Origin of the sequence: Glaciihabitans sp. GrIS 2.15, from assembly GCF_035984695.1 — a bacterium.
GTDB lineage: Bacteria > Actinomycetota > Actinomycetes > Actinomycetales > Microbacteriaceae > Lacisediminihabitans.
In genome coordinates this window covers 115,226-480,361 of record NZ_JAXCHU010000002.1, presented here as the reverse complement: position 1 = coordinate 480,361, position 365,136 = coordinate 115,226, and the positions used below count along the sequence as shown (strand labels likewise).

The following is a 365,136-nucleotide window of genomic DNA, read 5'->3' as shown; positions in this document are numbered from 1 at the left end:
GGACTCTAGACAAGCTCTATTTTCTCTGATCAGGAAGGCATTCTCGGTTTAACGCGCCGCTAGACACCCAGCCCGATCGGTGGATCGAGGCTTAGCGCCAACCCGGTCTTTCGCACGACGCAGCTCACCGAAGAAGCCCGGCGCTCCGACCGAGACTCGTCGTCGCTAGAGCCGTCAGTAGATCTCGGCATGCCGCGGACCTCGCCTTCTTCACCAGCCACCGAGCGGATCTCATGCTTCCTGGCCGGGACGTTCTCGCAGCATCCACGAGCGGCATTCAGATGATTTTTGGCAGCCGGCCCGGCTCAGCTGATCTGAATTATTTCAGTGCCGCGAGCGCCGTCGTCACGAGAGTGCTCGCGTCTGCGGCCGATCCGAAGTAGACGGATGTCGCGACCAGCCAGTATGCGCCGCGGAACACATCGACCCGCCCGACTCCACCACTCGTTGAGAAGTAGGCCGCATCGCCGAGTCCCGACGCCGGAGTACCCGTCGCGGCGGTCGTTTTCAGCGACGCGAGTTCCGCCGCAACGGGGCGGGCGACAGCGAAAGCGAAGGTGTCGCCACTGGTCTGGTTAAGCCAGTTGCACGCGGTGCCATTGTCAGCGACCGCCTTGGCCGCGGCAGTTCCGGACTTCGGCGAGAAACCGGAGTCCAGCCCGAAATTAGGGTTGAAGTCGTACACGGCCTGGGCCGAGATGAGGGTGCCACAAGGAATCTTGGTCGCCGTAGCGGCCGCCGCGCTCGGAGTCGGTGTCGGTGAAATTGTCGACGACGGTACCGGATTTGCCGAGGGGGAGTCCGTCGCCGTCGGGCTCGAAGTCTTTGACGTGCCCGGCTCTGGGACGCACGCGGCGAGCCCGAGTGCCACTGTCGCGGCGAGCGCGACCACGATAACGGTCGACCGCAATCGAGAGTCTGCGATGGTATTCATAGTATGAGAAGCCCCCTGGTGTGCGTGGTTCCATCCTCGCTCAATCCGGTTGATCGCACCGCGGGGCGCGCCAGCCGGGGAACCTGCCCGCTCCCGTAGAATTGGTGCTCGTGACTCCCGCCGAACTCTCCGCCCAGCTGCTCGTTATCGTCAGCGGCGCGCTCGAGCGGCGCGGTGCGGATGCCTCGAGCCTGTCGCTCGACGACGTCAAGGTCGAACGCCCCAAGAATCGGGACCACGGCGACTGGGCATCCAACATCGCCATGAAGCTCGCCAGGCAGGTGGGAGTGAACCCGCGGGAGCTCGCTCTCGAGCTGGCCGAGGGCATCCGCTCGATCGAGGGCGTGTCGGCTGTGGATGTCGCTGGCCCCGGTTTCATCAACATCAGCCTCGACGCCGCTGCGGCGGGCGCTCTCGCGAAAGCGATCGTCGAGCAGGGAGCGGCCTACGGCAACGGCACCCTGTACGAGGGCGTGACGATCAACCTCGAGTTCGTGTCGGCGAACCCGACCGGGCCAATCCACCTCGGCGGAGTGCGCTGGGCCGCCGTCGGCGATAGCCTCGCGCGCATCTTCCAGGCCGAGGGCGGGATCGTCACCCGCGAGTACTACTTCAATGACCACGGCGGCCAGATCGACCGGTTCGCCCGCAGCCTGTTGGCGAGCCACCTCGGTGAGCCGACTCCCGAAGACGGATACGGCGGGCAATACATCTCCGACATCACCGCGCGGGTCGTGGAGATCGCTCCCGCCGACCTCGCCACGCTGCCGCGGGATGCCAAGCAGGAGGTCTTCCGCGCCATCGGCGTCGACCTCATGTTCGGCGACATTAAGAACAGCCTGCACGAGTTCGGTGTCGACTTTGACGTCTATTTCCACGAGAACACGCTGCACGAGAACGGCGACGTCGAGAAGGCGATCGCAAAATTGAACGATCTCGGTCACATCTACGAATCGGAGGGCGCGACCTGGCTGCGCACCACCGAATTCGGCGACGACAAAGACCGGGTCGTCATCAAGAGTGACGGCGAGGGCGCCTACATCTCGGGTGATCTGGCCTACTACCTCAACAAGCGCGAGCGTGGCTTCGAGCGCAACCTGATCATGCTGGGCGCAGACCACCACGGTTACGTGCAGCGCCTCATGGCCATGACGGCAGCCTTCGGCGACACTCCGCGGGTAAACCTCGAGATCCTCATCGGCCAGATGGTCAACCTGCTCAAAGGCGGCACGCCCCAGCGCATGAGTAAACGTAACGGCACTGTCGTGGTGCTCGAAGACCTTGTCGAGGCTGTGGGCGTGGATGCTGCGCGCTACGCACTCGTGCGCTCCTCGAGCGACTCGCAGCTCGACATCGATCTCGACCTTCTGACCAAACGCACCAACGAAAATCCCGTCTTTTACGTGCAGTATGCGCACGCTCGTACCCGGTCTGTTGCTCGCAACGCGGCGGACAGCGGAGTCGATCGCAGTGCCTTCGACGCCTCGCTGCTCACGCATGAAACCGAGAGCAGCCTGCTGGGTATCCTCGCCGAGTTCCCCCGCGTCGTCACCCAGGCCGCAGAGCTGCGCGAGCCGCACCGGGTCGCCCGCTACGCCGAGGAACTCGCCGGCGCCTATCACCGCTGGTACGACAACTGCCGGGTAACACCCCTCGGCGACGAAACGGTGACCGATCTCCATCGCACCCGCCTGTGGCTGAACGACGCCACTGGCACGGTGCTGTGCAACGCCCTCGGTCTTCTCGGCGTCTCGGCGCCGGAGCGGATGTAGGGGCATGGCACCACAGGACGGCAAGCCGTACGACTGGAACCTTGGCCGATCGGGACGCCAGTATCCGGAGGATTTCTCCTCGAACGACCCCGATCTGAACGAATCTGATTCCGACCCATTCGGCTTCGTCGAGACGGAGATCGTCCGGCGTCGCGGCCGTGGCTGGATCGGTTTCGGCATTTTCCTAGTGATCGTCATCACCGGTGCAGTCGTGCTCGATAACGTGGCTCGGGGCTACGTTGGCGGGTTGATCGAGGCCAAGGCGCGCAGCTCCCTCGCCCTTCCGGACTCGACCCCGGTGACGGTAACCGTCGGCGGCACCTCGGTGCTCTATCAGGCTGCGACCGGCAAATTCGAGCGAGTGGATGTGGCGATTGCCAAGCTCGGAGTCGGCGACCTCAGCGGCAAGGCCATCCTCACCGTCACCGGAGTGCCACTCCGGCAGTCGAAGCCGATCGAGAGCGCACGGGTCGCTGTCGTTATCTCAGAGGATGAGTTGAAGAAACTGCTCGCGGGATTCACGACCCTGCCGGTCACTTCGGTGAAAATCGCCTCCGGAGCCGTGCAGATCGGAACGACAGTCACCGCGCTCGGTGTGGCCGTCCCGGTAATGATCGCCTTCGTACCTTCGGCAGTAGACGGCCAATTGGCGCTGAGCCCGAAGTCGCTCGTCGTCAACGGTGCCACAGTGACCCCCGCAGGACTTCGCGCCACCTTCGGTGCTCTCGCGGACCCGGTACTTGCGACGCAGAAGATCTGTGTGGCCAAATACCTGCCGAAGCAACTTCCCCTTGATTCCGTAACGGTAAAGGGATCGTCGCTCGAACTGGCGGTCGCCGGAAAAGCGGTCACTCTCAGTTCGGCGCTCCTCACTAATAAGGGAGTGTGCGCGTGAGCGCGAATCCGCTTGCACCCGAGTGGCTGAAGCCCCCTACCGATGCCAACGTGTTGCCCGCTACGGTGTGGTCGCAGAATGCCGGCCGTGCGGAATCCGGGATGCTTGAGGTGGCCGGTGTCTCAGCATCCGCTCTCGCTGCCGAATTCGGCACTCCGCTCTACGTGGTGGATGAAGCGGACGTGCGAGCCCGCGCCGCCGAAGCCCGGGAGTGCTTCGACCGGGAGTTCGGGCGAGTGGGCTCGGCCGCGAAGGTCTACTACGCCGGTAAGGCGTTCCTTTCCACCCAGATCGCCCGCTGGGTGACAGAGGCGGGGCTCTACATCGACGTCTGCAGTGCGGGGGAGCTCGCGGTGGCGCTCGCCGCCGGGGTCGATCCCATTCGCCTCGGCTTCCACGGCAACAACAAATCACTCGCTGAAATCGATCGCGCGGTCCGAGCGGGCGTCGGCGTGATCGTGATCGATAGTCTCATCGAGATCGAGCGAATCGCGGATGCCGCGGCCCGCCATTCCCGGGTGCAGTCGGTGCGTCTCCGCCTCAACAGCGGGGTGCATGCCCACACGCACGAGTACCTTGCCACGGCCCGCGAGGACCAGAAGTTCGGTATCACGCTCGCCGATGCGCCCGCCGCGGTTGCCCGCATTCGTTCCCATGATTCGCTGCGCTTCCTCGGCCTGCACTCGCACATCGGATCGCAGATATTCGAGTCCGACGGCTTCGTCGAGTCGGCAAAGCGCTTGCTCGCCCTTCACGCTGAACTGCTCCGTGGCGGCCCGATTCCCGAACTCAATCTCGGCGGCGGATTCGGTATTGCCTACACGTCCGTCGATACGGCACTCCCAACACCCGAGATCGCGGCCCGGTTCGCGAATATTGTCGCGAGCGAGTGCGCGAGACTTGGCATCCCCGTTCCCGTGGTCGCCGTCGAGCCCGGTCGGTCGATCGTCGGACCGTCAACTTTCACGCTCTACGAAGTCGGCACGATCAAGGACGTCGAGGTGACCCTGCCGCATTCGGGCACTGCGATCCGCAAATACGTGAGTGTCGACGGTGGCATGAGCGACAACATCCGCACTGCCCTCTACGCCGCTGACTACTCTGTGCGGCTGGCAAACCGCGCCTCGACGGCGCAACCCACCCTCGTGCGCGTCGTCGGCAAGCATTGCGAGAGCGGCGACATTGTGGTGCTCGCCGACTACCTGCCGGGGGATGTCGTCCCCGGCGACCTGCTTGCAGTGCCCGCCACCGGCGCCTACGGCTGGGCAATGGCCAGCAACTACAACTACCTCGCCCGTCCGGCAGTCGTCGCCGTGTGCGATGGAGTCGCCCGGGTGATCGTGCGCGGCGAAACCGAGGCGGACCTACTGTCGCGCGATGCCGGAGCAGGCCCTGATGGCGTCAATGCGGCGGCCGGCGTCACTGAAGAAGGAGCACCATGATCGAGTATCGCAACCTGCGAGTGGCCCTTCTCGGCGCCGGATCGGTCGGCGCCCAGGTGGCGGCACTGCTGCTCGAGCACGGCCCGGAACTCGCCAACCGCGCGGGGGCTGGGCTCGAACTCGTGGGCGTTGCCGTGCGCGACCTCGGGGCGACGCGTTCTACCGAGATTCCGAAAGAACTCCTGACGACGGATGCCGAGTCCCTCATCCTCGGCGCCGACATTGTGATCGAGCTGATGGGTGGTCTCGAACCGGCCCGCACGCTCATCCTGCAGGCCCTCAACTCCGGCGCGGATGTCATCACCGGCAACAAAGCGCTGCTCGCGACCCACGGTCCGGAGCTCTTCGAGGCCGCGGAGCAGGTCGGCGCGCAGCTGTACTACGAGGCTGCCGTCGCCGGGGCGATCCCGATCATCCGACCGCTGCGTGACAGCCTCGCCGGTGACCGGATCAAGCGAATCCTCGGCATCGTGAACGGCACCACCAACTTCATCCTCGATCGCATGGACACGGCGGGGGAGTCCCTTGAGGCCGCCCTCGCGACGGCGACCGAGCTCGGCTATGCGGAGAAGTCCGATCCCTCGGCCGACATCGAGGGCTATGACGCCGCCCAGAAGACGGCGATCCTCGCGAGTCTCGCATTCCACACCACAGTTCCGCTCGAGTCCGTGCACCGCGAGGGCATCTCCGGAGTCACGCTCGAGCAGGTGGAAGCGGCGCGAAAGGCCGGCTATGTGGTCAAGCTGCTCGCCATCTGCGAGCGACTGACCGATGCCGATGGTGTCGAGGGCGTGTCTGCGCGCGTCTATCCCGCGCTCGTTCCCTGCGATCATCCGCTCGCCGCCGTCCATGGTGCCAAAAACGCGGTGTTCATCGAGGCCGAGGCCGCGGGGGATCTCATGTTCTACGGAGCCGGAGCCGGCGGCATCGAGACCGCGTCCGCGGTGCTCGGCGACCTCGTCTCTGCCGCTCGTCGCCACGTGATCGGCGGGCCGGGTGTTGCAGAGTCAACGCACGCCAACCTGCCCATCCTGCCCATCTCGCGTGTTATCACGCGCTACCAGATCACACTCAGCGTCGTCGATGCTCCTGGGGTACTCGCGGTGGTCGCCGCGCTCTTCAGCGAGCACGGGGTATCCGTCGAAACGCTCACCCAGTCCGTCTACGGTGGCGTAAGCACCTCCACGCCCACCGCTACCCTTGTAATTGGCACGCACGAGGCATCCGAAGCCGATCTCGCGGCGACCGTTCTTGAGCTCGAGTCGAGCGATGTCGTCGTGCGGGTCACATCCGTATTGAGAGTAGAAGGTTCATAATGGCCCACCAGTGGCGCGGAGTCCTCCGCGAGTATGCAGACCGTCTCGATATCTCGGACGCCACGCCCATCATCACACTCGGCGAGGGCGGCACACCGCTCATCCCCGCACCCGCGCTCTCGGCGCGTACCGGCGCGAAGGTCTGGGTGAAGTACGAGGGCATGAACCCCACCGGATCGTTCAAGGACCGCGGCATGACCATGGCCGTCTCGAAGGCCGTCGAGGCGGGCGCCAAAGCCGTCATCTGTGCCTCCACCGGCAACACGTCGGCGGCTGCTGCCGCCTACGCCAGCCATGCCGGTATCAAGGCCGCCGTGCTCGTGCCCGAGGGCAAGATCTCGATGGGCAAACTCGCCCAGGCGATCGCGCACAATGCGGAGTTGCTCCAGATCCGTGGCAACTTCGACGACTGCCTCGAAATCGCTCGTGATCTCGCGGCACATTACCCCGTGCACCTCGTCAACTCGGTGAACAATGACCGCATCGAAGGTCAGAAGACCGCCGCCTTCGAGGTCGTGGAGGTGCTCGGTGACGCCCCGGACATTCACATCGTTCCGATCGGCAACGCGGGCAATTACACCGCGTATTCCCGTGGCTATGGTGAATCCCTCGCCCGCGGAGACTCGACGAAGCACCCGCGGATGTTCGGCTTCCAGGCCGCTGGAAGCGCACCGATCGTGCTCGGTAAGGTCGTGAGGAATCCCGAGACCATCGCCAGCGCGATCCGCATCGGCAACCCGGCTTCGTGGGCACTCGCTCTCACCGCTCGCGAGCTGACCAATGGTTACTTCGGGGCGATCTCCGACACGCATATCCTCGAGGCATATCGAATCCTCTCCGCCGAAGTCGGCATCTTCGTGGAACCCGCCTCGGCGATCAGCGTCGCCGGACTGCTCGAGCGCGCCGCGGCCGGAGAGATCCCGCGCGGGTCGACCGTGGTGCTCACCGTCACCGGTCACGGCCTCAAGGACCCGCAGTGGGCCCTGAAGACCGCCGACGGTTCGGCTATCACGCCGACCGTGGTGGCCAACGATACTGACGAGGTGGCTGGCGTGCTCGGTCTCGCCAAAGTCAGCGTGTGACCACATTCGTTTCTCCGTCGGCTTCTATTAAGGCGTTCGCCGGGTTGTCGGTGACCGTTCGCGTCCCCGCGACCACGGCGAATCTCGGTCCGGGGTTCGACACCCTTGGCCTGGCGCTGTCGCTCTACGACGAGCTCACCGTCACGGTGCGCGATACCCCGGGTGCGACGGTCGAGGTGATCGGAGTGGGCGAAGGGGAGGTCCCCACCGATGAGTCCAACCTCGTGGTGCGGGCCATCGCTTACACCTTTGCCGCCTGCTCGCAGCCGCTGCCTGGCCTCGACCTCGTGGCGCGAAACAATATCCCGCATGGTCGGGGTCTCGGGTCATCCGGTGCTGCAATAGTCTCGGGGATCATGGCCGCCAAGGGCCTGCTCGACGGCATCGTCGACCTCGACGCGGGGTCTCTGCTTGCCCTCGCGACGGCTCTCGAGGGCCATCCCGATAACGTGGCACCGGCGCTTTTTGGCGGTCTCACTATTGCCTGGACCACGGATGCCGGACCACAGCACAAGAAACTCATGGTGCACCGTGGAGTCTCACCGCTCATCGCGGTGCCGGAGTCGACGATGTCGACCGAGCTCGCGCGCAGCCTGCGCCCGGCCTCTGTTCCCCACGAAGACGCGATCTTCAACGTCTCTCGGTCGGCACTGCTTATCGCTGCACTCATCCAGAGTCCCGAACTCCTGCTTGCCGCGACCGAAGATAAGTTGCATCAGAGTTACCGGGCTGCGGCCATGCCCGAAACCGAGTCTCTCATTCTCGAACTGCGGTCACTCGGGCTTCCGGCCGTGGTCTCCGGCGCCGGCCCATCCATCCTCGTGCTCTGCAGCGACCCCGCCCAGCGGCTCGTCGCGGCCGAGCTCATCGCTGCCCGATCCGGCTCGCCGTGGCAGTCTTTGCTGCTGGCTGTTGACTTCAAAGGTGCTACAGTGACAGTGCTTCAGGTAGAAAATTCGGCTTAACCGAAAACCCCAGACAGCACCCATCAGCAATCGCTTCGTCACTACCCCAGCTTTCCCCGCGCAGTTGCGAGAAATCGCACAGGCGCTACCCGAAGCGAAAGCGCCGAACGTCAAACTCTCCCGCAAGGTTCACTTGCACCTGTCAGGTGCGGAACTTGTTCGGGGAAAGGAACCCTCTTAGTGACTGACCTCACTGTCCGTGCCACGGCAACGGACTCCATCGCCCTCGCCAAACTCCGCCTCCCCGAGCTTCAGGCTCTCGCGGCGCAGTTGGGCCTCAGCGGCTCGTCCAAACTTCGTAAAGGAGAACTCGTGGACGCAATCTCCGAGATCCAAAAGACTGCCGAATCCGCCGCGCCGGTTGCAGACGCGCCGATTGTTGATGCACCGGTTGCAGACGCACCGGTTGTTGACGCGCCGGTCCTTGACGCGCCGGTCGCAGACGCGCCGGTCGTCAAGAAGCGTGCTTCGCGCCGCGCCAGCACTTCGATCGTGGACGCCGGCGCCGCAGAGGCGCCCGTCATCGAGTCGACACGGCGTCCGGTCACCACCCGTCGCACCGCACCGAAGGCCGTCTCAGAACATGCCAACAGTGCCGAGAGCGGCATCGACCACATCCTCGGCCAGGAGGCGGAGCGCGTGGCCCAGGCCGACGCCCAGGCCGCCGAGTCGCAGCTGAAGGACGGACTCGATCGCATCCCCGGCCAGGAGGCCGAGGCGGAGGCGCAGGCGGATGACGCCCAGCCCAGCCGAAATTCGCGCAATCGAAATCGCAACCGTGGCGACCGCCAGCAGGCCGACGGTGCTCCGGCGCAGAGTAGCCAGGCGGCGCAGAATGGCCAGGCGGCGCAGAACAACCAAAATGGCGAGCAGTCCGACGGACAGCGCACCAGCGGTCGTAATGCCAACAGTCGCAACCAGCAGAGCAACCAGGGCGGAAACCAGCAGAACGCGCAGGGGGATCGCCAGCAGAACGGCAACACCCGCCAGCAGGGCAACGACCGCCAGCAAAACAATAACGACCGTAACCAGCAGCAGCTGCTCGAGGACGACGACCGCGGCGGACGCAACCGCTACCGGGACCGAAAGCGTCGCGGCGCTGCCGGAAACGACGACTTCGAGCCGGAGATCACCGAGGATGACGTGCTCATCCCGGTCGCCGGCATCCTCGATGTGCTGGACAATTACGCCTTCGTGCGCACGAGTGGTTACCTCCCGGGCAACAACGACGTCTATGTCTCCCTCGGCCAGGTGAAGAAATACAACCTGCGCAAGGGCGACGCTGTGGTTGGAGCGATCCGCCAGCCTCGCGAGAACGACAACTCCGGTCGCCAAAAGTACAACGCCATCGTCAAGATCGACTCGATAAACGGGCTTCCCGTCGAGCAGGCTGCCGACCGTGTTGAATTCGGCAAGCTGACGCCGCTCTACCCCACGGAGCGCCTACGCCTAGAGACCGAGTCGGGCAAGCTCACCACCCGCATCATCGACCTCGTCTCGCCGATCGGGAAGGGCCAGCGTGGCCTGATCGTGTCGCCGCCGAAGGCGGGAAAGACTCTGGTCCTGCAGGCCATCGCCAACGCCATTGCGAAGAACAATCCAGAGGTCCACCTCATGGTTGTTCTCGTCGACGAGCGTCCGGAAGAGGTCACCGACATGCAGCGCACGGTGAAGGGTGAGGTCATCGCCTCGACTTTCGACCGTCCAGCCGAAGACCACACCACCGTCGCCGAGCTCGCTATCGAGCGCGCGAAGCGGCTCGTGGAGCTCGGACATGATGTCGTCGTTCTTCTCGATTCGATCACCCGCCTTGGTCGCGCGTACAACCTGGCTGCTCCGGCATCCGGTCGCATCCTCTCGGGTGGTGTCGACTCGTCAGCTCTCTACCCGCCGAAGCGCTTCTTCGGTGCCGCTCGCAACATCGAGGATGGTGGATCGCTCACGATCCTCGCCACCGCGCTGGTCGAGACCGGCTCCAAGATGGACGAGGTCATCTTCGAGGAGTTCAAGGGCACCGGCAATATGGAGTTGCGCCTCTCACGTCAGCTTGCTGACAAGCGCATCTTCCCGGCCGTGGATGTCAACGCGTCGGGCACCCGTCGCGAAGAGATGCTCATGGGCGTCGACGAGACGAAGGTCAACTGGAAGCTCCGTCGGGCACTCGCCGGGCTCGAGACCCAGCAGGCGCTCGAGCTCGTGCTCACACAGCTGAAGGACACCTCGTCCAACGTCGAGTTCCTCATGAAGATCCAGAAGTCGCTTCCGGGCGCATCCGGGTCGAAAGAGGACTAATCCCGATGGCAGACTCTGGCATATTCGAGTCGGTGAAAACACTGCTGGTCGAGCATGCGGATCTGCAGGAGCAGCTCGCTGACCCCGAACTCCACTCCAACCCAGCAAAGTCGAAGAAGGTCAATCGGCGCTACGCCGAGCTGAGCCGAATCGTCGACGCCTATAACCGGTGGATCGCCCTCACGGACGATTTTGAGGCTGCGACCGAGATGGCGGCGGACGACGCGTCGTTCGCCGAGGAGCTTCCGAACATCAAGGCCGAGCTCGACGTGATGGAGGAGCGCCTTCGCCGGCTGCTCATCCCGCGCGATCCGAACGACGGTCGCGACGTGATCATGGAGATCAAGATGGGGGAGGGAGGGGCCGAGTCTGCGCTGTTCGCCGGCGATCTCCTGCGCATGTACCTGCACTACGCGGAGTCCAAGAGGTGGAAAACCGAGATTATCGAGCAGACCTCGAGCGACCTCGGCGGCATCAAGGATGTGCAACTCGCGATCAAAGGCAACTCGACGGACCCGGCGGAGGGCGTTTGGGCTCATCTCAAGTACGAAGGCGGCGTGCACCGCGTTCAGCGTGTACCGGCGACCGAGTCGCAGGGACGCATCCATACCTCGGCGGCTGGCGTGCTTGTCTTTCCCGAAGTGGATGAGCCAGAAGAGGTCGAGATTAGCCAAAACGATCTCAAGATCGACGTCTACCGCTCAAGCGGCCCCGGCGGCCAGTCGGTGAACACCACAGACTCTGCCGTGCGCATCACCCACCTCCCCACCGGGATCGTCGTGGCGATGCAGAACGAGAAGTCGCAGCTGCAGAACCGCGAGGCCGGCATGCGCGTGCTTCGGGCCCGGGTGCTCGCGCGCCAGCAGGAGGAGATCGACGCCGCGGCATCCGTCGTGCGCAAGAGCCAGATCCGCACAATGGACCGGTCCGAGCGCATTCGCACCTACAATTTTCCCGAGAATCGCATCGCCGACCACCGCACGGGCTACAAGGCGTACAACCTCGATGCCGTGATGAACGGAGCTCTCGAGCCGGTTATCCAGTCCGATATTGAGGCCGATGAAGAGGCTCGGCTCGAAGCACTCGCCGGCGACGCCGACTAGTTCCGCCCCGTTCCACGCCATGATCGCAGCCGAACTCCCTACCATCGCGACCGTGCTCGCGCGTGCCGTCGACCTGCTTACGCAGGCCGCCGTGCCCTCGCCCGATGTGGATGCCGAGCTGCTGATCGGCTTCGTGCTCGGGATGAGCCGAGGGGGGGTGCAGGCTAAGGCCATCATCGGCACCACCGTGACTGCCGCTGATGTGGCCACGATCGCTGCACTCGTGGAGCGTCGCGCGGCTCGCGAGCCCCTCCAGCACATCACCGGTCGGGCGCCGTTCCGTTCACTCGAGCTCGCGGTCGGGCCCGGGGTTTTCGTGCCGCGCCCCGAGACCGAGCAGGTTGCCCAGTTCGCCATCGATGCCCTGCGTGCGGCGGCGGGTCCCGAGCCGATTGGGATCGACCTCGGCACGGGAAGTGGTGCGATCGCGCTGGCTCTCGCCACCGAGGTGCCGCACGCCCTGGTCTACGGCGTCGAGAACTCGCCCGAAGCGTTCATCTGGACGCTTCAGAACTTCCACGAGAGCGGCGCTGACAATGCTCGTGCCGTGTTCATCGACCTGGGCTCGGCCCTGCCGGAGCTCGATGGTACGGTCGCGGTCGTCGTCTCGAACCCTCCCTATATCCCGCTGGGCGCCATCCCGCGTGACCAGGAGGTACGACTCTTCGATCCCGAGCACGCGCTCTACGGCGGCGAAGACGGGTTGGATGTCGTGCGCCAGGTCTCGCAGACGGCACGGCGCCTCCTGCACACGGGCGGCACACTGGTGCTCGAGCACGGCGAGTTGCAGGCCGCCGCGATAACGCACATCCTCGTTGCCGACGGATGGCGCGCGATCGCCACCCACCCGGACTTCCTCGGTCGCGACCGCGCGACAACCGCCCTGCGCTGAGACCGACGGGCTCTGCAGCTCTGCTGCGGCGCGGCTCAACTGCTCTGCCGCTCAGCTGTTCTGCCGCTCAACTGCTCTGCCGCTCAACTGCTCTGCCTTCGACGGGCCAACCCGAACATTGCGAGCCAACGTGCCGGCCCCGTGTGCACGCGCTGCCGAACCCGTGCGCGACCCACCAATGCGCCCGTGAGTGACACCCGCGCCCGCCCTTTTGGGCGCCCGTGTCACTAACGGGCGCGGCGGATAGGTCGAAGCCCCAACGACAGCAGCTTGGCTCGGAGGGCGGGACGTGATCGAGCCTCCCGCCAGTCCCACCGGCTCACCGTGGTGTCCTGCGCGCGAAGTCGATTCTCGCGATTCTTCTCGTCGATGACGACCTGTGCGGTCGTCCGTCCGTGGGTGTATTCGGTTCTGATGTATTTCCCCTCGCCATCGAATTCTCCGATTCCCCGCACGTCGATCCACCAGAAGTCCACCTCCATGGCGCCTTTCTCGTCGGTGAATACGACCTGCAGCTCCGGAGGCGGAAACCCGAGGCGGTGGATGTTCACCCGGCTCACTGACTCACCGACAGATCCCGAAAGACCATTCGCGAATTCTCTCACCGCGCGTGCGCGTGCGTGGCCCGTTGTCGGAAGAAGTGCTTCGAGTTCCTCTTCGAGTGCCTTCTTCGTCATCCTGGCGGCGAGGGGACCTGTTTCGCCCGATTGACGCAGTCGGAGGCTGAAATCGGTCATGGCAACCGCCGCCTCAAAGGACTCGGTTCTGGCGACATCCACAAGGGTGCGACTGAGGCTCGTGATTGCGAAAGGACCAAAGTCAACCACAGAAGCCGGCAGGTCGATTCCGTGCCTGACGATCGAACCAGCCGAACGGCCTCCATTCGCGGTACCCGATATTATCTCGGGACGTATCGGGGGACTGCCGATGAACGGCAGTCGCCAGAGAGCTGCAGCGGAGAGACCGGAGAGGATGAGTGGACCTGGTTCGACAGCGACTGCGGCGGCGATCCGAGCAAGGTACTGATCCTCTGCGCTGAGGTGGCTCCAAATGTCGGCGGGGAGATAGACCCCGGGGCGCAGGCGGACGAATCGGCCACGCTCAGCGCTTCGAAAAAGTGCGCGCCGTTCGCCGGGGGTGAGTGTTTCACGAACGAGCACGAGTTGGGAGGAAAGTAAATCGAGCGGAGTGGGAGAGGCCATGCCGATACCGTGCAGCATGAGCGACTGCCATAGCTTCTCTGCTGCCAAACCTGTGGAGTCCGCGCAGGTCAACGGCGTTGTGAGTGGCTGGATGCCGACTCTGCTCCCGCGAGTGACACGTGCGCCCGAACCTTCGGGCGCACGTGTCACTCGCGGGAGCGGACGTGTCACTCGTGGGCGCGCGTGGGCGCGCGTCGGTCGAAACGGCCGCCAGAGTCACCCGAGCCAAATGCGGATTAGTGGCCAGCGACTCCAGTGCGAACGCGTCGCCTGTTCGAGAATTCTCAGTCCGTGCGCGCGGCCACGAATGCCTCGATCGCGGCGAGGAGCGCGGGGGCATCCGTGAAATGGTGGGCGGTAATTCCGATGCTCAGCGCTCCGTCGATATTTTCCCGCATGTCATCGGCGAAGAAGGCATCTTTCGCGTCGATTCCATAGCGCGCGAGTACCGCCTGGAAGACCTCGGGTTCAGGCTTGCGCGCCCCGTAGTCGGAGGATGTGAAGAGGTGATCCCCAAAGACCGAAACGAGTTCGGGTGCGAGTTGATGCAGGTATTTGCCGGTCAACGGCCCATTATTAGTGAGAAGTGTCACCTGGCCGAATTCAGCAGCGCGCCGCACGGCCGCGATCGAATCTCGCCACGGTTCCATCGCGCCGCCACGAATGCGCACCCAGTCGGCTTCGGATACCTCGACCCCGATCGCGTCGTTGAAGGCGGCGAGGTAGATCTCGGCGTTCGCGAAACCGCCCGCCTCCGCGGCCATCTCCCCTTCCTCGTGCCACCATCGTTTCCGCAACTGTTCGAGTGACAGACCGGTGAGGTCGGTCATGCCGGCCATCCGTCGCTGCCAGTCGTAGCCGTACAGAACTTCGTCCATATCGAAGATGAACAGCAGCATCAGGCGCTCCGGCTTGCAAAGCGGGTGATCGCTTCATCCAGCGCGTCGGTCTGCGGCACGCCCTTCACGTAGGCGAGCTGGTGGGTGTGGATGCCGAGCGCTCGCGCCCCCTCGAGATTGCCGGCCGAGTCGTCGATGAAAAAGGTGTCTTCGGCCCGGGCTCCGTAGCGTGCGAGGGCGAGCTCGAAGATCCGCGCATCGGGTTTACGGACGCCCAACTGGCAGCTGACGAGTCGATTTTCGCCGACGATCGCGGTGACATCTGGAGCGAGCACGGGGAGGGACTCGGCAAATGGCGACGGGTTGTTGGAGAGCAGGGAGACAGTACCGAGAGTGGATGCTCGCCGCAGGGCATCGACGCTGGCCGGGATCGCCGTGCTCGCGAGGGCGCGTGCCTCCTGCCAGTTCTCGAGAGTGAGACGCGAACCGGTCACTCGCTCGAACTCCGCAAGGTATTCGGCAGAGCTAGGCCACTCGCCGGCCTCCGCTCGCTCCTCATAACCGCCGGCCCACCAGGTCTTGGCGAGGTGATACTGGCTCGCACCCGTGACGAGGCTGAGGGCAGGCAATCGCATTCGAAAATCGTAGGCGTAGAGGGTCTCGTCGAAATCGAAGAAATACAGGTCCACAGGGCTCCTACCGGTCACACAAGTGTCTCAGGCCGCAGCGCCGGACCCGTACGTCGCAGGGCCAGCCAGAGACTCCGAAGTAAGATGTCTAGCGATATGGCGACGATCTACAACTGCTCGGAGCAGGACCAGCTTCTCACCGGCATGCGACTCGCGCGGGTCGCCATCGGCCGGGGCGAACTCGTAGTGCTGCCGACCGACACGGTGTACGGCCTTGCGGTCGACCCGTTCAACAACTACGGGGTGCAGCGCCTGCTCGACGCCAAGGGGCGCACCCGGCAGTCGCCTCCGCCGGTGTTGATTCCGGGAATCCCGACCCTTGATGCCCTCGCTGAGACAGTGCCGCCGGAAGTTCGTGCACTCGTAGCCGCTTTCTGGCCGGGGGGACTTACCGTGATCCTGCCGGCGAACCCCTCTCTCGACTGGGATCTCGGCGAGACCGGGGGCACCGTCGCCCTGCGGATGCCGAACAACAGGATCGCCCTCGAGCTGCTTTCCGAGACGGGTCCGCTCGCCGTCTCGTCGGCCAACCTGACCGGGGAAACCGCGGCTCGCACCGCACAGGAAGCCGAGCGGATGCTGGGCGCCAGCGTCGAGGTCTACCTCGACGGTGGAGAGGTTGGCCTCGACTACGAAGCAACCGGCCTCGGCTCGACGATCATCGATGCGACCGGCCTGCTGACCGAGGGCGGGACGCTGCGAATCGTGCGCCACGGGGTGATCACCGAAGCCCAGATAGACGAGGTGCTTGCGCGTATGCCCGCGCTACCGGAGCCCGCAGCGCCACCGGAGCCCGCAGCGTGAGGCTGATCATCTATGTCGGTGCCGGCGGCCTCTCTGCGGTAATCACCTTCGTGTTGGCAACCGTAATCGCCCGGCTCGGTATGAAATATCGGCTCTACCCAGCCATTCGCGAGCGCGACGTGCACAAGCGACCAACACCGCGGCTCGGTGGCATTGCGATGTTCCTCGGTATCATCACCGCGTTTGGAGTCGCGTCGCAGCTGCCGCAGTTCCACCTCATCTTCGCCAAGCCGGGACCGATCTTCGCGATCCTCGGGTCGGCCCTCATGATCGTGCTACTCGGGGTCGCTGACGACATCTGGGATCTGGATTGGGTCACGAAACTTGCCGGACAGATCATCGCTGCCGGGCTCCTCGCTTGGCAGGGAGTGCAGCTGACGAGTCTGCCCATCGTCGGCGGAGTCGTCGTGCTCTCGTCCTACACCGGACTGATTATCACGGTGTTTGCCATTGTGCTGGTGATGAATGCGATTAACTTCATCGACGGTCTTGACGGTCTAGTAGCAGGGGTGGCGATCATTGCAAACGGCGCGTTCTTCATCTACACCTACATCCTCGTCACGCGCATTGCCGCGGCGGAGTACTTCAATCTCGCCCTTCTCATTTCGGCGGTGCTCATCGGAGCCTGTATCGGCTTCCTGCCGCTCAATTGGCACCCGGCAAAGCTATTCATGGGGGATGCCGGGGCGCTCCTGGTCGGCCTGTTGATGGCCACTTCGGCAATCTCAGTGACCGGTCAGGTCGATCTTGCCGCGCTGCAGTTCTCCAAGCAACTCATCCCGGCGTTCATTCCGATCCTGCTGCCGCTCGCTATCCTGCTCATTCCGCTGCTTGATTTCGGTCTCGCGATCTTCCGTCGCTTGCGAGCCGGCAAATCGCCGTTCAGTGCCGATCGCAAGCATTTGCACCACAGGTTGCTCGATATGGGGCACTCGGACGTGCACGCCGTGTTGATCTTCTACTCGTGGACCGCGGTCGTCTCGATCGGTTGTCTCCTGTTCATGTACTTCGATGCGATCTGGGGAGTGCTGTTCGTCATCGTCGGACTCATCGTCTGCACGGCGTTCACCCTTGCACCGCTCAGCAGGCGAAAGGCGGTGGAGGCTACTGTGCAGCTCTCACGTCCCGACGACGAGGATGATGTAGCACAACTCGACCCTCTCGACGAAGCTGCCTACGACGCCACCTCGACCGAAACATCCACTAAGGAAACTTCATGAGCGCCGTTCCCATCCTCAAGCGGATCCTGGCCTACGGAGGTATCCTCGCCATCGCCATCGCGGTTGTCGGGTCAGTGATCGGCCTCATCGTCGCCGGGGGAGTCGGGCTCGTAAGCGCACTCATCGGCACTATCATGGCAGTCGTCTTCCTCGGCATCACCGCCGCCAGCATCGTGGTCGCGACGAAGGTGGCGAAGGGGGATCTCCTGAGCGTTGCGTTCTTCGGAATCGTGATGGGGGCCTGGCTCCTTAAGTTCGTGGTCTTCATCGTGTTGATCGTGCTCCTCAAGGACCAGCCCTGGATCCAGACGCAGGTGCTGTTCTTCACCGTGGTGGTCGCCGTGGTCGGAACGCTCGTAGTGGATGTGGTGGTGATCGCACGGTCGCGGCTGCCCTATGTGAGCGACATCAGCCTGCCATCGGAGGCCCCGGTCGCCCCCGACCGACCCGACTAAAGGTTTGGCTGACCTCATTCTCTTGATAGAGTCTTAACGAAAGCCCCCCTTCTTCTCGCCGCGTGATCACACGCCTCGATTCTGGAGTTAGCGCTGCTACCCCACGTTCTCAATCTCATCCTCCCTCTCGCCAGTGAAGGCGACAGCGGCGGCGGCTTCGTTGGCCCCAACATCGGTGAGTTCTTCCCTCCCGTGGTGCTCTTCGCCGGTACACCCTTCGAACTGAACCGGATCATGCTCATCCGCATCCTGGTCGCGGTCGTGATCATCCTCATCTTCACGCTCGGCACGCGGCGAATGAAGGTCGTGCCGGGTCGCGGGCAGTCGCTTATCGAAATGGGCCTCGACTTCGTTCGCGTCGGCATTGCCGAGGACCTGCTCGGCAAGAAGGACGGCAAGCGCTTCCTACCGATCCTCACCACCTTCTTCTTCATGATCATCGCGATGAACTTCACCGGTGTCGTGCCGGGACTCAACCTGGCAGGTACCGCCGTCATCGGGGTGCCCCTGCTGCTCGCCGCGATCGCCTACGTCACCTGGATCTACGCCGGGCTCCGCAAGCACCCGGGCAAGTTCCTGCGTAATGCGCTATTCCCGCCCGGAGTGCCGTGGCCGCTGTACATCATCGTGACGCCGATCGAGTTCATCTCGACCTTCCTCGTCCGACCGGTCACACATACCCTCCGACTCCTCATGAACATGATCGTCGGCCACCTACTCCTAGTGCTCTTCTTCCTCGCCACCTCGTTCTTCTTCTTCGAGGCGCCGGGGCTGTACAAGCTGTTCGGCATCGGCACGCTCGCCTTCGCCTTCGCCTTCACGCTGCTCGAGCTGCTGGTCATCGTCTTGCAGGCCTACGTCTTCACCATCCTGACCGCTGTCTACCTCCAGCTCGCGCTCGCAGACGAGCACTAACGAACCAGCACGATTTGAACTAGCACGACGCGAGTCGGGCATCCGCCCCTCGCACCATCACGGAAGGAAACACAACGTGGACACCACAACTGTCGCCGCGCTCAGCGGAAATATTGCGACGATCGGCTACGGCCTCGCGGCCATCGGCCCGGCCATCGGCGTCGGCATCGTCGTCGGTAAGACGATCGAGTCGGTTGCCCGCCAGCCCGAACTCCAGGGCCGCCTCACGGTCCTGATGTATATCGGTATCGCATTCACCGAGGCACTCGCCTTCATCGGTATCGCCACGTACTTCATCTTCACTACCGGCCAGTAATGCTGCCGACCATCCTTTCGGCGGCGGCCGCCGAGCCTGCGCATAACCCGCTGATCCCCTCGGTGCCAGACCTCATCTGGTCGTTCGTGATTTTCGTCGTGCTGTTCATCTTTTTCTGGAAGAAGATCCTGCCGAACGTGCAGAAGAACCTGGACAAGCGTTCGGAACTCATCGAGGGCGGCATCAAGAAGGCCGAGAACGCCCAGGCCGAGGCTGCTGCAGCACTCGAGAAATATAATGAGCAGCTCGCTGAGGCACGCGCCGAAGCAGCGAAGATCCGCGACCAGGCTCGCCAGGATGGCACGAAGATCCTGAACGAGCTCAAGGAGCAGGCATCCGCGGAGGCCGCGCGCATCACGATCAATGCGCAAGCGACGATCGAAGCGGAGCGCCAGTCGGCACTCGTCTCGCTCCGCTCCGAGGTTGGGTCGCTCGCGATCGATCTCGCATCGGGAGTCATCGGTCAGAGCCTGGCCGATGACAAGAACGCGGCGAACCTCGTTGACCAGTTCCTTGCCGATCTCGAGAAGTCAGAAAATTCTGCTAAGCCGGGGTCGGTGAACTGAGTATGGGATCAGCGACCAGGGAAGCTCTCGCCGCCTCAAGGGCGGAGTTGTCGTCCACGGGTTCGGCCGACCTGGCCACTGCCAATGAACTGTTCTCGGCCGGCCGGATCGTCGGCGGCTCGGCGCAGCTCACCTCGATGCTGTCGGACACCGCGACGGATGCCACGCAGAAGAGGTCCATCCTCGCGGCAGTATTTGGCACCAATCTCAGTGCGACCACCCTTGAGCTGCTCGGCACCGTGGTCTCGCACCGCTGGTCGAACACCGACGACCTGCTCGCCGGCATAGAAGAACTCGGGCTGCGCGCCGCGGCGGATTCCGCACCGGCCACTGTCAACATCGATGCCGAATTATTTGCCTTCGGAACGGCTGTTTCGTCGGATCCGGAACTCGAATTGGCGGTGAGCAGCAAACTGGGCAGCGCGGAGTCAAAGGTGGCTCTGGTTGACACTCTTCTGGCAAAAAAGGTTTCACCGCAGACGCTCTCGATCGTCCGTCACCTGATGCAGCAGCCGCGCGGCCGCCGCATAGGCGAGTTGCTTCGCACTGCGGCATCGATCGTCGCGGACCAGTCAGGGCTCGCGGTCGCGACGATCACGAGCGCCACGCCGATCCGCGCTGTTCAGCTCGAGCGCCTGCAGAAAGGTCTCGCTGCCAAGTTCGGGCGCGCGCTCAAATTCAACCTGGTCGTCGATCCTGCCCTCATCGGCGGGCTTCGCGTGCAGGTCGGCGACACGGTCATCGACGACAGTGTCGCATCAAAGCTCAAGGATCTCCGGCTCCAGCTCGCCGGATAATCCCTCACCGCCCCTCGGCGACCAGCGCCACCTACACAGACCCCCCCCGAAGCCGGACAGCTTCGCGAAGACAAGGAAGAAACCGAAATGGCAGACCTCACGATCAGCCCGGACGAGATCCGCGATGCGCTTAAGGACTTCGTCAAGTCGTACGACCCCGCGTCCGCATCGACGACCGAAGTCGGCTACGTCATCGACGCAGCCGACGGAATCGCGCACGTGCAGGGTCTCCCCGGCGTGATGGCCAACGAGCTCATCAAGTTCGCGGACGGCACCCTCGGTCTTGCCCAAAACCTGGACGAGAACGAGATCGGCGTGATCGTGCTCGGCGAGTTCGCCGGGATCGTCGAGGGCCTCGAGGTCACCCGCACCGGCGAGGTTCTCTCGGTGCCGGTGGGCGACGCCTACCTCGGTCGTGTCGTCGACCCGCTCGGCGCGCCGATCGATGGCCTCGGCGAGATCAAGAGCGAGGGCCGTCGTGCCCTCGAACTGCAGGCGCCGGGCGTGATGCAGCGCAAGAGTGTGCACGAGCCGATGCAGACCGGTATCAAGGCGATCGACGCGATGATCCCGATTGGTCGCGGACAGCGCCAGCTCATCATCGGCGACCGCCAGACCGGCAAGACAGCCATTGCGATCGACACGATCATCAACCAGAAGGCCAACTGGGATTCCGGCGACACCACCAAGCAGGTGCGCTGCATCTACGTGGCGATCGGCCAGAAGGGCTCGACTATCGCTTCGGTGAAGGGCGCCCTCGAGGATGCCGGAGCTATGGAGTACACGACGATCGTGGCGTCTCCGGCCTCCGACCCCGCCGGGTTCAAGTACCTCGCCCCCTACACCGGCTCGGCCATCGGCCAGCACTGGATGTACGGTGGCAAGCACGTACTGATCATCTTCGACGACCTCTCCAAGCAGGCGGAGGCCTACCGTGCCGTATCGCTTCTGCTGCGCCGTCCCCCGGGGCGCGAGGCCTACCCTGGCGATGTCTTCTACCTGCACTCCCGACTGCTCGAGCGTTGTGCCAAGCTCTCCGACGAGCTTGGCGCGGGATCGATGACCGGATTGCCGATCATCGAGACCAAAGCCAATGACGTCTCGGCATATATCCCGACCAACGTGATTTCGATCACCGACGGCCAGATCTTCCTGCAGTCCGACCTCTTCAACGCCAACCAGCGTCCGGCGGTCGATGTGGGAATCTCTGTCTCCCGAGTCGGCGGGGACGCCCAGGTCAAGTCGATCAAGAAGGTCTCCGGCACGCTCAAGCTCGAGCTCGCCCAGTACCGTTCGCTCGAAGCCTTCGCGATGTTCGCCTCTGACCTCGACCCCACCAGCCGTCGGCAGCTCGCCCGCGGCGCCCGTCTCACGGAGCTTCTGCGCCAGCCGCAGTACTCGCCGTATCCCGTGGAGGAGCAGGTCGTGTCTATCTGGGCCGGTACGAACGGCAAGCTCGACGAGGTCGCCGTCGAAGACGTGCTGCGTTTCGAGCGCGAGCTGCTCGACTACCTTGGCCGCAATACCGAGGTGCTGTCGACGCTCAAGGCTACGAACGTGCTGGACGACGACACGGTGAAAGCTCTCGACGAGGGCGTTGACAAGTTCAAGCTCGAGTTCCAGACCGGAGAGGGCAAGCCGCTCGCTTCGGTGGGAACCGAGCAGTTCGAGGCCATCGAGCCGGAGAACATCGCCCAGGAGCAGATCGTCAAGCAGAAGCGCTAGCGGATCTCGATCCGGGCACTAGCCGCCCTACTCGGCTGACAATTTTCACAAACCAAAGGAAAGTACAGACATGGGAGCGCAACTTCGGGTCTACCGGCAGAAGATCAAGTCTGCCCAGACGACCAAGAAGATCACTCGGGCCATGGAGCTGATCTCGGCCTCACGCATCCAGAAGGCGCAGGCAAGGGTCGCGGCATCCGGCCCGTACTCGCGTGCGGTCACCCGTGCCGTCTCCGCCGTCGCCACCTTCTCGAACGTGGATCACATCCTCACGACCGAACCGGACAAGATCGAGCGCGCTGCGGTAGTTCTCTTCACCTCCGACCGTGGGCTCGCTGGCGCGTTCAGCACGAACGTGGTGCGCGAATCGAGCGAGCTCGTCACTCTGCTGCGCAGCCAGGGCAAAGAGGTGGTTTACTACCTCGTCGGGCGGAAGGCCGCAGCCTACTTCGCCTTCCGTAAGCGCGCGGCAGAACAGATCTGGACCGGCAGCACCGAAAAACCCGAGTTCGAGACGGCGCAGAAGATTGGCGAGACCCTCGTCGCCAAGTTCATCCAGCCAGCGAGCGAGGGTGGGGTCGACGAGATCCATATCGTCTACAACCGCTTCGTGAGCGTCGTGACGCAAATACCGGAAGTCGTTCGTCTGCTGCCGCTCGAGGTTGTGGAGGGCGTCGATGCTCCCGACGACAACGAGGTGCTTCCGCTCTATGAGTTCGAGCCCGACGTTGGCGACGTTCTGGATGCACTGCTGCCGGTCTACATCGAGAGCCGCATTTTCAACGCGATGCTCCAGTCCGCGGCATCCGAACATGCGGCCCGACAGCGAGCGATGAAGTCGGCCAGCGACAACGCCGACAAGCTGATCACCACATTCACCCGGCTGGCCAACAATGCCCGCCAGTCAGAGATCACCCAGCAGATTTCCGAGATCGTCGGCGGCGCCGACGCACTCGCGGTCAAGAAGTAAGCGCTGTAGCGCTCAGAAGAAGCCAAGGAGAATCGAGAAGCACATGACTATCACAGCCCCTGCTGACCAAGCCACGGTTCAGCCAGCCGGAATCGGACGCATCGCCCGGGTCACCGGCCCCGTCGTCGACATCGAGTTTCCACACGACGCCATTCCCGGTATCTACAACGCCCTGAAGACCACGGTCACCATCGGCGAGGACTCCAACGAGATCACGCTCGAGGTAGCCCAGCACCTCGGTGACGACCTCGTTCGCGCGATCGCCCTCAAGCCCACCGACGGTCTCGTGCGCGGCCAGGAGGTGCGCGACACCGGTGGACCGATCACGGTCCCCGTCGGAGACGCCACCAAGGGCAAGGTCTTCAACGTCATCGGCGAGGTGCTCAATGGCGAGCCCGGCGCAACCTACGAGTGGGCCGACCGCTGGTCGATCCACCGCGAGCCCCCGCCCTTCGACCAGCTCGAGTCCAAGACCGAGCTCTTCGAGACCGGCATCAAGGTCATCGACCTGCTCACGCCCTACGTTCTCGGTGGAAAGATCGGCCTCTTCGGAGGTGCCGGGGTCGGCAAGACCGTGCTCATCCAGGAGATGATCCAGCGCGTCGCGCAGGATCACGGAGGAGTGTCCGTGTTCGCCGGAGTGGGGGAGCGCACCCGTGAGGGTAACGACCTCATCGCCGAGATGGAAGAGGCGGGCGTCTTCGACAAGACGGCCCTCGTATTCGGCCAGATGGATGAGCCGCCGGGGACGCGTCTTCGCGTCGCACTATCGGCCCTCACGATGGCGGAGTACTTCCGCGATGTGCAAAACCAGGATGTGCTGCTCTTCATCGACAACATCTTCCGGTTCACGCAGGCCGGTTCCGAGGTCTCCACGCTGCTCGGGCGCATGCCGTCCGCGGTGGGGTACCAGCCGACCCTCGCCGACGAGATGGGCATCCTCCAGGAGCGAATCACGTCGACCCGTGGACACTCGATCACCTCACTACAGGCGATCTACGTGCCCGCTGACGACTACACCGACCCGGCACCGGCAACCACCTTCGCGCACCTCGACGCGACGACCGAGCTGAGCCGCGAGATCGCGTCGCAGGGCCTGTACCCGGCCGTTGACCCGCTCACCTCCACCAGCCGCATCCTCGACCCCCGTTACCTGGGCGCCGACCACTACCGCGTGGCGACCAACGTCAAGGCGATCCTGCAGAAGAACAAAGAACTCCAGGAGATCATCGCGATCCTGGGTGTCGACGAACTGTCGGAGGAAGACAAGATCACCGTCTCCCGCGCCCGTCGTATCCAGCAGTTCCTCTCACAGAACACCTACATGGCGAAGAAGTTCACCGGCGTCGAGGGTTCGACAGTTCCTCTCAAGGACACGATCGAGTCGTTCGACGCGATCGTCAAGGGTGACTTCGACCACGTCGCCACCCAGGCATTCTTCAACGTCGGCGGCATCAACGACGTCGAAGAACAGTGGGCAAAGATCCAGAAGGAGAACGGCTAAGAATGGCCGAGTCTGGTGCTCATGAACTTCAGGTGAGTGTCGTGTCAGCCGACCAGGAGGTCTGGACCGGCACGGCCTCGATGGTGGTTGCGAAAACCACAGAGGGCGAGATCGGTATCCTTCCGGGCCACGAGCCGCTGCTGGCAATCCTGAGTGCCGGTGAGGTGCGGATTACCACCGGGTCGGGATCTGCTTCAGTGCGTGCGAATGCCGAGGACGGCTTCCTTTCGGTGGAGCACGACACTGTCACAATCGTCGCTCGCAACGCTGCACTGGTCCAGGGCTGACCGACTCTCATGCTGATTGCGATGGCAGGACTGCCGGCCGCCGGCAAGAGCACACTCGCCGACATTCTCGGCGCACGTCTCTCCGCTTCGGTTGTGTCTGTAGATCCGATCGAATCGGCGATCCTTGAAGCCGGAATCGACAGCGACCAGCCCACTGGGCTGGCTGCCTATCTCGTGGCCGAGACCATTGCCGGGCTGGTGCTCGAGTCCGGACATGACGTGATCGTGGATGCCGTGAACGGCGTCGATCCGGCCCGTGAACAGTGGGTGGGGCTCGCGAAGTCGCGCGGCGAGACCCTGCGATTCATCGAGGTCATCTGCTCCGATCCTGAGGTGCATCGCGAGCGTCTCGAGGCACGCGGACGCCGACTTCCGCACCTGAATGAGTTGAGCTGGCACGCCGTCGAGCAGAGTCTCGACGAGTACTTGCCCTGGGCTGGGGCAAGCGCAGCGGTGCCGAGGATCACGCTCGATTCCGCGCGACCGCTCGGCGTGAATGTGGATGCTGCGCTCGCGTTCATCACAACCTAGTGTTGCTGCTCCTTCCCCCGTCCGAGACCAAGCGGGACGGGGGTGCTGTCGACATGCCGCTCGATCTGGCCCGATTGAGTTATCCCGCGCTCACGGTGCCTCGGCGCTCGGTGCTGGCGGCAACTAGAGCGCTCTCTCGCAATCGGGCTACCATGTCGGCCGCCTTGAAGCTCGGCGTGAGCCAGCAGTTCGAGATCACCCGAAATCGCGAGCTTCGTTCATCGCCAACTATTGCCGCTCTTGAGCGCTATACCGGTGTGCTCTACGACGCGCTTGACGTGGGAACACTGAATGTCTCTGCGCGAGAGTTTGCCCGCGACCACGTGCTCATACACTCGGCCCTGTTCGGTCTGCTGGGAGCGGATGATCCGATTCCCGCGTATCGCCTCTCTCACGATTCGAGGCTGCCGGCCCTGCCGCTGAGAAAGCTCTGGCGCGAGCATATCTCCGCCGTGCTCGCGGCCTCGGACGGCGTCGTTCTCGATCTTCGCTCGGAGGCCTACGTCGAGCTTGGACCCGCCCCGGCGGGGCCCAAAACAGCGTTCTTGCGCGTTGTTTCCGACTCCGCTGACGGACCTCGCCGAGCTCTCAATCACTTCAACAAGAAGGGTAAGGGCCAGTTCGTGCGTGCACTGTGTGAAGCGGGGATCGACCACCAGAGCATCGATTCGGTGCTCGAGTGGTCCGTGGGCGCTGGCCTTCGGCTTGAGCGCAAGGCAGAGGGCGAGCTCAACCTCATCGTCTGAATGCGGTGAGTGGTGATGGCCGCTTGGGTGCGGAGTCAAGTCGGAGAAGGAATGGGTGCCGACCCGCCACCTCGACTCGGGCGTGGGAACAGGTGAGCCGGGTGCCGCAATCCGCGACTCAGGCGAGCGGCCGAGTCTCAGGCCGCCCGCCAGCATCCTTCGACGTGATCGTCGACCATGCCCGACGACTGCATGAGGGCATACGTTGTGGTGGGGCCGACAAATCGCAGCCCGATCGCGCGCAACTCTCTACTCAGTGCCGTGGACTCTGCAGTCACGGCCGGGATGTCGCCGAAATTCACCGGTCGGGGTCGTGAGCCGCGGGGTGTGGCAAACCCCCAGAGCAGCCGGTCGAAGGCGCCCGGATCGTCCTGCACCAGTTGGCGCACTATGCCGGCATTCGCGATCGTCGCCTCGATCTTGGCGCGATTGCGGATAATGCCGCCGTCGAGCATGAGGCGGTCGACATCCGGCTCGGTGAGCGCGGCGACGAGGTCGATGTCAAAGTCGTGGAAGGCTGCCCGAAACGTGTCTCGGCGGCGCAGGATGGCGATCCAGGAAAGCCCCGCCTGGAATCCTTCGAGGCTCACCTTCTCGAACAGCGGCCGATCCCCCCGGAGTTCCACCCCCCACTCCTCATCGTGGTATCGCCGATACTCCTCGTCGCCAGCGCTCCAGGCGCAGCGGCTGATTCCGTCGTCGCCGAGCACCACGACCGGTCGCGGCTGGTTCACTCCGTGTGTCCGATTCCCTCATGATTGAGCAGCCAGACCTTGGTGGGGATGCCGTTGCCGCCGCTGTAGCCGGTAATGCGGTTGTTCGACGCAAGTACCCGATGGCAGGGAATAAGAATAGGCACCGGGTTGGCTCCGACCGCTCCGCCCACTGCCCGACCCGCTGACGCGCGGCCGGTCGAGAGGCCGAGTTCGCCATAGGACGTGACCTCGCCGAACCGCAGTTCTCCGAGCCGGGCCCAGACCTCCCTTTGGAACTCGGTTCCACACAGGGTGACCGGCACATCGAACGTGGTGCGGGTGCCAGAGAAGTACTCGGAGAGTTGTGCCGCAGCACGGTCGAGCACGGCGTCGCTGCGCTCGTCGTCTCCGTCGTGCGGGAGGCTACCGTCACGCTCGATGGTGAGCGAAACGACCGCCGAACCGTTGCCGATCAACTCGATGCGCCCGATCGGACTGTCGACTCGGCGAAGAGGCGGAGCCAATGTGACGGTCGGGTGAGTGGTAGTGGCAGTAGCGGTAGCGGTAGCGGTCATGATTCGACTGTAGCTGCGGCATCCGACCGACCACTCGCGGTTTTCAGACATCGGTTATACGTGTCAGGGGCGCGGAATTGTGAAGGAGAAGTCCCACTTAGGCTGAACATATGGCTGCTATCGACTATCGCGCACTCGGCGACTCCGGTCTCATCGTCTCCACTATCGGCCTCGGCTGCAATAACTTCGGTCGGGCGAATACCGCTAGCGAAAGTCAACAAGGCACAGACGCCGTGATCGACGCGGCAATCGAGGCGGGGGTCACCCTGTTCGACACCGCAGACATCTACGGCTCGGAGCGCGGGTTGAGCGAGACTCGTATGGGACATTCGCTCAAGGGCCGCCGTCACGAGATTGTGCTCGCGACGAAATTCGGTATGGATATGGCCGGCACCAACGGACCGGACTGGGGAGCGCGGGGGTCGAGGCGGTATGTGCGACTCGCGGTAGAAGCATCCCTGCGCCGATTGCAGACGGACTGGATCGACCTCTATCAGCTGCACGTGCCCGATCCGCTCACCCCGATTGAGGAGACCCTGTCCGTACTCGACGACCTCATCACCGAGGGGAAAGTGCGCTACATCGGGCACTCCAACCTCACCGGCTGGCAGATCGCGGATGCCGAATACCGCGCAATCCTCGGCGGTCACCCCAAATTCATCTCGGCTCAAAACGAGTATTCGTTGCTCGTGCGAGGCGTCGAGGCGGAGGTTTTACCCGCTGCGAATCATTACGGACTCGGTTTCCTGCCCTTCTTTCCGCTCTATAACGGCCTGTTCACCGGTAAGTTCAGCCGGTCGGGAGGTCCGGCTGACAGTCGGATCGTGAACCTGCGGCCCCACCTGCTTGAGAGCGCACCCTGGGACACGATCGAGAAGTATGAGGCCTTCTGCCGCGAGCGGGGTATCACGATGCTCGCCGCGACTCTCGCCTGGCTATTGGCCCAGCCGGGTCTCAGCAGTGTGATCGCGGGCGCGACGAAGCCCGAACAAATTCTCCACAACGCCGAGGCCGCCACCGAGTGGGCACCGACGATTGAGGAGATCACCGAGATCTCGGCTATGTTCACCGATCCGACCTAGGGACGAAGCCGGAGAGGGGCTCAGGGGAGAGTGAGAACCACCTTGCCGCGGAGGTGGCGCGTCTCGAGCAACTCGTAGGCCGCTCGCACTTCCGAGAGCGGGAAGGTTGCGGCGATGGGCATGACGACGGTGCCGGCCGCGACGAGTCGCGCGAGGTCGCCAAGATTTTCGGCGGTCTTACCGCCCCCTCCGACGGTCGAGATGCCGTATTTCGCGACCCCGGCGAAATACACGATCGAGTTAATGCGCGTCGGATCGACACCGAGTTCAATCGCCGCGTCTACCGTCTCCTCTCCAGCATTATCGATCACGGCGTCAATTCCTCCCGGGGCAGCAACCCGCAGTCGATCGACCAGGCCAGGTCCATAGGCAACCGGGAGGAGACCGAGGCTGCTCAGGTAGGGATGATTCTGTTCACTGGCGGTTCCAATCACCGTCGCCCCGTCGGCGAGGGCAAGCTGGGCGGCGAACAGTCCGACGCCACCCGCCGCTGCACTCACGAGCACAGTCTCACCGGGTTGCGGGGACACCGCTCGCGTGGACCGCTCTGCCGTGTTGCCAACGAGACCGAGGCCACCGGCTGTCACCCAGTCGAGGCCGGGGGGCTTGGTCGCGACTTGACTGGCCGGCACGACGACGAAATCGGCCTGAGCGCTGAAATTGCTCCACCCGAGCACCTCGTCGCCCAGCATCGCAGTCGTGACTCCCTCGCCCACCTCGTCGATCACACCCGCGAACTCGGCACCCTGGCCGCTCGGGAGCGTGCGATTCGGCAGTACTGAGGGGGATCGGCGAGCCTTGGCGTCGAAGTTGTTCAGGCCAGCGGCCCGCACTGCTACACGCACCATACCCGCGCTGGCATGGGGTTCATCGACCTCGACGATATCGAGCACTTCCGGGCCACCGTAGCGGTTGTACTGCACGATTCGCGACATGGCCCGAGTCTATGATCGATCTCGTGCGTGAGCATTCACGCCATTATGGTGAGCGAATGACGCTCCTCACGTGCCTCGCGCGGGGCCGCGCTTGCTGAGCGACCGCCGAGAGATGATCGTGGATGCGGTCGTCCCGTTGCTGCTCGAATTCGGCTGTTTGGATTTGGCTGGGCAGTGGCAGCCACAGAGCTGGCAACAGGGGCCATCGTGCGCGGCATCCCTCCTCGCCATCGCGGCACAGTGCTCGCGTTTCGGCGGGCCCGCAGCTGTCCCGGTTTGTGGCGGTGAGCATCCCCATGCTGGGCAGTGTGATCGGCCTGGTGATCTCACACATGGTCGCGGAGTTGAGCCCAATACCTCAGCGGATCGACGCGATTAACGGGGTGCTGCGTGAGAACCCGGCGGATGCTCGAGTCGCGCGTGCGAGCAGTCGTTCGTTTATCAGTTCGGTTCGCAAGGATGTCGGCCAGGTCCCTGTCCCTCGCAGACAGCGTGTTGTTCATCCCGATCGTGGTGCCAGCGAACCCGTGATTCGAGCACCCCGGGAACATCTGGGCGATGACCGTTACCGAACCGTTGACCCCCACAGTGGTGCTCGTGCTCTCCGTAGTGGGGTGTCGGACGCAGACGGTAGTGACCGGGGAAGAACGTGCCGCGGTGGAGCCGGTGGCCGGCGAGTCCCGCTATCCACCGACGCCCGTCGCGGGGGCCGGCGTCGGGATAGTGGTGACGGCCGGGCCGTGATTGAGAGCGCTGTTGAGTCCGGCAGTCTGCTCCGAGAGGGCCTTCATCTCGGCGAGGTCCTTGTTGTACTCGGCTGTTTTCGTCAGGATATCGGCATAACGAGCGTCGAGGGAGATGCGTCGTGTCTCCAGGGCGCCCTGGGCCACGTCGACCTGGCGCTTCGTCGTGAAGTCGGTGCGGGAATTGAACCGACGGATGTCTGTGTTCAGCTGGGCATAGCCGCTCGTGTACGAGGCGTACTCGTCGTTGATCGCTGCCTGAAGGGCATCCATCGATGTCGACAGGTCGGCGGAGCGCTTTTCGAGGTCGGTGAAGACGGCATTGGTCTTCCCCTGCAGCTTCACAAGGGCCTGGCGGTTGCCGAGCCATTTCGCATAGTGAGCCTCGAGCTCGGGTGAGATCGATGCGATCTCGGTGCCAATAATCGAGTGCAGTTCGTTATCGCGTTGGCCCGGTTCGTTTTTCGCGTAGTAGTCGAGGCGCGCCTGGAACGCGGGGTCTCCTCCGAGTTTCGCCGCCTCGCGCTCGAGCAGGGGAACGAGCTGTTGCTGTTCGGAAACGGAGAAGCGATCCCAGGCGGCATGCAGCATCTCGTGTGCGGCGACGACATCAGTCAGGCCGGCAAGTCGGGGTTCGGTTACCGCAAAGAGGTGGATTGATCGGTTCCGCGGCAGGTAACAGCCGAGGATCCCACTACCCTCCTGGTTGCTCGCGCAACTCGACGCAAAAATGATTGACGATTCGATCACCGGTTTGCTTGCCAAAAAGATGAAACGGCCTTCTTCGGTCAACTGGGACGACCCGATGAGGGACGACACCGACTCGGAGGGTCGAAAAGTCCAGACTGTGTACTGGTCGACGAGGCGTTGGAAGCCGAGGAAGGCGAGCACCCCCGCGGCGACGAGCACCAGCGCGAGCACAGTGGGAAGCACCCGGGCGAGTCGTGAGCGGCGGCGAGGGATCGACGGCAGGACGTAGGCGTCCCGCTCAAACAGCGTCATGATCCCCCGATCGCCCGCTTGGCACGACGCCCCGCTTTAGCGAAATAGTATCAGCGCTTTTCGCCGAGGTCAGCGCCCGGTCACGGGGGACGGGAGCTTCTAGTGTCCGGTGAGGGGCGCCATCAGCCGGGCGGCGACAGATGCGCGACCGGTCAGTCGCTCTTCGGCATCCGCGATCGTCATCGCCGTTGTGCCGAGGTTCGCCCCGATGAATCGCAGCGGCTCTGGCTCCCACAGCGGCGAACGGTGGTTCACCCACGGTAGCCGCGAGATCTCGGTATCCCGATGCAGGATCAGGTCGGTGAGGGTGCGCCCGGCGAGATTGGTGGTGCTCAGTCCGTCACCGACATATCCGCCCGCCGTTGCGATACCGGTGGCTGCGTCGAAGGCCGTGCTCGCGTGCCAGTCGCGCGGCACGCCGAGTGGACCACCCCAGCGATGCGTGATCGCCACGTCGTGGGCGGCGGGGAAGATGCTTGCGAGCGTGCGCGCCAAGTGGTCGAACACCCCCGGTACGCGATCGTATTCTGGGCGGATGCTGCTGCCCCAGTGATATCTGGCGCCCCGGCCTCCGAAGGCGAAGCGATTGTCTGCCGTTCGCTGGCCATAGACGAGCAGGTGCCGAAAGTCAGCAAAGGTCTGCCCGTGCTCGATGCCGATCTCATCCCAGGTCGCGTCACTGAGCGGCTCGGTTGCGATCATGAGCGAGTAGAGCGGTAACACGCGGCGGTGGGTCTGCGGCAGGGACGCTCCATAGCCTTCGAGAGCGATCACAATCGTCTCAGCGCGTACCGCAGCGTGCTCGGTGAGAACCTCGCGCGCGCGCCATGAGAGCACCTCAGTCTCTTCGTAAATCGTCACCCCAAGTTGCTCCACCACGCGGGCGAGTCCGCGCACGAGCTTCGCCGGGTGTAGCCGGGCGCAGGCCGGATCGAAGGTGGAGCCCAGCGCTCCGGCTGCACCCCGAGGGCTGTGGGCGGCATCCCTCAGGGCAAGATCGTCCACGCACCAGCGCCCTGCTTCGGTGACTTCCGCGCGGGCCGCGGCCCACTGAGCCGGGCCGCGCGCGAGGCTTATCGTGCCACCCCGCACGAAATCGCAGTCGATTCCTTCTGCCGCAGTGACCCGACCTACCTCCTGGACGGTTTCGATCATTGCCTCGCGCATCGCCACAGCGGCATCCCGGCCGTGACGACGGGCGAGTGCGGCCGTCGATGCGGGAAACAGGGCGGAGCACCATCCTCCATTTCGTCCGGAGGCTCCGAATCCCGCGATGTGTTTCTCGAGAACTGCGATACGCAGGCTTGGCTGCGCCGAAGCGAGGTAATAGGCCGTCCAGAGACCGGTGAGTCCGCCTCCGACGATGGCGACATCCACGTCGATGGGCCCGGCCAGCGATGGACGGGGGAGGAGATCATCCGCCCCCGCATCGCCGGTGCCGGCCGCCGGGAGGGAGTCGAACCAGAAGCTCAGTGCACGATAGTCGGACATCATTCCTCTTCCTGTCTCTCATTCACCGGCGCACCGCCTGGCCCCAGCCCGGCACTGCTGGCCCGGGGTGCTGCTGGCCCGGGGTGCTGCTGACCGGGGGTGCTGTTGACCCGGGTGCTGTTGACCCGGGTGCTGCTGACCCGGGTGCTGTTGACCCGAGATGTCCGAAATGCAGGACCGTGTGTGCCTGGTGGGGCAGGAGCTTACTGGAAGCGAACTTTTTCTCCGCCGCATCCTGCATTTCGAACAGCGAACCGGATGACGCGGCTGGATGACGCAACCGGATGACGCGAACTGGATGACGCGGCTGGATGACGCAACTGGATGAGGCGAGCTGGATGACGCAACCGGATGACGCGACCGGATGAGGCGAGCTGGATGACGCAACCAGCCACAGCGGCCCAGCCACAGCGGCCCAGCCACAGCGGCCCAGCCACAGCGGCCCAGCCACAGCGGCCCAGCCACAGCGGCCCAGCCACAGCGGACCGGATGCAGCCGGCGCGATGCGCTGGCCCGCAATCGGTATTACAGCCGTGTCCAGGCCTCGGTGAGCACGCCCCGCAGGATCTGCTCGATCTCGTCGAATTCGGGCTGGCCGATGGTGAGCGGAGGAGCGAGCTGGATGACGGGATCGCCGCGGTCGTCGGCCCGACAGTACAGTCCGGCGTCGTACAGGGCCTTGGACAGGAATCCGCGCAGCAGGCGCTCCGACTCGTCGTCGTCGAAGGTCTCCTTGGTGACCTTGTCCTTCACAAGCTCGATGCCGAAGAAGTAACCAGCCCCGCGCACATCTCCAACGATGGGCAGGTCGTTCAGCTTTTCCAGTGTCGCGCGGAAGGCGGGCGAATTGAGCCGCACGTTCTCGTTGAGCTTCTCCTCTTCGAAGATGTCGAGGTTGGCCAGTGCGACCGCGGACGAGACGGGATGGCCCCCGAAGGTGTAGCCGTGATAGAACGACGTGTTGCCGTGCTTGAAGGGCTCGTAAATGCGGTCGCTCACGATGGTGGCGCCGATCGGCGAGTATCCGCTCGTCATACCCTTCGCGCAGGTGATCATGTCGGGCACGTAGTCGTAGGCGTCGCAGGCGAAGAACTCCCCGATGCGTCCGAAGGCGCAGATAACCTCGTCGCTCACGAGCAGCACGTCGTACTTGTCGCAGATCTCGCGTACCCGCTTGAAGTAGCCGGGGGGTGGCGGGAAGCATCCGCCGGAGTTTTGCACCGGCTCGAGGAAGACGGCGGCCACGGTCTCGGGCCCTTCGAACTGGATCATCTCCTCGATGCGGTTTGCGGCCCATAGCCCAAAGGTTTCGAGGTCTTCGGTAGGGCCCCCCATCTCGGCGGCGCGGTAGAAATTGGTGTTCGGCACGCGGAAGCCGCCGGGGGTCACCGGCTCGAACATTTCCTTCATGGCCGGGATGCCGGTGATCGCCAGTGCTCCCTGCGGGGTCCCGTGGTAGGCAACGTTGCGCGAGATCACCTTGTGCTTGGTGGGGCGACCCTGCAGCTTCCAGTAGTACTTGGCGAGTTTGAAGGCCGTCTCGACGGCCTCACCGCCACCGGTGGAGAAGAACACGCGGTTGAGGTCACCGGGAGCATAGTTTGCCAGGCGATCGGCGAGTTCGATGGCACTCGGATGCGCGTAGGACCAGAGCGGGAAGAAGGCGAGCTCCTCCGCCTGCTTGGCCGCGACCTCGGCAAGGCGACGACGCCCGTGGCCGGCGTTGACGACGAAGAGGCCACTCAGGCCATCGAAGTACTTCTTTCCGGAGGAATCCCAGATGTGGTGGCCTTCACCCTTCACGATGATCGGCACCCCTGGCCCGTCTTCCATGACGGACTGGCGCGAGAAGTGCATCCAGAGATGATCCTTCGCCTTCTGCTGCAGCTCGGCCTCGGTGAATTTCGAGGAGCCGACCGTCTTCGCTGCTTTGACGGAATGGGTCGCTGAATGGGTCGTGGTGTGGGTAGTGGTGTGGGTAGTGGTGTCGGTCATGTTGTCGGTTGTCATTTTTCTTATCTCGTTCCCCAGTTGTAGAACTGCTTCTGCAGTCTCAAATACACGAACGTCTCGGTTGACTGCACGCCGGGGATCCCGCGGATCTCCTTATTGAGCAGTTCGATCAGGTCTTCGTCGTTCTCGCAGACAACCTCGGCAAGGATGTCGAAACTACCGGCGGTGAGCACGACGTAATCCACGGCTGTGATTCGGCCAAGGGTCTCGGCTACCGTCGTGGTGTCGCCCGTGACCCGGATTCCGATCATCGCCTGGCGGTAGAAGCCCAGCTGCATCGGATCGGTGACGGCCACAACCTGCATGACGCCGGAGTCGGTGAGCTTCTGCACGCGCTGCCGTACGGCCGCCTCACTGAGCCCGACCGCCTTGCCGATCTCGGCATAGCTGCGTCGGCCGTCAGCCTGTAGCTGCTCGATGATCGCCTTCGACACCTCGTCGAGGTGTACCGGCTTGACATTCAGACTCATGCCCTGATTCTGTCAGTGCAGCGGTCTTGTTACAAGTGAATCCGCATCCTCGGGCGTGTTTTGCTGCGGAATCGGTAGTCTGCGACCGTGGCGCCGCCGGTGGCTGCTCGCTATGTTGGGAGCATGAGTACCCCCCAACTCCACAACTTCATCAATGGCGATTATGTGCAGGCCACGGCAGAATCGGCGTTTGACCTCATCGATCCGGCCACTGAGGAGGTCTACGGGTCGTCTCCCGTATCGAGCAGTGCGGATGTCGACGCCGCCTACCGTGCGGCGGCAGCGGCATTTGAGGAGTGGGGCGACACCACCCCGAGTGAGCGCCAGCTCGCGCTGTTTCGGATCGCCGACGCGATGGAGGCTAACGCGGAGAAGTTCGCCGACCTCGAGTCACAAGACACTGGCAAGCCGCGGGCAACGCTCGTGACGGATGAGATCATGCTCTCGGTCGACCAGATTCGCTTCTTCGCCGGTGAAGCGCGACACCTGAGCGGTATGGCCTCCGGCGAATATCTCAAAGACCATACCTCGCAGATCCGGCGGGAGCCGATCGGCGTCATCGGGCAGGTGACGCCGTGGAACTACCCGCTCAACATGGCGGTCTGGAAGTTCGCGCCAGCCCTCGCCGCCGGCAACACCACAGTGCTTAAGCCTTCGGACACCACACCGTCGGCCACCCTGTTCCTCGCCGAGATCGCGGCGGAGTTTTTGCCGAAGGGCGTGCTCAACGTGATCACCGGCGACCGCACGACCGGGGGGGCCATGATCGCCCACCCGACTCCCCAGATGGTGTCGATCACCGGGTCGGTGCGCGCGGGCATGGAGGTCGCGAAGGCGGCTGCGGTAGATCTCAAGCGGGTTCATCTGGAACTCGGCGGGAAGGCGCCGGTGATTGTCTTCGACGATGCCGATATCGAATCTGCAGTCGAAGGCATCGCGAGCGCCGGATACTTCAACGCCGGCCAGGACTGCACCGCGGCGACGCGCGTGCTCGTGCAGGCCGGCATTCACGACGAGTTTGTCGCGGCGCTCGCCGCCTATGCCCGCGAGAATGCCCGCACCGGTGTGCCGGGCGATACGAGCATCTTCTTCGGACCGGTGAACAATGCCAATCAGCTCGCGCAGGTCGAGGGATTCATCGACCGCCTGCCCGATAACGCGAACATCGAGCTCGGTGGGCACCGCCAGGGCACCACCGGGTACTTCCACGAGGCCACGATTATCTCGGGCCTGAAGCAGACGGATGACGCGGTGCAGAACGAGATCTTCGGTCCGGTCATCACTGTGCAGAAGTTCAGCGATGAGACCCAGGCTCTCGAGTGGGCGAACGGCGTGCGCTATGGCCTGGCATCGAGTGTCTGGACGCAGAATCACGGCAGGGCGATGCGCTTCGCCAAGCACCTCGATTTCGGCTGCGTGTGGATCAATACCCACATTCCGATTGTGGCGGAGATGCCTCACGGCGGCTTCAAGCATTCTGGCTATGGCAAAGACCTCTCCAGCTATGGATTCGAGGACTACACCCGTATCAAGCACGTCATGAGCTATATCGGCAACTGAGGTCTCGGGCCGACTTCGCGCTACGCCCCATCGGGCGACAGAATGGTAGGTATGCACCCGGACGACGCGGACCACACCGTCGTTCGGCCGCGTCCGAAGATCGAACCGGCGGAACCGGCGGAACCGGAGGATCTCGAAGCGGATACGTTCGTCCCGTCACCGACGGGCCTGTCGGTGCCCGGGCGTGGCGATCCCACTGTGCCCTCGGCTCGTCGGGAGCCGCCAGCCGTCGTGGAGCCGCCCGCCCTCGTGGAGCCGCCCGCCCTCGTGGAGCCGCCCGCCCTCGTGGAGCCGCCCGCCCTCGTGGAACCGCCGCGCAGTCATCCGGTCGTGGTCGAACGACCGATCACTCCGCGAGTCGGGCTTCCGATCGATCCCGATGGGCTGACGGTGCCCTGGTGTCGCATCCGGGTCAATCGGCACGAACCTATCCCTCTGGATGTTCCCGCGCTGATCGGCCGTCAGCCCGTCTCCCCGCGCATCGCGATCGGAGGGGTGCCGCGTCTGGTGCGGGTGCCGTCGGCCGGTCGCGAGGTATCGAGCACGCACATCGAATTGCGGCAACAGGGGGCATCCGTCATCGTCACCGACCTTCGATCCACCAACGGCACCATTGTCTCGATTCCCGGGTCCTCCTCACAAAAACTTCGCCAGGGCGAGTCGCTCGTCGTCTCGGCGGGCACTGTGGTGGATATTGGTGACGGCAATACTGTTGAGATCCTCCCCATCGAGCGCCTGGTCTGACGAGCCGACCTCCCCAATGACTCGCGAAAGGCTTCCGTGACCGAGATCGGCACGAGTGATGCGAGCTTCCGCGTGGACATCCCTGACTTTCCGGATGCCCGGCTCGTGCTTGCGTGGGGAGCAGTCACCGACACGGGACATCGCCGTGCTCACAATGAGGATAGTTTTCTGGCACGGGCGCCGATCTTCGCCGTCGCGGACGGCATGGGGGGGCATTCCGCTGGCGATGTTGCCAGTGCGGCAGTTGTTACCCGGCTGGCAGAGTCGGTGACCGAGTCGTTCACCGACGCCGACACGATCGAGCGCGGGCTTCAAGCGGCCACTATCGACATCGGCCTGGCGGCCGACGAGAAGGAACTGGGGGTCGGCACCACTGTCACCGGAGCCGCGCTCTCGCTGCAGGGCGACGAGCCATTCTGGACGGTATTCAACGTCGGTGATTCACGGGTCTACCTCTTCGAGCGCGAGACACTCGTGCAGGTGACCGTAGACCATTCGGTGGTGCAGGAATTAGTGGATGCCGGGGTGATTCGCGCGGAAGACGCCGAATCGCATCCCGACAGCAACGTGATCACCCGGGCCGTTGGGTTCAATGTCGAGGCCGTGCCCGACTACTGGGTCGTGCCCGTGCGGGCAGGGCTTCGGCTGCTGGTGTGTTCCGACGGCCTCACCAAAGAACTGGATGCTGAGGCCATCCGCCTGTATCTCGCAGCCGGTCTCAGCGCCGAAGAGACTGCCGTCGCTCTTGTGGAGGCTGCACTCGAAGGCGGCGGGCGTGACAACATCACCACCATCGTCATCGATGTGCTCGAGACTTCCGGTCTCGGCGAGTTCGAGAACACCATTCCCCGCACCTCGCCCATTCCGACGCCGTAGGCCTGGCCCCCAAAGGGGGGCCAAAAACAGGCCTGTGACCAGCAGATTTGTCCAACTGGCCCTGAACAAGGAGTGTCTACAATAAGACACCGGGATTTGCCCGGCCCACTGACCGATCGGCCTCGAGCCGGTGTCGTCGAAGGAGGAGAGATGGCACGACGATTGCCCTCCCAACCTCCCGTGCTGCCCGGATTCTCGACGATCCACGTGCTCGGTTCAGGCGGTTTCGCCGACGTCTTCCTCTATGAACAAAACATGCCGCGTCGCCAGGTCGCTGTCAAGGTGATGTTGAGCGAGGTCGTCAATGACCAGGTGCGTCAGATGTTCCAGGCCGAGGCCAACCTCATGGCCCAGCTGAGCTCGCATCCGTCTATCCTCACGGTGTACCAGGCGAGCGTGTCGTCTGACGGTCGTCCCTATCTGGTGATGGAGCTCTGCTCGTCGTCGCTGAGCGAGCGGTACCGGCGCGAGCGTATCCCTGTTCCGGAAGTACTCCGTATCGCCGTAAAAATCGGCAGCGCGATCGAAACCGCGCATCGCGCGGGCGTGCTGCACCGCGACATCAAGCCCTCGAACATCCTGCTGACCGCCTACGGACATCCGGTGCTGTCCGACTTTGGTATTGCATCCACGCTGAGCGAGGCGGACTCCCACGAGTCGGTAGGCCTGTCAATTCCGTGGTCAGCTCCGGAGGTGTTGATGGATGAGACACCCGGCAGCATCGCATCTGAAGTCTGGTCCTTCGCTGCCACCGTGTATTCGCTCCTCGCCGGCCGATCACCCTTCGAGGTCCCCGGGGAGTCGAACAAGTCCGCCGACCTCATCTCGCGCATCAACCGTGCCCGACCCCAGCCGATCGGGCGCTCCGACGTTCCACCGAGTCTCGAACGAGTGCTCGCACAGGCGATGTCCCGCAAGCGGGAAAACCGACCGGCGAGTGTGCTCGAGCTGGTGCGCGAACTGCAGTCGATCGAGACCGAGCTCGGAATGCCGCAGACGCCAATCGAGGTCGCAATGGACGACTGGGCGCTCGCAACGATCTCGGACCTCGAGGATCGCACGCGAATCCGCGGGATTGGAGGAGCAGTCCCCACTTCCCGGGGCCGCCGGCGCCGCCGTTCGGCCAGTGTGACCTATGCGCCAGTCGGCACCCTCATGCGGCAGACCGCCGGTGGCCAGAACAGCCGTCAGAGGGGCCAGAGCAGCGGAACGAGCCCAATAAAGCGCGGGCGAGGGATGCGCGCACTCGCGTGGGGTCTCATCGTGAGTGCGGTGCTCGTGATCGCACTGGGGGCGACCGCTACTTTCGTGCTTATCCGTGCCAATTCGGACAGGATCCCGCTCGTGACGAACATCGTCGCCACGGAAGGCTCAGGCTCGATCAAGTTCAGTTGGGCAGATCCTGGGCTCACAGCCGATGACTCCTATCAGGTGACCACCGGGGACGGTCGATCGGCCCTGCAGACCTCGTCGGACTATTTCGCACAAGATGCCAAGGCCGGAGATCGGGTCTGCATCACCGTCGCGGTCAATCGCCAGGGCAAGACGGGACCCCCGAGCGCGGAGAAGTGCGTCGACCTCGGGGGGGTGACGATACGCAGATGAGTGTGAGGCAATGGTTTTCCCGCCACCGCTCACTCGTCGCCACCGCGACGAGTGGATCAGTGATCGCGGCGCTCGTCGCCGCTGTCGCGATCGTGTCGACCGGGTATACGGCGCAGCGCCTTGATCTGAACGATGGCTCGGTCTGGGTGGCAAACGGTGCATCGCAGGTGATCGGCCGGGCCAACACGCAGGTGCTCGCCCTCAACACCGTCGTCACCTCCAGCGGAGCGGACATCCAGACGATCCAGCGCGGTGCGACCGTCCTGCTGTTCGATCGCACTGACAGCAAAGTCGACATAGTCGATCCCGCCACCTCGAAGGTACTGAACAGCGTGCCGCTGCCCCCCCAGAATCCCCAGCTTTCTCTCGCAGGTGACAATGTCGTAATCGCGGCCGGTCTCACGGGACAGGTCTGGATTGTTCCTCTCGCTCAGCTGCCGACTTTTAATGCCCAGTCGCAGGCGACCCTCAACCTCGGAGCAAACGCGGTAACGAGTGTGACTCCGGATGGCATGCTGTTCGCCTACTCCGCCGATTCTCGCCGGGTCTACCGAGTTGATGCCGCGCACTCCAACACTGTGGCCGAAACTGCCAAGGCGCTTTTCGGCGGCGCGCGACGAAATATCTCGGTGAGCTCAGTCGGCGGCCGTTGGGTACTCTTCGACTCGGTGAGTCGCACGATGCTTTCGGCGAACGGAACGGTCGACCTATCCAAGCGGATCCCTCAAGGGAGCAACCCCGTGCTGCAGGAGGCGGCTACAGAGGGCGATGCGGTGCTGATCGCTTCTGCGGCAGGTCTCCTGAGCGTGCCTCTCGGTGGTGGTCCCGAGTCGCGTCTCGTGGATGTCAAGGGGGGCATCCCCGCGCCGCCCCGCGTTATGGGCGCGTGTATTTTTGCGGCCTGGTCAACTGGCTCGGTGTGGCGGAAGTGTGGCTCGGGAGCGGCCGTCTCGCTGTCCCTCAATTCGGTGCCGGCAGCAGCGTCTTCACTGACGTTCGTCTCGAACGCCGATCGACTCGTGCTGAGCGATCCGCGGGGTGGGGGGGTGTGGGCGGTGCAGCAGAAAGGTGAATTCATTGACAACTGGTCCGATCTGATCGCAGCCCGCAAGACCCAACACCAGGTCGAGCTCAGGTCAGAGGACACCCCGCCAGTGCCCGAAAGGACACAGTTGCCGCCGGTGGCCGTCGACGAATCGTTCGGCGCGAGACCAGGACGCACGAGCGCGCTCCCCCTGCTCCTCAACGACTATGATCCCAACGGTGATGTGCTCGTGATCAGCGAGTTGACGGCCATCGATGCGTCGGTCGGTCGGCTCGACATCATCAACGACGGCCAACAGGCGCAGATCACACTCACTGCGTCGGCGAGAGGGACGGTGTCGTTCGGCTACTCGATCAGCGATGGTCGGGGCGGCACTGCGAGCGCTAAGGTCACGGTGATCGTGCGCTTGCCGTCGGAGAATTCCCCGCCATACCAGGTCCGCCAGACCAGGGCACTCGTCGCCTCGGGAGGCCGGGTCACGACGACGGCCCTCAGCGACTGGGTAGATCCGGACGGCGACCCGTTCTACCTCACCTCCGCGGCGACCGCTGCACCGGACACAGTGAGCTTCAAACCGGAAGGGACGGTCGTCTTCACCGACGGAGGAACGACGACAGGCGTGAGATCGGTCGCGCTCGTCGTCTCGGACGGTAAGGCGAGCGGTGCGGGAGCCCTCGCTGTGACGGTCAAGGCGCCAGGATCGGTGCCGATCATCCCTGACCCCTATTTCAAACAGGCCTACGCAGGCCAGGAGGTCACGCTCTCGCCGCTTGAGCACGTACGGGGGGGCACTGGAACCCTGCGGCTCGCGAGTGTGCCGGCCAAGAGCGGAGTGACGATCACCCCGAGCCTGGAAGCGGGCACCTTCCGATTCGTGAGCGACCAGGTGGGCACGCACTATATCGACTACGTCGTCAACGACGGCGACCAGACCGCCAACGGGATCGTGCGCATCGATGTGGCTGCACCTCCCGACCCCAACACCAAACCGATCACTATCCCGAAGAACATTTTCGTGCAGTCACTGAGCACGCAGACCATCGATGTTGCGTCGACCGACCGAGACCCGGCCGGCGGGGTACTTCTCGTGACCGGGCTCTTTAACGTGGCACCCAACTCCGGGGTGACCGCCGAGGTGATCGAGCAGCGGGCGATTCGGGTCACGCTGACCGCGCCGCTCGAATCCGGGACGGTCACATTCAACTATCGCATCAGCAACGGGCTTGCCGCTGCCGAGGGCGTGGTGAACGTCGTGGAGATCCCCGTGCCGACTCGTCGCCAGCCACCGATCGCCAATGACGATCACATCACCGTGCGGGTCGGTGATGCCATAGATATCCCGGTGCTTGCCAATGACGTGCAGCCGGATGGCGCAGCGCTGACCCTCAAGCCTGTGCTCTCGAAGGCGCTCGGAGGCAATTCCGGACTCCTGTTCGCCTCGGGCAACGTGCTGCGCTACCTAGCGCCCCAAAGACCCGGTGACTTCTCCGCCGTCTACGAGATCTCCGATCCCTTCGGACAGGTCGCACAGGCCCAGGTGAAGATCTCGGTGCGGGAAGCGGTGTTAGCGACTAATAATCCGCCGGTGCCCCAGACGGTGACAGCTCGTGTGCTCGCCGGTAAGACCGTTCGGATATCGATCCCACTCACCGGCATTGATCCGGACGGCGACTCTGTGCAACTGCTCGGCCAGGCCACCAGCCCGACCAAAGGTTTAGTGACGCCGGTCGGTGCCGACTCATTCGACTATCGGGCCGGTGACTACTCTGCGGGCACCGACACCTTCACCTATACCGTGATCGACGCCCTCGGTGCGCGAGCCACGGGAATCGTGCGGGTGGGAATCAGTCCGAAACTCGAGGGCGCGCGCAATCCCATTGCCGTGTCTGACGAGGTACGCATCCGCCCGGGCGGCACGGTATCTGTGCAGGTTCTCGCCAACGACTCTGATCCGGATGGCGGAACCCTCACCATCACGAAAGTCATACCTAATTCGAAAGATATCGTCGCGAAGATCGAGGGCGACATCGTGAAGGTGACTCCGCCGACGAAGCCAGGTACCTACGGGCTCAGGTACACGATCAAGAACTCGTTCGGTGGGGAGAGTTCCGCTTTCATCGCTGTCACCGTGAGCACGGATGCCCCGCATACGTTCCCGGTGGTGCACGACACTGTGCTGACGCTCTCCGATGTGCTTGGGCGAGATTCACTGGACGTGAACGTACTGAAGAACGTCTTTTTCGCCGACGGTAACGTCTCGACACTCGCGGTTTCGGTGCTGTCCGGATACTCGACTGACGCGCGAGTGACTGCGACCAAGCGCCTTCACGTGACCGTGCAGAACAAAAGGCAAATCATTCCCTTCGCCGTCGCCAATCCCGATGACTCGAGCATCGTCTCCTATGCCTTCGTCTGGGTTCCCGGGCTCAACGATGCACTCCCACAGTTGGATAGGAAGGCGTCGGCGCTCACGGTGGTGAGCGAATCGACCCTCACGATCGACCTCAATAATTACGTGCTCGCGGTCGGTGGCAAGCGAGTGCGGATCACCAGCTCGACGAGTGTCCAGGCCACTCACTCGAACGACACTGACCTCGTTTCCAACGATCACACGCTCCGCTTCACCTCTGCCGACAAGTATTTCGGTCCAGCCTCGATCTCGTTCGAGGTGACCGATGGCACGTCTGCCACCGATCCGAACGGCCGAAAAGCCACTCTCGTGCTGCCGATCACGGTGACCCCACGGCAGAACCAACCCCCGGTCTTCGTGGGGGGTGTCGTCGATTTCGAGCCGGGGATGTCGAAAGAGCTCGACCTGCTGAAACTCACCAATTACCCCCACCCGAATGACCAAGCGGGACTGGTCTATTCCGTGCGGAGTCCACTTCCCGAGGGCTTCACCTACAGCCTCACCGGGCAGAAGCTTGTTCTGCGTGCCAATGAGGGAGCGCTGAAGGGGGCGTCGACCGCGGTAGTGATCGGTGTGCAAGACAGCAACGCGGCCGGCCAGCAGGGCCAGATCGCGCTCAACGTGGTGGCATCGAGCCGCCCGCTGGCTCAGGCAGCGCCGGACTCTGTGCTCGCACCGCGCGGCCAGACCACGACAGTGGATGTGCTCGCTAACGACGAGGCCACTAACCCGTTCCCGGGCAAACCGCTCAGCGTCCTCGCCGTCCGTGGTCTTGACGGCGGTTCGGTACCGAGTGGACTCACGATCACGCCGAGCGCAGACAACCGACGTCTCACCGTTACCGCGTCGTCATCCGCCCAAGCCATCGACACCACCCTGCAATACGAGGTCGCCGATGCCACGGGCGATCCTGACCGTTACGTCTGGGGTTCGATCACCATCTCGGTGCAGGACAAGCCCGACCCGGTGACCGCCCTCAAGGTCACTGCCTTCGCAGACCGTACCCTCACGTTGCGCTGGAGCCCGGGAGTGTCGAATAACTCGCCTATCACAGGCTATAACGTGATCATGACCTCGGGGACAGGCGCAGTGTTCTCGACGACCTCGTGTCCCGTGGCAGTGTGTGATGTCACGACACCCGGTAATGGACCGGCGAACGGGGTGGGGATCACGGTCGTGGCGGTCAACGCGATCGGAACTTCGGCTTCGGCCGGACTGGGCACGACTGTCTGGTCAGACATCATCCCGCCGGCTCCGATCGGCCTTGCCGTGTCACCCCTCGACGGCGGTCTGCATGTCACCTGGAATGCCGTGACCACACCCTCCGGAGGCAGCCCCGTTAACAACTTCCGACTGACCGTCGGTGGGATAACAACGGACATCGATCCCTCGGCCTGCGGCGCAAATACGTGCGCGACTGACGTCCTCGGCCTCACCAACGGCCAAAATGTGTTGGTCTCACTCAGTGCTCGAAACTCTGCGCTTGCGATCCTCGCGATCTGGAATTCTGCGAGCACCAGCGGTATCCCGGCCGGCAGGCCGCTGTCGCTCACTGCGCCGACCGCCACCGCGACCGACAGCGTCGTCTCCCTGTCGTGGAGCGGCGCCTTCGCCGGCAACGGTCGAGATATCGTCTCTTATACCGCTGTCGCTTACACCGGTGCCGCCCCGACGTGCGCCGCACCTTCCCCATCCGGTTCGACATCGCAGGCTGTCGGTCTTGCGACGACGGCTACCTTCTCCGGGCTGTCGAATGAATCGAGCTACTCGCTCGTCGTCCTTGCCACAAACGGCATCGGCTGCACATCGAGCCCCGCGGCGGTCGTTCGCACGACACCAGGGGTTGTCACGGCCGTGTCGACGAGCGGACCGACCAAGAGTGGTGCTACCTTCGACTACGCGATCACCGGCGCGTCAATTGGCAGCCCCCTGACAAGCGATTACACGTTCTACTACCGGCTGCAGGGCGGGTCGTTGCCGGCCACGCAGTACGGTCCGGTCCCCTTCGGCGCCCTCCTCACGGCGGAGAACAAGCAGTACGGGCAACCGATTTCGGTCGAGCTGCGAGCATGTCGTAACTTCCCGGATGCCGGTGCGGTCTGCCAGCAGAACTGGTCGGCATCCTTCCCAGTGGGTACTCCGGTCGACCCACAGATCGGACCGATCACTTTCACGCCGGTAATCAACCCGGTCGATCCGAATGACACCAGCGGCACCTTCACCTGGCCGAGCTGGACGTCGGCGACATACGAGGGCATCCAATATTCCTGTGGAACGGGGTCAGGAGATACGCTTTTGCCCGCTGACACCACGCAGGGTGGCCAGTGCGTTGCGCTCGTTCCTCCCGGGCAGGACCCCGTCTTGACGATCGTCGTGACCGCCAATCACGGAGGCACCTACATGATCCAATACGACAAAAACGGTATTGTCCGATAACGTGCGGAGACCCCCGCTGAACCGAGAGGCACGCGCATGACGATGACACCCGAGCAGGCTGCCTGGTTCTCCGACATCTTCAATCGCCTCGTGGCGAATGTCGACCAGGTGCTCCTCGGTAAGACCTTCGTCATCAAGCTGTCATTCACGGCGCTTCTCAGCGAGGGCCATCTGCTACTCGAGGACTTCCCCGGAACGGGCAAGACCTCCCTGGCTCGCGCCATGGCACAGAGTGTGCGGGGCTCGGCAAGCCGCATCCAATTCACCCCGGATCTACTTCCCGGAGACATCACCGGTGTGAGCATCTACGACCAGGGGGCGGGGGAATTCGAGTTCCACCGCGGCCCCATCTTCGCCAACATCGTGCTTGCCGACGAGATTAACCGGGCGAGCCCGAAAACCCAGGCCGCTCTGCTCGAAGTGATGGAGGAGGGCCGGGTAACCGTCGACGGTATCTCTCACGATGTGGGCGCTCCTTTCATGGTGATCGCCACTCAGAACCCGATCGAGCAGGCCGGAACCTATCGGCTACCGGAAGCCCAGCTTGACCGGTTCATCATGAAGGCCTCTATCGGCTACCCCGACCATGCTTCGACCGTGCGCATTCTCGAGGGTGCCGGAGTAAAGGCACACGAGACCATACTGCCGCCGATCGCCACCGACGAGGTGATAGTGGAGCTGGGTGCTCTCGCCCGCACCGTGCACGTCGACCCCACGATCAACGACTACGTCTCGCGACTCGTCGAGGCGACGCGGTCGGCGACCGAGGTACGCCTCGGTGCGAGCGTGCGAGGGGCCCTTGCCCTCATCCGCACATCCAAGACTCTCGCCGCCGCGAACGGCCGGCACTATGTCATTCCGGATGACGTGAAGGCGCTCGCCGAGCCGGTGCTCGCTCATCGGCTCGTGCTCGATCCGGAAGCGGAGTTCGACGGCGTGACTGCCTCCAGCATCGTGAGTCAGTTACTCATCGAAACGCCGCCCCCGAGTGACAGGCAAAGCGTGTGAGCGACCGGGGGGAGCCGGCGCGGCACGCGACGAGCGGGCGGGTGGCGAGAGGGCAATCGGGTCATCCATCGCGGTCGTCAACGTCGGCGCACTTCGATTCTTCCCACAGCACAGCCACCGTCGGTCTCACCAACGCCCGCACTCGCATCGTGGGTGATCGCACCGGCTTCCTCGCCGACACGATCATTACGCTCGTGCGATTCTTCCGCGCAATTGCTGGCATCTTCATCGCGTGGTTTCGGCGCATCTCCTCGGTCATCACACCGCTCGGCTGGTCGATGCTCCTTGTGGTGCCTGCTGCCTTCACGCTCGGTTACAGTCTCGGCTGGGTGGAGCTGGTGGCAGTTGCCTTCGCCGGCACGATGCTGATCATCATCGCCGCGATCTACCTGATTGGTCGCAACGCCTTCGCCATTACGCTCTCGATGCCGCACAGCCGGGTGGTGGTGGGGGAAAGGGCGACCGGCCTTATCATCGTGGCGAATCCGACTCGTCGTCGGCTTATCGGCGTGAAGGTCGAGGTACCGGTCGGTCGTGGGCTCGCCGAGATCGCGATGCCTGGCCTCTCTCGCGGCGCCTCCTTCCAGCACGAATTCCTCGTGCCGACGGCCCATCGCGGGGTGCTCGCGATCGGACCAGTGCGCTCCGTGCGAGCTGACCCGGTGGGACTCGTTCGCCGGGAGCTGGTTTGGACCGAGTCGAAGGAGCTATTCATCCACCCCCGCACGATCGGTATCCCTTCCACGAGCACCGGCTTCGTGCGCGACCTCGAAGGAAACCCCACGAAAGACTTGTCGAATAGCGACGTGTCGTTTCATGCGCTCCGAGAGTATGTTCCGGGCGATGAGCGCCGCTATATCCATTGGAAGAGCACGGCAAAGACCGGCACCTACATGGTGCGTCAGTTCGAGGAGACCCGTCGTAGTCACCTCGTGATCGCCCTGAGCCTCGCCACAGCGAACTATGCCACCGAAGAGGAGTTCGAGATGGCGGTGAGTGTCACCGGTTCCCTGGGAGCGCGGGCGATCCGGGATGCCCGGAATGTGGCCGTCGTCGTGAGCGAGAAGACCCCTGAGTTCGCCAAGCACAAAGTTCTCGCGGTGCGGCACCTGAATACGCGCACCCGCGCGCGATTGCTGGATGACCTCGCTGTCGTCGACAGCGCGGAGTCGGTGCTCGGCATTATGGATGTCGCGCGGGTCGCTGCCGATGAGGTGACAGGTATTTCCGTTGCCTTCCTGGTCTGCGGGTCTCTCGCAACTCCCACCGAGCTGAGAGCGGCCTCGACAAAATTCCCGCCCGGCGTGGAAGTGATCGCGATCGTCTGCGACCCAGAGACGGTCCCTGGGCTGCGTCGTGTCGCTGGGCTCAGCGTGCTGACCATCGGCTATCTCGAAGACCTGCAGAAGTCCCTGGCGAGAGCAGCGGCCGGGTGAGTACCGGTTCCGACAGCGTCCGCCGGATCGACAGCAAGCGCCGGACCAGGGTCGAGACACGCCGAACGGTCACGCGTCGAGTGAACGGTCGCGCGCGTCTGCCCGCTGGTTTCGCGGCCATGACCATCCTCATGCTCTGGGCGACTACTCTCGTGGCTTCGGCCGCACTCTGGCCGATCTACCAATCGATTCAACTCATCGCGCTTGTGGGTGTGTCTGTCCTCGTCGGGTCGGCGATCGCGTTCTCCGGGGCGCTCTACCGCTGGTCGACGCTCACTCTCACCCTCGTCACGATCGGGGTTTATCTGCTCCTTGGCGTGCCTATCGCTATCCCGGATCGTGCCTTCTTCGGCGTGCTTCCCACAGCATCGGGTGAGCTCGATCTCCTTCGCGCAACTGCCCTCAGTTGGAAACAGCTCCTCACCATCACTCTCCCGGTCGGCTCCTACCAGGCGCTTCTTGTGCCGGCATTCATCCTGGTGCTCGGCACTACCGTCATCGGTCTGTCGGTGGGACTCCGTGCCCGTTGGGGGGAGCTCGGCGTACTCGCCCCCATATCCCTCTTCATCACGGCGATCGCATTCGGTGCAGCCACAGCAACTTGGCCGATCGAGCTCTCGCTCGGTCTGCTCGCGACGGTGCTCGGTTGGCTGGTCTGGCGGCGCTGGTATCGGCGGCGCGCGTCTGTTCGCCTTCTCGCCGCGCAGGCTCTCGATAGGGATGGCCGACCGCTTGAGACGGTTGGCGACAACAACTTTGCAGGGTTCCGCACTGTTATCGGCGCGGGCCTCATCGTGGTGCTCGCCGCCGGGACCGCTGTCGCCGCAACAATATACCTGCCGCCAACCGCGCAGCGCCACGTGCTGCGCACCGCGATCGAGAAACCCTTCGACCCACGGGTCTACGCCAGCCCGCTGAGCGGGTTCCGGCACTACGAAGAGGCGCTCGACGCCAACGCGACAATGCTCACTGTCTCCGGCCTCCCCATCGGCGGACGTATCCGCATTGCCACTCTCGATACCTATGACGGAATCATCTACTCGGTGGGTAGTTCGCAGGTGACGAGCGAGTCGGGATCGTTCACTCGCGTTCCCGACAGTTTCGACCAGTCGGGTACCGCGGGTTCGCCGATTACCGTGCGCGTCACTGTCGGAAACTACGCTGGCATCTGGCTTCCGACCGTTGGCAAGTTCGAGAGCGTCTCCTTCTCGGGCACGGATGCCTCGGAGCTGCGGGACTCGTTCTTCTACAACAACACCAGCGGCACAGCCGCGGTGGTCAAACCACTGCGATCGGGAGACAACTACTCACTGTCGGCTGTGGATCCTCGCCAGCCTTCGGCCGATCAACTTGCACTGCTTCGGCCGGGCACCGCGGAAGTTCCGCGGCCAGCCAATCTCCCCGATCAGCTTTCCTCCACCCTCGACGAATGGACGCGTTCGCAGGCCACCGTTGGAGCCCGCCTTCTGGCAATGATCACGGCGATGAAGACGACCGGATACATCAGCCACGGAGTGGATCCGGAGCAACCGCTGAGTCGTTCGGGCCATGCTGCCGATCGCATTACCCAGCTCCTGACCGACCAGCGCATGATCGGCGACCAGGAGCAGTACGCCGTGACGGCTTCGCTGATGGCTCGACAGCTGGGATTTCCGTCCCGGGTTGTCTTTGGGTTCGTGCCAGAGGTGAACACCCAGGGCCCCACCGAGGTGCTCGGCAAAGACATCTCCGCCTGGATCGAGGTCGACACCGCGCAATACGGATGGGTCACGATTGATCCGACACCCCCAGTGCGCAACATCCCTCCGGAGCTACCGAAGGACCCCGCCTCTGTTGCCCGACCGCAGTCGCCGGTGCAGCCCCCTGCCGACAACCGCGTTCAACCCGATAACCAGTTGCCACAGGACAGCCCCCAGGACGCACCACCGGCGGACAACCCACTGCTGCTCGTGCTTCTCGCCGTGCTTCAGGTTTTGGGCTGGGTCCTACTCGGTGCGGCCATCGTGCTCGCGCCATTCCTGGCGATCGTAGTAGCGAAGGTGCGACGACGAATGCTCAGGCGCCGCGCACCGACGGCCCTTCAGCGGATCAGCGGCGGCTGGCAGGAGTTCGAAGACGCCGTCGTGGACCACGGATTCGACCCTCCGATCTCACCAACGCGTACCGAGGTCGCCGCGACCATCGGTGGCGTGCCGTCGCTCGTTCTCGCCGCGGTCGCCGATCGAGCGGTGTTCTCGCCCGAGGAGCCACGGGATGATGAGGCCGATCAGGTGTGGCGTGCGGTTGCCGACCTCCGCGACTCGATGAAAGAGGGTCGGACGCGTTGGCAGCGCATCCGGTCGGCGATCTCGCTCCGATCACTCGGTGGATATAGTGTCAAGAGACTGTTCAGGCGATAGTCGAATGGCTGAACTGGGGGAGGGTCCGCGAGAAATGACGTGCACGTACTGCGGGACCGTCTTGCCACCCAGCGCACTTTTCTGCGGGGAATGCGGTCGAGCGGTCACCGGTGCGCCAGTCATTTCTCTCGGGCTGGCGTCTGCGCCTCCTCCATCGATCGAGCAGCGACAGACGGTCGGCTACGAGCACTTTCCGCTACGGCCGACGGCGGATTATCCGGTTCCGTCGCTCGTCCTCCCGAGGTCCGATGGCGCCGCGACCGTCGTCTGTGAGCAGTGCGGGTCTCCCATGTCAGAAGACGATATTTTTTGCGGAGAGTGCGGCTTCGTGTCCCGCGCTGCAAGCGAGGACTTTGGCCGTTCTCGTGACACCGCCATCATCGAGTTGGGTCCTCCGCGCGTGCCGGCAGCGCGACCGCTTCCGGTACCACTCGTCGATCGGCTGCCTGATTTCCCATCTGCGGAGCAATTGGATGCTCACGGTGTCATCGAGGTGCCGGTCCGGCCGAGCGAACCTGTGCCGCCGCCGGTGCCTCCGAGGACCGGGTTGCCCTCACAACCCCCCGCGGGTGCTGACCTACCGTTCGACGATTCCGCCGATCTGGAGGCCACACGCATTTCCCGTGCTGGCCATGCGGGCGAACGATTCGTATTGCAATTCAGCACCGGCGAAAGCTTCACTGTTTACGGCAGTGGGCTCATCGGTCGAAATCCACGATCCGAGCCGGGGGAATACTTCGATCAGCTCGTTCGCGTGCTCGATCCGAGCCGATCGGTCTCCAAGGTGCACCTCCAATTCGGCCAGGAAGCCGGTCGATTCTGGATCATGGATCGCTTTTCCGGTAACGGCACGATTGTGCGCGAACCCGAGTCGGAACCGGTGCGATGCCAGCCCGAGAAGCGGTTTCGTCTCGCTCGCGGCACCCGCGTCGACATCGGAGAGCAGTTCTTCATTGTGAGCTGAGTCGCACCTCTCCTCGGACGCCGGGGTGCGTGACCCACTGTCCAGAGATGGTGCGGGGCGATCGATGAAGGTCGTCCGGACTGGTTTCCTTGTCCAATGCCAGAATCACCCTCCCGCGATCCGTTCCCGCCCCCATCCCCGCGCGCACCGCCCGCCGCGGTTCCGTCGGGGCGCCAGCACTCGATAGCAATTCCACGAGTACCCGAGGTTGCCCGTCCACATAGCTTTCCGGTTATCGCGGTGCTCGCACCGGTTATCGGGTCGGTGCTGATCTGGGCACTCACCCGGTCACCATTCGCGCTCGTCTTTGCGCTTCTCGGACCGCTCGTCGCCATCGCCAGCGTGGCAGACGCCCGCATCCAGTCCCGGCGAATGTCACGACGAGAGTCCGCTCGCTTCGACCGTGAGGTCGCGGTGGCACGGGTCAGTATCGAACGATTTCACTCGGGAGAGCGCGAAAGTCTTCTCCACGCCACGCCGGGAGCTGTCGGTCTCACAGCGCGGTCGATTCACGATCCTGAGCGGTGGCGTACTTCGGCGGCGGCGGGCGTACCGGTACGGCTGGGGCTCGGTCGCATGGCGAGCACAGCGCAGTGTGACCCTCCCACTATGGCGCTGGAGGAAACAGCGGACCCCGTTCGGCGCGAGTTGGATCGGCTGCTCGATACAGCGTCGACGATCGATGGTGTACCGATAGTGACGGATGCCCGGCTCGGCCTCGGGCTCTGCGGACCGGGTGCTCTCGCGGAGGCCGTCGCCCGCGGCATCCTGATGCAGCTCGGCGGCCGATTGTCACCGCAATCGACAACTTTCCGACTCGGCGGAGAGGCAGCGCACCGCTGGGTGGAGAACCTCCCGCATCGATTCGTGGAGTCGTCGCCCGGATACGGAAGCACTTCGGTGACTTGGACGTCTGACGGCGAGACCGGAGTCGTCGCTGTTGCTACACGCCTGGAAGACCTGCCTGTCGAGTGCCGAGTGGTCGTAGAGGTGGGCGCCGGATGCACCGCACGGGTGATCCGTTGTCCCGACGATACGGGGATTGCACCGCTCCCACTGGTGATTGTGGTGGAGTTCGTCTCTGCCGAGCAGGCCAGGGAACTCGGACGGTTTCTCGCGAAATCGGCCACGATTCTCGGTCGGGAGCCCTCCGATTCGGACGAGGTCGGAGAGCAGGATTTCTCCTCTCTGCCCCTGCCGGCGACGCCGTCGGCGATCCCGGGGTCGCTCGCTTGCGTTTTCGCTCGGTCGAATGACGACGGTACAGGAGTCACGGTCGATATCGTGGCGCAGGGGCCTCACGCTGTCGTCGGAGGCACGACGGGCAGCGGCAAGAGCGAGCTGCTCGTGAGCTGGGTACTCGCGATGGCGCGCGCACACCCTCCCTCGGCGGTGAATTTCCTGCTCGTGGACTTTAAAGGCGGTGCCTCGTTCGGCCCTATCCGCGCCCTGCCGCATGTGGTCGGGATCGTGACAGACCTCGACGAACGGACCGCTCACCGAGCGATGCTCAGCTTACGTGCCGAGCTACGCTTTCGTGAGCGGATCATCGCCGTGGCCGGCGCCCGGTCAATCGATGACCACAATGTCGACCTGCCCCGCCTCGTAATCGTCGTTGACGAGTTCGCCGCGATGGCCGCAGACTACCCCCAGCTGCACGAACTCTTCGCCGACCTTGCGGCACGCGGTCGATCGCTCGGACTCCACCTGGTGCTGTGCACGCAACGACCCGCCGGGGCGATCCGGGATGCAGTGCTCGCCAATGCGACTCTTCGGCTGTCGCTGCGGGTCAACAACCGTGCCGACAGCGTTGCGGTGCTCGGTACAGCGCAGGCTGCCGAACTCTCCGGCGAACGCCCCGGCCGAGCCTGGATCTCGATCGGTGGTGACTCGGCGCGACTGCTGCGGGTGGCGCGCGCGACCGACGACGATGTGCGTCTCGTGATCGAGCGGTACCCGCTGGCGGCGCGAGAAATACGCCGTCCCTGGTGCGATGATCTTGCGCCGGTGGTGCTGCTGTCGACTCTTGACCGTACGGGCAGCGGTATCCCATTCGCCCGTGTCGATCTGCCGGAGGAACAGCGCCAGGAGACGGCCCGTTACGAACCATCCCAGCGGGGCAGCCTGCTCGTTATCGGAGCCCAAGGGTCGGGGAAGAGTGAGTTGTTCGCCACCCTGGCCGCGGCATCCGGTGTCGACCGGCTTCCCGCGACACCCGACGAAGCCTGGGACGCAGTCGAGATCGCACTCGGCCGAGTGCGTGCGGGAGTCGTCGGTCCACGGTTGCTACTCGCGGACGACCTGGATGCGCTTGTCGGGCGCTTTGGCGAGGAATACCAGCCGAGCTTCATCGATCGTCTGGTGGAACTTGCTCGCGACGGCTCGGTGGTGGGGTTGCAGCTCGGACTGTCCGTTCGACGGATTTCGCCCGCACTGCACACCCTCGTCTCACTGTGCGATGAGCGGATCATCCTGCGGCTCGGTTCGCGCCAGGACCATCTCATGGCTGGTGGCAGCGCAACGGGATTCACCACGGATGCTCCGCCCGGCGCGGGCGAATGGAGAGGGTCGCGAATCCAGATCGCGCTGCGATCGCCTGTCCAACCGGACTCCGCAGGCTCGGCGTCGCCCGCGGTCAGCCCGTTCGATCTCGCGGCCTACGACTCCGTGATCGTCGTGACCACCCGGGTTGCCGAGTTTACGAGACGCCTCCGTGCGTTCGATGTGCCGGTCGCTGAACTGCGCAACCTCCCTGCGCCGGGGGTATCGGCATCCCGGATGAGCGCCTCTGTGCTTGAAGTCGTGGATGCCCACAGGCCCGATGTAATTGTGGGCGACCCGGACGGGTGGCAGGCCAACTGGGCGGCACTCGGGGCACTTCGTTCCGGTGCACTCATCGTGTTCGATCGGTGCAGCGTCGCCGAGTTCCGCGCGATCAGCGGTCGAAGGACGCTCCCTCCCCCGATCCGGGCAGGAGCGGACCAGTGCTGGGTGCTCGAGCCGGACGGCTCTGTCAGGCGGATGCTGGCACCAACCGCCTGACGCTCGACTTTCGCCACAGCGTGCTCAGGCCAGCACGCTCGCGAGAGTGCGGAAGCCGAGGCCGTGGGCAGCGGCGACCGGCTCGCTGATGATCTCACCGGCATAGGTGTTGAGGCCGAGGGCGAGCGACGGGTCAGCACGCAACGCTCCGACCCACCCGTTGTTGGCGATGGCTCGTACGTAGGGAAGGGTCGCGTTCGTGAGCGCATAGGTGGAGGTGTTCGGCACCGCGCCGGGCATGTTGGCGACGCAATAGAACAGTGAGCCGTGCACGGTGAAGGTGGGGTCCGCGTGGGTGGTCGCGTGCGAATCGGCGAAGCATCCGCCCTGGTCCACCGCGATGTCCACGAGCACGCTGCCCGGCTTCATCCGCGACACGAGTTCATTACTCACCAGCTTTGGGGCCTTGGCGCCCGGCACGAGCACGGATCCAATAACCATGTCGGCGGAGACGCAGGCTCGATCGATCTCGAACGAGTTGGACGCGATGGTCTTGACTCGGCCGGCGTACAGGGCGTCGAGCTCGCGAAGACGCTGGAGGTTGGTATCGAGTACCGTGACTTCGGCACCGAGGCCGACGGCAACAGACAGCGCATTGGTGCCGGCCACACCGCCGCCGAGCACGACAATCGTGGCGGGATGCGTGCCGGGAACGCCCGGTACGAGCAGGCCGGGGCCGCCGTTGGGCTTGAGCATCGCATTCGCGCCGACGATGGGGGCGAGCCGACCGGCAACTTCGCTCATCGGCGCGAGAAGGGGGAGCGCGCGCGAGGGCAACTGCACGGTTTCATAGGCGATGCCGGTCACGCCGCTCGTGAGAAGTTCGTCAGTGAGACTCCGTTCCGCAGCGAGGTGCAAATAGGTGAAAAGAAGGAGATCGTCACGGAAATAGCCATACTCGCTCTCCACCGGCTCCTTCACCTTGAGAAGGAGATCCGCTTCCGCCCACGTGGATGCCGCATCCGAGCTGATTGCCGCGCCCGCATCGACGTACGCGTCGTCCGGGATGGACGACCCGAGTCCTGCACCGCTTTGCACAAGCACCTCATGCCCGTTGGCAACGAGGTCATGCACCCCCGCCGGCGTTATCGCCACCCGGAACTCGTTGTTCTTAATCTCGGACGGAACGGCGACTCTCATGACACTCCTGGGTGATCGGCGCTGCAATTTTGCCACAGCGCTGTGGCGAGCGCGCTCCTCGAATCGAGGGTTCGCGCACCCCCAGCGTAGCGGCGCGAGACGCGTGATTCCGCAACGAAATCATCCGTCAAGGTACTGATTTCGTGAAGATTATGTTTCAAGATGGTTGATTTGCCCCTTTTTGGGTGCACTCGGGTGGTGTCCTGTGCGAGTATCGACCAACGCGGTCCGCCGATGTTCCCGTTTGCTCAAGTCGTGAAGGAGTCGTATCTCAATGACCCGCTCAATTCCCACGGATCCGATGGTCCAACGCTTGATCCGTGAGGCGCGTAGCGCCACTCTCAGTCGCAGAAACGTGCTCACCGGCGCGGGAATCGGGGCAGCGGCGCTCTCGCTTGCGGCCTGTTCCACCGGAGGGGCGGCACCGGGGCCGAGCGCGGCAGTTGATAAGTCGAGTACTGATAAGAGCATCAAGTGGGACAACTGGGCGCTCTACCTCGACGAGGCAAAGGACGCCAAGAATCACCCGACGCTCGACGCTTTCGAAAAGCAGTCTGGGATTGCGGTCAAGTACGACGTCGCGGTCGATGACAACAACACCTATTACGGCAAGGTCAAGGATCAACTCGCGCTTGGCCAGGACATCGGGGCAGACTTGGTCTGCCTTACTGACTGGATGGTCAGCCGGCTCATCAAGCTCGGCTACGTGCAGAACTTCGATCTCTCGAAGATCCCGAACGCCAAGAACCTGACACCGTCGCTCCAGAAAGTCGATTTCGACCCGGGTCGTAAGAAGTCATTGCCCTGGCAGGGCGGTTTCGCCGGTATCTGCTGGAACAAGGACAAAGTGCCCGGCGGCCTGAAGTCGGTCAACGACCTGTGGGACAAGTCCCTCAAGGGACGCGTCGGGGTGCTGTCGGAGATGCGAGACACGATTGGCCTCATCATGGCGCAGGCAGGAGTGGACATCTCGAGCAAATGGGCAGACGCCAAATTCGATAACGCGATCGACGTATTTCGCAAGCAGGTCAGCGACGGGCAAATCCGCAACATCAAGGGCAATGCCTACACGGAGGACCTGAAGAGCGAGGACACGCTCGCCGCGATCTGCTGGTCTGGCGACATCACGGCGCTCAATACCGAAAACGCCACCAAGAATGCCGACGCCGCGGACAAGTGGCAGTTCGCCATTCCAGAAGCCGGCGGCTCCCTGTGGAACGACAACTTCATCATCCCGATCGGCTCTCCGAAAAAGTCTGACTCGGAAGAACTCATCAACTACTACTACCAGCCGGAAGTCGCGGCTCAGGTGGCCGCCTGGGTCAACTACATCACCCCGGTGGTCGGTGCGAAGGAGGCGATGCAGGCCATCGATCCCGGCCTCGCGGACAATCAGCTGATCTTCCCCGATGAGAAGACACTGGCGAGTGTGAAAGTCTTCCGCACTCTCACCGGTGCGGAGGAAAGTAAATTCGGCGCCGCTTTCCAGGCCGTTCTGTTGGGATCTTGATGGCCTCGGGAGCGTTCGCCGAGTCCGGCGCTGACCTCGAGCTGGTGGGTATCCAGAAACGGTTTCCCGGTTTCACCGCGATCGAAGAGATGAATCTGGTCATTCCGGCCGGATCGTTTTTCGCTCTGCTCGGGCCATCCGGGTGCGGTAAGACCACCACTCTCCGTCTCGTCGCGGGGCTAGAGGAGGCCACCGCCGGTCGCATCCTCATTGGGGGTAAGGACGTCACAGACACCAAGTCGTTCCAGCGTCCGGTGAACACGGTCTTCCAGAGCTATGCCCTGTTTCCGCACATGTCGATCATCGACAACGTTGCGTTCGGTCTCCACCGTCGCAAGATTGCGGATGCCTCGACGAAGGCCCATGAGGCGCTGCGGCTGGTCGAGCTCGACCACCTCGCCACACGTCGTCCCTCGCAACTCTCCGGTGGGCAGCAGCAGCGCGTTGCTCTCGCGCGTGCGATCGTCAACCGCCCGGCCCTCCTGCTGCTCGATGAACCGCTCGGCGCGCTCGACCTCAAGCTCCGCCGCCAGATGCAGCTCGAACTCAAGTCGATCCAGGAGGAGGTCGGCCTCACCTTCCTGCACGTGACCCACGACCAAGAGGAGGCCATGACCATGGCCGACACTGTCGCGGTGATGAATAAGGGTCGCATCGAGCAGCTCGGGTCACCCGAGGTGCTTTATGAGCTTCCCCGCACGGCCTTCGTGGCCAACTTCCTCGGCCAGTCGAATCTCTTCACCGGGCCGGTGGGCGGCACCACCGCCGACAGCATCTCCGTCGACATCGAGGGCTGCAAGATCGTCGTACCGAAGTCGCGCGCGCAGCGTCACTCGGGTCATGTAACCGTCGGGGTTCGGCCGGAGAAGCTCACTCTCCATCTGTCCGAGCCGGCGTCGGCTGCCGGTACTAACATCCTCGGACCGGGGCGGGTTATCGACGTCTCGTTCAGCGGCGTGAGCACCCAATACATCATCGCGATTCCCGGCCACGGATCCGTCGTTGTATTCGTGCAGAACACCGGGGCGGGCCCGTCGGTCACCGAGGGCGCGGAGGCGTGGGTCTCCTGGAATGTCGAGCACGGGTTCGGCCTCGAAGACGAAGCTCCTGCCGAACCGCGTTTCGATGCGGACACGGACACCGCGACGATCGCCGTGCAGAAAAAGCGGTCGCTCATGTCGGAGCTCAGGGGAGCATAAGTCCATGGCATTCTCCGCATTCGCCACGGGCACCACGCAAGAACAGGCCCCGCGGCGCAAGAGCCGCATCGCCCTGTTGTTGCTGCTTCCGGGCATCCTCTATCTCGTGTTGTTCTTTCTCGTGCCGCTTGTATCACTGGTAATCACGTCGTTGCAGTCGCCGTCGGCTCTCGGAGACATTGGCCAGTACCAGACGGGCTTTGACTGGCAGAACTACGTCACCTCCATCACCCAGTACGGCGGCCAGATTCTGCGGTCGTTCTTTTACGCGGTACTCGCGACAGTATTCGCCCTGCTGTTCAGCTATCCACTCGCCTACTTCATCGGGGTGAAGGCGCGCCCCTGGCCTCTCCTGCAGAACCTCATGCTCGTACTCGTGATCGCTCCGTTTTTTATCAGCTTCCTGCTGCGCACCCTGGCGTGGAAGTCGCTGCTCTCGGACGAATCGGGCTTCGTGACGGGGCTCAAAGCGCTCTCATTGCTCGCTCCGGATGCTCACGTCACCGGCACCCCGGTCGCTGTCGTCTTCGGGCTCACCTACAACTTCATCCCGTTTATGACGCTTCCGCTGTACGCGGCACTCGAGCGGCTCGACACCCGCTATCTCGAAGCGGGAAGCGACCTCTATGCCCATCCATTCACTGTCTTTCGTACGGTGACCATCCCGCTCTCGATGCCCGGCATCGTCTCGGGGGTGCTGCTCACTTTCATCCCCGCGGCCGGCGACTACGTGAATGCCAGTCGAGAGTTTCTCGGCGGCACCGGTACGTCAATGATTGGAAACGTGATCGAAAGCAACTTCCTGGTGCTGCTCAATTACCCTGCCGCAGCGTCGTTGTCGATCATCCTCATGGTCGTGATCCTCGCGATCGTCACCGTGTATGTGCGCCGGAGTGGAACGGAGGATCTGCTGTGACCGTGCAGGAAGGGCTCGCCATCGCATCGGCGGTCGACACGCCGAAGAAATCACGTGGACCGCGAACGCGCTTCAGCCTCGGAAGCTGGCTGCTGCCGGTCTACACGGCGCTCGCGCTCGTTTTCCTTCTCATCCCGATCGCCTACACGTTCATTTTCTCCTTCAACGACTCGATCAAGTCGAACATTTCTTGGCGCGGGTTCACCCTCAATAACTGGATAAACGTCTGCGATGCGCAGGATGTGTGTTCTGCCTTCGGCAACAGCATCCTGATTGGCATCACTGCCACGCTCATTGCCACCACCCTCGGTACGATGATCGCCATCGCGCTCGTACGTTATCGATTCCGCTTCCGGTCGGGCATCAGCCTTCTGCTGTTCCTCCCGATGGCGACTCCCGAGGTGGTACTGGGCGCCGGTCTCGCCGCCGAGTTCCTCGGCGCGGGAGTGGAGAAGGGCCTGGTGACCATTATCATCGCCCACACAATGTTCTGCATCAGCTTCGTGGTGGTCACGGTGAAGGCGCGCGTCTCAAGTCTCGATCCTGCCCTCGAGGAAGCCGGGCGTGACCTGTACGGATCGCCAGCCCAGGTTTTCTGGCGGATCACCTTCCCGCTGCTGCTCCCGGGTATCATCGCGGCGGCGCTGCTGTCGTTCGCCCTGAGTTTCGACGACTTCATCATCACTTTTTTCAACTCCGGATCGGCCACCACGTTCCCCAAATACGTGTACATCGCGGCCTCCCGCGGGATTCCGGCCGAAGCGAATGTGATCGCATCGGCAGTCTTCCTCATTGCCATCATTCTCGTCGTCTCGCAGCAGGTCAGCGCTGCGGTACGTCGAAAGCGCCTCGAGAGGGTTGGCTAATGCACTATCACGACCGAGTTCGTCTTGCCGGGCTCTGGCAGAGCGAGATCGACCTGTTCCGCGCGGCACGCCCGCGCTCGGCAGAGCTGTTCGACCAGGCGACACCGCATCTGCCCGACGGCGTTCCGATGCTCTGGATGGCCAAATGGCCTGGCCCCTGGCCCGTCTACGTCGAGTCCGCCGGCGGTTCACACTTCGTCGATGTCGACGGTATCGACCACGTGGACCTCTGCTTAGGCGACACCGGCGCAATGTGTGGACACGCGCCGGCCGCCACTGTCGCGGCCATCTCCGCGCAGCTCGCGAAGGGGTCAACCTTCATGCTGCCGACGGCGGATGCTGCTGCCGCTGCCGGTCTGCTGGCCGAGCGCTTCGGGGTGCCGGCCTGGCAATTCAGCCTCTCTGCCACCGATGCCAACCGCAGCCTGATCCGTTACGCCCGCCAGGTGACCGGTCGGCCAAAGATCGTCGTGCACGATTACTGCTACCACGGCACCGTTGACGAGGCCTATGCCACCCTCGATGAATCGGGCGCCGTCGTCGAACGACGAGGCACGATCGGAGCGCCGGTACCACCCTCTCTCACCACCGCTGTCGTTCCGTTCAATGACGTTCCCGCGCTCGAAGCGGCTTTTGCCACCGGCGAGATCGCGGCGATGCTGATGGAGCCGGCGCTCACCAACATTGGAATCGTTCTTCCCGACCCGGGGTATCACTCGGCCGTTCGGGAACTGTGCACCCGCTACGGGGTGATCCTGATCATCGATGAGACGCATACTTTGTGCGCGGGTCCTGGCGGAATGATCGCTCGCGATGGTCTCGATCCCGATGCGGTGGTCGTCGGCAAGAGCATCGGTGGAGGTATTCCCGCTGCGGCATATGGCATGACGGCGTCGTTCTCCGCGCTCGTACGCGACTCACTCGACCTCGAGGACATCGACGTCGGGGGAGTCGGCGGCACTCTCGCGGGCAATGCAGTCTCGCTCGCGGGCATCCGCGCGACCCTGTCAGAGGCGCTGACCGCAGAGGCGTTCCCCGGCATGATTGATCGCGCAACCGAGTGGACCGTCGGCGTGCAGTCGGCGCTCGACGAGTTTGACGTGCCCTGGCAGGTCACCCAGCTCGGTGCCCGCTCCGAATACAGCTTCCGGGCCACCGCGCCGCACGACGGTGCCGAGGCTGCAGATGCTGACGATTTTGAGCTGCAGCAGTACCTTCACCTGCATGCCCTCAACCGAGGCATCCTGATCACGCCGTTTCATAACATGGCGCTCATGGCACCGAGCACCACGGCGGCAGACGTCGAGCGGCACACTGTCGCGTTCCGCGAGGCGGTCGTCAGCCTCTACGCCTGAGGGTGGCGCAGGCGGTTCACCGGGCGGCGCACGCCTGTGGTCGCCCGGCCTACTTTCCGCGCACGAGCTCCGACACGCGGATAACTCCGACCGGAAGCCCGCCGCCGAGCACCTTCTCCGTGGTCAGCGTCCCGACCCGATCGGCATCCTCCACCGAAATCGCCCCGATCGAAGCGAGCAGCTGGAGAGCCACGAGAGATGTCGCCCTGGCGCTACCATCGAGCATCTTCAGGGCGACGGCCGTTCCATCCGCCGCTCCCATCACGATCACCCCTTCGGCTCCTCCCTTGGTGAGAAGGCCGAGCTGTTCAATCACCACGGTGTTTGCCCGGCCCGGTCCGTCGATGGCCCAGGGGTCTGCCAGAACCGCGGCCGCGAGCAGCGCGGCGGAACCATCCCGAGCCGCCGAGACCCGACCGACGGCAATCGCGAGTCCGCGCAGAGTGGTGGCAAATACCGGGGCGCCGCAGCCGTCCACGCCAACCTGTCCGATCGGCTCCCCGGTGAATTCCTCCACCGTGTCCCGGATCAGTTGTTGCAGCGGATGCTCCGGGGCAAGGTAGTTCGCGCTGGGCCAGCCGTTCTCCACGCAGGCCAGCAGGAACGCGGCATGCTTGCCGGAGCAGTTCATCGTGACGCGGGCGGGAGCGGATGCCGCGGACCGCGATGCGCTGTCGAGCGGCCAATCCAGCGGACATTGCAGCGCATCCTCGCCGAGCCCGGCTCGCGCCAGGAGCGAACGCACGATGTGCACGTGGGCCGCAGTCCCCGAGTGACTCGCCGTCGCGAGCACGAGTTGCGCCCCCGCGAGCGACACTCCCGATCGGAGTACCGCGATCGCCTGGAAGAATTTGAGCGACGATCGGCCGTAGACCAGAGCATCCGCGTCGCCAAGCGAGCGCACGATCGTGCCGTCGGGCGAGACGACCACCGCCGCACCGAGATGGCGCGACTCGTCGAGCCCAGACCGCGAGAGGATCGCCAGTTCGACGACGCCGGTGGGTCCGAGGGGGTGGCTCACAGTGTTGCGAGCGCGTCGTCGAGCACTCGGAGGGCTTCCTCCAGCAGCTCAGTTGAGATCGCGAGCGAGGGCAGGAAACGGATGATGTTGCCATAGGTGCCCGCGCTGAGCAACAGCACCCCGTGCTGGGCTGCGAATGCCGTAATCGTGCCGACCGCGGCGGCGTTCGGCGTGTGGGTGCCCGGCTCGACCAGCTCGATGGCAATCATGGCGCCAATGCCGCGCACGTCTCCGATCACCGGGTAGCGCGCCTGCAGTGCGAGCAGGGCGGGCTTCAGAACGGCTTCGATCCGCGCTCCCTCTGCAAGGAGGTTCTTCGACTCGATCTCATCGAAGACGGCGATGGCGGCAGCCGCGGCGACGGGATTGCCGGCGAAGGTGCCCCCGAGGCCACCGGGGTGGGAGGCATCCATGATCTCGGAACGTCCGGTCACTCCGGCGATCGGAAGGCCGCCAGCGATCCCCTTGGCGCTCAGCACCATATCGGGCACGACGCCGAAGTGTTCGATGGCGAAATACCTTCCGGTGCGAGCCATGCCGCTCTGGATCTCGTCGGCGACGAACACGATCCCGTTGGCGGTGCACCACTCGCGAAGTACCGCGAAGTAGCCGTCGGCGGCAACGACGAAACCGCCCTCGCCCTGGATCGGCTCGACGACGAGGCAGGCGAGGTCGCTTGCACCGACGGACTTCTCGAGGTACGAGATGGTGCGGGCCGCGGCATCTGCACCGCTCAGTCCGTCGTGGAAGGGGTAGGAGTTTGGCGCGTGGTGCACGTCGCTCGCGAAGGGACCGAAGCCGAGCTTGTACGGCATGGCTTTGAAGGTCATCGCCATGGTGAGGTTGGTGCGACCGTGGTAAGCGTGGTCGAGCACGGCAACCCCGCTGCGCCCGGTGTATTTTCGCGCGATCTTCACGGCGTTTTCCACTGCCTCGGCGCCGGAGTTGAGCAAGACCGTCTTCTTTGCGAAGTCGCCGGGGGTGTGCTCGGCCAGGAGCTCGGCAACGCGCACGTAGCCCTCGTACGGGGTCACGGTGAACATCACGTGCGTGAACGCGGCGAGCTGGGCGGATGCCGCGGCGACGACGGCCGCGTCGGTATGGCCAATCGTCATGACGCCGATCCCGGCACCGAGGTCGATGAACTGATTGCCATCGACATCCACCACGATCGCCCCGTGGGCGCGCTCGATGAACACGGGGAGGGCGGACGCGACTCCGACCGGGATCACCGCGAGTCGCCTCTCCTGGAGCGCCTGCGACCGCGGTCCAGGAATCGCCGTGATGATGCGACGCTCCGGCATGATGTCAGAGGAGATCAGAGTGGGGGTGAGGATGTCGGTCATGACCAAAATTCTATCGCCGCCAGGGCGTAGCGTTCAGAGAGTGAATCACGAACATCACTTCACCGTCTCGCTCGAGTGGACCGGAAACCGTGGAACCGGAACGAGTGATTACCGGGCCTACGGGCGCGATCACGTCGTGCGCGCCGAAGGAAAGCATGAGATCAGCGGGTCGTCAGACCGGGTCTTCCACGGCGACGCCGATCGGTGGAATCCCGAGGAGATGCTCATCGCCGCGCTCAGCCAGTGCCACCTGCTCAGCTATCTCCATGTCGCCGCCAGCAATGGCGTGGTGGTGACGAACTACACGGATTCTGCCGCCGGCATCATGGAGCAGACGGCAGATGGCGGCGGCCACTTCACCTCGGTGACCCTTCGCCCGGTCGTGACCATCTCGTCGGGCGACCCCGACCGTGCCCTCTCCCTGCACCACGAGGCGAGCCTCAAATGCTTCATCGCCAATTCGATGAACTTCCCGGTGAGGCATGAGCCGCGGGTGGTTCTTCAAGAGAGATAGCGGGCCCGATAGCACGACATTCAGGGTTTGGTCAGCTTGATCAGGGGATATGCCCCCACACTTACGAGGTGAAGAAAACACTCTCGGTCCTCGCAATCGCCGCGTTCGCCTTTTCCCTGGCGGCGTGCAGCTCCTCTCCGTCGGCGGACGGCTGCACCCCAACGGCATCCGGGTCAAATTCGAGCAAAGTGACGGTCACCGGCAAGTTCGGTGCCGCACCAACGGTCAAGTTCGCCAATGGTCTGAGCACCAAGGAAACCGAACGCTCCGTGGTGATCGACGGCAAAGGTGAAGTCGCAAAGGCGAACGGCACCGTTGAGGTCGACTACACCGCCTACGATGGCGCTTCCGGCAAAAAAATCGATTCGACAAAGTATGAGAAGGGCGCGACGACGGCGTTCCAACTCAAGGAATCCAGCATCCTTCCCGGCATGATCAAGGGTCTCAAGTGCTCGCCGGCCGGCAGCCGAGTGGTCACGGTGATCCCGCCCGCAGACGCGTTCAAGGCCGCCGGCTCCGAGGGCCTCGGCGTCAAGGGCACCGATTCCCTCATCTTCGTCTTTGACGTCGTCAAGGTCACCGCCCCGGTCTCGGTGCTCCCGAAGGCGAATGGCGCTGCGCAGCCGGCGGTTTCGGGCCTGCCGACGGTGAAGCTTGCCGCGAAGGGCGAGCCGACCATCACCGTTCCGAAAGCCGACGCCCCCACGAAGCTCACAATCGAGGACCTCAAGAAGGGGACAGGGAAGACCGTGAAGGCTGGCGACACCGTCACCGTTCACTACACCGGAGTCGTCTGGGCTACGGGCAAGACTTTCGACTCCAGCTGGACTCGCGGCACTCCTGCGAGTTTCGCCACCACAGCAGTCATCCCTGGTTTCGGCAAAGCACTGGTCGGCCAGAAGGTCGGCTCGCAGGTGATTGCGGTGATCCCGCCCGCTGACGGCTATGGTGCGAAGGTGCCACCGAACCAGACCGACATCACGCCGACGAGTACCCTGGTGTTCGTCGTCGACATCCTCGCCACCTCTTAGGCAGCACCGGCGAACGGGCTAACGTAACCACATGCGCCGCGTCATCATCCTTGGGTCGACCGGGTCGATCGGCGTGCAAGCGCTGGAGGTAATCGCGGCGAATCGTGAGAGCTTCGAGGTGGTCGGCCTCGCCGCTGGATCGCAGCGTGCCACCCTCGAGTCCCAAGCGGCGGTGTTCGGCGTCGAGCACATCGCTCTCGGCGAGAGGGAAGCCGAGCAACTCGTGCGAACCGTCCAAGCGGACGTCGTGCTGAATGGCATCACGGGATCGGTAGGCCTCGGCCCGACCCTGGCGGCGCTGGAGGTGGGGGCAACACTCGCCCTCGCCAACAAGGAGAGCCTGATCGTCGGTGGCGAGCTCGTGATGGGCGCCGCCTTTCCCGGCCAGTTGGTGCCCGTCGATTCGGAGCATTCCGCGATCGCGCAGGCGTTGCGGGCCGGCACGGCCGCGGAGGTGCGCCGACTCGTGCTCACAGCATCCGGCGGGCCGTTCCGCGGGCGCAGTCGGGAGTCGCTGCGGGACGTGTCGCCGCGTGAGGCGCTCGCGCATCCGACCTGGGACATGGGACTCGTGGTCACCACCAACTCGTCGACCCTTGTGAACAAGGGGCTCGAGATCATCGAGGCGCACTACCTGTTCGACGTGCCATACGACGATATCGATGTGACGGTGCATCCGCAGTCCATCGTGCACTCTATGGTCGAATTCGTCGACGGATCGACCATCGCGCAGTGCTCGCCGCCCGACATGCGGCTGCCGATCTCGCTCGGTCTCGACTGGCCGAATCGCGTGCCCGGCGTCGGGACGCCCCTCGACTGGACCACCTCAAGTACCTGGACCTTCGAGCCGCTCGATGCCGAGGCATTCCCTGCGGTGAATCTCGCGAAGCGAGTCGGGCGCGAAGGAGGGACCTTCCCCGCCGTGTTTAACGCGGCCAACGAACAAGCGGTGCTCGCCTTCCACGCCGGGCGGATCGGCTACCTCGATATCGTCGACACGGTCACCGCCGTGGTCGACGCGCATGACTCTACGGGCGTGTTGAGCCGCGAATCGCTCGCGGAAGCGGAGCGTTGGGCGCGGGCGGACGCCGATCGCCTAATCGGACTGCACTGATCGGACTGCGCTAATCGCCGTTGCCATGATCGCCTTTACCCGGGTCTTCGGTCTTGCCGGGTTTCACGTTGTTTTGTGCGGTGATTGCCGCCTGAAGGTCTGCGCGAACAAGGGCCATCGCTGCCGAGATACTGTCGTGGCGAGCCGCACTGATCTCGCCGCGCGCCCGGGCGTCCGCGAGCGTCACGGTGAGCTCGTCGAGGCGAGAGAGCGCCGCGGCCGGATCGCCGCCTGCAGCCGACGAGCTCACCGACAGCACGGCGGACTGGAGCCTGGAGGCAGCCGCTGACGAGTAGGACGAGGTCGTCGGGGTCGCGGCCGGCGCGCCGTTTCCAACGCAGCCGGTGAGCATGAGCGCACCGACCACCAGTCCCGCAAGCACGGTCGCGCGCCTCACGGGGCCACGCTCCGCTGCAGTTGTCGAAGATGGTCGCCCAGGGGTCCCGACACATCCGGATAGGCGACACTCGACGCGGCAGGCTTTGGCGACGGCGAGGTGCTGGATTCCGCGGGCCCCGTCGTGCCCGGGCGAGGCAGAGACAGGGCGAGTACGATCACGACGAGAAGGACAGCGGCAGCGGCTCCGATGAAGGCGAAGCGCCGTCGCCGAGAATGCGTCGTGGGGGACGCGGGAGTCGCGTTCAATGTCGGCGGGCCGAGGACCACCGTCGGATCAAGCCTCTCCGTCGCGGCGAGCACCATCGTCGGAGCGTACTCGTCGGGAGTGGGCAGTAGCTTCGTGGGGTCAAGGTGCTCGGTCGAAAGCAACACAGTCTCCTGCTGCTCGGTGCCGGGGGCTGACGCCTCGAGAAAAGACGGCTCGAGAAGAGTCGCGGCAACGCTCGCAGCATCCGGCCGGTCTTGGGGCTGCCGAGCCGTCATTGCTGTCAGGAGCGTCCGCCAGGATTCGTCGATGGTGAGCGGGATCTCTGGTTCCCGGGCCAGCCGCGCGAGCACCGCCTCGATCGCGGTTCCGGGGAATGCCCTCAGCCCGGTGAGGCCCTCGAGCAACACAAGTCCGAGCGAGTAGACATCGCTCGCCGTCCCTACCATCGCGCCCTGCGCCTGCTCGGGACTCAGGTAGGTCGCGGTGCCGATCACGGTGCCAGTCGCCGTCATCCGCGCGTCGTCGAGCAGCCGGGCGATACCGAAGTCGGCGAGCTTGGCGAGTGGTGCACCGGGGGTGGAATGGTCGTGAGGAAGAAGAATGTTGCTTGGCTTCACATCGCGATGCACGACGCCCCGCCGGTGGATATACGAAAGAGCCCCCGCGACATCCGACCCGATCCGGGCAATAAGCGCTGCCCCGGGTGGCCCGTCGAGCAGCTTGGTGCGCAGGTCGATCCCGTCCACGAATTCGAGCACGAGGAACGCGCGGCCGTGATCGCCGACCCCACCCTCCGCGACAGCGTCGAACAGCGTGACGAGGCCGGGGGCGTTGAGCGAAGCGAGAAGCTGCACCTCGTCGCGCTGCCGACGCACGTCGTCTGCGTCCGCGAGTTCGGAACGGAACACCTTGAGGGCCACCGTTCGGCCGAGTGACTCATCGACGGCCCGAAAGACGGTCGCCATGCCGCCTACCCCCACGACCGATTCGATGCGGAAGCGGCCACCGACCATATCGCCGGCGGCGAATTCGGCGGTCGACGACCGGTTCGAATTAGTGCTCATTATTCCATTGTGCGCCATAGAAAATCACAAGCCACCCCACCGCCGACCCTCAGCCTCGGGCGGATACGCTGAGCAGCGTGGAAACCGTCTTGCTCTACATCCTTGGCATCGTGGTCGTTGTCATCGGCATCGCCCTGTCGATCGGTCTCCATGAGATCGGGCACCTCGTGCCGGCGAAGCTCTTCAAGGTGCGCGTCGGCCAGTACATGATCGGTTTCGGCCCGACGATCTTCTCGCGCAAGAAGGGCGAGACCGAATACGGCGTGAAAGCCATTCCCCTCGGCGGCTACATCTCCATGGCCGGTATGTACCCGCCGGCGAAGAAGGGCCAGACGTCGCGCACGTCCGGCACGGATGCATTCGCGCTCGAAGCGGAATACGAGACGGAATCCGCGGGCCGAACTGCCAGCACCGGCTTCTTCCAGACGATGGTGCAGGATGCCCGCACCCAGAGCGAGGACACGATCGAAGCCGGTCACGAAGACCGCGTCTTCTACAAGCTTCCCGTCTGGAAGCGCATCATCATCATGCTCGGTGGCCCGACCATGAACCTGATCATCGCGATCGTGCTGTTCGCCGTCTTGCTGTCGGGGATCGGAACCCAGGGGTACAGCACGACCATCGACTCGGTCAGCGCGTGCGTGGTGCCGGCGGCGAGCACGAGCGGGAAGTGTGCGGCGAGCGACCCCGTCGCACCCGCCGCGGCAGCGGGGATCAAGCCCGGCGACACGATCGTGTCCATAGACGGGGTCGCCATCACGAGCTGGGACCAGGAGACCGCGATCATTAAGCGATCTGCGGGCACAGAGCTTGCCATCGTCGTCGATCGAAGCGGCACGACCAGGACTCTCTCCGCGACGCCGATCGCCTCGAAGCGCTATGTGTTCGACGCGACCGGCAAGGCTGTCACCGATTCTGCGGGCAAGCCAGTGACCAAGTCCGTCGGCTTCCTGGGAATTGGGCCGAGCAAGACTCTACAGAGGCAGCCGCTCACCGCGGTGCTTCCCGCCGTCGGCTCGACCATCGCCGCCGATGCCCAGCTCATCGCGAACCTGCCGGTGAAGCTCTACGGTGTCATCCAGGCACTTGCGGGCACCGAGAAGCGCGATGCGAACGGCCCGATGAGCGTCGTCGGAGCCGGTCGGATCGCCGGGGAGATCGCCTCGACCACCCGGATCCCGTTCGCCGAACGGTTCTCCTACCTGCTGGGCATCCTCGCGTCGCTCAACATTGCCCTCTTCGCTTTCAATCTCATTCCGTTGCTTCCCCTCGACGGCGGTCATGTCGCCGGGGCCCTGTGGGAGGGCATCCGTCGATTCTTCGCGAAGCTGTTCAAGCGCAAGGATCCAGGACCTGTTGACATCGCGAAGCTCGTCCCGCTCACCTTCGCCGTCGTGCTGCTCCTCGGCGCGATGAGCGTGCTCCTGATCGTCGCCGATATCTTCAAGCCCGTCAGCCTGGGCTGAGGCTGAGGGCCGGCATCCAGAAGTCGTTCACGCGGCACGCGTAGAATTCCGAGCGTGCCAGCAATCAACTTAGGTATGCCCCTCGCCCCTCCTGTCTTAGCTCCTCGTCGAAAGACCCGTCAGATCTCAGTCGGCAAGGTGAAAGTCGGCGGTGATGCCCAGGTGAGCGTCCAGTCGATGACTACGACGCAGACCACCAACATCAATGCGACTCTCCAGCAGATCGCCGAGCTCACGGCGACCGGCTGTGACATCGTCCGCGTCGCGGTGCCGCACCAGGACGACGCGGATGTATTGCACATCATCGCGGGCAAGAGCCAGATCCCGGTGATTGCCGACATCCACTTCCAGCCGCGCTACGTCTTCACGGCCATCGACGCCGGTGTCGGCGCCGTGCGCGTCAACCCCGGAAATATTCGAAGATTCGATGACCAGGTCGGTAAGATCGCCGCCGCGGCCAAGGCGGCAGGCGTTTCGATCCGCATCGGAGTGAACGCGGGGTCACTCGAGCCGAGCATCATGCAAAAGTATGGCAAGGCAACGGCAGAGGCGCTGGTCGAGAGCGCGGTGTGGGAGGCGAGCCTCTTCGAAGAGCACGACTTTCACGACTTCAAAATCTCGGTGAAGCACAACGATCCGGTCGTGATGGTGAAGGCCTACCGACTGCTTGCCGAGCGCGGCGACTGGCCGCTCCATCTCGGCGTCACCGAAGCCGGCCCGGAGTTCCAGGGCACGATCAAGTCGGCGACGGCATTTGGGATCCTGCTCGGAGAGGGCATCGGCGACACTATTCGCGTCTCGCTCTCGGCTCCTCCGGTGACGGAAATCAAAGTCGGCCTGCAGATTTTACAGTCGCTCAACCTGCGGGAGCGCAAGCTCGAGATCGTCTCTTGCCCGAGTTGCGGACGAGCCCAGGTGGATGTTTACCAGCTCGCCAACGACGTCACCGCTGGCCTCGAGAAAATGACGGTACCCCTGCGTGTGGCTGTGATGGGTTGTGTCGTCAACGGTCCGGGGGAGGCCCGCGAGGCCGATCTCGGCGTTGCCAGCGGTAATGGCCGCGGCCAGATTTTCGTCAAGGGCGAGGTCATCAAGACCGTACCGGAGTCGGAGATCGTCGCCACCCTCATCGAGGAGGCTAATCGCCTGGCGGCGGAGATGCCGCCCGGTGCGGTCGGATCACCGGAGGTCGTTACGGCCTGAGCCGATCGCTTCGGTGCCAGTGGACCCCGTTCGGGTCGGAGTCCACCGGCGCTGATATGTCCGGAATGGACGCTGCTTTGGATTGCTCGAAGGCGTAAAACCCCGCGTCGAACGTGGCGGCTAAAATATTTACGTGCCCACTCGACTCTCCCAGCTGTTTGTCCGAACCCTTCGCGAAGATCCCTCCGATGCGGAGGTGACGAGTCACCGTCTTCTCGTGCGTGCCGGCTACATTCGCCGCCAGGGCCCAGGTATCTTCGCCTGGCTGCCGCTCGGCCTGAAGGTTAAGCGCCGCATCGAGTCGATCATCCGTGAAGAGATGGAGGGCATTGGCGCCCAGGAGGTGCACTTCCCCGCGCTGCTGCCGCGCGAAGCCTACGAACTCAGCGGTCGCTGGGAAAAGTACGGCGACGGAATCTTCCGGCTTAAGGACCGAAAGGGGGCGGATTATCTTCTTGCTCCGACGCACGAAGAGGTCTTTACCCTGCTAGTGAAAGATCTCTATTCGTCATACAAAGAACTTCCTCTCGCGATCTACCAAATCCAGGACAAGTACCGGGATGAGGCTCGTCCTCGCGCCGGGCTGCTCCGCGGTCGCGAATTCACGATGAAAGACGCCTACTCGTTCGATTACACCGATGCCGGTCTCGACCTGTCGTACCAAAAGCAGCGCGATGCCTACGAGCGCATTTTTACGCGACTGAGCCTCGACTATGTGATCGTCAAGGCAGACAGCGGGCTCATGGGCGGCGCACGCAGCGAAGAATTCCTGCACCCGACACCGATCGGTGAAGATACTTTCGTACGCTCTGCCGGCGGATACGCGGCCAATGTTGAAGCGTTCGAGACTCTCGTTCCCGAGGCGATTTCCTTCGACGGACTTCCCACGCCCGAGGTCTTCGATACTCCCGACACGCCGACTATCCAGACCCTCGTCGACGTGGCGAACCGAGATCATCCCCGCGCGGCTGGCCGGCCGTGGACTCCCGCCGACACTCTCAAGAACGTCGTGCTCGCCCTGGTCAATCCAGACGGATCCCGCGAGCTGGTCGTCGTTGGACTTCCCGGCGACCGCGATGTCGACCTCAAGCGCGCAGAGGCAGCATTCGCCCCGGCAGACGTCGAAGCAGCGAACGAGGACGACTTCGCGCGCCATCCGGGACTCGTGAAGGGCTATATCGGCCCATGGACTCCGGGTGGTGCGGCGCTCGGTGCCGGCCAGGAAATCGATCCGCTACTCACGAAGAAGGAGCGTGCTGCAGCAGAAGCTGCGGCCGCGGACGCCCCGCCTGTTTCGACAACCGGCATCCGCTTTCTCACCGATCCGCGTATTTCTGAGGGCTCAGTCTGGATCACCGGTGCCAACGAGAACGGGAGGCACGTGTTCGGCCTCGTCGCCGGCCGCGACTTCGTCTCGGACGGAACGATCGAGGTTGCCGAAGTTCAAGCGGGGGAGCCGGCACCAGACGGCTCCGGCCCGGTCGAGCTCGCCCGTGGAATGGAATTGGGGCACGTCTTCCAGCTTGGCCGCTTCTTTTCCGAGGCGCTCGGTCTCAAGGTTCTCGACGAGAACGGGAAGCTCGTCACCGTCACGATGGGATCGTACGGCATCGGCGTCACCCGAATCCTCGCGGTCATCGCGGAGGCGAACAACGACGATCGGGGCCTCATCTGGCCTCGCAATGTCGCGCCGTTCGACCTTCACATCGTGGCGGCCACCAAGGAGATCGAGGTGCTGGATGCTGCCGTCTCGCTTGCCAACGACTTCGAAAAACGGGGCTACGACGTGCTGGTCGACGAGCGGCCGAAGGTCTCGCCCGGAGTCAAGTTCGGCGATGCCGAGCTCATCGGTGTTCCGCTCATCGTGATCGTCGGTAAGGGATTTGCCGACGGGATGGTCGAGCTCTGGGACCGCCGCACGGGCGTGAAGACACCGGTCGCCCTGGCCGACGTCGTCGAGGCAGTGGCCGCGCTGGACTGAACGGGCACAGGCTGGGCTCCTGCCCTGCCTCCTACGTGACCTTTGAGCCCGGCCTCCGGCTCGGCTTTCAGCTCGCCAGCGGGTGAAAATGGCGCATCCCGACTCGCCGTGGCGCCAATTCTGCCCGGTCGAAGCGCAGCCAAACGAGAGATGACCCGAGGCCGGGGCGACGCGCCTCACCCTGCTAGCTTAGAAGCAGACTTCGTGCGCGCGACTGCAGTGCACGACATGACAACCGAAAATAGTGGAGGCCCTCAGTGGACATCGACCTGAGCGTGCTGCGCCTCATGGAGCGTGAGCGCGAAATTCCGTTCGACGAACTCGTGGTGATCATCGAGCAGGCCATCCTTACGGCCTACCTCAAGCACACCGAGACGCCAGAAGCCAAGGACGGCAACGCTCATGCGCGGGTAACGCTTGACCGCAAGTCGGGACACGTGAGTATCTTCGTGCCAGAGTTGAACGACGAGGGCGAAGTGATCGGTGAGGCGGAGGACGTGCCGGAGGACTTCGGCCGCATCGGCGCCTTCGCCGCGAAGCAGGTCATCAACCAGCGCCTGCGGGACATCGGCGACGACAAGGTGCTGGGTGAGTTCAAGGGCCGCGAGGGCGACATCATTGCCGGGGTGATCCAGCAGGGTCCGAATCCACGAATGATCCACGTGGACCTCGGCGTAATCGAGGCCATTCTTCCGCCGGAAGAGCAGGTGCCCGGCGAGGTCTACGCCCACGGCTCCCGTATCCGCGTCTACGTCACGAGCGTGAGCAGGGGGATGAAGGGTCCGCAGATTACGGTCTCGCGCACGCATCCCTCCCTTGTGCGCAAGCTATTCGCCCTCGAGGTGCCCGAGATCGCGAGCGGTGTCGTGGAGATCGTCTCACTCGCCCGCGAGGCCGGCCATCGCACCAAGATCGCGGTGCGGGCAAACGAGCCGGGCGTCAACGCTAAGGGTGCCTGCATTGGTGAAATGGGGCAGCGTGTGCGTGCCGTCACCGCCGAGCTCAACAACGAGAAGATCGACATAGTCGACTACAACGCGGACCTCGCTACCTTCGTTGGTAACGCACTCTCGCCCGCGAAGGTCACTTCGTCCTACGTGATCGACGCGTCCACCAAAGCCGTGCGCGCCCTCGTGCCGGACTACCAGCTGTCGCTCGCCATCGGCAAGGAGGGCCAGAATGCCCGACTCGCGGCCAAGCTCACTGGCGCGCGCATCGACATCCAGCCCGACTCGATCCTCGACCAGGACTGACTCCGGTCGGGGCGTTGGGAGGCGGATGCCGCGGCGTGCTGTTGCGGAAGGGGATAAGATGAATCCCGTTAGAACCTGTCTCGGCTGCCGCGAACGTGCTGACAGATCCTTCCTCGTGAGGGTAGTTGCTCGTGATGGCGAAGCTGTTGTGGATGTTTCCGCAATACTTCCCGGCCGGGGCGCCTGGGTGCATCCGACAACCCGCTGTGTTGAAACGGCGATCGCTCGCAAGGCGGTCGCCCGTGCTCTTCGAGCGGATGGTGCACTGGGAACAGCAGGGCTTCTGACGGTACTAACACCGCACGACACAGTCGGCGTTCCATCCGGAACGCCCTAACGAACAGGCTGATTGACCAATGGACAACTAATGAGCGGCTCGAAATGAGACCCGTCCACAATTAAGGCCTTCTCCTGATCGGGAGTCGGCCCGACAAGGAGAACACTGTGGCAAAACCACGCGTGCATGAGATCGCAGCAGAACTCGGCATTGACAGCAAGAAAGCCCTTGAGAAACTCAAGGAAATGGGCGAGTTCGTCAAGGGACCGTCCTCCAGCATCGAACCTCCGGTTGCCCGCAAGCTGCGTGCAGCCCTCGCAGCCGATGGCATTCAGGCGCCCGAGAAGCCAGCAGCCCCGGCCGCCCCGCCCCGCCCCGCCCCCGTCGCCGAGACCCCCGTTGCTCCGGCTCCTGCCCCGGCGGCTCCCACCGCGCCGGTCGTCGAGACCCCCGCGGCTCCTGCAGCGCCAGCCGCTCCGGCGGCCGAGGGATCCAGCATCCCGCGCCCCGGTAGCGCACGCCCCGGGAACAACCCCTTCGCGAGCACCCAGGGTATGCAGCGTCCCGGCGCTCCCCGCCCTGGCAATAACCCGTACGCGTCGACGCAGGGCATGAACACCCGCCCGGCGGCCTCGCCGACCGGCATCCCGCGCCCGTCTGCACCCCGTCCGGGAGCTCCGCGCCCCGGAGGACCTGGCCAGGCAGCGCAGCGTCCCGGTGGATTCGGACAGCGTCCGGCCGGAGCCGGAGGCTTCCGTCCCGGTGGAGCCGGCGGGGCACGTCCCGCCGGTGCCGGTGGATTCCGTCCGGGTGGTGCTCCGGCGGGAGCTCCCGGCTCGAACTTCGGTCCGAATCGCCCCGCGGGCGGTGGCGGTCGCGGTCGTGGACCCGGCGGTGGTACCGCTGGTGCTTTCGGTCGCGGTGGCGGCAAGAGCAAGGCCCGCAAGTCGAAGCGCACGAAGAGGGCAGAATTCGAACTTCGCGAAGCCCCATCGCTCGGTGGCGTCAGCGTTCCCCGCGGCGATGGCAAGACATCCATCCGCCTGCGTCGAGGCGCCTCCATCACCGACTTCGCCGACAAGATCGACACGAGTCCCGGAAACCTGGTGACCGTGCTGTTCCACCTGGGGCAGATGGCCACCGCGACCGAGTCCCTCGATGAGGCGACCTTCGATATTCTCGGCGAGGAGCTCGGCTTCAAGATCGAGATGGTCTCGCCCGAGGATGAGGACCGCGAACTGCTTAGCGGCTTCGACATCGACCTCGACCAGGAACTGGACGACGAGACCGACGACGACCTCGAGGCCCGCCCTCCCGTTGTCACCGTCATGGGTCACGTCGACCACGGAAAGACGCGCCTTCTCGACGCGATCCGCAACGCCAACGTCGTCGCCGGGGAAGCGGGTGGAATCACCCAGCACATCGGTGCCTACCAGGTGCTCACCGAGCACGAGGGCATCGAACGCGCCATCACCTTCATCGATACCCCTGGTCACGAGGCGTTCACCGCCATGCGCGCCCGAGGTGCGCAGGTTACCGATATCGCCATCCTCGTTGTTGCGGCGGATGACGGAATCATGCCGCAAACGATTGAGGCGCTCAACCACGCGCAGTCAGCCGGAGTGCCGATCGTGGTCGCGGTGAACAAGATCGACAAGGAGGGGGCAAACCCCGCCAAGGTGCGCCAGCAGCTCACCGAGTTCGGTCTCGTTGCCGAGGAGTACGGCGGGGACACGATGTTCATCGACGTCTCTGCTCTCAACAAGATCGGTATCCCCGAACTTCTCGAGGCAGTGCTTCTCACGGCGGATGCCGGACTCGACATGCGCGCAAACCCCAACAAGGACGCACGCGGTATCGCCATCGAGGCCAAGCTCGACAAGGGACGTGGTGCGGTCGCGACCGTGCTCATCCAGTCGGGAACTCTCGAGGTCGGAGATGCGATCGTCGCCGGGACCGCCTACGGACGTGTTCGTGCGATGTTCGATGAGAACGGCACGGCAGTCGAATTCGCCACGCCCGCCCGCCCGGTCTCGGTGCTCGGACTCACGTCCGTTCCCCGCGCCGGTGACACCTTCCTCGTCACCGACGATGACCGCACCGCCCGCCAGATCGCCGAAAAGCGCGAAGCAGCAGAGCGCAATGCTCTGCTCGCCCGCAGCCGCAAGCGCATCAGCCTCGAGGACTTCACCAAGGCCCTCGAAGACGGCAAGGTCGAGTCGCTCAACCTCATCATCAAGGGTGACGTCTCCGGTGCCGTCGAGGCACTCGAGGAATCGTTGCTCAAGATCGAGGTGGACGACAGTGTGCAGTTGCGTATCATCCACCGCGGCGTTGGTGCGATCACCGAGAGCGATGTCAACCTCGCGACAATCGACAACGCGATCATCATCGGATTCAATGTTCGTCCCGACACGAAGGCGCGCGAGCGTTCGGCTCGTGAGGGTGTGGATGTGCGTTTCTACTCGGTCATCTACGCTGCCCTCGAGGACGTGGAGAATGCTCTCAAGGGAATGCTCAAGCCCGAGTTCGAAGAGGTGCAATCCGGCGTCGCCGAGATCCGCGAGATCTTCCGTTCCTCCAAGTTCGGAAACGTTGCCGGTGTCATCGTGCGCAGTGGAACCATCACTCGCAATGCGAAGGCCAGGGTCATCCGCGACGGTGTTGTGGTCGGGGACAACCTGGCCATCGAGTCGCTGCGTCGGTTCAAGGACGACGTCACCGAGGTGCGCACGGACTTCGAGGCTGGTATCGGTCTTGGTAAGTTCAACGACATCCAGATGGGTGACGAGATCGAAACGATTGAAATGAAGGAAAAGGTCCGCGTCTAAGTTCGACGACGGCCTCCGGAGGAGGCAACCAGCACAGAGGCGGAGCTACGCAAGCCTCTTTAGCTGGTCGCCTCCTCCGGGCGCCTCGAGCCGTGAGGCACGAAAAAAGGAAAAAATTATGGCCGATCCGGCTCGCGCCGCCAAGATGGCGGACCGCATCAAGGTGATCATCGCGAAGACTCTCGAGCGCGGGCTCAAAGACCCGCGGCTGGGATTCGTGACGATCACCGACGTGAAGGTGACCGGCGACCTGCAGCACGCCTCGATCTTCTACACCGTCTACGGCTCCGATGAGGAACGCACGAATTCCGCGGTGGCTCTCAAGTCGGCGACCGGCATGCTGCGCAGCGAGGTCGGCAAGAACATCACCGCACGGCTCACGCCGTCGCTCGAGTTCATCGCCGACGCCGTGCCAGAGAACGCCAAGCACATCGAGGCGCTCCTTGCCGAGGCGGCCAGCCGCGACAGCGAGATCGGCGGCCTGCGAAGCACGGCAAAGTATGCGGGCGACGAAGATCCCTATGTGAAGCCGCGGGTTATCGCCGACGACGAGGACTAGCGCCTTCCGGCAGTGTGCGCGGGTATGCGTGCACGCCCCGGTGAAGCACGCCGGATATCAAGGGAGGGCAGGAGCCGGAGCGGATGCTATTTCAGCAGTCGTGACAGCACTCGGTCGGCGAGTTTCTTGCCACCGGTCTGGCAGGTCGGACAGTACTGCAGGGTCGAATCGGCGAAGATCACCTCTCGGATGATGTCGCCGCAGACCGGGCAGGCTTCTCCCGTGCGTCCGTGTACCTGCAGCCCGGATTTCTTCTCGCGCTTCAACTGAGATGCCGTGAGTCCACCCGAGCGCGAAATCGCCCCCCGCAGCGTCGACTGCACAGCGGCGTAGAGGCGAGCGGTCTCATCGGCTGTCATCGCCGCCGGTTTGAACGGCGACATCTTCGCGGTATGCAGAATTTCGTCGGAGTACGCATTGCCGATTCCCGCGATGTTCGACTGGTTGCGAAGCACGCCCTTGACCTGCGCTCGCCTGGAGCGCGCGAGGATTGCCGCGAAGACCTCTTCGGTGAACTGCGGTTGCAGGGGATCCGGCCCGAGCCGCGCGATACCCGGCACGAGCGCGGGGTCGGTCACGACGTAGAGTGCGAGACTTTTTTTCGACCCAGCCTCTGTGATGTCGAGGCCCGATCCATCGTCCAACACGAGCCGCGCCGCCAGCGGACCACCACCGAGTCGGCTCGGCGGCGGAGGTGGGCCGTCGCGCCAGCGGATCCAACCCGCGCGGGCAAGGTGGATGATCACGTGAAGAACGCCAGCGGCCGCAGTGGAACAGGTGATGTCGAGGAATTTCCCCTGCCGCGACACGCCATCGATCGTCGCCGCGGTGAGAGCGGAAGGCTGCGGATCGAAGGTCTTCAGTGCCGCGAACGACACGATGTCGAGTGAGGCGATGATGCGACCACCGAGGCGGGAGTCGAGATCGGTCACGAGGGCATGGACTTCGGGCAGCTCTGGCACGCCTCCAGTGTCCGCCTGTGCGCGGACATTGTGAAGGGCGGGTCAGCTGGGCAATTCGTAACCGGTTTCGGCCGACCCGACGACCAGCCCGTCGGCGAGCAGGCCGGCGAGACACCGGGAGCGTTGTGAGTCATCCGCCCACAGCAGGTCGAGCTCCGATGCCTGCACCGGAACATCCGAGGCCCGCAGCTCGGCCAAGAGAAGGCCGCGCACCTGTCGATCCGAGCCGTCGAACTTCTTCTGTATCGGCTTGCGCAGCCCCAAATAGGGTGGGTAGCCGGCGGCTCGCCATACGCAGACGGCCGCGAGCGGACACTCGTTGCAGCGCGGGGAGCGGGCCGTGCAGACGATGGCCCCCAGCTCCATCGCGCCGGCATTGAAGAGCCGCGCCCCCTCGAGGTCGGCCGGCAGCAGGGTGTCCATGGCTGCCAGATCACGTCGCACCGAGGGCGGCCCCGCCTCGGCGTCGCCGTCGATCGCGCGAGCGATCACCCGTCGAACATTGGTATCGACCACCGGATGCCGGTCACCATAGGCGAACACCGCCACCGCGCGCGCGGTGTAGTCACCGATGCCGGGCAGGGCGAGCAGTTCGGAAACATCGCGAGGCACGACCCCGCCGTGTCGCTCCACGATGGCGACGGCTGCAGCGTGAAGGTAGAGCGCGCGTCGGGGGTAGCCGAGTCGGTCCCAGGCGCGCACCGCTTCTCCCGATGGCACGGCGGCGAGGGCCGCAGGATCTGGCCATCGCCGCAGCCACTCCTCGAGACGGGGGATCACCCGGCTGACCGGCGTCTGCTGCAGCATGATCTCGCTCACCAGGGTGCCCCACGCGCTGAATCCCGCACGCCGCCAGGGCAGGTCACGACTGTTGGCCACGAACCATTCGGCGACGGCGCTCGCGATACTCACCCGTCCACTCTACGAACCTCAGCTCCCGGGGAATACCGCAGCGTAGGGTTAGCGTATGGCCAGATGGCAGCCCGAAAAAAAGGACGCACTTGACGCACTCGCCGCCGAGATCGTCGCACTCTATGCGGGCGGCCGCGTCGTCGTCGCGATCGACGGGATGGATGGGGCGGGCAAGACCCACTTCGCCGACGATCTCGCCGTCGCTCTCACCGCGACCGGACGCTCGGTCTTTCGGGCATCCATGGATGACTTCCATCGCTCCCAGGCCGAACGTCATGCACGCGGAGCCGAGTCGTCGGACGGCTATTACCGGGACTCCTTCGACTACTCCACTTTTCGGCGCGTTCTTCTCGAGCCGTTCCGTATGGGCGGGAGCACCGCGTTCGTGACCGCAGCGTTCGACCACGTGCGCGACCTTCCCGTGCAGTCGAAGTGGCGCACCGGGCCGAAGGACGCGATGCTTGTGCTCGACGGTATCTTCCTCAACCGTCCGGAGCTCGCCGGGTTGTGGAACTACTCCGTGTGGCTCGATGTGACGCGAGAAATTGCCGAAAAGCGGATGCTCGACCGTGACGGCCCCACGGGGAACCCCGAGCGTTATCGGGGCGGGCAGGATCTCTACCTGTCCGAGGTGAACCCGCGCACCGCGGCCTCGAGCATCATCGACAACAGCGACTTCGATCATCCGCGGCGCATATTCGCCGACTCCTGCTGAGCTGATTCCCGCTTATCGTTATCTGGCTAGCGACCGAGCGGCTGACGCATGCGCTCGATCACCGTGGCGGTGGGGATGAACTCGCCGCTCCGCTCAACCTCGTGCACCAGGTCCACGAGTTCCGCGCTCACCGGAGTCGGCACTCCCACCGCCGCACCGCGCTGCACGACGGCACCGTTGAGATAGTCGATCTCGGTCGGCTGGCCGCGACGAATGCTCTGGAGCGTCGATCCTGGATTGGGCCGAGATCCCATCCGCCGCCTCATCCGCAGGGGAAGTAGTTGCCCGACCGAGGCAGGCAGGCGAACGAGTGCGGACAGTGTGCGGGGGGAGAGCCCCTGCAGGGGCGCGAACTCGATGCCACTCGCCCGCGCCACTCGCACGGCTTCGCGCATGGTCTCGGTCATGATGGCGCGCAGTTGTCGATCACCGATCACCTCCTGCACGCTGAGGCCGGTGGCGGCGGAAAGACCGTTGACGTGGTTGACGATGAGCTTCGTCCACTGGGCGCCCTCGAAGTTGTCGGTGAGCTCAACGGGCATTATCGCCCCGAGGATTTTCGAGGCGTAGAGGGCCGGAAGCACCGAGCCGCCAAGGAAGGTCGGACCGGTCGTCGTGACGGTGATGATGCCGGGGGAGAGATACGAAGCGGCGTAGAGGGCCAGCGCGCCGACGATGTCCGATCGGGGTGCCGCCTGCCGGGCAGAGTTGATCCCCTCCAAGCCGTTCTGCACGACGACGACAGGGATTCCGACGAGGAACTCGGCGTTTGCGCGGAGGGCGCCCCTGGCATCCTGGGCCTTTGTGGTGAGGAAGGCGATGTCGGGGGAGACGGTGAGGCTCTTGACCGCGTCAACCTGCACGGTGAAGTCTCCCCAGCCGCCGACGAGCTGAAGGCCAGTGCCCAGAAGGGCAGTCAGTTGCTCCCCGCGCGCGACAACCTGCACCTCGTGGCCGGCTCGCGCAAGAAGAGCGGCGATCGTTCCGCCGATTGCCCCTGCACCGATCACCGCTACCCTCATCTGGCGATCATAGCGAGCGATGCCAGTGTGGATTACCGGGGGCATCGGGGGCGCTTGATCCAGTGCGTGCGGCGTTCCGCGCGGCGCTCGCCGGTGACGCTGGGTTCTTCTCCGCGCGTATCGCTTTCTCCGCAAGGAAGGCGGCCTCACCGTGCTCGAATCGCAGAACCTCCTCGCGGGTGGCATGCTGATCACTACGATGATGGGGCTGCGGATGACGGATGACGGTGACCGCGATCCGAACGCAGCGGAGCTCCTCACGGCGGCTTTCCCGGCGAAGCTCGACTTGCTGCGCAGCCTCACCGGACCCGAGCGTGAGCTGAAGAGGGAGACCGAAGCGTGAGCGAAGCGCACGGCCGCAGCGGCATCCTGCTCATCGACAAGCCGGCCGGAATCACCAGTCACGATGTGGTCGCGCGCACCCGTAAACGCGCTGGCACCCGCAAAGTGGGGCACGCCGGCACACTCGACCCGATGGCGACAGGCCTACTCGTGCTCGGCATCAACAACTCGACCCGGCTACTCACCTCCCTGGTCGGACTCGACAAGGAGTATTTCGCCACCATCCGGCTCGGATCTGCCACGAACACCGACGACGCCGACGGCGAGCCGATCGAGGTTGCCGAGCCCGGACGGGTGGACGCACTCACCGCGGCCGCAGTTTCCGCCGCTCTCGTTCCTCTCACCGGCGCAATCAGGCAGGTCCCAAGCAGTGTGAGCGCGATCCGTGTCGACGGTAAACGGGCCTACACGCTCGCGCGCGAAGGGGAGATCGTCGAACTCGCTGCCCGATCCGTGACGGTCTCCGCGCTCGAGGTCCTCGGGTCGAGGCGTGAGGCCCACTTTTACGATCTCGATGTGCGGGTGCGCTGCAGCTCCGGTACCTACATCCGGGCGATTGCGCGCGATCTCGGCGCTGCGCTCGGCGTGGGTGGCCACCTCACGGCGCTGCGGCGCAGCATGATCGGGCCATTCAGCGTCGCGGATGCCGCGGACCTCGAGTCTCTCGACGTCGCCGCCGCCCTGATTGCGCCGGCCGCCATCGCGGCCGCACTGTTCCCGGTGTTCGCCCTCGACGCCGAGCAGGCCGTAGACCTGGGGCACGGTAAACGTCTCGTCGCCGAGCGCCCCGAGGGCCTCCCGGGACCTGTGGCCGCGATCGCACCCGACGGTCGCCTGGTTGGCCTGCTGGAGTTCACCGCGGGAATCGGCAAGCCGATAGTCAACTTCGCGCCCGACGTACTCACCGAGCCGGAGGTGGGAGAGTGATCGAGTGGTTCACCTGGCTGCAGGTCGGAGTCGCACTCATTGCGGGGCTGTTCTGCCTCGTGCTCGGCCTTCTCGGTCGCCAGCCCAACGATTATTCGCTCGGGGCGACACTGCTCGTCGAGCTTCTGCTTGTCGCCCAGCTGGTCGTAGCGATCGTGGCACCCTTCGTGGGAAATCCACCTCGCGGCAGCCTGCCGGAGTTCTACATCTATCTCGTGTCGGCGCTCCTCCTCCCCCCGCTTGCCGGATTCTGGGCCCTCCTTGAGCGAAATCGGTGGGCGACGGTCGTGCTCGGTGTGGTCTGTCTCGCCGTCGCGGTGATGGTCTACCGCATGTATCAGATCTGGGTCTTCCAAGTGGCCTAATCTTGAGGTGATGGCTGCCAAAACTTCTCCCCGCCCGGCGCGGGCCAGATCCCTCGGAATTGGACGGGTCCTCGTGGCCGTCTACGGCATTCTCGCCCTCGCCGCCACCGGGCGTTCGGTGTTTCAGATCATCGACCGGTTCGCCGAAGCGCCGCTCGCATTCTCGCTCTCCGCGCTGTCCGCGGTCGTCTACATCGTCGCCACGATCGCCCTCGTTGCTCCGGGAGCACCCTGGTATCGCGTGGCGCGGCTCACAATCGGATTCGAGCTCGTCGGCGTGCTCGTCGTTGGTACTATCAGCCTCGTCTCCCCTGGCCTGCTCGGACTCCACAGCATCAATCCGTTCGGACGGGAGGCGACCGTCTGGTCGGCCTACGGTCTCGGCTACCTGCTCATCCCGCTCGTGCTTCCGGTGCTCGGGCTGCTCTACCTGCGTGCGCGGCGTCCCGCATCGATCCCGACGGACGGGTCGGCATGAAGTTCTACCCCTCCCTCGGTGACGTGCCTGCCGGCTTCGGTCCTTCTGCCGTCACGATAGGAAAGTTCGACGGGGTTCACTCCGGGCATCGCAGCGTCATCGCCCGGCTGCGCCAGGAGGCCGCGGCGGCCGGGCTCGTGTCGACGGTGCTCACCTTCGACCGGCATCCGCTCGCCCTTCTGAGCCCGGGCTCGCACCCGGAGAGCCTGACGAGCAACGACCAGAAGCGCGCCGTGCTTGAGACGACCGGTATCGATGCCCTCGTGATGATCGAGTTCACGTATGACTTCAGCCTCAAAGAGCCGGAAGACTTCGTGACGGATGTGCTCGTGGCGGCCCTTCACGCAAAGCTCGTGTTCGTCGGACCCGACTTCCGGTTCGGCCATCGCGGACTCGGCACTGTCGAGTTGCTCAAACGCCTCGGTCACCTGCACGGCTTCGAGGTGCGGATGATCGAGGCCGTCCGTCCGCTCGGTGACCGGGTGATCTCCTCCACCTGGATCCGTGACCTGTTGGCCGAGGGGCGTGTCGCCGAAGCGGCGACCCTCCTAGAACGCCAGGCAAGCGTGCGCGGGATTGTGGTGCACGGGGAGCGCCGTGGCCGTGAGCTCGGGTATCCCACTGCCAACCTCGCCCGCGCAGTCGAGGGATTCGTGCCAGCCGACGGGGTCTACGCCGCCTATGCGACCGTCGACGGTCGCACCATTCCCGCAGCAGTGTCGATCGGCAACAACCCCACCTTCGTCGGGGTGCCCGACAAGCAGATCGAGGCCCACCTGCTCGACGAAGACCTCGATCTTTACGGTAAGACCATGGAGATCGCCTTCGTGGAATACATCCGCGGCATGGAGAAGTTTGCGAGCGTTGGCGAGTTGGTCGCCCAGATGACCCTCGACGAGGCCAGGGTGCGCGAACTGCTCGGGGTGTCGGCACGTACTACCCCGATCGGGCCGCGCGCGTAGCGGACCGGATCCACCGCTGGCTGGCTCGCGGGCAGCGCCAACGCTGGCTTCGGCGCCAAGCGAGTGATCAGCGTCGTTCGCGACCGGTCAGCTGACAACCTCGGTGCGGTGCACGAGCGCTGCGGCGCCGATGAGCGGTCCGTCGCTCGATAGCCCGGAGGGCACCACCCTCACCTTGGTGACGAAACCGAACTGCCAGCGCGTGGCGATTGCGGTGCGCATGTGGTCGAACAAGACCGGGGTCACCTGCGAGAAACCGCCGCCGATCGCCACGATCTCCAGGTCGACGAGGGATGTCGCGGAGGCGATGACCTGTCCGATGGCGCGCCCGGAGCGCTCGATCGCCGCGGCGGCGATCGGATCTCCCGCGCGGAAACTCGCTCCGAGCTCCTCTCCCGTGGTCCCCGTCCAGCCCTGACGGCGCGCCCACGCCACAGTCTTGGGTCCGGAGGCGATGGCCTCGACGCATCCGATTCCGCCACACAGGCAGGGATCGTCAAAGCCCGCGACCTCGACATGGCCGATGTGACCGGCATTTCCGGTGGGTCCGGATACGGTATTGCCGTGCAGCACGAGGCCGCCCCCGATTCCGGTGGAGACGATCATGCCCATCACGTTGTCATAGCCGCGACCGGCGCCCACCCAGTGTTCCGCGAGCGCGATGCAGATGCCGTCCATGCGCAGAACGACGGGGACGTCGGGAAGTGCGGCTGCCACTTGGTCGCGCAACGGATAGTCTCGCCAGACCCCGAGATTGAGGGGAGAGACCCGCCCCTCGACCTCATTGACGGGCCCCGCGGAACCGATTCCGGCACCCACCAGGGTCGCTCCGGTCGGGAGAGCTGCGGCGGCGAGAGCGACAACTTCGTCGACGGAAAGGGCGAGTTGGTCGGAGTCGCGATCCGCACCGGTGGGCGCTCGAAACCGGCTGCTGGCGAGCACCACGCCGGCGGGATCGACGAGGGCCGCCTCCACCTTCGTGCCGCCCAGATCCACGGCTAAGGCATACGACAAGCTCATGCGGTGGTCCGCGATGCGACGAACAGCACGAGATAGTAAAACGCGAACATCGAGACGATTCCAATCAGTGGCCAGTAAAACGCGTAACGCCCGCGGACCTCGAAGAGGATGAATAGTGACGTGCCGGCGAACCAGGACAGCACGGAAAGGATTTTTGTGAGGATACCGAACGCCGGCACGATGAACTGGTCGGCGTAGAAACTCGCCAATGCGAGCATGAAGATCAGGCCGACGAGGCTGAACGCTATCGCGACCACAATGTCGAGGATCACGACGGGTCGCGGCCTGGTTCTGCTGGGCGGCGCCGCGGGCCGATTCGGCGTCTTCGTCGTCATGGCACCAGCCTATTGGACGGCTCGCGGCGTAAAGTTTGTCACGTGCCCGTTGCCGACCTGATCTTTGAGCGCACGATCGATTTGCCGCCGATTATCGTCTGGGATGCACTCATCGACCCGGATCTACTCGCCGGGTGGCTGGGCGAGGTGCGGATAGTTTCCACCGAATCGCCCCGCTTCCACATCCTCTGGCCCGGCGCCGATGCCCGACAATCGACAGCGGGCACGGTGGCCGAGTTCGAGGCGCCTCGGCACCTCCGGATCGAGACGGATAATCGCGGGATCATCGAGTGCACGCTTCTGAGCATCCCGGGAGGACTGCGGGGATCGAGCACCGAACTGACGCTGCGGGTCGATGCCGGGGTCGAGCCAGTCTTCGCCCCGAAGGTACGCGACGAGTGGCAGACCAGCCTCAACCGTCTCGAGCGACTGCTGCACGGGCATCCGGTTGACTGGACGAATCTTGACGAACAATCGGACGGCACCACCGGCGTTGGTGGCACCTCCGGTCGCTCCGTGAACTCTCCTCGCTGACCGCACGCTCACCTGCGCGGACAACGCGGGAACTCTGCTCACATGAGCAGTTGGCGCGCAGATGTTGAAACAGGCCACACGACGGCATAGCGTTGGGTGAACGACTCGGACGGGGGTGCGCTGTGACCACGACAGTGGAGCTGCTGTCCGTGCGCGCCGCCGAATTGTACTACGAAGAGAACAAGACCCAGGATGAGATTGGCGTCCTCCTCGGTCTCACCCGTTGGAAAGTGGGAAGGCTGCTCACCCAAGCGCGCGAACTCGGAATCGTTCGAATCGAAATCGTTCACCCCCGGGCGCGAAAACACTCGATGGAACGAGAGCTGTGCGAGCGCTTCTCGTTGGTGGACGCCGTGGTGGTTCCCTCGGCTGCCGATGGATCGAGCGTGGCCGACCGGGTTGCGGAAGCGGCAGCGGACTACCTGCGCGCGCTGCGTCCGCCGCCGGCAACGCTCGGTGTGAGCTGGGGCCGCACCCTCGACTCAATCGCCGAGCACCTCCCAGACGGTTGGGCGAGGGGCGTCGACGTCGTGCAGATCAATGGGGGTGTGAGCCTCAATCGACGAGCGGGAACTGCTGCGTCAACCGCCGTCGTGATCGCCCGCACCGGCGGAGGGCAGGCCACGCTGCTGCCGAGTCCGGCGATCCTTGAGCACCGCAAGACCCGACTCGCGATCGAAGCCGACCGCACTGTCGCCGGGGTGCTTGAGAGAGCTGCCGGGGCATCCGCCTATCTCTACAGCGCCGGCGTGGCAGATGCGAGCTCCGTGTTGGTCGACAGCGGCTACCTCAGTCCTGAGGATGTCGCGGAACTGGTGAGCCGGGGCGCCGTCGGCGACGTCGTTGGCCGCTATATCGACGCGGACGGCAACATCGTCGACAACGAGCTCGACGGGCGTACCGTGGGGATTTCCCTGACACAGCTTCGCTCGGCAGCCCTGGCGATCGCGGTGATCTCGGGCGGGCCGAAGCAGGCGATCGCCCGAGCGGTCGTCTCGAGTTCGCTCTGCTCAGTTTTTATCACCGACGAGGCGACCGCAAAAGCCGTTCTCGATAATCCGGATTCCGGCACCACACTCCAGGAAAGAAGCTGACAGCATGACCATCGAACAGGCGATATCGCTCGCCCCCGCCGAGCGTGCGATCCAGCTCATCGGCGGCGACCTTACCGAGAAGAGCCTCCGGCTGCATCTCGAGGGACTGCCCGGGGTGGATGCCGTTGGCCTCGAGGCCCGCGCCGCCTCGCTCGGCACCCGCTCGATCAAGACCACGTCCAAGGCCTGGGCGCTCGACAAGGTCATTGAGCTCATCGACCTCACAACGCTTGAAGGCTCTGACACCCCCGGAAAGGTGCAGTCTCTCGTTGCGAAGGCGATGATCCCCGATCCGTCCGACCTGTCTGCGCCGCATGTCGCCGCGGTCTGTGTTTATGGCGACATGGTGCCCTACGCGGTCGAGGCGCTGGGAGCCGCGGGCGGCGAGTCGGGTATCCATGTCGCCGCGGTCGCCACCGCCTTCCCGAGTGGGCGTGCCTCGCTCCCGGTGAAGATCGCGGACACGAAGGACGCCGTGTCATCCGGCGCCGACGAGATCGACATGGTGATCGACCGCGGGGCGTTCCTCTCTGGCCGTTACGGACTCGTCTTCGACCAGATCGTCGCGGTGAAGGAGGCCTGCCGGCGAGCGAATGGCAGCTATGCGCACCTCAAGGTGATCCTGGAGACGGGGGAGCTCACCACCTATGACAACGTGCGCCGGGCATCCTGGCTCGCGATCCTGGCCGGAGGGGACCTCATCAAGACCTCCACCGGCAAAGTGGCGCCCGCTGCGACCCTTCCCGTCACGCTCCTCATGCTCCAGGTCGTGAACGACTGGTACCGCCTCACCGGCGAGAGAATCGGCGTCAAGCCGGCCGGTGGCATCCGCACCTCAAAGGACGCGATCAAATACCTCGTCACCGTCGCCGAGACCGTGGGGGAGGAGTGGCTCCAGCCGCATCTCTTCCGGTTCGGGGCCTCCAGCCTGCTCAACGACGTGCTTATGCAGCGTCAAAAACTCACTTCCGGCCACTACAGCGGCCCCGACTACGTAACGGTGGACTGACCACAATGCCTGAAACCAACCGCTTCCTCGATTACGCTCCGGCTCCCGAGTCCACCGCGATCCTCAACCTCCGGGAGAGCTACGGCCTCTTCATCGATGGTCAATTCTCCGACGGCCACGGTGAGTCTTTCCCGACAATTTCCCCGGCCACGGAGGCGAAGATCGCGCAGATCGCCACGGCGGATGCCTCGGATGTCGACCGCGCCGTCGCCGCGGCCCGCCGCGCCTACTCCCGCACCTGGTCCAAGCTCTCGGGCGCCGACCGCGGAAAGTATCTCTTCCGCATCGCGCGTCTTGTGCAGGAACGCGCCCGTGAACTCGCCGTCGCCGAGAGCCTCGACAACGGCAAGCCGATCAAGGAGTCGCGGGATGTCGACGTGCCTCTGGTTGCGGCGTGGTTCTTCTATTACGCCGGCTGGGCCGACAAGCTCGACTATGCCGGACTCGGGCCGAACCCGCGATCGCTCGGTGTCGCGGCGCAGGTGATCCCCTGGAACTTCCCGCTGCTGATGCTCGCCTGGAAAATCGCCCCAGCGCTCGCCGCCGGCAATACCGTCGTGATCAAGCCCGCGGAGACCACGCCGCTCACCGCGCTCATCTTCGCCGAGATTCTCCAGCAGGCCGACCTCCCGGCCGGTGTCGTGAACATCATCACGGGCGCTGGAGACACCGGGTCACTGCTGGTGAATCATCCGGATGTCAACAAGGTCGCCTTCACCGGATCAACCGCGGTCGGTCGCGCCATCGCCCGTTCCACGGCAGGTTCTGGCAAGAAGCTCACTCTTGAACTCGGTGGCAAGGCCGCGAACATCGTCTTCGACGATGCTCCGATGGACCAGGCGATCGAGGGCATTGTCAACGGCATCTTCTTCAACCAGGGTCACGTGTGCTGTGCCGGGTCCCGCCTGCTGGTGCAGGAGAACGTGAAGGACGAGGTGGTCGACCGGCTCAAGGCGCGACTCTCGACGCTGCGCCTCGGTGATCCGCTCGATAAGAACACCGACATCGGGGCGATCAACTCCCGCGCCCAACTCGAACGTATTCGCGAGCTCTCAAACATCGGCGAGCAAGAGGGAGCCGAGCGCTGGACCGCCGACTGCGAGATTCCGAAGAACGGATTCTGGTTCGCGCCAACCATCTTCACCAACGTGTCGACGAGTCATCGCATTGCACGGGAAGAGGTCTTCGGACCGGTGCTTAGCGTGCTGAGCTTCCGCACCCCCGCCGAGGCGATCTCGAAGGCGAACAACACGCCCTACGGCCTTTCGGCCGGAATCTGGAGCTCGAACGGCAGCCGAGTGCTCGGTGTGGCGGATAAGCTGCGTGCCGGGGTCGTCTGGATCAACACCTTCAACCAGTTCGATCCTGCCAGCCCCTTCGGCGGCTACAAGGAGTCGGGCTACGGCCGAGAGGGTGGCCGGCACGGCCTCGCGGCGTATCTGACCGGTGCGGCTCTCGAGTCCTCCGGTCGGGGTTCCTCGTCCGCCGCGCTCACCAAGGGAGCATCCAAATGACCCGCCTCGCCGTCCCGAAGACCTACAAGCTCTACATCGGGGGCAAGTTCCCGCGCAGTGAATCCGGTCGCGTCTATCCGGTCGCCACCTCCAATGGCGTGTTCCTGGCGAATGCGGCACAGGCCTCTCGCAAAGATGCCCGGGATGCTGTCGTCGCGGCCCGCGCCGCAAGCTCCGGCTGGGCCGGGGCCACCGGCTACAACCGCGGTCAGGTGCTCTACCGCATCGCGGAGCTGCTCGAGGGGCGTCGCGCCCAATTCGTGGACGAGTTACGCCTCAGCGAGGGTCTTTCCGAGTCGGCCGCCCAGAGGCAGGTGGATGCCGCCATCGATGTTTGGGTCTGGTACGCAGGCTGGGCGGACAAGTACGTGCAGGTGGCCGGCAACGGCAACCCGGTGAGCGGACCCTATTTCAACATCTCGACCCCGGAGGCGACCGGCGTGGTGGCGATTATCGCGCCGCAGGAGTCGAGTCTTCTCGGGCTGGTCAGTGTCATCGCACCCGCCCTGGTAAGTGGCAATACGGTGGTGGTCGTGGCGAGCGAGCGTGCTCCGCTCGCCGCGATCAGCCTGAGCGAGGTGCTCGCGACGAGCGATGTGCCCGGTGGAGTGATCAACGTGCTCACCGGGTCTGCGGCCGAGATCGCTCCCTGGCTCGCGAGCCACGCCGATGTCAACGCCCTCGACCTGGCGGGAGCTGACGAGTTGGCCGGGGACCTGACCTGGATCGACCTGCAGATCGCCGGCGCCGAGACGCTCAAGCGCGTTCTTCCTCCGGAAAGCGGCGTGCCAACGCCATCAGTGGAGCGCATAACCTTCTTCACCGAGACGAAGACGGTGTGGCACACGAAGGGAATCATCTGACGACCGGCGTGCGAGGGCCCGCCCCCGGTTTGGGGTCGCGCCGCGAGTGGATTGGCGCGTCTAGGCTGATCGAATGATGCATCGGGGGAATCTGACGGTACGACACGCACGGGCGGCCCTGGTCGTCGCAGTGCTTGTGCTCTTCGGTCTGACGTCGGTGGGCGTGACGAGCGCGTCCGCATCCGAAGCGGATACGATCGCCGCCCTGGTGAACCAGGCTCGCGCGAGTGCGGGGCTTCCCGGTCTCATCCACAATCCGGCGATGGATTCCGTGGCACTGCAGTGGGCGAATCACATGGGCGCTGCCCAGTCGATGACCCACAACCCCGATTACAGTACCCAAATCCCCTCAGGCTGGAGCCGGGCAGGCGAGAACGTCGCAATGGGCCAGCCCACGCCTGCGGAGATGCACACAGCGTGGATGAACTCTGCCGGCCACCGTGCCAACATCCTCGGCGACTTCACCGACATCGGCATCGCCTTCGTCACGGTGAACGGCACGACCTGGGGCGTCGAAGATTTCGGCAAATATGCCGGGCATGCTGGTGCGCCAGCGCCAGCGCCAGCGCCAGCGCCAGTTTCCGCTGCAGCCGCTCCCGCTGCAGCCGTTCCCGCTCCCGCTGCAGCCGCTCCCGCCGCTCCCGCTGCAGCAACGGCATCATTCCGCACAGAGCCCGCCTCCCCACCCAGTCCCGGATCGGAACCCGTGACTCTGAGCGCAGTGGCTTCCGCTGCCCAGAAGCCCTTTCCCATCGGCTACGTTCTCGGTGGCATCCTCGTGGTCATCGGTATCGGTGGCGGCATCTACGGCCAGCGACTGCGCATTCGGGGTCGGCGACCACCGCGCTTCTAGCGTCCCAGGTCTGCCCAGTCAACCCGTCTCGACGTCATGCCGACTTTCAGTCTGGATGCCTAGGATTGTTAGATGGCTAAGGCAGTTGAAAAAGGCAAGTTGGTGCTGGTCACCGGGGCGACCGGTTATATCGGCGGTCGGCTCGTGCCGCGGCTCATCGGTGCGGGCTATCGCGTTCGCGTCTTCGTACGCAATCCGGAAAAGCTTATCGACGTCCCCTGGGCGCACCAGGTCGAGATCGTCGAGGGTGATCTCAGAGACGCGCCCTCCGTAGCCAAGGCGGTCGAGGACATCGACGTGCTCTACTATCTCGTTCACTCGATGGGCGCGAAAGGGGAGTTCGAGCAGACCGAGCGAACTGCCGCCACCAATGTTGCGACAGCGGCGCTGGCCGCGGGTGTTTCGCGCATCGTCTATCTGGGCGGTCTGCATCCCGACGGTGAGCTCTCGCCTCACCTTCGCTCCCGCGCGGAGGTCGGGCGGATCCTGCTCGAATCCGGGGTACCGACGGCGGCGCTGCAGGCAGGCGTTGTGATCGGCTCTGGATCGACCTCGTTCGAGATGGTGCGTCATCTCACCGACGTGCTGCCCTATATGCCCGCGCCGCAGTGGGTGCGTAATTTCATTCAGCCGATCGCGGTCCGCGACGTTCTTTACTACTTGGTGGAATCAGCCACTCTGCCGCACGAAGTCAACCGAACCTTCGATATCGGTGGTCCGAACGTGTTGCGGTACGGGCAGATGATGAACGGCTATGCCCTCGAAGCCGGGCTCAAACAGCGGCCCATCGCGGCTCTTCCCGTGCTCACCCCGTGGCTCGCCTCCCAGTGGGTCAATCTGGTCACCCCGATCCCGCGTGCCCTGGCCGTGCCGATCATCGCGTCGTTGCAGTACGACTGCGTGGTGCACGAGCATGACATCGAAAACTTCATTCCCGATCCAGAGGGGGGGCTCACGCCCTATCGTCGGTCGGTGCGCCTGGCGCTCGGCAACGTGCGTAATGGCACGGTTGAGACCAGCTGGCTGGGTGCAGCGGTGAGCGATGTACCGAGCAATCGGCTGCCAAGTGACCCCGAGTGGACCGGTCAAACCGTCTACACGGACCTACGGGAATTGCACTCGACGGCGCCGACGGATCAGGTCTGGCGGGTCATCGAGGGCATCGGGGGAGACAACGGCTGGTACTCCTTTCCCATCGCCTGGGCGGTGAGAGGCTGGTTGGATAAACTCGTGGGTGGCGTGGGCCTTCGGCGCGGGCGACTCAACGCCGCCCACCTCAACGCGGGTGATGCGCTGGACTTTTGGCGGGTCGAAGAGCTCGATCGCGGCCGATTCCTTCGTCTTCGCGCCGAGATGAAAGTGCCAGGGGGAGCCTGGTTGGAACTCAGCGTGACTCCCGACGAGGTCAACGGAGGATCGCAGTATCGCCAGCGTGCCGTCTTCTTTCCCCAGGGGCTCGGCGGGCGGCTCTACTGGTTCAGTGTCTTGCCGTTCCATGGCGTGATCTTCGCCGGGATGGCCACCAAAATCACGCAGACGGCCGAGGCGCAGGTGCTGGCCGACAGCAGGGCTGCTCACTGAACACGACTCGGCGGCACTTCCTCTCTAGCGTTTCCCAGCGCCGCCAGTCATGATGGAGGGCACGCACCAACCAAACGGTGCGACCTGGGAGGTCACGCCTTGACTGCAGACACTGTAGTTTTTCTCGGAGATAGCCTTACGCAGGGAGGCACCTGGGAAAGCTGGTTCCCCGAGCTCAACGCCATCAACCTGGGTGTCGGTGGCAATACTACCGATGATGTACTCGGTCGCCTCGAATCGGTCGTGGCGCTCAATCCCGATGAGATTGTCCTCATGATCGGAACCAACGATCTCGGGATGCGCCGCAATGTCGAGAGCCTGGTGCGCAATATCCAATCGATCCTCGTCGAACTACGTCGCGACCTTCCGGGATCTCGAATGCTTGTGCAATCCATCGCGCCGCGCGGGCGTGAATTCGCGGACCGTATCCGTGAAGCGAACATCCATCTGCGGCAGTTTTCCGCCACCGTTCACGCACAGTTCCTCGACCTCTGGCCGACGATGGCCCTAGAGGACGGTGAACTGAACCCGACCTACTCCGATGACCGCCTGCACCTCAACGAGGCCGGTTATGAAGCCTGGCTCTCGGAGCTTCGTCCGGCTCTCGTGCGACTACGGGACCTTCCGCCGATGACGAGCCCGATCCGTGCGATCATGCTCGACGACTACGCGCGACCGACCCCTCAGGGCTGACCCTCCATAACCCGGGAATCACAGCTGGCCGATGAGCCGGAGGTAGAACGCGACTCCGCGTCGCAGCGTGGAGACGTGCATCCGCTCATCGATCGCATGAAGGGTGCCGCGCTCGTCGGTCGACATCTCGAACGGGCTGAATCGATAGATGAAGTCGCTGATCCGTGTGAAATAGCGGCTGTCGCTGGCCGCCATCATCACATAGGGCGTGACGATCGTTCCGGGATACGTCTCTTCGATCGTCGTGCGCACGAGCTGCCAAGCCGGCCCGCTTGTCGGCGAGACCGGCGAAGGTTCGTTCGGATGGACTATGTCGAGCCGAACGAGGGGATCGTTGATCGCCCGGCGCACGTGCTTCACCGCGTCGGCGACCGACGAGTCGATGGCGACCCGGATGTTCACGGTGGCCACCGCTCGCTCCGCGAGCGCGTTAGCCGCCTGGCTGCCTTTCAGCATCGTCACGGCCTGGGTTGTTCGAATCATTGCGCTCGTCTCCGGGCTGAGTCGTCCGAAGAGCAGGAGCAGCAGTGGCTTTGTGATCCAGAGATTGGTGAAGACCCATCGCAGAGGGGTGGAGGCATGCATCCCGAGCGTTCGGATCATCTCACTCGTGGTCGGGGTGAATCCGGCCCGGAAGGGCCGGTTGTTCAGCCGGACGATAGCGGTGGCGAGGCGAGCCGTCGCAGACAGCTTCGGCGGAGTCGAGGCGTGACCGCCCTGCTGGTCGACCGTGAGTGTCAGGGTCAGAATGCCCTTCTCGCTCACCCCTACGACAGCGATCGGGCCGGAAACGCCGGGGAAGATGTCTTCGACGACAGCACCCCCCTCGTCGATCACCAGGCACGGGCGGATGCCTCGGGACTCGAGAAGTTCCACTATCGCCCGTGCCCCGCTGCCCTCGGTCTCCTCGTCGTGACCGAAGCTCAGGTAGAGGTCGGCTTCCAATTCATGTCCGGCCAAGACCTGCGCTTCAACGGCCTCCAGGATGCAGGCGAGCGAGCCCTTGTCGTCGAGGGTGCCGCGCCCCCAGATCAGTTGGTCGTCGCCCGCTCCAACGAGCTCGGCAGAAAAAGGTGGATGCGTCCAGCCCTCGACCGTCGCCGGTACGACGTCGTAGTGGGCCATGAACACCGTTGGCGGACCGTCGGTGCGCCCGCGCCACCGGTACAGCATCGAATAGCCCATCACGAGCTCGCGCGACAGGACGGCGTGGGTTGCCGGATACAGGTCAGGCAGCAGGGCTATGAGGGCGTCGAACGGCGCCCAGTCGGTGTCTGATGGATTGGGTCGCGAGATCGTCGCGAGCCGCACGAGGGCCTGCAAGTGGGCGACGGGATCAGCCATGGGTCCATCCTGCAACACAGCGCGCGGGAGAATGGTGCAATGACTTCGTACCCGACACCCGAGTTCCGACGTCCGGCTCTGGCTCCCGGCATTCTCGGGGCCATCGTGCTGATCGCGGGGCTCGCGCTAATCGACAACCCCGGTGGATTTCTCTTCATCAAGTTCGGGGTGGCGATCCTGGCACTGATCATGTGTGTATTCTCCTGGCAGGCTGGCCAATGGTGGTGGATTATCGGGCTCGCCGCAATTGCTGTGGCCTGGAATCCGATCTGGCCCTTCGCCTTCAGCGGGCAGGTCTGGGTTGCCACACAGTTCGTAGCCGCACTCCTGTTCGTCGCCGTGGGACTGCAGGTGAAGGTCGTCAACCCGGAAGATCGAAATAGCCGGTCGAAGCCGGGTGTGCGCCGGTAATTACCTCCCTGCTGCAGCCACGCGCGGGAGCTTCTTCTCCGGTCGAAGCACGGACGTGTTCTCGCGGGGTGTCACCTGGCCGCGTCATCGTGCCGGGGGAATCCTCGGTGGCGGTGTGCTCGTCGAAACGTCCACTACGGCGAATCACGGCGAGTCTGATACCCGGTCGGGCAGGCTAAAATGTATTTGGCTGGTGATTCGCGCCTCACGGCGGCCGCGAATCGGGCTCGAACGATTGGGCTCGAAGTGACCGACGGTACTGTGAACGGAAATCCTCTCTCTCGCCCGATTCTGGCGGCGAGAGGATCGAATGGCGGCGTCTCGACACCGGTGCATCCCCCCGCGCACCTCGCGCCCCAACGTGACGCGCCGTCGTTGCGCTCCGATCTGGTGCTCGCCAAGGGGCGCCTCGCTCTCCTCAATACGGGGGCCACTCCCCAGGAAGCGATGATCGAAGACCTGCTCTTTGTGCGGTCTGTGCTGGATGTCGCGGGAATCGACTTCCTCCTCGTGCGTGGCAATGACAGCCGACCTGTGCTCGCGGTTGATTGGCGCGAACGCAAGGTGCTGCGCACTGCCCTTGCCCGCGCCTGCGTCGACGAACCGTTCTACTCCAAGCCTGCCGACGGATCCAGCGGTGCCACCGTACTACTCGCGGACGGTCGGCTGGCGCTCGATTCGAAGGTTCGCGCGGTCGTGTTGTTCCGTCCCCGCATCACTGCAGAGGGCGCACTGCGCTACGGCGCGGCGACCGGTGTGCGTCTCGAGCTCTGGAAGTCGAGCGCAGATGCATTCCTTGCCCCCGACGAGAATGCGCTGATGCGCACGACCCTGCCGCGCGAGGAGGCCGTGCGAGGCACGGTCGAGCTCTATGGCCAGGAGTGGCCGACGCTCGAGGGAATGTTCGCTCCCCAGGCGAAGGACGTCGACTTCGACATCGACCTCGTCTTCTCCTGGGTGGACGGCGCCGCCATCGAGTGGCAGCGCGCCCGCGCTCGTCGCATGAAGGCCTACGTCGTCGGCGAGGGGGACGACTCCCATGCGCGCTTTCGCCAACTCGACGAACTGAAGTACGCCCTTCGCTCGGTTTACCTCTTCGCCCCCTGGGTGCGCAACATCTACATCGTGACCGATTCACCGCGACCGGAGTGGCTCGCCGAGCATCCGCGGGTCACGATAGTGCCGAGTGAGGAGTTCTTCGCTGACCCCTCCGTGCTTCCCACTCATAACTCGCAGGCCGTGGAGAGCCAGCTGCATAACATTCCCGGTCTCAGCGAGCATTTCCTCTATTCGAATGACGACATGTTCTTCGGTCGCGCGGTCTCACCGGACATGTTCTTCTCGCCGGGTGGCGTAACCAAATTCATCGAGGCGACGACGCGCATCGGCATGGGGGAGTCCAATCTGGCCCGCAGCGGATTCGAGAACGCTGCCAGGGTGAACCGCCGACTCATTCAGGAGCGCTTCGGGCGCACGATTACGCGGCACCTCGAACACACGCCCACTCCGCTGCGCAAGTCGGTGATGCAGCAGCTGGAGGCCGAGTTCCCGGAGGACTTTCGCCGCACCGCTGCGAGCACATTCCGGTCGGCGACGGACATCTCGGTCACCAATTCGCTGTATCACTACTACGCATGGGTCACCGGTCGCGCCGTCGCACAGACGGATGCGACGGTCAGGTACGTAGACACGACGATGCGGGCCGGCCTCGCCGAGATGACGACCCTCCTCAAGCGTCGCAACATCGACATGTTCTGCCTCAATGACGGTAGTTTTCCCGAGTTGACGGCCGAAGAACGAGCCGCGGCCGTGCGGTCATTTCTCGACTCGTACTTTCCGATCGCCGCCCCGTGGGAGCGGCCGGTCGAGGAGGAACTGCCTGGCGGGTTCGGCCTTGACGGCCCCGTCACGAGCGGATGAGGGCCTTCCGCCGAACGGCGACAGTCGGCTGACTCGTCTTCTCAGACGATAACGAGTTCACGTGTCGGCGGGTGGAGTTCTTCGTCGGTAACCGCTACCTCTGGAGAGGGCGGCAGGGTGCCGCTCACCGGAATCTCCACGCCGTTTCTTGCGAGGATGAGGGCCGTCTCGGCGGCGCTCACATATGAGACCGCAGCATTCTGGCCGAGAGGCACCACGGAGTGCAGCACGGTGTTCTCGTACACGTGCACAAGGTTGAAGGCTTGGGCGCCATCGCGTCCACGCGTGCCACCGACCGGAACGTTGAGATCCTGGGTATAGCAGGTGGCAGAGGCGACAGATACCGGGATGCCGGCGAAGGTCGAGTTGGTCGAGTAGTGCAGATGTCCGGCGATGATGCTTCGCACGTCGGACCCCTGCAACACCTCGGCGAGTCCGGCCTGGTCGCGTAGTTCCACCAGTACCGCGAGATCGAGAACACTCGGAATGGGCGGGTGGTGCATGGCGAGAATGGTGCCATGCGGAGCGGGGGAGGCGAGCTCCTCGGCGAGCCAGTCGAGCTGCGCGCCGGTGACCTCGCCGTAGTGGTGACCCGGGACTGTCGAATCGAGAGCGATGACTCGCAGTCCGCCGATCCAGTGCACCCGGTCGATGGGAGCGGTGGACGGATGCTGGCCGAGCAGGGTCGTGCGGAATGCCCCGCGGTCGTCATGGTTGCCCATCACCCAGATGACCGTGGCACCGTAGCGGAGCGCGGCCGGCTCGACTATCGCCTTCAATTCTTCGTAGGCGATCGGATCGCCGACATCCGCAAGGTCTCCGGTGATGATGATGGCCTCCGGGCGCGCCCCGGAGGCATCGAGTTCGGAGAAGAGTTGGCGGAGGTGCGTCTTGCTGTCGACTGAGCCGCCATAAAGCCCTCCATCGCCGGCGACGAAATGGGTATCGCTCAGGTGGACAATGAAGTGGTCGGGCCGTGGATACTGGGCCGTGTAACCGGACATGTGCCAATCCCATCACTCCAAGCTGGCCGGTTGGTGAACAAACTGCGGCGATCCCTATCCCCAGATCGGGGAGACGTGTGTACCAAAGTGGGTCGGAACGCCCTAAACTAATGGCAGCATCCGATCATTCCGTCTGTTGCCTCGACCCCGGTGCTTGAGAACTGTCGGTATCCGGATGTCGACTCACCGCTGTCTCATTCACGGCTGTCTGACTCACCACGGGTTCGACTTCGTGATCGTGCGACGGCGTACTGCCCTCGTGGCAGCTTCATTCGGGATTACTCGGTCACCATCGGCACCTTCTCGCGCGGCCAACCGGCCTCTCATCTCGGGGGACACCCCCTTCGAGGGCAACCGGTCGATGCGCAGACGATGCTCTGAGACGCAGGAGAAGCATGGCTCGGTCCGGCCAGGGACAGTCCGCCCGTAACCAGGGTGGCCAGGGGGATTCCACGCAGGGGAATTCGATGCAGGGTAAGGCAACCTCCGGGAAGATGCCTCAGCGCCGGTCATCGTCCAGAAAGCCCGCGCAGCAGAAGTCTCCACGGCAGAAGTCCGCGCCACAAAAGTCACAGCAGCGTCGGTCACGCGGCACGGATGACGCTGGCGTCATCCCGGTGCTCGCGCGAGCCGTGCGCGAGGTCGAAGGTGCCGCGGAGCGAGGCAAGGTCGGCCCGTCGAATCGCACCAAATTCCAGGTGATTGCGCTTCTGATGCGCGAGGAACGCGCGCGTGCGAAGGCCGATCGGGACGTGACGGATGCCGAGCGTATCGAGGTACTCAAACGTCTCGATGGAGTCGCAACAATTCTCGCGAAGACCGCTGCGCGGGACACCTCGCTCATCCAGTTGCTCGCCGAAGAGACCGCCGTCACCGACGCGGCGCGCACCCTTCGCCGGGACATGCTCATCGCCGCGGGTACCGAGCTCTCGCCCGATGAACTGATCATCGTGAAGGAACCCGATCCCGTCACGCCGGCAGCGGAGCGCCAGGTCGTGCCGCAATCGGTGATTGCCCGCCAGCTCTCGAATCCCTTTCTTGCTCCCGACTTCAGCCTGACGGTGAAAGTCGCACCCGCGACCCACCGCCTGGCCAACTGGGAGCTTCTCGAGCCGCTCTTTCGCGCGTTCGAGTACGGTTCCGGCGGACAGGTCGCCAGTATGGACCTGCCGGAACCGACTACGGCCGACCTCCGGGTGCCGGCCGGCCTCGAGCTTTTCCATCATCAGGCCGAGTTCATCGCGAGCGCTCGTGAGGGTCACCGCAGCTATCTCCTCGCCGACGAGCCCGGTCTCGGCAAGACCGCGCAGGCGCTGTTGGCCGCCCAGGTCTCGAGCTCCTATCCGTTGCTGGTTGTGGTTCCGAACGTCGTGAAGATGAACTGGGCGCGGGAAGTGGAGCTGTGGACTCCGCAGCGCTCGGCTACCGTCATTCACGGCTCGGGTGAAAACCTTGACGCATTCGCCGACGTCGTGATCGTGAACTACGACGTGTTGGACCGCCACATGGGCTGGCTCGGGACGCTCGGTTTCAAGGGCATGGTCGTCGACGAGGCCCACTTCATTAAAAACCGCGAGTCGCAGCGATCAAAGAATGTGCTCGCTCTCGCGAAGAGTATCCGCGCTCGTTCGCCTCGAGCTCTCATGATCGCTCTTACCGGCACCCCGCTCATCAACACGATCGAGGACTTTCGCGCGATCTGGCAGTTTCTTGGCTGGATCGATGGCGAGAAACCGACCGCGAGGCTGATGCAGGAGTTGGAGGAAAACGGCCTGACACCGGCCGACTTCGGATTCTTCGCCGAAGCGCGTCAGACCGTGATCGACATGGGTATCGTGCGCCGCAAGAAGATCGACGTGGCAGCGGATCTGCCCGCTAAGCGCATCGCTGACCTGCCGGTGGAGCTCGACGACGACCTCGGGCGGTCCATTCGCCAGGCCGAGCGGGATCTGGCGCGTCGACTTCTGTCGCGCTACCGGGCACTCCTCACCGCACGCTCCGAGAGCGCGGATACCCCGCATCCCGAGCTGGTGCGGATGGTCGCGAAGGCCGAACTCGAGGAATCCAAGGCCGCTAAGACTGGAGAAAACGTCTTCACCATGGTTCGCAAGATCGGACAGGCGAAGGCCGTTCTTGCGGCGGACTACACCGCCCAGCTCGCGCGCTCGGTCGGCAAGGTCGTGTTCTTTGCGAAGCACATCGACGTGATGGACATCGCCGAGGAAACGCTGGCCAAGCGTGGGCTCAAGACAGTCTCAATTCGCGGCGACCAGACGGCCGCGTTCCGCCAGAAGCAGGTGGATTCCTTCAACAACGATCCGGATGTTTCGGTGGTCGTGGCCTCGCTCACGGCAGCCGGTGTCGGGATCAACCTCCAGGCTGCGTCGAACGTGGTGCTCGCTGAGCTCAGCTGGACAAGCGCGGAGCAGACTCAGGCGATCGATCGTGTGCATCGCATCGGACAGGCCGAGCCGGTGACGGCGTGGCGCATCATCGCCTCACAGACGATCGACGCGAAGATCGCGGAGCTCATCGATAGCAAGGCCGGTTTGGCCGCGCGCGCCCTCGACGGCGAAGACTCCGACATCGCGGGCGAGTCGAGCGTGCAGCTCGACGCCCTGATGGCGCTTCTGGACGACGCGATCAACGCGGCCGACGAGGACTGACCGCCGCTACGGCGAGGTCGACCGCTCGATCAGTCGCGCGATGGCGGCGGTCGGGATGGCCAGCCATCCCGGCCGGTTGCGGGCTTCGTAGAGCGCCTCGTAGAGCGCCTTGTCGATCTCGAAGGCGTCCAGTACCGCACGGTGTGCGCGCAGGTCGAGTCCGGAACGCTCGATGTAGCCGTCAAGGAAAGCCCGGCGGCACGCAGAAGCCCAGGCCGCGGCCGATTCCCCGGGATGCGCTAGCGCGAAGGATCCGGCGACATAGTCAAACGACCGGAGCATGCCCGCGACATCCCGCAGCGGAATGTCGGGAAGCGAGCGCTCGCTCATCGGTCGCATCGGTTCGCCTTCGAAGTCGAGCACGACCCAGCCCCGCCCTGGCACAGCGAGAACTTGGCCGAGGTGAAAGTCGCCGTGGATTCGCTGGAGGGCCGGCCACGGGCTCGCGGCGGACTCTCGGTAGATGGCTTCGAGAGCCGGGCGATATTCGGCGAGCCCCGGTACTTCAGCGGCTGCCAGTTCGAAGCGATAGCGCATGCTCGCTACCGTCGTGGCGATATCTGACGGAGTGGTCGCGCGGGACGGCAGGGCGGAGTGCAGGGCCTCGTGCATCTCAGCGGTGGTCACGCCGAGAGCCCGGGCTCGGTCGGTAAAGTCTTCTGCCACTTCCGCGGCCCGCACCGCGACCCGCCAGGCGTCTTCAACACCAGGCAGGAATTCCTGAGCGAAGGCGAGGTGGCCGCTGGCGATTCCGTCAGGCATCCCGCTGTCTGTCCAGAGGCCCGTCACGTGCCCGATCGACCGGGGTGCGACGGTGCTGCCCGCAGCACCGAGGGCTTCGGTGAGCGTCACGTCCGGATTGTCGCCGTTGTGCAGGGCCCGGAATAGCTTGCAAATTATCGGGGTCGACGGTGTGCCATCGGCGGTTGCGGTCTGAAAGATGATGGAAGAGTTGGACTGCTCCCCCGCCAGCACGCGCGAGGAGAGGAATTGCACGGGAGCCGAGTAGGCGGCGTGGTGCCCGCGCGCGACGAGCGGGCCGCCGCTGTTGCCGCCCGCTGGCCCGTCGGTCTCATGAGCCTCGCCGCCATCCAGGACCAGCCGGAGCAACGCCTCCGCAAAGGCGGGGTCGTGCGGGCCGTCGTAGATATAGCGGTGCCCGGTCTCGACGTCGAATGAGGCGACGAGCGCGCTCTCTGCATTGGGCAGCGGCTCACTCCGCTCGGTGAGGGGCACCTGATACAGCGCGGGATGCCTGGCATGGTCAAGCACCAGGTACACACGGATCACTGCAGTACCGCTCGGGTCGGCAAGCCCGAACCCTCCGATGACTTCGAGCTTCGGTGTGCGCGACTTGCCGGCGTACCAGCGCTGCCGCGTCATCCAGGCTTCGAGATAGTCGGGAACGCCGGTCACGGGCACCTCCAGCCTGGGGCGCTTAGCGCCGACAATGGGACCCTCCTTACCCTACGCAGCGGGAGAGGGCCAAGACAGCCCTTGACATACTCGTGAAGTGTCGGGTTCATCCCCTCTTTGGGGGAGCCCCGGTCTGGGGGCAGACACCCGTCTCATCAGCCCATAGTCTAATAATCAGCACCATCGGGGGACACCCGGGTGGCGGCGACTTCGCGAGAGTCGGAGTCGGGATACGGGGGTATGCCCGATATCTTCCTCTCGCAGGTACGAAGTCGTCGCCCCCAGGGAACCGGACTTCACGGGTCGGTCTGACATCACGCCTGCTGCCCATCTCTCTGGCCCATAATGGCCGAATGATCTCTGTGCCTCGTGCCATCGAACTGCGTCTCGCCGGGGTGCGCTGGCGCCCGTCCTCCGGCGATTCGTTTGTAATCACGCGAGAGGGCTTCGAGGGCGACATCTTCGTCGTCAGCGACATGACGATCGAATCCCACGAGTTCGAGACCGGCACGATCCTCGGCTTCAATGGCACCACGGAATGGGCGCTCGACTCCGTGGCCATCGAAGATGCCCTTTGGCTGCCGCGCGAGGACCAGTTGCGTCAGCTGCTCGGCGGCGCCTTCGATTCGCTGGCCCGCTCGTCGACCGGCTACGCCGTCGGCCTGGTCGTGAACGACGAGCGCTCGGAGTGGGTGGCCGTCGAACCTGCCGATGCGTACGCCGCTGCACTGCTCCGACTGGTATTGGGTGCCGGCTGAACGAGCCTGTCGGGGAGCAGAGCGTTCGGATCGCACAGCATGCAAGCGGCCCGTTGGCGCGCATCCATTGGGCCGATCAGCACTCCGGAAGGGTGATCGGCATGCTCGCGGTGGTGCCGTATTCGTGGCCTCGCCGGGGGATGAAGACGGCGACGATCACCCCGACCAGGGCCACGCCGCTGCCCATCGCGAAGATGATGCGGAACGCCTCCGTCGTGGGGATCGCCACGCCCCCGGAGATAACCAGGTGGGAAGCGATGATGAGTCCGACGAGCGTGGCTGCGGCGGTGGAACCGAGGGTGCGCATCACCGAGTTGAGCCCGTTGGCCGCAGCAGTCTCGGTGGCCGGAACCACGCGCATGATGAGGGTAGGCATGGCGGCGTAGGCAAAGCCGACACCGAATCCCACAATGGTGGACACCAGGATGATGTGCCAGATCTCGCTGTGCAGCCAAACAGCGATAGCGAAGGCGAGGGTGATGATCAGGCCGCCCAGGATGAGGCTGGTGCGAGGCCCCCGGGCATTCGAGAGTCGCGCGGCGATCGGCGACATCACGAACATGACGAGTCCGAGCGGCATGAGACAGAGGCTGGACACGATGAGGGTCTGGCCGAGGCCTACCCCGGTGGTGGTCGGAGCCTCGAGCAGCACCGGCAGAGCGGCCGTCGTGATGAAGAATGCGAAGCCAACCGAAATCGACGCGAGGTTCGTCAGAAGCACGGGTCGTCGGGCCGCCACCCGCAGGTCGACGAGTGCGTCGGCGGTCCTGAGTTCGATGAACGCCCAGACGACAAGCACCGCGATGCCGCCGACCAGAAGGCCGAGCGTGATCGGACTCGTCCAGCCCCACTCGCTGCCCTTCGAAATGGCGAGGAGGATGCCGACGAGTCCGATGGCGAAGCCGACGGCCCCGACGAAGTCGAAATTGCCGCCGGCCCTGAGCGTCGACACCGGAATAATGGTAGCCACCAGGATCACGGCAACGACCGCAAGGGCAGTGGCCAGCCAGAAGAGGTAGTGATAGTCGAGGTTCTGCGCGATGAGAGCCGCGACCGGAAGCCCGATTGCACCACCGACTCCGAGGGTCGCGCTGACCAGGGCGACCGCGCCTCCGAGGTTCTTCGGGTGAATCACATCACGCAGGATGCTGATGCCCAGTGCGATCACGCCGAGCCCGACCCCCTGGAAAACCCGGCCGACAATCATCGGGATCAGGGTATTGGAGAGCGCCGAGATGATGGACCCGCCGGCCATCAGCATCAACAGCACCATCACGACGCGACGCTTGCCATACATATCGCCGAGGCGGCCGCTGATCGGGGTTGAGATCGCCGCCGCCAGCAGGGTGGACGTGAGAACCCAGGTAGCGTCTGCCGAGTTGGTGTCGAGGAAGCCGGGCAGTCGCGGGATGATCGGGGTGACGAGAGTCTGCATGAATGCGGCGATCAACCCGGTGAGGGCGAGGGTCGTGGTGATCGCCCGGTCGCTCGGCCGATGGCTGAGCCGGGCGCGCTCGGCGGCGGAGAGAGGCCTGTCCGACGAAATGGGCATCGTTCCACTCTAAGCCTCAGCCAGAGTGCCCGAAACTCACGCTCGCCTTCAGCGAGAAAGAGTGTAAACGCCCCAGTCGTCCACGTGCCAGTTGATCCAGCCGTTCGTACGCTGCAGAGTGACAGTGATGTTGAAAGGATCATTGGTTGGACTCGTCGCCGCGCAGGTGAAGGTCTGGCCGATGATAACCGGGAGAGCCTTTGCGCAGTCGACCGTGATGTGCGCGCCGATGATGGACGCGTCGGAGGCGATCGACTGTTCCGCCTGCATGGTGAAGACATTGGGCAGCGCGGAGATGACCAATCCGGGCACGACGAGCACCGAACCGGCCTGCAGTATTCCGAGTGCCGCCCACACAAGAAGCGGGGCGAATCCCAGCGAACCCACCTTCGCGAGGCTCATCGAGCGGACCACGAGATAGATCGGTGCGGTCAATAACGCCCACGCCCAACTCGCGCGGTGCTCATAGCCCGCGCGGCCGAGCGATGCCCGATCGACAATCGCGAGGACGACGACGAAAATGTAAGAAAACACTGCGATGCCGGGCGTGACCCACATGTTGAGACTCGAGCCGAAGCCGAGGAGGAGCAGGAGGCTCAGCACGAGGAGCACCAGCGGCACGAGGGCAATGATCCAGACCGGGGCCGTGTAGATCGGCAGTCGCGGCAGTGATTGGAGCGGTGGGGGCGGCCCGTCCTCGGCCTCCGGATCGAATTCCCGCCGGAGGTTTCGGGCGCTGGCGTCTGAGACGGTCGAGTTTGCCGATCGTGGCGGGAAGAGGGAGCCGTCGGAGTGGGAATAGCGGGGGTCATCGACAGAGGCGAGGGCCTCGGCGTCGGGAACGGACGTCACCGGCGACCCGAGCACCGATCCCTCGGTGGGGACGAAGGCAGGTCGCGGCACGTAGATCTCGGGTTCGCCCGCTTCAGCAGCCACCCGATCGTAGTTGATCGTGTCGAGGTTGACGATGGCGGGGTTGCGGTCGCCAGCGTCCACGGCGTCATCGTCAAGGTCGTCGGAGAAGCCGTCGGCACGATCGAGAAGGGATCGTGAAGGCAGGCTAGCGGCGAGGGGCTCGTGGACCAGCAGCTCATCCGCTGCGGCGACGATTGGTGCATCAATCTCGCGCAGGGTGACGGTGAGTGGCGCCTGGGCCGTCGCGCCATCCCGCGCTTCGTCCTCGTCGGTGGCGAGATTCGCGTACTGCTCATCGCGCTCTCGCTGCTCACGCTGCTGGCGCCGTGTTGGTAGTTCTTCGTCGGCGTAGGCGAGACGGGTCGGTGTCTGCATCACCAGCGGCGGACGGGCCTCCGTGGTGAGCTCGGTCCAGGCGTGATTGTTCCACCAGCGCAGTTGGGGCAGACCCATGGGGTCGGGGTACCAGCCCGCTGGCACTGTCACGTCGTCCTCGAACATCTGCTCTCCCGCAGTCGGCTTCCATGGCCAGATTACTGGGAATGCTCTGAGTCGAACACTCCCGGGTCACGCTAAATATTCGGGTGTGCTTAACATATCGTTCGGATAAGCGTCTGACCGGGGGTTTCGACCTCTGGGCTGGCCCCAGTTGTGGGCGCAGTTCGAGCGCTCTCGGCCGCCCGCAGAGCCCGCAAAAGGTGCCGAACGGACATGGCTGGCACGGCGGGCATGGGGGATCGGGGAAAGTGATCACTCGCTAAACTCGAATCGTCGGTGAGCCACAATCGAACCGGCGGCGCGACATCCAGCGCAGTGCTGGGGCGCGAACTGCGTCTGACCGTGACGCAGTGATAACCCACGAGGCAATGGAGCCACAGTGAATGCAGGGAATGTGTTGAGCGACCAATTCGTCGAGCAGGGTGCCGAGAAAACACGGCCGGATGACTCCGTAGCCGACCTTCCGGCCATTCCCGGCATGGTCGGGGCGGATGGCTTGCGCATCCGCACTCGGATCGAGAGCGATTCCCTCGGGAGTATGGAGATTCCGGCTGATGCCTACTGGGGCATCCACACGGCACGGGCGCTCGAGAACTTCCCGATCACCCGCCGGCCGATCTCCGTGTATCGGGATCTCATCGGCGCGCTCGCCCGCGTCAAGCAGGCTGCCGCACGCGCCAACAAGGAGCTCGGCGTGCTCGATTCCGACAAGGCCGACCTCATCGACCGTGTCTGTGAGGAGATCGTGGGAGGCGCCCTCCATGAGGAGTTTGCGGTCGGCGTTATCCAGGGAGGCGCAGGAACCTCGACCAACATGAACACCAACGAGGTGATCGCCAACCGCGGGCTCGAGATCCTTGGCTACGAATTCGGTGACTACTCGCACTTTCACCCCATCGATGACGTCAACCGCAGCCAGTCCACCAATGACGTTTATCCAACTGCGATCAAGCTCGCAATGGTCTTCGGTGTGAAGCGCCTGCTCGAGGAGCACCGACTTCTCGGCCAGGCCTTCGCCCGTAAGGGTGTCGAGTTCGCCGGAGTGCTGAAGGTGGGGCGCACGCAGATGCAGGATGCGGTGCCGATGACGCTCGGCCAGGAGTTCACTGGCTTTGCCCACACCCTTGCCGAAGACTACGACCGTCTCGGTGAGACCATCCCGTGGCTGATGGAGATCAACATGGGCGCCACAGCCATCGGCACCGGTATTACCGCCGATCCGCGCTATGCCGAAGCCGTCTGCCGTCATCTCGTGCAGGTCACGGGAATTCCCATGGAGACGGCTGCGGACCTTATCGAGGCGACCTCGGATGCCGGCATCTTCATGACTCTGAGCGGCACGCTGAAGCGCGCTGCGGTGAAACTATCGAAGATCTGTAATGATCTCCGGCTGCTCTCGAGCGGCCCGCAGGCCGGTTTCGGCGAGATCAACCTCCCACCCCGCCAGGCCGGATCGTCGATCATGCCAGGCAAGGTCAACCCGGTGATCCCGGAGGTGGTGAACCAGGTGGCTTTCAGCGTGATCGGAGCGGATGCCACCGTCACCGCGGCCGCCGAGGGAGGCCAGTTGCAGCTCAACGCCTTCGAACCCGTGATCGCGCACAGCATCCTGCAATCCCTGGCCTGGATGACGAACGCCTGCTACACGCTGCGGGTGAACTGTGTCGATGGCATCAGCGCAAACATCTCGCGGCTCGCGGCCCAGGTGGAGTCATCGGTGGGGGTTGTCACCGCTCTCACTCCCTACATCGGCTATTCGGCATCCGCCTCTCTTGCCCACACCGCCCTCACCACGAACGCCTCGATCGCCGAGCTCGTGGTGTCAGCAGGACTCATGTCGGCCGAGCAGGTTGCCCACGTGCTCTCGCCCGGGCGACTCAGTGGCCTGGTGCCGTTGACGGGCGTGATCACGGTAATTCCAGTGCCGGAAACCGATACCGAATAACGTTCGGCGGGATTGTGCGGGCGAAAAATTACCGTTCCGATGTGCGCTAACGCCCCGCAGCGCTCCATAAATGCAGGCCGGCGTAGCTGCGCCACGGTGCCCATCGGGCCCCGTGGGCGGCGAGGGATCGTGCCGTCGACGGGAGGCCGAGACGAGAAGCACTGGCCAACATGACGAGATCGCTCGCGAGCAGCACGTCGGGATTGCCGAGCACACGCATCGCAAGATACCCGGCCGTCCACGGCCCGATACCGGGCAGCGCGGTGAGGCGGGCACTGAACTCCTCGGCCGGAAGGCCCACATCGAGGGTGAGCGAGCCCTGCGCAATGGCGCGTGCCACGGCGAGGATGGCCGCCACCCGGGTCGCCGGACCCCGCACCACGCCGGGTGCGCTCTCCGCGATCTCGACCGCGGTCGGAAACAGGCCAGGGGTCGCGGACAACTCGGACGCAAGGCGACCGACGACAGTCGTGGCCGCAGCGACCGAGACCTGTTGGCCGATCATTGTGCGAAACAGGGTCTCTTCGATGTCAAGGCTTCCGGGCAGACGGATGCCTGGCCGGGCGGCGATCAGCGGAGCGAGCGTGACATCCGCCGAAAGCGAGGCGTCGATGGCGGCGGAGTCCGCGTCGAGGTCGAGCAGGCGTCGTACCCGTGAGACAAGGGGTGAGAGGTCTGCAATGTTTTCAAGTCGGGCGGTGCAAGTGATTGCCTGCGGTCCGTCCAGCCGGAGTTCAATCTCGGCCACGCCGCCGGGTAGGCGCACGGCCCGCGCGAAGGAGGAAGCATCCGCTGTCTCGATTCCCTTGACCGCGTGCGCCGTGAAAAAGGCCATGAGTCCGACGCCGTCGAAGGGAGGCCGAGCCGGCAGACGCAGAGTGATCGGTGTCGTCGAACCCTCAGGCGATCGCGTCGTCGTGGAACGGGCTGTTCGCGCGCGCAGTCCCGTCGGAGTGGTCTCGTACACCGCCTGCACGGTCTCGTTGAACTGACGGATACTGGAGAATCCCGACGCGAACGCGATGTCGGCGATCGACAGGTCGGTTCCCGACAGCAGGGTGTGAGCGGTCTGCGCGCGATGGGCACGGGAGAGTGCGAGCGCACCCGCCCCGAGCTCGTTCACTAACACGCGACCAAGGTGGCGGGACGTGTAGCCGAGTCGTTTGGCGAGGCCGGTCACACCATCCCGGTCGACGGTTCCGTCCGCGATCAGCCGCATCGCCCGGGAAGCGACGTCGTCGTGGATATTCCACTCTGGCGATCCCGGCACCGCGTCCGGGAGGCAGCGCTTGCAGGCACGGAGCCCGGCCTGGTGAGCGGCGGCGGCGGTGCGGTAGAACGTGACGTTCGAGGGCTTCGGGGTCATCGCCGGGCAGCTCGGCCGACAGTAGATTCCGGTCGAATGCACGCCGGTGATGAACTGCCCGTCGAATCGAGAGTCGCGCGATGACATCGCGCGGTACCGTTCGGCGAACCGGGGATCAGAGCTCGTGACGCTGGCGATGGATTCGGTGCTCATTCGTCAACTCTCGCACCGGCCGCCGACCGCAGCTAGCGGGAATCGGACACCGCACGAAACGTCTACGCTGGCGTGATGGACGGCTCGACATCAGGACTGGCGTGAAGTGACGAACTACCCTGCGCGTGTTGGCAGCGGCGTCTCAATTCTCGGAACTACCACTCTCGAACTCGTCAGTCGAATGGAGCGCACGCCGGAGAGGTGCGAGACGCTGCTCGCCGAGCCGACCGAAGAGTGCTCGGGCGGCACGAGACGTGAGAGAGCGATCGCCGCGGTGCACCCCGCGGCGACACCGGCGCAGATCGACGCGGCACGGATTCAGCGCACAGAGTCAGAGGGAGCAGTGTGACCGTTATCGACGCCCTGCGCGACCTGCTTGGCGACGCCGTTTCGACGGATGCCGCTGTGCTCGCTCCACTTACCGCCGACAAGTCCGGTCACGACTCCCGAAGCACCCCGCTCGCCCTCGTGACGGCACGATCGATCGACGATGTGCAGGCCACCCTGCGCATCGCGACGGAGCACGGCGTCGGAGTTGTGACGCGAGGGGCGGGAACCGGCCTCGCTGGTGGTTCTATCGCGAGCGCTGGCCAGATCGTGCTCTCGACCCTCGCGATGAACCACATCCTCGAGGTGTCCGTCGCCGATGAGCTCGCCGTCGTCGAGCCGGGCATCCTCAACGGTGATCTCAACGCCGCTCTCGCGAGCCACGGCTTGTGGTTCACCCCCGATCCGGCCAGCCGGGCGATTTCCACGGTCGGTGGCAATATCGCCACGAACGCGGGCGGCCTGCTCTGTGCGAAGTATGGCGTCACCCGGGAGTCCGTGCTTGCACTGAAGGTCGTGCTCGCTGACGGTCGGTTGCTCACCATCGGACACCGCAGCGTGAAGGGCGTGACCGGTCTCGACCTCACCGCTCTGATGATCGGCTCGGAGGGCACCCTCGCGGTGATCGTCGAGGCCACGGTGCGACTGCGGCCGTTGCCGACCGGACCGGTCGCGACCATTGGCGCGTGGTTCGGGGATGTGGTGACCGCGGCCGCCGCGTGCGCCGCCATCACCGCGGCCGGCATCCGTCCCGCTGCCCTGGAACTGATGGATGCTGCGTCTCTCACCGCCATCGACGCTTACCTCGGCGAAAGTCTTTCGGACCGCGGCAACACCTTTCTGCTGCTGCAGGCGGATGGCGCGGCAAGCGCCGACGAGGCTGCCGTCGCGCTCGAGATCATCCGCCGGGGTGGTGGTGAGGCCGAACTCACCTCGGATCCGGCTGAGGGGGAGCGGCTGTTCGCGATCCGGCGGGCGTTCCACCCGGCGCTCGAAGCGCAGGGCACGGTACTCATCGAGGATGTCGCGGTGCCGCGAAGTGCCCTGCCGCAGATATTTGCCGAAATAGCTCGGATCGGCGATCGCTATGGCATCAGCATCCCGACGGTGGCCCACGCGGGAGATGGCAACCTTCACCCCAACTTTGTCTACGAGCCGGAGGCGGACGGATCGGTGCCAGCGGTGATCTGGACGGCGGCGGGAGAACTCTTCGCCGCAGCGCTTCGCCTCGGCGGCACGCTGACCGGTGAGCATGGGGTCGGCCTGCTGAAGCGCAATTGGTTACGGGATGAACTCGGTGACGACCAGTTCGATATTCAACGCCAGATCAAGGCCGTGTTCGATCCGCTCGGAGTGTTGAACCCTGGCAAGGTCTTTTAGGGCGGCTCCGGAAGGTGGCGGTTGGTGAACTCGAGGCCGCCGACACTGCCGGCGGTGGTTCGTTCCGGCGGCGAAGGCGGCCGCACGGGCGGGGATGACACGTGCGCCTTTACTTTCCCCACCGCCGGCCGGTGTCTCCTAGGCTGAGCGCATGGATTTTCTGCCACTCACCCGTGCCGACGACCTCGGCTGGCGCGCCCTCCGCGATGAAATCGCGCCGTGGATCGGGGAACGTGCCGTCACGCTCTTCTCCTACGCAATCTCCGACGAGTACGGGTCCGCGGTGACGACACGATATTTCCGCGACATCCTCACCGCGGCGGGGGACGATCCGGACCATCCCCAGGTCACCGAAACGGAACAGTTGATCATCGACTGGGGCCGGCTCATCGTGTCGAACCCCCGTGACATCCCGCAGGCGTTTTACGCCCGTCTCGAAGGAGCTTTCACCCCGGGGAGACGCCTGGCACTCCTGTCGTTCGCCGCGCGGGTCGTCGCCATCAACCTCGTCAACACTGTCGGTCGTGTGCCGGTCGATGCCTGATCCCGCCGATGACTGATCCCTCCGGATCGGTTCCCTCGATCGCGACCAACGCGAATCCCGTGTTCGAGCAGAGTGGCCAGGTGTCGATCACTCGTCCGATTCGTCGCAGTACCGCGACCGTCGTGCTCGCTTCGCTCGGATTTGTCGTGCTCTCGATCGTCATCCTTCTTGTGGCCTGGTACCTCCTGGTCGTACTGGGACCGATGGCGCTGCTTGTGGCGCTCCTGCTCGCGACCGTTCCTCTCGTGGGAGTGCTGCTCTTCATCCGCTGGATCGATCGTTGGGAGCCGGAACCGCGCGGGGCCCTGCTGTTCGCGCTGCTGTGGGGAGCCGGGGCATCCGTTCTGATCGCCCTGATCTTCTCCGGCGTCACCCAGCACTACGAGGCGCTCGCCGGGCTTGCTGGCTCGGGAGTCGCCACGTTCTTCGAGACCGTTGTGCAGGCTCCCATCATCGAGGAGTTCGCCAAGGGGCTCGGCATTCTTCTGATCCTCTGGGTGATGCGCCGCACCTTCGATGGCCCGGTCGACGGCGTCGTGTATGCCGCGATGATCGCTGTCGGGTTCGCTTTCACCGAGAACTTGCAGTACTTCGGCCTCGCGATCAACAAGGACGGCGGATTGGGCGGCGATGTCGCTCGGACCTTCCTGTTGCGCGCCATCCTCTCGCCCTTCGCGCACGTGATGTTTACCGCCTGCACCGGAGTGTTGCTTGGCTTGGCCGCCCGACGTACCGGCCGCCTCGGAGCGATCGGCTACTTCGTGCTCGGCCTGGTGCCGGCGGTGCTGCTGCACTCCTTCTGGAACAGCGCCGAATACTGGGCAACCGACTGGTTTCGCTATTACTTCATGGTGCAGGTTCCGCTTTTCCTGCTCGCTATCGCGGGGATCACCCGCCTGCGCCGACATGAACAACGCCTCACTCACGCCCGGCTATCCGAATACGCGGCGGTCGGCTGGTTCACCGGCTCGGAAGTCAACCTACTGACAACCACAGCGGGTCGCCGCCAGGCCACCCGTTGGGCGGCACGCCACGGGCTCGGCCGCCCCTATCGAAGATTTGTACGGGATGCCACACAGCTGGCTTTCACTCGCGAGCGGCTGATGACCGGGCGGGACGGAATCGGGGCGAGCCTCGACGAGGCAGTGATCCTCGCGTCGATCGTGGAGGATCGCCGGGGGCTCACGGCACTGCCGCCGATGCACTGAGGTCGGACCCGCTGAACCGTGGACGCACTGACATCCGCAATCGACTTGGTAGTTGTAGTGACTTTAGGGCCGGAAAAGTCGCAACAACTACCAAGTCGATGAGGGGCAACGCGGGAGGCAACGCGGCGCCACCGGGTACCGGGCACAATCACCCCGGTAAGTTGCCCGCGCGGGGACACGTAAACTTGACTGCCGCATTTCAGGACGGCGTTTGAGGGGAATTTACCAGTGGTCGACCGTGAACTTCAGCGCGAGCAGCAGTACGTAGCTACCCTGTACGCGCGCCTCGACGCGTTACAGCGAGAAGCGGAACAGCAGCTCGACGCGGTTCGTCTTCTCGACGTGGGAGGCAACCATCAGGGCCGATCCGAGCGCGACACCTTCGCCCGCATCTACGAGGATCGCATCCTGCAATTACGCGAGGTCGACGAGAGACTCGCCTTCGGGCGACTCGAGCTTGAGCCCCAGGCGGCCGGAGGAGCGGACGACGGGACGGATGGCTCGGTGTTCCGCTACATCGGCCGAATCGGCCTGCGCGACGAAGACCTGCAACCGCTGTTGCTCGACTGGCGGGTGCCGCAGGCGAGCGCCTTCTACCAGGCCACCGCCGCGACGCCGCTGGGAGCGCGAGCCCGCCGTCACCTGCTCTCGAAGGGACGGAGCATCATCCGCATCGAGGATGAGATCTTCGATGCCGAACTGCTCGAAAGCGCGACCTCCGAGTTGCAGGGCGAGGGCGCCCTCCTTGCGGCGCTCACCGCCCAGCGCACCGGACGGATGTCCGACATCGTCGCCACCATCCAGGGCGAGCAGGACCGCATCATCCGCTCCGATCTCAGGGGAGTGCTCGTCGTGCAGGGAGGGCCAGGCACCGGCAAGACCGCCGTTGCACTGCACCGGGCGGCCTACCTGCTCTATTCACACCGGGATCGGTTACGCAACTCCGGTGTGCTCATCGTGGGGCCGTCCCGCTCATTCCTGCAGTACATCGAGGCGGTGCTTCCCTCGCTCGGCGAGACCGGGGTTGTTCTCGCGAGCGTCGGACAGCTCTACCCCGACGTCGAGGCGACGCGAGAGGATGCACCCGCTACCGCCGCGATCAAGGGCCGGGAATCGATGGCAGGTCTCGTTGCCCGCGCGGTACGTTCGCGCCAGCGCGTGCCGTCCGCACCCCAGGACCTCGAGGTGAACGGTGATCGGCTCACCCTTGACCCGCGTCTCATCGCGACGGCGATCGGCCGTGCGCGAGAGAGCAATAAGACCCACAACGAAGCGCGCGTGGTGTTCGTGAAGAATGCGCTCAACGCGCTGTCCCGCCAGTGGCTCACCCAGCTGCAGGATGCCGGCAACTCGATGGACGACACCGATCTGTCGATGTTGCGCGAAGACCTGCGAGCGGCCGAAGATGTGCGCGTGGCGCTGAATACGGCCTGGCTGCCGCTCACCCCCCAGAAGCTGCTGCAGGACCTCTACGCCCGCCCCCAGTGGCTCGCCGAGCTGACCCCAGGCTGGACCGAGACCGACCGTGCCCTGCTGCAGCGAGACCGCGAGGCAGAGTTCACGATCGCCGACATCCCGCTGCTCGACGAGGCTGCCGAGCACCTCGGCGAATACAGCGTGGCGGATGCGGCGCAGAAGCGCGAAGCAAAGCAGCAGCGCAAACGTGACATCGAAAACGCGGAACATGCGATCGAGAATATGCGGGTGGGCGGACTGGTCAATGCGAAGGACCTCGCCGACAACTTTGCGGAGCTGGGGGACCGGTCGACGACTGCCGAGAAGGCTGCGGCTGACCGCACCTGGACCTACGGCCATGTAGTCGTTGACGAGGCCCAGGAACTCTCGCCGATGCAATGGCGGCTTTTGCTGCGGCGCGGACCGCAGCGCTCGTTCACGATCGTCGGGGACATCGCCCAGGCGGCATCGGCCGCCGCGGCATCCAACTGGAAGGATGCACTCGCCCCATTGTTCGCGGATTCCCCGGAGTCCGATCGTTGGCGGCTCGAGGAACTCACGGTGAACTACCGCACGCCGAGCCAGATTGCGGCGGCGGCCGAGTCGATGGCGATCGCGAACGGTCTGCACGTGACTAAATCCCGCTCGGTGCGTTCGAGTGAATGGCCGATCACCGTTGTGGCGGATGCCGTGGAGGCGGTGCGGATCGATCGGGAATCCGATGGGACGGGCGGCACGTTCGCCGTGATTGTGCTCGAGCCGGGCATCCGCGAGCTCACGGATCGTCTCGTTGCCGAGTTCGGCGATGCGGTGGGGATCGGCGCGGTCGGACTCACCCGCGACATCGCCGTGATCACTCCCCAGGAGGCAAAGGGGCTGGAGTTCGACTCGGTCGTGGTGGTGGATCCAGCGGCGATCCTCGCGGCATCCGAGCGGGGGGCAGGGGCGCTCTACGTCGCGATGACCCGCGCCACCCAGCGCCTCACGCTCGTCGCCGACGGAGAGTTGCCCGCCGGCATCCGGTAAGACCTACGCCGAGGGCGCCAGCGCGTCGTAGCGAAGCAACCCGCGCTGAAGACGCGTGAGAAATATCAGGATCACGATTATCGCGAGTCCGCCGAGCAACGGCGGCAGCCAGATCGCGCCGATAGCCGCGACGATGCCGACGTAGATGTCTCCGACGCGCGGTCCTCCGGTGACGACCACCGTGAAGACCCCCTGCAGCCGCCCACGCATGCTGTCGGGCACCGCGACCTGCAGCATCGTCTGCCGGAAGATACTGCTGACGTTGTCGGCCGCCCCCGCACCGGCGAGCATCACGCTCGCGATAATGGTCGCCGGGATATTTGCCCGGGTGGGGGACACCGGTCCGAATCCGCCGAGAGAGAGGGCGAGCAGCACCCCTCCGAATCCCGCGATGAACGCTCCGTAGACGATAATCGAGGTGCGGATGGCCCGGCCGTGCCAGCGCACCCCGCCGAGTCGACCCGACAGCAGGCTGCACAGCAGCAGGCCGATCGCTCCGGCCGCCGTCAGCACGCCGACGGTCACGGCGCCTCCGCCGAGCACGAGGGCGCCGACGGCCGGAAACAGCACACGCGGCTGGCCAAGGGCCATCGCAATGATGTCGACAATGAAGGTCATTCGAATGTTCGGTGCAGACCTCAGGAAGTCGATTCCCGAGCGCAGCGAGGCAAGCCCTGGCCGCTGCGCGTCACCATCGGGCGCGAGTTTCGGCAGCGAGAAGATACCGGCGAATGCGGTGAGAAAGAGCACGACATCCACGGTGTAGGTCCACCCGAATCCCACGGTCGCGACCAGCACGCCAGCGAGCGCCGGGCCGATCGTTACCATCACACCGAAACTCATGCCGGTGAGGGCGGATGCCGCTGGCATCAGCCGCGCGGGAAGCAGCCGCGGCAGCACCGCCGACCGCACCGTGTTCATCACCGTCGCCGAGACCGCGTTCAGGGTTGTCAGCAGGTAGAACGGCCAGGTGATTTCCACGCCGGTCCAGGCGATGAGTGCGAGGGTGATGGTCGAACCCCAGGCGACGATCGCGGCCAGCAGCAGGATGAGCCGTCGGTCGAAAGCGTCTGCGAGCATTCCACCGTAGAGCCCGGCGAAGATCATCGGCACGAGAGCAAATGCTCCCACCAGCGAAACCGCGAAGGTGGAGTGCGTCAACTGATAGATGTGTAACCCGACAGCGACGATCGTCATCTGGCTTCCGATACCCGAGATCGCGTTGCCGGCCCAGAGTGTGCGAAACGCCGCGCTCTCCCTGAGCGGCGACAGGTAGATGAGATGCGAACGCCGTGTGCTGTGCTCGCGATCGGTACTCACTCTCACTATTCTCACCCGACAGCGGTGCCATGCTTGAGCAGTGCCTGTTCTTTCTGATTCTGTGCTCACCGATCCGTTGCTGGCCCGCATCCACGAGCGGGCGCCGGGCTACGACAGTAACAACGTGTTCTTCACCGAGGATCTCGAAGAGCTCGCCTCTGCCGGCTACCTGCGTGCTCTCGTGCCCGAATCCTTCGGTGGCCTCGGCCTGAGCCTCCAGCAGGTCGCTCACCAGCAGGCACGCCTCGCGATGGCCGCCCCGGCGACGGCGCTCGCCGTGAACATGCACCTGGTCTGGACCGGCGTCGCGAAGACCCTGCACGACCGAGGGGACGACTCGCTCGACTTCGTTTTGCGGGATGCCGCGGCGGGGGAGATCTATGCCTTCGCGATCAGCGAGGCCGGTAACGACCTCGTGCTGTTCGACAGCACCACGGACGCCCAGCCGCTTCCGGACGGCGGCTACGCCTTCAGCGGTACCAAGATCTTCACCAGCCTGTCGCCGGCATGGACTCGGCTCGGCCTCTTCGGACTGGACACCGTGTCAGTGGATGCGCCAAAGCTCGTGCACGCCGTCGTCACCCGCGAGGCGCCGGGAATCTCTATCGCCGCGGACTGGAACACCCTTGGCATGCGGGCGAGCCAGAGCAACACCACCCATCTCACTTCGGTGGTCGCGGCATCCGACCGGGTGTTCCGCCGCCTCGATCCTGGTCCGAGCCGCGACGCCCTCATCTTCGCCATCTTTGCCAACTTCGAAATCCTCATCTCCTCCGTGTACCTTGGCATCGGTCAGCGGGCTCTCGAACTCGCGGTCGAATCCGCGCGCTCCCGCAGTTCGCGGAAAACGGGGCTAGGCCGTGACCAGGATCCGAACGTGCGCTGGAAAATTGCGGATGCGGCGCTCGCCCAGGACGCGCTGCTTCCGCAGCTTGACGCCCTGGCCGTCGACCTCGACTCCGGCGTGGATCGCGGCACGCAGTGGTTTCGCGCTCTCGTCGGACTCAAGTCCCGATCAACGCGGACCGCCCGCTACGTCGTCGACCAGGCCATCGCGGTTGCGGGAGGCGCGGCGTTTTCGGCGACAAGTGAACTCTCCCGGTTGTATCGGGACGTACTCGCGGGCGGATTCCATCCGAGCAACGACGACTCGGTGCACTCAACAGTTGCAACGGCGCTGCTGGGGCCGATCATCGAAGACCCGTCGCCTACCCTGAGATCATGACTTCCTCGCTCGCGATCGATCCCTCTGTCGTCGTCTGGTCCGTTCCCGAATCCGCGCGGGCGAAGGAGCTCACGACGCGTCCCCTGTTGGTGCTGATGCACGGTCGCGGGTCGCACGAGCATGACCTCTACGCCCTCGCCCCGATGCTTCCCCCGCAGTTCGTGATCGCCGCGCTCCGCGCGCCGATCGAGCTGGCTCCCGGTTCGTACTCCTGGTTTCCGGACGGAGAGCCCGCTCGGCCGAGTTTCGCGGCTGCGGATGGTGCCGTCCAGGCACTCTTCGACTGGCTGGATTCGATTACCTCCGCTGCTTCGGTCTCGCTTCTCGGGTTCTCGCAGGGCGGTGCGATGACCCTTCACGCCCTGCGGCACGCTCCCGAGCGGTTCGCCGCCTTCGTGAATCTCGCCGGCTTCGTCATCGGCGGCGACGCCCCCGCCGATTCTTCGCTCGAGACGCTGCGACCACCGGTGTTTTCGGGCAGCGATCCGGCGGATCCGGTGATCCCCGCCGAAGCGATTGCGCGGACCGCAGAGTGGCTTGCTTCGCATTCGACTCTCACGGAGCGTCACTACGCCGGCATCGGGCACTCGATCTCGCGCGAGGAACTCGAGGATGTGAATAGGTTTCTGAACGGCGCTGGTTTTTGAACACCACCGTCTGAGCGCATTAGCCCCACACAGACTCGTCGCCCGGTGCGGCACTTGGTGCGGCTCTTCCGGGCGACGGGTTGTTCTACTCACAGGATGCTCTCCTTGGGGCCAGAGCGCAATACCCCCATCGCTCACATTGAATTTCGCGCGGGGTGTTCAGGCAACGCGCGATGCCGAGCCACCCGCAGTGCGCTGTCAAGTTCTGAAAGGAACCGGTCCGCGTCGGCCAGGCTGAAGCAGAGCGGCGGCCGTATCTTCAGTGTGTTCCGGGCTGCACCGGATGCCCCGAGCAGCACTCCCCGCCGGCGCAGCTCGTTCACCACGACGAGGGTTGTCGCTTCGTCGGGGGATTCCCCGTGCACGAGGTCGACTCCCAGGAATAGACCGGCCCCGCGCACCTCTCCGAGAGACTCGTGGAATCCCGCGAGCATGGCAAGCCCGGCGGTGAGGTACTCCCCGACGACCCGTGCGTTCTCGATCAGTCCTTCATCGTGAAGGATGTCGAGCACGGCCTGCGCGGCGGCGATCGAGACCGCCGTGCCGCCGAAGGTGTTGAAGTAACGCCCGTGGGCCGCGAAGGCGTCCACGAGCTCGCGACGGGCGACAACCCCTCCGATCGGCATGCCGTTACCCATCGGTTTGCCGACTGTCACGAGGTCGGGTACCACTGCCCCGAGAGCGGAGTCGTGGCGGGTGAAGCCCCACAGGCCGTGACCGAGACGCCCGAAGCCAGCCTGCACCTCGTCGGCGATGTAGAGGCCTTCCGCGTCGTGCACGATGTCGCTGATCCGCCCGAGGAAAGCCGAGCTGCCCGGCTGTACGCCGTCAGAGGCGAAGATCGAGTCCGCGATGAGCGCGGCAAACCCGTGCTCGGAAGCGCCCAGATCCGCGGCCGCAATCGCGACGGCGTCCGCGAACGCCACGCCGTCGCCGGTCGGAGCCTCCACCAGGCGTACCCACGGGGCGATGCTGTCGCCGCCGCCGAGGGACGGCGAGATCGCTGCGGTCTCGGTGGTGACCCCGTGGTAGGCGTTTCGGGTGACGATCACGCCTCGTTTACCGGTTACGGTGGTGGCGATCCGAAGGGCGAGGTCATTCGCCTCGGAACCCGTGCAGGTGTACATCACGTTCGCGAGCGCACGGGGCAGCGTGCCGAGTAGATCTTCGGAATAGTCGATCAGTGGTCGATCGAGGTAGCGGGTATTCGTATTGACGAGAGCCGCCTGGCGCGAGATTGCCTCAACCACTCGGGGATGCGAATGGCCCACCGACGGCACGTTGTTGTACACATCGAGAAACTCTCTGCCCGCCGCATCCCAGAGCTTCGAGCCGAACCCGCGAACGATCTCGATGGGCTCGTCGTAAAACAGCCGATAGGCCGCCCCGAGGCTGCGGTTGCGTCGTTCGACCAACAGGCGAGTCGGCGCGCTCAACTCGTCGAGGCGGTCGTTGCTGAAGTAGGTGCTCGGTCCTGGCATGATCCGACCCTACTGGTGCGCCCCTCCTGTCGGCAGAGGCGATTGCCGCAGACTCACCAACTGGCGCCAAGTGGATTCGAGATTGCGGGAGGTGTACTCGGCGTTCTCAGGCCGTGATGTCACGAGCCAGGATGCGAGGAGTAGCCGCTGGGCGAGACGACCGAGCACGAGGTGCGGCACCAGAACCGACTCTGCGTCAGACAGTGTCACCCGTTCGCGATAGCCGGAGGCGAGAGCGATTGCCGGGGCCCAGGGGTCGCTCGCCCGCAACGATGGCGCCGCATACGACATCGCGACAGCAAGGTCCGCGGCACGATGACTCCGCACGATATCGCCGAAGTCGAGGATGCCGGTGATGAAGTCTGGCGCGTTCGATTGGACGACGAGATTGCCGCCGTGGAAGTCGTTGTGCACCACCTGCCGCGGGGTTAGGTGCAGCGCCGGCAGCGTTTCGGCCGACAGTTCCGAGAGTAGGTCGCCCACCGCGCGCCGCCGGTCCTCGCCCTCGATCACGGGCACCAGCTCCGACAACTCGGCGAGCCGCGCGAGATCCCAGGCGAGCCAGCGGTCGGCTGCCGGATGATCAAAGTCGGCCAACGCGTCGGTGAGGCGGCCGAGCATTCGCCCGACCGCGCGCCAATCGGTCGGGGAGGGATCGACCTCGCTGAGCAGGCTGCCCGGGAGGTAGCGGAGAAGCCTCACCGCTCGGCCACCGTGGGTAGGTGAGAGGGTTAGCGGCGGCACGAACTGTTGGAGCGGCAGCGAGTCATCCCGTGCCGCGGCGTGCGCGATGGCAGCACCCGGGAGCCCGATCTCGGCCGGGTCGTCGCCGGGTGCTGAGATCTTGAGCACGTAGCCGTGAGCGTCGCCGGGGACGGCCAAGCGAAAGGTATCGTCGCGCTCGGTCGCGAGCCGGGCAATGGAGGTGGCTGTCACCCCAAAGCATCTCAGCGCGACGGCGGCGGCCTCGCCCGGTGGGGTGCGCTCGAACGGGGCGCCGACTCCGGCCAGGAGACGGCGCGTCAACGGAGTTGCCGGGAGTGCCTCATCCATCCATTGATTCTGCTGCATCGGCTCCATGGAAGCAGCCCGTCAGCCCAGCGGGCCGAAGCGGCCTGTTCGGGTCCCACCTGTTCGGGGCTCACCTGTTTTGGGCGCACCTGTATTGGGGAGTTCGCAGCGTGTGGCCGGTGACTAGATTCGAAACAGAGGGCACAGCACACGACCGGCAGAGGCAAACAGCCCGTGCACGGAATTTACCGTTGGGGGACGGAATCGTAACCACGGGGGATGATCGTTCGACGCTGCCTGCGCCGCAGCGCCAGGCGGGACACTCGAACGCCCCTGCAAGCTGGCTTCCACCGAACCACGCCCTGCGGGAGTGCCTTGCACTGCAAGCAGAGGCTCCTCCCATTTCGCTGGTCGCGCGCCTCTTCGGAGTCGATCCGCTCTCGCGTGATGCGCGGCGCTCCTACAGTGGAGCACTCGCCGAGATTGCTCTTGCAGATTCCCTCGCCGCGCTCGGGGACGAGTGGACCGTTGTGCATTCGGTGCCTGTCGGTGGCGACATCGCAGCGGGCCACTACCCTCTGGCCCTCGATCACCTGGTGATCGGTCCGGCCGGTATCTTCTCGATCACCATTCACAGCCACGCTGGCCAGGCCGTCTGGGTCGGAGAGCGCACGTTCATGGTCGATGACGAACGACTCGGCCACCTTGCCGACGCCGAAAAGGCGGCATCGGCCGCATCCCGGTTGCTGGCCGCCGCGCTCAAAGCGTCGGGGACGGCGGCGGATGTCGTGGTGACGCCCTGCATCGTGGTGGACTCGCCCTCGACGCTGCAGATCCGCCAACGCGCCGATCGCATCCAGACAAGCACAGCCCGCGACTTCACCGCGTGGCTTGCCGCACTGCCCCGGCTGATCTCGCCGACGGTTGTCAATGCCCTGTCAGGGGTTTCGCTCCAGGCCTCGACCTGGTCGGTGAGTGCAGTTGTTCCTCCCAACGACGCTCATATCCGGCGTGACGACTTCGATCAACTGCGCCTCCACATCGACTCCGCACGACTCCGCCGCCTGGTCTGGACCGGTCTCGGGGTCATTCTGAGCTATTCTCTGGTCATTTCGAGTGCCTCCGGGTTTTCTGTCTTCGCCGTGGCGCACTTTTAACGATCTTCAGCGGCCGCGCAGCGCGCCTACCGCGACGATCCGATTCGGCAACAGGCCGGAGAGCAGCACCACGAATTTGTAACGCAGGGTCGGTATCGAAACGGCGCGGCCTTTCGCGACATCCCGCAGCGCGAGGCGCACGAGAGTCGAAGGGTCAAGCCAGAGGAATGCGGGCACGCCGTCTTTCGACACGTTCATGCGGTCGTGGAACTCGGTGTGCACGAAGCCCGGTGCAACTGCGGTCACGGCGACACCCCGACGACGATAGGTGAGGTTGGCCCAGCGACTAAAGCTCAGCACCCACGCTTTCGACGCGCCGTAGGTGCCGCGTGGGGTGTACCCGGCGACGCTCGCGATGTTGACGATCGTGCCGGATCCGCTCGCGAGCATTTGCTGCAGCGCGGCATGGGCGAGGCGCATGGGGGCGGTCACGAGGAGGTCGAGCAGGCGCTGTTCCTCGTCGACCGGATTCTCGTCGAACGGTTTTGGCAGCCCGAAACCCGCATTGTTGACGAGCATGGTCACGCGACGGGCTCCGGATGCTCCGACCCTGACCTCCACCATCGCGAGGTCTGACCGGCTCACGAGATCCGCCGCGAGCACCTCCACCGTCACACCAAACTCAGCACGCAATCCGGCGGCACGCTCCTCCAGCCGGTCTGCGTCGCGAGCGACGAGCACGAGATCGAAGCCCTCTGCGGCGAGTTGACGGGCGAATTCTGCCCCGATCCCGGCGGTAGCCCCGGTGATGAGGGCCACATGTGTATCGGTAGTGGAATTCATCTATTCACGCTAGCCGGTGTTCCCTCGTGACCGGAGAATTCCCGCCGTGCACACGGGCGAAGCTGGTAGCGCTTCTCAATGACTCTCGCTGAATCGCCGACAATCATCCTGCCCATCCCGGCCGCCACGATCGCCGCCCAGGCCTCCGTGGGGGACCGGGGCGTCAGGGCCACCGAATTTTCCGCCTACGTAGCGCGCCCTGAGGGCCCACCACGGGGAGCCCTGGTGGTCATTCATGAAATCTGGGGGCTCGTCGAGCACATCACTGGCATCGCCGATCGTTTCGCCGCCGAGGGGTATCTCGTGATCGCGCCAGACCTGCTGTCGTCGATCGGCATCAGTGAACAGGTCGGACTCGAGGCCTACGCCATCATGAATAGCCCGGACGAGTCAGTGCGGTCGAACGGCCAGCCACTCTTGCGTGCCGCCTTCGCCAGTCTCAATGTTCCCGAGTTCGGTGCGTGGGCCCTCGCCGCGCTCGGCTCGAGCGTTGACTATCTCGCTGAACAACCCGGCATCGACGGTCGCATCGCGGTCACGGGATTCTGCTTCGGCGGTGGTTACAGCTTTGCGCTCGCGGCGGCCGATCCTCGCATCCGCGCTGCTGTGCCGTTTTACGGGGTGCCGCCCGAGACGGCGACGATCTCGACGATCTCGTGCGCGGTGCTCGCCTTCTACGGTGAGACGGACACGAGACTCATCGACTCTCTGCTCGAAGTCACCGCTGCCATGCAGGCCGCTGGAGTCGACTTCACCGCAAAAATCTACGAAAACGCAGGTCATGCCTTCTTCAACGATACGAGCGCCCTCATGTATCGGGCCGACGCCGCGGTCGACTCGTGGCAACGCACCCTCGCGTTCCTCGAGACCGCTCTCAAAGCCTGACACGAGGTCTGCCGGATTTTCAGCGACGGGAGTCAGCCGCGCGTGCAGGTGCCGGATGACACGGCCGAGCTCAAGCCCTGTGCCTGGGCGACGACCGGTGCCAGCTCCTGTGTCGTCATGGCGAACCCGAGATGGCTGGTCGTTGCCGAGCGCGCGAAGATCACGCCGGTGACGCTGCCAGCGGCATCGATCAGCGGGCCTCCGGAGTTGCCCTCCTGTACATCTGCCGCAAGGTAGTACACCTCACGAGGACTGGGATTGGCGCCGTAAATGTCTGGAGAGTTGATCGTGGCAACATTCTGCACAGCGGCCGGGCTCGACAGGAACGGACCGCCGAGGGGATACCCGTCGAAGACGGCGGTCGCACCTGTCGTTAGGTCGGCACCGAGCGGGAGAGGAGCGGTCGGTAGCCCGGTGACGGCGATCACGGCGAGATCCTGCACGGCATTGAAGTAGACGACCCGACCGGTGTAGGTGGAGCCGGAGGGGGTGAGTACGACCGGTTGCGTGACGCCAGCCACGACATGAGCATTGGTGACGACGCGCCCCGAGGAGGAGACGAATCCGCTTCCCGACTGGTTTTGTCCGCACTGGTAGGCGTTGCCGGTGATCTTCACGACGGAGCGGGCGGATGCCTGCTGGGCGGCGGTCGCCCCCGACTCTGGCACCGGTAGCGCAGTTCCGGTTCCAATCGCTTCGAACAGGCGCGGAAGGCCGTCGAGCGCGAACAGAGACCGTACTTTTGCTTCGAGTGCTTTGACCGGATCGGGAGTGACCCGCTCGATCGTCGAGACGACGGTCGATGATCCGATGGCCTGGGATACGACAGGCACGCCGAGAGATCCGAACCCGAAGGCGAGCATCGACACGACAAGCGCGGCGGCCACGAGCGTGATCGCGGCCCCTAAAAGCCGATCGATTGCGCGAAGCGGTGTCTTGTCGACGCGTCGGCGGATGACCCGGCCGAGCGCCGATCCGGCGCCCTGCCCGAGCGCGATGAGAGCCACGACCACCACGAGAATCACCGGTAATCTGAACTGGCTTGCGGTGACCCAGCCCGTGACCAGCGGTATCGCAAAAAACGCGGCTGTCGCTCCCGCGACGATTCCGATGAAACTGCCGACACTCAGGATGAAGCCTCGCCGGAATCCAAATACTGCGTAGACGACAAGCAGGACGACGAGTAAGAGGTCGAGCACCGCAGAGCCGGTCATGCCATCGTCCTCCCGGTCCCAGCGCTGTCGCCCGGAGCCGTCCCCAGTGTCCCACGGGTGCCTGTACACCAATCGCTGCCCCTGTCGAGGCCCCAGAGAACTTCCTCGACTGTGCAAGGGTGGGGGAATGGACGAATGTGACGCGATTGTCGTCGGAGCCGGACCGAATGGCCTGGCGGCGGCGGTCGTACTCGCGCGGGCCGGGCTCTCGGTGCGGGTCTACGAGCGCGAAAACGCGATCGGTGGGGGAGCGCGCACCGAGGAGCTGACGCTTCCGGGGTTCCTCCACGACCTCTGCTCGGCCGTGCATCCCCAGGCCTTGTCCTCCGGCTTCTTCCGTGCGTTCGAGCTCGAAAAACGCGTGAGTTTCATCGTGCCGGAGATCTCGTATGCGCACCCTCTCGACGACGGCCGCTCCGGCATCGCCTGGCGTGACCTGGATCGCACCGTCGACGGCCTGGGTGTCGATGGGGCAGCGTGGAAGCGGCTGCTGGGTCCACTCGTGCGCCATGCCGACCAGGTGGCGCAATTCGCCGGGTCGCAGGTCCTGCAGTTGCCGAGGCATCCGATCACACTCGCTCGACTGGGGGTGCGTATTCTCGAGCAAGGGAGTCGCGGCTGGAATCTGCGCTTTCACGACGACCTCGCGCCGGCGATGCTCACCGGAGTCAATGTGCACGCGATTCGACCGGTTCCCAGCCTGTCGACCGCCGCAGCCGGCCTCGTGCTCGCCACGACGGGCCACGCACGCGGCTGGCCGATCCCGATCGGGGGCAGCCGGTCGATCACCGACGCGATGGCCGATGACCTGCTCTCGCACGGGGGCGAGATTGTCACGGGCACGGAGATTACTTCCATCGCGGAACTTCCGCCGGCGCGGGTGATCCTTTTCGATGTCACGCCGCGAGCACTCTCGCGAATCGCCGGCGATCGGCTGCCCGACCGCTACCGTCGTTCGCTCGATCGATTCCGCTATGGCAATGCGGTCGCCAAGGTCGACTTCGCACTCTCCGGACCGGTGCCGTGGACAGACGACCGCCTCGCTGCAGCCGCGACTCTCCATGTCGGGGGAACCCGCCAGGAAATGGAGACCTCCGAAGCGGATGTCGCGGCCGGACGGCATCCCCAGGATCCCTACGTTCTCGTGAGTCAGCCGACCCCCTTCGACCCGTCAAGAGCGCCGGAAGGTAAACATGTGCTGTGGGCTTATACCCACGTGCCGCGAGGTTCCGTGGAGGATCGCACCGAGGCGATCACCGCGAAGATCGAACGCTATGCTCCCGGATTCCGAGATACGATCCTTGCGTCGGTGAGCCGCTCTGCGGTAGACGTCGAACGGCACAATCCGAATTACATCGGGGGAGACATCGCGGCGGGAGACGTGACTGTCACGCAGCTGCTCGCCCGGCCGGTGCTGTCGGCGACGCCGTGGCGCACCGCCGCCCGCGGGCTCTACCTGTGCTCGTCGTCAACGCCGCCCGGGCCCGCCGTGCACGGACTTGCCGGATATTACGCCGCGATGACGGCGCTTCGGGATGAATTCGGCGTGACCCGCCGACCATTTCTCGGCCTGCAGGAGTAGCGGATCAGATCAGGTCGCGAAGTACCTGTTCGGCACGCACGCCCCGTGTTCGTGCCCGGGCAGCCAGACGCTCGAATTCGACGGCGGTGAGGGTCACGATCACGTCGACGGTCTCGGCGCCGTTCGATTGCCGGCTCGAGGGCTCGTCGAAGTCGAAGAGCGACGGGGGCGGGGCAGCCGGGATTGCCGGCGTCGACTCTGTCAATCGAGCGGGGGAAGGGCGGGGCTCGAGCGGGCGCCCCACGGCGCCGTCGCCCGCACGCACGAAGCCCGGCCCGGCGGGAATCGTTGCCCCGCGCTGGTAGGCCTCCGACACGGCGCGGGCGCGAGAGTCCGCTGCTTCATTGAGCGGATGATTCGCGTGGCCCTTCACCCACTCGAAGCGATACTGCCGACCGGGCAGCTCCGTGTCGATCTCCTGCAGAAGGTCCACATTCATCACGGGCTTACCGTCAGCCTTTCGCCAGCCCTTGCTCTTCCAGCCGGGCAGCCATTTGGTGACGCAATTGATCACATACTGGCTGTCGCAGAGGATCAGCAGGTCGTCGTCGAGGTGGGCGGTAGCACGAAAGAACTGGAGCACCGCGGTGAGCTCGGCCTGGTTGTTAGTGGCATGCTTCCAACCGCCAGCCGCCCAGCAGGTGTCGTCAACGTACCAGGCCCACCCGGCCGGGCCCGGGTTGCCGAGGGCAGATCCATCGGCGGCGACACGGATCGTCATTTTGGCTCCCGAAGTGATCGTCGATCGGTGTTGTCGTAGATCGAAGTGGTGGTCAATCGAAGGACTGTCGATGCCGGCGGACATCGCACACCAGTCTGCCGCACGCCGGAAGCCCCAATTTCGCCGATCCTGCAAGAAAGTGAACATCGACCGGTAATTCGGGGGCGTAGCGCGAGAGCCCGTCGGGAGCGGGAGCGAGTGCAGGCAAAGTGAATTCCCGATGTCGAGACCGAGTCTGAAGGCGAGTGGATTGTGTCGGGCGGGGTGGCATCTTCGAAGCGATAATGCACCGACTTTTCATCGATGGGAGTGTCTATCGGGGTCTTGGTTACCGGGACCCCAGCGCCAGGCCGAGCATCATCCTGCTGCCAACGAAACCGGTCTCGGCCTATCTCTGAGGGAACCCGGCGGGCATGACGGCCGCTCCTCCCCACGGGCCTGCATCATGGTGCACCGGTAATTGTGGTTCGTGACTGTTCGCGCCTTCTCGCGCGTTCGGCCTCCGTCGCCGCGGCCTCCGCGGGTGTCGGCGCGGTGCCTCCGAGCGAGCGTGGCTGCCACCACTGTCCGGTCCCGGTGACCGGATAGCCGGACTGAAGGCCATCGACCATGCCCTGCATCGTCTTCCGCAGCGAGTCCGTCACGGCCCGGGGGTCGTCCGTCGAGGCAATGTCAATCGGTGCACCGAAAGCGAAGGAGATCAATACCCCGAACCGTGCGCGTAACGGCACCGGATGGTTCTTAGTCATCAGCCGCTGCCCGCCCCAGACCGCCACCGGAATCACCGGAACTCCTGCCTCTGCCGCCAGACGTACGGCGCCGCTCTTGAGCTCACGAACTTCGAATGATGCGCTGACGCCCGCTTCGGGAAACACCCCGATCAATTCGCCGGATCGAAGAGCGGCGACGGCTTCGGCATAGGCGGCCGCCCCGCGTTCCATATCGACGGGAATGTGATGCATGCCTCTGAGCAGCCAGCCGATACCCGGCTTGTCAAAAGCGCGCTTGGTCACGAGAAAGCGAATGCGTCGTCGGTTACTCCTCCAAGCCACCCATTCGACGAGGGCGAATTCGAGGTACCCGAAGTGGGTCATGGACAGCACCGCACCGCCGGCGGCGGGCAGATTGTCGAGACCGGTCTCGATGCGGCGGAGTCTCCAGAATCGGAACAGGCCAATGCCAAGGCTTATCGCCGCCCGATAGATGGGCTCCGAATGCGACCTGCGGGCGGGGGACATATCTTCAGCGTAAGACGGAATGCTGCGTATTCTCGGTGCGCAAAACAGCATGCGCCCGGCGGCATACGTCCCTGCCGAGGCCCGTGCGATACCCCCGTTCAGGCGTGCCCTTTTTTGGGGACTGTCGACGGTCTGAGGGCTCCCGTTAGCGTTATCAGATAACAACCCGGGGGAAGCAGTGACAGATCTTGCAGCGCACAGAGAGGCCGATTCGAGGCGGCACGGTCGCGCGCAGGGTGTCACCATGAAGAAGGCGCAGCGCGTCGGTTTCAGCTTCAGTGGTCTGTTCGGTCGCGGGGGCGCACCGGCGGCCACGCGGGGATGGAGCACCGAGCCTCCAACGGAGTTCGAACTCGGGCGCATGCTGACGGCGCTCGACGACCGCTTCACGGCGCTTCGCGCATTCGATGTCTTCGGCGAGCTTGATGCCGACTTCTTGGTCGTGGGGCCTGGCGGACTCTTTCTCATCACCACCAGGGTGCAGGGTAACGCCAAGGTCTGGGTCGACGAAGATGTGCTCTGGGTCAATGGTCGGCCGACAAACCAGGTGCGCGATGCGCGCAATGCTGCGGATCGGGCATCCGCTCGGCTGAGTGCAGTACTGGGTCAGCCCGTTCGAGCGACTCCGGTCATCGCGGTCATGAATCCTCTCTCATTGTCGTTCGGCGGCGACCCCGCACGGCGCGTCGTCACCCTGCCGGCGGATCTGGTGACCCAGTGGCTCTCCGAGTGTTCCCGAATGCTCTCGGATGACGCTGTCGCCGACTTCGCAGCGGTTGCGGAAGATCGCGCCACGTGGGGATCGCTGCCGAGCGGCTCTCGCCGGCTGGCGCGGGTGCGTTGAGCTCACGAGGCACACGGGACACCCGTTCGCCGCTACCACCCATTCTGGGGCTGCCCGTTTTGGGGCTGCACACTGTCTGATCCCCCGTCTAGCCTCGAATCATCGGAGCTTGGGGGAGCGATGAACGACAGGGGTGCAAGCGCAGTGCACGACACGACATCGGCGGTGCAGACCGGGCCGTCGCTCCGCGGCGAACCCACAACCCGTCTCGAGGTCTCAAGCGCTGCTGAGGAGTCCCCGTTCTCAGGCCCGATCACCACTGGACCGCTGCTTCCCGGACTCTCCTTCACCAGCGGGTTTGACAGGGAACCATTCAGCGTCTCCGCACACACCGCGGTACCGGTTCCTTCGGCACGACCTGACGCCGAGGAAGTTACCGGGAAACCAGCGATCCCGGCCCCGACCGCTGCCGCAGCACAGGTCGATGTGCCGAGTGCGGTCGCTTCGAATGTGGACCTCGAACCCGGCTCTTGGTCCATCGAACCGAACCTCCGGGCGCGCGGCCCGGCATACGCCGTTATGCAGGAGTGCCTTGCTCGCCAAGAGGTGGCTACACCCCGCGGTCGACTCGCTCGAGCGCTCGGCAACAGCCCGCTGCATCCGGATGCCCGCAGTTGGTACAGCGGCGCTCTCGGCGAGATCGTGGTCGCGAACGCGCTCGCTCAGCTGGGAGACGAGTGGACGGTACTGCACGCGGTGCAGGTGGGCTCAGGAAGCGCCGACATCGATCACGTGATCCTCGGCCCCGGTGGCATTTTCACAATTAACACCAGGAATCACTCAGGCAAGAAAATATGGATTGGCGGAAGCACGTTCCTGGTGAACGGTTACAAGCAGGAGCACATGCGAAAGTCGGCCCATGAGGCCGAGCGGGCAGCCCGCTTGCTCAGCAGCGTGACCGGACGCCCGGTCTCCGTGACCCCGCTCATCGTGGTGGTGAATCCGGCGTCCATCACGACCGGGCGCAAGCGACCGCGCGTTACCGTACTCTCCAGCAATACCCTCAAGCGCTGGCTGGTGAGACGACCCCGCGTGATGTCGGATCGCGCCGTCGCCCACTTCTCGATGTTTGCCGAGGAGCGAAGTACCTGGCATACCGAGCCCGTGACAATGAATGACACTTCGGACCGGTTGTCGCAATTTGAGCAGCTTCGAATGCAGGTGGATGCCGCCCGACAGCGCGCGCGCCTGTGGCTCCTTGCACTCGGCGTGGGCGCCATCCTGATCACTCCGGTCGCCATTGCCGAGATAGTGCGCCTGATTATTTCACTCCTGGTAATTCCCGGTCGCTGACCCGGACTGCGGCTCGCGTGCTGCCGTTGTCATCACTCGTGATCATCCAATCGGTCGCCAGTGTTGCTGCGCATTCAGCCACACCGGGGCGAGCGTCTGAAGCCGACCGTCAGCTATCCGCATCAGGTATGACCAGCTATCCGCATCAGGTATGACGAGGTTGACGAGCCGCATCAGGTATGACGAGGTTGACGAGCACGTCGAGCTGCCGCTGGTCGCGCCTGTGCGGATCCCGAATGCGCTCCACCCGATTGCCCTGTTCGGTAGTGCGCGACTCGACCGCGCGCGCGGTTCTGGTCGCGGAGGAACCGCGGCTCAGCGCCGTCCCAGTCAAATCTCTCTCGTCAGACGGCCCCCGGTGGCCGCAGTGGAACGCCAGCCCCGCACTGCCGGGTTCCAAAGAAACCTCTCGTCGATCTCGCCTGGGCTCTGCACGCAAAAAAAATCACCGAGGCGGTCGGCGGTTTCGGCGACTGTCGTCGACTCGCAGGGCTCGTTGTCACCGTGTGCCACGGGAGCGGCGTGCGACACTCGCTCGAGCAGGCCGGATGGCCTGTCGCAGGAGAGCAGTGTGGGGATGTCGCGCACCCGGGCGAGCCCTCACTCCTGCAATCCGGCGGCAGCCGGGTGGCACAGTGATATTTCGCACGGGCACGGACGCCTTCGCGTAATTCGGAAGCAGTTGGGCACGATGAGAGCCGGGTAGCCCGACCGCACTGGATCGGCGTACCGTTCAGTGCATGACCGAACAGCAGCCCTTCGCGATCGAGCGCGCCTTCGACGACTTCGAACTACGGCGCTATCCCGATCATGTACTCGTGCAGGTGACAGTGGATGGCGATTTCCTCCGCGCCGGTAATCTCGGGTTCCGGCCGCTCATCAGCTATATCAGCGGCCGGAATGCGCAGGCCACGCGCATCCCGATGACCGCGCCGGTGACGCAGGAGCCGCTCGGCGAGCACACTCACACCGTGAGTTTCGTGCTGCCGGAGGGCACCGATCCCGCGACCGTGCCGGTGCCTAGCGATGCCTCCGTGGCGACCGTGGCTGTCCCGGCCAGCCTCGTGGCTGCCCGCCGCTTCGGCGGCGGATGGACGGACGCCCGCTTCGAACAGAACGGTGAGATGCTGCTGGCGGCCGTCGAGCGCGCCGGATTGCGGGCGGCAGGCAACCTGTACTTCGCCCGCTACGACCCTCCTTGGAAGCCCGGCTTTCTCAAGCACAACGAGGCGCTCGTGCGGGTAGAGGAACAAGCGGCGCCCACACGCTAAGTTCGGGAGTCATGGGGCACACTCGGCAGAGGAACATCGCGCTGCTCGTCGCCGGCACATTCTTCATGGAAAACCTCGACGGCACGATCCTCACCACCGCCGCCCCGAGTATCGGTCGCTCGCTCGGTGTGCCATCGGTCGCGGTCGGCATTACGATCACGGCCTACCTGCTGACGCTCGCGGTGCTCATCCCGCTGAGTGGATGGATTACCCGGCGCCTCGGGTCCCGTCGCATTTTCCTTGCCGCCATCGCAATCTTCACCCTCGCCTCGGTGCTCTGTGCGCTCAGCACGAACCTGCCCGAGCTCACCATCATGAGGGTGCTGCAGGGCATCGGGGGAGCGATGATGGTGCCGGTCGGTCGGCTCGCGGTGCTCCGCGTCACCGACCGCGCCGATCTCATCCGCGCCATCGCCCTGCTCACCTGGCCGGCGCTCGTTGCGCCCATCGTCGCGCCTCTCGCCGGGGGGATCATCACGACCTACTTCACCTGGCACTGGATCTTCCTCATCAACGTGCCGCTCGGTATCGTGGCGTTTTTCGCCGCCCTGAGGATAATCCCCACGGAGGAGCGCGAGTCACCGCCCCGGCTGGACTGGCTGGGGCTCGTGCTCACCTGTACTGGACTCGGCTCGCTGGTCTATCTCGGCTCCCTGTTAGCGGAGCGCGATCCCGGGATGATCCTAACGATCGGCTGGGCGGTGGTCGGTTTCGGCCTGGTGGGCCTGGCCATCGCGCACCAGCTGCGCGCGCCACATCCGTTGCTCGACCTCCGCGCGTTGCGCATTGAGACCTTTCGCCTCTCGCACGCGGGCGGATCCCTGTTTCGGCTCACGGTGAATGCGGTTCCGTTCCTGCTGCCGCTACTCTTCCAGGACGTCTTCGGATACTCGCCGCTACTCTCCGGTGCGCTCGTGCTTTTCGTATTTGTCGGTAACCTCGCCATCAAACCGGCGACCACGTCCCTTCTTCGCCGCTTCGGGTTTCCGGCGGTGATCGTTGCAGCCAGCGCCGCAGCTGCCCTGTCGATGGCGCTCATGGCACTGCTCTCCAGCTCGACCCCGTTATGGGTCGTAATCGTGCTCCTCACCGCAAGCGGGGTGGCGCGCTCCACCGGTTTCACCGCGTACAACACCATCGCCTTTGCCGATGTGGAGCGGGTCGAGATGACTGATGCCAACACCCTCGCCTCCACGCTGCAACAGCTCGCCGCGGGCTTCGGCGTGGCGGTCGGGGCGGTGGCCCTGCGACTGGGGGACAGCTTCGGGTCCGGCTCGGGCGCCTTCGGATTCGCGTTCGCGGTGCTCGCGCTGCTCACGGCACTTGCGACCGTGGAGGGGTTGCTTCTGTCGAAGAGCGCGGGGGAGAACATCCGTCCGGCGCGGGGGTAGTGGTGTGAGGGGCGTGGTGAGTGCCCGCCACGGCGTTCGCGCAGCGCAGCGCGGATGTTGGGGGCGGATGCCTCCTCCGACGCGCCGCCTGCCCGGGGCAACCTGCCGCGGTGTCATCCGGATTTCTGCTCGCGGCATCCGCGTCCGCGCTCAACATCATCACGACCCGTCTACCCCCGTAAAACTGCTGTTGAACGGCGACTTTGACGAGAATCTGATGTTGAACGCGCATGTCCGGCCGACTTCCGCCGTCATCACCGCGATCCCGATCCCTGAGACTCGTCCCCGACGAACTCGGCGACGGCAGTCATCAAGGAACCCATCGGATGGTGCAGGCGATTTCTACCGGATGGTCACCGGCACGCACAGGTCCCCGGTTGACACACCGTGAAAGACCCGCTTTGGCGGTGGCGTGCACCTGTCCTGGGAGACTCCGAATCGGATCCGAAGCGTCCTCAGAAGCTGACGGGGTGGTGGCTCAGTCCCCAGCGCGCTCGTATCCGCCGGCTCTGCTAACCTTAGAAGGTTGCCGTCTAACGGCCGCGGAAAAAGAGAGCTTGCACCTTCTGTGACAGGCACCGCGCAACGAGTGAGAGGGGTCATCTGTGCCATTAGCACCAGAAGCCAAGAAGACAATCATCGACGAGTACGCCACCCATCCCGGCGATACCGGGAGCCCCGAGGTGCAGGTCGCAATGCTGACCGCACGCATCAAGGATCTCACCGAGCACCTGAAGGAGCACAAGCACGACCACCACTCCCGTCGTGGTCTGCTGCTGCTCGTTGGGCAGCGCCGTCGCTTGCTTGGCTACCTGCAGGACATCGATATCGCGCGATACCGCACGCTCATTGAGCGCCTCGGGCTGCGCCGCTAGTCTCCCGCGTGTGGCCGAAAGCCGTCATCCTTTGGATGGCGGCTTTCGTCATTGTGCGAACGCCGCAAATCCGCCCTCCGCTGTCAGTTACCTGTGAAGCGCCTCTGAGGAATCATCCGATGCCTTTTTGCGTTTACTAGTTGAGGAACAGCACAGGGAGGTCCCACATGGGAAGAGTTAACGAAGAAGTCGAGGCCGAGAACGGCACCGTTCTCAAATACCAGCACCACGCCAACGGGCGAGGTTTTGTGTCGCCGAAGGCGCGGGTGCAGGCGAGCACTTTTGTGGCCGCGACGGCATATATAGAGGCGGATGCCCGGATAGGCGACAACGGTACGATCGGCTCTGGCAGTTGGATCGATCAGGGAGTTGTGCTGGGTGAACGAGTATTCATCGGGCAAAACGTGCACATCGGCCGTGACACCATCGTGGGCAACGACGTGCGCCTCGGCAGCCACTCGCGAATCGGCACTAATGTGCGCATCGCCGGCGGAATGCGCATCGACGCGGACGCCCAAGTGGCGGATGCTACGGTGCTCGGCACCCCTCGGGAGTCGGCCATGCCGGTGAAGCGTCCGACGGCCCGGGTCAGCAGCTATGTGTCGGACAAGGCCGCGTAAGGGTTCCTCAAGCGTTTAGAGAAGCGCTACAAGAGAGGCCGACCCCGCCAGGTCGGCCTCTCTTGGTGCGAGAGCCGCTATTAGCGAGACTCCGCCGACGGGAATTCCGCCCCTCTGACGACCACGGTGATCGCGTGGGTGGTAAGCACGGAGTCACCGCCGTAGCCATCCGTCCCGGCCATCGTGGCCTCGTGGCACCGACGCTCGCCCGAGACCCCGCGCGAACCTGGGCGGTGTCGATCTGGCTGGTCCAGCGGCCGATGAGCACAGTTGCGACTGCGTTTCCGGTGAAGTTCGTGACGGCGCGTTCCTCCGAGCTGAACCGGTCGATTCCCACGATCACGCCGACACCGTTGACGAGGTCCGGGCGGCAAGTCCCCAGGCCGCAAGCCAGCGTCGCGAGCCCTGCACCGGCAACACCCGCTGCGACCTTCGAGGCGATGATCATGAGGGCGAGAAGGGTGAACAAATGGCCCGTCGGCACGGTAAATCCGACCACCGACTTCGAGACACCGAGGTGCTCCATCTTGGGGATAAGGCAAAGGTGTGCCGCCTCGGAAGACGAGGTTCCCACGGAAAGCAGATATTCGCACCCGAGTACTTCATCAGGCTGAAGATATTTACTCCGCTGACGACCTTCAGCATGGCACCGAGATTGACAACAAAGAAGATCGCACCGTTGGTGCAACCAATGCTGGCCGCTCGGTGCGGGGCACGCCGATCGATCTCGTAGTGCTCTACATGATGAATCTGCCCGACTGCCACGGACTCGAACTGGCCCGCCGCATCCTCTCGGCGGAGATTCCGGTCGATATCATCGCAATCACGGCGGTGCGGGAAACGGATGCGGTGCGCACGGCGATCCGCGCCGGTGCCGGTCTCATTGGCGCAGGAGGGGGAGGCCCTCGATCCCTCGCGGGTCACGTTTCGTCGCAATCACGAATACCTCGCCGATAGTTCTCGGGCGATCCGCACGCCGCGCTGCGGGGCCCCTGGCCGACCAGAATTCGAATACCACTACGTTGGTCGAACCCGCGGACCCAGTCGCGCGCGGAGGACTGCTCGGTTCGGGACTGCTCGATTCGCAGTATCCGTATCCCCGCCACTCGGTAGCATTCACGCATGGCTTTCTGGAATCGCGCGCCCGTCGACACGTCCCTTCCGAGAGACGACCGAGGCTCCGGGTCGTTCGACGACTACAGGTTCAACCTGCTACCGAATAAGACACGGACGACCCTGCGGCTTGCCAACAGCACCCCGCACCAGGAGGAACTCCAGCGCATCATTGACAGCGGAGAATCAGAGCTCGAAACGGCGATTTCGCGCCGGACTGCTGAGGAGGAGCGCACGGATGCCCCGATGGACATCCGCCTTTTTTCCGGATCACGGGTGACCGGCGTTGTAGGCAGGATCCCGCGCGGACTAGAACCGGTCATCGATGAGGCTCTCGGCCGTCTCGACGGTGCCGGCAAGAAAGCCCGCATCCCGGCATCCGTTCGGAAGACCCGGAGCGGATGGCGCGTCGACCTACTCATCGGCCGGACGCGCTGACCCACTAATCGGAACGAAGGCCCGATCCGGTCCATGGTGGGAGAATCGGCCATGGCGATCCTTCCGAGACGCGCCCGAGCATCGGCGCTTGACCATAGGGCACTCACTTCTCGCGTGCTCCGTAGCCTGGTGGCGATGCTGGTCGGCATCGTCCTCTTGGCCGGCTGCGCGCCGGTCACCCGCTCAGCCGAACTCTCAGTAGCCGAGCGCGCCGCGATCCGTGTCGACCTACAGGGCGAACACTGGAGGATCGTGACCTCGCAGTTTCCCGACGCGAAGCGTCCGCACGTGATCGTTGCTCATACTGCGAATGAGGGCAACTGGCAGGCGTCGATGGTCGACTGCCTGCGTGCCGAAGGCTTCACAGTCTTCGTCGATGGCCGTTACTTCCAGTTCGGCCATACCGCGGGGCGGACCGCTGAGGACTTCGCAGTCGTGACCTATCGGTGCATCGTGCGCTATCCCACCTCCGAAGACGTTATGTACTATCTCGACCGTGACCGCCTCGAGGCGCTCTATCGCTACTACGTCGGCACCGTTCGACCCTGCCTTTTGGTATCGGGCGTGCCCTCGGAGGCCCCGCCGAGCTTGTTCAAGTTCCTGCGGAGCGCTCAGGCGCGAGAGAGTTGGAATCCCTACCGGCTCGCTTGGAACAGCTCCATGCCAACGACTCGCCTTGCCTTCATCCAGAAACTCTGTCCGCCCCTGCCCGGATGGATGGATCTCGCCCCGTAAAGCCCAACCCGTGAAGCCCAACCCGGCTCGCCATCCGGGTGCACGACCAATCACCAGAATCCGCTGCCACACTCTGGCCATGGGCCGACTTCGCGCAATAGTGGCAATCGCCGCGGTGGTGACAGGGATCACCCTGCTCGGTGGGTGCGTGCCCGTGAGTGGTGAAACGGGTGCAGTCGTATTCACTGATCGCCAACGAGCGTCCATCCGCACCACGATCCTTGACTCGAAATGGTCGCCAGTCGCGACGGAGTATCCCGAGGCGATCCGCCCGGAGGTCACCATGATGGTGACGGTTCCCGATCACGACTGGCCAGATGCCATGGTGGAGTGCCTGAGGTTGGCCGGGATTGTGGCCCACGTTGTGAACGGGAGTGCTGTCTACGGCAGTGCGGGTCAAACCCCGCTCGAGGTGGCAGTGAGCTTCTACTCCTGCGAGGCGGGGCATCCGGCGGAGTCCCAGGTGGCGTCGTATTTCACGCCTGAACAGTCCGCCGCTCTCTATGACTACCACCTCCGGGTAGTTCGGCCGTGTCTGCTGGGCGCCGGAGCGCCGTCGCCAGCCTCGCCTGACCGGTCGGCTGCTGTGGGCCTCGCGGGGCTGGCCGGGTGGAATCCCTATCAAGTGATCTGGACCAGCAGCATATCTGCCCAGACCCGGACCTATCTTGAACACCGCTGCCCTCCGACGCCGACCTGGCTCAACCTGAAACCGTGACAACCTCCAGCCGCAGGGTAGTTGTCGCTGTCACGGTTGTCGCCTGCATGTTGCTCCTCGCGGGCTGTGCGGAAGCCCCTGCCCTCGATCCGCTTGGACCGCAACGCCGGGAGCAGATCCGGCAGTCCATCCTTGACATCCATTGGGCGGATGTCGTGAAGGACTATCCGGACGCGCTGCGCCCTGAGGTGCCCGCGATGCGGCCCGTGACCGACCACGATCAGCGCGAGGTAGTCTTCACCTGCCTCCGGGCCAGCGGCATCCCGGCATCACGCACCGACAACGGTTTCCGCTACAACTCCAGCCTCGGCCAGTCCCAGCTCGAGTTCGAGGCGGAGAAGTACGTCTGTGAAGCGAGTTCCCCGAGCGAATCGGAGGTGGTGTCGTACCTGAGTGGAAGCTCCCGGGCCGCGCTGTTTGACTACCAGCGGAAGATCGTGCGACCGTGCCTCCTCTCCACCGGCGCGAAGTCCCCGGCGCCGCCGGATGGAGGCCCGGCCTACTACCAGTCCTCGGCCCTTGCCGCGTGGGATCCCTATATGCAAATTCTGGCCGCGAAGCCGCGCTCTCGTGACGTCGCCTATTTCGAGCAACGCTGTCCTCCCCTCCCGCCCTGGCTTGACCTCAGCACGGCGGAATTGTCCAGAGCATCAAAGCGCTAACGTTTCGGCAGACGCATGCAATGATTGATGAAATCACGCTTTCGGAACCTCCACCCTGGGAGACGTCGCGACGGACCCGTCGCAGGGAAGACGCCGTCGGAACGCCAGCGGATCACCGACGCCCTCTCCATGGACATCGCCGATGCTAACAGTCGGTCATTTTCACTACTCCTCTGCACACAGCGCCGTTCGCCCCATAGTCGTATGCACCATCGACAAGCGGATGGTTCCCTCTGGATTTACCACCTGAGCCTCACTGGCGAGATTGGTGGAGGTCTCAACGAGTCACATCGAATCGACGCCGATCACGCCGCTTTCTCTTACCGGGTCAAGGAACCGGGTTGGGAAGAATTAGAGCCCAAATTCATGCTGACACCCGGCCATATCCTCGCGGCTATGACTACGTGGGGCCACACCGGTAATCAGTAACCCGTCGCAGTGCGCGGCCTTAAAAAATCTTGCCGACGAAGAGTGGATCTTTCATCGGAAATTCACACTTGACTAGCCCTTTGAGCTGGGAACCCCGAACCTCCAGCGTCGAAGCCAGCAGCAGTGTGTTTCAGGGTCCGGCCTGCGGGCAGCACTCCACGCCGTGAAACCGCATGTGCGACTAAAGAATGTACTTTCCACATAAGCAACAGCATGCTAATGTCGCGGTATGATGTCAAATGAAAATGACGACCTCGAGTCGGAACAAGCGATAAACGATCTGGGCATCGCCTCCAGGAGTGCCGACCGGGCCCGCGGCCAGGGATGGCGATGGGTGCGCAGCTACCTTTTGGTCTGGGCGCTTGCCAGCGTCGGTCTCGTTATTGGGCTCGGATTCGGTAACAAAGCGGTCACTATCAGCATCTTCATTGCGTGGGCGATCCTGTCCCTCGTCGGTGGCATCTGGAGTAGATCCCGCGGGCTAACTCCCCGCGGCGGTGGTCGCCGTATTGGTCGGGCTGCCGGCCTGTGGGCAGCATGCTACGCAATCGTGCTCGCCGTCGGCGTGACCCGGCAAGCGCAATCGACCGGATTTTGGATCGTCGCGGCCGTATTCACCGCCGTACCGTTGATTGTCGCTGCGGTCATCCCCGCCCCGAAGGCCGCTGATGTCTCCTGATCCCCACCCACGGCACGGGTTGAACCAGACCCTCCTCTCCCCGGTCAGGCTGTCAATCGTCGCAGCGCTGTCTGAAGTAGAGCGAGCAGACTTCAAATCGCTTGGCGCGGTCATCGAACTGTCGGACTCCGCCCTATCGAAGAATTTGGCCACACTGGAGGAGGAAGAAATCGTGAGCATTGAGAAGGGACGTATCAACCGGAAACCCCGAACCTGGGTTCAGCTCACGCCCGCTGGTAGACAAGCGTTTCACGCCCACCTTGAAGCGCTTCGTGCCACCATCTCCACCAAATATCTTGGCCTCGAGCTCGAGGGCTGACCGCCGCTGACAATTACATCGAATATTCGTTCGGCCCACAGCCGATCAATACCGGTGACGGCCACCCGCTCTGGCGGGCGCTGCAGTGCAACTGCCGTCACTGCCGCCCGGATGCTTCGCCCAAAGCAGTGCGTCGATGCTCGTCGTGCCGATGCTCACGTGGTGTTCCCGGCCGAGGCCGCTTGGAACGGTCGCACGAGTTGCCATTCCAGCCGTTACCAGTGCGCAGGAAATCCACGACGAGGACGACGGCGTTCGAACCGCACAGGGGCTGACGGTAATCCGCCCCAGTCATCCGCCGCGCTGTGGGAGGGTCGCGCCCTAGGTGCGAGCGGGGGTGGCTGGTAGAGTGTGAGCGGTTGTTTAGGTTGCCCTGTCGTCTGCGGCAGTCGCCGGACAGCCACTGGAGCAGGTCCGCACGAAGCTGGTCAGTAGTGGTGAACTCCTGAATCGAAATGATTCAGTGCTTTTCTACTGTTGACCAGAGCTGCGTGTCTCTGCGGCATGGCCGCGAGAGACACGACCGCCAAAGCGCCACACGACAGTCGTTTTTCCACCTGCGTGTGCGCCTCTTCCTGCCGAGACTCCTGCTCCGTGACGAGTCGCGACCCAGTGGGGGTTGCGACGTAAAACAAAGGAGATAACCCCCCTATGGAGGGTCCAGAAATCAAATTCGCCGAAACCGTTCTCGATAACGGCAAGTTCGGCACGCGAACGGTTCGTTTCGAGACCGGTCGCCTCGCGCAGCAGGCACAGGGTGCCGTCGCCGCGTACCTCGACGAAGAAACCATGATCCTGTCGGCCACCTCGGCGGGCAAGCACCCCCGTGACGGCTTCGACTTCTTCCCCCTCACGGTCGATGTCGAAGAGCGTTCCTACGCCGCCGGCAAGATCCCCGGCTCGTTCTTCCGTCGTGAAGGACGCCCGTCGACCGAGGCCATCCTCGTTTGCCGCCTGATTGACCGCCCGCTGCGTCCGACCTTCGTCGAGGGTCTTCGCAACGAGGTGCAGATCGTCATCACCGTCCTCGCCATCGCGCCGGACGAGTTCTACGACGCCCTGGCCATCAACGCGGCGAGCCTCTCAACCCAGATCTCGGGCTTGCCGTTCTACGGACCGGTCGGAGGCATCCGCCTCGCCCTCATCCCCGGTTCGAATGGGGCAGACCAGTGGGTCGCCTTTCCCAAGTATTCGCAGCTCGAAGAGGCCGTCTTCGACCTCACCGTCGCCGGCCGTCTCACCACGGACAACGACGGTAACGAGGACGTCGCGATCATGATGGTCGAAGCTGAAGCGACCGAAGGCAGCTGGGACCTCATCAAGGGCGGTGCGACGAAGCCGGACGAGTCCGTTGTCGCCCAAGGCCTCGAGGCATCCAAGCCCTTCCTCAAGCAGCTCATCAAGGCCCAGCTCGAGCTGGCCGCGCAGGCTGCGAAGCCGATCGCGGACTACCCGGTCTTCCCCCCCTACGAGCAGGCCACCTACGACGCCGTCGCCGGCTTCGCCTACGACGAGCTCAAGGGGATCTACCAGATCGCCGACAAGGTCGAGCGCCAGAACGCGGATGACGCGCTGAAGGATCGCGCAAAGGGTCACGTCGACGGACTCATCGAGACCGGCAACCTCCCGGAGTCCGCTCGCGGACAGGTCGGTGCCGCCTACAAGTCGGTCACTAAGAAGATCGTTCGCGGCCGCATCCTCACCGAGGGTGTTCGCATCGACGGCCGTGGCCTCTCGGACATCCGTGCCCTTGACGCCGAGGTACAGGTCATCCCGCGCGTTCACGGTTCCGCGATCTTCCAGCGCGGCGAGACCCAGATCCTCGGTGTCACCACGCTGAACATGCTCAAGATGGAGCAGCAGATCGACTCTCTCGCCCCGGTGAAGAAGAAGCGTTACCTCCACCACTACAACTTCCCGCCATATTCGACCGGTGAAACCGGTCGCGTAGGTTCGCCGAAGCGTCGCGAGATCGGGCACGGCTTCCTCGCCGAGCGCGCCCTCGTTCCGGTTCTGCCGCCCCGCGAGGAGTTCCCCTACGCGATCCGCCAGGTCTCCGAGGCGCTCTCGTCCAACGGCTCCACCTCCATGGGTTCCGTGTGCGCCTCGACCCTTTCGCTGCTGAACGCCGGAGTGCCGCTGCGCGCGCCGGTCGCCGGCATCGCAATGGGCCTCGTCTCTGACGAAGTCGACGGCCAGACCCGTTATGCGGCTCTGACCGACATCCTCGGTGCGGAAGACGCGCTCGGCGACATGGACTTCAAGGTTGCCGGCACTTCGGAGTTCATCACCGCGATCCAGCTCGACACCAAGCTCGCGGGGCTCCCCTCCTCCGTGCTGGATGGCGCGCTCAAGCAGGCGAAGGAGGCTCGCACCGCGATCCTCGCCGTTCTGAACGCGGCGATCGATGCTCCGGATGAGATGGCCCCGACCGCACCTCGCGTGATCTCGGTGCAGATCCCGATCGACAAGATCGGCGAGCTGATCGGCCCGAAGGGCAAGACGATCAACCAAATCCAGGACGACACCGGGGCCGATATCTCGATCGAGGATGACGGAACGGTTTACATCGGCGCTGTCGATGGTCCGTCGGCTGAAGCGGCGCGCGCGGCGGTCAACGCCATCGCGAACCCGTTGAACCCCGAAGTCGGCGAACGTTTCCTCGGAACCGTCGTGAAGATCGCGACCTTCGGTGCGTTCGTCTCGCTCACCCCGGGCAAGGACGGACTGCTGCACATCAGCGAGGTTCGCAAGCTCGCCGGTGGAAAGCGTGTCGAGAACGTCGAAGACGTGCTCGCGGTCGGCCAGAAGATCCAGGTGGAGATCACCAAGATCGACGACCGCGGAAAGCTCTCGCTCGCACCGGTCGCGGCTGACGAAGCCGAGGCCGCAGACACCCAGGGCAGCGATGTCGGCGCGGAAAACGTCAACGCGTCGTCTGAGGGCCGCTCGACCGAGGTCTAGCTCGGTGCCGGTCGAATAGGCCGCTTGCGGCCGCTTCGAGACCACACGAAAAGCCCGCCCCCACAGTTGTGAGGGCGGGCTTTTCGCCGTTCGTCGTGTCAGTTCGCGGGCGTCTCCGCTGTCACCACGTACCCACCCGGGCAAGCGATCGCCGTTGGCGAAATCTGAGCTCTCCAGGGTGAAGGTTGGAACCTCGGGGAGGCGCCGGTTGGGATCGTTCGTCATCATCGACATTTTTTCTATTTGCGAAGGGCCGCCCGCCGACTGTGACGGCGGATGCGGCCCCCTATCGCGGGGTTAGAGTCGTGGCCCGACTGCCTCGTCACCACCGCCTGCTTCAGAGAGCGACGCCTCGGGAGCGGTTACTTGCGCACGATTCGAAAGAATGCGGCTCACCTCCGAGCCACAGGTGGCAATCCCGACGAAGAGATAGTCATCGAGGGAATTCGCGGCCGGACCCTCGCGGTCTCGGAGAGATAACGATTAGGTGGACTCGACTGGGATTTCACCTGTGGGAGCTTGTATTATCACCCCCCGCCTCTAGTGTCGAAATGGCGGGAGTGCATGGTATTCCCGTTCCAATTCGGGTGCGGCACACCGGTGTCCACGTCGATTCGAACATCGTGAAAGAAAGAGCTCTGGGATGGTCATGGCGCAGGTAATGCCGGCTAATGAGGTCTCGTCCGGAGACCTCCCGACGCTTGAGGTCTCACTGCCCATCCGTCGGCCGCTCGGCCAGTCTGCACTGCGGGTCTTTCCCTTCGCTATCGGGGGCAACGTCTTCGGCTGGACCGCCGATGGGGGCGCGACCAACGATATTCTCGACACATATTTTGAACATGGCGGGAACTTCATCGACACCGCCGACTCCTATGCCGCCGGTCGAAGCGAAATCATGATCGGCAACTGGATGCGTGACAGACGGTTGCGCGACGGTATCGTCGTCGCGACCAAAGTGGGCAAGAGCGCCGACAACCCCGGGGTTACCGCCCAGGCAATCAGCCGCTCGGTGAACGCGTCCCTCGAACGTCTCCAGACCGACTACATCGACCTGCTCTACCTGCACATCGACGACTCGGAGGTCCCTTTCGAGGAGACGCTCCTCGCGGTAGACGATCTCATCCGTGCGGGCAAGGTGCGTCATTTCGGCGCGTCGGACCACTCGAGCAACCGACTCGTCGAAGCGCGGGTCATTGCTGCCCAGCTCGGAGTTGCGCCGATGCTCGCCGTGCAAAACCATTACAACCTGATGCATCGCACCGGCTATGAAGGGGACCTGGCCCGCGTCGCCGCCCAGCAGCGCCTCGCCGTGATGCCGCGATTCGCCCTTGCGAGCGGCTTCCTCACCGGCAAGTACCGCACCAGGGGGGATCTCGGCAAAAACAACAGGGGAACGGAACTGGCCAATCACCTCTCGAAGCGTGGCCAGCGCATTCTCGCCGTCCTCGACCAGGTCGCGCGCGAGCAGCACTCGAGCGTCGCGACCATAGCTCTCGCTTGGTTGCTCTCCAAGCCCGGGATTGTCGCGCCTGTAGCGAGTGCGAGCCAGCCAGAGCAGGTGATCGAGCTCGTCGCCGCAGCCAAAATCCAGCTGGGACGTCACCAGGTGGCGAATCTGAACCGGGTTTCGGCCTGAGCCGGTCCCCCGGGACTGACCACCGCGCTCGAGCGGTGGTGGTGCGGGATTACTCTCCTGCTGTCCCGCTCAGAACGCGGTTGACAACGCGCACAAACGCCGTCGTCGCGGCGATAGGGTCTCCGGCGTAGCCGCCGGTCATCACGCCGTCGCGGGCCAGTACTAGCTCGTCGCCGCCATCGCCGGGCAGGGGATGACCGAGCTCCTTGAGCAGATCGCTGAGGGTCTCGGCGTACCACTCGCGGTGGTCGGAGACTATCTGGCGTACCGCGTGCCGGGAGTCGGTGAATTCGATCGCAGCGTTGGTGAAGGCGCATCCTCGGAACCCGGGGGCGACGACTTCCGCCACAATCTGGTCGATGAGTGTACGGAGTGCGAGGTTCGGGTCATTCTTTTCGCGGATGAGCTCATTGACCGACTCCCGGACGAGCGAATGACGTTGAGAGATGTACTCCACGATGAGGCGGTCCTTGGACCCATAGTGCTTGTAGAAGGTGGCCTTGGTCACCTCGGATTCGCTGATCAGGCGATCAATTCCCACCGCCCGGATGCCCTCGTTGTAAAACAGGCGGTTCGCTGTCTCGAGAATCCGGCGCTTGGCCGGTGCCACAGAGTTGTGATGGGTGCCAGCCGCCCATGGGGCACGCTGGACGATCGGATGCGTATCAACAATCGGCACAGCGTGGCTCCCTTGGGCTAGTCGGCTAGGTGTCCTCGAAGCCGTTCGGCAGCTAACCGGACTATTGGGGAATGTCCGGTGTTGTTGCCCCGCAAGTTTCGGGTTTGCGGTCACACAATCTTAGGTGGTGTTACTCCACTCGAGAGCGGAGGGACGAGCGAACTTCGGGTGCTTTGCTCGACCTGAGAACAGTAACACGGAAATGAGGACAGACAGCTCTGTTTGTCCTCTTTATTCTCCTCGGTCTCCCCTCAAATGCGGGGGCGGGGCGATGTGCAGCAGATGTCCCTGGTCGTGACGTAAACTCGGTCCAATGAACGGTGCTGTCCCGCTTCCCCTCGACCTCGCTGAACTCAGAATCGAATCCTCGGGAGACTCGCTCGTACGTCGCAGCGTTCTGCCGAGCGGTGTGCGCGTTCTGAGCGAACAGGTGCCCGGTTCCCGCAGTGCAACCGTCGGCTATTGGGTTGCCGTCGGTTCACGAGACGAGCTTCCCGCGACTTTCGGCAGCACGCACTTCCTCGAGCATCTTCTCTTCAAGGGCACTGCGGCACGAACCGCGCTCGATATCGCGGTGAGTTTCGACGCTGTGGGTGGTGAGCACAATGCCATGACGGCGAAAGAGTACACCTGCTACTACGCCAAGGTGCAGGATCGTGACCTTCCCATGGCGATCACCGTACTCTCCGACATGGTCACCTCTTCCCTTATCGATACCGGGGAATTCGAGACCGAGCGCGACGTGATCCTGGAAGAGTTGGCCATGGCCGACGACGATCCATCGGATGTCACGAGTGAGCGTTTCTTCGAGGCGGTGCTCGGTGACCATCCGCTCGGACGACCGATCGGGGGAAGCCCGGAAACCATCCGCGCGGCCACTCGGGACTCGGTCTGGAACCACTACCGTGCCAACTACCGCGCCCAGGATCTCGTCATCACAGTCGCGGGCGCCGTCGACCACGACGAACTCGTCGCGGGAGTGCAGCGTGCGCTCGCGTCGGCTGGCTGGGATCTCGAGCAGGAGGCGACTCCGGTGGAGCGTCGGGATGCCACACTCGGCGTGATCCAGCGCGGCAGCCCCCTCGTGGTCGTGTATCGACCCATCGAGCAAGCGAATATTCTCATGGGCGTCTCCGGGATCCCGGCATCTGACGACCGCCGGTCCACCATGGCCGTGCTCAACTCGATCCTGGGTGGCGGAATGTCATCCCGCCTCTTCCAGGAGATCCGTGAGAAGCGTGGCCTCGCCTACTCTGTCTACTCGTTCTCGCCGAGCTACTCGGACGCTGGCCTCTTCGGACTCTATGCCGGATGCTCGCCCGCCAAAGCTGGCCAGGTGGCCGAGTTGTTGTTGGCCGAGTTCCGGCGCCTCGGTTCCGGCGGGGTGACCGACGACGAGATGCGGCGCGCAGTTGGCCAGTTGAGTGGTGCGTCCGCCCTCGCCCTCGAGGACTCAGACACGCGGATGTCTCGGCTGGGGCGTTCTGAGATCACTCTCGGGGAGTATGCCGACCTCGATGAGTCGCTGCGCCGACTGGCGCTTGTGACTCCGGATGACGTGCGCGGGCTCGCCGTTGAGCTCGCCTCGCGACCGTTATCGATTGCGGCCGTCGGTACTGTTGAGGCTTCGGTCTTCGACGGACTGGTCGACAAGCCCGTTCACGTCTGACCTTTACCGACTTTCCAGAGGAACAATGATGTCCCACTTCATCTATCTCGTGCGCCATGGCGAGCAGCAGGATGCCGAGCACGGCATGCCCGATGGACCGCTTTCCGGTCGGGGCACGCGTCAGGCAAAGCTCGTGGCTGAGCGGCTGAGCGGAGTTCCTTTTACCGGCGCGTGGCATTCGCCACTTCAGCGCGCGGAAGAGACCGCCAACATCATGACGGCGAGCATGCCGAGCCTCGATTCGAAGCCATCGGCGCTGCTCTTCGACTGCATCCCGTCCGGCCCGACCCCCGACATGCCGCATGCCTTCGAGCCGTTCTTCGGCTCGGTCACTCGCGATCAGATTGAGGCGGGCAAGGCTCAGATGGCGGATGCCGTGAGCGAGTGGCTCACGCCCGCCCGGGAGGACCGCCATGACCTGCTCATCACTCACAACTTCGTCATCGCCTGGTTCGTGCGCGAGGTGTTCGACGCGCCTTCCTGGCGTTGGATGGGGCTCAACCAGGCGAACTGCGGACTCACGATCATCCGCGTTCGTTCCGCTAAGCCCCCCGTGTTGATCACCCACAACGACCTCGGTCACCTGCCGGCAGAGTTGCGCACGGGTTTGCCGGACGGGCAGCCCTTCTAGAGCACCTTGCGATACCAGTTCGTGGCGTTGGGGTTGTCGTTGTAGGGCGGGATGTCGCTGTACCCACTTGATCGATACAGCCCCCCGGCAGCCTCGAGGCTGGCATTTGTGTCGAGGACCAGTTCGAGCGCACCGAAGTCCCGGGCACGCGATTCCAGTTCGGCGAGCAGAGCCCGACCGAGACCGCGACCACGCGCGGCGGGACGCAGGTAGAGATGCTTCAGCTCGAACCGCGGGCCGTCGGGGCTCCCAGAAACCAGAAGCCTGACTCCGCCGCATCCGAGATCCCGGCCATCGTCGCCCGCCGCGATGAGGAAGACACCTCGCGGAGGGAGGAAATCCTCCGGTTGAGGAGAGGCGGTGCGGTAGGTCCCCTGTTGGACGGGAAATCCTGCGGCGCGACCGTCGAAATATTCGCCGAGAAGTTCTGTGGCGACCGGCTCGTCGACTCGGGATTCCCTCCACCGCTCCATCCGATCATCTTAAGGGAGCGGGCTTGGTAGATTTGGTCGATGACAGTAACCGTGGCGATCGTCGGCGCGACCGGGCGTATGGGGCAGCTCGTTTCCCGTCTCATCGGCGAATCCCACGACTTCAGTATTGTGGCCAAACTCGACTCCTCCAGCGCGCTGGACGACATGCTTGCCGCTGAGCTGGTGGTGGATGTCACTGTGCCGGCTGTGAGCCAGGGCATCGTCGATTTCGCGGTCGGCCACGGCAAGAGCGTGCTCGTGGGCACGAGCGGATGGTCGGCGACGCGGATTGCATCGCTCGAGAATCGACTGGCCGCCGAGGGTACCGGTGCTGCCGTCATCATCATTCCAAACTTCTCAATCGGCTCGGTACTCGCCACCTCGTTCGCGGCAATGGCGGCGCGTTTCTACGACTCCATTGAAATAATCGAGGCTCACCAGGCCACGAAAGTTGATTCGCCGTCCGGAACCGCGGTGCGCACGGCAGAGCTGATCGGCAACGCGCGCGCCGCGCTGGGGCCGGTGATCGCGCCGCACGCCGACCAGCGAGCGCGGGGCCAACAGGTGTCGAGCGTGCCGATCCACTCGTTGCGCATGCAGGGAATTGTCGCAAAACAGGATGTGATCTTTGGGGGCACCGGTGAAACACTCACCCTGAGCCATGAGACGCTCCACCCGAGCGCCTACGAGTCAGGCATCATGCTCGCGCTGCGGGCGCTCGGCTCAACCCGAGGTGTTGTCGTGGGCCTCGATCGCCTGATCCACCTTGGACCGTCCGATCCGGAGGCTCCGACGGGCATCCCGAGCGACCTCGAATGAAAGGCCGCGTCGCGGCCGTGCTGATGTCTGCACTCCTGGTGCTCTACCTGGTGCTGGTTCTGCAGCTCGCCATCCGCCTGATCACCGTCGACACCGGAATCTCGAAGGCGCTCGGAATCGCGTTGCTGGTGCTCCCGCTGCTCGGAGCCTGGGCGCTTGTGGCCGAGATACTCTTCGGCCTTCGCACCCAACGCCTGGTGCGTCGATTGGATGTTGCGGGCGAACTGCCCGTCGACTCGCTCCCCAAGCGCACAAGCGGTCGACCGGAGCGGGCGGCTGCAGACGCGGAGTTCCCACGGTACAAGGCCGAAGTCGAAGCGGACCCCGGCAGCTGGAAGGCGTGGTTTCGTCTCGGCCTCTCCTACGATGCGAGCGGAGACCGGCCGAGGGCCCGCCGCTCGTTGCGGCGGGCGATCGCTCTCGAGCGTGCCACTCGCTGACCTGCTTTCGTCAATTTAGAGGAAGGCGTCGATCGCCTGTTCAACCGTGCTGTCTCGAAAAGTGAACCCATCGGCGAGCAGCTTGGTCGGCACGATCTGTTGGCTGCTCATTAGCAGCGCGGGACCGGCGTCCTGAAGGGCGACACCGATCACCCAGGACGGCGCGACGAACGGGTACCACCGATGTATCCGGCGTGCCACGTGCCTTGTGATGCGGTCGGAGGTCGCGGGCGTCGGCCCAACCAGGTTCACGGGTCCGGAGAGCGTGGAAGTGAGAAGATGTCGGATGGCAGCTGCCTCGTCGTACAGGCTAATCCAGGGCCAGATATCGCCGCCGGTGCCGAGTCGCGTGCCAAGGCCGAAGCGGGTGAGCGCCATCACGGGCAGCAGGGATCCTCCTTTTCCGATCACCACGCCGGTGCGCAACGTCACGAGTCGGGTTTTCGCGGGACGCAACTGCGCGGCCTGCTCCCACGCCTCTACGACGTCACCGAGGAATCCAGAACCACGTTTCGAGTCCTCTGTGAGGCGCTCGCCGGGCCGGTCGCCGTAGATTCCCACAGCCGAGCCGCTGAGAAATACCCGTGGTGGAGTAGTTGCACGCGCCATCGCTTCGACCAGGGTGCGCGTGGCCTGCACCCGAGAGTCGAGGATTTGTTTCTTGTAGTTTCGCGTCCAGGGCAGTCGGCCGATTGACGCACCGGACAGGTTGATCACGGCATCGACGCCGTCCATCACGCTCGAATCGAGCATGTGGGCACTCGGTGCCCAGTTGATCTCATTTGGTGACTTCGGCTGGCGACGCACCAGCGAGAGCACCTCGTGACCGTCTGCCTCGAGCTGGCGGGTGAGTTCACGTCCGATGAATCCGCTTGCACCGGAGACAAGGATCCGCATTGGCTTGCGGACGACGGGGCGTGTTGCGCGGGGTTTGCGGGCGGCGGAAGTTCGATCTGCGGTTGGCACTATGCGAGGTTAGCTTCGAGCGTGATCGGGATGCCCGCCAACGCGCGAGAAACCGGGCAAGTCTTCATGACTTCGACCGCGATCCGCTCGAAGTCCTGCTCGCTGATTCCGGCGACCTTTGCGCTGACCAGCAAGTGACTGCCGGTAATGCCTTCGGCCGGGTCGAAGGTGACCGCTGCGGTGACTTGTACGCTCTGCGGGGGCGCGCCGAACTCGGCGAGGGCATTGGCGATCGCCATTGAGTAGCAGGCGGAATGAGCGGCTCCGAGCAACTCCTCGGGATTGGTCTTCGCCGCCACCCCCTCTGCGCGGGCGGCCCAGCTCACGGGGAACTCTCCTGCGGCGGAGGAATCCAGTTTCGTGGTGCCCGCACCGCTCCTCAAGTCGCCGTTCCAGAGGGTCGTCGCTTCGCTGGTGACTGCCATGGATCCACACTACGCGCTGGCGTCGGCCTTCACTCGGATCAGTCCGGCTCGCCGACACGTTCGCGACCATTGCCTGTTCGATGCGCGATTACAGGCGGCCCTACCTGCAGAAGGATGTCCTGCAGAAGGATGTCCTGCAGAAGGATGTCCTGCAGAACCGAATAGCCGAAGAAAAGGTGCTCCGCCCGAACGTTCACGTTAATCAGGTCACAGTCCTGCAGAACACGGCCCAACCTGCGCTTGGCAGGAAAAATCGATTCCCGCACCTGGCGCCTTTGTGAATCCAGGGAAATTCCTGTGCCAGTGCCTTCGTGAATCCAGGGAAATTCCTGTGCTGGCGCCTTCGTGAATCCAGGGAATTTCCCGTGCCGGCGGCAGATTTCCGTTCTGCAGGACTGCGTCCTGACGATCGTGAGTCGCCCGGGACACATGTGTCGGCCAACAGCCAAGCAGCGGGCGAGAGTGGACGGTGTGCGGTGCCTCCTTCACAACCTCCACCGCGGCGATCGCGTCCACAGAAAGGAGCCTTTCACCGTCAAGCGCGCCCCGATTCGAGAGGCTTGAGAGGTGAGCACTGCGGAACAACGAATCAGAGAGCTGGGCGGCATCGCCACCACGGGTGAACTCATCGCGCTCGGTTATTACCCACAGCACCTGCTCGTTCTTGCGGAGTTCGGGCGCATCGTGCGGATTCGCAAGGGGTGGTACGCCAGCACCGACGTCGACGAGGCGGTGATTCAAGCCCGGCGCGTCGGCGGGGTTCTTGCCTGCATGAGCGCCCTTGCGCATCACGGCTGGTGTGAACCCGAGCCGAGCGTGCTCCACGTTCGCGTCCCGCGCTCGGCCTCACGGCTGAGATCTCCGCAGGGCCCCCGCACTCTCGCAGACAGTGCGGGATCGAGGCGAGTAGTTCTTCACCAGAGCCGACATGCACCGACCGGTGATCGACAGGCCGTCTCCCTCGGCGAGGCGATCGCGCAGGCCCACAGCTGCACCCGCGGGCGCGATACCCTTTAACCCGTGTCCACGTCTCACAATCCCTTCGGCCAGGTGCTCGTCGCCCTGGTGACCCCTTTCACCGCCGAGGGCGAGGTCGACTGGGCGGGCGTGGAGAAGCACATCGACGACGTGATCAACGCGGGGGCCGACGGCATCGTCGTCACGGGCACGACGGGGGAGACATCCACCCTCACGGACCCGGAGAAGCTCAGGCTCGTCGAGGTCGGCAAGTCCGTGGCCGCCGGCCGGGCAAAGATCATTACCGGTGGAGGATCGAACGAGACTGCACACGCGATCGAGCTCTATAAGCACAGCGAGAAGGCCGGCGCCGACGCGGTCATGATCGTGACCCCGTATTACAACAAGCCGACCCAGGCTGGCGTGCTCACGCACTTCCGAATGATCGCGGATGCGACGGACCTGCCGGTGATCCTGTACGACATCCCCGGGCGCACGGGCATCCCAATCCGCTACGAGACAATCCTGCGGGCGGCAAAGCACCCGAACATCAAGGCGATCAAGGATGCGAAGGGGGACTTCAGCGAGGTCAGCCGCGTGCTCAACCAGACCGATCTTCTCTACTTCTCCGGCGACGACGCCAACATTCTTCCCCACCTGGCGATCGGTGCAACCGGCCTTATCGGCGTGACGGCGAACATCGCCGCGGCCCCGTACCGGGTGATCGTAGATGCTGTCAACGCCGGCGATCTCTCCACCGCCACCGCGGCTCACCGGCAGCTCGAGCCGCTCGTGCGCGCGGTGATGACGCACGTGCCTGGCACTGTTGCCGCAAAGTACATCCTGCATGGCCTCGGCCGAATCGACAGCCCGCGTGTGCGTCTGCCGCTCGTCGGACCCGAGGATTTCGAGGCTGCCCAGATCGAAGAAGAGATATCCCTCGTGGGGGAGATTCCCGGCGTAGACCTCACAAACTTCCGGCCGGACCGCAATGCGGCCGCGGGCGGCGCGCTGCCTAAGGTCGCCGGGACCACGCGCTAACAGCTAAGAAGGGGGTGAAAGACCCCGAAGATTAACGAAAAATTTGGATTCCATGAACTCACCGGTGTACGAACCCCGTCCCCTCGCGGATGCAACGCTCCGCGTCATCCCGATCGGAGGACTCGGCGAGATCGGCCGCAACATGACCTCGTACGAGATCGACGGCAAGATCCTCATCGTCGACTGCGGCGTTCTGTTTCCGGAAGAGAACCAGCCGGGAGTCGACCTGATCCTGCCCGATTTCAGCCCCATCCGGGACCGTCTCGACGACGTGCTCGGCATCGTGCTCACTCACGGTCACGAGGACCACATCGGGGCTGTGCCGTACCTACTCAAGCTCCGCCAGGACATCCCGCTGATCGGGTCGACCCTCACGCTGGCCTTGATCGAGGCAAAGCTCAAAGAACACCGCATCACCCCGTACACGCTTACCGTCGCCGAGGGCCAGTCCGAGAAGATCGGCCCGTTTGACCTTGAGTTCATCGCGGTGAACCACTCGATTCCGGATGCCCTGGCCGTGGCGATTAAGACTGTTGCTGGAGTCGTGCTTCACACGGGCGACTTCAAGATGGACCAGCTTCCCCTCGACGATCGCATCACCGACCTTCGTGCATTCGCCCGCCTCGGAGAGATCGGTGTCGACCTTTTCCTGCCCGATTCCACCAACGCGGATGTGCCGGGTTTCACCGCACCGGAGCGTGACATCGGCCCCGTGCTCGAGGCCGTCATCTCGAAAGCGCCGCGCCGGGTAATCGTGGCGAGCTTTTCAAGCCACGTTCACCGGGTGCAGCAGGTGCTGGACGCCGCGCATGCCAACGGGCGTCGCGTAGCGTTCATGGGGCGCTCGATGGTGCGCAACATGACCATCGCCGCCGATCTCGGGTATCTCAAGGTGCCAGCCGGCGTACTCATCGACGCCAAAAAGGCCGCCGACCTCCCCGACAACAAGATCGTCTACATGTCGACCGGCTCGCAGGGTGAGCCGATGGCGGTGCTCGCGCGCATGGCCAACCTCGAGCACCAGATCGAGGTGGGCAAGGGCGACACGATCATCCTCGCCTCGTCGCTCATTCCCGGCAACGAGAACGCCGTCTATCGCGTGATCAACGGGCTCACCAAGCTCGGCGCCAACGTCGTGCACAAGGGCAACGCCAAGGTCCACGTCTCCGGACACGCCTCCGCCGGCGAGCTGCTCTACGTCTACAACATCTTGAAGCCGAAGAACGTGCTGCCGGTGCATGGCGAGTATCGCCACCTGGTGTCGAACCAGCAGTTGGCGATCGCCACCGGTATCCCTGAGGCGAACACGATCATTGGCGAAGATGGCATCGTCATCGACCTCAAGGACGGGGAAGCCACTGTGGTCGGGCAGCTCGACCTCGGGTTCGTCTACGTGGACGGTTCCTCCGTCGGAGAGATCACGGATGCCGACCTCAAGGACCGCCGCATCCTCGCCGAGGAGGGTTTCGTCTCGATCTTCGTGGCAATCGACGCCCAGACCGGTCGTGTGATCGTCGGGCCGGAGATCCAGGCCCGCGGGTTCGCCGAGGACGAGGCGGTCTTCGACGCCGTCAAGCCGCTCATCATCAAGGCGCTGTCTGACGCGGCGGCGAACGGCACGCGCGACACCCACGCGTTCAGCCAGGTGATCCGCCGCACGGTGGGTCGCTGGGTGAACTCGTCGCATCGTCGCCGGCCAATGATCGTGCCGGTGGTCATCGAGGCCTAGGTGCGAGTGCACCAGGACGTCATCCTCACGATTGATCTTTACTCACGCCAGCCCCACTAGGGTGAGGGTGGAACGGTCGGTCAAACACGGGGGTTGCTGTGGGAATTGCGCGCAAATGAATCTTCCCGATCTTTCGGATCATCATCTTCCTCGCAATCGCTACGGCCCTCGTCAAGATGGCGTTCTTCTCCGGGGCGATCACCGCGACTGACCCAACGGTGCCGACCGCGCAGATCGAAGAGCCGCTCGCCACCGTCGAAACCGGTACGATCACCAACGACGTCACCCTCCCGGCAACGGTGTCGGCGGATGCCGCAGCACCGGTGAAGGCGACGCTGGCCGGTGAGGTCAAGAAGGTTCTCGTCACGTCAGGACAGGCCGTGGTCGCGGCGACCCCGATGCTCACGATCCGATCCGAAGTGCCCGCGGCAGACGGCACCGCGGTCATCAAGACCGTGACAGTCACTGCTGGGGCGGTCGGTATCCTCTCCTCGTTTCCGGTGATCGTTGCGCAGGTGGTCGCCGTCGGAGAAGTGATCGGCCAGGTGGCACCACCCACATTCAGCGTGAGCGGGTCACTGTCTCCCGAGCAGCAGTACCGTCTTCTCAATCGACCGACCGAGGCCACAGTGGCGATCACGGGTGGTCCCGCACCATTCACCTGCACCGGTCTCACGATCTCGTCGGCACTCGCCGGGGCAGCGGCCGACACCACCTCGCCCGCAGCTGCCGGGGCGGGTGCGTCGCCATCGGGCGGCACCACCATCCGGTGTGCGGTTCCCGCCGCAGTCACGGTCTTCAGCGGTCTCGCCGCGAAGCTCACCATCTCGGGAGGGGTTGCGAAAGACGTGCTCATGGTGCCGATCACCGCCGTCGAGGGCAGCGCGCAGACCGGCATGGTCTATACCCAGAAAGCGGATGGCTCGAGCGAGAAGCATCCGGTCACCATCGGATTGACCGACGGTACCAACGTCGAGATCACCGGGGGGATCGCCAAGGGCGCCCAGATCCTGCAGTTCGTTCCCGGCGCCACGGCGAAACCAGACTGCGCCGACCCTCGCTTCGCCGGTTCGCCGCAGTGCCGGGGAGCGGGCGGGTGAGCCTGCTTCGGCTCGACGAAGTGACGCGTTCGGTGCAGCTTCCGGATGATGAGACGCTCGAGATCCTCAAAGGGGTGACCCTTGATGTGGAGGTCGGCGACCACGTGTCCATCGTCGGACGCAGCGGCTCCGGCAAATCAACACTGCTCAACCTGCTCGGACTTCTGGATGCTCCGACGTCGGGAAGTATTTGGTTCGACGACCGTCTCACGAGCACGCTGTCAGGAAACGCCCGCGACCGCGCTCGCGGAGCAGATATCGGCTTCATCTTCCAGCAGTTCAACCTGCTTGGCGGGCGCACGGCACTCGAGAACGTGATGACACCCCTGCTCTTTGCGAGCGGCCGGCAGTTCTGGCGTCGACGCCAGCTCGCGGCCGAAATGCTCGAGAAAGTCGGTCTCGGTGGTCGCCTTGGCTCGATGCCCGAGAAACTCTCCGGTGGGGAGCAGCAGCGGGTCGCGATCGCGCGAGCGCTGATCCGGCGCCCGCGGCTGATTCTCGCGGACGAGCCGACCGGTGCTCTCGATATCGAGACCGGGGCCAGCATCATGGCTATTCTCGACGAGGTCGCGGAAGTCTCTGGTGCCGCCCTCATCACGATCACCCACGACGTGAATGTCGCGGCCCTCGCCCGGCGGCACTATCGGCTCGATCGGGGCGTGCTCGCGCAGATCGACGTCTCCCAAATCCTTTCGTCCTCTACGCAGGGGGGCGGGCTATGAGCCCGACGAAGCGACAGTCCCCGCTCGCAGCACTGGTCGGATCATTCTCTGAGGCCTGGGCGGAGGTGCGGATCCATCGCACGCGGGTTCTCCTCAGCCTCATCGGGGTCGCGGTTGCCGTCGCTGCGATCACCTCGGTCGTCGGCCTTGGCGCCATCGTTGAGCAGTCGGTGCAGGAGTCGAACGAACGCAACGGGGGGCGTCCGGCAACTATCGGGGTGTCGGCCTACACGCAGAACGGTGCCTCCTTCGACGCAGCCTCGTTGAGGACGACGCTGAATTCGGCGATTGATCGCTACAAGATCCGATATCACACGAGCATTCTGAGCGGCCAGCTCTCGGTGCAGTTCGTCGCGGGAGCGGCCCTTGTCAATACGACGGCCATCGACGTGGACTATGGAGTCATGCATCGTGTGAAGATCAAGGAGGGCAGCTGGTTTACCGAGAAAGATATCAATCGACTGGCCCCAGCCCTGGTGGTGAATCGCCCGTTCTGGGCGCTGATGGGCTCCCCAGACCTTCGCACCCATCCCACCGTTCGCATTCTCGGTGCGCATCCGATCACGGCGGTGATTGTGGGGGTACGCGCGGTGCGAGACGGCGACATGCCCGACATGATGATGCTGACGGATGCCTTCCGCGTTGCCGCGGAGCCCACGACTTATGCGGGGCAATCCCAGTTCGAAGCCTGGGTTCCGCCCCCGCTGGCCAAGCGGGTAACCGCTCGACTCACTGCGGAGCTCGCCGCATCGGTACCCTCCGGGGTGGATGTCCAGGTCAACCGTCAGGACTATGCCGCCTTCGGAGCCGATCCGATCGGCCCGGTAAGGATTGCCGTCGGGGCAGTGGCCGCCCTCGTGCTGTTCCTCGGGGCGCTCGGCCTCGTGAACATCTCTCTCGTTACCGTGCGGCAGCGAATTCGTGAGATCGGTATCCGCCGGAGTTTCGGTGCGACGGCCGGCCGGGTGTTCTTCGCTGTGATGATGGAGAGCGTGGTGGCCACTGCGGCAGCCGGAGTGGTCGGCGTCGGAGTCGCGGTCGCTGTCGTGGAGAACCCGTGGGTGCAGGAGAAGCTCTCCCACGGGATCACCGATCTTCCATCGTTCCCGATAGGGGCCGCACTGTTCGGGCTCGCAGCGGCCACTCTCGTCGGGGCCCTCGCTGGGCTGCTTCCCGCGATTGCTGCCGTGCGATTCAAGGTGATCGACGCCATCCGCTATTGACCTATTGACCGGACTCTCTGTGGAGCAGCCAGCGCCAGCGAGCGTGTCGAGGCCGGGCTTTCGCCGTTCCCGCGGTTAGCGTTGATGCATGGCTACGAGCACCAGGTCGACCCCGCGCGCGCGCTCGACCCAGCGTGCCACTAATCGCCCAACGGGCAAGGGAACCACGCGCAAGCTGCCTGTGATGAAGACCGTGCCTATTGACAAGCCCGGGCTCCTCTCTTCTGCCTGGCTCGGGCTCGCCCACGCGGTGGGCGGAGCGGCTCGGGTGCTCGGCCGGGAAACCCTCGCTAAGGAGGAGCGCCGCGACGGCGTGCCGTTCTTCGTGTTCCTGCTCGCGGTGGTTGGCGCGGTTGTCGAATGGTTCAACCCAGCCGATCCGATCGCCATCGCCTTGGACTCCTATACCTTCGGGGGCTTGTTCGGTCGCGTCGCCTTCGCGCTTCCGGTGATCATGCTGCTGTTCGCCGTATGGCTGTTCCGGCATCCGTCTTCGGTTCACGACAACGGACGCATCGGCATCGGCCTTGCCGTGCTTCTCACCTCGGTGAGCGCACTCTGCCATATCTTTGGCGGTACACCTCAACCGTCGAACGGTGTCGAACCGCTCGCGCGTGCTGGAGGGGTCGTCGGCTGGGTGCTCGCCGGTCCGCTGCTGGCGCTGGCGACCGCCTGGCTCGCAATACCACTGGTATCCCTGCTACTGCTGCTCTCTCTTTTCATCATCACAAAGACACCGCCGAATCGCACCGGCGCTCGTCTCCGCGATCTCTACAGCTACCTGTTCGGTGCCCAGATCGCCGAGACCACTCCCACAGCGGTGCTTCAAAAGGGCTTCACTTCGGACAGTGGGCAGTTCGGCTCTCTCGGCGACCTCGACCTCGAAGGGGAGGACTCCGGGTCTCTGCCCTGGTGGCGCCGTAATCGCAAGCGCGATGACGACCCGGCGTTCGACAGTCCCGTTCTCGCGAAGGACCAGGGTGCCACCGAGGTCATCGACCGCACGCGTCGCGACGAGGAGTTCGGCACCGAGCTGCTCGACGGGTTGGCCGAGGCGGAGGCCGCGGTCAAACGCTTCACCGGCGAAGTGGCTCCGGTCACCGGCATCCGCGATGACGGTCCACTCGTCGCAGACCTCCTTCCCGGGTTCGCCGCGACCGCATCGGCGAAGGGCGACCTCGGCGAGTTCGCCACGCCCAAACCGACCCGGCCAGCCGCTCCGTACCGGCTGCCCGCGGCATCCAGTCTTGTTCCGGGAACGCCACCGAAGTCCCGCTCTGCGGCGAACGATGTCATCGTGGCCTCCATCACGGAGGTGCTCACGCAGTTCCAGGTGGATGCCCGAGTCACCGGCTTCAGCCGCGGCCCGACGGTCACGCGCTATGAGATCGAGTTGGGCCCCGGCGTCAAGGTGGAGCGCGTCACTGCTCTCAATAAGAATCTCTCGTACGCCGTTGCAAGCAACGAGGTGCGAATTCTTTCGCCGATTCCGGGCAAGAGTGCGATTGGCGTGGAGATTCCCAACGCTGACCGTGAGATCGTGTCGCTCGGCGATGTGCTCCGCTCCAAGGCGAGCACCTCGAGCGTTCACCCCATGACGATCGGTCTCGGCAAGGACGTCGAGGGTGGCTTCGTCGTGGCCAACCTCGCCAAAATGCCCCATCTGCTCGTCGCGGGATCCACCGGCTCCGGCAAGTCGAGCTTCGTGAACTCGATGATCACCTCGTTGCTCATGCGGGCGACACCCGCACAGGTGCGCATGGTGCTCATTGACCCCAAGCGGGTCGAGCTCGCGCCCTACGCCGGAATCCCGCATCTCATCACGCCCATCATCACGAACCCCAAGAAGGCCGCGGAAGCGCTCGCCTGGGTCGTGAAGGAGATGGACATGCGATACGACGATCTCGCGAGCTTCGGCTTCCGGCACATCGACGACTTCAACGCCGCCGTGGTAGCCGACGAGATCGTGCTGCCCGTCGGCAGCGAGCGTTCGCTCAAGCCGTACCCGTATCTCCTGGTTGTCGTCGATGAGCTGGCTGACCTGATGATGGTGGCGCCGCGTGATGTCGAGGACTCGATTGTGCGCATCACCCAGCTCGCGCGGGCATCCGGTATCCATCTCGTGCTCGCCACCCAGCGGCCGTCCGTCGACGTCGTCACGGGGCTCATCAAGGCCAATGTTCCCTCGCGCCTCGCATTCGCGGTGTCGAGCATGACGGACTCCCGCGTGATCCTCGACCAACCGGGCGCCGACAAGCTGATCGGCCAGGGTGATGCCCTCTTCCTGCCAATGGGCGCATCGAAAGCCATCCGTGTTCAGGGAGCGTGGGTGACCGAGAGCGAGGTCAACGCGGTCGTGCAGCACGTTACCCGCCAGGCCCGCCCGGACTATCGCAATGACGTTGCCGTATCGGCGGAGAAGAAGCAGATCGATGGCGATATCGGGGATGACCTCGATGTACTGCTGGCCGCCGCGGAGCTTGTTGTGAGCACCCAGTTCGGTTCGACCTCCATGTTGCAGCGCAAGCTCCGGGTCGGATTCGCCAAGGCGGGTCGGTTGATGGACCTGCTCGAATCGAGGGAAATCGTAGGGCCGTCGGAGGGATCGAAGGCCAGGGACGTGCTCGTCGCCCCCGAGCAGTTGGCGGGAATTCTCGCACAACTACGCGGGGAAGACGGGCCAGCCGCGTCAGCGATGGACGATCGCTATTCGGCCGATCCTGTTGGTGACTCGACGAGCGGATACGATGAGACTCACGTGAACGCAGACGAAGACGCCTGGAATCTGACCGGCAGGGAGTGAGAGTCATGGCATCGCCAGAACCTCAAAACCCCGTCAACCCCTCCGATCCGGTAGTGCCAGCCAAGCGAGCCAACCCGATGCGCGGGCGAGTCGCTCGTGCCGGGGACACCCCGGCCAGCACGGGCAATGTCGCCAACATCATCACCGTGGTGCGTATTCTCATGGCCCCGGTGTTCATCTGGCTCCTCCTCGAGGACGACGGCAAACTCGGTTATTTGCGCTACATCGCCGCAGGTCTTTTCCTGCTCGCGATTGTGACGGATACCGTGGATGGCATCCTCGCCCGTCGGCAGAATCTCGTCACCGATTTCGGCAAGATCCTCGACCCGATTGCCGACAAGGTGTTGATCGGCGGGGCGCTCGTTGCCCTCTCGATCCTCGGCGAACTTTGGTGGTGGGTCACGATCGTGATCCTGATCCGCGAGTTCGGCATCACCATCTTCCGGTTTGCGGTGATCCGTACGCGGGTGATTCCGGCCGTGGCCAGCGGCAAGCTCAAGACGGTGATGCAGGCGGTAGCCATCTCGTTGCTTCTGTTCCCATTCTGGACACTGGTCGGCGAGTGGGAACATTGGCTTGGTGCAGTCGTGATGGCCGTTGCCCTCGTGCTCACGGTCGTCTCGGGTATCGACTTCGTCGTGAAGTATCGACAGCAGAACCGCGTCGCGGTGTCCTGATCACATGATGCCCGTGCTGGAATGACTACGGATGGCGCGGCGGATGTCGTCACTGAGGTCATCGCGAGGCTCATCGAGCACGGGTTCACGATCGCGGTGGCCGAGTCGCTCACCGGGGGACTGCTCGTGGCCGAGCTCATCCGAGTCCCCGGGGCGTCCGCCACCGTCCTCGGCGGAGTCGTCGCCTACAACACTGCGCTCAAGCACAGCGTGCTGGGGGTGGATGCCAGCCTGCTCGCAGAACATGGGCCGGTGCATCCGGAGGTTGCTCGCCAGATGGCCGATCGGGTGAGGACCGCTCTTGCGGTGGAGGGGGTGCCAGCCGATGTTGGCCTGTCGACGACCGGGGTGGCCGGTCCGGGATCACAGGGTGGACATCCCGCTGGAACGGTGTATCTCGGATTTGCGATCGGCGAGGATGTGAGTTCGCTGAAACTCGAACTGGGGGGAGACCGCGCGGCAATCCGGGAGAAGACTGTCTCCGAATCACTTACACGGTTGAGGAACGCCCTCGAATCCCGGTGACAGGTCACGGGGAATCTTTCTCGTTTCGATCTCGTTGCATCACAGTGATTCACAAGCGCCATACAGAAGTCGCTGGCTAGAATTTTAGATGTCGGTGGTTTAGTGGTACTGATCCGCCGGGTAGGAATTACCCAGCACTGTCCGTGGTTGTGGGTCGTATAGTCGCTTTTGCGGCTCAGTCGTATTCAAGGAGGAGGGTCCAATGGTTCTAGTTCGTCAAGAAATCGGTGACGTGCTCCGGGACTTCCGCCTGCAGAAGGGCCGTACCCTTCGACAGGTCGCGAGCAAGGCAAGCGTTGCTCTCGGCTACCTCAGCGAGGTGGAGCGTGGCCAAAAAGAGGCCAGCTCCGAGATCCTTGCTTCGGTCGCGGATGCACTCGGGACACCGATCTCAGTCATCATGCGCGAGGTGGGAGACCGCCTTGCCGTAATCGAGGGAATAAACATCATCCCCGATACTGTCCCCGACGATCTCGTTGCGGACTTCGACGCGGATCTCGTCACGCGCTAACTCTTATCGATCCGTCGGCGGTGTGCCCGGATCGCATCATTGAATGCCCGGCTCGCGAGAGCCGGGCATTCTTGCGTTCGGTCATCGAGACCCGGATACGCTGAGCGGATGCGTCTCAGCCAGTTTTGGACCGCCGTCACCGAAGAGTTCGGTCCGGCTCTCGGTCGCACGCTCGTGCACGATCTGGTGCTGGGCGACCTGGGCGATCTCACCGCGGAGCAGGCGCTGGCGAAAGGCCTGGACATCCGCGACACCTGGCTTGCTCTCTGTCGGGCGACGGATGTGCCGGAGGGCCGCCGTCACGGCGTTGGCCAGCGTGAGCCGAAGGCACGGGGATAGCTCCGAGGTCTCAGCACAAGCGAGCGGATTCCTCCGGCCACTGCCCAGACCACCAGCCCGATCGCGATCCCGAGTGCGGTGCCGGCGAGGATGTCTGTGAACCAGTGCACATTGAGGTAGAGGCGGCTGTAGCCCATGGCGATCACGTAGATCAGCCCGATGAGGGTGAACCAGCGGCGACGGATCAACAGGGCAAGCACCACGATGAGCGAGGCGGCTACCGCGGAGTGGCCAGAGGGATAGGAGGAGAGGGCGACAGCGATCTCCCGGTGCGGCGGTCGCGGCCGCTCGAAGGCAGCCTTAAGCGATTCCACCGCCCATTGTGTCAGCGGTCGGAGTGGCAGCACCACGAGAGCGGCTAAGACCCCGCGAGTCAGCAACATCACGACGGCGGCGATGACGGGCATGATGAACAGGGCGATGATGCCCCCGCCGGCCTGATTGAGCACGAGTGATGGGCCATCCAGCCAGGGGGCACGGAACCCTGAGATAGCCCGAAAGAGAAGGTCATCGACGGCCGTCGGCTTGCCGGCAAGTGTTGCGTTAATCGCCGCGCCGCCGATGATGCACAGGGCGAGAGCCACCGCGGCGGCGACCAGCGCGATCCAGCGTGATCGCCCGCTCGCCCAGGCGCGGTCGATTCGGGTTTCACGCGGAGATGATGTTTTACGGATTGCTGAAGACACGGGTACAATTCTCACCCACCTGGGTGGGATTATTACGGCAGCTGACCAGAGCTGCTTCGAATCCCCGCGACACGCCGGTAGGCAACATTCGAACATGTCTTCGGTGTGGCGTAGTCTCCTTCACAGTGGTCGACGACAGCGAGTTGTGCACCCTACGCCCCGTCAGGAACAGCAATGTCCCCGGCGTCACGTACTGTTCGAACCGTTGGACGAAGCCACGACTAACAGCCTTGTCGCAGGTTGCGAGCACCTTGCAGGATCGGTGCTTTCGACGAAGCGGCAGCCTATAGGCGCATCACCTCGACGCTAGAAGGAGCATCACAATGCCATCAGTTGCAGATCGCGAAAAGTCCCTGGAAACCGCCCTCGCCCAGATCGATCGCCAGTTCGGCAAAGGGTCCGTGATGCGCCTCGGCAGCGACGAACGCGCTCCCGTCGCGGTGATCCCTACCGGTTCGATCGCCCTGGATGTCGCTCTCGGCATCGGTGGGCTGCCGCGGGGACGCATCGTGGAGATTTACGGTCCGGAGTCCTCCGGTAAGACCACGCTCACTCTCCACGCCATCGCCAACGCCCAGAAGGCCGGTGGAATCGCCGCCTTCATCGATGCGGAGCATGCCCTCGATCCCGAGTACGCCAAGGCGCTCGGTGTCGATATCGATGCCCTTCTCGTCTCCCAGCCCGACACGGGGGAGCAGGCGCTCGAGATTGCCGACATGCTCATCCGCTCCGGATCGATCGACCTGGTCGTAATCGACTCCGTGGCGGCACTTGTGCCCCGTGCCGAGATCGAAGGAGAGATGGGCGATTCGCACGTCGGCCTCCAGGCCCGACTCATGTCGCAGGCCCTTCGCAAGCTCACCGGTGGGCTCAGTCAGACCAACACCACCATGATCTTCATCAACCAGCTTCGCGAGAAGATCGGTGTGTTCTTCGGCTCACCCGAGACCACTGCGGGAGGCAAAGCGCTCAAGTTCTACGCCTCCGTTCGACTCGACATCCGCCGCATTGAAACCCTCAAGGAGGGCACGGACGCTGTCGGTAACCGCACCCGGGTGAAGGTCGTCAAGAACAAGATGGCTCCACCGTTCAAGCAGGCGGAGTTCGACATCCTCTACGGCACCGGCATTTCCCGTGAGGGAAGCCTGATCGACTTCGGTGTCGAGCACGAGATCGTGCGCAAGTCGGGAGCCTGGTACACCTACGACGGCGACCAACTCGGGCAGGGCAAGGAGAACTCGCGTAAGTACCTGATCGAGCACGCAGCCACCGCCAACGAGATCGAGCAGAAGATCAAGGACAAGCTCGGCATTATTGTCGACGCGAAGGCCGCTGCGGCCGCTGCCTCTCGGGCCAAAGCGGATGCCAACGCGGAGCTGGTGGCGGCTAAGGCCGCGGGCACACTGACCTCGGCCTCCACTCCTGCGAAGAATTCGCGTGCTACCGCAGCCGAAGCCAAGGCTGCGGCTAACGCGAGTTTTGCGGAGCTCGACAGCCGCACCGCGATCGGAGCGTAGGCCATGGTCTCCGGTGACGGTCCGAAGCTGGCGCGGATCAGCTATCTGCCCGGCGTCACGCCACCGCCGTCACCGGAGAGCAATCCTGTTGAGGCCATCGCTGCCGAACCGCCGGCAGCACCCGATTTCGTCTCCTTTTTCGGCGAGTCGAGAGACGCGGAACCGAGAGACGCGGAATCGAGAGACGCGGAATCGAGTGATGCAGACTCGGGCGATGCAGACTCGGGCGATGCACCAGCTGAGAAGGGCAACAGGCGCCGCGAGGTTCGCGCCGAGAACGTGAGCATGCACGCCCTCACCCGGCGAGGGATGTCGCGCTGGGAGCTCGAGAAGACCCTGCTCTCTCGCGAATTGGACGGGGAGGTCGTGGAAGCGGAGCTCGACAGGCTCGAAGGGGTCGGTCTCCTCGACGACGCTGCTCTCGCGGAGACGTTCGTGCGCACCCAGCACGATCGCAAGGGCCTCGGACGAGGCGCTATCACCGCAGAGCTGCGTCGTCGCCACATCGACCAGGAGCACATCGACGCGGCGCTCGAGCAGGTCGATGACGACGACGAACAGACCAGGGCAACAGAACTCGCGGTGAAGCGCGCGGGACAGCTCAGCTCCTACGACCTTGAGACGGCTAAGCGCCGCTTACACGGGTTCCTGTCGCGCAAGGGCTACTCATCGTCAGTTGTGCGCGCGGCGATTGATGAGGCACTGTCCCCGCGTTCGAGCGGTGTGCGGTTTCGCTAAGTCGTTCAGGGTGCACCTGCGGACACTGCTGACCGCCTCGGTTAAGCTGGAGCAATCATGACTCTGACTGCCCCTCCTGCTGCGTCATCTGATGCGTCCTCTGCTGCGTCATCGTCCCTGCCGCTGAGCGCCATGCCGCGCACCTACGAGGTGCGCACCTTCGGCTGCCAGATGAACGTGCATGACTCTGAGCGACTGAGCGGGTCGCTCGAAGCGGCGGGATATGTGCTCGCGAAGAGCGGCAATGCCGACGTCGTCGTGATCAACACCTGCGCGGTTCGTGAAAACGCCGATAACAAGCTTTACGGCAATCTCGGCTACCTGGCGTCGGTGAAACAGAAGCATGCGGGTATGCAGATTGCGGTCGGGGGGTGCCTCGCGCAGAAAGACAAGAACGTCATTCTCGAGAAGGCGCCCTGGGTCGACGTGGTCTTCGGCACCCACAACATGGGCTCACTGCCCACCCTTCTCGAACGAGCCCGTCACAACGGTGAAGCCCAGCTCGAGATTCTCGAGTCCCTCGACGTCTTTCCCTCGACACTTCCGACCAGGCGTGAATCCACCTACAGCGGATGGGTCTCCATCTCGGTCGGCTGCAACAACACCTGTACCTTCTGCATCGTGCCCGCCCTCCGGGGCAAGGAGAAGGACCGGCGACCCGGCGACATTCTCTCCGAGATCCAGGCGATCGTGGATGATGGTGCGATCGAGGTCACGCTTCTTGGCCAAAACGTAAATTCCTACGGCGTCGAGTTCGGCGACGGTCACGCGTTCGGCAAGCTGCTGCGCGCGGCCGGCGAGATCCGCGGTCTCGAGCGCATCCGCTTCACCAGTCCGCACCCGGCCGCATTCACCGATGACGTGATCGATGCGATGGCCGAGACCAGCTCCGTGATGTCCCAGCTGCACATGCCCCTTCAGTCCGGATCGGATCGCATCCTCAAGGCGATGCGCCGCAGCTATCGGTCCGAGAAGTTCCTCGGCATCCTCGACCGTGTGCGCGCGCGGATCCCGAACGCGGCGATTTCCACTGACATCATCGTCGGGTTCCCCGGTGAGACCGAAGAGGACTTCGAGGAGACCCTGCGCGTGGTCGAGCTCGCGCGTTTCGCGACCGCTTTCACCTTCCAGTATTCGATCCGCCCCGGAACCCCCGCGGCCACCATGGACGCGCAGGTGCCGAAGGCGGTGGTGCAGGAGCGTTACGAACGCCTGGTCGCCCTACAGGATCGCATCTCCTGGGAAGAGAACCAGAAACTCATCGGCACGAGCGTCGAGGTTTTGGTCGGAGCCGAAGGGTCAAAGGATGCTGACACTCACCGACTCTCCGGTCGCGCCGAAGACAGCCGACTCGTGCACTTCGAGGTGCCGCCGCACAGCGAGTTGCCACGGCCGGGGGATGTCGTCTCCGTGCGCATTTCGGACGCGAAGCCGTTCTACCTGCTCGCCGACTCCGCCGATGGTGCGCCCCTGGTGATCCGACGCACGACTGCCGGGGACGCCTGGGATCGTGCAGAGGCTGACTCGTGCGCGGTTCCATCGCCGGCGGGAGCCGCATCCGCTCCGTCGCGCGTATCGCTCGGACTGCCCACCCTGCGAATTGCCACCGCGCCGATCTACGACCTGGACGACGGGCAGCGCTAGCGGTAATGCTCATCGTCATCGTCGGGGCGACCGGAACCGGCAAGTCCGGCCTGTCGCTCGATCTCGCGGACGTATTCCGGGCCGAAGGCCGTGCCGTCGAGATCGTCAATGCCGACGCGATGCAGCTGTATCGCGGAATGGACATCGGCACGGCCAAGCTGCCGATCGACGAGCGCCGCGGCATCCCGCACCACTTGCTCGATATCCTCGATCCGAGGGATGAGGCGAGTGTCTCTGCTTACCAGGCAGATGCCCGCGCCGCGATCGCCGGTATCCTCGCCCGCGGCGCCGTGCCGATTCTGGTCGGAGGATCGGGACTCTACGTCTCGTCGGTGGTCTACGACTTTCAGTTTCCCGGCACCGATCCCTTGATCCGTGCTCGGCTGGAGCAGGAGTTGCTCGACCGCGGCCCCGGACTTCTCCATCGGGACTTAGCGGTTGTCGACGCGGAGGCTGCGGCAGCGATCGGCCCCCACAATGGGCGCCGACTCGTGCGAGCACTCGAGGTCGTCGAGTTAACCGGAGGCCCTTTCGGATCCGGTCTCCCCGCGGAGTCGGATTATTGGATGCCCACGACGTCCTTCGGTCTCGCCACGTCGCGGGAACTGTTGGTGCATCGGCTCGATGCCCGGGTCGCAGGCATGTGGTCTGACGGTCTGGGGGACGAGGCACGGTCGCTTGAGCTCGCTGGCCTCGGCGTGACAGCATCGCGAGCCATCGGTTATGCGCAGGCGATCGAGCAACTGCATGGGGCGATCACCGAGGCCGAAGCCATCGAGCAGACCCGGGTGCTCACCCGCAAGTACGCGCGGCGGCAGGTCGGCTGGTTTCGTCGCTATCCCCAAACGACCTGGCTCGACTCGGATGACCCGCACAGGGTGGCCACTGCCCGCCAGCTACTCTGGGATCATGCCTGACCTGCATTTCACCAAGGGCCAGGGGACCGGCAACGATTTCGTGTTCTTCGCCGATCCCGACGGCCTGATCGACCTATCCGCGGAACAGATCGCCGCGATCGCCGACCGTCACTTCGGAGTGGGCGGTGATGGTGTGATCCGCGCGGTCCGCTCGAAGAATCTGCCGGCTGGCGCTGCGGCCCTTGCCGAGGATGACGCGGCGGAATGGTTCATGGATTATCACAATGCCGACGGATCGGTGTCGGAAATGTGCGGCAACGGCATCCGGGTATTCGCCAAGTTCCTGATCCAGAACGGGTTGGCGACGCTCGGCCAGGGGGAGACTCTGCCCATCGGCACGCGGAGCGGCGTGCGCGACCTCCAGCGCAACGCTTCCGGATTCCAGGTCGATCTCGGGCGCTGGTCGCTGAAGGGTGGAGAGCCGCTCGTGCGGGCGAAGAACCTGTCCGTCGCCCGCCCCGGTATCGGGATAAATATCGGAAACCCGCACGTCGTCGTTGCCCTGTCGAGTAACGAGGAGCTCGAAAGTGCCGACCTGACCTTCATCCCCGTGCTCGAGCCCGAGGCGACGGACGGCGCGAACGTAGAGTTCGTCGTGCCGATGGATCCGCTGGTCAAGGACGGCGTTGGACGCATCCGCATGCGCGTGCACGAGCGCGGCAGTGGAGAGACCCTGTCCTGCGGCACCGGAGCGGCGGCCGCGGCCCTTGCGACGCGGCACTGGGCGGGCACTGGCGCGCCGAACCAGTGGAGGGTCGAGGTGTCCGGTGGCACGCTCGGTGTGCGGATGTGGGCGGCCGAAGACGGCGAGCACGTCTCGCTGAGCGGACCGGCCGAACTGGTCTTCGAAGGCGACCTGACCTACTGATCCGCGACCTACTGATCCTGACCGGCTGGTCCTGACCCGCTGATCCTCGACGTGCTGATCCGCGACGTGCCGCCTCACATCGGCGGCACAGGTCGTCGGTCGTGGCGGGGGAAGAGTCGTCGTGGCGGGGGATAACGAGCCTGCGCGAGCCTGCGCGAGCCTGCGCGAGCCTGCGCGAGCCCCTGTCATGGTCCCGGAAGGCATACGGTCTCGCGGAGGGAGGCACGTCTCCCTCCGCGGCGCCATATCCCCTCCGCGAGAGCGCACGTCTCCCTCCGCGAGGCTGTACCAGAACGGTCATGACGTCAAACCCTCCGGCTTCGGCGGAGAGGGGGAGAGCGGAGAGGCGGAGAGCGGAGAGGGGAGAGGGGAGAGCGGAGAGCGGGGAGGGGAGTCTCCGGCGTCTCTACTCGCCCGTCGCGCCGTCGAGCATCTCCCGCAGCAGATCGAGGTGGCCGAGGTGACGGGCGGTCTCTTCGATTAGGTAAACGAGCCGCCGGTGGGGTATAGCCGTTTCGCCGCATCCGCATCGCTGAGGCCCCGGACCTTCATGAACATCGCAGATCGCTGGTATTGAAGAAAACCTTCGAGAAGATCGCGCTCGGATCCGTAGTGCGGCGGATCCGTTCGGGTCACTTGCGCCGCACCTTCAGCACTCGATAGCCCTTGTTCGTGGCCGCACGTGAGGTGGTGAAGTCGGTCGGGAGCCAGCTCTCGAGCCAGCGGTGCAGCGAGTCGGAGCCGAGATTGCGCTGCACGACGAGCCAGGCGTCCGATTCGAGGTCGAGCCGGGGCAGCCAGAATTCGAGCATGCCGTGCAGTTCGTTCTTGCCCACCCGAATCGGCGGGTTGGAGCGGATCGTCATGAAGCACAGGTCTGAGGGAACATCTTCGGGGGTGACAGCGTTGATATTGGTAACGCCCATAGTTTCTGCATTGCGGCGTACCAGGTCGAGGGCGCGGGAATTCACATCGACCGCCCATACCGTGGCGTGAGGAGACTGAACAGCGAGAGTGAGGGCAATCGGTCCCCATCCACAGCCAAGATCGAGCAGGTTTCCACCGGGTGGCGCCGGGGGAGTGTTGGCGAGCAAGACCTGAGTGCCCGCGTCGATGCGCTCGGGAGAAAAGATGCCATTGGACGTGATCAGTTCTCGGACCTGGCCGGCAAGAGCAACGTGAATTTGACGAAATTTGAGTTCACTCTCGGGTAATTCAGAGAAGTAATGCTCGGGGGCCATGCAGAGAAATCTATCGAAATACGAAGAGCTAGGGTTAACCAGATGATTGAACCTGAGACAGCAGCACACGAGGATGACGACGCCGTCAGCCGCGTGCTGGCGAGAGCCGCGAGCAGGTCGGCCGGCTACACGCTGTTTGGCAGTGGAACCACAATGAACGGCGGGGCGCAGGCGTTACAGCGTCGCGGCGTCGAATCGAACGCCGACGGCGACCAGTTTGACCGCGAAGACCGTCAGGCGCTTCGACGAGTCGCCGGTCTCTCCACCGAACTCGAAGATGTCACCGAGGTCGAATATCGACAGCTGCGGATTGAGCGCGTCGTGCTCATCGGCATCTACAGCCAAGGCAATACCGAAGAGGCCGAGAACTCGATGCGCGAGCTCTTCGCACTGGCCGAGACGGCCGGTGCCACCGTACTGGACGGCCTCCTCCAGCGACGCGCGACCCCTGACCCCAGCACCTTCTTTGGCAAAGGCAAAGCAATCGAGCTTCGGGATGTCGTCGCCAGCGTCGGTGCCGACACCGTCATCGTCGACAGCGAGCTCGCGCCCAGCCAACGGCGTGCCCTCGAGGACGTCGTGAAGGTGAAAGTCATCGACCGTACCGCCGTGATTCTCGACATTTTCAGCCAGCACGCTAAGAGCCGAGAGGGCAAGGCACAGGTCGAACTTGCCCAGCTGGAGTACCTGCTCCCCCGCCTTCGCGGGTGGGGTGAGTCGATGTCTCGCCAGGCCGGTGGCCAGGTGGGCGCGGGTAACGGTATGGGAAGCCGTGGTCCGGGTGAGACGAAGATCGAGCTCGACCGCCGCCGCATCCACACTCGTATGTCCCGCCTGAAGAAGCAGATTTTAGCCTTCAAGCCGGCACGGGAGGCGAATCGCGCCAATCGCAACCGCAACTCCGTGCCATCCGTCGCGATCGCCGGGTATACCAACGCCGGCAAGTCGTCGCTACTCAATCGCATCACCCGGGCCGGAGCGCTCGTGGAGAATGCGCTGTTTGCGACGCTGGACACGGCGGTGCGCAAGAACGAGACCGAGGAAGGACAGGCCTACACGCTCACCGACACCGTCGGCTTCGTGCGCAATCTGCCCCACCAACTGGTCGAGGCGTTCCGCTCGACCTTCGAGGAAATCGCTGATTCGGATGTCATCCTTCATGTCGTCGACGGATCGCACCCGGACCCGGCAAGCCAGCTCACCACCGTTCGTGACGTGATCGGCGAAGTCGAAGCCCGCCACATCCCGGAGATCGTGGTGTTCAACAAGAGCGATCTCATCGACGATAGTCAGCGCCTCGTTCTGAGAGGGCTCGAGCCGAAGGCGATCTTCGCGTCGGCGCGCACCGGAGAGGGTATTGAAGAGATCCTCGCGGCCATCGCCCGCACGCTTCCCGCCCCGTCGATCGAACTCGACCTGCTGGTGCCCTACGACCGCGGTGACGTGATCTCCGCACTCCACGATCATGCGCGAATCGTGTCGACCGACTACGAGGAGGGTGGGACGCGGATCGCGGTACTCGTTACCGAAGAACATGCGGCGGCCCTGCGTCCTTTCGCGGTGGCCCTGCCCGCGAGCATCGTCTGAGCGCGTAACACTTCTTCGTGTATCAGTCCTGCTTGCTAGGCTGATCGCACGTCGGCCAAGAACTCGTTTAGCGGGACCTGAGGCCGATGGAGCGACAGCCGAGCCCGGCATCCGCCCACAGGAGCCGATCGGCTTCGCATCCGTTCGAGACGGCGATGCAGTGGGCCTCCGGGCCGCGGCACAGCCATCCTGAAGTCTTGAGGCCAGATCGTGCCCGCTCCCGACAACCCCAGTGAAAACGCTGGGTCGAGCGCGCGCATCCCGTTCTCGTTCGAGCTGTTTCCTCCCCGTACTCCGGCGGCGGCGCAGTCGCTCTGGGGCACAATCCAGCAGCTGGCCGCCCCTGGCCCGGAGTTCATGTCGGTCACCTACGGGGCAAACGGTTCATCCCGTGAGAGTTCGCTCGAGGTGCTGCGTTATATCCTCAGCGAGACCTCGGTCCTTCCCCTCGCGCACCTCACCTGCGTCGGCTCGTCACACTTCGAGGCTAATCGCCTGGTGCGGGAATTCCTCGACGCGGGAATCACGAGCTTCCTCGCCCTCCGCGGTGATCCTCCGCGCGGAGCGGTCGAAGGCGACCATTTTCTCGGCGACCTCGGAAGTGCCTCCGAGCTCGTCCAGCTTATTCATCGGGTTCAGACGGAGCGGGCCCAGTACGCGACACTGCCGTCGCGCAGTGCTTCCGGAGGCGGCGCGATCCCCTCGTCACGGCAGAAGGTGCGCGTGGCCGTCGCTGCCTTCCCGAACGGGCATCCGCGCTCGAAGGGGTCCAACCAGGACGTCGACACCCTGCTGGCCAAGCAGGTCTCCGGCGCGACCATCGCGATTACCCAGCTGTTCTTCCACGCCGAGGATTACCTCGCTTTCGTGGACCAGGCGCACGTCGCCGGAGTGACCATCCCGATCCTTCCTGGGCTCATGCCAGCTACGACAGCGACGCGACTCGAACGCATTCTCGAACTCACGGGAGAACGGCGTCCCGAAGAACTCTCCCGCCGTCTGCACGCCTCTGAGTCGACTGACGAACAGTCGGACATCGGAGTCGAGCACGCGGTTTCGCTCTCTCTCGAGATCCTCGCCGGGGGAGCGCCGGGCCTCCACCTCTACACTTTCAACCAGCACCGAGCCGTCTTGTCCGTGCTCGACGGAGTCGGTCTCATCGCCCGGCCGACCTCACCAGAATCACCCAACCTCAAGGAATCCGCATGACGACCCCCACTTTCCCCACCGGCAGCATTCTGGGCTACCCCCGGATCGGCCGTCGCCGTGAGCTCAAAAAGGCCGTCGAGTCGTTTTGGGCGGGCAAGATAACTGCCGATGAGCTCGAGGCCACGGCCGTCGAGTTGCGTCGCGCCACGCGCGAACGCCTGGTGTCTCTCGGTCTGGGTAAGACGGACTCCTCCATTCCCGAGGCCTTCTCCTTCTATGACCAGATGTTGGATGCCGCGGTCACGGTCGGTGCCGTTCCCACCCGGTTTTCCTCCCTCGTGGCAGCGGACGGCACCGTCGACCTCGCCGGCTACTTCACGATCGCCCGGGGCGAAGGCGACAACACACCGGCCGAGATGACCAAATGGTTCGACTCGAATTACCACTACCTGGTTCCGGAGATCGGCCCAGAGACCACCCTGCGCCTTGCCTCCGATCGGCTCGTGCGTGAGGTCGCGGAAGCCACCACCACCGGATTCCGAACCCGCCCGGTCATCGTCGGCCCGGTCACTTTCCTGCTTCTCAGCAAACCAAGTGAGAGCGCGCCTGAGGGCTACCAGCCGCTCGACCGGCTCGACGACCTGCTTCCGGTATATGTCGAACTGCTCGCCGCGCTCACCGCCGTCGGTGCCGAATGGGTGCAGCTCGACGAGCCCGCACTCGTGAGCGAGAGCATCGAGGTGCCGCGCGACCAGGTGCTCGCCGCCACCAAGCGCGCCTACGACGCCCTCGGTGCCGTTGCCGTACGCCCACAGATCTTCGTGGCCGCACCCTACGGCAGCCTCGACGACGCACTCCCGGTGCTCGACGCGACGCCAATCGAGGCCATCGGTCTCGACCTCGTGAAGGGTTCGATTCCGAGGGGATTCCGCACCGAGAAGACCCTCGTTGGCGGTGTCATCGACGGCCACAATATCTGGCGCGGAGATCTCGCCGCCGCGTTCGGAACACTCGAATCCCTGCGGGCACTGTCCCCGAATATCGCGGTGACCTCCTCCACGAGTCTCTTTCACACGCCGCACGACGTGGCCGACGAGCCGTTCCTCGACCGGCGACTCACGAGTTGGCTGGCCTTCGCCGACCAAAAAGTGGCGCAGATCGCCACCCTCGCGACCGGACTGGTGCACGGCGCATCCGCGATCCAGGGCGAGTTGGATGCCGCCTCCGCTGCCCTCGCCGACCGTCGGGTCGCTCCGGGCGTGCGCGACGGCGACGTGCGCGCTCGCGCGGCTGCGCTGACCGAATCGGACTTCGGACGCGGCGACTACGCCGAGCGCCTGGCCGCGCAGGATGCCGCCCTCAACCTGCCGTTCCTGCCCACCACGACGATCGGCTCGTTCCCCCAAACGGGCACCATCCGCAAGGCCCGCGCGGCCAATGCGAAGGGCGAGATCAGCGAGAACGCGTACATCGACTTCCTCAAGGCTGAGATCAAGAGCGTCGTCGAGCTTCAGGAAAAGATCGGGATCGACGTGATCGTGCACGGTGAGCCCGAGCGCAACGACATGGTGCAGTACTTCGCCGAGCACCTCGATGGTTTCGCCGTGACGCAGAACGGATGGGTGCAGTCCTACGGCAGCCGCTGCACGCGTCCGTCGATCCTCTGGGGGGATGTCGCGCGCGAGGCCCCCATCACGGTGGAGTGGTCGGCTTACACGCAGAGCCTCACCGAGAAGCCGGTCAAGGGCATGCTCACCGGCCCGGTCACCATCCTGGCCTGGAGTTTCGTGCGCGACGATCAGCCGCTCGGTGAGACGGCGAACCAGGTCGCGCTCGCGCTCCGTGACGAGATTGAGGACCTGGAGGAGGCGGGCATCGGCATCATCCAGGTGGATGAGCCGGCGCTGCGTGAACTGCTGCCCCTCAAGAAAGTCGACCAGGCCGCCTACCTCGACTGGTCGGTGCGCTCGTTCCGTCTCGCCACCGCGGGAGTGGCCCCCAAGACACAGATCCACACCCATCTCTGCTACTCGGAGTTCGGTGTGGTCATCGACGCCATAAACAACCTCGATGCCGATGTCACGTCGATCGAGGCCGCCCGGTCGAAAATGGAGGTCGTTCCCGACATCCAGCGCAGCGGTTTCGGTCGCGGGATCGGCCCGGGCGTTTACGACATCCACTCGCCGCGTGTGCCGTCGATTGCGGAGGTCACCGACCTCATCGAGATCGCGCTCGGATCGATCCCGAACCGCCAGGTGTGGGTCAACCCCGACTGCGGACTGAAGACCCGAGGCTACGACGAGACCGTGGCGTCCCTCACCAACGTCGTCGCGGCCACGCGCGCCGTTCGGGAGCGTGTGCACGCGCACTGATCCGAGTGCTGTTCACGGCGTCGACCTGACCGCTGGCCGATGTCCGCGCCCGCGAGTGACACTCGTGCCCGAAATTTCCGGCGCGAGTGTCACTCGCGGGCGCTTGGCCGGTCACGGGTCCGCTGGCACCGCTCACGGCTAGGGTGAGCGGATGCCGTTCACGCCGAGTCATATCGCCGCGATCCTGCCGTTCGTGCGCTCGCCACTCGCTCCGGCGGCGCTGGTAATCGGCAGCATGGTTCCGGATCTTCCGTATTTCCTCCCGCTCGGTATCCCGCGGGAGCTCACGCACTCGATTCCCGGGGTGCCGCTCGCTGACCTTCCGATGGGAATACTCGTCTTGGTGCTCTGGGCCCTCGTCTTCCGAGCGCCCGTTATCGACTTCGCCCCGGAATGGGTGCGCGCTCGCTTCCGGCTACCCATGAGGCGCCCCGATTGGCGCCCACCACTCCGTCTGGTGTCTGTGACGCTGGTGTCACTGCTCGTCGGAATCGCTACGCATCTTGTGTGGGACGCCTTCACGCATCCGGATGGCTGGATGGTTCTGCAGATTGCTGCCCTCCGCACGCAACTCGGTCCGTTCCCGGCCTACCGCTGGGCCCAGTACGCGAGCAGTATCGGCGGACTCATGATTTCCGCGATCTGGGCTAGGGGGTGGGTGCGGCGTACGCCGCCGGTCGAGCATCGGGTGTTTGGAACCGACTCGGGTCGACTCGATTCACGAGCCAGGGTTACGGTGTGGGTGATTCTTGGTGTCGTGCAGGTGGGTGTGGCACTCGCGATCTGGATCGGCGGAGTCACCGGCGGCGCTGACCCCTTCAATCGCACAGTGCTCTTCCACACAGCCACGATTTCGATCGCGAGCGCCGGACTTCTGGCTGTACTCGGCTGCCTCGGGTGGTACCTCTTGCCTCAGACGGAGCGCAGCACCGCGACGACCTTGCCGAGCAGCTCGGCGTAGTCACCAAGGATCGGCGCGAAGGCGCTATTGCGGGGAAGCAGCCAGGTGTGGCCGTCCCGCTGCTGGAACACCTTGACGGTGGCTTCCTCATCGAGCATTGCTGCGACGATATCGCCGTTCTCGGCATTCTTCTGCTGACGCACGACAATCCAGTCTCCATCGCAGATCGCCGCGTCGATCATCGAATCCCCGACGACTTTGAGCATGAAGAGTTCACCCTTGCCCACGAGTTGGCGGGGGAGCGGGAAAACTTCATCAACCATCTCCTCCGCCGTGATCGGGATGCCGGCGGCGATGCGACCCACGAGCGGCACCATCGCCGCATCACCGATTGGCGTCGGATTGTCGGAGACGACTGCGCCCTCTTCCTGCTGGATGTCGATGAGCACCTCGAGGGCGCGCGGCCGGTTGGGGTCGCGACGCAGATAGCCACTGAGCTCGAGCTGGTTGAGTTGGTGGGTGACGCTTGAGAGGGAGGAGAGTCCGACGGCGTCCCCGATCTCGCGCATGCTCGGGGGATAGCCACGGGTCGCTACGGCGCGCTGGATGAAATCGAGGATGGCGAGCTGCTTGTCACTCAGGCTCTTGCGACGGCGTGTGCCCGGCTTCTCCTGCAGGGGACCGGCTTCGCGTGGTCCGCGCATTTCCGCCCTGCCGGACCGCACTGAATCCATCTCGGAATCCATCTCGCTCATGCTTCTCCCACTATCTCGGCCCTGCTTCGACAGGGCCAGTTTCCACAGTGTCAGTGGCTGCTGGTTGTCTAATCCCCAAACAATCGAAACTGTATCCACCTTTGGCGCCCGAAACAAACACCTGTTCGAGTGTGTCGCGATCTAATCGGCGAAAAAGTCGAAGACGAAGCTTGAATTCCCGGTAATTCGAAGGTATGTTCGGAACAAAGCTTCGTATCCGGCACTCCCGGCCGAGTGTCGGATACGAAAACCCTGTAAGGAAGGCATAGCAATGAGTACAGCAATTGTGAACGGCACGATCGGCACCCCCCGACTTCGGATCACCCGCCGCGGCTATGCACTACTGACTCTGATCGTGGCGTTTCCCCTCGTTATCGCTGCCCTCGGGTTTGCCGTAAACGGTGGCGGTGCGGCCGCCATGGACCCTGTTTCCGCCGCCTCCTTGAAGTCAGTTGCCTTCGGTCATGTGACGGTGCAGGCGGGTGAGAGCCTGTGGCAGCTCGCGGCTCAGATCGCTCCTTCGGCCGACCCTCGCGATGTCGTCTCCGACATTGTGCATCTCAACCAGTTGTCCAGCGCGGTCGTGCAGCCGGGGCAGACCCTGGCCATCCCACTGAAGTACGGGCACTGAAGTACGGTCACCTACGCGCCCTTCTGTACGGTCACTCAAGTTAGCGCATCTAACATTGTTAGGTGGCTTCCCTCGACGATCTGCCCATTCGTGACGACCTTCGTGGCCTCACTCCCTACGGCGCGCCGCAGGAGCAGGTACGTATTCGCCTGAACGTGAACGAGAACACTCACCCGATCCCCGAGGCCGTGGCCACGGACATCGTGACCGCACTAGCCGCAGTGGTGCTTGGCCTCAACCGCTACCCCGACAGAGAGTTCACGCAGCTGCGCGAGAGTCTCGCTGGCTATCTGGGTTCGGGCCTCACGCGTGACAACATCTGGGCCGCAAACGGCTCCAACGAGGTGCTGCAGCAGATCCTTCAGGCCTTCGGGGGTCCCGGCAGAAGCGTGCTCGGATTTCCGCCCACGTACTCCATGCACTCGATCATCGCGGCAGGCACCGGCACGAGGTGGATCGCGGGGGAGCGGGACTCGGCGTTTGAGATTTCGCCGCAGACAGCGGTGGAGTGGATCGAGAAAACTTCTCCGGACATTGTCTTTTTCTGCTCACCGAACAACCCGACCGGCACTCCGCTGTCCCTCGAGACAATCGTGGCCGCCTATGACGCAACCGACGGCATCATCGTGGTGGACGAGGCCTACGCCGAGTTCGCGCCGGCAGAGCTACCGACGGCGCTGAGTCTGCTCGCCGGGCGTGAGCGGCTCATTGTTTCCCGCACCATGAGCAAGGCCTTCGCGTTCGCGGGGGCACGACTCGGTTTCCTCGCCGCGGATCCCGCCATAACTGACGCTCTGCGCCTCGTGCGCCTGCCCTATCACCTTTCTGCTCTCACCCAGGCGGCGGCGATCGCCGCGCTTGCCCACAGCACCGAGATGCTCGCAATGGTGGATGACATCAAGGAGCAGCGGGACCGCCTGCTTGAGGAGCTCCCGCGGCTCGGCTACCCCGTCTGGCGCAGTTGGGCCAACTTCGTACTGTTCGGGGGAGTCGAGAATCCGCATGCCGTATTCGAGGCGCTGCTTGAGCAGGACATCATCATCCGCGACATCGGAATCCCGAATCACCTCCGGGTGACGGCGGGCACGGCAACGGAGACGACCGCCTTCCTCGAGGCACTCGGTGCCCTCGATGCCGGTGCCGTCGCCACGGGTGCTCTCGATAGGATGAGGCCATGAGTCCCCAGCGCGTCGCTCGCCTCCAGCGTGAGACGAGCGAGTCGAGCATCGATCTGTCGCTCGACCTCGACGGCACCGGCGTGTCGGATATCCAGACATCGGTGCCGTTCTACGACCACCTGCTCACCGCGTTCTCGAAGCACTCGTTGATCGACCTCACGGTTCGGGCCAGTGGTGACACGGAAATCGATGTTCACCACACGGTGGAAGACATCGGCATCGTGCTCGGCAAAGCAATCCGGGAGGCGCTGGGCGACAAGGCCGGAATCGCGCGATTCGGCGATGCGCTTGTTCCTCTCGATGAGGCTCTGGTGCAGGCGGTGGTGGACGTTTCCGGGCGTCCCTACCTCGTGCACTCCGGCGAGCCGTCCGGTTTTGAGTTTCACCTCATCGGTGGCCACTTCACCGGCTCGATGGTGCGACACGTCTTCGAGGCCATCACTTTCAATGCCGGGCTCACCGTGCACGTCACCGTTCTGGGTGGTCGCGACCCGCACCACATTGCGGAAGCCGAGTTCAAGGCCTTCGCGCGTGCCCTTCGCCAAGCCGTGGAGCCGGATACCCGAGTCACCGGCATTCCGTCTACCAAGGGCGCGCTCTGACCATGAGCCGCCCCTCCGTCGTGGTGCTCGACTACGGTAGCGGCAATGTTCATTCGGCAGTGAAGGCTCTCGAGGCTGCGGGAGCGGATGTCGAACTCACGGCGGATCGCACGCGGGTGCTTGCCGCCGATGGGCTTCTCGTGCCGGGAGTCGGTGCCTTCTCGGCGGTGATGGCCGCCCTCGACTCCGTGCACGGCGGAGATCTCATCGACCTGCGATTGGCGGGCGGCAAACCGGTGCTCGGTATCTGCGTGGGAATGCAGGTGCTGTTCGGTCTCGGAGTCGAACGCGGAGTGGAGACGGCGGGCCTCGACCAGTGGCCAGGAGTCATCACGGAGTTGAAGGCGCCGACCCTGCCGCACATGGGCTGGAACACGCTGGAGGCACCGCCCGATTCCCTGCTGTTCGAGGGAATCGCCGAGGAGCGGTTCTACTTCGTGCACTCTTACGCCGCCAGCGAGTGGAGTCTCGACGTCACGGCTCCGTTCCCCCAGCCGAAGCTCACCTGGGCAGAGCACGGAACCAGATTCCTGGCCGCAGTGGAGAACGGACCGCTGAGCGCCACTCAATTTCACCCCGAGAAATCGGGGGAGCCGGGCATCCGGTTACTCTCGAACTGGCTCGAATCCCTGTAGAACTTCCCGAGCTTTCGTGACGAACAGAAAAGACCCGATGAGCGATCTCGCCCGCACCCCCCAACTCGTGCTGTTGCCGGCCATCGACGTCGCCGACGGCTTGGCCGTGCGCCTGACCAGGGGGGAGGCCGGCAGTGAGACGAGCTATGGCGACCCGGTAGACGCCGCAGGCGACTGGACCGCGCAGGGAGCCGAGTGGATCCATCTCGTCGACCTCGACGCGGCGTTCGGTCGTGGCAATAACCATGATGTGATCCGTTCGGTGATCAAGCGGGTTGGTGGGGACGCCCTCATCGAGTTATCGGGCGGCATCCGCGATGACGCGAGCCTGGAGGCCGCCCTGGACACTGGCGCCACGCGCATCAATCTCGGAACGGCGGCGCTGGAAAACCCGGACTGGGCCGCCCGCGTGATTGCCAGGTTCGGTGAACTCATTGCGGTGGGCCTCGATGTGCGCGGCACGACCCTCGCGGCGCGGGGCTGGACAGAGGAGGGCGGAGACCTGTTCGAGGTTCTCGACCGCCTCGAGACGGCCGGTTGCGCGCGTTACGTTGTGACAGATGTCACCAAGGACGGCACTCTTCAGGGCCCGAACCTCGAGCTGCTGCGATCGGTCGCCGAGCGCACCGACCGACCGGTCGTGGCATCCGGTGGTATCTCGAATCTTGAGGACATCGCGGCGCTGCGCGCTCTCGTGCCGCTCGGTATCGAGGGGGCAATCGTAGGCAAAGCGCTGTATGCGAAGGCCTTCACTCTCACCGAGGCGCTCTCGGTCGCGTCCGACTGAGCGCGTCGAGAGCACCGTGTCCGATTCCGCTGGCGTGCCCTGGGAGGGGCGCCAGTTCGAGCACCATCCGGCCTCGGCCGACGATGGCTCGGCTCCCGCCGCCCTGATCCGTGCTCTCCACCTGTTCCGAGACGGGGAAGTCCTGTTCCGAGAGGGGGAAATCGGGGCGGCCGGAGTCGGGGAGGCCGAAGTCATCAATGCCATCCGGAACTCGCGACTGCTGATTCCGCTCGTGGCTCACCTTGGCGAATCGGGGATCGATGCACACCATCACACCGGAGACAAGAGTGCGGAGCTGTCGATCGTCACGGTGTCCGGCCCGGACGGTCGCAACGTCATGCCTGTCTTCAGCTCGGTCGACGCTATGCGGCGCTGGAAGCCGCTGGCGCGGCCGGTGCCGGCGAACGCCGTGCGGGTTGCTTTAGCCGCCGCGAGCGAGGGCACGGAGCTCGTGGTGCTCGACCCAACTTCGCCGACGGAGTTCGCCATCCGTCGCCCAGCGCTCTGGGCGATCGCACAATCCCAGGCTTGGATCCCGAGTTATCTTGACCTCGAAATTCTGGGCCAATTCCGTAATTCGGCCGCGTTCGAACCCACCGTGGAATCCGTGAGCCTCGAGCCAGGGGACCCGGATGCCCGTCTCGAAGGCCCCGAACTGGTCGTGCACCTCACCCTCACCCCCGGCCTCGCTGTGACCGAACTGAACGCCATGCTCGAGCGACTGCAGGCCCGGTGGACCGCGAGCGAGATCATCGCGACGCGGGTGGATTCGCTGAGGGTGCAACTGGGTACCGCAGGGGCCTGAGATTGCCTGAACTGGGGCAAGCCCCGGTCCGTTTTCGGCAGAGACCCTCCGGTAAGCTGTAATCCCGTGGTCGACAAACAAAACGCGGACGTAACCAAGCATATTTTTGTCACGGGTGGGGTCGTTTCGAGTCTCGGTAAGGGACTCACGGCAGCCAGTCTCGGCAACCTTCTCACGGCTCGGGGCCTCCGTGTCGTCATGCAAAAGCTCGATCCCTACCTCAACGTGGATCCGGGCACCATGAACCCCTTCCAACACGGTGAGGTCTTTGTCACCGATGACGGGGCGGAGACCGACCTCGACATCGGCCACTACGAGCGATTTCTCGACATCAATCTCAACCAGGCCGCAAACGTCACCACCGGCCAGATCTACTCGACCGTGATCGCGAAGGAGCGCCGAGGTGAGTATCTCGGCGACACGGTGCAGGTCATCCCGCATATCACCGACGAGATCAAGCGGCGGATGCGGCTGCAGGCGAGCGACAGCGAAAATTTGAGCTCTGGCAAGCCGGATGTGATCATCACCGAGGTCGGCGGCACCGTCGGCGACATCGAATCCCTGCCATTCCTCGAGGCCGCGCGGCAGGTGCGCCACGAACTCGGTCGAAACAATGTCTTCTTCGTGCACGTGTCTCTGGTGCCGTACTTGGGAGCCTCAGGTGAGCAGAAGACGAAACCGACCCAGCATTCGGTTGCGGCGCTGCGCTCGATCGGTATCCAGCCGGATGCCCTGGTGCTCCGCTCCGACCGTCCGGTCTCCGAGTCCAACAAGCGCAAGATCGCGCTGATGTGCGACGTGCACGAACAGGCCGTCGTCAACGCGATCGACGTGCCGTCGATCTACGACATCCCGACCATGCTGCACGACCAGGGACTCGATGCTTACATCATCAACCACTTCGGGCTCGAAGCCGACGACGTGGACTGGTCTGGTTGGCGAGATCTGCTTACGGCGGTGCACCAGCCCAAGCACGAGGTCACGATCGGACTCGTCGGCAAGTACATTGACCTGCCGGACGCCTATCTGTCTGTGACCGAAGCCCTGCGCGCCGGCGGTTTCGCCCAGCAGACGAAGGTGCTCATCCGCTGGATCCCGTCTGACGAGTGCGAGACGCCAGAGGGGGCCGCGCGGCTGCTGTCGGACGTCGACGGAATCTGCGTGCCTGGAGGATTCGGTGTGCGCGGAATCGAGGGCAAGCTCGGGGCGCTCAAGTTCGCGCGCGAGAACGGCATCCCGGCGCTCGGACTCTGCCTCGGATTGCAGTGCATGGTCATCGAGTACGCCCGCAACGTTGTCGGTCTCACCGGGGCATCCTCGTCGGAATTCGACCCGGAGACCGAATTCCCCGTGATCGCGACCATGGCCGAACAGGTGGACATCATCGCGGGGGGTGACCTCGGGGGCACCATGCGCCTCGGTCTCTACCCGGCAGACCTCGCCGCCGGCTCGATCGTCGCGCATGTCTATGACTCCGGCCGCGTCGAAGAGCGTCATCGTCACCGATATGAGGTCAACAATGCCTTTCGCGGGCAGATCGCTGCGGCGGGACTCGACTTCTCCGGTGTCTCCCCGGACGGACACCTGGTCGAATTCGTGGAACTCCCGAGAGACGTGCACCCGTACTACGTGGGAACGCAGGCGCACCCGGAGCTGCGATCGCGGCCCAACCGCGCACATCCGCTCTTCCAGGGACTCGTCGGTGCGGCGCTCGAGCGCCAGGAGGCGACGCGGCTGTTTACGGTGCAGGACGCGTGAGCGCCCCAGAGCGGCAGACAAGCGCAGAGCGGCAGACAAACGCAGAGCGGCAGACAAACGCCGACCCAATACTTGCCGACGAGGTATCGCCGGTTACCCTGAGGTCCAGCGAGATCGTCTACGGCGGAATCGTGTGGGACATCCGTCGTGACGTCTTCGAATACGGCGATGCGAAGCCGGTCGAGACGATCACCCGGGAATACGTCGACCACACCGGTGCGGTTGCGGTTCTCGCTCTTGATGAGCAGGATCGGGTGCTGCTGATCCGCCAGTATCGGCACGCCATCGGCACGCGAGAGTGGGAGATTCCGGCCGGGCTGCTCGACATCGATGGGGAAGCGCCGGAGCTCGGGGCACAGCGTGAACTCGCCGAAGAGGCGGATGTCGTGGCCAGCGAGTGGAATCTGCTGAGCGACTTCTATTCGACTCCCGGCGGCAGCAATGAGGCAATTCGCGTCTACCTGGCTCGCGGATTGACCGCCTCGAGCGAAACCTTCGAGCGAACCGACGAGGAGTCAGAGATCGAGAAGCGCTGGGTGCCGCTCGACGAGGTCGTCGCCGCGGTGCTCGCTCGCACGATAGGCAATTCGATCCTTTCCATTGCCGTGCTGACGGCCCAGGTCTCGCGAGCCGGGGGCTGGGCGAGTCTTGGACCGGCCGACGCACCCTGGCCGCGCCATCCGAAACTCCGCGGCCGTGACTGACAGCTCTTCACTTGAGGGGGCCGTCGACCGGTATCTCCGGCATGTCTCGATCGAGCGCGGGCTGTCGGCGAACACGGTGGCGGCCTATCGGCGTGACCTCGCGGCCTACCGGCGGCTGCTCGAGACCCGGCAGGTCACGACCCCGGAGGGCATTTCCCTCGCCGACGTCTCGGCCTTTGCGCAACACCTGCGCATCCGAAGTGAGAAGCCGCTCACGGCATCCTCGATGGCTCGGATGTTGTCCAGTGTGCGTAGCCTGCACCGCTTCCTGCTCGATGAGGGGATGGTCGATGTGGATGTCGCGGCCGACGTGACTCCGCCGAAGCTCGCGAGTCGGCTGCCGAAGGCCATCACGATCGAGCAGATGGCAGCAGTGCTGGACGCGGCGGCGGGCGACGATCTGCAGTCCCTTCGCGACCACGCCCTGCTGGAGTTGCTGTACGCCACCGGTGCTCGTATCTCCGAAGCCGTCGACCTCAATGTGGACGATGTGATCGGCACCGAGGGGGCGGCTGTGGATGTCGTGCGGCTGTTCGGCAAGGGAGGCAAGCAGCGGATCGTGCCGCTCGGCTCCTATGCGCAGGCCGCCATCGACAGCTACCTGGTGCGGGCGCGGCCGATGCTCTCCACCCGCGGCAGGGCGACCCCCGCACTATTCCTCGGCATCCGCGGCCAGCGTGTCTCTCGGCAGAACGCGTGGCTCATCATCCGCGCCCGGGCAGAGCAGGCGAAGCTCGGTTTCGAGATTTCGCCGCACACCTTCCGGCACTCGTTCGCCACGCACCTGCTCGCGGGCGGCGCGGACGTGCGCGTGGTGCAGGAACTGCTCGGTCACTCATCCGTCGCAACCACGCAGATCTATACGCTCGTGACCGCAGATACCCTCCGGGATATGTACACGACCGCCCATCCGCGCGCTCGCTGAGTACCGCCCCGCCGCTGGCACTTCTTCGAAAACGCAGGAGATTCGCCACGAAAAGGGGGTTCTGCCGCCGAAGGACCACTTCGGTGGCGAATCTCCTGCGTTTTGGGGTGAGGGAGGCGGGTCGAATCGGCCGCAATGACGCGCATCGGTAGAATCGTCACCAGTCGGCAGCGGCCGGTGACCAAGGGTGAGGAATGTCGGGATGACAGCGAAGCGGGACAAATCGGCTGAGGCGCTCCCCGGTTTCGAACGTGTCGTCAACGGCCCGACCGGCCGCCCCATCAGCGTCTTTGCCGAGCCGAAACCACTGGCGAAGCCCGGTCCCGCCCGCATCATCGCTCTCTGCAATCAAAAGGGTGGCGTCGGTAAGACCACGACCGCGATCAGCCTCGGCGCATCGCTTGCCGGATACGGTCGCCGCGTTCTCGCCGTCGACTTCGATCCGCAAGGAGCGCTGTCCGCTGGTCTCGGCGTACCGAGTCACGAGGGGTCGAATATCTACGACCTCATGCTCGGAACCGTGAAGGACGCCCATGAGACGATCCGCACGACTTCGACGCCCGGTCTCGACGTGATCCCAGCCAACATCGACCTCTCTGCGGCGGAGGTGCACCTCGTGAATGAGGTGGCTCGCGAGCAGATCCTCGCGCGGGTGCTCCGCCAGGTGAGCGGCGAGTACGACGTGATCCTCATCGACTGCCAGCCCTCCCTCGGCCTGCTCACCGTCAACGCGCTCACCGCCGCCCACGGGGTACTGATCCCGCTCGAATGCGAGTTCTTCGCCCTTCGCGGAGTCGCGCTGCTCGTGGAGACCATCGAGAAGGTCAAGGATCGCCTCAACCCCGCCCTTCAGCTCGACGGCATCCTTGCCACCATGTACGACTCGCGCACGCTGCATTCCCGCGAAGTGCTCGAGCGAGTGGTCGAGACCTTCGGCGACCGCGTCTTCGAGACCGTCATCGGCCGCACCGTGAAGTTCCCGGATGCGAGCGTCTCAGGCACCCCGATCACCCAGTTCGCTCCCGACCACCAGGCCGCTGTTGCCTACCGCCAGTTGGCCAGAGAGTTGATCGCCCGTGGCGCGGTCGCCTGAGGGAACACGGTCGCCCGCTAAGGTGCTCGCTCCAGCGGAGAACCCGGAGGCTACCGGCTTCTCGGTGAGTCTCAGCAACTTCAGCGGTCCCTTCGACCTCTTGCTCTCGCTCATTGGCAAGCACGAGCTAGACATCACCGAGATCTCACTCAGTATCGTCACGGGTGAGTTCATCGCCTACCTCAAGCAACTCGACACGAACACGGAACTCGACCAGGCGACGGAGTTCCTCGTCGTTGCCGCGACACTCCTCGACCTCAAAGTGGCCGGCCTCCTGCCCCAGGGTGAGCTGGTGGATGCCGAGGACGTGGCGCTGCTCGAAGCGCGTGACCTCCTGTTCGCGCGTCTGCTGCAATACCGGGCCTTCAAGGAAGTGACAGCCTGGTTCTCTGCCCGGTTCGACGCGGAGTCCACACGTCATGTGCGCGCTGTGCGTCTCGAGGAGAAGTTTCGCACGCAGACTCCCGAGCTCGTCTGGACGGTCAGCCTCGAGGACTTCGCGGCCCTGGCTGCACTGGCATTCGCCCCGCGCGAGGTGCCGACCGTTGGCCTCGACCACCTGCACGCGCCGCTGGTCAGCATCCGGGAGCAGGCGGCGCATGTCGTTGCGCTCCTGCGCCGGGGCGAGCCGATGACGTTTCGCCAGCTCATCGCCGGCGTCGAGCAGAAGGGCGTCATCGTGGCACGCTTTCTCGCCATCCTTGAGCTCTATCGCGGGGCATCCCTCGCCTTTGAACAGCTCGAACCACTCGGCGAGCTCACCGTGCGCTGGACTGCCGAACACTGGTCGGAAGAAGACCTCGCGACCCTGGGATCAGACTATGGAAATTGACATGTTGGACACGACTCCCGAGAGTGTGAAGACTGCGCTGGATGTCGAGCGCAGTCTCGAAGCGATCCTGATGATCGCAGACGAGCCGCAGACCCTCATCTCGCTCGCCACGGCGCTGAGCGTTCCCGTCGCTGCGGTGCGGCAGTCGATCGAGCGGCTTGTCGCCGACTTCGACGGCCAGGGTATCGGCGCTGGCGGTGGCATCCGTCGCGGCTTCGAGCTGCGCGAGGTGGGCGGCGGATGGCGCATGTACGTGCGCGGTGAATATGACGACGTCGTACGCGACTTCGTGCTCACCCAGAATCCGACACGACTCTCGCAGGCGGCGCTCGAGACGCTCGCGGTAATTGCGTACAAGCAGCCGATCAGTCGAGGTGCCATTGCGTCGATCCGGGCGGTGAACGTGGATTCGGTGGTGCGCACGCTTCTCGGCCGTGGCCTCATCAGCGAAGCGTTCACCGAGAGCGAGACCGGCGCCATCCACTACGCCACGACCGACCTGACCCTCGCCCAATTGGGAATCAACTCGATCGACGAACTTCCGGCGATCTCGCCGCTGCTCTCCGACGGATCGGAGGGCTTCGCCGATGTCCTCTGATAATTCCCTTGGATCCGTATCGGCGCCAACACCTGCCTCCGACGACGGCGTGCGCCTGCAGAAGCTCATGGCCGCCGCCGGCGTGGCGTCGCGTCGTGTCTCGGAGAACATGATCGAAGCCGGGCGCGTCGAGGTGAACGGCGAGGTCGTCACGGAGCTCGGCCGTCGCGTGCTCCCGGCTGATCTCGTCTCGGTCGACGGCGTCGCCATCCAGCTCGACACCTCGCGCCGTTACCTCATGCTCAATAAGCCCGTCGGAATCGTCTCTTCGCTTCAGGACGATCGGGGGCGCCCCGACCTCCAGCGCTTCGTCTCCCGTTTCGACGAGCGGCTCTTCAACGTGGGCCGCCTCGATGCGCAGACTTCCGGCCTGCTTATCCTCACTAACGATGGCGAGCTTGCCCACGTGCTCGCGCACCCATCGTTCGGGGTGATGAAGACTTATATCGCCAAGGTTGAGGGCCGGGTGTCTCCCCAGACGGTCGCCCGACTCACCAGCGGCATCGACCTCGAAGACGGTCCGATCGCGGCCGACAAGGCGCGCATCGTCGGCCAGGCCGGTGCTCGCGAGACGATCGTGGAGATCACGCTGCACTCCGGACGCAACCGCATCGTGCGGCGGATGCTCGAGGAGGTGGGTCATCCGGTGATCGACCTTGTGCGGCGCCAGTTCGGCCCGCTGCACCTCGGATCGCTCGCGGCCGGTGACATCCGCGACCTCACCAAGGCCGAGCTCGGCGCGCTGCTGACGATCTCGCGGGACGCGACATCCGCTCCCGACGAGGGCGACTTGGAAGGAACGGGCGACTGATGGCCGTGCGCGCTATCCGCGGGGCCATCCAGCTCGACCGCGACGACCGGGTGGAGGTGATGCATTCCACCGCCGAGCTGCTGTCGAAGACGCTCCACGCCAACGAGATCGATACCGACGCGCTCATCTCGGTGATGTTCACCGCGACGCCGGATATCACGAGCGAGTTCCCCGCCCTTGCAGCCCGCGAACTCGGTCTCGGCGACGTGCCACTGATGTGCGCGGTGGAGATGGCTGTCGCGGGGTCGATGCCGCGCGTCATCCGCCTGATGGCCCTCGTCGAGACCGATACGCCGCGCAAATACATCGTCCACACCTACCTGCGGGGCGCGATCGCGCTTCGACTCGACCTCGCCCAATAGAAGCTACGGACCCCCGAAGATGAATGGAAGCCGCATGATCGGCCAGGTACGCGTGGTCGGCACTGGCCTGCTCGGTGCGAGCGTCGGCCTCGGCCTTCGCGCCCTCGGAGTGGAGGTGATCGTGCACGACTCCTCGCCAGCGAACCTCAGCCTCGCGATCGACTACGGAGCCGGTCGAGCCGCTCGCGATACCGACAATCCGCGCCTCGTCGTGGTGGCCGTGCCACCGGATGTGACGGCGCGGGTGATCGCCGATGAACTTGCGGCCTTCCCGGATGCCCTGGTGACGGATGTCTCGAGCGTCAAGGTGGCTGTGCTGGCAGGGGTGCGCGCCGCGGGTGCCGACGTGGACCGCTATGTCGGCTCGCATCCGCTCGCCGGTCGCGAACGCGGCGGACCGATCTCGGCCCGTGGCGACCTTTTTCTCGGGCGACCCTGGGTGATCACGCCGCAGGACGGAATGCCGGCGGCGCAGGTCGGAGTCATCGAAGACCTCGTGCTCGACCTCGGCGCGGTTCCGGTGATCATGACAGCCGAGCAGCACGACACCAGCGTCGCTCTGGTCTCCCACGTGCCGCAGGTGATCGCCTCGCTGTTGGCCCGGCGACTCATCGGAGGCACCGAATCAGCACTGTCCCTCTCCGGGCAGGGATTGCGTGACACCACCCGGATCGCCTCGAGCGATGCCGAACTGTGGGTGCAGATCCTCGGGGCGAATGCCGCTGCGGTCACTGCTGTGCTGCGCGAGTACCGCGCCGACCTCGACCGGGCCATCGATACTCTCGGCGCACCCGAACTGCCCGGAGCACGGCGTACCCTCGCCGAGTTGCTCGCCGGCGGCACTACCGGAGTGTCCCGCATCCCGGGCAAGCACGGCCAGGATCGACGCTTCCACCAGATCATCGTGATGGTCGACGACAGGCCGGGGGAGTTGGCACGCCTGCTCACCGAGATCGGACACATCGGGGTGAATATGGAAGACCTGAGGCTCGAGCACTCGCCGGGGCAACAGATCGGACTCGCTGAGATCTCCGTGGTTCCCGAGGCGGAGGCCGGTCTCGTTGCCGACCTCGAGGCGCGAGGCTGGCGCATCGCGCAGGTCGGCGCATGAAGAGCACACCCGACAGGAGTGGCCGCGTGGTCGTGGCCATCGACGGTCCGGCCGGAAGCGGCAAGTCGAGCGTGAGCCGGGCATCCGCTCGCGCGCTCGGCTTCGACTACCAGGACAGCGGCGCAGCCTATCGGGCGCTCGCCTGGTTCGCGCTCGAAAACGGCGTGGACACCGCGGATGCCGACGCCGTGATCGCCGCGCTCCCCGCCTTCGACTACGAGATCGGCATCGATCCCGACGACTACTTCGTGCGGGTCGGCGGAGTGGATGTCACGGCGTCGATCCGTGACCCCCGCATCTCCGCCGTCGTGAGCCAGGTCGCACGGATTCCGGTGGTGCGCGCCTACCTCGTCGACCTGTTTCGCGAAGTCATCGACCGCAGCGAACGACCGGGCATCATCACCGAGGGGCGGGACATCACGACCGTGGTCTGCCCGGACGCCGACGCCCGGATGCTGCTCACGGCATCCGAAGAAGCTAGAATGGCGAGGCGTTCCGCTGAGTTACCGTCGGAGTCGGCTGCGGCCGTCGCCGAAAAGCTCAGTTCTCGAGATGCCCAGGACTCTCGGGTTGTCGACTTCATGAACGCCGCCGAGGGTGTGACCACCCTCGATTCAACAGATCTCGACTTCGACCAGACCGTGCAGGCGGTCATAGCTTTCGTCGGTCGAGAAGGCCAGTAGCGGCCTTCTCGAGACCACAGACCAGGAAACCCCCATGCCAGACAACAACGACCAAGAACACGACGAATACGGCGATCTCGATCCCAAGCTGAGCGAGAAGCTCGCCGTGCTCGACGAGTCCGATGCGCTCATGCGGGCCAACGCCCTGCGCGCGGGCCTCGACGACTACGACCTCGACGAGGAAGACCGCGACATCCTCGACTCCGCGTCGGATGATCCGGATGCCGTCACCTATCTGCCGGCCCTTCCCGTTCTCGCGATCGTCGGGCGCCCCAACGTGGGCAAGTCGGCGCTGGTCAACCGCATCCTCGGCCGTCGCGAAGCCGTCGTCCAGGACACCCCTGGCGTCACCCGCGACCGGGTCACCTACAAGGGCGAGTGGGCCGGACGCCGGTTCACTCTCGTCGACACTGGCGGCTGGGAGCCGGATGCCAAGGGCATCAACGCCTCCGTCGCAGCCCAGGCCGAGATCGCGATCGACCTTGCTGACGCCGTGCTCTTCGTCGTCGACGCTAACGTGGGCGCCACCAGCACCGACGAGCACGTCGTTCGCATGTTGCGCTCCACCAACAAGCCCGTGATCCTCGCTGCCAACAAGGTGGATGACGCGCGCCAGGAGCCGGAAGCCGCGGGCCTCTGGAGCCTCGGCCTCGGCGAACCGTGGCCGGTCTCCGCGCTCCACGGTCGCGGCGTCGCCGACCTGCTCGACCACGTGCTCACCATCCTTCCCGAGGTCTCGACCGTTGCGAAGGAAGAGGTGGGAGGACCGCGTCGCGTCGCCATCCTCGGTCGGCCGAACGTCGGCAAGTCCAGCCTGCTCAACAAGGCCGTCGGCGAAGAGCGGGTCGTCGTGAACGAGCTTGCCGGAACCACCCGCGACCCGGTCGACGAGCAGGTCGAACTCGGTGGCAAGGTGTGGCGCTTCGTCGACACCGCGGGCATCCGCCGTCGCATGAATCTTGCCCAGGGTGCCGACTTCTACGCCTCTCTCCGCACCAGTGCCGCTCTCGAGAAGGCCGAGGTCGCCGTCGTCGTGCTCGATGTGAGCGACGTGATCAGCGAGCAGGACGTGCGCATCATCGACCTCGTGCTCGAGTCTGGTCGTGCCCTCGTGCTCGCCTTCAACAAGTGGGACCTGATGGATGACGACCGCCGTCGTTACCTCGAGCGAGAGATTGAGCAGGACCTCGCCCACGTGGCGTGGGCTCCGCGGGTCAACATCTCCGCCAAGACCGGTCGACACCTCGAGAAGCTTGTTCCGGCGCTAGAACTCGCGCTCGCGTCGTGGGACACCCGCATTCCCACCGGTAAGTTCAACGCGCTCGTCGCCGAGCTCGCGTCCGAGCATCCGCACCCGGTGCGCGGCGGCAAGCAGCCGCGGATCCTGTTCGGCACCCAGGCTGCGACCCGTCCGCCGACGTTCGTGCTGTTCACGACGGGATTCCTCGACCCGGGCTACCGTCGTTTCATCACCCGTCGGCTGCGCGAGATCTTCGGCTTCGAGGGCAGCCCGATCAACGTGAACATGCGCGTGCGCGAGCGCCGGAAGCGTACCTGAGTTTTCGCCGGTGGTGCCGGTTGGGGCTCACCGGTAGTGCACACTTGAAGGATGTCTGACCGCCCCCCACCCCTGCCGCCGGGCTACATTCGCGACCCGGGGGACGCCTGGGTCTACGGCCCGGACGGTGCGAAGTTCTGGGGAGTCTTTGGTGCGGCCGGTCTCCTCGTCTGGCACCGTTCGCTCGGCGTGCTGCTGCAGCACCGGGTGGCCTGGAGCCATTTCGGGGGAACCTGGGGGCTGCCGGGCGGCGCGCGCAAACAGGGGGAGAGCGCCGTCGACGGTGCGCTGCGCGAGGCGGCGGAAGAGGCGATGGTTCCGGCGCAGTTGCTTCGCGTCATCCACACCTCTGTGTTCGATCTCGGGTATTGGTCGTACACGACCGTGGTGACCGAGGCACTCGAAATGTTCGAACCGGTGATTGCGGATGCCGAGAGCACCGAGCTTCGGTGGGTGCCGGTCGCCGAGGTGGAGGCTCTGCCCCTCCACCCCGGTTTTGGTGACGCCTGGAACGACCTGCGAAAGCACCTCGCCGACTGAGTCTGCGCGGTCGGCGATGGGCGTTGTCTCCCGCGCCGGCGCTACCCTTTCCTCGTCAGTGTGCCCGGTAGAACTCCGGCGCCGGCAGGCCGGCCCGTTCGCGTACCCCGCGGGAGAACCGTTCGAGTGAGGAAAGGGCGGCCACCACTTCGCCGGGCGAGACCTCGAACGGCATGTTGTGGATGGTCTCGCCCTCAACGGTCGCCGCAATCGCGACCGCCATCAGGTCGTCGTCGTCATCGACCGACAGCCCGATCTCGGTGAGTGTCGTTGGCAGGCCAACCCTCGTGGTGAACTCCACGAAATCACGGATTTCCGCGGTCGGGGCACCCTCGAGAATGAGCTGGGTGAGCGATCCGATGTTCACCTTCTGGCCGTGAGCCAGTCCGTGCGTCTGGGGCGCAGCCGTGAGTCCGTTGTGGATGGCATGTGCCGCCGCAAGGCCACCGGATTCGAATCCGAGCCCGGAAAGCAGGGTGTTTGCCTCGATCACCTTTTCGACCGCGGGAGTGAGCAGGTGATCCCGCACCGCGTCGAGGGCCGGGAGGGCGTTTTCCCAGAGCACGTCCCAACTGAGGCGGGCGAGTGCCGTGCCGGCGAGAGTGGGAAGGCCACCGGCCATTGTGGGCGAGAACGACTGGGCGGTCGCGCGCGCCTCGAGCCAGGTGGCGAGAGCGTCGCCAACCCCGGCGGCGAGAAACGCGGCCGGAGCGTTGGCAATTAGCTGCGAGTCGACCAGCACCAGATCCGGATTGCGCGGAAAGAACCGGTATTCCTCGAAGACGCCCTCCTCGGTGTAGATCACGGCGAGCGCTGAGGTGGGTGCGTCGGTGGAGGCGACCGATGGAACAGTGGCCCAGCGGATGCCGGAGAGGAATCCCGCGGCCTTCACCGCGTCGATCGTGCTTCCGCCACCGATTGCGACGACGACATCCGCCTGCGCATCGGCGATGACAGCGACCAATCGGTCGACTTCTTTCGCGGAGGGCATCCCGTTGAACTTCTCCCGTCGAAGGGGGAGCCCGGCGGCATTGAGTGAAGTTTCGACATCATGACTGACGAAGCCCCACACAACATCGTCGCTGACGATCAGCGGGGTGCGACCGATCGTGGCGAGGAATTCCCCCACCCGACGGATGGCTCCCGGCCCCTGAACATAGCGGCCGGGACTGATAATGGTGCGAATGGGCGCTGACATAGTGTCTCCTGACGACGGTGTCTCGACGAGTGGTGTGGGGGTAACGCTAAAACCCCGTCATCGTGCAGGCATCATGCCATCTCACAGTGCGAGAACCGCACTCCGTGAGACAGCCGAGAACGCGCGGCTCTGTGTTGTCCTGCGCTGAGATGTCAGGAAAGAATAGGCGAATGCGAACCACTGCCGATTCGTCCGATGAGCTCTCTCAACCCGACACCCCTGGCCGTGGCCCGCGCGAGTCCGGGGTGGCCACGGTCGAGAAAACTCTTGCCATCCTCGAAATCGTCGCGGAGCGCTCCGGTGCCTCGGCCCGCGAGGTATCTGATGCCCTCGGCTATCCGCTGCCCACCGTCTATCGGTTGATGCAGGCGCTGGTGAACAGCGACTACCTCGTGCATTTGAAGGGGCAGCATCGCTTCGAGCTCGGCTACAAGCTCGACCGGCTCGGGGTGTCACTGCATCGCCAAATTGGCATCCCCTCCTTGGTGCGAGCCGAGATTTCCCGGCTGCACAGCCTCGCAAAGACCGCGGCATATTTCGCCGTGTACCGGGGAGCGGATGTCGTGGTCGCCTTTGTTGTGGACTCGCCAGAATATCCGCGGCTCACCCCTCTCACGTTCGGATTCCATGAGGCAGCCCACGCCACCGCCTTCGGCAAGATAATGCTGGCGGGAATGAGCAGTGACCAGCGCAACCAGTACCTGGCCGTGCATGGGATGGCGCCCCTCACTGCGACAACCGCCACCGATCGCGTGGTGCTTGACAGTGAACTTGAGCAGGTTGCCAACTCCGGGGTGGCCTGGGAGCTCGAGGAGTTCGTGCCAGGGCAGACCTGCGCCGCGGTGGGGGTGCGGAATGCCTCTGGAATGATCGTCGGTTCCGTGGCGATCAGCGCGCCGACTGCAGCGCTCACCCCAGCACGAAGGCGCAACATCGAGCATCTCCTGCGTGACGCGGCGAACCAGGTCAGTCGTTATTATCGCTCCGGCGAGACGCGACGGGCGGGCACCGCTACCCTGTAGCGGTGCCCGCCCGTCGCCCGATGGTTACTGTCGTCAGCTCGCTTCGTACCAGGGGGTGATGACGGCGCGGGCGAGGGTGTGACCGCTCAGATTGAACGTCAGGAAGGCCGGCGTCGAATCGTGTTCGATGCCGAGCGACTCCACATCCACCGCGTGCACGGCGATGTAGTAGTTGTGCCTGCCATGACCGGCGGGCGGGGCCGCACCGAGGTAGCGTGCGATACCGGCGTCGTTGCGAAGGTGCCACGCGCCGGCAGGAAGTGACGCGTCACTCTCTCCGGCACCGCTTTCGAGCGAGGTCACTGACGCGGGGATGTCGGCGACCGCCCAGTGCCAGAAACCACTCGCGGTGGGTGCCGAGGGGTCGTACACGGTCACCACGAAGCTCTTCGTCTCGGCGGGGAATCCGCTCCAGCTCAGTTGCGGTGAGGTGTCGCTCCCTCCGGCTCCGAAGATCCCGCTGCGGTGTGGTGTGGCGAATTCCTTACCGTCTTCGGCGTCCGAACTGGTCACGGTGAACGAGGGAACATCGGCGATCGCGTCGTACGGTGATTCGGTTTTGGTGTCTGACATAGGGTGGCTCCTTGTTAGTGGGACGTGACTTGTGGCGTGCTGCAAAATGGCGATCCGGCTCAGATGCCGCCGGTCTTCAACTGGTCGGCGATGTACTCGGCCTGGCGGATGGCGAGGGCGACGATCGTGAGAGTCGGGTTGGCCGCGGCCCCGGTGGTGAACACCGATCCGTCGCTCACGAAGAGGTTCGGCACATCGTGTGCGCGCCCCCATTTGTCGACGACTCCGTCTTCTGGCTTTTCGCTCATGCGGCTCGTGCCCATGTTGTGCGTCGACGGGTAGGGCGGAGCGCGGTGCGATCCGATCGACCCCACGGCTTCGTAGAGCAGTTCGGCCTGGCGGTATCCGTGCTCCCTCATGGCGATGTCGTTCGGATGATCGTCGAAGTGCACGTTCGGAACGGGCAGACCGTGGCGGTCGGTGACTGCCGAGTTGAGCGTGATCCGGTTGGTCTCCTGTGGCAGGTCTTCGCCGATCACCCAGAGCCCCGCTGTGTTGGCGTAGCTGTCGAGGATTTTCGTGAAGTCCCGACCCCACGCGCCCGGGTCAGCGAAACTGGCGAGGAAGGCGGGCCCGAGCGAGATCGTCTCGAGGTAGTACCCTCCGGCGAAACCGCGGTCGGGATCGTGCCGCGACTCGTCGGCAATCACTCCCGCCATGGTCTCGCCCCGGTACATCCGCACCGGCTCCTCGAACCGCGCGTAGACCGAGCCGGTGGTGTGGCGCATGTAGTTGCGGCCCACCTGACCGGAGGAGTTGGCGAGGCCATCGGGGAACATCGGGCTTGCGCTCATGAGCAGCAGGCGCGGTGTTTCGATCGAGTTGCCGGCCACCGCCACCATTGAGGCGGCCTGGCGCTGCAGATTGCCTTCCGCATCGAGGTAGAGCACCGCGTCGACGCGCCCCTTGGCATCGTGGGTGATCTGCACGACATGACTCTCCGGGCGCAGGTCGAGCAATCCGGTCGCCAGCGCCCGAGGCAGCTCGCGCACCAGGGTCGACCACTTTGAACCGTGCTTGTCTCCCTGAAAGTTGAAGCCGTCCTGGATGGATGCCGGTCGGCCGTCGTATTCTTCCGCGTTCGTCGCGTACGGCCCGGTGGAATAGTGCCGATAGCCCACCCGCTCCGCGCCGTTGGCGAACACCTTGTAGTTGTTGTTCGCGGGCAGCGGCTTGCGACCGTGCACGTGGGTGGATCCCATCGCGATCTCGGCCTTGTCGTAATAGGGCTCCATCTCGGCGAGGGTGATCGGCCAGTCGAGTAGGTTCGCCCCGGCGATGCGACCGTAGGTCGACCGGGTGGCGAACTCATGGGCCTTGAAGCGCGGCGTCGCGCCGGACCAGTGGGTTGTGGTGCCTCCGACGGCCTTCACGATCCACGAGGGAAGGTTGGGGAAGTCGCGCGCGATGCGCCACGAACCGGAGGTGGTGCGTGGGTCGAGCCACGCCATCTGGTTGAACGCCTCCCACTCGTTGTTGACGTAGTCCTCGTTGCGCAGGTATGGACCGGCTTCAAGCAGCACCACCGGGATGCCACGCTTGGTGAGCTCGTAGGCGAGCGTTCCACCGCCTGCTCCCGATCCGACGATGACGATCGCCTCGTCGGTCTGCTCGAGGGCGCTCATTTGCTGACCTCGGCGTGCTCGGCAGACGTGGCACCCGGCTGGGTGTTGGTGTCGATGGTTGCCGCCGCACGGCTCTCACTCGATCCGTGGGTTCCCGAGTGGCCGTTGGTCGGGCGCAGGGGAAAGCTGGGAGCGATCTCCACGATCGGGGCACCTTCGTAGGTCTCTATCCGGGGTTCGGGCAGCCAGTGCAGGTCGTCGAAACCGCGGTTGACGTAGCCCCCCTTCTCGTACGACGAGCCCTCGTAGCCCACCGCAGTCCAGACGTCTTCGTTGTCGTAGAGGTTCAGCACGGTGGTGCGGCGGATGAACCCGAAGAATTCGGTCGATTCGATGCGTCGGAGCACACTGGTTGCGGCATCCTCATCCAGGTCGCGAAAGTCGCCACCGGCGAGGTGTGCGAGCGTGAGCAGGCCCTGGGTGAGAGAGACGCGGAACCAGGTGGATTCCTCGGCCGCCTTCATGATCGTGTCTGCGGTGCGTTCGTATGGCCCGTCGGGAAACGAATCGTGCGGGAAGGCGACACGCAGCACGCGGATGAGCACGCTGCGCGCGTCATCCGTCAGTGACGTCTCGTTGAGCTGGGGATATTTGGCCGGAAAGACCATCGTTGGTGCTCCTTATCCTGTTTGCGAGAGGTGGTTCGTTGGATGGTGTTGGGGTGTCAGGGTCTAGGGGTGTCAGGGAACGAGGATGCCGCGGCCGATGAGGCGCCCGGCCTCGAGATCGGCGATGGCATCGTTCACCGCGTCGAGGGGGTAGACGGCGGTGTGCAGTTTCACGCGGCCGTCGGCGGTGAGAGCCATGAGCTCGACCAGGTCGTTATAGGTGCCGACAAGGTTGCCGATCACGTTGATCTCGCGCGAGATGATCTCAATCGTGGGCAGCCGCACTTCGCCGCCATACCCGATCACGTAATGCGAGCCCCGATTGCGCATGAGCTTCGGAGCGAGCAGTTCCGCACCGCGCTCGCCGACGAAGTCGAACACGATGTGGGCGCCACCGCCGGTGATGTCCTGCACCTGCTTCTCGACCTCGTCGTCGCTGGTCGAGAGCACCACGTGGTGGGCGCCGAGTTCGCGGGCGAGTTCGAGCGCCTTCTCGCTGCGATCGATCACCGTGATCTCAGTGCTGGTGATCGCCGCGAGGGCCTGGATGCCGATGTGGCCGAGCCCGCCGGCGCCGATCACGACCGCGTGCGTTCCGGGAAACAGCTGGTCGGCGGCCTTCCGCACCGCGTGATAAGCGGTGAGTCCGGCATCGGCCAGCGCCGCGACATCCTTCGGCTGAAGGCCGGCATCGAGTCGCACCACCGCCCGGGCGTTGGTGAGCAGCTGGTCGGCCATGCCGCCGTTGACGTTGATGCCGGGGAAGGTCGCGTTCTCGCAGTGCGAATCCTGGCCGATGCGGCACGCCGGGCAGAGCCCGCAGCTGGTGAGCGGATGCATGATCACGGTGTCGCCCACGGCCACATTGCTCACGGCCGAGCCGATTTCCCGCACCCAGCCCGCGTTCTCGTGACCGAGGATATAGGGGAGGCTCGGGTGCTGGATCGGATCCCACTGGCCCTCGATGATGTGCAGGTCGGTGCGGCAGAGCCCGGCGGCGCCCACATCGACGATCACGTCCCACGGGCCGACAATCTTCGGCTCGGCCACCTCATCGACCGTCGGGGCCTCGGTGTAGCGATGCAGCTGAACAGCCTTCACGTGTTTCCTCCTCGTCGAGGTCGTGGCCAGTTATCGGCACACGGCGTAGTTGAACAATGCGCCTCCCGCGCCGAAGGCTCCACCTCCTTTACCGCATGGTGAGATTCGGCCCGGTGCGGTGAGCTCCGCCCTGGCCTGCCTGCTGAATAAACTGGGCAAATGGCTTCTCTGATCGCCGCGTGTGTTGTCAGTGCTCTGCGCCCCGATGCCGGAACGGTCGGCATCACCGCCATCGATAAGCGCCCGGCCACCGGTGCAGTGAAGCTCGGTCGGCTTGGCCTCTATGCCGACGTGCAGGCCGATCGCAAGAACCATGGCGGCGCTGACAAAGCGGTCTACGCGTATGCCCAGGAGGATGCCGACTTCTGGTCCGCCGAACTCGGTCGTGACCTGCCCCCCGGTTGGTTCGGCGAGAACCTGCGGGTCTCCGGCCTCGATGTGACGAATGCCCGTGTCGGCGAACGCTGGAAGATCGGTGCCACGGTCGAGATTGAGGTGACGATGCCGCGGTCGCCCTGCGCAACCTTCGCCCGCTGGGTGGGGGGAGCGGATCAGCGTGGCTGGGTCAAACGCTTCGGCGCCGAGGGTCGCCTTGGCGCGTACCTCCGTGTCATCCGCACCGGTCCCGTCTGCGCGGGGGACAAAATCGAACTGCTCTCTGCGCCAGCCGATGCGCCGACCATCCTCGAGGTGTTCCGGGGCTGAGTCGTGGTGTGGTCGTCGTCGCTTGAGCTTGTGTCCATCGTCTCTGCGGTTCGCGATAAGCTACCGGAGGTTCGAAACGCGTCAGCGGGTCGGTCAAGTCACGGGCTGTGGCGCAGCTTGGTAGCGCACTTGACTGGGGGTCAAGGGGTCGCAGGTTCAAATCCTGTCAGCCCGACAAAAGGGTCGTCCCATAAACCGTCCCAAGAACTAAAGACGAAATCCCTTGTGATGAAGATCGCGAGGGATTTTGTGGTTTCTGGGGTTGAAAGACCGCCGTGATTCGTACCGATGAGCGTCGCGGTGGCTGCAAAGTCGTTAATCGACGAAAGGGATTGCCCCAAGTTCAGTTGGCTCAGACGCAAGCTGAATCGGGTACTTGTCAATCCGCAGCATAAGGGTGGGCCGTTCAAACTTTCTCTATTTCCGTCGGGGTGAGAAATTGGTCGGGTGAAAGATCGGGAACCGCCGTCAGCGGCTGAAAACTCGCGACAATCAAGTCGAGGAATTGCTGCCTGCTAGGTTGGCGGGATGGTCGACAAGTCAGTTCGCGATGAGATCGCGGCATTCGTTGCCGAGCGGGACTGGGCGCAGTTTCACAGCCCCGAGAACTTGGCGAAGAGCATCGCGATTGAAGCGGGCGAGTTGCTCGAGTGCTTCCAATGGAATGCCGATGCGAACAATGATCGAGTGCGCGAGGAACTAGCCGACGTCCTCACCTACTGCTTACTGCTCGCCGAGCGTATTGGTGCGGATCCGGAACAGATCATTCTCGACAAGCTGGCCGCCACGCGACAGAAGTATCCGGTGGATAGGGCGCGGGGGCGTAGCACCAAATATGACGCCCTTTGAAATCGGGCGGCTCGACTTCACTCCGGAAGCCGTCAAGGCATGGGCGTCGCTCGATCACCGCAATACTAACTGGCCGGTTGTCTACGTCTTGGACGACGTCAAGGGCGGTGGCAAAGCGGCTATTGGGGGCGGTCTCAACGACGTCTATGTGGGGGAGTCGCGCAACGCCGCGGCGCGGATGCGGCAGCATTTCGACTCGCCAGAAAAGAAGCACCTTCGCACCATCCGGGTGATTGTCGACGCCACATTCAACAAGTCGGTCTGTCTCGACCTGGAGGCGTACCTGATCCGGATGCTGGCTGGCGACGGTTCGTACCGGGTGCTGAACAGGAACGACGGGATCACCGAGGCCGACTACTACGATCGCGGCCACTACCGCGAGGCCTTTCTTGAGGTGTTCGATCAGCTGAAGCGGGACGGGGTCTTCACCCGAACCATTCCCGAGATTGAGAACAGCGACCTCTTCAAGCTCTCGCCGTTCAAAGCATTGACGCCGGACCAGGCGATCGCAGTTGAGGACATTCTCGAGGGTCTCTTTGAGGACCTGAAGTCGGGCGAGAAAAGCACGACTGTCATCCAGGGCGAGCCGGGGACCGGCAAGACTGTCGTCGCCATCTATCTGCTCAAGTTGCTCGTGGACATCGCGGCCACCGCCCCTGCAGAGGACCTCGATAGCGACACGCTGTTCTCCGAGTTCTTCGTCGAGGGCTACCAGGACCTTCTCAAGGACGTTCGGATCGGCCTTGTGGTGCCGCAGCAGTCGTTACGGGAATCGATCAAAAAGGTGTTCAAGAAGACCCCGGGCTTACATCCAGCGATGGTGATGACGGCCTTCGACGTCGGCTTCTCGGATCAGCACTTCGACCTGCTCATCGTTGACGAAGCGCACCGTCTCAACCAGCGCGCGAATCAACCGTCAGGGGTGCAGAACAAGAAATTCAGAGACATTACCGAGAGGCTTTTCGGAAGCGACGACAAGACGAAGACCCAGCTCGACTGGATTCGAGCGAAGAGCAGGCACCAGATCTTCCTGCTCGACGCGGCCCAAAGTGTTCGGCCGGCCGACCTGCCCTCGGAGACGTTGAGCGTGCTTGTGGGGGAGGCGAAGGCCGCGAATCGCAACTATCCGCTGCTCTCTCAGATGCGGGTTCAGGCCGGGTCGGACTACGTCTCCTACATCAGGCGCATCCTCGGTTCGGGTGCACCGGTGGCTCCGGAGGGGTTCGACGGCTACGGGTTTCGGCTCTTCGACAACCTTGCTGAGATGCGCGAGGAAATCCAGCGCAAGGATGCCGAAGTCGGACTCTCTCGCCTGCTCGCCGGGTACGCCTGGCCATGGAAGACCAAGAACGACAAGACGGCATTTGACATCGACCTGGACGGCGTGCAGCTTCGCTGGAACAGCAAGCAGGTCGACTGGATCGCCTCGCCAAAGGCGATCGACGAAGTCGGCTCCATCCACACCGTCCAGGGCTACGACCTCAACTACGCCGGTGTGATCATCGGCCCGGATCTTCGCTACGACCCTGTGAACGGCACGCTGATCGTCGATCGGGATTCGTACTTCGACACGAAGGGCAAGGAGAACAACGACGTCCTGGGGAAGAAGTACACCGACGATGACCTTCTGCGATTCATCAGCAACATCTATGCGGTGCTGCTCACCCGCGGCATCCTGGGCACCTACGTGTATGTCTGCGACCCGGCGCTTCGCACGCATCTGCGACAGTTCATCCCGAGCGTTTAGCCCGTTCTGGGATCAATTCAAGTAGCCAAACGGGCGTCCTCAGGCGAGAAGCTTTACCGCCTCACGGATGCTGGAGGCATGCTGGTATGTGTCGTCGAGCGTCTCGATTTCATAGCGGGTTTCGATCTTGTCGGCGTCGAACAGGCCCAGATACTTCTTGGCCTTGCCGTTGAAGTGGAGTCGAGCGATCGGCTTCCTATTGTTGTCGTCCAGGAGGATGGCAAAGTAGGACTTCGAGTCCCGATGCACCACGCGCTGCGGCTTCACTTCGCTGCAGGCGATCGCCTTGATGATCTGATACCCCTCGAGTTCTTCAGGAGTAGTGGCGATCTCGGTGTCGCGATCGAGATCTTCCTGCACGGCAACGTGACTGGTCACGGCTTCCTCTTGCGCGCCGGCTTCCACTGCCGATAAGTTATTGCCACCGAGCGCCACTTTCAACCGGTCGTTGACTTGATCGTTGAGAAACTGCTTCGTCGCCTTGGTAACCAAGGTCGTGAATTGCACGCGAACGCGCTGGGTAAACGTTCCGTCGTAAACCCTAGTGGTGAAGAACCGGATCCACTCGTCTTCCGGCTCCTTGAACTGCGCAGCGATGGTGCGCTTGATCTGGCCGATGTACTTGAGCTCCCCGGCGGCGTTGATGATCGAGTCGAGGTCGAAAACGTCCTTAGTGAGTTTGCGAAGTTCGGGGATCAGCGACTCGTCGATGTCTAGTAGATCGAGCACGAGGAACGGTTTGTCGTCCATGCGGTTGGGTGCGTCGAGGTCCGTGTAGAACTGATAAGTCTCACCATTCGTGAGCACCGCGATGCGGGCATTCGTCACGGCGAAGGGGACTGCTGAAGGTTTAGTTGTCACTTCGTTTAGGCCGCAAGTGAGGCCGGTTGGTCCATTATTTCAAACTCGATCGCCCTCTTGATGAACTGTCGCAAATTTTGCGACAACTGATTCATCGGCAAGTTCTTCGCGTCGTGCGTTCGCCACGTGCTTGCCGATGGTCTTCACGTCGCGGCCGAACAGGTCACCGATCTGCTGCCTGGTGAGCCAGACCGTGTCACCATCCGTACGGACATCCAACCTCACGGAGCCATCCGAAGACTGGTAGATCTCGACTTCGCCCACAGCGTCTCCGTTCACTGCAGTCGGCTGCATCCCTGTACCCGTCATGGTAATGCCCTGCGCGGCGCGGCCGACCGAAGGCAACCCTTGCAGTTTCTGCAAGAGTTCGACTCGGCGACCGACCGGGTCCACCCGGGGGCGCTAGGTTCACGTCATGCCGCAAGCCCCGACGCGTGCGACGGCGGCGTGGAGGGGATCGAACGGTGGAAGACTCGGAGCGGCAGGCATCTCGCTGGGGAGCGGCGAATTCGCGCGGGAACTCGCTTCTGCCGGCATAGGGCCCAGGATGGAATCCATCGAGTTCTTCACCGACGGGCGGCGGCGGAAGATCGCAGCCGTGGGGCGAACCAGTTCCGCAAAATGGCCCCTTAGGACACGTTACGACTGTTACAACTGTTACGACTTTATGGTCGGGGGACACCGTCCAGGTCACGTGTGACCGCTTCTTCGATATCGGCCGTTGGTCGCGAGGCTGCACGCCTGCTCGCCGGCTGGGTCGAAACCCTTCGACGATCTCTCGGGAGCTGCGCCGGAACGCGTCGACGCGGACGTATCGGTTGGACTATAAGGCGTCGACGGCGCAGTGGTATGCGGAGCGTCGAGCACGCCGCCCCAAGACCGCAAAGCTGATCACGAACGAGCGTCTCCGCGACTACGTCGGTAATAAGCTCAGCGGGCCTGTCCGTGCCACCGGCGGAGAGCGTCTCGGGCCAGAAGGACCGACCTGGGACGGGAAAAACACCGCACCGGCAGGACCGTGAGCGGGTGACCGGCTGGAGTCCGCAGCAGATCGCGAAACGGTTGTCGATGGAATTTCCGGACGATCTTTCGATGCGGATCTCGCACGAAGCGATCTACCAGGCCCTCTATGTTCCGGGCCGCGGTGGTCTCGTCCGGAAGCAGTCGTGGCATCTGCGCCGATGACGCACGAAACGAATGCCGAGGGCGAGGACACGCCAGCAGGCATGGGCGCATGTCACCGACGCTACGACGCTGAAAAAGCGGCCCTCCGGAGCGGCAGGATCGCAAAGTGGCCGGCCACTGGGAGGGGGATCTCATCATCGGTCTCAACCGTTCGGCGATCGCGACTCTGATCGATCGCACGACTCGTTTCGCGATGTTAGTCCACCTGCCCAGGCAGACCGGATATGGGTTGATCAAGCCGAAGAAGAACGGCCCCGCGTTGGCCGGATATGGTGCCCTAACAACCAAGAACGCGCTCGTTAGAACCTTCGAGGTGCTGCCCCCGAGCTTGCGGCGTTCCCTCGCCTGGGATCGTGGGAAGGAGATGTCAGCGAACGCGCTTTTGACGCGAGAGGTCGGGTTGCCGGTCTACTTCGCCGACGCGAAGAGCCCGTGGCAACGCGGCGGCAACGAACATCTCAACGGGCTGCTCCGGCAGTATTTTCCGAAGGGCACCGATATCTCTTTCCTGTTCCGCTTCGAAAAACCCCATGTAGCGCGATGAGACACGACACCTGATGAGACGACTTTCCGAGACGCTCGGGCAGGGGCGCCGAGCTCAGTGACTAGGTCGGCTCAGCGCTTCCTCGTCGGCCGCAACATTCTTCTGCACGGCGAACTGGGTCCGGTGTAATTCCTCGTACCGCCCACCCACAGCCAGCAGTTCCTCGTGCGTACCGCGCTCCACGATCGAGCCGTCCTCGACCACGAGGATCAGGTCCGCGCTGCGGATGGTGGAGAGGCGGTGTGCGATCACCATCGCCGTCCGTCCCTTGAGCGCCTCGCTGAGCGCCGCCTGCACGGCGGCCTCAGACGTCGAGTCCAGCGCCGCCGTCGCCTCGTCGAGGATGACGACGCGCGGCTGGGCGAGTAGGAGCCTCGCGATGGTCATCCGCTGGCGCTCACCCCCGGATAACCGGTAGCCACGCTCTCCCACCATGGTGTCCAGCTGGTCCGGCAGGGACCGAATGAGCGGCTCAAGCCGCGCACGGCGGACGGCGTCCCACACCTCGTCGTCGGACGCCTCCGGCCTCGCGAGGCGCAGATTTGAGAGGATGGTCTCGTGGAACAGGTGGCCGTCCTGCGTGACCATGCCCAGGCTGTGCCGCATGGAGACGAATGTGACATCGCGAACATCCGTCCCCGCGAGGCGCACGGCACCGCTGTCGACGTCATACAGGCGTGCGAGTAGTTGCGCAATTGTGGACTTGCCGGCACCGGACGTACCAACGAGGGCAACGGTCTGCCCCGGCTCGATCCTGAAGGACACGCCATGCAGCACCTCCTCGCCGCCGCGGGTGTCCAGCGTGGAAACCTCCTCGAGAGAGGCGAGGGAGACTTTGTCCGCGGACGGGTAGGCGAAGCGGACGTTGTCGAACTCGACGGCCACTGGGCCTTCGGGTACGGCGACGGCGTCGGGCTTCTCCTTGATGAGCGGTTCGAGGTCCAGCACCTCGAAGACGCGCTCGAAGCTGACCACCGCGCTCATGATCTCCACCCGTGCGTTTGCGAGGCTGGTGAGCGGCGCGTAAAGGCGGGTGAGGAGGAGCGCCAGGGTGACCACCTCACCGGTATTCAGCTGGCCGGCGAGTGCGAGGAAGCCGCCGAGCCCATACACGAGTGCGAGGGCGAGAGCGGAGACAAGCATCAGTGCGGTGAAGAAGACGAACTGCAGCATCGCGGTCCGGACCCCGATGTCTCGAACACGGGCGGCGCGGACGCGGAACTCCTCGGCCTCCTCGTCGGGACGGCCGAACAGCTTGACGAGGGTGGCGCCGGGCGCTGAGAAGCGCTCGGTCATCTGCGTGCTCATGGCGGAATTGTGATCGGCGGCCTCGCGACGCAGCGCGGCGAGGCGGCTGCCCATACGGCGCGCGGGTATCAGGAAGATGGGGAGCATGATCACGGCGAGAACCGTCACGAGCCAGGATGTGTTGAGCATGACTATCAGGGTGAGGGTCAGCGCGACGAGATTCGTGACCACGCCGGACAACGTGCCGCTGAAGGCCTGCTGGGCGCCGATCACATCGTTGTTGAGGCGGCTCACGAGGGCGCCCGTCCGCGTGCGGGTGAAGAACGCGATCGGCATCTTCTGCACGTGGGTGAAGACGGAGGTGCGGAGGTCCAAAATCACGCCTTCGCCGATCCGCGCCGAGTACCAGCGCGTCACGAGTGACACGGCGGCGTCGGCGACGGCCACGAGGGCGATGACGACGGCGAGCCAAACGATCGTGGTGACCTGGCCCTGGGCGACGATGACGTCGACCACCTGGCCGGCGAGTACCGGCGTCGCGACCGCGAGGAAAGCTCCGACGATGGAGAGGGCGATGAAGATCAGCAGCTTGGACCGGTAGGGCACCGCGAACGTCATGATCCGCCGCACGGACTTACGCGAGAAGCCGTGCTTGCCGTCCCTGGCGGTAGAGATCTTGTACAGCGAGCTCCAGGCCGCGCCTTCCATGCTCATTGAGTTCCCTTTCGTGGGCAGAAGGCCCAGCTTAGATGGCGGATTATCCGAGCTTTGCGACGCGGCTGCTGAGGTGACGCGCGGTGCGCCGGTCAGAGTTATGGACTGCGTTGGGTCCGCGGTCATTGGACGACTGTGCGCCGGCTCCGAGGTAGAAGCCAAGACGGTTGTCGTCATGGTCGGTGGATGTGGTGTTGTTCCAGCCGGGAGCGGACCGAGACTGACCCAATGGATGCCGTGCAGTGCGGCGAGGAGGGACAGGTACTGAGCGATTTCTGCTTTGTGGGGGAGCTGAGAGTCGACGTCCTTGTCGGGGGAGGTCGACTGGCGGGTTTCTGCTGTCTAGTCATGTCTGATCTGATCTGATCAGCAGAGCAACCGTTGTGTTGCGTGCGGCTCTATAACCTGTAGTGATTCCTTGGGCTATAAGTTATAGTGGTTTTTTCAACTTCATCTTATAGGAAGCCGACCAGAGCCATGAGACCAGTGACTGCCTCGGAGGGCCTCAACCTCCTCACCGCGCTGGGCGTGAACGTCTTGGTCCTGGACGCGGACACCGTGACCCTCACTCTGACCGGCAGCCGCATCATTGCCCGCGTGCACGTGCGCCGCTCACCGCCCTCTCGCTGGGACATCCAGCGCGATGTGGAATCCGGCCGCTCACGGGACCCTACCCCCGACATCCTTCTCTACGTGGTCCCGAAAGCGAGTGTAGGACTGGCCGACGTCGCCCTAGCCGACTCAGGGATTGCGGTCGTGTCGCTGCAGGATGGGGTCGTCATTCTTGTGGGCAAGAGGGTGGAGGACACGCTGCGAGGGGCGCTCTCCTCCGACCGCGGATCTGGGGCAGGACGTGGGCGTGTCGCGTGGGGTCGACTCGCCCTGCTCCGGGTGCTCCTCCGCACGTCAGGACCGAGAACTCAGATGGACCTCGCCGCAGAGTGTGGCGTGTCCCAGGTGACCGTCTCCAACGGCCTCCGCGCATTCGACACTGCTGTGGTTCGCGACGAGGGCGGCTGGCGGGCAGCGCGGCCGGAGACCCTGTGGGACCGATTCCTGGCGGAGTATCCGGGGCCGCAGGGCATTTCCACTTACTGGTTGAGCCTGGACGCCATCGTGTCTCAGGCGCAGAAAGTTCGGGACGCTGCCGCCGAGCTTGACGTCATCGTGTCGGGGGACCCGGCCGCTGATCTGCTCGCCCCGTGGCGGCTGGTACGCCGTGCGGTTATCTACGCACGGACAGGTATGGATCTGGCCCCATTCGGCTTCTCCGAGACCACGCGGGAGAACGCCACCCTCGAATACGTGGTTCCGACTGACCCCACGATCTGGTCGACCGCCCGGGCGTGGACGTCGGTGGTATCCGGCTGGACGGCCGACCCGGTTCTCGTGGCGTGGGACGTCCAGCGGACTGGGGGGCCCGACGCGGCCGATGCGGTCGAGAGAATGCGGCGAACGGTCCTGGACGGCTTACTCCCATGAATCGGCGCCGGATAGAGACTGTGGCGACGTCGAACGCGGACGACGCGGCCTTCCGCGCTCTCGCGGATGTTGCCGAGATCACGAAACAGATCGACGATGTCCGCATTGTCGGCGGCCACATGGCAAGTTTGCTGCTTACCGCTTTCCCTGTGGGTGGGGCCGTCCTCCGCAGGACGGCCGACGCGGATGCGGCTGTGTCGACATCCGTCGCAGCCTCCGGTCGAATTCATCGCGCCCTGGTCGATGCGGGTTAGGCGGACACGTCCGGCAATCACTATGTGAAGGGTGATCTCGAGATTGACATTCTGGTTCCTTCCGATGGTGCGCGGTTCGAGACGGCTACCGTCGGCGGCCGCGGATTTGATGCGGCTCCAGGACTGAGGCTCGCTTTTTCTGTTGATCCGCTCGTCCTCGATGTTGGCGTGATTCTGACGGACGGAACTCGACTTGATTTCGTGGTCCGCGTGCCCCCGGTTGAGCTCGCACTCATCTTCAAGGCCTATGCCGCCCAGTCTCGCCACGCGCCGAAAGACATCACAGATCTCTACAACCTGCTGTCGATCGCGTTCGAGTATCCAGTCGACGAGATCGGGGGCTGGAGGATTGGAACCGTTCCCTTGTCCGGAACGAGGCTCGACGCCGCTCGAATCCTGCATGCCCTGGCGGACTCTTCGCGCCAGAGCCTTGTCGTTGACAACGCGGGCGTGCCTGCGGACAGGCTGGCTGCGCTCATCCGGGCACTCGTCGGGAGGCCGATGCCAGGGGCCTACCGTCAGCCTCGCTCGTCGGGGTGAAGCCGAGCTTCGCGATGACGACTTGCGGGCGTTTGCGGAACATTCGATCGAACACCGGTACCCCGCAAACGATGGCCAGTGCCGTGTGCCCGATCGCCATCACCGTCCGTGCTCGATCACTTTCGGCGGAATGCGGGGGAGAGGCTGAGAGGGCTCATGAGAGCCCCCAAAGCGAGTTCACAGGGTCATCATTTACGCATCTAATCCATCTCTATTTGACCCAAAACGATGACTGACAATTGGAAGCAGCGAACCGCCCGGTTCCCTGTAAACACAGGGGAATCCGAGGGTTTCCGGAGACATTCGGTAACGACTAAATTAAGGCCAGAACCTTCAAGGGGTGGGTCCGCCCCGCTTTTTGTTGCCTTCCAGCTCTGCGTTGAAGATGTTGTCAGGATCCTTGAGCGCCGCTCCGTGGATGAAGACGAGCGGTGGTTATCAGCCAGTGCACTTCGCGTTGATGTGCCCGTTGGAGGTGAGACGCGACTGCAGGATGGCCGGTCAAGCGTGCTCGGAGGGCGTAGTTCAGCTATCCGTGAAAGCCTGGGCCCGCTGAGGCGCATTGAAAAATCACCCCGCGATCATCCGCTGTCCACTGCCGCTTGAGGAAGATCTGATTGACTCGTATTCAGTCGATTCCGAAAGAGAGGCGAATCATGCCGCACAAAGTTCAAGCCGTCGTTGTTCGGGCGATGAACGGACCTCTCTCGCTCGAGACGATCCTCGTACCCGATCCGGGACTGGGGGAGGCGCTCGTGAATATTCTCACCTGTGGTGTTTGCCACACTGACCTTCACTATCAGCAGGGCGGAATTAGTGATAACTACCCGTTCCTGCTCGGCCACGAGGCCACCGGCGTCGTCGCGGCGATCGGTGATGATGTCACCAATGTGGTGGTGGGGGATCGGGTCATCCTGAATTGGCGGGCCGTCTGCGGCGAGTGCCGGGCTTGTCGTCGCGGCGAGGCGCAGTACTGCTTCAATACGTTCAACGCGACACAGAAGATGACGCTCGAGGACGGTACCGAGCTTTCACCGGCGCTCGGCATCGGTGCCTTCGCCGAGAAGACCCTCGTTGCCGCCGGCCAGTGCACGAAAGTGGATGAGGATGTCGACCCGGCTGCGGTCGGACTGCTCGGCTGTGGCATCATGGCCGGCATTGGTGCCGCCATCAACACCGGGAACGTCGGCCGCGGTGACTCCGTGGCAGTGATCGGCTGCGGTGGGGTCGGAATCGCAGCAATCCAGGGGGCGAAGCTCGCGGGTGCGACGACGATCATCGCGGTCGACATTGACCCACGCAAGGTCGAACTGGCCCGCGCACTTGGAGCGACGCACGGCGTGAATTCGCGGGACGAAGACCCGATCGAGGCCATCCGTGCCCTTACCGGCGGGAACGGGGCGGATGTCGTAATCGACGCCGTCGGGCGCCCCGAGACCTATCGACAAGCCTTCTACGCTCGGGACCTCGCCGGAACGGTCGTCCTGGTCGGGGTTCCGACCCCCGACATGGTGATCGAACTACCCCTGCTCGACATTTTCGGTCGCGGTGGTTCCCTCAAATCGTCGTGGTACGGCGACTGCCTGCCGTCGCGGGACTTTCCCATGCTGGTGAGTCATTACAAGCAGGGCAACCTCGACCTCGACGCTTTCGTGACCGAACGCATCGGTCTCGGGCAGGTCGAGCAGGCATTCGAGAAGATGCACAGCGGCGCGGTGCTTCGATCGGTGGTGGTGCTCTGATGGTCGAAACGGCGACGGGTGTTTCGGCACCGGGCGGTATCCGCATCGAGAACCTCATTACCGTCGGCACATTCTCGCTCGACGGCGGCACGTGGGACCTCGAGAACAACGTCTGGATTGTGGGCGACGATCGCGAGGTGATTGTGATCGATCCCGCTCACGATGCCGCGCGGGTTGCCGGTGCGGTGGCGGGTCGCACGGTCACCGCGGTGCTTCTCACTCACGGGCACAATGACCACATCAGTTCCGCTAGGGATTTCGCTCGTCTCGTTGGTGCGCCGCCGGTTCTGCTCAACCCCGCTGACCGAATGCTGTGGGATATCGTCTTCCCCGATGTCGCCCCCGACGCCGAGGTGCACGATGGCGATGTTTTCGAGGTCGCAGGGGGCGCCCTTCGCGCGCTGCATACTCCGGGTCATACGCCGGGCTCGACCTGTTATTACCTCGAGAGCGAACTCACCCTGTTCTCCGGCGACACCCTGTTTAACGGCGGTCCAGGAGCAACTGGTCGTTCCTTCAGCGACTTTCCCACCATCATCACCTCGATCACTGATCGGCTCTTGTCCCTGCCGTCTGATGTCAGGGTACTGACGGGGCATGGTGAATCGACCACGATCGGTGCGGAGGCACCGCACCGCGCGGAATGGATTGCACGAGGATACTGAGCCATTGGCCCTTCGTTGCCGCTGACGTGCTTGCCTGCTGGCACCGCCAGGGCGGCGATGACAACAGGTTGCTCACCGGCACCGACGAACACGGCCAGAAGATACTGCGCACAGCGGTATCAAACGACACGACTCCGAAGGAATGGGCAGACCGGCTCGTTACGGATGCTTGGTTGCCGCTGCTGAAGACGATCAATATCGCGAACTACGGTTTCATCCGCACCACTGACAAGCCCCATGAGCGCGACGTCACGATCTTTTTGCAGAAGCCCTGCGATGACGGCATCATTTATTCTGGTGAATACGAGAGTTATTGCTGCGTCGGCTGCGAGTAATACAAGTTGACGGCGAGGTCCAACTTGTGGTGCAAAGAGGAGCCCGTCTGGGTCGTGCTCAAGTCGAACAAGACTCCGTTTGGCAGCGATTTACTCCAGAGCAGCTGGTTCTCGCTTGGCAGCCCGACCGTTGATGAGCTGGGTTTGACTTAACCTCCGCTAGCGTGACGGAGTGACTTCACTCAGCGACTCTGGCGCGCAGCAACTCTTCGGCCTCTGGGAAGCGAACATCGAGTCCTGGTTCGACTTTCAAGCGCAGGCGAATCTCCACAGGTCAGGAGTCAACTGAACCGGGGGCAGTCCCAAGCGACCGCGTTCATCGGCGCCGTCCCGTTCGAACCCTCCGACGAGCGCACCACCCACCGCAACGGGACCCGTCTCCGAGTGTTGACCACGACCGCAGGTGAGCTGGATTTGAAGATCCCGAGACTGCGCGCCGGCACGTTCTTCCCCACCCTGTTGGAGAGGCGGCGCCGCATCGACCAAGCATTGTTTGCGGTCATGGTGGAAGCCTATTTACATGGTGTTTCGACCCCGAAAGTCGATGACACAAGTGAAGGCGCTCGGCGCTGACACAGGTATCTCGAAGTCCGAGGTGTCGAGGATCTGCGCTGGGCTGGACGCGGACGTGGCGCAGTTTCGGGACCGGACTCTGTCGGCCCTGGATTACCCGCACGTGTTCCTCGATGAGACCTACTGCAAACTGAGTTGCCACAGCTATTTCGGACAGCGGGATTAGCAGACCATAACGGCGAGTTTTCGGCCCGACCACGTATGCTCAATCCTCCATCACCCTGTCACTCGAAGGACAATTCCATGAGCCGCTCACACGGCCGCGGCTGGCGGATGGCACTCGGCGCGGTGGTGATGTTCGCAGTTCTGGTCGCCCCCACCGCCGCCGCATCCGCCGCCCCAGTCGCTGAAGTAACGGGACCGTCCCAGACCTTTCGCGTCGCAGTGCCAGCGGCACCGGGATCCGCTGCGACCATCAGCCTGGACGTCGACCTGTACCTGCCAGCGACATCCCGCCCCGCCCCGGCTGTACTTGTTGCCCACGGATTCGGCGGATCCAAGCGTTCGGTCGCGAAAGATGCCGAACGGATGCGCCGCGAGGGCTACGTCGTAATGGCATACTCCGCACGCGGATTCGGTCGTTCCGGCGGACGGATCTCCCTCGACTCCCTCGACTACGAGGTCGCCGACGCGAAACGGCTCGTCGATGTGCTGGCCAGCCGCCCGCAGGTTGAGACGCGAGACGGTAAACCGGTCATCGGCGTCGTCGGAGCCTCCTACGGGGGCGCGCTCGCGCTCATTCTCGGCGCGACAGACCCGCGCATTGTCACGGTCGTCGCGGCCATCACCTGGAATGACCTCGCGCAAGCGCTTGTGCCCCAATCGGCGGCAGCGGATGGCGCGGCGCCAGCGCCCGGCGTCTTCAAGCAGGCCTGGGCGACCCAGCTTTTCGGCGCCGCGGCATCGCCGTTCTATGGAGCCTGCGGGCGCTTCACCGCCGAGCTCTGCACCTTGTATACGAAACTCGTCGGTGGCGGGCAGCTCGATGCCGCGGATCGCACGCTCCTCGGGGCATCCTCTCCCGCCTCGGTGCTCTCGGGCATGACCGCGCCAACCCTGCTTCTGCAGGGCAGGCAGGACACGCTCTTCGGACTCGACCAAGCCGACGCGAACGAGCGCGCGATCGCTGCGGCGGGCGCACCGGTAACGGTGTCCTGGTTCGCCGGAGGGCACGACGGAGGCCAGACGGCCGGCACGGCCGGTGTCGTAGACGAGTGGCTCTCCGCCCACCTGCGTGGCAGATCCCCTCGACATGCTTCATCAGAACCCTTCTCATTCACCGTGCCGACCTCGGCCCGCGGATTCGCCGAGACCCGCGTCGCCGCGCGGTATCCGGGGCTGAATGGTGGCGGCCTCAGACAGCTGCCGCTGAATGGTCGCTTCGGCATCGTCGTGAATCCCCCCGGAGGGGTCCCTGCGACGATCTCCTCACTGCCAGGAATCGGCGCGGTCGACTCGGTCATCGGGGGAGTCGGGGGCACCGGAGGCATCGGGGGCAGCGGCAGCGGAATCGCCGGTACTGTCGCGCAGCCCGCACAACAGGCGAAATTTGCCACCGGATCTATCAGCACTCCCTTTGTGCTCGCCGGCTCCCCGACGGTGACAGTCGACGTGCGGCTGCCGCGCTTCCGCGGAGAGGTGCGTGTTCCCTCGCGATCCGGCGCCCCGGTCGAGGTGCTGCTGTTCGCCCAGCTGCGGGTCTCCTCGGGAGACTCCGACATCGCGGTCGGTGGTGGTGTCGCGCCGATGCGCGTTTCCCTCCCCGCGGACGGCTCGGCGACCCGGGTGCGGTTGACCCTGCCGGCAACGACCTGGCGCTTCGAGCGCGGCGACAAGATCGCCCTCTCGCTTCGCACGACGGATGCGGGCTACCAGGGCTCCGCCACATCCGCGTCCTTCGTCGTGAACACCGAGGGCACCCTCTCCTTGCCAACGGTTGCCACAGCGGACCCTGCCGTCGGTGGCGGTGCGCCGTCGACGGCAGCGCTCATCGGCATCCCGATCGTTATCTTGCTCGGCCTTATCCTCGCGGCGATCGCGGCGATCGCCGATCGACGCCGGGATCACCCTGGGCCAGTCGTCGGGCCAGTCGTTGGGCCACCAGTTGGGCGAGCGGATGACGCGCCTCCGCTGGTGATCCGTGGCCTCACCAAGACCTATGGCGCCGGGTTCCGCGCGGTGGACGACCTCTCGTTCACGGTGCAGCAGGGCCAGGTGCTCGGCCTTCTCGGCCCAAACGGTGCGGGCAAGACCACCGCGCTCCGTATGGTCACCGGACTGCTTCGACCCGACGCGGGCGAGATCGAGATCTTCGGCGAGAAGGTCTCCCCGGGATGCCGGGTGCTGACGAGGGTCGGCTGCTTCATCGAAGGACCGGGGTTCCTCGCTCACCTCTCCGGCCGACGCAATCTCCAGCTGTTCTGGGCCGCGTCGGGGCGTCCTCGCGCGGACGCGCGCCTGGACGAGGCGCTGGATATAGCCGACCTCGGCTCGGCGGTGAAACGACGCGTCGGCGGCTACAGCCAGGGCATGAAACAGCGCCTGGCCATTGCACAGGCGATGCTCGGGATGCCAGAACTTCTCATTCTCGACGAGCCGACCAACGGACTCGACCCGCCCCAGATCTTCGCTCTGCGCGGGGTGCTTCGCCGTTACGCCGAGACCGGACGCACCGTCATCGTGTCGTCGCACCTCCTCGGTGAGGTCGAACAGACCTGCTCCGACGTCGTGGTGATGGCCCGCGGCCGCCTGCTCGCCGCGGGACCCGTCGCAGAACTCGCCGGAGAGTCAACCGAGCTCACCATCGAGGTGACGGATGTCGAGGCCGCCTTGCACGCCGTCCATCGACTCGACGGCGCTGAGGCGCTCATGACCGCCCCCGGTACCATTCGCGTGCTGCCGGCGGGGAACGGCCCGGAGGCCGTCGTGGCCGCGATCACGGAGCACGGGATCGGCATCCGCTCGGTCACCCGCGGGCGGCATCTCGAGGAGACTTTCCTCGAGATGGTTGGCACGGAAGGGATCATCTAATGAGCGCGACAGAAATGCCTTCCTCGATCCCGGCTCCCGCTTCGGCGGCGACCTCGGCTCCGACGTCGTCTCCGTGGGGCCCCGGCCGAATCCCCGGGGCCGCCGTCTCCGTTCGCCGCACCATGCCGATCCGGATCGAATTTGCGCGGCAGATCAGCCAGTGGCGCGTCCGGGTCGTGCTCATCATCTTCGCTCTGCTTCCGGTGGTCGTGCGCCTCGCCTTCCTCATCGGTGGAGCCGGGGGTCCCGCGGCCGGACGGACCGACCTCGCCGCGTTTGCGCAGGCGAGCGGCACGACGTTCACGGCGTTCATCCTCGTAATCACCGCCGGATTCCTGCTGACCCTCGTCGTGGCACTGCTTTTCGGTGACATGATCGCCGGCGAGGCGTCGAGATCCACGCTGAAGTACCTGCTCACGATTCCCGTGGGGCGCACCCGGCTGCTGTTCGTGAAGGTGCTGGTGTCGTGGACCGTTCTCGTGGTCGGCATCCTGCTGCTCACCGGCATGTCGCTGCTGGTCGGAACGATCTCCTACGGTGGTGGCGGCATCCAGATCCCCGTCGGACCGCAGCTCGGGATGGGCGAATCCCTCCTGCGAATCCTGGCGGCGGTGGCGATCATCTGCCTCCACCTGTCATGGGCGGCCGCACTCGGAACGATGTTCACCGTTCTCGCGGAGGCCCCGCTCGCGGCGGCGGGAGGGGTCGTGATCACGTCCATCCTGTCAAGCATCCTCGAGCGCATTCCGGATCTGGGGGAGGTGCGCCACTACCTGCCTACGTGGAACACGGATGCCTTCCGCGAGTTCTTCAACGCCCGCATCGACTACGCCCCAATCGCCGACTCCGTGCTGTCGGCCGCGATCTACGCCCTGCTCTTCACCACTGCGGCGGTCTTGTGGTTCCGCCGCAAAGACATCTCGAGCTGAATGCGGCGGACGTGCGTGCTGCTTCTGCGCCGTACGTGATGCTCCTGTAGTTGCTAATTGTTGTCTTGGGCTTTTTGCTCGCGGAGCCAGTCCCGGACTTGGCTAGCGAGGGTGTGTCTCGGCTGAGTCCTCGTTCGATTCGGGACAGGGTGCCAGACCAGGCGTTGAAGTGTCCTGCGGCCTCCAGGTGTATTAGGTCCTGCGGGTGATCTGAAGGTTCTGGCGCATGAGGCATGGGGCGCTTCATGGTGAGTCGATCCAATTTGTCGGGGGCAGGTGAACCCACTGACTTCGGCGGGCTGGCGATATCGCCGACTCGAAGTCCGGTGACTTCGGAGCCTCGATCCACGAGGAGCTCGGCGAGCCTGACGTGATCGAAATAGCTGTGGTGTGGCGCGCCCGCCGCTCACCATAACCTGATGACGCGGCACACCATGCAAACAAAGGCGCTTTTGGCCGTGCCTACCGCACTGATACGCCGGCCAGCAACCTCGCAAACACGGCAGAGCCGACTGGTGTGCGGCCCCTTTCTCATCCAACGATGGTCAGGCGGCCGTGGCCTTATTTTTTTCCCGGCGCAAGAACGACCCGACATTTGAACCTGCGGTAATCGCTCTGAGCAAGGCCCAGCCCGCTTCAGAGGTGAGGGCCCGTGCAGTGCCCAATCAGCGCGGAATTGGCGTTACTGAAAGCCGCTTAGAGCGGGATTTCGCGTCCGAGGACAATGGTTCTGTCGCGGGGGAGTTCGATGACATCCACCGGATCGGGTGCCAGACGATCGATGGCGAGAAATAGCACTTGAGACCAGCGAAGCATTTTGCTGTTCCTGTTGTAGCGCGGAATCGGGGTCGAGATGAAGAATGTCGCCCGAGATGCGGCAAAGTCGGTGAGCGCAGCCTTATCGACAGATCGGGCTTCGGTGAGCAGTTCTGTCATCCGAGGGTGTTCTTGGAAACCAATTTTTGCAACAACTCGGATGACCCCCGATTGAAGGCTTTCCACGGTGATCCGGTGCTTGGATCCGACTGTTGAGGGAACGTCGACGGTTGACCAGCTCAACAAGATGGCGCGTTTTTGCAAAGCATGATTCTGAGTCACCATAGTGATGAGGGCAACCGGGACGATGGTCGAATTTCTGGTGATGAAAACAGCGTCTCCCGGAACGCGGTGAAGATCCCTCTGGGCGCTGGTGAGAATATTCTGCAGCTCTCCGATGTTCACTTCACCTTGTCGCCGTCCGGCCTTGATGCGTCGTTGTCCCACCCACCAGGTTGCCATCACGATGAAGACAAGTGATCCGATTGCCAAGGGCAACCACCCGCCGGAGGCTGCTTTGGGAAGGTTGGCCGTGAGAAACGCGAGGGCGATAAGAAGGATGCCGCCCACGATGACGATTGCCGGGGTCAGACGTTTCGAATGCGCCCAGAGCCACGCGAGATACACGATCGTCGTTATGGAGATGGTCGCTGTTACGGCGATCCCGTAGGCAGAAGCCAAAGACGCGGAACTTCGGAAACCAAGGGTGACTGCCAGCACGGCAATAGCGAGGATCACGTTCATTGCCGGAACGTAGATTTGACCCTCCTTTTCGGCGGAGGTGTGCACAACTCGTAACGGCGGGAACAGGCCAAGACGCCAGGCTTGATGGATAACGGAATAGGTGCCAGAAATCACGGACTGTGAGGCAATGATTGTCGCGATTGTGGCGAGAACGACCATGGGCAACTGAGCCCAGGACGGTACCAATCCAAAAAACGAAGACGCAGCGCCAGCGGGGTGTCGAACGGCAAGGGAGGCCTGGCCGAGGTAGTTCAACACAAGCGCAGGGAAGACCACCAAGAGCCACGCTCGCGTGATTGCTTTTCGGCCGAAGTGACCCAAATCTGCGTAGAGCGCTTCGGCGCCGGTTACGGCGAGCACGATCGCGCCGAGGGCAAAGAATGCTATTCGAGGCTGATTCACAAAGAACAGAATCACCCAGTGGGGGGATAACGCCTGCAGAACTGCCGGATGCTGCACAATGGACCCAACGCCGGTCACGGCAAGGACGACAAACCAGAGCAACATGATCGGCCCGAAAAGTCGGCCGATCGCTTTCGTTCCAAAGCGCTGGAGGGCAAACACCCCCAACAGAATGACCAGGGCGATCGGAACAACCAGTGACGAGAGCTCTGGCCGGATCACTTCCAGACCCTCGACGGCTGACAAAACGGAGATTGCCGGAGTAATTACGCTGTCGCCAAGGAACATGGCCGCGCCGAACATTGCAACGACAGTCAAAACCCCGAGGGTTCGGGCTTTCAGGGTGCTGCGCCGGAGCAGCCCGAATAGAGCCAACAGTCCGCCCTCGCCCCGATTGTCGGCACGCATCAGAAACCGTACATACAGCACGGTGACCACTAGCGTCAACGAGTAAATAATGGTCGCTGTCGACCCGTAGACGTACTCGGTCGACGGCCCCGACGCAGGAGCGCCGCTGGCCCCAAACGTGGTCGATGCTGCATAGAGAGGGCTCGTCCCGATATCACCGAAAACAATTCCCATAGCCGCGATCACCGGCCCAATGGCGAGCGTCGAACTACGAACGCTTGCACTGTCAGTTTTCATCTGGATTTCCTCTACGCACAACGGGTCGCCGTAGCCTAACCGAGGTCGCTGCCAACATCCCCCTCTTGGATCCTTCCGAACGGTACTTCCGCGATACAGCGGGTGAATTCGTTTGGTTTGGAGTGCTGGGCGTGAGGGCCCTTTCATGATGCCGCGTCGAGCCATTCGTTGATGGCGGCACGTGCTGCAGTGGGTTGTTCGTGGAAGAGGAGGTGTCCGGCGCCCTCGATGGCGGTGTACAACGCGTTGGGCACGGCAGTCGCGGTTTCCATTGCAGCCGTGATCGGGATGAGCCGGTCTGCGGATCCATGAATGATTGCCATCGGGCAGGAGATGGTGGGCAGTACGCTGCGGAGGTCGGCGCGGTTCGCGACTGCATACTGCTGTTGGAGAAAAGCTTCAGCGCCGACCGGGGTTGTCATTGATCTCCAGGTGGTGAGCAGAGTTTCGTTAGTTTCATTTGCGGCCGCGACGACACCGGTGTACGCGGCGTTAATCAGGGCAGCGAATTGGCCTGCTTCCACGAGTGCAGATTGCCGGGCCCGGGATTCTCGCTGCTCCGCCGAATCTGCGCGGGCTGTTGTGCTGACGAGAGCTAATGCAGTGACGCGTCCGGGAGCCTGTCGCATTATTTCGAGGGCAACGTACCCGCCCATGCTGGTGCCGAGGAGAGCAAAGTCTCCCTCGTTCTCGCGGAGGACTCGCCTCGCCATCCCTGTGATCGTACGGTCGCGCCGGGTATCAGCGAAAGTCACTTGCCCTCGGGACCAAAGTGTGTCGAGGACGGGAAGATAGGCGAGGGGCGAGCAGAGCAGGGGCGGGACGACAACAGTCTTCATGGTGTGGTTACCTTTTCTGGCGAGGTGGTTACGTGATCGGTCACCGTCTATCGGCGACAGCCGACGGTGTGGAGACTATCCGCCCAGGAGATCGGCAGGCACTGTGGGGGAAACGGTCATCAAGATTTCCAGTGCGCGCATTCCTGCAGTCACGTCGGTTGCCTCCGGCAGGGCCGACTGCGTCGTTAAACCATCCGAGGTCGCGAGGATGATGGCGTTTCTGATGAAGCCCAGTTGAGGTCTTGTAGCCGCTGTACACGGCTGAGCCGACGAAGGTGCCCCCAATCCAATCCCAATCCAAGCCCAATCAAGCGCGGGCGAACGCTGAAACACCGCAAGCCGGCGGTCGGCCGCCCGAGAACTCGTGGTCTCTCCGGAGGCGCAGACTGTTTGAGGCGGTCGACCGGTGCCGCACGCCCCACAGTGCTGAACGCGGGGCAACCCTTGAGTCATTCGTTTCGTGATCGGAAATTCATGCCGAACCTGTCCGCAGTTCTCGCCGGGGCCGCTCTCGCAATGACCGTTTCGGCGGCAACGGCATTGACCGTGCTCGAACTGCTACCCACCGGTCTTTCGTCTGTGGCCGACCCGACCAGTCAGTGGGCTCTCACCCCGTTTCTCTGGGGCTTCCGGTGGTTTGAGGTATCCCTCGCGTTGGCCGCGTTTGCCCTCGCCTTTAGCTTCTCTCGGGCGCTTCCGAGATTTCGCATAGGCGTGGTGGTGGTGCTGGTGCTGTTTGCGCTCGGCCGTTCGTTTGTCGGCTGGGTGAACATGGACGCGCCCGGTGCACCTGCAACGGTGACCGGAGGAATTCACTGGGGGCTCGGAATCGTCTCATTCGTCTCGTCGATCGTGGCAATGTTCCTCACCGCTCGATCGTTACGGCGCAACGCACAGAATCGCTATCTTCAACAATTCACCTCGGTGATGGGATGGATCACTTCAGCGGCGATCGTGCTGCTGTTTGCAGCATCCCGCAGCGCAGAGCTGGCAAGATTCTTCGGTCTATTCGAACGCGCCTTTTACGTCACCACGATCATCTGGATCGGCGCCGTCAGCGTTGCCCTGTTGCGCCAAGGCCCAAGCAGGCCACTCGCCGCTTGGGCAATAACGTCTGAGGACAGGGTCGCGACGAAGATACCCTCACGTGACGGTGGGTGAGGACTAATCAAACGAACAGGGTCTGCTGCAGCGCTCGATGACACACCACAGCAGTCGAATCCAGTGTTGAACGTGCTTTTCTCTTGATTCCGTCTCCTGCGCATTGGCCACCATCATGCATGGATCACAACTACTGACAGACGCCCCGACCCGGGGTGCACCGTGTGGTCGGTGCACCGTGTGGTCGCTTCCGAGCAAACGCGGCGTCACGCTCAAACTTGCGAGCAATGGCGGTCTGAGGCTGTCTGCTAAACTCTTTTCCGCGAAGGGGAGTATTCCCACGGGCAGTCAGATGCCTTGATTCCACGCTCGTCAACACGGTCGCCGCTGCTGCTGGCCCGGGTGTGGTGGTGCCAGTTCAATCGGTGCGGAAGAGACTTTCGGGATCCTGGCACAGCCACACCGTCCCCCTCCCGAAAGGCCCCAATGGACCTGCAACTCCCCGTCTGGTTTGAGACCACCAGCATCGTCGTGCTGATCCTCATCGTGGTCGCCGACCTGGTGCTCGCCTACAAGCGTCCGCACATTCCGTCAACACGAGAATCCAGCCTCTGGGTCGGCTTCTACGTGCTTCTGGCGGTCATCTTCGCCGTGCTGATGTTTTTCTTCGCAGGTGCTGAGCCTGCCGGCCAGTTCATCGCCGGGTGGCTCACGGAGTACAGCCTCTCAATCGACAACCTCTTCGTCTTTGTCATCATCATGGCGAGGTTCTCGGTACCGAGAAAGTACCAGCAGGAAGTGCTCATGGTTGGCATCATCATCGCGCTGGTTCTGCGCGCGATCTTCATCCTGCTCGGCGCACAACTGATCGAGAACTTCAGCTGGATTTTCTACATCTTTGGCGCTTTCCTGCTGTACACGGCGTTCGGCCAGGCCTTCCAGAACACCGAAGAGATGGACGATAAAGAGAGCGGGGTCATCCGCCTGCTGCGCAAGCGCATCCGCATCTCCGAGGACTTCGACGGAGCGAAGTTACGAACGGTCATCGATGGCAAGAAGGTATTCACGCCGATCATCGTCGTCTTCATCGCCATCGGTACCACTGACCTGGTGTTCGCACTGGACTCGATCCCGGCGATTTTCGGTATCACGACGAGCCCGTTCATCGTGTTCACCGCTAACGTCTTCGCGCTGATGGGACTTCGCCAGCTGTACTTCCTGCTTGGCGACCTGATCGACAAACTGGTGTACCTCAAGTACGGAATCGCCTTCATCCTCGCATTCATCGGATTCAAGCTGATCGCCCACGCGCTTCACACCAATGAACTACCGTTTATTAATGGCGGAAAGCACATCGTGTGGGCGCCCGAGATCGGCACCTTCTTCTCACTCGGCGTGATCGTGGTGTCGATGGCGGTTGCGGTAGTGGCGAGTCTGATTAAGATCCGTTACGACCGAAAGCGCCGGGATGCCGACTTGTTGGGATAGGCCCTAGCGCTCCTCTTGCATGGGCAGGCCTGCCCATTGAATCGCCGGGCCGATCACGGCAATGATGCGTGGGGAGATTCCCATAGAGTGGGGACGCGCTGAGCGGGAGGGGTGCGCCGTGGATCAAACGACGGAGCTGCAGCTGCCGAGCGGCACTGCCCGGTTTCGATTTGGCGGCTATTCAGACCGTGGCACGGTGCGGCGACTCAACGAGGACAGCTTCCTGTCTTCGCTACCCCTGTTCGCTGTGGCAGACGGGATGGGCGGCCACGCGTTCGGCGATCGCGCCAGCCAGGCTGCAATCGGCGCCCTCGCACAGGCTTTCGATGGCACGACTCACGCCACCGCTCAGCAGGTGCTCGAGACAATTCACGGGGCCAACGAAGCCGTACTCGCGGTGACCGGCGGTTCCGACGAGGTATCAGGGACCACCCTGTGCGGAGTCGCGTTCGTCGAGATCGGTCCGACCGACAGCCATCACTGGATGGCCTTCAATGTGGGCGATTCCCGCATTTACAGCTGGGATGGCCGTCACCTCCTGCAGCTGAGCGTCGATCACTCCGCCGTTCAGGAGCTGGTGGACCTCGGCGAGATCACACGATTGCAGGCCACCACACACCCGGACCGCAACATTGTGACTCGCGCCCTTGGTGCGGACACGACCGTCGAACCTGATATCTGGCTCCTACCCGCGCGTGGCCACCAGACCTTCCTTCTCTGCTCCGACGGTCTCAACAAGGAGCTGAGTGACGACGAAATCGCTCGGATCATTGTCTTCCACGGGTCGGAACAGATGCGCGAGTCGGATGGTCTCCCGATCTCTCTCTCGGAACGCCTGGTGTGTGCTGCGGTCGCGGCTGGGGGGTCGGACAATGTCACGGTCGTCGTTGTCGAATCCGACCTTGTAGGGTCGAGTGCGAAGTCTTCGGAAGAAACGGTGGATCGGGATGCGATACCCGCGTTGCTCGAAGTGACGAAGCCGAGGGGGTAGGCCATCGCCGTGACAGTGCACTTCAGACCCGCGGTCAGCGGCGGATGGCTCGCGCTCACGTCGGGCGAGACCCTGCTGGTGATCGGCGCCCCGGCCGACCAGGCGACGGTGGATGCGCTCTGGGAAGCACTCGCGGGCACCGGCGGATTCCAGCGGGTGCTGGACGTGCTCACGAACAAAGGCCTCGCCGCGACCCCGCCGTTCGCCCTGTTCGACGGTTCGGCGGCATCCCTGCGCATCATCGTTCGCGGACCGGTGATGGCGACCGTCAGCCATGCCGGGGGCATTCATCGGCTCGACGGTTCCGGAGTGACGACCTGGCTCGAGCAGACCCTCGCGGAGGTGTCGTCGGCGGTCGTCGACGTCGCCGGTGCCGCAGCCGCGGACGGGGTTGTAGAGCTGCCGCTCCGCACGGGTGCGGCCTGGGTTTCATCGCTGGAATTGCGGTGCGAAGCACCTGCTGCGCCGGTGTCGAAGCTGTCGCGGCCGGTCATAGCCGCACCGGAATCCGTTGCCGCACCGATAGTCGAGATAGATCCCGAAGCTACCGTCACCGAGCCCCCGACCGAGCAGATCGACACTCCGAAGGAGAAGTCCGGCACCTCGGACGACGGCTACGATTACCTGTTCGGCGCCACGATGTTCCGGGATGTCGCGGGCGCGGCCGTGCAGGAGGCGCCGGCCGAAGAAGAGGCAGCGGCGCCCGAGCGTGCCGGAGACCACGACGGTCACACCGTGCTCACTTCCGACATCGCGAAACTGCGGGAAGGGCGCACGGCCCAGCGCGGCGGAAGCGCAGCGCCCCCGCCGACAGCCCCCGCCCCTCAGGTATTCCTCGCCCTGTCGAACGGTTCGCGCGAAGCGCTCACCCAGCCGATCCTCGTCGGTCGCTCGCCGAGCGTCAGCCGGGTCCCCGGCGGGCAGATGCCTCGACTGCTCACGGTCGGCACCCCCGACCAGGACATCTCCCGCACCCATGTGCGATTCGTGCTCGAGGGCGGCACGGTGGTGGTGACCGACCTGCACTCCCGCAACGGCACGCTGGTGGTGCTTCCGGGCAAGGAGCCGCAAAAGCTGCGGGCAGGGGAACCCACCTCGGTGATCGCCGGCACTGTTGTCGATCTCGGCGGCGGAGTCACGCTCACCGTCGAAGAGGCGGTGGGAGAAGCCTGATGCGTCGCATTTCATCCACGCCTCCCGAGTTACCCGGCTACACCTTTATCAAGGTTCTCGGATCGGGTGGATTCTCCGACGTGTTCCTCTACGAGCAGAAGCTGCCCAAACGTCGCGTTGCGGTGAAGGTGCTGCTCACCGAAGAGTTGAGCAGGGCAAACCGTGCCGCGTTCGTCGCCGAGGCGAACCTCATGGCCCAGCTGTCGACGCATCCATACATCGTCACGATCTATCAAGCGGATGTCGCGGGCGACGACCGCCCCTACTTCGTCATGGAGTACTGCTCGGGCCCGAGCCTCGCCGAACGATACAAGCGGGAGATCTTTCCGGTGGTCGACGCGCTGCGTACCGGGGTGCGCCTGTCGAGTGCAGTCGCGACCGCGCATGCGGCGGGCATCCTGCATCGCGACATCAAGCCGGCGAACGTACTCACCAACGACTACGGCTGGCCGGCGCTCACCGACTTCGGTATCTCCTCTGCGGTCGAAGACGACGTGCTTCCCATCCACACCAGCACTCTCGCCAGTGCCCTCGCCCAGGACACCGGCACCGGCGGCACCGGCCAGTCGGTGGGCATGTCGGTGCCATGGTCGCCTCCGGAGATGTTCGAAGACGACCCGGCGCCCGATGTGAGATCGGATGTTTTCTCCCTCGCGGCGACCGTCTACACGATCCTCGCGGGCCAGACCCCCTTCGAGCTGCGCGGGCACTCCAACGGCACCCTCGACCTGATCGGGCGCATCGAGCGCGGTGCGATCACGCCGATGTCGCGGGACGACATCCCTCGCTCCCTTCTCGCTGTCCTGCACAAGGGGATGGCGTCGAACCGCAACGACCGGTTTTCCAGCGCGGTGGACTTCGCGCGGGCGCTGCAGCGCGTCGAGCTCGAGCTCGGCTATTCCCCGACGACGATCGACGTGCCGAACCTGCACATCGAGGCGCCCTCGCGGCCAGGCCAGGAGGATGACGCAGACGAGACCCGCGCTCGCAGTGTCGCGACCATCCAGGCCCAACCGGTTCTGCCGCCGCCCGTCTCCGTGCCGGGGCCGAGCCCGGCAGCGTCGATCGATGAGACCCAGGTGCGCGGGGCGCCCAGGACGATCGCCCAGCCCGAGCAGGCGGGCGAGACGATCGTGCGGCGGCGAGTCACGACTCCGGTCGCGACCGCGACCGAGACCGGACCACCCGCACCGGAAGAGATTCGCGAATACGAGACGACCCGGAAGGTGTCCCGCACCAACAAGATCTTGATCGGTGTCTCCGGTGGCGCCGTGCTCGTCATCGCGGCCGTAATCGTTGCTGGCCTCGCCCTCGGAGGGAACCCGACCGAGTCGCTGAGCCCGAGCGCGAAGGCCTCCGGTGGTGATTCCGCGCTCGTCGAGACCGTGCCGGTGCCGACACTGGCCGGTGTCCCGGTGGTGACGGGCACCGAGCTGATCTTCACCGTGACGAATCCGAAGCCAAAAGCCGGTGACAGCTTCCGTTGGAGGGTCAGTAACCGCGGGAACGACGAAGCTCTGCACCAGAGTGCAGACGGCGTGGTGACCGTGCCAGGCTACGCAGCCGACACGACGATCTGCGTAGAGGTCACGGTAGCCCGTGCGGGCAAGCTGTCCAATCCGCTGGAGGCGTGTTACCCCCGATGAAGCCTCTCAAGATCGAATTCTGCGGCGAGTGGTACGAGGTCGGGCATCCCCACGACTTTCATATCGGGCGCGAGTCCGACCTGGTGATCGACGACAACCCCTACCTGCACCGTCGCTTCCTACGCATCTATGAAGACTTCGGCATGTGGTGGCTCTCGAACGTGGGCAACCTGCTCTCGGCAACCGTGACGGATGCCACCGGCCAGGTACAGGCCTGGCTCGCGCCTGGCGCGCGCCTGCCGATCGTGTTCCCGCAGATGCAGGTGCTGTTCAGTGCCGGTTCGACCACCTACGAGTTCACCATCTTCTCGGCCGAAGATTATTTCAGCACCGCCTCTGCGATGGCTGGCTCCGGCGGCTCGACCACGATCGAGCCCGTACCGCTCACCAGCACCCAGCGGCTGCTGGTTGTGAGCCTCGCCGAGGGAGTGCTTCGACAGTCCTCGCCGGGTCGAGGTGAGATCCCCACTTCCGCCGAGGCTGCTGCCCGCCTGCACTGGTCGATGACCACCTTCAATCGCAAACTCGATAACGTGTGCGACAAGCTGGACAAGATCGGCGTGCGCGGGTTGCGAGGAGTCAAGGGCAATCTCGCCACGAACCGTCGCCTGCGACTCGTCGAATATGCCGTTGCCACTCGGTTGGTGAGCCAGGATGACCTCTACCTTCTCGCAAAGAACGACGCGGATGCGGCGGAGAAAGCTCACGCCGACGCAGCCGGATAGCCCGCTGGGCGCGGGAAGGCACGCCAGCCCATGGGCAGTGGTCCCCATGCGAGGGGGTACACGACGGATTTTCGTCGTGTTAGGTTGATCTGAGCTGCTGGATTCCGGAGGAATCCGCAGGTCATCGTCGTTGAAGAATCGGCCGTGGGGGTCACGTGTGAGCGCGCTCGGACGGTGGGTAAAGAGTCGTAAGACCCTCGCATCCGCCCTTGTCATCGCAGTCGTCGCAGGTGTGCCGCTCACCATCGCCGCGTTGCATCCCGGATTCCCGGTTTCTGACGTCGAACTCACCTCCCGTGACGTCTGGGTGACCAATGGGCAGCAGTTGCTCGGCGGACGCCTCAACCGCCAGATCGATGAGCTCAACGGCTCGGTCGTTGCCTCGAGTGCGAAGTTCGAGGTGTTGCAGGACGGCGACTCGCTCTACATGCACAATCCGGATGCCGGTCGCATCGAATCCGTCAACCCCGCCTCTACGCAGGTGAGCTCGGCGATCGACGTGCCGAAGAAGTCCGAGGTCGGCTACGGCGGCACGACTCTCATCATCGTTTCGCCGAAGGGTGACCTGTGGGCGGTGCCCTCGGTCGGCGACCTGCAGTTCAACTACGTGTCGACGGCCCCGCTCGTGAAGCTCGGTACGGGTGGACACGCCACGATCACCCAGACAGGCGCCATCATCGCGGTTTCGCCGACGAAGAAGAAGATCTATCGGATGGCCACCCTCGCGTCAGCGCCGGTGATCTCCAACTTCCCCTCCGTCGGCGCCTTCCAAATCTCCGCGGTGGGGGAGGCGGCCGTGATCTTCGACCAGTCCACCAACGAGCTCCTCACCGAGGACGGCTCCACACACAAACTCCCGAAGACCGGCTTGCGACTGCAGCAGGTCGGCGCGAAGTCCGACTACGCCGTCATCGCCACCGCGGATTCGCTGATGAAGGTCCCCCTCGGTTCCGGTTCGGTGCAGACAATCTCCGCCAACGTCACCACGCCCGCACAGAACGCCGACGGTGTCTCCGCTCCCGTCTTCCTATCGGGCTGCGCGCACGGCGCATGGGCGACATCGCAAAAATACCTGCTCGCCTGTGATGGTCAGAAACCGGTTCGCCACGATTTCGAGAAGCCGACCAGAGGTAGCGAACTCGAGTTTCGAGTGAACCGCACGGTCATCGCTCTCAACGACCTGAGCAACGGCAACGTCTGGCTGGTAAATGAGAACATGCGACTCGTTGACAATTGGGGTGACGTGACCCCGCCAGCTGAGAAGCAGAGCGAGCAGACCGGTGACAAGAAGTCAGCCACGCAGTCCTTCGAAGACACGCTCGCCCAGCGCACCGCGGTGAATCACCCGCCGACTGCGATCGACGACAATTTCGGCATCCGTCCCGGGCGCACGACGATATTACCGGTGCTCGACAACGACTCCGACCCGGATGGCGACGTGCTGGTGATCTCTGCCTTTGACGGGATCGCGGACTCGACCGGTCACCTCGATCTCATCGACGGCGGCCGCGCACTGCAGTTCACGCCGGCGGTCGGATTCGTCGGATCGGTCTCCTTCGGGTATACCGTCGACGACGGTCGTGGCGGCACGGCGAGTGCGCGAGTCACCGCCCATGTCGTGCCAGAAAGCAGTAACCAGGCGCCGGTGGAGATCCGCGCCGGTGGGGTGGGCGTCGAGGCCAACCAGACGGTCACCTACAACGTTCTCAGCAATTGGCGCGACCCCGACGGCGATGATCTCTACCTCGTCGGCGCTTCGCCCAAGTCGGGCGACCTCGTCCGGTTCAGCCCGGACGGCTTCGTCACCTTCACCCACCAGACCTCCGAGATTGGTAAGAAGGAAGTTGTCTTCCTGGTGAGCGACGGCCACGGAGCGCAGGTGCAGGGCACGCTCACGGTCGACGTCAAGCCGGCGGGCACGCTCAATCCGGTGGGAACGCCCGACTTCGCGACGGTGTTCACCAATGAGACGGTGGTGGTGAAACCTCTCGACAATGACATCTCGCCCTCTGGCGCCCAGCTGCAGCTCGTCGCCATGGAGGCTCCCACCGGTAAGGGCGTCGCATCCTTCAATTCCGACTCCAAAGAAATCACCTTCAGCTCGTCAGAGGCGGGTGTCTCTTACCTCAAGTACACGCTGCAGGCCGGTTCGGCCACGAGTGTCGGGCTCGTACGCGTCGACGTGCGCGATAAACCGCAGGATGACTCCCTCCCCCCGGTCGCGGTGAAGGACACTGCGTACCTGCGGGGGGATGAGCCGACGACAGTGTCGGTACTGACCAACGACGTGAGTCCGAGCGGTCGCGTGCTCGCTGTGCAGTCCATCTCCGTGCCGCCGGAGCTCACGGCGAAGGGTCTCGTCGTTGAGTTGCTGGAAAGTACGCAGATCCGGGTCACCTCGCCCGCCGCTCTCACCGAACAGGTGAGCTTCAATTACACGATCTCGGATGGCGCACACACGGCCACTGCGGGCGTGACGGTCGTGCCAGTGCCGCCCCTCACGAAGCACCAGCCCCCCATCGCCGCGAACGATACCGCGAAGGTGCGCGTGGGGGATGTCACAACCCTCGACGTGCTGGCTAACGACATCCATCCCGACGGCTCTCCGATGACGCTCGACACCACGCTCGTGACACTACCGACCGCCGGGCTCGCCTTCGTGAGCAAAAACAAGCTGCGATTCCAGGCGCCCACCACCGCGGGTGAATACACGGTCGACTACCGGGTGCTCGATCCGTTCGGCGAAACCGCCACTGCCACCGCCACCTTCACGGTGATCGGTCTCGACCCCAAGAGCAACCAGGACCCGATCCCCAAGCCGCTCACCGCTCGGGTGCTTGCCGGTGACTCGATCCGGGTGGAGATCCCGCTCGATGGAATCGACCCCGATGGCGACTCGGCCCAGCTTCTGAGCTTCCCGGTGGGGCCGAGCCTCGGCGCGATCGACAGCCAGGGTACCGATTTCTTCATCTACCACTCGTCCGCGGCGGCATCCGGCACCGATTCCTTCACGTACAAGGTGTTCGACGCCTTCGGGGCGACCGGTGATGGTGAGATCAAGATCGCGGTGATCCCTCCACCCAAGTCACTGTCGAACCCGATCGCATCGCCCGACAGTATCTCGGTGCGCCCGGGCCGCGTGGCACAGGTCGACTTGACGGCCAACGACTCCGACCCGCAGGGTGCGCCGATCGAGGTCTCGAAGAAGCTCATCGACGTGCCCCACGGTATCGACGCCTCGGTGGTGAAGGGCCGGTTCCTGGTGCTCACCGCGCCCGACAGCGAGCAGTCTTTCTCCATGCGCTACGAACTCACCAACAACCGTGGTGGCAAGTCCGTGAGCTACGTACTGGTGAAAGTGACCAAGGATGCTCCGATCCTGCCGCCGACGGCCGAGGACATCTCGATCCTGCCGAAGACCATCGCGGGCAAGCAGTCCACCACCGTCGACGTGTTCGACGGTCACGCCTTCAACCCCTCTGGACACACCGAGGACCTCACGGTCACGGTCGAAGGCCCCAATGCCGGTTCGGCGAAACTCCTCGAGAAGAACGGTCGAATCGAGGTGACGCCGGGTAAGACCCGGCAGGCCATCGCCTATCGGTTGACCAACGAGAAAGACAAGCTGAGTGCGCTGGCGTTCATCCTTGTTCCCGCTGCGGTGTCCAAGGACTTCGACCAGCCACCGACGATCGATCCCTCTCTTCCGGTGCAATACGTGAGTATGAACGAGACGCGCACCTGGAAACTGAAGGACATCCTCACCGTGCCCTCTGGTCGAGAGGCTCACATTACGGACAGGGCCACGGTGAGCGCGCTGCAGAGCAGCGGCGCCTCCTCTTATGTGGATGCCGACACCATCACCTTCACGCCGTCCAAGGACTATCGGGGCCCCGCATCGGTGAAGTTCACCGTGTTCGACGGCGCGTCAAAGGATGACCCCAAGGGCATCAAGGCCAATCTCACACTCAACATCGTGGTGGGCGATCCGCAGTTCAGAGACACTCCGCCCGAGTTCACGAGCCCGAACGCTCAGCTGGAGGTGGGCGAGACGACCACCCTCGACCTACGGGCGTCGACCGGGCATCCGAATCCCCAGATTTTGCAGGAGGTGACCTACTCGGATCTCACCGGGACCTCTGCTGGTCTTCAGGCCAGTCTCAGCGGATCGCAGCTCACCCTCACCAGCCCGCGCAACGCAAAAAAGGGAAGCACCTACAAGCTTGGCGTGACGCTCAGGTGGGACAAGTTCACCGTGCCTGGCACGATCAATGTGACGGTCGTCGGTTCGAGCCGACCCCTCGCGGTGGCTGTCTCGGACACCTACGAAACGCAACGCGGCGATGGTGCAGTGGTGGCGCATCCGCTGGTGAACGACTCGAATCCCTATCAGACCACCGGTGAGAAGCTCACGATCGTGGACGCCAAAGTGCAGAACAGCGGCAACCCCGCGGGAATCTCCTTTACGAAGGACTCCGTCACCGTCACGCCGAGCGCAGCCCTCAAGGACGGACGCATTGAGGTCGTCTACACGGTTCAGGATGCCACGGAAGACACGGACCGCCAGGTTAACGGCACCATTTCGGTTATCGTCAGCGACGTGCCCGACCAGGTGGCGAAGCCGACACGCACGTCGGCGATCGGCGGCGATGGCAATGCGACCTGGCGGTTCATCGCGCCGGCCTCTAACGGCAAGCCGATCACGTCGTACGACGTGCGGACAACGCCCGGTGGCGCCACCGCGAGTTGCACGGCCGGTGCCGACTGCACCGTCTCCGGGTTGGCAAACGGGACCGCGTACACCTTCTCTGCCCGGGCCATCAACGTGCACGGGCCGGGCCCGTGGTCGGTCGAGAGCGACCAGGTCACTCCGTACGGCACGCCGGGAACGCCCACCGTGACGGCGACGGTGACGAGCCAGTGGGCGCCGTCCGGGAGCATCACGGCGACATGGGGCGCTGTCACGAGCGGCGGCGGCTCGACGACCTACACCTGGCGCGCCAGCACCGGTGCGACAGGAACCACCACGGGCACGTCAAGCGCCCCGGTGACCGGGCTTGCTGCAGGCAACTACAGCTTCACCGTGTCCGCCCAGAACGCCGGCGGCAAGTCGGGCGGCACCGGCACCTCGAACACCGTGGCGATTCAGGACCAGACCAGACCCGGCAGCGTTCCGGTGAGTGCGAACGTGACGAATGACACCGACCCGGGCGCGATCACCTGGAATTGGTCGTCCCCCGGAGGCGGACCGGCTGTCACCGACAACATGGAGTACGTCTACTCGATCGACGGAGCCGGTGCGGTCGCGACGACTTCGACCAGCGTAAGCAGGGGTGGCCTGAGCGCAGGGTCGCACTCGATCTCGGTCTATGCGCGCAACAATGCGGGCAATGGGCAGGCCGGAAGCGCGTCGGCGAATATCAAGTCGAAGCCGGCACTTGCGCAGGTCGTGCTCCAGAAGGGGCCGTACGCCACCTGCCAGGGTGGCGGTGGTTGCTACAGGTATGACGTGACCCTGCAAAACTTCGGGGGTGGCGTCCACGCGATCGACTTCTATTGCCTGAGCCCATTCGGGTCGGCGTCATTCAGCGGAAATACCTACATCAGCAATAAGTTCTGCGGCTTCGCGGACACCTATGTGAACGTCGACGGTGTCGAGAGCAACCATGTCGACTTCAGGCCCTAGCAATGAGAGAACTCCCATGCCCGTAACCCAGGAGCAGGCGACCTGGTTCGCCGATGCCTTCCAGAAGCTCGTCGCGAACATCGACAAAGCGATCGTCGGCAAGAGCAACGTGATTCGGCTGGTGCTCACCGCGCTCATCTCCGATGGTCACGTGCTGCTCGAGGACTATCCAGGCACCGGAAAGACGGTGTTGGCGAAGGCGCTCGCGAACAGCCTGGACGGCACGACCTCGCGCATCCAGTTCACCCCGGACCTCCTGCCGTCCGACGTGACCGGCGTTCAGATCTACGACCAGTCGAAGGGCAAGTTCCAGTTTCACCAGGGACCGATCTTCGCCTCGATCGTGCTCGCGGATGAGATCAACCGCGCAAGTCCGAAGACCCAGAGTGCGCTGCTCGAAGTGATGGAAGAGGGCGTAGTCACGATCGACGGAGAAGGCCACGGGGTCGGTGCGCCGTTCATGGTGATCGCGACCCAGAACCCGGTGGAGCAGGCCGGCACCTACAAGCTGCCCGAGGCGCAGCTGGACCGCTTCCTGATCAAGACCACACTGGGCTATCCGGACGCCAAGACCGCGGTCGCGCTCCTGATGGACTCGGCGAACCGGGCTCGGGCATCCCTCGTCACAGCCATCATCAAGCCGGAGTCGATCGTGGCCATGACCGGCCTCGCCTCCGAGGTGTTCGTCGACGAATCGGTGATGCGGTACCTCAACGACATCGTCGAGGCCACCCGAAAGAACCGCGACGTGGTGCTCGGAGTGAGCATGCGCGGGGCAATGGCGCTCGCCCGGGCCATAAAAACCTGGGCGATCACGCAGGGTCGCACCTACGCCACGCCGGACGACGTGCGCGATCTCGCGGTGCCTGTGCTCGCGCACCGCATCATCCTCGACCCGGAGTCGGAGTTCGCCGGTGTGAAGGCCGAAGACATCGTGAGCCGAATTCTGCTCGATATCGAGCCACCCACCTACCGGGCCGCGTGACCTTTTCGCCATGACCCCGAACGCATGAACACAGTCGCCACCAAGCCCGGGCTTGCTGCGCCTCTGCGGAGGCTCGGCACCCGCGGCATCCGCCTGCTCATCGTCGTGGGCGCGATCGTCACGCCACCAGCCAAGATGGCCTGGCGCGCGCTCGGGCCGGTACTGCACACCATCACGACCGCCGGATGGCTCGTGCTCGGGCTCGCCGTCGGGGCACTCACCCTCAGCGCGGTCTTCGGCTGGCAGGAGTTCACCTACCTCGGCTTCATCCTGCTCGCGTCCCTCGCGCTCTGCGCGCTGTTCCTCTTCGGTCGCGCGTCGTATGGCGTGCTCGTTGAGCTCAACCCGCGCCGGGTTGTCGTTGGGGATCGCGCCATGGGCCGGATTGTCGTAACGAACGTCGGAAAGCACGGGCTCACTCCCACCCGTATGGAGTTGCCAGTGGGCCAGGCGATCGCTGAGTTCCAACTGCCCTCGATGAAACCGAAGGACGAGCACGAGGAACTCTTCGCCGTGCCAACCAACAAGCGTGCTGTCATCATCGCCGGCCCGGCCGAGTCCGTGCGCGGTGACCAGCTCGGCATGCTGCGGCGTGCCCTCAAGTGGGCGGACGCGGTCGATCTCTTTGTGCATCCCAAGACCGTTCGTCTCGCGCCCTCGGCCGCCGGCCTCGTGCGCGACCTCGAGGGCCAAATCTCCCAGAAGATCACCAACAACGACATCGCCTTCCACGCGCTGCGTCCGTATGTTCCGGGAGATGACCGTCGCTACGTGCACTGGCGAACCTCTGCGCGCATCGGGCAGCTGATGGTCCGGCAATTCGAAGAGACCCGCCGGTCGCAGGTGACGATGATCCACTCCTCGCGCAGCGATCTCTATGCCTCGGATGAGGAGTTCGAGCTCGCCATCTCGGTCACCGCCTCGATTGCCGCCCAGGTGATCCGCGACGGCGTGCAGATGAACGTCGTGAGCGAGTCGGGCGTCTGGCGTACCCAGACCGTCACCTCGATGCTGGATGCCTCGTGCCGCATCGATCCCGTTGGCCGGGTCTACCCCAGTATCCGCGACTTCGCACGCGAGCGTACCCGTCGACTGCCCGCCCCGAGCGTCGTGATGATGATCGGCGGCTCGAACATGACGACCGGCGAGTATCGCAGCGTTGAGTCCCTGTTCGGCCAGGACACTGCGCAAGTGGCGTTCCACGTGGTGGCCGGTGCCCAGCCGAAGATCGCCTCGGTGGCCGGACTCACGGTGATCACCGTCGGCGACCTCGCCGATCTCTCCCGGCTGGTTCGGGGGCTCAGCTGATGACCGAGACCTCGATCCCCACCCGCGGCATCCGCCCGCTCACCGGCCGCACCTGGGTCGACATCGGCGTGCTGCTCATACTCTCCGTGCTCGGGGTGCTCGGATTTGAACCCTCGTTCGGTGGCTACGGATTTCTCATCGCCGGCATCGGAGGACTCGCTCTCGGGGCTGCGATCGGAATTCTGGCCTCCGTCTTTCGACTCAACGTCATCGCCCTGGTGCTCATCGCGATCGTCGGCTATTTCCTGTTCGGCACGGCGATAGCGGTGCCCCAACAGGCGCTGTTCGGTGTGCTGCCGACTCTCGCCTCGGTCGAGAGCCTCGCGATCGGCGCGGTCTATGGCTGGTCGGACATCGTCACCCTGCGCACGCCGATCGGGGCTCCCGCCTACATCGCGGTGATCCCGTACTTCGCCACCTGGATCGTGGCCCTCATCTCCACCTCGCTCGCCACCCGCTGGCTCTCGTCACGGCCGCGATCCGCCTGGCGATTCGCGATCACGCTGATCGGCCCGGTGGTGCTTTATATCGCCGGCATCCTGATCGGCACCGCCGTGCCGTATCAGGCGGGAATCCGTGCCGCCGTGTTCGCAGCGCTCGCACTCGTCTGGTTGGGCTGGCGCCGACCCACCATTACCTCCTCAGGGCCTAACCGACTGCGCAGTCGCAAGCTCGCCGGCACCGCGATCGTGGTTGCCGGTGCGGTACTGCTGGGTGGCAGCGCCGGATTCTTCTTCGCCCCGCCGAAGGACCAGCGTTTCGTGCTGCGCGAGGAGATCCAGCCGCCCTTCGATCCCCTGAACTACCCGAGTCCGCTCTCCGGCTTTCGTCATTACACCAAGCAGGCAACCGATGACCTGCTCTTCACGGTGAGCGGCCTCAAGACCGGAGACACGATTCGGCTCGCGACCCTCGACTCGTACACCGGCAAACTCTGGAATGTGACCGGCCCGAAGACCAGTACCGCTGGCTCGGGTAGCTTCAACCTCGTGGGACGCACGCTGCCCAACCCCACCTTCATCACCCCGGTCGTTCGCACGAACGTCACCTTCACGATCGACAGTTACCAGGACTTTTGGCTGCCGAGCGTCGGCTATCCAACCCGCCTCGACTTCACCGCCGGGCCGGCCAAGGCCAGCACGGACAGCCTGCGATACAACGATTCCACCGGAACGGCCGTGCTCACGACCGGACTCGTGAAGGGCGATAGCTACACCATGACCGCGGAGGAGCAGAGGGTGATCTCGGTGGATGACCTGGCCAAGGACCCGACGGCGACCGTCGCTCTGCCCCCGGTCGTCGGCAGCCCGGATGTCGTGACGAGCAAGGCGCAGGAGTTCGCCGGCAAGGCGGCGACGCCGATCGCGCAGCTGGAAGCCATCCGGCTCGTTCTCGCGCAGAAGGGCTTCCTCAGCCATGGACGCGCCTCCGATGCGGTCGCTTCCCGCGCCGGCCATGGCGCGGATCGCATCAGCGAGTTGCTCGAACGCCCCCAGATGATCGGCGACCAGGAGCAGTACGCCTCGGCATTCGCGCTCATGGCCCGCAGCTACAACTACCCGGCGCGCGTGGTCATGGGTTTCGCCCCCAAGATCGCCGAGGGACAGAAATCGGTCAGGGTGACCGGAAATGATGTGACCGCCTGGGTCGAGGTCGCTTTCGACAAGGTGGGCTGGGTGGCTTTCAACCCCACGCCGAAAGAGACGGACATCCCACAGGCTCAGGTGCCGAAACCGCAGAGCCTTCCGCAGCCGCAGGTGCGGCAGCCCCCGCGATCGGAGAAGAAGAGTGACGACCTGCTCACTCCAGTCGAGCTTGAGAAACAGAAGAAAGACGAGAAGGGCCTGCTGTTTTCTCTGCCAGGGTGGGTCTACATTCTCGGCCTGAGCATCCTGGTTCCTGCGCTCCTGGTGTTCGTGCCAATGCTGATCATCGCTGTGGCGAAACGCAGGCGCGCCCGCCGACGCCGGACGGCCGTGCGCTCGGAGGACCGCGTGGCCGGAGCCTGGGACGAACTGCTCGACCAGTATTCGGAACTCGGCTATTCGGTGATCGGCAAGACCACACGCGTGCACATCGCCGATGACCTCGAGCGGCAAGTTGCCCAGCCGGTGATGCTGCGATCGCTGGCGATCCGCACCGACGAAGCCGTGTTCTCGGGCTGGCCGGTGGACGACCAGACTACCGAGCGGGTGTGGACCGAAGCGTCAGCCTCCATCGAAGCAGCCCGAGAGGCGGTGACCGGCCTGCGGCGATTCCTCAGCCGCTATCGCGTGCGGAAAGCCCGCGACTGGGCGCTGCGAATGGCCACCAGGAAGAAGAAGCCCTGAGCGTCACCGGGGGAGCGGTGCGTTAGCATTGCTCGACTGACGTACCAACCGGGGAGGGGAGCTGTGTCGGGCGACGAAGAAAATCCGCTGCTGATCACCCCGCCACCGGGATTGTTGCGGGCTGTGAGCCCGGGCCTCGCAGCCACTGATACCGGCCCGGATGAGCCCGAGGAGCTCATCACCCTGCCCCCTGGTATCGCAGACTCGGCCACCCATCGCGTGGCGACACCGCGGATCTCGGCGTCGCGGGCGGCTGCTGCGGACGATGAGATCGTGTTCTTCCCCGTGATACCGGGTGGTTCGGTGCTTGTTCCGGTGCTTGTTCCGGTGACTGCCCCGGTCGCGATCCGTGCCGAAGAAGCGCTGCCAGCCGTGGACGAATTGGCCGATGAAACTCGACTGAGTGCTCCCCGATACTCGTCGCCTCCCGTGTGGCGCCTCGTATTACCAACCGGACAATCGGTGCCGATCGCGACCGTGGTGATCATCGGGCGAGATCCGATTGCAAACGCGGCGTGGCCCGGTGCGACGCTTGTGCCGGCGCTCGACCCGGCGAAGTCTCTCTCAAAGACGCACGCACTGCTTGAAATCGATGCTGGCTCCCTGTGGGTGCACGATCTCGCCTCGACCAATGGGGTGTTTGTCGCCGCTCACGGTGTCGATGTCGTCAAGGTCGAACCTGGCACGAGGGTGGTGGTGCCGGATGGCGCGGAGCTGGAGTTCGGCGAGTTCATCGTCACGGTGCTCCGCACCTGAGTCTCGCCAGTCGCGAGTTCGGGCTGCGGCGCTAGCATCCGCGCCGAGTAAGCCGCGCTGCATCCGCGCCCGCCCTGAGGCCAGCCAAAATTCGACTCGGGAGTAACTGCGAGCTCTGGCTGTTTCTCGCTGAATATGCCCCCACGTGACCGCGTCAGACGAGCTCATTCGCCCGGCGCCGTGTCAAATGGGAGGCGATCCATCATCCGGGGCGCACCCCAAACGGTGTTAGCCTAAGGCGGTGTTGTACGGTCTGCTTCTTCTTCATAGCCGCGACGAGTCCTAGTTTCCAGGCCGCCCTCGTCGCGGAGTCTGGTGCGGGTTGACGCGCCGCTGGCTGACCACCGTTTGGTATAGGAGAGCGCACGACAATGAATGATGTAATCCCGGCCCGCCCCCGCACACTGGCCGAAAAAGTGTGGGACGACCATCTCGTCGTGAAGGGCGAGGGCAGCACTCCCGATCTCATCTACATCGACCTCCACCTCGTGCACGAGGTGACGAGTCCCCAGGCCTTCGACGGACTGCGTCTCGCCGGCCGCCCGGTACGTCGTCTCGACCTCACCATTGCCACCGAAGACCACAACACGCCGACTCTCGACATCGATAAGCCGATCGTCGACCTCACCAGCCGTACCCAGATTCAAACCCTGCGCAACAACTGTGCCGAGTTCGGCGTGCGCCTGCACTCGCTCGGCGACATCGAGCAGGGCATCGTTCACGTGGTCGGCCCGCAGCTCGGCCTGACGATGCCGGGTATCACCGTCGTCTGTGGTGACTCGCACACCTCCACCCACGGTGCCTTCGGTGCCATGGCCTTCGGAATCGGCACCAGCGAGGTTGAGCACGTGCTCGCGACGCAGACCCTGCCGCTCACACCGTTCAAGACGATGGCGATCACTGTCGAAGGCGCGCTGCGCCCGGGGGTGACCGCCAAAGACATCATCCTTGCGGTTATCGCACAGATCGGCACCGGCGGCGGGCAGGGCTATGTGCTCGAATTCCGCGGCAGCGCTATCCGCTCGCTCTCGATGGAGGGCCGGATGACGGTCTGCAACATGTCGATCGAGGCGGGCGCGCGCGCCGGCATGATCGCGCCGGACCAGATCACTTACGACTACCTCGAGGGTCGCGCGCACGCTCCGAAGGGTGCGGACTGGGACGCGGCGATCGCCTACTGGAAGACCCTCGCTACCGACGTCGACGCCGTGTTCGATGCCGAGGTGTTCCTCGACGCGAATACGCTCGAGCCATTCGTCACCTGGGGCACCAACCCGGGTCAGGGCGCCTCCCTCAGCGGCACGGTGCCCGACCCGTCGACGATGCTAGATATGAACGAGCGGGCCTCCGCTGAACGTGCCCTCGAGTACATGGACCTCGAAGCTGGCATGCCGCTCAAGGGCATCCATGTCGACGCGGTGTTCATGGGCTCCTGCACCAACAGCCGCATCGAAGACCTGCGAGCCTTCGCCTCGATCATCAAGGGACAGAAGAAGGCGGATGGTGTTCGCGTCATGGTCGTGCCGGGATCGGCCCGCGTGCGCATCGAGGCCGAGGCGGAGGGCATCGACCAGATCGTCAAGGATTTCGGCGCGGAATGGCGGTTCGCTGGCTGCTCGATGTGTCTCGGGATGAATCCCGACCAGCTCGCACCGGGCGAGCGGTGTGCTTCCACTTCCAACCGCAATTTCGAGGGACGGCAGGGCAAGGGCGGGCGCACGCACCTGGTGTCCCCGCTGGTGGCGGCGGCCACGGCGATTCGAGGGACGCTGTCGAGTCCGTGGGATCTTGGCCTCGAAACAGTGGGTATCGAGACAGTTGATATCGACACAGCCGGTCTCGATACGGGGGCTGGGGCACCGTACGCGACCGCCGGAGGAAACAACTGATGGACAGGGTTTCTGTGGTCACAGGCGTCGCGGTGCCGCTCGAGCGCGCCAACGTCGATACCGACCAGATCATCCCTGCTGTGTTCCTCAAGCGGGTGACCAAGACCGGTTTCGACGACGCGCTGTTCTTCGCGTGGCGGCAGGATCCCGATTTCGTGCTCAACAACCCGGCCTTTGCTGGGGGCCGAGTGCTCATCGCCGGCCCCGACTTCGGCACCGGATCCAGTCGTGAGCACGCGGTCTGGGCGCTGCGCGACTACGGCTTCCATGCCGTGCTCAGCCCGCGCTTCGGCGATATTTTCCGGGGCAACTCCGGTAAGCAGGGGCTGCTCGCGGGCGAGATCAGTGAGGCGGACCTCGAGGCGCTGTGGGCACGGATCGACGCCCAACCCGGCATCGAGGCATCCGTCGACCTTGAGGCCAAAACGGCGACGATCGGCGATCTCACCGTGCCATTTCAGATCGACGATTACACTCGGTGGCGGCTGCTGGAAGGTCTGGACGACATTGGACTCACCCTGCGCAGCGAGGCGCAGATCACCGAATTCGAGGGTGGTCGGGAAGCCTGGCGTCCGCTCACTCTTCCGGTACAGCAGGCCACGGACCACAAGGATGCAGGTGAATGAATGAACCCCATAGTGACAGATGCCCAGAAGGCAGGACAGCGGATGGGACTGAAGTCCGACGAGATCACCATCACCGGCGGAAACCCGCTTAAGGGTCGCATCGCCGTGCGTGGTGCGAAGAACCTGGCCACTAAGGCCATGGTGGCGGCCCTTCTGGGTGAGACTCCCAGCATCCTGCGCGACGTGCCCGACATCAGCGATGTCGAGGTCGTGCGTGGGCTGCTCGAGGTCTACGGCGTGATCGTGACCGCGCCGAAAGCCGGGACCCTGCACTTCGATACGGCGAACGTGGAGAAGGCGCACTTCGCGGAGATCGATGCGCATGCCGGATCCAGCCGCATCCCGATCCTGTTCTGCGGTCCGCTGCTTCACCGTCTCGGTGAGGCGCGCATTCCCGATCTCGGGGGTTGCCGCATCGGTGATCGCCCCATCGACTTCCACCTCGACGCCCTGCGTGCCTTCGGTGCTGTCGTGGACAAGTCTTTCGAGGGCATCTACATCACTGCTCCGGACGGTTTGCATGGTGCAAACATCGAGTTGCCGTACCCGAGTGTCGGTGCGACCGAGCAGGTGCTTCTCACCGCCGTGCGTGCGAAGGGCACCACCGAGTTGAAGAACGCGGCCATCGAGCCGGAGATCATGGATCTCATCGCCATCCTGCAAAAGATGGGTGCGATCATCTCGGTCGAGCCCAATCGCGTGATCCTGATCGAGGGTGTGGACCGCCTCGAGGGCTACAAGCACCGTGCGCTGTTCGACCGCAACGAGGTGGCCAGCTGGGCTTCCGCGGCTCTGGCCACCAAGGGTGACATCTTCGTCGAGGGCGCCCGCCAGAGCGAGATGATGACCTTCCTCAATGTCTTCCGCAAGGTCGGCGGGGCGTTCGACGTCGAAGACGACGGCATCCGCTTCTACCATCCGGGGGGAGAGCTGAAGCCGGTGACCATCGAGACGGATGTTCATCCCGGCTTCATGACGGATTGGCAGCAGCCGCTTATCGTAGCGCTCACCCAGGCGATCGGCGTTTCGTATGTGCACGAAACCGTCTACGAGGATCGCTTCGGGTTCACTCAGGCGCTGAACGAGATGGGCGCGAATATCGTGGTGCACAAGGAGGGACTGCCCAATCACCCCCGCCGGGTCGCTCGTCGAGACTTCGAGCAGGCCGCGGTCATCACCGGCCCGACAAAGCTGCACGGTGCGAATGTGCGTGTGCCCGACCTCCGCGGAGGATTCAGCTACCTCATCGCGGCACTCACTGCGGAGGGCGTCTCAACCGTGAGCAACGTGGGAATCATTAGCCGGGGATACGAGCACTTCATCGACAAACTCGAGGTGCTCGGGGCCGACTTCGTCTTCGAGGGATAGCCCGTTGGCAGGTTTTGGGGCTTCCGATCGACGTAGCTCGGAAAAGACAGTATCCCCGAGGGTGAAATCCGAGAAGATTGCGATCTTCCGCCTGCTGGCGTTCCTGCTCGTGCCTCCGATGGAAATCCTCGCTCGCTATGTGGTCATCGACGGCCACAAACTGCCGAAGAGCGGTGCTTTCGTCTTCTCACCCAACCACTACAGTGAAATCGACCCGGTGGTGATCGGGCGAGTGATGTACAAACTCGGGCGCGTTCCGCGCTATCTCGCCAAGGCGTCCCTCTTCACGGTGCCGGTCATGGGGTGGTTCCTGCGTACCTCCGGACAGATTCCGGTGGAGCGCGCGGGTGTCGTGCGCGGACACGATCCGATTGCGGCGGCAGACGCTCTCGTGCATGCTGGCTACGCCGTCGTGATCTACCCGGAGGGCTCGCTCACCCGGGACCCGGACCTGTGGCCGATGCGCGGAAAGACAGGAGCGGTGCGGATGGCGCTGCTCGCCGACATCCCGCTGATTCCGGTGGCGCACTGGGGCACCCAATACGTCATGCCGCGGTACGGCAAGAAGATCAGCCTCTTTCCGCGCAAGACCATCACCGTGAAGATCGGCGACCCGGTCGACCTCTCCGCGTTCCGCGGCAAGGGACTCGATCCGAAGCTGCTCACGGCGGCGACCGCCGTACTCATGACGGAGATCACGAAGCTGCTCGCCGACCTGCGGGACGAGCCGGTGCCTGCCGAAACCTGGGATCCAAGCAAGCACAGCCAGAGCGAGATCGGACGTTTTGAACAACCCTAATCCCATGACATTGCCCATCCGTCTGTCGCTTCCCGGGGTGCGGCGCGTCGCCGTCCTCGGCGCCGGTAGCTGGGGCACCACCTTCGCCAAGGTGCTCGCTGACGGAGGTTCGGATGTCGCGCTCTGGGCGCGTCGCCCGGAGCTCGCCCGCGAGATCTCGCAGTCCAAGCGCAACAGCGATTACCTGCCGGGCATCAACCTGCCACGCAACCTCTGGGCATCGTCGTTCATCCCCGATGTGCTCGACGGCGCGGAGATCGTGTTCATCTCGGTCCCGAGTCAGTCGCTGCGGGAGAACCTGAGGATTGTGCGCGACCTCATCCCGTCCAATGCGATCGTCGTGAGCCTCATGAAGGGTGTCGAAAAAGGCACTGGCGACCGCATGAGCGAGGTCATTATGCAGGAGCTCAAGATTGATCCGGATCTGGTGGCCGTGGCGTCCGGACCGAATCTCGCGCTCGAGATCGCCAAGGAGCAGCCGACCGCGGCTGTTGTCTCCTCGACCGCGCTCGAGACGGCGACAATCGTGGCGGCTGCGGCGACGAACCCGTACTTCCGCTCGTTCGTGAATACGGATGTGATCGGTACCGAGTTCGGGGGAGTGCTCAAGAACCTCATCGCCGTGGCCATCGGCATCGTCGACGGCGTGGGCTACGGCGAGAACACGAAGGCGTCGATCATCACCCGTGGTCTCGTGGAGATGACCGATTTCGCCGTCGCCTACGGCGGCCTCGCGCAGACGCTCTCCGGCCTCGCGGGACTCGGCGACCTCATCGCAACCTGCGAATCGTCGCTCTCGCGAAACAACACCGCCGGGCGACTGCTCGGCCAGGGCTACAGCTTCACGGATGTGGTGAAGCAGATGAACCAGACGGCAGAGGGCCTCTCGTCGGTCGCCCCAATCCTCGAACTGGCCGCCGCCCGTGGCGTGGACATGCCGATCGTCGAGCAGGTGGCCCAGGTGCTCGCCGGCACTATGAATCCCCGCGACATCGCACCGCACCTAACCACTGAAGAGGACACCCCGGCGATCCTCGTCGAGTAATGCCGGATTCTCACGCGAGCTGCGGCAGATTGTCGCTCTTCTCGAGTCGGAGCGACACTATGCCGCAGTTGGCGCGCCACGGGCTCTTGGCTGACGGGCTCCCGGCCTACGGGCTCGGTGTCGGTTCCGGCACGAAACCGGGGTCGTGGCCAGTGCACTGCTTGGTCTGATCGATAGATCCAACGGCGTTCGAGAGTGCATCCAGAATGATGGCCTCCTGGCCCTGGGTGAGCTTCGTGTCGACCACCACCTGCGTGGCGGGCGACCGGCCGTAGGTCGTGTACACGTAGCGAGGTGAGCCCGAAATATCCACCACCCAGTCGATACCGTTCACGGTCGAGCAGGTGGCGGAGGGGGCCGGTTGCGGTACTCCGCAGCGCAGAAGCACCGAGGCCGGGTTGCCCCACGCACCCGTTGCCTGGGCATTCGTCTGGCGCAGCGACTGCTCAACGACAGACGCCGGCAGGCGCACGATGATTTCGGCGCACTTCGGATTCGTGGCGTCGGCTGCCGGCGTGAGCGGGACCGTTGGCGCGCAAGCCGTGAGCAGTGCGAGGAGCATCGGGGCGAGCAAGCCGAGCGCGAGGACCGTGCGCTTCGTGTTCATCGCTTTCAGGCTACCGTTTGGAGCATGACGATCACGCCGGAACCGGCCGCTCCCGACACTCTCGGAGGTATCGGCGAGCTTGCGGTGCTGGCGCGCATCTTCCCGCGGCTGCCCACCGCGGCATCCGCCCTGCTCGGTCCGGGCGATGACGCTGCCCTCGTTGCTGCTCCCGACGGGCGGTTTGTCGTGACCACGGACATGATGATTCACGGGCCAGATTTTCGCCTCGCCTGGTCGACCCCTCACGACCTCGGCTGGAAAGCCGCCGCCTCCAACCTGGCGGATGTCGCGGCCATGGGCGCCGTGCCGACCGCGCTCGTCGTGGCCATCGCCGCGCCAGCCGACTCGCCGGTCTCGGTGCTCGAAGGCATTGCGGATGGGCTTCGTGACGCCTGCGAGACGCTCGCACCGGGGTGCGGTGTCGTGGGCGGGGATCTGTCGGTATCGGCCACTCTGACGATCGCCGTAACCGCATTCGGGGATCTCGAGGGACGTGCGCCGGTGCTCCGCTCCGGCGCCGCGCCCGGAGACATCGTGGCGGTGGCCGGCGTGCTCGGCGAGGCCGCAGCGGCCCTGCGCCTGCTCTTCGCCGAGGCCATCGACGCATCGGGGCGACCGGATGCGGCGCTCGCCACCGCCCTGCGGTCGCGCACGGTGGCGCAGCTCGCTCCGACCCCGCCGATCGCTGCCGGTCGCGCCGCCGCCCTCGCGCGGGCGACGGCGATGCTCGACCTGAGCGACGGTCTCGCGATCGACTCCGCCCGCCTCGCTCGGGCAAGCGGCGTGGGAATAGACTTCGCCATGGCGGCGCTGGGCGACGATCCTGCTCTCGCGCTCGGCGGGGGAGAGGATCACTCGTTGCTCGCGACCTTCCCCCCTGGTGTCGTGTTGCCCGCGGAATTCCGTCGTATCGGAGTGTGCGTCGACGGCGAGGGACTCACGGTGGACGGCTCACCCCACGACTCTGCCGGGTGGGATCCGTATCGGGACTGGGCCGGGTCTGCAGGCTGAGCCGACTCCGAAGAGCGCGCCGGACTCGAGACGGCTCATCCGTCTGCCCGGCACAGTCCTACTCGACCGGCACAGTCCTACTCGACCGGCACAGTCACCGCGCTCGCCCACCACAGGGTCGTGTCTCCGTAATCCTTGCGACGGTCGAGCGTGATTCCGGGCGGCCAGGTCGGCTCGGGGGAACGGCTGCTGCGCTCGAGGCAGACCACGGCATCCGGTTGGAGGCGCGAGGCAAGCGATGCGAGGTTTTGCGTGAGCTCGGCTTCGAGCAGGTCGTAGGGCGGGTCGAGGAAGACCAGGTCCCAGGTCTCAGGATTGCTGGTCAGGAATGATTGCACGAGCCGCCCGCTCACCTCGATACGAAGTGACGAACCGCGCGGCGTCTGCGCGAGCACCGCCGCCGCGTTGGACCGGCAGACTGTTGTGCCCACTCCGCCTCGTTCGACGAGACGCACGAAGGCCGCGCCGCGACTGGCGGCTTCGAGGCCGAGTGCTCCGGATCCGGCGTAGAGATCGAGTACCCGTGCGCCGTCGATCGCATTCCGGGATTCGAGCGCGGAGAAGATCGCCTCGCGCACGCGGTCGCTGGTGGGGCGAGTGCCGTCCCCTGGTGTCTTCAAGGCAATGGATCCGGCGAATCCGGAGATTATTCGAGTCATCGGACTCGACCCTACCGAACTACCCGAATTGTTCACTCGACAGGACTACCGTTTTACTCATGGCACCCGATTTTCGCAAGCCCTTCCGCGCACTGTCGTTGCGACCACGAACGCCCGCCGCTCCGACGAGCGTGGCAACACCAGAGCCAGGGCAGGTGCGCTCCAGCCTGGTCAACAATGCCATCTACTAGCACGGATGCCGAGTCGAGACTCCCGCCTCGCTCAGCGAGACCTACGCGGCGCTCGACGCCCGCCCCGGAGCTATGGCGTGGATCGGCCTCTATCGCCCGACCACCGATGAGCTCACGTCGCTCGCCGCGCAGTTCGGCCTGCACGAACTCGCTATTGAGGATGCGATTCTCGCCCCAGCGCCCGAAGATCGAGCGCTACGGCTCCACACTCTTCGTAGTCCTTCGGGCGGCACGCTACCTCGATGCGAAAGAGGAGGTGGAGTTCGGCGAGCTCCACGTGTTCATCGGCCAGAACTTCGTCATCACTGTTCGTCACGCCGAATCGCCCGATCTGGCGCTGGTTCGCCGGCGGCTCGAGGGCACTCCCGATTTACTTGCGCGTGGCACGGAGGCAGTTCTTTACGCGATTCTCGACGCGGTGGTCGATGCCTATGTTCCCGTCGTCGCTGGCCTCGCCAACGACATCGATGAAATCGAGACACAGGTGTTCGGTGGCGATCCCGGCGTCTCGCGGCGCATCTACGAACTGACAAGGGAGGTCATCGACTTTCAGCGTGCGGCGGTGCCGCTGGTCAGTATGCTCGATCAACTCTCGAACGGGTTCGACAAGTATGGGATCGGAGACGATCTTCAGCAGTACCTGCGCGATGTCGCGGACCATGTCGCTCATGTGACAGAGCGCGTGGACGAGTTTCGCATCCTCCTTCGGGACATTCTCACGGTCAACGCAACACTCGTGGCCCAACGCCAGAACGAGGAGATGCAGGAGACGACGGAGGCCAATAATCGGCAAACGGAGGAGACGCGCAAAATTTCGGCCTGGGCGGCAATCCTGTTTGCGCCCTCGATCATCAGCGGAATCTACGGAATGAACTTCCGAATCATGCCTGAGCTGCGCTGGGCGTTCGGTTACCCGTTCGCAATCGGACTGATGCTCGTCGTTGGTGTCGGGCTCTACGTGATCTTCCGCAAGCTGCGCTGGCTGTAAGCAAGCTGGCGCTATCCGTCGGGCCCCGGCGGTAACCTGTCGAGGTGGACTCCCCGCTCGATGCCAAGCTCAGTGGTGCCCTCGGCGGTCGCACGGCGGCGGCGATCGAGAAGGGTCTCGGGCTCGTCACCGTTGGTGACCTGCTGACCCACTATCCGCGGCGATACGCCCTCCGCGGCGAACTCACCGCTCTCGCTCAACTCTCGGTCGACGAGAATGTCACGATCGTCGCAGAGGTACTCGGCGTGCAGGAGCGCACGATGCGGGCACGCAAAGGGTCGATTCTCGAGGTGACGATCAGCGATGGCAGCGACATCCTTTCCCTCACCTTCTTCAACCAGGCCTGGCGCAAGAGCGACCTGAAGCCGGGCGTGCGCGGCATCTTCGCCGGCAAAGTGGGCGACTATCGCGGCACGATCCAGTTGGCACACCCCGATTACGAGCTTTTCGAGACGGATGACACGGGCGGAGACTCCGAGGCAGGCGCGGAGAGGGCGCGCAAGTGGGCCGAACAGCCGGTGCCGATCTACGCGGCGACAGCTGCGGTGGCATCCTGGCAGCTGGGTAAGGCCGTCGGAGTGCTGCTCGACACGCTCCCGCCGCTCGATGACCCCGTGCCGGGCGCGGTGCGGGCAGAGCGCGGGCTCATGAACTACTCGCGAGCCCTCGAGTTGATCCATCGGCCGCAGAAAGACATCGAGTGGAGGGCCGCACAGAAGTCCCTGCGCTTTCAGGAAGCCTTCGTGCTTCAGGCCGCACTTCTCGAGCAGCGGGCGTTGCTGAAGCTCCAATCGGCGACTCCCCGCGCCCCGAAGCCGGGCGGCCTGCTCGAGCGCTTCGATGCGCAGCTGCCGTTCGTGCTCACCGGCGACCAGACGACGGTCGGGGTGGAGATCGCGAGCGATATCGCGGCTTCCGCTCCGATGAACCGACTGGTGCAGGGCGAGGTCGGATCGGGCAAGACCCTCGTCGCATTGCGCGCGATGCTTGCTGTCGCCGACAGCGGTGGCCAGTCGGCCCTGCTCGCGCCAACGGAGGTGCTGGCCGGCCAGCACCTCCGTTCCATCGTGAAGACGCTCGGTCCCGACCTTGCGGCGACGCTGCGGCCCACCCTGATCACGGGACAGCTACCGGTGGCGGATCGGCGCAAAGCCACCCTCGCGACCGTCAGCGGGCAGGCGCAGATCGTCGTCGGCACGCACGCACTGCTGAGTGAGAGTGTCGGCTTCTACGACCTCGGACTCGTGGTCGTGGACGAGCAACACCGATTCGGGGTCGAACAGCGCGAGGCGCTGCGCCGGAAGGGCACGGTGCCGCCGCATGTGCTCGTGCTCACGGCGACTCCGATTCCGCGCACGGTGGCGATGACCGTGTTCGGAGACCTGGATGTCTCAACGATCGCCGAGCTGCCCTCCGGTCGGGTGCCGATCCAGAGTTTCGTCGTGCCTCTCGCCGAGAAACCGGGGTGGGTCAACCGGGTCTGGGAGCGTCTGGCCGAAGAGCTGGCGAAGGGGCGCCAGGGGTTCGTGGTGTGTCCCGCGATCGACAGCACGGCGGTCGAGACCCCGCTGATCGAGCCTGACGAACCCAGGGTCACGTCACGGATTGCAGCAAGCTCGGCCCGTCCCGGCACGATCACCGACATCGCGAATGTCACCGACACTCTCGCGAGTGTGCGCGCCAACCCACTTTTCACCGGCCGTCGCATCGAAGGGCTGCACGGCCGCTTGCCGAGCGACGAGAAGGATGCCCTCATGCGGGCGTTTGCTGCAGGGGAGATCGACGTGCTCGTCGCTACGACGGTGATCGAGGTCGGCGTGGACGTGCCGAATGCGTCGACGATGATCATTCTGGATGCCGACCGCTTCGGTGTCTCGCAGCTGCACCAGCTGCGGGGACGGGTCGGCCGCGGCGGGGTGCCCGGGGTGTGCCTGATGGTGACGCAGGCGGAGGAGGAGACCCTGGCTCGCGAGCGGGTCGAGGTCGTGGCATCCACTCTCGACGGTTTCGAGCTCGCACAGAGGGATCTCGAACTGCGGCAAGAGGGTGATGTGCTCGGCAATTTGCAGTCGGGTGGCCGCTCTTCGCTGCGGCTGCTGCGTGTCGCGAAGGACGGTGTGCTCATCACGGAGGCGCGGGCGATCGCGCAGGGAATTCTCGCCGAGGACCCGGAGCTGTCGTCGCACCCGGCATTGCGCACGGCTCTCGCCCGGAGGCTGGACGAGGCGAGCCGCGATTTTCTCGCAAAGAACTGATAGCTGCCCCTGCGGCTCAGGCGACGGTGTGTCGCACGATCACAAACCTGACACACCCGTGCCGTAGTCTGGCGCAATGAGCAGGATTGCCGTCGTCCCCGGTTCCTTCGATCCGGTGACCCTCGGTCACCTCGACGTGATCGGCCGGGCGGCCAGGATCTTCGATCAGATCCACGTTCTGGTCGTGCATAACCCGGCGAAGACCGCGCTCCTGCCGGTGGCACAGCGGGTAGCTCTCATCGAGAGAGCTATTCTCGATGCCGATTTCGAGGGTGACATCGTCGTGACCTCATGGAGTGTCGGCCTGTTGGTTGACTACTGCACGGATGTCGGGGCGAGCGTGATCGTGAAGGGCATCCGCTCGCAGGTGGACGTGGCCTACGAAACGCCGATGGCCATTGTCAACCGCAATCTCGCGGGCGTCGAGACGATCTTCATGCTGCCGGATCCCGCGCATGCCCATGTCTCGAGTTCGCTGGTGCGGCAGGTTGCGGGACTCGGCGGGGATGTCGCCCCCTATGTGCCGAAAGCGGTAGCGGACTTCCTGCAGCACGGCTGACCCTCAGCCGAAGGGCCGACCCCGCACCATCCCGGTGCTCGGGAGGGTGCGGGGTCGCCCCGTGACGCAGGCTCGAGCATCAGCGGTGCGGCAGGTTGAGGATCTGCCAGCGCTGCCATTGGCGTTCGCGCTCGAGTCGGGCGGTGTGCTCTTCGAAGCGCACGACACGCCGTTCCCGGGACTCGAGTTCGAGCGGTCGTCGACCCCACCGGATGAGAGCGAGGCCGAGATGAAGTGCGGCCCGGTCGACGATGCTCACCCGACGCACCGGGTGCGACGGGCGATCCTGAATGGGACGGCTTTCGGGGGTTGATTGAGACGGATGGGTTGATTGGGGCGGATAGTCGTGACGACCGGGAGTGGACGACAAAACGGCCTTCATGATGGTGGAACCTCACTGCTGGAGTGCCGCGCGGGGCTGCGGATCGATCGGGGAAGGGCCTCAGGAGACGGCAGGCTGCGCAGGCAGGTGCGGGACCTCGAGAGTCGGGCTTCGAAATCAGCGTCACCGACCGGATCGGTGGCACTGCGCCTCTCAGGAGGCGGGCAGGACGATCAGGCGGTGAAGACGCCGACGAAGCCAGCGGTAAACCGGGTGCGGGTCATCCCCGCAATATTTGCATAAATCACGCTGGCTCCTTTCGTCAGAGGCGCGGGCCTACCGTATCGGGAATCCGAAGGATGGTGCAAGTAAATTCTGAGACTCTGTCAAGAGTCTCGTTTTTTTACGCGATCGTCCCTAAGCTCTGCTCATGTATCTACTGCTTCCGGGGTTGGGTCTTCTCCTCATGGTCGGCGCGCTCATCGACATCATCCGGGCCGAGAGCTGGCGATCCGGCACCTCGACAAATCGATCTGGATCATCATCGTGATCCTGCTGCCACTGATCGGGTCAGTTCTCTGGTTCGCGATCGGGAGGGACTACGGCCAGTCGATCGACCTCGGCAGCTTTGGTGACCCGCGTCGGCGGGAGGCGTCGACCTCGGGGGAGGGGAATGTGGGGGAGGGCAGCACAGAGCGCGAACTGGCAGCGCTCGAACGCGAGATCGAGCGACATGAGCAGGATGACCGGATTCGCCGGCTTGAGGCGAAACTGCGCGCCCGCCCGAATGAGATCGCCCCGGAGGATTCGAAGAATTGACTGTGCTTGCTAGTGACTGTGCTGGCTAGTGGTCGGAAGCCTCTTCTGCGCCGTAGCCGGTGAGGGAACGTACCTCCATCTCGGCCGCGATCGCCGGGTTCTCGAGGGTCTTGCTCGTGATCGTTCCGAGCCAGCCGAGGATGGAACCGAGCGGGATTGAGACGATCCCGGGGTTGCTGAGAGGGAACCAGTGGAAATCGACCCCCTGGACCATCGAGGTCGGTCCGCCGGAGACGACCGGCGAGAATGCGATGAGGAAGATTGCTGAGCCGAGCCCGCCGTACATACTCCAGAGCGCCCCGCGGGTGGTGAAGCGCTTCCAATACAGCGAGTAAAGGATCGTCGGCAGGTTCGCTGATGCCGCAACCGCGAAGGCGAGTGCCACGAGGAATGCGACATTCTGCCCCTGCACGCCGATTCCGCCGACGATCGCGAATACTCCGATGACCACGACGGTGATACGGGCGACCTTGACCTCGGTGTTCGGGGCAGCCTTGCCTTTCTTGATCACGCTTGCGTAGACATCATGGGCGAAGGAGGTGGCCGCAGTGATGGTGAGACCGGCGACGACCGCGAGGATCGTGGCGAAGGCGACAGCCGAGATGAGTCCGAGAAGAACCGGGCCGCCGAGTTCAAACGCAAGGAGCGGCGCCGCGGAGTTGACCCCACCCGGGGCGGCCAGGATCTTTTCCTTTCCGATCAGGGCAGCTGCGCCGTAGCCGAGAACGAGTGTGAACAGATAGAAGACTCCGATTAACCAGATCGCCCACACCACGGAACGACGGGCCTCCCGAGCGGTGGGCACCGTGTAGAAGCGCATGAGTACGTGCGGGAGGCCGGCGGTGCCGAAGACCAGGGCAAGGGCAAGGGAGATGAAGTCGAGCCTGCTGATTCCGGTCAAGCCGTACTGCAGCCCCGGGTTCAACAGGGCATCCCCGCCACGTTCGGCCGCCGCCCCGAGCAGTGCGGAAAAGTTGAAGCCGTGAAGCGTCAGCACCCAGATCGTCATGATGAAAGCTCCGGCGATGAGGAGCCCCGCCTTGATGATCTGTACCCAGGTGGTGCCCTTCATCCCGCCGATGAGCACATAGATGATCATGAGAACGCCGACCACCGCGACCACTATGGACTGGCCGATCTTGTCGTCGATGCCAAGCAGCAGGGAGACCAGGCCGCCGGCCCCAGCCATCTGGGCGAGCAGGTAGAAGAAGCAGACCGCAAGGGTCGTCGTCGCCGCTGCGAGGCGCACCGGCCGCTGTTTGAGCCGGAACGACAGCACGTCGGCCATGGTGAATTTTCCCGTGTTGCGCATGAGTTCTGCCACGAATAGCAGCGCGACAAGCCACGCGACGAGGAATCCGATCGAGTAGAGGAATCCGTCGTAGCCATTGATCGCGATGGCCCCGCAGATGCCGAGAAACGATGCTGCCGAGAGATAGTCCCCGGCGATCGCCGTGCCGTTCTGCGGCCCGGTGAACGAGCGCCCGGCCGCGTAATAGTCGGCCGCCGTTTTGTTATTGCGACTCGCCCGCAGCACAACGAAGAGCGTGACCGCGACGAATCCGCCGAAGATGCTGATGTTGAGAACGGGATTGCCGACACTGGTGGACTCCACCGCTGCCGTCAGACCCGACAGCGCGCTCATCGTTGTGCCCCGCGCTCATCCTGCGTCTGCCCGTCGGTGTGGGCTCCCGCCGCGAGATCACTGCGGATCTCATCGGCAAGCGGATCGACTTTCCGATTGGCGTGGGAAACATACCAGGTGGTGATCGCGAAGGTCGTGATGAACTGCGCCAACCCGAGCAGCAGCCCGATAGTGATAAAGCCGAACACCCGCGTCGACATGAACTCATGGGCATAATCGGCAAGCAGGACAGAGGCAAAGTACCAGAGGAGGAAGGCGATCCCGAGCGGAAAGACGAAACCGCGCTGGGTTGCCTTGAGCTGCCGGAATGAGCAGGATCCGCGCTCTCCAGGGACTTGAGACAATGGAGGGTGCCCTCACCCCAACCCGTCGTCGACGCTGCCCCGACCGGCACCGCCCACATCGGATTCGCCGCAATGCTTGAGCAGTTCCCTCCTACCGAGATGATCGCTCTCAGCACCTATGCCGAGAAGCGCGGTTTCACCGGGGTGATGGCCGCCGACCGTTTCCAACCCTGGGTGCCCCGCCAGGGCGAGGCCAGCTTTGTCTGGAACGTTCTCGGCGCGCTCGGGCAGACGACGGTCGGTGACCTCGGAACCGGGATGACGGTGCCAACCTTCCGCTGGCATCCGGCCATGGTGGCACAGGCCAGCGCGACCCTCGCGGCGATGTATCCGGGGCGGCACTGGCTCGGCGTCGGTTCAGGCGAGGCGATCGACGAGCATGTGACCGGTGCCTACTGGCCCGAGACCGCCGAGCGGATCAACCGCATGTTCGAGGCGATCGAAATCATCAAGAAGCTGTTCACCGCGTCGGTGGCCGGCCGTGACACCAAGCACAGCGGCCCACACTTCACCCTGGAGTCGACCCGGCTGTGGACGATGCCCGAGACCGCGCCCGAGATCCTGGTGGCGACATCCGGTCCGGTCACGGCAAAACGTGCCGGGCGCACGGTGGACGGAATCATCATCGACGGAGCGCCCGTCGAGAAGATCGCCGGGCTGTTCACCCGGTTCGACGAGGGCGCACGCGAGGCGGGCAGCGCCGGCGGCACCAAGGTGCTCCGCCTGCACTTCAGCTGGGCACCGACGTACGAGGCGGCGATGGCGAATGCGATGACGGAGTGGCCAAACGGGGGCATGCGGTTTCCGCGATCCGACATCCGTTCACCCTTCGAATTTGAACAGCTCGCCCGGCTGGTACGACCGGAGGACTTCGAGGGACGGATGCTGGTGTCGGAGGATCCGGACGCTCACCGTGCCAACATCCAGTCCTTCCTCGACCTCGGATTCGACCGAATCTACCTGCACAATGTCGGGCGAAACCAGCGCGAATGGATCGATGTGTTCGCGCGCGACGTTCTGCCGAAACTGGTGAGGTAGTGCTGACGGTGTGGGCCATCGAGGGAATTCCGGAGATCGTGGCGGGGGATGATCTCGCGGCCATCATCGGCGCGCTGGCGGGGGCGCTGGAAGACGGCGATATTCTTGCGATCACCTCGAAGATCGTGTCGAAGGCGGAGGGTCGCTTCGTGAAGGCCGCCGACCGTGAGCAGGCCATCACGGACGAGACTGTGCGAGTCGTCGCGACGCGAACATACCCCGGTGGCGTTACTCGAATCGTGGAGAATCGTCTCGGGATAGTCGCGGCGGCGGCGGGCGTCGACGCGTCGAATACGCCGCGGGGAACAGTGCTGTTGCTGCCGGAGAATCCGGATGCCTCGGCCTTTCGCCTGCGAAAAGCGCTCGAGGCGCGCTTCGGCCTACGCCTCGGTGTGATCATCACCGATACCCTCGGCCGCGCCTGGCGTGAAGGCCAGACGGATGTCGCCATCGGGGCGAGTGGTGTGCGCGTGCTTGATGACCTGCGCGGGTCGGCCGACACGCAGGGACGCCGTCTCGACGTAACGGTGCCGGCCACCGGCGACGAGATCGCCGCTGCCACAGACCTGGTGAAACGCAAGAGTGACGGCCTTCCGGTGGCGGTGGTGCGCGGTCTCGCGCACCTTCTCGCGGCGGATGCCGATGGCGCACAATCGCTGATCCGACCGGCCGCCAAAGACATGTTCCGACTCGGCACGGATGAGGCATGGAACCTGGGATTCGCGGCGGGGAAGGCATCTCGTGACTAGCGCACCGGGGCCTGCGGGTGGTCGACGCCCGACCACCACGGGCATCCGCCGGACGGGTGCTCGAGTATCCGAGCAGTCTGTGCCGGCGACGACCGAGTGGATCGTGGTGGTGCCGGTGAAAGGCACCGCGCAGGCGAAGTCCCGTTTCGGATCCGGTGATCATTCGGCGCTCGCGCTCGCCATGGCCGCGGACACCGTCGCGGCGGCAATGGCGGCCGAGTCAGTGGCGGGAGTCCTCGTGGTCACGACAGCCGAGGCCTCCGCAATCTTTGACGATCTGGGTGCCTTTGTAATCGTGCAGGAGACCGCTGGGCTCGCTTCGGCCATCGATCTCGGAGTGGCGACGGCTACCGAGCTGGGGGAGCCCTGGCGCGGAATCGCCGTGCTTCTCGGCGATCTGCCCGCGCTCACCCCGGCCGAACTCGAGGCGGCGCTCGCCGCGGCGCGGTCCTATCCGCTTGCCATGGTATCGGATGCCGCTGGCGACGGAACCGTTTTGATCACGGCGTCGAGCGGGTCGGTCCACTCCCCACGATTCGGCGTCGGATCGAGCTCTGCTCATCGGACGGAAGGATATATGCCGCTGGAAGTATCTGCTCTGTCCGGCTTGCGCAACGATGTCGACTCGGCGAGCGGGTTATTGCGCCTCGACGGACGGCTGGGGGAGCGAACGACGCGGTTGGCGGCCGAGCAAGCCTAGATGCCCTCCGCGGCCCATAGCGTGTCGGCGGCGCGGAGAGTGTCGGCGGCGAGACGAGCGCTCGATTCCACATCGCGCATCCAGAGCGGCACCGCAAGGGCGGCGATGCCGGCCGGTTCGAGAGCGGCGACAGAGTCGGCATCCGTCTCATCCACGAGCCAGGCATCGAGGAGCCCTCCCGCACTGCGGCTACCGTAGTGAAGCGCGACCGCCTCGGCGGAGGTGGCGACGCCGATTGCGGTGAGACAGGCATCCGCCATCCCGCGCACGACAGCTCCCTTGATGATCGGCGAGACCCCGACGATGGGGGCGGATGCTTCGACCAGTGCCGCCCGTATTCCCGGGATTCCGAGGATCGTGCCGATCGACACCACCGGATTCGACGGAGCGATCACAATAATGTCGGCCCCGCCGATCGCGTCGAGCACGCCGGGGGCAGGGTTCGCGGTAGTCACATTCTGTTGCACGAAACGTCGAGCTGGAAGGGCGGCCCGGTGCCGGGTCCACCACTCCTGAAAGTGCATGCTGCCCTCGTCGGTGATCACCTGAGTCTCTACTTCATCGTCGGTCATCGGCAGGAGCGTTACTCCCAGATCCCATCGGGCGGTGATTCGAGCGGTCGCCTCCGTCAGGGTCAGTCCGGACCGCAGGAAGTGGCTGCGGGCGATGTGAGTACCCAGATCGAGATCGCCGAGAGTGAACCATGGCCAACCGACGCCGTAAGCAGTCAATTCGGCACTCACCCGTTCGGTCTCGCCAACGCGGCCCCACCCGCGCACTTCGTCATTCGCCCCCGCGAGGGTGTACATGATCGAGTCGAGATCGGGCGCGACGCGAAGGCTACTCAGCCACATGTCATCCCCGGTGTTGACCACGGCGGTGATCTCCGCGGTGGTACCCCCCACTCCATCGGGCCGGGCTTCGCGAAGGTGGTGACGCAGTCCGCGAAGAAAACGTGCGCCACCAACTCCGCCAGAGAGTACGGTAATTTTCACGTAGCCAACGCTAACCGACCCAAGGCTGACCAACCGGACGTGACCGGGCATCTGAATGCCGGATCGATGCTGTCTGAGTATTCGCTACATTCAGACTGATTGGCATCCGCGCTCTGGCAGACTCGCGAAAGATATGTCGAACAGCAGGTGGGACTTATGAAAAGTGACGCAGAACGCGCGATGCCTGTCGATGATTTCTACCGGCTCTCCAACGAAATCGTACGCAGCATCGAGACGGTCATTGATGGCAAACGCTCTGTCGTGCAAATGTCGCTCACTGTGCTTCTGGCCGAGGGTCACTTGCTCATCGAAGACGTGCCGGGGGTCGGCAAGACGATGCTCGCTCGAGCACTGGCGAAGTCTGTCGATTGCACTGTCAACCGCATTCAGTTCACACCGGACCTGCTTCCCTCCGATATCACCGGAGTATCGATCTACAACCAGGTGGAGCGCGAGTTCGAATTCAAACCGGGACCGATCTTCGCGAACATCGTGATCGGCGACGAGATCAACCGCGCCAGCCCGAAGACGCAGTCCGCGCTGCTGGAGAGCATGGAGGAGGGACAGGTGACGGTCGACGGATCGACGAGCATCCTGGCGTCACCCTTCACCGTTATCGCCACTCAAAACCCGTTTGAGATGGAGGGGACCTACCCGCTTCCCGAGGCTCAGCGCGACCGGTTCATGGCGCGCATCTCGATGGGATACCCCGACGAAGCAGCTGAGCTCGCGATGCTGCGCACGCGTGAATCATCGAGCCCGCTCGCCGATCTGCAGCCGGTGGTGTCCACGGTGCAGCTCATCGCAATGATCGCGACGGTGCGAAGCGTATTCGTGTCCTGGGCTGTGGAGCAGTACGCGGTGAGCATTTCGCAGGCCACGCGTCGTGACCGAGACCTGCGCCTCGGTGCAAGCCCACGCGCGACTCTGCAGTTGGTGCGGGCAGCGAAGGCACGAGCGGCACTCGACGGTCGCGAATTCGTGCTTCCGGACGATATTGACGCCCTCGCCATTCCCCTCCTTGGCCATCGACTCATTCCCACCAACCGGGTAGCGGGCAACGGCAATCCCTTTGCCACCGGCGCCGTAGCCGACATCATCGCGCGCATCGTCGCGTCCACCCCGGTGCCTCTCGGTGCCGTGGGACCGGCCTGACCGACGAGATGCCTGCCCGGGAGGCTCGGCCGGCTCGTCCGAAGGTGCGATCCACCGTCGCCTCACGGGCTGCAGCGAAAGCACTCGCGACGGCCGCCGGAACATCCCGCACCTCGGTAAGGGGACGCCGCATCGCGCGACTTACCCGGCGCGGATGGGTGCTCCTGGTCAGCGGGGCCGTCGTCATCCCCTCGTCATATTGGCTGGGTCGTCGCGAACTGCTCTATCTTGGCTCGTTCCTTGTGCTTCTCCCCCTCCTCGCGCTCGCTTTCGTGCGGCTGCGACGCATACGGCTGTCGGTGCAGCACTCATTCTCTCCGGCGGTGGTGAGCGCCGGTCATCCGACGATGGTCGAAGTGCGAGTGGGTAATCTCTCCTCCACGAGCACCGCGGAAGCCAACTGGCGCGACCTCTGGTCGTGGTATCCCTTCGCCTCGGAAGCGGCACGACTTCCGGCTTTCCTTCCCCGGGGTCCTCGCTTCGACAGCCGCGCCTCGAGCGCACTCATGCGTTATGAGTTGATCCCGCCGGCACGAGGGGTGTTCGACGTCGGGCCGATGCTGGTGGACTTCTCCGACCCGTTCGCGCTCGCCGACGGGGCCCTCGTCGCCGGGAACAGCGAGCCGCTCACCGTGACCCCGGCCCTGGTGTCGCTCGCAGACGGCATCGTCTCGATGTCGGCGGACGAGGGCACCACACGAATGCTTCAGCGCCGGGCGCTCGGCGGCGAAGATGATTTGATGACGCGCGAATACCGTCGCGGTGACGCGCTGCGGCGGGTGCACTGGCGCGCCTCGGCCCATGCCGGACAGCTGATGGTGCGGCAGGAAGAGCAGCGCAGCCACGCCGAAGCTCGCATCCTGCTCGACACCCGTCTCTCGCGCTATCATGACGTCGCTCGACCCGGTGACACGAACGCGCCACTGAGCGAGGCGTTCGAATGGGCGGTGACGTTCACCGCATCGCTCGGGGTTCATCTCGCTCGCACCGGATTTCTCACCCAGGTGATTGAAACCGCACCGTCCCAACTGGCGTCGCTCGACCATCCGGAGGAGTTTCTCGAGAGCCTCGCGTCGGTGATTCTCAGCAGCCAACCAGCGGAGGAACTCTCGCTGCTGCGCGGGATACAGCGCCCCGATCGGTCGCAGGGTTCGATTTTCGCAATCCTCTCGGATCCTGACGCCGCAACAGTCGAACGCTTGAATGCCCAGCGCCATGCCTTCGATCTTGCGGTGGCTTTTCTCGTCGCTCCGCAGCAGCTCGCGCTCGCGGGTACGCTCACTCAGGCTGGCTGGGTCTGCGTGACAGTGCAGAGCAACGATTCCATCGAGCGTGCCTGGCTTGCGCTCGGAGCGATGCTGTCCGGTCGGGCGCACACCACCTCCCGCACCGGAGCCTCCGTCGATGGGGAAGTCGCGGATGACCCTTCCTGACCTCGCAACGCGACCGGCGTCCGAGTTCGGGCGCCCCCAGACCCGCACAGCGCCCAGTCGAACAGGCCGCCCATCCGAGTTGCGTACAACCGGCGCCCTGCTGCTGGCCCTGCTGGTGACGCTCGCAGGCCTCCACGTGATCCTCGACGGCGTGGCGTGGTGGTTCGAGCTGGCCTTCCTCAGCACACTGCTTCTCGGCAGCGCGGCAATTGTTCGGCGGATCGTGCCGGTGCGCTTCGACGCTGTCGGAGCGATCGCCTTTCGTCGGCTACTCCCACCGGTGGTGTCGGCGATCGTGTTGGTGCTCGCGGTCACCGTGATCTTCGTGCCTTCGACCGCGGTGTTCGGCCTGATCCCAACCACCCAATCCTGGGATGCTTTCCAGCAGCTCGTCGAGGCTGCCAACTTTTCTATCGCGCGGCAGTCCCTGCCGGCGACGGCGATCACTCCCATCATGTTCCTGCTCTGCCTGGGAGTCGGCGCCCTCTCCCTGCTCGCCGACCTGCTGGTGAATACGCTGCGCTCGCCCGCGCTCGCGGGTATCCCCTTGCTGGTGTTGCTCGCGGTTCCGAGCGTCATTTCAATCGACGTCACCGATCCGATCGTGTTTGTGCTCGCTGTGCTTTGTTACCTGCTTCTCCTGCGCGCTAATGCATCCGGGCGACGAACCGGGCTCACTCTCGCGCTCTCGGCGATGGTGCTGGTCGGCACGCTCGTCGCACCGCTGTTGCTTCCCGAGGTGAGACCCGCGCAGAACACGAACGGCACCGGCTTCAGCTCCGGAGTGAACCCGGTGCTCTCCCTCGGGCAGAACCTGCGGCAGGACGTGGAGCACACCGTGCTCGGCTACAGCAGCGATTCCGGCACAGCCCAGTATCTGCGACTTCTGAGCCTGCAAAACTTCAGCGGGTCCAACTGGGCGCCGGATACCTTTCGGCAGCGCTCTGCCAACACCCCGGCTGCGATCGGGGCACCGCCCGGACTCTCGGCCGAAGTAGCCACTAAGGAAGACCAGATCTTCGTGACTGTCGACGGGCTCACGAGTCCGTGGCTCCCACTGCCTTACCCGACGTCGCGCGTCGGTGGTCTCGAGGGCGACTGGTACTGGGATTCCGATGGCCTCGCCGTGAAGAGTCCCAACCGCGATGCGAGTAATGAGACCTACCGGGCGACGAGCCTCATCATCCAGCCGACACCGGCCCAGCTGACGAGTGCGGGCACGACAGTGCCGACCGGCTTCGACCGCTTCCTCGCCCTTCCGCCGGCCATGCCGAAGATCATCTCCCAGACCGCCACACGGGTTGCCGGTGGGGCCACAAGCAATTACGAGAAGGCTCTTCTGCTCCAGGGATTCTTCCGCAACGGGAGCTTCCAGTACTCCGAGACTGCGCCAGTGGACAAGGGCTACGACGGCACCGGCATGACGGTGATTGCCGCGTTTCTTGCGGCGAAGGCGGGATACTGCATCCACTTCGCATCGGCCATGGCGGTAATGGCACGCAGCCTCGGTATCCCGTCGCGCGTCGCCGTCGGCTTCCTTCCTGGCATCCAGCTGCCCGAGCAAATCGACGGTCGCACAGCATTCACCGTCACCTCGCACGACCTGCACGCCTGGCCGGAACTGTACTTCGAAGGCATCGGCTGGACGCGTTTCGAGCCCACCGTCGGCCGCGGTACTGTGCCGGCGTATGCGGACGCGGCGTCCCCGGATGTGCCGACGCCGGTCAATACCGCCGCACCTTTGCCGTCGAGCAGCACGACTGCCCGGCCTTCGGCCTCGCCGCCGTCGCGTGCTCCGGAGCTGACGACGTCGGATGCTGCCGGTGCTGGCCGTGCCACCTCGGCCAGCAACTGGATTTGGCTGGTCGTCGCCCTTCTCGTGGCGGCCATGCTCGCGTTAGCCCCGGCGGTGATCCGTGTCCTCCTGCGTCGTCGGCGGCTTCGGGCAGTCGCCCGGGGAGAAGCGACCGCGCTAATGGCTTGGCGGGAGGTGCTTGACACCGCGGCGGACCTGGGCATCGAAGTGCCCGACACCGCGACTCCGAGGGATGCAGCACACCTGATAGTTGGGGCTATCGGCGGTGCGGAACGCGGCTCGATCGATCGTCTGAGGGCGGCAGTGGAACGCGAGAGCTACGGAAGCGCCGTCGGCTCGGCGCGCCGGGGATTGCTCATCACCAGCTCGGTATCGCTCGCTGCCGACACGCGCCAGATCATCGTCGACCTTCGAGCGGCCGCCGATCGCCCATACCGCCTGCGGTCAACCCTGTTTCCTTCGTCCGTCTGGTCGGGAATGCGGAGTCGTTTGCGGCTCGACGACTGAGCGTCTGCCTCGGCGAGGGCGCCGCCATCGGAAATATTCCGCACCGGGTTAGTCGAGCGTGCCGAACGCCACCATCGGTCGGCCGGTCTGCGGATGCTCGAGCACGGTCGCCCGCACGCCATAGACCGCTCGCACCAGCCGGGGAGTTATGATCTCCGCGGTCGGCCCCGCGGCGAAAACGACACCATCGCGCAGCACGATCACGTGATCGCAGTAGGCGCTCGCGAGGTTCAGATCGTGCAGTGCGGCCAGCACCGTGACCCCGCTGGATGCTAACGATCGCAGAAGCCCGAGCACGGCGAGCTGCGCCGCGATGTCCAGGTGATTGCTCGGCTCGTCGAGCACGAGCAACGTCGGCTGCTGGGCGAGCGCGCGGGCGAGCAGTACCCGCTGGCGTTCTCCACCCGAGAGCGTCGTGACATCGCGCTCCGCGAGCGCACTTACGTCGGCGGCGTCGAGGGCCGACTCGATCACTGCGTGGTCCTCAGCAGTCGCATCGCCGAAGAATCCCTGGTGCGGGATGCGTCCGAGGGCCACTACCTCGCGCACCGACAGCGAGAGCTCGGTACCGGAATCCTGTTCAACGAACCCGACAAGGCGCGCCCGTTGTCGCCGGCCAAGCGCGAAGAGGTCATCCGGTCCGAAGTGCACGGTGCCGGCCTCCGGTCGGTCCACGGCGGCGAGCACGCGAAGCAGCGTCGACTTACCCGCGCCGTTCGGGCCGATGAGGGCCGAGAAGGTGCCTGCGGCGACCGTGCAGTCCACGCCGTCGACGATGAGCCTGCCGTCGATGCGCAGGTCGATGCGGCGGGCGTCGAGACCGGCCGCCGCGGCATCCGCTTCGCTCATGTCGCACTCCGGCGGCGGGTGAGCAGCAGGGCGAACACCGGCGCGCCGATGATGGCGGTGACGATGCCGACCGGAAGCTCGCGGGGGTCGAACAGTGATCGCGCCGCGGTGTCCGCCCAGATCAGAAAGATGGCGCCGACAATAGCGGAGAGCGGCAGGAGGGGCCGATGCCTCGGCCCGACGAGCAGCCGTACCGCGTGCGGCAGGATCAATCCGACGAAGCCGATGGATCCGCTCACCGACACCATCGCGCCCGTAAGCAGCGCGGTCGCTGCCAGCATGGTCCAGCGCGCTCCCGGCACATTGATACCGAGGGAGGCCGCTGCGGTATCGCCGAACGCGAAGGCATCGAGAATGCGGCCGCTCAGCATAATGGGAAGTCCGGCGATCAGGATGGCGGCGAAACCGATGCCGACCGCCGGCCACCGTGCCCCGGCCAGCGACCCGAGCAGCCAGCCGAGGATCTCACGGTAGGAGTCGCCGGTGACCGTCCAAAAGATCACCAGGCTGGTGACGGCGGCAGCGAGCGACGACACTGCGATCCCCGCGAGTACCGTGCGCGACGGCGTGATTCTCCCCAGCGACGAGGCGAGTAACAGGGTGAGTCCGAGCGCGAGCAGCGCGCCGAGAAATGCGGCGAGCGGAAGCAGGATCGCCACGCCGAGAAGGAGCACCGCGACCGCGCCGAGAGACGCACCGGATGACAGCCCGAGCAGATAGGGATCGGCGAGCGGATTGCGCGTCAGCGCTTGCATCACGGCGCCGCTCAGCGCGAGCCCCGCGCCGACCGCAGCGGCGGTGAGCACGCGGGGCAACCGCAACTGCCAGACGATTCCATCGCGCAGCAGGCTCAGCGGGCTGTGACCGAGTCCGAGATGATGCAACACCGAGCCCCAGACATCCACCGGAGTGATGTTTGCCGGACCGATCGTGATAGCGAAGGTCACGGAGATCAGCAGGAGCGCGGCGAGGGACACCCCAAGCAGGATGGATCGGGTCGCGCGGCTCACGGCGCTACTTGAGGTCGAGCTTCGCGAGCTGGCCTGCAAGGTCCTTCGCCGCCGACACCGTACGCACGCCGGCCTCGCTTGCGGCGAACGGCACGGTGAGATAGCGATGGTTTTTCACCGCGGACAGGTTTGCGGTGACCGGGTTGGTTTCGAGCGACTGGATCTTTTTCGCCGCCGTGTTCCAGGTGGCATCCACGAGCACGATCACATCGGGGTCGGCCTCGACCACTGACTCCCAGTTGAAGGATGTCCACGTATCTTTCACCGACCCGGCCACATTCTTCAGGCCGATGGTGTCGAGTACGAGCTGGGGCGCACCGATGCCGGCGCCCACATAAGGGGATTCGTCACCGGAGGAGTACCAGAGGGCGGTGCGTCCGCGAGTGTCTGCGGTGATCGAGGCGAGCTCGGCTTTTTGGCTGGCGAGCAGCTTCGCGTCGCTCACCCGGAAGATCGCGGCAACCTGGTCGATCTCGGAGAAGATATCGCTGAAACGCAACCTGGTCGGCTGGTAGCCGGCCTCTTTGCAGGCAGCCGGCGAGACGTAGCTGGAGACCCCGAGGGTGGCGAGTTCGCCACGGGTGCCCGCACCGTCGGCCGAAAAGTTGGATTCCCAGCCGCCGTAGACGAGGTTGGGCTCCGTGGCGAGCACCACTTCCTGCGACGGCACGAAGTTCGACAAAGAGGTGAGCTTGGCGGCCTGCGCCTTCCAGACCGACGGCACCGGGCCGTCCTGGAAGGCGGTGCCGACAATGCGGTTGCCGAGGCCAAGCGCGAGAAGCATCTCCGTGGAGGTCGACTTGATTGTTACCACCCGCTTCGGAGCGGCGCCGGTGAAGTCGACGGTGGTGCCGCAATTGTCGATGGTACGGGAGGCGGGGGCGGAGGCACTCGGGGAGGATGGTGGCGCGGCGGATGCCGTGGCGCACGCGGTGAGAGCGAACAAGCTTGCGACACCGAGGGCGAGGATGCGGGAATGAACGGGCACGACGTGGCCTCCGGGTGAATGCGGTCAGGTATCGCGTCGGGCGCTTATGGCCGACGGAGACCTGTCTCCCCATATCCGGGAAGAACGCACCGCACCACATCCGGCACAGGGGTCGTTGCCCAACTCTAGTCTTCGGGCTTTCACGCGAGCCACGCCTTCTCGGCAGCGTGGCGCGCCCGCCTGCCGATTAGATTGATCTCACTTATTGTTTACCTCACTCATTGAGGCACTCGTGGTCAACGCTGATCACGACGGCAGACAGATACGCCCGAAAGGTACCAATGCCCGTTGATTCCTCCCCAACCCCCGAACTCGCCGACAGCGAGCACCTGGCGGTTCTGGGCTACGAAGACTCCTTCAACCGGTCGATGACGTTGTGGGCCAACTTCGCCCTCGGCTTCACCTACCTCTCCCCGCTCGTCGGCGTCTACTCGCTGTTCGCGCTCGCCGTCTCCACTGGCGGCCCACCGTCGATCTTCTGGCTCCTGATCGTGGGTGGTGGGCAGATGCTCGTCGCCCTGGTATTCGGGGAGGTGGTGTCGCAGTACCCGATCCACGGTGGCATCTATCCCTGGACTCGTCGGCTCTGGGGTCGTCGCTACGCGTGGATGTCGGCCTGGGTCTACATCTGGGCGATGATCGTCACCATCACCGCCGTCGCAGAGTTCGGCAGCGGATTCCTCGCGAGCCTGGTCGGCCTGCCGATCACCAAAACGGTGACCCTCGGGCTGACCGTGCTGTTCCTGGTCGTGGCACTCGGGCTCAACTTCACCGGCACGAAGACGCTCGGTCGGGTCGCCCGCATCGGCCTTGCCGCGGAACTTATCGGGGTCATCGCGGTCGGACTGTATCTGCTGATCTTCCAGCGGCACCATGAATTCAGCGTCTTCTTCGACTCGATGGGAGTCGAAGGCAAGGGATCCTATGCGGCCGCCTTCCTCGGTGCGGCCCTAGCCGGACTGTTTCTCTTCTACGGATTCGAAGCCTGCGGCGACGTCGCGGAAGAGGTCGCGGATCCGGCCAGGCGCATCCCCAAGGCGATGATCCTCACGATCCTAGTCGGCGGGGTATCTTCCCTGTTTGCCTTTGGCGGATATGTCATGGCAGCGCCGAACCTCGCGGCGATTGTGAGCGGTAAGGACGCCGATCCGATCCCGGCAATTCTGCAGGCCTCGCTCGGCGATGTCGGAGCCAAGATCTTCCTGGTGGTCGCCCTCACCGCGTTCCTGTCCTGTGTGCTCAGCCTCCAGGCGGCGGCAAGCCGGCTGTTGTTCTCGTTTGCCAGAGACGGCATGATCCCCGGCCATACCTGGCTCGCACGGGTTTCTCCCCACACCAAAGTGCCAACTAATGCGCTCATCGTGGCCTGCAGCATCCCGGTCATCCTGTGCCTGATCATCTTTGTCGGGCCGGACGGGCTGCTCACCCAAATCACCTCGTTTGCCGTGCTCGGCATCTATGTGGCTTTCCAAGCAGTGGTTCTCGCGTCACTGCGACAGCGGATCAAGGGCTGGCGCCCGGCCGGCCCGTTTAGCCTCGGCAGAGCCGGGTTCGTGGTGAACGTCGCGGCGCTCGTCTACGGGATCTTCGCCATGGTGCTGCTCGCCGTGCCGGGCAGATCCGGAGTGTTCCTGAATGACTGGATCGTGCTCATCGGCCTCGCGATCGTGATGGGTGTCGGGCTGCTCTACCTGTTCATCGCGCGGCCGGACCGCAAGTCAGACGCACCGTCAGGCGACGCGATCCACGTGGCCGAGCTGCTGCGGTCGCACCGGAAATAGGAGCAGAACCAGCACGGAGAGCCGTCGCGGGGGTTCGACCGTCGCTCTCGCGTCGACCGTGCTGCCGTTTGTCAGCCATGCGGCCAAAGGCTTGGCAGCATGGCTGACAAACGGCAGCACAGTGCCGCAGCATCGCGCAGCGGCCCTCAGGGACTGGTGACGGCGGGCATCCTCGCGGACGGCATCGGTGTGCTGCCGATCCTGGACGCACAGGCCGCCCTCTACATGGCCTGTGGGGTGCTCGCGCTGCTATTCCTTCGCGTCCCGGAGCGCGTCGCGCCGCGGTGACTGCGCGCCCGATCGTCGCTCCCGCGTCGACTGCGCGCACGAGGTCTCAGGCGCGAGCGGCGGCGGCGAGGTGCTCCGCGATCGAGTCGAAGTCGCTGCGCACCAGTCCGGCGGTCACCCGCACGAAGTTGCCGCTGATACTCGCCTCGAAAGGCGTCCCTGCCGCTACCCGGATGCCCGCCGCTGCCAACTGCACGATGGCAGCCCGCTCGTCCGCCACCTCGACCCAGGTGTTGATGCCATCGGAGGGCGGCAGCGTCACCCCGTGGGCGGCCAATGCCCCCGACAGTCGTTGCTGCCGGGAGCGGTAGATGCGCCTTGCGTCGTTTACCGCAGAGATCGAGGTCGAATCGATGAGCAGGTCGTACAGGATCCGCTGCAGCATGCGCGAGGTCCAGCCCGGGCCGAGGATACGCCGGGCAACGAGCCGTTCAATGAGGTCGGTTGGCCCACCGAGCGCTGCGATCCGCAGGTCCGGTCCGTGCGACTTGGAGAAGCTGCGGATGTGCAGCACCTGCCCGGGTAGCCACCTCCCCAGGCTCACGTCCCTGGCAATCGCAATTTCGCCGGAGTGGTCGTCTTCAATCACAATGGCATCGCTTGCGTGGCGACTGCGGCGGATGACGCTGGCCAGTTCTTCCGCGCGGGCTGTGGTCAGCGACCGGCCAGTCGGATTCTGCGCGCGTGGTTGCAGCAGGATGGCGCTGGGTCGCAGGGTGAGCGCCTCCGCGAGCAGGTCGGGACGCATACCGTACTCGTCGAGGCCGACCGGCACGCGCACGGCTCCGATGTGGTCGAGGAGGTCGAATATTGGGGGAAAGCCCGGATCCTCAACGACAACGCGATCGCCAAAGTGAATGACGCTCTCCATCGCGCGGGAGAGCGCGTCGAGAGCCCCATCGACCACCGTGATCGTCTCGACCGCATACGGCCAGCTTGATCGGAGCACCGCTTCGAGCTCCGGGATCACCGGCTGGTCGAGGTAGCTCGCCGTTCCCGCGCGTTCGGCGACGCGAGAGAGCGCTGGGCCGAGTGCGGGCAGCAGTTGTGGGTCGGGAGTGCCACTCGAGAGGTCAAGGCGGGTCGCCTCGAGTTGCCCGGCAAGACCCTGGAATCGGGGCGGCAGCCACTTACGGGGCGTGGCCATCACGAAACTGCCGCTGCGCCCGCGGGAGACGATGAGACCGACGCCCGAGAGGGCCTGCCAGGCGTGGCTGACCGTCGCGGGGCTCACCCGAAGATCGAGGGCGAGTTCCCGCACGGTCGGAAGGCGGTCGCCAGGCGCCAGGTCGCCCGAGGTGATCAGCCGGGCAACGGTGGCCGCGATACCATGCGGCGTCGGCTCTTCTACGGCCTGAGCGATGGGCTTCACATCAGGCCTCCGCTGTCAATGATTGATCTGGATTCGAATCGGCCCTATGTTTACGCCAACGTCATTGACAGAAACATAAGGGAAATGTTTACGGCGCACAATAACAAAACCCTTCAGACACACAGCTCGGCGAAAGAGGCCAAATTGACTGTCGTACGCGCAGCGATCACCCAAACCACGTGGACCGGCGACAAGGAGTCGATGATCGCAAAGCACGAGCAATTCGCTCGTGACGCGGCCGCCGACGGTGCTCAAGTTATCTGCTTCCAGGAGCTCTTCTACGGGCCGTATTTCGGCATCACCGAAGACGCGAAGTACTACGCCTATGCGGAAGCCGCCGACGGCCCGATCGTGCAGCGATTCGCAGCCCTCGCCAAGGAACTGAACCTCGTGATGGTGCTCCCGATCTACGAGGAGGACATGCCAGGCGTCTACTACAACACCGCCGTTGTGGTGGATGCCGACGGCACGATCCTCGGCAAATACCGCAAGCACCACATCCCTCACCTCGACAAATTCTGGGAGAAGTTCTACTTTCGCCCCGGTAACCTCGGGTACCCCGTCTTTCAGACGGCGGTCGGACCGATCGGCGTGTACATCTGCTACGACCGCCACTTTCCCGAGGGATGGCGCGAGCTCGGCCTCAACGGAGCGCAAATCGTCTTCAACCCCAACGCCACCAAGCCGGGTCTCTCCAATCGACTGTGGGAGGTCGAGCAGCCCGCGGCCGCCGGAGCGAACGGCTACTTCGTCGCCGCACCGAACCGGGTGGGCCGAGAAGACAACGAATACGGCGACCTCGCGGTCACCTTCTATGGCAACAGCCAGTTCGTCGACCCGCAGGGCAACATCATCGGTGGGTATGGCAGCGGTGAACACGAAGAGATAGTGATCCGCGATCTCGATATGGATATGATCCGGCAGGTTCGGGACAACTGGCAGTTCTACCGCGACCGTCGTCCCGAGTCGTACACCAGCATCCCGAAGCCGTAGGGACGCCGCCGTGAAGACTCTCATCACCAACGGCACGGTCGTCAACTCGACCGGCACCGCGCACGCCGACGTGCTCATTGACGGCGAGACCATTGCCGCCGTGCTCGCCCCCGGATCGCATCTGCTCGGCTTCGACGTGGCCGCCAATGTTGACACGGTCATCGACGCGACCGGGAAGTACGTAATCCCCGGCGGCATCGACGCTCACACCCACATGGAGATGCCATTCGGCGGCACTAACGCGTCCGACACCTTCGAGACCGGAACGCGGGCGGCGGCCTGGGGCGGCACGACATCCATCGTGGACTTCGTGGTGCAGTATGCGGGCGAGAACGTGATCGAGCAATACACCCTGTGGCAGGCCAAGGCCGCCGGGCAGTGTGCAATCGACTACGGGTTTCACCAGATCCTCAGCGACGTGCAGGACTCGTCGCTGGTCGCGATGGATGAGCTGCTGAAGGAGGGCGTGTCGAGCTTCAAGCTCTTTATGGCCTACAAGGGCGTGTTCCTCTCGGATGACGGACAGATCACCAAGGCGATGCAGAAGGCCGCATCCAACGGCTCGATGATCATGATGCACGCCGAGAATGGCAGCGTCATCGACCTGCTCGTTCAGCAGGCCATCGCCGCCGGGAACACCTCGCCATATTTCCATGGAACGACCCGTCCGTGGCAGGTGGAGGAGGAGGCCACCCACCGTGCCATCATGCTCGCGAATCTCACGGGGGCTCCGCTCTACGTCGTGCATGTGAGTGCCAAGCAGGCCGTGGCGCAGATCGCCACCGCTCGTGACACCGGACAGAACGTCTTCGGCGAGACCTGTCCGCAGTACCTGTACCTCTCGCTGGAGGAACAACTCGGCGCCACGAGCGATGAGTGGGGCAGTTTCGAGGGCGCCAAGTGGGTGTGCTCAACCCCGCTGCGGTCGCGGGAGGAGGGTCACCAACACCACATGTGGCAGTCGCTGCGCACCAACGACATCCAGATGGTCTCCACCGACCACTGTCCGTTCTGCATGAAGGGACAAAAAGACATGGGATTGACGGATTTTTCCCAGATCCCGAACGGCATCGGCTCGGTCGAACACCGAATGGACCTGCTCTACCAGGGCGTCGTCGACCGGCAGATCTCGCTTGAGCGCTGGGTCGAGGTAACCTCCACCACTCCGGCGCGCATGTTCGGCATGTACGGCAGAAAGGGCGTGATCCAGCCAGGAGCGGATGGGGACATCGTGATCTACGACCCGAACGGCCACACCTCAATCGGAATCGGCAAGGGCAGGTCTCACCACATGAACATGGACTACTCCGCCTGGGAGGGCTTCGAGATCGACGGCCACGTAGACACCGTGCTCTCCCGAGGCAAGGTGATTGTCGATGACCACCAATACCTCGGTGCGAAGGGTGACGGCAAGTACTTCGCGCGTGGCCTCTCGCAGTACCTGATCTGATGATCCTCGCCACAACCGGGGCAGGCCCGGAAACATCGAACGCACCCACTGTGAGGAACTGAACATGGAATTCGGAGCAGTACTCCAGACCAATCCGCCGGCCTCGCGCACGGTGTACCTCGCCAAACTCGCCGAGCAGCACGGATTCGACTACGCCTGGACCTTCGACTCCCACCTGCTCTGGCAGGAGCCGTATGTGATCTACAGCCAGATCCTGGCCGAGACGCACCGGATCAAGGTCGGCCCGATGGTCACCAACCCGGCCACGCGCGACTGGACCGTCACGGCATCCCTTTACGCCACCCTCAATGAGATGTACGGCAATCGCACCATTTGCGGCATCGGTCGTGGGGATTCCGCAGTCCGCGTGACAAACGGCGCTCCGACCACGCTCAAGACGCTTCGGGAGTCGATCCATGTGATCCGGGAGCTCGCGAACTCGCGCTCGGTCGAGTACAACGGCGCGCAGCTGCAGTTCCCCTGGAGCGTTGGGAGCGAACTCGAGGTCTGGGTCGCCGCCTACGGCCCGCTCGCCCTCAAACTGGCCGGTGAGGTCGGCGACGGCTTCATCCTGCAGATGGCGGACCTGGATGTCGCAGAGTGGATGATCGCCACCGTGCGCGAGGCCGCCGAAAAGGTCGGACGAGACCCGCTGTCGATCAAGTTCTGCGTTGCCGCCCCCATGTACATCGCCAATTCGGACGAGCAGAGTGATTGGGAGCATATGCGGGACCAATGCCGTTGGTTTGGGGGGATGGTCGGAAATCACGTCGCCGATATCGTGGCGAAGTACGGCGAGGGCTCCGCGGTGCCGAAGGCGCTCACCGACTACATCGCGGGTCGCGAGGGCTACGACTACAACCAGCACGGTCGCGCCGGCAACGCGCACGCCGAGTTCGTACCCGACGAGATCGTCGACCGTTTCTGTGTGCTCGGCACTGCGGACCAGCACATCGAGAAGCTGAAGGCGCTCAAGGAGCTCGGCGTCGACCAGTTCGCGGGCTACCTGCAGCATGACAACAAGGAAGAAACACTTCGGGTGTATGGCGAGACGGTGATCCCGGCCATGCGCGACCAGATCACGGCAAAGGTATGACCCTTCGACACGCTCAGGGAGCGCGGGCTCAGGAAGCTCCGCGCGTTCGCGGCCTGCTGCTCGGCGCCCTCGGCGTCGTTCTGCTCGGGGTGCTGTGGGAGGGCTACAAGGCTCTCGGTCCGGGGAACGGCGTCGTCGTCCGCGGGCTTACGATCCTGCCGCGCACCAGTGACCTCGCCATGCCGCATCTCGCGACCATGTTTTCCCGGCTGTTCGAGCCGGTAACCGCGACCCCTGGTTCGCCGGCACTGTGGAGCGCGGTGGTTCAGGCTGCCGGATTCAGCCTCGGCATCGCGGCGGTGGGGTGGCTGATCGGAGTGATCGTCGGATTGCTGCTCGCTATTCTCATGCAGCGTTTTCGCACAGCGGAATCGGCTCTCCTCCCGTGGGTCGTGCTCAGCCAAACGGTGCCGCTCATCGCGCTCGCCCCACTGATCGCCGGCATCGGTGCGCAGGTGCGCTTCGGCGAATCACGCTGGCAGGATTGGATGTCCGTCGCCGTGATTGCCTCCTACCTCGCCTTTTTTCCGGTGTCCGTTGGTGCTCTCCGCGGGCTCGAATCGCCCGATCGCGCACACGTGGAGCTCATGCGCACCTATGCCGTCGGGTGGTGGAAGACCCTCGTGACACTTCGACTACCCGCGAGCATCCCGTATTTGCTCCCCGCTTTGCGGCTCGCCGCTGCCAACGCGGTGATCGGTACGGTAGTCGCCGAAGTCTCGATCGGCCTGCGCGGTGGGGTCGGGCGAATGATGATCGAATACGCCTCGGCGTCCAGTGGCGATCCCGGTAAGCCGTGGGCGCCCATCTTCGGCGCGGTGCTCATCGGGCTGATCTCTGCGGGCCTCGTGGCCGCCATCGGATTGGCGCTCAAGAAATATCGCCGGGGAGAGGTAGTGGCATGACCGACGCGGTCACCGTCAGCGGAGCATCAAAGATCTTCCCTCTTGCCCGCGGCCAGCAGGTGGTCGCCCTGGAGGCGATCGACCTCGCGGTGTCGCCGGGGGAGTTCGTCTCTCTCATCGGGCCGAGCGGATGCGGCAAATCCACGTTGCTCCGCCTCATCGCCGACCTCGAGCAGCCGACCGCCGGCAGCATCACCGTCTTCGGCAAGACCGCCCGGCAGGCGCGCATCGACCAGGACTACGGCATCGCCTTCCAGCAGGCCGGGCTACTGCCGTGGCGCACGGTCACGGGCAACATCGAATTGCCGCTCGAACTGCACGGGGTTGGCAAGACCGCCCGGCGGGCGCGTGCCATCGAATTGCTCTCCTTGGTCGGGCTCTCCGACTTCTCCGACCGTTTCCCCGACCAGCTCTCCGGTGGCATGCAGCAGCGCGTGGCGATCGCCCGTTCGCTGGCGGAGAGCCCGGAGCTCCTGCTCATGGACGAGCCATTCGGTGCTCTCGACGAGATGACCCGCGAGCGGATGCAGGACGAGCTCGTGCGCATCTGCGCAGAGACCGGAGCGGCGGTGGTGTTTGTGACGCACTCGATTCCCGAAGCGGTGTTCCTTTCCGACCGGGTGGTGGTGATGTCACCTCGCCCTGGTCGGATCCGCGAGATCGTGCCGGTGGGGCTCGGCAGTGCCGGGAATCGTGACGATGGGCTGCGTGAGGCCTCCGGATTTTTCGCGGTCGTGAGCGCGGTGCGGGAAGCCCTGCACGGATCACCGATTTCCGAGGTGCGGGGAGTGGAGACGCGATGAGATCGGTCGGAGCGGGCCGGGGGCGGATGATTCTTGCCCCCGTCGTCCTCGGGGTGGTTGCACTCGCACTGTGGCAACTGGCCGTGGTCGGCTTCGCAATCAAGCCGTATGTGCTGCCGAGCCCCCTCGCGATCGGGGACCAGTTCACCCGCGCCTTCAGCGCAATCTGGTCGGGCACGAGGGTCACCGGATTCAACGCGCTCGTCGGCCTGTTTCTCGGGGCGATCCTCGGCATCCTGTTCGCCATCTTCTCTGCGCTGGTGCGCGTGTTCGACGAGATCACCCTTCCGATCGTCACGGCGATAGCGGTCGTGCCGATCGTGGCGCTCGCGCCCGTGCTGTACACGATGTTCGGCGCGGGAGCTGAGACTGGGCGCCAGCTCATCGCCGCACTCGCCGTGTTCATCCCGGTCTATGTCAACACGCTGCGGGGTCTGCGTCAGGTACGACCAGTGCACCGGGACCTCATGCGGGCCTATGCCGCGAGCTCCTGGCAGGCGACGCGAACGGTGACCCTTCCGGGCGCAACTCCGTTTCTCTTCACCGGACTGCGGATCGCGTCATCCCTCGCCGTGATTTCTGCGCTCATCGCGGAATACTTCGGTGGGCCGGTCGACGGCCTCGGCAAGTCGATCATCTCCGCCGCCTCGTACAGCAATTACGCCCTCGCCTATGCCTTCGTTCTCGGCTCCATCGTGCTGGGACTCGCGTTCTACCTGCTCACCCTCGCCCTGGAGAAATTTGCGACGAGGCATTCTCCCGCCTGACGTCCGTCGGTCCTTACCGTCGGCACCACCACCGCCCCATGAGTGACACCCCAGGAGGAATTAACAATGAAACACAGCAGAAGACTTGTTCTCGGCGTCATCGGTATCGCGACGGCGAGCGCGCTTGCTCTTGGCGGCTGTAGTAGCAGCCCACAGCCCTCCGGTGGCAGCAAGGGCCTCACCCCCGTCACGCTTCAGCTTCAGTGGGTGGCGCAGGCTCAGTTCGCCGGCTACTACGCCGCCGTTGCACAGGGCTACTACAAAGATGAGGGCCTCGATGTGAAGATCAAGGAGGCCGGCGCCGACACCGTGCCCATCACTTCGGTGACCAAAGGCGAGGCGGACTACGCGATCTCCTGGGTACCGAAGGTGCTCGGCTCAATCGAGCAGGGTGTCAACGTCACCGACGTCGCACAGATCTTCGAGCGAAGCGGCACCACTCAGATCTCGTTCAAGGACAAAAAGATCACGAGGCCGGCCGACCTGAAAGGTAAGAAGGTGGGGAGCTGGGGGTACGGGAATGAGTGGGAGCTCTTCGCCGGTATGCAGGATGCGGGTATCAACACGAGCTCCGGCATCAGCCTCGTGCAGCAGGCCTTCGACATGAAGGGCTTTCTCGCCGGTGACATCGACGCGGCCCAGGCGATGACCTACAACGAATACGCGCAGGTGCTCGAGACGGTCAATCCGACCACGGGCAAGCTTTACACCGTCGACGATCTCAACGTGATCAACTGGAATGACGACGGCAGTGCCATGCTCCAGGACGCGATCTGGGCGGATGCCGGCAAGCTCGCCGACGACACCAGCTATCAGTCCCAGACGGTCAAATTCATCAAGGCATCGATCAAGGGCTGGATCTACGTGCGGGACAATCCTCAGAAATCGGCGGACATCGTGACGGCTGCGGGCTCAACCCTCGGCACCAGCCACCAGCTGTGGATGACCAACGAGGTCAACAAGCTGATCTGGCCGTCCAGCGACGGCGGCATTGGCACGATCGACACCAAGTCCTGGGCCACCACGGTGAAGATCGCGATGGGCACCAAGAACGACACCGGCTCAACGATCATCACGGCGACACCGCCCAAGACCGCCTACTCCAATACCTTCGTGAAGAAGGCGCTGGCCGAACTGAAGACGGAAGGTATTGACACGACCGGAAGCAGTTTCACTCCGCTCACCGTCACTCTCAAAGAGGGCGGCAAGTAGTATCTGATTGACCCGGTGTGGGGGCCGTGACACGGCCCCCACGCCACCGACCGAAGGCACCACATGACCATCCTCGACCCTTCCCTTCTTGATGCAGCCGCGTTCGATCCGGCCGACGGCGCCGTCGCCTACGAGCTCGATCGCTCGCACGTCTTCCATTCCTGGTCGGCGCAGGGAGCGCTGAAGCCGTTCGTGATGGCCGGGGGACTCGCCTCCACCATCTGGGACTACACCGGCAACCGCTATCTCGACTTCTCGAGCCAGCTCGTCAACATGAACATCGGCCATCAGCACCCGAAGGTGATCGATGCCATCAAGGCGCAGGCAGACCTGCTCACGATGGTCGCGCCGGCGCACGCCAACCTCGCCCGCGGGCAGGCCGCCAAGCGCATCCTGGCCAAGGCCGGTCGCCCGTTCAGCAAGGTTTTCTTCACCAATGGCGGTGCGGATGCCAACGAGAACGCGATGCGGATGGCGCGCCTGGTGACCGGCCGCGACAAGATCCTCTCCCAGTACCGTTCGTACCACGGCAATACCGGGGCGGCCGTCGTCGCAACCGGCGACTGGCGTCGTGTGCCCAACGAGTTCTCACGCGGACATGTGCACTTCTTTGGACCGTTCCTCTACCGCTCGGAGTTCTGGGCCACTTCGCCCGAGCAGGAGTGTGAGCGTGCGCTCCACCACCTCGAGCGTGTGATTGTCTCGGAGGGCCAGGCATCGATCGCGGCCATCATCCTCGAGGGCGTCCCCGGCACTGCCGGCGTGCTCGTGCCGCCGCCGGGATACCTGGCTGGCGTGCGTGACCTTGCCGACAAGTACGGCATCCTGCTGATCATGGACGAGGTCATGTCGGGCTTCGGCCGCACCGGTGAATGGTTCGCCTGGCAGGGCTTCTCGGCGGGCGAGGGCGACTGGACCCCCGATCTGATCACCTTCGCCAAGGGGGTCAACTCCGGCTATGTGCCGGCCGGTGGTGTGGTGATCTCCGAGTCGATCGCCAACGCCTTTGAGACGCAGGTCTTCCCCGGTGGACTCACCTATTCGGGGCATCCGCTCGCCATGGCGTCCATCGTCGCAGCGCTGGATACGATGGACGAGGAGGGCATCATCGATAATGCCCGTGTCATCGGCACCGACCACCTCGCACCCGGGCTCGCCCAACTCGCGGCGAAGCATCCGATGATCGGGGAGGTGCGCGGTCTCGGCGTGTTCTGGGCGCTCGACCTGGTGGACGATCCTGAGACACGTGACCCGGTCTCCGGCGCCGTGATCGCGCAACTGAAGGCCGAGTTGATGTCGCGCGGGTTGTTCCCGTTCTCGGCCGACAATCGCATCCACGTGGTTCCCCCGTGCGTCGTCACCCCGGACGAGGTGGCGCGCGCCCTGGCGATCTACGACGAGGCATTCACGGCGGTGGAGTTGGGCTGACCGGTCCGCCACCTGTGGGTAGCCCTAAAGTGGCGACGGGAGCGGTGCGGATAGCTTAACTTTTAATCATGACGAGTCTGCCTGCGGTCGCTGACGCCGACCTTGTGATTCTCGGTGCCGGATGCGCGGGGCTGTCCCTTGCGGCCCGACTCGCGCGCTCACAGAGCGGTCTGCGAGTGGATGCCGTCGAGCCACGCACGGACTACGAAGACGACCGCAGCTGGTGTTTCTGGCGTCCGGAGCGCCACGACCTGTCCGAGCTGGTCTCGCACAGCTGGGCTGGCTGGCGTTTCTCTGGAGCAACCGGCCAAGCACTGCACCACCGCGTGGCAGGGCTGCGCTACCAGTACGTGCGGGGGAGTGACTTCTACGCGCGGGCGAGAGAGCGGATCGACTCATCCGCCCGTATCCGAACCCATGCCGGCGTGCACGCGACGGGGCTCGTACCTCTCGGAGACGGGCCAGACGCGCTCGTTCGGGTGGAGACCGATCGCGGCAGCATCATCGCCCGACACGTGATCGACACGCGTCCGAGGGTAATGCCGGCGGCGCTGTACCAGAGCTTCAGCGGCGTCGAGATCGAGAGCGAGCATCCGCTGCCATTCGACCAGCGAGAGGTCGGGCTGATGGATTCGATGGCGACGGATGACGGCGGCATGCACTTTCGCTACACGCTTCCCCTTGGCCGCACGCGCGCCCTCGTGGAATGGACCCGCTTCAGCGTGTCACCGGTGCCGCTCGCGACCCTGTCCGCCGAACTCGATACCGAACTCGGGCTGCTCGGGTTGGCCGGCGCACGGGTGATCCGGCGCGAAGGTGGCATCCTGCCGATGGGAACACTCGGCGCTCTGCCCGAGGTTGCGCGCGGCGTGGTCTTCGCCGGTAACTCCGGTGGTGCACTGCGGGCGGCGTCCGGCTACGGATTCCTGCGGATCCAGCGCTGGGCACGCGCCTGCGCCGAATCACTGCAGCGGGGGGAACCGCCCGTCGGGCATCCGGCCGAACCGTGGCTGAGGCGCTCGATGGACCGCATCTTCCTTCAAGCGGTGCGCGCCGATCTCGAGCGCGGCCCTGAGTACTTCCTCGCGCTTGCCCGCGGGGTGCCGGCAGCGGGACTCGTGCGGTTTTTGAGCGATGCTGCGCGCCTCACCGACTACGCCCGTCTTATCGCCAGCCTGCCCACCGTGCCGTTCCTGCGACAGCTCGCACCGAGTCGGTCGTCTGCGGCGCGGGACATGGTGCGCACGTGAGCGGGATGTCGGGCGCGCGGGTGCTGTGGACGCGCCCCTCGTTCGAAACCGTGTTCTTCTCGGTGGCCGCGATCGTGGCAGTACTCGGCATAGCCCTGCGACTGCCCGCCCCGCCGCTGCCGGTGCAGGCCGCGGTGCTCGGCGTGCTCGTGGCAACGCTCGGGCTGCCGCACGGTGCGCTCGATCCGCTCATCGCTCGTCGGGCCGGGCTCTGGCGGACTCCGCTCGGGTTCGCCGGTTTCAACCTCGGCTACCTCGTAATCGTGGTGCTGGTGGTCGGCGTCTGGCTGCTCGCTCCGACCGCGAGCCTTATCGGGTTCCTGGTGGTCTCGGGCATCCATTTCGGTGCCGACTGGAACAGCGGACGCAGTGTCGTGCTTCGCTCCCTCACCGGAGTCGGCCTACTCACGCTGCCAGCGTTCGCTCATCACGACGAGGTCGCGGGGATCTATCGCACCCTCGCGGGCACCGGCGGAGGGGTCGTGGCCGACGTGCAGGCCCTGCTGGGGCCGGTCGCGATTATCGCCATGCTGATCGGAGCCACTCTTGCGCTGCGGCGCCGGCCCACCGACACGCTCGAGATCCTGCTTGCCGCAACCCTGGCGCTCGTCGCGCCCCCGCTCATCTTCTTCGCCCTCTACTTCTGTGCCCTGCACAGCGCGCGCCACCTGCGCCACGGATTCGCCGAGGAGCGTGGAAGCGGCCGACTTGCGGTGCTCATCACCGTGGTTTACACGGTGGTACCGATCGCGGCGGTCGGCATCCTCACGGTGGTGTTCGTGGGCGATTTCGCTCCGGGGGGATCACTGGCCGGCGGCTGGATCATCCGGCTGGTCTTCATCGGGCTCGCCGCCCTCACCGTGCCGCACATGATGGTGATCGCCATTGGCGAGCTGCGCGGGCGACGACAGTCCGCCTTGAGGCGTGCCGATAGCCTGGCCTGATGTTCGCGGCGCCGTGCAGGAATCGACGGTTCGCGCAGGGCACAGCAGGCGTTCATAGAGCATCGCAAGCACGAGCGTAAACTCTTCTGGTGCCTCACGTGATCAAGACCCCGTATACCGTCGATGTCTACGACCTCATGCACCGCCCAGGCGAGATGCGAGATCGATCGATCGACATCGTCGTTCCGGAGGAGTTCGGTAACGCGATGATCGGGATGAAAGCGGGCAGTGAGCTGCGGGTCGAGCTGCGGATGGAGTCGCTGCACGACGGCATTCTGGTGAGCGCAGACATCGACGGAACAGCCGCCGGAGAGTGCGGTCGGTGCCTGATTGACATCGAACAGGCCGTTCAGGTCGAAATTCAAGAGCTTTTCGCGTATTCTTCAGACGAAGCTTTTGAATACGAGGTTCACGAGGACACCATCGACCTCGAACCCGTAATCAGGGATGCGGTGGTGTTGTCACTCCCGTTCCAGCCGGTCTGTCAAGAAGATTGCCTCGGCCTGTGCCCGCAGTGTGGGGTGCGGCTCCTCGACAACCCGGGCCACGAGCACGAGAATCCCGTCGATCCACGGTGGGCGGCTCTCGGGAGCCTGGCCGCTTTCGACAGCACGACAGAGACCATCACCACCACGAATGTGACCGACGCTGCCAGCAGCGCGGAGTAGAGAAAAGAGAAACTCATGGCCGTACCGAAGCGCAAGATGTCCCGCGCCAGCACCCGCGCGCGTCGCGCCCAGTGGAAGGCGACCCCTCCCACCCTGGTAAAGACCGTTGAAGGCGGAAAGGTTACCTACAGCCTTCCGCACCGCGCGAAGGTCGTGGAGGACTCCACCGGAGCTCCCCTCTACATGGAGTACAAGGGCCGTAAGGTCGCGGACGTCTAGTCGCCTTGTCGTCACCGACGGACTTGGCATCGACGGACTTGGCATCGACGGACCTGGCATCGACGATGCCGGGGACTGAGGCTGCTCGAGTCGAACTCGAGCAACTTCTCGCGGTGGACGTGAGCCAAGAGCTGCTTGAGCTCGCGCTGACCCATCGGTCCTATGCCTACGAACATGGAGGCCTCGCTCATAACGAGCGCCTCGAGTTTCTCGGCGACTCGATTTTAGGCCAGGCCGTAACGGTGATGCTCTATCGCGACAACCCGAAGCTCGACGAGGGTGAGCTTGCCAAGCGGCGCGCGAGCCTCGTCAGTTCGGTGGCGTTGGCAGAGGTTGCCCGGATGATCGGGCTGGGCCGCCACATCCGCCTCGGTCGCGGTGAGGAACTCACCGGGGGGCGCGACAAGTCGTCCATTCTCGCCGACACTGTCGAAGCGGTGATCGGAGCGACTTACCTCGATGCGGGCGGCGAAGCGGCCACTGCGCTTGTGCTGCGGCTGATCGCGCCGCTGATGCTCGATCCGGATCGCTTCGGCGCGGCGATGGATCCAAAAACCAGCCTGCAGGAACTTTCGGCCAGAGCCGGTCGGGGGCTGCCCCGCTATGCCGTGACCGACAGTGGCCCCGACCATTCCAAGCGATTCCACGCGACGGTCTCCCTCGAGGGTACCGATATCGCCGAGGGCGACGGCACGAGTAAGAAGCAGGCCGAGATGGCTGCCGCGCTCGAGGCCTGGACCATACTTTCGACCACTTCCTCGCCCCAACGGTAACGGTGCCGGAGCTCCCCGAGGTCGAGGTGGTGCGCGCCGGCCTTGAGCCGGCGGTCACCGGTGCGACTGTCGATGCCGTCACCGTGTTCGAGGAGCGATCGTTGCGCCGCCACGGCGGCCCGAGCGAGGATTTCGTCGAGCGACTGGCGGGACGCACCATCCTCGCCGCCGTGCGCCGGGGTAAGTTCCTCTGGCTGCCGCTGTCTTCGTCGCGTGCGCCCAAAACGCAGGAGATTCGCCACGAAATCGACGGATTGACGACACAAGACACACTCGATGGCGAATCTCCTGCGTTTTCAGAACCGGGGGAGGCGCTCCTCGTGCACCTGGGCATGAGCGGGCAGGTGTTACTGCGCGACGTAGCGCAGGCGGATGACGCGCTCCTGCGCATCCGACTGGACATCGCCTCTCCGGCTCATGGCCCCCTGCGTGTGGATTTCGTCGACCAGCGAATCTTCGGGTCGATGGCCATTGACCTGCTCGTGCCGACCCCCGATGGGCATGCTGCGGGATTCGGCTCGGATGCCGCCCTCATTCCCAGCCAGGTGTCGCATATCGCGCGCGATCCCCTCGACCCTGCGTTCAGTGATCGGCGCTTTTTCGACGCGCTGGCCAGGCGCCGAACCGGCATCAAGCGCGCGCTCCTCGACCAGGGCCTCATCAGCGGTATCGGCAACATCTACGCAGACGAGGCGCTGTGGGCCGCCCGTATCCACTACGACCAGCCGACGGCCACACTCACCCGGACGCGGGCCCGCACGCTGCTCGCCGAGGTGCGGCTCGTGCTCGGCCGGGCGCTTGCGGAAGGCGGCACGAGCTTCGATGCCCAGTATGTGAACGTGAACGGGGCATCCGGCTACTTCTCGCGATCGCTCAACGCGTACGGACAGCACGGCAAGAGCTGCCCGAGATGTGGGAGGCCGATCATCCGCGAGTCGTTCATGAACCGCGGCTCGCACTTCTGCCCGTTTTGCCAGAGGATTCGAGCCGCCTGAGCCCGGAGTATCGACACCCGATCGTGACGGGTCTTGAGCTCACACATCAGTATTACTAAATTGATTACAGTAATTGTTTCGGGGATGCACTCCACCCGTGGTCGTCACTTTCGACACGCAAGGGCCGCGGCATCCTTCCACGCACTGCAGGCCAACCTGGGCACGGCCGATGGCTCAGGGCTCTATCGTGAGCGGTATCCGGTCGAGGCCGGGGACAACGCGTACTCCTACGAGTGGCCGTTTTCCCAGGTGCACATCGCGATCGCCGACCTCGCTAACCAACCCGGAGTCACCAGCCATCGGTCCGACAAGGATCTTGCCTCGGCTACTCGGGCGCAGGAGCACTATTGGAACGCATCCGGGGGCACGACCGGACTGCCGGGCTATGCCTCCTAAGCGCTCAGCCCCTACGGCGGCGGCGCAGACTTCTTCTACGACGACAACGAATGGGTGAGGCTGCTCGACGTGCAGTGCTATCTGACCGATCGGGATCCCGTGGCCCTCGGAACGGCGAAGCAGATCTTCGACCTCGTCGTCTCCGGCTGGGACAGCGATCCAAAACACGCCTCGCCGGGAGGAATCTTCTGGATTCAGGCCTCGTGGAGCACCGATCGGAACACCGTGTCGAACATGCCAGCGGCGGAGCTCGGGGTGCGGCTGTACCAGATCACCGGAACCACGAGCTACCTCGACTGGGCGTTGCGGATGTACCACTGGACCAACCACAACCTGCGGCGCCCGGATCGCCTGTACTCCGACCATCTCGACCGCGCCGGCACGATCGAGCCGGCGGTCTGGTCGTACAACCAGGGGGTGCCCATCGATGTGAACGTTTCTGCTCTGCCAGGCAACGCGCGATCGGAAATACCTGGCGGAGGCCCAGCGCATCGCCTCTTCCGCCGCGGCCTACTACGACATCAAAGAGGGAATCTCAACCCAGCCGGTCTCCTTCAACTCGATCTATTCCAAGAACCTCATGCTGCTCGAATCGACCACCGGTGGCTCGACCTATCGCCCGGCGATGCAGTCCTACGCCGACAGCGTCTGGGCTGTGAACCGGGATGCCGCGACCGGGCTGTTCCACTTCGGCGGCGATCACACCCCGGTCATCGACCAGGCCGCGATGGTGCAGACCTACGCCGTTCTGGTATGGGCCCCACCGCGGCGGCGTTCACTGCATTGAGCACTGTCACCGTGCGAGAAGCGCTCGAGATTCGAGCCACGGAGAAGAAATCATGACGCTGAGACAACACGGTGCGTGGATCATCGCAACGACCATCGCGGTGATCGCCGTTGTAGCGCTCATCACCCCTGCGGCAGCATCCGCCTCGCCGACCCCTCTCACTCGACTCCCGCGGCGCCACCCTCGAGTGTCGCGACGGCGAACGCGAAGTCGGCGGCGGGGTGCTGATGGCCTCGTACAATTCCGAAAAGGCGTGGTGGCCATCCAGCTGGTGGAATTCGGCTGTGGCTTTGCAGACCATCGAGCACTACATGCTGCACACCGGTGACCGGAGCTAACGTTCGCAGGTCGACAACACGTTCGAGGAGGACAACGCCGCCTTCGCGAACGCGCGGGACTGGCACACGCAGGCGAGTGCCCTGAGCGCCGTGGTTCCCGCACGTCACGGTCGCTGAGCCGCCAGCACGAAGAAGGCCCGCCCCGCAGTCCGGGAGCTGGCCTTCCTGGTGCGCGGGACCGCCCACCGCCCTTCGCATCGAGATGCCACTTTCTGTCCCTCCCCGCGGATCTTGGGACAGATAGTGGCATCTCGAGGGGGAGGAGGGCGGCAGACCTTGCCTAGGCTCGGGCGATACGCAGCGTCACGAGCTGGAACGGGCGAAGAGAGAGCTGTGCCGAGCTCTCGGTCGTCGAAACCAGGGCGGTCGGCTCCCCGAGTTCCCGTTCGAGCAGGTCGGTCTCCGTGATCCCGGTGGCGGGCACGTCGAAGGTGACATGGGCCGTCGCCCGGGCACCGAGTGACTCGTAGAAACGCACGACCAGGTCACCGGAGCGGTCCTCCGCGAGTTTGACGGTCTCGATCACGACCGCCGGGTTGTCGATGGAGAGCAGTGGCACGACCGCGCCGCCCTGGCCGAGAGGGCCGCTCCGGAGCGGGATGCCCAGCCGGTAGCCCTCGCGCACGGCGTCGGCGATCTCCGCTCCGATGGTGAACGACGCCCGGAAGTCATGCTCGCCCTGGTCGGCATCCGGATCGGGGAACAGCGGTGCCCGCAGCAGCGACTGGCGGAGTACCGTCATCGTGCCACCGCCCGGCCTCGGCTGCCGGGTCACGTCGTGCCCGTAGGTCGAATCGTTGGCGATGGCGACTTCGAAGCCCGGTTCGCCCACCTGCATCCAGCGGTGGGCGCTTGTCTCGAACCGCGCGGAATCCCAGGAGGTGTTGTCGTGGGTCGGGCGGTAGATGTGCCCGAATTGCACTTCGGATGCGGCGCGTTCGGCACGCAGATCGAGCGGGAACGCGAGCTTGAGCAGTTTCTGGCGTTCGTGCCAGTCCACGTGGGTGGCGATCTCGATACTCGCGCTCCCGGCCTCGAGAGAGAACTGCTGGCTGAGGCGCGAAGCCCCGAACGAACGCGTGAAGGTCACGGTGACCCGGCCGGATTCCTCGGTCACGGCCACCCCGTCGACGGCGTCGATCACTTCACCATGCCTCTGGTAGTGCACGTCGATATCCCAGGCCTCCCACTGGGTGGGTGTGTCACGGAAAAGCTGCAATTCAGCCGCGAGGGCGCCGGGTGGGATCGTCTCGCGCCCGGTGCGCAGGTCGATAGCCGAGCGGATGCGCCCCGAGTCGTCCAGCTCGAAGCGCGCGCGGTCGCTCTCCAGCACGAACCCGTCTCCGATCCGCTCGAGCCGCACGGATCCCGCCGTCGCCGCCACTCCGGAAGAGAGCGGGGCGATTCCGTCGACCACGAACGGTGACGCGTTGAACGACGTGACCGGTCCGCTGTCACCGTCTGCCGCCGAGAGTGACCCGAGGGCGCCAGAGATGATGGCCTCGAGCTCTGTTGCGACCCTGGCGTATTCCTGCTCGGCCACCCGATAGACCCAGGCGATCGAGGTGCCGGGCAGGATGTCGTGGAACTGCTGCAGCAGAACCGTGTGCCAGAGGCCCTCCAGCTCCCCATACGGATAGACGAACCCCGAACGGATGGCGGCGGTCGCGGCCCAGAGCTCGGCCTCGCGCAGCAGCCGCTCGCTGCGTCGATTGCCACGTTTCGTACGGGCCTGCGAGGTGTAGGTGCCACGGTGGAACTCGAGGTAGAGCTCGCCCGTCCACACCGGAGGAGTCGCATATTCGGCTTCGGCCCGCTCGAAGAAGCTCTGGGGGGAGCTGATCTCGACGGTGGGGGAGCCCTCGAGCGACCGGGTGAGCTTCGCCGCGGCGAGCATCTCGCGGGTCGGCCCACCCCCACCGTCGCCGTATCCGAAGGGCACGAGCGACGAGTTCGCATCGCCCTTCTCGGCGTAGTTGTGCTCGGAGAGCGCGAGCTCTGCGGCGGAGAGGTCTGAGTTGTAGGTGTTCACGGGAGGGAAATGGGTGAGGATGCGGGTGCCGTCGATCCCCTCCCAGTCGAAGGTGCTGTGGGGGAAGACATTCGTCTCGTTCCACGAGATCTTCTGGGTGAGGAAATACTTCGAGCCGGCCGCCGCGACGATCTGGGGGAGCGCGCCGGAGTATCCGAAGGAGTCGGGCAGCCAGACCTCCTGGGGCTCGACGCCGAACTCGCGCTGGAAGAAGGTCTTCCCTGCGATCAGCTGGCGAGCCATCGACTCCCCGGAGATCAGGTTTGTATCGGATTCCAGCCACATCCCGCCCACCGGGACGAACCGCCCCTCCGCCACGCGCGCTCGGATCCGCTCGAACAGCTCGGGGTAAAACTCCTTGATCCAGGCGTACTGCTGCGCCGAGGAGCAGGCGAAGACGAACTCGGGATCCTCGTCCATCAGTTGAAGCACATTGGAGAAGGTTCGCGCGCACTTGCGGATCGTCTCTCGCACCGGCCATAGCCAGGCCGAGTCGATATGCGCATGTCCAACAGCGGTGATGCGATGGGCACTCGCGGATGCCGGCTTCGCGAGTACACCGGCAAGTTCCGCGCGACCGGCCTTCGCGGTCTGCGCGATGTCTTGCGGATCCATGACGTCCATCGCCCGTTCGAGGGCACGTTGAATTTCTGCCGGTCGCATCGTGCCGTGCGGGAGCTGCGCCATCAGGCCGCCGAGCGCTACAAACTCGCGATCGAGTTGCCACACCTCCCGGTCGAGCAGCGCGATGTCGATGTGTCGAAGCGAGTAGATCGGCTCGACGCCAGAGGTCAGCGTGTCGCCCATCCGGGTCGGCCGGGTGAACCCGCCGGCGGCGACATCCGGATTCGACGCGGCCTCGATGTAGAGGTCAACCGCTCCGCCGGGGTCGATGGGCACGTACGCGTTGAACGGCTCGATCGCTTTGATCACCGAGCCGTCGGCGCGGAAGACCAGGGCCTCCGCCTGGAAGCCGGACTGTCCGGAGGTGAATCCGAGGTCGACCAGGAGCTCGATTCGCGTGCCATCGGCCTGCCATTCGACGGGGGCCTGGCCGGTCACGTGGAACCAGGTCGTGCCCCACGGTTTGCCCCACGGTTGTCCGACGGTAAAAGGCCGGTAGGTCGCGGCGCGCGCCTCCGAGAACGGTACCGGCTCGCCGGGCACCTCCCAGGCCTCGATCGTGAGCGGGCGGCGATCGCGGTAGATCGCCGGCTCGATCCGCTCGCTGACGAAGCGGGCGATCCGTGCCCGGACCAAAATGGAATTGTCGTGCATTAAGACTCCTAGTTACATTGAGGGCAGGTAATACCGATGAGAAGCAGAGCGCCTGGTGATCAGCCCTTGACTGCTCCGGCGAGAGCCGATCCTCCACCGAGCACTCGTGAGGTGAACACGTAGAGGGCGAGCACCGGTAACGAATAGACGAGCGAAAACGCGGCGAGCTGGCCGTAGACCACCGCGCCGTATTGCCTGAAAAAGGCGAAGATGCTGACCGCCGCCGGTTGCAGCTCGGGCGACAGCAGCATCTCGAAGCCCGGCATCACCGCGGCCTCGCCCTGGGGCTTTCCGGAGTAGACGTTGAACGGCGCGACACCCGGCTCGGCGGCCTTGACCTTCTTGGCGTTGTCGGGGAACTGGCCCCAGTCCTTCCACTTCGCCACCTACGAGTCGAGGGGTGCGAGGTAACCGGCCTCGGCGTCGGACTTGATCAGGAAGGTGTCTTCATAGAGCACATCCGGAGCGGTCGATGCCGAGCGGTTCATCAGGGCAAGCCTGGTGTAGTAGTCGTTCTCAGAGGCGGCGATCGGAACAAGCTTCACGGTGACGCCTGTGTTGGCGGCCTCGTATTCCTTCTTCACCGCCTTCATGTTGGTGTCCATCTGGGTAAAGGCTCCGAAGGTCTGGTACGCGACCTTCACCACCTTGTCGCCGGATGCGGCACTCGAACATCCCGCCAGCGCGGTGGCCGCAAGGGCTCCAACGATCACGGTTGCCAGTAGTCGTTTCAAGATGCTCCCTTGCTCCTTGGCCAGCCAGGATCTTCCGTGGATCCCCGCACACGGTATTACTCTATAGTTTTTAGTAATTAGAGCGCAACGGCTCGAGCAGTACCGTGGCGCGGGTCAGGAAGCGCGGTGCGAGATCAGCATCGTCGACGGGCGAGGCGAGAGAGCGTGATCGAGCACCAGGCACGCGGCGCCGGTCGCCGCGACATCCTGCCCGACCGTCGCCTCCTGGAAAGTGATCGGGTGCGGGAGCACCAGGAAGCGGGACTGCGAGACGAGCGGGGGTATCCGTTCGAGCAGCAAGGCGGAGAGTGGGTGCCAGAACGGGCCTCCGAAAACGACCCGATCGACGTCGAGAAGGTCGACTATGGCGACGAGCCCTTCGGCGATATCGGCAGCGATTTCGTCGACGATGGCGAGGGCCGCGGTGTGTCCGTCGTCCGCACGCCCGGCCAGGGCGACGAACGCTCGCTGCACAGCCGCGGTGTCGAGCGGAGTTTCCACGGCTTCGAGAGCACCGTGGGCGATCGCACGATCGACAACGTTGCGTGGCATGATCGCCTCGCCGAGTCGCCGTCGTCCCGCGACGGGATGTCCCGGACCGGTACCGCCGATCACGAGATCTCCCACCTCGCCCGCGTTGCCGCTCGAACCGCGCACGACGTCGTTCTGCAGGGCGAATCCGACACCGACGCCGGTACCGTAGTAAAAGAATGCGAAGTTGTCGCTCGCGACACCGGCCCAGGTCTCTGCCACAGCGGCAGCCGTCACATCCTTCTCGAGGAGCACTGGCAGGTTAAGCCGTGCGGCGAGCATGTCCCGCACCGGAACGCGATGCCACTCGACCAGCAGCGGGGGGTTGAGCATCGTACCGTTCGCCAGATCGATCGGGCCGGGAGCCGCCGTTCCGGCACCAAGAATCCGCTCGCGGGCGACCCCCGACTCCTCAATGATGCCCTCGACGGCTGAGACAATCCGATCGACGATCTCACTGACGGGATCATCCGCTGCCGTGGGGACGCTGCGGTCTGCCACCACGGTGCCAGACAGGTCGAGTAGCACGACGGTGAGCACGGAGGGGTCGAGATGGATGCCGACGGCGAAGCGACCATCGGCTCGGAGCTCGAGGATCCGCCGGGGCTTGCCAACACCGGAGATCCGGGTTCCGGTCTCATGGATGAGGCCATCCATGATCAGGCGCCGACACACGTTCGTCGCGGTCTGCGCTGAGAGGCCGGTTCGTTCCGCTACCTCGACCCGGCTGATGCCGTCCGCCGCCCGCCGGATCGCTTCCAGGATGACGACCTGGTTGTAGTTTCCGACGGCCGGGAGGTTCGTTCCTGACCGCATTGCATCCTCCGTCTCCGCCGTCAGACTACCGTCGCTCAGGCGACGGGCAGCGACACCGCAAACACCGCTCCGCCGCCGGGAGCATTTCCTGCCGCGATGCTGCCGCCCAAGCGAGAGACCAGCCGTGCGGCGATCGAGAGGCCGAGACCCGTACCGACCGGACGGATGTCCCGGTAGCGCGACTGGAGCACTCCGCGCTCGAAAGCCACCGCAAGGTCGTCGCGCGAGAGGCCAGGGCCACCATCCCGCACCTCGATGACCACGCTAGAGCCGAAGCGTCGTGCGGCGATAGATACCGTTGATCCGGCCGGGGTCACGCGCAGGGCGTTCTCGACCAGCCCGTCGATCAGCTGGCGCACGCGCTGGGCATCGCTTGATACCGCGAGGTCGCCGATGCCCGGCAGCGCACGAACCACCACATCGAGCATCGCGGCACGGCCGCGCCACGCGTCGGCCGCCTGCTCGAGCAGCCGATCCGCCTCCACACGCTGTCGGTCGATGGCGAAGTCGTCGGCCTCGAGACGGGCGAGCTCGAGGAGGTCGGCGACGAAGTGGTCGAGACGTTCGGTCTCGGTGACAAGGATGGCCCCGACGCCGGCGATGTCCCGCTCGTGGATGAGTCCGTCGACCATCGCCTCGCCATAGCCACGCACCGCGGTGAGGGGGGTTCGCAGCTCGTGCGAGATCGAGAGCAGAAACTCGCGCTGGCGGCCCTCACTCGTGCTGAGGGCACGGTCAAGCGTGGCGAGCGCATCGGCAACGGCAGCGATTTCGGTTGGCTGGTGTGCCTCCACCCGCAGTCCGCGCTCGCCGGCCGCCATCCGCTTCGCCGTCTCCGCCGTCGCGACGAGGGGCCGGGTGAGCCAGCGCGCGAGCAGTGTGCCGGCGACGATCGCGACGACGACTCCGATCACCAGCGCGAGCAGGACCCGCCGTACGGTCTCCTGGGTGGTCGTCTCGAGGTTGCCGAGCGAGCGCACCAGCACGATCGCCGTGCCGGTGCGGGTGGGGCGCCCCTCAACGATCATGGTCTTGTTGCGGCGGACCTCGGTCTGCGATACCCGATTTCCGGCACGCAGCGTCCTGACGTCGGCGGCAGTGACGAATCCCGATCCCGGTCCGGAGAGCTGGCCGTCGGCGGCGACGACGGCCACCCGAGTGTCGCCGAGAGCGAGCCTCACCCGCTCGCGGAGCGATGCGAGATTAGTGGCGGCCGGCAGCCGACTCAGCAGTTGCGCCTGCGACGCGAGCTGCGCCCGGCCCTGGCTGATGGTGGACTGCCGGACGAGCTGTACGGAAACCAGACCGGTGATGAGCACCGCGAGCACCGCGACACTCACCGTGACGAGGGTGATCCGGCCCCGCAGCGAACGGAACCAGGCGCTCATTCCAACACCGAGTATCCGACCCCGCGAGAGGTGCGAATGGGGCTGTCGGCACCGAGCTTCGCGCGCAGCTGGGCGATGTGCACATCCACGGTGCGACCGAGCCCGTAGTCGGCCTGGCCCCACACGCTCGACAGCAACTGCTCCCGGGTGAAAACCTGCCCCGGTGAACTCATCAGTTTGGCGAGCAGGTCGAATTCGGTGCTGGTGAGCTCGATGAGGCGACCGGATGCCTCCACCCGACGCCGCGCGGCATCGAGCGTTACCGAGCCTGCCGCTACCGGAGTCGCGAGGGGGGTGCCGGCATGCCGACGCAGGATCGTCCGGATCCGGGCCACGAGCTCCCGCGGTGAAAATGGCTTGGTGAGATAGTCGTCGGCGCCGAGTTCGAGGCCGAGGATGCGGTCGATCTCGTCGTCGCGGGCGGTCACGAAGATCACCGGCGTCCAGTCATCCGCGGCTCGCATCCGGCGGCAGATCTCGATGCCGTCGAGGCTCGGAAGCCCCACGTCGAGCACGACCGCAACGGGATGCAGGCGACGGATGCTCGCGAGCCCGGTCAACCCGTCACTCTCCACATGCACGCCGAATCCCGCTTCGCTGAGGTAGAGGCGCTGCAGATCGGCGATGGCGCGCTCGTCTTCGACGATCACGATGAGACCCTTCGACTCGCCCATCGCACCATTCTGACGGTATCGGTGAGGGACGGGCCGCGCATTTGCGACGGTCTTACGTTGCCCGAACATTCGCCGAACGCTGGCCGGACATTGCAGGAGCACCCTGAACCAGGTGCCACAAAGGCGGCCAACACGGGAGGAACATCATGAAGATCACCACACGCTGGGCCACGGGACTAGCCGTTGGAGCAGGGCTCGCCCTCGCGCTCGGCACAGGTGGGCTCGCCGCAAGCGCTGCCCCTGCCTCGGTGCCGGTCAGCATCAGTTCGTCAAGCTGCTCCTTCGGACAGCATTTTGTCTCGGCCCTGAGGGTCGTGCCGACCAATCTTCGCGCCGACCTGAAGTCGGCCAAGCAACTGAAGCCAGGCACCGAACGTCGCGAGGCGCTGAAGAAAATCCAGGCGAAGTCTCTCGATGGCGGCTACGGGGCCGGCGTCGAAGCTCGGGCCGAGTGGCGGAAGGATCACCACGGTGAGAAGCTCCGTCCCGCGCCCGACAGCCTGAAGGCCGATCTCAAGACCCTTCACTCGACGCCGAAGTCCGGAAAGGCCGCGGTAGAGGAGAAGATCGCCGACACTGCAGTCTCCGGAGGCTACGGGGTCACCATCGAATCCTTCGCCAAGGCGGTGAAAGCCAGCACCGCCTGGCAGGCCTGCGCGCCGTCGGGGAGCTGAGACTCACGAGGGCGCCAGTACCTTCTTCCAAGCGCCCCCGTAGCCAATGGTCGAGAATCCCACCGCCTCATTCACCTCGAGCATGTGCTGATTCTCCTCGGCGTTGAACGTAATGATCGAGGGATGCCCGGGAGCCGTTGACTGCAGGGAGCGGATGTTCGCTGCCTTCAGCAGCATCCCGAGCCGGTGCCCGCGATGCTCCTTCAGCACGATTGTGTCGTTCTGGGACACCGGTCGATCCGGCTCGGCGGGTACCCCGAGTTCGGTAATGCCGGCGAGGCGCGCGGTCGGCCGATGCTCGACCACGGAAATGACGGAGGTCTTCGGGCCAGTCTCGGCGCGGTCTTCGTACTCGATGAGGCGCTGGCGGGTCCAGACTTCCTCCGGCACATCGAGGTCGGCCTTCGGGACATCCGTGCTCATGCGGGTAAACAACAACGCCATGTCATCGAGCCAGCGGTCAGGAGTGCGGCCACTCCACTGATGCAGGCGATAGTCGGGACCCGCCCTCTGCTGGGACTGCTCGACAAGCCCGTCGACGATGTCCGCAGCCAGCGGGAGGGCGAGGCGGCTGGCACGGTTGACCTGTTCGAGCCGGAAGCCACGGTCGAGCAGAAACCGCACCTCGGCGTTTCCGGCTGGAACGGATCCGAAGCCGGTGGGCGACCGGAGTCGTTCACCCGCAGCCGCCTTCGACACCGCGTACACCACCAGACTCGTTCGATGATCTTCGGTGGCGAGCGTCTCCAGCTGGTCGGCGAGTGCGGTGCCGATACCACGACGACGAAACTGCGGGTGCACCTGCACATCGACCCATGCCGTATTCCCCTCGGCTGCAGGCCGAGTCTCGAAGATCGCCCGCGCGACGATGCGGCCGTTTACTCGAGCCGCAAACAGCTGCTTCGGTTCGTACTCCTGGTCGAGCCAGACCGGCAGCAGTTCGGCGGCGGTGGCCGAGAGCTCCTCGGTGCCGTAGCCGTCGGCCTCGGTGGCGTTGCGTACCTCGACCGTGGCGATGAAGTCAGCCCCGATGAAGTCAGCCCCGTCCGGATCATCGAGATGAGCGGGGATGGCGATTCGCTCGAGCGTGAAATTGGTCACGTGGGTGTCCCTTTTCTGCCATCTCGGGGAGGGACAGCCGCTCAGGATACATCCGGGTTCGAGTCGGCGGCGCCGATCGATACCGAAGCGTTAGGCGAGCAACCAGCCGTTGTCGGCGGCGATCCGCACGGCCTCGCCACCGTTGCGCGCCCGTGTCTTGCCGATGGCGGAGGAGAGATGGTTGCGAACGGTGCCCTCCGAGAGGTGCAGTAGCTTCGCGACATCCGCAATGCTTCCCTCGGATCGCAGGGCGAGCAGCACGTCCGTCTCGCGGGCGCTGAGCGGGGAGCTGCCGGTGATCAGCGACTCGGTGGCAAGCAAAGGGTCGATGACCCGCAACCCCGCGTGCACCCGGCGCACAGCGTCCGCGAGCTGGTGCGCAGGAGTGTCTTTCACGACGAAGCCGAATGCCCCGGATTCGAGTGCGCGGCGGAGGTATCCGGGTCGTCCGAAGGTCGTGACGATGAGCGATCGGCAGGCGAGACCGGCGTCGCGCAGTTGGCGGGCGACGGCGAGACCGTCGAGTCCCGGCATCTCCACATCGAGCAGGGCGACGGATGCTCCGGTGCTGGTCACGAGGCCGAGCACCTCGTCGCCGCGGCCGACCTGCCCGACGACCTCGATGTCGGGTTCGAGCGACAGCAGCGAGGCGAGGGCGCCGCGCACCAGGGCCTGGTCGTCGGCGATCACGATGCGAATCGGGTTACTCACGGGGCACCACGCACGACGAGCTCGAATCCACCCTGCGGACTGCGTCCCACGAGCAGCTCTGCTGACGCTTCGGCGCTGCGTTCGCGGAGGCCGCGAAGTCCGTTGCCCGTGACTGTCGGGACCGTGCCGGTCGGGACCGTGCCGGTCGCGCCTAGGCCCGTCGGGCCCTGAACCGTTGTCTCCGGGCCGCGCCCATCATCCGCCACCCGGAGGGAGTGTGTCTCGATGGTCACCCAGCATGCCGCCGCCCCCGAATGGCGGATGACGTTGGTGACGCCCTCGCGCAGCACCCAGGCGAACACGCCCTCGAGCCGAGAATCCAGCTTGGGAAACGAATCCGGCAGGTGAGGGTCGATGCCGGCCGCCTCGAGGGCGGTGCGCGCGGCAGCGAGTTCGGCATCCAGGCTGGTCTCACGATAGTTCGACACCGCCAGGCGGAGGTCGGCCAGCGCGCTGCGGGTGAGGCGTTCGATATCCGCGATCTCCGCTTCGGCCTTCGCCGGGTCGATGGTGACGAGGCGACGCGCCAGTTCCGACTTCACCGTGACGACCGTCAGGGTGTGACCGAGCACATCGTGCAGGTCGCGACCGAATCGCGCGCGCTCCTCCACAACGGCCAGCCGCGCGATCTCGTCGTTCGCCTCCCGCAGATTTGAGGTGGAGCGGGAGATCAGTCCGAGCCCGATGAGAGTAGCCGCGGACACCGTCGTCACGATCGGGGCGAACAGCAGACCAATGGTGAATGCCACCGAGGCCCCGATGCCGAGCTGCGTAAGAATCACGAGCACGGAGATGCCGACTGCCAGTCGCGGCGGCAGGTTGGTGAAGGCCGCGAGAGAAACGACAAGCAGCCACATCCAGATCGCGATCGGTCCGATCAGGGGAAAGAGCAGGAAGGACACCGCCCAATAGACGAGGATCGCGACCAGCCGGGTGCGGATGCTCTCGTTCCAAATGACCGGACCGAGCACCATGAAGAGTGCGTAGAGCACCGCGAGCAGCACAAGGCCGAGTACTTTCGAGACAACGGGGAGGTCGAGGAACAGAACGCTGGCCACGAGGATGGTCTGCCAGAGCAGGCCAGATGCGGCCCCGATGTACCAGGAACGGGCACCGTGGGCGCGCAAACGATCGCGCACGGGCATCCGTCGATCGATCTCTGTGTCCACGGTAGTCACCCTATTGCGAGTGGCTCAGGCCCTGGCGGCATCGCGTCGGTAGCGCCAGGCGATGAGGGCTGCGAGCGCGACGGTCCAGGCCGCGAGGATGACGATCGGCAGCAGGGCATTGCCCGCGCCATTCGCTCCGATCTGGCCGAGCTTGTTGAGCCAGTACGACGGCACCGTCTGCGCGATCGAGATCACCCAGGTCGGCATCACCTCGAGCGGGATCCACAGTCCGCCGAGGATCGCCATGCCCAGGAAGACCACCGTGAAAAGAGGCTGGGCGAAAGACGGTCGTGCGTACTGGCCGAGGGCCACCGCTATGAGAGCGAAGGGGATGACGCCGATCCAGATGCCCAGGATGGCGGTGAACCAATGGAGCGCATCCATTCGCGCACCGAGCACGACGATCGAAACCGCACACAGCACGATGATCGTGCAGAGCGCGACCAGCAGCGCTGCTGCGACCTTCGAGACGAGGTATCCGACGCCCGAAAGTGGCGTGATCCGCAGCTGACGATTCCAGCCGATCGAGCGCTCGGTCGTGATGGCGAAGGCCTGAGAGAGAGCGGCTAACATACCGCCGTACGAGGCCATTTGCACCGTTGTGACGATCAGCCAGGGCAGGCCGGATCTCTGCTCCTGCTGCCCGCTCGACCCGTACAGCGAGCCGAAGATGAGCAGCATCACGAGCGGGATCAGGAAGGTGAATGCGAGGGCGCGCACGTTGCGCAGCTGGCGAAGCGACTCGAGGAGAATGTAGCGGTAAGGCATGGTCAGACTGCTTTCGTGAGGTGCGCCGCTTTTGTGAGGTGCGCCGAGGGAGCTTCGGCGGTGAGGGCCAGGAACGCGTCATCCATCGTGTGCGCGGTGATCTCGATATCCCGGGCGGTCGGCACGGCTGCGAGCAGGGCGCGCAGGGTGCGGTCCGAATCGTCCGTCACCAGCGTGAAACGGTCAGCGCGCCGGTCGAGGGAGCGGATGCCCGGAAGGTGGGGGATCACCGCGGCGGCGGCATCCGTCTCGCCACTGTCGACCTCGAACCGGATGGTGCGGCCGGAGACGACCGACTTGACCTCGCCGGGAGTGCCGTCTGCGACGACGCGCCCGGCGCCAAGGATCACAATACGGTCGGCGAAGAAGTCGGCCTCGTCGAGATAGTGCGTGGCGAACACGACTGTGCGTCCCTCCGCGGTGAACTGCCGCATCGACAGCCAGAAGTCCCGGCGGGATTCGACGTCCATCGCCGCGGTCGGTTCGTCGAGGATCAGCAGTTCGGGGTCGGACACCACGGCCACGGCGAACCGTGCCCGTTGCAGCTGGCCGCCGGAGAGTTTGCTGACCCGCCGGGCGGCGAGGTCACGGATGCCCGCTCGCTCGAGCGCCTCGTCGACCGGGAGCGGCGCACGATGGGCGCTCGCGACGAGGGCGACGGTCTGGGCAACCGTGAGGTCGGGCAACAGGGCGCCGCCCTGCAGCATTGCGCCGACTCGCCCGTCGACGATCGCCGCGCGCGGGTCGTCGCCGAAGAGGTGGGCCGTACCGGTGGTGGGATGCGAGAGGCCGAGGGCGAGATCGATCGTGGTGGACTTGCCCGCGCCGTTGGGCCCGAGCAATGCCACGACCTCGCCGCGGTCGATTCGGAGGTCGACATCGACGACGGCGTGAACCGCACCGAAGTTCTTCGAGAGCGCGGTGAGCTGGATGGCGGGAGCTATCATAGCCCAAGCCTCGACGGGCGCCCCGTCCCGCGCCACGACTCCCCTCACGGTCTCGCCGTGACTTTTGTCATCGTCGGGTGCGCGTGGCCCTGCAATCGCCAGAGTGTGCGACCGTGCTGCCATTCGTCAGCCGTGCTGCCAAACGTTGGCCCGCATGGCTGACGAATGGCAGCGCGGTTCGCCGGAAGCGGTCCGTCGCACCTCGCCAACGCACGGAGTGGAGAGCCACGGGCAGCGCCTGCCCGGGATGACCCCTGCTCTCCGGTACCGTTGAGCCAGACATCCGCGGGCCAGCAGGCGGACGAGGAAGAAGGGCGGGCCGGTGTACCTCAAGAGCCTGACCCTCAAGGGGTTCAAGTCCTTCGCCCAGCCGACCACCTTTGCCTTCGAGCAGGGCGTGACCTGCGTGGTCGGGCCGAACGGCTCCGGCAAGTCCAACGTCGTCGACGCCCTCGCCTGGGTCATGGGCGAGCAGGGCGCAAAGACCCTCCGCGGCGGCAAGATGGAAGACGTGATCTTCGCCGGAACGGCGACCAAGGGTCCGCTGGGGCGCGCCGAGGTAATCCTTACGATCGACAACGCGGATGGCTCGCTGCCGATCGACTACGCCGAGGTCACGATCAGCCGCACCCTGTTCCGAAACGGCGGCTCGGAGTACGCCATCAACGGCGACACCTGTCGGCTGCTCGATGTGCAGGAGCTGCTGAGCGACTCCGGACTCGGGCGAGAGATGCACGTGATCGTGGGCCAGGGACAGCTTGACGCTGTGCTGCACGCCAGTCCGGAGGAGCGCCGCGGGTTCATCGAGGAGGCCGCCGGCATCCTCAAGCACCGCCGTCGCAAAGAAAAGACGATCCGCAAGCTCGATGCGATGCAGGCCAACCTCACCCGGCTGAGCGACCTCGCGGGGGAGATCCGTCGGCAGCTCAAGCCGCTCGGTCACCAAGCCGAGATCGCCAAGGAGGCCCAGTCGATCGCGTCGATCGTGCGGGATGCCCGGGCCCGACTTCTCGCCGACGAGGTCGTCACCTTACGCGCCGCGATCATGGCGTTTACCCGCAGCGAGAGCGAACGCAAGACCGAACGCATCGTGCTGCAGGAGCAGCTCGACCAGGCGAAGCTGCGCGAGCACCGCATTGAGCAATCGCAGGAGGGGGACGTGGTGGATGTCGCCCGCCGCACCGCTTTCGGCCTCGAGTCCGTGCAGGAGCGCCTGCGCAACCTCTACTCCCTGGCCAATCAGCGTCTCTCGCTGCTCGGACAGCAGGCCGACCGTCCGGATTCCGTCCAGGGCGTCACCCGCCAGATGGTGTCCGACGCTGAGGACGAGGTAGAACGTATCGCCGCGACGATCGTGGATGCCGAGGCAGCCTGGCAGGGGGCGCAGGCGGTTACCGCGGTGGCACGCGCGAATCTCGACGGGCTGGATGAGCAGATCGCGTACCAGTCATCGCTCGTCTCGCGCCACGACCTTGAAATCTCCAAGCTCAGCGGCCAGAAAGACAGTGCCGCGTCCCGGCTCGCCGCAGTGCGCGGGGAGGTGCTGCGCCAGCAGAATGCGCTGGATGCCGCGGGCGACCGCCGTGAAGTCGCTCAGATCGCCTTCGTGGAGCTCGAAGTCGAAGCGGTGCTGACGGACACCGGCGAGACAGATCTCGACGCTGCCTACGAGACCGCCCAGGCCGAGGTCGTCGACGCCGAGGCCGAGATCGACCGGCTGCGCGAAGTCCTGCACGGTAATGAACGGGAGCGTGACGCGCTCGCCGCCCGTGTCAGTGCACTGTCATCGGCGATGGACCAGAAGGACGGTTCGAGCGCGCTCGTCGCTGCCAGGCTCGACGGCATCCAGGGCCTCGTCGCCGAACACGTGCAGGTGCAGCCCGGGTTTGAGGCTGCCATCGCGGCGGCGCTCGGATCGCTAGCGGATGCGGTACTCGCGGACAGCAGGGACGCCGCATTCGATGCGCTCGAGCACTCAGCGAAAAATGACCTCGGCCGGGTAGAAGTGGTGCTCAGTGAGTCGAACGTCACCGTCGCTGGCGCGCACCTCCCCGGCGACGGTATCGTCGTCGCGGGAAGCGTCGTCACCGCTCCCGGGGGAGTGCAACTGCTGCTCGCCGGCGTGCTCGTCGCCGACGACCTCCCCACTGCGCGATCCGCCTGGTCGCGGCTCGACGCGGAGTCGGGCATGACCATCATTACGAAATCCGGCGACGTGCTCTCGGAGTACGTGTTGCGCGGTGGCTCCGGAGCCAAGCGCTCGCGCCTCGAGCTCGTCGCCGACCGGGATGCGGCGAAGCACCGGCTCGATGAGGTCACCTCTCTCATCGACCGGGCTCGCTTCGCCCTCGCCGAGCAGCGAGGTCGCCTCGAGGTCGCGAAGGAGCAGTCCACCCGGGCGCTCACGGCCCTTCGCCAGTTCGACTCGCAGCTCGCCACCCAGACCGAGAAGCTCAATCGCGTGCGTGTTCAGGTGGAGGCGGCGGCGGCGGAGGCTGATCGTCTCGAACGCGGGCTCGCACTCGCCACGGTCTCGGTGACGGATGCCGCGTCCGCAGCCGAACGCGCCGCCCAGGAACTCGACACCTTCGTCTCTCGCCCGCGCCCGATCCTCGATGTCGCCGCCCGCGATGGCGTTCTCGCCGACCTGGACGAGGCCCGTGAGCGCGAGGTCGAGGCGCGCCTGCGGGTGGAGACCGCGCGAGAACGTGCGCGGGCTGAGCAACTGCGCGCGCTGCAGCTGCAGCGGCAGCTGGAGGCCGAGCGCGAAGCGGCCGATGAGGCGGCACGGCGAGCGGTTATCAGGCGTCGGCAGGTGGCATCCGCCCAGACGGTGTTGGACGCGCTGCCGGCTGTGCTGGATGCCGTGGATCGTTCGGTTTCCGAGGCCCGGGTGCAGCTCGCCGCGCGCGAGTCCGAGCGTGCCGCCCAGAACGAGGAGCTGGCCGAGTTGCGTCGCGGCGAGAACACCCTGCGTGAGCGGCTCATGCTAATCAGCAACGACGTGCACGGGCTCGAAATGCAGGTGTACGAGAAGAAGCTGCACCTGTCGACCCTGCTCGAGCGTGCGGGCGAGGAGCTCGGTCTCGTTGAGGATGTGCTTGTGGCCGAATACGGTCCGGAGCAGCCGGTGCCTCTCGACTCCAGCCCACCGAAAACGCAGGAGATTCGCCACGAAAGCGGCCAATCGGCAGCGGATGTCGCGGATGATGGCGAATCTCCTGCGTTTTCGGAAGCGGGAGCGGAAGCGGGAGCGGAAGCGGAAGCGGCGACCGTCGACGGCCGTGCGTTCGTGCGGGCCGAGCAGGAGGTGCGCCTGGCGAAGGCCGAGCGCACACTCGCGCAACTCGGCCGCGTCAACCCGCTCGCGCTCGAGGAATTCGCCGCTCTCGAGCAGCGCCACCGGTTCCTCACCGAGCAGCTCACCGACCTCACCTCCACCCGAACCGACCTGCTCACGATCATCGGGGAGATCGACGGGAAGATGGAGGATATCTTCGCGAGCGCCTTCGAGGACACCCGGGAGGCCTTCAACACCGTCTTTCCGATTCTCTTCCCCGGCGGCACCGGCAGTATCTTCCTCACCGATCCCGACAGCATGCTGACAACGGGTATCGAGGTGACGGTAAGGCCGGCGGGTAAGAAGATCGAGCGACTTTCGCTGCTCAGCGGTGGGGAGCGATCCCTTGCCGCCGTCGCCCTTCTCATCGCGATCTTCAAGGCGCGTCCGAGCCCGTTTTACATCATGGATGAGGTGGAGGCGGCTCTCGACGACGCCAACCTCGGTCGCCTGCTGCAGATCTTCGAAGACCTGCGCCAGACCTCGCAGCTCATCGTGATCACCCACCAGAAGCGCACGATGGAGATCGCGGATGCCCTCTACGGCGTGAGCATGCGCGCGGACGGAATCAGCGCGGTCGTCGGGCAGCGCGTCAGGGCAGAGACCTCGGCCTGAGTGGCGATGTTGTTGGACTCCGTCCAGTAAGTGCCTAAGCTTGTCCAATGGTCGATATCATCGTCGCCGGACTCGCACCGGACCTTCTGCCCTATCCCGAGGCGCTCGCTCTGCAGCGCAGCATCCACTCCGCAGTGGTGGAGGGAACTCGCCCCGACACGGTGCTGCTGCTCGAGCATCCGTCCGTCTACACCGCCGGTACCCGCACCGAGGCCAGTGAGCGGCCGGATGACGGCTCCCCGGTCATCGACGTCGATCGCGGCGGCAAGATCACCTGGCACGGTCCAGGGCAGCTGGTGGGCTACCCGATCCTGCGCCTGCACGACCCCGTCGATGTCGTCGCGTACGTGCGTCGGCTCGAGGAACTGCTCATCGACGTGATCGCCCACTTCGGGGTGATCGGAGTGCGGGTGGCCGGTCGGTCGGGGGTCTGGATCGTGGATGGCGCGCGCGAGGAGAAGATCGCGGCCATCGGCATCCGCGTTGCCGGAGGCGTCACCATGCACGGATTCGCCCTCAACTGCAGCAACTCCCTCGACGCCTACGAGCACATCGTGGCGTGTGGCATCCGTGACGCCGGCGTCACCACGATCAGCCGCGAATCCGGTGGGCAGGTCACGCCAGCCGATGCTGCCGCGGTGGTCACCGTGCGCTTCGACGCGCTGGTCGCCGAGACAGCCGTGCTCGCAACCGTGGCGGTCTCCGCATGACCGCGGCACCCGACGGACGGCGGATGCTTCGCCTCGAGATTCGCAACACCGAGACGCCCATCGAGCGCAAGCCCCCGTGGATCAAGACCGTCGCCCGCCAGGGTCCGGAGTACCTCGAACTGCAGAAGCTCGTGAAGGACGAAGGGCTGCACACGGTGTGCCAGGAGGCCGGATGCCCCAACATCTACGAGTGCTGGGAAGACCGAGAGGCCACCTTCCTCATCGGCGGTGCCCAGTGCACGCGGCGGTGCGACTTCTGCCAGATCGACACCGGGAAGCCCGCGGACTACGACAGGGATGAGCCGCGTCGCGTCGCCGACTCGGTGCTCAGCATGCGACTGCGTTATGCGACCGTCACGGGCGTCGCTCGCGACGACCTGCCCGACGAAGGCGCCTGGCTTCACGCGGAGACGGTGCGGCGGATTCATGCGGTGAACCCGGGAACCGGGGTCGAGATCCTCGCCACGGACTTCTCCGGCAATCCCGACCTGCTCGCGGAGGTGTTCTCCTCGCGTCCGGAGGTCTTCGCGCACAACGTCGAGACGGTGCCGCGGCTGTTCAAGCGCATCCGTCCCGCGTTCCGCTACGAGCGCTCGCTCGGCGTGATCACGAGTGCACGTGCGGCGGGGCTCATCACCAAGTCCAACCTGATTCTGGGTATGGGGGAGGAGCGATCGGAGATCAGCCAGGCGCTGCAGGACCTGCACGATGCCGGCACCGACATCATCACCGTGACGCAGTACCTGCGGCCGACGGCCAGGCACCTGCCGGTGGCCCGCTACCTGCCGCCGCAGGAGTTCATCGAGATCAAGGAGGAGGCCGAGGCGATCGGATTCCTCGGGGTGCTCGCGGGTCCGCTGGTGCGTTCGTCCTACCGTGCTGGACGCCTGTGGGCGCAGTCGATGAAGCGCAAGGGTCTCGAGCTCCCACCCGAGCTCGCTCATCTCGCGGACGCCGACCTCGGATTCGCTCAGGCGGTCTAGCTGATGGGCGAGAGCACCGCGTCGTTGACGGTGTGCACGCGCCATCCCTCGCCCATGCGGTCGAAGGTGGCGGTGGAGCCGTTTTCGATCGCGGGGAGCTGTTGCCCGGCGAGGGCGCCGAGGGTGTAACGGATGATCGTGCCGTGGCAGACGATCACCACGTTGGCGTCGCCGTAGTCGTCGGCAATGCGATCGAGTGCCGCGATGCCGCGGGCGACCACTGAGTCCAGACTCTCGAGCCCGGGGTAGTCGTGTTGCGGCCAGCGCGCCTCGATGTCTTCCGCGGTCGCGCCTTCGCCGTCGCCGTAGTGGCGTTCGACGAGTTCGTCATAGCTTTCTCCGAGCGCGATTCCGAGACCATCGGCGATGATCTGGGCCGTCTCGCGGGCGCGACTGAGTGGCGAGCTCACCACGGCATCCCAGTGCGTGCCGGAGAGCACGCCGACCGCCTCGCGAGCCTGTTCCCGTCCGGTGTCATTGAGCGGGATGTCGGAGGAGCCCTGGAGGCGCAGCTCCCGGTTCCACTCGGTCTGGCCATGGCGGATGAAGGCGAAAGTCACTCTTCTAGTCTGCCCTGCTCTGCCCAGCACACACGCCGCGAAGGGCTCCTGCTGATCAGTAGCATTGACCTATGGCTTCTCCCTGGTCCCTCTCGGGCGCGCTCAAGGGCATGTTCGCTCGTAAGACCATCGACGACCAGACCTGGGACGACCTCGAAGACGCGCTGATCACCGCTGATTTCGGCATGGATCTCACCGAGGCCATCATCGAAGAACTCCGTGCGAGCGTCAAGCGTTTCGCCACGACCGACCCGGTGGACCTCAAGCGGATGTTGCGCGAGACCCTCGAGGAGCGGCTCGCCCGTCTCAACCCAACTCTCACGCTCAGCGCGCGTCCCGCGGTGGTGCTTGTCGTGGGAGTCAACGGCGTCGGCAAGACCACCACCATCGGTAAGTTTGCGAAGTTCCTCGGCGGTTACGGGCGAAGCGTGATCGTCGGTGCGGCCGACACCTTCCGCGCGGCGGCCGTCGAGCAGCTGGCCACCTGGGCGGAGCGCGGCGGTGCCGCCATCCAACGTCCGCAGCAGCAGGGCCAGGATCCGGCATCCGTCGCCTTCCAGACCGTCGAGCGTGCGCAGCGCGAGGGCATCGACATTGTGCTGATCGACACGGCCGGCCGCCTCCAGACCAAGAGCGGTCTGATGGACGAGCTCACAAAGATCCGTCGTGTGGTCGAGAAGCAGACCGAGATCGCAGAGGTGCTGCTCGTGCTCGACGCGACAACGGGCCAGAATGGACTCGCCCAGGCTGAGGGGTTCATCCAGCACGCCGGTGTGACCGGGCTCGTGCTCACCAAGCTTGACGGCTCAGCAAAGGGTGGATTCGTGCTTGCGGTGCAGGAAAAGACGGGCATTCCGATCAAGCTCATCGGCCAGGGCGAGGGCATCGGCGACCTCACCGGTTTCACCCCGCACGTCTTCGTACAGAATCTCATCGGGTCGTGAGCGTGTCACACATCGAGACTCCTTCGGAGCGCGCCTACAGCCGGGTGGCGCTTGTCTCGCTCACGCTCGCGGTCGTCGGAGTGGGACTCGCAATCTGGGGATTCGTCGCCGGAATCGACGCGACACTCAACGGTGCCGGGGCCGTCAGCACGAGCATCGTGATCTTCTATGTTGGGTCGGCAGTGCTCTTTGTTGCCACGGTGCTGGCGATCGTCGGGCTGGTGCGGTCCGAGGCCAAAACGGTTCCGACGGTGACGCTCGCCGTCTGCCTGATTCCGATCGCCGCGATCATTGTGATCGCGCTGGCCTACCGGCGATAGTCGAGCGGTGGCGCTCCCAGCTGCGATTTGACCGGAACCTGGTGCGCGTCATTCACCTGAGCTAAGGAAACGATCTCCTTTCGGGCCGAAGCGCTGACGTGATTTCTCGCACACTTTCGTCTGTAGTGTGTTCTCATCGCGATCAGGATGGCGAAATACCGGCAGGTGCTCCGGTGAAAACGCCTGCTGCTGCTCACGGCAACTCCATTTCAGCGTCCCCATCGATGACTCCTGTGACTGGGCACTGCGCTCCTGCAGCGCCGGTATCGTCCATTCCCGTCCGCGCTGACTATTCGATACCAACGGATTGCAGTAACTCGTGGATCAGACGACCTACGCCGCACTTTTGGGAACACGCCCCTGAACGATCCCGACGTGACGGGCAAGCCTGGCACTCGTAATACACGTCGACAGGCGTGGCCACGCCAATTCTCACCGCACCGCACCGCACCGAAGGATGAAATATCGAATTCCATCTGCTTCCGGTGTCTCAGGAGAGGCCCGGAGGCTGATATCACCACTCTCGAAGTCGCGGTAGGCACGGATCAACCGTCCGTCTCCGCGAGCTATCTCGGTGCCCTGTCAGTGCAAAAATTCGAATTCTCCGACGTGAACGAAGGAGGGAGATGTCTACACCAGAGCCAGCCGAGTCAACTTCCCCACCGACAACCTGCTCGGCGCAATCGTCACAACGGTGTGGGGCTGAGCTTGAAGTTTCAGAGAACGGCGTGCTGACGACTCAGCTCCACATAGTGAGCTGCGTTCGCTGTCACCTCGCCGACCTCGTCATCCGTGAGCTCGCGTCGCACCTTGGCGGGAACCCCGGCGACCAGTGAACGCGGCGGGATGATCGTGCCCTCGAGAACCACGGCGCCCGCAGCCACGAGAGAACCGGCGCCGATCACCGCTCCATTGAGCACGGTCGCGCTCATGCCGATGAGGCAGTCGTCTTCGATCGTGCAGCCGTGCAGTACGGCGGAATGGCCAACGCTGACGCGCTTACCGACGATGGTCGGCGTGCCGTAGTCGCAGTGCACCGCGACGTTGTCCTGTAGATTGCTGCCTGCCCCGATCGAGATCGAGTCCGTGTCGGCGCGAAGCACCGCTCCGTAAAACACGCTCGAGTCGGCCGCGAGCGTGACCTGTCCGATAAGTGTCGCGTTCGGGGCGACCCAGGCGGAGGCGTCGATTGTCGGCGTGTGACCGTCGAAAGGCAGGACGAGTGACATCTCTTCAGGCTATCGTGGCGCCGAGGTGCCGTCCTGCGTCCTGGACCGGCTACTCGAGCTATACCTTGCGCGGAACACGCTCCGACCATGGTCGTCGCATGGTGCTCGCTCCCCGGAGTATCGACTCGGGCAATGGAACAAACTCGTCGGCATCACGCGTCCGTCGAGGTCACCGGTCGATCCGTCTCGGAGAGTGTGCCCCGTTCGGCTCGACCGGGGATCAGATCGATTGCCGGTAGCCGAAGAACTCATGATCGTTGTTGTATCCGCCGAGCCCCCGCCGACGTCGGCGAAGTCCGCAACGAATTCGATTGCTTTGATCCACTTGACCATTTTGAATCCCAGCTCGATTTCGTTCCTGAGCCGTAGTGGGGCCCCGTGGCCAAAGGACAGTGGTGCGTCGTTCATGTCATAGGCAAGCATCGTCAGGTGGTGGTCCATCTGCTCGATCGGTTGCGCGTCGTAATACAGACCGCCCTCGGGGCCGAGAGCCAGGGAGTAGAAGATCACCCATTTCGCCTCCGGTGTCGGTTTCACGGTATCGACGATTTTCTGCATGGACACTCCGCCCCATTTGGCGACGCCGGACCAGCCTTGGATGCAGAAGTGCTGGGTGATCTGCTCGTGATGTGCCATCGCCCTCAGTTGGTCGATGCTCAGCTCGACGGGGTTTTCCACGAGCCCGTTGACGACGAGCTTGTAGTCGGCGAACGAACCGGCCTGAAGCTGCGTGTACTCGTCGGTGTCGGGATATTTTCCGTTGTGCCAGAAATACGGGGAGATGTCCTTTTCCGTGTATTCCCCGGGTTTTGAGTCGATGTGCTCGAACAAACGTTGAGCCGGCCCGATCAGGGCGAAGCCGACCCTCTGAACAACGCGGGGGTGCCGGTAAGTGAAGGGAGTGGCAGCGACCCAGCCGACGATGACGACGACCATCGAGACGGAAAAGATCCAGAACCCGGTCCATGATTCGGTGTTCTGTGCGGCGTACATGTGATTCAGGTTCCGCAGGGCACCCGTAGCGATCACGAGGGAGATGTGGATGACGATGAAGAACACGAACCAGCACAGGACCAGGAAATGCAGGGACCGGGCGACTTGGATACTGAAAACCGAACTGATCCGCCGGAACCGAGTCGACAGGGCCGGCGACATACCAAGACCCGAAAGCAGGGCCAAGGGGGCGGCGAGGAACACTGTGACGAAGTAGGCGATGAGTTGGAGGCTGTTGTAGTTGGTCCAGCCGCTCTCCGTCGGCCAGTCAAGAGACAGATACTGGATTGCCACCGAGAGGGCGTTCGGGATAACGTCCCAGTGCAGCGGGACCAGGCGCATCCACTGCCCGGTGGTGAACAACAGGATGAAGAACACGAGCCCGTTTGCCAACCACAGAGTGTCGATGCCGAGGTGCCACCACCGGGCGAGCCCGATGGAGTGTCTCCGGCCGGGGAGGCCGACCCCGTTCGGCAACGTGATCGAGTCGTCTTTGGCGGTGTAGAGAGGGTTGGTCGGCACCGGCTTCTGAACCCGGAACCAGTCTTTGCCCGGGGTGGAGTGCCTCGTCCAGTAGAGCCGAGGATGATCCGCGAGCACCGTGATACCCGACCGGATGATGAAGATCATGAAAAACAGGTTCAGGAAGTGCTGCCAGCCCAGCCAGGCGGGAAATCCGACCGGAGCATTGTCGGGCAGTTCGGACAGGCCCGGATAGGCGTGAATGAAGCCCTGCACCGCGGGAAGTCCCCGGATGCCTCGGGCAATGGCGACGCTGACCAGAAGCAGCAGTAACCCGATCGGGATCAGCCACAACAAGTTGAACCATCTCGTCTGACCGATCCGAACGCGCGGTGAGACCCCGTACTGGGCGGGGATCCCGCCAGCCCAATCCTCATCGACCACGGTGTAACGGCGCTGATCGAGTTCCGACCGGATGCTCGCCCGGGTTCCTCCCGCGCCAATATCGGCGGCGGGGAGCGATTGATCGTCGGACGGAGGTTTCATTCCCGGAGCCTACGGGCAGAGGTCGCCGAGACATACACTCGCGCCACAACCACGCGCCTCTCCGGACTCGCAGGCTGCGATCCGCGCGATGATTACGGAGGATCGATGATCATGGCAGAAAGCGTCTAGGTTGGAGCGCGAGGAGGAAGCGATGACTGCGCACACTGTTGGCGTTCGCCGGGTCTATGACGAGCCAGGGCCCACCGACGGTTCACGGGTGCTTGTCGACCGGATCTGGCCTCGGGGCCTCAGCAAAGAGAAGGCTCACCTCAACCAGTGGTGCAAGGCGGTCGCCCCCTCGACTGACCTTCGAAAGTGGTACGCCCATGTTCCCGAGCGATTCGTGGAATTCACGACCCGCTACGAGGAAGAACTCAAAGAACCGGAGCGCGCCGCGGCTCTGCAGAGCCTGCGAGAAATCCTGCGGGAAGGTCCCGTCACCTTGCTCACCGCAACGAAGAACCCCGAAATCAGCGAAGCCACCGTCCTGGCCAAGATTCTCACGGACGGATCGACGTCACAGCCGGAACAGTGACGAGGTCACCTGTCCGGTCGGACGAGGACTCATCCCCCCGCCGCGGTGGGCCCGACTTTCACCAGAGCCGTCAGCGACGTGATCTGCCCATCGTCCTCAACCGGGCGGCTCAGCAGTTCGACGTTCCCCACCATCGCGTGCATCGATAGGGGAGAGGAGAGAGGGGATAAGCCCCAACCCCCTCATCGAGCACAGGAAGTCTCGTGACTCCAAGATTCTGTGACCATCCGACCCTCGCTTCGCTGCGGACCTCTCGCGTTTCCGGAAACGTTCATGGCGAAGTTGTTCAGTCGAACAGCGCCGCCACCTGCTCGGCGAGCGCGTCGTCGAAGTCCATCGACGCGGCATCCGTCACCGCGTCCCACTGTTCGGTGTGACGCGGCGACACGATGGTGGCCGTGACCTGCGGATGACGACGCAGCCAGGCCAGAGCGAGGGCGGCGATTCCCACCTCACGTTCCCGCGCGAGACTCTCGAGGGCCGCGACCCGTGCGAGGTTCGGCAGCGTGAATGCTGCGGCGTACATCGCGGGCGCGAGCGCTAACCGGCTGCCCGCGGCAGGATCGGGAAGCTCCTCGGGATCGTCAGTGAGATACCGCCCGGAGAGGATGCCGCCGGCCAGCGGCGAGTACGCCACGAATCCGATGCCCTCTTCGGCGAGCAGCGGCAGCAGATCCCTCTCCACCGAGCGCGCGAGGAGGCTCAGCTCGGACTGCACCCAGGCCGGTCGCGGCAGCCCAGCGCTGTCCGCAGCGAGCAACCAGGCTTCGACCTCACGCACCGATCCGGTGGAGCACCCCCAGGCTCGGATCTGCTCGGTATCGATGGCGGCGGCGAACGCGGTGATCGTCTCTTCGAGCGGCGTGCGCTCGTCGAATCCGTGGGCGAGATACAGGTCGACCGAGCCGAGGCGCGATCGGCTGAGGGCGAGTTGCCGTTCGATGTGGTCAGCGGCGAGCGAAATCGTCTCCTGGCCGCGCTCGACCACATTTCCGACCTTCGTCGAGACCAGTACGTCGGCCCGTTCGCGCTCCTCGCGCCAGCGGCCGATCACGCGTTCGCTCTCGCCGCCCGCGAAAGAATTGGCGGTATCGAGCACCCGGATGCCGACCTCGTAGGCTTCGTCGAGCCGCTCAAGCGCCTCATCCGTCTTCATACCGAGGCCAATGCGGGATGGCGCGGATCCGATGCCTCCGATGGCTGCGCCACCGAAGAAGAATTCGGTGACCTCGATGCCAGAGGAGCCGAGCGGAGCCGTGCGAACGGGGGAGTCAGGCATTCCTGCAGCCTAGATGCTCGAACCGCCCCGCAGCTCTGCACTGAACCTCCGCTCCCACGAGTGACACTCGCGGGCAAACGTTCGGGCGCGAGTGTCACTCACGGGCGCGCGGCCCGAGTCATCGATCCCCGGTGATTCGCGCCGGGTGCCTCAGCGCAACCCCGGCAGCAAACCCGCCACCTCGTCGAGTACCGACTCAGGGCCCGCATAGATTCCTTGTGCGCGAGGCCAGTGGGCGATGACATCCGTGAACCCGAGTGCAGCGGCCCGCCCGACGATGTCGTCGAACGAGCTGGCGCTCTGCAATGCGAACTGCCCGCCAGAGTCGATCGACAGGTACCGATCTATGGACGCCGCATCCCGTCCCCGGCGCTCCGCCGCGTCATCCAGCCGCCCGGCGAGTGTCGCGACAGAGTGCCACCAGTCTTCCCCGGTGGCGCCGTCCCTTCCCGTGCTCACCCAGCCCTGGCCGAACCGCGCCACGAGATCGAGCCCCTTCGGTCCATTCGCCGCGATCACGAAGGGAACTCGCGGCAGTTGCGCTGGCACCCCGACCATGCGCGCCTCGTGGGTCGTGAACCAGTCGCCGGCGAAGGAGATCGGCCCATCGTGCTCGAAGCGCAGCAGCCCGTCGAGCTGTTCCACAAATTCGGCGAATCGGTCATGGCGTTCCCGTGCTGTCAGCTCGGGCTGGCCGAGCACGAACGAGTCGAAGCCGGTGCCACCCGAACCGATTCCGAGCAGGAATCGACCGCCGGCGATGTCGTCAACCGTCGCAACATCCTTGGCGAAGGTCACCGGATGCCGAAAGTTCGGCGACGACACGAAAGTACCGAGCCGGATGCGCGAAGTCACCGTCGCCGCGGCGGTGAGGGTCGGGATGGTGGCGCCCCACGGCTCGTCGGCCAGGGTGCGCCAGGACAGGTGATCGTAGGTCCAGGCGTGATCGAAGCCGAGTTCCTCCGCTCGGGCCCAGAGCCTCTTCGCCGTGGCCCAGGGCTGCTGAGGCAGGATCGTGATTCCGAATCGCATGGGGCGAGCCTAGGCCGGGGCGTCCGCCAGCGGGGCATCCGCCAGCGAAGCGTCCGCCAGACGCGATCCCTCGTGATCGCGGGTTAAACTATCTTCACAATGGCCACCTTCGGAAACCTCACTGACCGCCTCGCGGATACCTTCAAGAACCTGCGCGGCAAGGGCAAACTCAGTGCCGCGGATGTCGACGGCACCGTTCGCGAGATCCGTCGTGCCCTGCTCGACGCCGACGTCGCCCTCGAAGTTGTCAAGGATTTCACCGCACGGGTGCGCGAGCGGGCCCTTGGCGACGAGGTCTCGAAGGCGCTCAATCCTGCCCAGCAGGTGGTACAGATCGTCAACGACGAGCTCGTCTCAATCCTCGGGGGAGAGGCCCGTCGCATCCAGTTCGCCAAGACGGCGCCGACCGTCATCATGCTCGCTGGCCTCCAGGGTGCAGGCAAGACGACCCTCGCGGGCAAACTTGGCAAGTGGCTCGCCGGTCAAAATCACACTCCCCTTCTCGTCGCGGCCGACCTCCAGCGACCCAACGCGGTCACCCAGCTGAAGGTCGTCGCCGAGCAGGCCGGCGTTGCGATTTACGCGCCGGAACCCGGCAATGTCGGAGCGGAGGATGCCGCGCCGAAGTCATTCTTCGGAGGCGCAGCCAACCCGGTAAAGGTCGCACGGGACGGGGTGAAGTTCGCGCGGGACAAGCAGTACGACGTTGTCATCGTCGACACGGCCGGCCGCCTCGGCGTCGATGCCGACCTGATGAAGCAGGCCTCCGACATCCGCAGGGCGATCGATCCGGATGAGGTCTTCTTCGTCATCGACGCAATGATCGGCCAGGATGCCGTCGCGACGGCCAAAGCCTTCCAGGAGGGTGTCGACTTCACGGCTGTTGTTCTCACCAAGCTCGACGGCGATGCGCGTGGTGGGGCGGCGCTCTCCGTGGCATCCGTCACTGGACGCCCGATCATCTTCGCCTCCACCGGCGAGTCACTTGATGACTTCGAGCCCTTCTATCCGGACCGCATGGCCAGCCGCATTCTCGACCTCGGTGACATCCTCACCCTGATCGAGACGGCGCAGAAGACCTTCGATGAGGAGGAATCGCGCAAGGTCGCCGAAAAGTTCATGACCGACAGCTTCACCCTTGAGGACTTTCTCAGCCAGATGCAGCAGCTCAAGAACATGGGCTCGATCAAGAATCTGCTCGGGATGCTTCCTGGTGCGAAGGGCATGCGCCAGCAGCTGGAGAACTTCGACGAGTCGGAGATTACGCGTACCGAGGCCATCATCCAGTCGATGACCATTGGCGAGCGCCGTCAGCCGAAGGTTCTGAACGGATCGCGCCGGGTGCGCATCGCCCGCGGATCCGGAACGACCGTCACCGAGGTGAACGCGCTCGTCAACCGCTTCGAACAGGCCGCGAAGATGATGAAGACCGTGGCGAAGGGTGGCATGCCACAGGTGCCGGGCATGGGGCCGATCCCCGGGGCCAAGTTCGGCGCGCCGAAGAGGGTGCAGCCGAAGAAGGGCTCGAAGTCGGGAAACCCGGCCAAGCGGGCCGCGGAAAACGCGGCCTTGGCTTCGGGAGCGAAACCGTCTACGGGAATTGCGGGATCAGGGTTCGGACTCGGTGGCGGTGCCAGCAAGGCCGGACCGTCCGAGGAAGAGCTCACGAGCCTGCAGAAGTTGCTCGGCCGCGGCTGAAGCCGGCGCGTCGAGGTCCGCTCCGGGGGCATACACGCCGTCTTAGGGTCGGCACCTGCGGAGGGTGCGTATTGATCACAAACGGCTGGAGGACGTCGGCGTCAGATCGACAGCTTCGCGCTGCGAATCGCCCCGGTGATCACCTCGTCGAGCTTCTGTTGCCCACGCACGGTCGGGTGCACGCGGTCTGATTGCAGCCACGACCGGTGGCCGGCCAGGGGCTGGCCAATGTCGAGGTAGAGACCCTTCACCGCCATGATTGCCGTGCGCACTTGCTCGTTGATGTCGTTCATCTGATCGGGCGCCACGCTGTCGTTCCACACGGTGCTGATGCCGACGATCGTCGCCGCGGGCAGCTCGGCGTGCAGGCTGGAGACCACCGAGTTGGTCTCCGTGCGCAAGTGGTCGTTGTCGATGCCAAGGTCGTTGCTGCTGCCCGAAATGATGATGAGGGTCGGATGCAGCGCCACGGCCTCGTTCACGAGACCGGAGAAGTCGGCGCCGCAGTCGTTGTCGTCGCCCGCGGTCGCGAAGCCAGCGCCGTCGCAGGCGAGGTTGGTGAGATCCCAGCCCGTGGACCGGGCGAGCGTCGCGGGCCAGGCCTGCTCTGCCGAGAGACCGTGTCCCTTCATGATCGAGTCACCGATTGCCACGACCACCGGACGATTTGCCGACGAGGAGGGTTTCCTGTCGGGTGCGAGCAAGGCGGGAGAGCATCCTGCGAGCGCCAGCATTGCGCCAGCGAGCACGATCGCACAGGCACGTGTTCGCAAAGAAGTCATGGAGTCCGAGTCAACCCTGGCACCCTATGAGGATGCCGAGTGGAGCACCATAGGCTTGTCCCATGACTGATGTATCGACCCGTCCCGTCCGACTCGGCGTGCAGATCGCGCCCCAGCATTCGCGCTACGAGAAGATTCTCGATACCGCTACCGAACTAGAGGAGCTCGGCGCCGATATCCTCTTCAACTGGGACCACTTCTACCCGCTTTCCGGCGAACCCGACGGTCTGCACTTCGAGTCGTGGACCATGCTCGCGGCGCTCGCCGAGCAGACCTCGCGCGTGGAGCTCGGCGCACTCGTCAACTGCAACAGTTACCGCAACGCCAACCTTCAGGCCGACATGGCCCGCACCATCGACCACATCAGCGCGAAGGGCACGGGTATCGGCCGATTCATCTTCGGCACAGGCTCCGGATGGTTCGAGCGCGACTACGACGAGTATGGCTACGAATTCGGCACCGTCGGCCAGCGACTGGATGCTCTCGCGGCCAATCTCCCGATCATCGAGGATCGCTGGGGCAAGCTCAACCCGCCGCCCACCCGGCATATCCCGGTTTTGATCGGGGGCGGTGGCGAGAAGAAGACCCTGCGAATCGTCGCGAGGCACGCGGATATCTGGCACTCATTCAGCGACCCAGAGACCCTCCAGCGCAAGCTCGGAATTCTCAGAGAGCACGGCGAGGCCGTGGGGCGGGATGTCACGGAGATCGAGATCTCGACCGAGCTGCGTGGGCGTACTCCAGAGCAGGCGGATGAACTGCACGATCTCGGAACGACCCTCTTCACGATCGGCATTACCGGTCCGGACTACGATCTCGCGCCGGTGCGCGACTGGCTCAGCTGGCGGGATGGCAAGAACGCCTGACACGGTTTGCGGTGAGGGGACCATAGGCTGAGCCCATGACTCTCCCCACCGCTGTGGAGAGTGCCGCGGCAGTCCGCTCCGGCGCTCTCACCGCCGTCGATGCCACCCGCGCCGCGCTCGCTCGAATCGAGAGGGGTACCGGTTTAGGTGCTTTTCAAGTGGTACGCGCCGAGAAGGCCCTCGCCGAGGCGGCGGAGGTGGATGCTCGCATCGATCGTCCGCTACTTCCGCTGGCTGGCGTGCCGATCGTCATCAAGGACAACATCCCGGTCGCGGGGGAACCGATGCGCGACGGGTCGGCCGCCACAGATTCGGCAGCACAGTCGGCTGATCATGAAATCGTCGCCCGACTTCGGGCCGCCGGAGCAGTCGTCGTCGGCATCACTCGAGTGCCAGAGCTCTGCGTCTTCGGCACCACCGATTCGGTCTACGGCACCACCCGCAATCCATGGAACGTGAAACGCACCTCCGGCGGCTCATCCGGTGGTTCTGCCGCCGCCGTCGCATCCGGCCAGGTACCATTCGCGCACGGAAATGATGGCATGGGGTCGGTTCGAATTCCCGCCGCTAACTGCGGCTTGTTCGGCATCAAGCCAGGCAGCGGACTCGTCCCCCAGGGGATCGGCGTCGATGCCTGGCTCGGCATGAGCGAGAACGGAGCCCTCGCCACGACGGTGGCGGATGCCGCGCTCCTGCTCTCGGTCATGGCGGGTCGTCCGGAGCTTGCGTTCCCGGTGATACCGTCGCGTCCCCTGCGCATCGCTATCGCGGCGGGGGAGCCCTCCGCGCTCGTCTCTCTCGACCCGGAGTGGCGCCGGGGTCTCGTCGAGACGGCTGCCGCGCTGCGCGCCGCTGGGCACAGTGTCAACGACGTGAAGTTTCCCTACGACCCGAACCCGCTTCCCCTGCTCGCTCGTTGGTTTGCGGGTACCGCCACCGATGCCGAGGGCCTCGATCCCGCGAAGCTCGAGCGGCGCGTGCGAGTGCATGCCCGACTCGGCCGGCTCGCACGCCGGACTGGCCTGCTGAAGGCGGCACCGGTCGATCGCCTGCGGGCCACGGTGCACAACTTTTTTGCGGATTACGACCTGCTGCTCACGCCGACGCTCGCGCAACCCGGTCCGCTCGCCGAGAACTGGCACGAGCGCGGCTGGTGGGCCAACATCGTTTCGAACATCCGCTATGCCCCGTATCCGTCCACCTGGAATCTCCTCGGCTGGCCGGCGGCGAGCATCCCCGCCGGCTGGCACGCCACGGCACAGGTGCCGCTCGCGGTGCAGATCGTCGCCGAGCCGCAGCCTGACGGCGCCGGTGAGGCGCTGATCCTCTCGCTCGCGACGCAGCTGGAACAGCTCTGTCCCTGGCCGCGGATCGCGCCCGGTTTCTCTGAGAGCTGACGCTAGCCTGATGCTGGGCTGACGCGTTTCGGCCAAACCTGCCCGAATTGCGGACATCATCTCGCAGGCTGCACCGCTGCAACGGTGGCTGTGGATAGCCTGAGTGGATGACCCGCATTCCCCTCCCCAGCGCTGATCCAGTCGCTCATTCCACCGTCGCCCCCAAGCTCAGCCCCTCGGTACTGATCGCGATCATCGTGACGCTGCTCGCCTGGTCGAGCGCATTCATAGTGATTCGCGGTGTCGCCCCGCATTTCACTGGGGGTTCTTTGGCGCTCGCGCGGCTGGTCGTCGGTACGGTGGTGTTGTCGCTTCTCCTGGTCGGTCACCGCTGGGTACGCCCGACCGGTCGGGAATGGCTGCTGATCGTGGTGTTTGGGATCGCGTGGTTTGCGGCCTACAACGTCTCACTCAATATCGCGGAGCACACCCTGGATGCCGGGACGACGGCGATGATCGTGAACATCGGCCCGCTGCTCATTGCGCTCGGTGCCGGTGTCTTCCTCGGAGACGGCATCCCGCGGTGGCTGCTCATCGGCGCCGGTGTCGCGTTCCTCGGCGTCGTGCTCATCGGTATCTCAAGCGGAATTACCGGAGTGGGCGATGGAACCGGAGTCCTCTGGTCCCTGGTTGCTGCCGTCACCTACTCGATCGGCGTCCTCTGTCAGAAACCGGTGCTGCGTCGACTGCCCAATCGCCAGGTCACCTTCCTGGGGTGCGCCATCGGCGCGATCGCTTGCACCCCGTTCGCCGGATCGCTGGTCCATGACCTGTCGCGGGCGCCGGTTTCGAGTGTCTTCGGCGCGATCTACCTCGGTGTCGTGCCCACAGCGATCGCGTTCAGCACCTGGGCCTACGCCCTGTCGAAGATGTCAGCCGGATCGCTAGCCGTCACCACCTACATCGTTCCGGCACTGGTCGTGCTCGAGGCATTTCTCTTCTTCCGGGAGGTGCCCGCGCCCCTCGCGGTCGTCGGCGGAATCGTGTGCCTGGTTGGTGTCGCCCTGTCGCGCAAGCGTGCTCGGGTGCCCTTCACAGCGGTTGGTTCCTGAAACCGGCAAAAACCTGCAAGAATGACAAGTCGAGCGTTATGCCGTTCGACCCTCTAATCCAACGGCATCGTCTCCCATCAGAGCTTTTCTGCCGAGTGTGCACCCCACGCTCACGGCAAGCAGTTCGCCCTCATAAATCATCTCTGGAGAATTGTGGCTGTAAAAATTCGTTTGAAGCGCATGGGAAAGATCCGCGCTCCCTACTACCGTATCGTCGTCGCCGACTCACACACCAAGCGTGATGGTCGTGTGATCGAGGAGATCGGCAAGTACCACCCCACCGAAGAGCCGTCGTTCATCGAGGTCGATTCGGCCCGCGCGCAGTACTGGCTCGGAGTCGGCGCGCAGCCGACCGAGCAGGTCGCCGCCATCCTCAAACTCACGGGCGACTGGGGGATCTTCCAGGGCGACAAGAACGCCGTCAGCACTGTCAGGACCAAAGAGTCCAAAGTGGACTTCGTCGCGGATGAGAAGAAGAAGCCTGTGCTCAAGCCAAAGTCCGCGGCACCCGCGCCAAAGGTCGAGGCGCCGGCCAAGGCATCCGTCGACACGCCTGTCGAGGCGCCGGAAGCTGACATTGCCCCGGCGGTCGAAGGTCTGAACGACGCCGACGCCGCCAAGGTCGAGGCCGTCTCCGACGCCGCCGAGGTCAAGGCCGATGACGCGACCGAGGCTGACGCCGAGGCTGCCAGCGCCGATAAGGCGTAGGTAATGCTCGCAGCCGCCCTCGAACATCTCGTCAAGGGAATCGTCGATAATCCCGACGAGGTTCAGGTCGTAGCAAAGAATTCACCACGTGGTGAGGTTCTCGAGGTGCGCGTGCACCCCGAGGACCTCGGCCGTGTGATCGGTCGCGCAGGTCGCACCGCGAAGGCGCTCCGCACCCTCGTTTCGGCCATTGCCGATGGTCGTAAGGTGCGCGTCGACGTGGTGGATACCGATTTCTAACAACCCAGAACCCAGCACACCCCCGGCACCGGTCCTGAATGGGACTGACCAGTTGCGGGTCGGTCGCCTCACTAAGGCCCATGGCCTCAAGGGAGCGATCAAAGTCGAGCTCTACACGGATGCCCCGGAACGTCGTTTCGTTCCGGGCGCCGTGTTCACCCTCCAGGTACCGACCTCTTCGGCGTGGCACGGAAAGACCCTCGAGCTCATCGAGCTCAAGTGGTACAACCTGCAGCCTGTCGCGTTCTTCAAGGACGTCTCCGACCGGTCCGCCGCGGAGGGCCTGATCAAGGCCATTCTCTGGATCGACCACGACCTCGCCGCCCCGTCGGACGAGGAGGATGCCTGGTACGACCATCAGCTCGTCGGACTCGCGGTCGTGCGTGACGGCATCCGCGTCGGAATCGTCAGCCAGGTGGATCACCTTCCCTCGCAGGATCTCATCCACGTGACGACCGATGCCGGTGAAGTTTTGGTGCCGTTCGTGAAGGCCATCGTGCCGACCGTTGACATCCAATCGGGAACGATCACGGTTACACCCCCGGATGGCCTCTTTGAAGAGCTGCCGGACGACGACGGAGAGACGAAGCCGGATGCGGCGTCCGCTGTTGGCGAGTCCGAAGTCGAGCCCGAAGTCGAGCCCGAAGTCGAGCCCGGCCCGACGTCGACCGACTAGAGAACTCAACGATGCGCATCGACATCGTCACGATATTTCCGGAGTTTTTCTCCGTGTTCGATGTTTCCCTTCTCGGCAGAGCGCGGCAGTCCGGGCTGATCGAGCTCGGCATCCACGACCTGCGTGACTTCACCTTCGACCGGCATCGCACGGTCGATGACACGCCCTACGGCGGCGGGGCCGGAATGGTGATGAAGCCGGAGCCCTGGGGCGAAGCGCTCGACAGCATCCTCTACGCGGGTGAGGCGCAGGGAGCGGATGCCCCGGTCGTGATCTTCCCCTCACCTGCCGGGGAGCTCTTCACCCAAAGACTTGCCAACGAACTCGCGACCGAGCCCCGGCTGGTCTTCGGCTGCGGACGGTACGAGGGCATCGACCAGCGCGTCGTCGACTACGCCGCAACCCGCGCCCGCGTGCGTCTGGTGAGCCTCGGCGACTACGTGCTCAACGGGGGAGAGGTCGCCACGATGGCGATGATCGAGGCAATCGGGCGACTCATCCCCGGTGTCGTCGGTAACCCGGAGAGTCTTGTCGAGGAATCCCATTCCGATGGACTGCTCGAATACCCCAGTTACACGAAGCCGGGAGAGTGGCGCGGATTCGAGGTGCCTCCCGTGCTGTTGAGCGGCAATCACGGTGCGATCGCTACATGGCGGCACGAGCAGCAGCTCGAGCGCACCCGGCGCGTGCGGCCCGACCTGTTGCCGCCGGAGAATGCGGTGCCCAAAGACGTCGCTCCGCGCGCGTGACGGACGAGCCCGTGAGCGAAGGCCTCGGAGCCGTCGCATGGCCGGTTCGTACCGAGCGCCTCGAGATCCGCCCGGCGACAGAGGCAGACGGTCCGGCAACCTGGCGCTATCGCCGACAAGAGTCCGTCGCCCTCTGGATCACCAGCGCTCAACCCGACAGCGAGCACTATCTCGCCGATTTCACCGAGCCCGCGCGACTGGCCAAGACCCTGGTGATCGAGTTCAATGGACACGTGATCGGCGACCTGATGCTGGCCATCGAGGATGCGTGGGCCCAGACTGAAGTTACGGATCGGGCGCGCGCGGTGCAGGCCGAGCTCGGCTGGAGCCTCGACCCCGCCTACGCGGGCAGGGGATACGCCACCGAAGCCGTCGCCGAGTTGATCCGAATCTGCTTCGAGGAGCTTCACCTGCGCCGGGTGCTTGCCCAGTGTTTCGCCGACAACCTGCCGTCCTGGCGCCTGATGGAGCGCGTGGGCATGCGCCGCGAGTCCCACGACGTGCGCGGGTCGCTGCACCGTTCCGGCGAATGGCTCGACGGGCTTGCGTACGCCCTGCTCGCCGACGAGTGGCGCAGCGCACGACCCGGCGCCCTGTAGGGCGTCTGCCCGCTGCATCCGCTTCGGGGAACCTCGCCGTTCTCCGGCGACGCCGGACATCGGTCCGCACCCGTGTCGCCCTGCCGGTAGCAAATGCAGGACCGGGTGTTACGGATGAGGCGGGTGAGCCTTTCCCGCCACTCCTGTCACGCCCAGTCCTGCATTTGCTACCGGGAGCGGATGACGGGCAACCGTCACGCCGGGCGGGGGACTGGGGCGGGGGACTGGAGCGGGGGAGACTGTCACGCCGGGCGGGGGACTGGTGCTGGGGATGCCGTCGCGCCGGGCGGGGGACTGGTGCTGGGGATGCCGTCGCGCCGACGAGTGACACGCGCGCCCGAACGTTCGGGCGCGAGTGTCACTCATGGGCGCAGAGCGCGTCGATCGCTGTCGAGCGATGCGCGACCCAGCAGCAGTGAGGTTCAGCGGGCCGTCAACACCACCGGGCCGGCATCCGTGATCGCGATCGTGTGCTCGCTGTGGGCGGCCCGTGAGCCGTCCAGGCTACGCAGGGTCCAGCCATCCGGGTCGGTAAAAATGCGGTCCGTACCCTCCATGAGCCACGGCTCGATGGCGAAGACCAGACCTGCGCGCAGTGGCAGTCCGCGGCCAGGGCGACCGTCGTTCGGGATGTGCGGATCCCCGTGCATCGTCCGGCCGACGCCGTGCCCGCCGAAGTCGACGTTGACCGAGTAGCCCGCCGCCCGGCTGAGCTCGCCGATCGCGGCCGAGATGTCGCCGATGCGGGCCCCCACAGTGGCGGCCGCGATGCCCGCCGCGAGCGCGCGTTCCGTCGTCTCGATAAGAGTGACATCCTCCGGCCGCGGTGTGCCCACGATCACCGTCACGGCAGAATCGGCCACCCAGCCGTTGACGGATGCCGCGAAGTCGAGGCTGAGCACGTCACCGTTCTTCAGCGCATAGTCGTGGGGGAGCCCGTGCAGAGCCGCATCGTTCACCGAGGTGCAGAGCACCTTGCCGAATGGCATGGCACCGAACGAGGGGTGGTAATCCACGTAGCAACTCGTGGCCCCAACCCGGCGGATGAGCTTCGCCGCCAGCGAGTCGAGCGCGAGCAGGTTGACCCCCACTTGCGAGGCCGCGACCAGTTCGGTAAGGGTGTTTGCCACGAAAGTGCCAGCGGCGCGCATCTCGTCGATTTCTGCCGGCGTCCTGAGCTCGATCATCCGTGTCTCCTCACTGCGACCTGCCCGCGAACTACCCGCGATACCGCGTGGGCGGTTGGTCTTCTCTGTCGAGCGTAAACTTTTGTCCATGTGGTATCGCCGGGTTTTGTTCAACACCCAGTTCGCCGCAACCATCGTGCTGCCGCTGTGGCTGCTGATCGGGCGGGTATTCTTCGGCGTCATCCTCGGCTGGCACTACGCCATCGGGCTGTTCCTCGCCCCGGTACTCTTCATTTTCCTCGCTGTGGTGACGACCATCACGTGGGCACGCAGAAGCGCGCGTCACTCTGGCGCCGTATCGAAGACGGATGCCGTGCTCCTGTCCGGCTGGTATTTCGCCGTGCTCTGCTACGGCTTCTTCGTCGTCGACTCGGTGCACAGTACCGAACCGGGCACCTCCATCGCGACCCACGTCTTCGGGCAGGGCTTTCGAGATGCCTCTTTCACGATCGCAGACATTGCGGGCGGAGTCATCATCATCATCGCGTTCACCACTCTCTGGGTCGTGCTGATCGAGTACCTCGTCGAGACGCGGCAGGAGGCGGTGACCCGCCTCACCGGACTCGACTATGAGGAGCTGCGTCTCCGCAGTGAATCAGGGGGCCCTGATGCAAGCGAGGGTGCCGCCAGGCGCGCGAGTGGCTTAGTTCCGGGCGATGTGGCAGAATAGCGATTTGTGCCTACCGCACGGCTCTGCCACAGGGGAGTCGTCATTGCTATCGGCACCATTTCTCATCTGATGTGACACCCTAATTCGCGGTCGACCTGTGGCGGTTGCAGAGAGCGAACCACCATGCATATTCTTGACGCCGTCGACGCGGCCTCCCTCCGATCGGACATCCCGGACTTCCGCGCCGGCGATAACGTGAAGGTCCACGTGAACATCGTGGAAGGTACCCGGTCCCGCATCCAGGTCTTCCAAGGCGTCGTTATCGGTCGCTCCGGCGAAGGTGTGCGCGAAACATTCTGCGTTCGCAAGGTCAGTTTCCAGGTGGGCGTCGAGCGCACATTTCCGGTGCACTCTCCGGTGATCGACCACATCGAGGTCGTCACCCGCGGTGACGTGCGTCGCGCCAAGCTGTACTACCTGCGCAATCTCCGCGGCAAGAAGGCGAAGATCAAAGAAAAGCGTGACGCGCACTAGACGCGCCGTTTCACCGAAGTTTTGACTGAGCTCCCCACCACCTAAAATGATGGGGAGCTCAGGGGTTTAATGACAGATATCGATCCAGCCACGTCGACGCACGACGTGGCTGAAACGCGGAGTAGTAAGACACGTGGGGTGAAACTCTTCATCCGCGACATCGTGTTGATCGTGGTCGCGGCGATTATCATCTCTGTCGGGATTAAGGCGTTTCTCATCCGATCCTTTTACATCCCCTCCGGGTCGATGGAAAACACGCTTCAGATCGACGACCGCATCATTGTCAACGAACTGGTGCCTCGGATGGTTCCGCTGCAGCATGGAGATGTCGTTGTCTTCAAAGACCCAGGGGGGTGGCTGTTGGCCCAGCCGGCGGTTCAGCAAAATGGGTTCGTCGCGGGCGTGGACTGGGTGCTCTCCGTGGTGGGGCTCAGCGCTCCCGACAGTAACGATCACCTCGTCAAGCGCGTGATCGGATTGCCGGGCGACACAGTGGCCTGCTGCAACGCCTTCGGACAGATGACGGTGAACGGCATCCCCCTGGTAGAGCCGTACCTCAAGCTCCAGAACGGCGAGACAAAGGTCGCGGCCAACGATTTCTCGGTGACAGTGCCGAAGAACTCGCTCTGGGTGATGGGTGACAATCGCTACAACTCGCGGGATTCCCGAGCGAATGCCAACACCCCGACCAAGGGCTTCGTGCCGATGGATGACGTCGTGGGCCGCGCCTTCCTGATCAGCTGGCCGTCGAGCCACTGGACCTGGCTCGATGACTACCCCAACGTCTTCAGTGGCGTCTCGGCGGCTAACCCGGGCATGTCGAAATAAGTGGTTATCGCCACTCCCACTCTCGACTGTGAGACGCAGCTCCACGATGGCGGCGCCCGATTCGTCATCGGCTGCGACGAGGTCGGGCGCGGCGCAATCGCCGGACCGGTGGCCGTCGGCCTCTGTGTGGTGGATGTCTCGGTCGGTGCGATGCCGGAAGGCCTGCGCGACTCAAAGCTGCTGAGCGAGAAGCGGCGGGAGGCGCTGGCGCCGCTGGCGGCATCCTGGGCGCTGTTCAGCGCAGTGGGACTCGCCACGGCGAAAGAAGTCGACGAGGTCGGCATCATCGCAGCCCTCGGACTGGCGGGAAGGCGGGCGCTTGTGTCGCTGCACGAGGCAGGGGCGCGCGTGCGCGAATCGGTGATACTGCTCGACGGGAGTCACGACTGGCTCAGCCCTGCGCTGCAGAACCCCGTGCCGCTGACGACCCGCGTGAAGGCCGACCGGGACTGCGCATCAGTCGCTGCTGCATCCGTTGTCGCGAAGGTGCACCGTGACCGGCTCATGATCGACGCCCACGACAGCACCCCGGGCTACGGCTGGTCCTCGAACAAGGGCTACGGGAGCGCCGACCATTTCGCGGCGATCGCCGTACTCGGTGCCACACACTTCCACCGCCGCACCTGGTTGCATGCGGGCGAATCCGCTCTCCGTGGCTGAACTAGAATTACCCCAGCATGGACGAAGACGAATTCGAAGACTACGACCGCGAGGTCGAACTGGCGCTGTACCGCGAATACCGGGATGTCGTATCCCAGTTCCGGTACGTTGTTGAGACCGAGCGTCGTTTCTACCTCGCCAACGAGGTCGAGCTCGTGCGCCAAGATACCGAGCACGACTTCTATTTCGAGCTCACGATGAACGACGTCTGGGTGTGGGATGTGTACCGCTCTGACCGGTTCGTGAAGTCGGTGCGCGTGCTGACGTTCAAAGACGTCAACGTGGAAGAGCTCTCGGCCAAGGAGCTCGAGCTGCCCAAGGAACTCGCGCTCGACGAGTAGCAGCCCCACGTAGGCTTACCCGATGACCGACGAGAACCTCTGGCTGGAAGAGATCCACGGGGAGGCTCCCCTCGAGTGGGCGGCCGAGCAGTCCGCAGCAACGCTCGCCCGGTTCGCTTCTCCCGCATTCGACGCACTGTCGGGCCGGCTTCTCGAGGTGATCGACTCCGACGATCGCATCCCGATCGTGAGCCGGCGCGGCGCCCACTATTACAATTTCTGGCGGGACCGCGAGCATCCGCGTGGCCTCTGGCGACGCACCACGCTGGAGAGCTACCGCTCGGCCGACACCGACTGGGAGCTGCTGCTCGACGTCGATGAACTCGGGCGACGCGAGGGTGCCGAGTGGGTGTTCTCCGGGGCGACGCTGCTGCCGCGTGACTACACGGGGGCGCTCGTTGCGCTCTCCCCCGACGGCGGCGACGCGGTGACCGTTCGCGAGTTCGACCTGCCAACCCGCAGCTTCGTGCCGAACGGGTTCATCGTGCCGACCGCCAAGAGCGAATATTCGTGGATCGACCGCGACACCATCTACCTCGGAACCGATTTTGGGCCGGGCAGCATGACCCAGTCGAGCTATCCACGTACGGTTCGTCGCCTTCGCCGGGGGCAGCCGCTCTCGGATGCGACACTCGTGCACGAGGTCGCTTCCGGTGATCTCGCGGTGGCCGGCGTCCACCATCACACTCCGGGCTTCGAGCGCGATCTCATCGTGGAACACCTCGATTTCTATCGCAGTCGCACCTTCCTCGTGGTCGACGGGGAGCTCGTGCCGCTGGAGGTTCCGGATGACGCGGACCTCTCCCTTCGCCGCGAGTGGCTGCTCGTGCATCCACGGTCCGACTGGGTTATTGGCGGAGTGGTGCACCCCACGGGGGCATTGATCGCGATGAGGCTCGACGCCTTCCTTGCCGACGACCGTGATTTCGACGTGTTGTTCGTGCCTGATGCGCACACGGCGCTCGAGGAGTGGGACTTCACCGACAGCCACCTCATCCTCACACTGCTCGTGGACGTCGCCTCCACCCTTGTCGTGCTTGATCCCTCCAACGGATGGTCGCGGTCATCACTCGCTGGCCTTCCGGCCCTCAGCACGGTGCGAGTGATCGACACCGATCCGGACGAGTCCGACGAGTTCTGGGTGCACGCGACCGGGTTTACCGCTCCATCCACGGTGCTGCGGGGCGTTCTCGGATCCGTTGAGCCGGAGGTGATCCGCTCGTCCCCGGCGTTCTTCGACGCCGAGGGGATCGACGTGCAGCAGCACTGGGCGGTATCGGATGATGGCACGCGCGTGCCCTACTTCCAGGTCGCCGCCGGCGACCTGGCGCTCGACGGCTCGCATCCGACCCTGCTGTCCGGCTATGGCGGATTCCAGGCATCCCGCCTGCCGGAATACAGCGGAATCGTCGGCCGCGCGTGGCTCGACCGGGGCGGAGTCTTCGTGCTCGCGAACATCCGCGGTGGGGGAGAATTCGGCCCAGGCTGGCACACCTCCGCACTCAAGCAGAACCGTCCGCGCGCCTACGAGGACTTCGCTGCGATCGCCCGGGATCTCGTCGCCCGCGGCGTCACCACGGCCGCGCGGCTTACGTGCGAGGGCCGAAGCAACGGCGGGCTGCTCGTTGGCAACATGCTGACGACCTACCCTGAGCTCTTCGGAGCGGTGGTCTGCGGCGTGCCACTGCTCGATATGAAGCGCTACACCCACCTCTCGGCCGGCGCCTCCTGGATCGCCGAATATGGAGATCCGGATGTCGCGGAGGAGTGGGAGTACATCCGCACCTTCTCGCCATACCAGCTGCTGAAAGACGATACGGACTACCCTCCGGTGTTGTTCTACGCTGCCACGAGCGACGACCGGGTCGGCCCGGTGCAGGCGCGCAAGATGGCGGCGCGGATGCAGGCAATGGGGATCGACAACGTGCTGTACTACGAGAACTCCGACGGTGGACACGGCGGCGCGGTCGACAATTCGCACACCGCACGCTTGCAGGCCCTCATCTACGAGTTCCTCTGGAAAAGCCTGGCCTGACCGGTGGAAAGTGGGACCTGCCCCTCCCACACATTCGGCCCAGACCCTCGGTCATGCACATTTAGGCAACGGGTAGCTCGCAGCCGGCTTACCCCGCGGCATCCTCTTTCTCGGAGGTAGCCATGGCTGCGAAAGACCTGTTGGGCCGGCGAGGGGAAGACCTCGCCGCGACCTTCCTCACCACGGCCGGTTACCTCGTCGTCGATCGCAACTGGCGCTGCAGCCAGGGGGAGATCGATATCGTCGCGGTGGATGGCGCTGATACCGTGTTCGTCGAGGTCAAGACCCGGTCGAGCGTGGCTTTCGGACATCCGTTCGAGGCCATCACCCCGCAGAAGCTCGCGCGGGTCAGGCGCCTCGCTGCCGCGTGGTGCGCGGTGAACCCCGGTGATCACCGCAGCATCCGCATCGATGCGATCTCGGTGATTGCGCCCTCGGATGGACCTCCGCAGATCGACCATCTAACCCGGGTGTTCTGATGGCGATCGCGCACACCACCGCCGTCGCCCTGCTCGGGCTCACCGGCACTCTCGTAGACGTCGAGGCAGATATCTCGAGCAACCTCCCCTCTTTTGTGCTCATCGGGCTCCCGGATGCCGCGCTCAACGAGGCTCGGGATCGCGTACGGGCCGCCGCGACGAACTCCGGATGCCCCCTGCCGAATCGCAAACTCACCGTGAATCTCTCCCCGGCCGCGCTACCCAAACACGGGTCCGGTTTCGACCTCGCCATCGCGATGGCGGTGCTCGCGGCGGCGGGCGTCATTTCCCTCGACTCGGTCGCGCGGGTGGTGCACCTCGGCGAGCTTGGCCTCGACGGGCGGCTGCGCCCGATCGCGGGCATCCTGCCGGCGGTGCTCGCGGCCTCACGGGCGGGAGCCGCGATCGTGATGGTACCGGCCGGAAACGCGGGGGAGGCGAGCCTCGTTCCCGGCATCCGCGTCGTTGCGGTCAGCTCCCTCCGGGATGCAGCGATCTGGCACGGTGGCGAACTCGAACCGATCGCGGTCGATGCGATCGAGCTGCCGCGGGTCGAGAATCCGGTCGATGATGGGCTCGATCTCTCAGACATCGTGGGCAACGAGGATGCCATCGAGGCACTCACCGTCGCGGCGGCGGGCGGGCACCACGTCTTCCTGCTCGGCCCTCCGGGCGCCGGCAAGACGATGCTCGCTGCCCGACTCCCCGGGCTTCTCCCCGATCTCGGGGCCGAGGATGCGCTGGAGGTGAGCTCGATCCGCTCACTGTCGGGCCTCCCGGTCGGTGCGAGTCTCGCGGTACGCCCGCCGCTCGAATCTCCCCATCACACCGCCACGGCGGCATCGCTCGTTGGCGGTGGCAGCGGGGTCATTCGTCCGGGCGCCGCAGCGCGCGCCTCGCACGGCGTGTTGTTCCTCGATGAGGCTCCCGAGTTTCAACCGGCAGCGCTCGACGCACTGCGCCAGCCGCTCGAGGCCGGGGTGGTCAGCATCCATCGGGCGAACGCCGTTGCGCATTTCCCCGCGCGTTTTCAGCTCATCATGGCCGCTAATCCGTGTCCGTGTGGGCAGTACGGCGCGACCGACTCCGATTGCGTCTGCACACCTCATTTGCGCCGCAAGTACCTCGCTCGGTTGTCCGGACCGCTGATGGATCGCATTGACATCCAGCTGCGGGTCAGTCGGGTCACGGCCGTTCGCCTGAGGCTCGGCGACGAATACCCCAGTATCACCTCCGCTGCGGCCCGCCAGCGTGTGACGGATGCCCGTCAAACCAGCGCCGAACGCCTCTCGGAGACCCCGTGGCGACTCAATTCTGAGGTGCCGGGCGCCTGGCTTCGCGGCAAAGACCGACGACTGTCACCCTCGACGACGGCGTCGATCGACCGCGCCCTGGAACGCGGCGGGCTCACGATGCGCGGGTACGACAGGGTGTTGCGGTTGGGCTGGTCGATCGCGGATCTCGCGGGCGCAGCGACTCCAACCGCAGACCATATCGGTCGCGCCCTCTACCTGAGGAGGGCGCTGTGACCACAACCATTCAGAAGGGAACCACCATGAGCATGTTCGGACTGGACGGCGCCGAGATCACCGGGCTGGTGCGCACAGTCGCGCCGGATCCGGATTCCGGAAGTGTCCAAGAGGTATTCGCCCGTGCGAGCTGGACCGGTATCGCCGAACCCGGAGACCGTGCCGCTGGCGAGCTCGTTGCGGCTCTCGGTGCGGCCGGCGCGCTGACCGTGCTCGTGGATTCCTGGCCGGTGAAGCGAATCGCGGATGCGGCATCCGCGGGAGGCTCGGATCTTTCGGCAGCAGATATCGAGTCAGCGCTCGCTCGCTGGAGTCCGCGGCTCAAGTCGGGGGTCGCGCTCGTCGCTCTTCGACAAGCCGTTCGCTTCGCTGTTCGTCTGCTGGTACCGGGGGATCCGGCCTGGCCCGTGGGCGTCGACGACCTCGGTGCCCATGCGCCCATTGCGCTCTGGCTGCGCGGAAACGAGTCGACGCTCGCGGCAGCGCAGCACTCGATCGCGTTGGTGGGAGCCCGAGCGGCGACCGGATATGGCGAACACGTGACGATGGAAGCATCCGCGGGGCTGGTCGATCGTGGCTTCGCGATCATCTCGGGTGCGGCGTATGGCATCGACGGAATGGCACACCGCGCGGCGTTGGCCAGTTCGGGGCAGACCGTGGCCATTCTCGCTGGCGGAGTCGACCGGTTCTACCCGAGCGGCCACGATGCGCTGCTGGTTCGCATCGTCGAGTCCGGCGCGGTCATCTCCGAGCTTCCGTGTGGTTCCCCGCCGACAAAATGGAGATTTCTGCAGCGGAACCGACTCATCGCTGCGGCGAGCCAGGCCACCATCGTGCTCGAGGCGGGCTGGCGATCCGGCTCACTGAACACCGCGGGCCACGCCGCGTCGCTCGGACGACCCATCGGGGCGATGCCGGGACCGGTCACCTCGGCCGCATCGGCGGGCTGCCACCGTCTCATCCGCGAGTTCGCGGCTACCCTCGTCACCTCTGCAGCGGACATGGCCGAACTCGTGCCCGGTACAGAAGTCGCCGGCATCCCCGATCCAGCGGCGAGCCTCCCGTGCTCGACCTCGGCCCGTGTTCGCCTCATCGATGCGCTCAGCCCACGGTCTCCGCGCTCGGTTGACGACCTCGCCGCGCGATCGGGAATGTCGATCGCCGAAGTGCAGGCCGAACTCGGGTCACTGCAGATCGACGGCGGGGCGTCGGAGAGGGAGCGAGGATGGATTTTGCTCAGCCTGTAATCGCCGCCGCAGTTGCCCTACAGCGAAAGGGACCACCGCCCTAAGGTGGGGCTGTGACCCAGTTCGGACAATACGCTGCTCCCAGCCATGTGATCGCCCACCTCAGCGACACGCATTTCCTCGCTGCGGATGCGCGCGGCGACCCACGAGCGCTCTACGGGTCCATCGACACCCATCGCAACCTGCGCCGGGCGTTGGAGCAGTTGGAGCGCTCCGAAACGAATCCGGCAGCCATCGTCTTTACCGGTGATCTCGCGGACCTCGGCGAACACGACGCGTATCGTAGCCTCCGTCAGATCGTGGAGCCTGCTGCGGACCGGATGGGCTCCACTGTGATCTGGGTGATGGGCAATCACGACGAGCGGCTGCGTTTCGCCACTGATCTCTATGACGAACCCCCCGGAACGGATGCCTCGCCGCGACCGCAAGACCGCGTGCACGACATCGGTGGGCTCCGTATCATCGCGTTCGACAGCACCGTGCCCGGTTATCACCACGGTGACATCACTCCGCAGCAGCTCGACTGGCTCGCGAACGAACTCGACACCCCGGCCATTCACGGCACGCTGCTGGCACTTCACCACCCGCCGATTCCGACCCCAATCGACCTGATGGCGCTGCTGGAGCTGCGGGGCCAGGCGCGGCTGGCCGAGGTGATCCGGGGAACCGATGTGCGGGGTATCCTCGCCGGCCACCTGCACTACGCCACGCATAGCTCCTTCGCAGGAGTTCCCGTCTCGGTCGCCGCGGCGACCTGCTACACGATGGATCTCAGCGCGCCGGACCGCTCCCTGTCAGGGATCGATGGAGGCCAATCGTTCAATCTCATTCAGGTCTACGAGAATCAGGTCGTGCACTCGGTGGTTCCAATGGGGGATTACCCGGTGGTGAGCGGATTCAGCGCCGACTTTGTGGAGAAGATGGCCGCGTTGAGCCCGCAACAACGGCTCGAAATCTTCTCGAACAAGGCCTCGACCATCACGGCTGCGGATGTCGAGGGTGGCCGCACCTGACCTATGCACGCGGCGCCTCCCTTCCTCCCTTTGGCCATGCGGCCGTGAGTGACACGCGCGCCCGAATATTCGGGCGCGCGTGTCACTTACGGCCGCATTTCACATACTCGCGAGCGAGGCACGCCTCCGATGGCGCCGCCGTGCACCACGATGGAACCGTGCAACTGGAACGCGCTGTCGACGACTTCGCGGTGTATCTCGCCGCCGAGCGCGGCTTCAGCGCGAACACGGTGCGGTCATATCGCTCGGATCTGGGCCAACTCAGCTCTTTCGCTCACTCGCGCGGGATCGATGATGCCGATCGCGTCTCCCTCGAACTCCTTCGTGACTGGCTCTGGCAGGGCTCCAAGGCGGGATTGTCGCGGTCCACTCTCGCGCGTCGCTCTGCAGCGGTGCGCGGCCTCACTTCGTGGCTCGCGAAGACGGAGCAGGTTACCGCCGACGCGGCATCGCGGCTCAAATCCCCGCGCGCCGACCACCATCTACCCCGCGTTCTCACCGCTCTGCAGATGGACATCTTGCTCGCGGGCCTCGCCGCACGCGCCGCGTCCGATGCTCCGGAAGCCATTCGCGACCTCGCGGTGATCGAATTGCTCTACGCATCGGCGCTGCGGGTGAGCGAGGTGACTGGGCTGGATGTCGCGAGCGTTGACCTCGGGCGCCTCACGGTACGTGTCACCGGTAAGGGATCCAAGGAACGTGTCGTGCCGTTCGGGGTCCCCGCAAAACGCGCCATCGAGCGCTATCTCGCTGTCGCCCGCCGTGGCCTGCTCGGGGATCCGACGGAAGCCCTGTTTCTCTCTGGTCGCGGGGTACGGCTGGGCACCCGCGCGGTCTACACCCTCGTGTCGACGCTTCTCTCCACCATCCCGGGCAGCGGCCCGTCCGGACCGCACGCGCTGCGGCATACGGCCGCAACGCATCTGCTCGACGGCGGCGCCGACCTGCGCGCGGTGCAGGAACTGCTCGGCCACGCCAGCCTCGGCACGACCCAGATCTATACCCACGTCTCGGCAGAACGGCTCAAAGAGAGCTACCGCTCCGCTCACCCGCGCGCCTGAGGAGCCCACCACCCCCGCGTGCTCGAGGAGCCCGCGCACCCCCGCGCCTCAGGAGCCCACCTCGCGCTCAAAGAACCACCCCGCACTGGGGGGAACTGCGCGCACTCAAGAAGCCAACCTGCCGCCTGACGACCGACCCCGGTATATAGATGCCGGTGATCACAGCGAGTCAGCTGTCGACGACCCCAACGAAGAACCCGCCGATCTCGTCGAACTCCTGACGGGCGAGGCCCGCGGCCGGTTCGGGCAGATCCCAGATGTTGTGGTCGGAGCAGCTGAGGTAGGTGAACTCCGGCCACCACTTCTTCGGGCGCACCGACTCGCTGTGACCGCAGATGTCGCAACTCAGCGTCACCCAGACGGGCCGCCCCCCTGAGCGGCGATTCGCGCGGGACTGCAGGAGCCAAGGAGGCGGATCCTTCTCGAGCGCTGCGAGGGCCTCTTCCGAAACCCAGCCCGGAATGTCGTGGCGCTGTGCCATGTCGAGCGGGATGTCGAGGCGCTTGGCGGCATCGCGTCGGCTGATCATTGTTCCAACGATAGTCACCGTTCGAGTGCGTCATGGCGGGAGCGGTAAGGACCGGGTCGGCAGAAGCACCGAGGGCGGGATTCCGCCGAGGTAGTTGAGTGGCGACACGTACTGTCCGTAGAGCCGCACGCCGAAATGAAGGCAGATAGATGAGCAATGGCCCGGGAGCAAGTGACCGACGTTGTCACCGCGCCGCACGGTTGTGCCCTGTGCCAGGTCGGATTCGACGGGTTCGTAGCTTGAGACCAGGCCATCCGCATGCGCGATGGACAGCACAGGCCGGTCCACCACCACCCCGGCGAAGTAGACGACGCCATCCGCTGGTGCCGTGACTACAGCCTCATCGGTCGAGGAAATGTCGATGCCCCGGTGTCCCGCGCCGTAGGCGCTTTCCGGGGCAATAAATGGACGCTCGATCGGATGGGGAACGGGTACCGGCCAGGCCCAGCTGGCGGTTGTCCCCGCCGCGGCGGGCGTTACCGTCGGCACGGGGGAGACCGATGCCGACAGGAGCACACTCAGGATCACCAGGCGACTAAGCCGGGTCGGCCGGGCGGCCGCGAACGAGGACAACACGTGCATAGTCTCCGTCGACGTGGGGCCGGAGGTCCGCGTCATCCGCGAAGCTGGGAAGAAATCAACGCTCGGGGTTGTGGGGAGGATGAGAGCGAACGAACCTCGCCCGGTGGTACTATCACTACAGCATCCCGCTTATGGCGAGGTGACTACGCGTGCTCACGGCATCTTTGGATGCGACACACCTCCACCAGTCTCCACCCATTCCGATGGGTCGGGCGGACGTGTGTCGGGCACCAGGATTGGCCGTCGACCGGTGGCCAGAAAAAACTGAAACAGCGCCTGCGGAGAGTATCTGCGTGCGCAGAAAAGGAGACGGCTCATGGCCGTTGTCACCATTCGCCAGCTGCTCGACAGCGGCGTCCACTTCGGACACCAGACGCGCCGCTGGAACCCGAAGATGAAGCGATTTATTCTGACCGAGCGTTCGGGAAGCCACATCATCGACCTCCAGCAGTCGCTTCAGTACATCGACAAGACCTACGACTACGTCAAGGAGACCGTCGCGCACGGGGGAACCATCCTGTTCGTCGGTACCAAGAAGCAGGCCCAGGGCTCGATCCAGGAGCAGGCGCAGCGTGTCGGCCAGCCGTTCGTCAACCAGCGTTGGCTCGGTGGCCTTCTCACCAACTTCCAGACGGTCTCCAAGCGTCTCGCTCGCATGAAGGAACTCGAGGAGATCGACTTCGACGACACCACGCGTGGCTATACCAAGAAAGAACTGCTCATCCAGCGCCGCGAGCTCATCAAACTGCAGCGCTCGCTCGGTGGGATTCGCAACCTCACGAAGACCCCGTCCGCGATCTGGATCGTCGATACCAAAAAGGAGCACCTCGCGATCGACGAGGCGCACAAGCTCGGTATCCCGGTCATCGCGATCCTCGACACCAACTGCGACCCCGACGAGGTCCAATACCCGATCCCCGGCAACGATGACGCGATCCGTTCCGTCGGCCTCCTCACCCGCATCATCGCGGATGCCGCAGCCGAGGGCCTGATCCAGCGCCACCAGAAGGCCGAAGAGGGCACGGGCAACGTCTCGGCCGTCGAGCCGCTCGCCGAGTGGGAAGCAGAGCTCCTCGGAGCATCCGAGACCCCCTCCACCGAGGCCGAGAAGATCGAGGCCGTCGACGGTCTTGTCACGTCCACCGGTTCGAACACCGAGGCTGTTGCCGCGGTCATCGCCTCCGAGGTGCCGGTCGAGGAGAACGACGCGGACGCCATCGTCGCAAAGCACGAGGGAGCCGCTGACGCCACCATCCTGCCTGAGCACCACGTTGTCTCCGACGCGGATGCCGAGGCCAAGATCGAGGCCGAAGCCACCACTGCCGAGAAGTCACATCCTGCTGACTCCAAGCCTGCTGCTACTAAGCCTGCTGCTGCCAAGCCCGCCGACGCCAAGCCCGCTGCAGCAAAGCCTGCTGCCGCCAAGAAGTAAGGAACGTTTCTCCATGGCCGATTTCAGCCTTGAAGACCTCAAGACCCTTCGCGAGCGCCTCGGCACCGGGATGGTCGAAACCAAAAATGCTCTCGTCGAGGCTGGCGGTGACCTCGACAAGGCCACCGAGCTTCTGCGCCTGAAGGGTGCGAAGGGAAATGCCAAGCGCGCCGACCGTTCCACCAGTGAGGGACTCGTCGCCGCGAAGGAGAACGGCTCGACCACGACGCTCATCGAGCTGTCGTGTGAGACCGACTTCGTCGCAAAAGGCGAGAAGTTCGTGACCCTCGGCGACACCGTTCTCGACGCGATCGTCGCCGCCGCAGCATCCACTCCGGAAGAGGGCCTCGCGGCCCCGACCGGCTCGGCGACCGTCGCCGATTTGATCAGCAACGAGGCGGCCATTCTTGGCGAGAAAATTGTCTTGCGCCGCGTGGCCGTCATCTCGGGTGAGAAGTTCGCCGTGTACCTGCACAAAACCAACAAGGACCTGCCGCCCCAGGTAGGAGTGGTCGTCGGATACTCGGGAGACGACGCGGAGACCGCTCGCAGCATTGCGCAGCACATCTCGTTTGCCGATCCGCTGTATCTGAGCCGCGATGAGGTGCCGACGGAGCAGGTCGAGTCCGAGCGTCGCATCGTCGAGGAGATTAGCCGCGGCGAGGGTAAGCCGGAGGCCGCGCTTCCCAAGATCATCGAGGGTCGAGTCAACGGGTTCTTCAAGCAGGTTGTGCTCCCGGAGCAGGACTACGCGCGCGACAACAAGCAGTCCGTCGCGACAGTGCTGAAAAATGCCGGCCTCACCGTGAAGGGGTTCGCCCGTTTCAAGGTCGGCGCCTAGCCACCACTCTCCGTCGAGAAGCCCGGATCGCGCACGCGGTCCGGGCTTCTCTGCGCCCTCGGCCGCTGCGTGTCCCGTCCTCCCTCGCATCGACTTGGTAGTTGTTGCGACTTGGAAGGGTGCACAAGTCGCAACAACTACCAAGTCGATGCCGTGGGCAAGCGCGTGCGCTTGGGCGAGGGGCGGGTGCGGGGAGCGGATGCGCATAGCCCGGTTGCACGAATAGCCCGTGACCGGGCATCCGGTAGCCTGAAGGAGGCCACGACGAAGGAGCAGACATGACGAGCGCGCGCAAGAGACGGGTTCTGCTGAAACTCTCCGGCGAATCATTCGGCGGTGGCTCCCTTGGGGTCAATCCCGACATAGTGAGCTCGCTCGCTAAGGAGATCGCGGCGGCGGCGACGGATGTCGAGGTCGCCATCGTGGTGGGCGGCGGCAACTTCTTCCGCGGCGCCGAACTCAGTCAGCGCGGGATGGACCGTGGGCGAGCGGACTATATGGGGATGCTCGGCACGGTCATGAACGCCCTCGCGCTGCAGGACTTCCTTGAACAGGCCGGCGCCGAGACCCGGGTGCAGTCTGCCATCTCAATGACCCAGGTCGCCGAGCCGTACATCCCTCGTCGCGCGGAGCGGCATTTAGAGAAGGGCCGGGTGGTCATCTTCGGTGCCGGAGCGGGACTTCCCTACTTTTCCACCGACACCGTCGCGGCACAGCGCGCCCTCGAGATCAACGCGGATGTCGTGCTGCTGGCCAAGAACGGCGTAGACGGCGTGTACGACGCTGATCCCCGTACCAACCGCGACGCGAAGAAGCTCGAGCACGTGACGTACCAGGAGGCACTGGTGAAGGGGCTCAAAGTCGTGGACTCCACTGCGTTCAGCCTCTGCATGGACAACCGGATGCCCATGGTCGTGTTCGGGATGGAGCCGCACGGGAACGTAACGGCGGCGATCCGGGGCGATCGCATTGGCACGCTGGTCTCCAATTAGCCTGGTCTCCAACGAAGGCGTGTCCAACTAAACTCAATCCAGTCCCATCCCCCTCGAAGGAGACCGTTCGTGATTTCCGATGTCCTGGCCGAAGCCAAAGAGAAGATGCACAAGTCCGTCGAAGCCGCAAAAGATGACTTCAGCAACGTGCGTACCGGCCGTGCCAACCCCGCGCTGTTCCAGAAGATCCTGGTGGACTACTACGGCACGCCAACTCCGCTTGGCCAGCTCGCGGGAATGAATAACCCCGAAGCGCGAACGCTGTTGATAACGCCCTACGACAAGGGTTCGCTGAAAGACATCGAGCGGGCGATCGCGACCGCACCGAACCTCGGGGCCAATGTCGGCAACGATGGCACGATCATCCGCGTCACACTTCCGGAGCTTACCGAGGAGCGTCGCCGCGAGTTCGTGAAGATCGTGCGCGCCAAGGGTGAGGATTCCAAGGTGTCGATTCGTAATATCCGACGCAAGGCGAAGGACGACCTCGACGGGCTGAAGACCGAAGTCGGTGACGACGAAGTGGCTCGTGGCGAGAAGGAACTCGAATCGCTGACGAAGGCGCACATCGACGCGATCGATGACGCCCTGAAGAAGAAGGAAGCCGAGCTTCTCGAGGTTTGAATGACTGAGCCAAGCGAACGAGCCCCCGTAAAGAAGAGCCGCGGTCGCGCGAAACGCGAAGAAATCGAAGCGCGCGCCCACGTGCTCGAAGAAGAGTTCAGAGCGCAGGTTGCGGCGACCCGTGCCCAGATCGACGCGACCACGGTGAAAATCGAGGCGCGTACCGGGCGAAACTTGCCGCTGGCCATCCTCATCGGTGTGGGGCTCGGCGCGCTGCTTATCGGCAGCCTCATCTTCAACAAGTCGTTGTTCATGATCTTCACGGGCGCGCTCATCGGGTTCACGACGTTCGAGCTCGCCAGCGCGCTTCGTTTCGCCGGACGCGATGTGCCGCGCTGGCCGAGCGTGATCGCCGGCCTTGCCTCGGTGCCCGCGGCGTTCTACCTTGGCGGCCAAGGACGGTGGCTCGTCGTGCTTGGCGGGATCGTATTCGTGGCCCTCTGGCGGCTGGCCGAGAGCCTCGGTAAGAATCACAGGGCCAATGCTCAGGACCTGTGGAAGGATGTCGCCGCCGGCACCTTCATCCAGGTCTACGTGCCTTTCCTTGGCAGTTTCGCGGTGCTTCTCGCGGCCAAGGACGGCGGAGAGTGGTGGGCTCTCGCCTTTCTTCTCGTCGTAATCTCGGTGGACATCGGCGCTTATGCTTCTGGGCTCTCTTTCGGCAAGCATCCGATGGCCCCTCGCATCAGCCCCAAGAAAACCTGGGAGGGCTTTGCCGGGTCTGTCGTGACCGCTCTGGTCGCCGGGGTGCTCGTCTCCCTCTTCATGCTGCAGGAACCGTGGTGGTTTGGGCTCATTTTTGGCGCGGTGATGGTCTTCACGGGAACAATCGGGGACCTTACCGAGTCGCTCATCAAGCGCGATCTCGGCATCAAGGACATCAGCACCTGGCTGCCCGGGCACGGCGGGTTTCTTGACCGGCTCGACTCGATCCTGCCGAGTGCGGCGGCGGCCTATGTTCTCTTCGTGATCTTCAGGTGAACGGTATTAGCTGACGCGTAGGGCACAATGGTCGCGTGAGTACAACCTTCCCCCGCATCCGCAAGTCTCGGCGCGGCTATAGCGTCGACCAGGTCGAGGACTTCCTCGAAGAAGCCCGTCGCGCCTATTCCGCGGGGTCGAACGAGCCCGCTGTGGTGAACGCGACGAATATCCGCCGGATGGCTTTCTCGCTGCAGAAGGGCGGCTATTCCCCCGCCCACGTGGATGCGGCTCTCGAGCGCCTGGAAGATGCATTCGCCGGTCGAGAACGGGAACGCGCCATCCAACTGAGCGGGGACGAGGCCTGGTACACCGAGGCACGCAGCATCGCTCGTGACATCCTTGAGCGTCTGTCGCGACCCGTCGGTCACCGCTTCGACCGAGTCGGTTCCCTCAGTAACGGCTATCACCGCGCAGACGTGGATGCCTTCGCATCGCGCCTCACGAACTACTTCCAGGACGGCCGGCCGATGAGTGTTGACGAGGTGCGCACGGTGGCCTTCCGACCGAAGAAAGGCGGGTATCGGGAGGCGCAGGTCGATCTGCTTCTTGATGCGGTCATCACGGTGATGCTTGCGGTCCGCTGACCGCGAATGGGTTTTTCGTCGCCACTTCGGCTAGGCTCTTTGTCCTATGGGTAGGCGAGCGCAGAATCTCTCGCCCCAGGTCGCATCACGCGGAGCCGGGGTTGCCGCTCGAGGGCAGCACCTGCGGGCACGTCGCCTCCTTCCAGTCCTCTCCTTCCTCGCGGCAGCAGGTCTTGTGCTCGTGCTGACCATTGCTCCCAACCAGGTGCAAAATTCGTTCGCCGACGCCCGGGCCGCAGAGCGCAAAGTACAGACTCTGGCCATCGCTGGGGTGACAACTGAGGCAGTTGTGCGCGACAACTACAAGGTGACCGAGAAGAAGAAGGATCCCGTAGTCGTTGCGAGCGTTGTGCGAAGCGCGGGTGCCCCGGCTGTCGGCACACCGGATCCGGGTTCAGCGCAGGCGATCGGTCACGACATGGTGATCGCTCGCGGCTGGGGCGAGGACCAGTTCGCCTGCCTCGTCGCTCTCTTCAATCGCGAGTCGCACTGGAACGTGTACGCGGCCAACCCCAGTGGAGCGTACGGCATCCCGCAGGCCCTCCCTGGATCCAAGATGGCATCAGCTGGCGCCGATTGGGCGACCAACCCCGCCACGCAGATCACCTGGGGGCTTAACTACATTTCTGGGCGTTACGGCACCCCCTGCGACGCCTGGGGGCACAGCCAGTCCGCGGGCTGGTACTGAGGCCAGGTCCTCCTGATCGGCAGAGAGGCCGAGGTGACCGAGCCTCTGGCACTCGTTAGGGTAGAAGCATGCCCCGCTCGAACCGCCCTCGTGGACCTCGTACCGGGGCAGGCGGGGCTGGCGACGATGAGGAATACGACATCTCGCGTGCCCTGCTAGGCAGCTTGCGCACCGAGACCCGCCGCGACGGGCTCTGGAATGTTCAGTCGATTTCGGCGTCATCCGCACGCAAGATCTACACCTGCCCGGGCTGCGGCCTCGAGATCACGCCACGGACGCCACATATCGTGGCGTGGCGGGCCGATGGGTTGATGGGCGAGGCGGAGGCCCTCGCGGCCCGCCGCCATTGGCACCCTCACTGCTGGAAGATCACGTGACCGGCATCGAGATACGGGGTGGGGTCGAGTTGCCCGCCCTACGGGAGGACGTGGAGTTGCACACCTCCGACGGGCTCACCCTCGTGGGTGAGCTCGCACTGCCGCTCGACCGGGACCCGGTCGCGACGATCGTTGCACTGCATCCGCTGCCCACCGCCGGTGGCTTCATGGACTCCCACATCATCCGCAAGATGGCTGGCCGGTTGCCAGCCCTCGCCGGTCTCGCGGTGCTGCGCTTCAATTTCCGAGGCGTATCCTCGCCGCGGGGTATCTCGGGCGGTTCGTTCGGCGAAGGCCTCGACGAGCGGCATGATCTCGCCGCCGCAATGGACCTGGTGGCGACGCGCAAACTCCCTCGACCGTGGTTGCTCGGCTGGTCTTTCGGTACCGAGGTCGTTCTCAAGTACGGTCTTGAGCATCCGATCGTCGGCGCGATCCTGCTCTCGCCGCCGCTTCATCGCGCGACGGATGCCGAGATCGGCGCTTGGGCGGGCAGTGGAAAGCGCTTGGTCGCGGTGATCCCCGAACTTGACGACTATCTGCGCCCAACGGAAGCTAGGCAGCGCTTCGCCGTGGTGCCCGACATCGACCTCGTCGTCGTCGACGGAGGAAAACACCTGTGGGTGGGGGAGTCCCAGACGCGCCGCGTGCTCACTGAGGTGGTGCAGCGGCTCAACCCGGCGGCGCTCCCCCTCCCCACGTCCTGGCCGATGGCGCCGCGGGGATAGACCGGATTAAAGCTCGTTCTGCCTGGGTACGATCACCTGGTCGATGATAAGAAGAACCGAGGCGGCCACCGGGATGGCGATGAGCGCCCCGAGGATACCAAGCAGCGCACCGCCAGCGAGAGCGGCGATGACCACAATTGCTCCCGGTACCTTCACGGCCCGGCTCATCACGCGCGGGTTGATCACGTATGCCTCGATCTGCATGTAGATAACGTAGTAGACGCCGACCCAGAGGGCCGGGCCCGGACCGGCCAACAGGAGAGTGCTCAGGGTGATCAGGACGCTGCCGGACAGGGTGCCGACGAGGGGCACCAGAGCGAACAGGAAGGCGATGAAGGCGAACAGGGCGGGGTATTTAGCGCCGAACAGCTGGCCGATCGACAGAAAGATGAAGCTCGCGACGCCGTTGGCGAGGGCGATGGTGCCCTGGCCAACCACGTATCGGCCGACCGAAGCGCTGATCTGTTCCGCGAGATCGGAGAATCGAGCCCGCTTCGACGCAGGCACCAGGCGGTAGAGGCCGCGCTTCATGCTCGATAGCGACGCGACGAAATAGAGGGTGAGGATCAGGATGATCACGAACCCTGTGACGCCACTCGCGATGCCGACGCCAACTGACAGTAGGCCTCCACCGATCGTCGACACGTTGCTCCGCAGCCAGTTTCCGGACTGCGTGATCAGGTCGTTCAACTGGATCCAGTCCGGCAGGTTCTTCTGGGTGGCCTTGATCCAGCCCAACTTGGAGACCGTCGCAATGAAATCGGGAAGGCTGGAGAGGAGGTTATTGACCTGGTCGACGATCACCGGCACGACGGCGAAGATCAGCCCGACGAAGACGGCGAGGATGCCAACGAGCACGGTGAGGATGGCGAGCGCGCGCGGGAATTTGTGGCGTTCGAGCCAGGAGACCGCGGGGTCGATACCGAGGGCGAGGAACAACGCTGCCCCGATGTAGGTGAGAATCGTCGACAGCGACGCCACCGCTCCACCGATACCGACGGCAACGAGCACGCCAAGACCGCCGAGCAGGCCAAGCCGGAAGGCGTTTTGAATCTTCATGCAACTCCCGTAAGTAGTGGAAAGGCTGCCTGATCAGCGGCTACTTGTCGGTCGCAACCTTCTCTGCCTGTGACAGTACCGTCCGCAGGCTCTCGAAGTAACCAGCCACAGCCTCGCGCTCGATACGAATCTGCGAGAGACGTTCCTCCGCGTCGGTAACGAGATCTGCGGTGCGCTTCTCGGCATCTTTAATCATCGCCTTCGAGCGAGCCTCGGCATTCGAGAGGATCTCTGCGGCTTCGGTGCCGGATCGGTCGCGAAGTTCACGGGCCTCGGCCTTGGCATCCACGTCGATCGCGTCGGCCTCGACTCGCTTCTCACCCGTGATGCGCACCGCATCGGCGAGTTGCGCCCGCGCTTCGTCAAGGTATTTCTGGGTCTGGGCAACTGCCTCCTGGTGCTTCGCCAGGAACTCCTTCTCGGCCTCGTCCCGGCGGGCCTTCAACTCGACGTCGAGATCGGTGCGCGCCTGCTCGGAGTCGAGAGCAAGCCTGGTTCGCGTTTCGGCCGTGTCGTGGGTGAGCGAGGCGCGGGTCTGTTCCACCTCGCGGGTGACGTCGGCCTGCAGCTGCTCCACTTCGCGGGCCACATTGGTGCGCTGCTCCTCCACGTCATGCTCGAGACCGGCTCGACCCGCGGTGAGCTCCGCATCGAGTTTCGCGCGGGCTCCGGTGGTCTCCTGCTGCAGTTCGGCGCGGGCCCGCTTTGACTCGAGCGCGAGCGTGGCCTTAGCCGCTTTCGCGTCCTGCGCAATGGTGGCCGCGGCCGCAGAGCGATCCTGCTGCACCTGCGCGGTCGCGGTTGCCGTCTCCTGCTCGAGAGCGGCTCGCGCGACGACCGTCTCCTGATCGAGCGCGTCGCGCATTACCGCGGTGTCGAGTGCGAGGGCATCACGTGCCGTGGTGGTCTCCAACTCGAGGGCGGCTCTGGCGGCCTCGGTCTCCTGTTCGAGAGCGACACGCGCCGCCTCGGTCTCCTGCTCGAGAGCGACACGCGCCGCCTCGGTCTCCTGCTCGAGAGCAGCTCTCGCTGAGGTGGTCTCCTGCTCGATCCCGGCGCGAGTCTCGGCCGTGCGACGAGCGAGGGCATTGTGGGCATCCGCCGTCTCGTTCTCGAGATCATTGCGTTTTTCAGTGCTGTCGAGCTCGAACGCGGTGCGGGCCTCGTCGATCTCCCTGGCGAGCTCAGCGTGCTGTGTCTCAGTGGACTGCGCCAACTCGATTCGTGCCGCCTCGGTGCCACGGTCGAGGTCGGTGCGCTGCTGTTCGGTATCGCGGGCCAAGTCACCCCACTGCTTCTCGGCCTCGCTGGTGAACTCGGTACGGCCAAGCTCGGTCTCGCGGGCAAGCGCTGCTGCGGCATCCCGGGACTCGCTCACCTCGCGGTTGGCGACGGCCTTGAGCTCTGCAGCCTCGCGTTCGGCTTCGGCACGCACGGCGGCAGATTCTCGCTTGGCAGTGGCGCGCGCTTCGGCAGCTTCGGTAGCGACAGCGCCACGAATAGCGGCCGCGTCGCGCAGTGCATCCTGGGTGATGGCCTCCGCCTCGGCCCGCGTGCGCTCAAGAAGCTCAGACGCCTCCGAATTCGCAGAGTCGAGGATGCGACCGACGGTGGAATGCGCATCGGCGACACTCTTCTCGGCACTCTCCAGCGCGTCGGTGCGCAACTTGGTGACCTCGGCCTGGACGCCGCTCCGCAGCTTCTCGGCATCGATGTCGGCCTGGCTAATAAGTCTCGTCGACTGCTCCTCGGCGACCCGGAGCGTGTTCTCGAGCTTCGTGCCGAGTCCGCTATAGGTTGGGCTGCCGGTCTCTTCGATCTCCGCCTGGAGGTCGTCGACGGTTGCGTGAAGCCGCTTGAGCTCTTTGGCGGCCTCGGCCTTGTCACTGTTTGCCTTGATCAGCTCACGCCGAAGGTCCTGGATCGCAGTGTCCACCTCGTCGCGGTTGTACCCGCGCATAGCAGTGGTGAAGGTTTCGTCGTCAGTGGCCACGCTGTCTCCTCGTGAGTCAATTCGACCGGGCACGCGCAGGGACGTGGCCGGAACCATCCGAGTTTAGCCTGAGAGGCGACGGACCTGAGGGGGCGATTCGGGGGCAAGAACGCCCTGTTGACCGGGTCTCGCGGGTGACGGCGCGGAGCCTCACAGGGTCGATAGGCTATTCTGGAATGTCTTTGCCTGCTGCTAATGACGACTTTCGCGTCAGTCCTCGGGTCTCCCGGTGTCGCCCCAGTACCACCCTCCACCGCTTCCGCGCTGCGGCGGCAGTGCCGCGGGGGATACTGGTCGCCGGTCGCTCACGGCACCATGAGAGGAGTAACCAACGTGCGTTTCATCGCCGCGATCATCAGTTTCGTAATCGCTTTCGGGCTCATCGCCTACGGCATCGCCCAGCGCACTGTGCTTGCCGAAGCCGATAGCGTCACCGCTTCAGAGAGCTTCACCACCAAGGCTCGCGTCACTGTCGTCAGTTCGTCGACCCTCAAGTCGCTCCCTGGCCGCCAGGAGGTCCAGATCACTGGCGCGAAGAAAATCTTCGCCGCCTATGGTCGCACCGAAGACGTGATGGCCTGGGTGGGAGACACGAGCTACAACAGGGTCGGTTTCAACCGCGATAAGTCGTCTCTCACCACCAAGCTCATCACCGGCAAGTCCTCGAATGTGCCCAATCCGCAGGGTTCTGATCTCTGGCTCGACGAGTTCAGCGAGACCAACAGTCTCAACTTCACCGTGAACGTTCCGGACGACATTTCTGTGATCATTGTCTCCGACGGCTCGAGTGCCGCGCCGAGTAACCTCTCCATCCGCTGGCCACTCGATAACCGCACCCCCTGGTCTGGCCCGCTGATCGTCAGCGGAATCGTGCTGTTGATCGTCGGTCTCGCGCTCTATCTGTGGGGACTTGCGCACTTGCGCCGTTCCCGCGGACCTCGTCGGAAGACTCCCAAGATGCCCAAAGTACCCCGCCAGCGTAGCTATCGACCACGGAAGCCCAGGGCCGTGGTGCCGAGCGGTGGGCGCCGGTCCAATCGCCGGCGCATGGTCGCGATCGTGCCAGTGCTGCTGATTGGTGGGCTCTCGCTCAGTGGATGCTCTCCCAACTCCTGGCCTGACTTCATGAGCGGTGCTGCTTCGGCCACTCCTACACCGACCGCCTCGGTGACGGGCTCTGCGTCAGACCAGAAGCCTCCTGTAGTTACTGTCCCCCAGCTGAAAGTGATCATCTCGAAGATCTCTGCGGTGGCGGCTAAAGCTGACGCTGACAAGGATGTCGAACTTGCGAAGACTCGATTCGAGGGGCCAGCCCTTGACCTGCGTACGGCCAACTACGCCATCCGCAAGGTCGATGGAACGCAGGCCGCCCTCGCCGCGATTCCCGCGGCTGCCGCAACGGTGATCCTGCCGCAACAGAACGACAAGTGGCCACGCGCGGTCTTCACCGTCGTTGTGAACCCCACCGACAAGAAGGTGCCGCCGGTGGGGCTCATGTTGGAGCAGAAGACGCCGCGCTCCGAATACAAGGTTCAGTATGCGACGTCACTTCAGGCCGGAGTGGTGCTGCCGAAGCTCGCAGCGAAGGAGGTCGGCGCACCCCGTCTCCCTCCGGACGGCAAACTGCTTGAGCTTGAGCCGTCGAAGATCGCTCTCGCCTATGGGGACATCCTCGAAAAAGGTCCCACGAGTGAATCTGCGAAGTACTTCGACACCTCGAACGACAAGCTCATCGGGCTGATCGGGCTTGAGTATCGCAAATCCCTCCAAGCCGCGCTGCCTGCGAAAGCCAAAATGGAATTCGCCAACGCTGTTGGGGCCTACGACAGCATCGCTCTCGGTAGCAACGATTCCGGAGCGGTCGTCGCGGTGTATCTCAATGAATCCGTCACCGTAACGCCGACAGAAGCGGGCGCCGCGGTGAATACGGAGGGCCAGGTGAAGACCCTTTCGGGAGTCACCGGCTCCACCAAGGGCACTGTGGCCGTCTACGGCGATCAGTTGCTTTTTTACGTACCGAGCGCGCTCAGCAAAACCCAGAAGATCTCGCTACTCGGTTTCGCGACCGGTCTCACCTCGGCTAAGGAGCTCCCGTGACCTCGATTCCCCCCGCTAGCCGCGCAAATCTGCGTGGCGCCGTCGACCTCTCGTCGCTTGTCCGTCCCCCGGCTGCCCCGGCTGGCGCTGCGCCCGGCGTGGCTACCACCGTTCCGTCGCTCGTGCTTGAGTCGTCGGACGCGTCCTTCACCGGCATCCTGGATCTCTCCCAGACCGTACCGGTGGTCGTGGAGCTGTACGTTGGCGAGCCATCGGCCACTCTCATCCGCGCTGTGACCGGTTACGCGGGTCGCCTCGTGCTCGCCACGGTGGATGCCGCGGCCAACCCCCAGCTCTCCCAGGCGTTCCACGCGGCCGCGGCTCCGACCGTCGCCGCCGTGATCGGCGGACGTCCGATTGCGCTCTATGAGGGAGACCTGCCAGAGGCGGATGTGAAACAGGTGCTCGACCAGCTGCTCACCCTGGCCGCCCAGCAGAACGTGACCGGCACCGTGACGCCATCGGAGCCGGGGGCCGAGCCGGCCGAACCCCTGGAGGAGCCGCTACCGCCGCACCACCAGGAAGCCTACGAAGCGATCGCCGCTGGTGACTTCGAGACAGCCATCCGCGAATACAAAACGGCCATCGCCCAGGACCCGCGAGACCAGCTTGCTGTGGCAGGCCTTGCCCAGGTGTCCCTGCTCGCCCGCCTCGGAACGGCGTCGGCCGCTGAAATTCGGGATGCGGCCGCTGCTGGCCCCACGGACATCGACGCCCAGCTTGCCGTCGCCGACCTCGACGCCTCCGGGGGGCATCTCGACGATGCGTTCGGTCGACTCCTCCAGCTCTTTCCCACCCTCGATCAAGCGGGCAAAGACCGGGTTCGCACCCGCCTGCTCGACTTCTTCGAGATCGCCGGAGGGGATGACCCGCGCGTCGTCGCCGCGCGTCGTCGGCTGACGGGGCTGATGTACTGAGCCTTATCGGTCGGGGCTCTGTGCACGCGTCACCCGCGCGTCGATAGCGTTCGACATAACGCCGGCCCCGAATCATCCGAATTCTGGATGTTGAAGGTGCGCTGGACCGGAATACTGATGTTGAACGCGCCCTTCGTCGCCAGGAAACCTGCACAGGGTTGCCTTGCCGCACCGCTCGCCCAAAACGCAGGAGATTCGCCATCAAAGGCGCCTTTCGTGGCCGATGGGTGCATTTCGTGGCGAATGTCCTGCGTTTTGAGAGTGCCGACGGGCGGCTACCGCCTCAGCTTGAGCCAGAGGCCCGCGAGCGGCGGCAGTGTGACCTCCGCCGAGGCCGGGCGGCCAGCCCACGGAGTGTCGGTCGCTTCGACCGCGCCGAAGTTTCCGACTCCCGAGCCGCCGTACTCGAAGGCATCGGTGTTCAGGATCTCGTCCCAGGTGCCAGCGAATGGAAGCCCGACCCGGTACGGTCCCACCGGATTGCCGCCGAAGTTCATCAGCACCGCGATGGGATTGCCGTGGTTATCCCAGCGAAGAAACGACACGACGTTGTGTTCGGCGTCACCGGCATCGATCCACTCGAACCCGCCCGGGTCGTTATCGCGCGACCATAGTGACGGCTGGTCGCGGTACACCCGGTTCATCTGGCTCACCATCGTCAGTAGCCCGCGATGAACTGGCTGGTCGAGAATCCACCAGTCGAGCCCACGCTCTTCACTCCACTCTGAGGGCTGGCCGAACTCCGAGCCCATGAACAAAAGCTGTTTACCGGGATGTGACCACATGAACGCGAGATAGGCGCGCAGGTTCGCGAGCTTCTGCCATTGGTCGCCGGGCATCTTGTGCAGCAGTGACCCTTTGCCGTGCACGACCTCATCGTGACTGATCGGAAGCAGGAAGCTCTCGGTGAACGCGTAGATCATGCTGAAGGTGATCTCATTGTGGTGGTACGAGCGGTACATGGGGTCCTGTTCCATGTACGAGAGGCTGTCGTGCATCCAGCCCATGTTCCACTTCAGGCCGAAACCGAGGCCGGATCCACCCGTCGGCTTGGTGACGCCCGGCCAGGCGGTCGACTCCTCGGCGATCATCACGATGCCGGGGTTGCGCTTGTAGGCGGTGGCATTCACCTCCTGCAGAAAGCTGATGGCCTCGAGGTTCTCCCGACCGCCGTTCACATTCGGCAGCCAGTCATCCGCTTCCCGCGAGTAGTCAAGGTAGAGCATGGATGCCACCGCGTCGACCCGGAGTCCGTCGATGTGGAAGTCCTCGAGCCAGTAGCTCGCGTTCGCGACGAGGAAGTTGCGCACCTGCGAGTCGCCGAAGTTGAACACCAGGGTGCCCCAGTCGCGCTGCTCACCCCGCCGCGGGTCGGAGTGCTCATACAGCGGCTGCCCGTCGAAGTTGGCCAGGGCCCACTCGTCCTTTGGAAAGTGTGCGGGAACCCAGTCCATAATCACGCCGATGTCGGCCTGGTGGAGGCGATCGATCAGATACCGGAGGTCGTCCGGATGCCCGAACCGGCTGGTCGGCGCGTAGTAGCCGGTCACCTGGTAGCCCCATGACCCACCGAACGGATGCTCGGCGAGCGGCATGAACTCCACGTGGGTAAACGCGGTCTCCTGGAGGTAGGCAATAAGTTCATCGGCCAGCGAACGGTAGTCGAGCCCCGGACGCCACGAACCGACGTGCAGCTCGTAGACGCTCATCGGGGAGTTGTGCGGGTCGCGTTCCGCGCGGCGACGCATCCAGTCAGCATCGCCCCACTCATAGAGTGTTTGGCCCACTTTTGACGCGGTGGCCGGCGGGATCTCGGTGTAGCGGGCCATCGGATCGGCACGCTGCACCCAGCGTCCGTCGGCGGTGAGGAGCTCGAACTTATAGGAGGTGCCGGGGGTGAGGCCGGGCACGAAGAGCTCCCACACCCCGTTGTCGTCGAGGCGGCGCATGGCATGCCTTTGCCCGTACCAGCCGTTGAAATCTCCGAGCACCCGTGCGGCCTTCGCATGCGGAGCCCAGACCGAGAAACTCGTGCCTATGACGCCTTCGTGCGGCCGGAAGTGTGACCCGAACACCTGCCATAGCTGCTCGTGCCGCCCCTGGCCCCACAGGTAGAGATCAAGCTCTCCCACCGAGGAGACGAACCGGTAGGGATCATCCGCCACCCAGTCCGGTCCGTTGGAGTAGGTGGTCTCGACCCGGTAGGCCTGGCCGACGCCGGCCGAGAATCCCTGCCACAGGCCATCGGCCAGGTGGCTGAGCGGCACGCGGGCGCCATCGGCGCGAATTGCCGTCACCGAATCGGCGAGGGGGCGGATGACACGGATTACGAACCCGCCCCTCAGAGCGTGCTGCCCCAGGGTCGCGTGCGGCTGGGGATGACGGCCCTCCACGAGCGCCGTGACGTGGTCGGGGTGCAGTGACGGCAGCACGGGAGTGGCGACGCTGGCTGCCGTCTGGGTGGCGGCTGGCTTCTTCGCCGCCGGCTTCTTCCCGGCGGGAACCCTCTTGGGGGGAATGGACGGGTCCTTCGCCATTATTTTCCTCTCGGGAGTTCGACACGCAGGATGTGGACGGGCTCAACGAAGGCGTCGAGCCGCACGAAGTTCTGCTGGCCCCAGGTGAATTTCTGCCGGGTGATGAGGTCGGTCACCTCGAACGGCTCGTCAGGATCGACGCCGAACCGGGTGGGGTCGAGATAGACCGTCGACTCGCGAGCCGAATGCGGATCGAGGTTGGCTACAACGATGATCGCGTCACCGCGTCCGGAGCGGGTGAATGAGCCGTCGAGGTACTTGCTATAGACCAATATCGAGTCGTCATCGCACCAGTGGATGTCGAGATTACGTAACTGGCGCAGAGCAGGATGCTCCGCCCGGATCTTGTTCAACTGGGTGATGTACGGCGCGAGCGAACGTCCGGCCGCCTCGGCGGCGCCGAAGTCGCGGCACTTGTATTCGTATTTCTCGTTGTCGATGTTCTCTTCGGAACCGGCCCGGGCGACATTCTCGTAGAGCTCGAAGCCGGCGTAGACGCCCCAACTCGGCGACGCTGTCGCGGCGAGAGCCGCCCGGATCTTATAGGCCGCAGGCCCCCCGAATTGCAGGAACTCGGTGAGGATGTCCGGGGTGTTGACGAACAGATTCGGCCGAAAGTAGGGCGAATGTTCGTGGGAGATCTCGGTAAAGAATTCCTCGAGCTCGGTCTTGGTGTTTCGCCAGGTGAAGTAGGTGTAGGACTGCTGGAAGCCCACCTGGCCGAGGGAGTACATCATCGCTGGCCGCGTGAACGCCTCCGCAAGGAAGACGACGTCAGGGAATTCCGAGTTCACCTGGTGGAGCATCCACTCCCAGAACTGCAACGGCTTGGTGTGCGGGTTGTCCACCCGGAAGATCGTGACGCCGAGGCCGATCCAGTACCTGACGATGCGAAGCACCTCGGCACGAATGCCGACCGGATCGTTGTCGAAGTTGATGGGATAGATGTCCTGGTACTTCTTCGGCGGATTTTCCGCGTAGGCGACCGACCCATCGGGAAGCGTGGTGAACCACTCGGGGTGCTCGATCACCCAGGGGTGGTCGGGCGAACATTGCAGCGCGAGGTCGAGAGCGACCTCGAGGCCGTTCTTCTTCGCGGTATCGACGAACGCCTCGAAGTCCTCGACCGTGCCGAGATCCGGGTGAATGGCGTCATGCCCGCCGTCTTTCGATCCGATGGCCCACGGAGATCCCGGATCGTTGGGTCCCGGATTCAGCGTGTTGTTCGGACCCTTCCGAAAGCTGACGCCGATCGGGTGGATCGGTGGGAGGTAGATCACGTCAAAGCCCATGCCAGCAACGGAGGGGAGACGGCGTGCGGCCGTGCGAAAAGTGCCGCTCGTCCAGGCGCCATCCTTGCCCTTTTTCGCGCCCTCCGACCGCGGGAAGAACTCGTACCAACTGCCAGCCCCTGCCCGTACCCGCTCGACGCGCACCTCGAGGGGGAGGCTCAGAGTGTTGCGGCTCGCCAGTGGCCTCTTTTCCAATTCTTCGGTGACGCGAGGGTCGAGGGCGACAGCAAATCGCGTCGCCGGCGCGAGGCTTCTGGTGGTCATCACCTTCGCGGCATCGGTCAATACCTTGTTCGACGGATCCGATTTCACGGCCCGGGCAAGAAGCTCCGTCCCGATCAGGAGCATGACTTTGACGTCGATTCCCGCCGGAATCTTAATCTCGGCGTTGTGCAGCCAGGTTGCCCAATCGTCGGTCCAGGCCTGGATGCTGTACAGCCAGGTGCCCTGCACGTCGAGGAGCACGTCAACCTCCCACCGATCGAGCCCCACCCCGACTTCGTGCATCCGATACTTCGACTGCAGGCCTTCTGGCGTGCTGAGGAGAAGATCGACTCCAAGAAGGTCGTGACCCTCTGTGAAGACCGTCGCCTGGAACGGCACGACTTCCCCCACGAAGGCTTTTGCCGGCCAGTTGTTCTCGGGCTGCTGGGGGGCAAGATGCCGTATCGGGATGCGGCCCATCTTTGGTTCGAAGACATTCGTCACTCTTCGACCGTAGCGGCTCAGCAAAAGTTTCTCTGCCCCTTGACTCCCGAACCGCTGCTTATGTTTAGCCGGGAACGGATGTCGCCTCGGGCACGAACGACAACTTTCTGCCCGTAGGGTGTAATCGTGAAGGCTATCCGTCGTTTTACTGTCCGCACCGTTCTGCCTGATGCGCTCGCGCCATTGGAAGAACTGGCCACCAATCTCCGCTGGTCCTGGCATCTGCCGACCCGCCGACTGTTCGAGGACCTCTCGCCGGAGTTGTGGGAATCCAGCGGGCATGATCCCATCGGCCTGCTCGGTGAGATCGAGCCGTCACGCCTGGCGGTGCTTGCCGCTGACCAGGAGTTCGTCGCGCGAGCTGCAGCCCTGTCACAGGATCTGCATACCTACCTCACTGAGCCGCGGTGGTACCAGCAAACGGTGACGGATGACGCGCCAAAGGCGATCGGTTACTTCTCTCCGGAGTTCGGCATCGCGGCGGCGCTTCCGCAGTACTCCGGCGGGCTCGGCATCCTCGCCGGTGACCACTTGAAGAGCGCGTCGGACCTCGGCGTGCCGATCATCGGTGTAGGCCTCTTCTACCGTTCGGGATATTTTGCGCAGTCCATCTCCCCGGACGGCTGGCAGCAGGAGTCGTATCCTGTGCTCGACCCCGACGGGCTGCCGCTGTCCGTTCTGCGTCATCCGGATGGCACCGCTGCGCAGGTCACGCTTGCTCTGCCGGGTGCTCGCGCACTCTACGCCCGCGTCTGGCAGGTCGCGGTTGGTCGCATCCGCCTTCTACTGCTCGACACCGACATCCCCGAGAATGAGGACTCGCTTCGTTCGGTCACTGACCGCCTCTACGGCGGTGGCGGAGAGCATCGCCTGCTGCAGGAGATGCTTCTCGGCATCGGTGGGGTGCGTGCGATTAAACTTCTCACCGAGCTGACCGACGCCGATGCGCCTGAGCTTTTCCATACGAACGAGGGACACGCTGGCTTTCTTGGCCTCGAGCGCATCAGCGACCTGATCGGTGAGGGCCTGTCGTTCGACGAGGCACTTCAGGTTGTGCGCGCTGGCACCGTCTTTACTACCCACACTCCCGTGCCGGCCGGCATCGACCGATTCGACTCCTCTCTCGTGCAGCAGTACTTCTCCACCGACCTGCTGCCGGGCGTCGAAGTCGACGATGTGTTGGCGCTCGGTGCCGAGGACTACGAGGGCGGCACCGCCAACACCTTCAACATGGCGGTGATGGGTCTGCGTCTCGGCCAGCGTGCCAATGGTGTCTCGCAGCTTCATGGCGAGGTGAGCCGAGGGATGTTCGGGGCACTGTGGCCCGGTTTCGACGCCGACGACGTGCCGATCACGTCGGTGACCAATGGAGTGCACGCTCCCACCTGGACCGATCCCTCGCTTGTGGCACTCGCCGCCGACCGCCTCGGCACATCGAACACCACGACGGCGGACTGGGCCTCCGCCGCGGTGAGCGACGCCGATCTCTGGAACGTGCGAAACGGCATGCGCCAGCAGCTCGTTACCGATGCCCGCGCCCGCGTCTCCGATGCCTGGGCCGAGCAGAACCCCGGTGTCCGCGACCCCGCGTGGTTCTCCCACCTGCTCGATCCCAACGTGCTCACCATCGGGTTCGCCCGCCGCGTGCCCACCTACAAGCGGCTCACGCTCATGCTGCACGATCCCGAGCGTCTCCGATCGCTTCTGCTCTCCGCGGAGCACCCGGTGCAGATCGTGATCGCGGGCAAGTCGCATCCGGCCGACGACGAGGGCAAGCGCCTCATCCAACAGCTTGTGGAGTTCTCGCAGGAGCCGGAGATCCGCAAGCACATGGTCTTTTTGCCCAACTACGACATCGCCATGGCGCAACTGCTCTACCCGGGAACGGATGTCTGGCTCAACAATCCGCTGCGCCCTTTGGAGGCCTGCGGGACATCCGGCATGAAGGCGGCGCTCAACGGCTCGCTCAACCTCTCCATCCTCGACGGATGGTGGGCCGAATTCCACGACGAGGAGAACGGCTGGGCGATCCCCAGCGCAGATTCTGCCGGGGACTCTGCCGAACGGGACAAGCTCGAGGCCGAGTCCATGTACGACCTCATCGAACACCAGATCGCTCCGCGTTTTTACGATCGTGGCACAGACGGGGTGCCGACGCGCTGGGTGGAGTCGATCCGTCACACGCTGTCCACCCTGTCGTTCGAGCTCTCCGCCGACCGCATGGTTCGTGAATACGTTGAGCGGCTATACGTGCCATCCGCCGCCGCCCACCGCACGATCTCGGCCGATGGGTATGCGCCGGCGCGAGCCCTTTCGGCCTGGAAGTCCCGGGTGACCGCGGCCTGGCCGCATGTGTCGGTCGCCCACGTCGAGTCCGGAGGAGTGGATGCCGTGCCGCAGGTGGGGGACGAATTGCACGTGCGGGCGCACGTCAACCTGGCCGAGCTGACTCCGGCGGATGTCTCGGTGGAGGTAGTGTACGGGCGTGCCCGCGAAAACGATCGTCTCGAGAACCCGCAGAGCGTCGAGCTGCTACCGTCGCCCACTGGTGGTGATCCGGCCCAGTTCACCGGCGCCGTGACGCTATCGCGGGCCGGTAGCTTCGGCTACAACGTTCGGGTCGTCCCACGGCATGCGCTGCTGGCGAGCCCCGCCGAACTGGGGTTGATTGCGGTCGCCAGCTGACCGAACTTTCCTTCGGGCCCGTCGCGCGTTTCAGCGCGGCGGGCCTTTTTTTGTGCCGGAGACCGGGGTACATAGATGGAATTTAGCTGTACCCCAATTTCAGTAATTGACAACTGCTTGGATACGGAATCCAAATCAAAATAGCTATTTGGCAGCTGATTTAGTTGAAAAACTGGGAATATACTTCGAAAAACACCCCTGTAGCGGTATATCGGTGTGCCCTGCACTGGGGGCATTTAGAGGATAGACAATGCCGTCTGTCCTTCATATTGTTTTATGCGGGGAAGGTGTTCGCCAGAGATTGCCGAGATGCGCAATCGCGGAGGACACGATTGCCGGACGAGAAATCCATTCGGAGTCAATCACCACCCAGAATTTCGTGTGTTTGCGAGGTTCACGCTGCACAGACAGCACGCCGATCGGCAGGCTGCACCCACTTGGCATCGCAGATGTCACGGAAGGACACATCATGAACAAGCTCACCAAGGCGACAATCGCCGGAGCCGCTGGAGTCGCACTTCTTCTCGGCGGCGCGGGAACCTTCGCCACGTGGAACGCGACGGCGCCGATCAGCGGCGGAACTATCGTCGCCGGCAGTCTCCTCGTCGGCACCCCGGCCGCCGGAACCTGGTCCGTCACCCACCTCACTGCGGGCAGCGGCACCGTATACGGGTCTTCCGCCGCGACCACGCTCGCCAGCTACAAGGCATCTCCGGGCGACAAGCTCACCTACACGACTACCGTCCCGATTACCGTGTCGGGCACCAACCTCGTCGCGACGCTGGCACTTGCTCCCGGAGCGATCGCGGCCTCCGCGCCGGGCTCTGCCGCCAATACCGCGTTGGCGGGCTTTCTAACGCTCAACACCATCGTCGCCATGTCCGGCACCGGCATCACCGGCACAGCGCCGAGCTACGTGATCAATGGAGGACCGACCGGCACGAACAACGCGATCGTGAACGCGACAGTGACCGCAACCATCACGTTCTCGAGCGGCACTGCCAGCACAGAGAACACATCGATGCTCGGCTCCGTCGACCTTTCAGGTATGGCGATCTCCCTGGTACAGAACTCCTAGCAGCAAGCAGCATCGAGATCGTTGGGTGCCCGCCCGGTGGGCGGGTACCCAACGATGGCTGCGAGAACGTATCAATCTATTCATCGAATATCGACGAGAGGCGGTGGTTACCGTGAGTGCAGAGCGAGGTGCCATTCAGCGCATGTTCTCAATTCGGTCAATCCTCAAGGCCCTCGCCGCAGTCAGTGTCGCGCTATTCGTCGGTGTGGTCGCAACCGGTGGCACCTACGCCCTCTGGAATTCGAGCGTGAAGATCGGCGGTGGAACCGTGAAGGCGGGGGCCGCGACCCTGGTCATTTCCCGCGCGCTCACGATGTCGTCGACTCTTCTCTATCCGGGACTCACGACCTACGGCGCATTCGAGGTAACCAACTCGGGCGACGTACCTCTCCAGCTGAATCTGCAGTCGCTCACCGGCGTCACCTCGAACGGTTTCACACAGAACCTCACTGTCAGTGTCGCGGTCGCTCCCAGCGCCAGCGCCACCGTGGCTGATTGCCCCGCACTCTCGTCCTATCCCTGGTCGCGGGTCGCGACCGCGCCGACCGCCGGGTCACTCGGTACCACCCTCAGCGCGGGCGCCTCGGCAACCCTGTGCGTATCCACCTCCCTCGCGTCTAACGCACCGGCCGTGGCTCAGGGCCAATCCGCACCGTCCTTCACTCTGACCGTCGGCGGGACCCAGCCATGAGGTCTTTCAGCTTCCAGACCATGCGCACCCGGCTCGCCGTCATCGCCGGACTCTCCGTGTTCCTTGTGCTTGCCGGAAGCGGGGTCGCTGCCGCGGTGTGGACCTCGGCGGCCTCCGTTACTGGATCCGTCACGGCGGCAACTACTTCTCTCACGGTCGGGGGCGCCAACGCTCTCGATACCCAGTATGCGTTTGCCGGGGATGCGAGCCACTCTCCGACGATCGTGCGCACCCTGGTGATCAAGAACACCGGGACCGCACCGCTCGGCTACACACTCTCGATCAGCGGAATCGCGGGCAACACTCTCGCAGGCTCGCTGACCCTGACCTTGTGGACCAGTACCGGAACCTGCCTGAGCACTGGTGCTGGTGCCACAACCGGTACCCTCGCCTCCCCGCCGGCGTTGCCGAGCGGCGCACTTTCCGCTGCTCCCGGTGCGAGTTTTACCCTCTGTGTGTCCACTGCGCTGAACACCACAATCGTTGGCTCCCAAGGGCTCACCGTCACCCCGACGTTCACGATCACGGGCACGGTGGGCACGAGTACCTGGACGGCCAGCGCACCTGATGCGACTTTCACCCAGACGGTGTACCGAATGGCCAACCCGACGTCGCTCACCTGCTCTCCAGGTAAAAGCGACAAGACAGTGACCCTCAGCTGGACCGCTCCCGTCGGCTACGGCAGTACGGGAAATGTGTCGTACCAGGTGGTCGATACTGCGGGCACATTGATTCAGGCCCAGCCCGGAGGTCAAACGACCGTCTCTATCGGATCGAAGGACGTGAACAGCACGCCGGGAACTCTCTTTGTTCAAGCGAAAGAGGACCTTTATGGTTCAACGTCTCCTGGCGTGTCGATCACGCTCGGTCAACAAGGCAACAAGATTTTTTGCCCATAACCGTCATGAGAAACCCACTCGCGCATCGACCCCGCTTAATCCTCGTTGCCATTCCGATCGCGCTTGCGTGCTCGGTGCTGGTGCTGGTGCTGGTGCTGGTGCTGGCGAGCATGCCAGAGCGCAGCGCGAACCGAACGGCAAGCGGTGACATTCTCGTGAGTCTCGACGGTTCGAATTGGTCGACGAGCCTCCCGTCCGGGCTGTTCTCCGGGGCAGGAAGAGTCGTGCCGGGTGACAGCCTCAGCCGAACACTCTGGATCGAGAACACGTCGTCGTCTCCTGCCATGCTGCGCCTCAGTAGGAGTGAAACCGGCGGGACGAGTTCGCTGCTCAGCCAGGCGATTTCTCTTACGGCAATTTCCCGGGATGCAAATGGTTTCCCACCGTCTGCCGCAGACGGCAGCTGCACGCAGCTGCTCCCCGAAGAGGTCGTCGGCGCCGGCAAGTCGACATCGATCGTTGTCACGCTCGCCATCGCCGACCTTCGGGCCGCGGAGGCGCAGGGAGAGTCGGCCGCGATCAGCCTCCTCGCGAGCATGAGTTCTCTCGGCCAGGCTGCCGCGTCACCCTGCCCCGAAAGCGGAACGGATGTTCCTCTCCTCAGCGCGGCGCAGAGCAACGCGGAATCAGACGGATCCCTCGAGTTCAGCGGAGCCGGATTGCTTTATCCTGCAATCATGATCACGAGTGTTTTGACCGGAGTGGCACTTTTTGCCCACCTTGCCGCTCGACGTCGTCGGCATGCTGAATGACCGCATCACTGGGTGATCCGGATGTTGGGCGGGACATGGCCCATAAGGCCACCCCGGCCGAGAAGGGTCTCCTGCACTACATCGGCCTCGCGGTGAGTGGAGCGCTGCTGGTGCTCGTTTTGGGGTTGGGCGCCCTCGTCATTGTGATTCCGGCTCTGACCGGAGGAACCGCTCTCACCGTGCTCACCCAATCGATGGAGCCAAGGCTTCCGCCCGGCACTCTCATTGTTATCCGACCAACGGCTATTGATGACATCAAGATCGGCGATGTAGTCACTTACCAGATCAAATCGGGCCAGCCAGCGGTCGTGAGCCATCGCGTCGTGTCGCGCTCGGTCGACACCACAGGGCGAACCACCTTCACCACGAAGGGCGACAACAATGATCTCCCCGATGCTGGCCCCGTGCAGAAGGCGCAGATCAGGGGAACGCTCTGGTACAGCATTCCGTGGCTGGGATACCTCAATAATCTGGTTGGCGGGCAGGGTCGCAGTTTCCTCGTGCCTGGCATCGCCGTCGTGCTGTTTATCTATGCTGGCTATATGATCGCGAGCTCCGTGGCGAGTTCGCGGAAGAAGAAGCGCACGGTGGGCGAGCGGGCTGAATAGGCTCCGGCGACGAGCGACGAGCGACGAGCGACGGCGCTAGCGGCGACTGATCCGGGAAGCGCACCGTGACTGTCGAGTGGTCGCCGCAGAGACGCTGGCACGTTCGTCGTTCCGCGAGCAGGGGATTGGCCACCACGGCATTCTTGGCGCCGAGCACGTCGGTGAGAACCCTACGGATTCAGGGTGACAGAGACCGGCACGGTGGTCATGACGGGTGCGCGAGGAACAGCTGCATCGAGGCGGGCGCGAGGATCAACTTCGAACCGGGGGTGTGAGTGTTCACCGCGGCGTGGTCATCCGCGCTGTTCCACAGCAGTTCGTAGGATGCCACTCCCTCATGCTCGGGCAGACGCACGGTCTCAACCGCCTCGAGCCCGTGCACGATGAGCAGGATGCGGTTGAACTCTTCGAACTCTGGCGTGGATGCCGCGAGGTACTGGAGCGTGCGTTCGTTGGGCGAATCCCAGTCCTCGATCGACATGGAAAGACCGTCCTTGTTGAACCAGTCCATCTGGGTTGCCGACGGCACCGTCTCGCCGAAGATGCCGAAGCGGATGGGTCGAAGTGCGGGGTTGGTCCGTCGGAGTCGCAGCAGCTTCTGCGAGATGAGAAGAAGCTCGTCCTGCCAGTCCTCACGCTCCCAGGGCAGCCATGTCAAGTCACTGTCATGGCAGTACGCGTTGTTGTTGCCCCTCTGGCTGCGACCGAATTCGTCGCCGGCCGTGATCATCGGCAGTCCGGCGGAGAGCAGCAGCGTGCCCAGCAAATTGCGGATGGCTTTTTCGCGTGCCGACAGGATCGTCGCGTCGTGTGTCGGGCCTTCGATGCCGTAGTTGAAAGAGTGATTGTTGTCGGTGCCATCGCGGTTATTCTCGCCGTTACCGAGATTGTGCTTCTGGTTGTAGGCAGTGAGATCGGCGAGCGTGAAACCGTCGTGGGCAGTCACGAAGTTCACCGAGGCAAGCGGTCCCCGCTCCTGGGAGAAGACCCCCGCCGATCCGGAGAGTTTGGAGGCGAGTTGCCCGATGCCGATCGGTGCGACACCGTTCGTGCGTGCCGCTCCGATGTCGGTGAGCCAGAAGTTGCGTGAGCGGTCACGATAGTCATCGTTCCACTCCGACCATGGCCCCTGAAAGTTGCCGACCTGCCAGCCGCCTGTTCCTATGTCCCAGGGTTCGGCGATCATCTTCACGGCCTGCAGCTCCGGATCGGAGGTGATTGCCTCGAGCAGTGGGTGCTTGGCGTCGAATTCCCCGTGCTCGTCACGTCCGAGGGTGGCGGCGAGATCGAAGCGGAATCCGTCGATCTGCACTTCGTTAGCCCAGTAGCGCAGCGAATCGAGCACGAGCCGCTGGGCGGCGGGATGTGCGAAGTTCACGGTGTTGCCGCATCCGGTCACGTCGGTGTAGTTACCGTCGGCGTCTTGGCGATAGTACGAGGCATTGTCGAGCCCGCGCAGCGACGTGGTTGGGCCGGTCTTGCTCTCTTCGGCGGTGTGGTTGTACACAACATCGAGTACGACTTCGAGCCCAGCCTCGTGAAGCAGCTTGACCATGCCCTTGAACTCCCGGAGCACCGCGCCGGTGCCGCCGAACTGGGCTTCCCGGCTGGCGTAGGCCGCGTGCGGAGTGAAGAAGTTGAGTGTGTTGTAGCCCCAGTAATTGCTGAGGCCCTGCAAGATGAGACGCTGCTCGCTCACGAACTGGTGCACCGGCAGCAGCTCGATCGTGGTGACGCCGAGATCCTTGAGGTAGTCGATTGCTGTGTCGTGGGCGAGCCCGGCGTAGGTGCCGCGGAGCTCCTCCGGCACCGCCGGGTTCAGCTTGGAGATGCCCTTGGCATGGGCCTCGTAGAGCACGGTGTGATCGAGAGGCACGTTGGGCTTCGTGGCGCCGGCCCAGTCGAAAGCGTCATCCTGCACATAGCAGCGCCAGTCTCCCGATGACGTGCGCGCGAGTCCGCGGGCGTACGGGTCGATCAGGTGCAGGTTTGGGTCGAAGGTGTGGGTAGGGCCGGTGGGTCCGCTCGCTCGTAACGAATATCGGGTGCCAGCCACCAGATTGGGCGAGGTACCCGACCAGACGTCGTGGTCATCCTTCTGAAGGGGGATGCTTTCGGCGACCCAGTTGGGGTCTTTACTGCCGTAGATGCAAAGTTCTATCGCGGTGGCACTGGCCGACCACACGCGTAGCGCGCCGCCTGTTGGCGTCGCGCGAACGCCCAGGTTCCGAAGCGGATCGACGGTCGGATCGGTCACAGGCATAAGTTCTAGAGTAGGACTCCGTGAGTCGCGCGGGTTACGGCGTGCGCGCAGCTGGAGGTGACGTTCGTGCCCGTGTACCTCGACCATGCCGCGACGACGCCGATGCTCCCCGAAGCGGTTGCGGCCTACATCGCTGCACTCGACATCGTCGGCAATCCCTCATCAATTCACTCCCAGGGCCAGAACGCCAAGCGGATGCTCGAGGAGGCACGCGAGCGTGTCGCCGAGTCCCTCGGGTGCGAACCGATCGAAGTCGTCTTCACCTCGGGCGGCACAGAGGCGGTCAACCTCGCAGTGAAGGGCCTGTTCTGGGCACGCAACTTTCCGACCGGTGATCGAGTCGCGAGCGCGGGCGGGCGCATCGAGCCGTCCCGCCGCCGAATCCTTGTGCCCCGCGGTGAACACCACGCAACAATCGACACTGTCGAGTGGCTCGAGCGATACGAAGGCGCGATCATCGACTGGCTGCCGATCGATTCACTCGGTCGTGTGAGGCTGGATGCGCTCGCTGCCTCCCTGGAAGAGCACGACGACGTCGCGCTCCTGACCCTGCTGTGGGCCAATAATGAGGTCGGTACCGTGCAGCCGGTCGCGGAAGCCGTGGCGCTCGCGTCCCGCTATGGCGTGCCGGTGCACTGCGATGCGATCTCCGCTTATCGCCACCTGCCAATCGACTTCGCTGCCTCTGGCCTGGCTGCCCTCTCCGTTTCGGCGCACAAGATCGGCGGACCACTCGGCATCGGTGCCCTCATTCTCGACCGGTCCGCCGTCGTCGTGCCGCTGATCCACGGGGGAGGGCAACAGCGCGATGTGCGGTCAGGTACCCAGGATGTGCCAGCCGCGATCTCGTTCGGCGTCGCTGCGCAGCATCCGGTCTCGTCTTTCGCGGCTCTTCGAGACCGCCTGATCGCCGGTGTGCGGGAGTCCGTGCCGTCGGCTGTACTGCGCGGAGAGCCCGAGGCAAGCGGCCGCCTCGACAACAATGCGCACTTCACTTTCCCCGGGTGCGAGGGCGACTCTCTGCTTTTCCTGTTGGATGCCGCAAAAGTCTCGGTGAGCACCGGCTCTGCCTGTCGGGCCGGAATCCCGGAGGCCTCGCATGTGCTCCTCGGAATGGGGCTCAGCGAGGCGGATGCGCGCGGGGCTCTTCGCATCACTGTCGGCCACACCACGACCGAGACCGACATCGATGCATTTCTCCGCGCGCTGCCCGAGGCGGTAGCTCGAGCGAGCCGGGCCGGGCTCAATGACCGGGATGTCGCCGCCCGGCCCGGCAGTGTCGATGCCTAGGCGGGTCGGAACGCGGAGGCGAGGAGTCACAGTGTCGGCGCTCGCCGCCGCTTCGCTCGCTGCTCTTCTCACGGTGAGTGGCTGCACAGCCTCCGAGACTCCTCGGCCGTCGGCCACACAGAGCGTGCCAGCCGATCCCGCCCTCACGACGGTTTTTCCCACCGATTTCACCGGTGAGGCGGCCGGGGCCGAGACAGTGCGGATTGCGAATGCGATTGTGGCGCTGTTGCCCGCGACGATCGTGGTGCACGTGGACAATACGGACAAGCTCGTGGCCGCAACAACCTCCTCGGGTTCGTACTACGGCGTGCTGCGGATCATCTCACTTGACCCGAACAACGATCCGGTCGCGATCTCCAAGACGATGGTGCAGAAACTCGAGGCCTCTGGATGGAGAATTCGGCAGTCCTCCGACAGTGGGACCGGCGTTCATCTGGTCACGCTCTCGAGCAATCGCAAACCGAACATCTCCTGGCTTCTGCAGTTGAGCGGGGACCCGCGGGTATCCGGCCAGTCGGTGATCCAGCTCCAGCTCGTGAGCCCGGATCTACCCGGCTGATGTCCATTCTGTGCCCGGACGTTGAGGGAGTAAATCGTCCCGCATGTCACCGCGCCTAGACTGGAATTCATGAAGGTGCTGGCGGCGATGAGTGGTGGGGTGGATTCCGCGGTAGCTGCTGCGCGCGCCGTAGAGGCCGGGCACGAAGTCGTCGGCGTGCATTTGGCGCTCAGTCGGATGCCGGGAACACTGCGCACCGGAGCCAGGGGATGCTGCACTATCGAAGACTCGATGGATGCGCAACGAGCGGCCAACATCATCGGCATCCCGTACTACGTCTGGGACTTCTCGGAGCGCTTCACGCTCGACGTCGTGGATGATTTCGTCGCGGAGTACTCCGCCGGACGCACCCCCAACCCGTGTATGCGCTGCAATGAGCGCATCAAGTTTGCTGCCCTGCTCGAGAAGGCGCTCGACCTCGGGTTCGACGCCGTCGCCACCGGACACTACGCGTCGATCCTCACCGACGACGACGGCAATCGCGAACTGCACCGGGCTGCGGCCTGGGCCAAAGACCAGTCCTATGTGCTCGGGGTGCTCACCGCAGAGCAGCTCGCGCACAGCATGTTCCCGCTGGGGGCCACGCCGTCGAAGGCAGAAGTGCGGGCAGAGGCCGCCGCGCGAGGATTCAGCGTCGCGACGAAGCCCGACAGCCACGACATCTGCTTCATTCCCGACGGCGACACCCGCGGCTGGCTCGCCGACCGCGTCGGAGCCGAAGCCGGAGTCATCCTCGAGCGAGACGGATCCGTCGTCGGCAGCCACGACGGAGCGGCGGCGTTCACCGTCGGCCAGCGCAAGGGTCTTCACCTCGGCGTGCCGTCTCCGGATGGCCGCCCCCGGTTCGTGCTCGAGGTGCGACCGTCGAGCAACACGGTCGTGGTCGGGCCAAAAGAGGCGCTTGATCTCGCCGAGGTTGCCGGCTCACAGTTCAGCTGGGCCGGCCGTGCGCCAGCCGATCCGTACAGCGAATTCGAGTGCCACGTGCAGATTCGGGCGCATGCCGATCCTGTTCCCGCTGTTGCCGTCGTTCGCAATGGCGAACTTGTCATCCGTCCGAACGTTGCGCTCAACGGCGTCGCCCCCGGCCAGACGGCCGTGGTCTACCTTGGAACCCGGGTGCTCGGCCAATGCACGATCGACCGCACCGTGTCGGCCGTTCCGGCTCCCACCCGCTGATCGGTCCGAAGCTGCGAACCGGGGCCGGTTGTCGGAAGACGAACCTAAGCTGAGGCTGTGGCAACCCAGAACAGAGACAGCGCAAAAGACCTCACCCTCGAGCAGGCTGGCGAGGCATCCGGGCAACTCACGACCCGCATTCTGGAGCTGCGTGATGCGTATTACGAGCGCAACGAGGTGCTCGTGGCCGACGAAGAATACGATCGGATGCTGGGTCGGCTCGAGGAGCTCGAGCGGCTGTTCCCCGAGTTGCTCAGCCAGGACTCTCCCACGCAGACCGTCGGGGGACGCGCCGAGACCACCCTGTTCGCGCCGGTTCGCCACGCAGAGCGGATGCTGAGCCTCGATAACGTCTTCTCGCTGACGGAATTCGCCGAATGGGCCGCGAAGGTCGAGCGCAACTCTGCCCGCCGCGTCGATTATCTCTGTGAGCTCAAGATCGACGGCCTCGCAATCAACCTGCGCTATGAAAACGGAATCCTCAGCACGGCGGCGACGCGGGGTGACGGGGTGGTCGGCGAAGATGTCACCGAAAACATCGCCTTCGTGCCGAGCATCCCGAACCGACTGGAGGGCACCGGGCATCCGCCAATCGTCGAGGTGCGCGGGGAGGTCTTTTTCGAGTCGGAGATCTTCGAGCAACTCAATGCCGACCAGGTGGCAGCGGGCGACCGGGTGTTCGCGAATGCTCGCAACGCGGCATCCGGGAGCCTGCGCCAGGTGGCAGAGGGCAAGTCGCCGAACCAGCTTGAGCGCATGCACAAGCGGCTCGGGCGACTCAGCATGCTCGTGCATGGCATCGGTGCGTGGCCGAATCCACCGGTCACCTCGCAGTCCGAAATTTACGGGCTGCTGAAGAGCTGGGGTCTGCCGACGAGCACTCATTTTCGGGTGAAGAAGACGGCACCGGATGCGGCGGAATTCATCGCGTATTACGGGTCGCACCGCGGTGGTTCCGTGGAAGAACCCGTCGAGCACGAAATCGACGGCATCGTGATCAAGGTCGACGAGCTGGAACTCCATGATGAGCTCGGTGCCACCAGCCGGGCCCCGCGCTGGGCAATCGCCTACAAGTACCCGCCAGAGCAGGTGAATACGGAACTGCTCGACATCGTCGTGAGCGTCGGTCGCACTGGCCGGGTCACCCCATTTGCGGTGATGAAGCCGGTGCGAGTGGCCGGCTCTGTGGTGCGCCAGGCCACCCTTCACAACCAGGATGTCGTGAAAGCCAAAGGCGTGTTGATCGGTGACACGGTCGTGCTGCGCAAGGCCGGCGACGTGATCCCAGAGGTGCTCGGTCCGGTCGTCGAGTTGCGCGACGGCACCGAGCGCGAGTTCGTGATGCCGTCGAACTGCCCAGAGTGCGGCACCCCGCTCTCCCCGGCGAAAGAGGGCGACGTGGATCTGCGCTGCCCAAACGCGCGCAGCTGCCCTGCCCAGGTGCGCGGGCGGGTCGAGCATGTCGGAAGTCGCGGCGCGCTCGACATCGAAGGTCTCGGCGAGGTGGGTGCGTCAGCGCTGACCCAACCCGATATTCCCGCTGACCCGCCGCTGACGACCGAAGCAGGGCTCTTCTCGCTGACCCTGCGCGACATCTTCCCGATCACCGTTCGCGTGCGTGACTATGAGACGGGGCTCATCAAGCTCAATCCCGACGGCTCAGAGCGCACCGAAACCCCGTTCTGCAGGAAGCGCAAGAAAACGGGAAAGGGTGCCGATCCTGTCTTCGATCCCACCGCCCCGGAGTTCGCGGGCGACGCGGAGTCGGTACCGTCCTCTGCCGCAGTCAAGCTGTTGTCCGAACTAGAACTCGCAAAAGCCAAAGATCTCTGGCGCATTCTCGTGGCCCTCAGCATCCGTCACGTTGGTCCGGTCGCGGCACGTGCGCTTGCCTCATACTTCGGATCGGTCGAGGCCATTCGGGCGGCGACACGCGAGCAACTTGCGACAGTGGACGGCGTGGGCGGCATCATCGCCGATGCCCTGATCGACTGGTTTGCCGTGGACTGGCATGTCGAGATCATCGACCGTTGGACGAAGGCCGGGGTGCGGCTGAGTACCCCCGGACACGCCGGTCCCGGTGCCGCAGTCGCGGCGGGCGGACCGCTGTCCGGCGTGACCGTTGTTGCCACGGGGAGCCTCGAGGGATTCACGCGGGAAGGCGCGCTCGAAGCGATCATCGCCGCCGGAGGCAAGGCGGCGTCGAGCGTTTCAAAGAAGACCGACTTCGTGGCAGCGGGTCCGGGGGCGGGTTCCAAGCTGACAAAAGCTGAAGAACTGGGTGTGCGCATCATCGATGCGGCACAGTTCGCCGTCCTCCTCGAATTTGGCCCGGAGAGACTCGGCGACCGATCCCTGAGCTAGTCTCGACGTCAAACACTGCGGGACGTTCTGGCGCCGGACGACAAAACTTAGGTCAGCGGGCCATTCCACAGCTATTATTGGGGAAGTTCTCAATTCCCGTTGCTCATGGCGTTCCCCCGAACTCCGGAACCAACGATTGGATACAAGTCTTTTGCTGTTTGACGTTGCAGCAGTCCTCTCGCCCTCCGGCGTGTTCGGTGGGGTAGCAGAGGCCTTCGGCGTTCATGAAATCAGCCGCCAAATCTCCGCGATCGTCGAAACTGTCGACCCGTCGACCCAGTATCCGTCAGTGTTCGGCGGCCTGTTCGGTGGTCTGTTCTCGCCCGTTGGCTCCGGTGCTGGCATCCTGTCCAACGCCAGCCCGCACCCCTCGGATGTCACCACGGCCTCCTCCGCACGGCTCGATCCCTTCCTCATTCCGCACCTCAGCGGCAATGAGACCCTGGATCGACTATCGGTCTTGTCCGGTTCCGAAGTGGCCCCATTTGTCGCCGGTAACCGGGCTGAGATCCACCGACTGCTTCTCAGCCCCCCGCGGGCCAGTTCCGTTGCGACCTGGTGGGGTTCCCTCCCACGCTCCGGGCAGAAGACCCTCGCGTCGTCGGCATCTGAAGTGGTCGGTAACCTCGATGGGGTGCCATTCGCAGTGCGCGACAAAGCCAATCGCCTCACGCTCTCACGCTCGGTGTCGCAACTCGAGATATCGATCGAGTCGGGGATCGGTCGGGCGAAACTCGTCGAGAAGCGCCATCACCTCGACATCCTGACCCAGGTGACGAAGACCCTGGAACGGGAGTCGGGCAAGCCACAGCGACAGCTGCTCACTCTCGACCCGTCGGGCGAGGTACGGGCCGCAGTGGTGGTCGGCGACCTCGCGACCGCGGACTACGTGAGCTATCTCGTCCCCGGCATGTTCTTTACCGTTCAGGGCCAGATGTACGACTGGACGGTCATCGCGCAAGACCTGCAGACGGAGCAGGCCGGGTGGCTGAAGACGCTGTCTTCCACGGATTCCGGGCTCTCCGGCAAGACGGCAGCGACCGTGGCCTGGATCGGTTACCAGACGCCAGGCGTGCTCGATGTCGCTTCGCTCGACCGGGCTCAGATCGGCGCTAATTTTCTCGGGCACGCGATCCAGGGCATCAGGGCCGCTCGGGTCGGTGCACAGCCGTTCGTCAGTCTCGTGACCCATTCCTATGGATCGACGGCCGCGATGATGGAACTCGCGAAAGGTGGCATGACGGTCGATGCCCTCGCGATTATCGGCTCCCCGGGTTCCGCAGCTCAGTCGGCCTCGGCCCTCGGGGTGAAGGACGGCAACGTCTTCGTCGGCGAGGCCGCCTGGGACCCGATCGTGAACACGGCCTTCTATGGAAGTGACCCCGGGTCCACAACGTTCGGCGCCCACCGGATGGATGTCGCGGCGGCGACCGATCCGATTACGAATAAACCGCTCGCCGCCGCTGTCGGCCACCTCGGGTACTTCGATTCCGGTACAACCGCGATGCGCAACCTGGCCCTCATCGGGCTCGACCAGAGCGCTCTCGTCTCGACCGGATCCCCGGCGGACGCGACTCGTACACTCGCCGACGCGCGCTGAGCCACCCGAACGGGTTTCTCGCTGGTCGGCCCACTTCCGTGCGCCGATCGCCGTCGGGTCGGTGCTCGCACCGGGTCGAATAGAATCGGGTGTCCCCCCAGCGATCCAACGCACGGAGTTCTATGTCTGAAAATCCTGCAGAGCCTGACAGCCGCATCACTACCGATCAGGTCGCGCACCTCGCGAACCTTGCGCGCATCGCGCTCACCCCGGAGGAGATCGAGAAGCTCACCGGGGAACTCGGCGTGATTATCGACTCCATCGCCAAGGTGTCCGAGGTCGCGACAGCGGATGTTCCGGCCACGAGTCACCCGATCCCGCTGACCAACGTATTCCGGCCCGACGTGATTGGGGCGACCCTCTCGCAGGAGGAGGCCCTCAGCGGCGCTCCCGAGCACGACGGAAGCCGCTTCAAGGTCTCTGCGATCCTGGGGGAGGAGCAGTAATGGCCCGGGTCGACGGCAC

327 protein-coding genes, 1 tRNA gene and 10 pseudogenes (1 of these 338 running past the window's edge) are annotated in these 365,136 nt (G+C 64.5%); 247 read left to right on the top strand and 91 right to left on the bottom strand.

Annotated elements, in window-relative coordinates; all coding sequences use genetic code 11:
* Nucleotides 1-319 precede the first annotated feature (319 nt).
* Entirely contained in the window at nt 320-934 is a 615-nt protein-coding gene (locus RCH11_RS04615; RefSeq protein ID WP_327055801.1) for an arginyl-tRNA synthetase, read from the bottom strand.
* Nucleotides 935-1,044: 110 nt separating this feature from the next.
* On the opposite strand from RCH11_RS04615, the gene argS reads away from it, so the two are divergent.
* The 9 genes from argS (at nt 1,045) to prmC (ending at nt 12,693) form a co-directional block, all read left to right on the top strand.
* Nucleotides 1,045-2,706 (top strand): arginine--tRNA ligase, encoded by a 1,662-nt coding sequence (gene argS, locus RCH11_RS04610; RefSeq protein ID WP_327055800.1) that lies wholly within the window; start codon nt 1,045-1,047, stop codon nt 2,704-2,706.
* Between the two features lie 4 nt (nt 2,707-2,710).
* Entirely contained in the window at nt 2,711-3,601 is an 891-nt protein-coding gene (locus tag RCH11_RS04605) for an LmeA family phospholipid-binding protein (protein WP_327055799.1), read from the top strand.
* Nucleotides 3,598-5,043, top strand: coding sequence for a diaminopimelate decarboxylase (gene lysA / locus RCH11_RS04600; RefSeq protein ID WP_327055798.1), 1,446 nt, complete (start codon nt 3,598-3,600; stop codon nt 5,041-5,043). The genes RCH11_RS04605 and lysA overlap by 4 nt, the downstream gene beginning before the upstream one ends.
* Entirely contained in the window at nt 5,040-6,359 is a 1,320-nt protein-coding gene (locus tag RCH11_RS04595) for a homoserine dehydrogenase (RefSeq protein WP_327055797.1), read from the top strand. The genes lysA and RCH11_RS04595 overlap by 4 nt, the downstream gene beginning before the upstream one ends.
* The gene (gene thrC, locus RCH11_RS04590) at nt 6,359-7,441 is read left to right on the top strand and encodes a threonine synthase (protein ID WP_327055796.1); all 1,083 of its coding nucleotides are present in this window, start codon (nt 6,359-6,361) and stop codon (nt 7,439-7,441) included. Before RCH11_RS04595 ends, thrC begins: the two co-directional genes overlap by 1 nt.
* Before the next feature lie 26 nt (nt 7,442-7,467).
* The gene (thrB, locus tag RCH11_RS04585; protein ID WP_327055823.1) at nt 7,468-8,406 is read left to right on the top strand and encodes a homoserine kinase; all 939 of its coding nucleotides are present in this window, start codon (nt 7,468-7,470) and stop codon (nt 8,404-8,406) included.
* Nucleotides 8,407-8,586: 180 nt separating this feature from the next.
* Nucleotides 8,587-10,698: a transcription termination factor Rho gene (rho, locus tag RCH11_RS04580; protein ID WP_327055795.1), complete on the top strand. Its 2,112-nt coding sequence runs from the start codon at nt 8,587-8,589 to the stop codon at nt 10,696-10,698.
* Nucleotides 10,699-10,718: 20 nt separating this feature from the next.
* Entirely contained in the window at nt 10,719-11,801 is a 1,083-nt protein-coding gene (prfA, locus tag RCH11_RS04575; RefSeq protein ID WP_327055822.1) for a peptide chain release factor 1, read from the top strand.
* A 19-nt stretch (nt 11,802-11,820) separates the two neighbouring features.
* Nucleotides 11,821-12,693, top strand: a complete 873-nt coding sequence (prmC, locus tag RCH11_RS04570) for a peptide chain release factor N(5)-glutamine methyltransferase (protein WP_327055821.1) — start codon at nt 11,821-11,823, stop codon at nt 12,691-12,693.
* A gap of 227 nt (nt 12,694-12,920) precedes the next feature.
* Here prmC and RCH11_RS04565 read toward each other — a convergent pair whose 3' ends face one another.
* The 3 genes from RCH11_RS04565 to RCH11_RS04555 all read right to left on the bottom strand — a co-directional run bounded on the left by RCH11_RS04565 (nt 12,921) and on the right by RCH11_RS04555 (nt 15,423).
* Nucleotides 12,921-13,895 carry a hypothetical protein gene (locus RCH11_RS04565; protein WP_327055794.1) on the bottom strand — a complete coding sequence of 325 codons (975 nt, stop codon included), beginning with the start codon at nt 13,893-13,895 and terminating at the stop codon, nt 12,921-12,923.
* A gap of 284 nt (nt 13,896-14,179) precedes the next feature.
* Nucleotides 14,180-14,794, bottom strand: coding sequence for an HAD-IA family hydrolase (locus tag RCH11_RS04560; RefSeq protein WP_327055793.1), 615 nt, complete (start codon nt 14,792-14,794; stop codon nt 14,180-14,182).
* Entirely contained in the window at nt 14,794-15,423 is a 630-nt protein-coding gene (locus tag RCH11_RS04555; RefSeq protein WP_327055792.1) for an HAD family hydrolase, read from the bottom strand. Before RCH11_RS04555 ends, RCH11_RS04560 begins: the two co-directional genes overlap by 1 nt.
* A 96-nt stretch (nt 15,424-15,519) precedes the next feature.
* On the opposite strand from RCH11_RS04555, the gene RCH11_RS04550 reads away from it, so the two are divergent.
* The 13 genes from RCH11_RS04550 to RCH11_RS04490 all read left to right on the top strand — a co-directional run bounded on the left by RCH11_RS04550 (nt 15,520) and on the right by RCH11_RS04490 (nt 26,259).
* Complete coding sequence (locus RCH11_RS04550) at nt 15,520-16,227, top strand: L-threonylcarbamoyladenylate synthase (protein WP_327055820.1); 708 nt, start codon at nt 15,520-15,522, stop codon at nt 16,225-16,227.
* A gap of 2 nt (nt 16,228-16,229) precedes the next feature.
* Nucleotides 16,230-17,447 (top strand): MraY family glycosyltransferase, encoded by a 1,218-nt coding sequence (locus tag RCH11_RS04545; protein WP_327055819.1) that lies wholly within the window; start codon nt 16,230-16,232, stop codon nt 17,445-17,447.
* Nucleotides 17,444-17,902 (top strand): hypothetical protein, encoded by a 459-nt coding sequence (locus tag RCH11_RS04540; RefSeq protein ID WP_327055791.1) that lies wholly within the window; start codon nt 17,444-17,446, stop codon nt 17,900-17,902. The genes RCH11_RS04545 and RCH11_RS04540 overlap by 4 nt, the downstream gene beginning before the upstream one ends.
* Before the next feature lie 195 nt (nt 17,903-18,097).
* Nucleotides 18,098-18,817, top strand: a complete 720-nt coding sequence (gene atpB, locus RCH11_RS04535) for a F0F1 ATP synthase subunit A (protein ID WP_442788998.1) — start codon at nt 18,098-18,100, stop codon at nt 18,815-18,817.
* A 76-nt stretch (nt 18,818-18,893) separates the two neighbouring features.
* Nucleotides 18,894-19,133, top strand: coding sequence for an ATP synthase F0 subunit C (gene atpE / locus RCH11_RS04530; RefSeq protein WP_147784898.1), 240 nt, complete (start codon nt 18,894-18,896; stop codon nt 19,131-19,133).
* The gene (locus RCH11_RS04525; RefSeq protein WP_327055790.1) at nt 19,133-19,699 is read left to right on the top strand and encodes a F0F1 ATP synthase subunit B; all 567 of its coding nucleotides are present in this window, start codon (nt 19,133-19,135) and stop codon (nt 19,697-19,699) included. The genes atpE and RCH11_RS04525 overlap by 1 nt, the downstream gene beginning before the upstream one ends.
* Nucleotides 19,700-19,701: 2 nt before the next feature.
* Entirely contained in the window at nt 19,702-20,496 is a 795-nt protein-coding gene (locus RCH11_RS04520) for a F0F1 ATP synthase subunit delta (RefSeq protein ID WP_327055789.1), read from the top strand.
* 87 nt (nt 20,497-20,583) lie between these two features.
* Nucleotides 20,584-22,221: a F0F1 ATP synthase subunit alpha gene (gene atpA / locus RCH11_RS04515; protein WP_327055788.1), complete on the top strand. Its 1,638-nt coding sequence runs from the start codon at nt 20,584-20,586 to the stop codon at nt 22,219-22,221.
* Nucleotides 22,222-22,291: 70 nt separating this feature from the next.
* Complete coding sequence (locus RCH11_RS04510) at nt 22,292-23,191, top strand: F0F1 ATP synthase subunit gamma (RefSeq protein ID WP_327055787.1); 900 nt, start codon at nt 22,292-22,294, stop codon at nt 23,189-23,191.
* Nucleotides 23,192-23,234: 43 nt separating this feature from the next.
* Nucleotides 23,235-24,695, top strand: coding sequence for a F0F1 ATP synthase subunit beta (gene atpD / locus RCH11_RS04505; RefSeq protein WP_327055786.1), 1,461 nt, complete (start codon nt 23,235-23,237; stop codon nt 24,693-24,695).
* Between the two features lie 2 nt (nt 24,696-24,697).
* Complete coding sequence (locus RCH11_RS04500; protein ID WP_327055785.1) at nt 24,698-24,982, top strand: F0F1 ATP synthase subunit epsilon; 285 nt, start codon at nt 24,698-24,700, stop codon at nt 24,980-24,982.
* 21 nt (nt 24,983-25,003) lie between these two features.
* Nucleotides 25,004-25,513 (top strand): AAA family ATPase, encoded by a 510-nt coding sequence (locus tag RCH11_RS04495; protein WP_327055784.1) that lies wholly within the window; start codon nt 25,004-25,006, stop codon nt 25,511-25,513.
* A complete protein-coding gene (locus tag RCH11_RS04490) occupies nt 25,513-26,259 on the top strand; it encodes a YaaA family protein (protein WP_327055783.1) in 747 nt (248 codons plus the stop codon). Before RCH11_RS04495 ends, RCH11_RS04490 begins: the two co-directional genes overlap by 1 nt.
* A gap of 137 nt (nt 26,260-26,396) precedes the next feature.
* Here RCH11_RS04490 and RCH11_RS04485 read toward each other — a convergent pair whose 3' ends face one another.
* Together RCH11_RS04485 and RCH11_RS04480 are read right to left on the bottom strand one after the other, a co-directional pair.
* Nucleotides 26,397-26,993 carry a DNA-3-methyladenine glycosylase I gene (locus tag RCH11_RS04485; protein WP_327055782.1) on the bottom strand — a complete coding sequence of 199 codons (597 nt, stop codon included), beginning with the start codon at nt 26,991-26,993 and terminating at the stop codon, nt 26,397-26,399.
* Complete coding sequence (locus RCH11_RS04480; protein WP_327055781.1) at nt 26,990-27,529, bottom strand: methylated-DNA--[protein]-cysteine S-methyltransferase; 540 nt, start codon at nt 27,527-27,529, stop codon at nt 26,990-26,992. The genes RCH11_RS04485 and RCH11_RS04480 overlap by 4 nt, the downstream gene beginning before the upstream one ends.
* A gap of 110 nt (nt 27,530-27,639) precedes the next feature.
* Between RCH11_RS04480 and RCH11_RS04475 the strand changes: the two genes are divergently transcribed.
* On the top strand, nt 27,640-28,611 hold the full coding sequence (locus tag RCH11_RS04475; RefSeq protein ID WP_327055780.1) for an aldo/keto reductase: 972 nt from the start codon (nt 27,640-27,642) through the stop codon (nt 28,609-28,611).
* Between the two features lie 20 nt (nt 28,612-28,631).
* Here the strand turns inward: RCH11_RS04475 and RCH11_RS04470 are convergent, their stop codons facing one another.
* From RCH11_RS04470 to RCH11_RS04450, 5 genes are all read right to left on the bottom strand, one after another.
* Nucleotides 28,632-29,546: an NADP-dependent oxidoreductase gene (locus RCH11_RS04470; protein ID WP_327055779.1), complete on the bottom strand. Its 915-nt coding sequence runs from the start codon at nt 29,544-29,546 to the stop codon at nt 28,632-28,634.
* A gap of 683 nt (nt 29,547-30,229) precedes the next feature.
* Nucleotides 30,230-31,291: a hypothetical protein gene (locus RCH11_RS04465; RefSeq protein WP_327055778.1), complete on the bottom strand. Its 1,062-nt coding sequence runs from the start codon at nt 31,289-31,291 to the stop codon at nt 30,230-30,232.
* 99 nt (nt 31,292-31,390) lie between these two features.
* Entirely contained in the window at nt 31,391-32,785 is a 1,395-nt protein-coding gene (locus RCH11_RS04460; RefSeq protein ID WP_327055777.1) for an NAD(P)/FAD-dependent oxidoreductase, read from the bottom strand.
* Nucleotides 32,786-33,307: 522 nt separating this feature from the next.
* The gene (locus RCH11_RS04455; RefSeq protein WP_327055776.1) at nt 33,308-34,792 is read right to left on the bottom strand and encodes an aspartate aminotransferase family protein; all 1,485 of its coding nucleotides are present in this window, start codon (nt 34,790-34,792) and stop codon (nt 33,308-33,310) included.
* A 5-nt stretch (nt 34,793-34,797) separates the two neighbouring features.
* Complete coding sequence (locus tag RCH11_RS04450) at nt 34,798-35,265, bottom strand: Lrp/AsnC family transcriptional regulator (RefSeq protein ID WP_327055775.1); 468 nt, start codon at nt 35,263-35,265, stop codon at nt 34,798-34,800.
* 123 nt (nt 35,266-35,388) lie between these two features.
* Between RCH11_RS04450 and RCH11_RS04445 the strand changes: the two genes are divergently transcribed.
* The 11 genes and pseudogenes from RCH11_RS04445 to RCH11_RS04400 all read left to right on the top strand — a co-directional run bounded on the left by RCH11_RS04445 (nt 35,389) and on the right by RCH11_RS04400 (nt 54,790).
* Nucleotides 35,389-36,825, top strand: a complete 1,437-nt coding sequence (locus tag RCH11_RS04445; protein ID WP_327055774.1) for an aminobutyraldehyde dehydrogenase — start codon at nt 35,389-35,391, stop codon at nt 36,823-36,825.
* Nucleotides 36,826-36,876: 51 nt separating this feature from the next.
* Nucleotides 36,877-37,569: an FHA domain-containing protein gene (locus RCH11_RS04440; RefSeq protein ID WP_327055773.1), complete on the top strand. Its 693-nt coding sequence runs from the start codon at nt 36,877-36,879 to the stop codon at nt 37,567-37,569.
* Nucleotides 37,570-37,605: 36 nt separating this feature from the next.
* Nucleotides 37,606-38,445 carry a PP2C family protein-serine/threonine phosphatase gene (locus RCH11_RS04435; protein WP_327055772.1) on the top strand — a complete coding sequence of 280 codons (840 nt, stop codon included), beginning with the start codon at nt 37,606-37,608 and terminating at the stop codon, nt 38,443-38,445.
* A 150-nt stretch (nt 38,446-38,595) separates the two neighbouring features.
* Nucleotides 38,596-40,050 (top strand): serine/threonine-protein kinase, encoded by a 1,455-nt coding sequence (locus RCH11_RS04430; protein WP_327055771.1) that lies wholly within the window; start codon nt 38,596-38,598, stop codon nt 40,048-40,050.
* Complete coding sequence (locus RCH11_RS04425) at nt 40,047-45,941, top strand: Ig-like domain-containing protein (RefSeq protein WP_327055770.1); 5,895 nt, start codon at nt 40,047-40,049, stop codon at nt 45,939-45,941. The genes RCH11_RS04430 and RCH11_RS04425 overlap by 4 nt, the downstream gene beginning before the upstream one ends.
* A 36-nt stretch (nt 45,942-45,977) precedes the next feature.
* Nucleotides 45,978-46,949 (top strand): AAA family ATPase, encoded by a 972-nt coding sequence (locus RCH11_RS04420; protein ID WP_327055769.1) that lies wholly within the window; start codon nt 45,978-45,980, stop codon nt 46,947-46,949.
* Between the two features lie 149 nt (nt 46,950-47,098).
* Nucleotides 47,099-48,385, top strand: coding sequence for a DUF58 domain-containing protein (locus RCH11_RS04415; protein ID WP_327055768.1), 1,287 nt, complete (start codon nt 47,099-47,101; stop codon nt 48,383-48,385).
* A complete protein-coding gene (locus RCH11_RS04410) occupies nt 48,382-50,784 on the top strand; it encodes a transglutaminase domain-containing protein (protein ID WP_327055767.1) in 2,403 nt (800 codons plus the stop codon). The genes RCH11_RS04415 and RCH11_RS04410 overlap by 4 nt, the downstream gene beginning before the upstream one ends.
* A 4-nt stretch (nt 50,785-50,788) precedes the next feature.
* Nucleotides 50,789-51,097 (top strand): annotated as a pseudogene (locus RCH11_RS18145) (double zinc ribbon domain-containing protein); the annotation flags it as partial.
* A 339-nt stretch (nt 51,098-51,436) separates the two neighbouring features.
* The gene (locus tag RCH11_RS04405; RefSeq protein WP_327055766.1) at nt 51,437-51,748 is read left to right on the top strand and encodes an FHA domain-containing protein; all 312 of its coding nucleotides are present in this window, start codon (nt 51,437-51,439) and stop codon (nt 51,746-51,748) included.
* A 96-nt stretch (nt 51,749-51,844) separates the two neighbouring features.
* Nucleotides 51,845-54,790 carry an FtsK/SpoIIIE domain-containing protein gene (locus RCH11_RS04400; protein WP_327055765.1) on the top strand — a complete coding sequence of 982 codons (2,946 nt, stop codon included), beginning with the start codon at nt 51,845-51,847 and terminating at the stop codon, nt 54,788-54,790.
* A 24-nt stretch (nt 54,791-54,814) separates the two neighbouring features.
* Here the strand turns inward: RCH11_RS04400 and ald are convergent, their stop codons facing one another.
* Nucleotides 54,815-55,930 carry an alanine dehydrogenase gene (gene ald / locus RCH11_RS04395; protein ID WP_327055764.1) on the bottom strand — a complete coding sequence of 372 codons (1,116 nt, stop codon included), beginning with the start codon at nt 55,928-55,930 and terminating at the stop codon, nt 54,815-54,817.
* A 274-nt stretch (nt 55,931-56,204) separates the two neighbouring features.
* On the opposite strand from ald, the gene RCH11_RS04390 reads away from it, so the two are divergent.
* From RCH11_RS04390 to RCH11_RS04370, 5 genes are read left to right on the top strand one after another with little or no spacing between them, the layout of a single operon-like run.
* Complete coding sequence (locus RCH11_RS04390; RefSeq protein WP_327055763.1) at nt 56,205-57,440, top strand: ABC transporter substrate-binding protein; 1,236 nt, start codon at nt 56,205-56,207, stop codon at nt 57,438-57,440.
* Nucleotides 57,440-58,639: an ABC transporter ATP-binding protein gene (locus RCH11_RS04385; protein ID WP_327055762.1), complete on the top strand. Its 1,200-nt coding sequence runs from the start codon at nt 57,440-57,442 to the stop codon at nt 58,637-58,639. The genes RCH11_RS04390 and RCH11_RS04385 overlap by 1 nt, the downstream gene beginning before the upstream one ends.
* 4 nt (nt 58,640-58,643) lie before the next feature.
* Complete coding sequence (locus RCH11_RS04380; RefSeq protein ID WP_327055761.1) at nt 58,644-59,555, top strand: ABC transporter permease; 912 nt, start codon at nt 58,644-58,646, stop codon at nt 59,553-59,555.
* Nucleotides 59,556-59,575: 20 nt separating this feature from the next.
* Nucleotides 59,576-60,421 carry an ABC transporter permease gene (locus tag RCH11_RS04375; protein ID WP_442789003.1) on the top strand — a complete coding sequence of 282 codons (846 nt, stop codon included), beginning with the start codon at nt 59,576-59,578 and terminating at the stop codon, nt 60,419-60,421.
* Nucleotides 60,421-61,776 carry a transaminase gene (locus tag RCH11_RS04370; RefSeq protein ID WP_327055760.1) on the top strand — a complete coding sequence of 452 codons (1,356 nt, stop codon included), beginning with the start codon at nt 60,421-60,423 and terminating at the stop codon, nt 61,774-61,776. Before RCH11_RS04375 ends, RCH11_RS04370 begins: the two co-directional genes overlap by 1 nt.
* A 49-nt stretch (nt 61,777-61,825) precedes the next feature.
* Here RCH11_RS04370 and RCH11_RS04365 read toward each other — a convergent pair whose 3' ends face one another.
* Together RCH11_RS04365 and gabT are read right to left on the bottom strand one after the other, a co-directional pair.
* The gene (locus tag RCH11_RS04365) at nt 61,826-62,797 is read right to left on the bottom strand and encodes an asparaginase (RefSeq protein ID WP_327055759.1); all 972 of its coding nucleotides are present in this window, start codon (nt 62,795-62,797) and stop codon (nt 61,826-61,828) included.
* Nucleotides 62,794-64,143, bottom strand: a complete 1,350-nt coding sequence (gene gabT / locus RCH11_RS04360; RefSeq protein WP_327055758.1) for a 4-aminobutyrate--2-oxoglutarate transaminase — start codon at nt 64,141-64,143, stop codon at nt 62,794-62,796. Before gabT ends, RCH11_RS04365 begins: the two co-directional genes overlap by 4 nt.
* Nucleotides 64,144-64,183: 40 nt before the next feature.
* Between gabT and RCH11_RS04355 the strand changes: the two genes are divergently transcribed.
* The 3 genes from RCH11_RS04355 to dxr all read left to right on the top strand — a co-directional run bounded on the left by RCH11_RS04355 (nt 64,184) and on the right by dxr (nt 66,802).
* The gene (locus tag RCH11_RS04355) at nt 64,184-64,657 is read left to right on the top strand and encodes an OsmC family protein (protein ID WP_327055757.1); all 474 of its coding nucleotides are present in this window, start codon (nt 64,184-64,186) and stop codon (nt 64,655-64,657) included.
* Nucleotides 64,658-64,725: 68 nt separating this feature from the next.
* On the top strand, nt 64,726-65,688 hold the full coding sequence (locus RCH11_RS04350) for an FKBP-type peptidyl-prolyl cis-trans isomerase (protein ID WP_327055756.1): 963 nt from the start codon (nt 64,726-64,728) through the stop codon (nt 65,686-65,688).
* A 31-nt stretch (nt 65,689-65,719) separates the two neighbouring features.
* The gene (gene dxr / locus RCH11_RS04345) at nt 65,720-66,802 is read left to right on the top strand and encodes a 1-deoxy-D-xylulose-5-phosphate reductoisomerase (protein WP_327055755.1); all 1,083 of its coding nucleotides are present in this window, start codon (nt 65,720-65,722) and stop codon (nt 66,800-66,802) included.
* A 10-nt stretch (nt 66,803-66,812) separates the two neighbouring features.
* Here the strand turns inward: dxr and RCH11_RS04340 are convergent, their stop codons facing one another.
* Nucleotides 66,813-67,199 (bottom strand): hypothetical protein, encoded by a 387-nt coding sequence (locus RCH11_RS04340; protein WP_327055754.1) that lies wholly within the window; start codon nt 67,197-67,199, stop codon nt 66,813-66,815.
* Complete coding sequence (locus RCH11_RS04335; protein ID WP_327055753.1) at nt 67,196-68,473, bottom strand: serine/threonine-protein kinase; 1,278 nt, start codon at nt 68,471-68,473, stop codon at nt 67,196-67,198. The genes RCH11_RS04340 and RCH11_RS04335 overlap by 4 nt, the downstream gene beginning before the upstream one ends.
* Nucleotides 68,474-68,550: 77 nt before the next feature.
* Between RCH11_RS04335 and RCH11_RS04330 the strand changes: the two genes are divergently transcribed.
* From RCH11_RS04330 to rbfA, 7 genes are all read left to right on the top strand, one after another.
* Nucleotides 68,551-69,939, top strand: coding sequence for a M50 family metallopeptidase (locus RCH11_RS04330; protein ID WP_327055752.1), 1,389 nt, complete (start codon nt 68,551-68,553; stop codon nt 69,937-69,939).
* A gap of 54 nt (nt 69,940-69,993) precedes the next feature.
* Entirely contained in the window at nt 69,994-71,142 is a 1,149-nt protein-coding gene (gene ispG, locus RCH11_RS04325; RefSeq protein ID WP_327055751.1) for a flavodoxin-dependent (E)-4-hydroxy-3-methylbut-2-enyl-diphosphate synthase, read from the top strand.
* A 133-nt stretch (nt 71,143-71,275) separates the two neighbouring features.
* Complete coding sequence (locus RCH11_RS04320) at nt 71,276-73,123, top strand: proline--tRNA ligase (protein ID WP_327055750.1); 1,848 nt, start codon at nt 71,276-71,278, stop codon at nt 73,121-73,123.
* 257 nt (nt 73,124-73,380) lie between these two features.
* The gene (nusA, locus tag RCH11_RS04315; RefSeq protein WP_327055749.1) at nt 73,381-74,376 is read left to right on the top strand and encodes a transcription termination factor NusA; all 996 of its coding nucleotides are present in this window, start codon (nt 73,381-73,383) and stop codon (nt 74,374-74,376) included.
* On the top strand, nt 74,303-74,713 hold the full coding sequence (locus RCH11_RS04310) for a YlxR family protein (protein WP_327055748.1): 411 nt from the start codon (nt 74,303-74,305) through the stop codon (nt 74,711-74,713). Before nusA ends, RCH11_RS04310 begins: the two co-directional genes overlap by 74 nt.
* 107 nt (nt 74,714-74,820) lie before the next feature.
* Nucleotides 74,821-77,484 carry a translation initiation factor IF-2 gene (gene infB / locus RCH11_RS04305; protein ID WP_327055747.1) on the top strand — a complete coding sequence of 888 codons (2,664 nt, stop codon included), beginning with the start codon at nt 74,821-74,823 and terminating at the stop codon, nt 77,482-77,484.
* A gap of 118 nt (nt 77,485-77,602) precedes the next feature.
* The gene (gene rbfA / locus RCH11_RS04300) at nt 77,603-78,043 is read left to right on the top strand and encodes a 30S ribosome-binding factor RbfA (protein WP_327055746.1); all 441 of its coding nucleotides are present in this window, start codon (nt 77,603-77,605) and stop codon (nt 78,041-78,043) included.
* 86 nt (nt 78,044-78,129) lie between these two features.
* Here rbfA and RCH11_RS04295 read toward each other — a convergent pair whose 3' ends face one another.
* Both RCH11_RS04295 and RCH11_RS04290 read right to left on the bottom strand, forming a co-directional pair.
* A complete protein-coding gene (locus tag RCH11_RS04295) occupies nt 78,130-79,005 on the bottom strand; it encodes an Fpg/Nei family DNA glycosylase (protein ID WP_327055745.1) in 876 nt (291 codons plus the stop codon).
* 42 nt (nt 79,006-79,047) lie between these two features.
* Nucleotides 79,048-79,917, bottom strand: coding sequence for an A/G-specific adenine glycosylase (locus tag RCH11_RS04290; protein WP_327055744.1), 870 nt, complete (start codon nt 79,915-79,917; stop codon nt 79,048-79,050).
* Nucleotides 79,918-79,972: 55 nt separating this feature from the next.
* Here RCH11_RS04290 and RCH11_RS04285 point away from each other — a divergent pair, with 55 nt between their 5' ends.
* Nucleotides 79,973-80,632: a uridine kinase gene (locus RCH11_RS04285; RefSeq protein WP_327055743.1), complete on the top strand. Its 660-nt coding sequence runs from the start codon at nt 79,973-79,975 to the stop codon at nt 80,630-80,632.
* 26 nt (nt 80,633-80,658) lie between these two features.
* Here the strand turns inward: RCH11_RS04285 and RCH11_RS04280 are convergent, their stop codons facing one another.
* Nucleotides 80,659-81,654, bottom strand: coding sequence for a ketopantoate reductase family protein (locus RCH11_RS04280; RefSeq protein WP_327055742.1), 996 nt, complete (start codon nt 81,652-81,654; stop codon nt 80,659-80,661).
* A 151-nt stretch (nt 81,655-81,805) separates the two neighbouring features.
* On the opposite strand from RCH11_RS04280, the gene RCH11_RS04275 reads away from it, so the two are divergent.
* The 5 genes from RCH11_RS04275 to RCH11_RS04255 are packed head-to-tail and all read left to right on the top strand — an operon-like array spanning nt 81,806 to nt 84,728.
* Nucleotides 81,806-81,997 (top strand): hypothetical protein, encoded by a 192-nt coding sequence (locus RCH11_RS04275; protein ID WP_327055741.1) that lies wholly within the window; start codon nt 81,806-81,808, stop codon nt 81,995-81,997.
* On the top strand, nt 81,994-82,923 hold the full coding sequence (gene truB, locus RCH11_RS04270; RefSeq protein WP_327055740.1) for a tRNA pseudouridine(55) synthase TruB: 930 nt from the start codon (nt 81,994-81,996) through the stop codon (nt 82,921-82,923). Before RCH11_RS04275 ends, truB begins: the two co-directional genes overlap by 4 nt.
* Entirely contained in the window at nt 82,920-83,288 is a 369-nt protein-coding gene (locus RCH11_RS04265; RefSeq protein ID WP_327055739.1) for a hypothetical protein, read from the top strand. The genes truB and RCH11_RS04265 overlap by 4 nt, the downstream gene beginning before the upstream one ends.
* 10 nt (nt 83,289-83,298) lie before the next feature.
* Entirely contained in the window at nt 83,299-83,766 is a 468-nt protein-coding gene (locus RCH11_RS04260; protein ID WP_327055738.1) for a hypothetical protein, read from the top strand.
* Nucleotides 83,763-84,728, top strand: coding sequence for a bifunctional riboflavin kinase/FAD synthetase (locus tag RCH11_RS04255; protein ID WP_327055737.1), 966 nt, complete (start codon nt 83,763-83,765; stop codon nt 84,726-84,728). Before RCH11_RS04260 ends, RCH11_RS04255 begins: the two co-directional genes overlap by 4 nt.
* Nucleotides 84,729-84,815: 87 nt before the next feature.
* Here the strand turns inward: RCH11_RS04255 and RCH11_RS04250 are convergent, their stop codons facing one another.
* Both RCH11_RS04250 and RCH11_RS04245 read right to left on the bottom strand, forming a co-directional pair.
* Nucleotides 84,816-85,748, bottom strand: coding sequence for an ROK family protein (locus RCH11_RS04250; RefSeq protein ID WP_327055736.1), 933 nt, complete (start codon nt 85,746-85,748; stop codon nt 84,816-84,818).
* Entirely contained in the window at nt 85,745-86,083 is a 339-nt protein-coding gene (locus RCH11_RS04245; RefSeq protein ID WP_327055735.1) for a hypothetical protein, read from the bottom strand. Before RCH11_RS04245 ends, RCH11_RS04250 begins: the two co-directional genes overlap by 4 nt.
* Nucleotides 86,084-86,125: 42 nt before the next feature.
* Here RCH11_RS04245 and RCH11_RS04240 point away from each other — a divergent pair, with 42 nt between their 5' ends.
* The 8 genes from RCH11_RS04240 (at nt 86,126) to RCH11_RS04205 (ending at nt 94,224) form a co-directional block, all read left to right on the top strand.
* Nucleotides 86,126-86,617 (top strand): SRPBCC family protein, encoded by a 492-nt coding sequence (locus RCH11_RS04240; protein ID WP_327055734.1) that lies wholly within the window; start codon nt 86,126-86,128, stop codon nt 86,615-86,617.
* Between the two features lie 122 nt (nt 86,618-86,739).
* Nucleotides 86,740-87,711 carry a sugar-binding transcriptional regulator gene (locus tag RCH11_RS04235; RefSeq protein ID WP_327055733.1) on the top strand — a complete coding sequence of 324 codons (972 nt, stop codon included), beginning with the start codon at nt 86,740-86,742 and terminating at the stop codon, nt 87,709-87,711.
* 4 nt (nt 87,712-87,715) lie between these two features.
* The gene (deoC, locus tag RCH11_RS04230) at nt 87,716-88,720 is read left to right on the top strand and encodes a deoxyribose-phosphate aldolase (RefSeq protein WP_327055732.1); all 1,005 of its coding nucleotides are present in this window, start codon (nt 87,716-87,718) and stop codon (nt 88,718-88,720) included.
* Between the two features lie 5 nt (nt 88,721-88,725).
* Entirely contained in the window at nt 88,726-90,234 is a 1,509-nt protein-coding gene (locus tag RCH11_RS04225) for an aldehyde dehydrogenase family protein (protein WP_327055731.1), read from the top strand.
* The gene (locus tag RCH11_RS04220) at nt 90,231-91,097 is read left to right on the top strand and encodes an aldehyde dehydrogenase family protein (RefSeq protein ID WP_327055730.1); all 867 of its coding nucleotides are present in this window, start codon (nt 90,231-90,233) and stop codon (nt 91,095-91,097) included. The genes RCH11_RS04225 and RCH11_RS04220 overlap by 4 nt, the downstream gene beginning before the upstream one ends.
* 73 nt (nt 91,098-91,170) lie before the next feature.
* Entirely contained in the window at nt 91,171-91,950 is a 780-nt protein-coding gene (locus RCH11_RS04215) for a CAP domain-containing protein (RefSeq protein ID WP_327055729.1), read from the top strand.
* Nucleotides 91,951-92,022: 72 nt separating this feature from the next.
* A complete protein-coding gene (locus RCH11_RS04210; protein ID WP_327055728.1) occupies nt 92,023-93,531 on the top strand; it encodes an SDR family oxidoreductase in 1,509 nt (502 codons plus the stop codon).
* 99 nt (nt 93,532-93,630) lie between these two features.
* A complete protein-coding gene (locus RCH11_RS04205) occupies nt 93,631-94,224 on the top strand; it encodes a GDSL-type esterase/lipase family protein (protein ID WP_327055727.1) in 594 nt (197 codons plus the stop codon).
* An 18-nt stretch (nt 94,225-94,242) separates the two neighbouring features.
* On the opposite strand, the gene RCH11_RS04200 is transcribed toward RCH11_RS04205, so the two are convergent.
* Nucleotides 94,243-95,568: a M20/M25/M40 family metallo-hydrolase gene (locus tag RCH11_RS04200; protein WP_327055726.1), complete on the bottom strand. Its 1,326-nt coding sequence runs from the start codon at nt 95,566-95,568 to the stop codon at nt 94,243-94,245.
* A 39-nt stretch (nt 95,569-95,607) separates the two neighbouring features.
* Between RCH11_RS04200 and RCH11_RS04195 the strand changes: the two genes are divergently transcribed.
* Both RCH11_RS04195 and RCH11_RS04190 read left to right on the top strand, forming a co-directional pair.
* On the top strand, nt 95,608-95,979 hold the full coding sequence (locus RCH11_RS04195; RefSeq protein WP_327055725.1) for a DUF6804 family protein: 372 nt from the start codon (nt 95,608-95,610) through the stop codon (nt 95,977-95,979).
* Between the two features lie 330 nt (nt 95,980-96,309).
* Nucleotides 96,310-97,899: a stealth family protein gene (locus tag RCH11_RS04190; RefSeq protein WP_327055816.1), complete on the top strand. Its 1,590-nt coding sequence runs from the start codon at nt 96,310-96,312 to the stop codon at nt 97,897-97,899.
* A 41-nt stretch (nt 97,900-97,940) separates the two neighbouring features.
* On the opposite strand, the gene RCH11_RS04185 is transcribed toward RCH11_RS04190, so the two are convergent.
* On the bottom strand, nt 97,941-98,903 hold the full coding sequence (locus RCH11_RS04185; RefSeq protein WP_327055724.1) for a phosphodiesterase: 963 nt from the start codon (nt 98,901-98,903) through the stop codon (nt 97,941-97,943).
* A 494-nt stretch (nt 98,904-99,397) separates the two neighbouring features.
* Here RCH11_RS04185 and RCH11_RS04180 point away from each other — a divergent pair, with 494 nt between their 5' ends.
* A complete protein-coding gene (locus RCH11_RS04180; RefSeq protein WP_327055815.1) occupies nt 99,398-101,569 on the top strand; it encodes a DEAD/DEAH box helicase in 2,172 nt (723 codons plus the stop codon).
* A 6-nt stretch (nt 101,570-101,575) separates the two neighbouring features.
* Here the strand turns inward: RCH11_RS04180 and RCH11_RS04175 are convergent, their stop codons facing one another.
* Complete coding sequence (locus RCH11_RS04175; protein ID WP_327055723.1) at nt 101,576-102,985, bottom strand: maltokinase N-terminal cap-like domain-containing protein; 1,410 nt, start codon at nt 102,983-102,985, stop codon at nt 101,576-101,578.
* 353 nt (nt 102,986-103,338) lie between these two features.
* On the opposite strand from RCH11_RS04175, the gene RCH11_RS04170 reads away from it, so the two are divergent.
* Nucleotides 103,339-103,743, top strand: a complete 405-nt coding sequence (locus RCH11_RS04170) for a hypothetical protein (RefSeq protein WP_327055722.1) — start codon at nt 103,339-103,341, stop codon at nt 103,741-103,743.
* Between the two features lie 76 nt (nt 103,744-103,819).
* Here the strand turns inward: RCH11_RS04170 and RCH11_RS04165 are convergent, their stop codons facing one another.
* Nucleotides 103,820-105,295 carry an MFS transporter gene (locus RCH11_RS04165; protein ID WP_327055721.1) on the bottom strand — a complete coding sequence of 492 codons (1,476 nt, stop codon included), beginning with the start codon at nt 105,293-105,295 and terminating at the stop codon, nt 103,820-103,822.
* A gap of 48 nt (nt 105,296-105,343) precedes the next feature.
* Complete coding sequence (locus RCH11_RS04160; RefSeq protein ID WP_327055720.1) at nt 105,344-106,711, bottom strand: DUF2510 domain-containing protein; 1,368 nt, start codon at nt 106,709-106,711, stop codon at nt 105,344-105,346.
* 475 nt (nt 106,712-107,186) lie between these two features.
* On the opposite strand from RCH11_RS04160, the gene RCH11_RS04155 reads away from it, so the two are divergent.
* On the top strand, nt 107,187-108,653 hold the full coding sequence (locus RCH11_RS04155) for an aspartate ammonia-lyase (RefSeq protein WP_327055814.1): 1,467 nt from the start codon (nt 107,187-107,189) through the stop codon (nt 108,651-108,653).
* Nucleotides 108,654-108,699: 46 nt separating this feature from the next.
* Here the strand turns inward: RCH11_RS04155 and RCH11_RS04150 are convergent, their stop codons facing one another.
* Nucleotides 108,700-110,172 carry an AlkA N-terminal domain-containing protein gene (locus tag RCH11_RS04150; protein WP_327055719.1) on the bottom strand — a complete coding sequence of 491 codons (1,473 nt, stop codon included), beginning with the start codon at nt 110,170-110,172 and terminating at the stop codon, nt 108,700-108,702.
* A gap of 106 nt (nt 110,173-110,278) precedes the next feature.
* On the opposite strand from RCH11_RS04150, the gene RCH11_RS04145 reads away from it, so the two are divergent.
* The 5 genes from RCH11_RS04145 (at nt 110,279) to RCH11_RS04125 (ending at nt 116,112) form a co-directional block, all read left to right on the top strand.
* Nucleotides 110,279-110,521, top strand: a complete 243-nt coding sequence (locus RCH11_RS04145; protein WP_327055718.1) for a hypothetical protein — start codon at nt 110,279-110,281, stop codon at nt 110,519-110,521.
* A complete protein-coding gene (locus RCH11_RS04140) occupies nt 110,518-111,879 on the top strand; it encodes an FAD-binding oxidoreductase (RefSeq protein WP_327055717.1) in 1,362 nt (453 codons plus the stop codon). The genes RCH11_RS04145 and RCH11_RS04140 overlap by 4 nt, the downstream gene beginning before the upstream one ends.
* 151 nt (nt 111,880-112,030) lie before the next feature.
* Nucleotides 112,031-112,423 carry a hypothetical protein gene (locus RCH11_RS04135; protein WP_327055716.1) on the top strand — a complete coding sequence of 131 codons (393 nt, stop codon included), beginning with the start codon at nt 112,031-112,033 and terminating at the stop codon, nt 112,421-112,423.
* Nucleotides 112,424-112,431: 8 nt separating this feature from the next.
* The gene (locus RCH11_RS04130) at nt 112,432-113,631 is read left to right on the top strand and encodes a PrsW family intramembrane metalloprotease (RefSeq protein ID WP_327055715.1); all 1,200 of its coding nucleotides are present in this window, start codon (nt 112,432-112,434) and stop codon (nt 113,629-113,631) included.
* Between the two features lie 228 nt (nt 113,632-113,859).
* Nucleotides 113,860-116,112: a HelD family protein gene (locus tag RCH11_RS04125; RefSeq protein WP_327055714.1), complete on the top strand. Its 2,253-nt coding sequence runs from the start codon at nt 113,860-113,862 to the stop codon at nt 116,110-116,112.
* 3 nt (nt 116,113-116,115) lie between these two features.
* Here RCH11_RS04125 and RCH11_RS04120 read toward each other — a convergent pair whose 3' ends face one another.
* Nucleotides 116,116-117,438 (bottom strand): MFS transporter, encoded by a 1,323-nt coding sequence (locus RCH11_RS04120; protein WP_442788997.1) that lies wholly within the window; start codon nt 117,436-117,438, stop codon nt 116,116-116,118.
* 34 nt (nt 117,439-117,472) lie between these two features.
* On the opposite strand from RCH11_RS04120, the gene RCH11_RS04115 reads away from it, so the two are divergent.
* Together RCH11_RS04115 and RCH11_RS04110 are read left to right on the top strand one after the other, a co-directional pair.
* Nucleotides 117,473-118,657: an acyl-CoA dehydrogenase family protein gene (locus RCH11_RS04115; RefSeq protein WP_327055712.1), complete on the top strand. Its 1,185-nt coding sequence runs from the start codon at nt 117,473-117,475 to the stop codon at nt 118,655-118,657.
* Nucleotides 118,654-119,304 (top strand): alpha/beta hydrolase, encoded by a 651-nt coding sequence (locus RCH11_RS04110; RefSeq protein WP_327055711.1) that lies wholly within the window; start codon nt 118,654-118,656, stop codon nt 119,302-119,304. The genes RCH11_RS04115 and RCH11_RS04110 overlap by 4 nt, the downstream gene beginning before the upstream one ends.
* A gap of 134 nt (nt 119,305-119,438) precedes the next feature.
* Here the strand turns inward: RCH11_RS04110 and RCH11_RS04105 are convergent, their stop codons facing one another.
* Both RCH11_RS04105 and RCH11_RS04100 read right to left on the bottom strand, forming a co-directional pair.
* Complete coding sequence (locus tag RCH11_RS04105; RefSeq protein WP_327055710.1) at nt 119,439-120,785, bottom strand: aspartate aminotransferase family protein; 1,347 nt, start codon at nt 120,783-120,785, stop codon at nt 119,439-119,441.
* Nucleotides 120,786-120,794: 9 nt separating this feature from the next.
* Nucleotides 120,795-121,838 carry a phosphotransferase gene (locus RCH11_RS04100; protein ID WP_327055709.1) on the bottom strand — a complete coding sequence of 348 codons (1,044 nt, stop codon included), beginning with the start codon at nt 121,836-121,838 and terminating at the stop codon, nt 120,795-120,797.
* Nucleotides 121,839-122,047: 209 nt separating this feature from the next.
* Here RCH11_RS04100 and RCH11_RS04095 point away from each other — a divergent pair, with 209 nt between their 5' ends.
* A complete protein-coding gene (locus RCH11_RS04095) occupies nt 122,048-122,953 on the top strand; it encodes a nuclease-related domain-containing protein (protein ID WP_327055708.1) in 906 nt (301 codons plus the stop codon).
* Nucleotides 122,954-122,959: 6 nt separating this feature from the next.
* On the opposite strand, the gene RCH11_RS04090 is transcribed toward RCH11_RS04095, so the two are convergent.
* On the bottom strand, nt 122,960-123,736 hold the full coding sequence (locus RCH11_RS04090) for an SDR family NAD(P)-dependent oxidoreductase (RefSeq protein ID WP_327055707.1): 777 nt from the start codon (nt 123,734-123,736) through the stop codon (nt 122,960-122,962).
* Between the two features lie 78 nt (nt 123,737-123,814).
* Here RCH11_RS04090 and RCH11_RS04085 point away from each other — a divergent pair, with 78 nt between their 5' ends.
* Nucleotides 123,815-124,621 (top strand): dienelactone hydrolase family protein, encoded by an 807-nt coding sequence (locus RCH11_RS04085; protein WP_327055706.1) that lies wholly within the window; start codon nt 123,815-123,817, stop codon nt 124,619-124,621.
* A 32-nt stretch (nt 124,622-124,653) separates the two neighbouring features.
* On the opposite strand, the gene RCH11_RS04080 is transcribed toward RCH11_RS04085, so the two are convergent.
* Nucleotides 124,654-125,835, bottom strand: coding sequence for a MarP family serine protease (locus RCH11_RS04080; RefSeq protein WP_327055705.1), 1,182 nt, complete (start codon nt 125,833-125,835; stop codon nt 124,654-124,656).
* A 127-nt stretch (nt 125,836-125,962) separates the two neighbouring features.
* Here RCH11_RS04080 and RCH11_RS04075 point away from each other — a divergent pair, with 127 nt between their 5' ends.
* Nucleotides 125,963-127,417, top strand: coding sequence for a phytoene desaturase family protein (locus tag RCH11_RS04075; RefSeq protein WP_327055704.1), 1,455 nt, complete (start codon nt 125,963-125,965; stop codon nt 127,415-127,417).
* Between the two features lie 4 nt (nt 127,418-127,421).
* On the opposite strand, the gene RCH11_RS18140 is transcribed toward RCH11_RS04075, so the two are convergent.
* Both RCH11_RS18140 and RCH11_RS04065 read right to left on the bottom strand, forming a co-directional pair.
* Entirely contained in the window at nt 127,422-128,138 is a 717-nt protein-coding gene (locus RCH11_RS18140; protein WP_442788996.1) for an RNase H family protein, read from the bottom strand.
* A gap of 443 nt (nt 128,139-128,581) precedes the next feature.
* Nucleotides 128,582-129,376 carry a lysophospholipid acyltransferase family protein gene (locus RCH11_RS04065; protein WP_327055703.1) on the bottom strand — a complete coding sequence of 265 codons (795 nt, stop codon included), beginning with the start codon at nt 129,374-129,376 and terminating at the stop codon, nt 128,582-128,584.
* Nucleotides 129,377-129,620: 244 nt separating this feature from the next.
* On the opposite strand from RCH11_RS04065, the gene RCH11_RS04060 reads away from it, so the two are divergent.
* From RCH11_RS04060 to RCH11_RS04030, 7 genes are all read left to right on the top strand, one after another.
* A complete protein-coding gene (locus tag RCH11_RS04060; RefSeq protein ID WP_327055702.1) occupies nt 129,621-130,220 on the top strand; it encodes a hypothetical protein in 600 nt (199 codons plus the stop codon).
* 120 nt (nt 130,221-130,340) lie between these two features.
* Entirely contained in the window at nt 130,341-131,513 is a 1,173-nt protein-coding gene (locus tag RCH11_RS04055; protein ID WP_327055701.1) for a nuclease-related domain-containing protein, read from the top strand.
* A 740-nt stretch (nt 131,514-132,253) separates the two neighbouring features.
* A complete protein-coding gene (locus RCH11_RS04050; protein WP_327055700.1) occupies nt 132,254-132,784 on the top strand; it encodes an SOUL family heme-binding protein in 531 nt (176 codons plus the stop codon).
* Nucleotides 132,785-132,795: 11 nt separating this feature from the next.
* Nucleotides 132,796-134,175 (top strand): MFS transporter, encoded by a 1,380-nt coding sequence (locus RCH11_RS04045; RefSeq protein ID WP_327055699.1) that lies wholly within the window; start codon nt 132,796-132,798, stop codon nt 134,173-134,175.
* Between the two features lie 20 nt (nt 134,176-134,195).
* On the top strand, nt 134,196-134,357 hold the full coding sequence (locus RCH11_RS04040) for a hypothetical protein (RefSeq protein WP_327055698.1): 162 nt from the start codon (nt 134,196-134,198) through the stop codon (nt 134,355-134,357).
* Nucleotides 134,358-134,780: 423 nt separating this feature from the next.
* Entirely contained in the window at nt 134,781-135,050 is a 270-nt protein-coding gene (gene rpsO / locus RCH11_RS04035) for a 30S ribosomal protein S15 (protein WP_327055697.1), read from the top strand.
* A gap of 167 nt (nt 135,051-135,217) precedes the next feature.
* Nucleotides 135,218-135,670 (top strand): DapH/DapD/GlmU-related protein, encoded by a 453-nt coding sequence (locus RCH11_RS04030; protein ID WP_327055696.1) that lies wholly within the window; start codon nt 135,218-135,220, stop codon nt 135,668-135,670.
* A gap of 80 nt (nt 135,671-135,750) precedes the next feature.
* On the opposite strand, the pseudogene RCH11_RS04025 reads toward RCH11_RS04030, so the two are convergent.
* Nucleotides 135,751-136,342, bottom strand: a pseudogene (locus RCH11_RS04025) (cation:dicarboxylate symporter family transporter); the annotation flags it as partial.
* 450 nt (nt 136,343-136,792) lie between these two features.
* Here RCH11_RS04025 and RCH11_RS04020 point away from each other — a divergent pair.
* The 7 genes from RCH11_RS04020 (at nt 136,793) to RCH11_RS03990 (ending at nt 140,763) form a co-directional block, all read left to right on the top strand.
* Entirely contained in the window at nt 136,793-137,221 is a 429-nt protein-coding gene (locus tag RCH11_RS04020; protein ID WP_327055695.1) for a hypothetical protein, read from the top strand.
* 114 nt (nt 137,222-137,335) lie between these two features.
* Nucleotides 137,336-137,956: a hypothetical protein gene (locus RCH11_RS04015; protein WP_327055694.1), complete on the top strand. Its 621-nt coding sequence runs from the start codon at nt 137,336-137,338 to the stop codon at nt 137,954-137,956.
* A gap of 79 nt (nt 137,957-138,035) precedes the next feature.
* A complete protein-coding gene (locus tag RCH11_RS04010) occupies nt 138,036-138,674 on the top strand; it encodes a hypothetical protein (protein WP_327055693.1) in 639 nt (212 codons plus the stop codon).
* Complete coding sequence (locus RCH11_RS04005) at nt 138,671-139,336, top strand: hypothetical protein (RefSeq protein WP_327055692.1); 666 nt, start codon at nt 138,671-138,673, stop codon at nt 139,334-139,336. The genes RCH11_RS04010 and RCH11_RS04005 overlap by 4 nt, the downstream gene beginning before the upstream one ends.
* Before the next feature lie 27 nt (nt 139,337-139,363).
* Complete coding sequence (locus RCH11_RS04000; protein ID WP_327055691.1) at nt 139,364-139,765, top strand: DUF6176 family protein; 402 nt, start codon at nt 139,364-139,366, stop codon at nt 139,763-139,765.
* Nucleotides 139,766-139,994: 229 nt separating this feature from the next.
* On the top strand, nt 139,995-140,444 hold the full coding sequence (locus tag RCH11_RS03995) for a hypothetical protein (RefSeq protein WP_327055690.1): 450 nt from the start codon (nt 139,995-139,997) through the stop codon (nt 140,442-140,444).
* Nucleotides 140,434-140,763: a winged helix-turn-helix domain-containing protein gene (locus RCH11_RS03990; RefSeq protein ID WP_327055689.1), complete on the top strand. Its 330-nt coding sequence runs from the start codon at nt 140,434-140,436 to the stop codon at nt 140,761-140,763. Before RCH11_RS03995 ends, RCH11_RS03990 begins: the two co-directional genes overlap by 11 nt.
* Before the next feature lie 45 nt (nt 140,764-140,808).
* On the opposite strand, the gene RCH11_RS18135 is transcribed toward RCH11_RS03990, so the two are convergent.
* Nucleotides 140,809-140,970, bottom strand: a complete 162-nt coding sequence (locus RCH11_RS18135) for a glycoside hydrolase family 6 protein (RefSeq protein WP_442788995.1) — start codon at nt 140,968-140,970, stop codon at nt 140,809-140,811.
* A gap of 444 nt (nt 140,971-141,414) precedes the next feature.
* On the opposite strand from RCH11_RS18135, the gene RCH11_RS03985 reads away from it, so the two are divergent.
* Both RCH11_RS03985 and RCH11_RS03980 read left to right on the top strand, forming a co-directional pair.
* A complete protein-coding gene (locus tag RCH11_RS03985) occupies nt 141,415-143,727 on the top strand; it encodes a polyribonucleotide nucleotidyltransferase (protein ID WP_327055688.1) in 2,313 nt (770 codons plus the stop codon).
* Nucleotides 143,728-144,376: 649 nt separating this feature from the next.
* Nucleotides 144,377-145,363, top strand: a complete 987-nt coding sequence (locus RCH11_RS03980) for an aldo/keto reductase (protein ID WP_327055687.1) — start codon at nt 144,377-144,379, stop codon at nt 145,361-145,363.
* Between the two features lie 49 nt (nt 145,364-145,412).
* Here RCH11_RS03980 and RCH11_RS03975 read toward each other — a convergent pair whose 3' ends face one another.
* A complete protein-coding gene (locus RCH11_RS03975; protein ID WP_327055686.1) occupies nt 145,413-146,042 on the bottom strand; it encodes a TetR/AcrR family transcriptional regulator in 630 nt (209 codons plus the stop codon).
* A gap of 313 nt (nt 146,043-146,355) precedes the next feature.
* Between RCH11_RS03975 and RCH11_RS03970 the strand changes: the two genes are divergently transcribed.
* On the top strand, nt 146,356-147,711 hold the full coding sequence (locus RCH11_RS03970; RefSeq protein WP_327055685.1) for a M16 family metallopeptidase: 1,356 nt from the start codon (nt 146,356-146,358) through the stop codon (nt 147,709-147,711).
* A 28-nt stretch (nt 147,712-147,739) separates the two neighbouring features.
* On the top strand, nt 147,740-148,342 hold the full coding sequence (locus RCH11_RS03965; protein ID WP_327055813.1) for a histidine phosphatase family protein: 603 nt from the start codon (nt 147,740-147,742) through the stop codon (nt 148,340-148,342).
* Here the strand turns inward: RCH11_RS03965 and RCH11_RS03960 are convergent.
* The gene (locus RCH11_RS03960) at nt 148,339-148,815 is read right to left on the bottom strand and encodes a GNAT family N-acetyltransferase (protein ID WP_327055684.1); all 477 of its coding nucleotides are present in this window, start codon (nt 148,813-148,815) and stop codon (nt 148,339-148,341) included. The two genes, RCH11_RS03965 and RCH11_RS03960, sit on opposite strands and share 4 nt — an antisense overlap.
* Nucleotides 148,816-148,854: 39 nt before the next feature.
* On the opposite strand from RCH11_RS03960, the gene dapB reads away from it, so the two are divergent.
* Both dapB and RCH11_RS03950 read left to right on the top strand, forming a co-directional pair.
* Nucleotides 148,855-149,634, top strand: coding sequence for a 4-hydroxy-tetrahydrodipicolinate reductase (gene dapB / locus RCH11_RS03955; RefSeq protein WP_327055683.1), 780 nt, complete (start codon nt 148,855-148,857; stop codon nt 149,632-149,634).
* Nucleotides 149,631-150,074 carry a hypothetical protein gene (locus RCH11_RS03950; RefSeq protein ID WP_327055682.1) on the top strand — a complete coding sequence of 148 codons (444 nt, stop codon included), beginning with the start codon at nt 149,631-149,633 and terminating at the stop codon, nt 150,072-150,074. The genes dapB and RCH11_RS03950 overlap by 4 nt, the downstream gene beginning before the upstream one ends.
* Before the next feature lie 15 nt (nt 150,075-150,089).
* On the opposite strand, the gene RCH11_RS03945 is transcribed toward RCH11_RS03950, so the two are convergent.
* Genes RCH11_RS03945 through RCH11_RS03935 form a run of 3 tightly spaced genes read right to left on the bottom strand, consistent with a single transcriptional unit; the run spans nt 150,090 to nt 151,731 of the window.
* Complete coding sequence (locus RCH11_RS03945) at nt 150,090-151,040, bottom strand: TIGR01777 family oxidoreductase (RefSeq protein WP_327055681.1); 951 nt, start codon at nt 151,038-151,040, stop codon at nt 150,090-150,092.
* The gene (locus RCH11_RS03940; protein WP_327055680.1) at nt 151,040-151,465 is read right to left on the bottom strand and encodes an OsmC family peroxiredoxin; all 426 of its coding nucleotides are present in this window, start codon (nt 151,463-151,465) and stop codon (nt 151,040-151,042) included. Before RCH11_RS03940 ends, RCH11_RS03945 begins: the two co-directional genes overlap by 1 nt.
* A gap of 38 nt (nt 151,466-151,503) precedes the next feature.
* Nucleotides 151,504-151,731 carry a hypothetical protein gene (locus RCH11_RS03935; protein WP_327055679.1) on the bottom strand — a complete coding sequence of 76 codons (228 nt, stop codon included), beginning with the start codon at nt 151,729-151,731 and terminating at the stop codon, nt 151,504-151,506.
* Nucleotides 151,732-152,032: 301 nt separating this feature from the next.
* Between RCH11_RS03935 and RCH11_RS03930 the strand changes: the two genes are divergently transcribed.
* The 11 genes from RCH11_RS03930 (at nt 152,033) to RCH11_RS03880 (ending at nt 163,092) form a co-directional block, all read left to right on the top strand.
* Nucleotides 152,033-152,482 carry a type IV toxin-antitoxin system AbiEi family antitoxin domain-containing protein gene (locus RCH11_RS03930; protein WP_327055678.1) on the top strand — a complete coding sequence of 150 codons (450 nt, stop codon included), beginning with the start codon at nt 152,033-152,035 and terminating at the stop codon, nt 152,480-152,482.
* A gap of 3 nt (nt 152,483-152,485) precedes the next feature.
* A complete protein-coding gene (gene dapA, locus RCH11_RS03925) occupies nt 152,486-153,463 on the top strand; it encodes a 4-hydroxy-tetrahydrodipicolinate synthase (RefSeq protein WP_327055677.1) in 978 nt (325 codons plus the stop codon).
* Nucleotides 153,464-153,515: 52 nt separating this feature from the next.
* Entirely contained in the window at nt 153,516-155,192 is a 1,677-nt protein-coding gene (locus tag RCH11_RS03920; protein ID WP_327055676.1) for a ribonuclease J, read from the top strand.
* A 176-nt stretch (nt 155,193-155,368) separates the two neighbouring features.
* Nucleotides 155,369-156,292, top strand: a complete 924-nt coding sequence (locus RCH11_RS03915; RefSeq protein WP_327055675.1) for a hypothetical protein — start codon at nt 155,369-155,371, stop codon at nt 156,290-156,292.
* Nucleotides 156,289-157,014, top strand: a complete 726-nt coding sequence (locus RCH11_RS03910; RefSeq protein ID WP_327055674.1) for an ABC transporter ATP-binding protein — start codon at nt 156,289-156,291, stop codon at nt 157,012-157,014. Before RCH11_RS03915 ends, RCH11_RS03910 begins: the two co-directional genes overlap by 4 nt.
* Nucleotides 157,011-158,237: an ABC transporter permease gene (locus tag RCH11_RS03905; RefSeq protein ID WP_327055673.1), complete on the top strand. Its 1,227-nt coding sequence runs from the start codon at nt 157,011-157,013 to the stop codon at nt 158,235-158,237. The genes RCH11_RS03910 and RCH11_RS03905 overlap by 4 nt, the downstream gene beginning before the upstream one ends.
* 88 nt (nt 158,238-158,325) lie before the next feature.
* Nucleotides 158,326-161,040, top strand: coding sequence for an FtsK/SpoIIIE family DNA translocase (locus RCH11_RS03900; protein ID WP_327055672.1), 2,715 nt, complete (start codon nt 158,326-158,328; stop codon nt 161,038-161,040).
* 77 nt (nt 161,041-161,117) lie between these two features.
* Complete coding sequence (pgsA, locus tag RCH11_RS03895; RefSeq protein ID WP_327055812.1) at nt 161,118-161,717, top strand: CDP-diacylglycerol--glycerol-3-phosphate 3-phosphatidyltransferase; 600 nt, start codon at nt 161,118-161,120, stop codon at nt 161,715-161,717.
* A 21-nt stretch (nt 161,718-161,738) separates the two neighbouring features.
* The gene (locus RCH11_RS03890; protein WP_327055671.1) at nt 161,739-162,242 is read left to right on the top strand and encodes a CinA family protein; all 504 of its coding nucleotides are present in this window, start codon (nt 161,739-161,741) and stop codon (nt 162,240-162,242) included.
* A gap of 202 nt (nt 162,243-162,444) precedes the next feature.
* Nucleotides 162,445-162,753, top strand: a complete 309-nt coding sequence (locus tag RCH11_RS03885) for a helix-turn-helix domain-containing protein (protein ID WP_327055670.1) — start codon at nt 162,445-162,447, stop codon at nt 162,751-162,753.
* A 108-nt stretch (nt 162,754-162,861) separates the two neighbouring features.
* Complete coding sequence (locus tag RCH11_RS03880; RefSeq protein WP_327055669.1) at nt 162,862-163,092, top strand: DUF3046 domain-containing protein; 231 nt, start codon at nt 162,862-162,864, stop codon at nt 163,090-163,092.
* On the opposite strand, the gene RCH11_RS03875 is transcribed toward RCH11_RS03880, so the two are convergent.
* Nucleotides 163,053-163,778, bottom strand: a complete 726-nt coding sequence (locus RCH11_RS03875) for a phosphatase PAP2 family protein (protein WP_327055668.1) — start codon at nt 163,776-163,778, stop codon at nt 163,053-163,055. The genes RCH11_RS03880 and RCH11_RS03875 overlap by 40 nt on opposite strands.
* Nucleotides 163,779-164,101: 323 nt before the next feature.
* On the opposite strand from RCH11_RS03875, the gene recA reads away from it, so the two are divergent.
* The 5 genes from recA (at nt 164,102) to dapF (ending at nt 169,462) form a co-directional block, all read left to right on the top strand.
* Nucleotides 164,102-165,295 carry a recombinase RecA gene (gene recA, locus RCH11_RS03870; protein ID WP_327055667.1) on the top strand — a complete coding sequence of 398 codons (1,194 nt, stop codon included), beginning with the start codon at nt 164,102-164,104 and terminating at the stop codon, nt 165,293-165,295.
* A gap of 3 nt (nt 165,296-165,298) precedes the next feature.
* Nucleotides 165,299-166,033 carry a regulatory protein RecX gene (locus tag RCH11_RS03865; protein WP_327055666.1) on the top strand — a complete coding sequence of 245 codons (735 nt, stop codon included), beginning with the start codon at nt 165,299-165,301 and terminating at the stop codon, nt 166,031-166,033.
* 132 nt (nt 166,034-166,165) lie between these two features.
* On the top strand, nt 166,166-167,677 hold the full coding sequence (gene miaB / locus RCH11_RS03860; protein ID WP_327055811.1) for a tRNA (N6-isopentenyl adenosine(37)-C2)-methylthiotransferase MiaB: 1,512 nt from the start codon (nt 166,166-166,168) through the stop codon (nt 167,675-167,677).
* Nucleotides 167,678-167,682: 5 nt separating this feature from the next.
* Entirely contained in the window at nt 167,683-168,594 is a 912-nt protein-coding gene (gene miaA, locus RCH11_RS03855; protein ID WP_327055665.1) for a tRNA (adenosine(37)-N6)-dimethylallyltransferase MiaA, read from the top strand.
* Nucleotides 168,587-169,462: a diaminopimelate epimerase gene (gene dapF, locus RCH11_RS03850; protein WP_327055664.1), complete on the top strand. Its 876-nt coding sequence runs from the start codon at nt 168,587-168,589 to the stop codon at nt 169,460-169,462. Before miaA ends, dapF begins: the two co-directional genes overlap by 8 nt.
* A gap of 406 nt (nt 169,463-169,868) precedes the next feature.
* On the opposite strand, the gene RCH11_RS03845 is transcribed toward dapF, so the two are convergent.
* From RCH11_RS03845 to RCH11_RS03835, 3 genes are read right to left on the bottom strand one after another with little or no spacing between them, the layout of a single operon-like run.
* On the bottom strand, nt 169,869-169,943 hold the full coding sequence (locus tag RCH11_RS03845; RefSeq protein WP_327055810.1) for a mycothiol transferase: 75 nt from the start codon (nt 169,941-169,943) through the stop codon (nt 169,869-169,871).
* Nucleotides 169,943-170,098, bottom strand: a complete 156-nt coding sequence (locus tag RCH11_RS03840) for a hypothetical protein (protein ID WP_327055663.1) — start codon at nt 170,096-170,098, stop codon at nt 169,943-169,945. Before RCH11_RS03840 ends, RCH11_RS03845 begins: the two co-directional genes overlap by 1 nt.
* Nucleotides 170,095-170,703, bottom strand: coding sequence for a class I SAM-dependent methyltransferase (locus tag RCH11_RS03835; protein WP_327055662.1), 609 nt, complete (start codon nt 170,701-170,703; stop codon nt 170,095-170,097). The genes RCH11_RS03840 and RCH11_RS03835 overlap by 4 nt, the downstream gene beginning before the upstream one ends.
* A gap of 42 nt (nt 170,704-170,745) precedes the next feature.
* On the opposite strand from RCH11_RS03835, the gene hflX reads away from it, so the two are divergent.
* The 4 genes from hflX (at nt 170,746) to RCH11_RS03815 (ending at nt 176,772) form a co-directional block, all read left to right on the top strand.
* On the top strand, nt 170,746-172,290 hold the full coding sequence (hflX, locus tag RCH11_RS03830) for a GTPase HflX (RefSeq protein WP_327055661.1): 1,545 nt from the start codon (nt 170,746-170,748) through the stop codon (nt 172,288-172,290).
* 210 nt (nt 172,291-172,500) lie between these two features.
* Nucleotides 172,501-173,499: a methylenetetrahydrofolate reductase gene (locus RCH11_RS03825; RefSeq protein ID WP_327055660.1), complete on the top strand. Its 999-nt coding sequence runs from the start codon at nt 172,501-172,503 to the stop codon at nt 173,497-173,499.
* Nucleotides 173,496-175,811 carry a 5-methyltetrahydropteroyltriglutamate--homocysteine S-methyltransferase gene (metE, locus tag RCH11_RS03820; protein ID WP_327055659.1) on the top strand — a complete coding sequence of 772 codons (2,316 nt, stop codon included), beginning with the start codon at nt 173,496-173,498 and terminating at the stop codon, nt 175,809-175,811. The genes RCH11_RS03825 and metE overlap by 4 nt, the downstream gene beginning before the upstream one ends.
* A 151-nt stretch (nt 175,812-175,962) precedes the next feature.
* On the top strand, nt 175,963-176,772 hold the full coding sequence (locus RCH11_RS03815; RefSeq protein ID WP_327055658.1) for a DUF4184 family protein: 810 nt from the start codon (nt 175,963-175,965) through the stop codon (nt 176,770-176,772).
* Here the strand turns inward: RCH11_RS03815 and lexA are convergent.
* Nucleotides 176,724-177,416, bottom strand: a complete 693-nt coding sequence (lexA, locus tag RCH11_RS03810) for a transcriptional repressor LexA (protein ID WP_327055809.1) — start codon at nt 177,414-177,416, stop codon at nt 176,724-176,726. The two genes, RCH11_RS03815 and lexA, sit on opposite strands and share 49 nt — an antisense overlap.
* 322 nt (nt 177,417-177,738) lie before the next feature.
* Here lexA and RCH11_RS03805 point away from each other — a divergent pair, with 322 nt between their 5' ends.
* From RCH11_RS03805 to RCH11_RS03720, 18 genes are all read left to right on the top strand, one after another.
* Nucleotides 177,739-178,098, top strand: a complete 360-nt coding sequence (locus RCH11_RS03805; RefSeq protein WP_327055657.1) for a LysM peptidoglycan-binding domain-containing protein — start codon at nt 177,739-177,741, stop codon at nt 178,096-178,098.
* 62 nt (nt 178,099-178,160) lie between these two features.
* Nucleotides 178,161-179,276 (top strand): histidinol-phosphate transaminase, encoded by a 1,116-nt coding sequence (locus tag RCH11_RS03800; protein ID WP_327055656.1) that lies wholly within the window; start codon nt 178,161-178,163, stop codon nt 179,274-179,276.
* Nucleotides 179,273-179,878, top strand: coding sequence for an imidazoleglycerol-phosphate dehydratase HisB (gene hisB / locus RCH11_RS03795; RefSeq protein WP_327055655.1), 606 nt, complete (start codon nt 179,273-179,275; stop codon nt 179,876-179,878). The genes RCH11_RS03800 and hisB overlap by 4 nt, the downstream gene beginning before the upstream one ends.
* 2 nt (nt 179,879-179,880) lie before the next feature.
* Nucleotides 179,881-180,513: an imidazole glycerol phosphate synthase subunit HisH gene (hisH, locus tag RCH11_RS03790; protein ID WP_327055654.1), complete on the top strand. Its 633-nt coding sequence runs from the start codon at nt 179,881-179,883 to the stop codon at nt 180,511-180,513.
* A 37-nt stretch (nt 180,514-180,550) separates the two neighbouring features.
* Nucleotides 180,551-181,300 (top strand): bifunctional 1-(5-phosphoribosyl)-5-((5-phosphoribosylamino)methylideneamino)imidazole-4-carboxamide isomerase/phosphoribosylanthranilate isomerase PriA, encoded by a 750-nt coding sequence (gene priA / locus RCH11_RS03785; RefSeq protein ID WP_327055653.1) that lies wholly within the window; start codon nt 180,551-180,553, stop codon nt 181,298-181,300.
* Between the two features lie 16 nt (nt 181,301-181,316).
* The gene (locus tag RCH11_RS03780) at nt 181,317-182,105 is read left to right on the top strand and encodes an SseB family protein (RefSeq protein ID WP_327055652.1); all 789 of its coding nucleotides are present in this window, start codon (nt 181,317-181,319) and stop codon (nt 182,103-182,105) included.
* A 66-nt stretch (nt 182,106-182,171) separates the two neighbouring features.
* Nucleotides 182,172-183,863, top strand: a complete 1,692-nt coding sequence (locus RCH11_RS03775; RefSeq protein WP_327055651.1) for a CTP synthase — start codon at nt 182,172-182,174, stop codon at nt 183,861-183,863.
* Between the two features lie 68 nt (nt 183,864-183,931).
* On the top strand, nt 183,932-184,567 hold the full coding sequence (locus RCH11_RS03770) for an NUDIX hydrolase (protein WP_327055808.1): 636 nt from the start codon (nt 183,932-183,934) through the stop codon (nt 184,565-184,567).
* Nucleotides 184,542-185,492: a site-specific tyrosine recombinase XerD gene (gene xerD / locus RCH11_RS03765; RefSeq protein ID WP_442789002.1), complete on the top strand. Its 951-nt coding sequence runs from the start codon at nt 184,542-184,544 to the stop codon at nt 185,490-185,492. The genes RCH11_RS03770 and xerD overlap by 26 nt, the downstream gene beginning before the upstream one ends.
* 202 nt (nt 185,493-185,694) lie before the next feature.
* Complete coding sequence (locus RCH11_RS03760) at nt 185,695-186,585, top strand: ParA family protein (RefSeq protein WP_327055649.1); 891 nt, start codon at nt 185,695-185,697, stop codon at nt 186,583-186,585.
* Between the two features lie 22 nt (nt 186,586-186,607).
* Nucleotides 186,608-187,417, top strand: a complete 810-nt coding sequence (locus tag RCH11_RS03755; RefSeq protein WP_327055807.1) for a segregation and condensation protein A — start codon at nt 186,608-186,610, stop codon at nt 187,415-187,417.
* A complete protein-coding gene (gene scpB, locus RCH11_RS03750) occupies nt 187,407-188,015 on the top strand; it encodes an SMC-Scp complex subunit ScpB (RefSeq protein WP_327055648.1) in 609 nt (202 codons plus the stop codon). The genes RCH11_RS03755 and scpB overlap by 11 nt, the downstream gene beginning before the upstream one ends.
* A complete protein-coding gene (locus tag RCH11_RS03745) occupies nt 188,005-188,826 on the top strand; it encodes a pseudouridine synthase (RefSeq protein ID WP_327055647.1) in 822 nt (273 codons plus the stop codon). Before scpB ends, RCH11_RS03745 begins: the two co-directional genes overlap by 11 nt.
* Nucleotides 188,826-189,188, top strand: a complete 363-nt coding sequence (gene aroH / locus RCH11_RS03740; protein WP_327055646.1) for a chorismate mutase — start codon at nt 188,826-188,828, stop codon at nt 189,186-189,188. The genes RCH11_RS03745 and aroH overlap by 1 nt, the downstream gene beginning before the upstream one ends.
* A gap of 34 nt (nt 189,189-189,222) precedes the next feature.
* Nucleotides 189,223-190,299 (top strand): prephenate dehydrogenase, encoded by a 1,077-nt coding sequence (locus RCH11_RS03735; RefSeq protein WP_327055645.1) that lies wholly within the window; start codon nt 189,223-189,225, stop codon nt 190,297-190,299.
* The gene (gene cmk / locus RCH11_RS03730; protein ID WP_327055644.1) at nt 190,296-190,982 is read left to right on the top strand and encodes a (d)CMP kinase; all 687 of its coding nucleotides are present in this window, start codon (nt 190,296-190,298) and stop codon (nt 190,980-190,982) included. The genes RCH11_RS03735 and cmk overlap by 4 nt, the downstream gene beginning before the upstream one ends.
* Before the next feature lie 34 nt (nt 190,983-191,016).
* Complete coding sequence (der, locus tag RCH11_RS03725; protein ID WP_327055643.1) at nt 191,017-192,540, top strand: ribosome biogenesis GTPase Der; 1,524 nt, start codon at nt 191,017-191,019, stop codon at nt 192,538-192,540.
* A 51-nt stretch (nt 192,541-192,591) separates the two neighbouring features.
* Nucleotides 192,592-193,080, top strand: coding sequence for an NUDIX hydrolase (locus RCH11_RS03720; RefSeq protein WP_327055642.1), 489 nt, complete (start codon nt 192,592-192,594; stop codon nt 193,078-193,080).
* Nucleotides 193,081-193,135: 55 nt separating this feature from the next.
* Here the strand turns inward: RCH11_RS03720 and RCH11_RS03715 are convergent, their stop codons facing one another.
* Nucleotides 193,136-194,278: a glycerol dehydrogenase gene (locus RCH11_RS03715; RefSeq protein WP_327055641.1), complete on the bottom strand. Its 1,143-nt coding sequence runs from the start codon at nt 194,276-194,278 to the stop codon at nt 193,136-193,138.
* 170 nt (nt 194,279-194,448) lie between these two features.
* Between RCH11_RS03715 and RCH11_RS03710 the strand changes: the two genes are divergently transcribed.
* On the top strand, nt 194,449-195,300 hold the full coding sequence (locus tag RCH11_RS03710) for an IclR family transcriptional regulator (protein ID WP_327055640.1): 852 nt from the start codon (nt 194,449-194,451) through the stop codon (nt 195,298-195,300).
* Between the two features lie 33 nt (nt 195,301-195,333).
* Here the strand turns inward: RCH11_RS03710 and RCH11_RS03705 are convergent, their stop codons facing one another.
* The 4 genes from RCH11_RS03705 to RCH11_RS03690 all read right to left on the bottom strand — a co-directional run bounded on the left by RCH11_RS03705 (nt 195,334) and on the right by RCH11_RS03690 (nt 199,207).
* Nucleotides 195,334-195,873 carry a YbhB/YbcL family Raf kinase inhibitor-like protein gene (locus RCH11_RS03705; RefSeq protein ID WP_327055639.1) on the bottom strand — a complete coding sequence of 180 codons (540 nt, stop codon included), beginning with the start codon at nt 195,871-195,873 and terminating at the stop codon, nt 195,334-195,336.
* Between the two features lie 59 nt (nt 195,874-195,932).
* Nucleotides 195,933-197,498 carry a GMC family oxidoreductase gene (locus RCH11_RS03700; RefSeq protein ID WP_327055638.1) on the bottom strand — a complete coding sequence of 522 codons (1,566 nt, stop codon included), beginning with the start codon at nt 197,496-197,498 and terminating at the stop codon, nt 195,933-195,935.
* Nucleotides 197,495-198,106 carry a hypothetical protein gene (locus RCH11_RS03695; RefSeq protein ID WP_327055637.1) on the bottom strand — a complete coding sequence of 204 codons (612 nt, stop codon included), beginning with the start codon at nt 198,104-198,106 and terminating at the stop codon, nt 197,495-197,497. Before RCH11_RS03695 ends, RCH11_RS03700 begins: the two co-directional genes overlap by 4 nt.
* A gap of 72 nt (nt 198,107-198,178) precedes the next feature.
* Nucleotides 198,179-199,207 carry an NAD(P)-dependent alcohol dehydrogenase gene (locus RCH11_RS03690; RefSeq protein ID WP_327055636.1) on the bottom strand — a complete coding sequence of 343 codons (1,029 nt, stop codon included), beginning with the start codon at nt 199,205-199,207 and terminating at the stop codon, nt 198,179-198,181.
* A gap of 159 nt (nt 199,208-199,366) precedes the next feature.
* Between RCH11_RS03690 and RCH11_RS03685 the strand changes: the two genes are divergently transcribed.
* The 4 genes from RCH11_RS03685 (at nt 199,367) to RCH11_RS03670 (ending at nt 202,508) form a co-directional block, all read left to right on the top strand.
* Complete coding sequence (locus RCH11_RS03685) at nt 199,367-199,912, top strand: MOSC domain-containing protein (protein ID WP_327055635.1); 546 nt, start codon at nt 199,367-199,369, stop codon at nt 199,910-199,912.
* Between the two features lie 101 nt (nt 199,913-200,013).
* Nucleotides 200,014-200,087: transfer RNA gene (locus RCH11_RS03680), tRNA-Pro, on the top strand.
* Between the two features lie 353 nt (nt 200,088-200,440).
* Nucleotides 200,441-200,761, top strand: coding sequence for a nucleotide pyrophosphohydrolase (locus RCH11_RS03675; protein ID WP_327055634.1), 321 nt, complete (start codon nt 200,441-200,443; stop codon nt 200,759-200,761).
* Nucleotides 200,748-202,508, top strand: a complete 1,761-nt coding sequence (locus RCH11_RS03670; RefSeq protein ID WP_327055633.1) for a DNA/RNA helicase domain-containing protein — start codon at nt 200,748-200,750, stop codon at nt 202,506-202,508. The genes RCH11_RS03675 and RCH11_RS03670 overlap by 14 nt, the downstream gene beginning before the upstream one ends.
* 39 nt (nt 202,509-202,547) lie before the next feature.
* Here the strand turns inward: RCH11_RS03670 and RCH11_RS03665 are convergent.
* Nucleotides 202,548-203,342, bottom strand: a pseudogene (locus RCH11_RS03665) (restriction endonuclease); the annotation flags it as partial.
* A gap of 66 nt (nt 203,343-203,408) precedes the next feature.
* On the bottom strand, nt 203,409-203,663 hold the full coding sequence (locus RCH11_RS03660) for a hypothetical protein (RefSeq protein WP_327055632.1): 255 nt from the start codon (nt 203,661-203,663) through the stop codon (nt 203,409-203,411).
* A 449-nt stretch (nt 203,664-204,112) separates the two neighbouring features.
* Here RCH11_RS03660 and RCH11_RS03655 point away from each other — a divergent pair.
* Nucleotides 204,113-205,059 (top strand): annotated as a pseudogene (locus RCH11_RS03655) (IS30 family transposase); the annotation flags it as partial.
* A gap of 93 nt (nt 205,060-205,152) precedes the next feature.
* Here the strand turns inward: RCH11_RS03655 and RCH11_RS03650 are convergent.
* Nucleotides 205,153-207,060, bottom strand: a complete 1,908-nt coding sequence (locus tag RCH11_RS03650) for an ABC transporter ATP-binding protein (RefSeq protein ID WP_327055631.1) — start codon at nt 207,058-207,060, stop codon at nt 205,153-205,155.
* Between the two features lie 486 nt (nt 207,061-207,546).
* Between RCH11_RS03650 and RCH11_RS03645 the strand changes: the two genes are divergently transcribed.
* The 9 genes and pseudogenes from RCH11_RS03645 to RCH11_RS03605 all read left to right on the top strand — a co-directional run bounded on the left by RCH11_RS03645 (nt 207,547) and on the right by RCH11_RS03605 (nt 216,610).
* Nucleotides 207,547-208,542 (top strand): hypothetical protein, encoded by a 996-nt coding sequence (locus tag RCH11_RS03645; protein WP_327055630.1) that lies wholly within the window; start codon nt 207,547-207,549, stop codon nt 208,540-208,542.
* The gene (locus RCH11_RS03640) at nt 208,539-208,796 is read left to right on the top strand and encodes a hypothetical protein (RefSeq protein WP_327055629.1); all 258 of its coding nucleotides are present in this window, start codon (nt 208,539-208,541) and stop codon (nt 208,794-208,796) included. The genes RCH11_RS03645 and RCH11_RS03640 overlap by 4 nt, the downstream gene beginning before the upstream one ends.
* Nucleotides 208,797-208,820: 24 nt before the next feature.
* Nucleotides 208,821-209,336, top strand: a complete 516-nt coding sequence (locus RCH11_RS03635; protein ID WP_327055628.1) for a hypothetical protein — start codon at nt 208,821-208,823, stop codon at nt 209,334-209,336.
* A 656-nt stretch (nt 209,337-209,992) separates the two neighbouring features.
* Nucleotides 209,993-211,078 (top strand): S-(hydroxymethyl)mycothiol dehydrogenase, encoded by a 1,086-nt coding sequence (locus tag RCH11_RS03630; protein ID WP_327055627.1) that lies wholly within the window; start codon nt 209,993-209,995, stop codon nt 211,076-211,078.
* Complete coding sequence (locus tag RCH11_RS03625; RefSeq protein WP_327055625.1) at nt 211,078-211,743, top strand: MBL fold metallo-hydrolase; 666 nt, start codon at nt 211,078-211,080, stop codon at nt 211,741-211,743. The genes RCH11_RS03630 and RCH11_RS03625 overlap by 1 nt, the downstream gene beginning before the upstream one ends.
* A gap of 14 nt (nt 211,744-211,757) precedes the next feature.
* Nucleotides 211,758-212,075, top strand: a pseudogene (locus RCH11_RS03620) (class I tRNA ligase family protein); the annotation flags it as partial.
* A 321-nt stretch (nt 212,076-212,396) separates the two neighbouring features.
* Nucleotides 212,397-212,784 (top strand): annotated as a pseudogene (locus RCH11_RS03615) (transposase); the annotation flags it as partial.
* A gap of 110 nt (nt 212,785-212,894) precedes the next feature.
* Complete coding sequence (locus RCH11_RS03610; RefSeq protein WP_327055624.1) at nt 212,895-215,681, top strand: alpha/beta fold hydrolase; 2,787 nt, start codon at nt 212,895-212,897, stop codon at nt 215,679-215,681.
* A complete protein-coding gene (locus RCH11_RS03605) occupies nt 215,681-216,610 on the top strand; it encodes an ABC transporter permease (RefSeq protein ID WP_327055623.1) in 930 nt (309 codons plus the stop codon). Before RCH11_RS03610 ends, RCH11_RS03605 begins: the two co-directional genes overlap by 1 nt.
* A 696-nt stretch (nt 216,611-217,306) precedes the next feature.
* Here the strand turns inward: RCH11_RS03605 and RCH11_RS03600 are convergent.
* The gene (locus RCH11_RS03600; protein ID WP_327055622.1) at nt 217,307-219,217 is read right to left on the bottom strand and encodes a potassium transporter Kup; all 1,911 of its coding nucleotides are present in this window, start codon (nt 219,215-219,217) and stop codon (nt 217,307-217,309) included.
* Nucleotides 219,218-219,360: 143 nt separating this feature from the next.
* Nucleotides 219,361-219,930, bottom strand: coding sequence for an alpha/beta fold hydrolase (locus RCH11_RS03595; protein ID WP_327055621.1), 570 nt, complete (start codon nt 219,928-219,930; stop codon nt 219,361-219,363).
* Nucleotides 219,931-220,530: 600 nt separating this feature from the next.
* Between RCH11_RS03595 and RCH11_RS03590 the strand changes: the two genes are divergently transcribed.
* The 16 genes from RCH11_RS03590 to RCH11_RS03515 all read left to right on the top strand — a co-directional run bounded on the left by RCH11_RS03590 (nt 220,531) and on the right by RCH11_RS03515 (nt 243,972).
* Nucleotides 220,531-221,217, top strand: a complete 687-nt coding sequence (locus tag RCH11_RS03590) for a DUF998 domain-containing protein (protein ID WP_327055620.1) — start codon at nt 220,531-220,533, stop codon at nt 221,215-221,217.
* A 426-nt stretch (nt 221,218-221,643) separates the two neighbouring features.
* Nucleotides 221,644-222,645: a TerC family protein gene (locus RCH11_RS03585; RefSeq protein ID WP_327055619.1), complete on the top strand. Its 1,002-nt coding sequence runs from the start codon at nt 221,644-221,646 to the stop codon at nt 222,643-222,645.
* Between the two features lie 118 nt (nt 222,646-222,763).
* Complete coding sequence (locus RCH11_RS03580; RefSeq protein ID WP_327055618.1) at nt 222,764-223,636, top strand: PP2C family protein-serine/threonine phosphatase; 873 nt, start codon at nt 222,764-222,766, stop codon at nt 223,634-223,636.
* 9 nt (nt 223,637-223,645) lie between these two features.
* Nucleotides 223,646-224,809: an FHA domain-containing protein gene (locus RCH11_RS03575; RefSeq protein WP_327055617.1), complete on the top strand. Its 1,164-nt coding sequence runs from the start codon at nt 223,646-223,648 to the stop codon at nt 224,807-224,809.
* A complete protein-coding gene (locus RCH11_RS03570) occupies nt 224,809-226,455 on the top strand; it encodes a serine/threonine-protein kinase (protein WP_327055616.1) in 1,647 nt (548 codons plus the stop codon). Before RCH11_RS03575 ends, RCH11_RS03570 begins: the two co-directional genes overlap by 1 nt.
* Nucleotides 226,452-227,180, top strand: coding sequence for a hypothetical protein (locus tag RCH11_RS03565; RefSeq protein ID WP_327055615.1), 729 nt, complete (start codon nt 226,452-226,454; stop codon nt 227,178-227,180). Before RCH11_RS03570 ends, RCH11_RS03565 begins: the two co-directional genes overlap by 4 nt.
* 157 nt (nt 227,181-227,337) lie before the next feature.
* The gene (locus RCH11_RS03560; protein WP_327055614.1) at nt 227,338-232,866 is read left to right on the top strand and encodes an Ig-like domain-containing protein; all 5,529 of its coding nucleotides are present in this window, start codon (nt 227,338-227,340) and stop codon (nt 232,864-232,866) included.
* 16 nt (nt 232,867-232,882) lie between these two features.
* Nucleotides 232,883-233,851: an AAA family ATPase gene (locus RCH11_RS03555; RefSeq protein ID WP_327055613.1), complete on the top strand. Its 969-nt coding sequence runs from the start codon at nt 232,883-232,885 to the stop codon at nt 233,849-233,851.
* Nucleotides 233,852-233,875: 24 nt separating this feature from the next.
* A complete protein-coding gene (locus RCH11_RS03550; protein ID WP_327055612.1) occupies nt 233,876-235,159 on the top strand; it encodes a DUF58 domain-containing protein in 1,284 nt (427 codons plus the stop codon).
* Nucleotides 235,159-237,489 carry a transglutaminase family protein gene (locus tag RCH11_RS03545; RefSeq protein ID WP_327055611.1) on the top strand — a complete coding sequence of 777 codons (2,331 nt, stop codon included), beginning with the start codon at nt 235,159-235,161 and terminating at the stop codon, nt 237,487-237,489. The genes RCH11_RS03550 and RCH11_RS03545 overlap by 1 nt, the downstream gene beginning before the upstream one ends.
* A 63-nt stretch (nt 237,490-237,552) precedes the next feature.
* Nucleotides 237,553-238,245, top strand: a complete 693-nt coding sequence (locus RCH11_RS03540; RefSeq protein ID WP_327055610.1) for an FHA domain-containing protein — start codon at nt 237,553-237,555, stop codon at nt 238,243-238,245.
* 371 nt (nt 238,246-238,616) lie between these two features.
* Complete coding sequence (leuC, locus tag RCH11_RS03535) at nt 238,617-240,134, top strand: 3-isopropylmalate dehydratase large subunit (protein WP_327055609.1); 1,518 nt, start codon at nt 238,617-238,619, stop codon at nt 240,132-240,134.
* Nucleotides 240,134-240,760: a 3-isopropylmalate dehydratase small subunit gene (leuD, locus tag RCH11_RS03530; protein ID WP_327055608.1), complete on the top strand. Its 627-nt coding sequence runs from the start codon at nt 240,134-240,136 to the stop codon at nt 240,758-240,760. Before leuC ends, leuD begins: the two co-directional genes overlap by 1 nt.
* Complete coding sequence (murA, locus tag RCH11_RS03525) at nt 240,761-242,128, top strand: UDP-N-acetylglucosamine 1-carboxyvinyltransferase (protein ID WP_327055607.1); 1,368 nt, start codon at nt 240,761-240,763, stop codon at nt 242,126-242,128. It begins immediately after the preceding gene.
* Between the two features lie 61 nt (nt 242,129-242,189).
* A complete protein-coding gene (locus RCH11_RS03520) occupies nt 242,190-242,927 on the top strand; it encodes a lysophospholipid acyltransferase family protein (RefSeq protein WP_327055606.1) in 738 nt (245 codons plus the stop codon).
* Between the two features lie 4 nt (nt 242,928-242,931).
* Nucleotides 242,932-243,972: an NAD(P)H-dependent glycerol-3-phosphate dehydrogenase gene (locus tag RCH11_RS03515; RefSeq protein ID WP_327055605.1), complete on the top strand. Its 1,041-nt coding sequence runs from the start codon at nt 242,932-242,934 to the stop codon at nt 243,970-243,972.
* A gap of 106 nt (nt 243,973-244,078) precedes the next feature.
* Here the strand turns inward: RCH11_RS03515 and RCH11_RS03510 are convergent, their stop codons facing one another.
* Nucleotides 244,079-244,579, bottom strand: coding sequence for a DUF3515 family protein (locus tag RCH11_RS03510; protein ID WP_327055604.1), 501 nt, complete (start codon nt 244,577-244,579; stop codon nt 244,079-244,081).
* A 24-nt stretch (nt 244,580-244,603) separates the two neighbouring features.
* Between RCH11_RS03510 and thiL the strand changes: the two genes are divergently transcribed.
* Nucleotides 244,604-245,590, top strand: a complete 987-nt coding sequence (gene thiL, locus RCH11_RS03505; RefSeq protein WP_327055603.1) for a thiamine-phosphate kinase — start codon at nt 244,604-244,606, stop codon at nt 245,588-245,590.
* Nucleotides 245,591-245,667: 77 nt separating this feature from the next.
* Here the strand turns inward: thiL and RCH11_RS03500 are convergent, their stop codons facing one another.
* Complete coding sequence (locus RCH11_RS03500) at nt 245,668-246,249, bottom strand: RsmD family RNA methyltransferase (RefSeq protein ID WP_327055602.1); 582 nt, start codon at nt 246,247-246,249, stop codon at nt 245,668-245,670.
* A gap of 59 nt (nt 246,250-246,308) precedes the next feature.
* Here RCH11_RS03500 and RCH11_RS03495 point away from each other — a divergent pair.
* The 3 genes and pseudogenes from RCH11_RS03495 to coaD all read left to right on the top strand — a co-directional run bounded on the left by RCH11_RS03495 (nt 246,309) and on the right by coaD (nt 250,242).
* Nucleotides 246,309-247,428: pseudogene (locus RCH11_RS03495) on the top strand (magnesium and cobalt transport protein CorA).
* A 44-nt stretch (nt 247,429-247,472) separates the two neighbouring features.
* A complete protein-coding gene (locus RCH11_RS03490; RefSeq protein ID WP_327055601.1) occupies nt 247,473-249,683 on the top strand; it encodes an ATP-dependent DNA helicase RecG in 2,211 nt (736 codons plus the stop codon).
* A 76-nt stretch (nt 249,684-249,759) separates the two neighbouring features.
* A complete protein-coding gene (coaD, locus tag RCH11_RS03485) occupies nt 249,760-250,242 on the top strand; it encodes a pantetheine-phosphate adenylyltransferase (protein ID WP_327055600.1) in 483 nt (160 codons plus the stop codon).
* Nucleotides 250,243-250,321: 79 nt separating this feature from the next.
* On the opposite strand, the gene RCH11_RS03480 is transcribed toward coaD, so the two are convergent.
* The gene (locus tag RCH11_RS03480; protein WP_327055599.1) at nt 250,322-250,501 is read right to left on the bottom strand and encodes a hypothetical protein; all 180 of its coding nucleotides are present in this window, start codon (nt 250,499-250,501) and stop codon (nt 250,322-250,324) included.
* Between the two features lie 609 nt (nt 250,502-251,110).
* Here RCH11_RS03480 and RCH11_RS03475 point away from each other — a divergent pair.
* Nucleotides 251,111-251,383, top strand: coding sequence for a hypothetical protein (locus tag RCH11_RS03475; protein WP_327055598.1), 273 nt, complete (start codon nt 251,111-251,113; stop codon nt 251,381-251,383).
* 25 nt (nt 251,384-251,408) lie between these two features.
* On the opposite strand, the gene RCH11_RS03470 is transcribed toward RCH11_RS03475, so the two are convergent.
* Both RCH11_RS03470 and RCH11_RS03465 read right to left on the bottom strand, forming a co-directional pair.
* Complete coding sequence (locus RCH11_RS03470; RefSeq protein WP_327055597.1) at nt 251,409-253,028, bottom strand: solute symporter family protein; 1,620 nt, start codon at nt 253,026-253,028, stop codon at nt 251,409-251,411.
* A complete protein-coding gene (locus RCH11_RS03465; protein WP_327055596.1) occupies nt 253,025-253,372 on the bottom strand; it encodes a DUF485 domain-containing protein in 348 nt (115 codons plus the stop codon). Before RCH11_RS03465 ends, RCH11_RS03470 begins: the two co-directional genes overlap by 4 nt.
* A 6-nt stretch (nt 253,373-253,378) precedes the next feature.
* Here RCH11_RS03465 and RCH11_RS03460 point away from each other — a divergent pair, with 6 nt between their 5' ends.
* The 3 genes from RCH11_RS03460 to cofC are packed head-to-tail and all read left to right on the top strand — an operon-like array spanning nt 253,379 to nt 255,859.
* Nucleotides 253,379-254,410 (top strand): TIGR03557 family F420-dependent LLM class oxidoreductase, encoded by a 1,032-nt coding sequence (locus tag RCH11_RS03460; protein WP_327055595.1) that lies wholly within the window; start codon nt 253,379-253,381, stop codon nt 254,408-254,410.
* Complete coding sequence (locus RCH11_RS03455; protein WP_327055594.1) at nt 254,362-255,159, top strand: coenzyme F420-0:L-glutamate ligase; 798 nt, start codon at nt 254,362-254,364, stop codon at nt 255,157-255,159. Before RCH11_RS03460 ends, RCH11_RS03455 begins: the two co-directional genes overlap by 49 nt.
* Nucleotides 255,152-255,859 (top strand): 2-phospho-L-lactate guanylyltransferase, encoded by a 708-nt coding sequence (cofC, locus tag RCH11_RS03450; RefSeq protein ID WP_327055593.1) that lies wholly within the window; start codon nt 255,152-255,154, stop codon nt 255,857-255,859. Before RCH11_RS03455 ends, cofC begins: the two co-directional genes overlap by 8 nt.
* On the opposite strand, the gene cofD is transcribed toward cofC, so the two are convergent.
* The gene (gene cofD, locus RCH11_RS03445; protein WP_327055592.1) at nt 255,856-256,854 is read right to left on the bottom strand and encodes a 2-phospho-L-lactate transferase; all 999 of its coding nucleotides are present in this window, start codon (nt 256,852-256,854) and stop codon (nt 255,856-255,858) included. The genes cofC and cofD overlap by 4 nt on opposite strands.
* A 180-nt stretch (nt 256,855-257,034) precedes the next feature.
* On the opposite strand from cofD, the gene RCH11_RS03440 reads away from it, so the two are divergent.
* From RCH11_RS03440 to RCH11_RS03430, 3 genes are read left to right on the top strand one after another with little or no spacing between them, the layout of a single operon-like run.
* Nucleotides 257,035-258,009: an AAA family ATPase gene (locus RCH11_RS03440; protein ID WP_442789001.1), complete on the top strand. Its 975-nt coding sequence runs from the start codon at nt 257,035-257,037 to the stop codon at nt 258,007-258,009.
* Nucleotides 258,010-258,053: 44 nt separating this feature from the next.
* Entirely contained in the window at nt 258,054-259,442 is a 1,389-nt protein-coding gene (locus RCH11_RS03435; protein ID WP_327055590.1) for a DUF58 domain-containing protein, read from the top strand.
* Nucleotides 259,429-261,765 carry a transglutaminase TgpA family protein gene (locus RCH11_RS03430; protein WP_327055589.1) on the top strand — a complete coding sequence of 779 codons (2,337 nt, stop codon included), beginning with the start codon at nt 259,429-259,431 and terminating at the stop codon, nt 261,763-261,765. The genes RCH11_RS03435 and RCH11_RS03430 overlap by 14 nt, the downstream gene beginning before the upstream one ends.
* A 48-nt stretch (nt 261,766-261,813) precedes the next feature.
* Here the strand turns inward: RCH11_RS03430 and RCH11_RS03425 are convergent, their stop codons facing one another.
* The 3 genes from RCH11_RS03425 to RCH11_RS03415 are packed head-to-tail and all read right to left on the bottom strand — an operon-like array spanning nt 261,814 to nt 264,612.
* Nucleotides 261,814-262,614: an ABC transporter ATP-binding protein gene (locus RCH11_RS03425; protein WP_327055588.1), complete on the bottom strand. Its 801-nt coding sequence runs from the start codon at nt 262,612-262,614 to the stop codon at nt 261,814-261,816.
* On the bottom strand, nt 262,611-263,624 hold the full coding sequence (locus tag RCH11_RS03420) for a putative F420-0 ABC transporter permease subunit (RefSeq protein WP_327055587.1): 1,014 nt from the start codon (nt 263,622-263,624) through the stop codon (nt 262,611-262,613). Before RCH11_RS03420 ends, RCH11_RS03425 begins: the two co-directional genes overlap by 4 nt.
* Nucleotides 263,625-263,628: 4 nt before the next feature.
* The gene (locus RCH11_RS03415) at nt 263,629-264,612 is read right to left on the bottom strand and encodes a putative F420-0 ABC transporter substrate-binding protein (protein WP_327055586.1); all 984 of its coding nucleotides are present in this window, start codon (nt 264,610-264,612) and stop codon (nt 263,629-263,631) included.
* Between the two features lie 281 nt (nt 264,613-264,893).
* Between RCH11_RS03415 and RCH11_RS03410 the strand changes: the two genes are divergently transcribed.
* Together RCH11_RS03410 and RCH11_RS03405 are read left to right on the top strand one after the other, a co-directional pair.
* Nucleotides 264,894-266,393, top strand: coding sequence for an APC family permease (locus tag RCH11_RS03410; protein ID WP_327055585.1), 1,500 nt, complete (start codon nt 264,894-264,896; stop codon nt 266,391-266,393).
* Nucleotides 266,394-266,492: 99 nt separating this feature from the next.
* Entirely contained in the window at nt 266,493-266,681 is a 189-nt protein-coding gene (locus tag RCH11_RS03405; protein WP_327055584.1) for a hypothetical protein, read from the top strand.
* 46 nt (nt 266,682-266,727) lie between these two features.
* Here RCH11_RS03405 and RCH11_RS03400 read toward each other — a convergent pair whose 3' ends face one another.
* A complete protein-coding gene (locus RCH11_RS03400) occupies nt 266,728-268,053 on the bottom strand; it encodes an aminotransferase-like domain-containing protein (protein WP_327055583.1) in 1,326 nt (441 codons plus the stop codon).
* Between the two features lie 144 nt (nt 268,054-268,197).
* Here RCH11_RS03400 and RCH11_RS03395 point away from each other — a divergent pair, with 144 nt between their 5' ends.
* From RCH11_RS03395 to RCH11_RS03320, 16 genes and pseudogenes are all read left to right on the top strand, one after another.
* Nucleotides 268,198-269,046: a nitrilase-related carbon-nitrogen hydrolase gene (locus RCH11_RS03395; protein WP_327055582.1), complete on the top strand. Its 849-nt coding sequence runs from the start codon at nt 268,198-268,200 to the stop codon at nt 269,044-269,046.
* A 10-nt stretch (nt 269,047-269,056) separates the two neighbouring features.
* Nucleotides 269,057-270,496 carry a dihydropyrimidinase gene (gene hydA, locus RCH11_RS03390; protein ID WP_327055581.1) on the top strand — a complete coding sequence of 480 codons (1,440 nt, stop codon included), beginning with the start codon at nt 269,057-269,059 and terminating at the stop codon, nt 270,494-270,496.
* Between the two features lie 64 nt (nt 270,497-270,560).
* Complete coding sequence (locus tag RCH11_RS03385) at nt 270,561-271,592, top strand: TIGR03842 family LLM class F420-dependent oxidoreductase (RefSeq protein ID WP_327055580.1); 1,032 nt, start codon at nt 270,561-270,563, stop codon at nt 271,590-271,592.
* Nucleotides 271,589-272,497 carry an ABC transporter permease gene (locus tag RCH11_RS03380; protein ID WP_327055579.1) on the top strand — a complete coding sequence of 303 codons (909 nt, stop codon included), beginning with the start codon at nt 271,589-271,591 and terminating at the stop codon, nt 272,495-272,497. The genes RCH11_RS03385 and RCH11_RS03380 overlap by 4 nt, the downstream gene beginning before the upstream one ends.
* Nucleotides 272,494-273,300, top strand: coding sequence for an ABC transporter ATP-binding protein (locus RCH11_RS03375; protein ID WP_327055578.1), 807 nt, complete (start codon nt 272,494-272,496; stop codon nt 273,298-273,300). The genes RCH11_RS03380 and RCH11_RS03375 overlap by 4 nt, the downstream gene beginning before the upstream one ends.
* Entirely contained in the window at nt 273,297-274,067 is a 771-nt protein-coding gene (locus RCH11_RS03370) for an ABC transporter permease (RefSeq protein ID WP_327055577.1), read from the top strand. Before RCH11_RS03375 ends, RCH11_RS03370 begins: the two co-directional genes overlap by 4 nt.
* A 66-nt stretch (nt 274,068-274,133) precedes the next feature.
* Nucleotides 274,134-275,279, top strand: coding sequence for an ABC transporter substrate-binding protein (locus RCH11_RS03365; RefSeq protein WP_327055576.1), 1,146 nt, complete (start codon nt 274,134-274,136; stop codon nt 275,277-275,279).
* A 63-nt stretch (nt 275,280-275,342) separates the two neighbouring features.
* On the top strand, nt 275,343-276,707 hold the full coding sequence (locus RCH11_RS03360; RefSeq protein WP_327055575.1) for an aspartate aminotransferase family protein: 1,365 nt from the start codon (nt 275,343-275,345) through the stop codon (nt 276,705-276,707).
* Between the two features lie 68 nt (nt 276,708-276,775).
* A complete protein-coding gene (locus RCH11_RS03355; protein ID WP_327055574.1) occupies nt 276,776-277,957 on the top strand; it encodes a lycopene cyclase family protein in 1,182 nt (393 codons plus the stop codon).
* 5 nt (nt 277,958-277,962) lie between these two features.
* Nucleotides 277,963-278,901: a Brp/Blh family beta-carotene 15,15'-dioxygenase gene (locus RCH11_RS03350; RefSeq protein ID WP_327055806.1), complete on the top strand. Its 939-nt coding sequence runs from the start codon at nt 277,963-277,965 to the stop codon at nt 278,899-278,901.
* An 89-nt stretch (nt 278,902-278,990) separates the two neighbouring features.
* Complete coding sequence (locus tag RCH11_RS03345; RefSeq protein WP_327055573.1) at nt 278,991-279,569, top strand: YceD family protein; 579 nt, start codon at nt 278,991-278,993, stop codon at nt 279,567-279,569.
* A gap of 15 nt (nt 279,570-279,584) precedes the next feature.
* Complete coding sequence (gene rpmF / locus RCH11_RS03340) at nt 279,585-279,788, top strand: 50S ribosomal protein L32 (RefSeq protein ID WP_185201195.1); 204 nt, start codon at nt 279,585-279,587, stop codon at nt 279,786-279,788.
* 65 nt (nt 279,789-279,853) lie between these two features.
* Nucleotides 279,854-280,561 (top strand): ribonuclease III, encoded by a 708-nt coding sequence (gene rnc / locus RCH11_RS03335; RefSeq protein ID WP_327055572.1) that lies wholly within the window; start codon nt 279,854-279,856, stop codon nt 280,559-280,561.
* 2 nt (nt 280,562-280,563) lie between these two features.
* A complete protein-coding gene (gene mutM, locus RCH11_RS03330) occupies nt 280,564-281,556 on the top strand; it encodes a bifunctional DNA-formamidopyrimidine glycosylase/DNA-(apurinic or apyrimidinic site) lyase (protein ID WP_327055571.1) in 993 nt (330 codons plus the stop codon).
* Between the two features lie 60 nt (nt 281,557-281,616).
* Nucleotides 281,617-281,952, top strand: coding sequence for a hypothetical protein (locus tag RCH11_RS03325; RefSeq protein WP_327055570.1), 336 nt, complete (start codon nt 281,617-281,619; stop codon nt 281,950-281,952).
* Between the two features lie 39 nt (nt 281,953-281,991).
* Nucleotides 281,992-282,795 (top strand): annotated as a pseudogene (locus RCH11_RS03320) (glycoside hydrolase family 76 protein); the annotation flags it as partial.
* Between the two features lie 562 nt (nt 282,796-283,357).
* Here RCH11_RS03320 and RCH11_RS03315 read toward each other — a convergent pair.
* From RCH11_RS03315 to RCH11_RS03290, 6 genes and pseudogenes are all read right to left on the bottom strand, one after another.
* Nucleotides 283,358-286,387, bottom strand: coding sequence for an alpha-mannosidase (locus tag RCH11_RS03315; protein WP_327055569.1), 3,030 nt, complete (start codon nt 286,385-286,387; stop codon nt 283,358-283,360).
* A 59-nt stretch (nt 286,388-286,446) separates the two neighbouring features.
* A pseudogene (locus RCH11_RS03310) lies at nt 286,447-286,644 on the bottom strand (carbohydrate ABC transporter permease); the annotation flags it as partial.
* A 129-nt stretch (nt 286,645-286,773) separates the two neighbouring features.
* Nucleotides 286,774-287,121: an extracellular solute-binding protein gene (locus RCH11_RS03305; protein WP_327055568.1), complete on the bottom strand. Its 348-nt coding sequence runs from the start codon at nt 287,119-287,121 to the stop codon at nt 286,774-286,776.
* A gap of 114 nt (nt 287,122-287,235) precedes the next feature.
* Entirely contained in the window at nt 287,236-288,468 is a 1,233-nt protein-coding gene (locus tag RCH11_RS03300) for an ROK family transcriptional regulator (protein WP_327055567.1), read from the bottom strand.
* 35 nt (nt 288,469-288,503) lie between these two features.
* Nucleotides 288,504-289,856, bottom strand: coding sequence for a sensor histidine kinase (locus RCH11_RS03295; protein ID WP_327055566.1), 1,353 nt, complete (start codon nt 289,854-289,856; stop codon nt 288,504-288,506).
* Entirely contained in the window at nt 289,853-290,530 is a 678-nt protein-coding gene (locus tag RCH11_RS03290; RefSeq protein ID WP_327055565.1) for a response regulator, read from the bottom strand. Before RCH11_RS03290 ends, RCH11_RS03295 begins: the two co-directional genes overlap by 4 nt.
* Nucleotides 290,531-290,676: 146 nt before the next feature.
* Between RCH11_RS03290 and RCH11_RS03285 the strand changes: the two genes are divergently transcribed.
* Nucleotides 290,677-291,204, top strand: coding sequence for a hypothetical protein (locus RCH11_RS03285; RefSeq protein WP_327055564.1), 528 nt, complete (start codon nt 290,677-290,679; stop codon nt 291,202-291,204).
* 3 nt (nt 291,205-291,207) lie between these two features.
* On the opposite strand, the gene RCH11_RS03280 is transcribed toward RCH11_RS03285, so the two are convergent.
* The 5 genes from RCH11_RS03280 to RCH11_RS03260 form a co-directional block, all read right to left on the bottom strand.
* Nucleotides 291,208-292,305 (bottom strand): GNAT family N-acetyltransferase, encoded by a 1,098-nt coding sequence (locus tag RCH11_RS03280; RefSeq protein ID WP_327055563.1) that lies wholly within the window; start codon nt 292,303-292,305, stop codon nt 291,208-291,210.
* A gap of 90 nt (nt 292,306-292,395) precedes the next feature.
* Nucleotides 292,396-293,016 carry a response regulator transcription factor gene (locus tag RCH11_RS03275; RefSeq protein WP_327055562.1) on the bottom strand — a complete coding sequence of 207 codons (621 nt, stop codon included), beginning with the start codon at nt 293,014-293,016 and terminating at the stop codon, nt 292,396-292,398.
* Nucleotides 293,013-294,185, bottom strand: coding sequence for a sensor histidine kinase (locus RCH11_RS03270; RefSeq protein ID WP_327055561.1), 1,173 nt, complete (start codon nt 294,183-294,185; stop codon nt 293,013-293,015). Before RCH11_RS03270 ends, RCH11_RS03275 begins: the two co-directional genes overlap by 4 nt.
* 24 nt (nt 294,186-294,209) lie before the next feature.
* Nucleotides 294,210-294,953, bottom strand: a complete 744-nt coding sequence (locus tag RCH11_RS03265; protein ID WP_327055560.1) for an ABC transporter permease — start codon at nt 294,951-294,953, stop codon at nt 294,210-294,212.
* A gap of 2 nt (nt 294,954-294,955) precedes the next feature.
* On the bottom strand, nt 294,956-295,900 hold the full coding sequence (locus RCH11_RS03260; RefSeq protein ID WP_327055559.1) for an ABC transporter ATP-binding protein: 945 nt from the start codon (nt 295,898-295,900) through the stop codon (nt 294,956-294,958).
* Nucleotides 295,901-296,222: 322 nt separating this feature from the next.
* On the opposite strand from RCH11_RS03260, the gene smc reads away from it, so the two are divergent.
* The 3 genes from smc to lipA are packed head-to-tail and all read left to right on the top strand — an operon-like array spanning nt 296,223 to nt 301,548.
* Nucleotides 296,223-299,855, top strand: coding sequence for a chromosome segregation protein SMC (smc, locus tag RCH11_RS03255; protein ID WP_327055558.1), 3,633 nt, complete (start codon nt 296,223-296,225; stop codon nt 299,853-299,855).
* A gap of 47 nt (nt 299,856-299,902) precedes the next feature.
* Nucleotides 299,903-300,565 carry a lipoyl(octanoyl) transferase LipB gene (lipB, locus tag RCH11_RS03250; protein ID WP_327055557.1) on the top strand — a complete coding sequence of 221 codons (663 nt, stop codon included), beginning with the start codon at nt 299,903-299,905 and terminating at the stop codon, nt 300,563-300,565.
* The gene (gene lipA, locus RCH11_RS03245; protein ID WP_327055556.1) at nt 300,562-301,548 is read left to right on the top strand and encodes a lipoyl synthase; all 987 of its coding nucleotides are present in this window, start codon (nt 300,562-300,564) and stop codon (nt 301,546-301,548) included. The genes lipB and lipA overlap by 4 nt, the downstream gene beginning before the upstream one ends.
* Here lipA and RCH11_RS03240 read toward each other — a convergent pair.
* The gene (locus RCH11_RS03240) at nt 301,545-302,108 is read right to left on the bottom strand and encodes a histidine phosphatase family protein (RefSeq protein WP_327055555.1); all 564 of its coding nucleotides are present in this window, start codon (nt 302,106-302,108) and stop codon (nt 301,545-301,547) included. The genes lipA and RCH11_RS03240 overlap by 4 nt on opposite strands.
* Before the next feature lie 71 nt (nt 302,109-302,179).
* Here RCH11_RS03240 and ftsY point away from each other — a divergent pair, with 71 nt between their 5' ends.
* Both ftsY and RCH11_RS03230 read left to right on the top strand, forming a co-directional pair.
* Nucleotides 302,180-303,052 (top strand): signal recognition particle-docking protein FtsY, encoded by an 873-nt coding sequence (gene ftsY, locus RCH11_RS03235; RefSeq protein WP_327055554.1) that lies wholly within the window; start codon nt 302,180-302,182, stop codon nt 303,050-303,052.
* Nucleotides 303,049-303,372: a hypothetical protein gene (locus RCH11_RS03230; RefSeq protein ID WP_327055553.1), complete on the top strand. Its 324-nt coding sequence runs from the start codon at nt 303,049-303,051 to the stop codon at nt 303,370-303,372. The genes ftsY and RCH11_RS03230 overlap by 4 nt, the downstream gene beginning before the upstream one ends.
* A 716-nt stretch (nt 303,373-304,088) precedes the next feature.
* Here the strand turns inward: RCH11_RS03230 and RCH11_RS03225 are convergent.
* Nucleotides 304,089-304,601: a gamma carbonic anhydrase family protein gene (locus RCH11_RS03225; RefSeq protein WP_327055552.1), complete on the bottom strand. Its 513-nt coding sequence runs from the start codon at nt 304,599-304,601 to the stop codon at nt 304,089-304,091.
* A 9-nt stretch (nt 304,602-304,610) separates the two neighbouring features.
* Complete coding sequence (locus tag RCH11_RS03220; RefSeq protein WP_327055551.1) at nt 304,611-306,602, bottom strand: molybdopterin-dependent oxidoreductase; 1,992 nt, start codon at nt 306,600-306,602, stop codon at nt 304,611-304,613.
* Nucleotides 306,603-306,753: 151 nt separating this feature from the next.
* Between RCH11_RS03220 and RCH11_RS03215 the strand changes: the two genes are divergently transcribed.
* Entirely contained in the window at nt 306,754-307,137 is a 384-nt protein-coding gene (locus RCH11_RS03215) for a DUF488 domain-containing protein (RefSeq protein WP_327055550.1), read from the top strand.
* Nucleotides 307,138-307,423: 286 nt separating this feature from the next.
* On the opposite strand, the gene RCH11_RS03210 is transcribed toward RCH11_RS03215, so the two are convergent.
* Both RCH11_RS03210 and RCH11_RS03205 read right to left on the bottom strand, forming a co-directional pair.
* Complete coding sequence (locus RCH11_RS03210; RefSeq protein ID WP_327055549.1) at nt 307,424-308,416, bottom strand: aldo/keto reductase; 993 nt, start codon at nt 308,414-308,416, stop codon at nt 307,424-307,426.
* Nucleotides 308,417-308,566: 150 nt separating this feature from the next.
* Complete coding sequence (locus RCH11_RS03205) at nt 308,567-309,448, bottom strand: LLM class flavin-dependent oxidoreductase (RefSeq protein ID WP_327055548.1); 882 nt, start codon at nt 309,446-309,448, stop codon at nt 308,567-308,569.
* A 99-nt stretch (nt 309,449-309,547) separates the two neighbouring features.
* On the opposite strand from RCH11_RS03205, the gene ffh reads away from it, so the two are divergent.
* Nucleotides 309,548-311,146 (top strand): signal recognition particle protein, encoded by a 1,599-nt coding sequence (gene ffh, locus RCH11_RS03200; RefSeq protein WP_327055547.1) that lies wholly within the window; start codon nt 309,548-309,550, stop codon nt 311,144-311,146.
* 101 nt (nt 311,147-311,247) lie between these two features.
* Here the strand turns inward: ffh and RCH11_RS03195 are convergent, their stop codons facing one another.
* Entirely contained in the window at nt 311,248-311,928 is a 681-nt protein-coding gene (locus RCH11_RS03195) for an SGNH/GDSL hydrolase family protein (RefSeq protein WP_327055546.1), read from the bottom strand.
* Nucleotides 311,929-311,990: 62 nt separating this feature from the next.
* Between RCH11_RS03195 and RCH11_RS03190 the strand changes: the two genes are divergently transcribed.
* From RCH11_RS03190 to RCH11_RS03155, 8 genes and pseudogenes are all read left to right on the top strand, one after another.
* Nucleotides 311,991-312,794, top strand: a complete 804-nt coding sequence (locus RCH11_RS03190) for an LLM class F420-dependent oxidoreductase (protein WP_327055545.1) — start codon at nt 311,991-311,993, stop codon at nt 312,792-312,794.
* Nucleotides 312,795-312,829: 35 nt separating this feature from the next.
* Complete coding sequence (locus tag RCH11_RS03185) at nt 312,830-314,191, top strand: amidase (protein ID WP_327055544.1); 1,362 nt, start codon at nt 312,830-312,832, stop codon at nt 314,189-314,191.
* A gap of 107 nt (nt 314,192-314,298) precedes the next feature.
* The gene (locus tag RCH11_RS03180) at nt 314,299-315,243 is read left to right on the top strand and encodes a DMT family transporter (protein ID WP_327055543.1); all 945 of its coding nucleotides are present in this window, start codon (nt 314,299-314,301) and stop codon (nt 315,241-315,243) included.
* A gap of 153 nt (nt 315,244-315,396) precedes the next feature.
* A pseudogene (rpsP, locus tag RCH11_RS03175) lies at nt 315,397-315,801 on the top strand (30S ribosomal protein S16); the annotation flags it as partial.
* Nucleotides 315,802-315,954: 153 nt separating this feature from the next.
* Nucleotides 315,955-316,191 (top strand): RNA-binding protein, encoded by a 237-nt coding sequence (locus RCH11_RS03170; protein ID WP_185201169.1) that lies wholly within the window; start codon nt 315,955-315,957, stop codon nt 316,189-316,191.
* Nucleotides 316,148-316,867, top strand: a complete 720-nt coding sequence (gene rimM / locus RCH11_RS03165; protein WP_442788994.1) for a ribosome maturation factor RimM — start codon at nt 316,148-316,150, stop codon at nt 316,865-316,867. The genes RCH11_RS03170 and rimM overlap by 44 nt, the downstream gene beginning before the upstream one ends.
* Before the next feature lie 11 nt (nt 316,868-316,878).
* Nucleotides 316,879-317,616 (top strand): tRNA (guanosine(37)-N1)-methyltransferase TrmD, encoded by a 738-nt coding sequence (trmD, locus tag RCH11_RS03160; RefSeq protein WP_327055541.1) that lies wholly within the window; start codon nt 316,879-316,881, stop codon nt 317,614-317,616.
* 11 nt (nt 317,617-317,627) lie between these two features.
* A complete protein-coding gene (locus tag RCH11_RS03155) occupies nt 317,628-318,215 on the top strand; it encodes a GNAT family N-acetyltransferase (RefSeq protein ID WP_327055540.1) in 588 nt (195 codons plus the stop codon).
* A 422-nt stretch (nt 318,216-318,637) separates the two neighbouring features.
* Here RCH11_RS03155 and map read toward each other — a convergent pair whose 3' ends face one another.
* The gene (gene map / locus RCH11_RS03150) at nt 318,638-319,402 is read right to left on the bottom strand and encodes a type I methionyl aminopeptidase (protein ID WP_327055539.1); all 765 of its coding nucleotides are present in this window, start codon (nt 319,400-319,402) and stop codon (nt 318,638-318,640) included.
* A gap of 88 nt (nt 319,403-319,490) precedes the next feature.
* Between map and RCH11_RS03145 the strand changes: the two genes are divergently transcribed.
* The 11 genes from RCH11_RS03145 (at nt 319,491) to RCH11_RS03095 (ending at nt 329,739) form a co-directional block, all read left to right on the top strand.
* Nucleotides 319,491-320,072: a hypothetical protein gene (locus tag RCH11_RS03145; RefSeq protein WP_327055538.1), complete on the top strand. Its 582-nt coding sequence runs from the start codon at nt 319,491-319,493 to the stop codon at nt 320,070-320,072.
* 123 nt (nt 320,073-320,195) lie between these two features.
* Nucleotides 320,196-320,546, top strand: coding sequence for a 50S ribosomal protein L19 (gene rplS / locus RCH11_RS03140; RefSeq protein ID WP_147783871.1), 351 nt, complete (start codon nt 320,196-320,198; stop codon nt 320,544-320,546).
* Between the two features lie 69 nt (nt 320,547-320,615).
* Nucleotides 320,616-321,374, top strand: a complete 759-nt coding sequence (gene lepB, locus RCH11_RS03135; RefSeq protein WP_327055537.1) for a signal peptidase I — start codon at nt 320,616-320,618, stop codon at nt 321,372-321,374.
* A complete protein-coding gene (locus tag RCH11_RS03130) occupies nt 321,375-322,034 on the top strand; it encodes a ribonuclease HII (protein ID WP_442788993.1) in 660 nt (219 codons plus the stop codon).
* Nucleotides 322,035-322,051: 17 nt separating this feature from the next.
* Complete coding sequence (locus RCH11_RS03125) at nt 322,052-322,375, top strand: DUF2469 family protein (RefSeq protein ID WP_097061390.1); 324 nt, start codon at nt 322,052-322,054, stop codon at nt 322,373-322,375.
* Nucleotides 322,376-322,397: 22 nt separating this feature from the next.
* Nucleotides 322,398-324,410, top strand: a complete 2,013-nt coding sequence (locus tag RCH11_RS03120; RefSeq protein ID WP_327055536.1) for a prolyl oligopeptidase family serine peptidase — start codon at nt 322,398-322,400, stop codon at nt 324,408-324,410.
* A 122-nt stretch (nt 324,411-324,532) separates the two neighbouring features.
* Entirely contained in the window at nt 324,533-324,889 is a 357-nt protein-coding gene (locus RCH11_RS03115; RefSeq protein WP_327055535.1) for a YraN family protein, read from the top strand.
* The gene (locus RCH11_RS03110; protein WP_327055534.1) at nt 324,889-326,418 is read left to right on the top strand and encodes a YifB family Mg chelatase-like AAA ATPase; all 1,530 of its coding nucleotides are present in this window, start codon (nt 324,889-324,891) and stop codon (nt 326,416-326,418) included. The genes RCH11_RS03115 and RCH11_RS03110 overlap by 1 nt, the downstream gene beginning before the upstream one ends.
* On the top strand, nt 326,415-327,665 hold the full coding sequence (dprA, locus tag RCH11_RS03105) for a DNA-processing protein DprA (protein ID WP_327055533.1): 1,251 nt from the start codon (nt 326,415-326,417) through the stop codon (nt 327,663-327,665). The genes RCH11_RS03110 and dprA overlap by 4 nt, the downstream gene beginning before the upstream one ends.
* A gap of 53 nt (nt 327,666-327,718) precedes the next feature.
* On the top strand, nt 327,719-328,678 hold the full coding sequence (locus RCH11_RS03100) for a metallophosphoesterase (protein WP_327055532.1): 960 nt from the start codon (nt 327,719-327,721) through the stop codon (nt 328,676-328,678).
* A gap of 158 nt (nt 328,679-328,836) precedes the next feature.
* On the top strand, nt 328,837-329,739 hold the full coding sequence (locus tag RCH11_RS03095; protein WP_327055531.1) for a tyrosine recombinase XerC: 903 nt from the start codon (nt 328,837-328,839) through the stop codon (nt 329,737-329,739).
* 169 nt (nt 329,740-329,908) lie between these two features.
* Here RCH11_RS03095 and RCH11_RS03090 read toward each other — a convergent pair whose 3' ends face one another.
* Together RCH11_RS03090 and RCH11_RS03085 are read right to left on the bottom strand one after the other, a co-directional pair.
* Complete coding sequence (locus tag RCH11_RS03090) at nt 329,909-330,268, bottom strand: hypothetical protein (RefSeq protein ID WP_327055530.1); 360 nt, start codon at nt 330,266-330,268, stop codon at nt 329,909-329,911.
* A gap of 30 nt (nt 330,269-330,298) precedes the next feature.
* Complete coding sequence (locus RCH11_RS03085; protein ID WP_327055529.1) at nt 330,299-330,844, bottom strand: M23 family metallopeptidase; 546 nt, start codon at nt 330,842-330,844, stop codon at nt 330,299-330,301.
* A gap of 322 nt (nt 330,845-331,166) precedes the next feature.
* On the opposite strand from RCH11_RS03085, the gene rpsB reads away from it, so the two are divergent.
* From rpsB to RCH11_RS03040, 9 genes are all read left to right on the top strand, one after another.
* On the top strand, nt 331,167-332,282 hold the full coding sequence (gene rpsB / locus RCH11_RS03080) for a 30S ribosomal protein S2 (RefSeq protein WP_327055528.1): 1,116 nt from the start codon (nt 331,167-331,169) through the stop codon (nt 332,280-332,282).
* A 13-nt stretch (nt 332,283-332,295) separates the two neighbouring features.
* Entirely contained in the window at nt 332,296-333,123 is an 828-nt protein-coding gene (tsf, locus tag RCH11_RS03075; protein WP_327055527.1) for a translation elongation factor Ts, read from the top strand.
* A 278-nt stretch (nt 333,124-333,401) separates the two neighbouring features.
* Nucleotides 333,402-334,115, top strand: a complete 714-nt coding sequence (gene pyrH / locus RCH11_RS03070) for a UMP kinase (RefSeq protein ID WP_327055526.1) — start codon at nt 333,402-333,404, stop codon at nt 334,113-334,115.
* A 69-nt stretch (nt 334,116-334,184) separates the two neighbouring features.
* Nucleotides 334,185-334,739, top strand: a complete 555-nt coding sequence (gene frr / locus RCH11_RS03065) for a ribosome recycling factor (RefSeq protein WP_327055525.1) — start codon at nt 334,185-334,187, stop codon at nt 334,737-334,739.
* A complete protein-coding gene (locus RCH11_RS03060; protein WP_327055524.1) occupies nt 334,740-335,720 on the top strand; it encodes a phosphatidate cytidylyltransferase in 981 nt (326 codons plus the stop codon). It begins immediately after the preceding gene.
* 35 nt (nt 335,721-335,755) lie between these two features.
* Nucleotides 335,756-336,307 carry a DivIVA domain-containing protein gene (locus tag RCH11_RS03055; protein WP_327055523.1) on the top strand — a complete coding sequence of 184 codons (552 nt, stop codon included), beginning with the start codon at nt 335,756-335,758 and terminating at the stop codon, nt 336,305-336,307.
* 46 nt (nt 336,308-336,353) lie between these two features.
* Nucleotides 336,354-336,995 (top strand): transglycosylase SLT domain-containing protein, encoded by a 642-nt coding sequence (locus RCH11_RS03050; protein ID WP_327055522.1) that lies wholly within the window; start codon nt 336,354-336,356, stop codon nt 336,993-336,995.
* A gap of 68 nt (nt 336,996-337,063) precedes the next feature.
* Nucleotides 337,064-337,372: a hypothetical protein gene (locus RCH11_RS03045; RefSeq protein WP_327055521.1), complete on the top strand. Its 309-nt coding sequence runs from the start codon at nt 337,064-337,066 to the stop codon at nt 337,370-337,372.
* A 5-nt stretch (nt 337,373-337,377) separates the two neighbouring features.
* A complete protein-coding gene (locus RCH11_RS03040) occupies nt 337,378-338,100 on the top strand; it encodes an alpha/beta hydrolase (RefSeq protein ID WP_327055804.1) in 723 nt (240 codons plus the stop codon).
* Between the two features lie 6 nt (nt 338,101-338,106).
* Here the strand turns inward: RCH11_RS03040 and RCH11_RS03035 are convergent, their stop codons facing one another.
* A complete protein-coding gene (locus RCH11_RS03035; protein WP_327055520.1) occupies nt 338,107-339,159 on the bottom strand; it encodes an AI-2E family transporter in 1,053 nt (350 codons plus the stop codon).
* 40 nt (nt 339,160-339,199) lie between these two features.
* Complete coding sequence (locus RCH11_RS03030; protein WP_327055519.1) at nt 339,200-341,152, bottom strand: DivIVA domain-containing protein; 1,953 nt, start codon at nt 341,150-341,152, stop codon at nt 339,200-339,202.
* 195 nt (nt 341,153-341,347) lie between these two features.
* On the opposite strand from RCH11_RS03030, the gene RCH11_RS03025 reads away from it, so the two are divergent.
* Together RCH11_RS03025 and RCH11_RS03020 are read left to right on the top strand one after the other, a co-directional pair.
* Nucleotides 341,348-343,249 carry a hypothetical protein gene (locus RCH11_RS03025; protein WP_327055518.1) on the top strand — a complete coding sequence of 634 codons (1,902 nt, stop codon included), beginning with the start codon at nt 341,348-341,350 and terminating at the stop codon, nt 343,247-343,249.
* Complete coding sequence (locus RCH11_RS03020) at nt 343,246-344,166, top strand: tetratricopeptide repeat protein (RefSeq protein ID WP_327055517.1); 921 nt, start codon at nt 343,246-343,248, stop codon at nt 344,164-344,166. Before RCH11_RS03025 ends, RCH11_RS03020 begins: the two co-directional genes overlap by 4 nt.
* 275 nt (nt 344,167-344,441) lie before the next feature.
* Here RCH11_RS03020 and glgB read toward each other — a convergent pair whose 3' ends face one another.
* Entirely contained in the window at nt 344,442-346,703 is a 2,262-nt protein-coding gene (glgB, locus tag RCH11_RS03015; protein WP_327055516.1) for a 1,4-alpha-glucan branching protein GlgB, read from the bottom strand.
* Complete coding sequence (locus RCH11_RS03010; RefSeq protein ID WP_327055803.1) at nt 346,703-348,679, bottom strand: alpha-1,4-glucan--maltose-1-phosphate maltosyltransferase; 1,977 nt, start codon at nt 348,677-348,679, stop codon at nt 346,703-346,705. The genes glgB and RCH11_RS03010 overlap by 1 nt, the downstream gene beginning before the upstream one ends.
* A gap of 150 nt (nt 348,680-348,829) precedes the next feature.
* On the opposite strand from RCH11_RS03010, the gene glgP reads away from it, so the two are divergent.
* From glgP to RCH11_RS02980, 6 genes are all read left to right on the top strand, one after another.
* Nucleotides 348,830-351,388 (top strand): alpha-glucan family phosphorylase, encoded by a 2,559-nt coding sequence (gene glgP / locus RCH11_RS03005; RefSeq protein WP_327055515.1) that lies wholly within the window; start codon nt 348,830-348,832, stop codon nt 351,386-351,388.
* Between the two features lie 469 nt (nt 351,389-351,857).
* Entirely contained in the window at nt 351,858-352,466 is a 609-nt protein-coding gene (locus tag RCH11_RS03000) for an alternate-type signal peptide domain-containing protein (protein ID WP_327055514.1), read from the top strand.
* Nucleotides 352,467-352,608: 142 nt separating this feature from the next.
* The gene (locus RCH11_RS02995; RefSeq protein ID WP_327055513.1) at nt 352,609-353,157 is read left to right on the top strand and encodes a SipW-dependent-type signal peptide-containing protein; all 549 of its coding nucleotides are present in this window, start codon (nt 352,609-352,611) and stop codon (nt 353,155-353,157) included.
* Nucleotides 353,154-354,056 (top strand): hypothetical protein, encoded by a 903-nt coding sequence (locus tag RCH11_RS02990; protein ID WP_327055512.1) that lies wholly within the window; start codon nt 353,154-353,156, stop codon nt 354,054-354,056. Before RCH11_RS02995 ends, RCH11_RS02990 begins: the two co-directional genes overlap by 4 nt.
* Before the next feature lie 5 nt (nt 354,057-354,061).
* On the top strand, nt 354,062-354,808 hold the full coding sequence (locus RCH11_RS02985) for a hypothetical protein (RefSeq protein ID WP_327055511.1): 747 nt from the start codon (nt 354,062-354,064) through the stop codon (nt 354,806-354,808).
* Nucleotides 354,805-355,416: a signal peptidase I gene (locus RCH11_RS02980; protein ID WP_327055510.1), complete on the top strand. Its 612-nt coding sequence runs from the start codon at nt 354,805-354,807 to the stop codon at nt 355,414-355,416. The genes RCH11_RS02985 and RCH11_RS02980 overlap by 4 nt, the downstream gene beginning before the upstream one ends.
* Nucleotides 355,417-355,621: 205 nt before the next feature.
* Here RCH11_RS02980 and glgX read toward each other — a convergent pair whose 3' ends face one another.
* Entirely contained in the window at nt 355,622-357,679 is a 2,058-nt protein-coding gene (gene glgX, locus RCH11_RS02975) for a glycogen debranching protein GlgX (RefSeq protein ID WP_442788992.1), read from the bottom strand.
* A 66-nt stretch (nt 357,680-357,745) separates the two neighbouring features.
* Between glgX and RCH11_RS02970 the strand changes: the two genes are divergently transcribed.
* The 7 genes from RCH11_RS02970 to gatA all read left to right on the top strand — a co-directional run.
* A complete protein-coding gene (locus RCH11_RS02970) occupies nt 357,746-358,969 on the top strand; it encodes a cysteine desulfurase family protein (protein ID WP_327055508.1) in 1,224 nt (407 codons plus the stop codon).
* Nucleotides 358,970-359,000: 31 nt separating this feature from the next.
* Nucleotides 359,001-359,528, top strand: coding sequence for a hypothetical protein (locus RCH11_RS02965; protein ID WP_327055507.1), 528 nt, complete (start codon nt 359,001-359,003; stop codon nt 359,526-359,528).
* Between the two features lie 69 nt (nt 359,529-359,597).
* Complete coding sequence (gene mnmA / locus RCH11_RS02960) at nt 359,598-360,707, top strand: tRNA 2-thiouridine(34) synthase MnmA (protein ID WP_327055506.1); 1,110 nt, start codon at nt 359,598-359,600, stop codon at nt 360,705-360,707.
* Nucleotides 360,708-360,764: 57 nt separating this feature from the next.
* The gene (gene ligA / locus RCH11_RS02955; RefSeq protein ID WP_327055505.1) at nt 360,765-363,071 is read left to right on the top strand and encodes an NAD-dependent DNA ligase LigA; all 2,307 of its coding nucleotides are present in this window, start codon (nt 360,765-360,767) and stop codon (nt 363,069-363,071) included.
* A gap of 151 nt (nt 363,072-363,222) precedes the next feature.
* On the top strand, nt 363,223-364,671 hold the full coding sequence (locus tag RCH11_RS02950; RefSeq protein WP_327055504.1) for an alpha/beta hydrolase: 1,449 nt from the start codon (nt 363,223-363,225) through the stop codon (nt 364,669-364,671).
* 122 nt (nt 364,672-364,793) lie between these two features.
* Nucleotides 364,794-365,117, top strand: coding sequence for an Asp-tRNA(Asn)/Glu-tRNA(Gln) amidotransferase subunit GatC (gatC, locus tag RCH11_RS02945; RefSeq protein WP_327055503.1), 324 nt, complete (start codon nt 364,794-364,796; stop codon nt 365,115-365,117).
* Nucleotides 365,117-365,136, top strand: the 5' portion of a protein-coding gene (gene gatA, locus RCH11_RS02940; RefSeq protein ID WP_327055502.1) for an Asp-tRNA(Asn)/Glu-tRNA(Gln) amidotransferase subunit GatA. Its footprint extends 1,510 nt past the window's final position; only the first 20 of its 1,530 coding nucleotides appear in the window; the start codon lies at nt 365,117-365,119; the stop codon falls past the right edge of the window. Before gatC ends, gatA begins: the two co-directional genes overlap by 1 nt.

Coding starts and splice junctions, on each gene's coding strand:
- RCH11_RS04085 (WP_327055706.1), top strand. CDS start 123,815: ATGACTCTCGCTGAATCGCCGACAATCATCCTGCCCATCCCGGCCGCC.
- RCH11_RS04430 (WP_327055771.1), top strand. CDS start 38,596: ATGGCACGACGATTGCCCTCCCAACCTCCCGTGCTGCCCGGATTCTCG.
- RCH11_RS04520 (WP_327055789.1), top strand. CDS start 19,702: ATGGGATCAGCGACCAGGGAAGCTCTCGCCGCCTCAAGGGCGGAGTTG.
- recA (WP_327055667.1), top strand. CDS start 164,102: ATGCCATCAGTTGCAGATCGCGAAAAGTCCCTGGAAACCGCCCTCGCC.
- tsf (WP_327055527.1), top strand. CDS start 332,296: ATGGCCGATTTCAGCCTTGAAGACCTCAAGACCCTTCGCGAGCGCCTC.
- RCH11_RS03685 (WP_327055635.1), top strand. CDS start 199,367: ATGGCTTCTCTGATCGCCGCGTGTGTTGTCAGTGCTCTGCGCCCCGAT.
- RCH11_RS04055 (WP_327055701.1), top strand. CDS start 130,341: ATGAACGACAGGGGTGCAAGCGCAGTGCACGACACGACATCGGCGGTG.
- murA (WP_327055607.1), top strand. CDS start 240,761: ATGAACCCCATAGTGACAGATGCCCAGAAGGCAGGACAGCGGATGGGA.
- RCH11_RS04460 (WP_327055777.1), bottom strand. CDS start 32,785: ATGATGTCCGACTATCGTGCACTGAGCTTCTGGTTCGACTCCCTCCCG.
- RCH11_RS03900 (WP_327055672.1), top strand. CDS start 158,326: ATGGCTACGAGCACCAGGTCGACCCCGCGCGCGCGCTCGACCCAGCGT.
- RCH11_RS03565 (WP_327055615.1), top strand. CDS start 226,452: ATGAAGCCTCTCAAGATCGAATTCTGCGGCGAGTGGTACGAGGTCGGG.
- RCH11_RS04050 (WP_327055700.1), top strand. CDS start 132,254: ATGACCGAACAGCAGCCCTTCGCGATCGAGCGCGCCTTCGACGACTTC.
- RCH11_RS04500 (WP_327055785.1), top strand. CDS start 24,698: ATGGCCGAGTCTGGTGCTCATGAACTTCAGGTGAGTGTCGTGTCAGCC.
- RCH11_RS03380 (WP_327055579.1), top strand. CDS start 271,589: ATGACCCTTCGACACGCTCAGGGAGCGCGGGCTCAGGAAGCTCCGCGC.
- RCH11_RS04470 (WP_327055779.1), bottom strand. CDS start 29,546: ATGTCGCGAATCGTGCAGTACAACCGCTACGGTGGCCCGGAAGTGCTC.
- ald (WP_327055764.1), bottom strand. CDS start 55,930: ATGAGAGTCGCCGTTCCGTCCGAGATTAAGAACAACGAGTTCCGGGTG.
- RCH11_RS04020 (WP_327055695.1), top strand. CDS start 136,793: ATGGCTTTCTGGAATCGCGCGCCCGTCGACACGTCCCTTCCGAGAGAC.
- lexA (WP_327055809.1), bottom strand. CDS start 177,416: ATGCGCGGACCACGCGAAGCCGGTCCCCTGCAGGAGAAGCCGGGCACA.
- RCH11_RS03010 (WP_327055803.1), bottom strand. CDS start 348,679: ATGGGCCGCATCCCGATACGGCATCTTGCCCCCCAGCAGCCCGAGAAC.
- RCH11_RS03695 (WP_327055637.1), bottom strand. CDS start 198,106: ATGGTCTTTCCGGCCAAATATCCCCAGCTCAACGAGACGTCACTGACG.
- RCH11_RS04565 (WP_327055794.1), bottom strand. CDS start 13,895: ATGGCCTCTCCCACTCCGCTCGATTTACTTTCCTCCCAACTCGTGCTC.
- RCH11_RS04400 (WP_327055765.1), top strand. CDS start 51,845: ATGCCAGAATCACCCTCCCGCGATCCGTTCCCGCCCCCATCCCCGCGC.
- RCH11_RS04160 (WP_327055720.1), bottom strand. CDS start 106,711: ATGTTCGAGGACGACGTGACAGTGCCAGCGGGCTGGTACCCCGACCCC.
- dapB (WP_327055683.1), top strand. CDS start 148,855: ATGACAGTAACCGTGGCGATCGTCGGCGCGACCGGGCGTATGGGGCAG.
- RCH11_RS03710 (WP_327055640.1), top strand. CDS start 194,449: ATGCGAACCACTGCCGATTCGTCCGATGAGCTCTCTCAACCCGACACC.
- hflX (WP_327055661.1), top strand. CDS start 170,746: ATGATTGAACCTGAGACAGCAGCACACGAGGATGACGACGCCGTCAGC.
- RCH11_RS03805 (WP_327055657.1), top strand. CDS start 177,739: ATGAGTACAGCAATTGTGAACGGCACGATCGGCACCCCCCGACTTCGG.
- RCH11_RS04450 (WP_327055775.1), bottom strand. CDS start 35,265: ATGAGTCTGAATGTCAAGCCGGTACACCTCGACGAGGTGTCGAAGGCG.
- RCH11_RS04260 (WP_327055738.1), top strand. CDS start 83,299: ATGGCTGCCAAAACTTCTCCCCGCCCGGCGCGGGCCAGATCCCTCGGA.
- glgX (WP_442788992.1), bottom strand. CDS start 357,679: ATGCCTGTGACCGATCCGACCGTCGATCCGCTTCGGAACCTGGGCGTT.
- RCH11_RS03835 (WP_327055662.1), bottom strand. CDS start 170,703: ATGGCCCCCGAGCATTACTTCTCTGAATTACCCGAGAGTGAACTCAAA.
- map (WP_327055539.1), bottom strand. CDS start 319,402: ATGATCGAGCTCAGGACGCCGGCAGAAATCGACGAGATGCGCGCCGCT.
- RCH11_RS03355 (WP_327055574.1), top strand. CDS start 276,776: ATGACGAGTCTGCCTGCGGTCGCTGACGCCGACCTTGTGATTCTCGGT.
- RCH11_RS03650 (WP_327055631.1), bottom strand. CDS start 207,060: ATGAGCATGGAAGGCGCGGCCTGGAGCTCGCTGTACAAGATCTCTACC.
- RCH11_RS03060 (WP_327055524.1), top strand. CDS start 334,740: ATGACTGAGCCAAGCGAACGAGCCCCCGTAAAGAAGAGCCGCGGTCGC.
- metE (WP_327055659.1), top strand. CDS start 173,496: ATGACGACCCCCACTTTCCCCACCGGCAGCATTCTGGGCTACCCCCGG.
- RCH11_RS04090 (WP_327055707.1), bottom strand. CDS start 123,736: ATGAATTCCACTACCGATACACATGTGGCCCTCATCACCGGGGCTACC.
- RCH11_RS04615 (WP_327055801.1), bottom strand. CDS start 934: ATGAATACCATCGCAGACTCTCGATTGCGGTCGACCGTTATCGTGGTC.
- RCH11_RS03905 (WP_327055673.1), top strand. CDS start 157,011: ATGAGCCCGACGAAGCGACAGTCCCCGCTCGCAGCACTGGTCGGATCA.
- RCH11_RS04425 (WP_327055770.1), top strand. CDS start 40,047: ATGAGTGTGAGGCAATGGTTTTCCCGCCACCGCTCACTCGTCGCCACC.
- RCH11_RS03630 (WP_327055627.1), top strand. CDS start 209,993: ATGCCGCACAAAGTTCAAGCCGTCGTTGTTCGGGCGATGAACGGACCT.
- RCH11_RS03510 (WP_327055604.1), bottom strand. CDS start 244,579: ATGAACACGAAGCGCACGGTCCTCGCGCTCGGCTTGCTCGCCCCGATG.
- RCH11_RS04075 (WP_327055704.1), top strand. CDS start 125,963: ATGGACGAATGTGACGCGATTGTCGTCGGAGCCGGACCGAATGGCCTG.
- RCH11_RS03205 (WP_327055548.1), bottom strand. CDS start 309,448: ATGCGATTCGGAATCACGATCCTGCCTCAGCAGCCCTGGGCCACGGCG.
- RCH11_RS03720 (WP_327055642.1), top strand. CDS start 192,592: ATGTCTGACCGCCCCCCACCCCTGCCGCCGGGCTACATTCGCGACCCG.
- RCH11_RS03990 (WP_327055689.1), top strand. CDS start 140,434: ATGTCTCCTGATCCCCACCCACGGCACGGGTTGAACCAGACCCTCCTC.
- RCH11_RS04445 (WP_327055774.1), top strand. CDS start 35,389: ATGAGTACCCCCCAACTCCACAACTTCATCAATGGCGATTATGTGCAG.
- RCH11_RS03455 (WP_327055594.1), top strand. CDS start 254,362: ATGGATCGATGTGTTCGCGCGCGACGTTCTGCCGAAACTGGTGAGGTA.
- miaA (WP_327055665.1), top strand. CDS start 167,683: ATGCTCATCGTCATCGTCGGGGCGACCGGAACCGGCAAGTCCGGCCTG.
- RCH11_RS04065 (WP_327055703.1), bottom strand. CDS start 129,376: ATGTCCCCCGCCCGCAGGTCGCATTCGGAGCCCATCTATCGGGCGGCG.
- RCH11_RS04380 (WP_327055761.1), top strand. CDS start 58,644: ATGGCATTCTCCGCATTCGCCACGGGCACCACGCAAGAACAGGCCCCG.
- rbfA (WP_327055746.1), top strand. CDS start 77,603: ATGGCCGATCCGGCTCGCGCCGCCAAGATGGCGGACCGCATCAAGGTG.
- RCH11_RS04540 (WP_327055791.1), top strand. CDS start 17,444: ATGAGCGCCGTTCCCATCCTCAAGCGGATCCTGGCCTACGGAGGTATC.
- thrC (WP_327055796.1), top strand. CDS start 6,359: ATGGCCCACCAGTGGCGCGGAGTCCTCCGCGAGTATGCAGACCGTCTC.
- RCH11_RS04255 (WP_327055737.1), top strand. CDS start 83,763: ATGAAGTTCTACCCCTCCCTCGGTGACGTGCCTGCCGGCTTCGGTCCT.
- RCH11_RS04215 (WP_327055729.1), top strand. CDS start 91,171: ATGATGCATCGGGGGAATCTGACGGTACGACACGCACGGGCGGCCCTG.
- RCH11_RS04195 (WP_327055725.1), top strand. CDS start 95,608: ATGACTTCGTACCCGACACCCGAGTTCCGACGTCCGGCTCTGGCTCCC.
- gabT (WP_327055758.1), bottom strand. CDS start 64,143: ATGACCGACATCCTCACCCCCACTCTGATCTCCTCTGACATCATGCCG.
- RCH11_RS18135 (WP_442788995.1), bottom strand. CDS start 140,970: ATGGCAACTCGTGCGACCGTTCCAAGCGGCCTCGGCCGGGAACACCAC.
- RCH11_RS04285 (WP_327055743.1), top strand. CDS start 79,973: ATGGCCAGATGGCAGCCCGAAAAAAAGGACGCACTTGACGCACTCGCC.
- RCH11_RS04335 (WP_327055753.1), bottom strand. CDS start 68,473: ATGAGCACTAATTCGAACCGGTCGTCGACCGCCGAATTCGCCGCCGGC.
- RCH11_RS03595 (WP_327055621.1), bottom strand. CDS start 219,930: ATGGCGAGGCGAGTCCTCCGCGAGAACGAGGGAGACTTTGCTCTCCTC.
- RCH11_RS03285 (WP_327055564.1), top strand. CDS start 290,677: ATGAAGATCACCACACGCTGGGCCACGGGACTAGCCGTTGGAGCAGGG.
- glgB (WP_327055516.1), bottom strand. CDS start 346,703: ATGGCGAAGGACCCGTCCATTCCCCCCAAGAGGGTTCCCGCCGGGAAG.
- RCH11_RS04105 (WP_327055710.1), bottom strand. CDS start 120,785: ATGCCAGGACCGAGCACCTACTTCAGCAACGACCGCCTCGACGAGTTG.
- RCH11_RS03600 (WP_327055622.1), bottom strand. CDS start 219,217: ATGAAAACTGACAGTGCAAGCGTTCGTAGTTCGACGCTCGCCATTGGG.
- RCH11_RS04170 (WP_327055722.1), top strand. CDS start 103,339: ATGATCTCTGTGCCTCGTGCCATCGAACTGCGTCTCGCCGGGGTGCGC.
- RCH11_RS03660 (WP_327055632.1), bottom strand. CDS start 203,663: ATGCAGCCGACTGCAGTGAACGGAGACGCTGTGGGCGAAGTCGAGATC.
- RCH11_RS04420 (WP_327055769.1), top strand. CDS start 45,978: ATGACGATGACACCCGAGCAGGCTGCCTGGTTCTCCGACATCTTCAAT.
- RCH11_RS04250 (WP_327055736.1), bottom strand. CDS start 85,748: ATGAGCTTGTCGTATGCCTTAGCCGTGGATCTGGGCGGCACGAAGGTG.
- RCH11_RS03940 (WP_327055680.1), bottom strand. CDS start 151,465: ATGGCAGTCACCAGCGAAGCGACGACCCTCTGGAACGGCGACTTGAGG.
- rpsB (WP_327055528.1), top strand. CDS start 331,167: ATGGCCGTTGTCACCATTCGCCAGCTGCTCGACAGCGGCGTCCACTTC.
- RCH11_RS03000 (WP_327055514.1), top strand. CDS start 351,858: ATGAACAAGCTCACCAAGGCGACAATCGCCGGAGCCGCTGGAGTCGCA.
- RCH11_RS04510 (WP_327055787.1), top strand. CDS start 22,292: ATGGGAGCGCAACTTCGGGTCTACCGGCAGAAGATCAAGTCTGCCCAG.
- RCH11_RS03375 (WP_327055578.1), top strand. CDS start 272,494: ATGACCGACGCGGTCACCGTCAGCGGAGCATCAAAGATCTTCCCTCTT.
- RCH11_RS04010 (WP_327055693.1), top strand. CDS start 138,036: ATGGGCCGACTTCGCGCAATAGTGGCAATCGCCGCGGTGGTGACAGGG.
- RCH11_RS03170 (WP_185201169.1), top strand. CDS start 315,955: ATGCTCGCAGCCGCCCTCGAACATCTCGTCAAGGGAATCGTCGATAAT.
- cmk (WP_327055644.1), top strand. CDS start 190,296: ATGAAGAGCACACCCGACAGGAGTGGCCGCGTGGTCGTGGCCATCGAC.
- RCH11_RS03590 (WP_327055620.1), top strand. CDS start 220,531: ATGCCGAACCTGTCCGCAGTTCTCGCCGGGGCCGCTCTCGCAATGACC.
- pyrH (WP_327055526.1), top strand. CDS start 333,402: ATGACGAGCGCGCGCAAGAGACGGGTTCTGCTGAAACTCTCCGGCGAA.
- RCH11_RS03640 (WP_327055629.1), top strand. CDS start 208,539: ATGAATCGGCGCCGGATAGAGACTGTGGCGACGTCGAACGCGGACGAC.
- RCH11_RS04225 (WP_327055731.1), top strand. CDS start 88,726: ATGCCTGAAACCAACCGCTTCCTCGATTACGCTCCGGCTCCCGAGTCC.
- RCH11_RS02985 (WP_327055511.1), top strand. CDS start 354,062: ATGAGAAACCCACTCGCGCATCGACCCCGCTTAATCCTCGTTGCCATT.
- RCH11_RS03715 (WP_327055641.1), bottom strand. CDS start 194,278: ATGTCAGCGCCCATTCGCACCATTATCAGTCCCGGCCGCTATGTTCAG.
- RCH11_RS03550 (WP_327055612.1), top strand. CDS start 233,876: ATGAACACAGTCGCCACCAAGCCCGGGCTTGCTGCGCCTCTGCGGAGG.
- RCH11_RS03035 (WP_327055520.1), bottom strand. CDS start 339,159: ATGAAGATTCAAAACGCCTTCCGGCTTGGCCTGCTCGGCGGTCTTGGC.
- priA (WP_327055653.1), top strand. CDS start 180,551: ATGAGCGATCTCGCCCGCACCCCCCAACTCGTGCTGTTGCCGGCCATC.
- RCH11_RS03515 (WP_327055605.1), top strand. CDS start 242,932: ATGACATTGCCCATCCGTCTGTCGCTTCCCGGGGTGCGGCGCGTCGCC.
- RCH11_RS03410 (WP_327055585.1), top strand. CDS start 264,894: ATGCCCGTTGATTCCTCCCCAACCCCCGAACTCGCCGACAGCGAGCAC.
- RCH11_RS03885 (WP_327055670.1), top strand. CDS start 162,445: ATGGTTCTAGTTCGTCAAGAAATCGGTGACGTGCTCCGGGACTTCCGC.
- RCH11_RS04100 (WP_327055709.1), bottom strand. CDS start 121,838: ATGGATGAGGCACTCCCGGCAACTCCGTTGACGCGCCGTCTCCTGGCC.
- leuC (WP_327055609.1), top strand. CDS start 238,617: ATGAATGATGTAATCCCGGCCCGCCCCCGCACACTGGCCGAAAAAGTG.
- RCH11_RS03970 (WP_327055685.1), top strand. CDS start 146,356: ATGAACGGTGCTGTCCCGCTTCCCCTCGACCTCGCTGAACTCAGAATC.
- RCH11_RS03125 (WP_097061390.1), top strand. CDS start 322,052: ATGGACGAAGACGAATTCGAAGACTACGACCGCGAGGTCGAACTGGCG.
- RCH11_RS04495 (WP_327055784.1), top strand. CDS start 25,004: ATGGCAGGACTGCCGGCCGCCGGCAAGAGCACACTCGCCGACATTCTC.
- aroH (WP_327055646.1), top strand. CDS start 188,826: ATGGCCGTGCGCGCTATCCGCGGGGCCATCCAGCTCGACCGCGACGAC.
- RCH11_RS04560 (WP_327055793.1), bottom strand. CDS start 14,794: ATGCTGCTGTTCATCTTCGATATGGACGAAGTTCTGTACGGCTACGAC.
- RCH11_RS04155 (WP_327055814.1), top strand. CDS start 107,187: ATGGTCGGGGCGGATGGCTTGCGCATCCGCACTCGGATCGAGAGCGAT.
- RCH11_RS03315 (WP_327055569.1), bottom strand. CDS start 286,387: ATGCACGACAATTCCATTTTGGTCCGGGCACGGATCGCCCGCTTCGTC.
- RCH11_RS04280 (WP_327055742.1), bottom strand. CDS start 81,654: ATGAGGGTAGCGGTGATCGGTGCAGGGGCAATCGGCGGAACGATCGCC.
- rimM (WP_442788994.1), top strand. CDS start 316,148: ATGGTCGTAAGGTGCGCGTCGACGTGGTGGATACCGATTTCTAACAAC.
- RCH11_RS04150 (WP_327055719.1), bottom strand. CDS start 110,172: ATGAGCACCGAATCCATCGCCAGCGTCACGAGCTCTGATCCCCGGTTC.
- RCH11_RS03570 (WP_327055616.1), top strand. CDS start 224,809: ATGCGTCGCATTTCATCCACGCCTCCCGAGTTACCCGGCTACACCTTT.
- RCH11_RS04060 (WP_327055702.1), top strand. CDS start 129,621: ATGAAGAAGGCGCAGCGCGTCGGTTTCAGCTTCAGTGGTCTGTTCGGT.
- RCH11_RS03950 (WP_327055682.1), top strand. CDS start 149,631: ATGAAAGGCCGCGTCGCGGCCGTGCTGATGTCTGCACTCCTGGTGCTC.
- RCH11_RS03995 (WP_327055690.1), top strand. CDS start 139,995: ATGATGTCAAATGAAAATGACGACCTCGAGTCGGAACAAGCGATAAAC.
- RCH11_RS03440 (WP_442789001.1), top strand. CDS start 257,035: ATGCCTGTCGATGATTTCTACCGGCTCTCCAACGAAATCGTACGCAGC.
- rpmF (WP_185201195.1), top strand. CDS start 279,585: ATGGCCGTACCGAAGCGCAAGATGTCCCGCGCCAGCACCCGCGCGCGT.
- RCH11_RS03625 (WP_327055625.1), top strand. CDS start 211,078: ATGGTCGAAACGGCGACGGGTGTTTCGGCACCGGGCGGTATCCGCATC.
- hisH (WP_327055654.1), top strand. CDS start 179,881: ATGAGCCGCCCCTCCGTCGTGGTGCTCGACTACGGTAGCGGCAATGTT.
- RCH11_RS03880 (WP_327055669.1), top strand. CDS start 162,862: ATGCGTCTCAGCCAGTTTTGGACCGCCGTCACCGAAGAGTTCGGTCCG.
- RCH11_RS04110 (WP_327055711.1), top strand. CDS start 118,654: ATGACTTCCTCGCTCGCGATCGATCCCTCTGTCGTCGTCTGGTCCGTT.
- RCH11_RS04525 (WP_327055790.1), top strand. CDS start 19,133: ATGCTGCCGACCATCCTTTCGGCGGCGGCCGCCGAGCCTGCGCATAAC.
- RCH11_RS03500 (WP_327055602.1), bottom strand. CDS start 246,249: ATGACTCGAATAATCTCCGGATTCGCCGGATCCATTGCCTTGAAGACA.
- RCH11_RS03145 (WP_327055538.1), top strand. CDS start 319,491: ATGTGGTATCGCCGGGTTTTGTTCAACACCCAGTTCGCCGCAACCATC.
- RCH11_RS03195 (WP_327055546.1), bottom strand. CDS start 311,928: ATGACTTCTTTGCGAACACGTGCCTGTGCGATCGTGCTCGCTGGCGCA.
- RCH11_RS04370 (WP_327055760.1), top strand. CDS start 60,421: ATGCACTATCACGACCGAGTTCGTCTTGCCGGGCTCTGGCAGAGCGAG.
- RCH11_RS04210 (WP_327055728.1), top strand. CDS start 92,023: ATGGCTAAGGCAGTTGAAAAAGGCAAGTTGGTGCTGGTCACCGGGGCG.
- RCH11_RS04165 (WP_327055721.1), bottom strand. CDS start 105,295: ATGCCCATTTCGTCGGACAGGCCTCTCTCCGCCGCCGAGCGCGCCCGG.
- hisB (WP_327055655.1), top strand. CDS start 179,273: ATGAGTCCCCAGCGCGTCGCTCGCCTCCAGCGTGAGACGAGCGAGTCG.
- RCH11_RS03760 (WP_327055649.1), top strand. CDS start 185,695: ATGACAGCGAAGCGGGACAAATCGGCTGAGGCGCTCCCCGGTTTCGAA.
- RCH11_RS03430 (WP_327055589.1), top strand. CDS start 259,429: ATGACCCTTCCTGACCTCGCAACGCGACCGGCGTCCGAGTTCGGGCGC.
- RCH11_RS03385 (WP_327055580.1), top strand. CDS start 270,561: ATGGAATTCGGAGCAGTACTCCAGACCAATCCGCCGGCCTCGCGCACG.
- RCH11_RS03050 (WP_327055522.1), top strand. CDS start 336,354: ATGGGTAGGCGAGCGCAGAATCTCTCGCCCCAGGTCGCATCACGCGGA.
- gatC (WP_327055503.1), top strand. CDS start 364,794: ATGTCTGAAAATCCTGCAGAGCCTGACAGCCGCATCACTACCGATCAG.
- RCH11_RS03300 (WP_327055567.1), bottom strand. CDS start 288,468: ATGCGGTCAGGAACGAACCTCCCGGCCGTCGGAAACTACAACCAGGTC.
- RCH11_RS03120 (WP_327055536.1), top strand. CDS start 322,398: ATGACCGACGAGAACCTCTGGCTGGAAGAGATCCACGGGGAGGCTCCC.
- RCH11_RS03265 (WP_327055560.1), bottom strand. CDS start 294,953: ATGCCTTACCGCTACATTCTCCTCGAGTCGCTTCGCCAGCTGCGCAAC.
- RCH11_RS04080 (WP_327055705.1), bottom strand. CDS start 125,835: ATGACCGGCTCTGCGGTGCTCGACCTCTTACTCGTCGTCCTGCTTGTC.
- RCH11_RS03890 (WP_327055671.1), top strand. CDS start 161,739: ATGACTACGGATGGCGCGGCGGATGTCGTCACTGAGGTCATCGCGAGG.
- RCH11_RS18140 (WP_442788996.1), bottom strand. CDS start 128,138: ATGACGATCCGTGTCGCCGCCGATGGATCTGCCCTCGGCAACCCGGGC.
- RCH11_RS03545 (WP_327055611.1), top strand. CDS start 235,159: ATGACCGAGACCTCGATCCCCACCCGCGGCATCCGCCCGCTCACCGGC.
- prmC (WP_327055821.1), top strand. CDS start 11,821: ATGATCGCAGCCGAACTCCCTACCATCGCGACCGTGCTCGCGCGTGCC.
- rnc (WP_327055572.1), top strand. CDS start 279,854: ATGCCGGGGACTGAGGCTGCTCGAGTCGAACTCGAGCAACTTCTCGCG.
- RCH11_RS04440 (WP_327055773.1), top strand. CDS start 36,877: ATGCACCCGGACGACGCGGACCACACCGTCGTTCGGCCGCGTCCGAAG.
- trmD (WP_327055541.1), top strand. CDS start 316,879: ATGCGCATCGACATCGTCACGATATTTCCGGAGTTTTTCTCCGTGTTC.
- RCH11_RS03360 (WP_327055575.1), top strand. CDS start 275,343: ATGACCATCCTCGACCCTTCCCTTCTTGATGCAGCCGCGTTCGATCCG.
- pgsA (WP_327055812.1), top strand. CDS start 161,118: ATGCGCGGGCGAGTCGCTCGTGCCGGGGACACCCCGGCCAGCACGGGC.
- lepB (WP_327055537.1), top strand. CDS start 320,616: ATGACAGATATCGATCCAGCCACGTCGACGCACGACGTGGCTGAAACG.
- RCH11_RS03585 (WP_327055619.1), top strand. CDS start 221,644: ATGGACCTGCAACTCCCCGTCTGGTTTGAGACCACCAGCATCGTCGTG.
- RCH11_RS03180 (WP_327055543.1), top strand. CDS start 314,299: ATGACCCGCATTCCCCTCCCCAGCGCTGATCCAGTCGCTCATTCCACC.
- RCH11_RS03185 (WP_327055544.1), top strand. CDS start 312,830: ATGACTCTCCCCACCGCTGTGGAGAGTGCCGCGGCAGTCCGCTCCGGC.
- coaD (WP_327055600.1), top strand. CDS start 249,760: ATGAGCAGGATTGCCGTCGTCCCCGGTTCCTTCGATCCGGTGACCCTC.
- RCH11_RS03605 (WP_327055623.1), top strand. CDS start 215,681: ATGAGCGCGACAGAAATGCCTTCCTCGATCCCGGCTCCCGCTTCGGCG.
- RCH11_RS03960 (WP_327055684.1), bottom strand. CDS start 148,815: ATGGAGCGGTGGAGGGAATCCCGAGTCGACGAGCCGGTCGCCACAGAA.
- RCH11_RS02980 (WP_327055510.1), top strand. CDS start 354,805: ATGACCGCATCACTGGGTGATCCGGATGTTGGGCGGGACATGGCCCAT.
- dapF (WP_327055664.1), top strand. CDS start 168,587: ATGCCTGACCTGCATTTCACCAAGGGCCAGGGGACCGGCAACGATTTC.
- RCH11_RS03350 (WP_327055806.1), top strand. CDS start 277,963: ATGTCGGGCGCGCGGGTGCTGTGGACGCGCCCCTCGTTCGAAACCGTG.
- RCH11_RS04605 (WP_327055799.1), top strand. CDS start 2,711: ATGGCACCACAGGACGGCAAGCCGTACGACTGGAACCTTGGCCGATCG.
- atpA (WP_327055788.1), top strand. CDS start 20,584: ATGGCAGACCTCACGATCAGCCCGGACGAGATCCGCGATGCGCTTAAG.
- RCH11_RS03920 (WP_327055676.1), top strand. CDS start 153,516: ATGAACTCACCGGTGTACGAACCCCGTCCCCTCGCGGATGCAACGCTC.
- RCH11_RS04200 (WP_327055726.1), bottom strand. CDS start 95,568: ATGGCTGATCCCGTCGCCCACTTGCAGGCCCTCGTGCGGCTCGCGACG.
- RCH11_RS03025 (WP_327055518.1), top strand. CDS start 341,348: ATGACGACTTTCGCGTCAGTCCTCGGGTCTCCCGGTGTCGCCCCAGTA.
- RCH11_RS03370 (WP_327055577.1), top strand. CDS start 273,297: ATGAGATCGGTCGGAGCGGGCCGGGGGCGGATGATTCTTGCCCCCGTC.
- RCH11_RS04475 (WP_327055780.1), top strand. CDS start 27,640: ATGGCTGCTATCGACTATCGCGCACTCGGCGACTCCGGTCTCATCGTC.
- RCH11_RS03980 (WP_327055687.1), top strand. CDS start 144,377: ATGGCGCAGGTAATGCCGGCTAATGAGGTCTCGTCCGGAGACCTCCCG.
- RCH11_RS04550 (WP_327055820.1), top strand. CDS start 15,520: ATGGCGACGATCTACAACTGCTCGGAGCAGGACCAGCTTCTCACCGGC.
- RCH11_RS03610 (WP_327055624.1), top strand. CDS start 212,895: ATGAGCCGCTCACACGGCCGCGGCTGGCGGATGGCACTCGGCGCGGTG.
- RCH11_RS03225 (WP_327055552.1), bottom strand. CDS start 304,601: ATGTCACTCGTCCTGCCTTTCGACGGTCACACGCCGACAATCGACGCC.
- rplS (WP_147783871.1), top strand. CDS start 320,196: ATGCATATTCTTGACGCCGTCGACGCGGCCTCCCTCCGATCGGACATC.
- RCH11_RS03700 (WP_327055638.1), bottom strand. CDS start 197,498: ATGAGCGCCCTCGAGCAGACCGACGAGGCGATCGTCATCGTCGGATCG.
- RCH11_RS03215 (WP_327055550.1), top strand. CDS start 306,754: ATGACTGCGCACACTGTTGGCGTTCGCCGGGTCTATGACGAGCCAGGG.
- RCH11_RS03110 (WP_327055534.1), top strand. CDS start 324,889: ATGGCGATCGCGCACACCACCGCCGTCGCCCTGCTCGGGCTCACCGGC.
- RCH11_RS04185 (WP_327055724.1), bottom strand. CDS start 98,903: ATGTCCGGTTACACGGCCCAGTATCCACGGCCCGACCACTTCATTGTC.
- RCH11_RS03745 (WP_327055647.1), top strand. CDS start 188,005: ATGTCCTCTGATAATTCCCTTGGATCCGTATCGGCGCCAACACCTGCC.
- ftsY (WP_327055554.1), top strand. CDS start 302,180: ATGGCTTCTCCCTGGTCCCTCTCGGGCGCGCTCAAGGGCATGTTCGCT.
- RCH11_RS02990 (WP_327055512.1), top strand. CDS start 353,154: ATGAGGTCTTTCAGCTTCCAGACCATGCGCACCCGGCTCGCCGTCATC.
- RCH11_RS04390 (WP_327055763.1), top strand. CDS start 56,205: ATGACCCGCTCAATTCCCACGGATCCGATGGTCCAACGCTTGATCCGT.
- RCH11_RS04310 (WP_327055748.1), top strand. CDS start 74,303: ATGCCCGACTCGCGGCCAAGCTCACTGGCGCGCGCATCGACATCCAGC.
- RCH11_RS03555 (WP_327055613.1), top strand. CDS start 232,883: ATGCCCGTAACCCAGGAGCAGGCGACCTGGTTCGCCGATGCCTTCCAG.
- RCH11_RS03190 (WP_327055545.1), top strand. CDS start 311,991: ATGACTGATGTATCGACCCGTCCCGTCCGACTCGGCGTGCAGATCGCG.
- RCH11_RS03295 (WP_327055566.1), bottom strand. CDS start 289,856: ATGAGCGCCTGGTTCCGTTCGCTGCGGGGCCGGATCACCCTCGTCACG.
- RCH11_RS03985 (WP_327055688.1), top strand. CDS start 141,415: ATGGAGGGTCCAGAAATCAAATTCGCCGAAACCGTTCTCGATAACGGC.
- RCH11_RS04385 (WP_327055762.1), top strand. CDS start 57,440: ATGGCCTCGGGAGCGTTCGCCGAGTCCGGCGCTGACCTCGAGCTGGTG.
- RCH11_RS04045 (WP_327055699.1), top strand. CDS start 132,796: ATGGGGCACACTCGGCAGAGGAACATCGCGCTGCTCGTCGCCGGCACA.
- RCH11_RS03405 (WP_327055584.1), top strand. CDS start 266,493: ATGGCTGACAAACGGCAGCACAGTGCCGCAGCATCGCGCAGCGGCCCT.
- RCH11_RS03290 (WP_327055565.1), bottom strand. CDS start 290,530: ATGGGCGAGTCGAAGGGTCTCATCGTGATCGTCGAAGACGAGCGCGCC.
- RCH11_RS04130 (WP_327055715.1), top strand. CDS start 112,432: ATGACTGATCCCTCCGGATCGGTTCCCTCGATCGCGACCAACGCGAAT.
- RCH11_RS03115 (WP_327055535.1), top strand. CDS start 324,533: ATGGCTGCGAAAGACCTGTTGGGCCGGCGAGGGGAAGACCTCGCCGCG.
- RCH11_RS03675 (WP_327055634.1), top strand. CDS start 200,441: ATGGTCGACAAGTCAGTTCGCGATGAGATCGCGGCATTCGTTGCCGAG.
- RCH11_RS04245 (WP_327055735.1), bottom strand. CDS start 86,083: ATGACGACGAAGACGCCGAATCGGCCCGCGGCGCCGCCCAGCAGAACC.
- RCH11_RS03260 (WP_327055559.1), bottom strand. CDS start 295,900: ATGATAGCTCCCGCCATCCAGCTCACCGCGCTCTCGAAGAACTTCGGT.
- RCH11_RS03210 (WP_327055549.1), bottom strand. CDS start 308,416: ATGCCTGACTCCCCCGTTCGCACGGCTCCGCTCGGCTCCTCTGGCATC.
- ffh (WP_327055547.1), top strand. CDS start 309,548: ATGGCCACCTTCGGAAACCTCACTGACCGCCTCGCGGATACCTTCAAG.
- RCH11_RS04180 (WP_327055815.1), top strand. CDS start 99,398: ATGCCTCAGCGCCGGTCATCGTCCAGAAAGCCCGCGCAGCAGAAGTCT.
- RCH11_RS03425 (WP_327055588.1), bottom strand. CDS start 262,614: ATGAGCGAAGCGGATGCCGCGGCGGCCGGTCTCGACGCCCGCCGCATC.
- mnmA (WP_327055506.1), top strand. CDS start 359,598: ATGAAGGTGCTGGCGGCGATGAGTGGTGGGGTGGATTCCGCGGTAGCT.
- RCH11_RS03470 (WP_327055597.1), bottom strand. CDS start 253,028: ATGAGCGCGCTGTCGGGTCTGACGGCAGCGGTGGAGTCCACCAGTGTC.
- RCH11_RS04220 (WP_327055730.1), top strand. CDS start 90,231: ATGACCCGCCTCGCCGTCCCGAAGACCTACAAGCTCTACATCGGGGGC.
- RCH11_RS03705 (WP_327055639.1), bottom strand. CDS start 195,873: ATGTCAGACACCAAAACCGAATCACCGTACGACGCGATCGCCGATGTT.
- RCH11_RS04480 (WP_327055781.1), bottom strand. CDS start 27,529: ATGACCGCTACCGCTACCGCTACTGCCACTACCACTCACCCGACCGTC.
- RCH11_RS04000 (WP_327055691.1), top strand. CDS start 139,364: ATGAAATCACGCTTTCGGAACCTCCACCCTGGGAGACGTCGCGACGGA.
- RCH11_RS03815 (WP_327055658.1), top strand. CDS start 175,963: ATGCCGTTCACGCCGAGTCATATCGCCGCGATCCTGCCGTTCGTGCGC.
- dxr (WP_327055755.1), top strand. CDS start 65,720: ATGCGCCGCGTCATCATCCTTGGGTCGACCGGGTCGATCGGCGTGCAA.
- leuD (WP_327055608.1), top strand. CDS start 240,134: ATGGACAGGGTTTCTGTGGTCACAGGCGTCGCGGTGCCGCTCGAGCGC.
- atpD (WP_327055786.1), top strand. CDS start 23,235: ATGACTATCACAGCCCCTGCTGACCAAGCCACGGTTCAGCCAGCCGGA.
- thiL (WP_327055603.1), top strand. CDS start 244,604: ATGACGATCACGCCGGAACCGGCCGCTCCCGACACTCTCGGAGGTATC.
- miaB (WP_327055811.1), top strand. CDS start 166,166: ATGCCGCGCACCTACGAGGTGCGCACCTTCGGCTGCCAGATGAACGTG.
- RCH11_RS04595 (WP_327055797.1), top strand. CDS start 5,040: ATGATCGAGTATCGCAACCTGCGAGTGGCCCTTCTCGGCGCCGGATCG.
- RCH11_RS03915 (WP_327055675.1), top strand. CDS start 155,369: ATGGCGTTCTTCTCCGGGGCGATCACCGCGACTGACCCAACGGTGCCG.
- RCH11_RS04135 (WP_327055716.1), top strand. CDS start 112,031: ATGGATTTTCTGCCACTCACCCGTGCCGACGACCTCGGCTGGCGCGCC.
- RCH11_RS03220 (WP_327055551.1), bottom strand. CDS start 306,602: ATGAAACCTCCGTCCGACGATCAATCGCTCCCCGCCGCCGATATTGGC.
- lipA (WP_327055556.1), top strand. CDS start 300,562: ATGACCGCGGCACCCGACGGACGGCGGATGCTTCGCCTCGAGATTCGC.
- RCH11_RS03735 (WP_327055645.1), top strand. CDS start 189,223: ATGATCGGCCAGGTACGCGTGGTCGGCACTGGCCTGCTCGGTGCGAGC.
- RCH11_RS03045 (WP_327055521.1), top strand. CDS start 337,064: ATGCCCCGCTCGAACCGCCCTCGTGGACCTCGTACCGGGGCAGGCGGG.
- RCH11_RS04455 (WP_327055776.1), bottom strand. CDS start 34,792: ATGACAACCGACAACATGACCGACACCACTACCCACACCACTACCCAC.
- RCH11_RS03865 (WP_327055666.1), top strand. CDS start 165,299: ATGGTCTCCGGTGACGGTCCGAAGCTGGCGCGGATCAGCTATCTGCCC.
- der (WP_327055643.1), top strand. CDS start 191,017: ATGCCAGACAACAACGACCAAGAACACGACGAATACGGCGATCTCGAT.
- RCH11_RS03365 (WP_327055576.1), top strand. CDS start 274,134: ATGAAACACAGCAGAAGACTTGTTCTCGGCGTCATCGGTATCGCGACG.
- RCH11_RS03965 (WP_327055813.1), top strand. CDS start 147,740: ATGTCCCACTTCATCTATCTCGTGCGCCATGGCGAGCAGCAGGATGCC.
- scpB (WP_327055648.1), top strand. CDS start 187,407: ATGGAAATTGACATGTTGGACACGACTCCCGAGAGTGTGAAGACTGCG.
- deoC (WP_327055732.1), top strand. CDS start 87,716: ATGACCATCGAACAGGCGATATCGCTCGCCCCCGCCGAGCGTGCGATC.
- RCH11_RS03670 (WP_327055633.1), top strand. CDS start 200,748: ATGACGCCCTTTGAAATCGGGCGGCTCGACTTCACTCCGGAAGCCGTC.
- lipB (WP_327055557.1), top strand. CDS start 299,903: ATGGTCGATATCATCGTCGCCGGACTCGCACCGGACCTTCTGCCCTAT.
- RCH11_RS02995 (WP_327055513.1), top strand. CDS start 352,609: ATGTTCTCAATTCGGTCAATCCTCAAGGCCCTCGCCGCAGTCAGTGTC.
- RCH11_RS04465 (WP_327055778.1), bottom strand. CDS start 31,291: ATGACGCTGTTTGAGCGGGACGCCTACGTCCTGCCGTCGATCCCTCGC.
- RCH11_RS04030 (WP_327055696.1), top strand. CDS start 135,218: ATGGGAAGAGTTAACGAAGAAGTCGAGGCCGAGAACGGCACCGTTCTC.
- RCH11_RS03090 (WP_327055530.1), bottom strand. CDS start 330,268: ATGATCAGCCGACGCGATGCCGCCAAGCGCCTCGACATCCCGCTCGAC.